Here is a 461,373-nt window from a genome sequence, read left to right as displayed (position 1 = left end):
ATTTCAACACTTAGGTGAAGCCTTATATGGGGACTATGAAACGATTGAGTCTCAAATAGAAGAATGGGCCATTCAGACTGGCGACGTGACATCAAAGTATGACGTGCCTCTAAATGAGATTATTCCTACACTTGGTTATTGCAGAACGGTGATTTGGGATATGTTTGAAAAAGAATTAGCGGAAGACCACTTTGCTGCGCAAACAATTTTACACATAGGTAAGCTAATCGACCCGTTACTAGATAAGGTTATGCACCAGCTTAGCCAAGTCTATAATAGGTATCATAGTGAAAAATGGCAAAAAGCCCAGGAGAAACTGATGGAGTTATCTGTACCTGTGGTCCCCATCACAAATGGGGTAGCTGTATTGCCAATTGTTGGTAGCATAGATACAGAGCGGGCTCAGTTGATTATAGAAACTTCCCTAGAGAAGAGTACGAAACTTCAGCTGCAATACCTTCTTATTGATATCTCAGGAGTTCCAACCATTGATACGGTTGTGGCTCACTATATTTTTCAAGTCACCCATTCCTTGCAGCTCGTTGGGGTCGAGACGGTATTAACAGGGATTCGACCCGAAATCGCCCGTTCCGTTGTTGAAATGGGAATGAAATTTAGCAAAGTTAAAACACGAGCCAATTTGCATCAAGCTTTAAATGAGATTGGAGTGGGGTGAACTACCTTTCAAAATTGAAGACGAAAAGTGGGATATAAAACAAACGCAAGTACACCTATTGAACCTGCGTTTGTTTTATAGTTAGGTCGAATCTATGATTTTTAAAAAGGGTAGAATAGAATCTTTTTAATTTGGACAGAATCCTCACATCACAAATGCGCAATTTATGAACTGAGATCAAAATTCAGCCTTTTTATAACGCTCCCGTTCCAAATTATCGCGGATCGGCTATTTTAACTAATTGTTTTCCTGTATTGCTTCCTTTGAATAGACCAAAGAAGGCATCTGGAATATTTTCGAAGCCTTCATGAATCGTTTCTTCATAAGTAAGTTTCCCGTCTTTAAGCCATTTAGAAAGATGGTCAAACCCTTCCTTATAACGCACCTGATAATCTCCAACAACGAATCCCTTGATTGTAGCGCTTGATTTTATCAAATGCATTTGGATTCGTGGGCCCTGATCATTTGGTACATTGTAAGAAGCAATAGCGCCACATTGTGTAATACGCGCAAATTTATTTAACAAAGGATAAACACGATCAGCAATTTCTCCACCTACGTTATCAAAATAAATATCTACTCCACTAGGACAGGCATCTTGAAGAGCCGCAGCAACATTCTGCGTTTTATAATTAATTGCCGCGTCAGCTCCCAACTCATTTGTAAGATAACTTGTTTTTTCATCACTACCTGCGATGCCCACAACCCGGCAGCCAAAGATTTTCCCGATTTGCACAACCGTTGAACCAACAGCACCGGCAGCTCCAGAAACGACGAGAGTTTCTCCTTCTTTTGGTTTCCCGATATCAATAAGGCCAAAATAGGCGGTAAGTCCAGGCATCCCGAGAATTCCTAATGATGTAGTGACCGAGCCAAGGGTTGGATCCACTTTTCGAACTGAATCAGCGGATATAACCGTTTTTTCCCTCCAAGGAATAGAGCCTGTTACAATATCTCCTGTTGTGAATGGCTCTGCTTTTGACTCCTTTACTTGAGCGACAACTCCTCCTGAAATCGGTTCATTTAATTGAAAAGGTGCAACATATGACTTTGTATTATTCATGCGTCCCCTCATATAAGGATCAACGGAGACATATAACAACTCCACTGACAACTCGCCCTCTTGAGGCTTTGGTAATTCAGCATCTGTGATACTTAAGTGTTCATGAGTCGGGACAGTTTCTGGCCTTTTAACTAGTTGAATTTCTCGATTCACAATCCTCACTCCTTCCATTATTTACATCTCCTATTGTATCGCAACTATGGATCTAGATGAAAAAGAAAAGGCTGGACGTTAGAATATAAGGTGAGTACATGGCAAGGAGGCTACTTATGAAAGAATGTGATTTTGATAAGTTCAAGCTATATGAAAAAGTGAAATTTGTGGAGGGAGAGAAATTTACTACAGTTGAAGAAACGACTCAGCTATCACAAGAGGAATTTCTTCGATTGATAGCGTATTTAGAAAAGGACGAACGTTTAAAAAAAGCTGGCACTCTATCCATTCTAGTTCCATCCTCTCATCATACTGATAAATTAAATACAAAACTGGTTGAAGCCGGATTTGTCTTGGATGATATGACTGTCATTGTGAAAAGGGATTTATCAGATCTGAGTTTAACGGAATCAGAATCTTATAGATTGATTCCCATGAAACCGGGGATGGAGGACACATTTAAACATGTATGGGCTCAGGCTATGACAAATTCATTGAACGGGTCATCCAATTTGACGATCGATGACCAGTTAAAAAGTGTAGAAAAAGAGCTTGGTCCTAATTTTAGACGTACATGTCTAATCGCCTATGAAGGAGAACAGCCTATTGGTGTGGTCATGCCGCATATTGAACCTGGGACGATAGCAGAGGGTAGATTATTTTACTTTGGTCTTATCCCTGAAGCACGCGGAAAAGGGAAGAGTAAGGTGTTGCACCGCCAGGCTTTAGCTATATTGCGTCAAAAGTTTGATGCGGCCTATTATGTTGGTTCAACGAGCTATCACAACACCCCTATGTTAAAGCTTTTTGCCCACAATGGTTGTGTGGAGATCGATCGAAGTAAAGTGTTTAGTAGGTCTTAGATAAACTTTTTGAAATGGTAATAAGCCTGGATTACAAAATTATCAAATAATTTATCGCTTCATTCACTGTTTTTTGGTAAAGTTAAGAAAATCATGTCTTTGCTTATTAAAAGATCGTGAAAGGTGAAACAAGAGGGGCATTGATTCGTACATGTAGGTGAACGTCTATTTAGGGAGAAATTAGTTTACATTCGTAGAAAAGAATTTTTTCATTAATCTATCGTGTTGTTTCTCATCCTTTTATAATCATTTAAAGAACAGGCGGTGGTTGATAGGCTATGGATTTAAAGACATTGGCAACAAAAGTGGCAAGCGTGTATGAACAAAATGCTAAGGTGGAGGCTGTTTATATCGCGGGTTCTGTTGCGAGGGGCTGGGAGGATCACTATTCCGATATAGAACTAAATGTGTTGTGGTCCGAGGGGCCGACAGACCAAGAACGTCTTTCTGTTATTGAACAGGTGGAAGGGCAGCTGCTGAATTTCTACGCTTATGAAGACGGAGAATGGTCAGAAACATATCAAGTGGATGATGTTAAATTTGAAATCAGTAGCTTTTTAACAGAAACCATTCGTAAGGTTGTCCAACGTGTAACGAAAGAGTATGATATCGAATTAGATAGTCAATGTTTGATCGCTTCGATTCATTATGGAGAAGCTGTTTCAGGTACAGAGATAATGGATGGGTTGAAAGCCAAAGTCCAAGTGTACCCTGAACAATTGAGTCATGCGATGATTGATGCCCATTCCGACCTTGGAAGCAGGTGGGGAAATCGTCACGCTCTGGTAGAACGGGAAGATTGGCTGATGCTTTATTCCGTTATGACTTCTGTTCAGCATAAGATGATGGGGATCTTATTTGGACTCAACTGCATGTATGTCAATCATCCGGCATTCAAATGGCAGCGGCAAACGTTAAGCCTGATGAATATCAAGCCGGAAAATATTATTGAGCGGCTGGAACGTGTATTTTTATCCAACCCAAAACAGGGACTTGATGAGCTTGAGAAGATTGTGCAGGAAATGGACGAGCTCGTTAAGGAAAAGGAATAAGCTTTACAAAACAGGAACCTTCCATTACGATGAAATTGTACAAAAACTGCATATATCTAACGAACACTAGGGGAGCTGCAGATGCGGCTGAGAGGAAATGGATTCCGACCCTTATAACCCGAACTAGATAATACTAGCGTGGGGAAGTGGAGTCGATCGTAAAATAGCAATGGTGTACAACATATACTTACGTTCGTAACTGCATTCCCCCGGGATGCAGTTTTTTTGTGTTTAATAAAAGGAGGATAAAATGATGAGTCAAGCTTGTGAATCAACAAATCGTATTGCTGGAAGTTCATTTTCAATTTATCCGATGACCGATCGTTTTGTCGAGATTATTAAGTCATCACTTAAGGAGGTCGACACTTCCAGGGTATGGATGAAGGCCGACGACGTAACAACAACGGTTAGAGGACAAATGATCCATGTATTTGATGTAACCAGAGCCATGTTTTTACAGGCAGCAAAAACGGGAGAACATGTTGTTTTCCAATCAACCTATTCAATTGGCTGTCCCGGTGATTCAGCAGGCGATGTTTATATGGCAGAGGATAACGCTCCATTGAACAGATCGGAAAGTAAGCCGGTCGATCAGGAAGTTGCCGCTAAGTTTTCACTTTACCCAATGGGCGGCGGAGACTACATGGATGTAATTTATAGCCAAATTGAAGAGATGAAGAAGCAAGGAGTCGAGGTCAGTGAAGCCCACTATTCGACACGTTTGGATGGGGATGGAAATAAGGTTTTTGAAGGCCTTGAGCAGGTGTTCCAACAAACGGAGAAGCAAGGATCCTCTCACACTGTTATGACAGTAACAATGTCTGCGAACAGTCCGTCAACAAAGGGAGGGGAGTAGATGAGTCTGAAAAATTGGAAGTTAAAAGAAATCGTTGTCATGTCAGTGCTTTCCGTTGTGTTTGCCGTTGTTTATTTAGCTTTTCTCCCAGTTGGAAAATTGCTGGCCGGCCTATTTGGACCAATTGGCTATGACCTAATCTTCGGAATTTGGTTTATCGTCTCTATCATAGCTGCTTATATTATTCGAAAAAAGGGAGCAGCCTTTTTATCAGAAACGATTGCGGCAACAGTTGAAATGCTGCTCGGAAATGCCATGGGACCGGTCTTAATTTTGACAGGGATCATCCAGGGTTTAGGAGCAGAGGCAGCTTTCACAGTAACGAGGTATAAGACATATAACTTGCCTGTATTAATGTTAGCTGGTGCGGGAGCAGCCCTATTCAGTTTTGTCTGGGGATACTTTCGCTCAGGGTATGCCGCCTTTGGGACTGGTTACGTGGTCAGCATGCTCGTTGTCCGCATAATTAGTGGTGCCCTCATCTCTGGTTTGTTAGGGAAGACCATAAGTGACGCACTAGCAAAAACAGGCGTGCTCACAGGTTTTGCATTAGGAAAAGAACAACGAAGGAAGAAAGCCGCATGAAATTAATAGAGGTGAACCAACTGCATGTTCGATTTGAGGAAGAAGAGAACGATGTCCTGTCAAATGTGAGTTTCTCAATGGATGAAGGGGAAAGTCTTCTTTTGTCAGGCCCAAGCGGATGTGGGAAAAGTACGTTGACGTATGGGCTGAATGGCATTCACCCTCGTGAGCTGGACGGGACGATGACAGGAGATATTCAGTTTAGAGGACATCCTGTAGAAAACTATCCTCCAGGGGAAATGAGTCAGCATGCCGGCGTTGTTTTTCAAGATCCAGAAAGTCAATTTTGTATGATAACGGTCGAGGATGAAGTGGCATTCGGCTTAGAAAATATCGGTACACCTGTTGAGCAAATATCTGGGCTGATTGATCAAGCTTTGCTTCTAGTTGGTTTAGAAGGTATAAAACTTAGGGCGATAAGCACGTTATCTGGCGGACAGAAGCAAAAACTTGCTTTGGCCTGTGTGCTTGCCATGGAGCCCGAGCTGTTAATTCTTGATGAACCAACCGCTAATCTTGATCCGAAAGCTACCCGTGACTTTATTGAAACGATCGAAAAGCTCCAAAAGGATAAGGGCTTTGCTCTCATTGTTATTGAACATCAGCTGGATGGCTGGGTTTCTTTTATCGAACGGGGTGTGATGATGGATCGTAGCGGAAGAATTTTTTATGATGGCCCGATCAGGCAAGGGATCTCTATTCATAAACATACATTACAGGAGCAAGGGATTTGGATGCCAGCTATCACTGAATACGTTATCGAAAAAGGATGGATGAACCAATTTGATCATTTGCCGCTAACTGTAGATGATTTTCTCGACGAATGGATAGGGAAGCGGGAAGAAGTAGGAGGCTCCTCCGCTACCAGGGTCGATCGTTCCTCTATACCCATTCTTGAACTAACATCTATATCCTGGATGAAGAGCGACAGAAAGATCATTGATGATGTGTCCCTTGAGGTAAGAGAGGGAGAATTCATAGCTATAGCAGGGGCAAACGGAAGCGGCAAAACTTCCCTGTCTAGAATAATGTCAGGCATTCAAAAGCCGGGCATGGGCAAAGTGTCCTTTTCCGGAAAATCGTTATACTCTTGGAAAGAAATCGATTTACGGCAGCATCTGGGCTACGTCTTCCAAAATCCTGAGCATCAATTAATTACTGACACCGTTTATGATGAAGTTGCCTTTAGTCTCAGGATTCAACAAATGGGGGAAGCGGAAATGGATAAACAGGTAAGGGATATTCTTAGCACATGCCAGCTTGACGGGTTAGCCCATCGACATCCATACACATTAAGCCAAGGCCAAAAGCGGAGATTGAGTGTGGCAACAATGATTGTTGATCATCAAGAGCTGCTCATTTTAGATGAACCTACGTTTGGTCAGGATGCCAAATCCACCAAACAGCTTATGGATTTGTTAGATATGAGATGCAGTAATGGCTCAACGATTGTGATGATCACCCACGATATGGAACTTGTTGACCGTTTTGCTGACAGAGTTCTTGTGATTAACGAGGGGCAAATTGTTGCAGATCAACATCCACATAGGCTCTGGGAAAATAGTAATTTAGCGGATTGGCAGCTCGACTATCCTGTTCGTGTGAAACTCAAGCATTTGATTGAAAGGGAGGGGTTATATGCTCCTTCATAGACTTAACCCAAGTATAAAGGCTTTAACCGTTATTGCAGCAGTGATCGGACTTGCCCTGATTTTTGATCCGATCACCCCATTGTTATTTAGCATTTTGACAGTAGCTTGTACCTTTATTTTTGGAAAAGTAAAAGTGAAGTATTATCTCATGTTTTTAATCCCGTTCACGATTATTTCGTTTGGGATGCTGTGGACCACAATTGTCTTTGCTGATGCACCGGACCATCCTAATCAAATTGTCCATTTGCTATTGTGGGAAGTACCCAAGGAAGATGTCATTGTTGCTCTTTCTCTCGCTTTGAGAATGTTCGCATTTGCGACCTTGTCGCTAATGTTTATTTTTACAACGGATATGGTTGGCTTTATCTTAAGCCTGATGCAGCAATGTAAATTATCTCCAAAACTAGCTTATGGGGTCCTAGCGGGTTATCGCTTTTTACCTTTAATGAAAGAGGAGTTTCAGCATATTCAAGAGGCCCATCAAGTGAGGGGAGTGAAACGGGGAAAAACGGTGAAGGAATCGTTTAAGCAATATAAACGGTTCGTTATTCCTTTATTAGCTGGTGCGATCCGAAAAGCCGAGAGAACAGCTGTGGCGATGGAATCTAAAGGGTTTACTGGCAGTAGAGAGCGGAGTTTCTATCGGGTTTTTACCGTGAAAGGAGTAGACTGGATCTTTTTCATCATTACGCTTGCTTCCCTAATCGTGATTGCTTACATTTCCTACCTACTAGGGTATTTCAGATGGTATCAAGGTCAATTTTAATTAAAACCCCCCCTGCCATGGTCGGCAGGGGTAAGATTTACACCAATCCCGTGCTTTTAAGTTCTTTATATTCCTCGTCAGAAAAGGCACGGGAGCGTGTTAAGAATCGTCTTCCCTCCACACCTTCTAAGGAAAACATTCCACCGCGTCCGTCCACTACATCAATAATGAGCTGGGTATGCTTCCAGTAATCATATTGCCTCTTGTGAATATAAAAGGGTGTCTCGCCAATTTTTCCAAGCAAAACGTCCTGGGCCCCTGTGATAAGGTCGCCTTCTGGATAGCACATGGGAGAACTCCCATCACAGCAGCCGCCGGATTGATGGAACATAAGCGGACCATGTTTATCTTTAAGTAAATGAATCAATTGAAGGGCTTCATCGGTAGCTGTTACACGATCGACCATCATTGGTCACCTCCTCTCTAGGATTAAAGAAAGGCTGGTGTCTAGCTCCCACTCCAAAGGTTAGACTATCGATTCGCCTCTACTTTTCCTATATTAAAAGAAGCCTAGTTTTTGAGCGCTGTAACTTACGAGCATGTTTTTCGTTTGCTGATAGTGACTGAGCATCATCTTATGGTTCTCACGGCCGACACCAGACATCTTATATCCGCCAAAGGCTGCATGAGCAGGGTAAGCGTGGTAGCAATTCGTCCATACGCGGCCGGCTTCAATGCCGCGGCCGAAGCGGTAGGCTGTATTGATGTCACGTGACCAAACACCTGCACCAAGACCATAAAGAGTATCATTAGCAATCTCCATGGCCTCCTCATGGTCTTTAAATGTGGTCACAGCAAGAACAGGACCAAAGATTTCCTCTTGGAAAATCCTCATCTTATTATTTCCCCTAAACATCGTTGGCTGAACATAGTACCCTTCAGCAAAGTCGCCATCAAGCGTGTTACGTTCCCCGCCGATGAGGCATTCCGCCCCCTCATCTTTACCAATATCCAGATAGGAAAGAATTTTATCAAGCTGTTCGGACGATGCCTGCGCGCCCATCATGACTTCTGGATCTAGGGGGTTACCGGTTTTAATCGCTTTTACTCGTTCGGTTACTTTTTCTATGAATTTATCATAAATAGACTCCTGAACGAGTGCACGTGAAGGGCAGGTGCATACTTCTCCCTGGTTTAAGGCAAACATAACCATCCCTTCAATAGCTTTATCAAGGAAATCATCATCCTTGCTCATTACATCTTCAAAGAAAATGTTCGGGGACTTCCCACCAAGCTCAAGGGTGACAGGTATAATATTTTGTGAAGCATATTGCATAATCATCCGGCCAGTTGTCGTTTCGCCTGTGAAGGCTACCTTATTAATTCTAGGGTTTTGGGCAAGTGGCTTCCCAGCTTCAAGTCCAAAGCCATTGACGACATTGAGTACTCCTGGTGGAAGTAAATCCTCAATCAATTCTAGGAAGTATAAAAAAGAGGCAGGTGTTTGCTCAGCCGGCTTAAGAACGATTGCATTTCCGGCAGCTAGTGCAGGTGCCACCTTCCATGTTGCCATAAGAATGGGGAAGTTCCATGGGATGATTTGTCCGACCACACCTAGAGGCTCATGAAAATGATAGGCAATCGTGTCGTTATCAATTTCGCCAATTGAACCTTCCTGGGCGCGAATCACAGAAGCAAAATAACGGAAATGATCGATGGCTAACGGGATATCTGCATTAAGCGTTTCGCGGACAGCCTTTCCATTTTCCCAAGTTTCCGCAACAGCCAGCTTCTCAAGGTTTTCTTCCATACGGTCAGCGATTCGGTTTAAAATCAACGATCGTTCTGTGACCGACGTTTTACCCCAAGCTTCCTTTGCTTCATGAGCAGCATCAACCGCAAGTTCAATATCTTCTTCTGTAGAGCGGGCCACCTGACAGAACGTTTTTCCTGTTACCGGGGTCACATTATCGAAGTATTGTCCTTTTGTTGGCGGCATCCATTTACCACCGATAAAGTTATCGTAACGTTCTTTGTACTGTACAATTGACCCTTCTGTGTTTGGAAACGCATATACCATGACATCTATACCTCCCATTATTATTCTACTAGCAAACGCTTACAAAATAGCATATGTAACTAGATTACGCTTAATTCGAAATTACCACTATATCAGAATTTTGTCAATTATTAGATAATTGATGCGATTTGATACAGACGAATAGGTTGACGTTGAATTTAGTAGAGACGGAGACTGGGAATAGGAAGATTCCCTCTCCATATATTTCTCCCACAGTCGGCAGCGTATTTTTGTTATAATAGAATTATCTTTATTGAAAAAAGGGGAACGGAAGATGACAACAACCAATCGAATTATGCTTGTTGACGGAATGGCATTACTTTTCCGTGCGTTTTATGCCACGGCAATGAGCAATTATTTTATGATAAATAGCAAAGGTATGCCAACAAATGCTGTTTATGGCATGATGAAGCATTTATTTACAGCGATTGATACGTATCAGCCAACACATGTGGTGTGCTGCTGGGATATGGGAAGCAAAACGTTTCGAAATGATTTGTTCCCAGAATATAAGGCGAATCGTGGGGAAGCACCTGATGAGTTAATCCCGCAATTTGAGCTCGCGAAGGAAGTTGTGGAATCATTGAATATTCCGAACATAGGACAGGCTGGTTTTGAAGCGGACGATTGCATGGGAACATTAAGCCGTCTGTACCGTGAAGATTCACAAGTATTCATTTTTACAGGTGATCAAGACATGCTTCAGTTGCTGCAGCCAAATGTTTCGGTCGTTTTATTGAAAAAGGGATATGGCAACTATGCTGAATATCATGAGGGTTCTTTTTTTGAAGAAAAAGGAATCACTCCTGCACAAATGGTAGATTTAAAGGCATTAATGGGGGATAGCAGTGATAATTATCCGGGTGTACGGGGAATCGGTGAAAAAACAGCCCTAAAACTATTAATCAAGCATCAAACGATCGAAGGAATATTAGATAATATCGATCAATTAACTAAAGGGCAACGTAATAAAATTGAGCAGGACCTTGATATGCTGCACTTATCGAGAAAGCTTGCGCGCATTCATTGTGAAGCGGACGTCAATTGCTCATTGGAGGACGCTCTGTTTTTCATAGATGAAGAGCAAATGGGAAGGAAGTTTGATGAGCTGGAGTTTAAGAATTGGCAAAAGAATATTGTAGGGATATAATAAACAGCCGCTCCAATTGGAGCGGCTGTTTTACTTAATTAAAGGCTTTTTAGCGCGTCTTCGATTTGTGTGTCACCAGAAACCATTTCGAATGTTTTATGATAGGCATTTGGTTCTTCGAGCGCTGAGATCATCGTCTTAGCAACGTCCGCTCTCGGGATAGTATCACGATCTACCTTCTTACCGACTTTAATTTTACTAGTACCTTCTTCATCTGTTAAACCACCAGGGCGAACAATCGTGTAGTCTAACTCTGTTCCTTGCAAATACTCATCTGCTTCAAGCTTCATTTGAAGATAGTGCTCCATTGGGCCTGATCCCTGACTAGGGTCATCTGCTGAAATCGCACTCAGCATAACGAATTTTTTAATACCTAGATTTTCTGTTGCTTTAATCAGGTTGATGGCACCGTCACGATCAACCGCTGTTGTTTGATCTGACCCAGTACTTGAGCCAGAGCCAGCTGCAAAGATGACAGCATCCATTCCTTTAACAGTATGACCTACATCTTTCGTTAAATCGGCTAAGACGGGGATGCCGCCTAATCCTTCAATCTTTGTTTTCTGTTCTTCTTTACGGACCATACCATATGCTTCATGGCCATCTTCTTTCAAATACTGTATGAGTAAACGTCCTGTTGTACCATTTGCTCCTGCTACTAGTACTTTCATAACTTTTTGAACATCTCCTTCTGTAAATTCTACATTAAGTTTATCCGTTTCGTTGGCCGTTCAAACATTATTTGCTTGCAGGAAAGCAAAGTTCCTGATAGTTACAGCGTGCACATATCCGTGGATCTTCCTGCATCGGGAACTGCTCAATTGGAAGAGGTTGATTTTGTTCGCTGTCTAAAAGATGATTTTTCATTTGATCGATACTAATCTGATAGAGACGCTGGACATTTATCAAATCGTGTTCACTGAGCTTATGCTCAACGTTAGTACCTTCTAATAAGTACTCATTGCGAATGATGATATCATCGAGTGATTCAATGCTATGCTTTTGCTGTAAATACAGAGCATAAAGAGCCAGCTGATTACGATCTTCATCCGAGGATTTACCTGTTTTCCAATCGACAATGACCCACTTATTTTGTTGCAAATCCTTGTAAACTAAATCCATTACCACAAAGATTTTCGTGCCATCTACCTTCAAATATCTGAACTTCTCAGATTCTATAAACTGCATATTTTGCTGATTAAGAACATCTGCAAATGATTGGCTGGCATAAAAGTTTTTCACCGTCGTGTACAGGCGGTCCGTGATTTTTGTAATCTTTGACGATGGGAGTGTATTCGTCTGGCTATAGTAAATCTCGTGAAGCATCGTATAATGCTTCGGGCGGCTGTGCCACAGATGTTCCTTACGAGTTGATTCAACGAACCCGCGATTCAAATGATGACGAATCTCATCAACGACAGCTTCCTCGCTAGGAATCTCTTTACCACCTAGCACATTTTGAATAATTTGATAGATTAGGTCATGCACAACACTGCCGAAATGCATCTCAAGATTCGTAATTTTCTTTAAGCGATAAGCCTGCCGGGCCAGCGAATCCCCATTCGTCAACCAACCATTATGGGAAACATAATAATCATAAGCATACTTCCGTAAACACGTCAGCATCGTCTTATGCCGCGACAACGACCAAGACAACTCCGGAAAACGCCTCACCTCAAACATCCCAATCCCCTCCTCAGGTCATCCATTCATTTCCTTTCATCGTTATACTGATATGTATCTAAGTCCACATGTTTATTTATGACGACAACTCCTTCACTCTCAAGTGACAACTGCTGCTCTATCGCCGCCGTCTCATCATTCAAAGCGATTTCCCCCTTAGCATTGATCACCCGATGCCATGGCAGTTGATATTTCCTGCTCATTGAATGAAGAACACGCACAACCTGTCTCGCCGCACGAGGACTCCCCGCCTGGCGCGCTATCTGTCCATATGTCATCACATATCCCTCGGGAATCTCCATGATAATCGCTATCACTTTTTCTGTAAAAGGTTTCACACACAGCCCACCTCCTAAAACCATCTATAACAAATAGCCTCATCTATGTAAGAATGTTACAATTCAACTATAAGAATCGATAATAGCGGAGGCCTAATCATGAGTATACCACGAACACTAACCATCGCAGGATCAGCAGCCCAAGGAAGCGCAGGTATCCAAGCCGACCTGAAAACCTTTCAAGAACTAGACGTCTATGGCATGAGCGCAATCACCGCCATCGTCGCCAACAACTCAACAACAGAGCAAGGCATTTTCACACAACAAATCGAAGCTATCGAAGCACAGATCCACGCATCCCTCGAGCATGTTGGGCCAGATGCGCTAAAAACCGGCATGCTTTTTACCGAGCCGATCATTAAACGAACAAGCGAGCTTATCCAGGACTCTTCGGTAAAAGGGATTGTAGTTGATCCCGTTATGATTGGGAAAATGGGATCACAGCTTCTCCAAGATGAGGCAATCGAAACGCTAATCAGTCATCTGCTGCCAATCGCAACCATCATCACACCCAACCTTCAAGAAGCGGCACGAATATTGGACGAACCTGTGCCACAATCCCCGGAGGAGATGGAAGCTGCCGCCCGCAAGCTCCATCAGCTAGGGTCAAATTATGTACTTATCAAAGGTGGTTCACTTAAAAACCATGCTGCCGTTGATATTCTTTATGACGGGAATACAGTGAAGCGCTTTGAGTCTGAACGTGTTAACACGATCCATACAAGTGGAGCAGGGTGTACCTACTCAGCAGCTATCACCGCTGAACTTGCCAAAGGAAAATCGGTAGAAGAAGCCGTTGGAACGGCAAAAGCGTTCGTAACAAACGCCATCCAACACGCTCTCTCCTTCAACCGAGGCATTGGCTCAACCAACCACGCCGCCCACCGAACATCCTAAGAATATTAATAAAGTAAAAAAATCCCACCTCAGATCATCCAAAATCTGGATGATCTGAGGTGGGCGAAATTGGAAATTATAATGAAGGGGCGAAGAAAGTGGACACGCATTTATTTTTGTTTGGCGGAGGTCCGCCTATGACTGAGCAACTTGCTGGGCTGTTTGTTGACATCCTTAAGAATACGAGAGGGACTATTACTGTTTTATACATAGAAAGGGAGGGTTCTGAAGCTTACCTTCCAAACTATACACGTTTACTGAAAGAGTATGCTCCGCGTCTCAATATCTATCACCTACCAATAGACAATCAGTACACAACGGATCAGCTGAACAAAGTGAAACGATCCACAGGGATTCTGATTGGTGGCGGTAGTACTTCTGCCTACCACAAATATATTGTTACATCAGAGTTAGCTGCAATCATCCAGGAACGATTCAAAGCGGGAGTACCAGTGGCAGGGTTTTCGGCAGGCGCTTTGATTGCTCCTCGTCACTGTGTCATCTCTCCAAAAGACAACATCCAAGAAATAACTTTGTATAAAAAGGGGCTTGGTTTGCTGCAACGTGGTGTCATTTCTGCACATTACTTAAAATGGCAGGAGCAAAAACAGCTTAAAAATGTTCTTCACGAAACGAAAGAGATATATGGCTACGGCATCGCCGACCAATCAGGCATCTACTTTAAAAACCAACAACTAACAACAATAGAAGGTTACGTCCATATAGAAAATCCTTCCACCTCAGGTCATCCAAAATCTGGATGACCTGAGGTGGGGAAATTTGTATTTATAGAGGGGTGGGATAGATGAAGATGGTGAGTTGGTAAGGTTTTTGTGTTATCCTCTCTCATTTCAAATCAGAAAGCACGGAATTTTCTCCAAATCGATTCACACCGCGCTAAGCGCTCAGATTTCATTCTGAATGCTCCATATTTTCTCGTGAACGCTCCAAACGAAAAAGGTTGCCATTGATTTAATTTCTACATGGGCAGCCATCTCCATTGTGGATGAGATAAGCGCAAGTGTTTCGGTGCCGCCTTGGTCAGGGTGGATGTTTGCTGCGCTAATCATAGTGATCGGTTATGGTTTGATGAAAAGAAGACCAAACAAAAGACCCTCGCGTAAAAAACGAAGGCCTTATAATTGCGGTTAGTTGTTAATACGATCATATTTATCGATTTGTTTTTTGCGAACAGCATCCCAGCGATTCTCTGGGTGCTCTTTACATTCGGTTGTACATGCTGCATGCTGCTCTTCTTCACAATCGGCACAGCAAACATACTGGCGATTACATACAGGATTGCTGCAATTAATCATTCGATCTTCTGCCTTGCCGCAATGCTCACATTTCGCAACTACTTTTTCTTCAACCTGGTTCACTGGTACGGAAATGCGCTCATCAAATACGTATAGTTTTCCATCAAAAAGCTGTCCCTTTACTTCAGGGTCTTTTCCATACGTATTCACACCGCCTTCAAGCTGGTACACATCTTCCACACCATTTTTCATCAAAATGCCTGTCAACTTTTCACAACGAACACCACCGGTGCAATAGGTGATCACCTTTTTGTCTTTCCATTGATCCGCATTCTCGGCAATCCACTCTGGGAATTCGCGGGAATGCTCGACCCCAGGCTGAATCGCATTGCGGAAGTGACCGATGCGATATTCATACTCGTTACGCCCATCGATCACAACGGTATCATCATCCTGAAGCATTTCGTAAAATTCCTTCGGCTTCAAGTGTTTGCCGCCAAACTCTTTCGGATCGATGTCATCGTCGCCAATGCTCCAGTTCACAAGTTCCGGCTTCACGCGGCAATGCATCTTCTTAAACGCATGTCCTTCATGTTCATCTATTTTAAAGTGAATATCTGCAAAACGTTCGTCTGAGCGTACGTAGTCCATATACTGCTTCACTTGCTCAACGGTTCCAGACACAGTCCCATTGATTCCCTCAGGAGAAACAATGATACGACCGCGCAGATCAAGGTCCTTACAGAACTTTAAATGATTTTTACAATATTCCTCATAATCAGGCAGGTCAACATACTTGTAGTACAACAGAACTCGATAATCTTGTGAGCTCATTGGTGATTCCTCCTATATATAAATCCATTACAGTAGATAATAACATAATCGTCCATACACTATCATAGTCGATTTTTTCAACAATTTCAATTGTCGTTTCCTCGATTTTAAATTGTAACTGTTTTTAAACATCATTTTTTTCAATAAAAGGAAATAGACTAGAATTACACGGTCTAAAGGAATATTAATTTTTCGTTTTTATTTTCCTTTTCTTGACAAAATGCTACACTATAATTAGCTTATTTTTAGGGGAATACATATGACAATGGTTAAGATTCTATCAATCTTGATACCTATTTTAATTGTCGTGATCATCGCGGCAGTAGTAGGGTTCTTTTGGTTGAAGCTTCGTTATAGAACATCGAAGTCCAACGAAGCATTGATTATTACAGGTCCTAAGTTGGGGGACCCAGAGAGAGAAGCCAATATTTTCAGTGATGACGAAGGCCGTTCCATGAAGATTATTCGTGGGGGTGGGTACCGCTTAAAGATGTTTCAAACGTCAACACCGGTGAACCTGACATCTTTTCAATTAAAGCTTGAGACCCCTCGTGTCTACACAAACGGCGGAGTTCCGATTGTAGCGGATGCCGTCGCGATGGTAAAGGTTGCGGATAGCTTAAAGGGGATTGCCAACTATGCAGAGCAATTTTTAGGAAAGGACCAATCTGAAATTGAGACAGAGATCGTTGAAGTATTAGGCAGTAATTTACGTGCCATCCTTTCTAAAATGACGGTGGAAGGCATCAATGAAGATCGGGAAAGCTTTAATGACCAAGTAACAAAGATTGCCCAGCAGCAATTGGATGCCATGGGATTCAAAATCACATCACTAGGACTAACCGATTTACGTGATGCTGATGAGGATAATGGATACTTAGAAAACTTAGGCCGTCCACGTATTGCAGAAGTTAGAAAACAGGCAGAAATTGCAGAGGCAGACAGTGAACGTGAAACCCGGATGCATGTCGCTCGTACAGATCAAGAAGCGAAAGAGGAAGAGTATAAGCGGGAAACATCTATTGCCCAATCACGTAAGGAAAAAGATATTAAGGACGCTGCTTTTAAAGAAGAAACTGAGCGAGCACGTGCTCAAACAGAACAATCCTATGAATTAGAGCGTACTAAGCTTGCTAAAGAAGTGCAGGAAGAAGACTTACAGCTTAAGCGCCGCGCCAAAGAAGAGCAACTTGAACTTCAACACATTGAACGTGAACGCTCAGTGAAGTTAGAAGAGGAAGAAGCAAAAGTACGGAAAGCCAAAGCCGATGCTCAAGCCTACGAAACGACTAAACGTGCCGAAGCTGATGCACAAAAATCCTCTATAGCAGGGGAAGCACAGGCTCGAATTAAAAAAGAAGAAGGGCTGGCAGAAGCTGAAGTTATTCGTGAAAAAGGTAGAGCCGAAGCGGAGTCCAGACGTTTGATTGCAGAAGCGATGGAAAAACACGGCGACATCATTATCGTTGAGAAAATGATTGAAATGCTGCCACTATTTGCCGAGAAGATTTCCGCTCCATTGAACAATATTGATTCCGTGAAGATCATTGACTCGGGGAATGGTCAAGGCGTTCCATCCTTTGGAAAGAGTGTGACCCAAACGATGATGGATATGCACGAACCGCTTAAAGAATTAACAGGGTTTGATATTACCGACATGCTTTCTTCCATTAGTAAAAACGGTGCAAATCCGAATACAGAAACAGATAAACAATTGGACGCACAAGCTCTAAATGAGGGGACACATAAGGAATAATATCTCCTAATTAATCCATTAAATAGAAGGCTCCCTCATCGCGAAGGAGCCTTCTATTTTTCTAGGGATAAAATATCAGTTACCTAACTTCAGCACCCAGTACATTTTTAAAATGTTCAAGTGCCCATTCGTGCCCCGATATGTTAAAGCTAGCCGTCGCATCTTTATGCACTACAATCTTATATCCCAAGTTATAAGCATCAACAGCGGTGTGAAGCACACAAATATCAGTACAAACGCCAACTAAATGAGCCTCATTAATCCCGCGCTCCCGAAGCTTCCCATCCAAATCCGTACCATGAAAAGCACTGTAGCGGGTTTTATCCATAAAATAAACCTCAGAACGATGAACATCATACAAATGCTTCAGCTTACCATACAAACGTCTGCCTTCTGTGCCCCGGAGATTGTGGGGAGGGAACAATTTTGTCTCAGGATGGTAAGGGTCACCTTCTTCATGTACATCAACAGCCATCACGACATATTCCTCTTTTTTCAAAAAGTCTACCGTAGCCTGAACTAGGGAATCCTCAATCTTCTGACCAGGTTCCCCACAAGTAAGGGCGCCTTCGTTTGCCACAAAATCATTTGTATAATCAATTACAATAAGTGCACGGTTCATCGCTTCAATCTCCTTTTTGTGTATATACATCTATCTTAACACAAAACGGAAAAGCGTCTAAATATGCAGTTATAGCTTTTTTCGTGCAATTAATTGATGTTATGTGCAATTACCCCAATTTTCGTGCAATTAACAAACCACCGGATCTAACAAAAAGACCGGGCAAAACCAGCCCGATCTACCTTTTATACAGAATGAGCATGTCGTACCGCTCCTGGGTTTTTGTGCATCGTCATAAACATGACCGCTCCACACAAAATGAGCAGCCCGCTCGTAACGAAAAATACAGCTGAAAAGCCATATAATCCCGACAGCATTCCACCCATGGCCGGACCAATAATATTTCCTAGAAAACGAATGCTCGTATTGTAACCAAGCACCTCGCCTTGCATCGCAACAGGAGCTTCCTGACGAATATACGCAGTCCGTACAGGGATAATGCCTCCAATCGATACACCAAGCAAAAATCGTAACGCGACAAGCTGCCAAATATTCGTTACAAATGCTGCTGGAATGTACACAATTCCGGCCATAAACAGCAGAAACACAAGAATTTTCACATAACCTTTGCGATCTGCAATTCGCCCCCAGCGCTGGGCCATTAACAAATTACCGAGTCCAGCTGCAGAAAAGGCGATGCCGGAGAAGAGAGCTAAGTTCTCAGGTCCATGCAATTCTCCAACATATAAGGAAAGGATTGGTTGAATACTAAAATGTGCGATTTGTACAAACATGGACACAATCATTACCATCAAGAGCACAGGGTGCCTAACAATATGCTGAAGCACTTCTCGTGAAGTGTAGCTGGACTTTTCATCGTCATCTTCCATCTCGATTTTCTGCTCATGAATTCCTAAGAATACAATAATCGCTGAAAGGAAGACCGTTACCGAGACCAGTTGAAACGTCGTGCCATAACCGATTGAGTCGGCAACTAGGCCGCCAATCAACGGGCCAAGCAAACTTCCTGTAATACTCCCTGTCTGGAGCGTACCAAGGACCTGCCCGGCAATGCGCTTCGGTGTTTGTGTCGCAATTAGCGCTTGAGACATAGGTATGAATCCGGTAAAAATCCCCATGAAGAGCCGGAGCAGAAATAGTTGCCACACTGTGGTTGCGAACCCCATCAATAAGACTGACAAAGCTAGCCCTGTTGCAGAGAAGATCAGGATATTACGTCTCCCATACTTATCCCCAATCCGCCCCCAAATAGGAGAGAAAATAAATGCCGTAACAAATGTAATACCAAATACTAACCCAGACCACGTTTGCACGAAAGAATTAGAAAAGTCACCAAGTTCATCAATATATAAGGATAAAAACGGAAGAACCATCGTAATACTGCCAGCTATAAAGAAGTTGGCAAACCACATAATCCATAAATTGCGTTTTGCTCGTTGTTCCTGTGTAAGGATAACGAATCCCTTCTTCCTCATTTATTTCGGTACCCTAAATATTTATATCATAAAAACTTCCATATATAAAGAAATAAATACAGAATAGCGAACCTATAAAGAATATGAAAAGAGGTGATGCATCATTCCAAATTAAAACGGTTGCAAAACATGTATATACAAATTATAATCATATAAGAACTATGTATATACATGTTAGTGGGATTAATGTAAGCGTTTAAGGAGGAATAAAAATGTTCAAAAAACTTTTTGGAAATAAAGAGCAGTTTGTATCTATTTTGGCCCCGGTGAAAGGAAAGGTTTTGGCTTTAGAGGAAGTACCTGATCCTGTTTTTTCAGAGAGAATGATGGGGGAGGGAATCGCCGTTGAGCCGACCGACGGGACGGTCGTCAGTCCTGTGGAAGGAGAAGTTGTACAACTTTTCCCTACTAAGCATGCGGTGGGACTGAAGACGAAAACAGGTGCAGAGATACTCATTCATATTGGATTAGAAACCGTCAGTATGGATGGAGAAGGGTTTGAAGCTTTTGTAAAACAGGGAGATAAGGTGAAAGCAGGAGACCGCCTGATTACGTTTGATGTCAACTTAGTAGGTGAAAAGGCTAAGAGCACGGTTACCCCAATTATTATCACAAATAGTGATGAATTCGAGGTTAAATTAACAGAGGAGAAGGAAGCTACAGCAGGCGAAACAGAACTGCTGACAGTGAACAATAAATAGGATAGGAGGGAATAAGCATGAACCACAAAAAGCAAGCCGAGCAAATATTAGAAGCAATCGGCGGCAAAGAGAACCTATCGGCGGGTACACACTGTGTCACGCGACTTCGTCTAGCACTCCATGATGAAGAGATTGTCGATCAGGAAAGACTAAATGAAATTGATGCAGTTAAAGGTTCTTTTTCAACAAATGGCCAGTTTCAAATTGTAATCGGGCAAGGAACGGTAGATAAAGTATATAAAGAACTAATTGCCTTAGCAGATATTGGTGAATCATCTAAAGACGAAGTTAAGGAAGCTTCGCAAGATAATATGAACTGGCTCCAGCGTGCTGTTAAAACATTAGCCGACATATTTATTCCGATTTTACCGGCCATCGTAACTGCTGGTTTACTTCTTGGCATTAACAACATTTTAACGGCGCCGGGGATTTTCTTTGATGAACAATCGATTATTGATGTGTACCCTCAATGGTCAGGTATCGCAAACATGATCATCGTCATTGCAAATACTGCCTTTGCTTTCTTGCCCGGACTGATCGGTTGGTCGGCTGTTAAGAAATTTGGTGGTAGTCCAATTCTCGGTATCGTCATGGGTCTTGTTCTTGTAAATCCGGAGTTATTGAATGCTTGGTCTTACGGGGATGCTGTTAAGGAAGGTACCGTACCGACCTGGGATTTATTTGGAATGACTGTTGAGAAGATTGGCTACCAAGGTCAGGTGCTGCCTGTCCTTGCTGCTTCCTATGTGTTAACGAAAATTGAATTGTTTCTACGTAAACGAGTTCCTGACAGCATCCAGCTGTTGGTTGTTGGACCTATCGCTTTACTTGTAACAGGTTTCTTAACCTTCATTATCATCGGTCCAATCACATTTTCCATTGGAAATGCAATCACAGACGGATTAGTATCTGTATTCGATAACTTTGCTGCATTAGGCGGATTAATTTATGGCGCCCTTTATGGTGTAATGGTTATTACTGGTATGCACCACACCTTCTTAGCTGTAGATATCCAGCTGATCGGTAGTACAGGAACGACATTCTTATGGCCAATGCTTGCTCTATCAAACATTGCTCAAGGTTCAGCAGCGCTTGGTATCATGGCGGCATCTAAAGATGAGAAGCTGAAAGGCCTCGGGCTATCTTCTGGTATCTCAGCATACCTCGGCATAACAGAACCAGCCTTGTTTGGTGTGAATTTACGATTTAAATATCCATTCATTATCGCTATTTTATCTTCAGCCATTGTTGGCCTTTATGTTGCAGCTTCCGGTGTTGTGGCGAGCTCAATTGGTGTAGGTGGAGTTCCAGGGATATTCTCTATCGTTGCAGAATATTGGCTGGAGTTTGCTATTGGAATGGTATTCGTTCTTGTAGTTCCATTTGTGGCAACATTTTTATATGCAAAACGTAAACGCGACGTGTAAACTTAATTTTTTCGAGAACGGTGGTGCTCATATGACAGAAATGACAGAACAACCTTGGTGGAAACAAGCCGTCGTCTATCAAATTTACCCAAAAAGTTTTAACGACACGACAGGAAATGGTGTAGGTGACATTCAAGGCATTATCGAAAAACTAGACTATTTAAACACACTTGGGGTCGATGTCCTATGGCTGACCCCGATGTATAAGTCACCGCAAAATGATAATGGTTATGATATTAGTGATTATTACGGCATTCATGAAGAATATGGGACAATGGCTGATTTCGAACGATTGCTTGATGAAACTCATAAACGTGGCATGAAGCTAATCATGGACATTGTCGTGAACCACACGTCAACGGAGCATGCATGGTTTCAGGAATCGAAGAAATCGAAGGACAATCCGTACCGTGACTATTATATTTGGAAAGATCCTGTTGACGGAGGACCTCCAAATAATTGGCAGTCCAAGTTCGGCGGAAGCGCATGGGAATACGACGAAGACACAGGTCAACATTACCTCCATCTATTTGATGTCACCCAAGCTGACTTAAACTGGGAAAATCCAAAAGTTCGTGAAAAAATTTACGAAATGATGTGCTTTTGGGGTGAAAAGGGCGTTGATGGTTTTCGACTCGACGTCATCAACTTGATTTCAAAAAATCAAGACTTTCCAAATGATGACGGAAGTGTCGCCCCAGGAGATGGACGTAAGTTTTATACAGACGGACCGAGAGCTCATGAATTCATGCACGAGATGCACCAGGAGGTTTTCGCACCCTATGACCTTATGACAGTAGGAGAGATGTCATCAACAACGATTGACCATTGCATCCTTTACACAGCTCCTGAGAGAGAAGAACTAAGCATGACATTTAATTTCCATCATTTAAAGGTCGATTATCCTGATGGGGAAAAATGGACAAAGGCTTCGTTTGATTTTTATGAGCTAAAACAAATTCTCTCCACATGGCAGGCTGAAATGAACCAGGGCAATGGCTGGAATGCGTTGTTTTGGTGTAATCATGATCAGCCTCGTGTGCTATCAAGATTCGGGGAAGATGTAAACTATCCAGTCGAATCAGGGAAAATGCTTGCGACGACGATTCATATGATGCAGGGAACCCCCTATATTTATCAGGGCGAAGAATTCGGCATGACGAATCCTGGTTTTGACTCAATCGATCAATACCGTGATGTAGAGTCTTTAAATGCTTACAACTTGCTGCGTGAAAAAGGCTTGAATGAAGCCGAAATAATGGAGATATTACAACAGAAGTCCCGCGATAATTCTCGTACACCGGTTCAGTGGAATAATGAACAGCATGCCGGCTTTACAGAAGGCACTCCGTGGATCCCTGTGGCTGAAAATTACCCGCAAATTAATGCGGAAAAAGTGGTACAGGAAGAGGCATCCATTTTCGCCCATTACCAGAAGTTGATTGAGCTTAGAAAAGACAATCCGATCATCACGCACGGAGATTATCAGCTGCTGCTTCCTAACGATGACCGAATTTTTGCATACCTAAGGAAGTGGAAGGGGGAGAGCTTACTTGTTATCAATAATTTTTACGGGCAAGCGGCGTCATTCACTCTCCCTGATGATGCTGAAGTAGACGGGACTAGTGAGGTGATGATAAGTAACTACCAAGACGCACCTAGGGATTATCATCATGTTGAGTTAAGACCTTATGAGTCCATCGTTTACCATATCCACTCGACTTGATATGATAAATAGCGGTGATAATAAATGAAGAATAAATTTATTGTAATTTATAATGATTTAGTAAAAGCAATCCGACAAGGAGAGTTTAAAGCTGGTGATACCTTACCCTCAGAGAATGAATTAACCATCAGGTTCGAGACTTCTAGAGAAACGATACGAAAAGCACTGAACCTGCTTTCACAAAACGGTTATATTCAAAAAGTAAGGGGAAAAGGTTCGGTTATTTTGGATCACAGCAAATTTGAATTTCCGGTATCCGGATTGACAAGCTTTCATGAGTTATCCAATCAACTCGGCCAAACTGTTAAAACCCACGTCCATGAGTTGTTTTTAGAGACTGCCAATAATCAATTGCGTTCGCGGCTGAACTGCTCAAAGGATATGAAGATTTGGAAGATTTCACGCTCGAGAGAGATTGACGGGGAGCGTATTATTTTAGACAAGGATTACATTCTCGAAGATGTTGTGCCAGGATTGACAAAATCAATTGCCGAGCACTCGATCTATCACTATATCGAGAATCAGCTCGAGCTTGAGATCAGTTTTGCAAAAAAAGAAATTGTAGTCGAAACCGTTACGGAAGAAGATACAGCCCATTTGGATTTAGATGGCCACTCCCAGGTCGTCGTCATTCGAAGCTATGTTTATTTGGCTGATGCTACTTTATTTCAATATACGGAATCAAGACACAGACCCGACAAATTTCAGTTCGTTGATTTTGCCCGGCGAACAAAATGATGAGTAAGAAGCCAGGACCTATTACAGGTTGTGGCTTCTCTTTTCTAAAAAATATAAATCGTTGATAAATGCACTATGCTCTCATTTATTTCAATTAATTAAAATGATGTGCCATTCGATTGGTTAAGCTAAGGGATATGAATAGAGTGGATCATTATAAACTGTTACACTAGGGATAGAAAATGACTTGAGGTGGAATGAGTATGTTTGTCATAGGAGCAACACAAAAGCTAGCTAAAGAACTCCATCAAGAATTAGAAGAGCAAGAACAATATAAAGACATCCCCAAAATTTATCAGTGGCATGCGAATATCATCACAGTGAACAGACGTAAATGTCTGATGTTGATGAATAACGGAACAGGATTGAACCTAACATTGTTCGGACTTAGAAAGCAGCAATTTGAAAACATCGAAAACGTCATTAAAGGATCGTTGAATCAATTATTTCAATTGTTAAAAGTAGACAAAGGAATTTCGGACCATATGTTAGAAGCTGCTAGTGAATTTGTTTTTACAAAAACAACAAACCGCCAGACTTTAGGCATGATGAATCAAGTAAAAGCCCTGGTGGAAGATGCGGCAGATGGGTTGGAGTATGAAGCTATTGATGCAGAAGAAATAAACTATATTACAAATGCTGAATTGATATACGGTCCACTTAAGTATAGTACCCCCGTTGAAACATTGAAGAATTATTTTGAAAAATAATCAGGATCACACCGCAAATCAGGTGTGGTTCTTTTCAATTAAAGGCAGGATACTTCCTGCAAAAGGTATAATAATTATATAGGAAGCATGGATAAGAAATGGGGGATGTACATGTTTTTAAAATCTTTTTTTGATGAAAATTTAGCTCAAAATTCATACATGGTGGGGTGCCAAAAAACAGGGGAAGCCCTTGTTATCGACCCTGCTCGGGATATTCAGCCATATTTGGAGACCGCGAACAAAAATGCTTTGAGGATAACGAAGGTTACGGAAACCCACATCCATGCTGACTTCTTATCAGGGTCTAGAGAGTTAGCCAATGAAACAGGGGGTGCTTTATACCTTTCAAGTGAAGGTGACGAGGAATGGAAATACAATTTTGTGAAAAACTTAAACCATAAATGGCTTAAGGATGGCGATTATTTTCATGTTGGGAATGTTAGGCTGGATGTGCTTCATACACCGGGCCACACTCCTGAAAGCCTCTCATTTCTATTAACAGACAAAGGCGGGAAAGCTCCCGTTCCAATGGGAATCTTCACTGGAGACTTTGTTTTCGTGGGTGATGTAGGCCGTCCTGATCTTCTGGAAAAATCAATTGGAGCTTCAGGAACAGCAGAACAAGGTGCTAGAGCAATGTTCCAGTCTTTATCACGCTTTAAAGAACTGCCGGATTTCATCCAAGTATGGCCAGGTCACGGTGCCGGAAGTGCTTGTGGAAAATCATTAGGGGCAGTGCCGTCCTCAACGGTTGGCTATGAGAAAATAACGAACTGGGCGCTTACGATTGGTGATGAAAATCAATTTGTAACGACCCTAATCGATGGACAGCCTGAACCGCCTTCTTACTTCAGAGTTATGAAGAAGTTTAATAAAGAAGGCCCTGATCTTTTGCCGCTTGATGGTTCTTTAGATAGGATAAAGCCTGAAGAAATATTGTATGGGGAATATACTATAATAGATACCCGTTCAAAAGAGAAGTTCGCTTATGGCCACATAGAAGGTTCATTGAATATTCCAGTTAACAAATCCTTTGCTAACTGGTCTGGCTGGTTACTGGATTATCACCAAGATATTACTTTAGTTGCCGATGATCAAAAAGTGGACGATATAATTAGAACACTACAGTCGATCGGCTTTGATAGGACAGTCGGTTACATTGAAAGCACAGATGTAGATAATATAACTGATTTAGAAATCTATAAAAATATAACTGTGAAAGAACTGGAGGATACTCTAAAACGTGAGGATTATGTCATCATTGATGTGCGAAACCAGTCAGAATGGGAAGAAGGACACATGGATCAAGCGGTCCACATCATGCTCGGAACACTTCCTAACCGTTTGGACGAAATTCCAAAAGGCAAAAAAGTTATCGTGCACTGTAAATCAGGTGGGCGCTCTGCTATAGCTGCAAGTATACTTCAAGCGAACGGATTTAAAGAGGTCATTAATGTTACCGGTGGATATGATGCCTGGAAAAGGTATATGGAGACAATAAAATAGACGGAGAGCTTTGTTCAAACTACACCTTGGACAAAGCTCTTTTCGTTAACAGGAAAAAGGATAAGGATGATAGGGTGAATTGGCATCATAACTCCATGCCGGCTTACGGTTTGGACTTACATAATCCCACGCTGCAATTGCAGCGGCACAGGAATCGATTAGGTGACTCGTTTGCAGAAGGTTTACCTGTATCCCTTTTAAGCCGAAAGATATCATCCAATTCGCGATCCAATCCCTACTCTCGAGGGATCGCTTATATAATAAAGCGTGTTTCCGTCCTTCCTCACCGGGAATTCTTGCAGCTAGGGTTGCACCTGGGTGGACCTCAATGACTTGAATATTCATAAGATCACTTAATAAGGAGGCAAGCTTCATTCCCCTGACCGTAAGATAGATCATTTTAGTTAACGTTGGCGGCATAATCGAACCAGACTTCATCCCTAATTCTTTCGTGAAACTCCGGAGTTCCTTCTCAAGCTCACGATCGCCCCCACCGTCTTCGTAGGAAAGAGGGGCGTCAATGCCAACAACAACCTGTTGTTCAGCAGATAAATTTGTAATCAGTGAAAGAATATCCTGATCAGATGCAGGATTTAGAAGCCGATCAAGATATAACGAATCTCCTTGATCACTAAAAACGGCCACAGCCGTATCCTTATGATTGGAAGGTCCTGATAAATCTATGCCGACTATTTTCATTTAAGAGCCTCCTTTTATAAAAAAATACCCTCTACCATTATGGTAGAGAGTCAATAAAATATATAGGTATAGGATTAGGGGGTGTTCATTAAAATCAAGCTACATTAAACTTGTTCTACTAAAGGTTCTGGCCAAGCTTCTTCAGCGCTATCATAAACAACTGGAGATGCAGCACTAGCTAGAAATGCAACAAAAGCTAGGATTGCAATAAGCTTTTTCACAATAATATCCCTCCTAATTGAGAATGTTTATTTAACAATTGAATTGCTAACCTTAGGTAAAATGAAGCCTTTTTATACATCCGTTGTTTTTCCAATAGATCGGCTAGGAACATCGAATAGCGGATGATATATATGTGTTCCTTCTTCTTTTCAAAGAAAGGTATTACATCGGTTTCCAAAAAATCACTTATATTATTATCATTGTTTATAACTTTTTTATAAAATTCAAAGTGAAGTTGAAAGGGTTTTGAAGGGTATATTTTAAGCTTCTCTTCTCCGTAGTTAACCCATTTAAGACATCCTTCATAGTCATCTTTCTTATAATGCTCAATTACTAAGCTATGAACAGCAGTTAGTAAATAAGAATTTCGAAATGATGTACTTAAATCATTATATTCAATACTTTTTTGGTAACTTTCAATAGCGATCGCATGATTACCCATACGAGCTTCTAATGTACCAATATTGATGTAAACAAGAGTTAGTTGTATATTGTTATTGGTTTGTGAGGCAATTTTCCGTGCAAGATGATAGTTTTCAAGAGATTTGGTGTAATTCTTTAAACGACTATAATTTATCCCTTGAATAATGTGGCAATCAGCACTTTTAGCTAAATCATATTGAGTTTGGAAGATTTCAAGTGCTTGATCGGCATAAAATACAGAGGCTGATAAATGGGTTGCTTGGCTTGTGCTCAAAGCAAGCAAGTAAAATAGGTCGCTTTTTTCCCAACCTTCTATCTCAAATGAAGAACTATAGTTTTTAGCCTCCATTAATTGTTGGAAGGCGTCATTAAACTCATTTTTATAATACTTCACCAAACCCGAAACCAAATGGTAATAGAACTTCATCTCATCATCAAAAGTATCCTTATGCTGACGGATATTTTCCCAAGCTTCATAGGCCTTCTTCACCTCATTTTCCAATAATAGATGTCGAATGCGAAACAACTCGAAAAAAATATACAATTGATGATTGGCCAGCGTTTCCTTTTGCTGGAGCAATTCTTCCTTCAACAACTCGGCATTTTCCCTACGTTTGAACACGATCGATTCATACCATTCCTTTAGCTTTTCCTTAGAAGGATGGCTGTAAGAGGAATCGTTATAGTCGAGACCGAGCCTTTCGTAAAGCAACTCAAGCACCTCTACAGCTGGAACGGTTTGATCGTTCTCAATCTTAGAGAGGTAAGCTGACGAAATAATCCCCTCAGCTAGCTGGTTTTGAGTCAAACCTTGTTTAACTCGATGAAACCGAAGCACTTTACCATATTCCATTTTCCACACACCTAGTTGATCAACTGTAGATTCGTCAGAAGTTTTTCTTTTGAATCTATTTTCAGAATACACGTTCGACTAGTATATTTCAACTATATTGATAGGTTTCCCAAGTCGTTTCCTTTTCGTGCCTTTAAGTGGGGTATATCGTACCAACTTTCACAGTTTTCTAGTCGGAAAATTGTGTTATATTGTCAATGTACCACAAAAAAAGGAGGAATTGGATGAATTGGAAGTCATTTATGGCAAGTGTTGTCATAGGTTCTAGTTTATTTTCAGGCGGATCTTTAGCACATGCTGAGACAGGCAGTACTGACCAGACAGCGCCGCAAGCTAAGATCAATGCACCAGATTTTGTGAAAAAGAACTTTAGTGCATCAAAGGTAGTTTCAAAGGAAAAGGTGTCGGAGTTTTTCAAGGAGAATGCGAAAGATTTTGGAATTAACCCAAACAAAGATTTGAAATTCGTTAAGGCAGAGCAAGATGACTTAGGCATGACTCATTATACCTATCAGCCTCTGGTTGAAAATATTCCTGTAGCTAATTCAAAAGTCATTGTACATACAAATAAAGATGGAACGGTGGCGTCAGTGAATGGGGAGTTTCATAAAAATGCTCCTGAAAAGCTGAAACAACAGCGCCAAGTGAAGAAAAAAGAGGCACTATCCATCGCATGGACTCATATTGATGTTGAAAAAGAAGAGGCAGACCAAACTAAGAAAACAGCTGAGGGCGAGAACTTTGAAACATTGACTGAAGCTAGTAATCTAGTTGTCTATCATGAAAATGGGAATTATCAATTAGCCTATCACGTGGAGCTTCAATTTGCGCAGCCTTATCCTGCAAACTGGCAAGTGTATATTAATGCAGAGTCAGGTGAAGTCATTAAGGCTGCAAATCTTGTAAATGAGGCGACAGGGACAGGTGTTGGTGTGCTTGGCAATACGAAGTCTCTAAATACTTACTATACGAACAATACGTATTATTTATTTGATACTACAAAGCCGATGAATGGAGTGATCGAAACATTTACTGGTAATAATGGAGAGTATCTTCCTGGGAATTATGTAACGGATACAGGTAATACTTTTTATAGTGAACAGCAAAAAGCTGCAGTCGATGCCCATTATTATGCAGGAGAAGTGTTCGATTATTATTATGATACCTTCGGACGTGTGAGTTATGACGATCAGGGTGCTGACATCCGCTCTACTGTGCATTATGGTTCAAATTATAATAATGCAGCCTGGACAGGGAACCAAATGATTTATGGTGATGGAGATGGCTCTACATTTACCTACCTTTCCGGTGCTGATGACGTTGTTGCACATGAGTTGACTCATGCCGTTACAGATACAACAGCACAGCTGGTTTATGAGAATCAGTCCGGTGCCTTGAATGAATCATTTTCGGATGTTTTTGGTTATTTTGTAGACTCTGAGGATTGGTTGATGGGTGAAGATGTCTACACACCTGGACGTCGAGGTGATGCCTTGCGTTCGATGTCCAATCCAAACGCTTATAATCAGCCAGATCACATGAATGAGTATCAGAACTTACCAAATACTCGTGAAGGTGATTGGGGTGGCGTCCATACGAACAGCGGAATCCCAAACAAGGCCGCTTACTACACGATCAATAATTTAGGAATTTCCAAAACTGAACAAATTTATTATCGTGCTTTAACAGTTTATTTAACTCCAAGCAGTGACTTTTCTTATGCAAAAGCAGCTTTAGAGCAATCTGCCAATGATATTTATGGAAATCAAGCTGCCAATGCAGTTACACAGGCTTGGAATAATGTAGGAGTTTATTAACATTTAATTTACTAATCCTCCCCTTAAAATATATCGATGGTGGGTGAGATCTTGGATCTCACCCTTTTTTTGTTTAATATATATATTTGAGATAGAAAGTGGGAAAAATGAGTAAATTAAGAGTGATAAGGGTATAAAAAGTTATAGGTAAATATTTATGGAAAATTGTCTAAATAAGGAGGAATGCTGTGTGGGGTATAATGTCACACAAAAGCTGATTAAAGATCATTTAGTTGAAGGTAAGATGAATCCTGGCTCAGAGATTGGGCTGAAAATTGATCAAACTTTAACGCAAGATGCAACTGGTACAATGGTTATGCTTGAGTTAGAGGCAATGGGAATTGATCGGGCAAAGACAGAAGCATCTGCTCAATATGTGGATCATAATTTAATTCAAGAGGATAGTAAAAACCCGGATGACCACTTGTTTTTAGAGAGTGCAGCGAAAAGATTTGGGTTATATTTCAGCAGGCCTGGTAATGGGGTCAGCCACCCTGTTCACATGCAGCGTCTAGCTAAGCCTGGGCAAACACTGCTTGGCTCAGACAGTCACACATGTGCAAATGGCTGTATGGGGATGCTCGCTATGGGTGCGGGCGGTATTGATGTCGCTATGGCCATCGCAGGGGAACCTTTTTATGTGAAAATGCCGAAAGTATGGGGCGTAAAAGTAACGGGAGAATTCCCGGAATGGGTAAGTGCTAAAGATGCTATTCTGGAAATGCTTAGACGTCATGGTGTTAAAGGTGGAGTCAATCATATTTTTGAATACTATGGCCCAGGGCTTAAGAATTTAACAGCTATGGATCGCCATGTTATAGCTAACATGGGCGCGGAATTAGGGGCAACTGGTACCGTTTTCCCATCTGATGACGAAACGAAACGATACATGAAGCTACAAGGACGTGAAGATGACTGGATTGAGTTAAAAGCTGATGATGGTGCGAAATATGATGTGAATGATGAAATTGACTTATCAGAGCTTGAACCTATGATCGCCAAGCCTTCAAGTCCAGGGAATGTAGTACCTGTTAGCGAGGTTGAGGGTGAACCGATTTATCAGTCCTATATTGGATCCTCAGCCAACCCGGGATTCCGTGATTTTGCCATTGCTTCAAAGATTGTCGAAGGCAGACATATCGCAGATGGGTTGTCGTTTGATTTGAACCCTACCTCAAGACAAATGCTAATCGATTTGTCTCAGCAGGGGCATATCGCAAACTTCTTACAGGCGGGAGCTCGTCTACACCAGGCCGGATGTAACGGTTGCATCGGTATGGGGCAGGCGCCGGCAACAGGCCGCAATAGTTTGCGAACAACACCTCGTAACTTCCCAGGCCGCTCGGGCACTAGAGAAGATAGTGTGTTCCTGTGTAGTCCGGAAGTAGCTGCTGTATCTGCACTGAAGGGTAAAATTACCGATCCTCGGAAGGCTGGATTTGATTATCCGAAAGTTCAGGAACTAGATAAACCAACCATAGATACCCAGCTTCTTGAAAAGCCATTAAGTCCTAAAGAATCTGCTAAGGAAGAATTAGTGAAAGGGCCAAATATCGCATCTATTCCTAAAATGGATAAATTGCCTAATGATATGGAGTTGCCTATCTTACTTAAAGTCGGTGATGATATTTCAACTGATGAAATTTTAGCAGGCGGGGCCAGAGTTTTGCCATTCCGAAGTAATCTTCCTGAGATTAGTAAATTCACCTTCGAAATTGTAGATGATACTTATTACGATCGAGCGATGAAACAGCGTGAAGATGGTGGTCATGTCATTATTGGAGGAACAAACTATGGGCAAGGGTCAAGTCGTGAACATGCAGCTTTAGCACCCAGGTATATGGGGCTCAGAGTAGCTATTGTGAAGGACTTTGCACGAATTCACTGGCAAAACCTAGTCAATTTCGGCATCCTTCCACTCACTTTCGTAAATGAAAAAGATTATGAAGATCTTGAGCAGGGTGATGTGCTGACCTTTAAAGATCTTCGGGAGACCATTCATAAAGGGAATGAAGTAAACGTAAAAGTGAAGGGGAAAGATAAAACAATTAAAGTCCAACATGCCCTGTCTAAACGTCAGCTTGAAATGATGCAATCGGGTGGGCTAGTCAACTGGGTTAAAAACCGTCTTGAATAAATAAGCGTAGAGCAGCAAGACGGCTGGCCTGTTGCGGTAGAGCAAATCCTGTGGTCCAAAATACTGGGCCGCAGGATTTTTTGTCTTTGATTATTGCGCACCCACAATCGACATTCCGCCTGAAGCTAAAATAATACCTTCCTAACCCTACATGAAAAACTTTCTCCAAGGCCATCTTAAAGTGAAAAACAAAACCATCAAAAAATCCGTTCTACATGAACGGATTTTTTGATTTACTTATTCGTTTCAAGCGGAGTCAAATTTGTCTCTATTTGTTCACGCTTATGCTCTAGGAAAGGAGGCAAAGCTAAACTTTCTCCCAGATGCTTCTCGTCTTCATCTGTGGCAAAACCAGGTCCATCCGTTGCCAGTTCAAATAGAATGTGGTTTGGTTCTCTAAAGTAAAGGGATTTGAAATAAAAGCGATCGACCAGCCCCGAGTTAGGATAGCCAGCGCCTTGAATTTTATCTTTCCATTTCGCAAGTTCAGCTTCATCTTCAACGCGGAACGCCACATGATGAACACTTCCCCGCCCAGGTCGTTCGCGGTGTAATTCCGGATTAGCTTCGATGTGGACTTCCGCACCCGTCCCCCCTTCACCTGCTTCAAATACAATACGATCATCAAATGTTCCAACTTTACGGAATCCGAGGATTTCTGTTAGTACTTTTGCTGTAGGAGCGGCATCGGCAACTGTTAAATGGACTGGACCAAGTCCGTTAATTCCTTTCTCCTGTGGAATAATGGATTTGTCCCAGGCTGTGCCAGCAGTTACTCCTTCATTATTCTCATCTGATACAAGCGTCAATCGTTGGCCCTCGGGATCACGAAAAGCAAGCGTCTTTCTACTCATAGTTTCTTTAATCGGATCTTGGTCAACACCAAATGCGTCAAAACGATCTTTCCAATATTCTAACGCTTTATCATCCTGTACTCTTAGAGAAGTGGTTGAAATACTATGTGTACCGGGATAAGTCGTACCAGCCCGAGGTATTTCGAAAAAGGTTAAATCAGTACCTGGATTTCCTTTTTCGTCAGCATAAAATAAATGGTACATTGAATTGTCATCTTGGTTAACTGTTTTTTTTACTAAACGCATGCCTAAAACGTTTGTATAAAAGTCATAGTTCTGTTTAGCATTAGCAGTAATAGCAGAAACATGATGAATTCCTTTTATATTCATTTCAACAACCTCCTTTATAGTTGCTTAAATTAAATATCTCGATTTCAAGATATATAATACAATGAAGTATAAATTTTGTCAATTTGAGAAATCCTTGAGACCTACACGTTGAAAAGGAAAGATGTGAGTCTGCTGACTTTTTGAAAAATGCGTGACAGGTTTTTGTGCGAACCATTTGTTTGGGAGGGGAGTCGTCATGTCTTGAATAGAAATGTCTGCTGAAGCATGTTGAAGCTGCCAGCGTTTATGAACAATTGGGCCTTTATATACATACTGATTCCTTGTAAACCATAGAGTGTAGCGTTCTGTTAACCAGTATAGAAGGGAGCCGGGACTTGCAAGAAAAGGAGCATCAAGTGAATGGACACATGCGTGGAAGTGAGCAGAAGGATAACCATTGTGTGTACGTCTGCTCGTATAGTGTATCGTTTGAGTGGTTTGGTCTAATCGCATATTCGCATGGAGATAAGGCAGGTTAAACTGTCTTGCGAGAATAACACCTACAGGATGATTTGCATCTAACGATAGAAAATAGACACCCGGTTCTTCCTTATAGGTAACATATGTCCGCACGTTTAATTCCAACATATGATTGAAGTAGGGGAGTGGGGGCAATCCACGGAGCCGTATATGGTTTATGCGGAATGGAACAATGGCAAGCCAAGCAGATCCTCCAAATGTATCTATTGCAAACGGCTTTGGTACGAAAGGACGAATAATATGCGGAGGGATTGGCCAGTGGAAGAAGGTCAATTCTTCCCATTCTTGATAGATAGTCCATGGTTGCAAGTTCATAAAAATCACCTTTTTTATGATGGTTTACCCATCTTAGCTCATAACCATACAGAGGAAGGGGGAAGAAACTAATTATTTCACTTACTCGATACGGATTGTTTTCTCCCCTTCCCTTCTGTTTAGTTCTTCCTCGATTAGATCGATGAACTCCTCATCCAAACCTAATTCAACTGCTCTATCATAGGTAAGGTGAAGAATGCGTCCAGGTAATTGTTCTAAATTCAAGGTGAATTCCCCCTCGTCCTAAGGTAAAAGTTGAGTAGAAGTTGTAGATGCTCCAACCACTTTTCCGTCATCGTTATATAAAGGCTGGCCGAAAACGTAGTACTCAGTATGAGCGCTAGGTAAAGGGAATAAAATACGTTTGTGTACAGGAGATCTGGTTTCTATAACTTTGCGTTTCAACTCCATCAGTGCAGTAATTCCGTCGTTTATATTAGTATGGTCATCTCGTCTTCCTATAACCGTACTTGTATCGAAATCCGGATCCGGGTTAAACATCCATGTGTATTTTAACTCTAGATCACAATGAGCGACAATGATCGGAGAGTGGAGGAGGGCAATCTCAAACGGTTCACTTAAGTATTCCGAGAAAAACAAATATGGATTTACATGAAGAAAATTTGCGATTTGTGACGCTACCGCTATACTTGGGTTTCTAGAGCTCGTTTCTATTTGGGCATAATAAGCCCGATCAATAAAAGCTCCCTTGGCCACTTGCTGTTGTGTTAAGTTTCTTTCCTTCCTAAGTTGAATCAACCACTCTCTTATTTTAATCACACCCATACGTCATTAGTTAAATAATATTTCGAGAAATAGTTCGAAACTCCTTGTGGCAGTTTGCAACAAATTAGCCCGTCATTTGGAAACTTTGAAAATGGAGGACTGTTATTTTGAGAGAAGTCCATTCCATAGCCTTTGTATCATACCTTGTCCATCTTATTGGGAGGGGGCTTTATCAGTAGTAGTTTTTACCCTAAACTAAACAAAAGTAATTTAATCAGAAAAATTATTTTGTGCTAAAATATTCATTTGAGACTCATTTATACTGGTATAAAGGGGGAGTGCTGTAGCATGTCCTTTGAAACATTAACAATCATTGCCGTAAGTGCGTTTGCGTTTAGTGGGGCTATTGTGGCTCTAAGCGAGCGGTATGATATTTTCGGTACGTTCATGTTAGGTATTGCGACACCATTTGCAGGAGGGATTATTCGGAATATTGCCATGGATGTACCAGTGCTGCATGTTTGGGAACAGGGCCATTTGTTTTATGTAGCGATAGGAACGATTGCGGTCGTTTATTTCTTTCCAAAGAGGTGGGTGATGTTCTGGGACCGCTGGAACATCTATTTAGATGCGATAGGATTATCAGCTTTCGCTCTCCAAGGGGCGACCTTTGCGATCAATCATGATTTCCCGTTAGGAGGTATCATCTTTGCTGCAATTTTGACGGGGGTTGGAGGTGGAATGACGAGAGATGTACTCGCACAGAGACGTCCGATGGTTCTGCACCAAGAAATATATGCAGTATGGGCTATGGTCGTTGGATTGTTAGTTGGTTTAGAAATAGTCGATCTAGCAAGTTCTTGGCAAAAGTACACCCTGTTTGTCGTTATTATTGGATGTCGAGTACTTTCCTATCACTTGGGGTGGCACTTACGATTTCGTGATTTGTATCGGTTATAGGGAAGGCGGGTATAAATAAAACAAAAGTGAGCTCCTTTATCGAATGAAAGGGCTCACTTTATTGGTGAATTAATAACGGAATAGATCACCTGATAAATAGCGTTCACCAGTGTCGGGCGCAATCACGATGATAACGTCATCTGGATTTTTCCTTTTGGCTACCTCCATAGCCGCCCAGCATGCCGCTCCGCCTGAAGTTCCAAGCAACAGGCCTTCCTCACGGGCTAATCGGCGGGTAATCTCATAGGCATCTTCATCGGTAACCTGTAGAATTTCGTCCATTACGTCCATGTTTAAAATATCAGGAATGAATCCGGGGCTTGTCCCCACAAGCTTGTGCTTGCCGGGCTTTCCTCCTGAAAGAACTGGTGAACCTGAGGGCTCTGCCACATGAACGGTTAAATCTTTGTAGTGTTTCTTTAACTCTTCCCCTGTGCCAGTGATCGTTCCTCCCGTGCCTGCCGTTGAAATAAAAGCTGAAAGCGGTTTTCCAATGATGTTCATTGCTTCAATGATCTCTGGCGCTGTTGTGTGGCGGTGGGCGTCAGGATTGGCCATATTTTCAAATTGCATTGGCATAAAGGCGTTATCAATTTCCTTAACGAGCTCTTTAGCCTTAGCAATAGCTCCAGGCATTTTGGTGTCACCAGGTGTCAACACAATTTCAGCGCCGTAAGCTTTCAGTAGATTGATTCGTTCCTGTGTCATGGTATCCGGCATAACAAGGATAGCCCGGTATCCACGTGCAGCTGCGTTCATGGCAATTCCTATCCCTGTATTTCCACTCGTTGGTTCGATAATAGTGGAGTCTGCATTGAGATGACCATCCTGTTCAGCTTGTATAATCATGTTATAGGCAGCTCTATCTTTTACACTGCCGCTAGGATTTTGCTTTTCCGACTTCATATAAATAGTGGCCCCGCCCTCTGGTGTGATTCGGTTAAGTTTAACGAGCGGAGTATCTCCAATTAAGTCAGCGATGTTGTTTACGACACGCATGCGTTCACTTCCTTTTATATAACTTTGTAAAAATTGTATCATAACCTAATCATTTGCATAAAAAAAAGACACACTAGTGTCTGTGAATTGTTTTTCAGTTGCAAGTATGTTATTATCAAGAGTGGCGCTTGAATTTAAATATAATTACCCAAGTTAAATTTTACATGAGTTTGTGAAGTTTGTCAACTTTTTGCGGAAGGAAGATATCGCTATGACTCACGTGGATAATGAGTGGGACGTTGAGCAACAAAGAATCGCTGAAGTACGCAAGGTTATAGAAGCAAAAAAGAATCAGTTACTTAGAAGTGCCGATTCTCTTAAAGGGGATATTATCGATCTTAGGAAGAAATTCTGGGACGATGTAACCGTCAATTTTGATGAAGTCGATGATGCTGTTGAAACCTATGCAAGTATCAAGCAGCAGTCGGAGTTATTGTCAGAACGTGAAAGAAGTCACGGCCAATATTATAGGAGTAAAAAACTGCTTGATCGAATGGAGGACTCTCCATATTTTGGGCGAATTGATTTTACTGAAGATGGAGTAGCTAAAGAAGCGATATACATTGGCATTTCCTCATTGATGAATAAGGCGGAGGACCATTTTCTTGTGTATGACTGGCGAGCCCCTGTTTCAAGTATGTACTATGATTTTGAGCCTGGATCTGCCTACTACGAAACGCCTGAAGGCACCATTGAAGGGGCGATCGACCTTAAAAGACAATTTGTTACAGAAAACGGTATGTTAAAAGGAATGTTTAATACAGGGATTACCATTGGAGACTCTTTGCTGCAAAAAGTGCTCGGAGATCAGGCGAGTTCCCAAATGAAATCCATCGTAGCAACGATACAAAAAGAACAAAACGCGATTATTAGAAACGAAAGTAGTCAATTACTGCTTGTCCAAGGTGTAGCCGGAAGTGGAAAAACATCTGCCGCTATGCAGAGGGTCGCCTATTTACTTTATAGATACCGCAAGCAAATGAATGCAGATCAAATTTTACTGTTTTCACCAAACCAAATGTTTTCAAGCTATGTCGCGTCAGTCCTTCCTGAGTTAGGGGAAGAGCCAATGCAGCAATCAACCTTTCAAGAATACGTCTCGAAGCGCTTAGATGATGAATTTGATTTGCAGACACCATTTGAACAGCTGGAAAGTTCTTTAGCAGCTAAAGGAAGCGGCGAAGAATCTCACGAAAAAGAGGCAGTAGATTTTAAGTCAAGCGCTTCTTTTAAAATGATGATCGACAACTACCTGAAGCAATTATCTACCCATGGAATGAGGTTTAGAAATGTGAAGTTCCGTGGAGAAGTACGAATCCCTGCTGAGCGCATCGAGGAATTCTTCTATCAGTTAGATTCGGCAATGTCGATGGCAAATAAAGTAGACCTCGTTAAGGACTGGTTATTTAATCAGCTTAAGCATGTGGAAAGAGAGGAGCGAGCTAAGGATTGGCCGGAGGAAGAAGCTGCCTTGCTTAGCAAAGAGGACTATTTGAAGGCTTTTCAAAAGTTGGAACAAAATCATAATTTCAATGAAGAGACATTTAATGATTTTGAAAAAGAGGAAAAATTGTTGAAGAAAATAATCGTTAGACGACGGATGGCCTCTTTGAGAAAAAAGATTGCAAACTACAAGTTTATCCAAATGGAAAAGGTGTATGAAGGTCTTTTTAATGAATCGTTCCCTCAGGTTAAGATGCAGCCAAAAAGCTGGAGTCAAATAAGTCAACATACGATCCAAAACGTACAAAAACGCTATCTTCCTGTAGAGGATCAAACCCCCTATTTATATTTGCAGGACCAGCTGGAAGGGCGGAAGGTGAATACCTCAATTCGCTACGTGTTCATGGATGAAGCACAGGACTATTCCGTTTTTCAATACTTATATATTAAAGAGATGTTTCCATCCGCTCAGTTCACGCTTTTAGGTGACAAACACCAAGCTATCTATACACACAACCTTGGAGGCATGACAATTCTAGATAAGCAGGTCCACAACGGGGAAGCGAAGAAAATGGAACTATCCAGAAGTTATCGTTCCACTAGGCCTATCGTGGAATTTACCAAACATTTATTGGTGGATGGAGCAAGTATTGAAGCCTTTAATCGAGATGGGCATTTACCGCGTCTGTGGAAAGTGACAGAGTTGGAGGAAGTTAAGGAAAGGATTATTGAAGTCATCCAGGATAGACAAAGAGAAGGCCATGAGACAATTGCTATTCTGTGTTATACACTTGAAGAAAGCAAACAAGCGTATCAATTAGTAGGAAAACAGCTTAGCGCTACACTGATATACAAAGAAACACAGCCATTCCAATCGGGCGTACTCATTTTACCTGTGTATTTTGCTAAAGGAATTGAATTTGATAGTGTTCTCGTTTACAATGCTACGCGTCAAGGGTACCAGGATGATGAAGGACGATTGATGCTATATACTGCCTGTACCCGTGCTATGCATGAACTGGATGTTCTTTATAATGAGAAAGAAAATTCCATCCTTTCAGAGATTCCAAAAGGGCTTTATATCTAGAAAAGCGAGACTCCCTGGCAATGGGAGTTTGGCTAGGTTCGGCACGTCCTGTACCAACGCCCCTCACGTCGTGTGGGGCCACCAAAATGAAAATATCGCAAAAAATAAAACCGCTGTTCCTTATAGGAGCGGCGGTTTTATTTTAGCTTTTCTTCAACGAGCGCTTGCGCAAAATTAAAAGTGTCATTCGGTACTGAGATACGGAAAGCCAACTGGTTTGAATTTAAGTTGAAACGGTCTACTGCTATTTTGAAGTTAGAAGCTGTATCCATTTGAGTAACAGCAACGTAAATATTTTCTTCATTAGGATGGACCCTGACCCATTCTGGAAATTTGTAATTTTCAGCTACATATTCCAATACTTTTTTATTAGGTAGGGGGAGCTTCCCAAGCGATATTCGCTCTTGTTCCAAGATCAGATCTCCATTTTCTTGAACGATAGGTTTTAACTCTAGCTTAATAGGAATTGTTTGCTCAAATGCTTTAATATTGCCGATGAGTGTGACGTTCCTATCTAGGGAGATCGAATAATCGAATATTGTTTGTGTAGAAAGCTCACTTAAATATTCATTAGCTAGCTGCTCAAGGTTTTGCTTTGTCGAAACAATTGTGAATTCCGCATCCGAGCTCTCCTCCTCAGGCTCAACGTTAACAATCTGATAGGAGGTTGGGAGAAAAACAAGTGAGAGAACCCAAAGGATGATGCCTAAATTAATAGCCCCCAAAAGGACAAAGGAGGACCTCCATTTATTTTTGAAAAACCAGCGTTTTAACATATGCATTCCACCTGTATTATTTCTCTATTTCTGGCCTGATCACTTCAAGTATCTGTTTGGCCATTTGTTTATATCCTTTTTCATTAGGGTGAAAATGATCCTGCTTCCATAAAAGTTCTTCTTCTCTTCCTGCAAAAATATCTTTAATTGGTATGAAGGTGGCCTGATCATATTCTGAGATTACCTCTTTGCCAATGCGATTCCATTCATTCATAATTTGCGTAAGTTGCGGAACGTTGTTGAAATACTCTGCGAAGGGGTTATATAAACCGATTAAATAGATCGGTGCATCTGAGTTTAATTCTTTAATACGCTCTATTATTTGATGGAGGCGCTTTTCATAACCTGCCTGCTCAGCAGCAAAATCTTCATAGTTCAAGCTAGTAAAGTTACTTTTTATTACTTTCATTACGTCATTTGCACCAATTGTAATTAAAACAATATCAGCTTCTTCAATAGATGAAGCCATTTCTTCTTTTTCCATTCGATCAAGCAGCTGATCTGTTCGGTTGCCACGTTTCCCAAAGTTTTCGATATTAATATTTCCACTATCTTCATTACTATTTATTGTCTCTTCTAGAATACCTACATATCCACCGTTGTCCGTGCGATCACCGACACCCTGAGTCAAGGAATCACCTATTGCTACAATTTTTAAATCTTCATGAACGAAAAGGTTTTTAGCACCTTCAATGACACTTGTAAAAACCTCTTGCAATCCTTCACTTAAGGTTCCTTCCTCCTGTTCATCGACAGGTTCCTCTTCATATTCCTTTTCTTTAGGGGATGGATTTTCCTCTTCTGTTTGCTTTTCTTTGGTGGCGGACTGGCTATTGTCTCCTTGGGATATGCTTTCCGTTTGATTAATGAAAGAAGCGAGTATCAGAATAAGAAAGATTAGGGAAAGAATAACGATAGCCAGCCATTTTAGTTTTTTCATAGTGCTATCACCTGTAGTTTTTGAATAAGTTCGCTTATGATTATTATATGATGTATTCACAGTTTAAGAAATATATAAGTTTTACATGTTATTATAACATGTAAACTTGTTATATAGATATTCGAAATTGGCTGACAAAAAATGTCGGTACATTGCCGATTTTGCAATAGGAGGTCTTCTCTTGGATCAGCAGATGAGCATATCAGTACGTGAATTAGTGGAATATGTATATCGAGAAGGTAGCATAGATAATCGCTTTCGTACGAATACAGCATTACAGGAAGGAACTGCAATTCATAAGGCTGTTCAAAAGGAATATAAAGAAGACGAAGAAAAGGAGGTCCATCTCGAGTTTGTGTATCAATATGATGAGCTTAAACTACGCATTCATGGTCGTTGTGATGGTCTTCTTAGAACAGAAAAGGGTCCTAAAATTGATGAGATTAAATCAACAGCAAGAGATATAGAAGCACTTACGGAAGAGAGCTTTCCCGTATATTGGGCACAGGCGAAAGGGTATGCTTTTATGTATTTGGAACAAGAGCAGTTGGATGAGATTGATGTGCAGCTGACTTATGTTCAGAAGCAGACAAAGGAAAAGAAGCGCTTTGTTCAAACATACTCCAAAGAAAAGTTGGCATCATTTATTAGGGAGACAGTTGAAGAATATGTGTCTTACGCCAGGATATTACTTCATATTCGAGAACAAAAAGAGAAAACAATCCCTGAATTAACTTTCCCATTTTCAAGCTATAGGGAAGGACAGCGTAAGCTCGCAGGGAGTGTATACAGAACAGTAAAAGAAAAACGAACTCTCTTTGCCCAAGCGCCAACTGGTATTGGCAAAACTATATCTACCTTGTTTCCAGCTATTAAGGCAATGGAAGCGGAGCAACACGAACGGTTGTTTTATTTAACAGCCAAAACGGTTACTCGTTCCACAGCGGAGGAAGCTCTTCAGTTGATGGAGACAACGGGTTTAATGTTGCGTTCTGTTACATTGACGGCAAAGGACAAGATTTGTTTTAAGGAAGAAACGATCTGTCAGCCCGACTATTGTGAGTTCGCCGACGGTTATTATGATCGCATTAATGGAGCGATTATTGATGTGCTTATGAATGAAACGCAAATAACACGTGCAGTTATTGAAGAATATGCAAGAAAGCATCGTGTATGTCCTTTTGAATTTTCATTAGATCTTACGGACGTTGTAGACGTAGTTGTTGGTGATTATAATTATATATTTGATCCAAGGGTGGCGTTGAAAAGACTCATGCCTGAACAAAAGAAGCAAACCACACTACTTGTTGATGAAGCACATAACTTAGTGGAACGTGCCCGGGAAATGTATTCAGCTGAGATCACCCGCGATTCTTATAGAAAAGTGGAAGAGTTGTGGGGAACAGAGAATGTCGAACTAGCTGAAGCTGCGAGGGCTATAACGAAGGATATGAATAGGGTTGATAATGGACAGAATGAAGCTGAATACAAACTTCAGGATGTACCAGGGCAGCTTGAAGAGAATTTGGAGCGGCTTATTAATAAAGCGGAACGCCAGCTTCGTGATCAGGATGCAGAAGAAGAGAAAGATGAATTGTTGCTTGAATGTTATTTTGCCACACAAAATTTCCTGAAGATCTTAGGTATTGTAGATGAACACTATGTGTACATTGGTGCAAAATTAGGGCAGGATGTGTCTATTAAACTCTTTTGTATTGATCCATCCTATGTTCTAAGACAAGCGGCAAAGCCGTTCCGCTCAAGTGTCTTCTTTTCAGCTACCCTATCGCCGTTTGGTTATTATAAGGATATGCTCGGCGGTCATGAGAAAGACTATATTCTCAATCTTCCATCTCCATATGCTTCAAGTCAAATGGAAGTGTCAATCGCCCCCTTATCGACGAAGTATAAAAACCGGGAACAGACGGCAGAACGTTTGGCTGCACTATTATATGAACAGGTGAAAAAACAAACTGGTAATCATTTATTCTTTTTTCCCTCCTATCAATATATGCAATTAGCTTATCAATATTTTCAAAAGTATCATGATATAAATACCGTCGCACAGGAGCAAGGCATGACTGAAGAACGGAGGGATGACTTCCTTGCCCAGTTTGTTAAGGGGGGAAGGCTTGTCGGTTTTGCTGTTCTTGGCGGGGTCTTTTCAGAAGGTGTTGATTTGAGAGGAGATCGCTTAAATGGGGTTGCTGTTATAGGGATTGGTCTGGCGCCACGTAATTTTGAACGGGAATTAATCAAATCATACTTTTCAAACCGCGGTCGAAATGGTTATGACTACGCCTATGTATTTCCTGGCATGAACAAGGTGTTACAGGCTGGGGGAAGGTTGATTCGTTCTGAACATGACTATGGTGTAATTCAGTTGATTGATGATCGATTCTTAACTAGAAAATATGTCAATCTTCTACCGGAAGAATGGAAAGACTACAAAATAATTAACTAATCTATTTCCCGGGAAATAAATTACGACAAAGGTCGTAAGGTTTCTAAGTATAATGTGTGAGAGGAATATACTTTGGTTGCATCATGTTTCTTTTCACTCCTTTTTCTATACTAAGTGTAACTTAGATGGAGAAGGGAGAATTTTTATGAAAAAAACGATTATGATTACAGGTGGATCAAAGGGGCTCGGGAAATCTTTAGCTCTCGGCTTTGCTAAGCAACAACATCGTATCGCTATTTGCGCAAGAGGTGAGCACGATTTAAGAACAGTAAAAGAGCAGGCAGAAACCTTGGGGGCAGAGGTGGTTGCATTAAAGGCCGATATATCAGACGCAACAGATGTAGAGAAGTTTGTTTCTATAGTTGAAGATCATTTCGGCAGTGTCGATGTTCTGATTAATAATGCTTCCATATTTGGACCAGGCCCGAAACAGCACCTTGATTATACCGATGAAACATTTTCTAACGTACTAAAAGTGAACATTATGAATCCGTTTTTAGTTACAAAACGGGTGCTGCCTGGAATGATTGCCAACAGATCAGGCTCAGTAATTAACCTAACGTCAGAAGCCGGAAGAACCGGCTTTGCTGAATGGGGTGCTTATGGTATTTCAAAGTTTGCTGTTGAAGGAATGACTGAAACTTGGGCGTCCGAGGTGGCAGAGTATGACATTAGAATGAATATGGTCGACCCTGGTGAAATGGATACAGCAATGCATAGCAGGGCTGTACCGGATTGTGATTACGACCTGGCAGCGCCAGAGGAAAGATTAGATGTCTTCTTCTACTTGGCTTCTGAGCAATCAAATAAGCATAACGGGGAACGGTTTGAAGCGGCAACCTTCATAAATAAGGCAGGGGTTCAAAGTGAATAAGACGAAGGTTCCCTTTCAAATTCCTGCTCATCTTCACGCTGCTTCACCTGCTGAATTACGTCAAGGTGAACGAGATAACGTAAAATTGATGGTGTTAGATCCTTTGACTGGACAAAGGAGGCATACAAACTTTCGTGACATTATTAATACTTTTCAAGCAGGTGATGTTCTTGTTTTGAACCAATCCAGGACAATTCCATCAAGTCTACATGCAACTGGGGCCCGTGGCGATGTCGAAGTACGGTTAGCTAGAAAAATAGATAAGCACAGATTTGAAGTTCTGTTAGTGGGTAATTCTTATGAAGAAGAGGAAAACATTTATTTTCAAAATGGTATCTTAGCGACTGTTGAAGGCAAGGGTAGCGAGCATCCCTTACAAGTACTGAACTTTAAACATGGCGGTATTTCGTTAATGGAATTTATCTATGAACATGGTTCTCCCATTTACTACGAATATATTAATGATCCGTGGCCTTTAAGTAAGTATCAAACTGTGTTTAGTTCTATTCCGGGTTCAATTGAAATGACCTCTGCGGGACGTGCTTTTACCTGGCGAATTCTTTCTTCACTTATAAGCAAAGGGGTTCATATATGCTATGTAACCCTGCATACCTCCTTAAGCTATTATGGAAATAACAAATGGCCAACACCATCGAATCACCCGGAGCTCTATTCCATTCCAAGAGAAACGGTTACCACTGTTAATGTTGCAAAAGCAGAAGGCCGTAAAGTAATCGCTGTAGGAACAACTGTTGTTCGTGCCCTAGAATCTGCGGTAAGTGAAGGGCGTTTAACACCACAGAAATCCGTGCCTACCCATTTGTATATTAATGGTAACTATTCTTTGGAAATAACAGATGCCTTGTTAACAGGGTTTCATGAGCCGGAAGCTAGTCATTTAGATTTACTGAAAGCCTTTATAAATGAAGACATTCTCCTCAAGGCTTACAATGAAGCCTTAAAGCAAGAATACTTGTGGCATGAATTTGGGGATATGAATTTAATTATGACAGGTGTCTCCTAAACAAACAGTACACCTATGAGCAGGTCGACTATAGAATTAGCCGTGTCCTGGGAGTCCAAGGTCGGAAGTAGCCATTTTGCGTTAGAATTATGGGAGCTTTCAAGGGTAAGTTTATCTCTCTTTGAACGACGGTTACAAATTACAAAGTGACAAGTTGCTTTTGTGGGGTCCAAAATAAAAAACATGGGAACGATGGATGCGTGTAGCTGTAAGGGTTGCAAGCATCCATCGTTTATATTTTCAGAAAATTTAGAGTTTAAAACTTTTGAAATAAGGTTAATACTTATATGTCAGAAAAAAAGGAGGAACATTATGGCAGATCGAAAAGTGAAAAATCGTTGGCTGATAGCACTATCTGCTGTTGGAATACATATATCCATCGGCTCTGTTTATGCTTGGAGTAATTTTACATCTCCATTGAGAGATGAATTTGGCTGGAATTCACAGCAAGTGCAGTTAACCTTCAGTATAGCTATTTTATTTTTAGGGTTATCTGCAGCGTTTTTAGGATGGTTTGTAGAAAAGTATGGGCCAAGAGTTGCGGGGATTACCGCTGCTATCTTCTTCGGAGTCGGAGTATTTGGTTCTGGATTTGCAATTAATTTGGGGTCATTATGGGCTCTTTACCTTTTTTATGGAGTATTAGGTGGTATAGGTCTTGGAGTCGGGTATATTGCTCCTGTTTCGACGCTAGTTAAATGGTTCCCAGACCGAAGGGGCCTTGCTACAGGTATGGCAATAATGGGGTTTGGTTTCGCAGCGGCGATCTCTAGTCCGATTATGGATTGGTTAATTGGTTCAGTCGGGATTGCGGCTACGTTCTATATACTAGGGGCCAGTTATTTCATTGTTATGATTTTGTCTTCTTTGTACTTATCAAAGCCCCCTGAGGATTGGAAGCCTAATGGATATGAGGAATTGGAAAACAATACAAAGAAGGGCAAGGATTTAGCCAACCTTCGAGCTAAAGAATCGTTGAAAACGAAGCGTTTTTATTATTTATGGATAATGTTGTTCATTAATGTGACGTGTGGAATAGCTGTAATCTCGGCAGCAAAGCCTCTTGCGGAAAACAGTGTAGGTTTAAGTGCTGGCGCCGCTGCGACTCTAGTAGGTGTGATGGGGCTCTTCAATGGTTTAGGCCGTATTGGTTGGGCAAGTGCTTCTGATTATATTGGCAGAGCGAATACGTATGTTGCGTTTTTTATCATTCAGATCGTCTTATTCCTCGTTCTTCCTTACACAAGTTCGGTTGCACTATTTGTCATTTTATTTGGACTTATTTACACATGCTATGGAGGTGGGTTTTCAACCATTCCTGCATTTATCGGTGATATGTTCGGTACAAAAGAGCTGGGTGCGATCCATGGTTATATTCTTACAGCGTGGTCAGCAGCAGGACTGGCGGGGCCGCAGTTTGCAGCTTATATGAATGATAAAACGGGAAGTTATGAAAGTAGCTTAATTTTCTTTGCAGGTTTGTTCGTCATTGCTCTGATCGTGTCGATTTTAACCAAGGTAGATATTAAGAAGAAAAAGCAAGATCTTGAACAGACAAAAGCAAGTTAGGAAAAGCAAAGGCTTGCAGTAGCCTGTGCTTTCCTAACTATAGCATTTCGATCAGCATGTCACAGAAGTATGTGACATGCTTCCTATTTTCGGGGGAGATGTGATAAACGTCAAAGATACTGTCGTTTATTTTTTGCTGGTGGGCTGAGAAGTCATATGACAAACACTTTTTCTTTTCTGAAACGATATGCTTTACTTGATTTGCAATGCATCTTTTCAACTGTGGAGGTGGTTCAATATAGGGAAGTTTTTTAATATATCCCGATGTAATCATATTGGTACGGTTCAGAACTTTACGGAGCATATACGTAGTCAAACTGCTGTTAAGCAGCCCTAATATATAGTAAAGATCTTCATCGTTTTCAGTGAAAAGATTTGTATTAACCCCAAATAAGCTGCCTGCAGGAAGGTATGAAGCTTGAAAGTCTATTCCCATAGAGGAGCAGGTAATTCCTTCACGATAAAAGTATTGTTGGTTACGAACGGTGAATTTAGGAATCGCTTGGCTATACTTTTTCCAGTTTTTATGGATGTAGTGTTTGGGCTCGTAATACCACCTATCACGAATGCCGCTGTTTTTATAAAAAGGAATCCATTCCTTATCTTTTGTATCAATTTCCCAAGGTTTACGTAAAAACACTTTATCATTGCCGGTCGAGATCCCTGTGCCCCCGTCTACTTTATCGGCTAGTGTATAGGCGGGAGTAATAAACAACGATAGGATTTCAAGAGGAACATTAATAGCAAAGTTGAAGTTAGGCATCTTGTGAAAATAGGATTGCGTCAAATATTGAACGCGCTCGCTTGGTGGTGTCTCATAATCATCGGTCGCGAGGCGATCTACTAATTTCATTTGATGTCTAGAGGCAGGTGCTCCTTTTTTAACTGTAATGATGGCTGTCCGAACATCAGCTTTACCGCTATGAAACAGCTTCCGTGGAGCGAGGATGACTCCTAGAATTTCTGTGTTTTTAAGTAGATACTCACGGAACCTCGTATAATAAACATTTGTTAAAAATGAATCCTGTACGATCATACATAGAATGCCATTCTCTTTCAATAATTGAAGACCTTTATAGATAAAGAGTGTGTACATATTATGTACGCCAATCTCTTTGAATTCTTTTTCAAGCTCGTCTTTATGTTCGCGGAAATATGTGCTTTGCCGTTTCGATTTATATGGTGGATTCCCAATAATAGCATCAAATAATTGACTGGGCCGTGCTTTAAGAAAATCCTGATGAGTAAATTGGACCTCAGATTCCTCAAGAAACACTTCAGGATCGATATCGTAGGCATGAATGTGTGAAGGATTTTGCCCGGCCTCTATCAACGATTTTACAAAAACACCATCCCCTGTTGAGGGATCCAATATAAGAGGGGGACGCTTATCATGTCTTATTTCTTGTAGTACAGTCTTAACCATATACTTAACGGTAGATATGGGTGTGTCATATTGTCCCATGGATCGCTGATAGGATAGCATGGATACTCCTCCGGTACTTTTTCAGTATACTTTACACCAAAATGAGGAAAAAGTCACCATATAATGGGTTTGAAGGAGGGCGCACATACACTTAGTTGACATTATCATGCAAAAATAAATGGTATGATAAGAGGTTTTAAAACATATGTTAACCTATTAATTTTTAAGTTGACATCATATACCTTCCTTCGCTATCTTAGTAATAGATATGTATAGAGGAGGAATAGAATTGCAGAAATCACGTTCAACTGCTTACGATATGACAATAGGAGCCTTATTTGTAGCGTTAATGGCAATTGGCTCAAATATTACCGCATTTGCACCTTTTTTATCGATCATGAACGTACCACTTACTCTGCAGACGTTTGTGGCCATTTTAGCCGGAATTATATTGGGAAGTCGTTTAGGTTTCTTCTCTATGTTTGTTTATACAGTTCTAGGTTTAATAGGTGCACCTGTTTTTGCAGGATTTAAAGGCGGGGTAGGGACTTTCTTTATGCCGACCTTTGGCTTTATCCTTTCTTTTATGTTTTTAGCTTTTGCCGTTGGAAAGATAGTTGAAAATCGGCGCACCTTTTCCATGTACATGAGTGCCTCCGTGGTAGGGTTACTAATAAATTTTATTGTTGGTGTGAACTGGATGTATATGGCACTTCAACTATGGATTGGTGAAGGTTCTGGCATCGGTTATGCGATTGCCTGGTCGAGTATGACACCATTTCTGGTGAAAGATTTAGCGTTAGCTGTTTTAGCAGCAGTATTTGCTTATAGGTTGGAAAAAGGTGTGCTTCACCGTACTCCTCTACGTAAAACGGCATAAGACATGCGCAGTTATCACAGCCCTGTTACAATGAAGATACCAATGCGTAGGGAGGCAGGTATGAGAATTCTAATGTGGCTGATGGTTGTATTGATGATGACCGCTTGTCAACCCAAAGAGGAATCGTCCAAGCAAGCACCTTCAGAAGAGACTGGTGACACTAAGGAAGTAGCAGCAAACCTGCAGTCACCATGGGATATCGAGGCAAACGATGGTACGATTTTTATAACGGAACGTGAAGGGCAAATCGTTTCGTTGACGGAAGAGCAAGGAGTAAGCAGAGCCAAGGTCGTGACGGAAAAAGGTATTAGCCAAATCGGTGAGGGAGGACTGCTCGGATTCAAGCTTGATCCAAACTTTAATGAAAACCATCAAGCTTTTGCCTACCATACCTATGAAGAAAATGAACAGGTTAAAAATCGAGTAATCGTGCTTACCTACGAGAATAGTCGGTGGTTAGAAACAGATGTGGTACTTGAGGATATACCAGGTGCGAACTTCCATAATGGCGGTCGTATTGAAATAGGGCCTGATCGAAAGCTGTATGTAACGACAGGGGATTCATTAAATGAAGATTTGGCACAGGATAAGGAGAGTTTAGCAGGAAAAATTCTTCGCCTAAACTTGGATGGATCTGTTCCAGAAGACAACCCATTCGAAGGCTCCTATGTGTATAGTTATGGACACCGGAATCCACAAGGGTTGGCATGGGACAAGGATGGGCAGCTCTACGCCTCTGAACATGGACCTGATAACTATGATGAAGTGAATAAAATTAATCCTGGTGACAATTACGGATGGCCTGACATAGTTGGGGAAGAAAATGCGGACGGGGTAGAGGGGCCTATTTATCAAACAGGTGAAAATACATGGGCTCCTTCAGGAATAGCTGCCTTCAATGAAAGACTTTACATCGCAACATTAAGAGGAACGGCTTTACGGACGCTATCATTTGGAGGTGAGAATCCATCTATAGTAGTGGATGATTACGGAAGAATTCGTGACGTTGAACAAATCGGTGAATCGATCTATTTTATTACCAATAATACCGATGGGCGAGGGAGTCCAGAGGAAGATGATGATCGCCTTATAAAGCATTCCCCTTGACTGTAGATAATCCAAGAATACTCCTTGTTTGGAGTGTTCTTGGATTATTCTTTATTCCTCTGAAATAAACTTGCCATGAACAAAAACCATGATGGCAAAAACAACAAAGGCAATTAATAAAATAGTTCCACCTACGATAAAAAACACGGTGTTAAATGTTCCCATGTCTCCAAAAGGTTTTGTGAAATATAACCACATTCCTGTCGTTAAGCCTAATACACCCAAAAAGGATGTCCATACATGAACCTTGGCAAGTTTAGAGTCTTTTGGAATAGAAAAGACTTTGTAATAAATAGCGAAGGCAAATAAAGACAGCCATCCCACAACAAGGATGTGTGCATGAACAGCGGTGAGTTGATAGCCGCCCCCTCCAGCCATGTGCGACCCCATAAAGGCACCGATTAAGGCATAAATTGCTGAAACTCTTACAAAAAATCGGGTACGATCCAATGGAAACCCCTCCAAATATTAATAGAAGCTTATGCTATTATATCGAAGCTAAAAACTAAAAGATACGAACAGATAAGGAATGTTGCAAAAGGTTCAAAAATGCTTCATTCTATAAACGAAGTTTTTGAATCTTTTTCTCAATTCATACGTATGATAATTAGTCGTGACACAAGGGGGAAATGAAGTGAAAAAGTTTTTAGTACTATCATTGTTACTAGTGGCTTTAAGTGGTTGTGGACTTATTGAGGAAGCAACGACCGGATTGCAATATACTGAGGATGTGACAGCATTTATTTCTGATGCTGAAGAGTTTTCCAATGACTTGCCTAATTTAATTGAGCAAGCTCAGAATGATGTGATTAGTTTTGCCGATGTGGAAGAACGCCTTCAAGAATTTCAAACTGAAATTGAAGAAGTGCAGGCACTAAATCCGCCAGAGCTTGCTGAAAGTATTCATAACGACCTTATGAATTACACCGACCAACTAGAAACGGGCGTGAATGAAATGATCCAAGCTGCCCAGGATCAAGTAATTAATATGGAGGCTCTAGAAAACTCTTCCCTGTTCCAAGCGATCCAGCAAATTCAGCAAATCCAGGAAAATATAAACCAATTAGGTGGTTAAAATGAGCATAATATATGCTCGTTTTTACTGGGTAAAACTTCCACCTCAGGTCATCCAATTTCTGGATGACCTGAGGTGGAAGTTTTATGGGATTTGGCTGAGGTACCCTTTTTGATATATGATGGGGTTGGAGATGAAACGAAGAAGGGATGATCTTATGGAACATAGATTGAATCGTTTTTCTAACTATTTAAAAGAGAATCATATTGATGTAGCTTTCTTAAATTCTAAAGAGAATGTCTTTTATTTAACAGGTTTTCAGACCGATCCGCACGAACGGTTGCTAGGCTTGCTTGTTTTTCCTGAAGCTGATCCGATCGCTGTCCTTCCTGGTATGGAGGCAGGTCAAATTCGTGATGCCGGCTGGACCTATGACGTGATTGGCTATGCTGATCATGAGAATCCTTGGACGATGATGGATGATAAGATGAAACAACAAGGGGTTCCTCAGCCAAAAACGGTAGGCTTCGAGAAGCAAGTCCTTTCCTATGGACGCAGTGAGTCATTACTAGCTCTTTTTGATGAAGTATCTGTCATAGATGTTGAGGGACAGCTTAATGAGATGCGCCTCGTAAAAGACGAGCAGGAAATCAGTATTATGCGTGAGGCCGCAGAGCTTGCTGATTTTGGTGTGAAGGTAGGAACAGAAGCACTTAAAGAAGGTATTACAGAAATGGAAGTTCTCGCGACGATCGAATATGAATTGAAGAAAAAAGGTGTCGCCGAAATGTCCTTTTCTACAATGGTGTTGTTCGGTGAAAAGTCTGGGCAGCCGCACGGAAATCCTGGCGACCGTAAGCTGGAAGCCGGCGATTTCGTTTTGTTTGATCTTGGTGTTGTCTGGAAGGGATATACATCAGATATCACTCGGACGTTTGCTTTTATGTCAATCTCCGATGAACAAAAGTCTATTTATGAGAAAGTTCATGAAGCCATTGAAGCATCGCTTTCCATTAGTAAACCGGGAACCCGTATTGGCGACCTCGACCAAACAGCCAGGGATATCATCACAGACGCTGGCTATGGCGAGCTATTTCCTCATAGAATCGGTCATGGTTTAGGGATCAACGTTCATGAATTTCCATCTATGAGCCATCTGAATGACGGGGTGCTGAAGGAAGGGATGACCTACACGATTGAACCAGGTATTTATGATCCAGCAGTCGGCGGTGTCCGTTTAGAAGATGACGTCTTAGTAACTGCGGATGGTTATGAAACGTTAACAAAAACTCCAAAGGAACTCCGTATAATCGAATAGCTGTTAAAGGCAGATATCCTAGACGATGTCAGGCTTTTTAGAAGGCTTTTTGATTTGATAGGATCAAGTTGTTCCTTCCGTTTAATGTGGATTTTGGTTGTATTTTCCGGGTGTATAAATATATTTTATCCAAAATATAAGTACTGAACAGTATTATACTGTTCCAATTCCCACTAGGGGTGATCAGTGATGGCAGACAACAATAGGAATGAATTGTTAGTGCCTGGTGCAGAAAATGCAATGGATAGTATGAAGGAAGAAATTGCAAGTGAGTTTGGTGTTAAGCTCGGAGCAGACACCACTGCGCGCGAAAACGGATCGGTGGGTGGCGAAATGGTCAAACGAATGATCAGTATCGCTGAATCAAGTATGCAGAACAGAAACAAATAGGAAGAAGAAAAGGGAACTCTTATTTCAGGAGTTCCCTTTTCTATTAGCCCAGGGATAGATCGGTTATTGGGCTAAAAAAGATTGGAAGACAACAGTATATAGTTCCGCGGCCACCGAGATGAAAGCATTAAGAGGAAACGAAATATGGATAAACGCATAATATGATGACCACATGATTGTAACGGACTTGCCCGATGAATCAAAGATCGCCTATTATGGCTGTTTGTTTTTATAAGCAAATATGGTTTTACCCATGCTATATAAGCCTCAAGTCGTAGTCAGAAATATATCTCTGGCTCATTACTGAGAAAGGTGATTCACCGTATGATAGAGATAAGAAATCAGCGAGGAGGGAAATAATTGATGAAAAAGTTTTTGCTGTTTATTGCAGGACTAGTTGCACTTGGTGTTCTCCTAGCAAACCTTGGTCCAATGGTTTTGTTAGGCGTCAGCGTATGGTTGCTGTATGTCGTCTTCAAGCAATTTATGAAAAGTGATTCAACTGCCGGAAAAATTGGCTGGGTCGTGTTAGGGCTGATTATCCTTAGTGTGGCGGTTTCCAACATCTATGCAGTCATTGGACTTGTTGCTGCTTATGCTTTATATGTGATTTATAAGAAAATGACAACGAGAAAGAATGATTCTGTGATCGAATCAAGCAGTAGTGACGATCCGTTCACGAATTTTGAAAGACAGTGGGCAGAGTTAAACAAATAACTTACTTAAAAAAAGGAGAGATTGATAATGGCTAACGTATTTACTCGCTTGAAGGATTCAATCACGTCAGATCTGCATGAGGCCCTCGATCAAAAGGAGCAAAAGAATCCGATCGCTATGTTGAACCAATATTTGCGTGAGAGTGAAAAGGAAACAGAGAAGGTTCGTAAGCTGGTGGAACGTCAATATCGTTTGAAGGACGAGTTCGGACGCGAATATCAAAAAGCTCAAGAGATGGCGGACAAGCGTAAACATCAGGCTGAAGTGGCTGAAAAGGCTGGAGAAGAGACGATGCATGCCTTTGCCGTGAAAGAACAGGAAGAATACGAAGCACGAGCGGAGCGTCTTAAAGCTTCCCGCTTGGATGCAATGGAGCAGCTAGAGACGCTTGAGCGTAAATATGAGGAAATGAAACATAGATTGAAGGACATGCATTTGAAACGGATGGAGCTGATGGGACGGGAAAATATCGCCCGTGCCCATAACCGGATGAATCAAGTCATTGAAGATACAGCGGACAAGCCTTATTCTAGATTTTCAGAAATGGACCGCTACATTGAGGAGTTGGAATACAAGGTGAACAGTGCCTATTATCGTAATACGTTTGACAGCAAGGTTGCTCAGCTGGAAAAAGATATGAAGAATACAGAGGACGTTACGGTTCAGTAGGAATCATGCTATCATTAAAGGCGCAGAGATCTGCGTCTTTTTGGTCCTCATAGGGAAATGTATGCTTTTTTAGATTAGCGGATAGGAGGATGACCTGTATGTTTAAGCACATGTCGACGAATACCATAAACACGATTTTAATCATAGGGGTGATCCTCCTCGTCCTTGAAGTCACCTTTTTTAATGGGGGGCTGATCTTCTCCTTATTATTTTCAAGTATCTTCCTTTATATAGGTAGGAAAAGGTACCGAAAGCTTTCGGGGAAAATCATGTTTTGGATTGGTATGTTGAGTCTTGTGTTAACGATCTTGAATATGATTGCTGTACGATTTCTAATTATAGTCATCCTTGTACTCTTTGTACGCCACTATTTTCGCTCGAAAAAGGAGCCTGAGCGAACCGAACTTAATGTCCAAGTTGACAATTTTGCTGAGACAGAAGAGCCTTTTATAAAGCAGAAGCTTTTCGGTGACCAGATGACGGCGAAAACTTCTTATAAGTGGCAGGACGTAAATGTGCATGGCGGATTTGGTGATCGAATAATCGATCTCAGTCATACCGTACTTCCTCATGATGAAGCTGTTATTTCCATTAGACATTTAGTTGGTAATGTACAAGTATATGTCCCTTACGAGGTAGAGGTTGCGGTTAATCATAGTGCGGTCTTAGGGCGGGCCGCTATTTTTCAATATCGTAAAACGAAGTTATTCAATCAGACGATGTCTTATCGCACACCGGACTATGTGACAAATAAACCCAGAGTGAAAATTATCACCTCGATTGTGTCGGGAGATCTTGAGGTGAAGCGAATATGAATATTTGGCAAAAACAAGTTGTCATAGGTCTCTTGTCATTTATCATATTTGCAACTGTGCTGCTAAGCTTCACCTTCATTACCTTTCCATTAAGGGACTGGGCAGACTTATGGTCGATGGAAGTGCTCGATTTACCTTATGTACTTCTCACGCTGGCTCTATCCATAACTGGCGGATTAGCGATCGGTATGGCTCAAGGTTTTGTCTTTAGAAGGAAATTCCATTATGTAGAACATCAACTTGATGAAATCGCAAAAGGGAATCCTGTTTTATACGATGATACAGGGGCAGGTGAGATCCAGCAGATCGAAAAGAAAATGAAGCAGATTGAAGCAAGGTTTAAGAAGCAAACTGAGACGGCCCAGCGCTTAGCCTCCGAACGTGCTGAAGAACGAGAGAAGAGCTTGCAGGAGGTTGTCGTTCAAGAAAGAAATCGGCTTGCCCGTGAGCTTCATGACTCCGTGAGTCAACAATTATTTGCTGCTTCGATGATGATGTCAGCTATTAACGAAGGCGAGAAGGCTGAACAGAAACCGTCGAATAAGCAACTTGCGATGGTTGAAAAAATGATCCATCAGTCACAGCTTGAAATGAGAGCATTGCTTCTTCACCTGCGTCCAGTTGCTTTGAAGGACAAGTCTTTGCAAGAGGGTTGTGAAGAACTTTTGCATGAGCTCACACAGAAAGTTCCGATGAAGATCGAATGGACGGTTGAGTCATTAAAACTTGAAAAAGGCATAGAAGATCAATTGTTTCGAATTTTACAAGAAGCCGTATCCAATACACTCAGGCATGCTAAAGCTGAGGCGTTGACAGTCATGCTTATCGAGAGAGATGATCATGTTATTTTGCGAATGGTGGACGACGGAATTGGTTTTGATGTCGAGGAAGCAAAAACAAGCTCCTATGGGTTACAAAATATGCAGGAACGAGCCTTTGAAGTAGGGGGCACATTGAAGATTGTTAGTCTGAAGAACCAAGGAACGCGGCTAGAAGTTAAAGTGCCTCATTTTAAAAAAGGAGGGGGATTAATGTGATTACGGTTTTATTTGCTGATGACCACGAAATGGTCCGTATTGGCGTATCGGCTTATCTATCAGCTCAAGCAGATATTGAAGTGGTGGCTGAGGCGAATGATGGCGGTGAGGCAGTGGAAATAGCTTTAACCCATCGTCCTGATATCATTTTAATGGATCTCGTCATGGAAGAAATGGATGGCATTGAAGCAACAAAGCAAATCATTGAGCAATGGCCGCAAGCGAAAATTATTATCGTGACAAGTTTTCTTGACGATGATAAGGTGTATCCGGCACTTGAGGCGGGCGCAACAAGCTATATGTTGAAAACATCAAAGGCAGGTGAAATTGCTGATGCGATTCGTGCTACATATGCCGGCCAGTCCATTCTTGAGCCAGAGGTAACCGGTAAAATCATGACTAAGATGCGTACACCGCAAGAAGATGGCCTACATGAACAATTGACAGCAAGAGAAATGGAAATTCTCCTCCTTATGACTGAGGGAAAAACAAATCAGGAAATATCAGATCAGTTGTTTATTGCTTTAAAAACGGTGAAAGTTCATGTCAGTAACATTTTAGGTAAGCTAGGTGTACAGGATCGTACGCAAGCCGTGATTTACGCCTTTAAACATGACCTAGTGAAGTAAAAGCCTCGCCAAAAGGTGAGGCTTTTAGTTTATCAATACATACAGCAGGGCGAGTAATAAAACCAGATAGAAGATGGCAAGTTTGATGTAGACATTTCTCATGAGATCCCCTCCCCATGCAGGCCTTTTCCTATTTTATGTAGAAGACATGCAATCATTACCTGTCTACTCTAAAGGAATCTTTTGTTTTTTTAAAAAGGATTAGGGAATAACAAGAAAGACGAGGTGATAACTATGACGTGGACTAACCCTTTGGCAAAAACGTTGAATTGGTCAGGAGAGATTTCGAATCAAGCTCAAAAAGAGAAAGTGGCGCAACAGGTGAGTTATTTCGTGGAGGATGGGGACGTGATTGGTGTCGGATCCGGTTCAACATCATTTCTAGCGCTTCAAGCCATTTCCAAGCGCGTTAAAGATGAAGGCTTAAAAATACAGGCGATTCCAACATCTAAAGAGGCTGCCCTCAATTGTGCGGTTCTTGATGTTCCAGTGACAACTCTAACTGCGGCACGTCCAAGGTGGGGTTTTGATGGAGCAGATGAAGTAGATGAACAAAATCGTTTAATTAAGGGACGTGGTGGTGCGTTGTTTGCTGAGAAACTTGTTATCGCAAGCTCATCTAAAACGTACATTCTCGTCGATAAAAGTAAATTTGTTAAACAACTTGGCACAGATTTTGCCGTCCCTGTTGAAGTCGATCCACGGGCTATTCACTTAGTTGAAACCAAACTGGGTGAGTATTTCAACCCTCAATCACTTGCAATAAGAATGGCTGTATCAAAAGATGGACCCATCATTACTGAAGCAGGAAATTTCTTAGTTGATGTACGATTTAATGAGATTACTTCCAATATGGAGAGGGAAATTAGTGGAATCCCAGGTGTGATTGATTCGGGATTGTTTTTTGATTATCCACTAGAAATTTTGTCCGTATAGGTGAGTGTTCAAAAAGTTGCCAAATTAGAAGAAAGAAGGTCGAGGCGGCGTAGTTCCTGAGCATCAGGGAAACCTTCTCTGAAATGGCCTCGCACGAAGGAAAAGTGTTCTTCTTTTCCAAGGAATGGACTTGCACAGGACGTGCTGACTTCTACATTGAGCACAAGGGCCGTGCACGGTTTTAGTAGAAGTTCCACTGCTGCTTCATGGTGCAGAGAATATCCTTCATCGCTGCCTTGCCCCGAGGAATTTACTTCTTTAGAATAGGCTCGTAGACGCAGGTGCATACGCTCCTCAAAAGCAAGCCAACGAAGAGACTCGCCTCTTATCATTCGGTGACTTTTTGCCCTTAATAAGCCCAAAATTACAATAATCATTGGTAAGTTTACATACTTTTTCTATAATAGAAGTATATCCTTCAATTCTAAAGGGGAATTAATATGGGACTGCCGGAAAGTATGACCTACAAGTATGATCGCTACCCGTACGTTATTCTGACTCCTATAGGTAGAATGAACAAACAAATACGCTCGGTCGGGCATAAATTCGAACGAGGCCTGCTGTCTCGTATCAATGAAGCGATTGCTGTTCAAGTGAATAGTCGTTCGCTGAAACTAGGTCGGCTTCAACGTTATTTAACCGTTGAAGGGCACACCGTTTTACCTATATCCTATTTAAAAGATGATGTAATAAACCCCTATTTAATCAGACCTGAGCTGTTTCTTTGGACTCACTTTCCCAAAGAACATGGGCTCCCTTATAACAAGGAATTTTTATATGATACAAATGTTACGCAGTTATCTTCGGAGGGGCTCGAACACCATTTGTTGCAGGTGATGGACGATTATTTATTTTTAGCTGAAATTGCAGAGCGGCCAAAGCAATATTGGTTCAATAAAATTGCTGAAGGCTTCCATCAGCATCCAATTGTTCAGCTTGCCCACAGCAAGCGGAATGTCATAGAAGCTGTAGAAACTATGAACCAATCTGCCTTACTTTCACAATTAAGGTATCCCGAAGATGTTGCGAGGTGGAGAGACCGCATTGATACTGTTATGCGGCCATTCCGTGCCTTACCAAGGCTATGGTTGACCCAGCAAAAGGAAATGTGCCGTCATGAGAAGCAACTGAATTTCAATTCCCGTAGCCGGTCGATTAGCTGTCGTTGTGAAGTTTGTGGTCTGACTGTGTTTTATCATCTTGACGATGATTGTGTAACCTTACAAGAGGAATATAATTATGAACGTGCCAGTAAGAGAATCACGACCATTGAACAGCAGTTTAATGAAATAGCTCAGAAGAATACATCTATTCTTAACCAAATTCAAGAGCTGAGCACCATTAAACAAAAGCTGCGGCCAGCCAAGTACATGTTAGATGAATCCGTGAGAGTTGCTAGACAAATCGAGAAGTATCAAGAAGAACATGTGCTGGATTCCTATCCACTGCTTGAAATGCATGATCAGTTGACATGCTCAGCCTTTCCGAGTAAACGTTCACCTTCTATGTTAGTATGGCTGTCTAACGTTCACCTATATGATGTCGGCATGTTGAAGCAGCTTTCTATTTGGAAAACCCATATGGATAGTCAAGTTTATACTAAGGCTGAGCACCTGCTCGAAGAATTACAGGTCCGGCTTAATGAAGCTGAATATACCGACGAAGATATTATTATTACGATTAAAAGTCATGAGTTAAGCTATGCCTATGTACAGCAGGTGCTTGATTTGATCCATTATTACGGGACAGATTATCCCGCCCATACACTCGTTCAAGTGCTTGCAGGCAAATCGACGAATAAACTGCGTCGTTTAAAACTTCACGAAATACGCTGGTTCGGACTGTTGTCCGACTGGCCTTCTAAACATATTCAACACTTATTTAATCAATTGGAAAGACAAGGGTGGCTGATGAAACAACGAAAAGGCTACTCGATCAGTGCATTTGCAGAAGAAGTATTGTAAAGAGAAAGCAGGGCTTTTTAAAAAAGGCCCTTTACATAACAACTCAATATTGAGGAGGCAGTTATATATGAAATCTATTTATCATCAAGCACTAGGTGGAAAATTCGATCGTCTTCATCCTGAACTGCAAAAGAAATTTGGTATAACCAGTGAACAAAAAATAATGGTGCTGGGACAAGGACGCATGACGGAAATTCGTGGAACTCCGGCGCTTATTCGACCATTTTTGCATATTGGAGCAAAGGACCATATGATCTTTGCTGAAAGGGGGAAAAATGTGCCGTTTACACTTGAGAATTATTCTTATGTCGATGAGCAGGGCTTTGAAGCAATCAGTTACATTCGCCGGTTCTTTTTTCCCTATGCCATACGTGGATTTGATGCTGTAATGTCCTATGACCCGGAGCAGGAAACGGTAGTCGATAATCTAGGCAAGTCCGGCCGTTTATCCACGGTAATGGAACTCGATGTTACCAAAGAGGGAGGATTGCTGATGCGTTCAAGGGAAATGAAACTTAATAATCAGTTCACCTTTACCGGACCGCATACTTCCTTGTATGAGCATTACGATGAAAAGCACCAAGCCTTACGCGTACATGTGCACGTAGAGCATCCGTTGTTAGGCACATTGCTCATGTACGAAGGCCTAGTTCATACTGAATTTTTGCCAATCACCCCTAATCATATTCCAGAGCGAGGAATTCTAACCTAAAGGAGGGTTTAGCGTGAGCGAACATGATTCAAAAACTAACGAGAATGTACATACAGACTTTAAAGAACGCATGACGTACGGGGAATATTTAAACCTAGATCAACTACTTTCTGCCCAAAATCGACTTTCTACACATCATGATGAAATGCTGTTCATAGTCATACACCAAGTGAGTGAATTGTGGATGAAGCTGACTTTGCATGAACTAAGGGCTGCCATTGACACGATTCGAGAGGGGGATATACAGGAAGCGTTAAAAATGCTGTCGAGAGTCTCAAAAATCCAAACACAAATCATCCATGCCTGGGATGTTCTCTCTACCTTGACCCCGGCTGAATATGTACAGTTCCGTGACGATTTAGGTCAAGCATCAGGCTTTCAATCTTACCAATATCGTATGGTTGAATTTGCTTTGGGGTACAAGACACCACACGTTTTGAAAATTTATGAAAAGGACCCTGAGCTTCATAAGGAACTTCGAAGCGCTTATGAAGCACCTGGCATATATGATGCAGCGATTGAAAGATTAGCTGAAACTGGGTTCAAAATTAATAGCGATCTCATAAACAGGGACTTTTCAACTATTTATCAAGCCGATGCAAGCGTTGAGAATGCCTGGTGGGAAGTGTATAAAGATGTAGATCAATATTGGGATCTTTATCAGCTTGGAGAGAAATTGGTAGATATAGAGGATTGGTTCCAGCAGTGGCGATTCAGGCATATGAAGACAGTTGAACGGATTATCGGTCACAAATCGGGTACAGGCGGCTCTTCGGGGGTCGGCTATCTGAAGAAGGTACTCGATCACCGCTTCTTTCCAGAATTGTGGGATATTCGTACGAGCCTCTAAATTAACTGAATAAATGGAACATAACAAATGTATTAATTAATTGTTACGTTTGTGTTACACTAAGGTGTGAATTTATTACGGATGAAGAGGGAAGGTTATGAAGCGATTAAATGTATATATAGCACTCCTTAGTTTATTGTTGATATTGACGGCTTGTTCCTTTTTTATAGCGGATGCAAATGAGAGATCGGATAAAGTAAGCTCAGAGTCATCCAATCACTATGATGTAATGATGGAAAGTGAGATTGAAGAATATGAGAGTTATCAAATTACAATTCATTACCCGCAAACACCAAATGATCAAATTGACCAGATTATTATAGATTATGTGAATCAAAAGAAGGACTCATTTAAAAAGAAAAGCTATGAAGCTGTCATCAGTAGTGAAAACAAATCAGCTCACGAATTGCATATTGATTATGAAGTTCTTTACCAGGACAGTGAAGTGTTTGTTGTCCGATTTGTAGAGAAGACAGATATTGGGCAGGATCAAAATGTTACCCGCACAATCATGAACTTTAATAAATCAAACGGAAAGCGTTTAGAGCTTAAGAATCTTTTTAAAAGCGATACAAACTATGTAAGGGCCTTAGCCAAGGAAACCAACCAACAACTCGAAGTAGAAAAGGGATTCGGAACGGAAGTGAGCAAGTTTGACGATCTAGCTTTAATGGGTGACTCTCTCGTAGTGTATATAACTCAAGAGGATCAAAAGAAACTGAACATAAAGAAATCAAAGGTTTCTATTGATAAGAATGCTCTTAAAAATGTTTTGCTGCCACAATATGCCAAGAAAGTGACACCTCAAGTGCCAGATGATGATACGATATCTTATCCTGCTATCAAAACGAAGCAAGGGCCTACTAAAGGGATGACCGAGAAACTTGTCGCGATTACTTTCGATAACGGTCCCCATAAAAAGGGAACACCACTTGTTTTAGATGTGTTGGCAGAATATGATGCAAAGGCGACCTTTTTTATGATCGGAAAACGAATCAAACATTATCCTGAAACGGTAAGAGAGGTAGCAAAACAAGGTCATGAGATCGGGAACCATACTTGGGACCACTCAAGCTTTGATCGGCTCCCAGCCAGCGAGGTTAAGCGACAGTTAGTCGATACACAACAGGTCATTCAAGACGTAACAGGGCTAACAACGAACCTTGTCCGCCTTCCATTTGGTGAAGGTCTTCCTGAAGCCTATGAATCCAATTTTGACGTCGTCCCATCAACAATCACCCCGAATAAGGATTGGAACTTAACAAACGCATCAGAAATTGCCCATTATGTGACTTCTAATGTAGAGGATGGATCGATTATTATGTTAAGTGATCTTCGTCCCACTACACCGAAGGCACTGAAGATGATCCTTGAAGGTTTATCCGAACGAGGGTACAGCTTTGTAACAGTAAGTGAACTAGCTAGCAGATAAAGAAAAGGAGCCTTTAACTATCAATTTAGTTAAAGGCTCCTTTTCTAATATTGAAGTAGTTTTACTGGATAGGACTGAAGGATATGAACAAAGTCTTCCACCATCGCACTCGCTGTCGACAACTTGCCGGCGCCAGGCCCTCTTAATGTTAGAGGTCCTGCTAAATCACTAATAATGTGAATAGCGTTATCAACACCGTCAACAGAATGCAGCCCATGTGCTGGCGATAAGGCTTTAGGTTTTATACCGGCATATAGTTCACCATTTTTTTCCTCAATAGCAGCGATGTGCCGTATTTTCTGTCCGTTTGTTTTGGCGAAAGCTAAATCTTCAGCTGTTACGTTAGATATCCCCTCACATGGGACATTTCCCCAGTTGGGCTGTTTTTTATAGATAAGTTGACTAAGAATCATCAGCTTGTAAAAAGCATCATAGCCTTCAATATCATTCGTTGGGTCAGCCTCAGCAAACCCCTGATCCTGTGCTTCTTTTAGTGCGGTCTTGAGACTTTTTCCTTCGTTCTGCATGGAAGTGAGGATAAAGTTACTCGTTCCATTCAAAATGGCCTCAATTTTTGTTACTGAATTGACCTGTAGAAGTTTAGTAATCGTACCAATGATGGGAGTGCCAGAGGCTGTTGTTGCTTCATAGCCCATGCCTACACGGTTTGCGGCTTTATCTAACAAATGAGTGCCGTGTTTGGCAAACATCACTTTGTTTGCTGTAATGACATGGATCCGCCTGTCGATGGCCGTTGTTAAATAAGAAAAGCTAGGCTGTTCACCAACAATGGCTTCAAAGATTACATCTGGTTCTTGTGCAAGAATCTCATCAAATTGATCAGTTACAAGAACAGATTCAGGCAGAATGCGTTCCTTCGCTTTGTCTTGAACGAGGACACCACATAACTGTACTGATTCTCCTGTTAAATGGGTTAGCTGTTTCTGTTTGTTCTGCAGAATTTGATAAACGCCCTGTCCGACTGTTCCAAATCCTAGAATCGCTACTTTGGTTGTCAAGCTTCATTCACTCCCTCGTTCAATTTATCGCCAAGCCACGACCCCCATTCTCCAAATTCCACGAGAAACCCGTCGTGTCCATAGTCCGTTTGCACATGATAATGCTCACCTTGAGGGGCATACTCACTAAAGGGCTGAATCAATTCTTTTGGATAGAGAAGGTCGTGTTCAAAGCTTACGGTGTATAGGTGCGGTTTATAATTCTCAGCTGTTTCCTGTAAGGTACCGCGTCGTCTTCTAATATCATGGTTGTTCATGGCTTCTAATAAATAGAGATAGCTATTCGCATCAAAACGCTGCTTTATTTTTTCACCTTGATAATTTAAATAGGACTGGATCGAATAAAGAGCATCCCCTTGCTCCCGTGCAAACCTTTTATGAAAAAGAGGACCGCTTCTGTACGTAACCATACCGGTCATTCGGGCAATCTCAAAACCGTGCAACTCGTCATTAGACCTGTAGTCCCCCTCATTATAAGCCGGATCATCCTGAATAGCCCTTGCCCCAATATGGTTAAAGGCAATCCCGTAATCACTTAAATAGGGAGTGGCAGCTAAAACATAGAGTTGTTTCATAAAGTCCGGATAAAGCATTCCCCATTCAAGTGTTTGCATGCCCCCAAGCGAACCGCCCGCCACAGCATGAAGTTTGGTAATTCCCAACTTTTCAAGTGCTTTATATTGGGAACGAACCATATCGCGGATTGTTACGTTTGGAAAATCCTGACGGTACAACTCACCAGTCTCAGGGTTTATACTTGCAGGGCCAGTTGAGCCATGGCATCCTCCAAGTACGTTAAACGTGATCACTTGAAACTGGGTAGTATCAATCGGACATTGCTCCCCGACAAGACCTGCCCACCAGCCAGGGCTTTCTTTAGAACCAATGGCGTACTGATTTCCAGTTAAGGCATGGCAAAGAAGAATGACGGGGGCGTTCGTTGACCCATAATGCTCAAAAGCCAGCTCCACCTGAGGAAGCGTTTCACCAGATTCAAATGTAAAGTCTCCAATCGAAACTTTTTCTGTTGTCTGTTGCTGTTCAGTAGGGTTTTGCAATGACATGCTTCATCCCTCCTTCGTAATGATTTCCATATAAAAAACCCTCTTCTTTAGTAAGAAGAGGGCGTATGTATCGATTCCTCCTCTTATCTGTCAGATCTAGCTTCGATCTGTAGGAATTAGCACCTTTTCAAGCCGATTACTTGAAGGTTGCCGGGCGTCACAGGGCCTAGTCCCTCTGCCACTCTCGATAAGAGATATTCAGTTCACTTACTTTTTTAAATGTATGTTTCGAATTATAAAAGGAGAATGTAGTATTGTCAAACTATTTTTGAAAATGAATCAGAACGTTTGAGGAGGTTTTGTGGTGGGAAGACTGATTGTAGACGATAAATAGAGGAGAGATTTAGATGAAGGAATATAGTGTTGTACCAAATAAGGATGTTACAGGTTGGTTAGTAAAAATTGAAGATGTCGCACCAACCGATTTATATGATGAACGGGATACAGCGGTCGAGAAAGCAACTGAATTAGCGGAGAACGATAAGCCGAGCCGAGTGCTTATCATGGATCAAAATCATAATGTAGAACAAGAAAAGAAGTTTGAATAGAGGAAAAGGCTCCCGCGAAGGGAGTCTTTTTTACTGCAGGAAGTTGAAATATGCAATTATGCTGTTTTATGTGCAATAAAAGGGAATTTCGTGCAATTAATTCGCTGCGGTCCACCTTTCAAACTCCTAACTAGCTGTTTTTGTGAAAAAACGTTACGCTAAAGAAAATAGGGAGCGAAGGATGTGCGGGGAGATGGAAAAACATGTGGGTGTTGTGATTATAGGGGCAAGAGTGGCAGGGGCGAGCCTGGCGATCTTACTTGGAAAAAAAGGGAAGCGGGTGCTGCTGATTGATAAGGCTTCTTTTCCGAGTGATACGTTATCTACACACCATATGTCACATGTGAATTATTTAGGGAAACTGGGTGTGCTGGAAGAGGTTGAAGCGAAGGGCTTACGAAAAATTAATAGAATGCGTACCTATATTGGTGATAGTTTTGTAGAGGGCCCGAGAGATTCCTACACACTTATTCCGAGACGCAGTTATTTAGATCACATTCTTCTGTCGAAAGCCTGCAGTTATGATGGTGTTGAGTTGCTAGCACAATGGTCTGTGAGGAGGCTGCTTTATGATAATGATCAAGTAATCGGAGTAAAAGCGGTCGATAGCAGTGGGGAAAGCCAGACGGTTTATGCTTCGCTTGTGGTGGGCGCTGATGGGAAGCATTCAAATATTGCTGAGTGGGTTCAGGCAGGGAAATACGGGGAGCACTCACCGCTTCGCCCCGTGTTCTACGGCTATTATCACGGGATTGAACCGTTACTAGAACCGACGACGGAGATCTTCCTTAAGGAAGGAAGAATCGGCTTCCTATTTCCAATGGAGCCAGGGGTGGACTGTTTAGGTCTTGAAGTACATCCCGATGAGTTTAGGGAATTTGCTAAAAACCCAGCAAAGTTCGAGGAAACCTATCAAACATTTTATGGTATGAAGCGACGGTTAAAGGACGCATCGCTCCATGGGAGAATTATCGGGACACCAGGTGTGCCGAATTTCTTCCGTGAGCCTGCAGGAAAAGGGTGGGTTCTGATTGGCGATGCAGCCCATAGTAAAGATCCAAGCACGGGACTTGGTATCAATGATGCCTTCATGCAGTCCTTTTTGTTAGCTGAAGCGATACAAAAGCATGACGAGGGAGCGACTTGGGAAGAAGTCATGGCTCAATTTAAGGTGAAACGAGATGACCAGCTTATGCCTGGCTATCGCCTAACCCTTGATTACATTCAATCAATGAGATCATGGTCTAAAGACGAACAAGCACTGTTTCAGGCGATGGCGGCCAATCCGATGGTATGGAATAAAGTTATCCCGCATCTCCCTGATTTATTAAAAGAACATTCGGCAAATGTTCCGGAACTTTATGGTTCTGTGGAAGGGGAGGCGAAGAACTTTGGCTTAGGGAAGGAATAAGGGGCTCTCATATAGAATGAAGACAATAGAGGTGATCACATAGTGACTTGGACGAAGGAAAAAGCTTTTGATAAGCTGCAGAGCATTTATACAGATAAAGTAATGCAAGAGGAGAAGCGCAGAATTTTTCAGCAGGTCTACCGTCATTTGCATGAACACTTGGATGACTTAGCTGTTAAATCGGGTTTAAAACAGGAAACAGAGAAGCAGCTGAAATTCTTCAAAGAATACACTTTTATGCCAGGTGATAATTTATTTCAGTCGATGCGCTACGTGTTTTTGTTAGCAAGGGGCGAACGTGAAACCGATGCACAAACAACTGAACAGCATTTGAAACGAATATACCGTTCACTGTTCCAACCAGCTGGCTTGAAGAATCCATCTATCCCTGATTCCTTTTGGTCAACTACATTAGGCGTTGCTTGTCTAGTTGCACAAAAAGGCGTTGAGTCGGTGTATCCGATTCTTGATGAAATCATCGAAGCAGAGCAAATGGAAGAATCTAATAACCACTAGACGTGCTTGGCGTGTCTAGTGGTTATTAGATTTGGAAAAAGGAACGAATTTGTCCAACGATTTGCTGGAATTCATGTTCTTCTTCAAGGTTTGTCACCATACCTTTAATGACAGCTATGCGAGGTTCGGAATTTTTAAGTTCTTCAAGAATCACAGCAATTGTGTCCTTAATATCCTTGGTTGAAGATGGTTGTTTTTCTTTTAAGGCATCTATAATGTGATCTGCTTGTTTAGAATAGTAGTCTTTTGGAATAATCTCACTCATGATTTTTTCAGTAATGACTGGTCGGTCATTACTGCGGTTGAATCCCTCTACTAGAAAGTCAACTCGCTTTAGCATCCCTTCACAAAGGTTCTCAATATCAAATTTCACATTTTCAATAATGATCAAATCGATATAAGCTTTAAATATCCCCTGCAAAAGAAGAGTAATTTCCCATACACACTCTTTTATGTCCTCCCCATAAATATCCATAAGATTTTTTTTATAAAAGTAGTAAGAGTTAAATCTCATATGCTGCAAGAATCTTTCAATGTCATCGTTAAACGGAATAGCTTGCTCACGTATTTGCATAATAATAAATTCACGATGTTCGATGATTTCTTTAAATGTTACAGCGAGCTTCTTTATAAACTTCTCTCGTGGATTTAAATCCTTAGCTTGAATCTCATCGGTTTTTAACTGAATTTGTCTGGAGTAATGGTAGAAAACGTCTAATAAAAGGGCGTCTTTCGACTTAAAGTGTAAATAGAAAGCTCCTTTAGAGATGCCGCATTCATTAGCGATCTCCTGAACTGAAGTTGCGCTAAAGCCTTTTTTTGCAAAGAGCTTAATTGATTGTTCGATGATGAATATGCTTTTATCTTCCATATTGGTGACCCCTTAATTGTGAAATTAAAAAGTATTTCCTCTTGACTAATGACCACATAGTCATTTATATTATAATCTGTTATGACTATACGGTCAATTGGGAGGGGATAGCGCGTGAAACAAATTATAAATTTTTCTATGAACAACAAGTTTGCGGTTTGGTTAATGACTATTATTATAACCATAGCAGGTTTATATTCAGGTTTAAATATGAAACTAGAAACGATTCCAGATATCGAACCACCGATTATTACGGTGTCTACCGTTTATCCAGGAGCCACACCCGAAGAAGTGGCTGAAAATATATCAGAGCCCTTAGAACAACAGGTGGGTAATTTGAGTGGAGTGAAAACGGTCAGTTCCACTTCTTATCAAAATGCTTCTTCCCTTCAGCTCGAGTATGGATTTGATAAAAATTTGGATGAAGCAGAAGATGAGTTGAAAGATGCGGTCAGCCAAGTTGAACTGCCGGATTCAGCTGAAGATCCTTCTGTCAGTCGTTTAAATTTTAATGCTTTTCCCGTTGTCAGTTTAAGTGTGATCAATGGGGAACAATCATTAGATGAGCTGACGACAACGGTAGAGGATAAGATCGTACCAGCACTTGAAGGACTTGAAGGTGTGGCTGACGTGCAAGTGTCGGGACAGCAAATTCAGGAGGTTCGGATTGATTTTGACGAAGGTGCTTTAGAAGAGCGTGGAATGGATAGCGAAACCATAATGAACTTGATTAAAGGCTCGGATGTGTCTTTTCCACTTGGCTTATACACCTTTGATGATACACAAAAATCTGTCGTCATTGACGGGGAATTAACAACAGTTGAGGACCTGAGAAACTTAGAAATCCCGGCGATTCCTTCGTCGCAAGGATCTGAAGCACCACAGGGCCAGCAACCGCCTCAAGGTACTCAGGGAGGACAAATGTCGCCACAAGGCCAGACTTCTGGAGGAGCGATGACAACAGAGCAGGCAGCCGAGGCCGGGATTCCCACTGTCCAGCTTCAGGAACTTGCTGAAATTGAAGTTGTCGGGAAAGCAGAGTCTATTTCGCGTACCAATGGAGAAGATTCGATTTCGCTTCAAATCGTTAAATCCCAGGAAGCGAATACAGTTGATGTCGTTAATTTAGTAAAAGAACAAACGGCAGAATTAAAAGGAGAACTCACTGGAACGGAGTTTATATACTCTTTTGACCAGGGAGAGCCGATAGAAGAATCGGTAAGCACGATGTTGAACAAGGCGCTGTTTGGAGGATTATTTGCTGTCATTGTCATCCTCTTATTCTTGCGTAATTTCAGAACAACAGTTATTTCTGTTATATCGATTCCACTTTCGCTATTAATAGCTGTACTCGTTCTTAAACAAATGGATATTACATTAAATATTATGACATTAGGTGCCATGACGGTAGCTATAGGCAGAGTAGTGGATGACTCGATTGTTGTCGTAGAAAATATATATAGGCGAATGTCACTGCCTGGTGAAAAGCTAAAAGGCAAAGATCTTGTTCGTTCGGCTACACGTGAAATGTTTATGCCAATCCTATCTTCAACAATTGTGACGATTGCCGTATTTTTACCGCTAGGACTAGTGGAAGGGACCGTTGGGCAAATCTTTTTACCATTTGCGTTAACCGTTGTCTTCGCATTGGTTGCCTCCCTGCTTGTAGCCATTACAATTGTACCGATGATGTCCCATTCATTATTGAAGCAAGGTAAATTGAAAAAGGTTGACCATGATCATAAAGGCGGACGTTTAGTAAGGGCTTATCGAGCACTGCTGAATAGTACGTTAAATCACAAAATTATTTCATCAATTATTGCGTTAGTGATTTTAGTTGGGAGTGTCGCACTCGTCCCGTTGGTAGGGGTGAGCTTCCTGCCGGCTCAAGAACAGAAAATGGTCATAGCAACTTATAATCCAGAGCCAGGCCAGACACTTGAAGATGTCGAAAGCATTGCTATGGATGCCCAAGAATATTTTGAAGGCCGAGAAGGTGCAGAAACAATTCAATATTCTGTCGGTGGAGAAAATCCGATGAGTCCTGGTGCATCGAATCAAGCCGTATTCTACGTCGAATATGACAGTGAAACTGAAAATTTTTCCTCGGAAAGTCAAACGGTGATTGACGGATTGCAAGAATCATCTGAAAAGGGAGAGTGGTCCTCCCAAGACTTCTCTTCTACAGGCTCAAGCGGTTCTTTAGAGCTTCTTGTTTATGGAGATACTATTGACGAAATTGAGCCGGTTGTAGAAGATGTTGAAAATATTTTGGCTGAACAAGAGAATTTAACCGGAATCGACTCAAGCCTATCTGAGTCTTACGAGGAATACACGCTCGTCGCCGATCATGAAAAATTAAGTGAGCTTGGATTAACCGCAGGTCAGTTAGGTATGGAGTTGAATCAAAATGGTGAAGAGCCTGTACTGACAACGGTAAAACAGGATGGCGAAGAGTTAAATGTATATATTGAAGTAGAGAAAAAGAGTTACGAAGACATTAGTGAGGTAACAGACCAAGAACTGCAAACTCCTACAGGTCAATCCGTTCCCATCAGTGAAGTGGTTGAAGTAGAGAAAGGAACAACAGCTGATACGATCACTAGAAAAAATGAACGCGTTTATGCTAGTGTCAGCGCTAAGATTACCACTGATGATATCGGCGCTGTGTCTGCTAATGTACAAAGTGACATTGACGACATTGAATTGCCGCCTGGTATGGAAGTAACGATGGGTGGAGTCGCAGAGGATATTCAAGAATCTTTCACCCAGCTTGGATTAGCGATGCTTGCAGCGATTGCTATTGTCTACCTTGTGCTCGTGATCTTCTTTGGTGGAGCCACGGCGCCGCTTGCCATTCTATTTTCGTTACCATTCACGATTATTGGTGCTGTATTAGGTCTCCTAATTAGCGGAGAAACGATTAGTATTTCCGCTATGATCGGTGCCCTAATGTTAATTGGAATTGTTGTAACAAATGCGATTGTTTTAATAGATCGTGTGATTCATAAAGAAAAGGAAGGTTACACGACAAGAGAAGCATTAGTAGATGCCGGCATGACACGTCTGCGTCCGATTCTTATGACCGCACTTGCCACGATCGGCGCCTTGCTGCCGTTAGCTTTAGGACTAGAAGGTGGATCGATTATTAGTAAAGGACTAGGGGTTACCGTAATTGGCGGGTTAACGAGTTCCACGTTGTTAACGCTGCTCATCGTGCCACTGGCCTATGAAGTATTAAGCAAGTTCCGTAAGAAGAAAAAAGTTAAAGCATAAAGAAAAAGAGCCATCCCACATTGGGATGGCTCTTTTTACCGGCGCAAAGAAGCGATTTACTTGACGCCTACTCTGTCATGAAGGAATTATCACGAGGCATATCGAAAAAAGAATTTGGGAGAGGAGTAGCTACATATGAAAGACAAATTTATAGACCCAGTAACAGGGGAAGAGTACACACCCTCTATAAAAGAGTGGCGGCCTAAGCAAGGAATCTTCATGCCATGTCGAATTTCCTATAGAGAAGATTAAAGGTCGCGGTGCATCTATATTGGCTTCAAGAACCTTAAACAAGCTGGAATGATCGAGGGGCTTCCTAAGATTATCGGCGTTCAAGCTGAGCCTTGCGCACCTATCGCCAAGGCTTTTCATCAAAAAAAGAGGTTATTTCTGCTGTTGAAAATCTTGGCACCCAAGCAGAAGGAATTGCAATTGGAAATCCAACCCGGGGCGAACAAATCATTGAAGGTGTAAAAGATTCAGGCGGAACAATCGTTACAAGTACCGGAGGATCAAATTGAGTCGGCAAAACGGGAATTGGACAGGAGAGGCTTTCATGTGGAACCTACAACGGCCGCTACGTATGCTGCATTCAAAAAGTATAATAACGATGGTGTTACTGGCCTATCACTAATGCGGTTCTGGCTTAAAGAAATAAACGGTGGGAGGATTCATAGTAATGAAAGAGGGAGAGAAATCTTCCATTTCAGGAAAGGAATCGACAACGTAAAAAATTTAATCTTGTATAAATAAAGGTGGGATAATTGTGCACAGGTATGATGTAGTTATTATTGGAGCGGGTTTATCGGGGATTATTGCAGCACAAAAACTAAAGCAATCCAATTATAGGGTACTGCTTTTGGAAAAAGGTCCACGAGTAGGTGGCAGGCTTGCGACAAAAAAATATTCCAAAGGTAAAGCAGATTATGGGGCACAGTTTTTCACCGTTCGATCGGATGAGCTTAACCAAGAAGTTCAAGGTTGGCTGGCAAAGGGCTGGGTGAAGCAGTGGTTTGGAGAGAATTATCCGAGATACACGTCAATAGATGGGATGCAAGAATTTTCGAGGCGTTTAGCCGTAAATCTGCCGCTATTCCTTTCAAGAAACGTTTCCTATATCAATGATCAGGGTTCCCATTTTTTATTAGGTGATGAAGAGGGAAAGGTCTACGAAAGTGAGCGGGTCATATGTACAATGCCTGCTCCTCAAACATTAAGTCTTCTTGCCAACAGTTCCCTTTGTATTGAGCAATCAGCACAAGGTGCATTAAGAATGCTTACATACGAACCAACATATGTGGGACTGTTTCAGTTCGATAGGCCTATCGTTTTTCCAAAAAACGGTCACATGAATAAAAAACTGCTTTCAGGAGTGGAGCGGATTGTCGATCATCAAAAGAAGGGAATTTCATCAGAGGTGATCGTTAGTGTTTATATGACAGCCGATTGGTCCGTGAACCATGACGGGGAAAAAGATATCCTTGAATTGATGAGAGAGAAGACGGCATCCTATTTAGATTTTCATGCTCTTGTCTCTCAGCAGCTGGAAACATGGCGTTACGCACAATCAGCTGACACGCATCCTCACCCCTTTTTACAGTTAGATAAGGAAGCGAGGATATTTGCTGCCGGAGATGCTTTTTTGCGAGCAGATGATCAAACGGGGCGAACCCGATTCGAGAGCGCCTTCCTTTCTGGATATGATATAGCCTCCCATTTAAGAAACTAAGTCTCGAAGAAAGGCTGGCAAAATATAAAAGGACTCTCATCATAAATGAGGGTCCTTTTATTTTAAGCTGTTTTACCTTCATATCTTCGCAGCCGTTTCATTCTAGAAACTGTATATACCGCAAGGCCCGCCCAAATTAACGTAAAGGATACAAGGTGCACCTCTGTAAATGGTTCATCATAAAGAAAGACACCGAGAAATAGCATGATCGTTGGAGCGAAGTATTGTAGAAAGCCTACCATTGAAAGCGGTATTCGTTTGGCACCTGCTGAGAACAGCAGAAGTGGAATAGCTGTAGCGATCCCTGATCCAAAAATAATCAGTGTCGTTATTGACCAGAAGTCGATATCGGGAGGCGGCCCTTGAACACGCAAAAGATAAATGAGTGCTAGGGGGGAAACAATCAGTGTCTCAACCGTCAAACCAAACATCGCATTCAGTGTAACGAGTTTTTTCAGTAAACCGTAAGCTCCGAAGCTTAACGCCAGTAATAAAGCGATCCACGGGACGGACCCGAAATGTGCGGTCATGTAAATCACACCGCTTGCCGCTAATATAAATGCGAGCCATTGTGGTTTTGAAAAGGTCTCTTTTAGAACGATCATTCCAAGCAGAATACTAACAAGCGGGTTAATGTAGTAGCCTAGGCTGGCTTCAACTACGTGATTATTGTTGACTGCCCATATGTACGTAAGCCAGTTAATACTAATCGTGATTGAGGCAAGTGTAATCACGATCAAACTTTTTTTATTAGCCCAAATTCGCTTCGACTCAGCGACAAATGGTTTCCATTTTTTTAGAATGAGCACCATGCCCATCATAAAGACGAAAGACCAGACGATACGGTGCGCTAATATTTCAAAGGCGGGGATCTCTTGTATTAACTTCCAATAGATAGGGAGAAAACCCCATAAGATATATGCGGCTGCTGTGTATATTATACCGAGCTTATTATCATCCAACATTAAGCATAACCCTTTCGTGATTCTGTATCTGTACTTAAGCTATTCTAGCCAATTTTATAAATTTTGGAAAGAAAAAGGGGTTATAACGTAAAATTTATAATGAGCCCAAAATGGATCCTTGTTTTTGCATTTAAATTGTTTAGCCGACAGGAGCGATTTTACCAATCAAAAAAGAGCGCTAAAAAGCGCTCTTCTCTCACTATTGATTATCAGTAGATTCTTCAAAAGCCTCCGGATCATCAGGAATTATGGCAACTTCCTCGCTGTCACTAAATTCAATTCTTTCAAGAGGACGTTTTGCTGGTCCTTCCATAACGGCTCCGTCATATGAGAAACGGGAACCGTGGCAAGGGCAATCCCATGTATGTTCCCCGCTGTTCCATTCCACTTCGCAACCCATGTGCGTACAAGTTGTATCCAGGAGGTGGAGTTCGCCTTTATCATCTTTATAGGCACCTGCGCGTTTGCCTTCCCACTGTACGACGGCTCCCTGGCCTTGTTCTAGGCTAGCAGGTCCATTACCAACAAGCTCTACTTTTCCCTCGACTAAATGTGCAGCCACATTCATATTATTTGTGAGGAAATGCCTCATACTTGGGTCTGCTTTAAACCGTGCAGGTGTAAAGACAGAATGATATTTGGACTCTCGCCCCATCACATAATCAGTAATTAATTGGCCAGCCACTGTGCTATTCGTCATCCCCCATTTTCTAAATCCTGTCGCTACATAAATGCGATCGTTCTTCATTGTCATTGGTCCAATATAAGGAACTTTATCTAATGTCGTTAAGTCTTGGGTTGACCACTGGAATAATTTATTTTTGATGCCGAATGTGCGGGCCGCGTATTCTTCAAGCGCTTTGTAGTGAAAGGACATATCGTTTCCTTCCCCCGTACGATGACTTTCACCACCAATCAGCAAAATTTCCTTGTCGTCAAATATGGCAGATCGAATCGATCGTTTAGGCTCATCGATAGATAAATACATCCCGTTTGTCCATTCTTTTTCAGGCTCGATGGCGATTACATAGGAACGTTCAGCATACATGCGGCTGAAGTACATCCCCTTATCGTAAAAAGGGAAGTGAGAACATGATATAAGGTAATCAGAGGTAATCGTATGACCTCCTCCCGTCTCAACTTCGACTTGCTTCCCTTCTTTAACATCCACGGCTTTTGTATGTTCATAAATTTCACCGCCCAGATCGGTGATTTCATCAAGGAGATGGGCTAAATAATGTAATGGATGGAAATGCGCTTGATTACGCATACACAGGGCTCCGGTTGTTTCCGTGTCGAAAGGAAGATCGTCAAAATGCTCCCCCGCAATTTCCAGACGCCCGTATGCTTTCTGTTCCCTTTCAAGCTTTCTTGCTCCTTGTTCAGTTGTCGCAAATAAATAGGCATCTTCACGCTGCCAATTACAGTCTATCGAGTGATCATTAATATGCTTTTCTATGGTAGCCATGGCGTCTTCTTGTGCTTTGAAGTAAAGAGCTGCTCCTTCTTCACCGAAATGCTTAATGAGTTCATGATAAATAAGTCCATGTTGGGCTGTTACTTTCGCTGTCGTATGACCAGTTGTTCCATTCAACAGCTCATCTGCTTCAATGAGGGTAACCTTTTTCCCTTCTTTAGCTAGCATGTAGGCAGTTGTAATTCCTGTAATTCCCCCGCCTACAATCGTGACTGTTGTCTCTATCGATTCCTCAAGCCTCGGGAAACTGTCAAGCTTCGTATTCTTCCTCCACATTGGTTCTGGCTGTGTCCATTCTTTGCCCATATGGATCCTCCTTTTTCTTATTTGTCGCTTTTATCACAGTTTGTCCTATCCTTCTTTATTCATGTAAAATCGATTTTTTAGTATGGAATGAGATGCGCAATCCTTGAGAAATTTTGCAGTGCCAGACTTAATTAGGTTAAGTTTACTGCACGGAATTAAGGGAAAAGTAAGGATAGCTTTCTTCATAAGAGAGGAATGATTCCGATGTTTAAAAAATTATTTGGTGGAAATAAAAGTACAGAAGAACAGTTTGTTGCACCGTTGTCAGGAAAAGTTGTTTCCTTAGATGACGTACCAGATCCCGTCTTCAGTCAACGGATGATGGGAGACGGGGTAGCTATTGAGCCAACAGATGGTAAGGTAGTCAGTCCTGTCGCAGGAGAAATTGTTCAGGTCTTTCCGACGAAGCATGCAGTCGGCATTAAGACAAAGTCAGGCATAGAAGTTCTTGTCCATATCGGACTCGAAACGGTTTCAATGGAAGGCGAAGGATTTGAAGGACACGTGAATACCGGCGATCAAGTACAAGCGGGAGATTCTTTAGTGACCTTTGACCCTGTCCTTGTTAGTGAAAAGGCTGAGAGCACTACGACACCGGTCATTATTACTAATTTTGATGATGTTGTAGAACATTTTGAGCCATCATACAGTGATACGGCAGCTGCCGGCGATACACATATCATGACAGTGAAGACGAAATAAGATAGTGGAAAACAATAAGCCTGGGGTGATTACTCTGGGCTTATTTCTGTTGGAAAACAATGATAGAAAAAAGGTATAATTGCAGGAAAGGCGTTTAGACAATAGCCAAACCAGTAAGGTATAAGAAGGTGGAGGGAAGTAAATGTCTGATAGAGATATTGAATTACGCAACAAGGCACAAGCGGCCGTGAAGGAGAATGAAGAGAAGGTTCGTTCAGACCATTATAGACCTGCCTTTCACCATAACCCCCTGTTGGATTATTGAACGATCCAAACGGCCTTATCCAATGGGACGGGGTTTTCCATCTTTTTTATCAATGGATGCCGTTTAGAACAGATCATGGGGATAAATTTTGGGGGCACTATACATCAACGGATTTCGTGAATTGGGAGCAGCAGCCAATTGCCCTGACACCATCCGATTGGTTTGATAAAAACGGATGTTATTCAGGTAGTGCAGTCGTTCATGATCATACATTGTATCTTTTTTATACAGGGAATGTGATCAATGAAAAGGGCGAGAGAGAAGCTTATCAATGTTTAGCCATTTCAACAGATGGGATTCATTTTGATAAAAGAGGACCAGTTGTCCATTTGCCAGATGGATATACTGCTAATTTTCGTGACCCGAAAGTGTGGAGGAAAGGCGACAGTTGGTACATGGTGATTGGTGCGCAAAGCAAGGAACTGCATGGCAAGGCTGTTCTGTTCCAATCTGATAACTTAACTGAATGGGAACTGGTCGGGAATATAGCAGGCGCTCATGAAAATGGGCTCGGTGATTTCGGTTACATGTGGGAATGTCCAGATGTTTTTGAATGGAGTGAACAGGACATTTTAATGATATCTCCCCAAGGGTTAGAAGAAAAAGGAATGAATTATGCCAATACGTATCAAAGCGGCTACTTCACAGGGCGGATGGATTATCAACAGGCTAAGTTTGATCACGATATGTTTATAGAATTTGACCGCGGATTTGAATTTTATGCTCCTCAAACAACTTTAGATGAAAAAGGGCGACGTATCCTGATTGGCTGGATGGGTGTTCCTGATCAATATGAACAAGCACACCCCACGATCAAAAATAAGTGGGTGCATTGTTTAACACTGCCAAGAGAGCTGATATGGAATGGATCTAAAATCGTGCAAAAACCTCTAGAAGAGCTAAAGGAAATGAGGAATTCTATCCTGCTTCATTCCGATATTACGATCGAAAACGATCAAAAAGGGATTCGCGGTATTGGCGGAAAATCGGTAGAAATGAACATCGAGTTTGAAAACATTGAAGAACAATTTGCTATTGAACTGTTCCACTATGCTGCCTTTAGTTATCAAAAAAAGAATGATGTACTTACTTTATCAAGGCCTCATTTAGAAGACAAAGGGATGACAGAATTCCGCCGAGTTAAACTTAACAATGAGTTAAAGCAACTGCGGCTGTTTATTGATCATTCTACACTCGAGATTTTCGTTAACGACGGGGAAGAAGTGTTTACATCACGTATTTTTCCGCAGCAAGAGGACGAATCTGTCTTATTCACTTCGCTTGGCTCAAGTACGTTTTCTGTTGAACAGTGGAAACTAAAAGGAAGCTACTCATAAAGAATCGAGCAAGAGCAAGGGTGTTTTCGGTGTGCATATTGATTTTTGAAGACATGGGGCATATTAAAGAAAACCCTCTCTCCTGTCCTACAATTATGATAAAATAATGTATATGAACATTGTGCGAGGGAGTCGTTAACATGAGTGAGCCAAAGATGAAAGCATACGAACGGAGACAACAGATATTAACTTTATTAAAAGAGCAGAAAGAGCCAATTACTGGAAGTTCTATAGCGAAAGAAATGAATGTGACAAGGCAAGTTATTGTAGGGGATGTATCACTTATTAAGGCGAGTGGGGAACCGATTGTAGCAACAAGTCAAGGCTACGTTTATTTAACAACAATACACCCCGAATCAACTTGCGAACGGACGATTGTATGCCAGCATTCCGCTGAACAAACGGAGGAAGAACTGACGATTTTAGTAGATCATGGTGTAAAAATAGAAGATGTAGTAGTGGAGCATGCGGTTTACGGCGATCTGACAGCACGGTTAAATATTTCGAGTCGCCGGGATATCCAGCGCTTTATTGAGCAGGTAGATTCAACAAATGCATCGTTTTTGCTCGAACTGACAAGTGGAATCCACACACATACCATTTCAGCTGATCATATTGAAGCTTTAGATGAAGCGGAAAAGGAACTGGCGGAAAGAGGAATTTTATTGGAATCTTAACGAGTAGAGGCAGAGTCTTCATAGAGGCTTTGCCTCTTTCTTGTTTAACCACCTAAGGGTAGGCCTGACACGCCTGTGGCTTTCTTTGTTCTTTAGGTCATAAAACCATAATTATGCTATAGTATAGAAGCAATAGTGTAAAGAAAAGAAGGTGAAGAGGTGAGCTTTCTCCCTTATGTATTAAGTACAACGCTTGTTTTAAACGTCATTTTAGCCCTGGCTATTATCTTCCTTGAACGTCGAGATGCAAGTTCCACATGGGCCTGGTTAATGGTTCTCCTCTTTATTCCAATAGCAGGTTTTTTTCTATATTTAATTTTTGGACGGAAATTAAGTAATAGAGAAATTTTTACATGGGATAAGAAAAGCCGCTTAGGCCTCCTGACAGCTGTCCAAGATCAGCTCCGTTCTATTAAGGGACATACGATGAAGGTACACCATGAAGACATCGTCCCATATGAAGACTTGATCTATATGCATTTGAAAAATAATGACGCATTACTTACACAAAATAATGAGGTTGAAATTTTCACAGATGGTCAAAAGAAATTCCACGCGCTCATAGAAGATCTTGAACAGGCGAAGGACCATATCCACCTCCTGTATTATATTGTCCGTGATGACCAATTAGGCCAGCGAATAGCTGATGTGCTTGTTAGAAAAGCGGAACAAAACGTAGAAGTAAAGCTACTGTATGATGATATGGGTTCAAGGAAATTAGGCCGTAAATTTGTAAAAAGAATTGAAAAGGCAGGGGGAGTAGTTGAATCATTCTTTCCACCATTGATCCCTAAGCTAAATATGAAGATCAACTACCGCAATCACCGGAAGTTAGCGATTATTGATGGTAAAATTGGCTACATCGGCGGCTTTAATATTGGTGATGAGTATTTAGGCTATAGCCAACGCTTTGGTTACTGGCGTGATACACATATTCGTCTTGAAGGAGGGGCTGTAAACAATATGCAGACCCGCTTTATCCTTGATTGGAATTATGCATCAAGGGATGACATTTTCTATGATGAGCGCTATTTTCAAGCGGAAGCTGAGGGAAATGTCGGAGCCCAAATTGTCTCGAGCGGTCCCGATTCGGACTGGGAACAAATTAAGAATGGCTATATAAAAATGATCATGTCAGCAAAAGAATATGTCTATATCCAGACACCTTATTTTATCCCTGATGATAGTTTGTTGGACTCCCTGCGTATCGCTGTCTTATCGGGGGTCGATGTCCGAATCATGATCCCAAATAAACCGGATCATCCGTTCGTTTATTGGGCAACCTATTCTAACATTGGCGATCTATTGAAGGCAGGAGCGACCGTTTATATTTATCAGAAAGGCTTTCTCCATGCGAAAACAATTGTTGTCGATGGCAATATCGCTTCTGTGGGAACAGCCAACATTGATGTAAGAAGCTTTCGATTGAACTTTGAAGTGAATGCGTTTCTTTATCATCCGGATATTGCCCACGTATTGGCTGATCGTTTTCACGAAGATATTATCAATTCGACCGAACTTACATTTAATCTTTATAAAAACCGTTCGTCTTGGATCAAGTTCAAAGAATCTACCGCAAGGCTTTTATCACCTATTTTATGAAGAAAGGCGGAAAAACGACCTGGTCATGGCTGCAAGGAGGTTGGCGTCTTTCAATGTCGAACGAATCTACATCCCGTTAAGTTTTAGTCGCGAAAACTTTGAAATGGCCACGAAATTTTAAGGTTAGCCGTGGTTGCCCAGATTTGCCTGCGAAATTAAAAACGCCGTGGATCAGTAGGGCTGAATTCTACATTCGACCTGTTCCGATATAGATAAAGTTATTTGTTTAAACGTCTGAAAACCGCATTCTTCCATTGAAGAATGCGGCTTTTTAAAACTTAAAGGGCATAACTAGCGCAATAACCTGCTATGCCACTTTTCTTTCCAATTGTTTCAGGTATTGATCTGGATACTTTTTAAATTGAAAACGTCTTATATGCTCAACTTTTCGCGTTTTCCACTTTCAATAAACACTGGCGCATGTTCCAGCTACTGGTTCATAATAACAATGATTTTTATAACGACCAGTTAAAAGTTGACCGTACCATGTTGGAGGACATGGAGCATATGGATTGAAATACCAAAGAGCATACTTCGCTGGGTGTTGTCTCCAAAAGTTCAAATTCTTTCTTGCTAATCTTTTTTCAACAGATCTCGCTCCTTTATAAAATAGACTACCCTTTTGAACAGCTTCAAAAGAAAAATTCCCCCCTTGTACTTGAAAAATGACATCTCGAATTGTTCTTACATCTGTAAAATCTAAACAATCCGCTATAGCCCGGTTAACAACTACATTCCCTACATACATCATTCCTTGTTTTCCTTCACCTACGGCTTCCGCTCTCATCATCCTTGCCATTAAAGCTACGTCTGAACTTGTATATTTTACTCTTGGCATTTTTTTCACCCCAAAAATATTGTATGAAAAAAACCTGCTTTAATGTCATTAAAAAGTGCTTTGTTCTAAAGTTATAGGTTTTAAGTATGTAAGATGAAAAATATGAAAAATTACTTCATATAATTTGCAACTAACTCATAGCACCTTTTCTTGGTAAGACTTGCTTGCGTAGCTACATATTCTAATGATTCTGTTGAACCACCTTCATACTTTAGTGATGCTTCTTTAGCAGTTTCATCTCTATGTTCTACCCAATTCCGTTGTTCTTCTCTTAATTGATCCATCTGTTCCGTACTAAGCTGTTCTTTCAATACTCCATAGATTTCATTCAATGTCTTATCCCAGTTTTTATATCTTTCCTCCTCCTGTTCCTCCATTTCTGATATTGTAGTTTTAACATCTGCATTTTTATCAGATTTATCCATTTTATTCAATTTATTGAGATATTCTTCTTTGTTATTTTTAGTAACTTCACTGTCGCTCTTACTGGACGTCAATGATTTTCCATCATTTGAATTTGTAGATGTATTTTCAGAAGTGTCTTCTTGGTGATTTATCTGGGTTTCGCCCGTATCCTCTGGAGAGTTATCCGTTTTATCTTTATCTTTTGAGCTATTATTTGGTGAGTCGCCATTTGCATTTTGCGTCGAACTGCTATCTGGTGACTCGTTGTTTGATTTAGTATTTGACTCCTCAGATGAGTTTCCGCAAGCAGCCAAAATAACTAATACTAATGTTAATATTAGCATTAAAGATTTATGATTATTTTTCATTAAAATACTACCTTTCTTCTGTAATCTGGCCCGCTTATTTTATTATTTCGGCCGATTCTGGAATAAGCATATAGTGAAAAGTCAATTTGGTAATTTTTCTAGTTGCGAATGGATAACGTCTCCTTCCGTGGTTTGTACTTTTAAAGGTTCAACTATTTGATCCACTCCAACTTGAATGTAGGGTATTTTATTACTTTCATCACCGTCAATCATTTTCACAGTGATTTCTGTATTTCCTATGGTCTTAACATTTTCCACTTCAACCTCTTTCCCTATATACTTTTCACCTAAGCTAATATGAACCTGCTTCTTACCCTCGGATATAGTGGATACTCTATAATAGCTATCAAGGGGCTGATTTTTTTCCTGATTATCATAAGGTGTTAACCCTTCACCAATCACCCAATAATTTTCATCTGTGTATAAGACCAACCCTATAGTTGCAAAAAGGATAAGGGGTGAGATGACTAAAATCCCTTTATCCCTCTTGTTGAGTTGTTTATCATTTATTTTACTAATTATAAATGGAAGCATTATTGTTCCAAGGACTGCTATACTAAAAATACCCGCACCTAGAAAGCCGTAAGCCATTCCTTCAAATCCGCGAATTTTAATAAACCCATAAGCTGTTACTCCTAAAGAAGTTAAGAAAGTAACTATTGGAGCTAAATAGAATTTACCTTTTTTCTTAGACGCTATAAGAGTAAAGACAAAAATAATTAATCCAAAAAACACTCCAAACAAAACAATTGTAAACAATAGACGCACCTCCGAGTTAGTTATAATAAAAAGCGTTACTAAACGATCAATAAACAAAATAATAGTCGCATCTATGATTACAGAAATCCATAACCACTTTTTGTTGAAAAACGTTAAAGTAAAATTTATTAAGAATAAGGAAGCTGAGAAATAAAACGCAAACGTTACTCCTTGAATGTAACCTGTGGCTGCTTGTGCAAAGGATTCCCAATCATAAAAGCTCAATCCTGAATAAATAATATAAAACAAAATCGCCGCCCTGATGAAAATCAAAAGTAATTTCAGTCTCCGATTGAAATGTACTAATTTTATTAATAGCTTAATCTCAACTTCATCGGATACTGTTGATTTTGGATAGTTTTCTTCAAGCATTTTAAACTCCCCACAATGTCTCCGGCATTAAAATGACGATTATAATCCAAAAAGGTTGCAATCTTTTTAGTTTTCTAAAAAACTAAGGGACCGTTTAGTCGGTCCCTTAGGGTAAAGAAATCCCTTTATAGTTCTGATAATATTTCAAAATTACATCATTTGAACCATACGTTATTCCACAAAATGTCTCGTTCGTATTGCGAAACATCTTGATTGTCACTCAACACAATGAGCGAATACATAAAAGAAGGACCTGCGCTTCTAGTCGCAGGTCCTTCTAAAGGAGAGGGGTTATATTTATATTTTTTACTGGGAGGAAAGTTCGAGTGAAACTTTCATTGGTTCACCATTTCGATAAACTGTGAGTTCTACTTGTTCGCCAGCTTCCGCTTCTGTATATAAATACTGGCGTAAACTCATGAGCGATTTTACTTGCTTGTCGTCAATTTTAGTAATCACATCATACTTTTGTAGATTAGCATCGGCAGCAGGTGTTCCTTGTGCCACTCCAGCAACGATAACGCCTTGTTTAACGTCACTAGGCAGGTTTAATTTCCTTTCAAGAATAGATCCTGGTACTTGGCTGACATCCTGCAAAGATATACCCATATAAGGTCGTTCTACGCTTCCCTGGTTTTCTAGATCTTTAATTACTGGCTTAGCTACATCCATAGGAATCGCGAACCCGATACCTTCCACTTTCTCTTTGGCAATTTTCATAGAATTAATCCCTATGACTTCACCCTGAAGATTAACCAGTGCTCCGCCGCTATTTCCTGGGTTAATAGCAGCATCTGTCTGAATCACTTCGGTTTGCCAGTCTGGCTGGCGGTCTCCGTTTATATCAACAGGGATATTACGGTTAAGACCACTGACAATCCCCTTGGTGACTGATCCAGCGAATTCCATGCCCAGCGGATTACCGATGGCTATGGCTGTTTGGCCAACCTCTACGTCTTTAGCTGACCCTAATTCGGCAACCTCTTTGACATGTTCGCTATCTATTTGTAAAACGGCTAGGTCTGTTAATGGGTCACTGCCTTTCAATTGGGCTTCCACTTTCGTACCATCACTTAAAATCACTTCAAGTTGTGAAGCATTTGCGACAACGTGGTGGTTCGTTACGATGTAAGCTTGATTACCGTCTTTCTTATAAATGACCCCAGATCCTGTGCCGGCTTTTTGTAACCCACGTGGACCTTCTTTAATGTTGCTGATACCTACTACGGTCTGTGCTGTTTCATTTACAGCTTGTGTGACAGCTTCTTGAGTCTTACCAAGTTGTACTTCGTCAGCTTGGGCAGTTGGTTTACTCGTATTGATATCAATTGAAATCCCTTTCCATTGAAATACAGTTGTTATTAAAAACACAGCTATAATAGCACCTAATACTCCATAAGCTAAACCGGAACGTTTGTAATGCTTTTTGGACTGTTTGTTCTCATCGTCTAACATATGATCAATGACCCCTTTCTCAAATCAAAATGATCAAGTGGATAACGAACTGCTTTTCTCTGTACAATTTTTATTTTACTTACGAGTTACGGCATGACTTTGGAGAAAATGTGGAAAAAGTGTGTAAAAGGGGTTCTTTTTTAAAAAGTATGCGAAAATGTAAAAAAGCCTTGATCGTAAGGAGGGTATCAAATGGACCAAACGATAGGATTAGTTGAAGATGACGAGAATATTAGTGACATCGTAATAGGCTATTTAAGTAAAGAAGGATATAAAGTAAACGCAATGGAAACAGCAGAAGCAGCCTGGGAGGTATTTGAACAAGACCCTCCAGACTTATGGGTGCTTGACCTCATGCTTCCCGGTATGGATGGGTATGAATTTTGTAAGAAAGTTCGTCAAACGTCTGAAGTACCTATCGTAATCATATCGGCAAAAGATGAGGAACTTGACAAGATTTTAGGTCTTGAACTAGGGGGCGATGATTATTTAACAAAACCTTTCAGCCCAAGAGAACTTGTAGCTCGTGTGAAACGTCATCTAAAGCGATGGGAGGTTATGAAGCCTGATAATACATCTTTATCTGATCACATAAAAGCAGGTGAGCTAACATTAAATATTGCAGAGAGAAGCGCCTATTTTCAGGGGCAAGAAGTTGAGGTAACCACAAAGGAATTCGAACTGTTATGGATATTGACTGAGCAGGAAAACCGTGCCTTCAGCAGGGAGGAATTACTTGTTCAGGTTTGGGGAATGATTATTTTGGCAGTGATCGTGCAGTCGATGATTTAGTGAAACGGCTGCGTAAAAAGATGAAAGATCTTCCTTTAGAAACAGTCTGGGGCCATGGTTATCGGCTCAGGTCGAACAGAGGTGCATCATGAGACTCCTGTATCAGCTGAATGTAGCGTTTACTGCGCTTATTATTGTTATTATGTCTATCACTGCCTTTTTCATTTATTCTTTGTTGACGGACATGCTTGTCCAGGACGAGTTGAGACAGTTGGAGGGGCGGGCTAATATACTTAGAGGTATTGCAAATGAGCAGAATCCGTCCGAGCGGGTTGCTAAACTATCACAGTTCATTCAAGACAGCAATTTTCCAATGGTATTATTTGATCGTTATGAGGAAGAAGTTTTATTTAGTACGCTTCCAAATGAAACGGCACAGACTTGGGTTGAAAACTATGACAATGAGCTCATTGAGGAAGAAGTGTGGGAAAGCCATCAGGGTGAAAGCTATGTTGTATATGATTTAGGTTTTGCCCCAAGCAGGAGTGGTATGATTTTGGTTATTGCAACTCCTTTAGATGATTTACAAGCTGTACAGTCTTCTTTTGCGGGGCGGATGATTGGCGTTTTCTTTATCGGATTGATGCTTGCAATTGTTGTGAGTTACTTTTTAACAAAAAGACTTGTTACTCCGCTTACAAGATTGAAAAAGGAATTGAAGAAAATTGAAAAGAGGCAGTTTGATCAAGTGCAAACTGTAAAATCAAGCGGAGAGATTAAAGAAGTAGAGCGCAGTGTGAGGCAAATGGCTTACGAGCTCGAACGTTATATTACTTCACAGAAGCAGTTTTTCCAAAATGCCTCCCATGAATTAAAAACACCGTTGATGTCGATTCAAGGCTATGCGGAGGGTATCCGTGACGGCGTCTTTGAAAGGGAAGCGGCAGATAAAGGACTTACGGTGATCGTTAGTGAGACTGATCGATTGAAGAAGATTGTGAATGAAATGATTTTATTAGCAAAGCTTGATAGCAATGAGGACGTGTATCATCCAGAGGAAACCGACGTTGTAGAAGTGATTACTCAAGCGAAGGATCGTATGGTTCCACTTGCAAGGGAGAAGAACATAGTACTGCATTTTGAACCGAGTGAAGCCTTCTACACCTATGTCGACAGTGAACGCATTCTTCAAGCTCTAATAAATATGATTGGCAATGCTATACGTCACGCAAACCATCAAGTGACTCTAAACTCATTTGTGAAAAATGATACATTGAAGTTTCTTGTAACAGACGATGGTAAAGGTATACCGGATGATCTGCTCCCACAATTATTCGAACGTTTTATCAAAGGAAAAGGTGGGGAGACAGGTCTTGGATTAGCAATCTCCCGTGCAATTGTTCAACGGAGTGGCGGCACCATACTTGCATATAATAATGAAGGGACGCAAGGGGCAACCTTTGAAATAACTTTAACTAGAAGGATGGCAAACTAGGATACGTGATATAATAGGAACAGGGAACGATTCCATATAAGAAGCGGTCAGAAAGTAGTCGAGTTAGGTTTGCTAAGATTATACTCACATTCGGTGCTTTTTGAGCTTCATTTAGAGAAAGAGAGGGATGACAATGGAGGCAAAACCTTGCATTGATTCATTAGCCGTTAAAAATTCACATGTACTTCCGCCGGATACGAATAGTCATGGAACATTATTTGGAGGCAAGCTGATGGCTTACATTGATGACGTTGCAGCAATCGCGTCTGTACGCCATGCTCGTAAACCTGTAGTAACAGCCTCGACTGACTCCGTCGACTTTCTTCAACCTGTTTTTGAAGGGGATACAATTTGCCTAGAAGCGTTCGTCACATGGACACACAATACCTCTATGGAAGTGTTCGTTAAAGCAATTACTGAGAACTTACTTACAGGTGAAAGAAAAGTGTGTACGACGGCATTTCTATCGATGGTGGCAGTGGATGAAAATAACCAGCCAAGCCCAGTCCCACCTGTTTACCCAGAAACGGAGCAAGAAAAATGGCTGCACGAAGGTGCCGGCAAACGTCGTGAACAACGTAATCTACGAAGAAAAGAATCAAAAGAACTAGCTAAATTGTTCGGAACAGGATTACCCTGGAAGAGGGATTAAAAGCCCCCTCAAACGACCTAGTATATGGGAAGCCTTGGCCATTATGGTCAGGGCTTATTTGAGATTTATCTTATGTAAATGCATATTTCTATTTCAACTTCGTACGATTATTGGTAAAGTGATAATGGTGCTTTATTGGTTTCTATTAAGACCAATAAGGGAAAGAATTACTAATTGTCAAACATTTCTATTCTAATTTGGAGGTGGACTGATATGGAAGGTTTATTAACAGAATTGAATGACTGGATGTGGGGTTACATACTTGTAGCAGCATTATTAGGTCTTGGTCTTTATTTTACTATTCGTCTGAATTTTGCTCAATTTCGTTATATTCCTGAAATGTTTCGAGTCTTATTCGACAAGCGGGCGATTTCAGCTAAGGGAAAGAAAGGGACGTCACCGTTCCAGGCATTTGCAATCAGTACAGCGTCTCGCGTGGGTACGGGGAACTTAGCGGGTGTGGCTGCGGCTATTTCTGTCGGTGGGCCAGGAGCTGTTTTTTGGATGTGGATGGTTGCCATCCTAGGCGGTGCCTCAAGCTTTATTGAGAGTACATTGGCTCAAGTGTATAAAGTACCTAATAAAGATCAATATCGCGGTGGTCCAGCATACTACATGGAAAAAGGTCTGAACAATCGTACATTGGGAATTATCTTTGCGATTACGATTACCTTTACATACGGACTCGTATTCAGTTCCGTACAATCCAATACCATTCGCTTGGCTTTTGAGCGCTCCTTTGATATTGAAAGATGGACGATGGGGATCATTCTTACGATTATTGTTGCCTTGATTATTTTTGGCGGTCTAAAGCGTATTGCACAGGTTACTCAATTTGTTGTCCCCATTATGGCGTTTTTCTATATCATTTTAGCTGCGTATGTACTTATCGTTAACATTGGTGGGATCCCCAAATGTTTGGTATGATTTTCCAAGGGGCCTTTGGTTTCAGAGAAGTAGCAGGCGGTACCTTTGGTGGAATGATTTTAGTTGGTGTTAAACGCGGTTTATTCTCCAACGAAGCCGGCATGGGTAGTGCACCGAATGCTGCAGCAACATCAGAGGTGAGTCACCCCGTTAAACAAGGGTTGATTCAAACACTTGGTGTCTTCACAGATACCCTTTTAATTTGTAGTGCAACGGCAGTCATCATTCTGTTCTCTGGTGAATACGTGACTACAGACCTTGATGGCATACAACTGACCCAATTAGCGTTTGAAACTCAGTTGGGACAGTGGGCAGCGATCTTTATCGCCATTGCTATTTTCCTATTTGCGTTTAGTTCCATAATTGGGAATTACTATTACGGGGAAACGAACATTGAATTCATCAAGCAAAGTGCAACAGGTATTTTCATTTATCGACTTGCCGTCCTTGCAATGGTGCTATTTGGCGCTGTGGCTGAATTTGGTCTTGTTTGGTCTCTCGCCGATTTGACAATGGGAATTATGGCATTGATTAACCTTTACGCCATTTTCAGGCTGTCTAAAGTGGCTTATGCCGCATTGAAAGATTACAGCAGTCAGCGCAAGCAAGGAAAAGATCCCGTCTTCTACCAGGATCATTTACCTGGTGTCAAAGGAATGGAATATTGGCGTAGAGATCAAACAAGCGAAAAAGAGCATTAATCTTTATATGCACGATTTGATGCCATATATGCGTATTTACAAAATTCCAATCTATATACGCCGGCTTTTCTGCTTCGATATCCGATTTTTATCAAGAAATTCCCAAACTAGGAGACTACTAAACGACAATGTTGTCCAGCGGCAAGATCTAAAGGAGAGCTCCCTAGAACGTATTTGCGTTTTAGGGGCTTTTTTATTCTCTCTCAATAAAATGAATGTTTATGGAATTTTGCATCGGGAAATTAGAGAGAAAGACGCATTTTTCTAGGAGGATGCAAAAATGATTCATAATGAAAAGACGATTCAAGGCTATAAGATTAATGCAACAGACGATGAACTGGGGAAGGTAGACTCCTTTCTCTTTGATGATGAAAATTGGACGATTCGCTACCTCGTAGCCGATACCCGAAAATGGCTTCCAGGACGGACGGTATTGCTTTCACCGATTTCCATCAAAGCAGTCAATCATGAAGAGGAACAGGTTTCTGTTCATCTCACGAAAGATCAGGTGAAAGACAGCCCGACATCGATACTGAAAGTCCGGTCTCTCGCGAACAGGAAATGAGATTAAACCAGTTTTACGGTTGGGGAAGTTATTGGGGTGGTCCGGGTGTTTGGGGCCAAGCGATGTATCCAAGTGAATTATATGAAGAGAATTTTGTGGAGGAACCGCAAGGAATCGGCGAAAACTCAGAAGAGTCTCATATAAGAAGCACCTCGGAAGTTCAAAATTATCAGATCCATGCGGAAGACGGTGGGATTGGCCATGTTGATAGTTTTCTTGTAGATGATGAAACGTGGAAAATCCGCTATCTTATCGTTGACACAAAAAATTGGCAATCCGGAAAAAAAGTCCTTATTGCGCCGGCATGGATTAGTGATGTGAGATGGTCCGAAAAAAGGGTTTTCGTATCCCTTGATCAGAAAAAGGTTGAAAATGCCCCGGAATATGATCCTGACGCTCCCATCTCAAGAGCGTATGAAGAAAAACTTTACAGTGCCTATGGAAAAAAACCATACTGGAAGGAATAAGAAATTGAAACGAACGGGGGGCTCTCTCGTTCGTTTCCCTATGTATAAAAAAGTACTTCTATTACTGAGGGGACTGGACAAGGAATCAGTATTTATCCCACGGGCTTCATGGATAGCTACTACACTCTTACAAAGAACACCTCTTGATACTTAACAATTATGTAAATACCAATGGGTGGAAATAGGCACCCTGCTAAACACCCAGATCTCCCCAGAGGAAAACTTTACGATTTTTATGATAAAATGGGGGTTAGTTTGTTAGATAAAGGGTGAGCGGAAAATGAGTCTATTGTCTGTTGAGCAATTGAGTAAGAGTTACGGTGATAAAGAACTGTTTACCAATCTATCGTTCACTATTTCAAACCAGCAGCGCATTGGTTTAATTGGTGTCAACGGGACTGGGAAGTCAACACTGATGAAGATTATTGCTGAGATTGAATCAGCTGATACAGGGACAACACAGCATGCGAAAGACTTTACAATCGAATATTTACCTCAAGATCCTGAACTGCAGGCAGAGAAAACCGTGTTAGAGCAAATCTATTATGGAGATTCTGCTGTGATGGTTGCAATTAGAGAGTATGAACAAATTTTACGGCGGCTTCAAGTTCACCCTGAGGATGAGCAAATTCAAAATCAACTGCTTAAACTACAGCAAAGAATGGATGAAACAGGTGCTTGGGAAGCAAATACACAAGCGAAAACGATTTTGACAAAACTTGGTGTAGTAGACTTTGATAAAAAAGTGAAAGAACTTTCCGGTGGTCAGCGTAAACGGGTAGCTCTCGCTAAGGCCTTAATTCAACCGGCCAACCTTTTATTGCTTGATGAACCGACCAACCATTTGGATAATGAAACGATTGAGTGGCTTGAGGAATATCTAGCGCAATATAAAGGGGCACTGATGGTCGTAACCCATGACCGCTATTTCCTAAATCGGGTGACAAATATTATTTATGAGCTTGATAAAGGCACGTTATATACGTATGAAGGGAATTATCAAACCTTCTTAGAAAAGAAAGCGGAGCGGGAAGAGTGGGAAAGACAAGCAGAACAGAAGCACCAGAACACCTTAAGAAGGGAGCTAGCCTGGTTAAAACGCGGAGCCAAGGCACGAACGACAAAGCAAAAGGCAAGAAAACAACGAGTTGAGACGATGCAGGAGCAAAGTTTTAACACAGATAAGCAAGACGTTGACATGGCTATTGGTTCGTCACGGTTAGGGAAGCAAGTCATTGAATTACAGAATATTTCCCATGGCTTTAATGCCAAACCGGTGATAGAAAACTTTAACTACTTGGTCGTGCCAAATGAACGTTTGGGGATTATCGGCCCTAATGGCTCTGGCAAAACAACTCTGTTAAATATTATGGCGCAGCGCCTTAACCCTGATCAAGGTGATTTAACCATTGGCTCTACTGTGAACATCGGCTATTATACACAGGATCACGAAGAAATGGATGAGTCACTAAAGGTGATCGAATATATTAAGGAAGTAGCTGAGGTGATTTCTACAGCAGATGGAGAAGAAATTACCGCTGAACAAATGCTTGAAAGGTTCCTTTTTCCCAGACCACAGCAATGGACTTTTATTAAGCGATTATCTGGCGGGGAACGCCGCAGACTCTACTTATTGCGTGTACTCATGAGTGAACCGAATGTCCTTTTTCTCGATGAGCCAACGAACGACCTTGATACGGAAACGCTAAGTATTCTTGAAGGATATTTAGAGCAATTCCCAGGCGTTGTCATCACGGTTTCACACGACCGCTATTTCTTGGATCGAGTGGTTGATAAACTGTTGGTGTTTGGAGGAGATGGAAGCATCGAGACGTTCTATGGTAATTATTCGGAACATCTCGAACAAACTCAGACAAGGCAAAAGGAACAGGCGAAGCAAGTACAGAATACTACCTCAGAACAAGAGGAAACGAGAAGATCGAACCGCAGGCGTAAGTTATCTTATCGAGAAAAACAAGAATGGAAGACCATTGAGGATGAAATAACTGCACTTGAGGAACAAATAGAAGCTATTGATGAACAGGTTGCTGAAGTGGGAAGCGACTACAGTAAGGTCGAAGAATTATACAAAAATAAAGAGAAACTTGAAGAGCAGCTTGAAATAAAAATGAGCCGCTGGGAAGAGCTTTCCCTTATCGTAGAAGAAATAGAGGAATGAACCTGAGTATCCTGACGTGACCCCGTTCCTAATGCTCGATATGTTTAGTAAAGTGAATGTAGGTCATAATTACACAGACGATAAGATCCAACTGAGCTGCTTTTCCGGCACTGTTGGATCTTATTTTTTTGTGACAAGGAATGAATTGTGAAATAATGTATACGGATACATAAAAATTATGGGAGGTAAACTTATGTTATTACCTAGTCAGGAGCAATTGGGAAAGTATGCAGAACTTGCCTTGCAAACAGGTGTAAATTTACAAAAAGATCAAAAGCTTATGATTAACTCAACGGTGGAAGGTGCTCCGTTTACTCGTGTAATTGCTAGAAAAGCTTATGAAATGGGTGCCGAGGATGTGTACATTGTTTGGGCTGACGATGAGTTAACACGTCTTCGCTACGAGCATGCGGATGTAGAAGTATTGAAGGAAGTCCCTGATTGGCAGAAGGACATGTATAGTTATTTCGGTGAGAAGGGGGCTGCGATTCTGTCTGTTCGTTCCACAGACCCTGACCTGCTACAAGGGATTGATGCAGGAAAGGTAGCTGCTGCAACTAAAGCTCGTTCTGAAGCAATGACGAAGTTTAGAGAGTTTACAATGAATGATCGCATCCAGTGGTCAATTGTGAGCATTCCCATTCCGGCTTGGGCGCAAAAGATTTTTCCAAATGAAACAGAGGAAACTGCTGTTGCTAAATTGTGGGAGCAAATCTTTAGTATCGTAAGAGTGGATCAGGAAGAGCCTGTGGCAGCATGGGAGGAACACAACCGTAAACTTAGACAGGCACGTGAGTTTTTAAATAAGAAGAAATATAGCAAGCTTATTTACAAAGCTCCTGGAACAGATCTTGAGGTAGAACTTCCGCAAAATCATATTTGGAAGGGCGGCGCCGCTCAAACCGTCGAAGGGAACGTGTCATTTAATCCGAATATGCCGACAGAGGAAGTGTTCACAGCCCCACATAAATATGGCGTAAACGGGCAAGTATCAAGTACGAAGCCGCTTAATTATGGCGGTAATGTCATCGATAACTTCACCCTCACCTTTAAAGAGGGCAAGGTTGTGGATTACAAGGCTGAGGAGGGTGAAGAAACACTTAAGCATCTATTGGATACAGATGATGGTTCTCGCAGGCTGGGAGAGCTTGCGCTTGTTCCGCATGAATCACCGATTTCCCAGTCTGGCTTAATTTTCTACAACACGCTTTATGATGAAAATGCTTCTTGTCATTTAGCGTTAGGAAAAGCTTATCCAAACAATGTAGAAGGTGGCTCAGACATGAATGAAACAGAGCTTGATCAGAGTGGTGTGAATCATAGCTTAAGCCATGTTGATTTCATGATGGGTTCAGGCGAACTTGATATTGATGGGGTGCTTGAAGATGGATCAACGGAACCCGTCATGAGAAAGGGAAGCTGGGCTATCTCTTTTGAATAAAAAAATGGGAATGACCAGGACATTTTGAAGAGAAGAGGCGCTGATACTAGCGCCTCTTTCTCATGAATAAAAAGTAGATACATATCGTAAATATTATGGGAGGGTTGAACAAAAGGTGAAAAGGGTATTAGTAAGTAAACAAGATAAAAAGGAGGCTTATCTATGGTAGATATAGAGAGTGAACTTCCAGGATTTCAGTCTAACCCAAATAGCGTTGGTAAGTGCAGTAGCTGTGGAAAGAAGTTAATGACGAAAAAAGAAGCAGAAATAACAATGTGTAAAGATTGCCAGAAGCGCCATCGAGATAAAGATCATATTTTAGATGAATAAAAAAAAGGTAATTAAGATAGAGTAAAGGCTACAGTTGAGTCAGGACTGTAGCCTTTCTAATTGAATAAAAGTAGATATGCCTTTACATAATACAATAATAGGTGGTAGGATATAGCATTGTGTGAAGAATCAAGATTAACTATTAAAGAGGATGTTCAAAAAAGTCACCAAATGATAAAGGGAAACTCCCATCAGTGGGGTTTTCACTGATGGATCGTTGAGGCCTACACGACATGGGGTTTTGCTGACCGTTCATGCAGGATAAACGGTGAATTTCTTCGTTGCTCGGTTTGTCCGGTCCTCACCTATGAAAGGCATACGCTGTGGTCCTCAAAACGTTCGCGCCTCGAACCTCTTGTGGCGCGCAAGGAACGTGCTCGTGTCGACTTGTCACAGGATGTGACGATCTTTGTCGATGTTCTCATTCATCAACTTTTTGAGCACACACTTAAAGGAGTTCTTTATGAATCAGAAACAAACAGGAAGAATAGATTGGCCCGTTTTTATAATAAGTGGCGGAGCTTTATTACTATTCGTTATTTTTGCACTTATTAATATTAACTGGATCGAATCATTTGTTAATACTACCTTTGCCTGGTCAGTCACTTATTTTGGGGCATTCTGGCAACTATTGATGCTAGCCACTTTCTTTGTTGGTATCTGGCTGGCATTTTCTAAATACGGAAAGATTAAAATGGGTGGAATTGACAAGCCCGAAATAAGTTTATACAAGTGGTTATCGATCATTATGGCTACTTTATTAGCTGGAGGCGGTGTGTTTTGGGCGGCTGCAGAGCCTATGTTCCATTTTCTAACCGTTCCTCCTTACTTGTCTCAATTAGGAATCGAAGCGGGTACAGAGGCAGCTGTGAATCCAGCATTAGCACAAAGCTTTATGCACTGGGGATTTTTAGCTTGGGCAATACTAGGAACCATTAGTGCGGTCGTTATGATGTATGGTCATTATCATAAAGGCATGCCAATGAAGCCAAGAACGCTTCTTTATCCGATTTTTGGTGAAAAGATACGTAACAATTGGTTCGGGACACTAATCGATGCCTTTTCTGTTATTGCAGTGGCAGCAGGAACGATAGGACCTATTGGTTTTCTTGGTTTGCAAGCAAGTTATGGACTGCAAGCGATATTTGGCATCCCTAACGAGTTTAGCACGCAAGTTTTAATTATCATTGCTGTTGTCTTAATTTCGACAATATCAGCTGTAACTGGCCTGTATAAGGGGATTCAGTTGTTAAGCAGCTTTAACGTTCGTCTTGCTTTAGGCCTGATGATTTTTATCGTGATTTTTGGACCTGGGGGATTCATCATTGATCATTTTGTTTCGTCGTTTGGGGTCTATGTAAATCAGTTTATCCCAATGAGTACATTCCGTGGCGATTCCGAATGGTTATCACTATGGACCGTATTTTTCTGGGGATGGTTCATTGGCTATGGTCCAATGATGGCCATTCTAGTAAGCCGTATCTCACGCGGTCGTACAATTCGGCAAATCATCGTAGCGATTTCCATTTTTGCACCAATCATCTCTACTTTCTGGTTTACGATTCTTGGAGGTTCTGGTATATTCTTTGAACTGCAAAATCCGGGATCAGTCTCTGAGGCATTGAATGCGGCAGGAAAACCCGCAGCTATGTTTGCCATCACCGAGCAATTTCCGTGGGCTGCTATCATTTCACCTTTGTTCTTACTACTAACAATTTTGTTTGTCGTGACTACAAGTGATTCGATGTCTTATACGATTGCAATGGCCGTCACAGGCGAAGGGAATCCGAAAATATGGCTTCGTGTATTCTGGTCTGTCATTATGGGGGCTATTGCGGCGATCCTTCTTATTACGGGGGACAGCGGCATTACACAGTTGCAGAACTTTATTGTCGTCACAGCCGTTCCTGTATCTCTGCTATTGCTGCCAATGATTTGGCTCGCGCCACGTGTTGCTAAACAAATGGCTATCGAACAAAATATAAAGAAATAATAAAAGAGCTTTTGCGCGTTATTTGCGCAAAAGCTCTTTTAATTATTTCTGACGAAGAACAGCACGAACGGGGCTGCCATCTGCTTGCTCCATCTTAAGCGGGAAGGCCATAAGCTCATATGTTCCAGGGGCGACATGATCAAGAACAATATTTTCAAGGATCAGGATGTCGTTATTATAAAGAGAGTGGTGAGCCGGTAACGTTTTACTTGTCTCGCTGTCGACGGAAGGTGTGTCGACCCCAATCAGATCGATCCCTTGCTCCTGTAAATAAGGTCCCACGTCCTCATGGATCACGGTATATTTCTTAGGAAAGCGTGTTCGATCATCCCAGCTAGTCGAGCGGAACAACACCTTACTCACACCTTCAAACTCAAACGCCTGTAAATCTTTCTTTGTAACAACATCTTTGCCTTCCATATTGACGACTAGTGCATCACCGTAGAAGCGATGAACATCAAGATCAGCCATTTTTAACCCATCGTTATCATAATGAAAGGGTGCATCGACATGTGTGCCAATGTGGTTGCTTCCTTTATGGCTTCCAATATTGACTGAGCCGGTATCTTCCATTGATGCGGTTAAATGATAGCGAAAAGGTTCATCACCAGGCCAAGGCGGTGTGGATTCATTTAGTGTCATGGAAATATCAATTAGCTTCATCAAATTCCTCCTTAGGCTATCGTATCTCTCTCATTTTTAAACTGTTTCTGTTTTCCTTGTTTTACAATATCCTCAAGTATCATCATAACTTCATATAGGTCTGTATAGGAAGTGTAAAGAGCTATAGGTGCAAGACGAATGACGTTGGGCGAGCGGAAATCAGGTATGACGTGCGATTGCTTCAGAGCTTTACAAATGCTTGCCGCTTCTTCATGAATTAAGCTCACATGCCCACCGCGCCGCTCATCATCGCCAGGATTAGCTATGGTAAATCCGAATGGAGCTAATTCCTCTTTAATAAAATTCATCATGAAGCGAGTCTGCTTTAATGATTTTTTACGCACTTGTTCGATTCCTGCTTCTTGAAAAATGTCCAGTGAGCCAAGTAACGGGGATGAGCTTAAAATATGTGGTGTGCCCATTTGGAAAGCGCCAGCACTATCTGCAGGTGTGAGATCATGATCCATATCGAATTGCTTATCTTTATTAGAACTGAACCAACCGGCGAGGCCTGGTTTTCTGCCGAGATGCTTCTCATGCACAAATAATCCCCCGACACCGCCAGGACCGCTGTTCAAATATTTGTATGTACACCATACGGCAAAATCTACCCCCCAATCATGGAGCTTGTGGGGCATGGCACCAATAGAGTGAGCGAGGTCAAAGCCAACGGTAATCCCACGGTCTTTGGCAGCTTTCGTAATTTTTTCAATATTGAGTAACTGCCCGCTTCGATAAAGAACAGACGGCAGCATGACAAGAGCAATCTCCTCATCAAAAGCCTCGATGATTGAGTCTTCTGATAAGGTATAACCATCCGCACTTTTTACTTGAACGAGGTGTTCAGAAGGGTCATAGCCATGAAGCTCAAGCTGACTCTTTAGTGCATAAATATCAGATGGAAAGTTCAGTTCGTCTGCCACAATTTTAGTCTTCTTTCCTTCAGGTTTATAAAAAGTAGCCAGCAGTTGATGTAGATTTGTTGTGATTGACCCCGTGTTAATAACTTCCTCGCTTTTTGCACCGATTAAGGGAGCGGTTTTCGCCCCGAGTTTTTCTGATAGGTAAAACCATGGTTCCTTACCTTCCGTCCAGCCATTAATCCCGAGTTGTTTCCAATCCTGAAGCGAAGTGAGTAAGGCTTGTTCAGCCCGCTTAGATAAAAGGCCGAGTGAATTTCCGTCCATATAATATGCATTCTCAGGTAAATGGAACTCCTGTTTATATGGTTGTAATGGATCCTCTTGATCAAGTTTCATTGCGACTTCTTTTGTTAGACGTACCATTAGACATCCCATCCTTCCAAAAACTACTTCCCTCTATCATAACAAACGACCTGCCATTAAAAGAACTGACACGATGGGTGTTCTTTGTACTATTTCATATAGCCATGTTTAACAAGTACAGCTTTAATGAGCCGATAGGAGTAATCTTCAGGGAGAACTTCCTTGAGCGGTCTCAATTTTTTCTCATCTAATTTACTATATTCCATTAAAACATTTTCTTCCTGTTCATCATTAAACCATACATCCCAATCTATTATTTCGCCCTCTCTAATTGATCGGAAGATATGATTTTCAATCGTCTGTGCACTCATTTCCCTAGCTTCCGCAACTTCCTCAATGGTTTTGTCTTCCTTCTTCCAGATATCAAAAGAGATCTCATGGCTCTGTCTCGGGTCGGCAGGGTCCTTTTTTTTAACTTTTCTTGGTTGGGAATAGGAAGCAGGTGGCTTGGGTCGTGATTCTGCTTCCTCAGCCCATGGCTTAATTTTCTCGAGAAAGGCGTCTCCGTATTGCTCAAGCTTTTGTTCACCAACCCCCTTCATTTTCAGCATCTCTCTTTCGTTCATAGGAAGGTAGATCGTCAAATCCTTTAACGTAGCATCTGAAAAAATAACGTAAGGAGGCAGGCTGGAAGCATCAGCCAATTCCTTTCGCAACACGCGAAGTGCTTCGAATTTTTCTACATCATAGTCGATTTCTTGCTCTGATGTTGTTGTTTCTACAAGCATTTTTACAGGCTTTTCCCCTTTAAGAACGGTGACAGATTCGGGTGTGAGTTTTAATGTAGGATACCTTCCTTCGCCGGGACTTAACAAGCCTTCTGCCGTTAAGAAGTTAATAAATTGCGTGAGCCCTTTTTCTGTATAATGAGATAAAATTCCATACGTTGTCAGCTTATGAAATTTAAATTGTAATACCTTTTGATCAGAAGAGCCGCGAAGCACTTTGGCCGTTAACCCTGCCCCAAATCGTTCACCCATTCGTTTAACACAGGATAGCACCATTTGCGCTTCCTTTGTCATGTCTTGCTCTTCCCCTTCATACAGGCAGTTAGAGCATTTACCGCATGGTTCGGTGTGAGTAGGGTCGGCAAAATAGTCAAGAATATACTGCTGGAGGCACATATGCGTATGACAGTAATTGATCATCGATTGCAGCTTTTGATATTCGTCCTTCTTCTTCTCTTCATGCATCATCGATTGGTCGATTAAAAAGCGCTGCAGGTGAATATCCTGTCCAGAAAAAAGCAGCACACAGTCGCCCGGTTCACCATCTCGCCCGGCACGGCCCGCTTCCTGATAATAGGATTCAATATTCATCGGCATCGAGTAATGGATGACGTAGCGGACATTCGATTTATCAATCCCCATACCGAAAGCGTTTGTAGCAATAATCGTTGTAATTTCATCCTGGACAAAATCACTTTGCACTTGCTTACGCTGATTTTCGGTCATCCCAGCATGGTACTTCCCCGCAGAGAAGCTCTTTTTAGACAGGAAGTTTTGCAAGTGATCAGCATCTTTTCGTGTAGCAGTGTAAATAATCCCAGACTCATTGGGCCGCTGTTCTAAGTATTCGAGGATAAAATCACGCTTATCCCGTCCTTTTATCATACGAAAAGATAAGTTTTCACGCGCGAAACCTGTATTCACAACAGATTCATCTGTCACTTGAATCAGCTGCTTAATATCTTTGATCACTTCTTGGGTAGCCGTAGCCGTTAATCCCATAATGACAGGGAGGTTCGGGATCTGATAAAGTGTCTGAACAATTGAACGATAGCTTGGCCTAAAGTCATGCCCCCATTGCGAGATACAATGGGCTTCGTCAAAAGCAATTAAGGACAGTTTGATCTGTTTAATCGTTGATAAAAAGGAACTGGAATCAAAACGTTCAGGGGCCACATAGACAAATTGATAGCGACCGCGTTCCATATCATAGATTCGATCACGCTGCTCTTCAAATGATAGGGAACTGTTAATATAAGTAGCAGCAATCCCGTAGGAGGAGAGCGCATCTACTTGATCCTTCATCAGAGAAATGAGTGGTGAAATAATGATGGCTGTGCCTTCTAACGTGAGACCGGGAATTTGATAACAGAGCGATTTCCCGCCGCCCGTTGGCATCACAGCCAGTGTGTTTCTATTTTGCAAGACATGTTGAATCGCTTCCTCCTGACCAGGACGAAACGATGTGAATCCATAATATTCTTGTAAGAAATTTTTAGCTTGTTCGATCATGGTTAGACCATCCTTTAGAGCATTCTTTTCTTATCGTATCATGTTTTGATTTACTTGAAAGGGGAAAATTCAGCGTGTACATTTATTTTAATTAGGCCAAGGGTTCAAAAAGCTTCTGAATGCGACACGACAAGTCAACGGTGATGTCCGTCGCTTATCATTTGGTGATTTTTGACCAATTTTTAGGAAGGTGAAATAGAATGAAAGCAATTGTAATAGAACAGTATGGTGGGAAGGAACAATTGATAGAACAAGAGGCGCCTACCCCAGAAATACAGCAAGATCAAGTGTTAGTTGAACTTCATGCAACATCGATTAACCCGATAGATTGGAAGTTAAGAGAAGGATATTTACAGGGAAAATTGGATTTTGAATTCCCGATTATCCTAGGATGGGATGCAGCAGGAGTCGTGAAGAAAATAGGGAGTGAAGTAAAAAACTTTAAAGAAGGTGACAGGGTATTTGCTCGTCCTGAGACAACGAGAAACGGAACCTATGCGCAGTACGCAGCCATTGATGAAGACTTGCTGGCCTACCTTCCCGATTCGATATCATATGGGGAGGCGGCAGCTGTTCCTCTTGCAGGATTAACAGCCTGGCAATGCCTTGTTGATTTTGCCAATATAAAAGAAGGCGATAAGGTTCTCATTCATGCAGGATCTGGAGGTGTCGGCCACTTTGCCATTCAAATTGCCAAATCTTTTGGAGCCACAGTTGCTGCAACCGCTAGCGTCCGTAATCAACATTGGGTAGAAGACCTTGGTGTCGATCACTTTATCGATTATAAACAAGAGGAATTCTCAGAACTACTGAGCGATTATGACATCGTCCTCGATACAATGGGCGGCGACATTCAGGAAAAAAGCTTTAAGGTGCTGAAAAAAGGTGGACGATTGCCATCAATTGTCCAGCCGCCAGATGAAGAAATGGCAGAGTCATATGGCGTGCAGACTGGCTTTGTTTGGCTTGAGCCGAATGGAGCTAAGTTAAGCAAGCTTGCCGACATGATGGTGAGTGGGGAAGTGAAACCTGTTATTGGCCATCAATTTGACTTTAGTGAACAAGGATTGAAGAACGCACATGAGTTAAGCGAGACCCATCATGCTAAAGGAAAGATTGTTATTTCTATTTAATCAAAAGATTAACCTCAGGTCATCTTTGAAGGCCTGAGGTTTTCTGATGTTAAAATCGGCAAATGTGCAATTATGGTGTGATTTCGTGCAATTAATACATTCATTTGTGCTATTATAATTCCCTCGAACCTAAAAAATTCCGACTATTATGATAACTTATGGGGTATAGAGTACTATCATCTAACGTAGGGGAGAATAAGTGCTGAAAAATTATCAGACAGGTATGTTCTTTGATGAAATGATGGAGACAGACGGAAAACCTAAACAGCATTATAAATATTTCTATGACTTAGTCAGCGATTTCTCAAAGGATGAATTACGCGAAAAGCATGATACGGCTCAACTAAGCTTTCTTAGACAAGGGATCACGTTTACTGTATATAACGATACGGGTGGGATGGAACGTACGATGCCGTTTGACTTTGTACCTGTGATTATCCCTGACAAGCAATGGACAAAGATTGAGCGTGGGATGAAGCAGCGGATGAAGGCATTAAACTGTTTTTTAGAGGATATATATAATAGGCAGGAGATTGTCAACGACGGCATCATTCCAGAGGTTCTCATTCGCCACAATCCCTATTATTATAAACAAGTTACTGGGGTTGAAATTCCTTTAAATAATCATATTTTTCTGGCAGGAATAGACTTGATTCGTGACGAAAATGGGGATTATCTTGTGTTGGAAGATAATCTCCGTAATCCTTCAGGGATGTCTTATGTTTTTCAAAACAGGTATGTGATGCGTCAAGTCTATCCAGAACTGTTTTTTCAACATTCCATTCAAACACTTGAGCATCAATTTAAGGACCTTCACGGTGCATTGGTTAGTCATGTGCCAGCAAACTCAATGAATCCTGAGGCACCAACAGCTGTTCTATTGACCCCAGGCATGTATAATTCGGCTTACTATGACCACGTCTTCCTTGCCCAGCAGATAGGTATTGAACTAGTAGAGGGAAGGGATTTAGTTGTTGAGGATAACAAGGTGTATATGAAAACGATTCGAGGACTGAAGCGTATCGATATTATATATAGAAGAATTGATGATGATTTTCTTGATCCTGAGAGTTTCAGACCTGATTCAACCTTAGGGGTAAAGGGTTTGATGAGGGCATATCATAAGGGAAATGTGGCGATTTTAAATGGGATTGGCAATGGGATTGCGGATGATAAGGCGATGTATGCTTATGTTCCAGACATGATCCGTTACTATTTAGATGAAGATCCTATCTTATCAAACGTTAACACGTATTTCTTAAGAGATCCTGAACAGCTTGAATATGTGCTTGAAAATATTGAGACACTCGTCGTGAAAAATGTGAGCGCATCAGGTGGATATGACATGTTAATCGGACCACATGCAAGGGAAGAGGAGATCAATGAATTTAGGAAAAAAATTGTTGAAACACCCAGTCAATACATTGCTCAGCCTGCGATTAAACTTTCGCGGGCGCCTGCTTATCAACAGGGAAGGTTTTATCCTTGTCATGTTGATTTGCGTGTTTTTGTCATGAATGGTTCTAGCACACATGTGGTACCTGGCGGGTTATCCCGAGTGGCCTTGAAGGAAGGGTCGCTCGTTGTGAATTCATCACAGGGTGGTGGAGGAAAGGATACTTGGATCTTATCAGAGGGAGATGATGTTCATGCTTAGTCGTGTAGCGGAAGCTCTTTACTGGATGGCCCGTAATATCGAGCGTTCAGAGAACAATGCTAGAATATTAAGTGTTCAACTCATCCATATGCTGGAATCCTCTGATCAACAAGTATTAGATAGGGACTGGGAAGAGGTGCTTGATATATGTGCATCGAAAGAAGAGTATTATGGCAGGTATGGACGATTAAACAGGGATACGATCATTCAATATTTAACAGTGAGTCCCTTGAATATGAATTCAATAAGTAATTGTATAACATATGCCCGGAATGGTGCTAAAGCTACTCGAGATATGCTTCCTGACGATTTGTGGCATGTGATCAATGGTTTTTATTTAGAGCAAAAGAATAAAGAGAATACTCCTATTATGCCACAGCATACACAGGAGTATTTAAAACATGTAATCCATACGTCGTTGGCTGGACAAGGGATCGTTGAATCCATGATGACGAGAGGGGTCCCCTATACCTTTATAAAGGTGGGGAAGTGGCTTGAGCGGGCGGAGAAAACTGCCCGGATTTTAAATGTAATTTGTGAAAAGTCAATGAGGGAAAAGGGCAATTCTGAGACAGAAAGTTATTACTATTGGTTGACAGCTCTTCAAATCGTGAATGGCTATGATGCCTATATTAAAGAGTATCCGCCAACAATGGATCCCAAAAACGTGCTCCCTTTTTTAATAGAAAATGGGAATTTCCCAAGGTCGATTCGTTATTGTATGGATCACGTACTAGAAGCAGTTCATAATTTAGAATCAGGCAAGGTCTCTCATTATTCAGAAAGGCTGTTTCAGAAGCTTTCTGCCATTCAAAAGGAATTAAAGAACACGGACATTTCTGGATTGGGTATGGACGAACTCATGGTCTTCTTGGATAGATTTCAAAATCATTGTCATGAGATAAGTGTACTATTTTCTGAAACATATTATTTAGTGGAACCTGTTCACTCAGTGAGATGAAAGGGAAAGACGAGGGGGAAAAATATGAAGTACCAAATTGAACATACAAATACGTTTTATTACGACAACTCGGTTGACCAAAGTATGAATCACATCAGACTTAAGCCGAGGACAGATGAGTGTCAAAGACTGTTGTCGTATCGAACGGAAATAACACCTTCCTCGTTAACCAAAGAACATATTGACCTCTGGGGAAATCATGTAGAAACGTTTTTTATAGCCCATAAGCATGATCAGTTAACGGTGAAAACTATTTCTACTGTAAGTATCCAGAAGAGTCCTTTTATCCGTTTGATCCATTATACAGATGAAATGCAGGGGATTTTTTGTTCCGACTTATTTCACGAGCACTATTTACCCTATCTAACCGAAACAGCCTATACCCTTTTATATAAAGATCAAATTGACGAGATTGTAGCGGCTGTAGGGAAATCAGATCCTATTCAATTCTCACTTGACTTGATGTCCTATATTAATCAATCGATCAGGTATGATGAATTTGCGACACAAGTGGACACGAAGGCGTATGATTCATGGCCGTTGAGGTCTGGTGTTTGTCAAGATTACGCCCACATTATGATCGGTGTTTTACGAGCAAAGGGGATCCCGGCCAGGTACGTCAGTGGTTACTTGTATGTTGGAGAAGATTCAGCACTAGTTGGTGACGCAGCCACTCACGCATGGGTAGAAGTGATGATCCCAGGTATCGGCTGGATAGGTCTTGACCCGACGAATAATGTGGAGGCATTAGAGAATCACATTCGTGTTGGAACGGGAAGAGACTATGCTGACGTTAGCCCATTACAAGGAGTATACCGGGGTGGCGGCCAAAGATTAGACGTGCACGTAAGCGTTACGGTTATCGGCCAATAAGGAAAAAAGGGCAGTTCCCCTCGAGCAGAGGAACTGCCTTCTTTTGTTTATTTTGAAACTGTACGGGGTGAAGCCGGCACAAGCAGGTGGATAATTCCTCCCGCAATACCACCAATAAGCGCTGGTACGAGCCAACTTAGATTAATCTCATAAAGCGGTAGTGATTGAATATAAGGTGTAACTGCCGACATAGGCACACCTGCAGCCACAAGTCCATCATATAGGCTAACGAGACTTGCTAGGATTATTGCTCCTCTGTAAACGTAAGGTGAATGATGAATGATTCCTCCTGTAAAGGTAAGAATAACTAAAACGATGGCAATGGGATACACGAACACGAGTACAGGAACAGAATAGGCAACAATCTGGTTCAACCCTAAATTAGCAATAGCAAAGCTTATAAGAGTAACGGCTAAAGCGACTTGCTTATAAGACAGTGATGGGAATCGGTTGCTGAAGAATTGAGCACAGGCAACAACTAAACCTACACATGTAGTAAAACAAGCCAGTCCTACAATGAGACCTAAGAGGAGTGTGCCGATATCTCCATACATTATATTAGCAGCTCCTGCGAGGATCGCACTTCCATTATCATAATTTCCTTCTGTTGCCATTTTAGCGCCTATCCATCCGATCGAGATATAAACACTCATTAATCCAAGTGCGGCTACACCTCCAGCCTGGAATGTACGGAACGTAAGCATTTTTTGACTGACACCTCGATCACGTAATGAAGTGACAGTAATGATCCCGAATGCTAAAGCTGCGATGGCATCCATAGTAAGGTATCCCTCTATAAAACCTGTGAAAAATGGCTGTGCACTATACTTTTCATTCGCCTGCTGGGGATCACCCGATAGCAAAAAAAAGCTACCGATAACTAGGCCGACGATAGAGATGAAAAGTACTGGTGTCAGCAATTGGCCAATCCGATCAACAAGCTTAGATGGATTCAAACTTATAAAAAACACCAGTCCAAGGAATATAGCAGTGAATAATAGTAAACCTAAGGTAGAGGATTCCGTTAACCATGGAGCAAGCCCAGATTCATAAGCTACGCTGGTAGCACGAGGAATAGCAAAGAGAGGTCCGATGGTCAAATAAACAACAGATATAAACACAACTCCGAACAAAGGGTGGACACGACTGGCTAATTCAATGGCCCCACCCCTAATACGTGAAATAGCGACGACAGTGATAATAGGGATCCCAACTCCTGTCAGGATAAATCCGGCGATGGCAGGTAAGTATGAAGTACCGGATTCCATTCCAAGTGTAACCGGATAAATTAAGTTTCCAGCACCAAAAAATAAAGCAAATAAAGTAAGACCGGTAAAGAGTGTGGCTCTTCCTTTCATGTTTGTTCCTCCTCTAAGGTGTCAAATTGTATCTAGACGTTATATAAACTTTTATTAAATGAAAAGCATCCTACTATAAGAGGATGTTCAAAAAGTTACCAAATGATAACCGGCGAATTCTTCGTTGCTCGGTTTTTCCGGCCCTCATGTATGAAAGGCATACGGCTTGCGGCCCTCAAAACATTCGCGCCTCGAACACCTTGCGACGCACAGGACGTTCTTATTCGTAAACTTTTTGAACACCCACTATAAGTGTTTCATCACCGCCGTAATACTATCAATGTCAAAAAATTATGTCAATGTTTATTTATTGAGTATGTTTAAAAAAGGCAGCGTTTACACAGTCATTTTAAACTTTTCGATACAATATAGTTTACAGATGAAAAGTGGCAATATAGAATATGTCTATGTTATTAGTGAATATACATAATCCTTTAAAAAGTAAGGAGACATTTAATGGTTGATTCACTTCTGTTGGAATTAATGTTGGTCGGCCTCTTGGGGATTGGCTCTCAATGGATATCCTGGCGTTTCCGCCTCCCCGCCATTGTCGTCATGTCAATTGTTGGTTTACTTGCCGGTCCGGTTTTTGGGTTGATGAATCCTGAACAGGACTTTGGCAATTTATATAGTCCGATCATCTCACTTGCTGTTGCCGTCATTTTATTTGAGGGCAGCCTCAATTTAGACTTTAAAGAAGTCAAGGGGCTTGGGAGACCAGTGTTTCGAGTGGTAACATTTGGTGCCTTTATAAGTTGGGTGCTTGGCTTGCTAGCTGCTCATTATGTGGCAGGTTTATCTTGGGCTGTAGCCTTTGTAATCGCAGCTTTGTTTATAGTTACAGGTCCAACAGTAATTTTACCTTTATTAAGGCAGTCAAAATTGAAGCCAAGGCCAGCAAAGATTTTAAAATGGGAAGGGATTATTGTAGACCCCATTGGCGCTTTGCTTGCTGTATTTGCTTTTGAGATCACTGAATTCCTGGTTGGTACCAATCATTCACCTATGGCATTGCTCTCGTTTTTCCTCGCAGCCATTTTTGCGGTGATGCTTGGGTATGCGTGTGGTAAAGGCGTAGGCTGGATGTTCGAAACAGGCTATGTTCCGGAATACTTGAAGTCTCCTGTCGTACTTACTGTTGTTATCGCTTGTTTCACTATTGCGGATGAAGTGACACACGAAACGGGATTGTTGTCTGTAACAGCTATGGGGATGACCCTTGCCAATATGCATATCTCTTCTATAGCAGATATGAAGCATTTTAAAGAGAGTATTTCATTATTGTTGACATCAACAATCTTTGTGCTTTTGACAGCCTCTCTCACACGTGAAACGTTACTGCAAATTTTCAATATTGAAATCATCGGGTTTGTACTCTTAATGTTATTTGTCGTTCGTCCGCTATCCATTTTTCTATCGACGTGGGGGACCGATTTATCCCGGCCTGAGAAATTGTTGGTAGGTTGGATTGCACCTCGCGGGATTGTTGCGCTTACCGTCTCGGGCTATTTCGCAGGTGTTTTATTGGATGCAGGGTTTGAGGATGCATCCATCTTAATCTCACTTACTTTTGCGCTCGTCTTTACAACTGTTGTTGCCCATGGTTTTTCAATTGGCTGGCTATCGAAAAAGCTCGGTCTATCTATGGAGGGACCACCTGGGGTTTTGCTTATTGGTGGAAGCAAGTTTACGACCAAACTTGCAAAAGCACTCGAAGATATGAAGGTTCCTGTACTGGTTAGTGATTCCTCATGGGAAAGATTGTCCAGTGCCCGAGCTGAAGGGATAAAGTCTTATCATGGGGAAATCTTATCAGAGCAGACGGAATATAAGCTGGATATGACACCGTATGAATACATGTTGGCTGCAACCGAATTTGATTCTTATAATGCGTTAGTTTGTACGACATTCGTACCTGAATTTGGTCGGAATAATCTGTTTCAACTAAGTTTAAGCAAGCGTGAAGGCGATAAACTTGAGGATCTCGTTCATACGATTGGTGGTCGTGTGTTATCTAAAGTAGGGGCTTCGTGGGAAGAGCTGAATACGATGGTTGATCATGGCTACGTATTTAGACGTACGAATATTACGGGACAATATACGTACCGTGACTACTTGAATAATATCGATGACCAGGCCATTCAAATATTTGTCAAAAAGCCGAGTAAAAAAGTAGAGTTCTTTAGTGAAGAAGTTGAAGCGAGAGTGGAACAGGGAGATGTGGTTGTATCCCTCACCCCGCCCAAAAAAGAACTTGAAAAGATTCAAGAGAAGCTGGAGAAGCAGCGAAAGGCGAAGGATAAACCATCTGAGCCTGGGAGCGAATAAGAAAGAGAACAAGCATCATGGATGGCTACACACTTACCGTATTAGAGTGGGTCAACAGGGATAAATGATAACTAGATTAAATCAAAAGAAAAAGGGTGTGCGATCTTGATCGCACGCCCCTTTTTTATCGTCCAGGAAATTATAAAAATATTTGCCTGTGGATAAGCTTACATGAAGTTAGCCACATCCAGCTCCAGCGCCCAGACACGAAAGACTAGTCAATCGCCTCCATGGTCCCCACAGGACTCGAGGTCGTTCAACGTTGAAACATGCCCCGCAGGACGCGGGGTAGTTCGACGTTGGCTCAAGGACGTGCCGAACTTAGTCGAACGTCCTCATAACTCGGTTTTAGTCGAACTTCATCTGTCGTGTCTACCGGGCGCCCCGCGCTTTTATTCGTGTGTTTATTTGGTTTCAGCTAATTTATGATTAAGATCCTTCAACTGTTCTTCCATACGTGCCAGTTGATTTTCTGCGTTTTGCACGTTTGCCCCTGCAGCTTCAAGCTTATCTAAATCCCCTTGAATACGTACATAGTCCGATTTAAGTGCAGCGATTTCATTCTCAATTTCTTTTTTAGTCATCCAACAACACCCCTTTCTTTTATTGTAGATGTTGTGTCAAGGGGTTATAATAGTGGAAATTTTCTTTGCCGAAGATTGAGAAGGAGGATGGAAGGATGAGGATGGAAAGACCAGCTGATTCAAAGTTGTTTGCTAAGCATTCTGAACCACTTTTATTACAGAAGGAAGCGGAGAATAACCTTCCGCTCGGTATTATTGAACGTTGGAAGCACTCTAATGGTGGGGATTCTACTGCCTTCATGCTCGAATTATACGAAGGGGACAACCTTGTTTATATTACGTTAAGGACACCTCCGCATCTGTGGATTCTGCCGGCAATTTCGACAGTAACCAGAGCCAAAATCAAATTTTTAGCCCATTTTTTATTTGAAAATGAGTATGAAGTTCCAGGTGTGCTTGGCCAGTCTGAAGTTGTGCAATGGTTTGTGCAATCATGGGAAGAATGTAGCGGACAAAAGGGTGAGCTTCATATGAAACAGGGCATTTATCGATTAGATAAGCTGAAAAAAGTCACGAAAGCAGAAGGAGAGTTAGTGGTTGCCAAACAGAAGGATTTCCTATTTTTAGTTGATTGGCTGCTGGTTTTTAGTGATCAAACAAGTGATTCCTTTAGTAGGGAGCGGGCCGAACAGCTCGCTTGCGATATGATTGCAGATCAAAAAATGCACTTTTGGGAGGTTGGTGGAAACTATGTATCGATGGTCTGTCGAGCTCGGTCAACACCAAATGGCGCCACAGTAAATGCTGTCTTTACTCCAGATGAATTTAAGCGTAATGGGTATGCTACACAGGCTGTAGCTGCATTAACAGGCAAGTTGTTGAATGATGGATATCAATTTTGTGCTCTTTACACTGATTTAGCCAATTCAACATCTAATTCTATCTATCAAAAAATTGGATATAAGGCTGTCGATCAGTCACTGGTTTATCATTTTAAAAAGTCATAAAACTCCCCCACTGTCCTCCAAAGGAAGGCAGTGGGGAAGCTTCTTATTGTTCCGTTTTGTTAGCGATCCACTCATTATAAAAGTGAGTGATAACCGTTTTTACAAGGGCGTACGCTGGAATCGCAAATAACAGTCCAAGGAAACCAGCTAAACTACCGGCAGCCAAAATAATGGTAATGACTGTTAACGGATGAATGTCTAAAGCTTTTCCCATAACGTTAGGTGAAACAAGGTTTCCTTCAATTTGCTGAGCTATGACCATGATAATCGCCACATACAAAACTAATATTGGGTCTTGGAATAGGGCGACTAACACAGCAGGAATCACAGCTAAGAAAGGTCCAACGAATGGAATGACATTCATGAGCATAGCGAAAAGCGCTAAAGTAAGAGAGTAATGCAATCCAATCACTAAATACCCGACAAGTAACAACATCCCAACGAACACACTTACGGTAAGCTGGCCGATAATGAATGAATTTAAGGTATGATCCAGAGATCTGGCAAGTCTTTCAAAGCTTTTTCCAACTCGGTCATTCAAAAATTGCCTTACAAACGGAACAAGCTTATCGCCATCCTTCAGCATGAAGAACAGGAACAATGGAACTAGGATGAGGGCAAAAACAAAGCCGATAAATTGGCTGATTACATCTATGATTATAGTCGAAGCATCTTTAAGGTAAGACTCCAAATTTTGTACGACACCGTTAATGGCACTATTAAACTGATCAGGAATAATGGCTTGATTCTGCTGCCAATAATTAACGGTTTCTCCGACCATATCGATCATTCTAGGGAAATTTTCAATCAACCTTGAGAATTGCTCTTGAGCGATCGGTGCGATAAAACGGGTGATTAAGAACCCAGCGAAAATATAGAGTAAAAAGACAACTAAAATCGCAAGCAGCCTTGGGATTCGGTACTTTTCCAGGAAAAGCATGACAGGTCTTGAAATGTAAAAAAGAATGCCGCCGCCAATAAACGGAATGGCTATGGCAGTTAAATAGGTGAAGAAGGGATCAAAGAAAAAATGAATTTCATGTATGAGTAAAATAAATAATGAGACTAGAATACCAGCAATCAGACTTTGAAACCAGCGTTTATGAATCATGCAGCACACACCTTTATGTATTGTATTTACTATCTGTAAGTTATTCGTCTTATAAAGTGAAATTCCTGCTAAAGTAGGAAAATATAGTATCTATAAAGAACAATATGATATAAGGTTATCACTATTGCTCTTTCGTTGAAAACATTTTATTAAAAGCATATGGTAAGGATAATAAAATACGTATACAGAGGAGAATGATAATGAAAGATGAAATATTAAGGCGGTTTACAAGTTATGTCAAGATTGACACACAGTCAGATGAATCGAACGACTCTTGTCCATCAACGGAAGGACAGCTTACTCTTGCCAAAAAATTGGTTGAAGAGTTAAAGGGGATCGGGATGGAAGAGGTAACATTGGATGGAAATGGCTATGTAATGGCTACGCTTCCTGCTAATACAGATAAAGACCTCCCTGTAATCGGCTTTCTAGCCCATGTAGATACAGCAAGGGATTTTACCGGGCAAAATGTCCATCCTCAAGTTGTTGAGAATTATGATGGCGGAGATATCCACTTGAATGAGGAGGTAGTTCTCTCCCCGCGTGACTTTGAAGAATTACCTACATATAAAGGACATACCCTTGTAACAACGAATAGTACGACATTACTTGGGGCTGATAATAAAGCAGGCGTCTCAGAAATTATGACAGCGATGCACTATTTAATTGATCATCCGGACATTAAACACGGAAAGGTACGTGTTGCTTTTACGCCAGATGAGGAGATCGGGAGAGGACCACATAAGTTTGACGTCAAGGAATTCGGTGCTGACTTTGCCTATACCGTAGATGGCGGTCCACTTGGTGAACTTCAATATGAAAGCTTTAATGCGGCTGATGTTAAAATAACCTTCAACGGTAATAGTGTGCATCCCGGGACCGCAAAAGGCAAGATGGTCAATGCTTCAAAGCTTGCCGTTGAGTTTATTGAACAGCTGCCGGAGCAGGAAGCCCCGGAATACACTTCTGAATATGAGGGGTTTTATCACCTTGTTTCTTTACAAAGCGATGTGGAAGCGGCGCAATTGTACTATTTGATAAGAGATTTTGATAAAACAGCATTTGCCGCTAGGAAGGACAAGCTTCTTTCCATCGTTACACAAATAAAAGAGAACTATGGCGAGGACAGTGTAAGCATAGAATTAAATGATCAATATTATAATATGAGAGATAAGATTGAACCGATGAAAGAGATTGTTGATGTTGCTTATCGTGCAATGACCAACCTGTCCATCACTCCGATCGTACAGCCGATCAGAGGAGGGACGGACGGTTCCCAGCTCTCGTATATGGGCTTACCAACACCAAACCTGTTTACGGGAGGGGAGAACTTCCACGGTAAATATGAATATGTATCCCTTGAAAACATGGTGGAGTCTACACGGGTGATTGTAGAAATATGTAAGCTTTTTGTTGAAGAAGCTTAAAAAATCCGTATAGTTTATACATTGACCACCATAATAATACTAATTAGTGGGACAGGGACATATATCTGTTGACAAATGACGAGACCATGCTATGATGAAATAAGAATTAGCTTTTTCCTAAAAGGGGAGTAGCTGGACAGTAAAGTCGTCATTACGGGAGATGTCCCCGGCTTTACTGGCAACGTACGTTGTTAGCGAGACCTTTACCCAGCAGGGTAAAGGTCTGTTTTTTTATGGTCCTTACCTAATGGTGGGATCATTTTTTATTAAAAGGAGAGTAACAAACATGGATGCTCAATTATTGATTGAATATGGCTGGGTATTGCTTGTGCTCATCGGTTTAGAAGGTATTCTCGCCGCTGATAACGCATTAGTACTCGCTATAATGGTAAAACATTTACCGCCGGATAAACGAAAGAAAGCCCTATTTTATGGTCTTTTAGGTGCATTTATCCTACGGTTTGGTTCATTATTTGTCATTTCCTTCCTCGTCGATGTATGGCAAGTACAAGCGCTAGGCGCGGCTTACTTACTGTTCATCTCTGGTAAAAACTTGTATGACAGGTGGAAATCCAGGGGAGATGAAGATGATATATCAGATGATGATGTTGAAGTGGATACAGAAGGCCGAGGAAAAGGCTTTTGGATGACAGTGCTAAAAGTAGAGCTTGCCGATTTGGCGTTTGCGGTCGATTCCATTCTGGCGGCAGTTGCGCTAGCTGTAGCTTTGCCTGAAACACCGTTACCGCCGGTAGGAAGTTTGGATGGTGGACAGTTCGCCGTCATCTTAACGGGTGGAATGATTGGGATTATCATTATGCGTTTTGCCGCCAATGTCTTCGTTGAACTGCTTCATTCCCGTCCGGGTCTTGAAGTTGCAGCTTTCGTTATTGTCGGCTGGGTAGGTGTGAAGCTGGCTGTCGCAACGCTAGCTCACCCGAGTATCCAGGTTTTAGATGAACACTTCGCGCACTCGACAACTTGGAAGCTTATCTTTTACTCTGTACTAGTACTAATCGCAGTCGCAGGTTGGTTCTTATCAGGTAAAAAAGAGAAACCGGAAAAACAAAACCAATCTAATCAATAAGAAAAAGAGTAGAGAGTCTTGTCATAAGGCTCTCTTTTAACTATTAAAAGTTTAGGGGGAGGGGGAACAAAATGGGAAAGGCAGCAGAGACACCATCCGAGCAATTTCGTTACGTGAAAAAACGTATTCAAATGCTGAATCAAGTCGTTGAGGTGATGGATCCAGAACAAGTCGACCAGGAAGACTTTGAGCGGATTCTTGATATGATTGAACAACTGCAGATGAAAATGGAGCGTTTTAAAAAAGACTGGGAATCAGGGAGTTGACTACTGTGAAATTTCGTCCAATCAACCAAGCTGAGGCTGAAATCATTGCCGAGTGGCATTACCCTGGGGAATACAGCTTCTACGATATGAAAGCTGATAAAGAAGATTATGAGGAGTTTATTAACCCTGACGCAAGAAGTGAACATACATACAGTGTCTATCAGAAAGGGCAGTTACTCGGCTTTCTCACAGCTAATGCAGCAGCTCCGAAAACCGTCAATATCGGTCTTGGTATGCATCCTGACGTAACTGGAAAAGGAGTCGGAAGCCTATTCTTAGAGAGTTGCCTTGATTTCGTGTACGAACACTATGAGCCATCGAAGATCACATTGTCCGTCGCATCTTTTAACAAAAGAGCCATTAAAGTGTATAAGCGGGCAGGATTTGTTTACGTTAAGTCATTTCAGCAGCAAACAAACGGAAGTATCTATGAATTTGTCCAAATGGAAAAGTCGTGAGTTTAACTCACGACTTTTCTGTAGTTTAGCAACAACTTGAGTGCTTCATAAGTGAGCACGCCACGCCATTCTTGTTTAGCCTGTCCCCAGCTGTCCATGTATGTATTCCAGTCCCACGGAGGTTCAATAAACGGACTCTTCTCTAGGGCTTGAATGAAAAAAGCTAGGTTATCATCAATCTTCTTTTTTGGAATTCCAAACTGAGTGCTTTCCAGGTCTGGTATAAATTTTAACGGAAAAGGTACGTAATTTTTCCACCTTTCCTTATCAAGAACAACAAGGGATTGGACCGCTTTTTCTAGCTGCTCCGTTACTGTGTTTGTCAATAAATCAGGGTGCAGTTGAAAGAAACGCTGATAACAATAGATTTCATGTTCAGATTCAAAGGTGGTTAAACTTAAGAAATAATCGATACACTGCTGTACTAACTGATCGACATCGAGTTGGGTGACTTCACTGTGATAGCGACGCAGATAGCCGATGATTTCTGCACTAGGATTCCCCCAGTGATGATCAATCCAGGACATCCCATCCTCATGAACCGTCCACCAGAAGGCATGGGGATACTCATTAACTTCTGGCGGCACAGCGTACCAGCCTTGTCGTTCACTATTGAAATGATTTTCGAAGTAACGAATGGCTTTGTCAATCATTTGTTTCGCCTGTGGGTAATTATCAAATTCTACTAAAACTTGCAAGGCAATGGTTGTAGCTATCGAGGAGGAATGGGGCAGTCTAATATCAGCTTCCAATCCCTTTCCAAAACCACCATCTTGATTTTGATAACCAGACAGTGCTGCTATGATTTCATGTTGATGCCCGTCTTCAGTCAGACATTTAACACGGACCTTTTCGAGGTCACGCCCATGTTCAAGGATCCAATTTTTTGCACGTTCAAAGTTGGCATTGGACAGTTTTATCAAGAATAATCATCTCCTATCTTAATGTTTGTTTCGCCATAGAAGGGGGGGATTCCTTTTTCTATGTAAGCAAATGATTTCATTTGAAAATGACTGCTCGTTTACAATGAGTATAGATTAGATGATTTTTTCGATTAAAAGGAGTAGATACTATGGCGTTTCATCATTTTCATCTTAAAGCAAACTGGCCGGGTGGGCGTAACGAGGTCGGCTCTATCGAAGCAGATAAACTGAAAACAAAGATCTCGATTCCTAAAGAAATGGATGGACCGGATATTGGCACAAATCCAGATGAGATGCTGCTCGGAGCTGCAGCTACCTGTTATATCATCAGCTTGGCAGCAATGATTGAGCGTGCCCAATTGCCGCTAAAGGAGATGGACATGGAGTCTGAAGGGGTCGTTGATGTTACAGATGGGAACTTTACTTATAAAAAGATTATTCATAGACCGAGAGTCGTACTGACAAATGATGCAAACCAGAACGAACTGACTAGGTTGCAAAAGTTAGTCGACAAAGCAGAGGGAAGCTGTATGATCTCAAAAGCCATTCAAGGTAATGTTGAACTTGAGATGGAAGCAGATCTTACGATTGAATAATTTTCATGAAAGGTCTCTGTTACAATAGGGCAGAGGCTATTTGTTAAGGAAAGGAATGCGAATATGAACTTTTTCATAAGTTTTCTTATTACATATTTGTATTATCTGATCATCATCATTGGGGCATCATTCTTTAAAACCGGGGAGGGTATTTGGGGCAAAGTTCTCCTCAACCAGGCGCTATATGGCTTTTTTGTTACTTTGATTGGATGTGCTATTGCTGATCTATTGATTAAAGGTAAAGTAAGACCAGTACTCCCAATGGTTGGGTTAGTTGGAGTTGTCTATGGGGCGGGTATCTTGCTTTTGTTCAATATAGGTCGTGTTCCTGTTCTTGTCTTGCTTGTGTTTGCTGCTTTCACAAGTGTTGGTTTGATGTTGTTTTATTCGATGAGAACGAAAGGAAAAAACTAACCACGTCTTCAAGGACGTGGTTAGTTTTAGCTAAAACAAATAAACACGGGCTTCATATGGTGACAGCTTTACATGTTTTGTCTCGTGGTCTAAAGTATTAGGTTGATTCGTAAGTCGCAGTGCATCTAATGTTAATGTATACTCACTTTCAAAGCTTGCTTCAGCTGCTGTTAAATTCGCTAAAATTAATGCGGTTTGCTCATCATATGTGCGTGTATAGGCAAAGACTTGTAGATCATTGGGAAGCAACAACTCATAGGTGCCATACGTAAACAATTCATGTTGCTTTTTTAATTGAATCAGTTGCTTATAATGCGAAAGGATGGAGTGCTCATCCTGTAATTGCTGGGCAACATTAATGGACAGGTAATTAGGATTGACTTTCATCCATGGTTTCCCAATTGTAAAGCCCGCCTGATCCTCTGCCGTCCACTGCATAGGGGTTCGACTGTTGTCACGGGAGGTTTTCCATAGGATAGCCATAATTTCTTCATGTGACCAGCCGTCTGCCTTTTTATTCTGATAAAGGTTTTTAGCTGCGACATCATCATAGTCTTCAATAGATGGCAAAGCGACATTGGTCATGCCAATTTCCTGCCCCTGATAAATAAAAGGCGTTCCCCGCATTAGGAAGTACATCGTGGCTATTGCTGTTGCACTTTCCCGCCAATATTCATGATCATTTCCCCACGTCGATACCGAACGTGCTTTATCATGGTTTTCTATAAATAATGCATTCCAGCCATCCTTTTCAAGCCCCTTCTGCCAATGAGTCAGTGCTTCTTTAACCCCGATGACATCAAGTTGTTGCTCGGTACCTTGACCCCAGAGGTCGAGATGCTCAAACTGGAACACCATATCCATCTTTCCTTCTTTGCCAACCCATAAATGTGCTTCGTCTGCACTTACACCGTTGGCTTCACCGACGGTCATGACATCATAATTTCCGTAGGTGCGGTCTTTGAACTCTTGCAAAAAGGTATGAATGCCATCCTGGTTCATGTGCTTATCAAAGGAAGAAACATAGCGTTTGTTATCAGGGTTCGGCATATCAGGAAGACCGGCCTGTTTCTTAATATGGCTGATGGCATCAATTCGAAAGCCGTCTATTCCTTTATCGAGCCACCAATTCACAGTACTGTACAGTTCTTCTCTAACTTCAGGGTTTTCCCAATTTAAATCAGGTTGTTTTGTTGAGAAAACATGCAGGTAATACTGGTCAGTCTTCTTATCGTATTGCCAGGCGGAGCCTTCAAAGATACTTTCCCAGTTGTTTGGTTCGCTGCCATCCTTGCCGTCACGCCAAATGTACCAATCGCGCTTCGGGTTTTCCTTCGAAGATCGTGATTCAACAAACCATGGATGCTCGTCACTCGTATGATTAAGGACAAGGTCAATAATCAGCTTCATCCCACGTTTATGAACCTCATTCAATAACTGATCAAAATCAGCCATCGTTCCGAATTCTTCTAAAATATCCTTATAATCAGATATATCGTAGCCATTATCCTCTTTAGGAGATTTGTACATAGGGCAGATCCAGATAAAATCGATGCCTAAATCCTTAATGTAATCCAGACGGTCAATCATACCTTGTAAATCGCCAATACCGTCCCCGTTTGAATCCTGGAAGCTCCTTGGGTAAACCTGGTACCCAACAGCCTCTTTCCACCAAACCTTTTCCATAGTTCTAACCCCCCTAAGATTAACCTGTTTTTTCGCCATAGTGTGCTGGAGTATGGCTTATACGTTCACCAAACAATCGCTTCCTAGAGCGTTTATAATAACAACGTCCGGCGATTGTGCAAACGTTTTCCTAAACTAGTTCATATCTTATCTGATTTTCTTGGATTTTACAATGAATGCAATTGAATCAATTTCATAATTGCTCTTTTTAAAACGCCAAAGAATGGCAGAATATATGGTTCTTTTCCGAAAAGGTTCAAAATGGATTCTTATCCAGCAGATTTTAGTTTCCATTTTATAAAGAAGTTTGATCACTTTCTATCCATGTTGCTTCACACCGCCCCCTTATCCTGGAGACTCAGCTCTGAGACACCTAGGTCCATTACGGTATGAGGGCTCGGGGGACGACTCGCTTTCTTGAGGACCGCAAGCCATATGCCTTTCATACGTGCGGACCGGAAAAACCGAGCAACGAAGAAATTCGCCGTTTATCATTTGGTGACTTTTTAAGCATCCTCTTATAGGGCAACATTCTATGAGATACTGGTGCAACAAGGCTGATTATTGGATTATTGTCAGAAAATATATTAATCTGAACTTAGTAGTTTTGTTCGAAAAAGGAAAATAGTTCAGAGAAAATAGGGCGAGTAAAGTAGCTGGTTCTTACCTGGAATCTGTTATTTTAAAGGTGGGTTATATGGACTTTAGTGTTGAATCAATTATATTATTACTATCAATCATGCTATTAACAGGAGTATTGACCACAAAGTTTTCCATACGCTTAGGGATGCCCTCTCTAATTTTGTTTTTGGCGGCTGGAATGCTTTTAAATAACTATATCTATTTTGAGAATGCAAAACTTGCCCAATTGATCGGGATATTTGCCTTGATTATCATTCTTTTTGATGGCGGTACCCAAACAAAATGGAAGGATATCAAGCCGATTGCAGGCGCAGCCAGTTCACTTGCGACTGCAGGGGTGATGATTACTTCAATTGTTACAGGCGCCGCGGCTGTTTATATATTCGGACTTTCATGGCTTGAAGGGTTGTTGTTAGGTGCTATCGTTGGTTCAACCGATGCAGCAGCTGTATTCTCTGTTCTTGGGAATAAGAATATAAAGAAGAGAATCACCTCCACATTGGAGGCTGAATCTGGGACGAACGACCCGATGGCGGTTTTCTTAACGATCATCTTCATTGACTTAATTCAAATTCCTGAAACGTCTATTTGGGAAGCAATAGGAAGCTTTTTTATAGAAATGGGATTAGGTTTAGTAACCGGACTATTGCTAGGGAAGCTGACCGTTTTTGTTGTTAACAAGATTGACTTGGATTCCTCAGGGCTTTACCCTGTTCTTGCCTTATCGTTTGCTATCTTTACATACGCCTTCACTGCTACTATTGGCGGGAGTGGCCTATTAGCCGTATATGTTATGGCTGTTTTTGTAGGGAATAGCGACTTAATGTATCGCTTCGCAATTCTTCGTTTTAATGAAGGGTTTGGATGGATGATGCAAATCCTCATGTTTATGATGCTGGGTCTTTTGGCTTTTCCAAGTCAGCTAATAGGAGTGGCATGGAAAGGGATTCTCTTATCCATCATATTGATGTTCATCGCAAGACCGATCGGAGTATTTATCAGTATGATCGGAATGAACTATAACCTCAAGGAAAAAACCTTCATATCCTGGGCGGGATTAAAAGGCGCCGTACCGATCGTTCTAGCCACATATCCCCTTATAGATGATGTGGAAAACAGCGATCTCATCTTTAATGCCGTATTCTTCGTTGTCATCATATCTGCATTAGTTCAAGGGAGCACCTTATCATGGGTAGGTTCGCGTTTGAAATTAGCAGGTGATCCAAAGAATCGCTCGATTGGTGAGCTTGAATTAATTAACCTAGGCAAAACCGAAACGGAAATTATTGAAGTTACTCTCGGTGAAGACTCACCTATAACCGGTCGTGAACTCAATGAAATAGATTTTCCAAAAGACACGATTATTGTAACGATAACACGCGGAGATGAAGTGATCACACCAACCGGGGACTCAATCATGCAAGCCTATGATACGGTTTATGTCCTAACACAGAAGAAGAAACGAAAAGAAGTAAGAAAGCTATTGACAGTTAAAGGTCAGGAAAAGGCTAAGAAAAAAGTTAATCCTTGATCTTGATAGAAAAAACAGTAACTCAGGACAAAGAAAAGGCAGCTTGTTTTCCCGGAAAGGAAAGGAAAAGACAAGCCGCCTTTTTCTATTGGAAATGTTTAAGTGAGTCTCTTGGATTTACTTACATGTTTTTGAAAAGATTACGGATTCTGGCTGTTTAATGTAGCTCCTAAAGATTTTATCTGATGGAATCCCTGATGAAACGACCAGTCATGTCTACAATAGAGGCTACATGAGTGGAGGATACCGATTCAGAATCAGAGAGCACAGAACGCCTGATTTCTCATTCGTAATATAAGAATTTTCTATAGATGGCCATTTATTAATCGTTTGTGTTTTATTATACCCATGCAGGGTATGAGTATAGAAATGAAGGTTTAGGTAAATGTAAATAGTACATATAGGAGGTTTTAGAGTGCCAAAAGAACATGAACATCATCACAAGGGAGACGAAAGTAATCAACACGAACATTCCCATAAGGGAGGTGACAATCATGAAAACCATGAACATGATGAACACGAAGGTCATGAACATCACGATCATGGAAACATGGTAGAAAATTTTAAGAAAAGGTTTTATATATCGTTGATTTTCACGATTCCTATTTTATTACTATCTCCGATGATACAAAATTTCATTGGTTTGCAACTTTCTTTCCGATATGACCAGTACGTTTTATTCTGTTTAGCTACGTTTGTATTCTTTTATGGTGGCTGGCCATTTCTAACAGGGGCCATTGATGAGTTGAAGAATAAGAATCCTGGTATGATGACACTGATTGGGCTCGCCATTTTTGTTGCTTACGGTTATAGTTCTCTTGTCGTCTTTGGTTGGGAAGGCCGTAATTTCTTTTGGGAGCTTGCAACATTAGTGGATATTATGCTCCTTGGTCATTGGATTGAAATGAAGTCAGTGATGGGGGCTTCCAATGCACTACAAGAACTTGTGAAGTTAATGCCTAATGAAGCACATCGTGTAAATGAAAATGGGGAAACAGAGGATGTGCCGATAAATGAACTAGGCAGCGAAGATCATGTATTAGTAAAGCCAGGTGAAAAAATACCTGTCGATGGGGTGATTGTTGAAGGTCAATCGGCGATTGATGAATCAATGTTAACAGGTGAATCTGTGCCTGTAGAAAAAAATCAAGAAGATGAGGTCATCGGCGGTTCCATCAATAAGGAAGGTAGTCTCACGATACAGGTGAAAAGTACAGGCGATAACACTTATCTCTCTCAAGTTATTTCATTAGTAAAGGAAGCACAGAGTTCAAAATCCCGTGCTCAGGATTTAGCCAATCGTGCAGCTAAATGGCTGTTTTACTTGGCATTAGCAGCAGGAATTATTACCTTCATCATTTGGATAGCCTTAGGGTTTGCTATCGATGTAGCTATCGAGAGAATGGTCACCGTCATGGTTATTACTTGTCCGCATGCTTTAGGGCTGGCAGCACCGTTAGTCGTTGCCGTTTCAACAGCCATCTCAGCAAAGCAAGGTTTATTAATTAGAAATCGTACCCAATTTGAGAATGCACGCAACTTGGATGCGGTCATTTTTGATAAAACAGGGACACTCACTAAAGGGGAGTTTGGTGTCACGGATGTAGTCCCTTCACAGAGATATCAAACCAATGATGTCATCTACTGGGCAGCGAGTACGGAGCAAAATTCAGAGCATCCCCTTGCGAGAGGGATTATCCAAAAAGCCGAGGATATAGAGATTTCCTTGGATACTGTAGAAAACTTTGAATCGATGACAGGGAAAGGACTCCAAGGTGATGTTGCGGGCAGAAATGTGAAAGTCGTCAGTCCTGGGTATATGAAAGATGAAAAAATATCGTATGATTCTGCTTCTTTTGATGAGCTTTCCGAACAAGGAAAAACAGTTGTGTTTGTTGTACTTGATGATGATCAGTTGGTCGGCATGATTGCTCTGGCAGATATGGTACGGAAGTCAGCCAAGGAAGCGATAGCCGCTCTTAAACAAAAAGGCGTTCATTCCATCATGTTGACAGGGGATAACAAAAAAGTGGCCGATTGGGTTGCTAGACAGTTGGATATGGATGAAGTGTATGCTGAGGTATTGCCTGATCACAAAGCAGACCAAGTGAAGAAAGTGCAATCAGATGGAAGACAAGTAGCGATGACAGGTGATGGTGTAAATGATGCACCCGCTCTCGCAACAGCCGATGTAGGTATAGCTATTGGAAGTGGTACCGATGTGGCTGTAGAGACAGCAGATATCGTTCTAGTTAAAAGTAACCCAAAAGATATTGTATCGATTATAGAATTGTCCAACAATACGTATAAGAAAATGGTTCAAAACTTATGGTGGGCAGCAGGGTATAATATCATTGCTATTCCGTTAGCAGCAGGTATTCTGGCACCTATTGGAATTATTTTAAGTCCAGCCGTTGGGGCCGTTCTGATGAGCTTGAGCACTATAGTTGTGGCCATCAATGCTAAATTACTCAAAGCATAGATGATAAAAGAAGATGCAGTTGTCCGGTAGGAGTGACTAGAAACTAGCGCGAAACAAGTTTTTTCAGGTCCCAAGAAGTGTAGGCTGTGTCATCTCCAATTCTCATAAAAATGCCTCCATTGCTAGCACAATGGAGGTAAACAATTTTAGTGGTCATGTTAATGAGAATGTCCTTCATGTTCGTGTTTACACAAGAGAGAATTCTCATGAGGGTGTTCATTTGTTTCCAATTGGACTGTCACATGTCCGACATGTTTATTCTGTAGTTGAGCTTCAACAGTTCTTAGTAGTTCCTGACACTCTTGAATAGTCAAATTCTCTGTAACAACTGCATGACAGGAGAGAGCATTTTGCCCACTTGTAATACTCCATACGTGTAAATCATGAATGCCTAAAATCCCAGGAATAGCTTCGATCGTATCGGTAATGTCTTTGATCTCGACGTTTTTAGGTGTTCCTTCCATTAAAACATGTACAGCATCTCTCGCTACACGCCAACCACTAATCAAAATAAGGATGGCCACAATGACACTTGCAAGAGGATCTGCCCAGCCCCATTGGAAAAACATGATGAGTAGTGCAGCAACAATAGCACCAACAGAACCTAATAAGTCACCTAAAACATGAAGAAACGCCCCACGTAAATTCAAATTTTCTTTTGTATCACCTTGACGCATCAGTATCCAAGCCACCGAGATATTTACAATCAAGCCAATAATAGCAATAGTTAGCATACCCATAGAACCAACCTCTGGAGGGTTGGTAAAACGTTGATAAGCTTCATAAAAAATATACAATGAGATTAATACAAGAGTAACCCCATTAAACAAAGCGGCAAGGATTTCAAAACGTTTATATCCGTATGTCTTACTGTAATCCGCTACTTTTTCACCCATTACAAAAGCCAGAACACCAACACCCAGTGATACAGAATCACTTAACATATGTCCTGCATCAGATAATAAGGCAAGGCTGTTCGTTAAAAAACCACCAATCGCTTCAATTACCATATAGGTCGTTGTAATAATAAAGCTGATCAGTAAAGCCTTTTTATTTGCTCCATGAGTATGGTTGTGTCCATGCCCCATTAGAATCCCTCCAATAAATCAAAATAAGTCAATATATGAACACATATCAATTTAAAGTGAATAGTGATACCTTTATCTTTAATAAATTTTTTCATTCTATGCCTATTAAAAAGCTTAGTTATGGCACGCATGTTCAATAGTTTGTTTAAGCACATCCATAACATGGACGTCATCATGGGAATAAAATAATGTTGTTCCTTCCCTTCGGTATTTTACAAGTCTTAAGTTTTTTAAAAAACGCAATTGATGGGAAACCGTTGACTGTCTAAGGTCTAAGCCTTCTGCAATGTCATTTACTGAGTATTCCCTATCAAAAAGGAGATATAGAATTCGGATTCTTGTGGGGTCACCTAGTGCTTTGAAGGTTTGAGATACTACAAATAAAGTTTCTTCACTTAATTCTTGTTGTTCTCCTGTACTTAATTGTTTTTCATGGTTTATTTCTTTCATTTAAACCTTTCCCTTCTTATCAATCTTGGTAAAGTTGTGTGTGGGCTAGTGCTAACTATAATCCAAGTGTAAGGTAATAAAATATGTGTATATTAGTATATGCACATATTTTATTATTGATGAAAGACATTGTCAATTCGACACGATGATCCATGCCGATGTCAACGGCATTCTGAATATCTTACGAAAAGTATGTCCCGATGCTTACAAGGCAGAGGGTCTAGCGGGATTGTGCCTTAGGGCAAACGTGTCAACTTCACGAATGTTAAGCATGACTTAGTACTTGACACACTCGAAACTCCCGCCTCTAATCGTAAGCGAAGGTGGGAGAGTATTCATGCACACCTTGGAGCAGTTTACATATTAAAATGGGCTTATTGGATTGGTTTATCATTTTTTTATATAACAGCCATTAATGATCCGTATAATTTACCGGCCATTTTCTATGCTATTGTGAAAAAAAGATGGAAAGGGGCATGTAGAAAATGGCACAACAACCGCTTGCAAAGAAACTTGATGAGGTACAATCTTCGGGCCAGCAAAAAAAGTCAGGAAAGAGACCAAATTTGGCATTATCGTGGATCGGTGGAATTGCTTTCACCTTTTTCATTGCACTATTAGGACTTGGGTTATCTGAGATTCCGGGGTTTGATCGTGTGGGCCCTCTTGCTTGCGCAATTATCATCGCCATCATTTGTCGTCAAATTTGGGAATATCCTGAAAAAATTCGTCCGGGTATCGAATTTTCCGCAAAAAAATTACTTCGGTATGCCATCGTGTTATATGGATTAAAGTTAAATATTGTTGTTATCTTTAATCAGGGCTTGCCTTTGCTAGTACGTGATATCGGAACCATTGTTTTTGTAATGGTAACTATGATGTTCATGGCAAAATGGCTAAAGGCTGATTTTGTATTATCCCTTCTACTTGCAGTTGGAACAGCTGTTTGCGGTGCAGCAGCTATTGCAGCCATATCCCCGATCGTGAAATCTGAGGAGGAGGATACGGCGATCGGGGTAGGTATAATTGCTTTAGCCGGAACCATTTTTGCTCTGCTTTATACTCTGATCCGGCCTATCCTGCCTATATCCGGTTCGGATTATGGGGTTTGGTCTGGGGTAAGCTTACATGAAATTGCTCATGTGGCACTAGCTGCTGCGCCTGGGGGAGAGGATGCGTTAGCGATTGCATTATTAGCTAAATTAGGTCGAGTGTTTTTATTGGTCCCTTTATGCTTTATCTTGATGTATTGGATGAAGAAGCGAAACTCTAATGGGGCTGGAGAAACAAAGATAGAATTCCCTTGGTTTTTAATTGGTTTTATCTGTATGAGTCTTTTCGGAAGTTATGTCATTGGCGAGTATATTCAAATACCGGCTGCCATCATGGATGGAATTGCAACCCTGTCCACTTTTGTTTTAACCATGGCCATGGTTGGACTTGGCTTAAACGTTAGTTTCCAAGCAATAAGAGCAAAGGCATCTCGGCCGTTAATTGCAATGCTGATCACTTCTTTATTATTATCTGTCATTACCTTTCTCACCTTATAATAGAGTGGATTGTGAACAATGTTAAGATTTCGCGGATAAAAACTCTCTTGCCCAATTTATAACATTTCCCTATCTCAGTTATTAAATATCCTGATATCGGAATTTATTGAAAATTGTGAATCGGTAAGATTATAATTAGATATAGATAAAGTGAACTTGTTAACTGTAGCATTCTTCTATCCTAGAAGTAATGGATAGGATGTCTACCTTGGGGTGAAGTTCACTGAAAGGGGATGATGAATGGAAAGGGCGTCTAATTTTAAAGAGTATTGGAACCGTTTGCAAGAAGGTGTTTTATTTACGGAAAATCGGAGGTCTCACCAATGTCTTTAGATCATACAAATCCTGTTCCACTTCATATTCAACTGAAGGAGATTTTAGAGAAGAAAATTTTTGACGGAGAATATAAAACCAAAATTCCGAGTGAAAGGGAATTTATGGAGGAGTTCTCGATTAGCCGTAGCACCGTTAGAGAGGCAATTAATCTGCTAGTCCGGGATGGCGTTCTAGAAAAAAAGAAGGGCAAGGGAACGTTCGTTTCATTTAAGCCCATTCAAGAATGGTTAGGGTACTTAAGCAGTACGACGGAAACGATTCGCGGAATGGGGATGAAACCGGGAGCAAAACTGATTGACCACGGTATTATGAAGCCCGATGAATCAATCATTTCATTAACGGGGCTTGATACGGCATATTTTATTAAAAGGATCCGTTATGCAGACGATGTACCCATCGCCATAGAAAATCAATATTATCCTGTTGAGATCGGAATGAAGCTCGAGAAATATGACCTAGATAAGGCAACACTTTATGATTTACTTGAGAAGAAATTAGAAATCAATTTTGCAGATGCGGAGCAAATGATCACAAGTGGACCATTTCTTGAAAACGATGCTAATCATTTAGGAGTTTCTCCCGCTACATGTTCCCTGATTATCAACCGCATGATTTATGATAACGAAGGCGATCTCGTTGAGTATCAAGAAGGGTTCTATCGTTCAGACATGTATTCGTTTTCGATCAATTTATCAAGAAAAAATAATTAAGGAAGAGAAGCCCCATCTGAATTTTTTAAATCACTGAACGTAAAAGTGTCTTTTAACTGGTCCGAACAACCGGATGTCCGAATGGTCAATTTCTGTTTGTATGTTAATCATCTAGTTGAAGGGGATGAATGTGATGAAGGTAAAAGATGAAATGGATAGTTTGGTGAAAAAGGATACGGATCATCTATGGCATGCGATGCATCGCTATGTTGAAAATCAACCAACGATGGTCGCGGAATCTGGTGAGGGTTCATGGTTTACAGATGTGAATGGGAACAGATATTTAGATGGTGTATCAGGCTTATGGTGTTTAAATTTAGGCCATGGCCGACAAGAAATAATTGATGCAGCGGCTGACCAAATGAAGCAATTGTCGTATTTTCCCCTTACGTTGAGCCATGTACCAGCCATTGATCTTTCGGCGAAAATTAGTCAACTTTTAGGTGGATCCTATAAGACTTTTTTTTCAAATAGCGGATCTGAAGCCAACGAGGCTGCCTTTAAGATTGCTCGTCAATACCATGGTCAAAATGGAAATCCTGGAAAGTACAAATTCATTTCAAGATACCGTGCGTACCATGGAACGACCTTAGGGGCATTAAGTGCAACAGCGCAAGCGAACCGTCGTATGAAATATGACCCAGGTGTACCGGGCTTTCTTCACACCTCGCCTCCATATAGTTACCGTAGCCTTTTTGGTGAAGACACGGAGAAAAGTGATCTGATCGCAGCAGAAATGATTGATCAAATGATCACGTGGGAAGGGGCAGAATCCGTAGCCGGTGTCATTATGGAGCCATTTATTTCTGGCGGGGGAGTCATCATACCATCTAAGGCGTATTTAACAAGAGTTTCCGAGATTTGTAAAAAACATGATGTGCTCCTAATAATGGATGAAGTAGTTTCTGGTTTTGGACGTACCGGAAAAATGTTTGGCTTTATGCACTCAGATGATGTTGAACCAGATATCGTTACGATGGCTAAAGGATTGACAAGTGGCTACTTACCTTTAGGAGCAACTGCAGTAAAATCTGAAATCTATGAAAAGTTTAAAGAAGCCGGTGACCACACACATTTTAGACACGTTTCCACATACGGGGGGCACCCAGCATCATGTGCAGTCGCATTAAAGAATATTGAAATCATTGAAAGAGAACAGATCGTAAATCGTGTAGATAAACTAGGTGAATCCATTTTAGGACAATTAAAGGAGCTAATTGAACACGAGAACGTCGGCGAAGTCAGGAGCGTTGGTTTCCTTTATGGCATTGAAATGGTCGAGGATAAGAAGACAAAAAAACCGGCCTCTGACCAATTGATTGGTTCAATTATTGGAAAATGTAAAGAAAATGGATTGATTATAGGACGCAACGGTGACACCGTACCTGGTTACAATAACGTACTAATTATAGCGCCACCCCTCTCCTCAACAGAAGCTGATTTAGAGTTTTTAGTGAATACAGTAAAGTCAGCATTTTACGATGTCAAAGCCTACATTAGGACCGAAAAAACAAGCAGACAGTGAGTTCGCAGCTTATACTAGGTGTTTTTTGAACATCCTCTCATAGAAAGGTGAGCGAATATGAACTATGAGAAGCTACAAACATTCATCACAGTAGCTGATAAGAAAAGCTTTTCTGAAGCAGCTAAATTACTCTATCTATCCCAGCCAACGATCACATCCCAGATAAAATCACTAGAAAAAGACCTGAATACGACTTTGTTTGAACGGACTACCAAACAGGTTCAACTAACACAGTCTGCGAATGTTCTTTACCGTTATGCCAAGGAAATAATTAAGGTAAGTGAAACGGCTGAAAAGGAAATTATGAGCATGTCTGACCAGGTTTATGGCGACCTGGAAATTGCTTGCAGCCTAACCATTGGCGAGAATATTCTTCCGCAAATTTTAGGGGAGTTTAGAAAAGAATATCCTTTGGTCCGGATGAGTGTAGACATCACAAATACGACTCAGATTATGGGGAAGATTAAAGACCATGTCTTGGACCTTGGGTTAATTGAAGCGCCAATTGAAGATCCGGAACTATTCCTAGAACCTTTCCTAGAAGATGAGCTCACTTTAGTTGCAACCCCTCACTATTTTGAAGAGGAGAAAACGGCTGTTTTGCTGGAAGAATTAAAGGAACTCCCATTGGTATTGCGGGAAAGTGGGTCAGGTACACGAACAGTCATGAACCAGCACCTAATTAACAGCGGCTTAAATCCGTCAAGCCTAAATGTTGAGTTCGAATTAGGAAGCACGGAAGCAGTAAAATCGGCGGTAGAATCCGGACTGGGGCTTTCCATTTTATCCAAAAGTGCAATAAAAAAAGAATTACAATTAGGGCTTTTGAAAACGTACCCTATTCAAGATGTATCCTTTTTAAGGAATTTCTATATCGTCTTTCATCGTGATGTAGTGTTGAAGTCTACAGCTGAAGTATTTCTTCATTCTATTAAACACTTAGATAAAAAGCTATCATTTCAATCCCCAGTATGCTAGATAGGGGAATGAATATAAATAATAATTTAGGAGGAATTTTATATGGCAAAAGTAGAATCCGAAGTAAAACAAATAAGAGGGAAAAAGGTTAAGATGACGCCAAGTGAAGCTATTGTAGAAACACTAGTGGCTGAAGGAGTAAAAGAGGTTTACGGAATTTTAGGATCAGCGTTCATGGATATGCTTGATCTATTACCTACTGCCGATATTCGGTTCCTGCCGGTACGTCATGAACAAACAACCGCACATATGGCTGATGCCTATACTCGTGTAACAGGAGTAGCAGGTGTAGTAGTTGGTCAGAATGGACCGGGGATTACAAATATGGTAACTTCTGTGGCAGCAGCGAATCAGGCACACACCCCTATGGTCGTAATTTCACCATCTGCAGGTACGCCGACAGTTGGATGGGATGGTTTCCAAGAATGCAATCAGGTCTCTGTGTTTGAGGACATTACGAAGGAAACGGTTCAGGTAACCCACGTCAGCCGCGTAGCTGATTGCCTGCGTACAGCATTTAGAATTGCATATGCCGAACGAGGGCCAGTACTATTCGATATCCCCCGTGATTATTTTTACGGTGAATTAGAAGATCAAATTTTGGAACCTTATCAATATCGTGTGGATTCTCGTGGAAGCGGTGATCCTGCTCAACTAGATAATGCCGTTGAGCTGCTTAAAAACGCGGAGTATCCTGTGATTATCTCAGGTCGAGGAACCGTAGATTCTGACGGGATTGATACAGTCAAAGAAATTGCGGAACATCTAACAGCCCCAGTAGCGGTTTCCTACATGCATAATGATGCGTTTCCGGATAACCATCCATTAGCTGTTGGGCCCATTGGATATATGGGTTCAAAAGCTGCCATGAATACGTTGAAAAAAGCAGACGTCGTGCTCGCCATCGGCACAAGGTTATCGGTGTTTGGAACCTTACCTTGTTACGACATTGATTATTTTCCTAAAGACGCCAAGATTATTCAGGTTGATATTAACCCTCGAAATATTGCACGTACACATCCGATTGAGGTTGGTTTAATTGCAGATGCCAAATCAGCATGTGATGAGCTCCTAAATCGATTGCAGGAGGAAGCCCCTGATCCGGTACAAAACCAAAATCGTTTACAAGAAGTCACGCATGAAAGAGAAAAATGGGAAGAAGAACTTGTATCCCTGGCAATGGAAGACGGAAATCCTATCAACCCTCGACGCGCCCTGTTGGAGTTGATGAGAGCAGTACCAGAAGGAACGATGATCTCAACTGATATTGGAAATGTTTCCTCTACAGCAAATGCTTATTTGAAATTTAACCAAGGGAGAAAACATATTGCGGCACTTACATTTGGCAATACAGGATTTGCTTATCCAGCGGCATTAGGAGCGCAATTAGGAGATCCGAGCAGTCCCGCGGTGGCCATTGTCGGTGATGGTGCGTGGGGCATGAGTCTCCACGAAGTTAGTACAGCAGTAGAACAGAATATTCCGGTCGTTGCATGTGTGTTCAATAACAACGCATGGTGTGCCGAGAAGAAGAACCAAGTAGATTACTACGATAATCGCTTTGTCGGTGCAGATATTGATTCCCCTGATTTTGCCGAAGTAGCTAGATCAATGGGAGCGCAAGGGTACAGAGTAGATAGGCCAGAAGATGTCGGGCCTGTGATAGCTGAGGCGATTAAATCCAAAAAGCCAACTGTTATAGACATCCAAGTAGACGGAACGCAACTAGCACCACCATTCAGAAAAGATGCACTGAAAATGCCAACACGTCACTTGCCTAAATATAAACATTTAGATTTTGAAAGCTGGGGTAAAAAATAACGATTAGTTAAGAGGCTGTCTTGTAGAAGGTCCGCAATTCTGCGGCCTTCTGTAACAGCCTCTTTTTACTATGTATTAAAGGGGGAGCGTTAAGAAAATACGTATCTAAAGCTCTCTTTCTTTGTTACAATCATAATGACATTAAACAGGCTGATCCCTGTATTGATACAGAGATCAGCCCACCACATAAATAAAAGCCTATTTCCTTAGTGTACTAGTTTAGGGAATATTATAATATACATGGGTTATACAATGCTTTTTATCTTATTTGTCCAAACAATTCTTCCATCAATAATCGTACTTAAAATAGGGATATCTTTTATTTCTTCTGGAGGGCAGGTTACTGGACTATCTTCTAATACAACAAAATCTGCTTTCTTTCCAACCTCTATCGTTCCTTTATCGTCTTCTTCAAAATTTAATGCTGCTCCATAGCTTGTCATAGATTTTAAAGCCGTTAAAGCGTCTATTTTTTGCCCTTCTCCTAAAACATTTCCTTTACTAGTTAGCCGGTTGACTGCAGCCCAGACAGAGAATAATGGCGAAATAGGTGTGATTGGACAGTCCGAATGAAGTGTAAATAATAGATCTAGATCTACTGCCTCAGCTAAGGGGTTTAATCTCGCTGCCTTTTGCGGACCTAGAAAGATATCTCTGTGTCGTTCACCCCAATAATAAACATGATTAATAAAGAATGAAGCGGCAATACCGAGCTTTTTCATTAAATTTAAGTCATGATAAGAGGCCGTTTGGACATGCTCGATTCGATGGCGGTGATCTTCCCTAGGAGCCTTTTGGAGGGCCTCTTGAAGCGCACTAATATTTGATTCAATAGCCTTATCACCATTACCGTGGATGGCAATACGAAAGCCTCTTCTATGCAAATCTAATATTTCCTCATTGAATGCCTTTTGACCATGAAGCAGGGTACCTTTAACCGACTTGTCACTATAATAAGGGTCCCTAAGTGCAGCTGTATAACCCTGAATGGAACCATCTTGAAATAATTTCGCACTATCAAGTTTAACTTTGTTATTCGTTTTATTATTTAGCTCGTTTTGAATTTCTTTGGCGTTATAACCAGCAAAACGACCATCTTCTCCTAGTAAATGATGCAATATCATTAATCTCATTGACATCGGGTTTTTTCCAGAATTCACTGCTGCCAAATGAGCATCAAGTTCGCTTATCCCTTTGTCTAGTCCCACCCCTGCATCGGTACAAGTAGTGATTCCTTGAGATAGATAGGTTTGTGCAGCTTTTCCTATGTTTTCTATATTTTCCTCTTCATTAGATACGGGCAGGACAGGGAATACTTTTTCCAATGCAGGAATCTCATGAATCACTCCATTTAATCTTCCAGAGTCATCTCGCCCAAAAAAACCACCGTCTGGATTGAGCGTATCATCTGAGATGCCAGCCAATTCTAATGTTTTGGAATTTACTGTAGCAAAATGGCCTGAGATATGCCTAATAAATACTGGATTGTTTTGAGAAACCTGATCTAGATCGAACCTTGTTGGATGCCTTTTTTCGTTGAGTAATGTATCATCGTACCCCCATCCCATGATCCATTCCCCTGGCTTAGATAGTTGTGCTTTTTCATGAATTTTAGTTACAATTTGGCGAATATCATTCGTGTGGGGCGAGCGACAATCTATATCGTTTAACATTTGGCCATACATTAATAGGTGACTGTGGGTATCGATAAACCCTGGTAAAACTGTGGCCCCTTTTAAGTCTAATGTATAAGTGTTCGATGTGGTTGTATACGCACTCATATCAGGGGTTGATTCAGTGCATATTTCTACAATCCTTCCATTTGACACTAACAATGATTTTGCTGCTGTATTCCTTTGATCTAGCGTAATGATATTTGCGTTTGTTATGATCATATCAATTTTCATTCTGTTACCCCTCTCTAGTAAATTTGTGATTTTTTAGAATCATCAGGCTCGTCCATTCCTCTACGAGCAGATGGGAGGTCTTCCCAGAAAACGGCTTTTACGGTTTCACCAGGTGAGTGATTCGTTAATAAACTTACAACGATTAAAGTGACAATAGAGACGATAAAACCTGGTATGACTTGGTCAGTATCCATTGGAAACAATGGCCAAATTAGAGTGGTCATAAAGGCTGCTAACATACTTGAAATAACGCCTTTGTTCGTAGTTTTCTTCCACAACATGATTGCTAAAAAAGGGAATACTAGGGTGGTGGCAGATAATCGTAATGCCCATTGATACATACTAATAATATCAGTCATAAAATAGGCTATAATTACCGAAAGCAGGGCAATGATGACCACACTTAATCTGGAAACAAACATCATTTCTTTCTCTGAGGCTTCGGGTTTAAGAAGGCGGTGGTATAAATCCTGTGTGATATTTGAACTGCCTTGGAGAATGAAGGAGTCGGCCCCAGTCATTAAAGCGGATAGCAACCCAGTGATGACAATACCGCCTATCGCCGGAGAAAGCAGTTCCACCGTTACATAGGAGAAAATTAAATCAGGTTGGATATCTGAAGGTACAAATTGTCTTGCTATGAGTCCGATACTATAAGGCAAGACAGATATAAATAAGGCAATGACAAAACCTGTTAGTCCCGCTCTTATTGCCACTTTTTCTGTTCTCGAGGCAAAAATCCGCTGCCAGGTAGATTGCCAGATTAAATAGAAAGGAGCAACAGATAAAGCGAATAGTAAAACATTACCTAAGCCTTCAGCTCCAGTTGGCGTTAAATACTCTACAGGAGTATTGGCGATGACATTAGATAGGCCTCCACCAAATCTTAAGGCTGCAAATGCCAATAAAATAATCCCGATCAATAAAATAACACTTTGGATGGCATCTGTTACGATTGTGGCTACAAGTCCTCCGAGTATAGTGAACCCTAGTATTAAAGCAAAAGATAAAGCTATACCTATTTTTGGCTCTATACCGAACACCATATTAAATACAGTGCTCATTCCGACAATTTGAAGTGCTGTAGTTGGTACAGAGTAAATAAATGCAGAGAAGATGGAAGGGATGATCCCTGTTTTGGCTCCGAAACGTTCACCGAATAAATCAGCTATTGTGTAAAGTTTCTGTCTCCTTAGGGGTTTGCTGAAGAAAGCAATCAAAAGCATACTCGTTAGGTAAGCTGGTAAAGCAAACTTGAAAAAACCTGACATTCCTACAGTAAATCCCATTCCGATCCAGCCAATAAAAACAGCAGCCCCACAATTCGTACTGATAATTGTACCTACTATGTTCAAGAAGCCCATATTCCAACCCGCAATTAAATAAGAGTCTGAGGTTTTTACCTTAGTGAAGTAATAAAAACCAACGGCAAACATGAAAGCAAAATATCCAATCATATAACCTAAATACCACGACATCCATTTTCCTCCTATTAAAGGCTTAAATTTATAACGATTGAAACAATCACACCTAAGATGTTCATCCAAAGATGGCATGGACATTACTTTATTTAATTTAAACATTAATTAACTGAATAATGAATGTTTTCTGAATAAAAGTGGCATAGAAAATTGTAATAGTCATTATCAAAAACTCATATAAAAGGGTTAGTTCAGCGGGGTGACAGTGTTTTGTGTGGGTTTATACACCTTTAATAAACCATGCTAACTAAAACACATTGTAAATGGGATGTTTATCTTCTACTATTTTAATTATATGGAAATCAGAATTTTCTGAAGGTAACTATTTTAGTTAAAGGGTGATGTCTAATGATAAATATTGATCGATTAAGGGCAAGAATGACCGAGATGGCGAAAATAGGAGCCACACCAAATGGAGGAGTGACAAGGTTAGCTCTTTCAGAGGAAGATAAAAGAGCACGAAAGCTTTTTGTTAAATGGATGGAGGAAGTAGGTCTAGATACTAGAGTAGATGACTTCGGTAATATTTATGGTAAACTCCATGGGTTGGAAAGAGGTTTGCCAGTTGTAATGGCTGGATCTCACCTGGATACTGTTCCTAAAGGTGGTAATTTTGATGGAGTACTAGGTGTATTAGGGGCGCTAGAAGCTGTAGAGTCATTAATAGAACAAGGAGTAAAACCACTTCGATCGATCGAGTTAGTTTCATTTACAAATGAAGAAGGGGCTAGATTTACGCCTCAAATGCTAGGGAGTGGAGCTGTCACAGGTCAATTTACCAAAGACTATGTGTACACCCGTGAAGATAATAAAGGCTTTTTGTTTAAAGATGAGTTAGAAGCAATTGACTTTAAGGGGGAGGAATCTAATCGACCACGGGAGGTTAGCGCATTTATAGAGCTTCATATTGAACAAGGACCAATGTTGGAAATAGAGCAAAAAAGTGTTGGTATTGTAGAGGGAATTGCAGGTTTTTCATGGATGCAGGTGGAGGTAGCGGGACAATCGGATCATTCTGGTTCTACGCCAATGTCGATGAGAAATGATTCTTTGGTAAAAGCAGCCGCCATCATCCAAAAAATAAGTTTATGGGCTGAAAATAGGGATGAACAAACAGTTGCCACTGTGGGGAATATTACAACATCACCAGGAATCATTAATGCAGTACCAGGTGAAACTAAGTTTACGATTGATTTTCGCCATCCAAATAGAGAAGAATTATACAAAGGAATGGAAGAGATAAAACAATTGATTAAAACGGAAGTGGAAGAAAGTTCGCTGTCATCCACGGTTAAGGAAATTCGTACCCATCAGCCTGTACACTTCTCAAATGAAATTTGTACATTAATGGAGGGTACTTGTCGTTCATTAAGTCATCCTTATAAACATTTGATTAGCGGGGCGGGACATGACGCGATGTACATGCAGCATATAACTAATGCAGGAATGTTGTTTGTTCCGAGCATAAACGGTAAAAGCCATTGCGAAGAGGAAAATACGGAATGGGAAGATATAGAGTGCGGAATAGTAACACTCTTTCATGTACTAAATAAATTGGCGAATCAACCTTTAGGTGTAGCTTCGAACAATTTAAACAATAATATAAAACAATAGAGACTATCCACTTGATCACGTCTGTTATCCTCATCTGTGTGTCGAAAATCTAGTGCCTGCTTTGTTTTCGTAGACTTCTACGTAGAATTTACTTATTGGTCTATTTTTAACAGTTTATGTCCCGAAGTTAATACACCCATCAAAGAGTTCAAGCTGCCCACTGACTGGGGGTTAGCTTGAACTCTTTGTTTTAATCTTGTTCTTAGTAACTAAGCATCCTTTTTTGCAATATCAGATTCATTGTCTAGCGATGTAGACTCGTGGTCAAGTGTCTTTCCGAATACATTGTAGTCAAGTGATTCTTTTGGAATACTAGCGAGGTCCTTTCGTTTTACTGCGTAAAAAATTAGACCTAATATAACCCATATAAAGAGTGCGACCCAAGATGGTGTACCTAAAAACCCTGGTGATCCGGGGACAATGAGTAATAATAGGAAACCTATACTGCTAATCACACCCAATAATGTCATAGCTTTTTTAGAAGGTGAGATAGCTAATGTTTTGTTATTCCCTGATTCAGACCATCTAAACAGTCGATATGCCACCGCACAACAATAGAAATAAGCGATAGTAACCCCAATGGCTGACATATCAACAACCCACAATAATGCCTGTCTGCCAAAGAATGGTGCAAATAGAGTGACAATACATGTGAAGGCGATGCCGATATAAGGAGTTTCATACTTAGGGTGCAGTTTAGCAAAAGCGCGCGGGAGAATGTTTGCTCTTCCCATCGCAAATAGTAGTCTGCTTGTCGATACATAAAAGCCGTTTAATCCTGTGAAAATTCCCATACACAACGATAAAGAGAGTAATAGTACGCCAATCGTACCGTACGCGTTATTAACAACGTCACCAGTCCCCCATATCGTTTCTTGGTTAATCAGTGTTTGCCATGGCATTGCAACAGCAGTAGCTATAATGGTTAGTGAGTAGGTAACAGCGGCACAAATCAATGCAATAACGATAAGCTTAAATGCTTTCTGTGGAGAAAAGTTGAATTCTTCTGCTGCCTGTGGAATATTGTCAAAACCGACATAAGCCCAAGGAGAAATGGCAACGATCGCGATAACGGCTGCGACGGTACTCACTCCTGGTTTAAAAAGAGGTTGAATGTTTGTAAATGAACTAGAAGGATGAAGGATCATTGATATAACTAATAAGATTAAGCCCACAATTAGTGTAATGCAGAAGATAAATTGCATAAGTCCTGATAAGCTGGTACCTCGGATGTTTAAGTAGGCAAAAGCAATGAGCGCAAGGCAAGCGATCAGAACCTCACCAGCATATACTTCCCACCCGGCAATATTGTACATTAGTCCTTGCATCGCTACACTAGGAAGCACAAATTTTACTAATAGAGCCAGTGCTGAGGCATTCAATGCTACAATACACATGTAACCTAAGGTTAAAAACCATCCACAAAAGAAAGCATGATAGCGGCCAAATCCATAATAAGCATAAGCAAATTCTCCACCAGAAACAGGGAGTTTTTTAATGAGGTATCCATAACTCACCCCGATTAATATCATCAAAATAGCACCGATACTAAAACCGATAATTACTCCAAGTGGACCAGCTGCTGACATCCAATCTACAGGTAAAACAAAAGCCCCCCATCCTACAGCTGAACCAAATGCAATTGCCCAGACCCAATGCGGCTTCAACGTCTTTTTCAATTCACTTCTCTCTTCCATCTTTTTTCTCCCTTCATAACTTCATTTGTAAGCGCTATCAAACAAGGTCGAACAAAACTCTCATTATCTTAAGATCCTGAGCTGACTTTATTAAACCAAACTCTTAAGTTAGATTCAATGTTTTCAGTAAATTTAAATTATTCAAAATACGGATGGTGTTTATTCTTAAATTTGATAAGAAGGGTAAGGGGTCTTCGAAGGACCGCGTAGTTTGCTTTGTGTTCTTCTCCACCAACTGTATCAAGTATTAAAGAGGATCATCTTTTAATTGTATGTGTTCAGACTAGATTTACTTTAAGTGTGACCCCAGGTCCAAGGGAAGGGGATGGAGTGTAACTTGACAGAGCGTGCTACGTTGCTGGTGTTGAGAATAATTTAAATCATCTCTATAATTCGATTGAGGCCCTCATCAAGTACTGTCAAGGAAATATCTTGTTTCTCATTCGATTTGAACACACACTATAAGGAAAAAAATAAGAGTCAGGCTGTCGGAAAGATATCGACAGTCTGACTCATATTCCTCTATTATGAAACTAGCTTCTCACACTCATCAGCACATTTGCGACATGCTTCTGCACACTTTTGACAATGGTCATGGTCATGTTTGGCACACTCATCACCACATTGACGGCAGGCTTTAGCACATAATTGAGCGTATTCTTTCACAAAAGGTGTACCACGAGTTAATGCTTGCTCGAAGGAGGCGCAAATATCTGCACATTCACGGTCGAGCCGTATGCATTCAGCCATATCTTTCACATGGTCTTCTTGCAGACAAGATGTGAAGCAGTGGTTGCAGGCTTCCATACACTCGTGCAGGACTTCAATTACATTTTGATATTGTCTATGACTCATATAATACCCTCCTAAAATATGTCTTGCTTCTAGAGGATGTTCAAAAGTCACCAAATGGTTAAACGGCGAATTTCTTCTTTGCTCGGTTTTTAAGGTCCTCACGTATGAAAGGCATACGCTGTGGTCCTCAAAACTTTCGCACCTCGTGTCGACTTTGTCACTGGGTGTGACGAACTTTGTCGACGTTCTCATTCGTCAACTTTTTGAACACACACTACTATTATTTCCAGAGCAAGATGATTTAAAACATTAATTGGAGAGCTACATTTCCTCTTTAATTCCCCTTCTCACTAACAACCAATTAGCTGGATAGCTGGTAAGGAAACCCAAAATCATAGCAAGCTGCATCATAAACCAATACGTTGGTTCAGCTGGTTTTGGCGGAGTGGTAAATAATACAAAGTGTACAATAGCCATCCAGCCGAACATTCCTATTTCAAACGCAATCAAGGACAAAGAATCAGCCTTAATCGCCGCTTTAATAGACCCTGTGATACCTTGGTTTTTATTCATAGGATAAATGGCGTAAAATTGAAAAATAATACCAAACAAATAGGCTAAAATAAATTCCACCATGTAATGAGCAAATAGAGTGGAGCCCGCAATCGTCATCGCTGTTAAAGCGACAATAGGAACGCCTAACGCATCGCCTAATGTACAACCTGAAGAACAATGACTGGTAGATACAAAAACATTTGCTGGTCTGCCGCGGGTATCTGCTATATCTAAATCTTTGGCTTTTAACCGTCCCCACTTAAAATAAGTCCATAAAGCAAACGGTCCAAAGAACCAGCCATTGATCGGCCAGACAAAATTCATGATCTTCATCATTTGAGGATGTTTTATCACATCGACTACGATGATGGCAGAGCATATAAATCCTATACCCAGTGCTATCCAAGAAATAAGGGTTAACATTAGCACACCTCCTGTTACAGCATTTACTTAACATATACCCGGTATCGGTATTTAAATAAACGTATGATGCTTTTAAATAATGGGATGTAAATCTATTGACCTTAAATACCTATATAGGGTATATTGTAAAAAAGGAGGCTTAATAAAAAATGGATGAAAATATTTTGCCTGAAAATAGTGGGAAACAGCCTGTAACTCCAAGAACAGATGCAGAGAAGCAGGCGGTGTTAAATCGATTGAAGCGAATTGAAGGTCAAGTTAGAGGGATTCAAAAGATGGTGGAAAATGACCGCTATTGTGTCGACATACTTGTACAAATTTCAGCTATAAATAACGCATTAAATAAAGTAGGTTACTCTTTATTGGAGCGGCATACGCATCATTGTGTGGCCGGTGCGATTAAAAAAGGGGAAGGCGAAGAAGCTATTGATGAATTAATGAAAGTTGTTCAGCAGTTCTCCAAATAAGGGGGCGTGAATCGATGAGTGATCAAAAGAGTGTTAATGTTGGAATTACAGGCATGACGTGTTCCGCCTGTGCGACTCGTATTGAAAAAGTGTTAAATAAAATGGACGGCGTTGATGCTAGTGTGAACCTGGCCATGGAAAACGCCAGAATTAGCTATAACGTGGATCAGGTGCAGCCTAATGATCTAATCGAGAAAATTGAAAAACTTGGATACGGTGTTCAAAAGGAAAAAGTGGAACTCGATATCCATGGGATGACGTGCGCGGCATGTTCCACTCGCATTCAAAAAGGCTTAAGCAGAATGACGGGCATTGAAGCGGCCAGCGTGAATCTAGCCACGGAAGCCGGGGTTGTTGAATATGATCCGGGCTTCGTTTCCCTCGACGATATCATTGAAAAAGTCAAGAAGCTCGGTTACGAAGCTGTTGTAAAAAAAGATCGAGAGGAACAAAAGGATCATAAAAAAGAGGAAATCAATAAGAAAAAGAGACAGCTCTTCATTTCGGTGCTCCTTTCATTGCCATTATTGTACACAATGGTAGCACACCTGCCTTGGGATCTTGGTATACCAGTTCCTGCGCTTCTGATGAACCCATGGTTTCAGTTCCTACTTGCAACACCGGTTCAGTTTTATATTGGCGCACCGTTTTACCTCGGAGCTTATCGTGCTTTGAGTAACAAAAGTGCGAACATGGATGTACTTGTTGCCCTCGGGACGTCTGCGGCCTATTTTTACAGTGTTGTGGAAGCGATCCGTTGGCAGCTAAATCCAGACGTTATGCCTGAGCTATACTTTGAAACAAGTGCGGTGTTGATCACGCTGATTTTGGTAGGGAAATTGTTTGAGGCCCTAGCGAAAGGACGAACAACAGCAGCGCTAACGAAACTTCTTAGTTTACAAGCGAAGGAAGCGACCGTCCTGCGTAACGGGGAAGAGGAAGAGATCCCTGTTGATCAAGTACAGGTTGGTGACGTGTTACTTGTCAAACCGGGAGAGAAGATTCCTGTTGATGGAAGTGTGACGAAAGGGCAATCTTCCATTGATGAATCAATGATTACGGGGGAATCATTGCCGATCGAAAAATATGAAGGCGATGCCGTAATCGGTTCAACGATTAACAAGAACGGTACGCTAAAGGTGAAAGCTGAAAAAGTCGGGAAAGACACAGCTTTAGCAGGGATTGTGAAAATTGTTGAAGAGGCCCAAGGGTCCAAGGCGCCTATCCAACGGACAGCTGATGCGATCTCAGGTATTTTTGTACCTATAGTTGTTGGTATCGCGGTTCTTACTTTCTTAGCATGGTATATATTCGCTGCCCCAGGTGAGCTGCCCTTGGCACTTGAAGCAGCAATTGCAGTTTTAGTCATTGCCTGTCCCTGTGCACTCGGTCTTGCCACACCGACCTCGATTATGGTTGGTACCGGCAAAGGAGCCGAGAAAGGAATCCTCTTTAAAGGGGGAGAATATTTAGAAGGCACACAACAATTAGATGCCGTCCTGTTAGATAAAACGGGTACAGTGACGAAGGGAAAACCAGAAGTGACAGACTTTGTTGCTTTAGAGGACGATGAAAAAGCGATTTTAGCTGATTTAATCACTGCAGAAAAAGCATCGGAACATCCGTTAGCAGAAGCGATTGTTGCATATGGTGAAGAAGACGATGTAGAAATAAAAGAAGCGGATCACTTTGAAGCTATACCTGGTCACGGGATCCAAGCTCAAATAGAGGGAAGGCAGGTTTTCGTTGGGACTAGAAAACTGATGAAGCGTGAAAATATCAGCTTTGAGGAGCATGAAGAGAAGCTGTCCCAACTTGAGAAACAGGGCAAAACAGCCATGCTTATTGCCACTGATGGAGCTATAAAAGGGTATGTTGCTGTTGCCGATACGGTGAAGGAAACGTCGAAGCAGGCGATTCATGATCTGAAGTCGCTCGGAATCGATGTGTTTATGATCACCGGGGATAACGAGCGAACGGCCCGTGCCATTGCCGACCAGGTGGGAATTGGTGGGGTATTTGCTGAAGTGCTGCCCGAACAGAAGGCTGAAAAGGTCAAAGAACTTCAGCAGCAGGGACAAAAGGTAGCTATGGTTGGTGATGGCATTAATGACGCTCCTGCGTTAGCAACAGCTGATATCGGTGTCGCGATCGGAACTGGTAGCGACGTAGCTATTGAAACAGCAGATGTCACGCTAGTCGGAGGTGATCTTGAACATCTTAGTAAGGCGATCGTTCTCAGTAAAAAAACGATGAAAAATATTCGCCAGAACTTGTTCTGGGCACTAGCTTACAACACAGCTGGAATCCCCATTGCTGCAATAGGGTTGTTGGCCCCGTGGGTCGCGGGTGCAGCGATGGCGTTCAGTTCGGTTAGTGTCGTTAGTAATTCGCTGCGTTTGAAGCGAGCGAAAATATAAAATTTTATGAAGGGAAGATGTTGAAATGCAAACAACGTTACAAGTAAAAGGAATGACTTGCGGTCACTGTGAGGCAGCTGTAAAAGGAGCACTTAAGGATTTGAATGGCGTACAAGATGTAAATGTTGACCTTACTTCAGGTAGAGTGGATGTCTCTTACGACGGCGATGTAAGTAATGCTGAAATGGAAGAGGCAATCGAAGAACAAGGATATGATGTTGTTTCCTAAAACAGAGATATCTGTTCTTTTTAGGACAGGATACGAAAGATCCCAAGGTACTAGTATGAATGTGCCTTGGGATCTTTTTTATTTGGTCATGAAACTTAATGGTTCTAAAGCGTGATAATCGTTGACGAAATTCATGGAGAAACATATACTATCAGAAATAATCAAACAAATATTAGAATGTAGGTGATCAAATGGTAAAAGAAACATTGAAAAGAAACATAAAGGATACATGCGATACGTTTTGTTTTGATGAACAAAAAGTAAATCGGATTCAACCTCAAGTTGAGAAGGTTCAAGGAGTTGAGCTGATTTTTAAAGCTTTATCTGACGCTACGCGGCTAAAAATAGCCTATGCCCTAACGTTAGAGGAAGAATTATGTGTATGTGATGTCGCAAATATTATCGGGTCGACCACTGCTACGGCATCTCACCACTTGCGACTCTTACGAAATATGAGATTAGCGAAATACCGCAAAGAAGGAAAATTGGTGTTCTATTCCTTAGCAGATGAACATGTGCACCAACTTGTTTCTATTGCCATGATTCACTCTAACGAGGGAAATAAGACTGAACAAGTCTGAGGATAGGACGGGGGATTCGAATGAGCAATATAGAAAAACAAATGCAGGGAAACTGTTGTACAGATGATCATTGTTCATCAAAGCAGACAACTCAAACAGCTGCAAATTCGGAAGAAAACACTTCATGTTGCGAAGGTGAACGATGTGGAAATAAAAGCGATCAAAATTCTCAAAAAGTAGCTCCAACTCCTGCTTGCTGTGGGGACAATGATTGTAATGAGAACAACGATAGCGATGATCAAAGTACCACGTCACTTGAAACATTCGAGTATCAGATCAAAGGGATGGATTGCCCTTCTTGTGCTGCAACCATCGAAAAAAGCCTTGCGAAAACCAAAGGGATCACAACAGTGAAAGTCAACTACGGTACCGGTAAAATGGCTGTGGGCGCTGATCATTCTTCAGTTTCAGAGCAAATCCCGAAACAGATCCGTAAATTAGGATTTGAAGCTGAGTCCATTCCTGCCAAGAAGAATACGCAAAGCTATAAGATAGAGGGAATGGATTGTGGATCCTGTGCGATGACCATTGAAAAGCATCTTACAAAGAATCCTAACGTAAAAGAGGTAAGTGTAAATTTTTCTACAGGAAAAATGAATATTAACCACGATACCAATCAAGAGGAGATTATAAAGGAAGTAGAAAGGGCCGGTTTTGTTGCCTCTCTGGAATCCAGTAAACAACAACAGGAGGGATCTTCTGGAAATAAACAAAAGGGTGTAACAACAACGATTTCTGGGCTCCTTTTAGCCTTCGGATTCTTTGGCTCCTTTGCTAATGTTTCTCCTTTCTTGATCACAATTTTGTACGCTGCATCGATCGTTATCGGAGGGTATAAGCCAGCTAAAAGTGCTTTTTATGCGATTAAAAGCGGATCACTAGATATGAACGTATTAATGGCATCCGCAGCTATTGGAGCAGCGCTTATTGGTGAATGGTTTGAAGGAGCGATGGTGGTTTGGCTGTTTGCGTTAGGGAATACACTGCAAAACAGGTCGATTGAACGTACAAGGGAATCCATTCGGAGTTTAATCAACCTTACTCCATCTGAAGCTTCCGTCAAAATGGGGGGGAGTTGGTACGTAAACCTGTGGAGGACGTTTCCATCAATGATACGATCATCATCAAGCCAGGGGAGAAGATCCCACTTGATGGAGAAATTATTTCAGGATCGTCAAGTATCAATCAAGCTCCTATCACCGGGGAATCGATGCCCGTTGATAAGCAACGAGGCGATACGGTTTATGCTGGAACAGTAAATGAAAATGGATCATTAGAGGTTACGGTAACCAAGTTAGTAGAAGACACGACGATTGCTAAGATTATTCATCTCGTAGAGGAAGCGCAAGAGAAAAAGGCCCCTACACAAGCGTTTGTTGATCGTTTTGCAAAAATTTACACACCGATTGTTTTCGGCCTTGCCCTCCTTATAATGGTTCTCCCGCCGTTATTAGGGTTAGGAACATGGGGAGAATGGCTTTATAAAGGTCTCGCTTTATTGGTAGTTGCTTGCCCTTGTGCTTTAGTGATTTCCACGCCTGTAGCCATTGTTTCGGCCATTGGAAATGCGGCCAAAAATGGTGTTTTGATAAAGGGTGGTACATTTTTAGAAAAAGCAGGAGCTATTAAAACCATAGCCTTTGATAAGACAGGGACATTGACAGAGGGAAAACCAAAAGTTTCTGAAGTCATAGCTATCCATGGAAATGAAAGAGAACTGATAAGCATTACACGAACCATCGAAGAACACTCCACCCATCCCATTGCTCAAGCGATTACAACCTACGCAACGGAACGGAACATTCATGCAAAAAATGGGGATTCTTTCAAAGCCATTGCTGGCAAAGGCGCACAGGCAACAATTAATGGTGTGGAATATTTCGCTGGTAATCCTAAATTATATCATGAAATGGGGGTTCCTCTTACAGATCTAGAGGATCGCATTCAATCTCTGCAGAAAGATGGTCACACACTCGTAGTGGTAGGTACGCGCTCAGAGGCCCTTGGCGTCATTGCTGTGGCTGATACGATCCGGGATATTACCGTTCAATCCATTCAGAATCTCAAGCAAGTGGGAATGGGAGAAATGGTGATGCTGACAGGTGATAATGAAGGAACAGCCAAGAAAATTGCGGCCCAAACCGGTGTAGATCGGTACTTCGCTGAACTATTGCCCGAGGATAAGGTAACAGCTGTGAAGAAACTGCAGGATGAAGGTAAGAGTGTCGCCATGGTTGGAGACGGCATTAATGATGCTCCAGCCCTTGCCACAGCTGATCTTGGGATTGCGATGGGCGGTGCAGGAACGGATACGGCAATGGAAACGGCAGACATTGTCTTAATGGCGGATAATTTAGAAAAGCTTCCTCATACGATTCGTTTGAGTAGAAGGGCATTAACCATCATCAAACAAAATGTTTGGTTCTCATTGCTTACAAAATTGGCTGCATTATTTTTAATTTTCCCGGGAATTTTAACCTTATGGATGGCTGTGTTAAGTGATACAGGGGCTGCCTTGTTAGTAATACTCAATAGCATGAGGTTATTAAAGCAGAAATAGGAAGGTGTAGACCTTCCTATTTCTTTTGCTGTTTAATTAAGGGGGAAATATTTATCTTCAAGCTGACATTAAATCTTTAAGCGCTAATCAATTTTCAACAGTCCCCTTTTTTCTATTTTCTTGAACTTTCCAGAGCCTTCCCGGCCAAAATGAAAATCTACCCAAAACTGCTGTGATTGACGGGACAAATAATGGTCTTACGATAAATGTATCTAGTAAGACACCTATTGCAGTCACTGTTCCAAATTGAACCAGTACTTGCAATGGCAGCACGGCTAGAACGGAAAAAGTTCCTGCAAGAATCAAGCCGGCTGAACCTATGACACTACTTGTTTCACTTACACCTTCGCGAATGGCTTGTTTAAGAGGCATATATTTTCTCTTTTTCCAAATGCTTGAAACCATAAAAATGTTATAATCCTCACCTAATGCCACGAGAAAGACGAAGGCATAGACAGGAATTAATCCTTGCATCGCATCGGCACCAAAAACAAAATCTAGGATTAACCATCCGAGCCCCAGGGCTGCGAGATAGGATAATACAACTGTCGCTAGCAGATAGACCATAGCAACGATGGAACGCAGGTAAATGAGTAACAAGGCAGCGATGATAATCAGTACAGCCGGGATGATGATGGATTGGTCACGCTTTGTCACTTGTTTTGTATCATAAAGAGTCGCTGTTTCTCCACCAATCCACACATTTTCAGCTGGATTTTCGATGCCATTTTTTCCAAGTACATTCTCTATTTTATTTTTAATAGCTGGAATGGCTTGAATGGATTCTTCGGAATATGGATCAATAGACAAGGTGACTTCATATTTCAAAAAGGATGTACTAGAGCCTTCTACAGGGCCACTGACTTCTTCTACGTTAGAAGTAGAAGCCAGTGTGTTTTTAACATTTACTTCTTCTCCATCAGTATTGACAATCACTTCTAGGGGAGCAATTTCTCCTGGTGGATAATGCTCGGCAATGATCGAGAATCCTTCACGTGATGGCATATCTTCTGGAAAAGAGTCTAGTAAACCGTACGTATAGTCTATTTTGGGCACGAATAGTGCAAGGCCACCTAATAAAATCGTACAGGAAATGATAATGATCCAGGGTTTATCTGTAGCCCATCTTCCAATCACCTGATTGATGAGTCCTGTGGATTTGGGTCTGCGAATAGGTTTTCCTTTTTCTTGTTCGCGTTTTTGAATCATCTCTTCGGTACGAGGGATGAAGGGTACAAATGCAATTCGACCAAGTATGGCCAATATGGCTGGCAGTAAGGTTAACGCGGTGATTCCGATAATTAAAATAGACAGGCTGAACGGCACAGCAAATCTGTCGTAGGAAGCATAATGCGCTAGTCCTAGGGTTAAAAGCCCTGTTACCGTGGTCAGAGCACTAATCATAATTGCGCCACCCGTACCAGTGAGTGCTTTTTGTAAGGCTGCATACTTATCTGGTTCCATCCGCAGTTCATCACGATAGCGGGATATCAAAAATAAGCAGTAATCAGTCCCAGCACCAAATAATAATACGGTCATAATCGAAATCGCCTGGGAATCGACAACGATCCATCCTTGATCAGCCATAAAACCAAGTAATGGGCTGATTAAGCCATAGGCTATTCCTACAGCCACAAGTGGAACAAGTGCAAGGATTGGGGATCGATACAAAATAATTAACAATACTAATACAAGGACGACCGTTGCGATTAATAAGGTTACGTCTGCATTACTAAATAATTCGGTCGCATCCGTCTGGATACCGACTGGACCTGTAAAACGTACATGCAACCCGTCGTCAGAAGTGGAATCATTAAAGATCGACTTGTCGGTCCTTGCTATGATTCTCTCCTTTAACTGATCTAGTGATCGCTGCAATGATTCGGTCGAAGCACTTTCTTGGAAAAAGACCGGGGTGGTCAGGGCTGCTCCATCCTCAGAACTTGCTTCAACTAAGGATTGCTGTGGTGCTTTTGCAAATGGAGGAATTAGCTTTTGGTTACTCACTGGATCTTCCTCAAGACCTCCGTAAAGTTGTTGGATAAGTTGGTAATCCTCTTCCGTCAGTCCGCCATTTCGGTGCCAGACGACCAGCAGCGGCACGCCGGATTCATTAGAGAATTGTTCGGATGAAATCTTAGAGGCTTGCACTGACATCGCATCTTCCGGCAACAATTGGTTCGATTTCGTTTCTTCTTGATTTACCTGGGGCCAAACAAAAGATAGGATTACAACGAACAAAAGCCAAACGAACACAGTTAACCATCTTGTTTTTGAACTAGCAACGATAAGACCCCAATTTGTCAATAAACTTTTCAAAGGCAATCTCCCTTTCCTTTGGATAACGACTATGCTCTTTAAACATACCTGATTATTTGGATTCCAGATGTAATAATTATATATACTGGATAGTTAATTATCAAATATCTCATATTTCTGATCAGCAAAACCTCTATGTTATACTTGTTTTGACTCTTATTGTGAGGAGTAAAGATATGGCGAGAAATACAAACCGCTCTCTAGGAAGACCGCCTAACTACAAGCATAAACAACCTACAAACGAACGTATTTTAAAAAAAGCATCCCAGCTTTTTTTAGAAAACAGTTATCAAGGTGTATCTATGGATGATGTGGCAAAGGCATGTGATGTGACAAAAGCATCTGTTTATTATTATTACAAAACCAAGTCAGAACTTTATACCGAGGCCATGATTGAGCTTATGTATCGAGTCCAAAGTCAGATAGTAAAATTACTACGTGAGGAAGAGCCTTTTTATACAAGACTTTTAAACGTGGCTGAGGCCTATTTATCTGTGTCCATCGATTTGGATACTGAGCGCTTTATCTATAGTGCAAAAAATATGGTTTCCAATCATCAATTGGAAACCATTCAAAATGCGGAAGAATCGATGTATCACGCCATGGAGGATTACTTTAAAGAAGCTATAGATCAAGAGGAGATCTTGCCTATTAATCCAACCTTTGCTGTTCATGCTTATATTTCTTTATTGCAAACTGGTCATTATAAAAATGGATCTGGTAACGCGATTTTTCCCTCCTCAAAAGAGGCTGCCACACAAATAGTGCGTTTTTTTTGGAAGGGATTGACAAACTAAGCTTTTGAATAGCTTATATCCTTTGTATAGAAGTCATGAGATTTATTTTCAAGCGAATACAGTAAGGTTTGCGCGGAGTAGGGTTTCGTCCGCCGTTCTTGCAGGGGTAACAATCATGTCATTTGGGTAGGAGACGCCGTCGCAAAAAAAAGATGGATGTGTACATCTTAACCCCAGCTTTTGTATCTCGAAAATCGGCCCATTCATACTAATTCAGACACATGGAAATGGTTTGATGAATCAATCAAATGAATGTTCCCAAGAGCCTTGTCGGTCTTCTTGGGACCGAATAGCTGGTGTAGCTTTTGAACCAACTGATGCAGGGTGACTGGAAAACCTCTGGTAGTATATCACCTAGTTTTCGGGAAAATTGCGATTTACTGATACTTACGATACCGGCCATTCTTAGTACACGTTTCTTACGTTTTACCTTTTCACTTATACGCCTTAAACTAGGTAGTCCTTGCAGCTGGGCATAGATGAAAAGCTTCGCAAACGTAAGAACATCAAGCTTTTTGACATACTTATCGATTTGGACAGGACTATCATACCCTAATTATAAGGGTTTTTTTTATGTCATTCATAGCTAAGAAATTTATACCAAATTTTATTTTAACGCTAGTGATTTATTATACAGAGTTAAATGATAAGACTGGTGTTTAGCACCAATTAACTGTGCCATGGAGGGATTATCACTTATTTTAATTATTGATGACGAATTGGTGACCAAACTCCCAACAACCATCAAAACATCCAAAAAGAACCTAATCACATCATAAATAGTGCTAACTAATTGCGATTTTATCAGGTTTCATTTATATTAGTTATAAGAAAACTGAATAAACAATCCTTCGGGGCAGGGTGAAAAATCCCGAATCAATCGTTGAAATAAAGCACCGCAAACCTTGATTTAACAAGGTTTGCGGTTTTTGATTTTTAATGAGGATTTCTACTTGTTGACGAATTGTTGACGAAGTTGTTCGGGTCATATGTTTCAAAACTTGTCAGCGATGGATCGTTTGCTTTTTTTGTGATGTTTCCATAAAACTGTTCACGTTGATCTACGTAATTCAATGATGAATTAATAAAAATTTCTTTGTACTATTCAAAACGACCGTGCAGTTTTTAGTGGTTTGTAATGAATAAATATTCCGTATTCCATAGTCATTTTTTACACCTAACGGGGTCTACGATGGATCGCGCTATTGAAGAATTTTCATATATAACCAATCATGATCATAAGAAAAATTATCCAAAGGGCTGTCTTATTCACGACTCAACTATGGTATAATCAGCCTTAGATAGTTGCTTAATCATACTGCCTTTTTGCAGGTTGAATAGGGTGTCGGCTAATCCCCATGTCGGAACGGAAGGGGGTGATGCCTGTGAGCATTTATGAATCGCTGATGGTTATGATCGCTTTTAGTACACTAGTTGTATCGATCATTGCTTTAATTGTGGCGATTTTGCGCATAAAAAAATAGACTCCCTATTCCGCCAAAGAACCGGGTGAGTCTATTTTTTCAATAGTCCATGCCCTAAAGAGCAACTATCTAGGGGGTCACAGGATACAACTGTGATCCCTTTCCTTATATTTATCCTATTTCTGTCTTTATCATACCATATTTTCAGAAAAAGGTTAAATGTTAGTCGGTTAAAACCCTTACTCATAATGACCGCCAATTTTCTTACTCCGTTCAGGTGGAATAACTATTCAAAAAATAACGGTAAGCTGCTCTTACTTTTTAGGCGTGGTGGGTCACCAATGTGTTTTTACTATTCCCTTTTTAAATACTAAATATGGATATTCAATTTTTAGCCCCCATTAGTTCTGTTTCTCAATTTCACTCAATCTCTGAATTAAACGATGAAATAAAGCACCGCAAACTTTGATTTAATAAGGATTGCGGTTTTTGCGCTTTTAATGGGGATTCCTATTTGTTGAGAAATTGTCAACGAAGTTGTTCGGGTCATATTTTTCAAACTTGTCAGCGGTTGATCTTTTTGCTTTTTTTGTGAGATGTCCATAAATATCAGAAGTGATTCTAGAACTTGAGTGGCCGGCCCGTTCTTGAATTGCTTTTAACGATTCTCCTTCTTCCATAAGTAGAGTAACCATGGTATGGCGAAGATCGTGAAGTCGAATATTTTTAATATAATACTTCTTCTTGATTTTAATCCATCGACCAGTGGCGGTTTGGGGCCAATATGGCCTTCCAGTACCACTGTGAAAAATAAATTGATAGTTATCTTCTTCCCATATATCGGATAGTTGCGTCCTTTCCTTCAACCACTTACGTTTAAACTGGTTTAGTTCATTCATATACCATTGAGGCATTGTTACATGCCTAGACCGTTCATCCGTTTTAGTGCTTTTTATATGAGGTTCACCTTTTTCAAATGTAGGAATACTATACTTTACTATGATTTCCCCATTCTCAAAGTCAATATCAGACCATTGAAGAGCAATAACTTCGCCTCGACGCAAACCGCCTACAGTTGCTGTTAAAAAGTACATACGCCAAGCAGGGGGTTCACTTTCTAGAGCATAAAATAACTTGCCGACCTCTTCAGGTTCTAAATAGTTCATTTCTTTTTTCCGAATTTTTGGTCTGCTTAGATCTTTCATAGGACTCACTTTAATTACTTGCCATTCGACAGCTTTATTAAATATTACGCGTAATGTCTTATCTATTTCGTACATACTGGAGTCAGACAAGCCCTTTTTTGCATATTTAGCTGCACCTGGTTTAGAAGTTTCATCCATAAAGTTAACAACATGGATAGGTTTAATATCAGATATTCGTTTATGACCGAAGTAGGGTATAATGTAGTTTTTGAGCTTTTCTTCATAGTTTTGTCGAGTACGAAGTGCTAAAGTCTTATTAGCATATTTTTCTTTCCAATCTCTCGCAAACTCATGGAAACTTCTCTTCTCCGGGGCGATATACTCACTAGATTCAACCTCCATCTGAAAACTAACAAGCTCTTTTTGTAAATAGTTCTCAAGCTTACGTTTGGTTTTCAGTAGTGCTTTATCATCTATACGTATTGTTCTAGTTCTCTTTTTCCGCTTACCCTTCGCATCATATCCTGCTTCTACGACTAATAAAAAAGAATTATCCCCACGTCTTTGGTAGCTGGTCATTATGTACACCTCCTAGATACATCTTAAATTACCTTTACTATGTTGCTTGGTACTTATTGCCCGACGTTTAATTTGTTTAAGCCTTTCCTCACATAGACCCTGGGAAATCTTAAAGTCATTAGACCATCTTTCTATAATTTCAGGATCATTTAAATTGTAGTTTTTTACCATGTGATGAGGAAGTGCAGCATATAGAGTGTAATGCTTTGCATCACGTTCTTGAAGTTCTCGGAAGGCTGCTGTCATCATTGTTTGTTTACCAACATGCCTAACGGCGTGACAAAGCTCGTGAAAAAACTGTTCACGTTGATCTATATAGTTTAATGATGAATTAATAACAATTTCTTTGTACCCTCCAAAACGGGCGTAAACGGTTTTAAGTGGTTTGTAATGAATGAATATTTCGTATTCCATAGCTATTTTCTTGATATTGAGGTCTACCGGGTATAGAAACCTACGTTTTTTATACCAATGAGATACCCAATCTTCTAATTCAGTAGTTGTATAGGCTGGGAAATTCAAATTAATCACCTTCCTTTACAACATTATACAAACGTACGTTCCCATTTTTCAAATGAATAAGTTTATATATGAGTAGCTGTGATAGATAAATATGTAACAAAAAGGTATGGGCCTTGAGCGGAAATATAATAGATGACTTTATACGAACAGGCCAGATTGTTGAAGAAACGAAGGAATTTTGAAAAGGAGGCGAAGTTTTAATTATGCTCCTAAAAAGGTGTAAGTAATGTTGGAGGTGAGAACATCACAATGATACGAACAGAACCTATTATTGCCGTAAAAGATGTAGAAGCTAGTTCGAAATGGTATCAATCACTGCTGAAATGTAAAAATACACACCATGATGAAAGGGTTTTTGATCATAATTTGGATATTTATGGAAAATTATGCTTTGTCTCCACCATAGGGTGATCAGGACCACCCCTCGTTAATGGATCCTAATAATGGGGAGGTTGGCAACGGCCTCTTGCTCTTTTTTCGTGTTAGCGACTTTGATGAGGCGTGGGAAAGAACACAATCTCTCGTAATAACGATTGGCGAAAAGCCTCATCTTAATCTATTAGCGGGGCACAACGAACTCTCAGTACGTGATTTAGATGGTTATTATTATGTGACAGTCTGTTCACCTTATTTGAGTAAACATTAAACAAAAGGGCACAAAAACGGAATAAGGGAAGCAACAAAATTCGCATTATCGATCAGTCTATTATCGCATGGCAATAATCAAACTAATGTCGCCAGCATTAACTTTGGTCGTGTTTAGTTGGGTTTATTGTGTCTTACAATCATTGATTAGAAAAATTCATGGGAAATACTTAAATACTTTACAAAAGTGTTTCATTTCCATTCGTTGTTCGGAAAGACAGCATTGATAATGTTTAATATTGATTTTAGTTCAACTGATGAAGATCGGATGATATTAGAGACAACCAATATTTGAGCGAAAAAATGGAAAAACACTTCCTTTATGTGGTAACTGGAAGTGTTATGAACTGAATGAAGAAAAAGCCGACGATATTCGTTTAACAGCAGGGTTATATGATAGAAAAGGTAAATTCTTAGGAACGCAAGAGTGAGGTAATTTGTAAAAAAACTTTTAAAAATGAAAAAATTCAGATACTATGAATAAATAGTATTATGTAATGATTGAGCAAAGCTTGAATCACAAAATAAAATTATTATTGGGGGTAGAGAGAAATGAATAAGAAAACATTATTTAGACTTGTGACGTTGTTTGTACTATTGATAGGAGTCGCGGGTTGCGGAGCCAATGGATCAGAGGCTTCAAAAGAGTCGGATGAAGCTGAAGGATCTCAGCAAACTTCCATCGAAATTGGAATGTTAAAGCTTACAAGTTCTGCACCTTTATTTATCGCTTTAGAAAAGGGATTTTTTAAAGAGGAGGGCATTAATGCAGACGTAAAATGGTTCGAGGCTGCACAACCGGTAGCAGTAGCAACAGCATCTGAAGATGTAGACGTTGGCGCAACGGGGATTACAGCTAGCCTGTATAACATGGTAGCTGGAGGCCAAAAACTGGTTATCACTGCAGATAAAGGAAGGGAGCAGGAAGGTTATTCTTCCACTGCCTTATTAGTGCCAAATGATTCACCGATTGAAAGCATTGAAGCGCTGAAGGGGAAAAAGATTGGAATTACACAAACAGGATCTACTTATCATTATATGACAGGTAGATTGTTAGAAGAGCACGGTTTATCGGCAGATGATGCGGAACTTGTCCCGTTGAATAGTATACCGGGGCTTATGGAGTCTTTAAAAAGTAAACAAGTGGATGCTGTTCTATTAAATGAACCAAACGTGACAAGAGTAGTTGAAGAGGGGTATGGTAAAGTAATTGCACAAGTCGGAGAGGAAATGGATTATCAGATTTCTGGAATCTTCTTCTCTCAAGCATTTGCTGATGATAAGGAAGCAGCTAAGAAATTCCTAAAAGCATATGCCAAAGCTACTCGTTTCTATTATGATGCTGTACTTACAAAGGAAAACGGCAAGATTGTTCCTGGAGAAAATTACGATGAAGTTGTTAACATCATTGCCGAATATACTGATCAGGATCCTGATGTGATAAAAAAAGGGCTTCCATATATGGACCGTGATGGAAAACTACTCGCATCTGATATTCAGACACAGATAGATTGGTACGCGAAAGAAGGCTTAATTAACAAAGCCATTGATGCAGACAACATTGTAAATACCGAATTATTAGATGAAGCGCTGAATTAGGCAGGTGATGTAAATGAAGATTGTCATTGATGATGTAGAGAAAACCTTTAAGGGATCTAAAAAAAGTGATGTCACTGCATTAAAAAATATCAACTTTGCTATTAGAGAAGAAGAATTTGTCGCACTTGTTGGACCGAGCGGTTGTGGAAAGTCCACACTTTTAAACATTGTCGGCGGTTTAATGTCCCCGACAAACGGTGAAGTTTACTTTGAAGGAATGGAAAAAAAGCGTCCAAATTTAGGAATTGTATTTCAAGAAATTGCTTTGTTCCCATGGCGCACCGTTTATGAAAATGTGATTTATGGCCTGCAAGAGCAAAAGTTCAGTAACCAAAAGCAAAAAGAAATAGGGGATTACTACATTGACATGGTTGGTTTAAACGGATTTGAAAACGCACTTCCCAAACAGTTGTCAGGGGGTATGAAGCAAAGAGCAGGTATTGCCAGAGCACTTGCGATAGAACCTGACTTACTGTTAATGGATGAACCTTTTTCTGCTCTTGATGAACAAACCCGTACGTTGATGCAGGAAGAACTTCTGACAATATGGAACCGTACGAAATTAAGCACGCTTTATGTAACCCATAATATTCAGGAAGCTGTCTATTTGGCTGATAGGGTGATTGTATTATCCCGACACCCGGGTCAAATAAAGCGTATCATCGACATTGATTTGCCAAAAGTGGGAAGGAAAGCGGAGAAATACCGTACCCAGTTTGAAGAGTACGCGGATCAAATCTGGCAGCTTATCCGCCATGATGCGGCAGTAGCTTTAAAGGAGGGGGGATAACATGGAAAAGCAGCGTCAAATAATTACGAACCGGGTTGCATTTCTAGAGAAAAGGATTCCGGTCTATGCGTCTGTTTTAGGCTTGGCAGGTATATTAATATTGTGGGAAATCATAACGAGTTTGAATATTATCCCTCCTCTATTTCTACCTGCACCTTCAGCTATTTTAATAGCTGGATGGGGTATGATAGTAAGTGGCGAATTGCATGAGAATCTTTTTGCAAGCTTATATCGAATTGTTATTGGATATTCAATTGGGGCAACGTTTGGAATCATAATTGGACTTATCGTTGGTTTTTCTAAATGGGCTGATGCCATTGTAACCCCAATTATATATTCTATTTATCCGATTCCCAAGATTGCCTTGTTGCCTTTGTTTATTTTATGGCTAGGTATAGGAGAATTATCAAAGGTTACGATTATCTCCTTAGGTGTCTTTTTCCCGGTAGTAATTAATACATTTTCCGGAGTGAAAAACGTGGATCAGATGCTGATTAAAGCAGCAGTTACGTTTGGATCAAATCACATTAATGTCATTCGAAAAGTAATATTGCCAGGGGCGCTCCCAATGATTTTTGCGGGATTAAAGCTTGCGGCAGGAACATCACTTCTTTTGCTCGTATCTGCAGAAATGATTGCCGCTCAGAAAGGTATTGGCTCAATGGTACTGCATTACGGAAATCTGATGATTACCACAAAACTGATGGTTGGCGTTCTCGTTTTATCCTTGCTTGGATTAATTTTTAACCGAGGACTACAATGGTTGGAACATAAGCTAATACCTTGGAGTTAGCGGTAGTAAAAAATGCTCTAGTTAAGAAAAAAGCTGTCCTAATAGGTGATTACTTTTCACCTTAGAATAGCTTTTTTTTAAGTAAAAGGTACCAGGCCGGCACCAACGATTTAAATGGTTTTAAAATCGCCAACTTGCGTGAAATTGTTTTTTGATGCAACTTTAGGATGTGCATCATACTTCTATAAACAAATTTTAAATCACTTACTTTTAATCTACAATAAAAAAGGTTCTTGAAAAATCATACAAATAAAAAGCAAATAAGTAACCCAACATTTATTGTGTTACTTATTTGCTAGGACGTCCAAACTCCGTTCAAAGATGGTGAGCCTTAAAAATAAAATGGGGAGAACAGAGATCCAAGATCTCATACTAATAAAGATATGCAGTATCAAGCCATTAGCACTAGATATATTAAACAAAATTAGCTGGAAATTTTTAATGATCAATATTACATAATATAGCAGGATTTTACTCTTTTCATAACGAAAGGAGTTATAAAGGAGTGTGTATAAATGGATAGATATGAAGAATTATCTGGTCTAATAAACAAAATGACCGAACAAGAAGCAAAAGAAAAATTGCTTGAGGTATTTTCTTATGTCAAAGACAAAGGCGTACGAGGATCAACAGAGATTGATCAATTTAGGAAAATAGAAAAATTGTATAAAACAAAGGTTGTTCGAGTTCTTTAATAGGGTTGTACATCCTTAAAAGGAGATATTCTATGAACTATAGTAATTTTATCAAAACCATTGCTAATTCCGCCAGAGCCGATTGGCTGTATGATGATGATTTTGGAAGATACGTGTATGAAAAAGATATAAGATTTTCGATAGTAAATGACAGGGAATTTGATCGGAAATTTGAAGAAAAATGGGTTGAGAGATTCTCAGATGTAACTGCACATGCTAATAGATTTAATATGATGTTTAATGCCTCAGTTGTAGAAACTTTTTATGCAGCTGCTGTAGATGGTTATCGAGTGTTGATTCCATATCCTGAAATTTCAAAAATGTCAATCTCCTTAGGACAATATTACATAGGAAGGATTCTTAATATTCCCTATTGCAATAAGAATGAATATGACAGCTATTTTTGAGAAGGCAAATATTACCATAGATTGAGTCGAACGATAATAAATATAGATTGTTAGAGGTGTTAACCCATGCTGCTTTAAAATGGGGTGCGCCACCGCCACACGAATAACAAGCTAAGAAAGCAGGGAAGAAAAGGAAATATAGAAAGCTTAGATGTTATTACGAAAGTACTTCCAGAAGGTCAAAAAGTAATATTAGTTGGAAAATATTCCTTGCAGGTGTTCAAGTTGGCACAAAATTGAAAGATGGGATTGTATTTAGAGGATGAAGAAACACATTAAAAGGAGGGATTAAATGTGGTCTTAAAAAAGACTTTAGGAACTGTTCTCTTGTCTTTGTCACTGGTATTGATCGGTGGATTTGATAATGCGGTCGAGGCAAGTAGCTCATCTACTGAAAAAGTGGTTAAGGCAAAGGTTGATTTGGAAACTATTAAGTATGAATTAGAAGTTGATCAAACAAAAAAAGAGGTTATTGAGGTTTTAGGAGAAGACAAAAGCGTTGTTATCAACATGATGGATGGATCATTAACATGGCGTTATGATATTAATACCGTTAAAGAATATTCATTTGAAAACGAATACGATATTGTTGACATTGAAGGTATTCAAAGTGGGGATATTGGACTTCAGGTTTTTATAGGTTGGAATCAAGAGAGCAATACTATAAATAGAATTACCGCTTATTACTTAAACAATAAAGATAAAAGAGTCTATGAATATCGAGTGTATCCGGACGAAAGTATAAAGGTGATCCCAATCACATGAATTTGGGGCTGAAATCATCCTTTTACGAATATTCAATTAAGCTATATTGTCTAATCGCTACCCAGAACTGATCACGGTATGCATCTGTTGGATAGTCCTATTTTACTGCTTGGGATAATTAAGGACTTTCTGGATATTGAGGTAGATATATGGTCTCGGGTGCTACATTGTGGCGCTGACCATGTTGGCACTTCCCGTTTTTAGTTTGGTCTCCCACTTTTTCGCCCGTGGGCTCTGGCTGCATTCAACCCTGATTTCGTTCCTCTGAAATAATGTCACCTCAAACTGATCCAGACCACTGAAGATCGCAAAGACGAGATTCTCCATTGCTGTAGTAATCGTATCGATATTTCTATTAATGGAAACGAAACTAATCCTTTTCTCCTGGAAATCGTAAATGAGATCCAGTAGGTGTTTTGACTGCCCCAATTCGGTCCAATTCAATTAGCTCTAAATAAATTTGCCGTTTACCACTGAAATTCACAGTTTATATAAACGTCTCAGTAAAAACTGATTGAAACTTAAGTTGGCTTGAAAAAAATTTTAGCCGAAGGTTATAGAACTAATATGAACACTTAGCTTACCGAGTCAAGAATCAGTATTTGATCTTCTTTTTTTATTCCATGAGTAAGAAAGTAATATGCAACCAAGGCCATGGGTGAATAATTGGAAATTAATCTTTCCCTTAATAACTAGGGGATATATGGTAAAAAAGAGTGTGTTACTATCAAAGAAGGAGAGATACGTAATGAATAAAACAGAATTAGTTAATAAAGTTGCTGAGGTATCTGAGCTATCTAAGAACGATGCAGGTAAAGCTGTTGATTCAATTTTGGAATCTATTACAGAAGCACTTTCAAGCGAAGAGAGTGTTCAATTAATAGGTTTTGGTAACTTTGAAGTAAAAGAAAGGTCTGCACGTAAAGGTCGTAATCCGCAAACAGGTGAGGAAATAGAAATAGCAGCAAGTAAGGTACCTGGATTCAGGTCAGGAAAGAGCCTTAAAGAAGCAGTAAAATAAGGTAACTTAAAGTGAGCGTTAGATGTTCACTTTTTATTTTGCCTTGGGAGCTGCCCCCCCTATGAGCATTCATAATGATCACGGGCTTTTCAGTTGGGTATCCAAGCTCTTTTACACGGTGCTAAATATTAATCGTAGAAGTAGGGTCATTAGCAGAAAAACCATTGACGAAATAAGAAGGATTGTCTACGTCCCCGATGGGAATAGTTTGCATCGCCCCAGGATCAGGATCTGGATTCGCATTCAACATGCCTTGAAATGCTACTTTTTCATCAATCCCCAGTACATCTGCCACGGCTAACGCTAATGCAGCGTTTTCCGGAAATACCATGTACTCAAATCCCTTCAAAAAGTCCTCGAATATGCGTGACGTGTCACAAATAATGACTTTCGTATTTCTATGTAGGGCTTCCTCTTTAAAATAGGGCACAAACTCACTATCGTTTATAATCAAGTACCCTCCGTTTGGAATGGTAGCAGCAAATGATTCAGCCACTTCTTTTAATGTTGGTCCCAATCCATGTGATCCTCTAAAACATTGACAATTACAGCTATATTGGCTTGTAACATACGCTCTTGAAAAATAACCTGATAATCCGGATTTACGGCCATGCACTCACTAACGAGTACCTCCATATCCATTTTGAGGCTTTCGTAATGACTTCTTTTTGTTCACGAATATTTGGGCTCTCGGGTTTTCGTTTAATCGGTTCCTCATTTTCAGGACCATAAATCATGCGAGCCGACGTACCTGTTGTTTTTCCTATCGTTTTATAATCGGCTTCCATAATCATGCCGGTAATTAAACGGGTAACTGTTGATTTTCCCCTTACCCCGTTAATATTGATACGTATTGGAATGGAATCAACATTGCTTTGATGTTTTTGTTTTTCATAGATCCCGAGAAACAAAATGAGAACAGCAAAAAGTGATGTAGTCAAAAGGACTATTCACCTTCTTCCTTTCCGATTATCATGTTGTCCAAATGGGATTTGACGGTATGTACAACGGGGTTTATGACAGTTTGACCGCCATTATGTAATGGAGATTAAAAAAATCTCCAACGTTTATATCCGGTTTCTTGAACGGTCTTTTGTGAAATTGTGATTTGTAAATGTTTATATAAACACTCCCCCAAATAATTGGCTTGCTCTCCTTACCTGTTAATCTGAATTTTTTAATAATTTTCTAGTATGCATGACCTATACTATATGACGTTTACAGTTTTATAAATTTTTTGTGAAGAAAAATTAATCATATTTTAACAAATATATATGGGATAGATGTTGTTATAATAAGGTTAGGAAAGTTTAAATATTTAAATATGGACAATTATGTAATATAAATGTAATATTAAAGGAGACTTATGAAGCAGGTAATAAAAATCAATATTTTTGCGTTCTACCTAGAATTTAAAACATTTTGAGGGGGAGTAAAATTATGAAATTACCAAAAAGAATCAAAAAGATACGTTGTAAAATGAGTAAGAAGGGGCATAAAATCGATGTAACTTCCAGGATCTGCTTACGCTGTGGTACATACAAAAGAAGCAAAGAACTTCGGCTGGAGGATGTCATTTAAATTCTACCGGTCATTGGATTAAATTCTGTGTATTCGATGTTATCTAACATGAGGGAATGAAAGTGACGCACCTTTTTTTTATTAGAGAGGAAGGAGTTGCTGGAATCTTTAACTGATGGGAGTATGGGACAGAGAAGCTTACAATCGATGTTGTAAAGCGGAATGTTTAGAAGGAATGAGCTGATTCCAACTATCAAATTAGGAAACGCTCAATGGATTGGGATAAGGTTATCGACTATAAATGTACCGATACAGTCATAACGAGTGTAAGTCAAGATGAGTATGGCTTGTGCCGGGAATTGAGGAAAAGGGTACGATAAGGAGGTAAGAGAGAGTCATGAAGTTTACACTGTCTCTATCAAATCCTCCCCTGTTTTTGGAAAATATAGTTTCTTTGTTGGCGGAACGTTGATAAAATATATGAAGCTTAATCAGTGAATTGGCCCTGTAAAGAGGGGGACGGGTGTAGTCTGAGGTAGTAAGTTAACATTAAAGAGGGCAATGGGGGAAGGTTCCAATCATTGCCTAGTTTTATCTATCAGACCATTTCTACCCAGCCTTTTTTAATGGCTGTAATGACAGCCTGTGTGCGATCATTAACCCCCATTTTTTTCAAAATATGGCTCACATGGTGTTTAACCGTGTTGTCATTGATATTAAGCGATTCAGCAAGATCACGTGTACTAACTCCGTTCGCCAGCAGTTGCAGTATTTCACATTCACGGCGTGTAAAAAGATGAAGTGGTTTGCGATATTCTACCGGTTGGAATGGATTCACCCCGGTGCTTTCTAATAGACGGCGATATGCCGTTACTAAACGGTGGGTCACTTTCGGATGTAAGTAGGATCCTCCATTATCGACCACTTTAATGGCTTCTAATAGGGAATTAGAATCTACGTCTTTTAACAGGTACGCTTGCGCCCCGTTTTTTAAAGCATGGGTTATGTAGTTTTCATCATCATAATTCGAAAGAATGATCATTTTTGCATTTGGATTAAGATCTATAACCTTTTTAGTTGCTTCTAAACCATCCATAACAGGCATACGAATATCCATCAACACAATATCAGGGTTATGTTTTTCTATGAGGTTAAGCGCCATTATTCCATCGTCGCCTTCTGCAACGACTTCAAAACTAGGCTCAAAATCCAATATAACCTTTACACCTTCACGAAATAATTTATGATCGTCAATTAATACAATAGTGGTCGTCATCGATTTCCCTCCTGCTTTCCCACTCTCTTATTCTCTATCTATTTTATGTTAATACCCCTAACCTATCAATTTATTATTTAAACGGCACAGTTTTAATATTATTTTGCATGAACAAAAAACAGAGGACCACCCATATTAGTTTTGACTACTATCTAAATGTTAAATAAAACCTTGTTTATCCCACTTTTTTATTCATAGAAATATTAGTTTATCTGCTTGATTGGCCCCAATAATAGAAAAAATAGAACAAACAAATGCCAATAATAAGAATCAATGCCGAAAACACATGCAACCATTTATCAGGAACTTTCAAATGACCCTTTCATGAATATTCTAAAATACGTCTGAAGTATCTTTTACCTGCTTCTATGAGGGTTTAGCAGATTTTGGACAATCCCTTATAAGCTTCAGGTGCCAAGGTAACCAGAGACCATAAACAATCAGATAAACAGGAATGGACCACCAAGTGTGCCAACCGCTTAATTTCATATACCCCGATTGAACCATACCCCATTCTAAAAAGAATGACAATCCAGTAAATAGAAACACAAGCCACCACATGTTTTCTGATTTTTCGTACACATGTGGTTACCGATTCCCAAAGAATCGATGAGCCATCAGAAGTCAGCCGAAACCATAGTACCTCCATCTACCGGAAGATGAGGGAAGTCACTCCCTCCTACTCGATTGTTCAATTATAGTACACTCTGTCTAGAACCTGTGGTTGTAAGTAATCCTTCGATCTATTTTAAACCAAAAAAACATCATTCCTTAATAAGGAATGATGTCCGATTGTTGCATAAAATTTAGAGACTCCTAAAAATAATCTCCCTTATCCAGAAGACCTTTTCCCTCTTCCATATCAAGCGCTGGAGAAGGAAGTGACCAGAAACTCGCTACAATCATAACCCCACTCACGAATCCTAACATACTATCTATTAATTCTTGGTTGAAAGTTTTCGTTGTAAAGGCCAATGCAGCCCAAAGACCGTCTTCTAAAGCTACTACAGACAAGTTATCCAAACTTAGCAATAATAGGATTGATGTAATTTAGCATGAACATGGTTATATAAAGCCTAGGGCATTTCTCAATAATTGGGCAGGTGGTTAAAGAAACTTTATTTAAAAATGCTGTTATTTCATTAGTGCTCCCTTATCTTGATTCAACATAACTTTAAATAGCAGACAGCAGCTTGCAATTATTTTTTATCTTTTTAGACGCGTCTAGGTGTAACCTCTAAATTAATAATAACAGACTGTTAAAAAACTTATATCGTAATAAAAGAATCATTTTTGTGCTTTTTTGGACAATTCTGGTTATGGCAAAGCCCCTTGCAGTTTTGTTTTTCTATCTCATTTCCTAAGTTATTACATTGCTCATAATCATTTTTCTTTTTTTGATTTTTATTGTTAATTGTCATTACACACACCCCTCTAAAAAAGTAATATTTCAATCAAGTCTTTCAATCAGATCCACTTATATCTCTTATCCTTTAAATGAAATTGCTCTTGTATTAAGAAAACTAACACTTATTAAGGCTTGGTATTTAAAAGGAGTTTTCTTACTGTTGAAATCTTCCTCGTTGTCGAAGGAGTTCACGGTCAAGCTCCTCATTTTTTTCAAATGCTGCTCTGCCGTGCAACCAAAATAAGTTATTTACCATTACAAGGTGACCTACAGGAAGGTCTAATTCTACTACATGTTTATCTTCTTCCATCGATTTAGATAAATCACGCAAATACTTAGCTTCCTCAATCGAAGCTGGATTGGCAAATTGATCGATGAAACAAATACATGGTTCGTTATTGTGATGAAAGAAGGTTTTCCTTTTAACATCCTGATTCACGTTTTTACTTGCCGGTGCTTTATACGTAATCTCTTTGCTGGCAAAAGGGTGATTATAAAACTTGTCTAATTCCTCCCAATCATCTAAATGCAACAATCGGGATTCTCCACCCACGGCGTTTCTTTCTTGCATTTTCATCATTAAGAGCCAGTCAGTTGATTCGTCAACGAATGTTCCGTCCGTGTGAAAAGTAAACAATCGGTATGCCTGACGAAGGTATGAATCACTTTCATCAGTATGTTTTACCTTGAACCGGGCGTAGTATTTCCCTGACATTGCATCAAAGTTGCATTCTCCAATCAAATGCGTTAATGCAGTGGAGAACAGAACATATTGATCCGTGTCTGTTATGTCTTCATCGAGTCCAATGGTAAAACCACCCGTTTGACGATCTTGTAAAATACTTTGCACTGTTTTTGTGAAGGCTTCGCCGAGTGTTTCCTGCAATGCATTTGATACAATAAATCGCGTATATGGAATATATTCGAGCTCTTGTACCTCGATATTTTTTATTTTTTCAAAAAAGGCTTCAAATGCCGTCTTTTCAATCGTAATATGATACATTCGATCACTTTGGGGATGAATAGCGATTTTGTAATGCTTCGTTTTTTGAGTAAAGTCGAGTACTTCTTTTTCCGTAATACTCATGTTCATTCCTCCTAAATTAATGGTTTTTCAAATTTCATACAAAAAGCCAGCCTTAACCTCACCATTTTTAATGGTAAGAAAGACTGGCTCTAACAGACGGTACGGCTTCCTTTGATCAAGAAAGGCCACGTCCTATTAAACAGCATTATAGTTGTAGAATTATATGATCATGATAATTCGTGCGCTTACGAAATGAAAAGGATAAACTCCCTAACGAGGTAAGCGTTATCTTTACTATACAAAATAAATATATAATTGTCAAAATATTTTATTAAATTGCATAGGAGTTTTTTTCTTCCATTTTGCGAAACACTTCTTCTCCAATTTGCAAAGCACTAGTTGCTGCTGGAGAAGGAGCATTGCACACATGAAAACTGCGTTTCCCTGCAATGATATAAAAGTCATCGACCAAGGTACCATCTGAACGCATGGCCTGAGCTCGCACTCCTGCAGGTGCTGGTTCAACATCGTCCTCGGTAAGAGATGGGATCAATTCTTGTAATCCCCTGACAAATGCTTTTTTACTAAAGGAACGTTTCATCTCCCCCATTCCCTCCTTCATATAAGAAGAAGCTAATCGCCAAAACCCTGTGGAGCCAAGCACCTGGGATAAGTCCGTTATGCTCCAATCCTTTTTTGTGTAACCTTCTCGCTTAAATCCGAGAACAGCGTTTGGTCCAGCCTCTACACTGCCATCAATCATACGAGTGAAATGAACACCTGAAAACGGAAAATCCGGATTTGGGACAGGATATATGAGGTCTTTTACTAGATGTCTAGACTCTCCTTTTAGCTGATAGTATTCTCCACGAAAAGGTACAATTTGCATATCCAAATGATAACCAGCCAGCTCAGCAATCCGGTCACTATGCAATCCTGCACAGTTGATCATCTTTTTCCCGCGTATCGTTTGCTGATTGGTCTCGATCGTTACCACATCTTGTTCATCAATACGCTTGACCTCTGCATTTAAATAAAGATCGGCTCCTTTTTCTTTGGTCAGAAGTGCAAGTGTTTCACTCACTTCTTTGTAATCCACAATACCTGTAGACGGTACTTCTATAGCTGCAGCTCCCTTCACGTACGGTTCCCGTTGTAAAAGAGCCTCCTGCTCTAACCAATGAACCGTTAATCCGTTATCCTGTCCACGTTCATATAATTTTTGTAAAGCAGGCAGTTGTTCTTCCCTGGTTGCTACGATTACCTTGCCACACTGATCATAGGCGATGCCGTGCTCTTCACAAAACGCAATCATTGACTCATTACCGGCTTTGGCAAATCGGGCTTTGTAACTCCCGGGCTTATAGTAAATGCCAGAATGAATCACCCCGCTATTATGTCCTGTTTGATGGGTGGCTACCTGTTTTTCTTTATCTACAATTGCGATGGATGCTTTCGGACGATGTTTTTGAATCGAATAAGCGACGGCTAGACCTACGATTCCTGCCCCGACGATCACGTAATCATACATTAGACCTTCACTCCATGTGTGCGTTCTTTTCTTACAACCTCATATTGGGTGTATAAATCTTTTAAAGCAGCAATAATTGCGTTTTTAGCTTTACCAAAATAATTTTGCTCAATCGCGTTGACCGGATCCTGAACACCGTTAAGTAAACTGTAGCCTTGTAAGAGGTGATGAATAAAATCTCGCCCATGCTCTGTGACCAGTGTGCATGAACATTGTAAAATCACTCCGTATTGACGGTCTAATTCTGCTGTAACTGTTAATGTATGAAACATACTGTGCGCAGCCATGCCTTCTGGGAGTCGAGCATGGCCAGCAATAAAGATAACATTTCCATTCTGCATATCTATTCTCCTTACCGATTAAGTATAAAGGCCTCTTTCAAAACCCAATATTTCTTCTGATCAAATAAATCTTTCATGTCCACTTTTTTAAAGGATATTTATGATTCTGCCATTCTTCTCATAAAAAACCTCCTTAATAGCTTTCGTTGTACTTTCTAATTGAAAAATAAAAAGCCAGTTAAGCAGACATGGGCTATGTCCATATCTGCTTAACTGGCTCTTCGTCTAAGCTATCGCTCTATTGTCTCAATAGAGTCTACTAGATTTGACAGTTTTTATTTTGAAAAAAATCCTTCTTCACTGATCTGGAAAGGGGGTGCCTAACCAGAAGTGAGATAGATTATTTTTAGAATATTCGACGAATTTATTATATCAATCGTGTATGATAAAAGTCAATATTATTCTATATATACCTCTATCAAGGAGGATAAAGTAAATAGAACACGTACTTGCATTACAAATATTGAGTCGCCATTAAGTAAAATCAAGTCATTGCTGAACTAATCGAATTGGATCCTCTTAAGCAAACCTCTCGATTTAGGTTTGTTTCATTTTGAATCGATATTGTATTTTTTGAGTACAGCACCATTGTCGCTTGACTAATTTATATATAGAAACAGTTTTATAGTTAGAAAGTTCCGATAATTTCTAAAATAGTGATTTTAAAAATCATAAATACATGATACAATAAATTCACAAAAAGAGAAAAAGGATTCCTATTATAGGAATTTTAGGAAGGAGAGAGATTGTTATAGCTGACAATAATGTAATTTTTGAAAGAAAAGGAAAAATCGAATGGATAACGTTTAATCGTCCAGAAAAACTAAATTGTTTAACAAGGTTTGAGCTATCACTAATTATTCAACAGCTACAAAAAATATCAAATAGTGATACGGTAAGAGCTGTTATTTTTACGGGAAAAGGAGACAAATCTTTTTCGACAGGCATGCATGTAAATGAATTTGATCAATTAAATCCTCAAAGTGCATATGAACTAATATCTGAGTTACGAATGGCTTGTCAACTCATTCGCACCATTCCACAAGTTGTAATTATGGCGATTAATGGACATTGTATTGGTGGTGCGCTAGAAATGAGTATGGCTGCGGATATTAGAATTGCATCAAAAAATGCTGTTTTTTCGATGCCTGAAATTAACTTAGGGATTCCATCTGTATTGGATTCAGTTCTTTTGCAAAAGTATGTCGGATTAAGTTTAGCAAAGGAAATGTTATTACTGGGTGAACCTGTAGATGTAGAACGTATGAATCAATTTGGTTTTTTAAACTTGGTTGTTGAACAAGATCAACTAAGAGAAACTGCTGAAGTATTTGCAAATAAAGTTGTTGAAAAGCCTTTTTACACGGTTAGACAACAAAAAGAATTATTTCAAACCTGGCAAAACACAAACTTAGATTATGCAATCAAGGATAGTGTAAACAAGTTCGCCCTTACTTTTTCAACAGAAATACCACAAAAAAGATTAGATGCTTTTTCAAAGAGAGAATAGTACTTTGAACATGTAGGCTACTTTATTCGAGGTACAATTAGTGAACTATAAATATCAATTTTTTGTTTTTATTCATAGGGGGGATGTGTACTGTTTATCATTAAAATGGAAGCGCTTCATATAAAAAGTTTTTATGGGGATATATTTTAGAAAATATTATCTAGTGTGAGTGACTAGTTAGGGGGAAGTAAATGAGAAAAAACATATTTCTGATAATCTTACTTATATCATCTGCACTAACATTCGTTGGTTGTAGTAATTCATCAAAGAGCAATGCATCTAACGGGGACAACAATGAGGGGAGCATTAATCTCCCAAGCCTAATGACGTGGAGTGTATATGACGTTGGAGCTAGCGGATACGCAGAAATGTCAGCTATTGCGGATATGCTGACAGAACAGTACAACACCAATATTCGGCTGATTCCTTCAGCAACTGGAGTTGGTAGAATGACCGTATTAAGAGATGGACAAGCTTCCATAGGTAAACTGGGAGATGAATCACAATTTGCCTTTGAAGGAAGAGAGGAATACGCAGATCTAGCGTGGGGGCCTCAAAACTTAAGAGCTGTATGGTCACCAATAAGTCAGTATGGATTTGGTGTACGGGAAGAGGACGGTATTGAAAGTATAGAAGATTTAAAAGGAAAGAAGATTCCTTATTTTCCTGGAAACTCCTCTGTCAATGTAAAAACTGAAGCAATGTTAGCATTTGGAGATTTGACGTGGGATGACGTAGAGGTAGTTGAGCTAACTACTTACGCAGGTCAGGGTGCAGCTCTCGCTCAAGGCCAAATAGACGCGGTCAGTGGAATTCCATCCTCATCTACTTTCTATGAGACAGATAGTAAAAGTAAGATAGATTGGATTAATATGAATCCAAATGATGATGAAGGATGGAGTCGTGTAGAAGAAGTTGCTCCGTGGCTATTCCCAGAAAGTCGAGATGATGGTGCAGGTATGGAAGGTGAAACTCCACTTATGGGATACGGCTATTCAATAGTTAGTTATGCTGATGCAGAGAATATAAAAAGCTTGTTAGAGGCGATGGATGAAAACTTTGATCAATTTAAGGACGCGGTTCCAGGAGCATCTCTTTACGCAAAAGAAAAAGTATTAACTGAACCTCGTGGACTTCCATTTCATGAAGAAACTGTGGAGTTCTTTAAGGAAAATGGTATGTGGAGTGAGGAAAAGCAAGCAAAAAATGATGAATTAATTGAACGATCCAATCGCTTAGCTGAAGCGTGGGAAAAAGTGGTGGCGGAAGCTAAGGATAAAGGGATATCAGATGAAAAATTTGCGGAGTATTGGTTAGAAAGGAAAAGTGAGCTTGTGAAATAGACTGAGTGACACGGTGTCAGTCAAATAAGGTGACTGACACCGTGTTGTTTTGTAAAAATATTCGTTTGGAGGTTCAAAAATGGACGGTAGATTAAACAAAACTTTGAAAATCATTGTTGTAATTTTAACTCTGACTGGAATTTTCTTGTCTATAAATAAGCTGTTTTATTTAAATCTTTTCGGGATAAACCCTATGCAAAATTCTTATTTGTATTTATTACTAGCCTGTTTCACTTCAATTGCTTTTCTCCTATTTCCTGCTAGTAAAAAAAAACCTACACCTGTTAAATGGTTTGATTTAGTATTTTTTGTACTTTCTATAGGAACTTTAATGTATTTTAGCTTCAATGGTGAACGTATCATTTTAGAAGGGTGGCAGTGGAATGCGCCTCCACTAGCTGTTTTTTTCAGTGTTATACTTTGGATTCTATTATTGGAGTCTTTGAGGCGAACAGGCGGGTTAATATTATCGATTATGTGTTTAGTTATATCTCTTTACCCTCTTATTGCGTCTAATATGCCCGTTAGATTTTTACAAGGAAAATCATATGATTTTTTCACTCTCGCAAGTAATCATGTTATGAGCAACAATAGCATTATCGGTATTCCCTTTACAACAGTTGGGAATCTAATTATTGGATTCTTAGTTTTTGGTGTCGTACTTACTTACACTGGTGGTGGAGGATTTTTCTTTAAACTTGCTCAATCTCTTTTTGGAAAAACAAGAGGAGGTGAAGCAAAGGTTTCAGTCGTAGCAAGTGCTTTTTTTGGGATGTTGAGCGGTAGTGCTATTTCTAACACGATTACATCTGGAGCAATGACAATCCCTGCTATGAAAAAGTCTGGATATAAAGCCCATTATGCTGGAGCTGTTGAGGCTTGTGCTTCTACAGGAGGAACTATTACTCCGCCAATCATGGGTTCAGCAGCATTTATTATGGCATCTTTTTTAGGTGTTCCCTATTTGGAAATTATTCTTGCAGCAGCAATACCCTCGTTTTTGTATTATCTTGCATTATTAGTACAAGTAGATGGTTATGCAGCGAGAAAGGGATTAAAAGGAATGCCGAAATCAACCATCCCCTCATTTATAGGAACAATAAAAGAGGGATGGTATTACCTTATCGCTCTTTTATTGTTAATTGGATGTATAACCATTCTTAACTCAGAAGGTCAGGCCCCTTATTATGCGAGTGCAGCATTATTAGTAATCGCGATGATTAAAAAACAAACTAGAATGAATTTGAAACAAATGTTCGATATGGTTGTGAATATGTCCAAGGTTTTAACTGAAGTGGTGTGTATTATTGCAGGTGTAGGTTTTATTGTTGGAGCTTTATCTGCAACAGGAGTGTCTTTTTCATTTTCTAGAGAATTAGTGGCTATGGCTGGTGACAATGTACTATTGATTCTGATGGCAGGAGCGATTACGAGTTTCATTTTAGGGATGGGTATGACTGTGTCAGCTGTATATGTATTTTTAGCTATTGTTATGGCTCCAGCACTTGTAGAAGTAGGGATAAATCCCATCGCAGCACATTTATTTGTTGTATATTGGGCGACTGCATCTTATATTACACCTCCTGTTGCTCTAGCTGCTTTTTCCGCCGCAAGTATAGCAAAGTCAAGCGCGATGAAAACTGGTTTTACAGCAATGCGTTTGGGTATAGTGACGTTTTTGATACCTTTCTTCTTTGTATACCAGCCAGAGTTAATTGCGCAAGGAAATGTAACACAGATCGTTATAGTAGTAGCCACTTCAATTATAGGAGTAGGTTTGCTGGCTTCTGCATTGGAAGGTTATCTAACTGGAGTAGGGAGAATAGACAATATTTTATTCCGGATTCTTTTATTTGCTTTAGGGGTTTGTTTATTTATTCCTAATCTGACCACCGATATTATCGGTTTAATAACTGTATTTTTTGTTTATATAGGGAGTTTTATCTTATCGAAAAGAGACTCGGGGCAAGCAGTTAATAAGAGAGAAGAGTATAAAGTTATGGATAATTAACACGGGAATTGGTAAGTAAAACGTTCAATTATTGCTGAATAAAGATCATGTAAAATTATCTGAATTTACTACCTAAGTTGACTATTCAGATAAATTGCACTATATTTATAATATAGGAATAACATTTCCTATATTGTGAATAAAGTTGAAGGGTAGTCGTTAAATGCGTATAAATTTATATCAAATGGGGGGAAAAATATGAGTCTAAAAACATTAACGTCTAATTCTACAGAATCTCATATCGGAGCTATGCCGGATACAAAAGGATTAGACTTTTATAAAGAGGATCCAAATTTATCATTTTTGCTTAAGCATTATCTCTCATCGGAAGAGTATGACATGTCGCTTCCACATTTAAAAAAGTTAGGGGAAGTAGCTGGCACACGACTGGATGAATTATCAAGAACAGCAGATAAGAAGACTCCTGAATTGATCAATTACAATGAAAAGGGAGATCGCGTGGATGAGGTTGACTACCATCCCTCTTATAAAGAAATGATGAAAATAGGTTACGGTGATTTTGGATTGGTTGCCATGTCACATAAACCAGTTTTAGGTTTTTCCACGAAAATACCACATGTTCTCAAGTATGGGTTTTGGTATCTGTTCGTCCAGTCTGAATTTGGTCTAGCATGTCCGATGAGTATGACAGATTCAGCGGCACGTGTTATAAGAAATTTTGGCAGCCAAGAGTTAAAGGAAAGATATCTACCTCGTATGACAAGTACGGATTTAGATGAGTTATGGACTGGTGCTCAATTTATGACAGAGAAACAGGGAGGGTCAGACGTTGGTGCTAATACGGTATCAGCGAAGAAAGTTGACGATCACTGGGAAATTTGGGGGGACAAATGGTTCTGTTCTAATGTTTCAGCAGATTTAGCGTTAGTTTTAGCCCGTCCAGAAGAGGCTCCTTCCGGTACTAAAGGTCTTGGAATGTTTTTAGTGCCAAGAAAGTTAGAGGACGGATCTCTAAATAACTATAAGGTGAATCGTCTAAAAGATAAATTTGGGACAAGAGATATGGCTTCGGGTGAGGTGACATTTGAAGGAGCAGTTGCTTATGTTGTTGGTGATGTCACGAAAGGCTTTAAACAAATGATGTCGATGGTGAATTCTTCTCGGTTGTCAAATGCCGTACGCTCTAGTGCAATGATGCGAAGAAGCTTTCTAGAAGCACTTGTTTCATCTAGGGGGCGTGAAGCATTTGGTAGTTCTTTAGCCGAAAAACCCCTTATGAAAGAAACGCTTTTTGAATTGCAATTGGATTCTGAGGTAGCGGCGTCTACGGTATTTTATACAGCTTCCGTTTATGACAAATCTGATCAAGGAAGCGAGGTAGATAAAAAACTTTTACGTATATTAACGCCGTTGTTAAAAGGATACATTTGTAAACGTGCAAGGTATTCTACTGCAGAGGCAATGGAGGCTAGAGGAGGAAATGGATATATTGAAGATTGGGTTGATGCAAAACTTGTTCGTGATGCCCACGTGGGTTCTATTTGGGAAGGAACCACAAATATTATTGCCTTGGATATAATTAGAGCATTGGCAAAAGACAGTGCAGGAGAAGTGTTTTTTAATAATATTTATTATCGTATAGAAATGATCTCCAACCCTTTAGCTCAGAAGGTTAGCGAAATTCTCAAAGCTATTACTAAAAAGGTTGAAGAGCAATCAGAAAAAATAATAGAGATATATGGTCCTGAAAGAGAGTTGCCAGCGAAACAACTAATGAATCGAATGTATCATGTCCTGGCTGCCAGTCTATTATTAAATGAGTCTGAAATACAAATCACAGAAGAAGAGAACTATCGAAAATTATACATGACCTTGCAGTATATCCATCGTTATCTAACTTCTAATGGTTTGGACGAATTAGTTTACACTGATTCCTCATTACTGGAGTCGTTTGAAGACATTGTTAATTTTGGTAAGGTCTCCGCTGAAAGAGTAGAAAATTTATTGAATAATTTTCGGCAAGCTGTGAATCTCTAAGTAATCACTATCCGCTATAATTTAGAACGATAATTGATTAAAGAGTAGGGGGGAAGATATGAATAAAGCATTAAGCGGGATAAAAGTTCTTGATTTAAGTAGAGTGGTTGCCGGACCGGTCTGTGCGAGTATGCTAGGTGATTTAGGTGCTGACGTTATTAAAGTAGAAAACCCTGATAAGGGTGATGACACTAGGCTATGGCATCCTCCTGATATAGAAAACTTAAGCTTGTACTTTGCTGCAGTTAATCGAAATAAACGAGCAATAACAGTGGATTTGAAGACAGAAGAAGGCCTGAATATTATAAAAGAAATCATTAAAGAAGCAGATGTAGTAGTAGAAAATTTTAAGACCGGAACAATGGAAAGGTTGGGGTTAGGCTATGATACTTTAAAAGCAATTAACCCAAAAATAATTCACTGTTCCATCACGGGTTTTGGTCACTCAGGCCCATATAAGCAACTTCCAGGTTACGACTTTCTCGCTCAGGCGATGAGTGGATTTATGAGTATAAATGGATCACCGAATGGTGAACCGGTGAAGGCTGGAATTGCTATGGCTGACTTGTACGCGGGACTGTACGCTGTTATTAGTATCTTGGCGGCTGTGCAAGCAAGGAATCATACGGGGCGCGGTCAGCATTGTGATGTTTCTCTGTTAGATTCTATGGTGGCTTCTTTATTAAATATAGGAACGGGATTTCTAAATACGGGTGAATTACCTAAGAGATATGGAAATCAACACCCTACGTTAGTTCCTTATCAGAATTTTAATACAAAAGATCGTGAAATTGTAGTTGCTGTAGGAAATGACAGGCAGTTTCATAAATTATGCTCTCTCTTAGGTAGAGAAGATCTTGCCAAAGATGAGCGGTTTGCTACTTCTAATGGAAGAGTCGTAAATAGAGAGGAGTTAATACCTTTATTGCAAAAAGCATTTATAACAAGAGAAGCGGATGAATGGATGGCAGTTCTTCAAGAAAACAATATTCCTTGTGGACCTATTAATAATTTAGATAAGGTATTTGAAAATGAGCAAGTTCTTGAAAGAGAAATGGTACAGGAAATTGAACATCCTGAAGTTGGTGTCGTTAAACTTTTAGGATCACCTTTAAAAATGTCAGATACTCCTGTGTCTATTGAAAGACACCCACCTCTCCACGGTGAGCATAATGCAGAGGTATTATCCGAATTAGGGTATAGTAATCAGCAAATTGACTTATTGATAAAGAAAAAAGTTATTTGTGATAGTCCTGTAACTAGTAATTAGAAATGCAATTTCTTTGGTGATTAGCTCATGCTTGCTGGGAGCTACCATTTTGACAGTTAACAATACACAATACTTAATGGTAGTTTCCCTTCTATGTCAAATAAATTTGTGGTTAATAAATTATCGGAATCATCAGTAAAAGGAAGCCCTGATTAGGACATAGACAGAAGTATTCTGATAGAACGGAAATGTATGTGGTTTTGAAATTCACTGAGTAAAACATTAGCAGGAGGAGTAATAATGAATAATATTGTTGTAGTGGGCTCTGGTGTAATGGGTAGAGGGATTGCGTATATTGGAGCAATTGGGGGCTATTCGGTAACAGTAGTTGACATCAATAAGGATTCTTTAGAAGATGCAGAGAAAAACATAGGTTTGATTTTTGAAAAAGGAGTCTCACGGGGAAAGTAACAGCAGAAAAGGCAGAAAAAAGCCGCGAAAATTTAAGTTATGAAAGCAACCTGGCGAAAGCAGCTGCTACTGCTGATTTCATTATTGAAGCTGTAACTGAGAATGCAGACGTAAAACAGCAAGTATTTGAAACAATGGAAGAACATGCGCCGGAGCATTGTTACTTCGCAACAAATACTTCTACTATGAGTCCGACAGAGATAGCTTCTTATGCCAAACGTCCTGAAAAGACAATTGCGATGCACTTTTTTAACCCAGTACATAAGATGCCTCTTGTTGAAATTATACGAGGACTTGAAACTAGTGATGAAACAGCAAAGATTATCAGAGAAGTTGCTGAGAAAATGGGAAAAGAAACAGTTGTTGTTAATGAATTTCCTGGTTTTGTGACAAGTCGTATCAATGCATTAGTCGGCAATGAGGCATTCTGTATGCTTCAAGAAGGACTAGGTACACCGGAAGAGATAGACAAAGCGATCAAGCTTGGTTTGAATTATCCGATGGGTCCTCTTGAACTCACTGATCTTGTTGGGCTCGACACACGTTTATACAACTTGAGATATTTGCATGAGAAGCTTGGCGAGAAATACCGTCCAGCGCCCCTACTAGAGCAGTATGTTAAAGCAGGACGAATGGGTAAAAAAAGTGGAAAAGGTGTTTATGATTATACTAATAAAGAAGAGTTGGTTAAAAAATGAGAGAAGTAGTGATTGTTGATGCTGTCCGGACCCCGGTTGGTAGATATAAAGGGTCTTTAAAGGACGTTAGACCAGATGATCTTGGGGCGATTGTGATTAAGACTTTAATAGAAAGGAATCCGAATTTGACACCTGACCAAATAGAGGAGGTAGTACTTGGGAATGCAAACCAAGCTGGTGAGGATAATCGAAACGTTGCAAGGATGTCTTCGTTGATTGCAGGATTACCGGTAGAAGTTGGGGGAACGACGGTTAACCGCTTGTGTGGTTCAGGTCTTGATGCTGCAATGTATGGGGCAAGGGCTATTGCAGTTGGCGAGGGAGATGTTTTCATAGCTGGAGGAACGGAGAGCATGACCCGAGCACCTCTAGTTATGGCGAAGCCTGAAAAAGATTTTCCGCGCGGTACTATGGAGTTACAGGACACAACGATTGGATGGCGGTTCGTTAATCCAACAATAGATAGATTGTATGGGACCGAATCTATGCCGCGTACGGCCGAAAATATAGCAAAGCGTTACAAAATCTCTCGTGAAGAACAAGATGAATTTTCATTCCAAAGCCAGCAGAATGCAAAAAAAGCTATAGAGGAGAAACGTTTTACGGAAGAAATCGTTCCCGTTACATATAAAGATAAGAAAGGAAATAATATTGTCGTCGATGCAGATGAACATCCGCGTCCAGACACCACTCGTGAAAAGCTAAGCAAGTTAAGGCCGATATTTGAAAATGGGACGGTAACAGCTGGCAATGCATCAGGGATCAATGATGGAGCATCTGCTTTACTTATGATGAGCGCTGAAAAAGCTAAGGAATTAAACTTGAAACCAATTGCTAAGTACCTTACAGGAGCCACGGCAGGACTAGATCCAAGTGTAATGGGACTTGGGCCCATTTATGCATCAAAAAAAGCTTTAGGACGAGTTGGATTGTCAGTCAGTGATCTAGGGATTACTGAGATCAATGAGGCTTTTGCTTCCCAATCGATAGAGTGTATACGTCAGCTAGACCTTGACTACGGAAAAGTCAATGTTAATGGCGGTGCCATAGCTCTTGGGCATCCTCTAGGAGCTAGCGGTGCTCGCATTTTGACTACTCTTATTCATGAAATGAAAAGACGAAATGAGAAATATGGTCTTGCTACTATGTGTATTGGAGTAGGACAGGGCATAGCCGTAATCGTAGAAAATATGGAGGACTGTTAATCAATCTATTTTATAAAATAGATTGATTAATTTTTAAGAGTTTTAACATTAACATTAATGTTAAAACTAGCTCTGTCAGAGTATGGTCCTAATAAAAAGAGGGAGAGTTATTTCATGTCTAGTAATATTAAATACATAATTGAATACAATATTGGTTATGTGTCAGTAAATCGACCTGAAGTATTAAATTGTTTTGATTATAAAACCCTTACTGAATTGCAAGAAATAATAGATATGATTCACATAAACCAAGATATCAAAACTGTCATTTTTACAGGAGAGGGGACGAAAGCTTTTAGTGCCGGCATTGATCTAAAGGAACGAAAGTCATTAAGTGAAGAGAAAGTTAGAAGAAATGTCAAAGCGATTCGAGAATTATTTAACAGTATTGCAGATTTACCGATTCCCACCATTGCAGCTGTTAATGGTTATGCATTAGGAGGGGGGTTCGAATGGCTATTGTCATGTGATTTTGCTATAGCAGTTGAAGAGGCGATGGTAGGATTGACAGAGACAAGTTGGGCTATTACTCCAGGGGCCGGTGGCACGCAACGTTTACCAAGAATAATAGGAGCCGCCAAAGCAAAAGAACTTATTTTCACTGCTAAGAAATTAACAGCATCAGAGGCACTTGATTTAGGTATATTTTTGACGGTGGTGCCTCGTCCTCAGCTAAAATCTACATGTGAGGCATTAGCAACAGATATTGTGCAAAATGGTCCGGTGGCGTTAGCCCAGGCGAAGTATGCTATCGATCAGGGAATGAATACAGATTTGCAAACCGGGCTTGCCATTGAGTCAAAATCTTATGAATTGACAATACCTACTCAAGACCGTATAGAAGCTCTTAACGCATTTAGTGAACGAAGACCATCACAATTTAAGGGATGCTAAATTTTAGTACTGAATATCATTGTAAAAGCAATTCTTCTAGCTCTACCACCTATTAGTTGATAGTATTTTTGAACATACTGGTGTAAAGAAGAGGCATACCCCGTTCCATAAAGAAGATCCTTTAATCGAATCTTCTTTCTCCCTAGCGAATTGTCTTAACATTATTGTCATTATCCCAGGAAGAAAGACTCCATCAAAAGAAAGACCGTCCTTGATGGGGTCTTTCCTAAAGATCGAACGGTAAGGGTGAGCAAAATCTTTCCATAACTCTTTTCCTATTGGTAATTTTTCTATCTCCTATCGAAATCATAAATAGTGTTTATAGTAGGAAACATAAGTGGATTATCCCTCGGTTGATTTTGATCAAGAACTTGAATTGATAAATGTATAATCCTATAAATAACAGCAAATATACCATTTCGTTGGTTAAAATCGCTATAATATAATTACAAGTATTTAAATAAGATGGAGGATTATATTTATGAGCTCTAAAACATCAGCGACAGTGTTACGCGCAATTAAAATCATTAACTATTTAAATGAAAAGTCTGAGCCGCAAGGAATAAAGCAAATAAGCGAAAATCTTAATATTTCTTCTACTATTACACATAGATTGTTAACGACGTTGAAGATGGAAGGGTTGGTATTTCAAGATACAAACTCTAAAAAATATTCACTAGGTACAGTTTTTATCGATTACGCCAACAAGATAATTACTGATTTACCTATTCTTTCTTTTATAGATCCGTATCTAAAAAAGTTGAGAGATATAACACAGGAGACAGTCGGCTTTTATATGTTGACAGGTATGGTTAGAATGTGTGTTGCGGAACACGTGAGCAAGCAAGAAATTAGCAGAAAGGCAGGGGTAGGTAATAGAATTCCCCTCCATTTAGGGTCAAGTGGTCGAGTAATTCTAGCTTTTCTTAATAAGGATTTACAAACGCAAATTTTGAACTTTCTACCAGAGGAAGAAAGAAAAATCATTACACCGAAACTAGATGTCATAGAAAAATCGAGATATTCCATAAATGAAGAAGAACTCACACAAAATGTAGCAGCATTATCAGCACCTGTATTTGGTGCAAAAGGCAAAGTAATTGGATCTATTTCTATTTCTGGTCCTCTCTTCCGTTGGAATAAAAATACCATGGAACAACATATTCCTGTGCTGTTAGAAACGGCAGATAGTATTTCGAAATCTTTGTATTGAGAGAAACCACGATAATAATAATACGTTAATTGACTTAAGTTCCAAGAGTCAGAAGATGAGGAGTTTTTGGTATGAATAATGTGATTTTCATTGCTGGAAACGATCGTTTTCCTGGAGGAATGGCAGCCAAAAATGTGTTTCAGACATTAATGATGACAGCTGAGTTAGACAGAAAGTATGTAGCATATTAGAATGCTCCTGTACACTAGCTACTAAACATGGCCGCGAATTTATTCATCAGACTCTTCGTGGTTATTGTTTAGTGGATGGAATTGAGAAACCAGTGAGAGCGATCGAAGAAAATTATTTTGAGAAAGCAAAGAATACAATCATTGAATTTGAGATATTGCAAGGAAAGAGAACTATCCCGATATAGGAGGTGTATGCTGAAAATAGAAAAGTCACGATGGTCAAACGACATAAAGTTATTTAAAAAGGGTGATTAATGATATCACAGCTTTCCAGGTAACTAACTAGAATTAATCATTACATTTTGTTATAAAGATTATTAATCATTACTATAAACTAAATATTCGCAATATATTGAATTATCCCAAATTGTTTGGTTTAATAAAAATCATAATGATAATAATGGGGAATTGTAAAAACTAAGATCGTTTGTAAGCGCTATCACAAAAGGGAGGGTGGAGTTGATCTAATATCATAACGTTGAGATTGCCGGCCAATGCTTAGTCGATCAATTCTAAATGGTTAGCATGGCATCAATGTAAAAATTATGAGTATAATGCTTGCTGGCGTCTAATTCTACTATAATTAACCAGTTGTGTATTGGTTCTGTGTTAATCGTTGAGTGAGTAGTGGTTGGTGTGTGATCTCTTGCTATATCAAAAAATTTAAAGATCAGGGAGTGAAGTAATGATTTGGTATATTGTTTGGTTGGTCACTTTTCTAGTTGGCATTACTATACTCGGAATGGTGTACTCTCGTAAGATAAAAACTGCCGATGATTTTATGATGGCTAATTTCAGCTTAGGTTTTTTCCCGATTTGTGGAAGTATTATTGCAACCGCGCTAGGGGCTGCTGCAGTAATTGGTAAATCAGGTAAAGGATTTGAGGTTGGTTTATCTTGGATTGTTGCAACCATTCCTTTTGTGACATTTTCCATACTTCTTGCCATAGTCCTTGGACCAACGATACGCAAATTGAAACTGTACACACTTCCTGATTTTTTCGTTCGCCGCTTTGGTAAATCTACCGGGATTATCCCAGCTTTAGTCATTGCTATTCTATATATGACGCCAACCTTTGGTATGCAGATCGTTGCAATGGGTTCAATCCTGACCGGGATTATTGACATATCGGTTATCTTGGCTATGTTATTGGGTTTTGTTGTTTGCGTAGCGTTTACTTTAATGGGTGGGATGCCAAGTGTTGCATGGACTGATGCAATCCAATCAGTGTTAATTCTCCTAGGTATCATTGTCTTATTCGTAGTGGGGCTTAATTACGTTGGTGGTGTGGATGTAGTCATTAATAATACACCAGACCATTTATTGAGTTTTTACGGAGCAATGAGTATTACGGAAATGGTTAATTACTTTATCATCTTTGGACCGTTCTATTTAGTATGGCAAACGACATGGCAACGGTTGGCAGCCGCCAAGACTGAAAGGACAGCTGTTAGAGCCGTTTCCACGGGCTATGTAATGTGTGGTTTGGTTGCCGTATTTTCACTTGGTGTAGGAATAATAGCCCGCCAAGTTTTGCCATTAGACACAGATCCTGATTTAATCTACACCGAATTTTTGACGATAATTTTACATCCTGCTATAGGTGGTTTCATTATGGTCTCGGTTTTTGCGGCCGTGCTGACAGGGGCAACATCTTTTCTATTAAGCGGTGCAGCTAATATTTCAAAAGATATTTATCATGGGTGGATTGCCCCCAACGCTAGCGACAAGAAAGTACTTAATGTTTCACGTTTCTCAGTTGCTGCAATGGCATTTTTAGGTTTAGGGGTTGCATTATTTATTAAAGATATCATTGTCATCTACACATACGCAGTGTCTTTATCTGCAATAACAATGGTTATGCCCGTCATGGCAGCGATGTTTTGGAAAAGGGCTACGAAAAAGGGGGTAATAGTCAGTATCATAGGGTCCCTGGTTTTTACTTTAATATGGATCCTTGCAGGAAGACCTTTTGATCTGCATGAGGTTATCCCTGGATTGGTTGTATCTTTATTGTTGCTAGTAGGAGTCAGCTTATTTACGAAGCATTCTCCGGAAGAAGAGGTTATCGCCTACTTTTATGGGTTAAAAGGGATTAAGGATCCTGCTCTGAATTCTCCTGAAAGTGAAACCAATACCAATGTAAAAGATGCATAACAATCCTGACAATGGACATTTTTAGTAGATTTACTTACAAATGTTTAAAATTATAAAGAAAGAAGGCATTTTCATGTTTAAAGCAGATCTATTGTTGACAAATGCAAATGTATTGACGCTTGATGAGGATAACACTCGTGCCTGCTCTTTGGCAGTAACAAATGGGCGTATCAGTGGTGTTTGGCCAGATGCAGAGCCGCCTAAAAATGAAGTGGAAACTGGAGCGGACACTGAAGTGGTTAATTTAAATGGAGCAACTCTGATACCTGGGTTTATTGACACTCACAATCATATTCTTATGTATGCTCAATCACGGAAAAAAGTCAATTGCAGTACACCTCCTAATCAATCCATAAGCGATATATTAAAGTCATTAGGTAACAAAATAATAGAAAAACCAAATGGAGAGTGGGTGGAGGGGTATGGGTATGACGACACCCTTCTTGATGAAAAACGTCATCCGACACGCGATGAGTTAGATAAGATATCTCCAAACAATCCTGTCGTAATCAGACATATTTCAGGGCACTTGGCAGCTGTGAATTCATTGGCGCTTAAGTACGCCGGTCTAAAAGAAGGGGTGGCTGATCCGAAAGGCGGTTCTTTTGGAAGGGATTCTCAAGGACGTTTAAATGGTATGCTATATGAGGCATCTGCCATGAAGCCAGTATTTTCACAAATGCCAATGCCAACCGTGAAAGAAATGGTTACTGCATTGGGGGAAGCATCGAAGGACTATTTGGCTCAGGGGATCACAACAAACTCGGATGCGGCCGTAGGAATGCATTTAGGCATTAAAGAATTGGACGCCCATCTTAAAGCGGCCAAACAAGGTGTTAACCCAATGCGAACGCAATTGATGGTGATGCATAACCTTTTGCGTGAAGGTGAAGTTTTCGGTGATTATTCCGCTGAGCTTCTAGATCAAGAGATACGGGATCGCTCAAAAGGATTTGTTAGATTGGACAGCGCAAAAATGTTTCAAGATGGTTCGATTCAGGGGTTAACTGGAGCTTTGAGGAAGCCGTACTATAAAAACCCGGAAATCCTTGGCGATCTTATTTTTGAACAGGAACCTTTTCAAGAGGAGATTCTTGATTTGCATAAAAGAGGTTACCGCGTAACTATTCATGGAAACGGTGATCGAGCGATTGGATCAATATTGGATGCATATGAGTACGCTTTAACTGAAAGTCCGCGCAAAGACCACCGCCATCGGATTGAACATGTCCAAACGGGTACGCCATGGGATTTGGATAAAATGAAAGAACTCGATGTGGCCGGTTCATTTTTCATTAACCATGTTTATTACTGGGGAGACAGGCATGAACGCCTGTTTTTGGGACCAGAACGAGCAAGGAGGATCAGCCCACTGGCTGATGCGGTTGACCGTGATTTATTGTTTACGTTGCATTCAGACTGTCCTGTTACTCCGATATCCCCTTTATTTTCGGTGTGGGCTGCCGTTAATCGTTTGACGAGTGACGGAAACGTTCTTGGACCTGAACAGTGCTGTGATGTGACCACCGCATTAAAATCAATGACGATTTTCGGAGCAAAATTGAATTTTGACGAGGAAAACACTGGCAGTATTGAACTTGGGAAATGTGCTGATTTTGCTGTACTGGAAGAAGACCCCACAAAGGTTGATTCAGTGTATATTAAGGATATCTCGGTTTTAATGACTTTTATAGACGGGAAGATTGTTTATGAGGAAAAGGGGAGTTCCTTAATAAAATAAAAATTGATATATGGTAAGTCTAGGGACTCTTCCGAGTCTCTATCCAAATTGGGTCAGGGGAGTTCAAAGAGCTGATCCATTCAATGTTTGACAACGGTTCTAATGGTTTAATAACCTTGATTTCGGCTCCTTATTGATCAGATTTCTTCCCATACAACATACTTAAAACTTTCCCAAATTAAGCTCTTGCATTTAGCAGGAGCTTAATTTACATTGAGCTTATCAAAAATAAACCAGCAACGGCCACTTCTATGTCATCAGAAAGGTTAAATGATGTATATAATCATATTTTGTTTCTGATATGCCTTTTGAAACTGTGTAGATGCTGATATGTGAGTAAATAATTTTATAAACTTTAAAAATACTATACGTTATCAAAAACGAACGTTATTGATACTGACGTAAGTTTGAAGCTTGGCCTCTAAAATTATTTATTTATTAAGTTAGGGCTTATTAACTAAAACAAATCGGATAGGTCAACACCTTACATTTATTTAAAATATCGGGGGATCTTATGCACCTTGGTGAAAACCTTAAGAAATATCTAACAGAGGCAAACTTGTATTTTCTGTTAAAAAAATTGACCCGCAGAAGTATTTTTATCAAAAACATTTCTATTTTGAGACTTGGTCGATAATTGCTATATGCAAATGGAAGGATGATCCTAATATTGCAATACTAAAATAATGATAGCCCTATGTATTAATTATTATTTTAGGTATTATTCATTGAAACCACCTTAATTAGCACTAAAAATAATGTTAGGAGAATATAAATCATTATATCCTTAAAACCTCGCATGCAAATAATGAAACGGCAACGCTAATATCCACTATAAAAATTAGTAATCTGGTAACACTGAAAAAGGAGTGACTACTGCTCACTTTCTAGAGGAGAACGTCCCTTGAACCAAGGGGCGTTTTTTTTCGTTGACCTACTGGGTTAAAAACTGTTCTTTTTGTCCAGTGTAGAGATCGGACCTTACTGGTTATTGTGACAAAGAAACGTTTAACTTTGTATTTATTCATATATATAGGAAGAAACTCGTCACAAATAGTATTAACATTTAACTACATTTTAATTTTTTCTATAATATTAATAAAAAATTTATTGCAATGTTATTACCTGTGTGGTATATTATATCTTGTCGCTTTTCAGAGAGACCTGATAGGTCATCCCTCAAGGTATCAAAAATGTATTGACTTTTTATGTTGTATGTTATATAATAATAAAGTTGCTCTTTTTAAGCGGTAAACACATTTTGATCTTTGAAAACTGAACGAACCAACCAGTACGTCAATATATTCTTTCTATTAAATAGAGAGAATTCAAACAAGCACATTCGGTGTGCAAATGAGCAAGTCAAACTTTAACTTTTATGGAGAGTTTGATCCTGGCTCAGGACGAACGCTGGCGGCGTGCCTAATACATGCAAGTCGAGCGCAGGAAGCAGGCGGATCCCCTTCGGGGGTGAAGCCTGTGGAATGAGCGGCGGACGGGTGAGTAACACGTGGGCAACCTGCCTGTAAGATCGGAATAACTCCGGGAAACCGGGGCTAATGCCGGGTAATCCTTTATCTCGCATGAGAGGAAGGTAAAAGATGGCTTCTAGCTATCACTTACAGATGGGCCCGCGGCGCATTAGCTAGTTGGTGAGGTAACGGCTCACCAAGGCGACGATGCGTAGCCGACCTGAGAGGGTGATCGGCCACACTGGGACTGAGACACGGCCCAGACTCCTACGGGAGGCAGCAGTAGGGAATCTTCCGCAATGGACGAAAGTCTGACGGAGCAACGCCGCGTGAACGATGAAGGTCTTCGGATCGTAAAGTTCTGTTGTTAGGGAAGAACATGTACCGTTCAAACAGGGCGGTACCTTGACGGTACCTAACGAGGAAGCCCCGGCTAACTACGTGCCAGCAGCCGCGGTAATACGTAGGGGGCAAGCGTTGTCCGGAATTATTGGGCGTAAAGCGCGCGCAGGCGGTTCCTTAAGTCTGATGTGAAAGCCCACGGCTCAACCGTGGAGGGTCATTGGAAACTGGGGAACTTGAGGACAGAAGAGGAGAGTGGAATTCCACGTGTAGCGGTGAAATGCGTAGATATGTGGAGGAACACCAGTGGCGAAGGCGACTCTCTGGTCTGTTTCTGACGCTGAGGTGCGAAAGCGTGGGTAGCAAACAGGATTAGATACCCTGGTAGTCCACGCCGTAAACGATGAGTGCTAGGTGTTAGGGGGCTTCCACCCCTTAGTGCTGAAGTTAACGCATTAAGCACTCCGCCTGGGGAGTACGGCCGCAAGGCTGAAACTCAAAGGAATTGACGGGGGCCCGCACAAGCGGTGGAGCATGTGGTTTAATTCGAAGCAACGCGAAGAACCTTACCAGGTCTTGACATCCTTGGATCACCCTAGAGATAGGGTTTTCCCTTCGGGGACCAAGTGACAGGTGGTGCATGGTTGTCGTCAGCTCGTGTCGTGAGATGTTGGGTTAAGTCCCGCAACGAGCGCAACCCCTAATCTTAGTTGCCAGCATTCAGTTGGGCACTCTAAGGTGACTGCCGGTGACAAACCGGAGGAAGGCGGGGATGACGTCAAATCATCATGCCCCTTATGACCTGGGCTACACACGTGCTACAATGGATGGTACAAAGGGCAGCGAAGCCGCGAGGTGTAGCAAATCCCATAAAACCATTCTCAGTTCGGATTGCAGGCTGCAACTCGCCTGCATGAAGCCGGAATCGCTAGTAATCGCGGATCAGCATGCCGCGGTGAATACGTTCCCGGGCCTTGTACACACCGCCCGTCACACCACGAGAGTTGGCAACACCCGAAGTCGGTGAGGTAACACATTATGTGAGCCAGCCGCCGAAGGTGGGGCCAATGATTGGGGTGAAGTCGTAACAAGGTAGCCGTATCGGAAGGTGCGGCTGGATCACCTCCTTTCTAAGGACATATGCAAGGCGACCTCTTTCTCTTTCGAGAATGTCGGGAAGCTGCCGCATACGGAAGACGTACCTGGTTGGTTGTTCAGTTTTGAGAGATCAAACGATCTTTCAATGTGAACCTTGAAAACTGGATAAGATGATCAGAACGTGACGATCCTCTTTAGATAGAGATCGACACGGGATGACAAGACATCAAACATCAATTTTTTAACGTCTTTTCACGACGATAGTTAAGTGAATAAGGGCGCACGGTGGATGCCTTGGTACTAGGAGCCGATGAAGGACGGGACTAACACCGATATGCTTTGGGAAGCCGTAAGTAGGCTATGCACCGAAGATTTCCGAATGGGGGAACCCCCTGCTCGTAATGGAGCAGGATCCTTTACTGAATACATAGGTAAGGGAAGGCAGACCCGGGGAACTGAAACATCTCATTACCCGGAGGAAGAGAAAGCAAACGCGATTTCCCAAGTAGCGGCGAGCGAAACGGAAACAGCCCAAACCAGAAAGCTTGCTTTCTGGGGTTGTAGGACACTCCTTTGGAGTTACAAAAAAAGAGGATAGATGAATCGATCTGGAACGATCAGCCAGAGCAGGTAAGAGCCCTGTAGTCGACATCTTCTTTTCTCCGGAGTGGATCCTGAGTACGGCGGAACACGAGGAATTCCGTCGGAATCCGGGAGGACCATCTCCCAAGGCTAAATACTCCCTAGTAACCGATAGTGAACCAGTACCGTGAGGGAAAGGTGAAAAGCACCCCGGAAGGGGAGTGAAAGAGATCCTGAAACCGTGCGCCTACAAGTAGTCGGAGCCCATTGATGGGTGACGGCGTGCCTTTTGTAGAATGAACCGGCGAGTTACGACCGTCTGCAAGGTTAAGCTAAAGCAGCGGAGCCGCAGCGAAAGCGAGTCTGAATAGGGCGAAGCAGTAGGCGGTCGTAGACCCGAAACCGTGTGATCTACCCATGTCCAGGGTGAAGGTCAGGTAACACTGACTGGAGGCCCGAACCCACGCAAGTTGAAAATTGCGGGGATGAGGTGTGGGTAGGGGTGAAATGCCAATCGAACACGGAGATAGCTGGTTCTCTCCGAAATAGCTTTAGGGCTAGCCTCAGAATAGAAAGTCTTGGAGGTAGAGCACTGATTGGACGAGGGGCCCCTACCGGGTTACCGAATTCAGTCAAACTCCGAATGCCAACGACTTTGTTCTGGGAGTCAGACCATGGGTGATAAGGTTCATGGTCGAAAGGGAAACAGCCCAGACCGCCAGCTAAGGTCCCCAAGTGTGTGTTAAGTGGAAAAGGATGTGGCGTTGCTTAGACAACCAGGATGTTGGCTTAGAAGCAGCCATCATTGAAAGAGTGCGTAATAGCTCACTGGTCGAGTGACGCTGCGCCGAAAATATACCGGGGCTAAACACACCACCGAAGCTGCGGATTGATCCTTAGGGATCAGTGGTAGGAGAGCGTTCTAAGGGCTGCGAAGTCAGACCGTAAGGACTGGTGGAGCGCTTAGAAGTGAGAATGCCGGTATGAGTAGCGAAAAAAGAGTGAGAATCTCTTTCACCGAAAGCCCAAGGTTTCCTGAGGAAGGCTCGTCCTCTCAGGGTTAGTCGGGACCTAAGCCGAGGCCGAAAGGCGTAGGCGATGGCCAACAGGTTGATATTCCTGTACCGCCTCCTTTCCGTTTGAACGACGGGGGGACGCAGGAGGATAAGGAGAGCGCACCACTGGATGTGTGCGTCCAAGCAGTGAGACGGTCGAGACAGGCAAATCCGCTCGGCAACGTCAAGCTGTGATGGGGAGGGAACTAGAGTACCGAAGCTCCTGATTTCACACTGCCAAGAAAATCCTCTAGTGAGGAAAGAGGCGCCCGTACCGCAAACCAACACAGGTAGGCGAGGAGAGAATCCTAAGGTGAGCGGGAGAACTCTCGTTAAGGAACTCGGCAAAATGACCCCGTAACTTCGGGAGAAGGGGTGCTCCTCTGCCGAGGAGCCGCAGTGAAAAGGCCCAAGCGACTGTTTACCAAAAACACAGGTCTCTGCGAAGCCGTAAGGCGAAGTATAGGGGCTGACACCTGCCCGGTGCTGGAAGGTTAAGGGGATGCGTTAGCGCTTGGCGCGAAGCGTTGAACCGAAGCCCCAGTAAACGGCGGCCGTAACTATAACGGTCCTAAGGTAGCGAAATTCCTTGTCGGGTAAGTTCCGACCCGCACGAAAGGTGCAACGACTTGGGCACTGTCTCAACGAGAGACCCGGTGAAATTATACTATGCGTGAAGATGCGCATTACCCGCGACAGGACGGAAAGACCCCGTGGAGCTTTACTGTAGCCTGATATTGAATGTTGGTACAGCTTGTACAGGATAGGTGGGAGCCTGAGAAGCCGGAGCGCTAGCTTCGGTGGAGGCGCTGGTGGGATACCACCCTGGCTGTACGGACATTCTAACCCAGGACCGTGATCCGGTTCGGAGACAGTGTCAGGTGGGCAGTTTGACTGGGGCGGTCGCCTCCTAAAGAGTAACGGAGGCGCCCAAAGGTTCCCTCAGAATGGTTGGAAATCATTCGCAGAGTGTAAAGGCACAAGGGAGCTTGACTGCGAGACCTACAAGTCGAGCAGGGACGAAAGTCGGGCTTAGTGATCCGGCGGTACCGTATGGAAGGGCCGTCGCTCAACGGATAAAAGCTACCCCGGGGATAACAGGCTTATCTCCCCCAAGAGTCCACATCGACGGGGAGGTTTGGCACCTCGATGTCGGCTCATCGCATCCTGGGGCTGTAGTCGGTCCCAAGGGTTGGGCTGTTCGCCCATTAAAGCGGTACGCGAGCTGGGTTCAGAACGTCGTGAGACAGTTCGGTCCCTATCCGTCGTGGGCGTTGGAAATCTGAAAGGAGCTGTCCTTAGTACGAGAGGACCGGGATGGACACACCGCTGGTGTACCAGTTGTTCCGCCAGGAGCATCGCTGGGTAGCTACGTGTGGACGGGATAAGTGCTGAAAGCATCTAAGCATGAAGCCCCCTTGAGATGAGATTTCCCCTTACGCCAAGTAAGTAAGATTCCTCAGAGACGATGAGGTCGATAGGTCCGAGGTCGAAGCGTGGTGACACGTGAAGCTGACGGATACTAATCAATCGATGACTTATCTATATCAAAATTGAATCGTTTGGTCTTGCCTGTCTTATCCAGTTTTGAGGGTTTCCCTCATAAAACGTATGATGTGGTGGCGAGAGCGAAGAGGTCACACCTGTTCCCATGCCGAACACAGTAGTTAAGCTCTTCAGCGCCGATGGTAGTCGGGTCGAGCCCCGTGAGAGTAGGACGCGGCCACGTCAATTGCAAAAAGCCTTGGATTTTCCAAGGCTTTTTTTATTTTAAACATAACAATCCATGAGTTACGAAGGCTCATGAATGTTTTAGTTTGACAGTGTGTTGGAAGAAGAAATAATTGAATATTTCGAGTAATAAGTAATATCCTCGTGGTACAACATTTAAGTTTTTACAGTATCCCGGAGTCTTTTGTTTTTTAATTTCTAATTTAGTTGCCTTATCTGTTGTCCTACTAGCATCTCCATTTCCTTTATTATCAAATAGGTTTCAATGTTTCCTTTCAGACTAAATAAATCCCACGATATTTTATGCACTCCAGCACCTTTCCCATGTAAAGAAGTGTTTATATATTTAGGCTATTCAAATGAGAAAAAAATGATACGAAATGTAAGGGTAGCAAAAACAGAAGATCACTATGTATGTCTTTCAGATTATCTTGAAGACCTGAATTCGAGATAACGGAATAAAGTTAGGCGGAGGGATCTATTAAGGAGCAACTTCTTGAGAATTCTTCATGTGGATTTCACTAAATATGGAAAACGATATATAGTTAATTAAAATTTAAGAATTACACGATAATGAGGACAAGAGTTATTATGAACGGTTATCAGAGAGGGAAGAGATGGTGGAATATTCCTAACGCTGCGTAGTAACTTACCACCTTTGAGCTGTGTGGATGGAAAAAAGTAGTTCATACCGTAAAGCTACGATACAGCAGACCAAAGCCATTACTTTATAGGGGTAATGGGAAATTCGGTGGAACCCACGGGTTAAGACATACTCGTCCCTTATAGAGGGATGGGCATGTCTTTTAATAGTGTATATTTAATGAGTAACGAAGAAATTGTCATTTCATTTCCTGAATGAGGTATTTACGCTGTTCGGTTAAATTGCTTCATTTTAATAAAATCCATGATAAGCTTTACAACTACCCCTATACCAAACAAAACAAGGAATGAGTAAGTGTAAGTCCAATTATTTAATTTATAGAAGTCAAGATAAACAAAGATTGGCTGAACAATAAAAGAAATAACGAGCGAAGCAATAAAATCGGCGATCAGAAAAGATTTCCACCTGCTAAATGTTTGATACAGTAACGCCATAATAGAGGGAACAATAATAAATTCTACTGAAGTAAATGGTGCAAGAAACTGAAGGAAATGATAAGGATAAATCCATAATTGGAAGTATTCTCCGATATCATCCAAAATACTAGTGATTACATAACTGATCATAAATGCAAGTGTGATTAGTAAAATCCTCTGACGATCTATAAACGATAGAAATAAGAAGAGGAAGACAGCATTTAAGACTAAGATAACCCACCAGTGAAAACTGAATAAAGCATGATGAATCCAATAGTCCATTTCCATTTGATGTAATGTACTGGTCATTCTTTCTATTTCCTTAACCATTTTATCCCTCCTTGGCAGTAAGTATCTCCTGAAACAATGGAAAATATGTAGATTTTACGGGTAACTTGGACTTACCCTGGCGAGAACCCAATAACTGCTCAACTGTTTCAGTGTTATGCACAATTTCCTTTCGTTGCACAAGCGTTTTTCCATAATTGTTTATGGTACGAGGTTCTATTCGTTCAATCATAACATCGAGGGGAGCGATAAATGAAAATAACACGTTTTGATAAATCAAAACGTGTTATTAACAGATTCAAAAGTTAATTTTAATAACGCCAAAGGATTATCCGCCCCGTAACTTGCCTGTTAACACCATAAAGTTTTGCTACATCTCCATAATATAGGCCAAAAGCCATATTAGTAAATTGGGTGCTGTGTCCATATGGTTCGTTAAAGACTGGTTTATATGCTGTACAATTTCCTGTTGACGCACTACATAGCCGAACCTTTAACGCATCATTAGATCCCCAATCAGTAATGTTTACACCAATAGTACCACCACTAGGAACTTTCATATATCCATCCCATTGTCCATCCCCAGTGGTGAACCAGAAGGTTCTTTTAGCATCGGCTGATGCTGGAGAAGCAAAGCCAATAAAAGTAATAGAAACAACTGCAATTATGACCAACATAGACATAAATCTTTTCACTATTTGATTCACCTCTCTTTCGCACCTTATAAAAGTATGCTGGGAGAACTTGTCATATGTAGGTGAAGAAACTAAGAAAAGTAGTAAACGGGACATTTAATTGAATAAAGCACAAGGTAAAACTAACCTTTCTTTAATAGCACACGACTTTATTGATAAGGATTGTTAGAAATCACAGCGAACTGAGATGGTAGAAAAGTATATCCCAATGTCTGAAACCTATGTTATAAGTAATTAAGAAGACTTTGTCGGCTTCGTGTCAATGATAGATAATTATTTGGCTGCATTATTTATTGATGTTAAGTATCAAGGTGAAGGATACGGAAAGGGATTGTTCAATTTTATAAAAAGCTAAAGGGAAAATATACAATTAAAAGTGTACAAGAAAAATAACAAAGCTGTTGATTTCTATTTAAAAAATGGCTTTGTAATAAAAGAAGATTCATTTGATGAACAGACTTCCGAGGTAGAATTTTTAATGGAATGGGAAAAGGGGTAAGTGTCGTTAGGCAAGTTAGATTATCATGTAAAAATACAAACGAATAATCTTCCTCAATCGGGGCGCAAGAGTTGAATAACGGACTGTCTAAGTGCAGTCCGTTTTGCTGTTTTATTCAGCTTTAGGGCAGGATAGTTACACAAGACTTCCTACCCAAAATTAATTATAAGAAAATAAAATCCTTAAAATCCTTTACTGTTTCAAAGTAATAATTAGACTCTGCTTTCATCCATTGCTTTATTTCAGGGATACTGTGAGACCATCCGGCAGCTGCAAAATTTAAGTTGCAGCTTTTGGCCATCACCATTCCTGGCTTAAGATCATCTAGCACAAGGGCATCTGTTTCTTGAAGATCAAAACGGGTTAAAATTTGTTTGATCGGGTAAGGATGTGGCTTTCTCTGATGCTCCTCAAGTTCCCAGCCGAAGATGGCGTCTGGTAAAAACCCAAAATGTACTGAGTAGTCTCTTTCAATTCGACTTCTTTCTGAATGGGAAACAACAGTCACGATACCACCTTGTTTCTTAAATTCTTGAATGGTTTCAGGAAACATCTCATAAAAATCTGGTACCGTTGATTCGGTGTACTTTTTCCATACTTCTTGCTGATGTTGTTGTTCCTTTTCTGTAAATTGAATAATGTCCTTACATAAAGAAGAAAACCCTGGATTAAAACAGTATCCAACGAATTCTTCAAATGTAATGGATTTATCATTAGGCCTTAATTCTTTTAAAGCTTGAACAAAGGATGGATAATGTATATCAGGTGTGCTTTTTACTGCTGTGTCATCGTGGTCAAGTATTAAACATTTATATCTTAAAGTCATGTTATCCCCCTGTGAATTTTAAAATCCCTTTCATTCTATCACCTTTTCCTAAAAGGCACATTACATTTTCTTCAGCTAAAGGACGCTTCGTATCATAAGGTTAACCGGATGAACTGGTTAGCCTATTTTTTATGGGTTATTCTTTAGGTAGTCGGGGTAGGACGTTAGGGCGCGTGGGACATGATCCCGATCGGAATATTGTCCACCCCCTACTTGTAGAAACATGTTTGAGGCTGGTTGGGACATAGATCCCGTATAACAAGCGAAGCTATGATACTGCAAGATAGGTTAGGGGCTGCCGACTAATTCTAAAAAAGGAGATGTGGTAATCAATGGATCCAGTCATTGGCCTGGATGTCGCAAAAGGAGAAAGCCAAGTTCAAGCCTTTTTACAGAAGAAAAATCCTTACAAGAAAAGCTTTAAATTCGAACATAATGCATTAGGTTTATGTGACTTTTATCGGTTTTATCAAGAAGTTGAGGATGTTTCTGGTCTACCTCCAGTCGTGATATTTAAATCAACGGGGCACTATCACGAGCCTGTACTTCAGTTTTTAGAAGAACATCAAATCACCTATTTTTTAATTAATCCAGTGCTTTCCTATGAATCTAGAAAAAGTAGCTTGAGGAAAGTGAAAACCGATGCCATCGATGCTTTCCGTTTAGGGGAGTTGTACTACCAAAACGAAGATCTTGAAGCCTTTCAAAAGAAGAGCATACGAACGATGAATTTACGTCATTTAACGAGGCAATATGAATCTTTAACAGGTATGTATGTCCAAGCTAAACTCCAATTTCAAACCATACTGGACCAAGTCTTCCCTGAATATAAGAAGGTATTCGCAGCCTTATATTCACCGACTTCCTTATCAACCCTCCGTTACTATCAAACACCAGAAGGGGTAAAGAAGGAAACGGTTGATCAAATGGCCGAAGTCATTTTGAGGCAGGGGGCTAAACGTTCTTTGAAGTGGGCTTTAGAAAAGGCTCAGAAACTAAAAGATGCAGCTGAGCGAGATCCATTTAATCATAATGTATATAGTAGTAACTTAGTTTGTTTAAATCTCACCATTCAATTGCTTCTACAATACCAAGAGCACCTATCTCAAGTTAAAAAAGAGATAGATGCCCTGGCAGAAGAATTTGAAGAATATAGGATTATTCGATCGATCCCAGGTATTGGTGGCAAGATTGCGGCCACAATCATCGCCGAGATTGGGGAAATCGATCCGTTTAGCCATCCAAAAAAACTTGTAGCTTATGCCGGAATTGATCCAAGTATTTTCGAATCTGGCAAGTTTAAGGCCACGATCAACAAAATTACCAAAAGGGGCTCCTCCCGCCTCCGACATGTACTTTATACAGCAGCGCAATGTGGGATAACCAACAACCGTAATCCAAAACTAAAAGCATTTTATGACAAAAAGCGTGAAGAAGGGAAACCCCATAAGGTGGCCATCATTGCTTGTGCAAATAAGCTCATTCATTGGATTTATGCTTTATTAAAACGTAAAGAGGCTTTCAAAATTTAGATGATCCAAAAAAATATTCTAATAGAAATAACTTCAAGTTACCCTGTTTGAAGTTTATTTGGTATGTCCGTCTTTATTGTAACATGACTTTTTTATCTTTTTTAGCCCTACCTGTTGACCTTCTATTAGCTGGTATTAATGGAATAAGATAATTATTTATAGACTGATTGGTTTTTGCCATTCAGTCTATTTTATTTCATTAGAGTCTACTCTATTGGAACAAACAAGAATCCGGCAAGACAATACAAACAACTCGAAGAAATAGGAATGGATATCATTTTTGAAGAGCAATTATCCGGGGCTATACAACAACGACCAGAGAATGGATGAATCTTTTGAGAGTTTGGGTGAACAGATCCTTTTTCCATTGATTGAATACATACGGAAAAAGAGTGTAGCTAAATAAAAGGTAAAACAATGCATGTTGTATAGAACGAACAAAACTCAAGACATAGAAAAGCCTATAAGATAAGGATTTTTATCCTTAGCGTAAGCTATCCGCGTTTTGCTGGCGGTTCCCCAATACGGTGATGAAAATCTGTGCTTCTTAAACGAGATTCCGCATGACTGCAATGATTACTTGCAGGAACTTACTTCAATATAGTCAAGAATTTTCCAGAAAAATATACCGAATATACAAATTATGAAAGGTGATGACCTTTTAATTCATTAAGTACTCTTCTGTTGAAAATAAATAGCATTTAGAAAGATTTTTAGTTCTGAAAATCATCTATAGAGTGGTTTGAAAAATCTAACTAAATTAATTTACAGAAAATTATTAATATTTATTGTAATCGGAAATATGTATGCTATAATATTTGTATACAATTATTCACTTATACAAAGGGGTGGTGATTATTTTTAAAACTATGGAAAATAATTTGAGTAGGATTTCAGCCAAAGATATTGTTTATAAGCAGATTAAAGAAAAAATTATAAAATCTTTTCTTGAACCAGGACAACCTATTGTGAATAAGGAATTAGGAAATGAATTGGCAATAAGCAGGACACCTCTTAGAGAGGCATTACAAAGACTTGAAGTAGAGGGGCTAGTTGTTCGTAATTCGAATGGAACATTTTGTGTTTCTCCTATATCAATAAAAGAATGTAAAGAATTATTTGTAATGCGTAGTAAATTAGAAGGAATTCTAATCAGAGATGCAATCGATAATCTTACAGAAGAACACATCGGGCATTTATCATATCTTACAAAAATGGTGAAATTAAACGCTAGATTAGAGGATTATACAGATACAGAGAATTTGGGTGGTAAGTTTCACAGTGCTATTTACTCTATCAGTGATAATACAACAGTTGTAAACATTATTTTTCAACTAAATGATCGTATTAATAGATATAGACATTTAGCTCATAAACACTTTGTAGATATAAAAACTTCATCTGATGAACATGAGGTCATACTTAATTACATGATTAAAGGAGATAAGGTTAACGCAGAATTAGAAATTGAAAAGCATATTATAAATGCAATGAAAGTGGCGATTAAAGCTGTTGAAAATTATGAAAGCGTTAACAAATCAGACAGAAAGAGCAAATAATCAAACAATAAAAATAAACTTAGGGGTGTTTCTATGACATATGCAGTGATAGGCGGAGGTAATACAGGTCAAGCGATAGCTAGCTATCTAGCTTTAAATGAAGAAAAGGTCAAATTATATACAAGAAATGCAGAAAGAGCAGAACGAATATCTAGGAATGGGTTAGAAATAAAAGGTGTTTATTCTGGATACATAAATTTAGAAGTACACACATCAATGGAAGAAGTCATTCAGGATGCTGAAATTATTATCATTTCAACTACTGCAGATGGCCATAAACCAATTATTAGAGAATTAAAGCCGTTACTAAAGAACGATCAGACAATAGTGTTTATCCCAGGATATTGGGGGGCTGTTGAATGTAAACAAATACTTGGAGAAGATATTGAGACTAAAAATATTACTATTGCAGAAACAAGCGCACAGCCTTTCATTAGTGATGCAGATGATGAAGGGGCAGTAAGTGTAAGAAGAATTAAAAATAACGTCTTAGTAAGTACACTAGCTACTTCAAAAGGACAGCCATCATTATCATCAGAATTTTTAGAGAGATTCCCACATCTAGTTCCTTCCAAAAATGTATTTGAAACTTCATTAAATAATTCAAACGTTGTGGTTCATGTACCAATTTCATTATTTAATGCCAGCAGGATTGATGATTCGCAAGAATTTCTATTTTATCCAGATGGTATATCCCCTTTAATAGTTAGATACATTGAAAAAGTTGATGATGAAAGAAGGGAAATAGCTGATTTGTTCCATGTAGAAACAAAAGATATTCTTACTATTCTAAATGATTTTTATGGAACTAGTTATTCCACTTTATATGAGGCGTTACCTGGTTTATTCCCAGAGGGAGCAGGTCCAACTACTTTTAAACATAGATACTTTACCGAAGATATACCTTTTGGTTTAGTGGCAATTTCAGAAATTGCTAAGAAAGCTGGTATTGAGATACCTTACACAGATTCACTTATCGATATAACATCTTTACTTTCAACAGTGGACTATAGAAAAGAGGGGGTTAACCTCGAGAACATAACTTTCGAAGAACTATCCAGTTATGGGGGGCTGACTCAAAAAGTTTAAATGATTCTAAAAGTTATCATAAAGAAAAGATTTATAGATTGATATCCAGTGGTTTTAAAGTATTGATTAATAATTTCTCTCAAGGATAGTCAATAGTTATTTGAAAGAGATTTCAAAAAGGGTGGGATTTCTAAATGTTAAATATTCAAAATTTGAAAGTATCATTTGGTGATAAAGAAGTTTTAAAAGGTGTTGATTTAACTGTTAACAAAGGTGACGTTGTCACTTTTATAGGACCAAGTGGTACTGGTAAGACAACTATATTAAAGTGTATTAATTATCTAGTTGAACCCGACGAAGGTCAAATGCAACTGTTAGATGTAAGTGCAGACTTTAAAAATATTAATAAAAAAGAAATACTTCAGCTAAGACGTAACACTGCAATGGTTTTTCAACAATTTAATCTGTTTAAAAATAAAACAGTAGTAGAAAATGTGATGGATGCCCAAATTACAGTTCAGAAGAAGTCAAAAAAAGAAGCTTATGAAAAAAGTATTGATTTATTAGAAAAAGTAGGTTTGTTAGAAAAAGAAAATGAATATCCTTCTAGATTATCAGGAGGACAACAGCAAAGGGTAAGTATTGCAAGAGCTTTAGCTGTTGAACCAGAAGTAATTTTATTTGATGAACCAACATCTTCACTCGATCCGGAGTTGGTAGCTGAAGTGTTAAAAGTTATCGAAAGTGTTGCAAAAACTGGTGTAACAATTCTCCTAGTAACTCATGAAATGAGTTTTGCACGAAAGGTATCAAATAAAATTGTATTTATGGAAAAAGGAAAAATTGTTGAAGAAGGATCACCTGAACAAATTTTTGAGAACTCACAAAATGAAAGAACAAAACAATTTTTGAAAAATTATTATGCAGAAGCTGCTGAAATGATGGAAGCTACACAATAAAAATATAAACAAGGGGTGTTATTTATGAAAAAATTATCAATGTCTTTATTAGCTTTAGGAATGACTTTTGTATTAGCAGCATGTAACGAGGAGTCAGTTACAGATGAAACAGCAAGTGAGGAGGTACGAACTATACAAGTTACTACACCTCCAACTTCCAAGAATTTAAGCTGGCAAACACCAGATGGTGAAATCCTAGGTTATGAGCCGGATGTATTAAGAGCGATAGATGAAAAATTAGAAGGATATGAATTTAATATTCAGGCAGTAGCTGATAGTGCTCAAGAAACTGGTCTAAAAACAGGGAAATATGAACTTAATGTGGGTGGATTCTATCCGACTCCTGAACGTAAAGAGCAATATTATGTACCGGAAGAACCAAATGGAAGAAGTCTGATAAAAATGTATGTTAGAGAAGACAGTGATATTGAAACTCTTGAGGATCTAGTTGGAAAGAATATCACACCTTTTACAGCTGGAGGAGGAACATTACAAGTAGTATTGGATTGGCAAGAGGAAAATCCTGAACATAAACTTGATCTTGAGGAATCTAGTGGTGATATTCCATACGCTCAGCGTCTAAAAGAAATAGACTCTGGTAAATATGATGCTTTTGTTGGTCCTGCTAACTTGGGACAAAATGAGGTTATTGAAGAACTTGGTTTAAAAGTGAGAGGAACCGACCCTATTTATGTAGGCGAAACAATTTTGCTGATTCATAAATCAGAAGAAAATGAACAACTAGTTGAAGAGGTTAACCAAGCATTGAAAGAATTAAGAGAAGACGGAACACTATCTGAGATTTCTGAAGAATACTATGGAGAAGATATATTCCAATATGAAGTGACTAAGTAAAAGATTTTAATTAATCTGATGGTTGTGCCCCATTATAAGAAAAGAGAATGAATTTACTTATAATGGGGCATTAAATTTATTTATGAAGGGGAGAATCATCGGTATGGATGCACCAAATACACTAGAAATAATATCTTTATTGTTAGAAGTAGCTCATGTTTCTTTAATTATTTTAGTGGTATCCGCTGTATTAGGGTTATTACTTGGATCATTACTTACCATGATTAACGTTAAAGATATACCTGTACTTAAGCAATTTACTGTAGTAATTTCATCATTTACAAGAAGTGTACCAATCATTATTCAATTGTTTTTAGTTTATTATGCATTACCACCAATTTTAGCAAACTTTGGTATTGATGCTAGTAATCTAAGTGCTACTGTTGCTGCTATTTTGGCTTTGACATTATATCATGGTGGTTATCTTACTGAAGTTTTAAGAGCAGCATATAAAGCAGTCGATAAGGGGCAACACGAAGCTGCAGATAGCTTTGGTTATACTCCAACTAAAAAATTCTTTAGAATTATACTTCCTCAAGTTGTACCTGTTGCTTTGCCTGGATGGGGGAACGCCTTGATCCACTTAATACATGATACTTCGCTTGTTTTTGCTCTAGGTGTCGCTGATATTATGGGACGCGCAGAGTTAATTGCAGCAGCATCGTTTGGAATGAACCAGGTAACAGTATTTATTACCGTTGCGATAATTTATATTATTTTTACATTTCTTTCAGATGGTATGGTTCGTCTATTTGAAAAGAAAACAAGAAAATATAAGTTGGATTCGGGACTTAATGCAAGGGGGATGTAAATGCTTAATTTTGAGATATTAGTTGAGAACTTTTTTGGAATATTAAATGTAGTTCCACAAACTGTTGCACTAGCTGTCACTATATTTATCTTATCTATTTTAGTGGGTACTGTAATGGCATTAATTCAGGAATATAATGTGCCTGTAATTAAGCAAATTGTTATGTTGTTTAAGTTATTTATGAGAGGTACACCATTAATTGTGTTTATCTTTATAATGTATTATTCCCTACCTGGGATTGTTAGCTTTTTTACAAATTTACTAAACTTAGATTATAATCCTCATAATATGTCACCTGTTGTTATACTCATAGTTGCTGTATCACTAACAGTATCATCATTTCAAGCAGAAACAATAAGAGCTTCATTTCTCTCGGTAAGTTATGGACAAATAGAAGCTGCACGATCATTAGGATATACGCCTTTCCAGGCATTTCTTAGAATTATAACTCCTCAGGCACTTGTGGAGGCATTACCGGAGTTTGGGAATGCATTTTTAGTTGTAATGAAGGCAATTTCATTAGGGTTTATGATTACTGTAGTTGACATATTTGCTGAAGCTAGACTTATTGCAGCTTCAAACTCATATTATGTTGAAGCGTTTATTGTAGCTGCTTTAATGTATTGGGGAATTGCATATATTGTAGTTACACTGACTAACAAATATGAATCATCTTTAGCAAGAAGAACTTAGCTGCTATATAAGTTGAACAAATATTTTATAGTCGAACACATAAGCGAATAATCGCTTCTTTTCTTCGCTACTTGACGTCTTTAAGAAACGCACGAACAGCGAGGATAATTTTCTGGACACTGCTAAAAAAGACATTGTTAATGACCATTTCTTTCAGCCATTTCCAGACGCCTTCCATCAAGTTCAATTGTGGACTGTAAGGAGGTAAGAATACCAGCTCAATTCGGTCTCGATTTTCTTCCAGGAATGGCTGAATCAATTTGGCATGATGAATCTGCGCATTGTCTAAGATCATGACGATTTTAAACGTTGGGTAAGAGTCAAATTTTCGAGAGGAAACGTAGAAAAGCATACTTTACTTGGTGTTTACCCGAAAGTGATAAATATAAAAATTAAGTTCAACTTATATAGATAGAAATTAGAGATACTTAATTATGAACACTTCATAACAGTCTCAAAGTTTAGATGTAAATAATTGACTAAAATACATACATTAAGGAGGAAAATATGAAAAGAATTATAATTACAGGAGCACTAGGACAGATAGGTACTGAGCTAACGTTCAAGCTGATGGAGAAGTATGGCGAAAGATATTATGGAGTCGAACAATGATGATTTAATAAGTAAACATTTAAGAATACTAGAGGTTAGAGACTTTGAAAGTATGAAAGAAATCGTAGAAGAATTTAAGCCAGATACAATACTACATATGGCATCAATACTAAGTGCTACATGTGAGGAAAATCCTCAGGTTGAGTGGGATATTAACATGGGTGGACTTGTAAATGCACTCGAAGTTGCGAGGCTTTATAATCTAAAGTTTTTCACCCCAAGTTCAATAGGCGCTTTTGGACCAACTACACCAAAGGAAAATACGCCACAGGTCACTATTCAAAGACCAAACACTATGTATGGTGTAAATAAAGTATCAGGAGAACTACTTTGTGATTACTATTATACAAAGTTCGGAGTTGATACAAGAGGTATACGTTTCCCTGGCTTAATATCTCATGTAAAAGAACCCGGTGGAGGTACGACAGATTATGCAGTTGAAATATACTTTGAAGCTATGAAATCTGGAAAGTACACATCTTTTCTCGACAAAGATGCATGCTTAGATATGATGTATATGGAAGATGCCATTGATGCGATAATCCAGTTGATGGAAGCAGATGGTAAAAAACTTGAAGATCGTAATGCATTCAATATTAGTACAATGAGTGTGAATCCAGAGATGGTTGCAATTGAGATTAGAAAACATCTTCCAGATTTTTCACTATATTATAATGTTGATCCTGTGCGTCAAGGTATTGCCGATAGCTGGCCAAATGCAATCGACTGCTCTGAAGCAAAACGTCAATGGGGATTTGCTCCGCGTTATACTCTTGAGAAGATGACTGATAGTTATGTTAGAAGCGATAAACAATAAGAAAAGTCTACTAAAGACTTAACGATGCAGAATTTTCTATATTACTGTTTTAAAAATAAACCTCTAGGTAACATTGCCTAAAGGCTATACTGGTCATTCTTCATACAGTATTGCAAAAGGCGTTAGAAGTTAAAAAGAAAGAAGACGAGTGGACAGCTAAAATTTCAAGTGGAATATCATATGAAGAATTATAAAAAAATAGACGGTCAGCTCCCTCAGCCAAAATTTACTAAAAGAATAACAAAATTTCAAAAATTGTGTAGAGGAGAAAAAAATGTATCCAAATATTCTTAGACATCCTAGGCCATTGCCAATTCCTAAAAAAGTGGAACTGGCAATGGCATTAGTCAGCGTACAGAAGAATTTGTCAAGCTATATCAAGAAACCACCGAACATGTGAAACCTATCTTCGGACGAAGCAAGAAAGTCGATTTCTCAATTTACAAGGAGATCGACTTTTTATATGAATCTGGCCCGTTTCAGGAAGATACCCCTTTTGAGCATAAGTCCACACCCTTATCAATAACGTTCGTTTTTGATAACGAGCGTCCAAAGTATAGAATTCATGTGAATTTTAGCAATAAATGGCGTATTATTTCAGGATTATTTGTCGTAAGGGGTTAAACTCTGGATAGTGCCAACGAAGCTGTCACCAGGAGCAAAATGATGGATTGGCTTAACAAATTCTCTCATCGTAAATTGTTTACTCTAAGTGGTAGCATGTGGTAGCATCAGGTGGATTTAAAATTTAAAAGAGTAACTAAATACAATAAAGCCTAATTTCTCCTTTAAAATGATGAGGAATTAGACTTTTATTACTTCGTAATTGCGCCCTATCGTATTATGGAGTAAGTAATATTAAGTGATACAAACAATAAAAAGGAAATGGTGCATAGCCATTTCCTTTTTATTGCTTGATATTTAGAAGGCATTACTCAAATTTAGGAGAACGTGTAAAGACTTTTCTTACCATCGGCTCAAAAAACTCCACTGGTAAATACTCGAAGTCGGGGTCAAAGCAATTCTGATCGTAATTCTCACAGAAATTCACACATGCTTGATAAAAAGGGTTGTCTTTGAAGATATCTCGAGCATTTTTTTCTGTTTCTGTCATATGAGCCATATAATGCTGCTGAAATACTCCATGGTGTTTCACAATCCATGTTGCCTTTTCAGAAACAAATGGCTTGAGGATAGCTGCAACCATTTCACCATGAGTATGTGGTGCCAACTCATCTCCAATATCATGTAATAAAGCTGCCACAATCATATCTTCATCTTCGTTATTTTGATACGCTCTGGTTGCAGATTGTAAAGAATGCTCATATCGAGATATTCGATAGCCACTAAAGCTATTTTTCAATTCATCCAACTTTTTTAGTAAACGGTCAGGAAGTCCTGTATTGAAACCTTCCTCTAGTTTTTCCAGATATTCAAATTCCTCTTTTGTGCCCTCTACCATTTTCCTGAAATCAACTACTTTTTGCATTGATATATCCTCCTTTAATGCTTTACTAAGAAATTTATTAAGAATTTAATTTTCAAAAATATGAACTAATCATCGTGTTAGCTTGCTTTTTTTCGTTTGTTCTTTTCTTTGATAACATGGGCAGACGTATCACCGAAGTCTTCTCTCATCCATTTAACCAAACCGTAAATCATGATAAGCAATACGAATATTAAAGGAATGGATGTAACAATGGCAGCCGTCTTTATAGTATTCATAGGAGCATTGATAAAAATTATAGTTAACGGTACTAAAACAATGACCAAACACCAAAATAATCTATGAAAAGGAGAAGGATCTTCATGGTCTTTAAGCCCTTTTGTTGCCGTAGCTGCAAGGGTATAGGAAGCTGAATCCAAAGTAGATGCTAAAAATAGCATGGACACAACCACGAAAAATAGGATGAAAAATGTTGATAAAGGCAATGTGTTTAAAACATCAATAATAGCTTGATTTCCTCCATCCACATCTAGACTTCCCGATACATCAACAATGCCTCGAATATCTCTGTCCATACTAATGTTTTGTAAGATACCAAAGAAAATCCAACATCCTAAACTTCCACTTATCAGCATGTTAAAAATAAGTTCTTTAATCTTCCTACCTCTTGATATCCTAGTGACAAACACACCCATAAATGGTGCATAAGTAATCCAATAAAGCCAATAAAAGATGGTCCAATCATTTGGAAAAGAACCATTTTCTATAGGGTCCGTCCATAAACTCATGTGAACAAAGTTTTGAACCATCAACCCCACCGCATTTGTGGAGTTATTTATCATAAACGTGGTAGGTCCAATAAGAAAAATGAGACCAATAAATCCAAGCACAAACACACTATTAAGATCTGTAATTCTTTTAACACCTTTCTCAATACCTAAATAGGCACTTAGAGTGAAGACAACAGAAATGATTAGGATGATAATCAAGTCGATAGTAAAGCTTGTTTCTATACCAAGAATACTAGCCATTCCTTGCGACAATAACGGGACACTTAACCCTAATGTAATACTTAGTCCACCAAGACAAGTGAAAATAAAAATAATATCAACAATTTTTCCAACAACGCCGTTTGATTTAAAACCAGTAACTTCTCCAACAACCGAACTAAGGCTTAACCCCTTATTCTTTCGAACATAAAAATGGTAAGCAATAGGTAAAGCAGCTATACAGTACAGAGCCCAAGCACTTATTCCCCAATGAAAGAAATTATAAGCAAGCGCCCACTCATAAGCTGCACTGGTCTGAGGTTCCGCTCCCAAACCGGGAGTGTTATAATAAAAAGCCCATTCGGTAAAAGCCCAATAAACCGTTGCAGATCCTAAGCCAGCAGTTAACATCATCGCTATCCAACTTTTTGTTGAAAATTGAGGTTTTTCTTTTCCAAGTCGAATATCTCCATACTTACTAAAGGAAATATAAACCAAAAATGCTACAACACCAAATGTAAATAAGAGTATAGGCGCGCCAAATAAGTTAGTTAAAAATACAAATACCTTATTAGCAAACGCTGTTCCCTTTTCAGGAAGTAGCCCTAAAAACACCACGATAACTGATACTATGAATAGACTTATAACAATAAGAGGTACATCATACGACTTATTGTTCATTTGTTTTTCCATTTCTTTTTTATTAATAATATCCCCCTTCTCCTATTTTTTATAGATGTAATAAAACATTATCTTTAATAGCATTTCATTTCACACTTCTAATGAATTAATCCAGTAAATCAGGCTGTTCGCTGACAATTCGCTCCCACAATGGTTGAAAATTATCCCATCCATCTTGTTCCCTTCCAACTTGTTCAGCTGTTAATGCTGCATTTTCTTCATCTATAGGATTAACAATGCCAGCTGCCTCGGCTAACAATTGAGCTTGGCAGGAACGCTCCAGTGTGATGAACCAAAAGGCTGCGGAGTCTACAGACTGTCCAACTGTTAACGGTCCATGACTCCTCAAAAAGGCAGCTTTATTATTTCCTAATGCTCTTGCGATTCTTTGTCCCTCATCTTCCTCATATACAACACCTGAAAATTCATCCGATACAGAATGATCGTTATAAAATGCACATGCATCTTGTGTTAGCGGGTCTAGCAACCTTCCTGTAGAGGACCAAGTCTTTCCGTATAAAGGATGCGCATGGGCAGAAGCAATAACATCCGGTCTTGCTTTGTGTACACCTGCATGAATCATTAGTGCGGATTTATGTATAGAATACTTTCCCTCGACTACTTCTCCCTCCTCATTGACCAAGACAAGGTCTGAGGTCTTAATCTTGTTAAAAGGAATGCCGTATGGATTTACCCACATATGATTCTTGTATTCTGGATCTCGGTATGTAATATGACCTGCTATTCCTTCTGTAAATCCAAACCGAGCAAATAAACGAAAGGCAGCTGTTAAGCGCTGCTTGTTGTGCAGACGTTCCTCTTCAACACTATTAAATATCGGCCTTTGCAAATAATCCTGAACACCTTTCCCACTAACACGCTCTTCCTTGTAACCCTTCATATTCAATTCCTCCTTTTAATCTGTTTGCATAAAATGAATGAATAATGCCATTCATTTTTGTAGCATGGTTAGTATAATAACAAATCTAGTAACATTGTCAACAATCTTATGATCGACAATAATTTCGGATACACAAAGAAGGTGCTTTTTCAATATTCTTGAAAAAGCACCTTCAAATTCAGAAAGTATTTTTGAATTGATTATTCTTTGTTATGTTCATTTTCTTGGTCCGGCAATAATTCCACTCGGGGCATGTTTGTATTTATAATATGATCCCTTAGCCCTTGGACAGCAGTCTCTAAGTCTCCTGTTTTAAAAGTATTTAACAGTATCTCATGCTCATCTGTAAACTTTTGTAAGTCCAATGACAACCTGTTTTGATGAACAAAATGTAATCGAATGCGATTTAAGATTCCTGCCCAAAGATGTGCAAGATTATTCATATTAGAGGACACAATAATAAGTTCATGAAATTGAAGATCTATCTCATTAAACAGCGGCATATCATTAAAAATGGTAGCACGCTTCATCTTATCTACTAATTCATCGAATTTTTCAAAGTGTCGTTCGTTCCATGAGGAATATGCCTTTTTTAATGCGAATGTTTCCATATTAATCCTCATGGGTATTAACAGTTCTGTAACTTCTTCTGTTGTAATGCTGCTCACCCTTGTTTCTTTATAAGTGACAGAAACAAGCAGCCCTTCCATAACCAGTAATTGAATAGCTTCGCGTACAGGACCTCTGCTAACCTCTAATTTTTTTGCTATATAATTTTCTGTCACCTTATCACCAGGATCTAAATTACCCTGAAAAATCTCTTTCTTAATTCCTTCAGCAATTTGATACTTTAGTGAGCTCTTCTTTATATTTATATCCAAATTGGAAGCATCCTTTTTAATTTATTGATTCCACCAGTAGTCCTAAATTACAATATATCTTCATTATAAGAAATTATAAGATTGTTGACAATCTATAATAAAAGAATTTTTATCAACATCAACAATGGATCCTTACAATTCAAATCACTAACTTACAATATACTCCAATTATTCTACTTAATATTTTTTCTTAATAAAATCCCTATTATTCAATAATATGGCCCATCAATAAGGTTTTGGGTTTGTTTGTAAAAGTACACCTTTTCGAACAGTTTAGTTTTACATCTACTAGTAATCTATTAACGTTCGAAAATGACCAGAAAACGGTTTGTGAACGTTCGCGGTTTCGAATGTAGATTTACGAACGATTTGATGTATAATTAAGAAGAAAAAAATAATTCTTGTAGAAAGGTGCATTTTAGAATATGGAAAGCAGACGGATGGGTTACATAAGGGTTAGTAGCAAAGACCAAAATGAAGAAAGACAAATGGCTGCTATGAAACAATATGGAATTAATGAACGGGATATTTTCATCGATAAGGTTAGTGGTAAAGATTTTCAGCGCGAAAACTATCAACTACTCAAACGCGTTCTTCGTCCTGGTGACATCTTATACATTCATGCGCTTGATCGTTTCGGAAGAAACAAAAACGAAATTGTCGAAGAGTGGAATGATATTACAAAAAATATTCAGGCTGATATTGTTGTCTTGGACATGCCCTTGTTGGATACCACCCAATATAAAGACAGCATGGGGACCTTTATTGCTGACCTCGTGTTGCAAATCCTATCATGGATGGCGCAAGAAGAAAGAAATCGCATTCGAAAACGACAACGAGAAGGCATTGATGCTGCATTAAAACAAGGGAAAGCCCTTGGAAGACCGAAAACACAGATTACTGATGCCTTTCGAGAAGCTTATATAGAATGGAAAGAAGGGAAAATTACAGCAACCCGGGCCATGCAGCAATCTCAGGTTAAGAAAACGACCTTTTATAAACTCGCAAAACAGATGGAAGAGAATACGACATAATCAATACCCTAGAACTAGATAAAGGATGTAGCCATGTTATAATAAATATTTAACCATTCTGCCCCATCAATCACTAATAAACCAAGATAAATTGGATAAATCACTGGAGGATTACAGGCTATGCTCTTACTAAAATTCAATCAAGCATATGAAGCAATTATTTATTCAGACTTACTAGCCTATGAGAAGGATAGGAGGCTGGATGATCTTATGAATGACATGGAAGAGGCTTATAATATCCCAGCCATGAGAAAAAACGAAGGGGAAGAGAAAAACAGGGCCGTTATAGCTCTTTATAGAAAGATATCTAAGAGCAAGGAACTATAAAACCTTGCTCTCTTTTACTGTTTACTTTCCTCTCTCAATATCATAAACAAAAAAGCCCTTATCCCTGGTTTGAAATTACCCTATAAAATGAGACTAGAAAAAAGCTTAGGCTGCCATGACCTGTATTCTACAGGGGTATGGCAGTTTAATTTAGAAAACGGACGTTATTGATGAGTGGATTTTACCTCAAGAAGATGATTTCTGGACTGGATACTGAAGCAAATGTTGATTCTTCAGTAAAATCTAATCAAAAGAAGGAAGAAAATGTAATTATGTTAGTCGGTGACGGTATGGGACCAAGCCAAGTTTCTGCCGCTGCCTACCTGAAAGGAAAGGGATACGTTGCAGGTGAATTAACAATGGATCAATTCTCAAACTTGGGTTATGCAAGAACCTTCTCTCACGATAATACCGTAACGGATTCAGCTGCTGCTGTAACAGCATTTTCCTCTGCGAATAAAACGGATAACGGGGTTGTTGGCAAAGCGCCAAAAACGGTTGAACACAGTGAGAACGAGGATCACTTTAATGTTGAATCTGTCCTTGAATCCGCTGAAAAAGCTGATAAGTCGACAGGGCTTGTTTCAACAGCTAGAATTACTCACGCTACACCGGCTGCTTTTGCTTCTCATGTAGAGAACCGGGATAACGAAAATGAAATTGCTAAACAAATGTTATTAGACCATGACATCGAGGTCCTTCTGGGTGGCGGAAAGCGTCACTTCCTTCCTAAAGAGGATGGGGGTAAACGCGAGGACGGCAAAACATAATTGATGCAGCTAAAAAGAAAGGTGCTACCAATGCCCCTGTCTATTCGTACGGACCTCAATCGGATAAACTTACCGGGACGATCAACAACACAAAAATTGCCGAAGTTATATCAAACGCTATGAAAGTAAAATAAATGACCTAAACTAGGGAGAGTGAACTTAAAAAGTTCACTCTCTTTTTTTAGTGATTTCTCCGTGCTTCGTCCAGCAAGGGATAGAGTCAGGGAAATAAGATCCCATATCTTCGCTCAATTTTACATAAAAGGAAAGATCCCTAAATAACAGGTTCATAATCTTTGATTAAACTAGAATGGAAACTATTAAAAGAAGGAGTGGTATAGTGCAAAAGATATTATTTGCTTTGCTTGCTGTTGTGTTATTTGCATCTTTGACAAACTCAGGATCTAGTGTTTTTGCTGAAAAAGAAGAGTTTTCACGTGAAGAATCAGTCAACGTTAAGGTGATGTCCTACAACATACATCACGCTGAAGGTGAAGACGGTATTTTAAACCTAGAGAGAATTGCGCAGGTTATAGAAGGAACAGATGCTGATATTATTGGCTTGCAGGAAGTAGATAAGCATTGGTCTTCCCGCAGCGATTTTCAGGATCAGGCAAAACTGCTTGCGGAACGACTTGGCATGTTCTATACATACGCTGCAAACCTAGACTATGAATCTTCAAAAGAGGATGAGGCCAACAGACAATATGGAACAGCCATTTTAAGTAGGTATCCAATTATAGATTCTGTAAATCATTTTCTTCCTAAAATCGGAAATACAGAACAACGGGGGCTCCTTGAAGCTACTATTAATGTAAAAGGGACGCATCTTCAATTTTATAACACTCACCTTGCTTTGACTTCCGAAGAACGGAACATACAAATTAAAGAGATTATCGATATTGCCGGCCGATCAGGCGGACCAAAAGTAATAATGGGAGATCTGAATGCAGCACCGACAAGTGAAGAAATGAGGGCGATGTACACTCATTACAGCGATGCTTTTGCAGGACAAAATGAAGCTTATACTTATTCTGCGACAAACCCTACGAAAAGAATTGACTACATATTCACTTCGAAAGATATGGAAACAAAAAATGCCCAAGTGATTGAATCACTGGCATCTGACCACCTTCCAATAACCTTGGAAATTACTTTGGATCGGTCTGAGCCTTATTACAAATAAAAAGTAGGAATCTAACTGCCCTCTCTTTTGGAGAGGCTTTTTTTTCTCGTTAAGAGTAATTAATCTTTATAAGAGGGCCCTATGTTTGTGTAATATTCCAGATTTGTTTGTTCAGTTCCGGTTTAAAAAATCAGCATTTTTTATTTCTTTGGTAATTTTTCACGGCTACCAAAACTATCGCCCCACTTTTTGTATTTATTATTTTCCACTTCTCTTAGGTATTGAACGAATATTCTACGAAAATATAAAAAAGTAATTGTCCATTCCCTTAAACGTATATTTGACATGTTTTGTTTTCTTATCCCAGTAAATAATCATATAATCACCGCGTTGGTCTAACACCTTTTTACCATATGGCAAGTGGGGGTAATCTTCTATTGTTATGTCATCCATTGTCACTAACTGAGCAAGTACATATTGAATGTGCCTCTTTTGATCCATGCGATCACCCTTTTAACGGCCGTTACAAATATTACCGCAACGTTACCTTAGTATTACCAAAGTATTACCTATTTTAATCCCTTTGAAACTTATGTATGGAAGAAAGATACCAAATGTGGCTACGTTTACTGACTCTGCCTTCGATCAACAAAGGCTCTACGAAAATAAAGAAACGAATCCATATAAAAACTCATATCTGAAGGTGATCAGTGGAAAAATAGGTCAGAAAAAGCTTTGCCGTCTGCAGTAGGTGGTAGGGCCTTATGATTGACCACCATTCACTATCGCCCAAAATACGATATGTATAATAAATAAGATTTATACAAAAGTTAGGCTTAGAGCATTTTTAAGCTCAACAATCTTGAAGGAGGTTATGATCATGACACAACAAAATCAACAGCAGCAGGCTCAGCAGAAACAGCAACAGGCTCAACAGGAGCAACAACAAGCCCCTCAGCAGTCCCAACAAAATCAACAGACCTCTCAACAAGCTCAGCAATCCAAGCAGCAAGCCCAACAACAAAATCGTTATCAATAGACTGGCTGCATAGGGTGTCTTAGTCAGTACCCAAATCATGAAAATAGATGGTCATGATTAGATTGCTTCCTATATTAAAAATGTTAGATGAAAACTTCGATTTATAAAGCACCGGTTTTACCGGTGCTTATTTTAAATTGGCCACTGAATAGTGGCAAGATTGTAAATCATCATATTAAAATACATACAATCGGAATTTGATATGCATGGTAAAACGTTTCTTAAATATGGAAGTTTTTGGAATAAATTTCATGTATACACTTCACCACTTTCTGATATAAAAGGAAGTAATGTTCGTTATAGGAGTTGAAAAAATGAATGGACTGCTAAATCGATCAGCCGGGAAGAAACAACAGCTTGAAATGATATACCTGGATAGCAAAGGTGTCATGTCACAAAGGATTATTAGGGTTCTTAACGTTAGCGAAAATGATCTGCTTGCTTATTGCTATACGCGTAGGAAGGGAAGGACTTTCAAAAAGGAAAACATTTTATCCGTTGGACCAGTATGGAAGAAAATGGGGGCTTAAGAATTAATGATCGCGGCACAATTAAATGGACATCACTTATGCTGCCAGAACATAATAAACGCATTCAGGAAATTTGGAAAGATGATGAAGGGGGAGAAAAGAGAATTTTGGATGAGCAACAGGTGGAGGAGATAGGCTTTGCGTTGTAGCGTGCTATGAATGATTGTCTCCCTGTAGAAATCAAACATCACAATGGCTTTAAATACATCAGTAACAAAGTGAAGATTAATGTTATGGATCCATATCCAAAGAAAATAAGGTGCGCTTTTTCAAATAAAGAAGAGGTCACTATAACTTTCGATAATATCCTTGATGTAGTATTCTTGTAAGTGGCATAAAGAATAACGTAATTCAATTATTAACACAGCTTCTTTTTCCTTTAGCTTACGGAGGAGATGTGGCTGGCATACCTACAGCTGTTGGCACCATCGATAGTAACTGTAGAGGTCAGTGGTTTGATCACGCTACACGCTATTACTATTGAAGTACCCTAAACTAAACCCTTGCGCCGCAAGGGTTTTATTTATATAATCCAATACCGTAGTAAGCTGAAAACTGTTTGGTTCATTGTTATAATCGTATGTTACAGAGACGTATTTTATTGGGCAGGGGAAAGGTACCTATTGCAAATGCTTTTGGAGTCTCGATAGATTAGACTTTTTATTTGGCTCTATATAACATTGAGGGCTTCATCTAATTAGTGGTAAAAAGCAAGGGGGTTTTTAGTATGAAAGACCAAATTGACGAACTTACATTACTGCTATTGTATTTAACTTCATTTACAGATGATTATGGTTTAGGGAAAGACCAAAGGAGCTGGAAAGGTTACCCTTTTAAATCATTGAACGAATTGAATGAAAATAAGTACATTATTGGAAGCAAACGGGCAAAATCTGTTCATTTAACTGAAGACGGTATTAAACAAGCTCAAGGGCTCATGAAGAAATATAATATTGTAGATGATAAGTGAAAAACCAGCCTTTGTCCCTGTGATAAAGGCAGGATTACAGAATTTTAAAGGACGGTTCTTGATGAAAAATCATATTAAGGTAAATGGAAAGCTTCTTCAAACAAATAAGCGTTTTTCACAATTGAAACAAAGTCAAAAGAATTGGATCGCAACGGAACTTTATAAACTTTATCACGAAAAGATGAAAGAAAGGCGTACAACAAGGAAACTCCCTCCTGAGCATCGCGATGCAGTTATTTCGTCTTTATATGAACAGATTCAGAATAGGGAAATATGGATCCCTTATGGTGAAGTGGAAAAGTATGCGTTTAGTAAAACCACAAAAATTGTAAAATCTTTTAAGAAACAGTTTCCTATGCTGAGTGTAGAAATTGAAGCTGAGCACGTTAATAAATAAAATGAATTCTCATTTTTACTGAAATAAGTAATCTAGCTTATCTCTATATGGTTCCAATAAATTTTCACCTAGGGGATGTAGCCTTTATTTAATGAAGTAACGCTGTTTGCAAAACGCATTAATTACCCACTTAATGGAAATAAAGTATTTAATCTAATCTATTTAAATATGTTCATTTTTATTCAGCTGTTACATATCTCCTTAACTGCAGTACCTGCAACAAAAAGGATTTCGAAATGTGTCTTATCGTTAGACTACCTATTTATAGTCAGCGATAGATAATTGTTCGATCCTGCTTAGCAGGCTGAATGGGCGGCTACCCACATGTCGTAGCCTTAATTGTGGTGATTTTACGCATAAAAAATAGACTCCCTATTCTGGCAAGAATCCGGGTGAGGTCTATTTTTTGATAGTAAGTGTCCTAAAAAGCAACTATCTACGGGATCACAGTTCCAACCTGTGGTCTCTTTCTTATGATGTCAGCAAGTAATAAGTCGAAAGTTATTCTATTTCTTCTTTTCTTCCTCTAATTCCTTCGATTTCTGAACCAAGTATTGAAAGTAACTTTCCAACTCACGAATCTGTTCCGGAGTCATGGACTTCCATTTTTCGATATCGAAAAAGGCCATGTCATCGATATCGTATTTAACAAGTAGTTTGTTAATTTCTTTTAAGGAATCAAAATCTTCATTGGTGGAGGAAGCATCCTTATCAGGAGAATTTGAAAGGCCTAATAAGTAATCGGTGGTAACATCATATCTATCTGCGAGTTTTTTAATCATCTCTATAGATGGTTCATTTCTACCTTGTTCGTAGTATCCATATCCACTTTCTGAGATACCAAGTATTTCACTTACTTGTTTTTGGCTTAATTTATGTTCTTTTCTAAGTGATTTTAATCTTTCACTTATGTCTACCATAAGATCCACCTCTATTCTTGATAATTATATGATACAACAAAGAGTTGGGTATATGTACGTATACAACAAAAAATTGTTTAAGCGCATTGACAACAACATAATGTTGGGTTAATCTATATACAACAAAAAGTTGGGAGGTGGATTCTTTGAAGCGAGAGAAATTAGTTAAGTATAGAAAAAAAGAAAACTGGTCACAAAGGCAAGTTGTTGAGGAATTGAATAGTAATTTCAATATAAAAATAACTGATAGTTATTATGGGATGATTGAAAAAGGAGTCAGAAATCCCAGTATTAAATTAGCAGTTGCTATAGCTAACTTATTTAACGTGATGTTAGAAGATATTTTTTTAAATAAGTGAACAACAAAATGTTGTGCAAATAAATCTAAGGGGGTAATCTAAATTAATAGACGTACAATGACAGTCGATGAAACCGCGGAGTATTTAGGTGTCTGTAAGGATACTATCTATACAATGGTACGAACAGATGAAATTCCGCATTTTCGCCTTCGCCGTAGAATTTTCTTCTCCCAAGAAACGATTGATGTTTGGATAAAAGAACAAGAATCCCACTATGGGGATCAAGCAATCTAATTTTAGTTTAGTTCAATATTGAAACATTATTAGGTACAGAAATTGGTACAAAAAGGACTGATTCTATTGAAAAAAAGTAGAGTTGCAAGAACGTTGAAATACTCTAGAGCACGCATGGGAAAATCCCAGGAACAATTATCAATGGATGTTTTGCAATCTAGAGAATCCTTAAGTAAACAAGAGAATGGTGAGCGTAGAGTGCAGCCAGGTATAACAAAGCAATTTATTAATAAGTATAACGATCCATGGGTTGCGTTGGAGGCGGCTAATGAATACATTGGCTGGGGAGTAACCAGATTGGATGGGCCAGCTGCTGATAACCGGAGAAGTAGTGTGCAATTAAAATTAGAAGAAGAGTTAAATGAAGCGCTTAAAGCAATTGTTAAAGTTGAAATTAGTGGAAACTCAAATTGTGTGCAATCTATGGATTACCAATATATTCAAGGTATGGCTAGTAAAATTGTTGATGTAGTTCACTGGGCACTTATATATTTAGGCATATTGTGTGAAACGTACAATATAAGCTGGCTCCAGTTATGGGAAGAACATTATTCTAAATTAAGGTCCAAAGGTTATGTAGTCTAAAAAAATTATTAAAAGGAGGCAGAAAAATGCAAGGATGGGTAAAACTTCACCGAAAGATTCTCCATAGCGAAATTTTTGAGAATGAAAAGATGTTGAAGATTTTTATCTACTGCTTAACAAAATCAAGTCATAAAGAAACAGAAAAACGAGTAGGAAGACAAAAGGTTCAATTGGAACCAGGACAATTTATATTTGGAAGAAAGAAAGCTGCTACTGAATTAAATATGAATGAATCGACTGTTCGAGATTACCTTAAAATATTGGAGGAAGATGGTGTGATTACCATTCACTCCACCAACAAATATAGTGTTATAACCGTTGATAATTGGGCAATCTATCAATCTAATGAAGAAGACTCCGACAACAAAGGAACAGCAAAAGAACAACAAAAAGACAGCACATTACCATCAGAAGGACCACAAAAAGACACATACAAGAATGACCAAGAACTTAAAGAAGTTAAGAATGCAAAATAATTTAGTACTACTTCTACAACTGGGCACGGACAGGGGACGCCATTCAATTTTACCAAAACAATTTTGGCATGATCCGTCCTCAAATATCTGAGGAGCTCTTATCTTGGAGTGAGGATCTAGGGGAGCAAATGGTTATTGAAGCTATGAAACGTTCTTTGGACCGCAATAAACCAAGTTGGGGTTACGTGAAAAGTATTCTTCACTCTTGGGTAAACAAAGGGGTGAACACTTTACCACAAGCCCGGAATGAAGAAGTTGAGCATAAGAATCAGCAGAGTAATAAAGGGGTATTCTCTAAACAGTCACATACTCAGGAGGTCTTGCCAGAATGGTTTAAGACACGCAAGCAGCAACAAATGGATGAGGAAAAACCAAAGAAACAACCAAGTCTGGAAAGCACAGCCCGAACAATAGAGCTAGGGATAAAGCTGAAAAGATCTCTGGGGAGTATTCTTGAAGCCATTAATTATATGTATGATCTTTCAGAAGAGGATTTGAAAGCTATTCGTGAAGAGGAAAGATCAGCAATAGAAATCCTACAATCCAAATCAAAATTGAAGGCCGTAGGTGATCCCTAAAACCTAATTCAGCATTTTCTATAAGAATATGAGGAGGGGAGTTTTTATGGGAAAATGGAAAAGACATCACGCCTTTTATGATATTTCATCTCAAGCCGATAACATCAAAACCTTTGAAGGAAAACGGTATGATGTACATGGCTTATGGGCCGTTGATAAAGATGGTCATTCTGAGAAATTGGCGAATATTTATTATCGTATTCGGACGGTAAAGGATGAAAAGTTTAGGACGATTGCCAAACGTAGAAATCCCAATAGTGAACTACAACCTTTCATGTAGATAACGATTCTAAGACGTGCTTAAACAAGCACCCCATGAACTTTGAAAAATACATATCTATGCTAGGGACGGAACGGTCACAGGACATTCCTAGCAGTCGATGATTGTTCGATGCGTGGTACGTGAAATGCATCTAGTGACCTGGTATGCGTTGTATTGATGATGGTGGTCTTTGCGAAGATGAGGTGAGAATCCGACGAAATCTTCAAAGAAGAAACCTAGATACATAAAGTTCTTCGTTTAAGCTAGAAACGTTGTGCATTGCAGAGCTTCATGAATTTCGTGATGCAGTCTGGATAGGGTTGATTGTATCTAGCCATAAACAATCCACTTTTCATACAAAATTAGAGTGGCAAAAATGTGTTCTGAAAATCTATTAGTTGTTTGCGCATTTGTGCTTTAGAATGAGTGAAGGATTCTACGTTTCTTACCAAAACGTGGATTTCTGTTTGAGTAGGTGTTAGAATCGTTATACGAACCACTCAAGAAGGGATTGATCTGATGAAGAAACGATGGATCGGTGGTTTGGCTGGATTAGTATTGGCCTTTATCCTTGCAGGTTGTGGAGCCACAGGTCAAGTCGAGTCTTTATCACCAGAAGAAATGAAAGAGTACATGGAGCAAAACGATTCAGCCTATATCTTAATTAACAGTACCGAAGATCAAAAAGAGCGTAAAGAAAATATTAACCTAGTTAAAGAAAGTATAGAATCTATCAATGTAAAAGAAATAAATTTTTTATCCGAAGAAATGTTAAATCAGGATTTAAATAAAGAAGACGTTGGATTAAGTAACATTGTGTTAGAAGCTTTAATTTACTATAAGAATGGTGAGATTAATGATTATGTATCATTAAGTAACAGTGACTATTCGTCAAACGAGGACAAAAGGGAAAACGTTCAAAAATTCATAGATGAAACATCATCTTAACGGAAGTGATCTTTTAGAGATCGCTTCTTTTTTATGTTTAATTTCTTTGAAGGAGGTGATAATCAATGGGCGCAACAAACCGTGAAGTCAAACAATCGAAAGAACTTGTCCAAACACTTTTACAAGTCCAGGACCTTTCCTACAACGACTGGCTGCATGAAAAGCATCAGGAGTACATTCAAGAGAATCAAGATGTGGTGATGGAATCCCTGATACAGTACAAAGAATTAAGAGAAGATAGAGACCACAAAAACTCATACTAAAATCAAAAGGAGAGAATTTAAGATGAATGTGTTTATGAATTACATTGCGTTATCTGCTATTAGTAACCTCCAGGCCACTGGCGCTTCCATTCTGACGGCGATGCAGCTACTCGGAATCATTTCTGCGGCCATTGCCTTTGGAATCGGGGCTTATCACTTGATATGGGGTGGTGTTCGAGGAAGACAAAGTTCCCTGGTATGGTTTATAGGCGGCTCAGTTGGTTTGGTGGTCTTGATGGGAGCCACCGCGATCGCTGAATATATTGATAGTCAGGTCGTCTTTTAAAGGAGGAAATACGAATGCGAGTGTTATTTACATCTAAGTTAGAGGGGGAAATTAAAAGCTTCCAACCCTATCCTTTTCACGAAGCCGTTGAAAAAACAGAGGAGTTGGACACAAAGTGGAAGAAGAAAAACACTGAGCCGATCCCCCTTGATTTTATGATCTGTAATGACGAGGGGGATAAATTGTATAAGGGAACGTATGTTGTGGGATCCGAAGACACGACGAATATCTACGATCATGTATGTCGGAAGCTCATTCAGATGCCGATGAACCATAAACAACAAGAAACGGAACGTGATATCCTTTTGCAACATTTAACGTCTCATACGCCCACAACTTATAAGCTTGATGTGACGGAATTATTAGAAAAGGATTCGTCGAATCAAAAGGGTTGGAAAAACCTAAGCAAACGTCAGAAAATCATGACCGGCTCCTTTGCGTGCCTTGTCATTGTAACGATCGTCATGGCTGTGGCTCTCGTGTTTATGTTGCGAAGTCAGTCGCAAGCCATGCAACAGATGGACCAGGAGTTAGCAGAAGTAAAAGCTACGAAAAATGTTTATGAAACGGCCGTAACGGGTGATATGACGGAGGCTATTGACGAGCTGCAAGCTCAAAGAAAGCTTACTGAAAGCGCACAAGAAGCGCTTATTCACTTTCTTTTGTCAAAAAAGAATTATGAAGAAGCTGTCAAGGAAGCAGGAAAGGAACAAACTTCGTTCTTAGCTGGCCAAATTATGCAACTGCATGGAATTGAAGAACTCCAAACCTTTCAAGAATCGTATCCAAGCCCGGCTGGTGCATTTGAAATCGCGTATCATACGGAGGATTACGAAAAAGCAATAGCTGTTGGGGACGTTCCGATGACGGCAGAACGCTATAAGGAAAAGGGAATGGCATATTTAAGGCTTGGTCAACTGGAAGAAGCAAAAAAGATGGCTAGCGAAGCAAAAAGTGATGGGTTGAATGAAAAAATCAGCACATATGAACAGTTAGAACAACAACTGGCCCAAATTAATAGCCAAATCGAAATGGAGAAGCAATCAGACGATAAGAACCAAGATAAAATCAAGGAATTAGAAGAACAAAAAAAAGAGCTGCAAAACAAACAAAATCATTTGTAGGGGGCGATCATCTTGAAATTGCTCGTTGCTAAAAGGCAGGTGCTTATTCCATTAAGCATCTGCTTTTTTATGATCACGATCATCGCAGCCACCTTTATGTTGAACTTGGGATTTGCGGTGTGGGCCACGGCTCAAACGTTCCCCGAGTTTAGTCAACCATTTGTCGTGAAGGCTGCTTATCTCACAGATTTTCATTTTAAAGAGTATCCGTGGTTTTATGCTGTGGCAGCCGTTACTGGTCTGCTGGGTATTGCATATATGATCTATAAACTGCGCAGCAACTTTCATCCCATTGGAACGGATGAAAAAGGATCCCAGCGTTTTGCCATGCGTAAGGAAATCAAACAACAATACAAAGCGATTCCCGACCGAGGGCAAACCTATAAGGGCCAAGGTGGCCCTGTGTTAGCTCGGAAAGGGAATAAAGCTTACATTGATCCGTCGCCCGTGAATAACTTGATTATCGGAACAACACGAAGTGGGAAAGGGCAAACCTATGTGATACCAACCATCGATGCTTATTCCCGTGCTGAAAAACAGGCTTCCTTAATCATCAATGACCCCAAAGGGGAACTATTCGCCTCAAGCAGGGAAACGTTGGAGAATCGGGGCTATGAAGTGGAAGTGCTCAATTTGATGAATCCGATGCAAAGCATGAGTTTTAACTTATTGGAACTCGTTAAACAATCCTATTTAGATGGGGATTATTCAACGGCTCAAACGCTCTGCGAAACGATCACCCATATGTTGTATCACAATCCCCAAGCTAAAGAACCTATGTGGGATGATTCTGCCAAGTCTCTTGTGAATGCGATGATTCTTGCGATTACCGAAAAAAGTATCACTGAAGGAACTGAGGAGAAAATTACCATGTACACGGTGGCCAATATGCTATCTGAACTGGGGACGAAAAACGAAATCGATGAAAATGGTCAAGAATATAATGCGCTCGATCAATACTTTCAAGAGCTTCCGCAAGCGCACGTGGCTAAGGAACAGTATGCAACAAGTAACTTTTCAAAAGGGAATACACGATCCAGTATCTTTACGACCGCCATGAATGGTCTGACGAAATTTACCATGAGTGAAACAGCCAAGATGACAGCGAAGAACTCACTAGATTTGAAAAAGGTTGGTTTTGGGCAATTCATGAAAGGTCGGGGTACACCGTTTTCCAAAGTATATGTTACTTTTCCAGATGGGGTCACTGAGGTCAATCAGTCCGGGGAGAGTGGCACTTGGACGGTTAACTTCTCCTCCAAGTTGAGACCGGGAGATACCCTCAAGATTTGGCAGGAGCAAGACCCGTTATCCGCGAAACAAAAGCGGAAAAGAACTAATGGACAAGGTGAAGAAAAAGAAAGAAGTAAGTTCACGGTTCAAGTAAAGGACATGGATGGGGAATCTGGGGAGGTTCACTTTTCCTTCCCATCCGGTTCTGTTCACGATCTAACGGTCGATCAAATCAGTTATTTTACCAAACCGATTGCGCTTTTCATGGTTACCCCGGACTATGATACCTCTACACACGCGATCCCATCGATCTTTGTGAGTCAGTTGTATTACGTTTTATCGAAAAATGCGGCAGTTGCCAAAGGGCAAAAGTGCTTACGTGAAGTGGTGTTTGTGTTGGATGAATTTGGAAATATGCCATCGATCGCAGATATGGACAACAAGATTACAGTGTGCCTGGGGCGGAATATACGCTTTCACTTGGTCATTCAGTCCTACGCGCAATTAAAAGAATTATATGGGGAAGATGGACAGGCAACCATCCGGGGAAACTGTGGGAATGAGATTTATATTTTAAGTGCGGACTATGATTCCGCCTCTTATTTTTCTTCCAAACTCGGCAAACAAACGCTTAATACCCAAACGCGGTCGGGCTCCACCTTTTCGCTCGATAAATCAAAAACCGAAAGTACCGAAGGTCGGGATCTCTTAACGGCCAATGAACTCCAGGAGTTAGAAGAGGGGGACACCGTAGTCCGTCGTGTATTGAAACGTCGCGATAAGAGAGGGAGGAAAATACGAGCGTTTCCCATTTACAACACGGGTAAACACAGCATGAAATATGCGCATACGTACTTGAGTCAGGATTTTGATACGAGTAAGGCGATTACAGAAGAAGAAATTGATACACCGCATCGGAGTGTTCAACCGCGTGACTTAGTGATCGATTTTTCGTCCATACCTATAGCTGAAAAGGAAAAGGCAAACAACAGAGGAATGGAGATTTCAGAAGAAAATACAGACGAATATCAATCAATTGATAAGAAAGCTTGGAATCAACAAAAGGTTGGTCAGTTTTTCGATGCGGTTACGCTTCACATGATCCAAAAGCATATTGCTCCTTTATTGAACCATGGTGAGGAAGAAATGAACGAAGAGCCGATGGAGGCTTTTCTATACAATCTAAAAATGTTAGGCGATGGCCAGGAAATCAGTCGGCAAGTTTATGGCCATATTCGTAAACAAATCGATAAATTAAGTCAGGAACAAGAGACGCTAGATACGGAGGAAAGAGAAGAAGCCGAACTATAACTCGAAAAAAGGGGATTTGAATATGACACAAACGCTGGATAAGGCGATGGATACGTATAAAGAAAATATCGAAGAGGGGAAGAGGTGATTATTACCTTGCGAGATGCGGTCGTTAAGCTATTTGAAGGCCATGAGACGCCGGTGGTCGTTGTGATCGAATCGACAACAGATCACATGAACACCACCCTTGTTGCCTTCTTAGATCAATAAGAAAGGGTGAGCCGATGTCAGATGAAGAACTATTAGAGAAACTGCTTCAATTCTCGGACGTCCTCCATTCCAACAACATTTTCAGTTCGGGTCTCCGGATCATGGGATGGGGGATTATACTTTTCCTGAAAATGATTGTAGACAGCCTAGAAGGTATGGTGGATCGTGTGTTGACGTTGACAGATTTTTTCATGAGTGAACCGGTTCAATCTTTTCTAGATATGATTCAACCGGTGCTTTATATTTTATTAGCTTTTTCATTAGCTATGATTGGCTTTCGTTTGATTTTCAATAAAGAAAAAAATCGGGCGGAGATCCCCATGAACATCTTTATCTCGATTATGACGATAACCCTCTTGACATTTGGGATGGGGAAAGTCGATGAATTTACTGGGGATGCTGTAGATTTGGCTCAAATCGAGACAGAGTCCTATACAACTTCAGATCGTGTAATGATTGATTATATCACGGACATTGCCGTATATGATGAAACAGGGTGGCAAACGCCAAATGTGGAAAAACAACACCATATCAGTCCAAAAAATATAGATAAAATTTCAATAAATGAAAGCATTACTAAGGATTTCACGAAAGCCAATGGTAATAAGTTAACAAGTGATGGCCAAAGAATTGTGATGCACAAAGTTGGCTTGGAATCAAACGGGGAAGAGGGGCTAGTCGAGTTAGGCAAAAGTAGTATATTTGACTTTTTACCCGAACACTATTATCGCTGGGATGTGGAGTGGTTTTCGGCGATTATAACCCTAGGGGTTATGGCTTTTACAATGGTTTTAATTTCGATTAAGGTTGCGAAACTCTGTTTCGAACTTGGATTTAATCATATTGTGGCGCTCATTATGGCCTATGCTGATATTTCTACAGGTCAACGCCTTAAAGCGATTATTAAAAACATTGGCAGCATTTTCGTTTCACTGATTATGATTTTCTTAAGTTTACGCGTTTACATGTATTACACCACCTTTATCAGTGACCACTTAGAGGGCATGGGCTATTTAGTTGCTCTCGTGGCAGGAAGTTTGGCTGTGATCGATGGGCCAAACATTGTCCAGAAACTCTTTGGTATTGATGCTGGACTAAAAAATGCCTGGCATGTAGCCATGGGGGGTTACTTGGCATCAAAAACCGTTGGGCCACCAGCGAAGAAAGCTGTTGGGGCTGTGGCTAGTGGAGGAACTAGTGCGGTGATGAATACAGGAGCCGGTGCAGTTGGAGCTCTTGCAGGTATGGCTAGTGGCAAGGGTTCCTCTCAGAATGCTCATGGACCTAGTCCTACTCAAGGTGCACAAGAGAAACTTGATCAAAAATATGGAACCATGCAGTCCACTAAAAGCTCTGGACAGCATTCTCAGCCCACACTACAGGAGAATAACCAGGAACAACAACCAGGCCGTGTATCCGGTGGCTCCACATCATCCATTCATGAAGAAATGCAGGAAGTAGAGCGAAAGCAACAGTCACCGAACATTAGCCCGAAACCTCGCTTACATGAGGAAATGAAACAAGGCAATCGACAAGAGGCTGCTTCCATGGAGGCTAAGGGTCCAGTAGGTCAACGATCGAACGAGATGCCATTCGTTGAACAGAGGCGGAAAAATCAACAAGCAACCCATGGAGAGCAATCAAAAGCTCCAACCAATATAGACGATATTCCCATGCCGAACCAGCATCGTACCGAACAGCGCACCGTGGGTCAATATATGAAAGACCGGACGAAGGATCGATTTAATAATAATCACAAGGTTCAAGGCGCTAAACGGACCTATAACCTATCACGAAAAACAACGGAAAACTGGAGAAAAAATATTCAAAAACGTCAACGAGACTCTTAACCTTGTTGGCGTTTTTGTTTTGGAAAGGAGAAGATACCTTGCATTATAAAATTCCTTCTGAAATCGGAAGTGAACTGAAGATCAATCGTCTGTTCTACCTGACGGACTTACTTGTTGTGTTAATTCTGGGTGGACTCGGATTTACCTTACGTTATGTTGTGCATCCTTCGTTGATCTGGTTATACGCGATTTTTTGGGTCATATTGATGATGACCTGGCTTGTACGGCCTAAATCAAATCCAAAAATGCGCATGGTGAAAGCGTTGAGTTTAGCTGTGTTTCGGGACCGTATCACCTATTGTTCCATGGATACGGAAGAAAATGAGAAGGGAGAAACCTAAATGACTTTTTCTGAAGAGCACAAAGAACAACAAGCTCTTTTCGATGAACAGGGAGCCACGAGGCGAAAAAAGAGGCGTAAGGGATCTAAGTCCTGGAAGAAAAAGCGACCCATGGCCAAAGCATCTATTGCGGATATTCTACCGATTCGAGACATGACTGATGATGGGGCTTTCCAACTTCAAGGGGATGGAGGTTATATGGATATGATGCAGCTGCAAAGTAAAGATATTTACTCCCCATCTACCGATGAAACTGAATACGACATCATGATAATGGCCAAGTTTTTTCAGTCCTACGCCTCTGATATCAAGATCGTCTCAATGAACTTTCCAGTTGATATGCAGCAACAGCTTGACGCTGTAGATCGGAGAATCAAACAGAACACATCACCCTTATATGAACGATTTTTAATGAAGAAACGCGATGAACTAACTTTTTTAGAACAACACCGAACGAACCGAGAATTTTACTTGTTTATGTACGCCTCAAGTATGAAGCAACTCGCAGAATATCGAAACAACTGCCGACGTTATCTTGGGCGTGTTGCTCCATTACTTCCTTTAATGGAAGAGAAGAAGCTTGATTTGCTTTATAAGCTTTATAACCAAAATTCCAAATTGGAAAAGAGGGGGTAAGGAACTGTGTTCAAACCAAAAACGGACCAAGAACAAACAAAATTCAAGGGCTATAACCCATATTTGCTGGCTCACATCCAACCGCAAGGGGGTATCAACTTCCAAGAGTCTTTTATCCAAAAAGGGGATGGGTATGAAGCCTGTGTGCATGTGTATGCTTTTCCCAAAAATGTATCGGACTTCTGGTTAGAGCCGATCTTCAATATGGAGAATGTGATTACAACGATGGATGTCGTATCGGATGATCGATACAAAGTGCGCGATGGGTTAAACAAAGGCATGGCTGAACAAAGTTCCAGAATGATCAATGAAAAAGACAATGCTGGCATCATCGAAGCCCAAAACCATTACGAAGATTTACGAGAACTCTACAATCAGGTGTCCGAACAAGGAGAAATCGTTAAGCGTGTGCATCTCCGCCATTACGTAAGCGCACCCACGAAGATTGAATTAGAGGATAAAGTGAAGGCAGTCTTATCGATACTGCAAGATGAGAACTTTCGAGGATCGATATTTTTAAATGAACAAGAGTACGAATGGAAGGCACTTCTATCAAGTTACAGCGACCAATCTACGTATCGCAATAAACGGGAGGGACACCCCATCCCAGCCTTAGGATTAGCTGGCGGTTTTCCGTTTCACTTTACAAGTTTGCATGATCCTTACGGAACATTCTATGGAACAACATTGACCGGGGGGAACGTTGTATTTGACCTGTTTCATCGCGATAACCAGCGCAAGAGTTATAACGGTGTCATGGTTGGAGCCATGGGGGCTGGAAAATCTACCACACTCAAGAAGATCATGCTAGATAATGCCATTAAAGGTTACAAAGTACGAACCTTTGATGTAACGGGCGAATTTGCGGAATTAACGGAAGCTTTGGGTGGAAAACAAATCACCTTAGATGGCTCGGACGGGGTAATTAATCCGTTGCAAGTGTACCGGACAGCTGAAGATGAAACGACATCGTTTACGCAGCATTTATCCAAGCTTACAACATTTTATAAATTCTTGGCCCCGGAAGCTAGTGATAGCGAACTAAAAGAGTATGAGAATCTTTTACGAAAACTCTATGAAACGAACGGTCTTTGGAATGAAGATGAGAATTCAACCATCACCCAGCAACCGGTGCATCATTATCCGATCTTTTCTGATTTCCTTACCTTTATTGAAGGTCAGTTATATGAAGACATCAAGAAAGGGAAGCAATGGGAACATGTGAGTCCGGAACGAAAGAGGCGTTTCGAAAGTATTGAATTGAATATCCGTAACCTTGTGGAAACCTACGCTCACTTGTTCAATGGTACGTCTACGATTGAACATTTTAACGAACAGCAAGTCGTCACCTTCACGCTACGCGGTTTATCGCAAATGCGTGCTGAAGTCTTTCAGGCCCAATTATTTAATGTGTTGAATCTCCTTTGGGACTCGATGCTTACCAACGGTGCCCCTCAGTTTGATGCTTACGACCGGGGCGAATTGGCGTTTGAAGATGCGGTTCGTTATTTAATTTTAATCGACGAAGCTCATCACGTAATAAATACGAAAAAGAAAAGTGAGAGTGCCCTTGAATTTCTCACGAAATTTAGCCGGGAGGCTAGGAAGTACTTTGGTAGTTTGTTGTACGCAAGCCATACCATTCGGGACTTTGTACCGGAAGGCTCCGATCAAAGTATGGTAGAAGAAATTAAGAAGCTCTTTGAACTCACCCAATACAAAATTATTATGCAGCAGGACAGTAACAACCTAGATATGATGCAGCAAATCTTCGCCGGTCAATTAAGTCAGAGTGAGTTACATGAAATCCCTTATTTGCAGACCGGGGATACGATGTTGAGCATTCGGGCGGTTGAAAATATTCGCTTTAATGTGGAGGTATCGGACGAAGAATTAGCGTTATTTGGGGGAGGTGCTTAACTGATGCCTTGGTCATTAGTGCTAGGGCTGGTACCCCGAAAAGTCTGGCTATGGGGAATCGGGTTAGTCATGGTTCTTTTTCTCCTTCAAATGGTCTTATATGCATCGGTCATCGCCACGTTAATCGGCTTTCAAAAGAGTAATGGAAGTGAAGATGTTCAATCGGTCGATATGGTGAATGGGACCGCCCAAGTTTCAGCTGCCGTGGAACAATACCGGCCATTGTTTGAAAAGTATGCAGCTAAGTACGGGGTCTCCGATTACGTGGAACTGTTGATGGCCAAGACGATGCAAGAATCTGGTGGGAAGCTTAACGATGTGATGCAGGCAAGTGAATCTTTAGGATTACCTCCGAATACGATTGATGACCCCGAACGAAGCATTAAGGTCGGGGTTCAATATTTTGCAGATATGTTAGAGAAAGCTGGCGGTGATGTGAAGTTAGCCCTTCAAGCATTCAACTTTGGAGGAGGGTTTATTGAGTATGCCAAGGAACATAACCATGGCGAATATAGCAAGGGATTAGCGATCGAATTTTCTGAGATGAAATACCAGGAATTAAAGCATACAGGGATGTATTCATGTATTAGTCCAGAGGCAGCTGCCCTTCAAGCTTGTTACGGCGATATTGGATATGTGGAAGCAGTTCTTCGTTATCTAAAAGGCGGGGTTGCCGATGGAGATATCCAGCCAACGGGATATTGGGTGCGTCCGATTGCAGGAACTTTAAACCAAACATCTGACTATGGGATGAGGAGTGATCCTTTCAATGGAACATCGACGATGCATCGAGGGATCGACTATGCCTGTACCAACGCTGTGACCTCTATTCGGAGTGTTGATCATGGTCAAGTGGTCAGAGTTAGCAACGGAGGAACGGGTTATGGAAATAGCGTGATCATTAAACATGACGATCAATTATATAGTCACTATGCGCATCTCTATTCTGTACAAGTAGATCAGGGGGAGGCCGTTCAAAAAAGTGAAGAAATAGGAAAGTGTGGGACCACCGGAAACTCGACTGGCCCCCACTTACACTTTGAAGTATTGACGAAAAATCAATATCGAACAGACGTAGATCCGGCTCCCTATCTTGATCTGTAAGCAAGTTGTATACACGGAGGGAAGTGAATGAATAAACACGTCGTATTTGGTTTGTTTCTAGGCTTTTTAATCGCTATGACAGGGTTTAATGTGTACACACAAATCACCGCATCAGATGAAGGTTTACAGGCCAAAATTAAGCATCTACAAAATGACAAACAACAAGTCTTGAACGAAAATCAGGAACTGAAACAGACCATGGATCAACAGCGTCCAGCTAGGATTCAAGCCCATCATCGAGCATTAGTGGATAAGGTGAATTTGTTTATAAAGTAAGCGCAAAATAACCCCCACCTATGAATAGATGAGGGCTTGTTCTATTATGGAATTACTTCTTTGGAACTTGACAGATTTCGGGTAACGATGAGGACCAGGGAAGAACCTTTTCCCAAGCCTCTGAATCGTCAAGATCCATCTGAGGAAGTTGTTCGAATAAATACGTAAGATAGTAGAGAGGGTTCAAGCCGTTGGCTTTCGCCGTTTCTACAACACTATAAATGATGGCGCTTGATTCAGCCCCTTTCAGGCTATTTGAAAACAGCCAGTTCTTGCGGCCGATCACGAATGGTTTGATGAATCGTTCAGCTCGATTGTTATCGATATCTACCTGTCCACCTTGCAGGTAGACGACCAGTTGATCCCATTGATTCAAACAGTATGTGATGGCTTCCCCTAACTTGCTCTTCGGCAGAACTTTGGCTTTATGATTCTTCAGCCACTCCAAAAAGTCCTCCAATATCGGTTTACTGTTCTCTTTCCGATACTCCAGGCGTTCTTCGTCTGTCCACGTTTTGCTTTTCTTCTCGATATCATACAATCGCTGAATCTTCTGAAGCGCCTCCCTGGCGACACTATTTACCAATGTCGAAGAAGATGGGGCTGCTTTCAGAGCTTCGTCGAATTTTCGGCGGGTGTGAGCCCAACAGCCCATCAGCTTTACGCCGTCCACTTTATGATAGCCTCCATACCCGTCGGTTTGGAGGAAGCCGGAAAACGATGTAAGGAATCGCTTCGCGTGCTTACCAGCTCGCGTACGCTGATAATCATACAGAACGATGGGCGGTCCGTTGCGACCGGTACAGTACAGCCACATATAGGACTTAGACTCAGCTGCCTTTCCATCTTCCCGCAACACCTGAAGAGGTGTCTCATCCGCATGCACCGATGAATGCTTCACCATGGCTTGATGAAGCTGGTCAAACAAAGGCTTCAACCAGTGGTGCGCTGCGTGGATCATCCAGTTGGCGATGGTGGCTCTGGATAAAGGGATTCCCATACGTTCCAACTGCTTTTCCTGACGATAGAGAGGCAACGCCTCGACATATTTCTGACTCATGAAAAATGCCAAACTTGAAGGGGATGCGAGACTTTTCGGAAGAACAGGGTTTGGCATAGGAGCTGTGTGAATAGGGGTTTCTACCCCGTGTTGTTCACATTGCCGGCAACTGTATACATGGCGCACGTGTTTTTTCACTTTCACCTGCGCGGGAATCACAATTAATTCACGACGCTCTTCCGTACTCATTTGATGAATGTCATGACCACATGACGAACAAGCCTGATCCTCGAGGTGGTATTCCACCGTTTCTGTAGGAAGGCTTTTCATCATCTCATCACGCTGCCCTTTTCGTTTTTTCCGTTTATATTCAATCGTTTCGATGGTCGGCTCCTCTTCCTTCGAATTGGAAGTGACTTCTGCCTCATCGAAAAGGGAAATCTGATCAGGGTTCATCTTTTCACTCGAAGCACCGAAACGCTTCTGCTGGCTCAATTTGAATTGTTCTTCATACCATTCTACCTTGGCTGCCAGTTTGGCGTTTTCATCTTCGAGTGATAGACAACGTTTTTCCAGTGATTCCATTGTCTTTGGGATCTTCGTCTTTGTGTCCATAAAAAAAGGATTCGACATAAATAGACGAATTCCTTCTTTTAAATCAATGTTCTTGCGTGAACAGCCCGATGGGCTCCTCGCTGGTGAAGAGGCAGCCCGTCCATCAGCCACCGGAATTGACGGCGACTGACAGGCATGACGGAAGCGTCATCGTCTGAAGGCCAATGAAACGTTCCTTTTTCCAGGCGACGATAATGAAGCCAGAATCCGTTGTGATCCCACTGGAGAATTTTCACTTTATCCCGTTTTCGGTTACAGAAGACAAACAGACAGGGAGAAAAGGGATCCAACTCGAACGCTTCCTGGACTAGGATCGACAAACCGTCAATCGACTTTCGCAAGTCTGTACTGCCCTGGGCGAGGTAAACCTTCTCCACGTGCGCCACGTTCAACATACAGCCTGGACTACTTTCAACACTTTGGCCAAGTGTTCCGGACAGACATCTTCGGATGTTTCAATCGTCGCTTTTCCGATGGAAATATGTACAGATGGTTGCGAAGACTCTTCTTCAACTTCTACAGCCACCCAGGAAGGCGCCGGCTCAGCTGATACTTGAATCTTCCTTTTCCAATAGCGAAAGGTATGAATATTTATATGATGGTTGTTACACCATTCTTTGGCCGTCTGACCGGATTCATGGAAATGAATCAGCCGATCTTCCCAAAGAGCTTGTTTATCCGTTTGGCTCATCAGCAATCCTCCTAAGAAATTCTGACTGTAGTATCTCACAGCCATGAGGAGGATTAGAAGGTGGGCATTATTTTCCGCTTACTTTATAAAAACGGCTTTTGTGCATAGAAAAGAGACCTATCAGGAACGAAAAAAGCAAGCCCAATCGATCATGAGTGGTGAGTTGATCAACACATTTTTTCCTACCGAAACCTATAAGGGAAAAACGAAATCGAGCGTAGATCATGTTCAAATCTTTATTGAAACGGGCAATCTTACAAGCAACCATGCAACGGCCCTCGTTCGGTTCCATCACACCCTCCATTCTTTACAGAATGAGCAAGAACAAGTTTCTAACGTGTTCTTGGAGATAGAAATCCAACTACAAGATGGACGATGGATGGTGATGGACTTCAGGGAAGCAACGAAGGGAGGAAAGTAAATGAAAAGGCAGATGATAGTGGTGACGGAAAACATGACAAAAATGTACTTGATTGGACTAAGTATCATGACGGCATCCCTCCTCTTTTTCTTATGTTCCGGCTTTGTTTTTGGGAATCAACATCAAGGAAAAGTTCAACAAACTCCATTGAATGAACAGCTAAACTTGAGTGGATCGGGGGACATGGTTATTGAAAAATGGATCTATAATCCGAACCGACAGCTTATGACTGTCACCTTAAATATAGACAAATCCACGGCCCTATTAGGTGATCCATTAACCTTCGTTGCTCAAGAAAAGGATCATCCTAAACGCGAACTTCCGACCACAGTGGAATATCACGATGAGGGCCGATATGTGATTAGCATTCAACAGTTTAGCTCTTCTTTTGACGTCATGGCATTGGACATTAGCAAGGAAGAAAACAGTGATGCTTTTTTAGTTCAAGGTGAAACAACAATACCGGAAGGAGGTGAGGAAAGGACGGAGTTAGCACGCATCTATACCGATCAACGGAAAGTCAAAACGAACCAAACATTGAGTATTCAAACGGAACAAGAATATGAAATAGCTGGCTTATCACAAGACATTAGAGAGGTTAAACAAACGATCAATCAAAAGGAAAAACAGATTCAAAATATCAACCAAAGATTGAATGACATTGATCAAAAAATGGTGGAACTTCAGTCCGAGCGTCTGTATGAAACAGCCGAGGAAAAAGAACAAACTGATGCCCAGATTCATCAACTGAAAAATCAAAAAGACATGTTGAACCAAAAGGGTTCAGAGAGTGAAACTACCATTCAAACTATGAAAGATAAGCTCGCTATGTTGAAGGAAAAACGTGAAATGATTTTGGACTAAAGTGTTCAAAAAGAGTAGCACCAAGACAACACACCTCACAACACCAAGATAGCACCATAACAGAAAAACAGGGTAAAAAGGGAACGTTTATTCGTGAAATTACAGCACCAAGACAGCACATTTTTCTTTTTAAGTGTTCCCTCGTTTTGCCCGGCTCTGCCGGGATTCACACGGTAAGTGGGAACAAAAACCCCTTATGCTCTTCTCTCTAGTAACTAGTTTTAGCCTCTGAATCATTAGGAGGGAGTTCATTGGAAATAAGAATTCGATATATGGATCCAAAAACTGTTCAAAGAATTGACGAACTTGCCAAGGAAAAAGGAGTGAGTCGGCAGGAATTTTTACACGCACAACTTCATCAGTTAGCTGTCTTTCATGAAGAGAATGAACGAGAGCAAAGGTTGAAACAATTAGTTGATCGAAACATTCAAACGATGGCTCATTGTTATAGAGCGATCCGGGAGATGAATGACCTTTTACATTTTGAAGATCCTGGTGAAGAAGCATGAGTGAAACGGTTACGCCTGGTGTTGTTTTAAAAACCAAGTTTGTGACAGCCAATAAGAAAGGCTTTCAAGATTACGTCCAGTATGTGGACCGCGAAGAAGTTAAAGGAAAAGGAGAAGCCCACCGGTCCATGTTTAGTTTATATAACCATTACATGGATGATCCAGATAAAACTTCGGCCTTGTTCACGCAACAGTCTGACTATCTAACATTAGGAGGAAAAAAGGGAATCAAATCATTATTTGAACAAGCTCAAAAGAATAACAGCATCATGTGGCAAGACGTGATTACGTTTGATAATCAGTGGCTTCAAAAACAGGGTGTATATGATCCAAAATCTCATACACTTGATGAGGATATAATGAAGCAAGTCACACGAAAATCTATGAAGGCCATGATGAAAAAAGAAGGATTACAAGAAAGTGCTACTTGGTCCGCAGCGATCCACTACAACACAGATAATATTCATGTTCATGTAGCCACAGTGGAACCGAACCCGACACGCGACCGGGGCAAACGAAAACTGAAAACGCTAGATGCAATGAAGGGTGAAGTCGTGAATGGATTGTTAGATCGAACGCAGGAACGCAATCACATTAACTCGTTGATCCGCGATCATATGGTGAACACGAAAAAAGAAAATAGCAGCATGAAATGGAGAAACCGTGAACTAAAACCATTGTTCCTTGAAGTGTATAATCATCTGCCTCAAGATAAACGACAATGGCACTATGGCTATCAAATGCTTAATCCAATTCGACCAAAAATCGATCAGATTACTACCGAGTACTTGAACAAATATCACCCCAAAGATATGCAACAGTTGCATGTGAAACTGGAGCAAGAGGTGGATGAATTAAAGAAAGCCTATGGGGATGGACCGAAGGATAAAAAACGGTATCAGCATTATAAACAAAATAAGATAGATGATCTCTATAAGAGAATGGGAAATGCGTTCTTACAAGAAATGAAATCTTATGATAAACAAATTACAAAGCATCAACCCAAGAGTCCATTTTCTTCAAATAAGTTCATACCCCCAGGCATTTATTTACAACGATCTTTGCGACGTATTGAACGAACGATGTATCAAACGTATGAGGAGTATATCAATGATCGGGATCATCAAAAATTAGAACGTGACATTGAACAAGAACATGGAAGGTAGGTTTACTCTAATGACAAACAAGACACGGAATAACTTGTACCTTGATGATGAAACAATGGCTTACATTGAGGACTATAAAGAAGAAACAGGCGTCAGCTTTAATGGTCAAATGGTCGATCAGATTTGCCGAGAACACCAGGCGTTATTAGGGCAAGATCGTTCACGAGAATATATCATGCGATTGATGGCTGAACACTTTCAAGAAATGTTTGCAGAAGAGATGAAACGATTTCGGCTTGCGGCTAATCGAAGCGATAAAAATACTCAAGTCCTGCTTGAATTAATGAATGGATTTGCGATGGATCAAAACTTAGAAAGTTGTATTACGACACCTATATTTGAAAGTCAAGCGGTGAAGGATGCGAAGGAAGCGGTCGAAGAACGAATCAGCAATCAACGGCAAAAGAAAATCAGTGTTGAGGAGTCACAGGCAACGTCCTCTAGATAATCATCGATACAACGCAATGATTATCTAGAGATAACTAACTACTAAAGGAGTGAGCGTATGTTGTTGTTTAATAGCCATTATGAAGTCGGTGTATTTAAGAGTTTAGGAGATAACAACGAGCTAGTCATCGAGGTTGGCCAAAAGGAATATACCGTGACCTTGAATGATGAAGAGATGATCGATGTGGAGCTGCACCTTATGAATCAAGAAAACTTATTGATTCCGTTCGATAAAGAAACAAAGGAATTCATTTTAAATACCGAACCAAACTACTATGAAGAAGAAATAGAAGAACTCGTGAACATCAGTGAAGGAGCCGAGGATCATGGCCAAGAATAAACGTCGTACCTATCAGAAGAAAACCCCCGAACAGGTTAAAGAGGAGATTAAAAAACTCACAGATGGAATGGAAAAAAGGATTTCGAATCACTTTCATTCTTCCGACCAACTGAAAGAGTATTTGGACTTTATGGGAAAGTTTTACCGATACTCTCCTCGAAATACGGCGCTTATTGATTCTCAGTTCCCAGGGCCGAAGCTGTTGGCTCGTTTGCCTTTTGGAAAGAAAAAGGCTTCCCTGTCAACAAAGGAGAAAAAGGGATAAAAATACTCGTGCCTAATCGATTAGGACAGCAGTTTAAAAACGACGAAGGGGATTGGAAACCCTTAAAGGATGCGACCAAACAAGAAAAGCAACATGTCAAAGACGGCCAACTCGAAAAACGAGAAGGTCGTCTTGTTTATTCTACGGGAAGCGTGTTTGAAGTTTCGCAAACCAATGCAACTCAAAAGGATTTGCCTCAAATTTTCCCTAACAAATGGATAGATGGAGTCGTTCAAAATTATTATCAGTTATGCCAAGGGATGGAGGCTATTGCACATAAAAGCAATAGCCAAATTGTTGAGCCTTATGAGGAGCTAGGAACGGCTAAAGGAGTCTATTATACAGGACAAGGAGAGGTGGCCCTTAACCCACGTAATTCTGAACTCCAAGATACAAAGAGTTTGTTGCACGAACTTACTCATGCAAAGCTTCATACAGAAGAAAAAAGAAACGATTACACCATGCCTGAGAAAGAATTTCAAGCGGAGATGACTGCCTATACGGTTGCTTCTTATTTCAATATTGATACCAGCGACTATTCCCTGGATTATCTACATCATTGGACGAAAGATCATGAATTTAAAGATCATGAAGGATTGTTGCAGGAAGTCCAAACCACGGCCAAAGAATTTATTATGACCATCGAAGATTCTCTGGAGCAAGAAAAGGAAGGGGAGAAAGAAGAAGTTAATATAAAAGAATCCCGTAGTGAAATCAAAAAAGAGACTAATGTTCAATTACCCTCTGAAAAGCTAAAAGACATGTACCGTAGTCAAGTGAGTGCAGTTAAACGAAATAGCAGCCCTTTTTGGGAAAAAGAGAACAGAGAGGACGAATTGGACCACCAGGGTTTTAAAGATGCGTACAAAAAAGAGGTGATGAACTTTATTGAGCCTATGGCTGGGAAGGGGTTAGATATAGAAGAAGGTAATGATCGTCAAGAGCGTTTGAGCCAAATGCTTTCTTTCCAAAGGAATCATAATCATAAAGAAGTGAATGAACTGAAGGAAGAATCGCTGCAGGAATTGAAAGAGCTACCTTTAACAGAACGCGGTGAACAACGCTTAGCTCAAATTGAAACCAAGTTGGAAAGAGAAGTTAGTCCCCATAAGGAAAAAGGTGAAGGGAAGGGTAAACAAACTTCAGAACAAATGAGAGTTAAGAGTAATCAAGATACTTATCAGCAAACGGATAAAAGGAAAAAGGAAAAAATTGAGATTGAACGTTAGACAGGGAGATTTATTCCCTGTCTTTTTTATTTGGCTATTAAATATTAGAAAGGAGGAAGTGCTACATGGTCAAGCATGTAAGCGCGGAACAAGTGGAGATCGCAAGGAATGTGGATTTGTTAGACTATCTACAGCGTAAAGGTGAGCCATTGAAAAAGGAAGGAAGCTACTATCGCCACCAAAAGCATGACAGCTTAGTGATTAAGGATCAAATGTATGCCTGGAACTCAAGAGATGAAAAAGGAGCAGGAGTGATTAACTTTGCAAAAATGTTTTATGGCATGAGTTTTCCTGAAGCTGTCCAAGATTTAAATCGACAAGGATACAGAATGAAGACGGTGGAACAGGAAAAGCCTAAGCAACCTTATCAGTATTCTTATCAGTATGAAGTGAACGACAAAACAGAGGTTAAAGACTACCTCACTAAAGAACGCAAAATTCACCCGAAAATCGTTGAGTGGCTGTATCAAAAAGACTTAATCGCCCAAGACAAGCTTGGCAATGTCATTTTTAAGTGGAAACAACAGGGAGATATTGTGGGGGCAGACAGACAAGGGACCACTCCTATGAAAGATGGACGAATGTTTAAAAAAATCGATAAGAATAGCCATGGATCCGCAGGCTTTTCAATTGATATTGGAAAACCGAATTCTATATATTTCTTTGAAAGCCCAATTGATGCTCTTTCATATTGGAGTATTAAGAAAGAAAAGCTACAAAATACTCGCTTAGTGTCCATGTCTGGCCTCAAACGTCAGACCATGATCGATGAAATGAAACGTATGGGGAAAGAAAATCATACGATCCGTCATATAACCTTTTGTACGGATAATGATAGGGCGGGAAGGGAATTTGCAAACAAGTATCACCGGTTGATGAATAAAAATATATCCGCCATTGATCTATCTAAGCAAAAAGATTGGAATGAAGAGTTAAAGAAAAATTATGAGGAGAAAAAAATTCGAAATAAAGTTATTCAGACTTATAGGAGTTAATCATAAAGATAAGAGCTTTCTTATCAATGCTTAGTAATTTATTTCGGTCTTTTATGGTTATGAAGATAAAAAAGGTGGGGTATCTTCAGGGTTGACGATCAATTCAACAAGAAAGGAGATACCCTACCCGTGTCTACTTGTAGAAAGGCGGTATCGTGGTAGGTTCGAGGACCGTTAAAGTATTATTTAATGTATTCAAGTTAACCATGGCTCCAATAGGAATTGCTGCTTTATAGGTGCCATGTGCCGTGGCTAGATTAGTCATAAGCGGCTTTCTTAACGGTACGATGAATTCATTGATCAGATCTTCATAAGTCTTACCGTAAGATTCTTGGCACTCTGTACATTGTCCCATAACGATCCCAATACAGTCCTGGAACTTCCCAGCCATTCGCAGTTGTTCAATATATCTGAAGAGCGTATTGATGGGTTCATGTGTATCTTCAAGAAGCAGTATTTTCCCCTCAGTATCTATTTCAAAAGGAGTGCCGATTGTGCCAATTAATGAGGTAAGGTTACCTCCTACAATTGGTCCGGTGACGTTCCCTGGTACTTTGCTCTTTAGTGGAATTTCAGGAGGATTGTGAATTTGTCTAGTTGGTGTAGGCGAGGAAACGGCAGCGAAAAACTGATTAAAATTGTACTCAGGGGTACTTGGATTAAAATCAACAAGCATGAGACTGTGGAAAGTGGTCAAGTGTGCACTTTGGTACAGGGCATTCAACAGTACCGTTATATCACTGTAACCACTTATGATTTTTGCGTTTCGCTGTATAAATGGATAGTTAAGATAGGGCAGAACCCCTGCAACTCCTACCCCTCCCCGAGTAGGCAATATCAGCTTTACTTGAGGATTGGCAAACATGCTCATTAAATCCATCGCACGCTCTTGCTCTGTACCTGCCAAGAAACCATCTCGGGCGTACACGTAACGACCGAGCAGTGTATTAAACCCCATGTCTTCCAACATTTCTATTCCTGTTTCAACCTCATTTCTTTCGGGCGGACTTCCCAACGTGACAATACCAATTGTATCCCCTCGTTGTAATGCAATTGGCCTTATGGGCATATAATAACTCCTCCCAGGAATCGAACGTAATTCAATATATTGTATTATGAAGATCATCCAGCCATTACTAAATAAGTGAATCGGGAATTAAATCTAAATGGAGAAATATCGAGTCTCCTTATCAATTGTCCTTGGATTTAAATGGCTAAACCAAATAATTCCCCGTTCTTCTAAAAGGTATATGTTGGCTCATCCATTCCTAAACTAGATAGCAAATCTATTTAATTTTAAAGGAAAGCAGGAATGATTATGCGCCGAATATTATTAACTGCAATACCTATTATTTATATGGTTTTTATATGGATCCAGTCCAGCTACTCTATCGCGGAAATTAAAAGGTTTGTAGGTATTTTATAATGACTATCAATACATTTCTTGAAAGCTTACACTTCATTGAATTCGCTGTCCTATACCTTTTTTTAGTCGTTGCATTAGTAGTAAACGGAAAGTTCTCAAAAACAACCAGTTATTTAGCGGCTGGAGTTGCAATACTTTATGGCTTTATAGACGAAATTCATCAATTTTATGTAGTCGGAAGGTCATTTACTATTATAGACCTAGTTAAGAATAGCGTTGGAGTTTTTGTTGCTTGGTCGTTCGTGCATACAATTAAATTTGCTCAGTTTGTTAAGAACAATAAAAAGTACGTCCGAAGCGAGACGGAGTAGCTGCTATCTCTCCATTAGCTCTATAGAGCGGTATTCATGAGATGTACGTTTTATCATAGAGGGATACCAACAAGATAATTAACTCTGATGAAATAAAAATGTCATGGATTATTAACAAATAAAATGTTGCACCCATTTAATAGAAGAAGGTAACATATAGTATATTGTACATAAATGTAAGCGGATACGAAAAAAGAACTAGAAAAATATTTCGACAAAATTTGCTAGTGAAATCCCTTGATTTCTAAGCATATTAACCCAATTTTACTATGAAACTAGGAAATATAACCAATAATTCCTCTTCATTAGACAAGAAAAACCTGTTATACTAAAATTAAAGTTTAATGTGTATTTTTAATACATATGAGTCGAAAGGAGCCGAAACCTTGATTGACATTCATAGCCATATCCTCCCGGGTGTTGATGACGGTGCCCAATCCATAGAAGAAAGCATCAAGATGGCCGAAGCAGCAGTAGCAGACGGCATTGATACCATTATTGCTACCCCCCACCATCAAAACGGGAAGTACAACAACTACAAGAATAACATCACGATCCAGGTGGCTGAGCTCAATCGGTATCTATCTAACTACGATATTCCATTAACGGTACTACCAGGACAAGAAACACGTATACATGGCGAGATGATCGAAGGAATTAGGAACGATGAAATCCTCACCTTAAATGGACAAGATAGCTATGTCTTCGTTGAGTTCCCATCAGATACTGTTCCAAGATATGCTAGTAAATTGTTATTCGATATACAGGTAGAAGGATATCAGCCCATTATTGTACACCCGGAACGTAATCGACATATTATCCAGAATCCCGACACCCTCTACAACCTAGTCAAAAAAGGCGCCTACACACAAATCACAGCAGCAAGCTTATGCGGTAGATTCGGTAAGAACATTAAAAAATTCACTCATCAGTTAATAGAAGCCAACCTAACCCACCTCATTGCATCTGATGCCCACAACACCACGTCAAGAGGGTTTTGTATGAAAGAGGCATATGGGGAGTTACAGAAAAACTATGGCCATTCCATGGTTTATTTATTTGTGGAAAATGCTGAGTATGTGGCCGAAGGGCAAGCATTGGCTTCGGATGTACCGCAGCACGTGAAAAGGAAAAAATTCTTAGGTTTATTTTAACTAATAGAATGAAGAAGGTGCACAGGAGAGTAATTCCTTTTGCAGCATCAGCACCACATAATAACTTTTTGAAAGGAGCGTGTAATAATAAATGACTACAGCTTTGAAAAAAAGATTGATTTTATTAATAATCATCGATTCTATTATTGTCTCTTTCTCAATATATATGTCCCACTTTTTCCTAAATCCATACGTAGCTACATTTGATTGGATGATGTTTGTTTCTGCTTTAACTTTGCTGCTTACACATCATCTCTTCTCTAGTATGTTAGGCATGTATAAGAAAAAGTGGCGATATGCCAGTATGGAAGAACTTATCGGTATAATGTTAGTCGTTTCCTTATCCATTGTATCGACTGCGGCTATTCAAGCTTTAGCTTATAATATGATATATGAACGTGCTCTTATTATTACTTGGATGCTACATATATTACTGATCGGTGGGGTTCGATTTGCTTGGAGGTACTATAAAACTTACGGGCTTACATTGAATCCTAAACGGAAGAAGACCAAATTGGTTAGAAATAATCCAAATTTGAAAACAACACTTATCGTAGGAGCAGGGTCTGCGGGGCGTATGTTAGCACGCCAAATGAAGGGCTCGATGGAAGTGGATACAAATATTGTTGGTTTTGTCGACGACGACTTCACGATGCACCACTTGACGATTAGTGGCTTACCTGTGCTTGGGAGCACGAAAAAAATTGAAGAGCTTTCAAAGAAATATGGAATCAATCACATAGTTATTGCAATGCCTTCGGTTGAGCGCAATCGTATTAAACATATTATTCAGGAATCACAAAAGGTAGTGAAAAACGTTCAAACTCTGCCCATGATTGAGGACATCGCACTAGGGAATGTATCCGTCAATCAAATTCGTGATGTTTCCATCGAAGACTTATTAGGAAGAGATCCAGTCGAGTTAGACATTGATTCTATATCTAGTGAAATCAAGGGAAAGACAATTTTAGTAACGGGGGCAGGTGGATCGATCGGTTCGGAAATTTGCCGTCAGCTCGTGAAGTTCGGTCCGAATAAACTGATACTATTAGGTCATGGAGAAAATAGCATTTATACCATTCATATGGAACTAAAACAATTAGATATAGATACAGAACTTCTTACAGTGATCGCTGATGTTCAAGATCGTGATCGAATCTTTGAAATAGTGAGTGGATATCAACCGTCTTACATTTATCATGCAGCAGCACATAAGCATGTACCTTTAATGGAATTCAATCCGAAAGAAGCTGTTAAAAATAATGTTATTGGTACGAAGAACGTAGCAGAGGCAGCTGATACGGCTGGAGTAGAAAACTTTGTGCTTATCTCTTCTGATAAAGCCGTTAACCCAACCAATGTAATGGGAGCAACCAAACGTGTAGCTGAAATGGTGGTTCAATCATTAAGTAAGACGAGCCGGACAAAGTTTGTAGCCGTACGATTTGGTAATGTGCTAGGGAGTCGTGGTAGTGTAATCCCACTGTTTAAGAAACAGATTGCATCCGGGGGTCCTGTGACAGTGACCCATCCTGATATGACACGCTATTTCATGACGATCCCTGAAGCTTCGAGGTTAGTGATACAAGCGGGGACCTTAGCTCGAGGGGGAGAGATCTTTGTGTTGGATATGGGAGAACCAGTGAAGATTGTTGACTTGGCAAGGAATCTTATATCTCTTTCTGGCTTTAGAGAGGAAGAGATTGGGATTGAGTTCGCTGGGATACGACCTGGTGAGAAGATGTATGAGGAGCTTCTCGGTGAGCATGAGGTTCATCCTAAGCAGATTTTCCCTAAAATATATATAGGGGTAAACAATGAATTACCCGTTACGGATCTTTATAATTTCATTAATTATGAAGTGAATACACTTGCCAATGAAGAGATCAAGTTCAGCGTTTTTAGATTACTAGAATTAAAGGGTGATGGTTTAACATCTAAGAATAAAATGGTTGAAAACATTTGAAGCTATAGTGGTACTTAATAATATAAAAGTGCTTGAGAGTGGGAAATGGATTTCTAATGCCTTAAATGAAAATAAACTGATTAATAAAAGGAGAGAATGATATAAAATTATGAGTAACTGGCCTAGCTGGATAAACACAGAAGACCACATTGGAAGTCAATACCCCTTTTATTCAACTAATAATCGGAATCCAAATTTTAGTTTAAACTTTAATGAGATTTTATTAGATAACACAATGGATGATTATGAACTTGATCTACAATCAATTATAGATATATTGATGAGGGGGTATATTATAGGTGATAAAACCCTCGTGAAATCTATTAAACGCGCACCATGGTTATCAAGATATAATGAAAAATTAAATAAATGGGATTACTTTGACTTGCCACCGCATGATAAAAAATTAATTGATCCTAAAATAGCAGCAGTCACCCTAAAAGAACTTTTATATGAAGAAATACTGAATTATATAGCTGATGCTAAACGGGTTGGTATTCTTTTATCGGGTGGAATGGATAGTAGAATCTTGGCTGGTTTATTAAAAGAGACACAAATTAACAAGGAATTTAGTGGGGATGTAGTTGTTTATAATTGGGGAGTTTCAGATAGTAGAGATGTGTGGTATGCAAAGAGAATAGCTGAAGAGTACAATTGGGATTATAAGCATTTTCCGCTGAACTCAGATGTTCTAAAACAAAATTTTTATTTAGTACAAAAAGTAGGAGCGGAAGTTTTTCCATATAATTTACATGCAATGAATGCTGTTGGAAATGATACAGATAGTGATATTGTCTTGGCAGGGAGTTATGGTGATACTTTAGGGAGAGCAGAATATAACGGTACTCCACTCAAAGAGGTACCGCCTATTGTTCATAGGAACGCGAATAAGTTAGGTTTATTAAAACAGAAACTAGTACAGGATTTTTATGGAGAAATAAAAAGGGAATCTATGAGTTATAGGGATTCTGTAGACAAACACAAGCGTGAAGAATACCAATATAGAGAAACTGAATACCAAAGGAACCACTCTAGAAGATATTTAACTACAGCAATGAGCATTATTGCAATGAGGAAGCCTTTGTATCAGATCTTTACTTCTCCTAAAGTTGTTCAGTATTTATGGGGGTTGGACCTTTCAATAAGGTCAGATATATTATATAGCCATATATTGCCATTGTTACCGGGCGAAATCTCTCTAATTCCTTGGGCTAGAACCGGTATGATATTTGGAAGTAATGAAGAAATAAATGTCGATAACGGAAGGCCCTCCTCACATCAATACGGGGATTGGTTAAGAAATGAACTAAGAAGTTTTATAGAATCTGAATTAGATTTAAACTTAATAGCAAATATCGGTATTTTTAATGAAAAATCCTTAGACAGGATTTATAAACTGTGGCCTAAATCTTACGCAGGAAACCTGAACAAGTTAGATGCAACAATCAGTTGGCTTACTGCATTTTCCATTTTTCTTAAGAACAATAACGTGAGTAACCAAAAGGTTTATAAGTATAGCACTAAAGACAAAATAAATTCAATAACTGTATCAACTAAGATTCAAGGTTATACCATGATAAAAGAAAAACTAAAAAATGGGAGAAAACGATAAAAGCCCATTTTAAGGAAGATAAGATATATGAAAAAGGGTATTTCACTAAAAACTAATTTTAAATGGATGTTTGCATCAAATATAGTTTTTGCACTGTTTCAGTGGTTATTACTAATAGTCTTAACGAAATTGGGTAACCAAGAATTAGTCGGCATGTACACATTAGGTTTAGCAATAACTGCACCAATTATGATATTTTCTAACCTACAACTAAGAGCAATACAGGCCACAGATGCTAATAATGAAAATGAATTTAAGGATTTTCTTTCCCTAAGACTATTTGCTATGTTATTTGGGTTACTAGTGTGTACAGTTATTATTTTTTATAGTGGCTATTCAATTCAACTATGTTTAATTATTTTTCTTATTGCTATCAGTAAGGCAATTGAAGGTTTGAACGATATAGTTTATGGGTTTTTACAAAAAATAGAAGATATGAATAAGATAGCTATATCCTTGATATTACGGGCTGTTTTAGGCTTCGTTTTATTTTCTCTTTCTTTTTATTTTACAAAAAGTCTACAGATAGCCATAATTGGTCTTTCCTTAGCGTGGTTGCTGGTTCTAATTCTTTGGGATATAAAAAAGTTATTTAAACATAATATAAATTTTACTCTTCATTTTAATTTTAAGGTCTTGTCTAGGCTGTTTTATGTTTCTGTTCCACTTGGGTTTGTATCCATGTTGGGATCATTAAATACTAACCTACCAAGATATATAATAGAGAATCAATTAAGTTTAGAAGCCCTAGGGATTTTTGGTGCAATTTCATATGTTTTAGTAGGGGCGAGTAAATTTACTACTTCAATAAACCAAACTGTTAGCCCTAGATTAGCTAGATATTACTCAAATGGGAACAAACATCAATTTCTATCATTATTTAAGAAAACATTATCGATCAATTTAGTATTTGGTTTGTTAGGGTTTGTGGTTGTTTATTTTTGGGGAGAGGAAATTTTGACCATTGTATATTCTTCAGAATACGCCGACCATTACGTGTTATTTAGGTGGATAATGATTGTCTCAGTTTTGTCATTTATTACAAGTGCATTTGGAGTAGCTGTCACCTCTATGCGTATTTTTGCAATGCAACTCCCAATCCATTTAATTAAATTATTGTCAATTACTATAACTTCTATATTTTTTATAGGAAAGTATGGACTGAAAGGTGCTCCCTTAGCTTTAGCAGTCTCAACATTAGTATCAATGATTTTTTATTTTCAACTCTTCAGAAAAGGAATAAAAAATATAAATAATGGAATGACTGATACTGCGAAAACAAAAGTGTAAATAAATTGGTATTTGTAAAAGTCAAAAATGGGATATGAACATTTTGCCTAATAGGCAACTAATGTGATAATACTTCATAATTCACCATTTAATGGCAATATATAGAATATGAATAATGTGGTTATGTTATTAGTTATCATACTTTTCTAAACGAGTAAAAAGGAGTTATTATAGTTAACGAATAGGGGCATCTATACAACGTATATTAACGGGTGAAATTCCATTTCTGAGTGGTATGAAAGGTTCAACTCGCATAACACTTTGTAGAGATAAAGGTCACCAGGGGTTTCACTACACCAGTGTCGTACACTTAACCCCTGAATCTCGTAGAGCATGCAATGAATACATTACAGATCGAACGTTCCTTATCTAATATAGCATCATAGAAAAATTATGCCCAAAAGTTAAAGCGCAATTTAAATTAACTATGGAATGTATAGTCTCCCACTAGTTTTAAGGAACCTTGAATATAATCTAACTTTTGTTAGGATGTTCATGGGTTAGGTTGGAGCACTTACATTATATTGGTATAAAAACCAAATTTAAACTAACAACATTATTTAACTGAAATTAAATTACTTAGTTTTAATAGCGAAAGACTGGTGAGCATTTGTGAGTAATTGTAAAAGAGTACTACATGTTTTCGGTGCAATGGATCAAGGTGGCGCTGAAACAAGAACTATGGAAATATACAGAACAATTAATAAAAATGAAGTACAATTCGACTTCTTAACTACAAAAGGTGGGGAGCATTACTACAATGAGGAAATAAGAAAATTAGGAGGTAGAATTTTTGTGATTAAACCTCCAAAAGAAGTTGGATTATTTAGATTTATAAAAAGTGTTATGAATTTAATAAAAGAAAAAGGGCCCTTTTATGCAACACACGCACATACATCACATAATTCCGGTATTATTTCTCTTGCTTCAAGATTAGCTGGAGTCAAATTAAGAATTTCTCATGCAAGGACTTCCTCTGATAGAAATAATAGTGGTTTACTAAGAAGAACATACTTTTTTATATCAAGATTATTAATTCTGGCAAATTCAAATAAATTAGTTGCCTGTGGCTATAAGGCTGGTTCCTTTTTGTTTGGTGAGAGAATAATGAAGTCCGGACGTGTTAAATTGTTACCTAACGCTATTAATTTATCACCCTATTTATCTCTTAGTGCGGAAAATAAAGAACAAAAAAAGGCAGAAATAGATATTAACACGAATAACTTCGTTGTAGGTCATGTTGGGAGCTTTAGAAAGGTTAAGAACCATAACTTTCTAATAGAACTTTTTTCAAATATTAAAAAATGTATCCCCAATGCAAAATTGGTGTTGGTAGGTGATGGAGAATTAAGGGATGAAATAAAGGCTAAAGTAATTCAATTGAAAATAGAGAAGGATGTTTTTTTTCTTGGGAAACGCTCCGATATTCCAGAAATATTAAATATGTTTGACGTATTTTTACTTCCCTCATACTATGAAGGAATTCCGGGTGTTATAGTAGAAGCTCAAGCTGCAAAAGTTCCTAGTGTGATTTCGGAAACAGTAACTAAAGAGGTAGATCTAGGATTGGGACTAACTAGTTACGTAGATTTAAATGAACCTTATGAAAAGTGGGTTGACGCTATTAAATTGGCAGCAACAAGTAAAAATATTACTGAAAAACAGGTTGTAGATAAGATATCCTCCCGTGGTTATGAAGTTAACACTGCGTCCAAAGTATTGATGACTATATACGATTTACATTAACAAAAAGTACGGATGTATAATTGAGGTGATGCAATGCATGCTCTTGAACAGAAGCAAAGACAAATACATTTATTAGCAAATATCTTCTTAAACTTATTTATTATTTTTGGAATATATATTTTCTATTTATATGTTCTAGAGTATAGATCACTTCTAAGCAGTGAAAATATTATTTTAATTTCTAAAGTATTAGCCTACTTTTCTATATTTTTAACCATTTATTATGTAATTTGTTGGGGGAAAATAACAGGAGTTACCTTTAACCTTTTCTCAATGTTCTTAATTTCTTTTATCCTATTTACAATGGGACAACCAATTTTATTCTCATTTAATCAAGATCCAAGTGTAAACCTATATTTAAGGCTCCCATTAGAAAGTATTGTAAAAGCAGAAATATATACTTTAATTTGCTTTTCTTCACTTTTTGTAGGTGGATTAATATCTCTGTATTTTAGTAAAAATAAGGGTAAAAAAATGAATGATTTTCAAGAAACTAATACTATATTCGCATTCCGAAATGTAGGGCTGCTTTTATTTTCCCTTACACTATTACCAACGATCTATTTCATGTTTAATAATTTTCAGTTAGCAAGTTCAGTGGGGTATGGTGCCTTATCGGGATCATCGAGTTCAAACATTATATCAAAGATTATCTCTATGATGTCTGATTACTTTATCATTTCGTTAGTATTAATGTTAATCGGCTATAAAGATAAAAAAGTAATTGTAAATATAATTAATTTTATAGCGATATTGTATTCATTTAGTTATTTTCTTTTAGGTGATAGAGCTATCCCAACTACTATTATTTTGATGGTCTTATGGTTTAACACTAATATAAGAAAAAAGGTAAACTTCAAGTCATACATTAAAATATTAGTATTAGTTACTGCATTATTAACATTATTTCCGATAATAGGTGATTTGAGAACTGAAGGTCTTATTTCAATTTCTGAGTTGACTTCTAATATAAGTTTAAATTCAAAGGAAGAAGAGTCAAATTTTGTAGTTGAATCAATAGGGACCTTTGGGTATAGTATGTTTCCTCTTGTGAAAACAATGGATATAGTACCAGAGGTTTCTCCATTTAAGTTTGGTTCTTCCTACTTTTTTGCACTAACGACTGTAGTTCCGAATATATTTGGGGGACAGCATATAGGTGCTCAAAATAGCGCTTTGGCTCAGTGGTTGATGAATATTTTGGATATGAACTATGGGCCTGGATATTCAATTCCTGCTGAGGCATATTATAATTTTGGATGGTTTCCTGTCCCCATAATGATTTTAATGGGAATACTTTTTGCAAAACTTCTTACGTTTACTACCTTTGATAAAGGTAATTATATTAAATTGTTTATCATTTTATCATTTTTTTATATGAACTTAACTGCTCCTAGGGCCGAATTTTTAGGGATAGTAAGAGACGTCACCTATTATATTATCCCTGTGTATTTGTTACTACTGCTAGCAATAAATCACATTACGTTACGAAGAAAAACTACCTGCGAGAAAACTAGTATTCATAAAGATATATAGTATTAACTTAATTTACTACTGTTATGGATGTTTTATATACCTAACCTATTACTCTTTATATAGCAATACTTCAGTAGTATTAACTCCTATAAATAAATTATTGAGGGTGATATGCATATGAAACTTTTGTTCGCTCACGATTTCCCTATGATTAGAGATACAATAGGAAATGTCTATTCAAAAGGAGCTTTCCCCTATGCAGTTTGGGAAAGGTATTTAAAACATTTTGATAAAATGACTATATTAGGTAGAGAGCGAGAGAGAATCAATTATAACGATACTAGTAAAGAAATAATTAATTCTTTATCAGTAAGCAGTGGGCCTGATACAAATTTCATAGGTCTTCCTAACTTAAGTAGTATTAAAGGGAAAGTAATAAATAAGAGAAATGCAAAACTCATAATTGATAGAGAATTAAAAAAATCAGATGCATTGATAGCAAGACTCCCAAGTGAAATTGGTAAATTAGCAATAACAGTAGCTATTGATCACGGTATACCTTATTTGATTGAATTAGTGGGGTGCCCTTATGATGCATACCGGTTTTATGGAGATTTTAAAGGCAACGTATATGCCCCAATAAGCATGTATCAAACTAAAAAGATTGTAAAAAATTCGCAGTATACGATTTACGTTACTAAAGAATACTTACAGGAGCGGTACCCTACTAAGGGTGATCAAGTTAATATTTCTAATGTTAATATCAATGATATTAATAATGAAGATATTTTAAATACTAGAATTAATTCTATAAAAACTATAGGGGATAGGAAATTAAAAATAGGCATGATTGGTTCTTTGAATTCAAAATATAAAGGATTTGATAAGGCGATAGAGTATATAAGTAAACTAGCCAATTTCAATGATTATGAAATTCATATCCTCGGTGCAGGTGATGAAAATAATTTTAAAGAAATAATTAGAGAGACCGGTATGACATCTAAAGTTTTCTTTGATGGAACAAGGTCTAGTGGTGAAGAGGTCTTTAAGTGGTTAGATGGTATAGATCTATTTATACACCCTAGTCTTACTGAAGGCTTACCAAGAGCTTTAATCGAAGCACTAAGTAGAGGGTGTCTAGCAATCGGTTCAACTAGGGGTGGAATACCTGAGTTATTAGAAGAAAAATATCTGTTTAACCCGTTAGACGAAAAATCTTTTAATAGAAGTATAAAGAATGCATTACACTCAGTAAAATCTATGGAAGAACAGATATATATAAATTTAAATAAGGTAAAAGAATATACCATTCCCCAATTATCTCAAAAACGTGATAATTTTATTCGGAAATTTATCTCAGAGAACAAATTGAAGTTATGAAAGAGGGATCATTATGAAGGAAAAGTTATATAATTTATCCCCAATATTTATACAAAACATATTAATATCCTTATACGGATATAAATTAAAGCGGGAAAGGTATAGTAAGTATTATAAAAATAAGATGGGTGAACTAAGAAAAAGGGTTGAGCCGAAGTTTGACTATTATGGTTATCAATTGGATCAATTAAACAAATTTTTAGATTACGCTAAAAAAAATAGTGTATATTATTCAAAATTGATCAGCAGCAGAAGCTTGCCTCTTAAAAGTGTTGAAGAAATTAAAGATATACCTGTTTTAGAAAAAGAAGATATCCGTAAGAACATAGAAGAAATTGTATCTATACCAAAGTCAGGAGGGATAAAATCTCAGACTGGTGGTACAACAGGAAAAAGTTTAACAGTTTATTATACAAATAGAGACATGCAGGAAAGAATGGCGTATTTAGATTACTTTAAAGAGAAACACGGAATAAGGAAAGGAATGAAGCGTGCAAGTTTTGGAGGAAGAACCATGGTTCCACTTAAACAGAAGAAGAAGGTTTTCTGGAGATACAATCTTCCTCTAAAACAAATGCTTTTTTCAAGCTTTCATCTTTCTGAAGAAAATATCCCATATTATATAAAAGCCTTGAATAAATTCAAACCCCATTCGTTAGATGGGTTTCCGTCTGTTATCCTGCAAATTGCAAAATATGCTTTAAGAAATAATATTAAATTCACTTTTAAACCAATAGCAATCTTTCCAAATGCAGAAACGCTTTTAAGTGAAGATAAAAAGATAATTGAAAAAGCGTTTAATAGTATAGTTAGAGATCAATATGCATCTTCAGAAGGGGCACCGTTTATTACTGAATGTCCGTATGGATCATTACATTTAAATATTGATACAGGAGTTTTTGAGAGTGTAAATGTAAGAGGTAATGTTGGCGAAATTTACGTAACAAGCTTTACCACACGTGGTACTCCTTTAATTAGATATAAAATAGGAGATAGTGTTGAGTTTAAAGAGGGAATATGTAGTTGTGGAGCAAAAACCCCCATTATAAAGAGAATTATTGGAAGGAGTATGGATTACTTATACTCTGAGGAACGTGGAGCAGTAAACAGTCCTAACATAGCAAATACTGTAAAAAAATTACCGCATTCCGTTAAAAATATACAGTTTGTTCAGAACGAATATGATCGTATTATTGTAAATGTTGTCAGGGATGACACCTTATATAAAGAAGAACACACTAATATAATAATAAAGGAATTACAAAAAAGACTAGGTGAAAAGTTATATTTTGAAGTAAGGTTTTTAGATAAAATACCAGTTCAAAATAGTGGTAAGACAAGGTTTATAATAAATAACTTAAATAAATAACATATTGTTAGGAGATATTTATGAAAATTTTAGTTACAGGTTCTGCTGGATTCATTGGCTTTCATGTATCAAAACGGTTACTTAACGAAGGACATCATATAATAGGGGTTGATAATCTAAATGATTATTATGATCCCCAATTAAAGGAAGATAGGTTAAAACAATTAACTTGTGAAAATTTCACTTTGGTAAGAACTAATTTAGAAGATCTAAAAACAATCAATAAAACTTTTGAAAGATTTAACCCTGAAGTCGTAATTAATCTTGCGGCCCAAGCAGGGGTCAGGTACAGTCTTGAAAATCCACACGCATATATAAACTCAAATGTTGTTGGATTTACAAATATATTAGAAGCTTGTCGTCATTATAAAGTAGAGCATTTAATCTTTGCCTCATCAAGCTCTGTATATGGAGCCAATACTTCCAAACCATTTTCAACCAGTGATAATATAGATCATCCATTAAGCTTATATGCAGCAACTAAAAAGTCTAATGAATTAATGGCGCATACATATAGTCATTTATATGGAATACCGACTACTGGGTTAAGATTCTTTACTGTTTATGGTCCTTGGGGGCGGCCTGATATGGCTTTATTCTTATTTACAAAAGCAATTATAAATGATGAATCAATTGATGTGTTTAATCATGGTAATATGATGCGTGACTTCACATATGTAGGTGACATTGTTGAAAGTATTACAAGGTTGACTAAGAAGCCAGCTCAGCCAAATCCGAATTGGTCTGGAAACGATCCAGATCCGGGGTCAAGTTATGCACCATATAAAGTTTACAATATTGGTAATAACAGTCCTGTTCGTTTAATGGATTTCATTGAAGCTATTGAAAAAAAATTAGATAAAAAGGCCAAGAAAAATTTCTTGCCTCTTCAAGCTGGAGATGTGCCAGAGACCTACGCAAATGTAGAGGATCTATTTAGAGATATTGATTTTGTGCCAAAAACGTCAATCCAAGATGGAGTAAATAAATTTATAGATTGGTATATAAAGTATTACGAGGTGAAATTATAATGAAACAAACAATCGCAGTAGTTGGTCTGGGCTATGTTGGGTTACCTGTAGCAGTTGCTTTTGGAAAGGAACAAAATATAATCGGTTTTGATATTGATGAAAAACGAATAGAAGGTTTAAAGCAAGGCTTTGATATAACAAATGAAGTAGAACAGGATGAGTTAACAAGTTCGTCAGTTAATTTTACATCGAATCCCAATGATTTAAGTAAAGCAAACTTTATCATTGTCGCTGTTCCTACACCAATTACGGAGAATAAACAACCTGACTTAACTCCTTTACTAAAAGCTTCCGAAACAATTGGTAAACATTTAACAAGTAATACAATTGTTGTCTATGAATCTACAGTTTATCCGGGTGCAACAGAGGAAGAATGTGTCCCAGTATTAGAAAAGACCTCTGGTTTGAAATGTGGTGAGGATTTCTTTGTAGGCTATTCTCCTGAAAGAATTAATCCAGGTGATAAGGAACATACATTTACGACGATAACAAAGGTTGTTTCCGGACAAAACGATGAGGTTCTTGAAACTGTAGCCAATGTTTACGGTTCAGTTGTTAAAGCTGGTGTGCACAAAGCAAGCTCGATAAAAGTAGCTGAAGCTGCAAAAGTTATCGAAAATACGCAACGTGACTTAAATATTTCGCTCATGAACGAACTAGCAGTTATTTTTGAGAAACTTGATATAGATACATCAGAAGTTCTAGCTGCTGCAGGTACAAAGTGGAATTTCTTAAGCTTCTCACCTGGATTAGTGGGTGGGCATTGTATTGGTGTAGACCCATATTATCTAACACACAAAGCTCAAAAAATAGGGCATCATCCTGAAGTAATTCTTGCAGGTAGAAAAACAAACGATAATGTAGGCAAACACATTTCAACATCTTTAGTAAAACAAATGATTAAGAAAAACATGCCGATTCAAGGTTCCACTGTCAGTGTTCTAGGATTTACATTTAAAGAAAATGTTCCAGATTTGCGAAATACTAGAGTAATAGATATTGTGAGGGAGTTGGAAGACTTTGATATAAATGTACAGATAACAGACGCTTATGCGGATAGTGGAGAAGCATATGAGGAATACGGAATAAATCTAACATCTTACAAAGAGTTAAAGCCAGCGGATGCTGTGGTTTTTGCAGTTCCCCACGAAAAATACCTAGAAGAGGGATGGGGAATGTTTGATGATTTATTAAAACACGGTAAAGGTATAGTTTTTGATGTAAAAAGTAAACTAATAAAGGAAGCGCGCCCCAAAAACATCGAGCTATGCCGCTTGTAAATAGGAAGGTCTTAATGAATAAAAATAAAATAATCCATATGGTCACAGTATCAAAAAGTTTAGAATTAATGAGAGGACAATTAAAATTTCTACAAGAAAACGGGTTTAATGTAGGAATTATCTCTTCTCCGGGCATAGAATTAGATGATTTAGAAGTAAGAGACCGTATTTCAGTAAAAATGGAGAGAGAAATTAGTATTATAAGGGATCTCAAATCACTGTTGAAATTAATATATATCTTGGCAAAAGAAAAACCCTTTATATTAAATACTGGCACTCCTAAGGCCGGGCTATTAGGGGTAATAGCTGCTTATATTACGCGTGTACCTAATAGAATATATACGTTAAGAGGACTGAAACTTGAAACAGCTAAAGGACTAAAAAAGAGAATGTTATGGATAACTGAAAAAATAGCTTGTTTTTTGGCTACAGATGTAATATGCATTTCTCCAAGTCTTAGAGATGAAGCAATAAAATTAGGTTTAGTAAAGAAATCAAAAACAATCATTTTAGGAAATGGAAGTAGTAACGGGATAGCTGTAGAAAATTATCCGGAACCCCCACGTGTAAAAGATAAGGTTAATGAAATTAAAGAGAACTTAGAAATCAAAAGTTCTGATTTCGTTATAGGATTCGTAGGAAGGATTGTAAAAGATAAAGGAGTAAATGAATTGGTTGAAGCTTTTAAGCAATTAGAAGAAAACAATAAAAATATTAAACTTCTAATGCTAGGAAGTTTTGAAAATGGGGATCCAATTAAATCAACAACTCGGAGCGAGATTGAAAACAATAAAAATATTATACATGTAGGGTATATAAAAAATCCTTCTATCTATTATTATGTAATGAATATATTTATTCTTCCAACGTACAGGGAAGGGTTCGGGAATGTCAACATACAAGCCCAAGCGGCACAAGTTCCGGTGATAACTACAGATGCTACTGGGACAATTGACACCGTAATAGATGGGAAGACCGGACTAATTGTACCGATAGAAAATGTATCCCAAATAATCGACAAAATAAACTATCTTATGTTAAATGAGAATTCAAGAATGGAAATGGGTATTAAGGGGAGAGAAATGGTTTTATATAATTACGATTCGAAATTAATTTGGAGAGAGATGATAAACCTTTACAATAGAATGGCGAATAAAAATTTGTGAAATGTACATTTGCACGGGAAGTTCTAATCAGTTAAAAGAATAATTAACCTCTGCTCTTTTTTACAATTTGTGGGAAAGGCTATGTTCAAAGGGGGTAAAGCATATTGGATATTAAAAGCATACTTGGCCAAGAATTATTTTATTTAAAGAAATATGAGCAAACCTCTATCATGATCAACACAACTGCAAAAAATTCATTGGACTTTAGGATCCTACCAAGACGAACCATTTCAAAAATGGCTATGTCCTGTTTTATGGTTAATAACCAAAATTTATTGGAAGAAACACTTTCCTTTTTTGATGGAAAAGTAGATTACATTTATATTGATATCGAGCAAAAACAGAATATTAACCTTTTTAAAATAGCTAAAAAAATAATAAAAAAATCACGGCTTGTTACAGTGAAACCTAATGATTCAACTGTAGAATCGTGTGATATTTTAATCCGAAATTTCTTAAATGATGATTTATACAATAAAAAAGTTGTGGTAATTGGAACAGGTAATTTAGCAAGCAAAATTGCCATGAGGCTAGCAGAGAGACAGGCATATGTATATATAGTAGGTAGATCGAGGGAAAAGGAAAATACCGCTGTTGAAGCTTTAAATCTATTTCTACCTAAATATACTCCTCGAATTCAATCCCTTGAAAAAACTCAACTTAGTGAAAAAGTGGAGGCAGTTATATCATTTATATCAGGCCAATTTACGAGGGATGAGTTGTTATTTCCTGTAATTGGGAAGGAAACATTTATCATTGATGGCGGAATAAATAATTTTAGTAGTGACTTTATCCAACGTTTGTTATTAATGAACATTAATATTACAAGGCTTGACACTAGAATAGCTTTTCCTTATCAAATATTATGGGCCCATGAGTATACTCAAACTTTTTTCAAAGAAGTTTTTGGGCAGACTTTTATTAAAGATATTGCAGTCGTATCTGGAGGTTATATTGCGACTGAAGGAACTGTAATTGTAGATAATTTAAAACATCCAAATCAGGTGATTGGCATAGCAGACGGTAGCGGAGGGGTTAAATCAGATGAGGAACTCACTGAAACAAACAGAGGATCCATTCACAAAATTAAACAAGCCGTTTCAGGAGAGTATTAAAAGAATAGTTGATATTATTGGAAGTACTATAGCTTTAATTATATTTTCTCCAATATTTGTAGTTATTGCACTACTAATTATTTGTGAAGATGGACGTCCGGTCTTTTTTAAACAGAAACGAAGTGGTTTGTACGATAATGCATTTAGTATGTATAAATTTCGCTCAATGAGGGTTAGGTCTACGCCTAGGTCTAAGGATAAATCGAGTTCTAGTAAATACAATTGGACTACAGGCGTTCCAGATAACTTTGTGTTTAAAACGGCTTCAGAAGCAAATCCCAATATAACAAAGATGGGGCACTTCATTAGAAAGTACAGCTTAGATGAATTGCCACAGTTCATCAATGTGTTAAAAGGTGAGATGAGCTTAATTGGCCCCAGGCCAGAAATAATTGAGATTACTAGGTGCTATAGTACAGAACAAAAAATGAGATTAACTGTTAAACCTGGTATTACTGGGTGGGCGCAGACCAATGGTAGAAGTAATATGAATCATGGTGAAAAAATTAGGTGTGATTTGTATTACGTTAATAATTTTAACCTGTGGTTGGATTTAAAGGTAATTTTAAAAACGGCGGTTCAAGTTGTAGCGGGGAAAGGATCAGTTTGAATTTCATATTAATAATTGTCTGAGGCATGATGAGCCAAAGTCTTGGGGTACCGAGTTCACTAAACATTACGTCGAAACAAAAGGAATTAACGAAGCTACTTAAAGGTTGAACATGGAAAATGATAGCTTAAAGCAGTCCTACAACTTCCAGAATGTACGTGATTACTATGAAGCTAAATAAAATACTCGAAGATGAGATTACTTCTATGAATGTAGAGGTTTTCATGAAAGTTGAAAGAACTATAGAACTCGAAAAATAAAATATGAACTACATAAAGAGGGGGGCAAGTTTCACGTCGTCGGCTTGTACCCAAGGAATGCATCGCTAGTTAGCCAGCCAAAAAGTATGTGTAAGGAGTCCAAACAGGCGAATACGTTGAAGCGTCGATTCGCCAAGGAGAAGGATCCCATAGTAGCTGTCAGTGGCTTGACCTATATACGGGTAAGCTCTCAAAGTGGCATTTTATCTGTACAATTGTGGACTTGTATAATAGAAGAATTATCGGCTATGGGTTCCGGTCCAAACAAGGTTGTAGAGCTGGTTCAACAAGCCTTCGCTTCAATAAATGCAAACTACTCATTGAAACTTTCATACAGTCCGTAGAAGGGAAATAAAAAACAAGTGATTGACTACAAAACTTCGAAATAGATCTTTCTCTAGCTTAAAAGGTTATCCTTATGATAAAGCCGTAGCCGATACATATTAAAGGCAAATAAATAGAGGACAACCATTCGGGACTTAAGCTAAAAACGAATCGGCCTTATTTGATTATGTCCTCTGGTAAAATCACATCGAATACGAGACATAAGGTTATCTCAGTCCGGTTGAATACTAGAATAAAAATCATAATGAAATTGTCTTGTATTGACATTCTAATAGCTTAAATTATTGATGCATGAAAGTTTCGTTACTTATTTGCCCTGTGGTTAAAGCCGCCCGCAGATAAAAGCTTATTTTTCCAAAGGTACCAAAGCATCTTCAAATTTACATGGAACAAGTAATTTTTCAATTAGCATAATTAAAGTAATTTACCCCATATATAAAGCACTTTTTAAAAATCCTAAAATAACATCTAAGGAACCTGCGTTTGATTCCCCTTCCCCCAATTGTTGAGCCCTCTTTTTGATATTATCTTTGTTTGTTTATGTGACAGATTTATAATAAACGAGATGTAATCAACATAATTAGACAACAATCTCAAATTAATTATACAATTAATCATTTTCTGACAATTTGTGATATAATCTGTTGAGGATAATATAAAAAATTGAATGTTCTTTAATTTTTAGGAGGATTTACTATGAGTTGGTACATAGGGTATTTTATTGCTTATTTTGGCTTTTTTATTTGTAAGCGTCAAATAGAATACACGTAGGTGTTTATGGCATTATAAAGGCGCTTGCCAAATACACAGAGAACAAGATCTAGAAAGAATGAGTGAATATAATATCACCACATCACTATTTATAAACCATGTGTATTACTGGGGTGATCCTCACAGGGATATCTTCCTTGGACCAGAAAGTGCAAAAAATTTAAACCCCCTTGCTAGTGTAATTAATCATGATATTTTGTTTACACTACATTCTGATTGTCCAATAACACCTATTTCACCCTTTTTCTCTATCTGGACAGCGGTGAACAGAATTACGAAGGATGAAGAAATTTTAGGTGAAGAACAAAGGATTTCTGTAGAAGAAGCATTAAAATCGATGACAATCTACGGAGCACAATTAAACTCAACTGAAGATTTCAATGGTTCAATTGAAGAGAATAAAATAGCGGATTTTATAATTGTAGATAAAAACCCTTGGAAGGCACAACCAGTGGATATTAAAGATATTAAAATAATAAAGACCATAATTGGTGGAGAAATAGTTTATGATAGGAACAATTGATGTAAAATACCACATTCTGGAGGAGGTTGATCTGTAACGACTTGATTTCTTTTTGTAATTGGGTTTTAAGATCCTTTATTAAGGTTTCAGCAGACTATAGTTTATGGATGATGAGACAAAAGATGGATTCAAGACAAGAATTGCCATGGAATAAACAACATACATTACCTGAAAGGCCATGATATGAGTTTCAATGATGCATGGTGGTTTTCAAGATCGTAAAAGCTGAAGAAAGATTTCTTGAAATCACTTAAATAAAGACGTATATAAGGTATGGAAAATTATCAAAACGATTTTCTAAATCGAGTGTAAATTGTCTCTCTAGTTGTTGACGAATTGTTGACCAAACTCGTCAACAACGATCAAAATTAATCCGGAAAGAACCGAATCATATCATAAATAGTGCTAACTAATTGCGATTTGATCAGGTTTCGTTTATATTTATTATAAGACAACTGAATAAACAATCCTTCGGGGCAGGGTGAAAATCCCGGCCGGCGGTGATGGACAATTCGTTCAAAGCCCGCGACGGGGAAGAAGTGTAACAACTCTTCCTCCTGATTTGGTGCATATTCCAAAGCCGACAGTGAAAGTCTGGATGGGAGAAGGAGCGAAAGCGTAATTGAGGTGCGAAGATTCTGTTCTTGTACCTTCTATTCGCTATACCTAATTTTCAATTGACAGGCCCTGAAGAAGTATAACTTCTTCAGGGCTATTTTTATTCAAAGATTATAAATCCAAGTGTACGTGAGGTGAATGATGTGGAACGTGATCAAAGGTATATGGCGATGGCGGTTCAAATGGCAAAGGAAACAGTAGGCCAGACGAATCCCAATCCTTCTGTCGCAGCAATTGTTGTGAAAGATAATCAAGTGGTTGGTGTCGGTGTTCACGTAAAGGCTGGCGAACCACATGCTGAAGTTCATGCTTTGAGGATGGCAGGAAGAAAAGCTCAGGAAGCTGAAATATATGTGACGCTTGAGCCGTGCAGCCATTTCGGACAAACGCCTCCATGTGCACAAGCGATCATTGATGCGAGGGTTAAGCGTGTGATTATTGCTTCCCATGACCCTAATCCTAAGGTGAGCGGGCGGGGGATACAAATGATGGAACAGGCTGGAATTGAGGTTAAGTCGGAAGTTCTGAAAAGGGAAGCCGATCAACTGAACCGTGCCTTTTTCCATTTTATTAAAACAAAGCAGCCATATGTACGGCTGAAATCAGCGATGAGTTTGGATGGTAAAATTGCTACTTCCACAGGGGAGAGCCAGTGGATTACTGGAGAGGTGGCAAGGATGGATGGTCATACTTATAGACATCGTTCAACTGCTATTTTAGTGGGCATTAATACAGTTCTTATGGATAATCCTAAGCTAACGACTCGCATAGAAGGGGAGGGCAAGAACCCTATTCGGATTGTGTTAGATACCCACTTGCGAACTCCGCTCTCTTCTCGGTTAATTCAAAATTCTGAGGCCCCAACTTGGATTTTCACCGGAAAAGGTGTTTATGATGATGAGCTCGAAGACTTTCTACGTTTTCCGCATGTGGAGATCATTCGATTGGAAAGTAAAAGAGTAGAAGTGGAAGCTGTTCTAAATTTCCTAGGTGAACGGAAACTGACATCGCTGTTGATCGAAGGCGGCGGAACGATGGCAGACGCGTTTGTCCGAGCAGGTAAAGTGGACGAAACGATTACGTACATCGCACCGAAATTAATTGGCGGCAAACAAGCGCTCACGCCTGTAGCTGGAGATGGAATAAGTAGTTTAAAAGACGTTGGCGCTTTTCAATTTATTTCGACAGAGCAGCTTGGTGAAGATATTAAAATCGTTTCGGTTAAAAAGGAGGAGTGAAGATGTTCACGGGAATCGTTGAGGAAATGGGCACAATTAAAAGTATCAAGAGCAAAACAGAAGCGCTTGAGTTAAGTATTGGAGCGAAGGAAATTTTGTCCGATGTACAATTGGGTGACAGTATTTCGATTAACGGCGTTTGTCTTACTGTCACAAGTTATAGTGACCAAAGTGTGGAATTTGACGTTATGCCTGAAACATTTCGTGCAACAAACTTGCATGAGCTAAAGCAGGGCAGTCTGGTGAACCTTGAGCGTGCCATGGCGGCTGGCGGACGGTTTGGCGGTCATTTAGTCTCAGGACACATTGATGGAACCGGTAAGATTGTCGCCAAACGGCGGGAATCAAATGCGGTTTACTATGAGATCGAATTGCCGAAAGAACTTATTCATTATTTTGTATATAAAGGGTCGATTACCGTTGATGGAACGAGTTTAACCGTGTTTGGGATAGAGGAGAACCGGGTAACAATTTCACTTATTCCGCACACGATGGAACATACTGTGCTGGGCAATAAGGAACCTGGTGATGTAGTGAATATCGAGTGCGATATGATTGGAAAGTACGTCGCGCACTTTTTAGGGAAGGATCAAGCAAGCACTCAGTCAAGGCTCACAAAAGATTTTTTGAGTGAAAATGGATTTGCATAAGGAAGAGGGTGGGACGATGTTTGATTCAATAGAACAGGCAATTACAGAATTAAAGCAGGGGAAAATGGTCATCGTCTGTGATGATGAGAACCGGGAGAATGAAGGGGATCTGGTTGGTCTTGCCGAACATGCGACACCTGAGATGATTAACTTTATGATTACTCATGGAAAAGGGCTTGTTTGTGCCCCAGTGACCGAAAAATTAGCGGATCAGCTTGAATTAAATCCAATGGTGGACAATAGCACAGACCCTAATAAGACGGCGTTTACAGTAAGTATTGATCATAAGGATACGACCACAGGCATTTCCGCAGATGAGCGTGCTTTGACGATCCGAGAAATGCTTAACCCGTTGACTGGAGCGAATGATTTCCAAAAACCGGGGCATATTTTTCCGTTGGTCGCAAAAGAAGGCGGGGTGCTTCGCCGGGCAGGTCATACAGAAGCAGCTGTTGACTTAGCGGTTCTTTCTGGCTCTAGACCTGCTGGAGTAATTTGCGAAATCATCAAAGAAGATGGGACGATGGCAAGAGTGCCTGATCTTCGAAAAATGGCGGATGAATTTAATATTCCAATGATTACGATTGCTGACTTAATTCAATATCGTTACCGAGTGGAAGACCATGTTAAACGTGAAGTTGAGGTTCAGCTGCCCACAGAGTACGGCGATTTTCGAGCTGTTGCTTACACGAATGACATCGATCATAAAGACCATATCGCTCTAATAAAAGGAGACATTGATCCAGAAGAACCCACGCTCGTTCGAGTGCATTCCGAATGTTTAACAGGTGATGTGTTTGGGTCCTATCGATGCGATTGTGGTCCACAGCTTCATAATGCTCTTAGACAAATTTCAGAAAACGGCAGTGGGGTCCTGCTTTATATGCGTCAAGAAGGTAGAGGAATCGGGCTATTAAATAAACTATATGCTTACAAACTGCAAGAGGAAGGCCTTGATACCGTTGAAGCCAATGAAAAGCTTGGGTTTGGTCCTGATCTGCGTGATTACGGTGTAGGCGCACAAATTTTAAGAGAGCTCGGCATTTCTCAACTAAAACTGTTAACAAATAACCCGAAAAAAATCTCCGGCCTTGGCGGCTACGGCTTAGAAGTCGTCGAGCGTGTTCCGATTCAAACGGAATCAAGGAGAGAAAATGAGGTTTATTTAAAAACAAAACAATCAAAAATGGGACACTTGTTTCATTATTAAAAGCAAGGGTTCGAGGGTGTTTTAGGTCTGCCCCTCGGAACTGGACAACAAATAAAAGCGAAGGTGCGGCCGTCAGACTTTGTATCTAATCAGTTTACTCTCGTTAAGTACGATTAGCGATTGAGCTTTACACAAAGGGTCCAGAATAAATAGTAGTTAGTAAATCAATGGATTAAAGAGGGAGTGGTTTGATGGTAAAAACATTGGAAGGAAATTTAGTAGGAAGCGGATTAAAGATTGGAATCGTAGTAGGAAGGTTTAATGATTTTATTACAGGTCGATTGTATGATGGAGCGCTTGATGGACTAAAACGTCATGGTGTAAACCTTGACGATGTAGAAGCAGCATGGGTCCCTGGAGCTTTTGAAGTTCCGTTAGTGGCGGGAAAAATGGCGAATTCCGGAAAATATGATGCTGTCATCACATTAGGTGCCGTCATTCGCGGTTCTACCCCGCATTTTGATTACGTTTGTGGAGAGGCAGCCAAGGGTGTATCGCAGGCTAGCGTGCAAAGTGGTGTACCTGTAATATTTGGTGTCATCACAACGGATACGATCGAGCAAGCCATAGAGCGAGCAGGTACGAAAGCCGGGAACAAAGGCTGGGAAGCGGCAACGGGTGCTATTGAAATGGCCAACCTTAATCGCCTCTTTGAAGCATAATAATGCAGCCATCGTCAGGAAGTAGATTCCTGGCGATTTTTTCTGGACATGATATGGTGACTTTTCAGTTAGGGAAGCATAATAAATGAGTAGGGTAGAATCCTTTTGATTTTGGATAGAATCGCAAGAGATTCGGTCAGAATCATCGACCATATGGGTAGGGTCCCCCAATCAGGGAGACACAAGAAGTACTGAATGATAAGGTAAAAGTTCTAGCTTTGGGGCGATGGAATATACCCCCACGCAATTAGTGGGATTTATTAGAAAAATATGAAATAATAATTAGTAGTGTGTGTTCAAAAAGTTGACGAATGTGAGACAAGGAGTTCGAGGCGCTAACGTTTTGAGGACCACAGCGTATATCTTTCCTACGTGAGGACCGGAAAAAACCGAGCAACGAAGAAATTCGCCGTTTATCATTTGGTGACTTTTTGAACATCCTGTAGTAGATCATTTTAATAGTTGGAGGTATTCAATTGACTACACATAAAAAAAAGTTAGAAAATTATGCTGAGCTAGCTTTAAAGAAAGGCGTTAACTTGCAACACGGACAGGGCCTGATTATTAATGCTCCGATTGAAGCCGCTGATCTCGTTAGAATTATTTCAGCTAAAGCTTACGGGAAAGGCGCTAAGAACGTTCACGTTGAGTGGAACGATGAGATGCTGAGTTATATGAAAATGAAAAATGCCCCAATGAAAGTACTGGAAACTTTTCCGAAATGGAAAGCGGAAGGACTAGAGGAGATGGTGAAAGGTGGCTACTCCTTGTTAACGGTCTATGGTCCAAATCCCGATCTTTTAAAGGGGATAGACTCTGGGCGTATTGCGAAGGCAAATAAAGCGAGTGCTGAAGCATTAACAGAATACCGTAATTACATTATGAATGATAAAACGACATGGTCAATTATTGCCTATCCTCAAACTGCCTGGGCTGAGAAGGTGTTCCCGGATCTTAACTCAGAAGCCGCTCAAAGCAAGCTATGGGAGCAAATTTTTAAAATTACCCGAATTGATCAGGAAGATCCAATCCAGGCGTGGGAGAAGCATAATGAAAGTCTGCGTCAGGCGAGAGAGTATTTGAATAAAAAGCAATACAAGAAACTTCATTATAAAGCGACAGGAACTGATTTAAGTATTGAATTGCCAGAGAATCACATTTGGCACGGTGGTTCGGCTACCTCTGAAAAAGGGGTTGAGTTTAATCCGAATATGCCTACTGAAGAAGTATTTACAATGCCGCACAAGTTTGGCGTACAAGGTAAAGTCAGTAGTACGAAACCGCTTAGCTATGGCGGGAACTTAATTGAAAACTTCACATTGACATTTAAAGATGGAAAGGTCGTTGATTACAAAGCTGAAGCTGGCCAGGAAACGCTTAAACACTTGCTTGAGTCTGATGAAGGTTCTGCTCGTTTAGGTGAAGTGGCACTTGTCCCCAATGAGTCACCTATTTCCCAGTCAGGTCACATTTTTTTCAATACGTTGTACGATGAAAATGCGTCCTGTCACCTCGCTTTAGGAAAGGCCTATCCGACTAATATTGAAAAAGGTCCATCAATGTCTAAAGATGAAATGGACAAGTACGGCGTCAATGATAGTCTTGTTCATGAAGACTTCATGATGGGCTCAGCAGAGATGGATATTGACGGGGAAACACAGGATGGCAGCTATGAACCTATATTCCGTAAAGGCTCTTGGGCTATTGAATTTGAATCATAAGCAAAAAAACCTGCGATTTTTTTCGCAGGTTTTTCCGTCATATTAGAAGACTCTGTTACATTTTTGATGAAGCTGTTACATTTTTGACATTACGATTACAGTTCATTTAAAAAGCGATAAAAATGCCTTTCCCCTTATATAAATGTGGTAAAAAGGAGTAGGACATAGTTTGATGCTTATGCACTGACCACAGAAATTTAAAGGGTGAACGATTATGAAACGTGAAGCACTTTTTGACAATGCGAAGCTCTTACTGATTTTTCTCGTTGTGTTCGGCCATCTAATTCAACCATTTACGGATGGTTCACACATAATGTACACCGTCTATACATGGATTTATACTTTCCATATGCCTGCATTCATCTTATTGTCAGGCTTTTTTGCTAAAGGATTAGGACATAAGGATTATATTGTTAATTTAGCAAAAAAATTGATCTTACCGTATATGATTTTTCAGCTCGCCTACACAGGCTACTTCTTCTTTATAGGAAAAGATGGCTGGCTAAGCGGACCATTTTATCCTCATTGGTCGTTATGGTTTTTATTTAGTTTGTTTTGCTGGCACATCATGCTTTATTGGTTCAAAAAGGTTCCTGCGCCATTAGGAATGTTTGTCGCGGTTGGACTTGGGATAGTTGTAGGCTATTTTAATGACATCGGTCATATGTTCAGCCTTTCAAGGACGTTTGTGTTCTTCCCGTTTTTCTTAGCTGGATACTGGTTAACGAAGGAAAACGTCAAGAAATGGAGAACACCTCAAGTACGTGAAGCGACACTTCTTTTCGTGACTGCTCTAGTGGGCTTAATCGCCATTTTCCCAGAGTTTGATTCAGGATGGCTGCTCGGTTCCGAATCGTACAGTATACTAGGGAATCCCGAATTTGGCGGTTTACTTCGCCTTGGTGTTTATGTAATAGGTGGATTAATGACGGTTGGTGTTCTTGCTTGGATCCCGAATAAAACCTATCGTTTTTCGATATTGGGTGGAAGAACGTTGTATGTGTACCTACTTCATGGATTCTTTATTCAATTTTTCCGGGAAGCCGGTTGGTTTAAGGTTGACAACGTAATTGACTTTGTCGGCTTGGCTATTGTAGCGGCAAGTATTGTATTCTTGCTATCAAGTACTTCGATTCGAACATTGACACAGCCAGTGATCGAAGGAAGAGCACAATTAATGAGAAAATGGTGGGATAAACTAGCTAAAAAAGACTATACAACGAATTAATTGAAAGAATCAACCTCTCTTAGGATTGAAATGGGACGTCTGGTGAAAGACTATTCATATAGATCCTGAGGGAGGTTTTTGTATGGAAAAAAAGATCTTATTCATCGCCACAAACGTTGATGAACTGGAGGATGGACAGAAAACGGGATTATGGCTGCAGGAGTTTGTAGAGCCTGCTACGGAATGTAAACAAGCTGGATTTGATGTCACTGGTGCCAGCATAAAAGGAGGCAGGATTCCAATTGACCCTAACAGTTACAGCAATGAACTGCCGAGAGTTTGGGATGGAGTCATGGAACCGATTCATGATACGGAAAAGCTTGAGAACATAGAATTAAATGATTATGCAGGGGTATTCTTTACTGGCGGGCACGGAACGATGCTTGATTTTCCGAACCAGAAAGTTATCCATTCCGTACTGCAGCATTTTATAGATGAAGACAAGGTGATTGGTGCCGTTTGCCATGGAGTAGCTGCCTTTATAGGAGCAAAAGACTCTAGTGGGAACCCGTATACAAAAGGGAAAACCATTACAGGTTTCAGTACGAAAGAAGAACAGGAAATGGACTTTACAGACAAGGTACCATTTTTGCTTGAAGATCAATTAAAAGAAGAAGGCGCAAACTTTCACACCGCTGATCCTTTTGAGGAACATGTTGAGGAAGATGGAAAGCTTGTAACAGGACAAAATCCTCAATCGAGTTTAGCTGCCGCCGAAGCTTTTCTAAAAAAATTGACATAAAGAGGATGTTCCAAAAGTCACTAAATGATAAACGACGAATGTCTTCGTTGCTCGGTTTTTCCGGTCTTCACGTAGGAAAGGCATACGGTGGCCCTCAAAACGTTCGCGTCTCGAACTTCTTGTGCGACGCGCAGAACGTGCTCGTGTCGACTTTGTCACAGGATATGACGTTCTTTGTCGATGGTCTCATTCGAACACACACATAAAGAAAGCCGCTATTCCAGCATAGGATAGCGGCTTATTTTTCTAAAAGATTAAGTGTGCGATAAGTGCAATGATTGGAAGGGTAATAATCGTTCTTAACAAGAAGATGACAAATAAATCTTTCATGTTCACGGGTACTTTAGAGCCTAATAGTAATCCGCCTACCTCTGACATATAAATCAGCTGAGTTACGGATAAACTAGCAATGACAAAACGCGTCATTTCGCTTTCAATCGATGCGCCAATAATGGCTGGCAGGAACATATCAGCAAAGCCAACTAAAATCGTCTCGGATGCGGCTTGAGCATAGGGGATTTGTAACAGTTCAAGAATCGGGATAAAAGGTAATCCAAGCCAACTAAATACTGGCGTGAACTCAGCAATGACAAGCGCAATGGTACCTAGTGCCATAACAATCGGAGCAACGCCCATCCACATATCTAAGATATTCTGCCCGCCTTGTTTGAAGAATTCCTTAGGGCCACTTGACTTGCTGCCTCGATGGACAGCTTGGGTATAAGCATGAGTGAAAACATTATGATGATCAGGAATTTCTTCATTATCATTCGCTTCTTCTGTTACATACGTATTCAATTTTTTTGAAAGCGGAGGAATCCTAGGCATAATTAAGGCGGCAATTAAACCGGAAAAACCCACAGTTAAGTAAAAGGGAATAAACATATGCTGGAGACCGACCTCAGCAATGACGACTAAACTAAAGGTAATCGATACGACCGAGAAAGTAGTCCCGATTACGGCTGCTTCCCTTTTTGTGTAATAACCTTCCTCATATTGCTTACTCGTTAATAGGACGCCAATCGTCCCGTCGCCTAACCATGATGCTAAACAGTCAATGGAGGAACGTCCAGGAAGTTTAAAAATGGGACGCATGATTTTTGTTAATAAGACACCAAAGAGCTCAAGCAGTCCGAAGTTAAGCAGTAATGGCAGAAATAAACCAGCAAATAAGAAAACCGCAAATAACACATGCAACAGATCATCTAATAACAGTCCGCCCGTGGAACCAGAGATGACGGCATCAGGTCCGATTTGAAAATAAACCATAATAGCGAAAATCATCCCTAAAACGCGAGTGACCACCCATATCCATGGCACATTGAACAACTGTTGGTAGAACGGAGTTTTATCCAGCTTGTCAGGTCCAATCAGTTTAACGAGAACAGTTCCGATCGCTGTAATCGATATAATCAACATCATGATGAGAGAGAGGTAGTTGGCTAGTGCTTCCTGAATCCAGCCTGCCATGATAGCAATTAGAATCGTAACACTCTCATCGCCTGGATTATAAAAAGGTACAATAAATAAGAAGATGCCAAGTAAAGATGGCAGTATAAATTTTAAATGTGATGAAACCTTGAAGTCGCTTGCTTTCATCGAAGTATCGCTCCTGACCAGATCAATTTTTGTAGGGTTAGAATAAATATGCAACGAAATAAATTTTAATACAAAAGCCGTCAGTTGCCAATAGAAACTTTTTACCAGTATTCATATTTTCTTAGCTTAAAAGCAGCTGAACATGCCTCATTCCCCTACATACCTTGCTAAAATTCTGTCAACCGGTGGACCGAAGTTTTCACCAAACATGTTTAAATGAACGAGAAGATAGTATAGTTGGTAAAGCGGCTTAATATCTTCATATTCGAGAGGGAGCGGCATCACCTCTTGGTAGGCTACATAAAAGGTGGGCGGGAACCCTCCAAATAATTCTGTAAAAGCTAGTTCAAAGGCATGATCTCCATATAAAATCGACGGATCAATGAGATAGGGGACACCTTTTGGCCCAACCATATAGTTTCCGCCCCACAGATCACCATGGAGGAGGGAGGGTTTGGGGTGGTGGGTGATCCATTGCCCTAATTGATCAGTCAATCGTTCGAGCTTATCTATTCTTCTATGTGGTAATGGGCTGTTTTCAATGGCCAATTGAATCTGCGGCTGCAGCCGATCCTCTTTGTAGTACTTAACCCAGCTTCCGCTCCAACTATTCGCTTGTGTCAGCCTTCCGATAAAAGTTGGCTGATCAAGTCCAAACTGTTTAGCAGGATGCTTGTGCATATTTGCAAGGTTTTGACCAAGCATTTCTGCTGAGTGGGCTTGTCGGTTCTCCTCAATCCACTCCATAACGAGGATTCCTGTTTCTTCCTCATAAGGTTCATTGTAGTGATAAACCTTCGGGACGTTTATGGTGTACGTTTGCTCAATACGCTCTAAGCCAAGTGCTTCTACTTTGAAGAAGTTGGAGGGTACATGGGTATTTATTTTAATAAAATATTCATTAAGGTTTGTGCGTATATAATAAGCTTCATTTATATCGCCGCCGCTTACACTTCGCATCACCTTGATGGGGCCAGGGTCATTTAGTTGTTCAAGTTCTCTTTGAATAAGTCGCTTCATAAAGACCTCCTTTTACTTACAATAACCCAAAATTGCAAAAGTTGAAATAGTGGAATAATTTTGGCCCGTAATGATATTAGCTTGTTTGTTGATTACGATCCTGCTTTTGTGATGGGCTGTAAAAGCAATTTCTGAGTTATCTGCAAACTTCTGTGGGAGCATCGGACATGGCGAGACCTCGGAAGGAGGAACGACCGAGGAGACTCGGCGTTCGCCCATGGAAAGCGAGTCGTTTCCCAACCACCATTTTCAACAATCGGAAGTCTTTGTAAGAAAAATCATACGGTCATTTCATACATAACAAGAATGCCAAATACATTCCTTATAGAAATGAACAAACGTCACTTTTTCAGTGGCTTCGCCATCAATGAATGGTTCTTAATGGAGGAACGGCTGGGCTTTTAAATCATTGAGTTTTTTCTCATAGGCATAAATGGTGTTAATATCACGAAAACCTAACTGTTGATAGAGCTGTTCAGCCTGTGTGTTTTGATTACGGACAGATAAGGTCACTGCATCGACCCCATAGATGTAGAAGGCGTATTGTAGAGCTTGCTCGATTAACTTTGTTCCAATTCCTTCGCCACGGTCATTAGGTTGAACATTAACAAAGCAAATCTCGCCCTCGGCAGCAGTAATCGTTTCATAATAAAGATAACCCACAAGATGCCCGTTCTCCATATAGCCAAAAAGCTTATTCTCGTCTTGATGAGAAAGTTGAACCATTTCTTCTGTCGTGTAATAAGCCCCTGCTGGGTGAAGTACATGTAATGATTCCATATCGTTGCCTGATAGTTCAGAGATGTGTGTACTCTTCTCGTAAGAAGGGGAGAACTGTGAGTCATGTATGGCTAGCGTCTTTTCAATGTTATACAATGAAAATTTATGACGTTCGGCAAAAGAAACTAAAGGTTGATTCGCTTTGAAACAAGCTACTTTTACAATGTCAAAATGGAGCATGAGGGTAAGTGAAGCTTTATTCCATAGCTGTTCAATCACATCAGTGTTATCTTCTTTAGTAAAAGGTCCAAGCAGACGAGCAAGGTTTTGATCGAAGAAAGGAAGAACCCCAATAAAACCAATGATCTCATCCTGTTCCCACGCTACATAAGCAAGGGGTTCCTGAAACTGTGTCAATGTCCAGATTTGCTCAAAAATCTCATTTGGATCTGAGGCAAGCCAGGCAACATAGTGCTTATCTTGTTCGTTCATGGAGTGAAGCCATTGAGCGACAGTGTGTAGCTCTTTAACTTCTAATTCACGGATCTGCATACGATCACCTTTTCCTTTTTAATCAAATCATGCCACAAAAATAAAGAAAAACCAACCAGCGAAAAGGCTGGTTGGTTAACGGATGGAAAAAGTTAGTTTTTCCTAGGTCCTTTCCCGTTATTCTTTTTAAATTCAACTTCATATTCAAAAGGAACAGGTATCGTACTGTCTTTTGGCGCAGCATAATACGTAGTCATGTATGTTTTTCCTTTTCTAAAGGCTTGTTGAAGTTCCAATGCTTTCTCATCTGACACATTGAACGGATCTACTTCAATAACTTGGTATTTACCATTGTTCTTCTCTTTTATGAATGTCACACCATAGTTTACGTATTCCTCTTTCAGCTGAGCTTCAGATATAAAGTCCTCTGTGTTTGTTCCATCATAGTTTAGACCAATTTCAGGGATGGAAATATCATCAATGAACCAGCCCGAATCATTGTAACCCCAATCCGTAAGATAACGGAAGGAGATCAGCACTTCTTGCCCTGCATATTCAGATAGATCAAACGATTCTTTTTGGAAATCTTCATAGTGTCCTGTGAATCCAGGAACATTTTCTTTAATTGTAGGATGACCATTTTCAACGACATCTGACCGGGTATTTTCGTTCTCTAACGATGTCCACGTTTCCCCATTATCTGTGGAAACTTGAACCATTCCGAAGTCCCATGCTTCTTCAATATCGATGAAGTTATCAAATGTAAGTGTAGCTTCATCAACACTGGTAAGGTCTGCATTGAAGATTAACTTGTTATCGAGTTCATTACCTTCTCCTGCCCAGAGTACTTGATCGTCACTGCCTAGTGGACTTTGAACGGAATCCCATTGTAATGGAAGGAAGTCAATCCCGTTAAATGTAAAGTTCTCTACATTTTGGTTTGGTGCAAAGCTAAACTCTTTGAAGTCCGTACCCCATGCAGGGACGCCGTCTTTTTCATGCGTTTTTGCTTTTTCAAAATTCACAGTAAAACCGCGTTCACTGCCGTCTTCAACTGGCAGGTTGCGAAGGTCGATGTTTTCAAAACCATATTTCCCGCCTTTAAACTTGTCATCATCGACGACAAGAGCAGTTGAGAAGTCCTGGTAAACTTCATTAAATGTTACATCAAGACCAAAGTCTTTATAGGCTTGAGCAAAACTAGCGATACTGTTATCGCCATCTCCAGCGACGTGACGAATGAATTCTTGTCCAAATCGTTCGTAGTTATAAAGCGTAAATAGCTGAACTAGCCCATAATCAGCAATCGTTTCAGGACCTGTTGCCGCATTAACATGCTCGTCCCAGTTCGTTAATGAGTTTTCAGGGTGGTCAAGCAAGAAGTTGATGGATCCTGAGTCTAACCCATATCCACCGAGGTACTCAGAGAATGTAGACATTCCTTCGTTTAACCATGTTGTTTCATCACTATCGTTGTCCGCATGAATTAAATGCTGAAGCTCATGGATTGTTGTTCCAAAAAATGTACTTTCTAGACGCTCTTCCCAATCGGAAGAGTCGATAGAAATAATATTTCGGTCTGTATAGTTTTCAAGTGTTTGCCAGAAGAAACCGGCTACAAAGAATGGATACTCAGGGTCAGCATAGTTTTCATCCGGGATATTACTAACGTGAATCATCACTTTGTCGCCATCACCTTCATAGTACCCTTCAGGCACAAGACCCAAATCCTCAAGTTGAGCATTTGTTCCGTCAAGTGAATCAGGCATACCAAAGAAGTCAGTTGCTTTTGGATATATGTTAGAGTCGAATTCAGCAGCCATCTTATTCACTTGTTCTTGGGTCACAACATGAGGATCACGTGGGTCACCTTCATCAAAAGATAGGTCATTGGCTACCCAAACCTCTACATGCTCACCAACACTGCGTAACGTGAATTCCTGGAATGCTAAGTTACGGTCAAGAAATAATTTAGTTTGCCCTTCCTCGTATGTAGAGGTAGAATCATCCCCATTAGATTCTGAGGCTTTAGCTTCACTAAAATTAACCTCTTCAGCAGCTTCTTTTATTTCTTCAACTGCTTTCTTTTGGAACTCTTCACTTTGTGATTTCTTCTCAAGCATTCCATCAATATCAATCCGATCCCCATACCGTTCAACGTTCCAGTTGCTGTAATCAGCACTTGAATCGGCATTTGCACTTACACCCGATGCTGCAGGAGCAAGTAAAGAAAGCGATAATGCACCGACTGACAGTAAAGCTGTCACCTTATTCTTCATGTAGAAGTACCTCCCCAAATTATTTAATCCCCTTAGAACCACTTTCTATTATAAAGGTAGAGTGAGTAATTTTCAAAAAATTTAGAATAGTAAATTGGGATGATGTTTACGACAAAAGAATCAGAAGTAATCGATCGAAAGCCCCGTTCAAACTCGAAGCGTTGCATATATTGCCGAATGAGAAACCAACTAATTTTAAGGTTGATGAATTTATAATAAGGGTAAAGAAGATACCACACAGCCTATAAGAAATGGGGGAGGGGAATGAACAGCCGGTTGAAATACATATCGCTTTACCGTATCACAGTGATTGTTTGGATGGCAGTGAAGTTTTTACTGCAAATTTTTTGGTTTCATAAAACACATCGTATATGGGATCAAAACACAAAAGATAAATGGAAGGGGCTGCTTGAGAGGCAGGCATGGGAATATAGAAGGAAAGCCATTGAACTTGGCGGTCTTTTGATTAAATTTGGGCAATTTCTTAGTTCGAGGGCAGATTTGCTTCCACGATCTTTTATTAAAGAGCTCGAAGGATTAGTTGATCGGGTCGAGTCCACTCCATTCCAATACTCAAAGCAGATCATAGAACAAGCGTGGGGTGGTCCTATTGACGAACAACTAAAATCAATAGATAACACACCGGTAGCCTCCGCCTCTATCGGTGATGTTTACCGTGCCGTATTACATGATGGGACCCCTGTAGCCATTAAAGTCCAGCGCTATCGTGTGGATGAAATTTTTAAAGTCGACTTCAAAGCATTGCGGATGGTGTTCTTTATTATCGGGACATTTACTAGATATGGAAAAAAGGCTGACTTACCTGCTTTGTATAAAGAAGTCGTTACAGTTATTACGAATGAACTGGATTTCACTCTGGAGCTTTCGAACGGCAATCATTTTAAGAGGAGATTTAAAGATTTCCGATCTGTTTACATTCCTGACTATTACAAGGAAATATCTACGAAACGTGTTCTCGTAATGGAATGGATTGAAGGAGCGAAAATAACTGATTTAGCCTTTATGAAGAGGCATCATATCCATCCCGAAAAAGTGGCTAAAACTTTGTTTGACCTATGTGTTGAGCAATTTTTATTTTCAGGCATGTTTCATTCAGATCCCCACCCGGGAAATTTAATGATCCGACCTGATGGCACAATTGTTGTGATTGACTTTGGCATGGTGGGTGTGATGAAACAAACTGAGGCGGATTCCATTCGGTCAATGGTGCAAGGGTTTATTTTAGAGGATTACGATCGCGTTATTCATGCATTGATTGAAATGGACTTTTTATTAGCAGATGTAGATATTGAACGTGTGAAAAAGTTAATTAAACAGACAACTGATTTATATTTAGACGGTGGATTCGGTAAACTAGATGCGAATAAAATGAGCGATATCATGGATGAACTGCAATCTTTCATTAAAGAGCAGCCCATCCAACTTCCTGCAGACTATGCTTTTCTAGGAAGGGCGACATCGATCGTTGTAGGGGTGTTAATGACCATTTATCCCCAGGTTGATTTAGTAGACTGGGGCAGACCCGTGCTTAAACGGTGGATGTCTGGAGAAAATTCACGTGCTTCCTTTTATAAAGAAATGATCAGCGAATCAGCTAAGCCGCTTCTTTCACTTCCAAGAGCACTGGTTAGTTATTTAGAGGACGGCGACAAGCAAAGGGAATGGCAGCGTACTGAACAACAGAAAAAGCTTTTTCATCAATTTTATTTGTTTTACGGAATGCTTGCTTTTTTATTTATGGTAGCAGGGGCAGGATCAATCATGTTTGCGATGGTTAATGAAACTCGCTTCCTTTTAACCATCGGAATCGTGCTTTGTGGGTTTGGTGTGGTAGGGATGCTTGTAGTGGGAGTCAGTCACATTCGTATGATAAAAAGATAAGGAACACGATAAGGAGGAGTGAAAATGAGAAGTTTATTAAAACAAGGTTTTTACCTCGGATTAGGCGCTGCTGTAAGTGGCAAGGAGAAGTTTGAAAAAAAGGTCAATGAAATGGTGGCAAAAGGTGATGTGACTCCCTCCGAGGCAAAGGATATTTTAAATGCCTGGGTAACAAAAGGTGAACAGACAAACGAGGAGTGGAATGAACAATCTAGAGCAAGAATAAAAGGACAAATGAAGAGGCTTGGATTTGTAACGAGAGAAGAATATGAACAGTTGGAAGCACGGATTCATCGTTTGGAAAATCGTGATAGCTAATCAGCGAAAGGCCCCGTCCCGATCGGAATGGGGTGCTTTTTCTATGGGTCCGAAGTTACGGCTGAAATCATATATGTTTTAACTGTTGATATATGGGAAATGGGTTATAACTAAGAAGATAGATTTGAAGGTGAGAGGGAAAAAATACAACAGTAAAGGTTGAGTGGAATGAAGAAAGTATTTCTTTTGCTTACACTTGTTTTGCTGAGCGGCTGTAATTTACGGGTATTAGACCCAGCTAGTGATTCGGCGGAAAAGATAACCGATTTGATTTATTTAAGTTTCGCGATCATGATGCTCGTATTGGCTGTCGTTTTCGTCTTGTTTGTTTTTTTCATAAGGAAGTATAAAGAGAGATCAGAAACGTCTGTCTACATACCAAAGGAAAAAAAAGAAAATAAGTGGCTTGAGGTGACCTGGACGGTTATTCCTTTTCTTTTACTGGCTATCTTAGCTGTGCCGACTGTCAAAGCGACCTATGATATTACGAGCAAAATGTCTGGGCCTGGTCAAAGTGTATCGAAGGAGGCGAGGATCATTGATGTGGAAGCCAAGCAATTTCGCTGGGAATTCACCTATGAGAATGGAAAAACAACGCTCAATGAACTTGTCTTACCCAAAGATCAAAAAGTTACGTTTCACTTGACATCGACGGACGTGATTCACTCTTTTTGGATTCCAAGTTTAGCTGGGAAGGTGGATGTGCGGCCAAATAAGGAAAACAGGCTTTCCTTTGTTCCACGCGTAACTGGAGATTTTCAAGGGAAATGTGCTGAATTCTGTGGAACTGGGCACGCGAATATGCGCTTTGAAACAAAAGTAGTGACACAGGAGGAATTTGAGAATTGGTTGGCAACAGAGTGATAGTATCGTGAATAGAGGTGAATGAACTATGAATCTACCATTAATTGGACAAGTGCCTTCTGACGTAGTGGCAGCGTGGGTTTTCTCAATATTAGGCGGCATTTTACTCTTTTTATGGGTGACAAAGAAACAAAAGTGGCCCATAGTATTCGGGTATATGAGAACGACCCATCATCGTAAAATAGGAACGATGTATATCCTGTTTGCGATCGTGTTTTTCTTTAGAGCCGGGATGGATGCCCTGTTTATTCGAACACAGCTATCCATGCCGAATAATGATTTCTGGGTATTTCAAGGTGATAAATACAATGAGGTCTTTACAACTCATGGAACGATTATGATCTTTTTTGTTGCTATGCCGCTGCTGATCGGTTTAATGAATGTGGCTGTACCTCTTCAAATAGGGGCTAATGATTTAGCTTTTCCCTACTTAAATGCCGTAAGCTTCTGGCTATTTCTTTCAGGCGGAATTATTTTCAATATGTCCTTTTTCTTTAATGCAGCACCTAACGCAGGGTGGACAGCTTACGCCCCGCTAGCTACTGATACGTATTCGCCGGGGCCGAACATCAACTATTACATATTTGGGCTGCAAGTCTCGGGACTTGGAACGATATTTACAGCGATTAATATGATCGTGACCATCGTTCGTTTAAAAGCTCCCGGGCTGAAACTAACGCGGATGCCGCTATTTTCATGGTCAACACTTGTCACATCCTTTCTCATTCTTATCGCGTTTCCTGTTTTAGCTATCGCTTTATTGCTGTTAACCTTTGACCGATTTTACGGGACATCCTTCTTTGGAGGGGAGATGGGGTCCCCTGTCTATTGGCAGCATTTGTTCTGGATATTCGGTCATCCTGAGGTTTATATTCTCGTACTGCCGGCCTTTGGTATCTTTTCCGATGTGATTTCGACATTTTCCAGACAAAGAGTCTATGGATATACATCAATGGTAATTGCACTCGCCCTGATTGGTTTGCTCGGTTTCATGGTTTGGGCCCATCACATGTTCACAGTTGGACTCGGGCCACTCGCGAACTCGGTGTTCGCCCTTACAACCATGCTGATCGCAATTCCTACAGGGATCAAAGTGTTTAATTGGTTATTTACAATGCGAGGCGGTGTCGTAAGGATAAAAACCCCCATGTTGTTTGCGCTCGGCTTTATCCCGACCTTCGTCATGGGTGGGGTAACAGGAGTAATGCTCGCGGTAGCCGCAGCCGATTACCAGTATCACGACTCTTATTTTGTCGTTGCCCATTTTCATTATACGATGGTTGGCGGTACAATCTTAGGGGCCTTTGCCGGAATTTATTATTGGTATCCGAAAATGACCGGGAAGGTTCTTGATGAAACACTTGGACGCTGGCATTTTTGGTTATTTATTATCGGCTTTCACCTTACTTTCCTTCCGCAGCACTTCGCTGGACTGAACGGAATGCCGCGTCGTGTTTATACGTACACGTGGGAAGATGGTCTGTTTGTGTTTAACTTCATTAGTACCATAGGAGCGTTTTTAATGGGGGTAAGTATGCTGTTCGTCATCTGGAACCTCTATAAGACCCATCGATTTAGTAAAAAGGCTGAAGGCGACCCATGGGATGGGCGGACTCTTGAATGGTCAGTCGATTCTCCGGCACCCGAGCATCCTTTTACCCCGATGCCTCAAGTTACGACAATGGATTCCTTTTGGTACAGTAAAGTAGGGAAGGCGAAGCTTGGAAATGCAGAAGATCCGAGACCATCCCCGATTGCTGTTGAAAGCTATCAGCCTGTCACGCTGGCAGGAATCATGATCGCGCTTAGTGTGGCTTTTGTCTACAATTGGATTTGGCTGCAAGTGATTTTTGGCATCACCGTTTTCATCTTTTTCATTCTCCGTTCATTAACGGATGAACGGAAAGCAGTCTATAGAGGGGAGGCGAAGAAATGAGCCATCCAGCGTCTCAGAATTTATTTGGTGATAAACGGTTAGGTTTCTTCATTTATTTAGGAGTAGAAGCTGTCATGTTTGCGACATTGTTTGCCACCTATATTATTTTTACGCCTGCTTCACAAGGAGCAGATCCATCAGAAGTATTTGAGCTGCGTTCCGTTGTATTGGCATCCATATTTTTACTTTCAAGCAGCGGGACATTACTCATGGCGGAAAAAGGGATGGAAAACGGGAGCCGCATGAAGATATGGGTGGGGCTGATCGCAACGTTTCTGCTCGGTGCCGTGTTTTTGGGGTTAGAAATCCACGAATTCTACAAATACGTGCATGAGGGCTATGTCATGTCGATGAATAATTTCCTGGCTTCCTTCTATGTTCTCGTCGGGCTGCATGCCTCCCATGTGGCTTTTGGACTTGGATGGATGATTCTGCTCATGTTTCAATTGAGACAGGATCTACCTAAAGCATTACTTGAGGAAAAACAAAAGATATTCAGTTATTATTGGCATTTCGTTGATTTTATTTGGATTATGATCATTATCTTTGTATATGCACCTTATATGTTTTAACATCAAAAAAAGCGGCTAGTCTGAAGCAGGCTAGCCGCTTTTTGTCGAAAAATTGCGGTTTGGTCAGAATCCTATTTAGCTCGTTTTGGGGAGATTAAAACGATTTTGGTCAGAATCAGATGAATCTTAGTTAGAATCTTTTTTAAAAAGGGTAGAATAATCTCGCAAACTACTGTTTTTAAAAGAAGGACCAGTTCTCTGGCTTTTGTGGAGAGTCAAAAAGCCGCTTGACTTGTCCTGCATGACCTTCTGACCCCTTTACCTCAACTCTTTTGTAAAGTAAAAGGGTCGATAGGGACACACACCCCATTAAAAGCGAAGAAAGATCAGCAATTCCAATAGCGACACGGACCCCATCATCAATGTCATCACACATGTGAGGTTTTCCTCGTTCAAAACGGTAGGAATAGGTTGTTCGTTCCGTCTCCATAAGGGTGTCTTTCACATCGAAATGTACTGTAACAGTCTCGGAACCAAAAGAGTGTTCACTGATGTATTTCATGAAGAGGGGAAGGTCGACGATGCGATACATCACACCTGTTCCTCGTTTATGTGTTTCATGATACAAACGGAAGATAAGATCCTCGTTAACGTTTCTCGGATCATCTAATAAAAAAGCCAAGGAGTCATCATATGTTGGAAACACGACGGAGCGTACTTGATCCTTTTGGTTATGGAGAAAGTTGATTAGAGATTGAAAGGCTTCATCTGTCCGTGTGAACCAGTCGGTAACATGCAGGTCGTGACGTAAGAAAGTATCACCTGTCTCTCGTTTAAATTGATAGATCATGTAGCCTTCGAGTCTTCCGTTGATCCGGCAGCCGATTACATCCGTATGGGCCATCCCTACATGGCGAAACTCATAGTCTGCTTTATTACAGGCTCCGTGGGTTTCTTCGGCCCATTCATTGTAAAAACGTTGGATTTCCTGCTGATCATCTAGCCGGGTGGCCGCGGTTATCTTATCGAAGTAGGGAAGTTTGGCAGGTGAAAATTGATATAGGCTGAGCTGTGGTCCAAATCCGAAGCCCATTTTTCTGTAAAAGTCGGGTCGGAATGGATATAAATGCACGAGCGGATAACCTTCTCTCTTCGCCTGTTCAATAAAGTGTGTAACCATTTGCTTAGCTATGCCCTTTTTCTTATATGGAAGATCAACGGCGAGTGTACCCACACCAGCGCTCGGAATCGTTTGATCATATACATTCATGGGAAGAGAGTAGTGGATATAGCCTGCAACGAGATTGTTTTCCTCATAAACACCTATATGGTTGATTCGATCATATTGATCCATTTTCTCGCGATGTTCAGTAGCTTTTTGTTTGTCTTCCTCTGTAGTCAGTCCCATCCCAGGGTAGCAACGGCTTTGAATATCTGTAAATGAAGCAAAATCCAATAGTGGTTTGATTTCCATAAAATCTCTCCCTTCTGTATCTATTTATTATAGTAATCTACCTATCAGTGAAAGAAAAGCATGTCCGATCAGAGAACAGAGACTTATGATGAAAAAGTAAATTTTTGGGGTGGGTTTACTAGAAAAGAATCTTTTCTAATTAAGGAAAAAAGAATCAAAAAAGGAAAGTTCACCTAAGAAACCGGCCTGCACGATAAAGACATAACATAAATGAAAAAACGAGCAAAGCAAGTAAAGATAAATGGAGATAATACCAGACACCTTCACCCAAATAATCTAATGGGGTCGAAGCGGCAGGTGGACCGCTAAGATAAAGGTAGTTTGATCCGATCAACTTATTAACAAATCCAACCGTAATCGAGTAGAGAACAAGATAGCCATATGTTTCAAGCATAATCTGTCGGTTAATAGAAACATTAGTTGTTACAACCAGAAATAGACTTGCCCATGGGATCGCCATGTGATGGATGAAGAACTTCCAGAATCGGAAATGCTCATAGCCGTGAGGGATATCTGGGGTAATCAGTGCAAGCAGCGCGGGTGCAATACCGATGAAAAAGTTGATTTGGATAAGTTTCTTGTTATAGGTGAGCAGTCCAATCATTGCGAACAGGGAAGCGATTCCACATAAATGAAGCGGGAGATGTTCCGCTGGGGAGAACACTTGATGAACTACCGTCCATATTTGATAGCTGGCCTCACAGGTAAATAAGAGAGCGAATAATGCCCATCTTATTACATGGTGAGTGCGTGTTTCTTTTTTAATCTGTGAAGAAAACAGCCATAATGCGCACATCCCCAAGCTAAATACAACAAGCATGAATAGGTGAGCCGTTCCGAAGGCATGAAAAGGCTGATCAATCCATGGTCCGAACCATTGTTTCATCATTACACATCCTAGTGATTCTAGTTTTGCTGTGCTATGATTCTATCATACAAACGTATAGAAAGAGGGGGAGCATGCGTAAGGTGAACTGTTTCAAATGTAAGCATTTCTTTACTACATGGAATCCACAGTTTCCTAGAGGATGCAGGGCTTATGGATTTAAAGGAAAAGAAATGCCGTCTGATTTAATATTGAAGACAACTGGGACGAGCTGTATGCAATTTGAAGCGAAGTCTGATCTATCCCAAATTTCATATTCTACTTCACGTTCACATATAGATATCAGGATATAAATAAACTGGAATTGACTATTGTCTATCGTTCTTCCTCTGAAATTATGATATGCTGAAAAATATTTAAATAGAATGAAAGGAGATGAAGATATGGCAAGAGAGAAATGGGGGACGAAACTCGGGTTCATGCTTGCAGCCTTAGGTTCAGCTGTAGGGCTAGGGAATATTTGGCGTTTCTCTTTCGTGGCGGGAAATAATGGAGGAGGCGCTTTTTTAATCCTTTACTTAGCCTTCGTTATTTTAATTGGCGTGCCGCTCCTATTAACGGAAGTTAGTATTGGGCGAAAGGCACAAAGTGATGTAGTCGGCTCCTTTAAGAAGCTGGCCCCAGATACACCATGGTTTCTATCTGGTTTTTTTGGAGTCATGAGTGCGTTTTTAATATTAGGATTTTATGGTGTCGTCGCGGGGTGGTCGATTTATTATTTCTGGAAGTATCTAACCGGCCAATTTTTCACACAGCCGGATGCAGGTTATGCAGCGGTCTTTGGTGAGTTTACCTCACATGCCTGGCACCCTGTGTTCTGGAGTGCCCTATTTATGATCTTTACGATCGCTGTTGTATTAAGTGGTGTCAACAAAGGTATCGAAGCAGTCAATAAGATCTTTATGCCATTACTTGCAATCATATTAGTTGTTCTTGCCTTTTATAGCATCTCTTTAGATGGTGCCAAAGAAGGTTTAAAGTTTCTATTTTACCCTGACTGGTCTTCTCTTCGTGATCCATCTATTTATATCGCAGCCTTAGGGCAAGCCTTTTTCTCACTTAGTATCGGAATGGGAGCCATGCTGACCTATGGCAGTTATCTATCACAAGAAAACAAACTGCCTGGTGCAACTCTTGGAATTGGTTTAATGGATACAAGTTTCGCTATTATTTCAGGCCTAGTGATTTTCCCTGCTGTATTTGCCTTTGGAATAGATCCTCAGTCTGGTCCAGTACTTGTATTTATTACACTTCCGGGTATTTTCGAGCAAGTGCCTTTTGGGGGAATCGTAGGGATCGTTTTCTTCTTTGCACTTATTATTGCTTCGCTAACTTCATCTGTTTCTATACTAGAGGTTCCTACGGCTTACTTTATGAGAATCTTTAAATGGTCAAGACGTTTTGCAACCATTCTTGTCGGGACAATAATGTTCATTCTCGGTATTAGTGTTTCTTTAGGCTTCGGAATTTGGTCTGGTATCACACCGATTGGAAATAACAATATTTTAGATTCAATGGATTATGTAGCATCGAACATTCTTCTGCCCATCGGCGGTCTGTCCATGGCCTTGTTTGTAGGATGGTATTTTACTAAAGAGCAGGCGTTAGAATCGGCTGACTTGACAGGCTCACCAATAGGTGGATATTGGCATACAGTGATTAAATTCGTCGCACCGATTATGATCATTCTCATTTTTCTTCAAGCTCTCGGGATTATTGAATAGATTGTGTACTATTTTTGTGAAAAGGGGATTCCTTTATTAGGGATTCTCTTTTTTTGTGTGTGGATGTTTCCCCTCACAAGACATAGAGAACAGGAGCATGTTAAGATGTTAGGCAGAGATGCTTTAGTGTAGTGTCTGAGATACGGAAACGTGAAAAAGGAGCAGTCAGAAAATGGCTATAACGAATCAAACGATACTAAAAAAGATGTCGAGTGAAATTCAAGAAGCAATGCTGAATCATGGAGATGATCAACAAGTTCGTGAGCATATCCGTGCAGTTAAACTGCTGTCTGACCTCGTATTGGAGGAAGGACCGAATTCCAAGCAGACCCAGGGGTCAGTTCAGGAACCTACTGCTGAAGAAATTCGAAAAATGATGGGGGCCGATAAGCCTGCACAAAAAGAATCCAAGCCGGAATCCAGCTTGGACCATGATGAGGCAAATGGGAAGTCGATTTTTGATTTTTAAGGAGTGGGACAAATGAAGCTGTTTTTAATACTTGGAGTGATAAATGGATTTTTATCCGTTGCATTAGGAGCATTCGGCGCACACGGATTGGAAGGGAAAGTTTCCGAAAAAGGTTTAAGCCAATGGACTAAAGCCGTAGACTATCAAATGTTCCATACGATGGCACTGCTTGTGACAGGGTTATTAATGAGCAAAATCCAGACCGGTCTGATGACAAGTGCGGGGTGGTTCTTTTTTATAGGAATTCTACTATTTTCAGGCAGCTTATACATCTATGCGCCGACTGGGATTAAAACCTTTGCGATGATAACACCAATTGGTGGATTGTCATTTTTAATCGGCTGGATCCTGCTTGGTTACGCTATTATAAAACATATTTAAAAATATAGAATCGTTACGAAAATGAACAGAACGATGGCACGCAGCAGCTGACTTATGCATGAGACCAGTTGCTGTTTTTTTAATTCAATAAATGCCTCAATAGCTAAGCCAGCCGCTAAAATATAAAACATAAACAAAATAATCCATTGATGTCCTAGATTGAATAAGGCGACTATAGCTAGAACAACAGCTACAAGCAGTGTAGCCAAATGTAGCTTATAGTATTGTTCATAGGGGTGTTTCATAAAATCACCCTCTTTAAAATAGAATGATGCAGGAAACCCACTATGTGATAGTGGGTTTCCTGCATTTACTAACGTGGCGGGTACTGGCTCATTCCCTGTGGTGATCCATTGTAGGGATAGTCGTAGTTAATTTCACCTTGGAATGTAATGTAGTCCAAGTAAATCATGAGCAGTAAGTAGCGCTTGCCTGATTCAGGGTCACTTAAAATGATATGGTCACGACCGGCTGCTTCAATGATTCCTCTGAATATTTGAGCATTCCACTCTTCATTGTTCTCAAAGGTCATGTAAACTGTTGCTCTTTTACCTTCGTTTAAACGTAAAATGTTTTCTATATAGGATTCCTGCATGGGCAGCATTCCCTGAGGGTTGACTCCGCCATTTTGTTGGGTTTGAGGCATTTGTGGGACTTGAAGGCCCCCCTGTTGTCCTTGGGGCATTCCTTGCATTTGTCCTCCTTGCTGCCCTTGAGGCATCCCTTGCATTTGTCCTCCTTGCTGTCCATGAGGCATTCCCTGCATTTGTCCTCCTTGCATGTATGGGTTAGGGGTGCCTCCCTGGTTTGATGCTCGTGCGGCTTGATAGTAATGTAAGTAAGGGTTTCCCGGGTAGTAAGGGTTCGGCTGCTGCTGTTGTTTAGCCCCTTCTTGCTTCCCAGATTGTTCATTAGCCAATGTAATCACTCCTTATATTATTAATAAGCTTTAGGACACTCGGAGCTAAGAGGTGCATAGAAGCAATGCGATTTGTACCGTCCTACATTCCATTGTCCATACCACTGGGTTGGGCAACTCCCTGGAGGCTTGAAAAACCAGAGGGAATTAGAAGCGGGATGGTACCTGTTTCCTTTGATTACCTTACGGGCGAGCGCCTTATCCTGCTCACGTGCCCGCTGGTAAAAGTATCCTTTCTGTGTAGCCTCAAATCCCCCAGGGCTCTGAAAAACCATGTCCCGAATCGATTTGATACCAGTAAAATCAAGACAACTTACTCTTACACGATTGACACCAGTATTACCGACCATTAACATGCCAAGTTTGCCATCACCCTCTGCTTCAGCTCTCATTAACCTGGCAAGCAGCTGTACACCTTTTTCGGTCTTTGGAATGACAGCCATCCTGTCACCTCGCTTTATATAGCATCAAAAGATGACTCTTAATCACTATATTCAACTGCCTGTATGTTATGAATGTAAATATTAAAAAGATGGCAAAGATGGTGTATCATTTGCTGTAAGAAAAAGTAAAAGGGAGAAGGAACTATGGTGCATATTTTATACCTTGAAGATGATATCGAAATAGGAGAATGGGTCACACAAAAGCTTAGGGAAAGTAACTACAAGACTACATGGCTTACATCAGGGGTTGATCTACCTGAAAACTTGAGCTTGTATGATCTGGTTATATTAGATGTGATGCTGCCGGGGCTTGACGGTTTCTCGATAGGCCGTCGTGTGAAAAGAAATGACTCGACCATTCCGATCATTATGCTGTCAGCCCGAACGTCAATTGATGATAAATTAGAAGGTCTTGAATTCGCTGATGATTACGTGACAAAGCCTTTTCATCCTGAGGAGTTGATTAAAAGGGTCGAAGTTCAGTTAAGAAAGTATGAACGATCTACAGAGCAAACTACCCAATTAGGTCATTTAGAGATTAATCAACATGTCATTATGAATAGGGAAACGAATGAGGAAATTATTTTGACAGGCAAGCAATTTTACATATTCCGTTTTTTCCTTAAACATTTAAACCAAATCTTAACGAAGGAACAACTGTATGAGGGGGTATGGCAAGAACCGTATCGTGAAGGGGACAAGGCGTTAATGGTCCATATCAGACACTTAAGGGGAAAAATAGAGAAAGATCCGTCGAACCCCATTATTATTGAAACAATACGCGGCATCGGCTATCGGGTGAGGGCATGAAGAAATGGCTTAAATCGCTGCAAGCAAAATATTTACTGCTTATCTTACTTGCTGTCCTTGCCCTGCCTATATCTTTCCCGATTGTATCTATGGTTGTCTATCTGCCAGCCACCCTTTTGGAAGATCCGAATGAGCCATATGGAAACTTTTCGACTTTTGAATCAAGGTGGAATAAAGAAGCAGATGCCTTAAACGGGGCGGAAGATGAACAGGTGAGTGCACGGCTTTATGAACTGCACGAGGAGTTTCCGGATGCAGCTATGTTTTGGGTGAACGGACAGGGAGAAACAATGGAAACCGTAAATTATGAGGCTTCATTGCCTGAACAGTGGTCATCGTTATACACCGTTCAATTTATGAAAAAGAACTATGACAATGATCCGTTTACAGTGGTTTCTTTTATTGGAGGGTCTAAGGAGCAGGGTTTTATGGTCGTGCAGCTTGATCGTGAATTCATCGGTCCCCGATTACACAATTAAGCAATTATTACAGCTATGTATTTGGTGCCGTGATCCTTCTGTTCATGAGTGGATTTCTTTTCTTGTCATGGCTGTTTTTTAAGAGGTTCCATAAGAGGTTAATGCGATTGCAGGAAGCAATGGAGCGAAAAGGGGAAGCGGGTATTCCTTTACCAGTAAAAAGGTCGAACGGCGATGAAATCGGTCAACTGGAAGAAAGTTTTAATCATATGATCCATGAGCTCGAAGAAAGTCGGCAGCGTGAGCAACAAGAAGAGAAAATCCGTCGGGAATTGATTGCTAATTTGTCTCATGATTTGCGTACGCCATTGACGACGATCAGAGCAGCATTGAATGGGGTCAGTCCAGAAGTAACAAGTGAGCAGGGGCAGGACAAGTTACTGTCCGTCAATAACAAAATTGACTACGTAAGTGACCTGATCGATAATTTACTTTCATTCACCCTTTTGACAGGGAAAAAGTACCCTTATCATCCTGAAGACATTGAGATGAACCGTTTTATTAGGGAGACAGCAGCACACTGGTATCCAGCGTTAGAAGAGCATGGGATAGAGGTCGATGTGCAAACATTAGATAAGCCAATTTACTGGAATGTTGATCCAAAATGGATGGAGCGTGTGTTTGATAACCTTCTGCAGAATCTTGTGAGGTATGCTTCTGATGGAGGGTATGCTGGATTGGCCGTCACACATGATAAGATCACCGTCGAAGACCACGGTCCAGGGATGAAAAAAACGGCTGATCGACAGGGGACAGGCATCGGCTTGTCTATTGTTGAACTAATGACACGGGAAATGAATGTGAGGTTAGCGATAGAAACCGATGAACAAGGAACAAAGGTGAGTATGACTAAAAAGGACGCCCATGCTTAACAGCAGGCGTCCTATTTTAATAACAGGGAGCGGATAAGGAAAAAGAAAGCCACACCCAGTGTTCCTCCAAGCGTAATAACCATGGGCCATAATCCAAGACTTTGCTGATAACCGAGACCAATCTGAATGCTGGCCCAAGTTAAATAAGCGAATGTTAGAGCTATGACGAGTTTTAACGAACTCAGCATCAGCACAGCATTTTTGTACTGGACTTCGGCATTGTTCTCATTTACGTGGATGGTGTAATTGTACACATGAGGATATTTCTCGAGTATGGTAAAGGTGACCCAGATGGATAGAGAAATAACGGGGAGAGCCACAACAGACCACTTCCCGCCATATCGGTCAGGTTCCCCACTTACATTAAAGTGAACGGGTATGGTGTCGGGGATGCGATTCCAAACGATAAACAAATAAATAAATGCAGCAAGAATGGCGAGAAAGGAAAGTAGAGTAGAAAATTTTTCAAATGACGAGGTGGGCAGGTTAATTCTGGGCTGGTTTTTCATTGGGTGTCATCCTCCTTCATTAAAATATACGGATGAACCTTCTAAAAAGTTTCCTGAAGTTTAAACCAAATTTAAACAAAACCTTGAGCTTCATTTAAATAAGGATGTGTACCATGGGTGTAGAGGTGATGAGTGGTGAATGAAACGATTATACAAACCCATGGATTGTTAAAAACGTTTAAAAAGACAAACGCGGTGGACCGAGTGGATATTACGATTAAAAAAGGGGAGATTTACGGATTTCTTGGTCCCAATGGTGCAGGGAAAACGACAACGATCAGAATGTTGCTGGGGCTGATGAAGCCAAGCGGTGGAAGCATTCAAGTGTTTAATAAAGATTTAAAAAACCACAAGATTGATATTCTTCGCAAGGTTGGTTCCCTCGTGGAATCACCTTCCTACTACGAACATTTAAGTGGTAAAGAAAACCTGGAAACATTGCGAAAGCTTTTGCAAGTACCAAAGGAGCGAATTGACCATGTATTATCGGTTGTTCGTTTGACAAAAGATGCCCACAGGCTTGTGAAAGAATATTCGCTCGGTATGAAGCAGCGTTTAGGCATTGCTTCGGCCTTACTCGGAGATCCAGAACTGCTTATTTTGGATGAGCCAACTAATGGCCTTGATCCTTCCGGGATACACGAGATGAGGGAATTAATCAAATCGATGCCGGAGACGTATGGGATTACTGTAATGATCTCAAGCCATTTACTGAGTGAGATTGATCAGATGGCGACACAAGTCGGAATCATTTCCAAAGGGAGAATGATTTATCAGGATTCGATTGAGACGTTGAGGAGTAAGGCACGTCCGCATATTCGTCTGAGGGTAGGGAACGGGGCTGCGGCCAAATCGAAACTGCTTAAATCAGGATATGTGGTTGAGAGTGATGACGACTATATTTATATGGAAGATGGAAGAGATGAATACATTTCGGAACTTGTAGCCACGTTGGTCAACCAGCGGATTCCTGTTTACCGCGTTGAAGAACAACGTCAGTCTCTCGAGGATATTTTTCTGGATCTGACAAGGGAAGGGAGTGGGTCACATGCTGCCCATTCTGCAAGCTGATTTATTAAAAGTGAAGCGGAAATGGTTTTGGCTGCTGGTATTTTTAGGACCATTTGGGGTCATAGCTCTTCAAGGTGTAAACTATGGGGTTCGCTATGACTGGATCATGCAGAACTATCCTGATCAGTGGGGGACGTTAATTCAGTTCGTTAACATGTTTGTCTGTCCAGCCCTATTACTAGGTATGGCGATTTTAGCGTCGCAAATCGCCTCGATTGAACATAAGCAAACCTCCTGGAAGCAACTATTAGCATTGCCTGTAAGAAGAAGAGATGTGTTTATCTCTAAATTTTTAATTACCGCCATGATGATCGGATTATCATCTATCTTATTGTTTATCGGAACAATCGTTCTTGGAGTAGTATTAGGATTTGGCTGGGACTTTTCAATGGTGGCTATCATGGAAAATAGCTTTTACCCCTTTCTGGCAGGAATTCCGGTTTTAGCCTTACAGCTTTGGATGTCGATTGTATCAAAAAATCAGGCTGGACCGCTGGCGATTGGCATTTTCGCGGCTGTTTTCTCAACCTATGCTTATGAAGCACCAGACTGGTTAATTTGGAAATGGCCGCTGATGTTCCCAGGAAAAGATCCACTTCCATTTGTAGGACTCGGCTTGCTAGTTGGGTTCTTGATTGTTTTCGCCGGTGTACTTGACTTTAAGAGAAGGGATATTGCCTAATGCTGTTATCATTGCTTTCCTCAGAGTTGTTGAAAATAAGAAAAACGAAAGTCTGGCTGCTGTTATTTGTCAGCCCGATATTAGCGGGGGTCATCGGTTTTACAGGCTCTCTTCCTATGGAAGAAGGGATGAATGGCTGGGTCCTTTTATTCATGGTTATGGTGCCAGTCCATTCGTTGCTGTTGCTTCCATTGATGGTGAGTGTATTTTCAGGGTTTATCTGTCGGTACGAGCACCAGAATGGAGGATGGAGACGGTTGTTTAGTATGCCCATTACTAGACAGAAAGTATATGCAGCCAAGTTTTTGATGGTACTTGGATTAGTGGCTTTAAATCAAATGATGTTTTCTGGGGTTTTTGTTTTAGTGGGGTCGATCAAAGAAATCGGGGAAACTATACCACTCGAACTGGTACTTAAATGCATGGCAGGCGGCTTGATCTCAACACTGCCTTTGATTGCAGTCACCTTATGGTTAGCGATGATTTGGTCAAGCTTCGCAGCACCGTTCACTGTCAATGTTATCCTCACGCTGCCGAATATGTTGGTAGCGAACTCAGAAACATTCGGACCGATTTACCCATGGGTACAGCCCTTTATGATGATGATGCCTAAAGGAGGCGTGTTTTCTGTCCCAATCGAATCACTAACGATCGCCATCGGAGCAGGATTCATCATCTTCTATACTGCAGGAAGCATCAACATCCAAAAACGAACCGTATAAAGGGATAAACTTCCACCTCAGGTCATCCATTTTTATGGATGACCTGAGGTGGAAGTAACTGTAAAATAAAAACAGCCCTGTTGAGGGGCTGTTTTAGAATTCAGGTTATACGTGTAGGAATTGTTCGACGGCTTCTGGTTTCAGCAAATTCCCAACGTAGAAGGAACCAAAGTCACCATAACGAGAGGTTACTTCATCAAAGCGCATTTCATAAACGAGCTTTTTAAACTGCAGCACATCATGTGCAAAAAGTGTAACGCCCCATTCCCAGTCATCGAGACCGATGGAACCAGTAATGATTTGGCGGATTTTGCCCGCATATTGACGTCCAGTCATGCCGTGAGCGTACATCAGCTTGGCACGTTCTTCCTTCTCAAGCACGTACCAGTTATCGTTTCCTTGACGACGCTTGTCCATCGGATAGAAGCAAATGTGATTCCACTTCGGTAAAATTGGCTTCAAGCGACCCTTAATATTGGGATCTTCCTCATCCACTTGCCCCATGTAATCCGATAGTTCAACTACTGAAACATAGGAATAGTCTTTCGCAGTGAATTCAGCTAGTTTGGACTTGTTAAAAGCAGTCTCAAGTTCATTCAGTTCTTCTATAGTAGGACGCACAAACATCATCATTAAGTCAGCTTTTTGACCAACAATGGTATATAAAGCATGACTTCCTTGTTTGCTTTTCTCTGTATCTTCCCACTTTCCAATCAGCTGATGAAATTCGCTGATGGCTTGTTCGCGTTCTTCACTGCTTACATATTTCCATGAGGTCCAATCGATTGAGCGGAAATCGTGCAGGCAATACCAACCATCCGCCGTCGTAACTGTTTCTGGCATGGATCGATCGCTCCTTTTGTCTAAAGTTTAAGTAATCCTTCCTATCTCAATATAACATAAGTGTCCTATCCGCATCAGTTCAGGAAATTTGAAGGTATTGTGAACAAAAAAGAAGGGCAGATTGAAGGTGTAATCGCTTTACAAAAAAAATCCTACCATATTACTTTTAATTAAACACAAAACATCTTATCATATAGTACAGAACAAGAAATAGGAGGGTTCAAAAATGAGTAACCTATTCGATACGTTGAAAGCCAAAATTGATGGAAAAGGCAAGAAAGTCGTGTTCCCTGAAGGGTTAGACGACCGTATTCTGACCGCTGTCAGTAAACTAGGTGCAGAAGGGTTAGTCACACCTGTACTAGTTGGGAACAAAGAAAAAGTAGAACAGAAGGCATCAGAGTTAGGTGTGGATATTTCTACATCTGAAATTCTTGACCCGGAAAACTATGATGCCTTTAACGACATGGTTGCAAGTTTTGTAGAACGCCGTAAGGGCAAGGCAACAGAGGAGAAAGCACGTGAAATTCTCAAGGATGAGAACTATTTCGGAACCATGCTCGTGTATATGGACGAAGCAGCAGGACTTGTCAGTGGTGCGGCTCATTCTACAGCTGATACCGTACGTCCAGCTCTTCAAATCATTAAGACAAAGCCCGGCATAAAGAAAACATCCGGCGTATTTATCATGGTTCGTGATGAAGAGAAATATGTATTTGCAGATTGTGCTATCAACATTTCACCAGACAGCCAGGATTTGGCGGAAATTGCGCTAGCTAGTGCTGATACGGCGAAGCTTTTTGACATCGACCCTAAAGTTGCAATGCTTAGTTTTTCAACGAGAGGATCAGCAAAGTCCCCTGAAACGGAAAAAGTGACAGATGCACTGGAGCTTGCTAAAGAACAGAATTCAGACTTGCTGATCGATGGTGAGTTCCAATTTGATGCTGCCTTTGTTCCATCTGTTGCCGAGAAAAAGGCGCCTGATTCTCCATTAAAAGGGGAGGCCAACACGTTTATTTTTCCAAGCCTTGAAGCAGGGAACATTGGCTATAAAATCGCTCAACGACTTGGTAACTTTGACGCGGTGGGACCGATTTTGCAAGGGTTGAACCAGCCGGTCAACGACTTGTCCCGCGGTTGTAATTCTGATGATGTCTACAAACTTGCAATCATTACTGCAGCACAGTCTCTTTAAAAAGTATCCCGTAAGCTAAATCAGCTTTCGGATACTTGTTTGTGAAATATGCAATTAGTCCGTTAAATGTGTAAGTATGCGATATTATGTGCAATTAGCTGGATTTACGTGCAATTATTTAAAATTATGTGCAATTAACCACAGATTTCGTGCAATTCCAAAGTAAGTAAACAGAAAGCACTCGTGCGTTATTCCATCCGCTCGAGTGCTTTTGCATTTCGCTCAATCATTTGTTCAAATCGTTTATTGAATGAGTCTATTTCTTCATCTTCAAGCTGCTGAACGACCACTTTGTCAGCTAGCCTACTCAACTGATATAGGATTCTGTCTCGAACATCAGCGACACTCAATTGTGTGCCCAACAACTCGTTCATCGATGCCATCACTGTCGGATCGATATTTGGATAGACGAAGCGAGTCACTTCTTCACGTTTTCCAATTTGGTAAAAATCCTTTAGCAAACGAGCGCGCTCCATCCCATTACCTGTCACGTCTAAATAAATTTGTACAGCAGATCCTTGTTTCACACGACGCTGCGATATCCCGGCAAATTTTCGCCCGTTGATACTGAGGTCATAAGTTCCTGGACAGTAGGATTGCGTAATTTCGTAGGCCTCGATATCCTTGGTGAGGTCTGCGAACAGATGCTTGATAAAAACAACCATTGCCTCATAGCCTTCATGGATATTGACCTCTTTTGAATCGGGAAAAATGAAAGAAAGATTTAATACTCCTTCATCAAGTACCACGGCAAGTCCGCCAGAATTTCGCACAATCACCTGATATCCCTGTGTTTTTAAATAATCGACAGCTTCAGATATAAAAGGCAAACGTGCGTCGGGTATGCCGAGCACGACGGTATGATGGTGAACCCATAACCTTGCAGTGGTTGGGGAAGTCCCTTGTCCAACGGAGATCGCCAGGGCATCATCCGTCGCAAATGATTGGAGGGCAGAAAATCCAGGCCCTAAGCTGCTTTGGTCAATGAAACGATATGTTTTAGGGTGTAATAATGTATGAATATTGTTCATGAAAACGTTTCTCCTTTTTAACAAACCGTTCTTATTATAACAGATGCAAAGGATAAGTGCCCTTATGAAAAAGAACCTTCCTTAAATAGATTTACTTACATTTACAAAAACACAATATTACCTATATATTCCTTTAATGTAAGTTTGGTAGACTTAGAAATAATAAAAGAAGGGAGAGAAGCGTATGTCGCGTTTTCTGTTTATCTTGATCACGGGGGTTTTATTTATGGGAGTATTTAGTACGTCAGGAGACTCCGTATTTGCGAATGAGTTGAAGAACAAAGACCGCAAGCAGACATTAACCATCGCCCACAGGGGAGCTTCAGGATATGCACCTGAAAACACCATGGCAGCTTTTGAAAAATCAGTCGACATGAAAGCGGAAATGTTCGAGATCGATGTCCAAATGAGTAAAGATGGGGAGCTTGTCGTTATTCACGATACGACTGTCGACCGCACCACAAATGGTTCTGGACAAGTCAAGGACTTTACATACGAGGAACTAAGGAAGCTTGATGCAGGAAGTTGGTTTAGTGAAGAATTTGCTGGTGAAAAAATTCCAACACTCGGGGAAGTGCTTGATGCATATAAAGGAAGGTCCGGGATTTTAATTGAGTTGAAATCACCATCCCTTTATCCAGGGATTGAACAAAAGGTAGCAGATGAACTCATTTCCCGTAATATGCATAAGCCAGAAAACAATAAAATCATCGTCCAATCTTTTGACCATGAATCTGTGAAAACATTTCAGTCCATTCTTCCATCCGTGCCAGTAGGGGTCCTGCTTGGATATAGTGAAGATGGCGTTTCGAATGAACAGTTGGCAAACTTCTCTTCCTATGCGGAGTATTTCAATCCAAATAAAGCGATGATTACGAAGGATCTTGTAAACCGTATTCATGAATTTGGTATGAAGACACACCCTTATACTGTTAGAGATCAAGAGTCAGCAAACTTTCTATTAAATGCTGGGGTGGATGGGATTATTACAGATTTTCCTGACTACGTCGACCCACACAAAGGATAATTTTCTTTTAACTTCATAAGAGGCTGGTAAGGTTGATATCTTGCCAGCCTTTTTTGTGCTTTAACAGATTCATAGTTCGTCTGCTAATTTCATATCTGTCAAGATGTTTTTTTATACGCAGATAAGGTATATAATAGTAGAAAATGTCGTGAAGAAAGGATAAGCTGATGGCCTATCGTGACGAACAATTAAGTGAAGAAAAAGTATTTAAAGATCCCGTTCATCGCTACATACACGTGCGTGATCGTGTGATTTGGGATTTGATTGGCACACCGGAATTCCAGCGGTTACGAAGAATCAGACAGCTTGGGACAAGCTACTTAACCTTTCATGGTGCGGAACATAGTCGCTTCAACCATTCCCTTGGTGTCTATGAAATTGTAAGAAGAATCATTAACAACTTTAAGGATCGTCCGAATTGGAATGAGGAAGAACGGCTGCTGTGCTTAGCTGCCGCTTTATTGCATGATCTTGGACACGGCCCCTTCTCCCATTCGTTTGAAAAAGTATTTAAGCTCGATCATGAAGACTTTACGCAAGCGATTATTCTCGGAGATACGAAGATTAATCAAGTGCTCTCAAAGGTGGAGAAAGGCTTTCCGAAAAAAGTTGCCGATGTCATTAATAAAACGTATAAAAACAAGCTCGTTGTCAGCCTGATTTCAAGCCAAATTGATGCGGATCGGATGGATTACCTGCAGCGTGATGCCTACTTCACAGGGGTAAGCTATGGTCATTTTGACATGGAGCGGATTCTTCGTGTGATGCGTCCGATGGAAGATCAAGTCGTCGTGAAAGAGAGTGGGATGCATGCCGTAGAAGATTACATTATGAGCCGTTATCAAATGTATTGGCAGGTTTATTTTCACCCAGTAACGAGAAGTGCCGAAGTGATTTTGTCAAAAATTCTCCATCGCGCAAAGGAGCTGCATGAGGAAGGGTATACCTTCAAACTTGAGCCGACCCACTTTCTTTCCTTTTTCAAGGGAAGACCGAATTTAAGAGAGTATTTAGAGCTGGATGAATCGATTACGCTTTACTATTTCCAGATGTGGATGAATGAGGACGATCCGGTTCTATCTGACCTCTGTGAACGCTTCGTTAACCGGCGTCTCTTTAAATACATTGAGTTTAACCCTAACTTGCAAATGAATGAATGGATGGAGTTGTATAAACTGTTCGACAAAGCAGGTTTGAACCCAGACTACTATTTAGTTGTTGATTCAAGTTCCGACTTGCCCTACGACTTTTACCGTCCCGGGGAAGAAGGCGAGCGCCTGCCGATTCATTTGCTGAAGCCAAATCAAGAGCTTAAGGAATTGTCGCGTTTATCCGATATCGTTGAATCGATATCCGGAAAGAAGCGGACGGATCATAAATTGTATATTCCTCTGGATTTTCTTGAGGAAATGTCGAGTCGAAGCAAGACGAAACAGCGTATTATGGAAATTTTGTTTGGATAAGGAGTGGAGCCGTCATGTTGGAGAATCATGCAAAGCTAATGCAGTTCTTCTCAAGCTCTGAAGATATCGTAGGACGAAAAAAGCTGCAAAAAATGATTTACATCTTGAAAAAGTGTGAAATCCCTTTTGAGGAGCGGTATGAATTTCACTTTTATGGTCCCTATTCTGAAGAATTAACACTTAGAATTGAAGAAATGTGCAACTTGGGATTTATTAGTGAAGCCAAAGAGGAAAAAAAGAATTATTACCAGTATCGTTACCGGATTACGGAGTCCGGCCGTGAGTTTCTTGAACAGTCGGCCGTGAAGCTTCCTCCGTTTGATCAACATATGAAGGAAATGAACGCCAAGAGCTCCCGCTTTCTTGAACTCGTTTCGACGATGCTTTTCTTTGAACATCTGCCTAAAGATGAGATTACCGAGAAAGTACACACTGTAAAGAGTAAACAAAACTATTCCAGTGAAGAAATAACAGATTCTTGGAATTTTATTGAAAAAATCCGCCGTATTCATTAATATAGATGGTAGGAAAGATATACTGTTAAACAGTGTATCTTTTTTTTACATACAGGTGACTGATAATTTTAAAAATTAAAAACAGAAAGGCTTGTTACAAGCCTTCGGGGGTTAAGAAATGAAGATAATCAAATTTGTATCCTACTATGTGTTTGGACTATTTGGCATTTTACTGATCAGTGCATCACCTGCATTATTTAGAGCGGGCACCTTTCTAAACGTTCCCGCTTATCTAGATGGACTTACTCATTTATTCGGCAGCATTGTTCAACCCTCCGAATGGGTGTATTTTTTTAAAGGCAGCCCTGAGCCGTTGCTTCTGTATTTGTGGGAACCTTATCGTTACTCGATGACAATTTTTTTCGGCGCCATTGCCGTAGGATTCATTTTAGCGTTTGTATTTGCAGTCGGGACGTTTTTTCTGCCAGCGATTTTAAAACGGATCGTTATGCGCTTCTTAAATCTAGTAGAAGCCGTTCCAGACTTGCTCCTCGCTTTCAGCTTTCAGTTACTGATTGTTTGGCTGTATAAACAGACAAATGTATTGTTCATGGATTTCGTAACAGTTGGCCAAGAGAAAATTTATTGGCTGCCTATCATTGCGTTGGCCATCCTTCCCATGGTTTCATTATACAAAATCATCTTAGTTCAGTTAGACGAAGAAATGACGAAATCTTATGTGCAGATGGCAAAAAGTAAAGGCATGGTTAAATCATTCATCCTCAACGTTCATATTCTTAGAAACATTATTAAAAGTGTCTTTTACCACTCCAAAATTATTCTGTGGGGGGCATTATCGAGCTTGCTTATTATTGAATATATTTTTAATATCAACGGCATTACAACGGCCTTCATGAATGATTTTAGACCGATAGTAACAACCGTTATTTTGACCATGTTATTTACACCGTTCTTTGTCTTCTACCAGGGAACAGAATTGTTTATTTTTAAGGAAAATAAAATAGCCGAAGAAACCAATTTGAAGATGAATCGCTTTGTTGATTCTTTTTCATTAAGGCTAAATGGAAAGTGGCTAAAGCAGTCCTTTCGTGAAGTAGGCGTCCATTTTAAAAATATAAAATTCCTCATCGGCTTTAGTGTCATTTTTGTTATAGTGGCAATCAGTGTGATTTATACAGCAACCGCTGATCCACTGGTCGATAAGTTTTACCACATTTATGGAGAAAATGGTCAACTGGTCAGTGCCGCCCCACACAATCCTGAATATGTGTTTCTAGGTACAGATGAACTTGGGTTTAGTATTCTTGATCAGCTGTTAACAGGGGCGAAATACACCGTTCTATTTGGAATAGCGATTGCCTTTCTTCGGGTGGCGATTGGATTTATCCTAGCCATTCCTTACGCTTTTTTCTGTCCACCAAGGCTGCAGCGGGTATTTGAAAAACTTGTGGATGGGATGCATTTTCTACCTTTAACTATCATTGCCTATTTGTTACTGAGCCCTGTCCTATTAATGCCGCCGGGTGGTTTTACGACCACGGAAATGGAGCGCATTATTTACCAGGCGGTTATTCTTACCTTATTAGCAGTCCCGCTCGTCATTATGTTGTTTGGAAATGAAATGAAGTTACTTATGAGAGAAGAATTTGTATTAAGTACGAAAGTATTAGGAGGCAGCTCGGTTCATTTGCTGTGGAAGCATTTGCTGCCCCATTTAAGCGCTCGTATGGGGATTGTTTTTGGCCAGCAGTTTATCCAAACCCTGCTCATCTTCGTTCATTTGGGAGTTCTCGACATATTTTTCGGTGGAACCATTGGCTCAAGTGGCGGGTTTATGCAAGATCCGCCGCAATCAACAACATATGAATGGTCTGGGCTAATTGGAGCATCCAAAAATGCTTTGATGACAGGGAGATGGTGGTACATTATTCCTCCGCTTCTAGGTTTCATGGTCGTAATCATTGCTATGCAGTTTGTCATTCAGGGAATTAAAGAAGTCCAACAAAAGCGTGTCGGTGTACCGATTCAGCGCAGCCAATGGTTTCGGAGGCTTTTCCCAAAGCGGATATTAGAAAAAGCTCCTGTAAAGCAACCTGCGAAAGAGGACTTTATGTTTACACATAGTGAACACAGCCGTTCTTCATAAAAATGAACTAGCCATAATCTCAAAAAGCGGAGCAGGGATGAATATAGGACGACAACGGCAAGGGTTTAAAGTAATTTAAGCTCTGATGTAAGGAAAAGTATCATATTTAATCAGAAAGAGGGATCTTATGATAAATACAGTGGTTAAAGAATTACAATCTCCTAAAGAAATACTTGAGGCCTTTCCAGTTATGAATCAACTACGAACTCATCTAGATGTAGAAACATACTTAGCCCTTGTAACAGAAGCAAAAGAAAAGGACAGCTACAGGCTTTTTGCCCTATATGATCGAGATGAAATCGTTGCTGTAACGGGGTTTAAACCTATGATCACCCTTTACTATGGTCGATTTGTGTGGGTGTGTGACCTTGTAACAAGCAGCGAAAGTCGTTCAAAAGGATATGGAGATAGGCTGCTTGCTTTTGTACATGAATGGACGAAGGAAAATGGGTATGAGAGTGTTGCTTTATCATCGGGATTGCAACGATTGGAGGCGCATCGTTTTTATGAAGATCGGATGGACTATGACAAGGTAAGTTATGTGTTTAAAAGAAAGATCGATTAGCAAAGGTTGCAATAATGGATTTTGAGGGGGAGTTACTTATAGGGAATACAGAATCCTTAGAAAATAAATTCTTTCCAATTAATCAATTGCCAGAGAATATCTTCTTAGAGCATAGGGTAATAATTAGGGATTGTTTGGAAGAAAAAGAGCAGCCAATTATAGGATAGATTAAACTAGCCCCATAAAAGATTTTTTGGTTGGTAAGTGCCTTCATAAAAACTCCTGCAGCTAGCTAATTATTAGGAAGGAGGTACGATCATCATAATTAAATGGCTCTATTAACTATGAAGGGGCACTATATGACAATTAGAAATGAAACAGATCTAATTAATCTTATAAAAGAAGATGAAGCAATGATGAATGTATTGAGAATAGTTAAGTCACTGGATTTACCAGATTGGTGGGTATGTGCTGGTTTTGTACGTTCGAAAATCTGGGATGTGCTACACGGTTTTAACAAGAAAACAGTCGTCCCAGATATTGATGTCATCTATTTCTATCAGAAAGAGAAAGATGAATCAAAAGATGAGAAGTTGGAAGAAAAGCTTAGATCCATTGCTCCTCATATTCCCTGGTCAGTTAAAAATCAGGCAAGGATGCATAAAGTTAATGATTTTTTGCCTTATTCATCTTCATTCGACGCTATATCAAAATTCCCTGAAACAGCTACAGCCTTGGGGATAAAGCTTAGCGATTGGGAAAATGTGATTCTTGCTGCTCCATATGGAATAGAGGATGCGATAAATCTACAGATTAAACCAACACCTAGCTTCATTAATAACAAAAAAGGATTAGCCATTCACGAAGAGCGTATAGTGAAAAAAGATTGGAAATCAACATGGAATAAGATTGAAATTCATCACCTATGATGAGACTTGTTAGACGAAAGGAGTCCTTTTATATGAATCCTATACTACTCGAATTTCCTCATGAATTTGAAACAGAAAGACTATTAATCAGGATGCCGAAACCTCGGGATGGGGAGGCCGTACATAATGCGTTAAAAGCTTCAATCAAAGAATTAAAGCCCTGGATGCCATTTGCTCAAAATAACCAAAGCGAGGAAGAAACTGAAATAAATGTGCGTGAATCCCATATCAATTTCTTAAAACGAGAGGATCTAAGGTTACTTGTTTTTCATAAGGAGACAGGTCAATTGGTTTGTTCCTCAGGTCTCCACCGTATCGATTGGGATGTCCCAAAATTTGAAATAGGATATTGGGCAGATACCCGTTTTAGTGGGAGGGGGTATACAACTGAGGCTGTAGCAGGCATAACGCAGTTTGCATTTAAAGAGCTAAGTGCGAAACGAGTGGAAATAAGGTGTGATTCAAATAATTCAAAAAGCAAGGCCATTCCTGAAAGGCTCGGTTTTAGATTAGAGGGAGTACTTAGAAATGATGACCTTTCAGTAGATGGGACAGAGCTTACGGATACTTGCATCTACTCAAAGATAGAACTTTGATAGATTTTAAAAGATTGCCATAATATTTATATTCATATTATGTTAATTTGGTAGGAAGATAAGGAGGCCCTGCCCCTACCTTCCACCAATTTTGGTTTACATACGAACAATTACGGCACCGCCGCCGTTCCCTTGAACACACTTGGTATCTTCCTGATCATGCATCGATTGCAGCAATTGATTATTCTGTGCGATTAATTGACTGAGTTTATCCATCTGAATTTCAAGTCTGTGTACCACCTGCATCATATATTGCATATCTGCCGGGTTACCATGATATGAATTGGATGGGAAAGACGAGTAAGGGTAGCCATGAACGTCTCGTTGCTGTTGGAGAGGGCGTTGGGAGGGAGGGGGATACTCCGGAAATATCCCATTCTTGTGCATGACACCTTGAGAATGTGCTCTTTCTTCTGATCCCTTCAAATCATCTTTGACGTGGCCCCGATATCCACTTCGTTCACTTTTTTCCGATTGGTTTTGAAGATAGGGGTGCCAATCTGGTTGGTAAGAATTGTGAGAAGACATCCTTTAACCTCCTTTTATCATATAGACCAGTTTATTCGGTTTTTGTCTTCATTGGGTATAGACATTTAATAAATGATTGATTAGCCCATAGATATCACACCTAATGAAGTATTCTTCCCAGACTTCAAAACTAAAATATTGACAGCTAATTTTATCAATAGTATATTTATCTTGAATTAGAGATAAATGAATTAAGGCTAAAATAAATGCGTTAATAACAACAACCATAGATAGTCAGAGTCAATCAGTTCAAAACAGGGAGAGAAGTTCTGTCTTTAGGATGAAAAGGAGGAATTTAAGATGAACGAATTAAAAGGTATCCACCACGTTACTGCCATTACGAGTAGTGCAGAGAAGAACTATGAATTTTTCACATACGTATTAGGGATGCGTTTAGTGAAAAAAACGGTGAACCAAGACGATATCCAAACGTATCATTTGTTTTTTGCGGACGATACGGGTAGTCCAGGAACAGATATGACGTTCTTTGATTTCCCTGGGATCCCAAAAGGTGTACATGGGACAAACGAGATATCAAAAACATCTTTCCGTGTGCCAAGTGATGCAGCACTGGCTTATTGGGTAAAACGTTTTGACCGTTTAGAAGTGAAACACAATGGAATTAAAGGACAATTTGGTAAAAAGACACTTTCGTTTGTTGATTTTGACGATCAGCAATATCAATTGATATCAGATGAGGATAATGAAGGGGTGGCTGCTGGTACACCATGGCAAAAGGGACCGATTCCTTTAGAATATGCCATTACGGGATTAGGACCCATTTTTGTACGTGTCGATAACATTGATTATTTTAAAGAGATGATGGAAAAAGTTCTATTATTTAAGGAAATCGATAAAGATGGTTCATTCTATTTGTTTGAAGCGGGTGAAGGGGGAACGGTGCCCAAGTCGTTGTGGAATATAACGCGGTTCTTCCTCAAGCTAGACAAGGTTATGGTACAGTTCACCATACGGCATTTCGTGTAGAAGATCGTTCTGTGTTAGAGGAATGGATTGAACGTATGCATAGTTTTCGATTCCAAACCTCTGGTTACGTCGACCGCCACTTTTTCCAATCATTATACGCAAATGTGGCACCACAAATATTGTTTGAGTTTGCCACAGATGGTCCTGGATTTATGGGGGATGAGCCGTATGAAACCCTAGGAGAGAAATTGTCTTTGCCGCCATTATTGGAACCAAAACGTGAAAAAATTGAAGAGTTGGTTCGTCCGATTGATACCGTAAGAAGTACAAAAGAATTTACTAAGGAATAAGACCATTTCATTATAAATTGATCTTCAAAGTCAAGCGCCTCTCTTTAGTGGGAGGCGTTTGTTCTGCAGGAGTGGTCACTGTGATTACCTTTCAGAGTTAAAATAAATAATCTACTCCTAGAGGCCGGAGCGGACACTGATCGAATGCACGCCGCCTTATGATCAGCCCAATTTTTTCAGTATGAGAAGGAAGGGCTTTTTTGAGTGAATTAGATATCCGGGGAGGTCACTAATTAAAAACTACTCCCTCCTTCTCTAGGATTATTATAACAGAACATTTGTTCCTGTAAAAGGTTAAGAAGCGCAAAAGTAAGAACAGTTTCTCACAGTTAATAAATTTAGGCTTATTCTCGTTTTGATTACCAATGCTGGTGTCAGGTACCTGTCCCTAAGTACGTAAGGGAGGTGGGAAAACGACCACTTTTCTTTCATGCTTTAGAAGATAGAAGTCATAGTCCAAGTATATAAAGAAGTAACCGTCATTGAGCGGTTACTTCTTTGTTATACTCTAGTTCTTTAATAATGGATAGGTAACCCTGGGTGTGGCGTCCCCATCACCAGAGAACTCGTTCATCCCTGCCAACATGAAAAAGAAATCATCGCATGGCAAATTGATAACGAGTTCGGCCAATTTCCGAGAAATAACATATGGTTATCTTTATCCTTCAAACCTGTCCAAAAGAAAAGGTCACTGTTCCTTCCCATTTCCGTAACCGGATGCCACTCATTACTATGCCGCGATCGAGAGTTTCTGTTTGCGTTTATACACCACTTTAGACAGTAGCACGCTGCATTCATATAAAAATAGCATAGGAACCACAACTAATATATCTGCCAGTAGATCTGGTGGTGTAATCAAGACAGCAATTAAAACTAACACAAAGTAGGCATATTTCCGGATCTTCTGAAGTCTATACGGATTTAACACACCAAGGCTAGTCAAAAACATGATGATGACAGGAAGTTCAAATAACAATCCGAATGGCAGGGTCATATGTAACATAAAACGGAAGTACTTTTCTGTTGTGAAAAAGGTGTAAAACATGTCCTCCGATAAAGAAAGCAAAAAATCAAAAACGATGGGGAAGATTACAAAGTAGCCAAATGAAATACCGACTAGGAACAGTATAAATAGCGATGGAATATAAGCTAATGTTACTTTTTGCTCTTTAGGGGTAAGGGCAGGACGAACAAATATCCAGATTTGATGGGCGACGATCGGAATGGTGCCGGAGATCGATACGACACAAGCGATCATTAAATATACCCAAAGAATTTCGCTTGGTCCAAGAACAGCCAGCGTGACATCAATATCCTTACTCAACCAATTGTAGATTTCATTTACATACATAAATGCCAAAATAAAAAATAGGATAAATGAGCCTAGGACAATGATTAGTCGTTTTCGCAATTCACTTAAATGTCCAATCAGATTCATCTCGTTCGTTGTCATCATGATGCCTCCTTAAAAGATAAAAGAAAGATGTAAGCAGGAGGGGGCTACTTACATCTTCCTGTATTTGATTTAATTCGTGGAATGTTTTTCTTTTTGCTCGCTTGAAGCGTTTTGCTGATCCTTGTGCTCTTTATCCTCTTTTTCATCAGACATTAAATCTTGCGTGGACTTTTTAAATTCCTTTAGGGTTGTCCCAAATGCGCGTCCCATTTCTGGAAGTTTAGAAGGGCCGAAAATGATCAATGCAATTACGAGAATGATAATTAATCCAGGTATTCCAATGTTTTGAAGCATAGAGACATTCACCTTTCATTTATAGTTTGGTGGTAATTTGGTGCCTACGTTCCACTCCTCTAGTAACTTACAAGTTAAAGTATAGGGACAATACACGAAAAAGTTAATAAACGTAGTGTAAAGTATTATTAATTTCTGTTAAAAGATGGTTAGGAATTGAGGTATATTGCCAGAAATTTACATCTTTAAATGGTGGAAAAATGTGGGCGGTTATAGAAGGGGATAGCTAGATTGTTATAGAAGTTAATAAGAGTGGGGTTTTCAATCTATATGAGGGATGGCTGTTGATACACGTAAGGGAGGCGTTAGCAGCAGAAGCTGAATTACTTAGTGAACTTGCTATTCAATCAAAAGCATATTGGGGGTACAGTGAGGAATTCATTGAGTCGTGTAAGGATGTTTTAACGATAGATACTCCATATATCGTTGAGAACCATGTCTATGTTCTAGAAGAAAAGTTGAAAATCGTTGGCTTCTTTTCTTTTGAAAGAAGGAAAGGGGACACGTTGGACTTTCTATACATCCATCCTGACTTCATAGGAAGACAGTTTGGATCGGAACTGTGGGAAAGTGTGCTGCATAAAGCCCGTGAGCTTGGTATCAAAAGTTTTACGATTGATAGCGATCCGAACGCCAAAGGTTTTTATGAGAAAATGGGTGCGAAACAGGTGGGGAAAACACCTTCAACTGTCTTTAGAGATCGTTTGCTTCCATTAATGAAATACGTGGTGGAAGATTGATATTGAGCTCCTTACAGCTGATCTTTGTTTTAAATGGGGGAGTTAAGGTTATATAGTCTCTAGAAACAAATATAAATCTGGTGATTTGCTTAAAAGGACCATAATCTTTTTATAAAAGGAGACGGTAAAAAATGCGTAACCAAGTAAAACATTACATTAATGGGGAATGGGTCGAATCAACGGGTTCTGAAACGGAAGAAGTCATGAATCCAGCGACGGAAGAAGTTATGGGTAAAATTAGCTTAGGAACGAAGGAAGATTTGGACAAAGCTGTAAAGGCAGCACGCGATGCTCTTCCTTCGTTTTCACAAACAACAAAAGAAGAGCGGGTAGAAATGCTTGAGAAAATTGCAGAGGAATATGAAAAGCGTAAAGACGAGCTCATTGAAGTCATGACGGATGAACTTGGGGCACCTTTGTCCATTTCAGAAAAAGTTCATTACAAAATGGGCTATGCACACTTTTCACAAGCTGCCGAATCTCTTAAAGAATTCTCCTTTACTGAGCAACGCGGTGATCATACCCTTGTGAAAGAAACGGTAGGGATCAGCGGGCTCATTACACCATGGAACTTTCCAACAAACCAAACGTCAACTAAGATTGCCAGTGCTTTTGCAGCAGGCAGCCCGGTTATTTTAAAACCATCTGAACTGACGCCGTTTGCCGCAATTATTTTGACGGAGATCTTTGAAGCAGCTGGTGTTCCAAAAGGAGTCTTTAATCTAGTTAACGGTTCGGGAGAGGTAATCGGGGATGGTATCAGTTCCCACCCTGACATTGACTTCGTTTCCTTTACAGGTTCAGTCGGTGTCGGTCAGAAAGTTATGGAAAATGCTGCGAAGACAATTAAAAACTTTGCGCTTGAGCTGGGAGGCAAATCACCACTCGTTGTGCTTAAGGATGCAGATATAGATCAAGCAGCAAGATCAGCTGTGACTCACATTGCGATGAATACAGGTCAGGTATGCTCGGCAGCTACCCGTATCCTTGTCCCTTCAGCTATGAAAGAATCTTTTGAAGAAGCGGTTAAAAACGTCCTTCCAGAGTTTCCTGTTGGAGATCCACGCAAAGAAAATTTCGTCGGTCCACTCGTTGCCCAAAAGCAGTGGGATAGAGTCCAATCCTATATTGAAAAAGGTATTGAAGAAGGGGCTACTCTGATTGCTGGGGGAACTGGAAAGCCAGAAGGCATTGAAAAAGGTTACTTTGCAAAACCAACTGTCTTCACAGATGTGAAAAATGACATGGTCATTGCACAGGAAGAAATATTTGGACCTGTGATGTCGATCATCACTTATGAAACGGTTGAAGAAGCGATTGAGATTGCCAACGACACGGTTTATGGATTAGCAGGTTATGTAGTTGGGAAAGACCCAGAGCTTCTTCGTAAAGTGGCAACAAGCATTCGTGCCGGTCGAATCACGGTCAATGATAAAGGGAAAGATTTCTCCGCACCGTTTGGCGGCTATAAGCAATCCGGTATCGGTAGAGAATGGGGAGACTTCGGCATCGAAGAGTATCTCGAAACGAAGGCGATTCTTGGCTTACCTTCATAAGTAAAGATCAACCAGGACATGAGTGGATCCACTCATGTCCTGGTTTTCTATAGATAAAAAAATCCTCCCTATCCGGATAGGGAGGATTTCATTATTTATTCATCATCTACTGGATATACTCCGTTTTCATCATGAATTTCACGGCCTGTGAGCGGCGGGTTGAATACGCAAACCATACGCATATCTGAGCCTTCATAAGCACGCAGTAGATGCTCATCATTTTCATCAAGTGCGTAGATTTCATTCTTTTTAATCGGCCAAACTTTACCGTCTTTTAGAGTTTCAACTTCTCCTTCACCTTCAATGCAATAAACCGCTTCAAGGTGATTTTGGTACCAAATGTGTGTTTCCGTGCCTGCCTTGATCACTGTATCGTTAACAGAATAACCCATGCCATCCTTTTTAAATAACAAGCGGCGAGATGTCCAGTTGTCGCCTTTTATTTCATTTTCTGTTCCAAGCACGTCTTCTAGTTTTACTACTTTCATAATGTAAGCCTCCAATAAGTGGTATGGTTAATTGTATAGTTAATTTAGGATGTAACTAACTCTTTCTCTTTAGCAACAGCTTCAACGGCCGCTTCGATTATTTCAAAACCTTGTTCAAGTGCTTCGATATCAATGTTAATTGGCGGGAACAGCTTGAATACCTCATCGTCTGCACCGGCTGTTTCCATAATTAAACCTTGTTCAAAGGCAAGCTCCGCAACTTTTTCAGAGAAACCCTCGACATCAGAAGAGATTCCTTGCATGATTCCGCGGCCTTTGCGATAGCCGTTCATTTCAGGATATTTATCAATCAAGCCATCTAGGAATGTAGTAATCTTGTCAGCTCTTTCTTTTATCCCTTCTTCAAAACTTGGATCTTCCCAATATCTAAGGGCTTCTGTTGCCGTAACAAATGCCATGTTGTTACCGCGGAACGTACCGTTGTGTTCACCTGGAGCCCAAATGTCATGCTCTGGCTTAATCAATGTGATCGCAAACGGTAAGCCGTATCCACCAATGGATTTAGACAGGCAAACAACATCAGGTTTAATGCCAGCGGGCTCAAAGCTGAAGAACGTACCTGTCCGACCGACACCTGCTTGAACATCGTCAATGATTAGGAAAATGTCGAATCGGTTACAAATGGACTCAAGCTTCTTCAGCCACTCAAAGCGTGCTGTGTTTAAGCCGCCTTCGCCTTGTACCGTTTCAAGGATAACTGCAGCTGGAATTTCTACACCACTTCCGCCGTCTTCAAGATAGCGCTCAAAATAGTCAAGTGTATCGAGGTTTTCATCGATGTAGTTGTCATAAGGCATGGTAATAGCGTTATGAAGCGGAATGCCTGCCCCTTTTCGTTTGAAGGAGTTTCCTGTGACAGAAAGCGCACCGATCGTCATGCCATGGAAACCATTTGTAAAGCTGACAACTTCCGTACGTTTTGTTACTTTACGAGCTAGTTTTAACGCGCTTTCTACAGTGTTCGTGCCTGTTGGTCCAGGGAACATCACCTTGTATTCGAGGTCACGAGGTTTCAAGATCACATCGTTTAGCTTGTTTAGAAATTCTGCTTTCGCTGTAGAAGCCATATCTAAGCTGTGAGTAATTCCATCATGTGTAATATATTCAATAAGCTTTTCTTTCATGTTTGGATCGTTATGGCCATAGTTCAAGGCACCGGCCCCACTAAAGAAATCTAGATATTCTTTATTATCAACATCCCACATCTTGTACCCTTTAGCTTTTGTAAAAATGGTAGGGAAGCTGCGGCAATAGGATCTTACCTCTGATTCCAGTTCTTCAAATACCTTTAGATCGTTATTCATATAGTGCAATCCTCCTTGAAATAGTCAGTTTTATTTATTTAATTCGGGAGATTTTTCCTTGGAAAATGGTCCGATTCGAAATGTTAATTCTTCTTCATGTTCGTCTCCAGGGAATAATTTCTCTGGAAAGCACTCTGTAATTGTACAAGTCGTTTTGTTATCACGAGCTAATCGTTTAAACAAGGACTGTGAGGCATCATTAGATGGTGTCACTGTCGCTTCAAGGTAGCGCACCTCGCTGCCGTCCTGACGTTCAACGAGTTCATTTAAAATTTTAGAGGCTATCCCTTTTCCACGCTGAGAAGCATCGATTCCAATTTGCCAGACAAATATGACATCACTTCTCTCAGGCGGAATAAAGGCCGTGACGAACCCAACCAATTTGCCGTCCTCTTTTGCGACGACACATGTTTCGGAAAAGAATTCACACATCATAATGTACTTGTAGGGTGAATTTTGATCGAGGGATGAGTTATTTACGAGGTCCCACATAGCTGAGCCGTCTTCAACAGATGGTTTGTCAAAAGTTAGCTGTTCATTAGTACGAGTGATGGTTGCGGTTTGTTGATTCATGCAAAATCACCTTTTTCATACTGGAATGTTATTATGACAATGTCCTCCTTTAGAAGTTTTATAACTAATTTTTTAGGATCATTGAACAAACAAGACAGAAGCATTCTGCAATCGCTTACGCTTAGCCATTAAGAATTCTGCCGTTGTCAATGTTTTTATGATAGTGTTCTGTCCAGATATAATCAAACCAGTTTTATAGGTAAAAAACGGCATTAATTCTTATGAATGGGGATGGCACACACTAAGTACCGCGATATTACAAATTGCTAGTGTATAGTTAAAAATACAGACGATTTTAAGAAATCCGATTTTTAGAGGTGTGGTAAAAACCTCCAAAACCCTATACAGATCAAGGGTTTAGATATGATGAGATATAAAGAGTAAAAAAGAGATAAAAGAAGTAAATTTTTTGTGAAAGAAGGCAGAAAAGTTTAGGGAACTGCGTTTTCTGTGGAATATTCCTATAAAAAGATTTTCATGAAGGGGCGGAGATTGAACCAAACGAGAGGCCACCTCGAAGATCTTATGCTGCTGAAAAATTACTTTTTGTCTGTCTTAACAGTTCTCCATTAATCCTTCTAACGTGCAGGTCCATTTTCATGAGATATTCATTAAAGTGAGGAGAGCAATGACCATGAAAGAGTTTCAGAAAACAATAGAACAACATACATTTCACGTATATAAAGAGGGCAGTGAACAGTTGCCCACTCTTGTCTGTCTTCATGTTGAGGAGAATAATGAAGACTAATGTTTTTAGCAAAGGCGTTCTTAATAGGGAGAGCGTCTTTTTTTTTACAAAAAGTAGGAGGGATTTTAGAAAGTGAATAGAAATGGTAAAGATGAACTATATCGAACTGGAGGAAGTTTTTATGAGATATGCTGTTTCTGTTACAGATACCACTTATATAAAAGAGATAGAGGAGAGTGGAATCAGCCTTAATGAGCGGTTGGCTGACTTTGCTAAGTCATTAGAAGAAATTACGAGCTTTGAAAAACCAAGGGGAATTGTTTTTCATGATCTTAAATCAGCGACAGAACTTTATTCGGAGATCTCATTACCTGCCTATACTTCAAGAGATTTGATTCATATCAATCCGTTAACTGAAGTTTGGAAAGACATTTTTTTGAAATCAGCCAGGGGAAAGAGCGTTACAAAAGCGGAATTGTATTACTCATCACTTGAGGACATGGATGTTGCTATCATTGCTGCGCATGAGCTTACCCATCATGCTGACTTTTTTCGTGATGATTTTGAAGATGATGAGGAGAATATGTGGTTTGAGGAAGGCATGTGTGATTACATTGCCAGAAAGTTGATGTTATCGGAAGGAAGATTTAATGAAATTTCAGAGGTGGAAAACCTTCTGATTGAGGCCTACAAAGAGGATTACGGTGAATATACACTTGATCAATTTGGAAAGTCGGGATATAGGCACAGGGAGAGTCCCGGTTACTCTGCTGACTTTTACGATTATTGGCGCAGTACGCAAACGGTTCAGACGCTTGTGGAGGAATACTTTAACGGGAGCATTGCTGGGCTTATTAATTGTTATGAACAATGGGATGAGAAGGAACCTCTCCATTTGTATTTTATCAACTACTTGGGGTTGTCGAAGGAAACATCCAAGGAGCTATGGTTTAGGTAGCGAATAGTTTTTCCTGAAGGGGAAAACGGCCACCGTACTTCTAATTATAAAGGATTGCGATGTATAGAATGGAACAAAGAGTCAGAAAAAAGGGGGAGGTCTTTTGTGAAGATTTTTAAATTTAATAAAGAAGTTGGTAAACACATTACAAAATTTGATTCCAATTTTATAATGTCGCAAATCGTTAATACAGAGAGCCCAGCACATATTGGGTGTATGTATCTGGAGGCTAAAGGGAAGATAGCGTATCACCAAGCAGTTATTCCGCAATTACTGCTCGTTTTAAGTGGAAAAGGGGGAGTGTGTGGGGAAGATAAAGAAGTGGTGACCGTGGAAGAAGGGAATGCTGTATTCCGGGAACAAGGGGAATGGCATGAAACGATTACTGAACAAGGATTAACTGCAGTGGTTATAGAAAGTAAAGGGTTAGATCCATCTGTAATGAGGCCTCGTTAATACTACCTGCAGGCTAAATCTAATGTGAAGAACGAAATTTATTTCTAGGAGATTATAAATGGAATTTAAAATAGCGGAATTGCAGAAGTACACTCCACAAATAGGGCACCTAGTATCCATGATGAATTATGCAAGATATACTACTTTACAGGCTGTCAAAGGATTAAATACCGAGCAGCTGGACTTTTTACCGAGTGAAAATGGAAATTCTATAGGTGCATTACTCTTGCATATGGCTGCAATTGAAGTAGGTTTTCAGATTGAGGTATTTGATAAGAGAAGACCAAATGAGCAAGAATCCGCTGAGTGGGGAGCGGCATATTCTCTTGGTAATCAAGGGAGGCAGCAAATTAAAAGGAAGCCTCTAGAGTTCTATATTGATAAGTTAAATCAAGTTAGAAATACAACATTAGAAGAGTTCAAAAAACGAAATGATGGATGGTTGTATCAGGAAAGGTTATGGGACGACCATCAATCGAATAATTACTTTATTTGGTTTCATGTGTGTGAGGATGAAATCAACCATAGAGGACAGATAAGAATAATTAGGAAAATGTTGCACTCATCGTAGAACTTTTTTTGTGTGAGTATGATTTATTGAAAGATGAATGAGGGGGATGTTCGTTTGGCTCGTGTCAGGAATAAAAATGGACGAGAGTTTCTTGAATTTATCAGTCTAAAAGAGAAAGGATTAGATCGTTATTCACCGGTTGCGGGTTCCATTGCTGTTCTTAAACACGGAGGGAACTACCTCCTCTGCTATAACATTTGGAGGAAACAATGGGAGATCCCGGCAGGTCGAAGAGAAGGGGACGAAACACCGAGAGAATGTGCGATCAGAGAATTATACGAGGAAACGGTGCAGCAAGTCACAGAACTAGAATTTAAAGGATTAATGAAAGTAAAAGATCTAAGCGGCGGCATCATTAAGTATAACCCTGTGTATTTTACAAAAATAAGTGAACGACAACCTTTTAAAGAAAATGAGGAGACGTCAGGGATATTGCTTTGGGATAAGAAGAAAGAAATAGGTGATATAGATGCCGTTGACCTTCAGATATTGAATTACATATAAAATTTGTCTTACGGAGTTAATAATCGAAAAGAGGTGAGCATGGTCATGAGGAAATCCTATAAACAATTTCATAAAGAATCAAACTGGCCTCCTGTTTATCAGCCTTCTGCTGTACAAAAACAGGAAGAATGTCTATCTAGTGAGTACTTTTATTTAAGTTATAGATCGTTGAATGAGGATTTGTCCAGCTGTATTCAAGGTAGAAGATCTTCAAAGGCAATTGGGATAGAGAAAATGATAGGTAAGGAAGATCTAGGAACTTTTTTAAAATGGTCAGTAGGTATCTTGGAGAATGAAAATGGACGCCGGGCGTATCCTTCTGCCGGCCAGCTTTATGCTAATCAAGTTTTTGTTGCCATAAAGGAAGTGGATAACGTGGAAGCAGGCCTTTATAAATATCATCATGAGGACCATGCTTTGACTTTTGTGAGTGGGAATTGGAACGTTAGAAATGCAGTGGTCCAATAGGAGATAGACTATAACTTTTGTTTGGTGGTGGCAACGAACCTAGATGTTGCGACGGATCATTATGGGGAAAGAGGCTATCGCTTCAGCCTAATGGAAGCGGGGCATATGGTGCAAAATATGATGTTGGTTGCAGGATGTCTTGGGAAAGTCATAGCACCCATTGGGGGATTTGATGATCATAAGGTAAACGGTAATATATTACCAGACGAAGATCATCTTTCAGCTTTGTATATCGTTCCTGTTGGATTAGAAATATAGCTGATTTAGTGAGGAGGAATGACCAGTTTAATTACTTCATTCCTTTTTGGGGGCTATTCTGCAATATAGAAAAATTAAGAAAGATGCTTAAGAGGACGGGGATAATTATATATAAGCACCAAAGCTTTAGGCATAATCACTAACAGTGCCAGCCTGGAAGAGGTGTTATTAATGAAATCTGCAGATGTAAATAAAGCCCACTTGGTATGGTCAGTAATCACTAACGCACACCTGAGCAGGCCTAGAGGTTTTATTTTAAAGCGATTCGAATGCTTTAACTGCCGCTTCTGCAACTTGGACATCATGTTCTACTTTACTGCCGCTGACACCGACTGCTCCGACAACTTTTCCTTCTTTCACGAGTGGGATTCCGCCGCCAAATACAACAATACGGCCGTTATTAGTCGTATTTAGACCATACAGTTCAGCTTTTGGTACGGTTGCATCTGCTAGATTAGATGTCGGCATCTTAAGGGCGACGGACGTCCATGCTTTATTTTGGGCAATGTCAACGCTTGCAAGCCAAGCATCGTCCATGCGGTGAACAGCAATCAGATTTCCTCCTTCATCAAGGATTGATATAACCATTGCAACACCAAGGTTTCTAGCCTCTGTTTCTGAACTTTCAATCAGCTTTTTTGCATTATCTAACGTTAATTGACTCATGTTTGCATTCCTACCTTTCTGAAATTTGATTTACATAGACTACCTTCCACTTGTTGTAATTTTAAAACATATTTGTAGACTTGATTTTTTATAATACTTTTACACAATACCTTTATCACCTAGGGGCGAATGATGTATTATTCTTTATCAAGTGACCGAGCCACATGTTTTGTGGAGCATTTCAGGCATGCCTGGCAACGTAAATGACTAGGATAAACATATGACAGTATAACGAAATCCTCAGTGGATTAAACCCCGTGAGGACTTTTTGCAACCGATAAATTCTTAATTAATCCTTAAGACTCTTATAAATCAGTCAGCCAATCGTTTTCCTGCCACGCCATAGTTCTGCTTGGACATTTCCTCTATCACAACAGTGACCGCTTCTTTGCGGGCACCTGTGGTATCTGTCACAGCGTTGGTTACTTGTTCAACCAAAGCTTGTTTCTGGTCATCGCTTCGTCCTTCGAGCATTTGTACAGTAATAATCGGCATCCTGTTCTCTCCTTTAATGCGTTAATTGACTTACTACATCTTCTTCTGCAAAAAACGTCAAATTCCTTCTTTCTTAATGGAATTATTAAAGTTTTCTGCTGTGAAAAGTAGCATGCGATTATGTTAAAGTAGAAGCAACAGTTAGTCTAGAAGGAGGATGTCGTTTAGCATGAAGGAATTTGATCAATTTAAAGATAAAGATGAAGGCGAAAATAGTGATAAGAAGAAAAATCAATTTACGATCATAAAAGACGATTCAACTGATGGGCATGGTGGATATGGGGTTGGATCCATCAGTCTTGAGAACATGACACCTGTTATCGTCGATCCTAATGAAGAAGAAGCGTTCGTTGACATGGGAGCTCTTCATGCGCGAAGCAAGGTCGAGAAGCGGGTTCGTTTTAAGCCTGATCGTTCTGAGGTTCCAAATGGCAAGCTGTATTGGATTGTTTGGGTGACTGTGGATCAACGGGGCGGAAATCCTTGTTATCACGGAGTGTCCGGAAGTGAACTCGTCGTTGACCGTGAAATTCGCCGCGGTTATAAATCGATGCCAGAGCATGTCAATCAGATGGATAAATCATTGAAAGGGCGCTTTGCTGTCGAGCATATGGACGAGAAATCGAAGCAGATTCTCGGTGACTATTTACGTGATTTCAAACCAGAGCTTTGGGAAAATACTGATAAAGAACTGAAAGACTCACTCGGAGTACAGTAACTGAGCTGTCGCGCCTCCTCTTTTTTAAAAAGGGGAGGTGCTTTTTTGTGTAAATATGCAATTAACCTCCACTTTCACGCAATTATTGAGGATTTCGTGCAATTAATACTGTGTTTCGCGCAATTATTCAAAACTTCGTGCAATTCCCCCACAGGGCATGCCCGAACTTTTTTCTGGGAGAAAATACAAGTATACGTGAAGTGTCGTTGTGATAAAATAAGAACAAACGTTCCTGTTTAGGAGGAGTTACTATGGATCAGCGCAACCATGACCGTGGAACAATCAAATGGACATCATTGATGCTGCCGGAACATGTGGAATTAATCAAAAGGCAATGGAAGGAGGACCAACGAGTCGAAAAAGGGATCATTGATGAGCAAAAGGCGGTTGAGATTGACTTTATTTTGCAGAGAGCACTTCACGACGGTTTAACGGTTAACGTCAAAGTGCATAATGGTTTTGATTATGAACATATCCGTATGAAAATCACTTATATGAACAAGTTAGAGCGCAAGGTTTTTGGCAAGGAGGAGGAGTCGAAGGAAGTAACAAGTTGCAAGCTCGATGACATTAGTGATATTACCATCGTGTAGCATTTATAGGAAGTTCACAAAATGTTCACTGAAATAAGCAGTTTTTTAGAAGGCGAATCTTGACGAGCAAGCTATTTGGATAATATATTAAGTAACACATGGGTTATACATGTATTTACTAGGACAAAGAAAGCGACCGGCTAGTCACCGGTCGTTTTCTTTGTCTTTTTATACATTTACTGCCACCTCAGGTCATCCAAAAATTGGATGACCTGAGGTGGCATATATTAGGAGAACCAGTCGACGATGCCGTCGAGCCAGGAGTCATTTTTGAGTTCTTCGTTGATTTCTTCTTCGTTGCTTTTTTCTTTTTGTTCACATGTTTCAGTTGGGATGTTTTCCTTGTCCATGTAAACGAGTCGTTCTTTCGGACAGCCTGGGCCAGGTAGTTTGCCTGTTTTAGGATTAATGTACACGCCTTTGACTCCAGGTGTCGGAGTGAAAGCTGCAGCGGGCAGAGGTTGATGGATCGTTTCCATCGTGTCGGCCCACAGATGCTTGGCATATTGGTGATCTTTTGTTTTTGTGATTGCACGGTTGTCGTCATAGCCTGTCCAAACCCCCATGATATACTGTGGACTGAAGCCAATCATCCAGCTATCGGAATCTGTTGTTCCTGATTTACCGCCATACATACGGGTCAATTGATCAGCAATACTTGCCCCTGTCACACTCATGTAACCGTTAAGTGCCGTATCGAACATGCCTGTCATCATGTGTGTAACGGTAAAGGCAGCGTTCGGGTCGATGTTTCTTTCGGTGTCTGTATCAGGTTCATACTTGTACAAGACGTTGTCATGGCGATCGGTAATTTTTGTGATCGTGTGACCGCGTACAGCTTCAGATCCGCTTACCATCCTCGTGTAGCCATCAACCATTTCATAAAGCGAGATCGAAGCAGTGCCAAGGGCTAAGGAAGGCACGGCAGGCAACTCACCGGAAATTCCAAATGTACGTAGTGTATCCACAAAATTCTCTGGGCCAATATCGACGTTCGTTGTGACCGCGTAAATGTTGTCAGATAACGCTAAAGCTTGAGCCATCGTAATTTTTCGGTTGGCGTAGTAATTGTTATAGTTACTCGGTGAATAGACTTTGCCGTTTTTCAACTCAAACGATGTCGGTTTACTCGCAACCATTGTCAGTGGTGTGTAGTCACGCAAGAGGGCAGCATAGTAGAGGAATGGTTTAATGATAGAACCGACCATCCTTTCTGCCTCTGTGGCCCGGTTGTAGGCGCTCTTGGCGTAATCTTTTCCCCCAGCTAGGGCGGTGACTGCACCTGTCTGACTGTCCATGATGACGCTGGCTGTTTGAATTTCAGAGCCATTGTCAATGGTTTGATCAATTGATTGTTCGAGCTCCTTTTGTTGATTTTTCTTTAAAGTTGTATAAATGTGGTACCCGCCAGTTTTAATAGCATCCACATCTGTTTCAAGTAATCTAGCTGCTTCCTCGGTTACTTTATCCTGAAAGTAAGGAGCCACTGCTTTTGTAGCTTCGCCGGAGTGATCAGAGTAATCGAGGGAGACCGTCAATGCCTCCTGCTCCTTATTAGGTGAAATATAGTTAAGCTCCTCCATACGGGAAAGAATTTGTTCCTGACGAGACTTGGCATTTTCGGCATTGTTAAGGGGAGAATAGTAGCTCGGCCCCTTCGGAATGCCGGCAAGCATTGATGCCTCTGCAAGCGTTAGTTCTTTTGCATGCTTGTCAAAATAATACCGGCTGGCCGCTTCAATTCCGTAGGCGCCATGTCCGTAATAAATCGTGTTCAAATATCCCTCAATGATCTCGTCTTTTTCATAAAAAATTTCTAGCCGCATTGCATAGAAGGCTTCTTTAATTTTTCGCGTCCACGTTTTTTCATGAGATAGGTAGAGGTTGCGTGCATATTGCTGTGTAATCGTACTGGCCCCTTCAACCATTTTCATAGCCTTTAAGTCTGTCAATGCAGCAGATGCAATGCGCTTAAGGTCAAAGCCAAAGTGCTCGTAGAAGCGGTGATCCTCAATGGCGAGTGTTGCATTGATCATCTCCTCAGGCATTTCCTGTTTACTAATCCAGTAACGTTCCTGCGCCCCGTGAGTTTCATCAATCACTTCCCCATTCGAGCCATAGTAGATTGAATTCTGCTCGGTATGAAGGGAAGGGGGTCCCAAGCCAACGGCATAAATGAACACAGCAACAAACGCAATGAGGCCAAGGATTCCGCAAGTGACTGCGGCTTTCATTGTCCTGCGTATCCATTTCCATTTAAAACGAATAAATAATAGCATTTTTCCTGCTCCTGCCTGTAAAGAAATAATAAATATTGCTATTATTATGGGAGAATAGTGGACAAATTAAACATTTCCTTGCTTTTTCTAACGTTTAATCTATAATTTGATTGGTTACAAATGTGTGTTTAAGAGGCGGCCGCTTATTATTTTCGGTGTCTTTTTGCACAACGTCCTACATGAGTATTGAAAGGAGAACATCAATATGGCTACATGGTTTACCGAAAAACAGACGGAGAACTTTGGCATTACCGCAAAAGTGAACCGAACTTTGCATAAAGAACAGACGGAGTTTCAAGAGCTTGAGGTGGTTGAAACCGAAGAGTGGGGGCGGATGCTGCTGCTTGATGATATGGTGATGACGACAGAGAAGGATGAATTCGTTTATCACGAAATGATCGCACACGTGCCGTTGTTCACACATCCAAGTCCGAAGAAAGTGCTCGTCGTTGGCGGTGGTGACGGCGGCGTGATTCGTGAAGTTTTGAAGCATGAAAGTGTCGAGCAGGCCACTCTGGCTGAAATCGATGGCAAGGTTATCGAGTACTCGAAGACATACTTGCCGAGCATTGCAGGCGCACTGGATAATCCACGTGTCGACGTGCAAGTTAGCGATGGCTTCATGCATATTGCGAAAAGTGAGCGCGAATATGATGTGATTATGGTCGATTCCACCGAGCCCGTAGGTCCAGCTGTCAGTCTTTTTACAAAAGGGTTCTATGAAGGAATTGCAAATGCCTTGAAAGAGGATGGCATTCTTGTCGCGCAAACGGATAATCCGTGGTTTAAAGCGGATTTGATTCGCCAGGTGTACGGTGATGTCAAGGAAACGTTCCCGATTACACGCGTCTACACGGCGAATATCCCGACATACCCGAGCGGGCTATGGACGTTTACGATGGGCAGCAAAATTTACGATCCACTAAAGGTGCCGGACGAGCGTTTTCAGGAATTCGACACGAAATACTACACGAAAGAGCTTCACAATGCCTGCTTCGCTCTGCCTAAATTCGTCAAAAATATCACGGAAGAAGGCGAGTAATCCATGCGATTTGACCCGGCTTATTCAGGAAAAGTATTTATCATGAGCCGCCCGAATGAACAGGAAGCCGAGGCTGTCATTTACGGCCTGCCGATGGACTGGACCGCGAGCTTCCGCCCAGGTTCACGATTTGGCCCGAATCGGATTCGCGAAGCCTCCATCGGACTTGAAGAGTACAGCCCTTATTTAGACCGTCACCTTGAAGACGTCAACTATTACGACGCCGGCGACATGCTGCTTCCCTTTGGCAATGCCGAACGCAGTCTTGACATTATCGAAGGCTATATCGACGAACTTTTGGAAAAAGGGAAGTTTCCGCTCGGACTGGGTGGAGAGCATCTCGTCAGTTGGCCGGTCTTTAAAGCGTTTCATAAAACGCAGCCGAACCTGGCTATTATCCATATTGATGCTCATGCCGACCTTAGGGAGGAGTACGAGGGAGAAGTCCTTTCCCATTCGACACCAATCCGGAAGGCATGCGAGTTGATTGGTCCTCAGAATGTGTACTCGTTTGGGGTCCGCTCCGGCATGCGCGAGGAATTCCAGTACGCTGAAAAGAGCGGCATGCATATGTCGAAGTTTGACGTCCTCGAACCATTGAAATGTATGTTGCCTGAATTGGCTGGCCGGCCTGTCTATGTCACCATCGACATCGACGTCCTTGACCCAGCTTACGCCCCAGGCACAGGGACAGCCGAAGCAGGCGGGATTTCATCAAAAGAACTGCTCGCCGCCATCCATGCGATTGTTGGTTCTGACGTACAAGTTGTCGGAGCAGACCTGGTTGAGGTTGCTCCAGCCTACGACCAAACAGAACAAACAGCCATAGCTGCCAGCAAGTTTGTACGCGAAATGCTTTTAGGGTTTGTCGAATAAATGGTAGAATAGGTCCGTTGCTAGACGCAGCGGATCTTTGTTTTTATGCAAATATGCAATTAATAAGGATTTCGTGCAATTATCGTGCTGTTTCGCGCAATTAAGTCTGGAAATGTGCAATTATCTAAAATTATGTGCAATTATGCCGCAAATTCATGCAATTGTTTCTGATCGCCATCACATAAAAAGGCAGACGAATGGATGACTTTTTTGAACCACCTCAGGATAAGGAGTTTTACGACTATGAACAAACAATTAATCAGTGTTACAGCAGTGTACGCCCTCATTATGGCTGTTCTGCTCATCTTGACCTTCCAATTCGGCTGGAATCCATCTGGATATAGTTATGAAGTGAACGGTTCGACACTGACCGTACAAAAAGGCCTCGCCCATTCGGATGTAACCACTGTTGAGATTAGTGAGCACATGTCGGACGTACTGCTTTTTCAAGTAGCCATGAGTGATGTCAAGACCCACTGGCACACGGATATCATTATGCTGGCCTTGTTTTTCCCATTGATTTTATTTGCAGTTTTCAAAGACAAGCGGCCATTTAAAAAGGTGCTCTCCTATAAATGGTTCCTCGGCATCGTCTGTGCCATTATTCTCGTTTATACCGCAGCCACCGTGCCTAATTACTTTTCACAAATTCAAAAGGTTGAAGAGAACGTACAAAAATTGTCGGATTAACTTGAGTTTTTGCTGATGAATTCTTATAATAGATAAGTTAAGGAAGGACGCGGGATCTGATGGATGGAGGAGTAATGAAATGACAGACGTGAAGCTTAAGCTCATAACGGAAATCAGAGATGTGGATCGTAAAGAAGAGATGACGCTGTCTGAGCCTGGGAAATTTTATACGCGCGATGAAACGGAGGTTCTCACGTTTACAGAGCATCCTGAAGAGGGGGAGCCTGTAAATACAATGGTGACAATTAAGCCGGATCATATTAGTATTAAACGAACAGGTGCTGTAGATATGCGGCAAGTTTTTCAAAGAAAAAGAGAGACGGAAAATATTTATCGCCATACCTATGGTGATTTTCATATGAGGACATGGACAGACCAAATTGAGTATCGGTCGCTGACAGAAGCTTCTCAAGGCCGTCTGTTTATTAGTTATCAAATGACGTTAAACGATGATGTCACGCAACGTCATCGATTGACGCTGATTTTTGAGGAGGAAAGGGAATCATGAACATTGTTGAACAGACGGAACAGAAGCTGAAGAATGAAATTGTTCGAGCTGTGAAGCAGGCAGGTCTGGCCACAGACGAAGAAATGCCTGCCATCGTTCTTGAGCAGCCAAAGGATAAATCAAACGGGGATTATGCGACCAATATGGCGATGCAGCTGGCTCGTGTTGCGAAGAAGAACCCGCGTCAGATCGCAGCAGAGCTTGTCGAACAGTTTGATCGTTCGAAAGCATCGATTGAAAAAATTGAAATCGCCGGACCAGGGTTTATTAATTTTTATATGGACAATCAATACTTAACCAACCTTGTCCCAGCCATCCTTGAGGCTGGCGGAAATTACGGCCAAACGGACAACGGACAAGGCCATAAAATCCAAATTGAGTTCGTTTCGGCGAACCCAACTGGTACGTTGCATCTAGGCCATGCACGTGGAGCCGCTGTTGGTGATTCGTTGAGCAATGTCCTTGATGCAGCTGGTTACCAAGTCTCCCGTGAATACTACATTAATGACGCTGGAAACCAAATGGCCAATCTTGCTTTGTCTGTTGAGGCACGCTACATGCAGGCCCTTGGTAAAGATTGGGACATGCCTGAAGATGGCTATCATGGCAAGGACATCATTGAGCTCGGTAAAAAGTTAGCCGAAGAAGACGGTGCGAAATGGGGCGAGGTTTCTGAAGAGGAACGTCTGGCTTTTTTCCGTAAATACGGTCTGACTTACGAATTGAACAAAATTAAAACAGACTTAGAAGAGTTCCGTGTTCCTTTTGACGAATGGTTCTCAGAGACATCCCTCTATGAGGGTGACAAAATTGACAACGCATTAAATGTGCTGAAAGAGAAGAATTATGTGTATGAAAAAGATGATGCTACATGGTTTCAGACGACAGCTTTCGATGATGATAAGGACCGTGTTCTCATTAAAAATGATGGCACATACACGTATTTAACCCCAGACATCGCTTACCATAAAAATAAGCTTGACCGCGGCTTCGATACACTGATTAACATTTGGGGAGCGGACCACCACGGCTACATTCCACGGATGAAAGCAGCGATTCAAGCCCTTGGCTATCAAAAAGATACGCTGGAAGTGGAAATCATTCAAATGGTCAACCTGTTCCAGGACGGCGAAAAAGTGAAAATGAGTAAGCGGACAGGCAAAGCCGTTACACTAAGAGAGCTGATGGAAGAGGTCGGAATTGACGCAATGCGCTATTTCTTCTCCATGCGCTCCAGTGATTCCCATCTTGACTTCGACATGGATCTCGCCCGTTCGGAATCCAATGAGAACCCGGTTTATTACGTTCAATATGCCCATGCGCGCATTTGCACGATGTTACGCCAGGCTGAAGAAAGGGGACTTGCTGGTGGTGAATTCAATGGCAGCTTCTTAACATCGGAAAAGGAAGAAGATCTTCTGAAGCGTCTCGGTGAATTTCCACAAATCGTTGCCGATGCCGCCGAAAAACGCACACCACACCGCGTAACGCAGTATGCTTTTGATTTAGCATCGAACTTGCATAGCTTCTACAATGCAGAAAAAGTGCTTGACGAAGCACACCCTGAACGTACGGCTGCTAGAATTGCGCTCATGAAGGCCGTCCGTACCACCTTACAGAATGCACTACGCTTGATCGGCGTTTCTGCACCAGAACAAATGTAGCTGCATATCATAATCAAAGAGTGTCCTTGCTGTTTTGGCGGGGCATTCTTTTTTATTTTCCTAAAGAAAAGGTTCTTTGAATTCGCGATCGAACGGGTTTGGGCAGAATCCTGTTGATTTTGGTTAGAATCCTATTACATATTTGGACAGAATCGCATGGTATTTGGGCAGAATCTCACGAGTGGAAAGGATAGCTCTTCACGAACGGAGAAAGATAGTAATAAGACCAAGAGGAGGAGTGAAAAATGAAGGAAGTCTTTCTAGCGTTACTTACAGGATTTATCGTAGGAATTATTTTTGCTGGGTTTAAATTGCCGATCCCGGCTCCTCCAGCGTTGGCTGGAGTCGCGGGAATCGTTGGCATTTATTTAGGGTTTAGGTTCGTTGCTTGGGTGGGGCCGATGGTGTTGACGATTTTTAAGTGATTAGAGAATCGGCCGTAGCAGTTTGGCTATTTGAACGTTAATTTTTGTTGCGAGGGAGCGCTGAGCCAGCCATTCTTCATCAAAGGGGATGGCATTTCGAGCGTCGTCCATATAAGACTGTCGTAAATCACTTATAAAAGCCTCATCATAGACAAACGTATTTACTTCTTTGTTTAAAAAAAAGCTGCGCTGGTCGAAGTTGGCTGTTCCGATATCGGCTATACTCTGGTCAATGATCATTACCTTTGAATGATAGAAGCCAGCATCGTATAAGCAGATTTGTGTCCCTAAACGATACAATTGTTCTAAATAGGGAATGGCGGCTTCTTTTACAAAAGGATGATCTGCCTTAAGTGGGACCATGATTTGAAGTGTGACTCCGCGCTCAAGCGCATGCTTAAAGGCATCCATTAATTTCTTTGTCGGAATGAAGTATGGAGTGCCGATTAGGATTTCACGTTTAGCAGATTCAATCACTTTCAAAAATTCACCTTCAAGTTTCATACCATCTGTCGGTACGATCTTAAGCGAATGTTTCCCTTCATCATGATTGATGATGGGATTATGTTTTTCGCCTGATGCCCCATACCAATCATCAAGGAAAACGTCATGAAGTTCTGTCACCACAGGGCCAGTTAAGCGCAGGTGATAATCACGCCAATCGCCAAATTTTGGGTTCTCTCCTAAATAGTTGCGGCCGATGTTAAAGCCGCCAGCATAAGCGATTTTTCCATCAATGACCGTGGTCTTTCGGTGGTTTCGACGATTTAATTTATAGAAGAAGTACGGGAAACCAGGCACGGCGGAGAAGTAAAATTGCACCCCAGCACTTTTCAAGTCGTTGCGAATCGACTTGGACATCTGGTAGCCACCCAACCGATCCGTAAGTAAACGGACGGGTACTCCTTCCCGTGCTTTATTTTTCAATACCTGTAGAAAATCACGGCCTGCTTGATCGCTGCTAATTAAATAGAAGAATATATCTACTTGCACTTGTGCTTCTGATATCTCCTGAAAAAGATCCTCAAAAAAAGGTGCACCATTTTTATATAACCGGTAATCTCCGGTCGTTTCGGTAAAAGGAAGAGTGCGGGCGTTGTTCTTGTGACTTTTCCTTCCTAATTTAAAATCTAAAATGATCAGCAATAGTAGGATGACGATACAAATTAAGATAGTAGCAATCATTTATTGGTGTCTCCTTTCCATTTAGGTAGCTTTCCCTAATATTGATGATTTGAACAGGAAATATGTAAAATGTATTGACTGAATGCTCATTCATAATTATAGTTAATATATAAGATTCAGAAAATTTACAGGTTTTCGAATGGCAATGGGGGTGTGATTCGGAAATTTGTGTAATCAACGTAGAGGGGGAGAACAGATGAATCCTTTGTTACTGGCAAATTGGATTTTATTCCTGGGGGTGACGGTATATGGCTTATATTTGTTTGTACGAGTTGTTCGTACACGCGTTGCCTATATTCAAATGGGGAAAAAAGTCGAGTTTGATGGTCAGATAAAGAGACGTCTTCAGAAAATATGGATTTACGTGTTTGGACAAAAGAAGCTATTGAAGGATAAGAAATCGGGAGCCATTCATGTCATGATGTTTTATGGCTTTATCCTTGTTCAGTTTGGAGCGATCGATTTCATTTGGAAGGGACTAGCACCAGATTCACATTTACCGCTAGGTCCACTCTATCCTGGGTTTACCTTTTTCCAAGAGCTTGTGACGTTAACCATTCTCGTCGCTGTCATATGGGCGTTTTACCGTCGTTATATTGAGAAGCTCGTTCGCTTAAAACGCGGTTTTAAAGCAGGAATGGTCCTGCTCTTTATCGGATTATTAATGGTCTCCGTACTTATTGGGAACGGAATGGGGTTAATTTGGCACGGTCATGAAGGCGCGTGGACAGAACCAATTGCGACAATTATTGCAAACGCTTTCGGATGGATGCCGCCTGCAGCTGCAGCCACTGTGTTTTTCGTTATGTGGTGGATTCATTTATTAGTCTTGCTCACGTTTCTTGTGTACGTCCCGCAATCGAAGCATGCACATTTACTCGCAGCACCAGTCAATGTGTTCTTAAGCCGTGAGGATCCTCCCGGCAAACTTAAGAAAATTGACTTTGAAATGGACGAGGATGCGGATGAAGAAGACGTTTCCTTTGGTGTCGGAAAAGTAGAGGATTTCAATCAGCTGCAAATGATTGACTTCTACGCTTGTGTTGAGTGTGGTCGTTGTACAAATGTGTGTCCAGCTTCAGGTTCAGGGAAGATGCTGTCACCGATGGATTTGCTTGTTAAGATCCGCGACCACTTAACGGAGACAGGGGCAGCAGTTACTGGAAAGGCTCCATGGGTTCCTTCCTATGCATTTTCCGGAACAGAAGGCAATACGTTAGCAAAAATGGCTGAGTCCCAAGGTGGAAACGAAGCGGCCGCTACAGCAGAAGACGTGAACGGCAAAAGTTTGATTGGTGACGTGATTACAGAAGAAGAACTGTGGGCTTGTACAACTTGTCGTAACTGTGAAGATGCCTGCCCAGTTATGAACGAACACGTCGATAAAATCATTGACCTGCGCCGGTATCTTGTTTTAACAGAAGGGAAAATGGATCAGGACGGCCAGCGTGCGATGATGAACATCGAACGTCAGGGTAACCCTTGGGGATTGTCCAAGAAAGAACGGGCTAACTGGAGAGATACAGAAGAAGATGTATCGATTCCGACTGTCAAAGAACTTAAGAAATCTGGCGAAGAATTTGAATATCTGTTCTGGGTAAGCTCTATGGGGTCTTACGACAATCGTAGTCAAAAGATTGCTATGGCTTTTGCCAAGCTTATGAATGAGGCTGGCATCAAGTTCGCGATTCTCGGTAACAAGGAGCAGAATTCTGGCGATACGGCTCGCCGTATGGGGAATGAATTTTTATTCCAGGAGCTTGCAGAGAAAAACATTAAAGAATTTGAGAAGCATGACGTTAAAAAGATCATCACGATTGACCCGCACGCGTATAACATTTTCAAGAATGAATACCCTGATTTTGGCTATGAAGCAGAAGTCTTCCACCATACGGAAATGCTGGCTGAATGGCTGCAGGACGGCCGATTGAATCCTGACGTTGAAGTGAACGAAACGATTACGTATCACGACAGCTGCTACTTGGGACGCTACAACGAAGTGTATCAGCCGCCACGCGATGTTCTTGAAATGATTCCAGGCGTGAAAGTCGTTGAAATGAATCGTAATCGCTCTAACGGCATGTGCTGTGGGGCCGGCGGCGGAATGATGTGGATGGAAGAGAAGTCCGGAAACCGCATGAATGTTGCCCGTACAGAACAGGCTCTAGAAGTAGAACCAACAATGATTTCAAGTGGCTGTCCATTCTGCTTAACGATGCTTTCAGATGGAACGAAGGCGAAGGAAGTGGAAGAGAAGGTCAGCACAATGGATATTGCAGAGATTCTAGCGAAGTCCATTTTCCCGGAGAAGATCGAGAAGTCGGCCTAGGAAAATGACGGTTCTTAACCTAGAAGGTTTCTAACTTAGCCGCTAAAATCGAATGCTGGCCGTGAAACCAAATTTTAATGAGAAAATTGTGGAAAGTGTACAGTAAATTATGTACACTTTCCTTATGAGGGCAAATTGAGCGAGCGTTCAATCGCCATTATTGTAAGCGTTAACAAATAAGGGAGGAAATTTATTATGACAAAAACAGTAATCGTTGCAGGGGCACGTACACCTTTTGGGAAATTCGGAGGAGGCCTTGCGCCTTTAACAGCAGCGCAATTAGGCGGAATCGCCATCAAAGCGGCTTTAGAAAGATCGAACGTGAAAGCGGAAGATGTTAAAGAAGTCATCATGGGTACGGTTTTACAAGGGGGGCAAGGACAACTGCCTTCCCGCCAGGCTTCACGTGAAGCGGGTATCCCTTGGGATGTGAAGACGGAAACCGTCAACAAAGTCTGTGCATCTGGCATGCGTAGTGTAACGATGGCTGATCAGTTCATCCGTTTAGGTGAGGAAGATATCATCGTTGCCGGTGGAATGGAAAGCATGAGCAATGCACCTTACTTTATGCCAAAAGCCCGCTTTGGCATGCGCATGGGCGATGCTGATGTTAAGGATATGATGGTGCATGACGGGCTTACGTGCTCGTTTGAAAATGTTCATATGGGTAGCTACGGGAATCGGACGGCAAATAAATTTGAATTGACGCGTGAGGCGCAGGATGAGTGGGCGGCTCGCAGTCATGATCGTGCTTTGCAAGCGATGGACGATGGAAAATTGGCTGAGGAGATTGTCTCAGTGGAGATTCCGCAGCGCAAAGGGGATCCGGTCGTGGTTGACACAGATGAAGCGCCAAGAAAAGGAACGACTACCGAAAAATTGGCGAGGCTGCGTCCTGCTTTTGATAAAGATGGAACGATTACGGCCGGAAATGCTCCGGGTGTGAATGATGGAGCTTGTGCGATGCTGCTTATGTCCGATGAAAAAGCAAAAGAAGTAGGCGCTGAAACGTTGGCTACCATTCTTGCCCATGATGAAGTAGCTGTAGAAGCACATGATTTCCCGGAAACGCCTGGATTGGTTATTAATAAATTACTTAAAAAAGCAGGTAAGTCTATAGACGATATTGATCTTTTCGAAGTTAATGAAGCTTTTGCAACGGTGTCGCTAGCAAGCGGGAAAATTGCTGGTATTGATCCAGAAAAAGTCAACGTCAACGGTGGGGCTGTAGCTCTTGGTCACCCGATCGGTGCCAGTGGTGCCCGTATTTTACTTACATTAGCCCATGAACTGAAGCGTCGTGGAGGCGGTCTTGGAATTGCAGCGATTTGCTCTGGCGGCGGTCAAGGGGATGCCGTATTGATCGAAGTACCGAAACAGTAAGGGGGAGTTCAACATGTCAATTAATCAAGTCATGGTCATTGGTGCGGGACAGATGGGGGCAGGAATTGCTCAAGTATTCGCTCAGTCAGGCCTGAAAGTGAAATTAAATGATATGAACGCGGAAGCACTAAACAAAGGGATCGCAGGTATCGAAAAACGCCTGCAGAGCGCAGTAGATAAAGATAAATTAACTACGGATGAGCAAGCAAAGGCAAATGAGTTACTCTCAGGAACGACCGATTTGAACGATGCATCCGACTGTGATCTCGTGATTGAAGCCGTTGTAGAAAATATGGATGTGAAAACGAAGGTGTTCCAAAGCCTTGATGAGATTACGCCACCCCATGCAATCTTGGCGTCCAATACGTCATCCTTGCCGATTACCGAAATTGCCGCGGTTACGAAGCGCCCATCCCAGGTCATCGGTATGCATTTCATGAATCCTGTACCAGTCATGAAGCTTGTGGAAATCATTCGTGCCATTCAAACAAGTGACGAAACATATCAAGTGATTGAGGAAATGACGAAGAAGCTGAACAAGGCACCTGTTGAAGTCAATGACCTTCCTGGCTTTGCTGCCAACCGGATTTTGATGCCGATGATCAATGAAGCGATTTTCGCGGTTCATGAAGGCGTCGCTTCCGTGGAAGACGTCGACACGGTCATGAAGCTCGGCATGAATCACCCGATGGGACCGCTGACCCTTGCTGATTTCATTGGTCTTGATACATGTCTGTACATTATGGAGGTTCTTCACGACGGCTTTGGCGACAGTAAGTACCGTCCATGTCCACTGCTTAGACAGTATGTGAAAGCGGGCTGGCTCGGTAAAAAGTCAGGTCGAGGATTTTACAGCTACGAATAACAGATGAGGGAGAGAGTGAGCATGAACCTGCAGTTTACAGATGAACAGCAAATGATGAGGAAAATGGTGCAGGATTTTGCTGAGAAGGAAGTCGCCCCGGCGGTTGAACGTATGGAAGAAGAGGATCGTTTTCCTGTTGAATTGATAAAGAGAATGGGGGAGCTCGGCTTAATGGGTATCCCTATCTCTGAGAAGTATGGCGGTTCTGAGATGGATTACACGTCTTATATTATTGCCATTCATGAGATCTCTAAAGTCAGTGCGACCCTAGGAGTTATATTATCCGTGCATACGTCGGTAGGCACCAACCCTATTCTTTATTTTGGCACAGAAGAACAGAAGCAAAAGTATCTTCCTAAACTTGCTTCGGGTGAATACTTAGGAGCGTTTGCGTTAACAGAGCCAAGCGCTGGATCGGATGCCGGCAGTTTAAAGACACGTGCTGAGAAAACAGGCGATCATTACATTTTAAATGGTTCCAAAGTGTTCATTACAAATGGCGGCGAGGCGGATACATTTATCGTTTTCGCACGAACAAACCGTGATGAACAGCGTGGGAATGGAGTCAGTGCCTTTATAGTAGAACGTGACACGCCAGGTTTTTCTATAGGCAAAGCGGAAAAGAAAATGGGGCTGCACGGGTCAAGTACGGTATCACTTAATTTTGATCAGTGCCAGATTCCGACTTCCCAGTTGCTTGGTGAAGAAGGGGAGGGCTTTAAAATTGCCCTAGCGAACTTAAATGTCGGGCGAATTGGGATTGCCGCTCAATCCCTCGGTATTGCTGAAGCGGCTCTTGAGCACGCGGTTGCCTATGCAAAAGAGCGAGAGCAATTCGGCAAGTCGATCGCAAAGCATCAGGGGATTTCTTTCAAACTCGCTGATATGGCAACAGATGTTGAAGCTGCAAAACTATTAGTCTATCAAGCAGCATCCCTGCAAACGGCTGGCGAAAAGTGCAGCAAGCCTGCATCGATGGCCAAACTATTTGCATCAAAAGCAGCAGTCAACACGTCAATTGAGGCTGTCCAAGTGCATGGGGGCTATGGGTATACGGAAGATTACGCTGTAGAACGCTTTTTCCGTGACGCGAAGGTTTGTGAAATTTATGAGGGAACGAGTGAAATCCAGCGAATGGTCATCAGTAATCATTTAATAAAAGATTGAATAGGGGGAGCAGCGATGAATTTCAAGCTTACAGAAGAACAAGAAATGCTTAGAAAAATGGTACGCGATTTCGCAAAAAATGAAGTCGAGCCAACAGCAGCTGAGCGCGATGAGGAAGAACGCTTTGATCGTGAAATTTTTGACAAAATGGCGGAGCTTGGCTTGACAGGCATTCCGTGGCCGGAAGAGTATGGCGGAATTGGATCAGATTTCGTCAGTTACGTCATTGCAGTGGAGGAGCTATCCCGCGTTTGTGCGTCAACAGGGGTAACATTATCCGCGCATATCTCTCTATGCAGCTGGCCGATTTATAAATTCGGAAATGAAGATCAAAAGAAAACGTACCTGGCTCAGCTTGCTTCAGGGGAAAAGTTAGGAGCCTATGCGTTATCAGAGCCAGGAGCAGGCAGTGATGTCTCCTCGATGCGTACACAAGCGAAACTTGATGGCGATCATTACGTGTTAAATGGAAACAAAGTATGGATCACGAATGGCGGTGTCGGCGATATTTATATCGTTTTTGCCAAAACAGATCAGGATGCTGGCAGCAAAGGAGTTAGTGCCTTCATCGTTGAAAAAGGAACAGAAGGCTTTACCTTTGGGAAAAAGGAGAGGAAACTCGGCATTCGTTCCTCTCCAACAACAGAACTGATTTTTGAAAATTGCAGAATTCCTAAAGAGAATTTGCTTGGTGAAGAGGGAGAGGGCTTTAAGATCGCAATGATGACGCTTGACGGCGGCCGTAACGGAATTGCCGCCCAAGCACTTGGTATCGCTCAAGGAGCACTGGATGAATCGGTTAATTATGCAAAAGAACGTGAACAGTTTGGCAAGCCGATCGCTAAGCATCAAGGGATCTCCTTTAAGATTGCTGATATGGCCACCGAAATTGAAGCAGCCCGGCTATTAACTTATCAAGCGGCTTATTTGGAATCAGAAGGCCAGCCGTATGCAAAAGCGTCCGCGATGGCGAAATTGTATGCTGGTGACGCAGCGATGCGAATAACGGTTGAGGCTGTCCAGGTCCACGGCGGCTATGGCTACACGAAGGATTATCCAGTTGAACGCTATATGCGTGACGCGAAAATCACACAAATCTATGAAGGTACAAATGAAATACAGCGCCTCGTCATCGGGCGTATGGTAACACAGTAAGAGAAAGGAAGGCCAATGGCAATGCACTCTCTAGCTGAACGGATCAAAGAACAGGATATGCGGGCGCTGGCACGGGCGATTACGCTCGTTGAAAGTGACCATCCGGATAAACTCGCCTTGATGAGTGACATTTTTTCGATTAAAAAAAGCGCCCATTATATAGGAATTACGGGCTCTCCAGGGGCTGGAAAGAGCTCACTGATTAATCGTCTGCTCACTTATTTGAGAAAGCAAGAGCTTACCGTTGCGGTCATCGCTGTCGACCCGACGAGTCCGTTTAGCGGTGGGTCGTTGCTCGGGATCGCACGCGCATGAATCAGCATTTTATCGATCCTGGCATTTTCATACGTAGCATGGCAACGCGCGGAAGTTTAGGGGGTCTGGCGCGGGCGACGAAGGATGCGATACGTGTATGTGATGCCTATGGATTTGATGTCATTTTAGTAGAGACGGTCGGAGTGGGCCAATCAGAACTCGACATTATGAAAGTCGTAGATACAACAGGTCTGGTGCTGACACCGAATAGTGGCGATGTCTTGCAGATCTTCAAGGCTGGCATTATGGAAATTGCCGATCTTTTTATTATTAATAAAGCGGATCTGCCTGGTGTCGTCAAACTAAAAGCGACCTTAGAGGAATACATGATGATCGCCGATCCTAAAGGCTGGCGGCCGCTCATCGTTCGAACGATTTCCACCGAGAATAAAGGAATGGAAGAACTTTGGGAGGGCGTATCTCGCCACCGCTCCTATTTATATGAAACCGATCAAGGAGAAAAAAAGCGTCAGCAGCAGCTTCAGCTTGAAGTCTATGAGTTGATCCGTGAAGAAATTTGGCGTGATGTGAAGGAGCATGTGGAGGATGATCAGGGGAAACTGCGTGAAGTCAGTGATCCTGAAGCGGATCCATACAGGCTCGCATGCTCCTGGTATCAACAATGGAAGGGTGACTGAACATGACGAAAAACCAAGTACCCTCTTCAATAAAAGACGAAGCCCTCGTCGAGAAACGGCGTGAACAAATGGTTAAGGGCGCGGTAACCCTTTTTACGGAAAAAGGGTTCCATAAAACAACCACCCGTGAAATCGCCAAGGCTGCAGGGTTCAGCATCGGAACATTATACGAATATATTAGAAAAAAAGAAGATGTTCTGTTTCTCGTTTGTGATTCGATGTATGAACGGGTAAAGGAGCGAATGGAGGATTCGATCGATCAGAATGAAACGAGTATCGATAACCTCGTTTGTGCTGTTCGCTCGTATTTTACTCTAATGGACGATATGCAGAATGAAGTTGTCGTCATGTACCAAGAAGTGAAATCGCTATCAAAAGATGCTCAAGACTATGTCCTGCAGAAGGAACGGGATATGGTCGCAATGTTAGAAAAAGTAATCATTAATAGTCTTCCTAATCAACTGCTGGAAGGGGATACGGCGTTGATCGCGAATAACATTTTTGTTCAAGGGCAGATGTGGGGATTCAGACGGTGGATGCTCCAGCGCACGTTTACACTGCAAACCTATACAGACAGACAAATACATTTGCTGCTACAAGGGCTGAATGTTCAGGAAGCGAATTTATCTTAACGCGAAGGAGGAGAGAGAATGGAACAACCGCACGTTTATCAAGCGAAAAATCCTGTCAGATTTGTGACATCATCCAGTCTTTTTGACGGCCACGATGCGTCGATTAATATTATGCGCAGAATTTTACAAGCAACAGGGGCTGAGGTCATCCACCTCGGACATAACCGCTCTGTAGAGGAAGTCGTCAATGCGGCCATTCAAGAGGATGCGCAAGGGATTGCCATCTCATCTTATCAAGGGGGCCATGTCGAATATTTCAAATATATGGTCGATCTCTTGAGGGAAAAAGGGGCTGGCCATATTCGAGTGTATGGCGGTGGCGGTGGTGTCATCCTTCCACGCGAGATTAAAGAGCTTCACGATTACGGTGTTGCTCGCGTATTTTCACCGGAAGACGGCCGCGGCCTTGGCTTGCAAGGCATGATCAATACAATGATGGAGGAGTGCGATTTCCTACCACCACTCAATGTAAAAGAAGCAGTCGCTGATTTGAAAACTGGCAGCCACCAGGCAATGGCTCGTTTTATAACGTATGTGGAGAACACGCCAAAGGAAGAACGTGAAGTTGTTGCAGCATTCGAAACTGCCGTAGAAGATACGACAGAGAAGACGATCCCGGTACTTGGTATTACCGGCACAGGCGGGGCAGGAAAAAGTTCGTTGACTGACGAATTGATCCGCCGCTTCATCAATGAGGTGCCTGATAAAAAGATTGCTATCCTGTCTGTCGATCCGACGAAAAAGAAAACAGGGGCGCTTTGCTTGGTGACCGTATTCGCATGAACGCGATTTTTAACCCGCGTGTCTATATGCGTTCATTGGCGACTCGTGATGCCAGCTCTGAGGTATCGAAGTCAATTCAAGAAGCCATCCAGGTCGCCAAGGCAGCGGGGGTTGATTTTGTCATCGTCGAAACGAGCGGGATTGGTCAAGGGGATGCAGCAATCACCGACATTACCGATCTGTCGATGTATGTGATGACAGCTGAATTCGGTGCCCCTTCCCAGCTTGAGAAGATTGACATGATTGATTTCGCTGATTTTATCGTGATTAATAAATTCGAACAAAAAGGCTCAGAGGATGCGCTTAGTCAAGTACGTAAACAATACGAGCGCAGTCATATGCTTTTTCATCAGGATGCGACGAAGTTCCCTGTTTACGGAACGATCGCCAGCCAATTTAATGATCCGGGTACCAACACATTGTTTGCGGGCATCATCGATAAATTGAATGAAGATTATGCCTGGCAGGATGACACATCATTTGAACGTGTTGAGAAGGTTGAAAAGCAGAACGTGATCATTCCAAATGAACAAAAGCAGTATTTGCGGGATATTTCACTAGCTGTTCGCGACTATCATAAGCACACGAATAACCAAGCAGATAAAGCACGCAAGCTATACCAGCTTAAAGGGACGATCGCTTTACTTGACGATAGTGAAAATAAAGCAAGTATCGAGCGTCTGATTGAAGACTACGAGCGTGATCTTGATCGTGACTCAACAGAAAAACTTGAGGATTGGGATGATCTTCACGAGCGCTACAGTGGAGAAACCTATACATTTAAAGTTCGTGATAAAGAAATTACCATGGACTTGACGACAGAAAGTCTCTCTGGAATCAAGGTGCCTAAAGTGGCTCTGCCGCATTATAGCGACTGGGGTGACCGATTAACTTGGCTGCTGCGTGAGAACGTACCCGGAGCTTTCCCGTTTACGGCCGGAGTCTTTCCTTTTAAACGAAAAGGAGAGGATCCGAAGCGTCAGTTCGCAGGTGAAGGCACACCAGAACGAACGAACCGCCGCTTCCACTACTTATCAGAAGGTGACGATGCTAAGCGCTTAAGTACAGCTTTTGATTCGGTAACGCTGTATGGAGAAGACCCAGATGAGCGCCCAGATATTTACGGAAAAGTCGGCGAGAGCGGAGTCAATATTTGTACACTTGAAGACATGAAAAAGCTTTATGATGGTTTTGACCTCGTTGACCCGACAACGTCTGTATCGATGACGATCAACGGGCCAGCACCGATTATTCTGGCGATGTTTTTTAATACAGCGGTTGACCAGCAGCTGAGTAAGTTTACAGAGAAAAACGGCCGCGAACCGAATGCGGAAGAAGCTTTGAAGATTAAAGAAGATACGATTCATGTCGTGCGTGGTACGGTTCAGGCTGATATTTTAAAAGAAGATCAAGGACAGAATACATGTATCTTCTCAACAGAATTTGCATTGAGGATGATGGGCGATATTCAGCAGTACTTTATCGACCATGAAGTCCGCAACTACTATTCTGTATCGATTTCCGGTTACCATATTGCTGAAGCGGGGGCGAACCCGATTACCCAGCTTGCTTTTACATTGGCAAACGGGTTCACGTACGTGGAGTACTATTTAAGCCGTGGTATGGACATTAACAAATTCGCACCAAACCTGTCGTTCTTTTTCTCAAATGGTCTTGATCCGGAATACACCGTACTCGGCCGTGTTGCCCGCAGGATCTGGGCGATCGTGATGAAAGATAAATATGGTGCCAATGAACGCAGTCAGAAGTTGAAGTACCATATTCAAACATCCGGTCGTTCCCTGCACGCACAGGAAATCGACTTTAACGACATTCGCACAACACTGCAAGCCTTAATCGCCATTCAGGATAACTGCAACTCCTTGCATACCAACTCCTATGATGAAGCGATCACCACACCAACAGAGGAGTCTGTACGGCGGGCGATGGCGATTCAAATGATCATCAGCAAAGAATTTGGCTTAACGAAAAATGAGAACTCTCAGCAGGGCGCTTACATTATTCGTGAGCTGACTGATTTAGTTGAGGAAGCTGTTTTGCAGGAGTTTGAACGCATGAACGATCGCGGCGGAGTCCTCGGCGCGATGGAACGTCAATACCAGCGTGGGAAAATTCAAGAGGAATCACTTTATTATGAAGGAAAAAAGCATTCCGGTGAACTACCGATTATCGGTGTGAACACCTACTTGAACCCGAATCCATTGACAGAAGATGATATCAACTCAATGGATATTGCTCGTGCCGATAAAGAAGAAAAAGAGCACCAAATTACCGAGTTGCGCAATTTCCAGCAGGCGAATGAAGCAAAAACAACTGAAGCTCTCAAACGTTTGCAAGAGACAGCAAGCGGCGGGGCAACATTTTTGCTGAATTGATGGAAACAGTAAAAGTAGCGAGCCTCGGCCAGATTACTAATGCTTTGTATGAAGTAGGCGGACAGTATCGACGTAATATGTAAGAAGAAAAGCGGAGGCGCCCCGGTAAGGGAAGTTCGGCTAAAACCGAAACGTCCTGTTTCAACGCCGAACGACCCCACGTCGTGTGGGGCCAAGCATAAGCAGAGCGGCGCAGTCGGGGGGTCTTGCCCGACGGAGGCGAACTGCTTATGTCTCGAGTGTCTGAGTGCCGCAGCTAGACAGTCGAAAAGCGGAGAGGGGCGTTTAGACCTGAGGTGAGGAAGTTCGACTTAAAACTCTGAAGTTAAGGAAGTTCGGTTAAAAATGGCACGTCCTGTGCTAACACCGAACGACCCTACATCGTGTAGGGCCTGTTCCAACGTCGAACTGACCCGCGTCATGCGGGCCCAAGCAAATTGTCGTAGTGAGGGGCTCTTTCTACACGAAGGCAAGATTGCTTATGTCCCGCGAAGGTCTGCCCCGTGCAGCTGACCAGGAAATAAAGCTGAAAAAAGAATCCAGCCTCTTGAGGGGTTGGATTCTTAACTTTATCGGAGTGTGCATATGGAGTGGTGTGGTGTGAAAACACCTTAATATGCAAATATTCTGTATTTCGCGCAATTATTCAAAATTTCGTGCAATTATTCGTGATTATGTGCGATTATCGATAATTCCGTGCAATTATTTAAGATTTCGTGCAATTACGGCTAGTGGCCAGCTTTTAAAGTGATCAATTTATGATAACATTCGACAGCGTGAATCTAGCATAATAGAAGAAAGAAGAAGTCAGCCCCGCCTAAGCAGGCCTGAAGCTCCTATTAGTGACCGCCGCCGACACCGTCATCGTCATGAGCTTGATTAATTTCTACAACATATGGATGGGTGTTCCCGTACCACTCATAAGAGATCTCATAGCTTTCACCAGATGTCAGCACCATCCAAGTATTCGTGTCTTTCACGTGCAGTTTTTGATCATCGACGGTTATAAAATAGCCTTTTTCTCCATGAGTCTTTTCAGTAACCGTTGCTTCGGTCAAGTGTTTCTCGTGAATGATGCCGTAGTTTGTAAATGCCCATGTACCAAGTGCAACAACGATAATAATTAGTATGATCCAGTCAAAAAGGTGTGTCTTCATATCGTCTCTCCTTTTCATACTCTCTTCTGTTATTTTACGACAAAACATAGAGAACGCCAAATGAGAATGCTTACTTATATGGTGATTTCTTCCACCTCAGGTCATCCAGATTCTGGATGACCTGAGGTGGAAGAAAAAGGGGTTCGTTGTAGAATGTTTGTTTATCTGCTTTTTTCTGGTGGAGTATTTGATTTTTGTTTAAGGTGACCATATAATGGGTGGTATGATTAAATGTGATCCGTATGCCTATGATGTAAGTAATAGATCATTTGATGAGTAAAGGAGTGCTTTGAAGGTGAGTGTAAAGGAACTGAGTAAACAGCAGGTAGAGGAAATATCAATGATTGAACTAGCAACTATGATTCTTAAGGATAAGGGAGAAGCGATCGATTTTAACGATATTTTCGAACGTATTGCTTCATTAAAAGGGTTCAATGAGAAACAGAAGGAAGAATACATTGCCCAGTTCTATACAGATTTAAATGTAGACGGTCAATTCATGACAATTGGAACAAATAGATGGGGGCTAAGAAGCTGGTATTCTGTAGAGCAAATGGAAGATGAAATTGCCAACCTTCCCCAAAAACGTAAAAAGAAAAAGAAGAAGAAAAAGAAACCATCTAAATTACTTGAGGATGAATTAGGTGAGTCTGGTTACGATGATAGCAGTGATGATGACTTGGAAGAGGATATCGATTTGACTGATGAGGACCTTGACCTTGGTGATGACGATGAAGATGATTACGAAGGTGACTATGAAGAGGACGACCTAGACGAAGAGGAAGAAGAAATCGTTGAAGATGACGTCAGCTTCGTTGGTGATGAAGACGAGAAAGATGAATCCAAAGGTTGACTTTCAAAGTCCGAATGAGTAATATTTTACTTGGGCTCTTTAAATTTTGATTAACATTCAAAAACGCTCCCCTTATTGGGGAGCGTTTTTTTTATTTTTTCAACACCCTGAGAATACTACCAAGATGATCAGTTTATAAAAGAAAGAGGGATGATTGTGTCAACGAAATATATTTTTGTAACAGGCGGTGTAGTCTCGTCTCTTGGAAAAGGGATCACAGCGGCTTCACTTGGCCGATTATTAAAAAACAGAGGACTTAAGGTGACGATTCAGAAGTTCGATCCATACATTAACGTCGATCCGGGTACGATGAGTCCTTACCAGCACGGGGAAGTGTTTGTAACAGAAGATGGAGCAGAAACGGACCTTGACCTCGGGCATTATGAGCGCTTTATTGATATTAACTTAAATAAATTCAGCAATACAACAACAGGGAAAGTCTATTCAAACGTTATTAAGAAAGAACGCCGCGGGGATTACCTTGGGGGAACGGTGCAGGTTATCCCGCACATTACCAATGAAATTAAGGGACGTGTTTTCCGTGCCGGCCATGAGACGAACGCTGATGTTGTCATTACAGAAATTGGTGGAACCGTCGGGGACATTGAATCTCTTCCGTTCTTAGAAGCGATCCGTCAAATTAAAAGTGATATCGGCCGTGAGCACGTCATGTACCTTCACTGCACACTCGTCCCATATTTGAAGGCTGCTGGGGAAATGAAAACAAAGCCTACCCAGCATAGTGTAAAAGAACTTCGCTCGCTAGGGATTCAGCCAGATGTTATTGTGTTACGTACAGAGATGGCTATTTCTGAAGACATGAAAGAAAAAATCGCTTTGTTCTGTGACATTGATAAGCAAGCGGTTATTGAAGCGGGAGACGCTGATACTTTATACAATGTACCGCTTGATCTTCAAGCTCAAAAGCTCGATGAACTCACGTGTCAGCATTTTGGCTTAAAAACGGATCCTGCTGATATGACTGAGTGGAACAAGCTTGTAGATAACGTGAAAAATCTAAAAGAGAAAGCGACGATCGGATTAGTCGGGAAATATGTGGAGCTGCCAGATGCATACATTTCCGTTGTAGAGGCACTCAAACACGCTGGCTATAGCTATGATACAGATGTAGAAGTGAAATGGATTGATTCCGAAGAGGTTACAGAGCAAAATGTTCGCGAAATGCTAAGCGATGTGGATGGCGTACTTGTGCCAGGAGGCTTTGGCGACCGCGGTATCGAAGGGAAAATTACTGCGATCCATCACGCCCGCGTAGAGCGTGTTCCGTTCCTCGGCATTTGTTTAGGAATGCAGCTGGCTACGGTAGAATTCGCGCGCCATGAACTGGGATTAACAGGTGCACATTCAGCTGAAATTGATCCATCTACACCGCATCCAATCATCGACCTTTTACCAGAACAAAAGGAACTTACTGATCTTGGCGGAACCCTTCGCCTTGGGGTTTATCCTTCTCGCCTTTTGGCAAATACGAAGGCGATAAAAGCCTACGGGGAAGAAGTGGTTTACGAGCGTCACCGCCACCGCTTCGAATTTAACAATCATTACCGTGAACAAATGGAAGCGAAAGGCTTTCTTTTCTCAGGGACAAGCCCTGATGGCCGATTAGTCGAAATTATTGAGGTGGAAGATCATCCATGGTTTGTCGCTAGCCAGTTCCACCCGGAATTCAAATCACGACCGACACGCCCACAACAGCTGTTCCATAGCTTTATCGGAGCTGTTATTAACGAAAAATCATAAAGGGTAAAGGGGCAGGCTTTACGGCTTGCCTTTTTCTATATAAATTTGTTATTTGAATAAATTTCATAATTTAAGTCCCTTCTGCCCAAGGGATTCAAAACGCAAAAAAGGAAGTACCTCCCCAAATCTAGTCAAGTAGGAAATTTGAAATCATTTTTATTAGGTAAGGGCAGAGATCTGGAAGACTCCATCTCGAGATAGGTTTCCGTTTCCTTGGATAGAGAAGGAGGTCCGGGAAATCACTCGCTTTCCGTGGGCATGCGCTGAGCCTCCTCGGACTCTGTCCTCCGGGGTCTCACCTGTCATGTTTATCCCACAGGAGTCTCGCCATTTCCCGGACCTCCTTGTGTTTGTGAGAAGAACGGAAACACTCCAGGTTCCCCCGCAGGAAAGCGAGTCGTTTCCCAGCCACCCCGAGCCCTCATACCGTAACGGACCTAAGTGTCCCGGAGCTGAGTCTCCAGGATAAGGGGGCGATGTGAAGCAATATGGATAGAAAGTGATCAAACTTCTTTATAAAACGGAAACTAAAATTTGGCTGGATAAGAATCCATTTTGAACCTGTTCGGAAAAGAGCCTTATATTCTGCCAGTCTTTGGCGTTTTAAAAAGAGCAATTATGAAATTGATTCATTTACCAAAAATTGCAGGAGTTTGCGAGTTGATATAGAAGATATAAGACTAGAGAAAGAAAAAGGTATGGATAGTGAAAAAAGTTGGCGGCTTCCTATAGACATATCATAACAAATGGCTTTTTGGACCGGGACTCTTTAGAAGGAGTTGTTTGATTATAAGCGAGTGTCGAGGCAGCTAAGGCTAGAAAAAGAAGGGCTGTGACAACCTATGACAAGCAAAATTCTCATTGTTGACGATCAACCAGGAATTAGAATGTTACTAGAGGAATTTCTTAAAAGCGAAGGATATGAAACTATTAGTGCAAATACAGGAAAACAAGCTTGTGAAGTGGCAATGGAACATAACCCGGATCTCATTTTAATGGATTACAATTTGCCGATAATGAGTGGTGGAGAGGTGCTCAAATATTTAGACAGTGAACAATTTGATAAGCCTGTTTTCATTATGACAGGTCTCTCTGCAAGCTCGATTGAGGAAGACACTCACTATCCCTTTGTTCAACACGTCATCTCAAAACCATTTGACATCCACACGATTCGTCAAATGATAGCAGATTGTCTTGTACGTGAAGGTTAAACGAAAAGAGTTTAGTACCTAGAACTTTCCACATGAGGCAGTTTTTCCATACCTTCTGCCTTATTTATTTAATTTTTTTGAGAGGTTGATTTACGGACCAGATTTTGTTTAGGAAACATGTGATTTCGAAGTGGATTCTTATTATGTGTTCAAAAAGTTGACGAATGAGAACGTCGACAAAGATCGTCACCTCCTATTCTAAAGTCGACACGAGCACGTTCCTTGCGCGTCGCAAGAAGTTCGAGGCGCGAACGTTTTGAGGACCTCAAGCCGTATGCCTTTCATACGTGAGGACCGGAAAAACCGAGCAACGAAGAAATGCGCCGTTTATCATTTGGTGACTTTTTGAACATCCTCTTATAAAGAAGAGAAAATTTTTTATAAAAAAAGATAAAAACACGTTATTTCATGCTATGAAACGGCGGCATTTAATTATGATAGAAAAACTTTTCGAATTGAAAGCGCTATCTGATCCTCGCGATGTTGCACCTTAGAGAGGGTATTGGTATTCTAATACTGTAGCTTTATTTATACGACATATTTTTCAGTACGGAAATTGAAAATATGGAAGTAGATACGAGACGTTTTCTATTTAAAGGAGGATCCTTTCATGCCGTTAGTTTCAATGAAAGAAATGCTAGAAACAGCTAAAGAGAATCGCTACGGAGTAGGACAATTCAATTTGAACAACCTTGAATATGCTCAAGCGATTCTTCAGGCTGCTGAAGAAGAGCAATCTCCAGTTATCCTTGGAGTATCTGAGGGAGCCGGACGTTATATGGGCGGATTTAACGTAGTTGTGGCTATGGTTAAATCACTTATGGAATCTTATGGGACAACTGTGCCTGTTGCGATTCACTTAGATCACGGGTCAAGTTTTGAAAAATGTGCGGAAGCCATCCATGCCGGTTTTACTTCTGTGATGATCGATGCTTCCCATGACCCGCTTGAGGAAAATATCGCTCTTACGAAAAAAGTCGTTGAGCTAGCTCATATTCACGGAGTATCTGTTGAAGCAGAACTTGGCCGTGTAGGTGGACAAGAGGATGACCTTATCGTGGATGATGCTGAAGCAGCTTATGCGATTCCTTCCGAGTGTAAACAACTCGTTGACGAAACAGATGTTGACGTATTCGCACCTGCTTTAGGCTCTGTTCACGGTCCGTACAAAGGTGAACCGAACCTTGGCTTCGACCGCATGGAAGAAATCATGGGACTTGTTGACAAACCACTTGTACTTCACGGTGGAACAGGTATTCCAACAGCAGATGTTAAAAAGGCGATTTCTTTCGGTACAGCAAAAATTAACGTAAACACAGAAAACCAGATTTCTCAAGGTAAAGCGGTACGTAAAGTTCTTGCTGAGCAGCCGGAACAATACGACCCTCGTAAATACTTGGGACCTGGCCGTGACGCGATTAAAGAAACTGTCATCGGCAAAATGCGTGAATTTGGTTCTTCTCAAAAAGCATAACTATGCACGTCCAAGGAAGCCGTTACCAAGTAGCGGTTTCCTTTTCAACATGTATGAAAACGCAACCAAGTGACATATTTCGACATTGGAGAGGTGTTTAAAATGAAATTTTTCGTAGATACGGCTAATATTAATGAGATAAAAGAAGCAAACGCTTTAGGAGTGCTGGATGGGGTAACGACAAACCCAAGCTTAGTTGCGAAAGAAGGCGTTTCTTTTCACGATCGTTTAAAAGAAATCACCGAGGAAGTCGATGGTTCAGTAAGTGCTGAAGTGATCTCACTGGATGTTGCGGGTATGCTTAAGGAAGCGAAAGAACTTGCAGCCATCGCCCCAAATATCACGGTAAAAGTCCCGATGACACTGGATGGGTTGAAGGCCGTAAAAGCCTTGAGCGATTTGAACATTAAAACAAATGTAACCCTTATATTTTCTGCCAATCAGGCACTACTTGCGGCACGGGCAGGAGCGTCCTACGTATCACCTTTCCTTGGACGTCTTGATGACATTGGCCACAATGGAATGGAACTTGTTGCTCAAATTGCTGAAATTTTCGACCGTCATGCACTTGATACAGAGATCATTGCCGCATCTGTTCGCCACCCGGTCCACGTAACAGATGCAGCATTGAATGGAGCCCACATTGCAACGGTTCCATTTAAGCTTTTTGGCCAACTCGTTAAACATCCTTTGACTGACCAAGGTATAGAAAAATTCCTTAATGACTGGAATAATCAAAAATAAAGAGTCATTTGGCAAAAATTGCACATAATAAAGATATAATCTTTACCTTTAAAGCGAGGGGTTTCTCATGAAAAAACTACTAGTAGAAGGCGGAACCCGCTTGCGTGGACAAGTACGCGTAAGTGGAGCGAAAAACAGTGCCGTTGCTCTATTGCCTGCCGCGATTTTGGCGAACTCAAAAGTAACGATTGAAGGACTTCCAAGCATTTCAGATGTAGGGACCCTTTCTGAATTGCTTGAGGAAATCGGAGGCACCGTCCGCCGTGATGGGCAAACGATTGAAATTGAGCCATCCGAAATGATTTCAATGCCGCTTCCGAATGGTCGTGTTAAAAAACTGCGTGCCTCTTATTATTTTATGGGGGCTATGCTTGGACGCTTTAATAAAGCCGTCATTGGATTGCCTGGCGGATGCCACCTTGGGCCACGTCCAATTGATCAACACATTAAAGGATTCGAAGCACTTGGCGCTGAAGTGACCAACGAACAAGGTGCAATTTATTTACGTGCAAAAGAACTGCGCGGTGCAAGGATTTATTTAGACGTAGTCAGTGTCGGCGCAACCATTAATATTATGCTTGCCGCTGTCAAAGCCAAAGGAAAAACTACCATTGAAAATGCTGCTAAAGAACCTGAAATTATTGATGTAGCCACACTCTTGACAAGCATGGGTGCGAAAATAAAAGGTGCGGGAACAGACGTGATCCGTATTGAAGGGGTAGAGGAGCTTAACGGCTGTCTGCATACGATTATTCCGGATCGGATTGAAGCAGGAACCTATACGATCATGGCTGCCGCTCAAGGCGAAGAGATGATCATCGATAACGTGATTCCGCAGCACCTTGAATCCCTTTTGGCAAAACTGCGTGAGATGGGTGTAACGATTGAGGAGAATGATGAACAGCTCTATATTAGACCGGGCGAGAAGATCAAGAGTGTTGACATTAAAACCCTTGTGTATCCCGGCTTTCCGACTGATTTACAACAACCATTCACGACATTACTGACAAAAGCTGAAGGTACAGGTGTCGTCACGGATACGATTTATCAAGCTAGATTTAAGCATGTCGATGAATTACGAAGAATGAATGCTTCAATTAAAGTCGAAGGCGGTGCAGCAATCGTCGCCGGTCCTTCCCGGCTTGAAGGGGCAAAGGTGAAAGCCTCGGACTTAAGGGCAGGAGCCGCATTAGTTATTGCTGGTCTGATGGCAAAGGGAGTAACTGAAATCACTGGCGTAGACCACATCGAACGAGGATATGAAAACATTACAAATAAATTAGTAGAACTAGGCGCAAATATCTGGTATGAGGAAATGTCAGAAGAAGAAGTCGAACAATTCCAGAATTCTTAAGAAAAGCGAAAGCGCCCTGGTAGACACGACAAGCATAAGCAGGGCGGCGCAGTGGGGCGCCCTTACCACACGGAGGCGAACTGCTTATGTCGCGAAGGTCTGCCCTTGCAGCTAGACAGGAAGAAAAGCGGAAAGGGGCGGCTTAGACCTGAAACGCATAAGCAGAGCGCTGCAGTGAAGTGGTTTTCCTTCACGGAGGTGAACTGCTTATGTCGCGAAGGTCTGCCCCTTGTAGCTAGACAGGAAGAAAAGCGGAAAGGGGCGTTTAGACCTGAAACGCATAAGCAGAGCGCTGCAGTGAAGTGGTTTTCCTTCACGGAGGCGAACTGCTTATGTCGCGAAGGTCTGCCCCTTGTAGCTAGACAGGGAGAAAAGCAGATTTTCAAGGCATTGCACAAATCGAGAAATGAATTTTTTGCTAAGACATCATTTCCATGGGGAGATGAGGAAAAAATTCTATATAAAGAATGGGGAGAATGAACCATGGAAAGAAGTTTATCAATGGAACTAGTAAGAGTAACAGAGGCAGCTGCCTTATCATCGGCACGCTGGATGGGAAGAGGAAAGAAAGACGAGGCAGATGATGCAGCTACCTCAGCTATGCGCGATGTATTTGACACCATCCCGATGAAGGGGAAGGTTGTCATTGGTGAAGGAGAAATGGATGAAGCTCCGATGCTTTACATTGGCGAGAAGCTCGGGAATGGCTTTGGTCCGAGAGTTGACGTAGCTGTTGATCCACTTGAAGGAACCAATATTGTTGCTCAAGGGACATGGAATGCGCTGGCAGTCATTGCTATTGCCGATCATAATCAGCTTTTGCATGCACCAGATATGTATATGGAAAAAATTGCAGTTGGCCCTGAAGCCGTTGGAGAAGTTGACATCAATGCGTCTGTGGCTGATAACCTTGCAGCCGTAGCTAAAGCGAAGAACAAAGAGATTGAAGATGTTGTGGCGATTGTTTTAAATAGAGAACGCCATGAAGGAATCATTGAAGAGATTCGGGCAGCGGGAGCTCGTATCAAGCTAATCTCAGATGGGGACGTGGCTGCAGCGATTAATACAGCCTTTGACGATACTGGTGTTGATATTTTATTCGGATCAGGTGGAGCGCCAGAAGGGGTGCTTGCCGCTGTTGCTTTAAAATGCCTCGGTGGTGAAATTCAAGGGAAACTTATTCCTTCAAATGATGAAGAATTGAAACGATGTAAGGACATGGGAATTGAAGATATCAACAGAGTTCTCTACATGGATGATTTCTGTGGCGGGGATGATGCCATTTTCGCGGCCACAGGTGTGACAGATGGGGAACTTCTTCAAGGCGTCCAATTTAAAGGACAAAAAGCAACGACTCAAACGGTCGTCATGCGTGCGAAATCAGGAACCGTCCGTTTTATTGATGGTGATCACAGCCTTAAGAAGAAACCTAATTTAGTGATTAAGTAATGGTCTAACGGGAGATGCTAGGAATAGGTCTCCCTCATCCTACTTTTTACCCTCTGACAACTTGCCAAAAAAACCTCTTGAACCGACATGATTACTAGATGTACAATAAGGTAGGTTTACAAGCAAAAGATAGAACATCAAAAAATAAGCTCAACCTCTGTAAGCTTCACATCCCTCTTGTTTCTTCATTCTATTTCCAAAAGGGCAACTAGTGCTCCTACTTGAATCACATAGATTGGTAGAAGGCTTACTCTGGTATACAAACAATCTCAAGATTTACAAAAACGCAAGCACCTTGCTAGAAAGTATTCGCTTTCCTTCGATAAAAGCGATGTTCTAAGCAGCAGCTGCTTCCGATAAAAACAATTAAAGTGGTGATTTTGTGGCAGAACTAACGATATCCAATTTAGAAGACATGACCTTAAAGAAACTCTACTCTTTGGCGAAACAGTACAAAGTTTCCTATTATGCTAAGCTAACAAAGCGAGAGTTGATTTTTGCGATTTTAAAAGCACAGGCAGAGAAAGATGGCTTTCTATTTATGGATGGTATTTTAGAAATCATTCCTTCCGAGGGCTTTGGGTTCCTTCGTCCAATTAATTATTCACCAAGTGCTGAAGATATTTATATTTCCGCTTCGCAAATTCGCAGATTTGATTTGCGAAATGGTGATAAAGTCAGTGGGAAAGTACGTCCACCCAAAGAAAATGAACGCTATTACGGCTTGCTTCACGTAGATGCTGTTAATGGTGAAGACCCTGATTCAGCGAAGGAACGTGTTCATTTTCCTGCATTAACCCCACTCTATCCAGATCGTCACATGAAGCTTGAAACAGAAAGCAAGAAGCTTTCCACTCGAATTATGGACTTGATGGCACCGGTTGGGTATGGGCAGCGTGGATTAATTGTTGCTCCACCTAAAGCGGGAAAAACGATGCTGCTTAAGCAAATGGCCAACAGTATTTCAACCAATCACCCTGATTCGAAGTTGATTATATTACTCGTTGATGAGCGTCCAGAGGAAGTGACCGATATTGAACGCTCCGTAGCGCCAGATGTTGATGTTGTCAGCTCAACCTTTGACGAAGTACCGGAAAACCATATTAAAGTGGCCGAACTAGTCCTTGAGCGGGCCATGCGTCTCGTTGAACATAAGCGTGACGTCATTATCTTAATGGATAGCATCACACGGCTTGCCCGTGCGTACAACTTGGTTATTCCGCCGAGCGGCCGTACACTTTCCGGGGGGATCGATCCGGCAGCTTTTCACCGTCCAAAGCGGTTCTTCGGCGCGGCTCGAAATATTGAAGAGGGCGGCAGCTTTACCATTTTGGCAACAGCACTTGTGGACACAGGTTCACGTATGGACGATGTGATTTATGAAGAATTTAAAGGAACAGGGAATATGGAGCTGCATCTTGATCGCAGCCTAGCCGAGCGCCGCATTTTCCCAGCCATCGATATTAAGCGTTCGGGAACGAGAAAAGAAGAGCTCCTCTTACCGAAAGCCGAGCTTGATAAAGTGTGGGCAATCCGTAAAGCACTTACTGATTCCCATGACTTTACCGACCGCTTCCTGCGCAGACTGCGTTCATCGAAAACGAACGAAGAGTTTTTCGATCTAATGGACAAGGATATGAATATGAAGGGGAAAGCAGCACAAGGCCGTCGCAGCTAATCTTTTTTCCATAGGCTCTTTTCGTAAATTTTGTTGTTCTTTAACCATCGCAGTTGATATAAAATTCATCCAACAGCAAGGTTGATTTCCGCTTCGAGCAGTCGCTTTCCGCGGCCCCACAGGGCTTTGCTCGAGGAGGCTTGCCGCTCGCCCGCGGAAAACGAAGTGTATTTCCAGAGCGGGTGGAAGCACCGTTCATTTTAAATAATGGCGCAGTTTATAGTTTTTTCGTCAAAAACAACAATCTTTTAGAAAACAGCCTTTCCATAAAAAGGGATTGATCCATGCTGTTGCATTGGACAGGATAGACTGATATAATCTTTCTATGTGAGTTTCAGTAAAAGGTGTATGTACTAACCTTCGACGGCTCTTACAATAACTCTGTTTCTGAAGGACTCAGGGCAAAAAGGAGTGGAAGAATCATGAAAGCAGGAATTCATCCAGAATACCGTAAAGTCGTATTCCTTGACACAAGTTCTGATTTCAAATTTCTAGGCGGATCTACACAAGGATCTGAAGAAACAATTGAATGGGAAGATGGGAGCACATACCCACTAATCCGTGTTGAAATTAGTTCAGCGTCTCATCCATTCTACACAGGCAAACAAAAAGCTGACAAAGCTGGCGGCCGTGTGGATCGCTTCAAGAAAAAATATAACCTTTCATAATAATGAGTGGGCATCGTTTAGGATGTACACTGCATAATTTTGAGCAAGAACAGGCAAATTGTCTTCCCGTTTGCCTGTTTTTTTGTTAAAGGAAAAGCGGAGGCGTCCGGGTAGACACGACAACCCCACGTCTTGTGGGGCCATGGAGGCGAACGGCTAGTCTTGCGTGTCTGGGCGCCGCAGCTGAAAAAGAGAGTATCCCTATTGTGATGATCAGTACGATTACATGGTGGGAGCTTTTTTTGTCAAAAATAGGTGTGCTTTAGAGTGGAGAAGGGAGCGACAGTGGACGTGTATGTAATGAAACAGAGCGGATGGGTAGAAGTGATTTGCGGTAGTATGTTCAGTGGAAAATCGGAGGAACTGATCCGCCGAGTACGCCGAGCTACATACGGAAACTTGTCTGTTCGTGTATTTAAACCCGCCATTGATAACCGATATAAAGATGATTCCATCGTGTCACACAACGGAACATCTGTCCTTGCAAGACCTGTATCTGAGTCACTTGAAATTCTTGATGAGGTCGACGATGAGGTGGACCTCGTTGGTATAGATGAAGTGCAATTTTTTGACGACCATATTATTGAAGTGGTCGAATGTCTTGCTGATCGCGGCATTCGTGTCATTGCGGCAGGACTGGATACAGACTTTCGCGGGGAGCCGTTCGGGAAAGTTCCTGAACTTATGGCCTTAAGTGAAAGTGTTACAAAGCTGAATGCCATTTGCCCTGTGTGCGGGTCTCCAGCCAGCCGCACGCAGCGCCTGATCGACGGGAAGCCAGCTTCCTATGATGATCCGATTATTTTCGTTGGGGCTTCGGAATCGTACGAGCCGAGGTGCCGTCATCATCATGAGGTCCCAAATAAACCCAGGCAAGCGCAAGTGAAAGCCCACACTGAAAAATACGTTTGACTGTACAAACCTGCTAACTTAGGCGTTAGCGGGTTTTTTGTTTAATAATAAAGATTGCAAGCTACGCATAATCCTTTTCATCTCTGTAGAAACTACAGAAAAAGAGAAGAGGTGTGTGAGATGGTTCGAATAATTGGAGCACTTGTAATGATGACATTGATAACGGCGGCATGCGGCCAGCAATATGATAACTTTCAGGGAAGCACGAACCGTGAGGACATAGAGAATATGAGTCTGCAGGATGAAAACACATCAGATGCAGAATATGAAAATCCGCGTTCGATGGATCGAGTCGGTGATACGTGGGGACTAAAGCAGGACCGTGAAATGATGAAAGAGGCGGCCAACCAAGTTCCAGGGGTTACGGTGAAACGTGTCATTATTGAAGCGGGTCAAGCGTGGGTGACAGTTAGTGTTGATCGCGAATTAAGCAGTGATGAGGAAATGGATTGGAGCGAGCAAATTAAGGATTCTGTGTATAGTGCTGTGCCCCGCTATAATATAAATGTGAAAATTAGGTAGCAGCGGGCCGGGGTTTTCGCGTCCTGAGGCTGCTTTCATGTAAATATGCAATGAATCGTCTAATTCGTGCAATTAACATCGGAAATTAGGCAATTAATAAAAATCGCGCAATTATCCCCGATTATGTGCAATTCTCGATGAGGGCGAGCCCGTTTTTAAGAGGGATGTGGTTGTAACCCTATCCTCTCTATAATATAATTAGACTGTTATGGAGAAAGAGGTGCATACCATTGATCGAACGTTTGCAAACACTTGAAGATCGATATGAAAAATTAAATGAATTACTTAGTGATCCGGAAGTGATTTCGGATACGAATAAACTACGTGAATATTCAAAAGAACAATCAGGTTTACAGGATACGGTGACAGCGTACCGTGAGTATAAGGAAGTGGCAGAGCAGCTTGATGATGCAAAGGTCATGCTTGATGACAGCCTTGATGGCGAAATGGAAGCAATGGTGAAAGAGGAAATCAACGAGCTTTCCGAGCGGAAGACACAGCTTGAGGAGCGTTTGAAAGTTCTTATGCTTCCAAGTGATCCTAATGATGATAAAAACGTAATTATGGAAGTTCGCGGAGCAGCCGGGGGAGATGAAGCGGCTTTATTTGCGGGTGACCTTTACCGTATGTATGCAAGATACGCGGAATCTCAAGGCTGGAAAGCGGAAGTCATTGAAGCGAATGCCAATGATGTCGGCGGCTACAAAGAAATCATTTTTATGATTAACGGCGATCGTGCCTATTCGAAAATGAAATTCGAAAATGGCGCCCATCGTGTTCAGCGTGTTCCTGAAACGGAATCTGGCGGACGGATTCATACATCAACGGCAACTGTCGTCGTTATGCCGGAAGCCGAAGAAGTTGAAGTCGAGGTCCACGACAAGGATATTCGCGTCGACACGTTTGCCTCAAGCGGCCCAGGCGGCCAGAGTGTAAATACGACCATGTCTGCCGTACGTTTGACGCATGAGCCGACCGGAATCGTCGTGTCCTGTCAGGATGAGAAATCACAAATAAAGAACAAAGAAAAAGCGATGAAAGTGCTACGAGCGCGCGTTTACGATAAGTTTCAGCAGGAGCAGCAAGCAGAATTTGATGAAAGTCGTAAGTCAGCGGTTGGAACAGGGGATCGTTCTGAGCGTATTCGTACGTATAATTTCCCACAAACACGTGTGACAGACCACCGTATCGGCCTGACGCTGCAGAAGCTTGACCAAGTTCTGCAAGGCAATATGGACGAAATCCTCGAAGCTCTGCTTATTGAAGAGCAGACGAAGAAGCTGGAGTCTATCGGTGAGTAACGAGCAAGCGCCGTTTGCTACGATTCAGGAAGCCCGACGCTGGGCTTCTCTTTTTTTACAAAAGTCAAGCCGCGAAGTTCGAGTGGTCGACTTGCTGCTTGAGCATACACTTGAGCTGTCTTTCTCACAGCTGCTCGCATATGAACATGATCCTTTTCCAGAACAGAAGCAGGCATGGTTTATAAAGGCCGTGGAGAAACATGTTTATACGGGTGTTCCTGTCCAACATTTAATGGGAGAAGCACCGTTTTATGGGCGAGATTTTACTGTTAATCGCCATGTGCTGATCCCGAGGCCAGAAACGGAAGAACTCATTCTCGGTACACTTCAAAAGATGAAGCTGGAGTCGCCCGTGATTGTTGACCTTGGTACAGGGAGCGGGATCATCGCCATTACCTTGAAGCTTGAGTGTCCTTCCAGCCAGCTTTTAGCGACAGATCTTTCCGCGGAAGCCATCGAAGTCGCGAAGCAAAATGCTGACACACTCAACGCTGATATCGAGTTTTTTCAAGGGGATTTCCTCGAGCCGATCAAACAACAGCCGGTGGATGTGATTATCTCAAATCCACCTTATATTGCTTTTTCTGAAAAACTTTCTGATACAGTGGAAAACTTCGACCCTTCACTTGCGCTGTTTGCTGAGGAAGAGGGATTGGCTGCCTATCGAACAATCCTAGACCAAATCGTTCGATACAAGTTATCGCCATCCTTGATTGCTTTTGAAATCGGCCATGAGCAAGGTGAAGTGGTCAAAAGTCTGATTGAAAGAAAATTACTCGGCTATGATGTCCAAATCGAGAAGGATATCAACAAAAAAGATCGGATGATTTTTGCTAAATTGGCTGACTAGACAGCTTCGATCAAGGGGGCTGTCATGAATCTACCTCCCTAACTCATTTTCTGATCAGATTAATAGATTTCATGTTTAAAAGATTTCCTCCCCGCCCATACTAGCCAGTAACAGGGAGGGATTTTTTTATGAAAAAAATAATTCTTACTACAGCAGCGGTTTTAATAGCTTTATCGATTTTACCTTGGGGACATATGAGTGGTGCATCCTCAAGTTCACAATATCAAGTCATTCCAGACGAGGCGATTCGTTTGAGAATATTAGCTGATAGCAATGATAAAAAAGCGCAAGAGCTTAAACGCGATGTGCGCGATGCGGTTAATGCTGAAATTACGAAGTGGGTGGAGGATCTTACCTCTATCGAAGCGGCTCGGTCGTTAATCCAGTCAAGACTGCAAAACATAGATACCATTGTAAAAGAAACAATTGAACAAGCAGGAAGCGAGCAAAGTTATCAAGTGAAGTATGGCAAACAGGTCGAATTTCCGACGAAGCTCTATGGCTCGTACATTTACCCAGCTGGGGAATATGAAGCGATTCTAATCACGCTCGGTGAAGGGGAAGGCGACAATTGGTGGTGTGTTCTATTTCCACCACTTTGCTTCTTGGACTTCTCTAATGGGTCAACGGTTGCTCACGCGGAAGAAAAGGATGCTGAACAAGATTCTGAGCAGGCAAAAGAACCCGAGAAGAAAGAAGTGGAATTCATTCTCGTAAAACTCTGGAAAAAAATCGTATCCTAGCATATTTACTCTCCCATTATTCATAGAGTAGTAGAAAGGTCGTTCAAAAAGTTGCCAAATTATAAGTCGGCTTCTAGCTCCATTCGGCAGCTTTTTGAACCTATACTAGAAAGGGGAGATTTTTTTATGCATATTGAAAAATTAAAACTTAAACAAGGTGGAGAATGTGGATATCTGATTAAAAAAGATGATCAGGAGGTAGGATCGTTTATTTTGGCAGAACAAGAGAAGGGGGTCAGCCGGCTGCGACAGCTCCATGTGGCAGGTGACGTTTCAAAGGCTGGTATCTTATATGTCTTTGAATTGATTCAAGATTATGTGAAAGAAGAAGACGTTCACGAGCTGCAGGTCGAGAGTCACTCGAAAGATCTCAACCATTTACTCGCCCATCAACAGTTTGAGTGTAATGATGAGAAGGGACAGTTGTGGATATATAAAGTTAACAACGATCAACGTGGATAAGTTAGGTGGTTATTCACAATTATATAAAAATTTGTGGATAACATGTGGATACACTTTAAACTTGTAGAAGATATTCACCTTAAAAACACTGGATATGTGGATAAAACTGTGTGTAAGTTGAGGATAACCTGTTAGTAGTGACTGAATTTGCGATTATTCGCCGAATTATTCATAATTAATGGTAGTAAACGTGTTGAAAAGGAGAGCCAGGCATGAATATAACTACACAGTATTGGAAGCTATCCACAAATGTAACGGAACACGATCCGGCAGTTAGAGAAGCGGCTGAGTTGCTTTGTCAACAGCAGGTCGTTGCTTTTCCGACAGAAACAGTCTATGGACTCGGGGGAGATGCAACGAATGAGGCAGCGGTTCAACGGATTTTTGATGCAAAGGGTCGGCCGGCAGATAATCCACTGATTGTTCATGTTGCCGACAAATCGCAAGTCGAGGAGCTCGTGTCATCGATCCCGCCGATTGCGCATAAGTTAATGGACAATTTCTGGCCGGGCCCGTTAACGCTGATCTTGCCAAGCAAGGGCACAGCCGCTTCGAACGTAACCGCAGGCTTGCCGACGATTGCCATACGCATGCCGAATCACGCTGTGGCACTGAGCATTTTAACAGCAACGGGAAAGCCTTTAGCTGCTCCGAGTGCCAATCGGTCAGGGCGTCCTAGCCCAACGGAAGCTGTTCATGTTAGTCAGGATCTCGATGGACGGATTGCCGGGATCGTTGACGGCGGTCCTACAGGGGTCGGCCTCGAATCAACCGTACTTGATTGTACCGCAGAAATTCCGATCATTCTGAGGCCTGGAGGAGTTACAAAGGAAGACTTACAGCCATTTATACCTAATATTATTATTGATCCGGCGCTGGCTAATCAGGAAACCCAACCAAAGTCTCCGGGCATGAAATATACCCATTATGCACCGGAAGCCCCACTATGGCTTGTCGATGGGAATGGGGAGTTTTTTCAGAATCAAGTGAATCAATTGAAAGCAACAGACAAGCGTGTTGGTGTCATTGCAAGTAGTGAGCTTGCAGCAGAATTAGACCACAATAAAGTTCTTTCGTGCGGGTCCAAGCAGAATTTGACTGAAGTAGCCGGCAATTTATACGGAGCTTTAAGGCAGTTTAAAAAATCGGATATCGATGTGATTTTGTGTGAAACCTTCCCCGAGCACGGAGTAGGCGCTGCGATTATGAACCGTTTAACAAAAGCAGCCGTTCAAAAAGTGAGTCAGTAGCAAACATACTTGCCCCATATTCCGCATAGCATGTCCGGAGGGGGGCTTTCTCATGATGGTTGAACACGTGGCGTCGTTAATGTTGCTTTCGTTTGCACTTGGCATGGATGCTTTTTCTGTATCTCTTGGAATGGGCATGCAGGCAGTAAGGCTAAAACACGCTTTCTTTGCGGGCATCGTCGTTGGAATTTTTCATATGCTTATGCCCGGCCTTGGAATGGTTCTAGGCATCTGGCTTTCGGCTAGTGCTAGCACGTGGGCCTCGGTGGCAGGGGGTTTCTTATTGCTCGGACTTGGTTTATACACCATTTTTGCATCCTTTGCGGAAAAACGATCCGCCGCCCATACAATCGTCGGCGCCGGTCTGTGGATATTTGCTGTAAGTGTAAGCATTGACAGTTTTCCTGTGGGGTTCAGCCTCGGTCTTAACGATACAGCCATTATCATTTCGATCCTGTCTTTTGGACTTGCTAGCACTGTGCTTACATGGGCAGGTTTTATCATAGGCAGACGAGCAAGCGGGCTGCTGGGAACATATAGTGAATTGCTAGGTGGGAGCATACTGTGTGCGCTTGGCCTTTACGCCATTTTCTAAACTATTTTTTTCCGAAATAAATGTGATATGATAAATAAAAACGCCTCAGGTGAGGAGCAGTGAATCGACATGAACCTTTTATTTGTATGCACAGGGAATACTTGCCGCAGCCCTATGGCTGAGGCTCTTTTAAAGTTTAAAAATAATGACATTGACGTTCGTTCAGCAGGAATTTTTGCAGGAGACGGACAACCATTATCAGAAGGAACAGACCATGTGTTAAGTGAAATGGGACTTTCCTTCAATCATTCTTCAACCTCAGTTAACGAGGACCTTCTCAAATGGGCGGACGTCGTATTAACGATGACCGATAAACATAAACAAACACTGGCATTGCAGTACCCTGAGGAGCAAACTAAATTTTATACCTTAAAAGAATACGTTCTCATCGATGAGGAGCACTGGCAGCAGCTCAAGAACCTTTATACCTCTTTTGAGGAAAAACGGATCTTTCATTTAAGTAATATGGAAGAAGACCTGACCGAAGCTGAAGTTGAAAAACGCCTTCGTAAAGAACTTTCAAATGAAATAAAAGTGATTCAACAACTGGAAGCCGAAATTCCAAGCTTAAACATCACAGACCCTTACGGCAAAAGTGTCCAAGTATATAGGGAGACACGTGATGAACTCAATGAGCATATCGACCTTCTGTTGAAAAAACTATCCAACAAAAACAATTAATCAAACGATTGATTAAGATCTCCTGCAGAGGGTTTTCTTGCCCCGTCAACTGCGGTAGAATAAACAAATAACAAGATTGAGGAGAGTGTCGATCCAATGAAAGTGATTATAGCATCCGATCATGGTGGCGTGAATCTACGCCGCGAAGTAGCTGAGGTATTAGATGAATTACATATAGAATTTGAAGATATCGGCTGTGACTGCGAAACATCTGTGGACTTCCCGGATTACGCCATTCCAGCCGCAGAACGTGTTGCCAGCGGGGAATTTGATAGAGGGATTCTGATTTGTGGGACAGGTATCGGCATGTCCATTTCAGCCAATAAAGTCAACGGCATTCGCGCTGCCCTCGTCCATGACCTGTTCACAGCAAAAGCCACTCGTGAGCACAACAACTCCAATGTCCTCTGCATGGGGGAACGTGTCATAGGACCAGGGCTCGCTAAGGAAATTGCCCGTACGTGGCTTGAAACCGATTACGAAGCTGGCCGTCATGAAAAGCGAGTAGGGAAGATTACAGAGTATGAAGGAAGAAAAGCGTAGAAGGGGCGTTTAGACCTGAAACGCAAAATCAAGATGGCATAGTGAAGTGATCTTCTTCACGGAGCCAGATTGCTTATGTCGCGAAGGTCTTTTCTTTGGAGCTGGACAGACGAAAAGCGTAGAGGGACATTTAGATCGAAAGAGATTCAGATAATTTTCATCCTTACATCTTTCGCGGCTAATTTTTAGTTTCCGCGGCCGTTTTTCGATTACCGCGGTCCAGTTAAAATTCCCGCGGTGAAAAGAAGTAGCTGTGCTTCTAAGAATGCACTAAAATTTTCGAGCGTATCAAGTGAGCGATTAGATAGAGAAGAGACCAATCTTTGCTGCTAAGCTCGTCTCCTATTTTTGGGCATACATACCCAACGAAGAATTTTGAAAAATATGATAGAATGACCGTGTAGATAAAATATTTTGGAGAAGTTAGAGTGCTTCTCTTTTTTAAAAAATAGCTTTAGCCACAAAAAAAGGAGATGGGCATATGACTGATGTACAAGCCATTCAACAGGAGGTAGCTTCCGTTGTCAGACAGTTGTTGGAAAGCGGCCATATTAAAAACGGTCTGCTTGTCATTGGATGCTCGACTAGCGAAATAGCTGGGGAAAGAATAGGCACTTCAGGCAGTGAAGCAATTGCCGAAGTTGTGTATAATGAATGGCAGAAGCTCACTGAACAAAAAGGAATTGACATCGCATTTCAATGCTGTGAACACCTAAATCGTTCACTCCTCATTGAACGATCTGTGCAAAAGGAGCATAACTACAAAGAAGTAGCGGCTATTCCCGTTCCAGAAGCAGGTGGTTCAATGGCCGCTTATGCTTATAAACAGATGGAGGAGCCTGTTTTGGTTGAAGCAGTTGAAGCGGATGCGGGAGTAGACATTGGAGATACACTAATTGGAATGCATCTGAAGCGCATCGCTGTACCGCTTCGCCTTGAGCAAAAAGTAGTTGGGGAAGCACATGTCACGGTAGCTTGCACCCGCCCGCCATTTGTTGGTGGGGCCCGAGCTGTTTACGAAGAGTAAAGTAATTTGAGAGGGGAATTCAATCATGGAACACGTTAAATCAACAGATGCAGAAGTGTTTGCAGCCATTAAGGATGAGAAAGATCGTCAAAACCATAATATTGAGCTGATCGCTTCTGAGAATTTCGTTTCCGAAGCTGTTATGGAGGCAATGGGATCAGTCTTAACGAACAAATATGCAGAAGGTTATCCAGGGCGCCGCTACTATGGCGGCTGTGAACACGTCGATGTTGTTGAGAACCTGGCAAGAGATCGTGCTAAGGAACTATTTGGTGCTGAGCATGTTAACGTCCAGCCGCACTCCGGTGCCCAAGCGAACATGGCTGTTTACTTTACTGTTCTTAAGCCTGGAGACAAGGTACTTGGCATGAACTTGAACCACGGCGGCCACCTCACTCACGGCAGCCCGGTAAACTTCAGTGGTACTCTTTACGATTTTGAAGAGTATGGGGTCGAAAAAGATCATGAACAAATTGATTATGATGCCGTTTTAGCAAAAGCGAAAGAAGTGAAACCCAAGTTGATCGTCGCTGGGGCAAGTGCCTATCCACGCGAAATTGATTTTGCTAAATTCAGAGAAATTGCCGATGAGGTTGGTGCTTATTTATTAGTCGATATGGCCCACATAGCCGGACTCGTTGCTTCCGGTTTGCATCCAAATCCAGTTCCGCACGCCCATTTCGTAACGACGACAACACATAAAACGTTACGCGGCCCACGCGGCGGCATGATCTTTTGTGAAGAAGAATTCGCTAAGAAAATTGACAAATCCGTATTCCCGGGCATGCAGGGCGGTCCACTTATGCATGTAATTGCAGCAAAAGCCGTTTCTTTCAAAGAGGCACTCGAACCGGAATTCAAGCAATATTCCCGTCAAGTGATCGCCAACGCCAAACAGCTGGCGGAATCTCTTAAGAAAAACGGCGTTCGCCTTGTATCCGGCGGCACCGACAACCACTTATTGCTGCTCGACCTGCAAACCCTCGGCCTCACAGGGAAAGTAGCAGAAAAAGCACTAGACGAAGTTGGCCTTACGACAAATAAAAACGCGATTCCATTTGATCCAGAAAGCCCATTTGTAACGAGCGGAATCCGTATCGGTACAGCTGCTGTTACAAGCCGCGGCTTCAAAGAAAAAGAAATGGAAGAAATCGCGGAACAAATTGCATACACACTGAAAAATCATGAAGATGCTGATAAACTGAAGGAAGTAGCTGAACGTGTACAGAAGCTGACAGCCCGCTTCCCGCTTTATCCAACATTGCTGACAACTTCTTAATGTGAAAACCACTAGCCCCAGGGTTAGTGGTTTCTTTTTCGTCCAGGAAATTATAAAACTATTTGCCTGTGGATAAGCTTACATGAAGTTAGCTACATCCAGCTTAAACGCGTAAGACACGAAAGACTAGTCAATCGCCTCCGTGGCCCACAGGACGTGGGGTCGTTCGGCGTTGAAACAGGACGTTTCGGTTTTAGCCGAACTTCCACTGTCGTGTCTACCGGGGCGCCCCGCGATTTTGTTCTTTGTTGAGTTGTACGGAGGAAATTCTAGCGACTAATTGCACGAAATTCTCATTAATTGCATATATCCACATTTCGGGACTGTCTAACTTCGGCATGCAGGACCTATCGACATAGTCAATCTAGTTTGTAACGGAAACCCATGTCACGACGCGTCTTGGCTTATGCGTACGGTCCTAAACGCTCTCCTCGCTTTTCTTGACTTGCTTGTTCGTTTTTTTTTCAGTACAATTTATAGGATACATATTATTGAGAAGGAGTTGACTGGCAATGGGAAAAGTTTATGTGTTAGACCATCCATTAATTCAACATAAATTGACGTACATACGCAAAAACGAAACAGGGACAAAGGACTTTCGCCAATTAGTCGATGAAGTCGCTGCCCTTATGGCGTTTGAAATCACTCGTGACCTGCCGCTTGAAGAAGTGGAAATCGACACACCGGTCGTATCAAGTGCGAAAGCCCAGGTGCTGACAGGGAAGAAAATTGGTCTAGTGCCAATCCTTCGTGCTGGTCTAGGCATGGTAGACGGAATTATTAAACTGATTCCTGCAGCGAAAGTAGGACATGTCGGGCTTTACCGCGACCCTGAAACACTGCAGCCGGTAGAATACTATGTCAAACTTCCAAGTGATATCGAAGAACGTGAACTGATCGTTATTGACCCGATGCTCGCAACAGGCGGTTCCGCTAACGAAGCGATCGAATCATTGAAAAAACGCGGCGCTCGCCAAATCCGATTGATGTGCCTCGTGGCTGCACCTGAAGGCGTTGAGTCTGTTCAAGAGGCCCACCCGGACGTCGACATTTATTTAGCCTCAATGGACGAGCGTTTGAACGAAAAAGGCTACATCGAACCAGGTTTAGGTGACGCCGGTGACCGCCTGTTTGGCACGAAGTAAGGAGGCTCATCCATGTCCAACCGCTTGAAAGTCATGACCATCTTTGGAACGCGCCCCGAAGCAATTAAAATGGCGCCGCTCGTTTTAGAATTAAAAAAAAGGTCAGAGCAATTTGAGCCCATCGTCACAGTTACAGCTCAGCACAGACAGATGCTTGACCAAGTTTTAAACATTTTCAGTATAGAACCCGATTACGATTTAAACATAATGAAGGATCGTCAAACGCTGACGGCTGTCACAGCACGAGCGCTTGAAGGGCTTGACGACGTCATGAAGAAAACAAAGCCGGATGTTGTACTTGTTCATGGTGATACAACAACAACATTCTCGGCTTCACTCGCAGCCTATTACAACCAAATTCCCGTCGGCCACGTCGAAGCGGGATTAAGAACGTGGAACAAATATTCACCATTCCCGGAAGAGATGAACCGCCAGCTAACAGGTGTCATGGCCGATCTTCATTTTGCACCGACGAATAAATCAAGGGACAATCTGTTAGCCGAAAATAAACGGGAAGACAACATTTTTGTCACAGGGAATACCGCAATTGATGCCTTGAAGACAACGGTCGACAGCGAGTACACTCACGAAGTCCTTAATCAATTAGGTGACAAGCGCCTCGTGTTGATGACCGCCCATCGCCGTGAAAATCTCGGCAACAACATGAAGCAAATGTTCCGCGCGATAAAGCGTTTAGTGGAGACGCATGACGATGTTCAAGTGGTCTACCCCGTTCACTTAAACCCTGTCGTGCAAGAAACCGCCGACGAAATCTTAGGAAACGATGATCGCATCAAGCTGATTAAACCACTTGATGTCATAGACTTCCATAATTTCGCGTCACGCGCCCACTTGATTTTAACCGATTCAGGCGGAGTCCAGGAAGAAGCGCCATCCCTTGGTGTCCCAGTGCTCGTCTTGCGTGATACAACCGAACGTCCGGAAGGCATCGAAGCGGGCACATTGAAGCTTGCCGGCACAGAAGAAGATCATATTTTCAACCTGGCCAACGAGCTCCTGTCCGATGACAGCAAACACGAAGCGATGTCGCAAGCTTCCAACCCTTACGGCGATGGACAAGCATCTGCTCGTATTGCCGAAGCGATTCGCTATTTTTTCAAGCATCGCGACGATAAACCGGGTACTTTTGAAACGAAATAATCAAAAAGGATCAAATCCACTCGCCGGGTTTGATCCTTTTTTTATGAAATAAGTCGTTTGGTCAGAATCTTTCCTTGTTTAGTCAGAATCCTCGCGGTTTGGGGAAGAATGCCTGAGTTTTTCGTCAGAATAACTCCAATTTCAGATAGAATCCTTTACAGTACGGATAGAATCACTTGGATTTTGGTCAGAATCCTCGAACAGCAAATCTTAAAAGCTTGGTAAAAACTCTTATTCGTGCGGATTGGCCATTTTCGCCATGCATAGCAACTCCTATTCATCACAAACTATGGAAAAAAGGAGCTTCTTGCATGCGCAAAATTTCTGCACTCGTACTCCTCCTGGCATTGGGGACAACAGGGTTTAGCAATCCGGCTGATCCTGTTCAGCCTACCCGCCCTGAACTGCTGAAAGAGCAGTCGGAGCCGTCAGAGGAAGTCACAATCATTGTCGAACTAGACGAATCACCAAAAGCATTTGCGAGTCAGATTGAAACGAGGCTCCCGCGGCTCGAGGTAGTCGCAACATACACGACCATTTTTCAAGGGGTAGCGATCAAGGGAGAGGCGGAGGAGCTTGAGAAGCTTGCCCGTTTAGATACGGTCGTCAATCAATATCCTGTTCGAACATACACCACCAACCTTACATCATCAGTTGAAAAGGAGCAATCGCTTACGACAGATGTGGTCCGAAGCCAAACTTCTTTTACAGGGGAAGGTGTCAAGGTTGGGGTGATTGATACAGGGGTGGATTACACACACCCGGATTTAACAGCCAACTTTCGTGGCGGCTTCGATGTCGTTGATTTTGATCAGGACCCGATGGAAACGATGGGGCAGCAAGGAGCGACGATGCATGGAACACACGTTTCTGGGATCATCGCGGCTGATGGTGAACTGAAAGGTGTTGCGCCTGATGCTGAGCTTTATGTCTATCGTGCCCTTGGCCCAGGCGGTTCAGGTTCATCGGTCCAGGTGATTGCCGCAATTGAACAAGCCGTTGAAGAGGGGATGGATGTGATCAACTTATCGCTCGGAAACACGGTCAATGGTCCGGACTGGCCAACGACGAAAGCGGTCAACAAGGCAGTTGAACTTGGCACGACCGTTGTTGTTGCAGCAGGAAACTCGGGTCCGAATTCGTGGACAGTCGGTTCGCCAGGCACATCAAAGAAGGCGATTACGGTCGGGGCTGCTTCTCTTCCGGACGCGCTGCCTGTCCTTACATTGCCGGGGCTGGATCGAAAGGTCGGCGTACAGCTATTGCAGGGATCCGTACCCTGGGATTTTTCAAAAAAATATCCCTTGATCGATGGGGGGACAGGGGAGAATGGTGTTCCTCCAGCGTCAGGGAAAATTGTTATGATGGAGCGGGGTGTTGTGCCCTTCGGTGTCAAGGCGCGGCTCGCGTATGAGCAGGGTGCTGTAGGGGTGATCATTTACAACAATGAAGAAGGACAGTTTCAGGGAATGATAGATGGCAAGCAAATTCCAATTCCAGTGGCAGCTGTCACTAAGGAGGAGGGGGAGTGGCTGCTTGAGCATGGGGTAGAGGAAAATCAGTGGCTCGAAACGATCACGCAGCAAATGGACCATGGCATCGCTCCGTTCAGTTCAAGAGGACCGGTGACGACGAATTGGACGGTCAAGCCAGACATTCTCGCGCCCGGTGTCCATATTATCAGTACGGTGCCGGGTGGATATCAACCTCTCCAGGGGACGAGCATGGCTGCCCCGCATGTCGCTGGTGTTGCTGCACTCATCAAAGAAGCCCATCCCGACTGGACGCCGGCCGAAATCAAGCATTCGCTCATGACGACGGCTGATCTGTTAACACGGCAAGAAGGACAGCCATACCCACCAACTGCACAAGGCGCCGGATACATCGATACCGAGGCTGCTATTCAGCCGGAGCTCTGGATTGAACCGGGTGCGCTCAACTTTGGCCGTATTACAGATAACTTCTTTCGGGAAAAAGTTATGGTGACATTGCACAACAAAGGGGATCGCAGCCAGACGATAAGTGTGCCTAAGCCCGAAAGTCCTAATGGGGTAACGTGGACAATGCCGCAAACGGTGAAGCTTGCGCCGAATGAGAAGGTGGAGGTGCCAATCGAACTCAGTGTGTCAAAGGCTTTCGTTGAAGCGGGTGTCCATCAAGGATACGTCACCTTGAAGAGCGATGACCAGGTTTATGAAATCCCCTATCTATTTATGATGGAAAGTGCCGATTACGAGAAAGTGTCAGGCTTTGAACTCTATCAAGATTGGCAAACATCAGAAGATCTGTCTTATCGCTTCCACTTAACAGAAGCCGCTGATCAAGTTACAGTTGACTTGTACCGTGCAGGAACGATGCTGCACCAAGGTACATTGTTCGAATTAGAAGATCCTAAGGAAGGCATGATCGAAGGTGAGGTTGACCGTGGTTTCAAAGAAGAACTAGGAGGAACCTACATTGCCGTCGTCACCGTCACAAAAGACAAACAAACAAGCACAAACACCTTCCCAGTCCAATTTAAAAACCAAGAATAACTAACAATAACTTCCACCTCAGGTCATCCAGATTCTGGATGACCTGAGGTGGAAGTATTAGGGGTATATGGAAAAACCGCTCAAAGGCCAGGGTGGTTTTTTATAATTGTGTAGATTATGTGAATTGTGACAAAAATGTGATCGACTGGTGTCGTGTAATTGGACTTTTGCTCGCAAACTCATTGACATCATATGACCCCTATTGTATTCTTACATAGTGTGGAATGATAAGGTTTTCATCCCTTGGGATCACAGGATATTTATTCTTTATAGCTCATGGATACAGGGGCTAAGTGATGCCTTTCACATAAGCAAATACACGTGGAATTTGTCTTTTTGAACCCCAGCTAGCGGGATGACCACTTGCTGGTGTTTTTATGGGAAATAGATCAAATCTTTTTTCCAAGTACACCCCTTTTTTCTAACATAAGATCTTCTTATGCTTAGAAAGCAAGTATATGCGGAACGATTCATTTGGTACGAGCGTACACAGGAGACGATGCACATGAAAGATTATCAACACATGATAGTCCGTCAACGAAAGTGGATGTTCTACCTACTAGCCTTACTCGTTTTAGGGTGGGGAGTCACACCGTGGCAACCGGTTTTCCTCGGACTTCTACTAGGAAGTTCCCTTAGTTTCTACAACCTCTGGCTCATGCAACGAAAAATCAAAAAACTTGGTGAGGCATCAGCAGACAACCAGTCTATCAGAGGAATAGGTACTTTCACACGATTGGCTTCAGGTGCTTTAGCCGTAGTCATCGCCCTTCAGTTTGAAGAACATTTCCAATTGTTAGCAGTAGTATTGGGCTTAATGGCAGCCTACATTGTCATTTTAATAGATTACCTGTTCAACAAATCAACAGATTAGCATGACGGAAGAGAGGTGAACAGATTGAATCACGAAGCACCGATGTGGGAGGATGCGTTTGGAATCACCTGGCTTGATTTCAACTTATCTAACGTGTTAATGATGTTTATTGCTTCATTAATTGTATTTATCCTCGGAGTTGCGGCAACAAGGAATATGAAACGCTACCCTAAAGGTTTCCAGAACTTCATGGAATGGTTGATTGATTTCATTAAAGGAATCATCGGTTCAAATATGGACTGGCGTACAGGTCGGCTTTTCTTACCTCTGGGTCTAACATTATTTGCCTACATATTTGTTTCGAATATGCTGGGGGTCGTTACCAACGGGGTTGTCGGACATAATCTATGGTGGAAATCACCAACAGCCGATCCGGGAATTACGATGACGCTTGCGATTATGGTCGTAGTGTTATCCCATTATTACGGAGTTAAATTAAAAGGTGGTAAAGAGTATGGAAAAGGGTTTGTACGCCCGGTGCCATTTTTGTTACCTTTTAAAATTATCGAGGAGTTCTCAAATACGTTAACGCTTGGTTTGCGTCTATACGGGAACATCTATGCAGGTGAAATTTTACTTTCCTTATTAGTAGGACTTGCAGCAAGTGGTATTGGCGGCTTTATTGGAGCATCAATTCCGATGATAGCATGGATGGGATTTAGTACATTTATCGGTTTCATTCAGGCATTTATTTTCGTTATGTTAACGATGGTTTATATGTCTCACAAGGTGAGCGATGACCATTAAAATAAAAGCATAAAAAAACTTTTTTAAAAATATGAGGAGGATTTTCATTATGGGTCTATTAGCAGCTGCAATTGCAGTAGGTTTAGCGGCACTAGGTGCTGGTATTGGTAACGGTTTGATTGTTAGTCGTACGGTTGAAGGGATTGCGCGTCAACCAGAATTGCGCAGTGCACTTCAAACAACAATGTTCATTGGTGTGGCACTAGTTGAGGCAGTTCCAATCATCGGCGTTGTTATCGCATTTATCGTAATGGGTCAGTAAGCTTTAGACAAGCGTGGGTGGCGAAGTTCATATTCGTGAATCTTCGCCATTGCTTTATATCTTATAAGAACTTCATACCCGAGTTTATGTAAAAGGAAACTTCGCTTGAAAGCTTGCTGCTTAAAAGCCGGGCTTTTCTTGATTATCCAGCTCCAGCGCTCGAAACCTCTAGAGATCTTATCTCAGAGCTGATCAAGTGCTTGTGCTTTTCTTATGTTAGATGTGGTGTGGAAAGGAGTGACAACTGTGCAAGGATTTACTGCGAACTTAGTCCTGGGTGCAACAGGATTTGCCATTGGCGATATGATTATTCAACTGATCTTCTTCCTCATTCTGCTCGCACTTCTAAAGAAGTTTGCGTGGGGACCATTGTTGAACATGATGAAAGAACGTGAAGATTATATTGCGAATGAAATAGATACAGCTGAAAAAAGTCGTGAGGAAGCAGCACGTCAACAACGTGAAGCTTCTGAAGAGTTGAAGAAGACGCGTCAAGACGCACAGAGTATTATTGAGGATGCGCGTAAAACAGCAGGGCAGCAGGAACGAGATATCGTTGAATCCGCTCGTAAAGAAGCAGAGCGTATCAAAATTTCTGCTCGTCAGGAGATTGAGCAAGAGCGTGATAAAGCCGTTCAAACACTAAAAGATCAGGTGGCATCTATGTCCGTTATGATCGCCTCGAAAGTGATCGAAAAAGAATTGTCTGAGCAAGATCAGCAAGCATTAATTGATAAATATATCAATGAGTCAGGAGAAGAGCGATGAGTGATAATACGATCATTGCGAAACGTTACGCTACCGCTCTTTTTCAACTCGGACAAGAACAATCCAAACTGGACGTAATAGAAACTGAATTACGTGCACTGCATGTCATTTTCAAAGGTAATAAAGGGCTCGTCCAATTCCTTAAGCATCCTCGTTTGACAGTGGATGAAAAAAAGCAGCTGCTGAGCGATTCTTTGAAAGATTTTTCAAAGGAAACGGTTCACACCCTTATGCTGTTAATTGATCGTCATCGTGAAGAAATCATGATTGATATGATTGATCATTTCATCTTGAAAATGAATGATCTAAAAGGAATTGCAGACGCAACCGTTTATTCTGTGAGTGAACTTTCAGACGTTGAAAAACAACGTATTTCAGCAACGTTTGCACCAAAAGTCGGCAAACGTTCATTAAACCTTACAAATGTGATCGATACATCCATTATCGGAGGCATCCGTCTTCGTGTAGGCAATCGCATTTTTGATGGTTCTGTCAGCGGGAAACTTAGCCGAATCGAACGTCAGCTAGTTTCTCAGAAATAAAAGACGATAGGGGTGAAATGGCATGAGCATCAAAGCTGAAGAAATCAGTGCTCTGATTAAGCAGCAAATTGCAAACTACGAATCAGATATTGAAGTCAACGATGTAGGTACAGTTATCGAGGTTGGTGACGGTATCGCTCGTGCTCATGGTCTTGACAACTGTATGGCCGGAGAGCTTGTTGAATTTTCTAACGGTGTCATGGGATTGGCACAAAACTTAGAAGAAAGTAATGTTGGTCTTGTTATCCTTGGACCATTCACAGATATTAAAGAAGGCGATGAAGTTCGCCGTACGGGACGCATCATGCAGATTCCTACAGGTGAGAATATGCTTGGGCGTGTCGTTAACCCTCTAGGGCAGCCAGTTGACGGTCATGGTCCGATTGAAACGAGCAACACTCGTCCAATCGAAGCACCAGCTCCAGGAGTTATGGATCGTAAATCCGTTGATGAGCCGCTTCAAACAGGTATTAAGGCGATTGACGCACTTGTACCAATTGGCCGTGGACAGCGTGAGTTAATTATCGGGGACCGTCAAACAGGTAAAACATCTGTTGCAGTCGATACAATCTTGAACCAGCACGATCAGGATATGGTCTGTATTTATGTGGCTATCGGTCAAAAAGAATCAACTGTTCGAGGCACAGTGGAAACACTGCGCCGTCATGGAGCGCTTGATTATACGATCGTTGTGACAGCAAGTGCATCCCAACCTGCACCGCTTCTTTACCTTGCACCATACGCTGGGGTAACGCTTGGTGAAGAATTTATGTACAACGGCAAAAACGTGCTCGTCGTATACGATGACCTTTCTAAGCAAGCAGCCGCTTATCGTGAGCTTTCCTTGCTGCTTCGTCGCCCGCCAGGCCGTGAAGCATTCCCAGGGGATGTATTCTACTTGCACTCCCGTTTACTTGAGCGTGCAGCTAAACTTAGTGATGCGAAAGGCGGCGGTTCTTTAACTGCACTCCCATTCGTAGAAACACAAGCCGGCGACATCTCAGCCTATATTCCAACAAACGTTATTTCCATTACAGATGGACAAATTTTCTTACAGTCAGATCTATTCTTCTCAGGTGTGCGTCCAGCGATCAACGCCGGACTATCCGTATCTCGTGTAGGTGGTTCTGCACAGATCAAAGCTATGAAGAAGGTAGCCGGTACGCTTCGTCTTGACTTAGCATCTTTCCGTGAACTAGAGGCGTTTGCCCAATTCGGTTCTGACCTTGATAAATCAACACAAGCTAAGCTTAACCGTGGTGCCCGTACAGTAGAAGTACTGAAGCAAGGACTTCACGAGCCGCTAGCTGTTGAAAAACAAGTTATGATCATTTTTGCCCTAACTAAAGGACATTTAGATGAAATTCCAGTCGAGGATATCACTCGTTTTGAGTCTGAATTCCACATTTGGTTAGATAACAACCGTAAAGAACTTCTTCAGCAAATCCGCCAGACAGGTAAATTGGCAGATGAAGATGAAATGCACGGGGCTGTTAAAGAGTTCAAGAAGACCTTTGTCGTTTCTAATTAATCAATCATAACTAGAAAAGCGTCAAGCACCTGCTCACTTAGTAATCTTAAGTTAATTGATCAATGAACATAGCTGATTACTTAAGATACTTGAGGGAGGAGGCGCTTTTTCGCCAAGACACTAGAAAGGGTGGTGAAACAACGTGGCATCCCTTAGAGATATTAAAGGTCGGATTACTTCAACGAAAAAAACAAAGCAGATTACGAAAGCGATGGAAATGGTTTCTGCCTCCAAGCTGAACCGTGCCGAGCAGAATGCGAAACAATTTGTTCCTTATAGTGAAAAGATTCAAGAAGTCGTAGCGGGTATCGCTGCAGGCGGTGGTGTAACTTCACATCCTATGCTTGAATCACGGGAAGTGAAGCGTACAGGATACGTGGTCATCACATCAGATCGAGGACTGGCAGGAGCCTACAACAGTAGTGTTTTGCGAAAAGTGTACCAGGAAATTAAGCAGCGTCACAGTTCTACTGACGAATACACTTTGATCACACTTGGACGCGTCGGGCGTGACTTTTTCAAAAAACGTAATATGCCAGTGGATAAAGAAATTACTGGGATCTCTGACCAGCCTGATTTTGCCGATATAAGCGATATTGCATCGGAAACGGTTCAACTTTATACAGACGGCGAAGTTGATCAGCTATACCTTTATTACAATCACTATGTCAGTGCGATTACTCAAGAAGTAACCGAGAAAAAAGCGCTGCCATTGACTGATTTAGGCAGTCAAACCAAAGGAGCCTCAAGCTCATATGAGTACGAACCAAGCCAGGAAGAAATCTTGGAAGTTCTGCTGCCGCAATATGCAGAAAGCTTGATCTACGGTGCATTGCTCGATGGTAAAGCAAGTGAGCATGCCGCTCGCATGACGGCGATGAAGAGTGCAACGGATAATGCCGATGATCTTATTGGCGACCTTTCACTTTCCTACAACCGTGCCCGTCAAGCAGCCATTACCCAGGAGATTACCGAAATCGTCGGCGGTGCAGCTGCCCTCGAATAGGTATCGATGGATTTTTTGAACAGTAAGAGGAGGGAAAATCGATGAGTAAAGGACGCGTAACCCAAATTATGGGACCCGTAGTTGACGTAACTTTCGACGAAGGTCAACTCCCTGAGATTAATAACGCCGTGGTTGTACAATCTGAAAACGGCGAGCTGACACTAGAAGTTGCCCTTCACCTTGGGGACAACTCCGTACGTACCGTTGCGATGTCTTCCACAGAAGGCGTGCAGCGTGGAACGAGTGTTATCGATACAGGCGGACCGATTTCTGTACCTGTAGGCGATGTAACACTTGGACGCGTATTCAGCGTACTTGGTGAAAAAATCGACCTCGACGAGCCGCTTCCAAGCGACGTTCGCCGCGACCCGATTCACCGTCAGGCACCAACATTTGAAAACCTTGCAACAGAAACGGAAATTCTTGAAACAGGAATTAAAGTAGTAGACTTGCTAGCCCCTTATGTAAAAGGTGGTAAAATCGGTTTGTTCGGTGGTGCCGGAGTAGGGAAAACCGTTTTAATCCAGGAGCTTATTAACAACATCGCCCAAGAACACGGCGGTATTTCCGTATTCGCGGGTGTTGGTGAGCGTACTCGTGAAGGAAACGACTTGTATTATGAAATGAAAGATTCAGGCGTAATCGCGAAAACAGCCATGGTATTCGGTCAGATGAACGAACCACCTGGAGCTCGTATGCGTGTAGCCCTGACAGGTCTGACAATGGCCGAATACTTCCGTGATGAACAAGGACAGGACGTTCTGTTCTTTATTGATAACATTTTCCGCTTTACCCAAGGCGGACTAGAAGTATCAGCCTTGCTTGGCCGTATGCCATCTGCCGTTGGTTACCAGCCGACACTAGCAACAGAGATGGGTCAGCTGCAAGAACGTATCACTTCAACAGATAAAGGATCAGTTACATCCATCCAGGCGATTTACGTACCAGCCGATGACTATACAGATCCGGCGCCTGCGACAACATTCGCCCACTTAGATGCAACAACGAACCTTGAGCGTAAACTATCAGAGCAAGGAATTTACCCAGCTGTGGATCCACTTGCTTCTACATCTCGCGCTCTTGACCCAGAAGTTGTTGGAAGCGAACATTACGAGGTTGCTCGTGAAGTTCAACAAACCTTGCAGCGTTACAAAGAATTGCAAGATATCATCGCCATCCTTGGTATGGATGAACTAGGAGACGATGACAAGTTGACAGTTGCTCGTGCACGCCGCATCCAATTCTTCCTATCTCAGAACTTCCACGTTGCTGAACAGTTCACAGGACAAAAAGGTTCCTACGTGCCTGTCGCTGAAACAGTAAAAGGATTCAAAGAGATTCTTGATGGTAAGCACGACGACATTCCTGAAGATGCCTTCCGCCTTGTCGGCCGCATCGAAGACGTTGTCGAAAAAGCTAAACAAATGCAATAAGCATATCATTTTAACGTGTCACCCAGGCGCACGTCGAATGCAGCGCCTGGTGAACTGACATGTATGATCTGCCTAAGGAGGAATAGCTATGAAGACACTAACGGTGAGTGTTGTCACTCCTGATGGCCCGATACTAGAAGACGCATACGACATGGTTAGCTGTAAAGCGGAAAGCGGGGAGCTAGGCATTATGCCCGGACACATCCCAATGGTCGCCCCCTTATCCATCAGCGCCGTTCGTCTCAAAGGGAAAGGACAATCAGATCGAATTGCCGTAAGTGGCGGGTTCCTTGAAGTCCGCCCAGACAAAGTAACTATCCTGGCACAATCCGCTGAGAGACCTTCCGACATTGATATCGACCGTGCCCGCAAAGCCAAAGAACGTGCCGAGCAGCGCATGGCCAATAAACAATCCGATATCGACATGAGAAGGGCTGAACTGTCACTCAAAAGAGCCATTAACCGTTTAGACGTTCACGACAATAACTTCTAAAAGCTGCTTTCATTATGAGAGCAGCTTTTTTATTACAAATCAGTATTTTACCACTCTATTAACCGTCCACGCACAATCAGTAATATTACTTCATACCAAGCTATGGTTCACGAGTCCAATCATCCATTTAGAAGGCGGAAATTATTTCGTGCTTTTTGTCATTATTCCCCGGGAAATATTATCTTCTGTCTGGGGAAATTATGATATTGACGTATTATGTTCGTTCACACAATGTTCACAAGATAGATGAGGAATCCCCGCGATTATATTGACAAAAGAACGTTATCATGTAATTGTTATTTATGTGTGCAAAAACGGTAGATCCGTCAGTGAGGTGTTTGACGAATGGATCAGTTTCTACTGCAAGACGCACTCCTCAGCATGACCTCTCATATTATCTTTATTATCATCACATGGAAGGTTCTGCAGGCAGTAAACTTGGATGCGTTTTTCCGAAAAGGGCGTATCTTTGAGATCAGAGTGTTAATGATACTTATTACTATCGCCATCGCTACATCTGTCAGTAACTTCTTTCTTGACCTCATTAGCTGGTCAAATAGTCTAGTTTACTTGTTTTAGTGTCGTGTTTTGTCGGTAAATGTATCGTATGAAAGGAACTCTCCCTGTTCACACTTAGAGTATGACACGGGGGAGGAATTACATATGAAGATACTAATGACATGTTTACTATCACTAACAATATTGGCAGGTGTTCATCCGCAAGAAACAGCTAAGGGACATATTGATCTTTCGCCGTTACTAGAGTTGGAAGCTTTTGCTGAAGATGAGCAGCTAGACATTAGAGAATACAAGATTGTATTGAAAGAATCTATTAAAACAGCTAACGTAGAAGAAATGAAGCAGCAAATCAATGAATATCTTCCGCATGCGAATGTGATAGAAGAGGATTCTAATCTCGCTCGTAAATTTATCTTTACAAACGGTCAAAAAAACTCTAATTTTACCGAAACATTTACAGTGATCGTGCCCAAAGACAAGACTGTTTCATCTGATGTAGTTTACTCGCTTACTGCTGGGGGTACACAAGGATTAGCGCAACAGCAAATCAAACAGCAAATTAATGAGTTAAAGTCACGGATTTTTTCAAAAGATGTCACTTTATACACTTGTCTCAAAGCAGAGGCTGGTGGTATTATTGATGATGTTTTAATCTATCAAAAATTCAAAAAAGCACTCAATATAACAACGATCGAAGCAGCCACCGAAGAAAGCTGGACTAGCAGATCCGGCTACACACCAAGGTGGAGCCAAGCCATTCCATTACCCAATGGAGCAATGAATGTCCAATTCGCTACCCGTACATTGGGCGGTCGAACAACCATTACAATTGGCACACCTATCATAACTGCTGAATATTAATAATAATGAATATGGACGCGGAGGAGAATGAACCTTGGATAAAATCATCGTCCGTGGTGGAAGGCAGCTTAATGGCACTGTAAGAGCTGAAGGTGCAAAGAATGCCGTACTGCCTGTCATCGCAGCAAGTATAATTGCAAGTGAAGGGAAAAGTGTTTTACACGACGTCCCGCCATTAGCGGATGTTTACACGATTAATGAAGTCATTAGACATATGAATGCAGATGTAAATATGAAAAACCGATCAGTAACCATTGACGCTTCTAATCAATTAACAACAGAAGCTCCTATAGAATATGTTCGTAAAATGAGAGCGTCTGTACTCGTGTTGGGACCGCTATTGGCCCGCTATGGTCACGCAAAGGTCGCTTTACCAGGAGGGTGTGCAATCGGCTCACGTCCGCTTGATCAACACCTAAAGGGTTTTGAAGCAATGGGCGCCGAAGTAACTGTTGGTAACGGATCAATTGAAGCTCACGTAAACGGTCGTTTGCAGGGAGCCAAGATTTACTTGGACGTACCTAGTGTAGGAGCTACAGAGAACATCATTATGGCTGCTGCACTGGCAGAAGGAAGAACAGTCCTTGAGAATTGTGCTAAAGAGCCTGAGATTGTTGATCTTGCTAACTTCTTGAACAAAATGGGGGCACGTATTGTTGGTGCAGGTACTGAAACAATCCGTATTGATGGAGTCGATAAACTTTATGGTGCGACCCACACCATCATCCCAGACCGAGTAGAAGCAGGAACCTTTATGGTAGCTGCAGCGATATCGGGTGGTAATGTGCTCGTACAAGGAGCCATGCATGAGCATTTACGCTCAGTAATTTCCAAAATGGAAGAAATGGGTGTAACGATCGAGGAAGAGGAGGATGGGCTTCGTGTTATTGGTCCGAAACAGCTGAAAGCAACGGACATTAAAACGATGCCACACCCTGGTTTCCCGACAGATATGCAATCGCAAATGATGGCACTCATGTTAAGCGCAACGGGCACAAGTGTCATCACAGAAACTGTTTTTGAAAATCGCTTCATGCATGTGGAAGAATTCAGGCGCATGAATGCGAAGATGAAGATAGAAGGCCGCAGCGTTATTGTTGAAGGACCTTCAGCCCTTCAAGGTGCTGAAGTGCAAGCCACCGATTTAAGAGCAGGTGCTGCCCTTATCTTAGCTGGTCTTGTAGCTGAGGGCTATACACGTGTAACAGAATTGAAGCATCTGGATCGAGGGTATGTTGATTTTACTGAAAAACTTGCCCAACTCGGTGCTGACATTGAACGTGTAAACGAAGAGGAATCTTACGTGGAAGAATCCGAGCCAAGCGAATCAGTATCGACATTATAATATATGCCTATTTATAAGCAATTCCCGGTCAATTTTTTGATGCGGGGATTGCTTTTTTTAGTTCTATCATCTGTCTTAAATGGATACATTTTAGTAGAGGGATCTACTACTGGTTCAGGAGGACGATATATGAAAAAAAGGCATCGAATCGGAATCGCGGTAATGAGCAGTATTTTTGCAGGAATTATTTTGATCCCGACAGTAATCGTTGTACCATTTATGGGGTCAAATGACACAGCACAAGTCCAAGAAACGCAAGCCCAAGCAGCAGGAGAGGAAGAAGTCACGACGGAGCTTGCAGCTAGTCTATCTCCCTTTTCTATTCATGTATTAAGGAGTGAGACGGATAAAGTCGAAGAGGTTCCTCTAGAGACATACGTTTCAAGAGTAGTGGCGTCAGAAATGCCTGTCAGCTTCGAACTCGAAGCCTTGAAAGCTCAAGCTCTCGCGGCTCGAACGTATATCACGCGACACCTAAGCCAAGGAGGTCCTGCCTCAAAAAAAGCGGATGTTACGGATACTACGCAGCACCAAGTGTACAAAAATGACAAGGAGCTTCGTGATTTATGGGGAGATAAGTATGTGGAAAACATAAGTAAAATTAATAAAGCTGTTGAAGAAACAGCAGGTGAAATTATCACCTATAAACAACAGCCGATTGAAGCCGCCTTTTTCTCAACTAGCAATGGGTACACAGAAAATTCCGAGGACTATTGGAAGCATGAGATCCCTTATTTGAAAAGTGTCGAAAGCCCATGGGATAAAGCATCACCGAAGTTCAATGATCAGAAAATCATCGCCCTAAGCGGACTGGAATCTGCCCTTGGGGTCGACGTGACACCATCCCTTTCCAATTTAAAGCTGACTAAGACAGCAGGCGGACGCGTAGATCAAATAACTATTGGAAGCGAAACGTTCTCCGGCAGAAAAATACGAGAAGCTTTCAACTTGCAATCTAGTGATTTTACAATGGAACAAAAAAATGACCACATCATCTTTACAACACAAGGGTTTGGCCACGGTGTGGGCATGAGCCAATATGGAGCCAACGGTATGGCTAAAGCGGGCAAATCTTACAAAGAGATTATTCAGCACTACTATCAAAATACTGAAATCTCGCCAATGAGCAAACAAACCGCCGCCCTTACAACCGCTAAGCAGACAGTGAATTAAGGGTGAGCGTTCAGGAACGAGAATGGAGCGCTACGTTTGCGAATCGGAGCGCTTAGAGGTAAAAAGGGAGCGCGCCGATTATAATTAGGAGCGTTTTGTTAGAAAAAGTGAGCGGTGAAGAGAGATAAGATTGGTAATAAGGAGTGCTTGCGGTTTCTGCAAGTACTCTTCTCTTTTAGTGGACTAGCTTCTTTTCACTTTTTTTAGCTAGAGGATAGAGTGCCCGAATCGATCGACCGCCATCACTAATTGCATGAAATACGTGATAATTGCACGAAATATTCAATAATTGCACGAAATTCGTGATAATTGCATATAATCCGGAATAATTGCACGTAAATCTCATTAATTGCATATTTGTCGCTATGCTTGGACCCACAGGACGTGGATCAGCCGACGTTGGCACATGCCCCACATGACGTGGCGTAGTTCGGCGTTGAAACAGGAGGACGTATCGAAGTTGACCGAAACTCTTTGAATCCCTTTTTCACTACGGCGCCTTGCTTATGCTTTTCGAGTCTGACCAAGACGCCTCCGCTTTTCTATTGTCTAGCTGCAAGGGGCAGACCTTCGCGACTTAAGCGGTTCATCTCCGTGGGGAAGGACCGCCCCACTGCGACGCTCCGCTTATGCGTGTCAGGTCTAATCGCCCCTTTCCGCTTTTCTCACAAAAATTTTCCTCTCTATGTATAGATTCCCTCAAAAGTGATCAGAATGATTTTTGAGGTGATGAACATGAGAGAGGAAGGAAAGAAAAGCGTGACTAAATTAAAGTTTAAACGCTTAATGCGCAAGAAGTGGATCTATCCAGCTTTGTATCTGTCCGTAGCAGCTTTGGTGTTAGTAGGAGTGTTTTGGTTCCAGCAAAGTTCAAATGATGTAGCGGAACAGGTGAAGGATCAAAATCAAACCAACGTACAAGACGGTTCAAACGCACAAGATCAAGAATCCGTTCCCGTAACTGGTCAGGATGAGAATTTACAAATGCCAGTTGCTGATGAGCAGTCAGCATCCATCGTAACAAAGTTCTTTGATTATGACGCAACAGACGAAGCGCAAGAAAGTGCACTGGTTCTTTACAACAATAAGTACTATCAGAGTGAAGGGATCGATATAGCAAAAGGTGACGGAGCTAATTTTGAAGTAACAGCTTCTCTATCAGGAACCGTTACTGAAGTGAAGGAGGATCCTCTTTACGGTAACGTCGTTCAAATCAGCCATGACAATGAGGTTTCAACTGTCTATGCTAGTCTATCTGATGTTCAAGTAGAAGCTGGATCTGAAGTGTCACAAGGGGACGCTATCGGTCAAGCGGGCCAGAATTCTTTTGGCCAGGCAAGCGGTGTTCACGTTCATTTCGAGGTTAGAAAAGACGATGAGCCACTGAATCCGGAAAACTTCTTTGGAAAAGCAGTTAGTAGTATTGAAGCAAAAGAAGAGAAAGCAAATGCTGAAGAAGGAACTGACGCTTCTAGTGAAGAGGACCAGCCGACAAATAATCAAGTAGAGGACCCATCTACTGAGATCGAACCAGATGGATCTACTGGTGATGAAGGTGAAATGCAGCCGGCTCCTGAACAAGGACAGGCTCCTGAACAAGGGGCGGACCCAACTGAAGGAGACGCTCCAACTGAAGGAGACGCTCCAACTGAAGGGGATGCTCCAACCGAAGGAGACGCTCCGACTGAAGGAGAAGGTACTCCATCCGAAGAAGCTCCATCTGATGACACGGAAGAACCGACACCAGATGAGGAAAGCTCTTCATCCATTTCATCCACACAGGCATAAAGAGAAAATGGGGGTTTTCGAACCTCCATTTTTTTCTGTTTAGCACTGAAAAAGACGTTAATTGTGGGGCACCTTAATTTAAGCCCTTTAAGATCATGCGATTCGCCTGTGTCCCACGCCGAGGATCATAGTTTCGCGCGACGTTTGGCAAATGCACGAACAAGGAATGCAAGGCAGTTCGAGGAAGATTCGCGCTGAGCCCAACCTTCCTGGAACAGTCCGATGCTTTTGCTTCCTTCCCCCGCCTTTTGACATATCTGAGAAGCTCGAGTAATACAATGAGGATAACCGAGCAGTCGGTAGCATCCAGGGTGACACAACTAGAGAAAGTACCAAACACCTCTGAACGCCCAACAACTCTAAACTTGTCTCGAGAAGCGACCCCTTGGATAGTCAATCACAGGAGGCGAGTGATGTGCATGACTACATCAAAGAACGGACAATCAGGACCGGGGAGTACATTGTCGAAACGAAGAAAACGGTAAGAGTTATTGCCAAAGAATTCGGTGTATCGAAAAGTACCGTACACAAAGATTTAACAGAACGTCTGCCAGAAATTAATGCTGATTTAGCCAAGCAAGTAAAAACGATTCTTGATCATCACAAGGAAATTCGACACCTAAGAGGTGGAGAAGCCACGCGTATGAAGTATCGAACTGTTATTGAAGAAGCGCCTGCAGAGCCTACCCACTAATCACGTACTCATCCTCCTACCTACCATATACCTCTTAGGATTGGAACTTTTTTCTTGAGAAATGCGACGAATGATGTAACTTTGTGATAGAATATAGTATTAGATGTACTATGTTGTTATGAAAAAATGACCGAGTAGTTTTTTATGATTAGGGAGGACCTACCAAAGATGTTTGCAAGAGATATCGGAATAGACTTAGGAACAGCGAACGTACTTATTCATGTAAGAGGAAAAGGAATTGTTTTAAACGAACCGTCTGTGGTAGCGATGGACAAAAATACAAGTAAAGTCTTAGAAGTGGGTGAAGAAGCTCGTCGTATGGTGGGACGTACACCAGGTAATATCGAGGCTACCCGTCCGCTAAAAGACGGAGTAATTGCAGACTTCGATGTAACGGAAGCGATGCTGAAGCATTTTATTCAAAAAATAAACGTGCGCGGCTTTTTGTCTAAGCCTCGTATGCTGATTTGCTGCCCGACGAACATTACCAAGGTGGAACAAAAGGCAATTAAAGAAGCGGCTGAGAAATCCGGTGGTAAAAAGATTTACCTCGAAGAAGAGCCGAAAGTTGCAGCGATTGGAGCAGGAATGGAAATCTTCCAGCCGAGCGGGAATATGGTTGTTGACATCGGCGGCGGTACGACCGATGTCGCCGTCATTTCCATGGGCGATATCGTTACCGCTTCCTCTATCAAAATGGCGGGTGACAAATTCGACAACGAAATTCTTCAGTACATTAAGAAACATTATAAGCTCCTGATCGGTGAACGGACAGCCGAGAGCATTAAATTGAGCGTAGCGACTGTTTTCAAAGGAGCACGCAATGAAGAAATCGATATTCGCGGCCGTGATATGATGACGGGATTGCCACGCACGATCACGGTTAATTCAGAAGAAATTGAAGCCTCACTCCGTGAAGCTGTGCAAACCATCGTACAGGCAGCGAAGCAAGTCCTTGAACGTACACCACCGGAGCTGTCAGCTGACATCATCGATCGCGGTGTGATCATGACAGGCGGCGGTGCCCTTCTGCACGGCATTGATCAGCTGCTTGCAGAAGAACTGAAAGTCCCTGTATTAGTGGCGGAAGATCCAATGGATTGTGTGGCCAAAGGTACAGGCATGATGCTTGAAAATATTGATAAGATCACCCGCAATAAAATTAGCTAACAACATCCAAAAAGGAGCGATCGTCTTGCTGAGAGGATTTTATACGGCGGCCTCAGGAATGATGGCCAACCAACGCATGCAGGAAACACTATCGAACAACTTGTCGAACGCCTATACACCAGGGTTTAAATCGGATCAGGGGACAATGCGCGCCTTTCCTGAATTACTGATTCAGCAAATGAACCAAACTTCTGTCCCAACCCGTAATGGAGGCCTCAACCTCCCGACACAGCAACAAATCGGTTCCCTCCATACAGGTGTGTACATGCAGGAAACCGTACCGAAATTCTCTCAGGGCGATTTAAGGGAGACAGGGATCGAGACAGACCTGGCTCTCTTAAATGGCAACCTTCCAGACGAAAATGGCTTTCTATTTTTTAACGTTCAAAACGAAGCAGGTGAACTTCAATATACAAGAAACGGCAACTTCACCGTCGACGGCCAAGGCTTCCTCACTACCAATCAAGGCCACTACGTCCTTGACGACGCAGGAAACCCAATTCAAACCGGCGGCATGGAATTCGACGTCAGTGACAACGGCACTATCAACGTAAACGGCGCAAACATCCCGCTCGGCCTCTCGTACAGTCCCAATTCTTTTGATTTAGAAAAAGGAGGAAATGGGCTGTACGCACCAGGTGAAAACGCCGTCCCATTAGTTGATGCCCGCCAAGGTCAGGGAATCAATTTTAATATCCGGCAAGGGTTTGTTGAACGTTCCAATGTCGACTCGGCCCAAGCCATGACAGAGATGATGAATACATATCGTTCATTTGAAATGAACCAACGCGTATTGAAAGCATACGATCAAAGTATGCAAAAAGCCGTTACAGAGATAGCCAGGTTAGGATAGGAAATAAGCTAGTTTAGCAAAAATAAACTGGGCTAGAAAATAAACCAGGCTGGAATAAGAACTCCGTGAAATAAACAGCTAGTTCAGGATGACGTGATAGGCCGAGATAGCAGCTAAATTAGGATAAGGTACTAGTTAGATGAGGACATAGATCAGGTTATAGGATAAAGGAGAGGGGATTCTCCATGAATCGATCGATGATACAAGCCTCTGTAACGATGGGGCAGATTCAGCATAAACTCGACATCATCGGCCACAACCTGGCCAACACAAATACCCCCGGTTACAAGAGCAGGCAGGCCGATTTTTCCTCCTTGCTTTTACAGCAAATCGACAACCTATCTGATGAGGGGATAAACGAAGCCGCTAACCTGGACACTGCCAATCAGGGGGCTGCTAATCAAGAAGCAGCCAATCAGAACGCTGGCCCATACAGGCTGACACCAGACGGCATACGCAGCGGAGCAGGAGCCAGACTGGCCCACACGAACATTGACCTGAGCCAGGGCAATCTGCAGAAGACAGACCGGTCCTTAGACGTTGCTTTACTTGAAGACCATCATCTGTTTCAATTACAAGTAACGACAGAAAACGGACTCGAAACAAATTATACCCGTTCAGGTAACTTTTACCTTAACCCGTTGAACAACGGCCAAATGCTGCTGACAAATGCTGATGGCCTGCCTGTTTTAGGGGAAGATGGTGAACCCATTCAGTTCGCTGACAACATAGACGGCATGCACATTCGCAAAGACGGCGCGATCCTCATTAACAGAAACGGGATTGAGGCCGTCGAAGCCCAACTTGGAATTGTTGAAGCCATCCGTCCACGCATGCTTGAAGCGGCCGGAAACAATCGCTTTCGTCTTCCGGACAATGCTGATATAGTAGGAGACGGAATCATCGCAAACGCGGACGGACAAGTTCAAAGCGGAACGATCGAAGTATCTAACGTTGATACATCAAAACAAATGACAGACATGCTGATGGCCCAGCGCGCCTATCAATTTAACGCACGCTCGATCTCAACAAGCGATCAAATGATGGGACTCATCAGCCAGCTTAGATCATAAATGTAAGGGGTAAGACAAATATGCCGACAGATGCAAACAAACAAGAGAAAAAACAGTTGCGCAAACAGCACAAACATGGAACCAAAGAAAAAGGAAGAAGAAAACAACGCCGCCGCATCCTGCCCATTTGGCTGCGAATCATCATCGTCCTCTTCCTAAGTGCTCTAGCCCTACTCGTCGGACTCATTGTCGGCTATGGTGTCATCGGTGACGGAAACCCTCTTGATGCCCTCGATTGGTCAACATGGGAGCGCATCTGGAACCTGATCACCAAAACTCAATAATTACTGGTGCTCATTATTCTATGAGCGGACAGCCACGTTAAGAACGCACAAGCCCCCAGGCTCGTGCGTCTTTTTTTGACTTTTTATAAGGAAGGATTATTCCCTATCTTGATCGGGTTGTCCTCTAACGGTCGGTGATTGTTTCCGAACTCCGCAAAGTTGTTCCTTATTAACGATCGATGATTGGTCCCTAACTCCGAAAGATTGTTCTCTAACGATTATTTAACTTCTACTATTTTCTCGCTTGTAGGAATCATGGCATTCTCCAGGTGACTGCCAAAGACAATCTTCCATTGATCGTCTTCCTTGCAAAGAATCACGTTGCTTGTGGAACGAAAATGATCGTATTTCTTTTCTATGTGAGCCATGGCTACGGAATCTGAAATCATTCTGACGCCAAGGGCTTTCACTTCCGGGGCTGGGCCTTTAGCCGATGCCTTGAGGTGGTTGTCAAGTTGTTTCGTGTTGGTTTTAGATAATGTTTTGATATACTTTTTCATTTTCTTTACATTGTCTGAATTTATCGCTTCCGTGTACTCCTGGATGGCTTGTTGGACTTGCTTTTCTGTTGAATTTGTGTTCGTCTTGTCCGAGAACTCAACATACCCAGGGTCGGCAACACCTCTAATGATTTTCCATTTTCCGTCTTTGTTGACGACAGGCATTGTGCCGATCGCGATAAAATCTTTGTAGGTGGAATGCGTCGAGACGATGGCTGTCGTGTCATTCACCATACTGAGATCTGTAATTTTCGCTTCTTGCAGAGGGTGTGATTTACAAAATCCAGTATAAAACTCTTTGACGTTACGAATCTTCTGTGAATGTTCGGATGTTTTCATCATTTCATCGGCGTCACAGTTTTTCTGAGCAGTTAGGAATTGAACAACAGCATTTAATGCGTCCTCTTTTGCCGCAGCCTGAACGTTTGAATTCATGCCAAGGCTTGTAATCACCACTAGCAAGGTAAGAATGATTTTACCAAAAAACTTCACTTGTATGGCCTCCTGTATGTGTAACTTGCTTCTTGATTATTATTAGTCAAGGTAGGATAGTTATCCTCAAAATTTGCTAATGTCCGGGTGGTGATTGTTCCCGATCCTCGCATGATTGTTCTCTAACTCCAAAGGATTGTTCCTTAACCAAAATAAAGCTTCAATAAGGAAAAAGCCGCCTGGTTGGTCAAGAAGGTTTTCTGATTCGTGATTTGTGGAACTACTCAGTTATAGAAGCAACAAGGGAGGGTGCGACTTTTGAAGACAGATGTATTCATTGCCGGCGGCGGAGTGGGTGGCTTAGCCCTGGCTGTTAAGCTGGCGAGCCGCGGTGTGCATGTGACGGTGGCGGAGCAGCTGGCGAAAAAGTCGTCTGCCTATAAAGGAGAGCTGCTACAGCCGAAGACGCTGGCGATTTTGGATCGGCTCGGGGTGCTCCCGGAAACGGAAGCGAGCGGGCATGTGATTGATCAGCTTCGTTTTCTGGAGATCAACCGCCAGACGGATGCCCGGCCAGAGGAGCTCAAATTAACGGAGCTCAATTATAGTCGGGTGGCGAGCAGCTATGATCACGCCCTAATGGTTCCACATGAAACAACGAAGGAAATTTTGCAAGAAAAAGGCACCGCTTATCAGAAATATTTCCATTACTTATCAGGTGCTCGGTTTCTCGGATTTGAAAATGGTCGGGCAAAAGTAAGGCAGCAGAAGTCCATCAAGTATGTGGAGGCACATGTTTACGTGGGGCAGAAGGGCGCAGTTCGCCGACACGTGATGCCATGGATGTTTGGGTCAAGCGGAAGGATTACAATCATCATTTTCTCACGGTGACGATCCCAAGGCCGAGCGACTTCACGAAAGGAAAAATCATTACGACAGCGAGTGATTTTCTCGGATTGTTCCCACTGCCGGACGACGAAGTACGCACGGTGTTTCTGATCAAAGCGGGAACGTTTAAACAAGTGAAAGAGCATGGTCTTGAGCAACTTTATCAGGCATATAGTGAATTAGAACCAGAACTCGCACAAGGCGTGCGGGCCATACAAAACTGGAAAGCCGTGCAGCTGATGATCCCGTTTACGTATCATATCGATCGCTATTATAAAGGGAATCTTGCGTTGATTGGCGATGCCGCCCATACCGTCCATCCGATGGCCGGGGAGGGAATGAACCTCGCTATTCAAGATGCGGACGTGCTCGGTGAACTGCTGGCCTGGTGTAAGGAAAACGATGTTCCCTACCATGATCACTTGCACTACTACGAGGACGTGCGCAAACCTCGGGTTGAATTTTTGCTAAACCTGAGCCATTTGTCAGCATTGGTCTACTCGGTTCCATACCAATGGTGGCGCAATATCCGCATGCGCGCCGTTCAGCGGATGTATGACGACGACCAGCTCCATGTCAAGCAAATGTTAAATATATCAGGTCTCGGAAAATGGAAGTTCACACTGTTCGATCGAGCGATCCAGGGGAGTATCCTTCCCGCCCGCAGCAAGAGAGTGAGCGATCGCAAACAACGGCAGTTTCTGTTCAGTGAAGCGGAGGATTACCCGTGGAGAACATAAGAAGTGAGTGTTCAAAAAGTTTCCAAATGAGAACGAAGAGGTTCGCCGCTTACATTTGGTGAATTTTTGAACAACCTCTAGAAAGGGAAGGTGTAATATGATGAACGAATGGGTTACCGCCATGCAAGCAAGAAAATGGATGAAAAAGAACGAATCATTTTTACCAGGGTGGCACGCCTATGTAGGCACAGAACTCGGCTTATTTGATCACTTCGCCAAAGCGAAAACCGTCACTGACGTCGCGAGCGAAACCGGCTTTGCTCACGACCTGCTCTCCTCCTGGGTTCGCGTCGGAGTCGCGGTCAAACACTTGAAAAAGCGCCCCAACAACCGCTTCCGCACATCCAAGAAACGCTGTGCCGCGCTCATGGGCGACAACGCATCCCCCGGTGTCAAAGCCCTTTTGAAGGAAGTGATGGAACTCCACATGCCAACACTCCTCGACTACCCAGCTTATATGAAGAACAACCATCGCGCCCGCTTCGATCACGAACGCCACGGCGAGGTCGTTGCTGAAACCTCGGCACTAATTGAACATTTTGCGATTAAAAAAATAAAAAAGATGATACACGATCAACAGGTGAACGCGATCGTCGACTTAGGCTGTGGCCACGGTGGGTATTTGCGAAAGCTAGCCGAGGATTATCCAAACGTCCAAATGACAGGCGTCGATATCAACCCAGACGTCGTCAACCAAGCCCGCTCCAAATCAGAAGGCTACCCTAATATCAGCTTTGAAGTCGGCGACGTTTCCAATTGGCAGCCAGCGGAGGATTCCGGTTCACCCGAAGTCATCCTGCTGCACAATATTTTTCACTACATCCAGCCAGACTTTCGTGAACAGCTGCTCAACCATTTATATAGTTACTTGAAAAAAGATGGACTGATTTCTGCCATCACACCGATTAACGAAACAGAGCACGGTGAAGCCTTTTCCTCCGCCTTTAACAGCTTTTTCGTCGCCCATTCCAACTTGTTCGCCTTACCAAATGTGGCCGAACTGGAAGGCTTGGCCGAATCCTGCCGCTTTGATTTATTCGACCTTGATCCGATTATAAAGGAAGGGTCCTGGTATACATTCTGGCTCACCCCAAGCATAAAAGTGGAGAAAATCGGCCGCTATCAAGAGGCAGAAGAAAACGAACAAACCCTAAGCACCCCACGGCAATTAACCAAATCCTCCTAACCCAAAAAAGCGGTGAAACCCCACATGGCCTCACCGCTTTTTTGTAAAACAATCCCACCTCAGGTCATCCAGTAAATTCCATGTGGGCAGGTTATCGTGTTTTTTATTTGCAAATATGCAATTATTCCATAAAATGTGCAATTATCCGGTTTTTCGTGCAATTAATAAAAATTACGTGCAATTATTCAATATTTTGTGCAATTAATCCTAACAAGGCAGTCGTTCCAGCCGCACGGCTCCATTCTTACAAGGATCGTCTGCCTGCTAATGCCGCCCGCGTTTGCGAAAAATTCGAATTAGAAAAACCACGAGTGCAACGACAAGCAATAAGTGTATCAGCCCGCCGGCAATGTCGATAATGACACCAAACAGCCATAAAGCTAGTAAAATGATTAAAATGGTCCAAAGCATGTGAGAACCTCCTTATCTTATTCTCTGAGTAAGCCCGCATCACCACATTTAGTGCGAGCAGCCAGGCGTTTGAAATCATAATTCCATTGCTCTCGTCTCCTGCAAGGTACGCTCAGACTTACTCGAACATCTTGTGTCGTGACTGACAAGGCTCTTAGAATTTTTCATGAAAATTTTTGTCGAATGGATAAGATGCCAGTATAATAAGGATAGTTTGTACTGAAAGGAGCTTTCCTATGCTGGATATTCAAGCAATCAAAGAAATTATTCCGCACCGTTACCCATTCCTATTAATCGACCAGGTGGAAGAAATCGAAGAAGGCAAACGCGCTGTTGGTTATAAAAATGTTACCGCAAACGAACCCTTCTTCCAGGGCCATTTCCCTGACTACCCTGTGATGCCGGGTGTGCTCATCACTGAGGCCCTTGCTCAAATGGGTGCTGTCGCTATGTTGAAAAAAGAGGAAAATCAGGGCAAACTCGCCTTTTTTACTGGAATTGACAAATGCCGCTTCAAGCGTCAAGTCAAACCAGGCGACCGTCTTAAACTCGAAGTCGAAATCGTCCGCCTTAAAGGACCGATCGGCAAAGGTAAAGCGATTGCCACGGTTGATGGCGAAACTGCCTGCGAAACGGAAATCATGTTCGCCCTTAAATAATGATCGCGTAAGCCGTCCTACTTGGGCGGCTTTTTATGATTGAGGAAGCATAAATCTCACGTGATACCGCCTTAAGACTTTTTTATAATAAAAAACAATCGGCTTCGAACTTCTCCTCGCCAATCGTATAAATAACCTCTAGTCCAGCGCCCTATCATTTTCCCACTTAGTATACTCTTTTCTATTAGACAAGCGCCTTTTTTGCTATTATCTCCGTTAAATACCGCCATCTCTTTTTCAAAAAAACATAGAATACAGCATTAAGATAAAAAGGAGGTGGTAGAATGTTAGGATTCTCTATGATTCAACTTACCCGAAACCATGGTGAAAAATTTGACAAAGAACTGCGACAGAGGTTAGTTCATTTATATCGTCCTTTACGCAGTACGCCTTGTTTTTTACACCGTCCGATTGAAAATAGATTGAAGAAAGCGAAGAAGTTTCCCGTGATTATTGAATTTGAACAAATGTATTCAGGGTTAACGAAGGCTCATGATCATATTAATGCGGATAGTAAATGCAAGATCGTCCATGAGTTTCCGAGCACATCTAGTTGTTCGGCGGTCTTAAACGCAGCCACAATTGAAAAACTCATTAACGATGACTGTCAGATTAAGAAGATTTACTATGATCGTGAAGTGACGGCCTTGATGGATGTGGCTTCGCCCTCTGTTCATGCAAAACAATTGAATGACAACGGGATTACGGGTAAAGGTGTTAATATTGCTGTCGTTGATACAGGTGTGCATCCACACCCGGATTTAACGGAGCCAACGAATCGTATCATTGCCTTTAAAGATTTTATTAACAACAAAGTTGAACCTTATGATGATAATGGACATGGTACTCATTGCGCTGGAGATGCAGCTGGTAATGGGTTTTCTTCGAATTTGAAGTACCGTGGGTCTGCTCCTGAGTCTGGGATTATTGGGGTGAAGGTACTGAACAATATGGGTTCAGGCTCTCTCTCAACGATCGTTTCCGGTATTCAATGGTGTATTGACCATAAGGAAGAGCACAAAATCGATGTGATCTCCTTATCTTTGGGTGCAGCAGCAGATGAGTCAGATTGTAACGATCCGCTTGTTCAAATTGTAGATCAAGCATGGGAAAGCGGGATTGTTGTTTGTGTAGCTGCTGGAAACTCAGGGCCTGACCAACGAACGATTGGCACCCCAGGTATCAGCTCGAAGGTTGTAACGGTCGGGGCAATGGATGACCAGAATACGATTAATCGTACTGATGAAGAAATTGCACCGTTCTCAAGTCGCGGCCCTGCTTGCGGGGAGGAATCGAAGCCGGATTTACTAGCTCCTGGCGTAAACATTGTCTCCTTAAGAGCACCTGGATCTTTCCTTGACAAAACGTCGAAATCGAGTCGAGTCGAGGATGATTATTTTTCTTTATCAGGAACATCGATGGCGACTCCGATCTGTGCTGGGGTAGCGGCGCTTATCCTCCAGGTTTATCCAGAGTTTACACCTGACCAGGTGAAGCAGCGACTTCTTGAAAGCGCAGTGGATAAAGGATTGCCGGAATATGTACAGGGTGCTGGATATTTAGATGCCCAACAGGCTGTAGAGTCTACGGATAGTGAGTAGTAAAGCTAGTTTAGGGGAAGGAGGTGTTGGACAAATACTTTACTGATAAATTCGACCATTTAGGATAATTTTGCTAACTATAAAAAAGGAAAGGGAGGTATTACGATGTTTAAATTATATTTAGATCCGGGGCACGGAGGGAATGACCCTGGTGCTACCGGAAATGGGTTACAGGAAAAAAATGTTAACCTGGATATCGCGTTACGTATCCGTGATATTCTGAATAATGAATATCGAGATGTTGACGTCAATATGAGCCGAACAACGGACACGACTAAGAGTCTAACTCAACGAACAAATGAAGCCAATGCATGGAACGCAGACTATTATTTGTCGATTCACATCAATGCTTTTAATGGTTCTGCACGTGGATACGAGGATTATATTTATGTTGGTTTGTCGGAGTCATCGCAGACAGCCCAATACCAGGATATTATGCACAATGAGATCACGGCTGTGAACGAGTTAACAGACCGCGGCCAGAAACAGGCCAATTTTCATGTGTTGAGGGAATCCGCGATGCCGGCCCTTTTAACGGAAAATGGCTTTATTGATAATGCAAACAATGCGGCAAAATTGGCGGACGCTTCTTACCGTCAAAAAGTAGCCCGTGGGCATGTAAATGGCCTCGAGCGTGCCTTTAATCTTGAAAAGGCCGCTTCCGAAACGCTGTACAGGGTGATTGCTGGTTCCTTCCAGGTCAAAGAGAACGCTGAAGAGCGAGTCACTTACCTTGATTCCAGGGGCATTCCGGCTTTTATTAGTGAAACATCGGTCTCAGGAAGCACATGGTACCGCGTACAAGCGGGTGCTTTTAGAAATCGAACGAATGCAGACCAGCGACTTTCAGAGGTAAAAGCAGCCGGGATAGGCGATGCTTATATTCAGGTGGAGGAAGGTGACAATCCTGAAGTGTCGGGATATGGCATCTTAGGTTCTGTCTCGCTTGCTCCGGAACACATGGATCAATTTGTCCGCAGCATTAATCCAGATGCTCCTTCGCTGGGAAATTACTATTTAACCTTTGGAGAGGCTTATGGGATTAGAGGCGATATTGCTTTTGCCCAAGCCCTTCATGAAACGAATTATTTCCGTTTTACGGGAATTGTTAATGAGGAACAAAATAATTATGCAGGGATTGGTGCCACAGGTCCTGATAACTCAGGAGCAAGTTTTGCAACACCTGAAGAGGGAGTCCTTGCGCATATACAGCATTTGTATGCCTATGCATCCACTGAAGCTTTACCAGACGACTATGTATTAGTTGACCCGCGCTTTGACCTTGTTACACGAGGCAGTGCGAGGGATTGGGTAGGTTTAAATGGAAAGTGGGCTGTTCCCGGTGATCAATATGGACAACTGATACTAGGTTTATATGAAGACGTAGTCAATGCAAGTATCACTCAACTACAGAATGTGCTTGATCAAATAGAGTTATAAGACTCTGCCAAAATGACAATCTCTATGACTTATAATTGCCAGGGAGTGTGCCGCCAAATTTTAGGCGGCACACTCTTCATTTATTTACATTTGGATGCACTTCCTAGACATTTGCTAGAAAAACAAAAATAGCCTTCAACTGTATAAACCTTTTCTCACACGGTTACACTAGAGATCGTAATCGAAACTAAAGGGAGGAAATCTAACATGAAAAATATCGCACTAAAACTACTCATTGCTTTCCTAGCTATCTCTGTCATAGGAGCTTGTGCTGCTGAAGAAGAGGAGCAGCCAGCTGAAAACGGAGAGAACATGCCAGAGGAAGAAAATAACGGAACAGAAGATGGTGCTCCGACTGAAGAAAATAACGGAACGGAAGACGGTGCTCCGACAGAACAAGATACTGATCCGACAAAAGAAGATGGCACTGAAATGGATGAAGATCAGCAGCAAGGTGGAGAAGGTACTGATAACGGTGGCACAGATACAGACGATGGAAACCAAGACACCTCGAATGAAGATACAATGGAAAACGACCAAAATAACAATCAATAATCGAGGTACAGCCGCTCCCGTGTAGCGGCTCTTTTTTTGCCCTTTTTCGACGATGATCCTTGAAAAAAGACAGCCAGCCGCTTCGGAGGCCACTGAAAGAGTGACGTTTGTTCCTTTCATTCTTCGTGGTGGGTTCCGTTATAAAAAAGAGAAAGGTGGCTGGGAAGCGAGTCGTTCCCGATCCCTGTTTCTGTACAATAATGGAGTGGGGCATCTTCTTATTTTACTATACACAGACTTTTCAGTGGCCTCCCGCCTCCCAAGAGTCATCCCAAACCACGCCTTCACAAAAAAACAACAGGCAGCCCGCCCGCGTTCAAAAAAGCACACTCGCCGCCTGTCCACACACTATCCTTTTAAATCAATTTGACTCCCGTGCGTCGGGTGCGGCACTGGCTGCACTGACTGCTGTAGCATTTGCACCATCTGATTGCCCTTGGCTTCAGACGTCTGCATCGTTTTGTCCATCACAGCAAGACTCGCCTGCTGCCTTACGTGGGCCTGGCTCATGATCATAGACGCCGCTGCTATGTCCATACCCTCACACTCCTCTCCTTATCATTATCGGGAAACTATTAGAAAAGTGAACCCTCTATCATTACAATACGTTTACGATTTGTGCGCAACCTTGGCAAACAGTCCATCATTTAGGTAAAATAGAGAATAATAAGGATGTTCAAAAGGTCACCCATTCTAAGGGCGGCAGCTTTTTGACCATATATTAAAGTCCCCTCATTCTACTTTACAACTTTTTTGCAAAATAGAAGTTTTCCAAAGAGAAATCTGTGGAATAGGGAAACGAGAGGTGAAAAATCGATGAAATACAGAACAGCCGCAGACATAAAGCCATTACTATTGGACGAGCAAGAGAAAGTAGTAAACAAAATTCCTAGAGAAAAAGTCGATGTCTACGTCTATTTGAATCAAGACTTCGATAACACGTACGTGCCAGATGACACGATCTATCAATTCGTCTTTCGCCATTTCTTCAAGTTGGACAACCCGAGCCTCACAAAAGAATTCGAAAGCGAATATTTCAAATTAATGGAAGAGCAGCGTGACCAAGAGCGCCCAAATATCGTGCAAATTACTAAACGCCTGTACGAGGTCAAGAACCATAAAGGGAATCCAACTATGCAGTTCCCGCTCGCCGCAGCCATGCTGCATGCCATTAACCCGGCATTCCCAACATACGACAGCGACATCGCCAAAGCGTTCGACTTCTCATCCACCTATCATCTATCCGGCTTCGAGAAAAAAATGAAGCGCTACATCAGGCAATACCAACACACCTATCAAACCTACACGGAATTACTTGATGACGAGGCGATCATGCCGCTTCTAAACCATTTTGATGAGAAATTCCCTGATCACAACCAGCTGCCACAGGTGAAAAAGCTCGATCTCATCATTGCGCAGCTCGGCAATACGATGCAATAAGGAACAAAAGCGCGGGGCGCCCTGGTAGACACGACAGTGGAAGTTCGACTAAGATCGGGGAAAGAGGAAGTTCGACTAAAACCGAAACGTCCTGTTTCAACGCCGAACGACCCCACGTCCTGTGGGGCCACGGAAGCGATTGACTAGTCTTTCGTGTCTTGGGCGCTGGAGCTGGATGTGGCTAACTTCATGTAAAGCTTATCCATAGGCAAATATTTTATAATTTCCTAGACGACTACATAACCGTCAAGCTCAAAGCATGAGCCTGGCGGTTTTTATGTCATAAAAAAAAGCACCCCTCCGAATGGTCTGGAGGAGTGCATCAGCATCAGCATCAAAATCAACGACTGACTATTGGAGCAGAAGGCCCATAACAACTGCCATCCCGACCGCAAAGGTGAAGGATCCTAATACGAGCCACCTGGGCGTTCCTTTCACCATATATTGTACGAAGGAAATCATTACAAAAAGCCCAATTGCCGGAAGACCAAGCCCATTAATGGTGATCGTTCCCCCAGTCACAAGCATAAAGGCTACAAATAACATCCCATAAGATAATGCTGCCGTTGTTGCGTTGGAAGGCTCTCCAAATACACCATTACGATTCGACCGATGACCAAAAGTCCCTTCTTTTTGCATAAAGATCAAACCTCCTCTAGAAACAGTTCTTCTGTATCCCGCTAATACCGATAATTTCAGCAGCAGTGCCACCCGCAATTTGCAGGAAATCCGTTGAGTTACCCGCTCCCACGAGTAATCTCGCCGTTTCTCTGACACCGCCTAAAGCTCTCACTGCCTTGTAAGCTTTAAAGATCGGCACAACAGCCGCCGTAATGAAAGCCGCACATTTCGTTACTTTCCAAGCATTCCCCCAAAAGCCCGTCGGTAATACCTCAGTCTTGCCACTGCTCGTTGTTATCATTGAAGTTCCGTCCGTTTTAAATTCAATGGAAGTGGTGTCTTCAGGCAGCCTTTGTACTCCCTCTTCAGCAAGCAAATAATTGACGGCATGAATGTTGCTGCTTTTCAAGTTGTGTACCAATACACTCGCATGACCTACCCTTATTTCCGCTTGAGGAGCTGCAAATAGATATCCGTTATGAAATAGAGAATATGACATCGAAGGAGAAGGAGCTTCATTTTTGAACGTTTTCTCACCAGACGCGAATGACCTCTGTGGCAGAATGACCATACTAAGCATGAACACCAGAGACAAGGCTAGCACCATCCACCTTTTCGCCTGAGCCATCTTAACCCTCCTAGTTTGCTCCCACTCGTAGATGCTTGTTTTTCCTTATTTTACCTTATATATAATTTAGCATAAAATGTTGGAAATGCACACATGAAAAAGGATGCAATCTACACAATAAGATAGGGGATTCGCCCTACACTCTTTTCAACAGAGTCTAGCTCCCATAACATTCACCAATTTGTCACCAGTCGACAAGTTGCAATCTTTTTCACACTTTAGTAACATTATCCATAATTATGATCACACGAGAGAGGGAAATGAACCGATGAAGCATCTTACATATCTTGTCCTCCTGCTGACCATCACCACACTCACCGCCTGCAATAATAATACCGACGAACAACAAGCCGAAACCCGCACGACACCCGTCGAAACCACCGCCATCATTCAAGATAACTTCATTATTGAAAGAAAAATAGTTGGGAGGGCAACGACAGCCGACACCTCTCCCGTCCTTTCAAGCGTCCCCGGGGAACTTGTGACGTTAAACGTAGCCAAGGGCGACCGCATTGAAGAAGGTGAGGCCGTCGGCGTCGTCGATCCCGGAAACAGCAGCAGCCAGGTCGAGCTCCAGCAGCTCGCTGTCAAGCAAGCGAAAACACAGCTCGAAAACGCGCAGGTTGCCTTTGAGCAAGCACAAGCTGGTGTCGAAAACGCCAAGAAGCAAGTCGACATCGCCCGGCAAGCGGCTGATGCCAAAGCCAGTCAAGGTAACAAAGCCGCTACAGCCGCTAAACAGCAGTACGAACAAGCACAGGAATTAGCGGATCAAACGAAGCAGCTCGTTGACGAAGGAACCGTGCCAGAAGTCCTTTACAAACAAGCGCAAACCCGAGCTGACCAAGCGAACGCCCAATTTCAGCAGCTAACCGGCGAGAAGGGAGCCCCGACCGATTCAGCTGTTGCCCAGGCTGAGGCCCAGGTCGACCAGGCAGAGCAGCAGCTGGAGCAAGCACGGATCGGCATCGATCAAGCGGAGCTCCAAGTTGAACAAGCCCAGGTGCAGCTCAATCAAGCCGAAGAACAAGGGGCAAACGAAGCGATTACGGCCCCAGCCAGCGGGGAAATTTCTACCCTGGAGGCCAGCGAAGGTGACGTCGTTACCAATCAACAACCATTTGCCACGATCGTCAGCCTTAACCCGATGACGATCACGGCGGCTGTCACAGCCGAACAGCTCGGTTTATTTTCTGAAGGAAGTGAACTGCAGGTTAAAATTGATACGCTGGAGGAGCCTGTCACCTCAACAGTCAGCTACATTCCATCGGTTCCAGATGAGACGGGCCTTTACCCTGTCGAAGCCACCGTCGATAACGCGGAGGAAACCATTAAACCGGGCATGATGGCGACCTTCCTTTTACCAGAAACAGTGGTAGAGGATACGATGATCGTACCGACAGACGCAGTTGCGGAAGAAGCTGGTGAATCTTATATCTACCAGGTTGTCGATCAGAAGGCTGTCCGTGTCGATGTGGAAGTGGTCGAGTCGCAAACCGACCAAACCGCGATCTCAGGTGAGGTGAAGACTGACGCCCCCGTGATCACAAGCGGCCAGCTCACTTTAAGTGATGGCGCCAAAGTGACGATCATGAAGGAGGACGCGTAAGTGAAGCTCGTTAACCTATCCGTGAAGCGGCCCGTCGGTGTCATCATGATCGTCGCCGCCATTCTCGGGCTCGGCTTCGTGTCATTACGGTCGCTGACGATCGATTTGTACCCAGATATTGAACTTCCGATCGCCGTCGTGTCAACGAGTTATGAAGGAGCGGCGCCGCAAGAAGTCGAGAAGCTCGTCAGCCGACCGATCGAATCGGCTGTCAGCTCGCTTGAAGGTCTGGAAGTATTGCAATCCCAGTCGCAAGCAGGGGCCTCACTTGTAATGATGCAGTTCAATACAGGTGTTGATCTCGATAGCACGTTGCTTGAGGTTAGAGAGAAGGTCGATTCAGTGATCGGCGCGCTTCCTGAGGGGGCGGGGGAACCGAACGTGCTTCGTTTCGACCCGCAGCAGCTGCCGATCATGACCATTGGCCTATCTGGTGACACGCCTGAGAATCTGCAGCAAATTGCCGAGAGCCAGCTCGTCCCGCATTTTGAACGCCAGGAAGGGGTCGCTTCGGTCAGTATTGAAGGGGGACGAACGCGGGAAGTTCAGGTGCTCGTCGACCGTGCCCAAATGGCCCAGTATGGCCTCGATTCACAAACGATTATCCAGGCCCTGAATGCCTCCAACCAGTCCGCCTCAGCAGGCAGCATTCAAAAAGGGCAGAAAGATCTGCAAATCCGTATCAACGGGGATTATCAGAGCATTGAGGATGTTCGAGAAACGATCATCCAGTCACCAGAGGGAGCCAGCATTACTCTTGATCAAATTGCTGATGTCGAAGAGAATTTTGCCCGATCAAATACGGTATCAAAAGTAAATGGCAGTTCGTCCGTCGTCCTGTCCTTTTTGAAAAAAACCGACAGCAACACAGTGGAAACAGCGAATAACGTCACGGAGGCTATCGATGAGGCGAAGGCTGATTTGCCGGAGGATGTCGAGTTGGAAGTCGTCCTCGATACGAGTGAATTTGTGAAAACGTCGATCAACAGTGTCGTGAAAAATATTATTATCGGCGGGATCATTTCGATTTTCGTGCTGCTGCTATTTTTGAAAAGTGTGCGCGCAACGCTCGTCATCGGGATTTCGATTCCGATTGCGATCATCTCGACGTTTACGTTGATGTTTTTCACCGGTGAAACGTTAAACGTGCTGACGATGGGCGGACTTGCGCTCGGGATCGGGATGATGGTCGACAGCTCGATCGTCATTTTGGAAAGCATCTACAGTTATCGACAGCGGGGTTACTCGATCATCGAGGCCTCAAAGCAAGGGGCCTCTGAACTCGCACCTGCCGTCATCGCATCTGCAACAACGACCCTCGTCGTGTTTTTGCCGATCATATTTGTGGAAGGAATCGCCTCCGAGCTGTTCACACCGCTCGCCCTGACGATCTCCTTTGCGTTAATCGCGTCACTGGCGGTCTCCGTTACACTCGTACCGATGCTGTCATCGAAACTGTTAACAAAACCCATCAGAACAAGCGGTCGGCGCGATTGGTTTGATCGTTTGTTAGAAAAAGTGAACCATGGCTATCGGAAGCTATTAAGAACCGTATTAAGGTTTAGGAAAACAACGGTTGCGATTACAACCGTCTGCGTTGCCGGCAGTATCGCCCTGATTCCATTGATTGGAACGGAATTCATTCCGCCATCAGACCAGGGACAAGTATCGATTCGAGTCACACTGCCAGAAGGAACCGCCATTGAAGAAACGCAAGAACTTACAAATGAAGTTGATCAACGGCTGGAAAAATTCAGCGACGTGATTGATGTCAGCTACCTGACGATCGGCGGTGGCGGCATTGGCGGGGGAGTCGGCAGCAGCTCCTCAGACTATGGGTCGTACACGATTCAGCTTGTTGACCCGGGGGAGCGGGAACGAACAACGGCGGCCGTCGTGGAAGACATTGACGAAGCCTTAGAGGGGCTGGCTGGAGCGGACATCTCTGTTGGTGCGCTTGAAGCGGGGCTCGGAACAGGCGCGCCGTTACAAGTGCAGATCAATGGACCGGAATACGAAGTGCTCGACCAGCTGTCCCAGCAAGTCGTCTACTTAATGGAAGATGTCGATGGGGTCAGCGAACCGACATCTTCAACAGAAGAAGGCAGGCCGGAAATGCAAATCGATGTCAACCGCCAGAAGGCTGCCCAATACGGCTTAAGTGATCAGCAAGTGATCAATCAAGTCCAGCTCGCCTTCAGCGGTAAAATCGCCACAAGGTATCGGGAAGCCGGCAACGAAATCGATGTCCGATTGATTTTGCCTGAAGAAGAACGCCAAACGATTGCCGATCTTGAGGGTATGTCGGTGCAAACCCCAAGCGGATCGATTATCCCGCTTGCGACCATTGCTGATTTGACCCAAGTTCAGGGACCTGTTTCGTTGTTGCGCGAAGGCCAGCAGCCGCAAGTCAACGTGGAAGCAGAAGTCGTCGACCGTGACCTCGGCAGCACAACCGAAGCCGTCCAAGCGGAACTTGACAGCCTCAACTTCCCTGATGGCTATTCTTATACCATCGGCGGACAGGCGGAGGACATGCGCGACGCGTTTGGCGATTTGGCCCTGGCCCTGGTATTTTCGATTTTCCTCGTCTATGCCGTCATGGCGATTCAGTTTGAGAACTTCCTGTTTCCTTTCATCATCATGTTCTCACTGCCTGCTACCATCGTCGGCATTACCGGAGGCTTATTTATTACCGGACTGCCATTCAGTCTGCCAGCCTTCGTCGGGATTATCATGCTCGCGGGGATCGTCGTCAACAACGCCATCGTGCTCGTCGACTACATTAATATCTTACGAAGCAAATCATACGACAGAACGGAAGCGATTCTAGAAGCCGGCCCCGACCGCCTGCGTCCCATCCTAATGACAACACTCACCACCATCTTAGGAATGCTGCCGCTCGCACTCGGAATTGGTCAAGGCGCCGAAGCCCAACAACCGCTCGCGGTGACCATCATCTTCGGCCTGACCGTCTCAAGCTTCTTCACGCTCGTTCTTATCCCTGTCGTCTACACCTTCTTCGACGACCTATCCAACAAAATAACCGGAGCCTTCCGCAAAACAAAAGAAGAAGAAAAGGAATAAACTTCCACCTCAGGTCATCCAAAATCTGGATGACCTGAGGTGGTTTTTATTTCCAGGTTGTTGGTAAGCGGTTGGGAGGGTGGAATGAGCGCTCGCCTATTTTAGGAAGTAACGGTCTCGCAAAAAATTGCACGATTTCTGCTATAATTGCGTGAAATTTTATTTAATTGCACGAAATTCGCGATAATTGCACAAAACTTTGATTAATTGCACGAAATTTTCAAAATATGCACATTTGGGTGCTTATTACACCTATGTAAACTCCAAGCGATTCCTCCATTAATTGAAAAAGTGTATATAAATGGTGGTTCAAGTGAAAATTATAGATACAAGATAAAGGAGGCCTTTATGATGAACAAGGAACGCGCAAAAGAAATCTTCCACTCCTCCGAGATGATCGATGTAACCCACGATCAACGCCCCATCTATATCGAAGAGGTTATTGAAAGAAGTGAAACGGCTCGGGTTCACCCAGTTGATCAACCTAACATAATCCAAGAAGTTCCGTTGTATGATTTGAAGGAGCAGCAGGACTAAAAGCAGAACATTCACTTCAACATGATCGTTACAACAAGTATATTAAGTAAATTAGAACAAATAGTATGATTGTTCCAAGTTCAAAGGAGGTGGTTTAACAATGAATGCACAACGAGCGCAGGAAATAGCGTCTTCTTCAACTATGGCTAATGTAACCTATAATGGGGAAGGTATTTACATTGAGCACGTGGACGAATCAAATGAAACAGCTACTATCCACTCCTTAAATGCACCAAACAATAAACAAAGTGTTTCTGTAACCAGCTTAAGTGAACAGTAATTTGTAAAGTGTTTCATCAGGTTTCTAAGTAATTTGCAGACTGAAAAAGTGTCTAAATGAAAACATCCCGTACCACTTTAAAGGTGATACGGGATGTTTATTGAAATCACTTTTCAGAACTTACCCTTTTGGGACAGTATAATTCCGACCTAGAAAAAGTGTTCGGTTAATAATCTTCTTGACCGCCTTCTTTTACTGAAGCTCTTGGGGCAATATCTTTATCCTCGGTTTTCTCATACCCTTTATCTAACTTCCCAGCATTTTCAATGTCTCCAGAAGCCTTGTAACCAGCGATCTCTTCATTAGATGTTGTCCCATAAAGGCTCATTCCACCCAATTTTCCATTTACATTTTTCTCATTGTGATCTTTTTTCTTATCCATATTTTTCACCTCCTGTTGGTAATATAACCAAAGGAGGCCTAATCTATAAATATGAAAAAATCCGTTGTCAGCAGAGACATATGAAAGAAAGGCAGAAAATAATCACCAAAAACTTCCACCTCAGGTCATCCAGAAATCTGGATGACCTGAGGTGGAAGTTTGTTTCCAAAAATAATGATGTTAGGTTTTGTTACGCGGTTAATGACGCGGATTTAAAGATATCTTAAGATTGAATTAACAAATCTTAACAGGATATCTGATAAAGTGAATGTAAGTTGGAATACAACAGGGAATCAAATCGTAAGGATAATAACTTGGAGTTAAAGTTTGAGATAAATTATTTACTAGGACGAACAGCTATGTATCTAAAGCCATAAAAAGTTGATGGAGGTGCGTGGTGAGAAATCATCTTCGTGAAGCTGTAGAAGAAATGAGGCAGCATTACATTCAAAAACTTCTAGATGCTAACGTTCGTAACGATTTAGACAAAGATCCTTCCTCATTTACTTTGAGTGAACTTGAAAATATCGTTAAGTTCTACCGCCTTTAAGTTTGAGAAGAGGCACCTTTTTGTAAAGTCAGGAGGATTCAGAAAGCCCGTCTTCATTATACGAAGACGGGCTTTTCCCTATAGCGAACGATCACTAGCATTGCAAAGTCAATCTGAATACCTCTCTGAATGAGGGAAGTTAAGACGGTTTCAACCTAATTCATCCTCGCACTTATCGTTTCGGTTTAAAGTATATTTTATCCGTGATCTGACAACAATGAAACTATGTAACTATCCAAAACGAGGAGAGGATTTAATGAAGACGGTAGATTATACATTATCTGATACTGGATTACATTTGAGTCAAGAAGAGATTCAAAACTTAATACCTGAAGAAGAGTATTGGTTTCTAAATGAGAAGTTTGCCCAAGCCCTTAGAAATGTAGATGCTTTTTATGAATCACAAAACATAGATCCTCAGGAACTTTACCGACCTTTTCTAAGATCCTAAGAGATAAGATGACTTTTACGCCCTTTGGTTAAAAAGGATTCAGCCGCTATGACTGAATCCTTTTTTCTATCCTATTCAACTTTACATCATGCCTTCCTGTTTTCCCACCGAGGTAGTCTACATCCATTTGGAGGTTTCTTATTTGCCTTGACACCACTTTGAAAATCTCCTTATGGTCTTCTAGCTTGTCATTAACATAAACTTCCACCTCAGGTCATCCAGATTTTGGATGACCTGAGGTGGAAGTTTATTTCCAAAGTTTATTATCGCCCAAAAACCTTGTCACGACAACATTTTCAAAAAAATCTGCAAAAAAACTAAAAAAATTCTCGAAAAAAGTGATCCAATTGTAATCCACTCACGATAGCTAGGCAAGAAAACAAATCAGCACAAAACTTTAAGGGGAGTGACTCACTTGAAAACAGTAAAAAAAGCAGTCGTCTTGTTTATGGCCATCATGCTATTGATTCCATCCATGGCTTTGGCACATAACGGCGAAACACACACAACGTCAAAAACGCCAGCCGCTGATCTACGCTCAAGCTTAGATCAACTATTATCGGAACACTTTGTTCTAGCAACAACAGCGATGATTAAGGATTACAATGATGCAGAAGATGCCGATGAAGTGTATAAGAAGCTTGATCAGAACGCGAAAGACATGACACCGGCGATTGCTTCCGTTTATGGTGAAGAAGCAGCCGCTAAGTTTGAGGACATCTTCCTTGGTCACAATGACTACACTCCAGATTTCGTAGAAGCGAAAGTGAACAATGACAAGGAAGCTCGTAAAGCAGCTGAAGCAGAAGTAGACGAGTTCGTTAATGAATTCAGTTCTTTCCTTGCAAAAGCAACAGAAGGTAACCTTTCAAAAGAAGCAGCAACAAAAGTGTTAGCAGCACACGAACAAGATGTTATTAATGTGTTTGATCATTATGTAGCTGGAGAATACGAAAAAGCATACAAAACGTTCCGCGAAGGATTCAAGCGTATGTTCGACATTAGTAAAGCTCTATCAGGCGCGATTGTAACGCAAATGCCAGACAAATTTGAAGGAACAAAAGCCGTTACACCAGCCGCTGATCTACGTTCTACATTGAACCGTCTGGCTTCTGAGCACTTCGCTCTAGCCGTTCTTGAAATGCAGAAAGGCTTTAACCAGGCTGAAGATTATGATTTCGTAACATGGGCTGAGAACATGAACACGAAAGAATTTAAAGAAGCGATTGGTTCCATTTATGGCGAAGAAGCTGCCACACAGTTCCAAAAGATCTGGCAGCAAAACCATATCAAAGCACAATCTGAACTTGTAACAGCAACACTTGAAGAAGATGAAGAAGCGCGTAAAGCAGCAGAGCAAAGCCTGCAGAAATTCGCTGAAACGTTCGGTCAATTCCTAGGTGAAGCAACAGGAGGCAACCTTCCAGCAGATGCAGCAACTAGTGCTCTTTGGTCACACGAAGAAGATGTCATCCAAACTTTTGACCATTATGTAGCTGGTGATTACCAAACAACCTATGAGTCTTTCCGTACAGGATATGGCTTTATGTTTGGAGTAGGTGAAACATTAAGTGATGCGATTGTAAAACAAATGCCGGATAAATTTGCTGCCGAGCAAATGCCAGAAGATATGCCTAAGACAGGAATGGGCGGTACTGCAACAAACAGCCTTTGGACTTGGGTATCATTCGGTGCACTAGTCCTCATCTCTGGTGGCTTCATGATTAGAAAAAAAGCGCAACAATAAACAACTAGAATACACCGCTCCTCAGGAGGTCCAGCTTCTGGGGAGAACAAGGGCACCCGCATTTACCTCACCCTCAGGGTCAAGGTGAATGCGACTGTCCTTAACATTTTCAAAAAATAAACCGGCGAGCCTGGCACAACCCTCTCAGGTAAAATGCAAAGACTCGTCGATAACTGGTAAGGTAGAGGGGAGGGGAAACCCTCTCCTCTTTTTGTAAGATAGAAATTTTTAAAATAGAGAATGCGTGACGCTGGTACGCTTTAGTTTTAATATATTAGAAAAGGTGATGGGTATGAAGTGGAGAACTTATTTTACAATTGTAGGCTTAGCGGCCCTCTTGCTGGCAGGGTACAACTCAAATGTGTGGGCGAATTTCACCTCACCCTATGATCCCACCCCAGAGCAGGAAACGAAGGAGAAGAACTCAGGAAATATGGCCTCTGATCTCTCACTAAAATCAGAAGAATTTACCGTCGTTGATGAATCAGGGGATATAAAAGATATTAACTTTGAAACGGAAACACCGGATCAAAACAGTGGCATTGTTCCTACCAACTTGAAGGTGCCAAGTCTCGACATCGACGCCCCCGTTAACGAAGTAGGGGTACTGGACAACGGACAAATGGGCGTACCGAAAGATGATAAAAGTGTAGGCTGGTTTGAGCCAGGAACGAAACCAGGCAACACAGGAAACGCGGTTCTAGCCGGACACGTTGATAGTCAGGAAGGTCCAGCCGTATTCTTCTACTTGAAAGATTTGCAAAAAGGCGATGAAATCATCGTCACAAATGAAGAAGGGAAAGAACTGACCTATGTTGTCCAGAAGCTAGAAAGCTATCCGGCCGATGAAGCGCCAATCAAAGAGATCTTCGGTAAAACAGACAAAAAAAGGCTTAACCTAATTACCTGTACAGGAACCTTTGATTATGAGCAACGCACCCATCTGGATCGCCTCGTCGTGTATTCTGAGCTGAAATCATCAGTAGACAAGGAAGAAAAGCAGCCAAAAGAAGATTCAGACTACGACATCAAAGCACCAACTAGTGTCGAAGTAAACGGAACCTTCGTCACATGGCATGCTGTACGTGTAGAAGGTGTAGCAGGTTATCGCGTGTATCGCAGTAAAAACGGGGAAGACTACGAAAAAGTCGCAAGCATCTCCGAACACGAACGCAAAACATACACCGACCCTGAAGCATCCAACTACACCTACTACGTCACAACCGTCTACATGGACGGAACCGAATCCGAACCATCCAAACCCACCAAAGCCAAATAAAATAACCACCGCCCACCACCCATAAACTTCCACCTCAGGTCATCCAAATTCTGGATGACCTGAGGTGGTTTTCATTTCCATTTCTTATTTTGAGGGCTTTATGTGAACAGATACTGTCCTAACTCCAAAAACAAGCTTCATCGAATGAATAGTAATGTGCTACAGACGACCGTTCGTTGAGTAACTCTATTATTTTTTCGATATAATCTACTTCCCAGTAATGTTAACCACCACCAATGAATAAGGTTGTAAGAGGAGGTGAAGAGTTTGGACGATAATAAAAAGCTAGCGCTAGAAATGGCCAAAAGTTTCATTCAGAACAGTAACGTAAAACCTCTCTCTGGAGAGGAAGGGATAGAGTATTTATTTGACAATACGATCTTTCCCTTTTCTACCATAGTGGATCATTTTCTTACGAATATTGAGATCATTAATGATTGGGAATAGCTGAATAAGGGCAAACGCTCTTATTCAGCCAATATTTTAGGACTAATTTTATCAATATAGGCAACATGGTTCATTCTATCCTTTTAATAGATTTCTATATAAATCTCTCTAAGATCATCTTAGATCACAAAAAGGATCACCCAGCGCATCCTTTTTAGTGAGCGCCGATAAAAGGGGAGTGAGCGAACTATCATTGAAGCCTCAGGACAACAATAAAGGATTTCATCAGAAAATAGTAGAATATGTAAGGAAAAGGAGGCGAATAAAAAATGAACAAAGCATTGTTACATATCGAAGGACTAGCCGCACTCATCCTATCCATCTATTTTTACGCCCAAACAGACGCAAGCTGGTTAATGTTTGCTCTCTTACTCTTAGCACCAGATCTATCCGCACTCGGCTACATCATCAACAACAAAATAGGCGCCTACACATACAACGCGTTTCACACCTATACACCACCGCTCCTCATCATCCTAATCAGCACCTCACTAAAAACCGACACACTACTTCTCAGCCTAGGATTGATTTGGGCAACCCACATTGCCATGGATCGCATGATCGGATACGGCTTGAAAGATCCCTCAGACCCGAAGATCACCCATTTACAAAAATTATAAAAAAACCCATTGACCCTCACGCAACGTCACACCTTATAGTCCATACATAAGGGGACGGAAAAAGCTTCCCAACACAAAAGAAAGGAGGCACACTCACCATGCCGATGAAAGTAAAAGAAGTGGCCGAACTCGTAGGCATCAGCATCCGTACCCTGCATCACTACGATAATATCGGTCTGCTCACACCGCAGGAAACGACCGAAGCCGGCTATCGCCTTTATTCAAATAAAGACCTGGAAACCTTGCAGCAGATTCTATTTTTCAAAGAACTCGACTTTCCGTTAAAAAAGATCAAAGAAATCATTACGAATCCCGATTTCGAACAAAAAGAAGCTCTTCAACTTCACCGGAAAATGCTGCTTGAGAAACGCCGCCGGTTGGATAATATGATTCTAACGGTAGAAAAGACGATTCAACAACAAAAAGGAGAGATTCATATGACGAACAAGGATAAATTCGAAGGCTTTGACTTTAGCCGCAATCCGTACGAACAAGAGGCCCGCGAGCGATGGGGCGATGAAGCCGTCGATCGTTCAAACGCTAAACTGAACAATATGTCCCAACAAGAAAAAGACAACATGTCCAGACAAATGGATACCATCTACAAAAGGCTTGCGACCCTAAGACACGACGCCCCCGGTTCTGACTCAGCCCAAGCGGCCATTAAAGAATGGTACTTTTTCATGAGCGAAAGCATCAACAACGACGATCTTATGAAATTCAAAGGCATCGGCCAGCTCTATATCGATGATGAACGTTTCACTAACAACATCGACAATTATGGCGAAGGCCTGGCTGCATTCATGCGTGATGCGATGGCGCTTTTTGCTGATAGTCACAAAAAATAATAATGAGGTGGACCTATGGAACAGTGGATCGAGGAACAATTTTCAGATTATCTATTAAACTAAGCAGCCAATTCAATATATACCGATGCCACCCACGCCAAAAAGCTCGGCGACTTTGAAAACTATGTCTTCGAGGTACACAAAAACAACGAAAGGGGAATAGGTAATCAATTTCCATGTAGATGTAAAGACAATACCAAAACATGGAATCTGTTGATGGATAATGATACAATGAATACAGATAGGTTCTTTCATTTCATGTGCTTATTGATACTTGAAGGAAGTTTTGGAACGGAGGGTGAAACTGATGAATATGCCATTGATTGAAGTGGAAGAAAAGGTTGCTCATAATGGAAAAGTTCAGTTTCGTTCTCAAAGAGACATCAATCAGGAGCGACGTGAGAAAAGACAACGTAAGCGTGAAGAACTGGAACGTGAACTAAAAAAAATACTTGCCACTGAATAATAAGGAAAACGTCCAAGTCTAACTTTAGATTTGGACGTTTTTGTCAGGCATATACTGTTTCTTGAGGTGATAAAATGATCAACCCCAAAGATGAAAAAGGCACAATACCGTTTACACCCATGGCCGAAATAATAGAAAAAAATAAGAAAAGAAGAGAATTGATTTATAAAATATTAGAGAAACTGTAGAAAGAGAGTTGAAAGGTAAACCACAATAATAACATACCCTATGCTCCAAAAATTCGGAGCATATTCCTTCAAAAATCACAGCTAACTTAACTCCCATCCATAAGTCTAAAGCATCTGCTGATCCACCAATTCCCTGTACCGCACATGCCCCTCATACAACTCCCCATGCCGACCCTGACCCGTAATCCTCCCATCCTCAAACACAAGCAGCTTATCCGCATCCACCACCGTCGACAAACGATGCGCAATCACAAGCGTCGTCCGCCCACGCATCAACACATCAAGCGCTTCCTGCACAGCCGCCTCCGCCTCTGAATCCAAATTCGACGTCGCCTCATCAAGCAACAGCACATCTGGATCCCTCAGCAACGCCCGAGCAATCGCAATCCGCTGCCGTTGCCCACCTGACAACTTCACACCACGCTCCCCAACCGACGTATCCAATCCGTCCTCAAGACCCATCACAAACTCAAAGGCATTCGCCTGCCTAAGCGCCGCCTCCACCTGCACATCCTTAACCACACGATCAAGACCATAACACACATTATCCCGAATCGACCCCGACATCACCGGACTCTCCTGCGACACATACCCAATCGACCGCCGCCACACCCCAAGATTAAGCCGCCCAAGCTCCTCATCACCAACCACAATCATCCCGCTAGAAGGCTGATAAAACCGCTCAATCAACGAAAACACCGTCGTCTTCCCAGCACCACTCGGCCCTACAAGCGCCACCGTCTCCCCAGGCCGCACATCAAACGTAAGCCCCTTGAGCACAAGACGATCCGACTCCCTGTAGCCAAACGACACCTCACGAAAACCAATCCCTTTTTTAGAAAAGTCCGAAGCCAGCCCCTCGCGCTCAGGGGGTACGCCGTGCAGCACCTGAATCCGTTCCGTGGCTCCCATCGCCTTTTGAAACGCCGTCACAAAAGTCGCCATCTGACTAAATGGCACGACGATCTGGAACATATAAATGATCACCGCAACAAGCGATCCAGCCGAAAGCTCACCTGCGGCTACCCGTACACCGCCGTACCCAATCAACACGACCAGCACGACCATGATGATCGTCGTCATAAACGGAGAAATCACCGCCTGAATCCGTGCTTCCTTTAAACCATATGTAAACAACCGCTGAATCCCATCCGCGCCCTTTTCACTCTCCAGCCTCTCCGCATTCGACGCCTTCACCAGCCGGATTTCGCTCAACACCCGGCCAAGATTCGCACTGAAATTCGCCATTTCATCCTGCAGCCTCCGCGACACCCGGTACATCACACGCCCAAGCGGCATCACTACAAGCAGTGCAACCGGAACCGACAACAGCATAATCACCGTCATTCGCCAATCAATCGTCAGCAAAATCACTACCGCACCAACAATCGAAATCACACCCGTCACAAACGAGACTAGATGATTTGTCACTAAACTTTTAACGGTAGTCGTATCCTGTGTAATCCGGCTCATCGTCTCCCCGGACTCATGCTCATCAAAGTACGAGACAGGCACACGCAAAATATGCTCCCACAGTCCCCGACGAATATAAGCGACAATATGCTCGCCAATATACGCTAAGATATAGTAAGAAAATCCCGCCGACACCGTCTGAACGAGCAACGTCACGCCAAGAAACACCATTAACCCTGTGCTCAACGCTCCTCCCGACAGCTGATCCACCAAATCCCTTGTAAACAGCGGCACCATAAGCGAAGCTGCCGTTTCAAACAAACTCAGTACAAGCGCCACCACCACGAGCCAGCGTGCCGGCAGCCCCGCCTTGACATAAGCAAAAAATCCCCTCACCGTTTGCTTTCCCTCACTCATCCCGCATCACCATCCAAAATCAAATCAAGCAGTGTCACAATCCCAAGCAGCTTCCCATCACGATCGCCGCCTTCGGTAATCATCACAGCCTTCAGCTTTTCACCCTCCCCATGACTCCGCTCAAACAACTCCTCAACCTCAAACACCGACACATCCGCAGGCATAAACTCGACATTATGCACCTTCTCATGCCGCAGCACATCCCCAACCGTTACACCCCCAATAGAAACTGACCCCTCACAAACCGATTCTCGCAGCCAACGCACAACCCCAGCATCCGTCAGCAGCCCAACAAATGCTCCCTCACGATAAATCGGAAACTGTGACACCCCATGCTCCCGAAACGCCTCAATCACATGAAGTAACTCCGTCTCCTCATAGAAAAACATCACCGGACGCGTTGCCACATCAAGCCCTAAAGGAGGTTGATCAAGCGTTCGTTTAATCTCCTCAAGCTCCTCCACAACCTCAACGTGGGGCGACGCAATATAATAGCCACCCCTCACACGCTCATGCACAATCGCATTCCGCAGCTTCGCATACTGGCGAAGCGCATCATAAAACTCCCGAACCACACCCCGATCCTTCGAATGATTCAGCAGCTCCGCAAAGTTGTCATTCTTCGGAAACCCATTCATCTCTTTCAAATGCTGATGAATCTGATTAAACGCCAGCTCAAAACGCTCCACTAACTCCTCCGACATCCTTTATCACTCCTTCCTATCCTACCAATTCGCTAACTATTTCATAAAAAGTATCATGTCAGCACCGTTGTAGTAGGAAAAATCCTATATACCTCTTATTATAACCAAAACCATCAAGACTCATAGGACGGATTCACAACCAACCGCTGGCTGCATAACAATCGAAACAATTATCCGAAAAGACTGGTAACTTTGCTAAATCCATGCTATTTAAGCCAACTAGGTCAAGTAGTCGATGTTTGTACTTTAAATAGAACGCTCTAGCGGACTGTGATCTCATTTAAACATAGGAAAGAAGGTGAAAGAACGATGGTGACCGCATCAAACATATCCGTAAAGATTGACAACTGTCGCTATCCGAGCTGGCTAAGCGAGCCAGCGTCGCAAAATCCTACTTTAGCTCGATCGAACGTAACCTGCCAATCAGCTGATCCGTCCAGCTCTTTAGAGAAGATCTCCAAAGAGCTGGACATCCCGATCAACGGAGAAACAAGTGGAAAAGACGACGCCTTAGACAACGATTGGTTCGATCTCGTCCATGAAGCCATGAACTCAGGCATTTCTAAAGAACAGTCACGAGAGTATTTGGAGTTTAATAAATGGAAGATTCATCAGGGGAAATAAAAAGGTTTACGAGCAAAAAATCGCTTTAACTACAATCGAAGCGGTTTTTTTGTATGCTTCTCCGTAGGCATTGGGCAATATATAAATGGTGTGAATACGAGCCTTTAAAAGAGAGGTAGAGTTCTTAAAGAACAGATTGAATATTTAAAATTCAAATAAATTGAAAAAGTCTGGCAAAAATCGCTCTATACATAGGTAACTGTCTCGCGTTATGTCAAAATAGCTCATCCTTTAGCGAAAAAAAGTGTATTAAAAATATTGGTTTACCCCATGCGTATGGTAATATAAACAATTATAAAGTCATAGGTAATTTCCAGTATTGACCCATAGATTACCTCCAAATGTGAAATTTCTATGTTTTATACATAAAATTTGGATATGACTAACCTACTAAAAAAAGAAAGGAGGGTACAAGGCTTGATTGGTGAACACATCAAACGAATAAGGAAAGAAAAGCATATGACTCTATCTGAACTGGCCGAACGTTCAGGTTTTGCTAAATCATATGTGAGTTCGATAGAAAGAAACAGACAGACAAATCCTTCTATCCAATTTTTAGAAAACATTTCTAAAGAACTTGATGTGTCCCTTACTTACCTGTTATACGGTAAAGAAAACGACCGTGTGTTAGATAAAGGTTGGGAAAACTTGATTCAAGAGGCACAGAATCTAGGGGTATCTAAAGAACAGTTTCGTGAATATCTAGAATTTAATAAATGGCAAGATGAGCAGAAAAGTAATATGTAGCGATTGTATTATCCTGCTACTTTTTTATGCTGGACATCTTGGATTCTAGACTTTGTATGTTGAAATACTTTTGGTTAGGTTTTCGTCAGACTTACAAAACAATTGATTGTAATTGGATTAACTCTAAGCCTAGAGAAAGAAATACCGGTAGAAAAAATAGGTTGATATGTGAAAGAAATAATAGCTAAGATAATAAAAATAGAGTTCTAGCTTTAATAGGTATAGAAAAAATTAGGGGGAAGGTTTTTCAAATGATTGATATTCACACACATATTCTTCCAGGTGTTGATGATGGGGTATCAACGATGGAAGATAGTATGAAAATGGCAATGAAAGCAGTTAAAGATGGCACACGAACGGTAGTAGCTACGCCTCATCATAATAATGGCAGTCACTACAACTATAAAAACAATATTCTTCTACAAGTAAATGAGTTGAACCGGCAACTCAATGATCGCGATATTCCGTTAACCGTTCTACCTGGTCAAGAAACCCGTGTTTATGGGGATATCCTAGAGGGGCTTCAGAAGGATGAGATTTTAACTATTAATGAAAGTGATTACGTGTTTATTGAGTTACCTCGTGATCATTTTCCGCAGTATTTAAGTAATTTTTTATTTAATTTGCAAGTGGAAGGTTATCGACCGATTCTTACACATCCAGAAAGAAATACCCAAATTATCGAGCAGCCTAATTTGCTTTACTCTTTAGTGAAAAACGGAGCTTTTGTGCAGATAACTGCCTCTAGTTTACTCGGAAAATATGGCAGGAACGTTAAGAAATTATCCTACCAATTAATAGATTCGAATTTAGTTCATCTGATAGCATCCGGAGCACAGAAGTCTAAGGTCCTTAATCTTAAGGAAGCGTATAGAGATCTTAAAAAGAACTATGATCAATCAATGGTTTATTATTTCTCTGAAAATGCTCAATATGTTGTGGAAGGGCAGTCATTAGCGACTGAACCACCAGAAAGAATTAAAAAGAAAAAGATATTAGGGGTATTCTAATTGAATATATTGAACAAGAGACCTGCTTCATTAAGTAGGTCTTCATTTTTGTCTATGTATTATATCGGACAAAAATTTCTATACTTAATAGTAAAAAGTAAAAAACAGAAAGAAGTGTGATTTTCATGCGTCGCTTTCTATTAACGGTTATACCCATTATCTATATGCTGCTTATATGGATGCAATCCAGCTATTCGATTAATGAAATTAAAAGGTTTATCGGTGTTTTATAATGACGATAAACACTATGCTTGAGAGTTTACATTTCCATTCTGTACCTTATGCTAGTCGTTGCTCTTTCAGCAAACGACAAGTTTTCCAAAGCAACTAGCTACTTAGCTGCAGGCATATCCATGCTCTATGGATTTATAGACGAAGTACATCAACTTTTCATAGATGGAAGATCGTTCACAGTGAATGATCTAGTTAAGGACGCTATCGGTGTTCTTGTAGCCTGTTGGTTGGTTAATGCTATTTACTTTAATAAATATATTAAGAGCCGCTAAATGATAACTTTTAAAATAAACGAGATTACTTACGCCTACGCCCTTCGAAAAAATTATACATTCCAACCCGAAGTAGTTAAAGATGGTGATGAATTTAGGAAATGCATCAAAGGATTATAGTGAAAATTAACAAATAACCTGCACTCCTGGGGGGATGCTTGGGAACCTACCATAGAAATATGGCAAGGCACTGGGAATCTACCCTACCATACAAAGCTTCATACAGAAGAAAAAAGAAACGATTACACAAAGCCTAAGAAAGGAGATGACTTCCTATACGGTTGCTTCTTATTTCAATATTGATACCAGTGACTATTCCCTGGATTATCTACATCATTGGACTAAAGATCATGAAGGTTTGTTGCAGGAAGTCCAAACCACGGCCAAATAATTTATTGTGACCATTGAAGATTCTCTGGAGAAAGAAGAAATGAACATTAAAGAATCCAGCAGTGAAAACAAAAAAGAGACTAATGTTCAATTACCTTCTGAAAAACTAGGAGACATGTACCGTAGTCAAGTGAGTGCAGCTAAACGAAATAGCAGCCCTTTTGGGGGAAAAGAGAACAGAGAGGACGAATTGGACTACCAGGGTTTTAAGGATGCGTACAAAAAAGAGGTGATGAACTTTATTGAGCCTATGGTTGGGAAGGGGTTAGATAAAGAAGAAGGTACTGATAGCCAAGAGCGTTTGAGCCAAATGCTTTCTTTCCAAAGGAATCATAATCATAAAGAAGTGAATGAACTGAAGGAAGAATCGCTGCAGGAATTAAAAGAGCTACCTTTAACAGAACGCGGTGAACAACGCTTAGCTCAAATAGAAGCCAAGTTGGAGAGAGAAGTTAGTCCCTGTAAGGAAAAAGGTGAAGGAAAGGGTAAACAAATGTCAGAACGGACTAAGAGTAATCAAGATATTTATCAGCAAACGGATAAAAAGAAAAAAGTTGAGATTGAACGTTAGACAGGGAGATTTATTCCCTGTCTTTTTTATTTGGCTATTAAATATTAGAAAGGAGGAAGTGCTACATGGTCAAGCATGTAAGCGCGGAACAAGTGGAGATTGCAAGGAATGTGGATCTGTTAGACTATCTACAGCGTAAAGGTGAGCCATTGAAAAAGGAAGGAAGCTACTATCGCCACCAAAAGCATGACAGCTTAGTGATTAAGGATCAAATGTATGCCTGGAACTCAAGAGATGAAAAAGGAGCAGGCGTGATTAACTTTGCAAAAATGTTTTATGGCATGAGTTTTCCAGAAGCTGTGGAAGATTTAAATCGACAAGGGTACAGAATGAAGGTGGTGGAACAGGAGAATCCTAAACAACCTTATTATTATCATCATCAGTATGAAGTGAAAGACAAAATAGGGCCAAAGACTATCTCACTAAAGAACGCAAAATTCACCGAAAATCGTTGAGTGGCTGGATCAAAAAGACTTAATTGCCCAAGACAAGCTTGGCAATGTCATTTTTAAGTGGAAACAACAAGGGGATATTGTTGGGGCAGAGAGACAAGGGACCATTCCTATGAAAGATGGACGAATGTTTAAAGGAATCGATAAGAATAGCCATGGATCCTCAGGCTTTTCAATCGATATTGGAAAACCGAATTCTATATATTTCTTTGAAAGCCCAATTGATGCTCTTTCATATTGGAGTATAAAGAAAGAAAAGCTACAAAATACTCGCTTAGCGTCCATGTCTGGCCTCAAACGTCAGACCATGATCGATGAAATGAAACGTATGGGTAAAGAAAATCATACGATCCGTCATATAACCATTTGTACGGATAATGATAGGGCGGGAAGGGAATTTGCTTTCAAGTATCATCGGTTGATGAATAAAAATCTATCTGCCGTTGATCTATCTAAGCAAAAAGATTGGAATGAAGAGTTAAAGAAAGGTTATGAGGAGAAAAAAATGCGAAATAAGGTAATTCAGACTTATAGGGATTAATCCGTTAAAAGTGAATGAAAATGGAGAAGCACTTACGCAACTAACGGGGAGGTTTAAAAGCTTTCTTATTCTGTCGTCTCAAGGGTATAAATGAAGGTTATTACGATGTATATGCTGCTTCGACTTCATGATGGTGTTCACGAATCCAGCTAAGCTTTAAAAGCTTGGCGACTTCGATTTGCTCCCTCATTTTGTCACCTCCGGTGAAAAGAACGTATCACAATGAGAGAGACCTCTCGTTGCTTCTGGTATAGATGGTACTTTAATCTTGGTTTCCATCTCCTGATGAAAGCGATCATCCTTACGTAATGTATAAAAACAGTGCTTGATGTGATCAGCGCTTGGGTGCCCGTGAGCTGATGCAAGATTCAAGGCTTGGTTTAATAACTCAAAGTCACTTTAATCCATTTATCAATAATTGGCTTCACAGGGTCCATTACCGGAGAAGGTCGTTCCACTGTCTCTCGCTGCTTCAAGTCCTCTTGATCTGCGTATTTCTTGACGGTTCTTGCATCTATTCTCATTCGGTTAGCTACATCTGAGTATGTACACCCTTTTTGGTTGGTTTCAAGTCTGATATAATCAATTTGTTCCACTTGTAACATCTCCTAATTACCTCCTGCTGAACGTTGTTGATCCAACGAGGAGTTTAAAGTTATTGGGAGAGGTTGGCAAGTGGATTTTTTATGCCTTCATGTTCGAAGAACACCTACATAAACTGACTGTCATTACCTACACTTTTTTATAATGCCATAAACAAGAAGGGTGTTCATGTATCCACGGATCCCTAAAACTGTTTTTCAACTGAATCTTTACCTATTGATTATTTTTTAAAGTAGACTTACTCTTAAAGCTGTTTTGCTATATAATAATGGAAAAAAGAGGTGTCTACTATGCAATATGAGTTGATTCGTACAGAGATGGAACAAGATGGTTGTAGGGCTCTCAAAATAAAGGATAAAGTAAGCAAGGAAATTTACGTGTATTATACAGAGGAAATCTTCCTGATAGAAGAACCAGTTTTAAAAGCTTTCTTGTTTTCCCGTTTAAAGCGTATAAACGATGGTTATTATGATGTGAAGTCGTTAGGGTCATGAATGAACTTATTCGTACTTATAAAATGATCAGATACGTCTTATGCTCTTCACGATTTGTTCATTTTTATGCTAATCAAGGGTCTGTTTAAGACGAGGTACGATCATGGATCGTTCATCTAAATTATCATAAAGGAACAATATGCCTAAAGATTCAGAGAACAGCCATTCCGAGGTCACACCACATCATATGGTAAAAGAGATTGTATCATCAATGATGATACAGGAAAACAAATAGGCGTTTGCTGCCGGTCAGAAGAAAAAGCTCATTGAATTAGTGGCCGACGAGAAGATGAAGGAGTTAAAGCGAAATATGAAGAAGTAACCAGGTGTTCAATTTAGGAGGTCAGACCCGCTACGTTAAAGCGTTAAATGATTGGATATGGGGAAGGGTAGGTAGACCTATATGACTAAAAATGAAAAATTAGCTGCATATGATGGAATTGATACAGACAATTTAGTTGGAGTAAGAGGAATAAAGCAATTGTTAAATTGTTTTTACAAGGAATGAGTTATAAGGAAATAGCTCTTCAATATGGATTGACACCAAGTAGAATTGAACAGATAACAGATCGTCAAGCCCGCAGAGCAAGCTCATATAAGAAATCATTGAATCCCTAAATTCGTCCCCCGTTAAAGTGGCCCAATAAGACATGATGAAAGAACGGTGGCTGAAACCTGAGACCCTTGTGTCATTAATTTCCCATGTTAGGACCCAGGAACAATGGTTTTCCTTCCTGAGCCAGTGGCTAACTGTAAAAGGTAGGCCATTGGAACTGTACACTGATTTTCTAGTAAGAAGGATAACGAACTATTAAACTCTTTGTATAATATGTGGCTTAGCTTGACGACTACGGGGATTGGTCCCCGGTGTGTTAAAGCACAGACTTCTGATTTTGAGTTTTGTCGGCCTTAATAAGTAAGAAAAGGAATAACCTGAATAGATTATTCCTTTTCTCTGAATTTATTAAAATTCTGGTTGATTCAATAGCAATATAGACTTAATTATACTATATCTCTATCTTTATCTTCTTGAGATATCTCACTTACTTTTTCAATCCCAATACCTGTGTATCCCAGAATAATCGCGAAAATGAATCCTAGGTAACACAAGATAGCCCAAGGAGCATAACTTATCGTTGACACACCAAGTACTCCAGCCATATAGACTCCCGCAGACGACCAAGGGATAATTGGAACGACAACGGTACCTGAGTCTTCTAATGTTCTAGATAAATTTTTCGCATGTAATTTTTTCTTTTGATAGGTATTTTTAAAAAGTTCACCCGGAACAATGATCGACAAATAAGAATTTCCGGTAACAAGAGCCATTGTAATACAAGATACAACCGTTGATAAAATAAGATCACCGGTTCTTTTGACGATTCTTAACAAGGCAGCCATAATTACATCCAAAGCGCCGGACTTTGTGATAATACCAGCAAAGGCGAATGCACTAAATGCAATTAGAATGACACTTGTCATTGACTGCATTCCACCTTGATTCACCAGTCTTGTTACTTCAGATATCACTCCTTCAGCATCAAATCCTGGTTTGTTAACCATTGCAACGTCAAATCCTGTAACTGCAGAAGCAAAAATGTCTGTTAAAGAAAACCCTTGGTAAAACTTAGCGAGAATTCCCGCTATAATAGATGAAAAAATGATTGTAGGCAGCGTAGGCTTTTTTGTTATTGAGCCATAAAGAACAATGACAGGGGGTAATAATAATAAAAGATTCCAATCAAACATGCCTGCTAAAGTTTGTAACATAGCATTTGTTTCTTCTGGTGTTGAAACTGCTTCAGCCGGTAGATTAAACCCTACAATTGTATAAATGATCATTGAAATGATGGCGGCAGGGATTGTCGTATAAAGCATATGCTTGATATGTTCATACAGTTCACTTCCTGCGGCTATAGGTGCTAGATTTGTTGTATCTGATAAAGGAGATAGTTTATCTCCAAAATATGCACCTGCAACAATTGCACCTGCTGTAGCAGGTAAGGAAGCGCCTAACCCAACGGCAATACCCATTAGAGCTACCCCAACAGTACCGGCAGATCCCCAGGATGTCCCAGTTACAATTGAGATAATTGCGGAGACCACAAATGCAATGAGGACAATGAATCTTGGATTAATTAATTCCAATCCATAATAAATCATCAACGGTATCGTGCCCGAAATCATCCAAGTACCAATTAAAATACCAATAGATATTAATACTAAAATTGCCGGCATTGCCATATCAAGTTTTTCGCGAATACCGAGCATCATCTCATCCCATTTAACTCCTACGCGCAGCGCAATAAATCCAGCGAAAATGGATGCGATTATTAACAATGGTTCAGGGCTAAATCCATAAACACCATAGCCTATAGCTAAAAGCAACAGCATAGCTACAATTGGTATGAAGGCTTCTAATAAAGTCGGTTTCCTTTGCATTATGTTGTCCCTCCCTGTCTAGATTTCTATTCAAATGTTCCTTTTATAAGAATTTCTTTATTTCTGAGCATGTGCTGTCCTTTTGCAAAGACGTGTTCAATTTCAAAAGTATCTTGATTCATTATTAGAATATCCGCATCGAAACCTTTTTTTAGTGATCCTTTTTTATCTAGGCAAAGTGCAGTGGCTGGATTACGTGTTACGAGTGGCAATATGTCTGTAAGAGGTAACTCATAATCCTTAACAGTGGACACAACTTGCTCAAATAGTGTTCGTTGGGAAGCCACCCCAAAACCAATCAATTCACCTTTATTACTAAATTTAGGCAAACTGCCATTTCCATCTGAAGATATACTAAGTTGTTCTAAATTCCCCTTATTTTGTTTATAGTATTTGACCCACTTCCCTGTTTCCTCATCAGCAGTAATATCAACAAAAGCTCCCTTATTAGCTAACTCTATAGCATCATCGACAAGTTCCTTACTTCTTGTAATATGTGTTGCATAGATGTTAGCAGGAGGAATCTCGTAATCTTCTAACAGAGTATGTAAAAATGCTAGACGATCTTTGCCTATACCTACATGAAAATGAGTAACACCTGCTTTTCTACTTAATAAACCTCCAATTCTTGCTTCAGAAACTAACTTTGCAACCTCTTGAACAGAAGGTTGTGCCGATCGTGAGTCAGAGATTGCAATCTCTCCAGCCCCGATAACTTTATCAATTAGGATAATATCATCTTTTACAGATGATGTTATTGTCGGAGTAGGGATATGATAGTTCCCCGTATAAATATATGCGGTAATTCCCTCTTCCTCTAACCCCCTTGCTTTAGCTAATAACGAAGTCATGTGTCTAGTCGTTCCGTCTGTTCCCAGACAACCAACAACAGTAGTGATACCCGCCTTGATAACTTTACTGAGTTGAAGTTCGGGAGTCCTAGTAGCAAATCCTCCTTCTCCGCCACCGCCTATTAAGTGGACATGGGGGTCTATGATTCCGGGAGTAACAATTAAACCGGTAGCATCTATTACTTCGACGTCAAATAGAGCTGAAAGCTTTGTTTCGCTAATCTCTCCTATTTTGACTATTTTTTTATCAATAATTAAAACTGATTGATTTCCTAAATATTCTGGTGCGTATATTTCACCGTTCTTTATAAGTGTAATCATAATATGTTCCTTCCATTAATTTTTTCAACTGTTTGGTCATTATCTTGTCAGTAGACAACAAAGAAAATAAGATTCTTTCACTTCATCCTTTTCTAAATATAACACATTCTAAATCAATACAACCCATTAAAACCTATTAATCGTTCTCTTTTTGTATTGAGAAGGTTTTGAAAGACTATGATATTCTATGATTTTTATTCAATACAATGTAAAATAGATCAGTATAGGTTTAAAAGTTATATACGGGGCGTGACTGTAATGAAAAGAAGGTTGATTGTAATAGGGATACAAGAGGAGAACCTATTATATCTAAATAAACAATTAGAATATATCTTTGACGGCATGATAACTATTAAAAGTATAACCTTGAAGGAATTAAACTTTGGCTCTATCTCATCAAATGATATTGTTTTATTATCTGCAGTGGCAATACAAGAGTTAGTGAGGCCCTTTTTACCAGATTCTTGTGTGTTTATAGTAGCAAAAAGAACTGAGAATGTTGTAAACATGAAGGAGCTCCTTTATTTGGAATCAGGAAAAAGAATATTGGTTGTTAATGATAATTACAACGACACGATGCAAACAGTAGATTCCTTAAGAGAGATTTTACCAAGTCATATCTATTATCCTTATGTAGCACAAAAACCAACGCCAAAGAAAATAGACTTTGTTGTTACGCCTGGGGAAACTAACCTTATACCAAAAGGCTTTCCACATATTATTGATATTGGACCACGTGTTATTTCCATAGAAACCTTAATTAAAATTAAACAACACTTTCTTTTGGAAATTAAAGATTCAACATTAATGCAACTTTATATAAAAACATTGGTATACTTGACTGAAAAGAAATCTAGTGTTTCCCCAGTTTCTGTTATTGACCAAAACCAACATAGAACTTTGAACCAAATAATTACTAAATCGTCTTTGTTGAAATCTACAATAGAGATCGCCTATAAGATTTCCCTAACGTCGAATGCTATTCATATTGAAGGTGGTATAGGAACTGGAAAACAAATGCTTGCAGAAATGATACATAATGAATCCTCATTTTCTACACAGCCTTTTTATGCTTATAATTGCTTAGATAAAGAGCCAGGGTCCATTGAAGAAGAATTATTCGGCTCAAAAGATCAAAAGAAAAAAGGTATTATAAACTCTATCACTGGCGGGACTTTATATGTGAAAAATATTGATCAACTTCCATATTCTCTTCAAGGAAATTTATTTAGCCTTATAGAAATGAACACATTGAATAGGAAGACAAATAAAATACGAATAATTACATCCTCATTAGAAAGCCTAACTGATTTATTAAAGAATGAGATTATTCGTATTGACATCTATTCATATATTTCTTCCTATGTGTTGAAAATGCCGTCATTATCAGAAAGAAAGGATGACATTGCCCATTTAGTAGAAGCGTTTAAAAATCATTTCAATAGAAAGGACTTAGCATTTTCAAATACAGCTATGGAAGCTTTTTATAACTATCAATGGCCTGGAAATGTAAGAGAGTTATACAACGTTATTTCATATTGTGTTTGTTTAAATAATACGTATATTAAACCTGAATCGTTACCACTCTTTTTCAGGGGAAACCAGGAAAAAACTGATACTGCCACAGATAAGGATTTAGATATCAAAAAAATAATCAGCGAAATTGAAACACATGGATTCCTTTCTGAAAGTATAAGCCTGCTGCGAATATACAAAAATGGGAAAGATAAAAATGAATCCTATGGTCGAAGAAGAATTAAAGAATTTCTTTTGAATGAACGGTATATTCTTACTGATCAACAATTGAGATTGAGAATTGAAGTGCTTAATAAGCTGGGGTTACTAATTGTTCGTAAAGGAAGGGCAGGAACAACTATTTCAGCTAAAGGAGAGCATTTTTTAAATTTGTATAGTGAATTATAAGAACTGTACATTGTTTTCACATTTTGAAAGAAGTATCTAATTCCTACAAAAAATAACTATGAGAAAGATCTTGAAAAAGCCCCTATTATTGGCCGTAAATACCTCCATAAATGGAAAGGAGGGCAAAAAGTGTAGGGTAGTTAAACAGACTGGATATTTACTGAAATAGGGTCTGCTATGGGGTTTCCAGTGCGTAAAAGTGGTGGGTTGATACATTTTAATGAGCAGTTTTTGATTTGGGGGCTCCCCCCGGTGCGTTAATAAGATAAAGGGTTTTGGTCGTTGGGTATGTTGAAGGATTATTTTAAATCTACTTCTTAAAGAGGAGTAGGAGATCACTGAAGAGTTCTTGACCTCGCGCACGAAAACCACAAAACTAGATGCTTGAGGTGATTGATTCGAGGCCCCAAAAACTAATTCATTTGAAAGCGTCTGATCTTTATGGTCAGGCACTTTTTGACATATTCCCTCTATAAGTTATGATAATTTCCCAGGAAATATCTATTTCAACATCCTTCGACGACAGTTTAGAGAAATAATCCCAACCTGTTCACAGGATGGAATTATTTTTCTACATTAACTGCCTGATTGATTCAAGTGTTCCAACGTCTTCAAAACTGTATTCGTCAAAATCCTCACCCCTGGCATAATCATCCCATGGTCAAACGACATATTTGGATGATGCAACCCCGGCTTCAAATCGCACCCGAGCCCAAGAATAGAAGCTTTAATATGCTCCTTTTTCAACGTATAAAAGTGAAAGTCTTCGCTGCCGGTTGTCGTTACAGGGTCCACTAGATTTTCTTCTCCCAAGACTTCCTGGATAGAGTCCGCCATAAATGCCTGTGCTTCCGGATCTACTATCGCCGATGCCATCATGGATTCTAGGGATAAATCGATCAGAACTCCATAGTAATCTGAGACTGACTTCACGGCTTCTTCTACAGAAGTCGTTAATTTTTCGATCTTATCATTGGTTTGGGCACGTAAATCAATGCTAAAGGTGGCGTTGCCTGGAATGATATTGGCACTTTCACCGCCGGCTTGGAATTTTGTGAACTTAACGGAGTGTGGAATCATTGGATCGATATGAATATGATTTAGCTTCTGGACTAATTCCGCTCCGATTTCGATCGCATTGACGCCGAGGTGAGGGCGGGCTCCGTGTGTATCTTCTCCTTTAATTTCGCCGGTGATATGTCGGGCCGCTCCATGAAACAGGGCAGGGGTAGCCATCCCGTTCTCCACTTCTTGAATGGGGCGCAGGTGAACGCCGTATAAGTAATCAACATCATCTACAACGTTCTTTTCGACCATTTTTAACGCGCCGGTGCCTTTTTCTTCCGCGGGTTGAAAGATAAAGCGGATGGTTCCATCCGGGATCTGATTCATTTCTTGAATCGACAAGAGCACGCCGAGGACCATGGACATATGAGAGTCGTGGCCGCAGGAGTGGTTGGCTTGGAACGTTCCATTGACCTCTTGCCAGAGGGCGTCCATGTCGGCGCGGATCCCCACGACTGGTTTTCCTTCTCCTATTTCTCCGATCACGCCGGTACAATCCTCAAATGTACGGACGCGGCAGCCGTTTTCTACTAATATAGTTTTGATAAATTCGGTGGTTTCGGTTTCTTTCCAGCTTATTTCAGGGTGTGTGTGCAGGTGTTCAGAGATTTCCATAACCTTTTTTTCGATATCCAAGGTGATCACTTCTCCCTTTTACAACTTAAATGTTTGCTTGAGTCGTTTTTCTTCCATCGTTCGTTTATTTTGCCGGGTACGTTGTGGCTCTTGAATGGATATCCCGGACACGAGCGCATTCATAAAAGAAAACACAATCGGGGCCGTTTCGGAATGGCTCCCTTTTGAAAAGTAGACGGGAAAGAGGATGTCGGCATGCTTCGATATCGGTGCGATGCCGGAATCGGTAATGCCGATAATCGTCCAGTTCCGTCGTTTCGCTTCTTCGGCAAGCATTAACGTTTCCGTTGAATAAGCGTGAAACGAGAATACGATAAAGATGTGTTTTTTTGATCCAAAGTCGAGATGGGCATCGAGATCAGGACGATATAGCCTGGCATTGACCCCGATCGATTGAAGTGCATAAGTCAGCCAGTGGGCCATCGAGAAGGTATAACGCAATCCGGCAATCAGCACTTGTTCGGCATCAGCCAGGGAAGCCGTGGCTTGCTTGAATTGCTCTTCTTTTATATTTTCCGCTGTGGATTGGATGTTAAATTGATCATGCAGCATTACTCGTTCATGGAAAGGACGCTCTTTCTCCTCTTTATGGGACAACGGGTACTCCTCAAAGATCCGCTTCTGATTAAATACATAGTGGCGCACCTCCTGCTGCAGTTCGCTGTACCCCTTATACCCTAACGTCAGACAGAAGCGGGTGATCATCGATTCACTGACCCCGAGCGCTTCGCCAACCTTTTTAGCGGGGTTGGCCGCAAAGGCTGTGGGTTCCTCAAGTAAGTAGTTCGCCACTTTTTTTAACCCTCTTGACAAGTCATCATAGGCGTTTTCAATTTTTTTATAAAAGTCTTCCACAAAGCTTCCTCCTGAAAATAAAAGATAAATTTTAAAATGATATTGATTTAAAAGAAATACTTTATTATAATCTATCATAACTTAATAATTGTCACAATATTTATTCGATTTAAAAAGGAGGCAGTATCACATGGCGATTGAACAACGGAAGCACCAACCATCTTTGAAACAAAAGAAGAAGTGGGCAATGCCTGATGCCTATATCATTATGCTGCTGATTATGTTGCTTGCGGCTATTGCAACGTACATCCTGCCATCAGGCGCATTTGAACGAGTGGAACAGGGAGATATTACAGTGGTCGTTCCAGACAGTTTTCATTCCGTTGATGGAGATCCAACGGGAATAATGGATTTCTTTTTATCGATTCAAAATGGCATGGTCGAGACAGCTGGAATCATTTTCTTAGTCTTAATTATAGGAGGAACCTTCGCCGTCATTGAATCAACAGGAGCCATCAATGCTTCGATTATGAAAGCTGTAAACAAGACAAAAAATCGCGAACATGTACTTGTCCTATTCGTTGGGATTCTACTCATGATTGGCGGTCTCACCGGCGCGATATCTAATGCGGTTATTGCCTTTATTCCGATTGGGATCGTCCTCGCCAAGGCGCTCGATTTAGACGCGATCGCTGGTGTGGCGATCATCAAGTTGACGGCATACGTCGGATTTAATACGTCATTTATGAGTCCGTTTACCGTGTTGATTGCCCAGGACATTGCCGGACTTCCTTTGTATTCCGGTATTCTATTCAGATCGATCATGACTATTGTGATTTTTGCCGTAACCATCTCTTATATTCTTTGGTATATCAAGAGAGTGAAAAATGACCCAGCGAAGAGTCTGATGGGGGCCAATCGCTTTCCAAAAGGCGATGAAAAAGTGGACGAGAATGTTCACCAGAAATTTACTGGCACGCATAAATGGATTCTGTCTTTTGTCGTCTTAGCAATTGTATTCTACATTGTAGGGGCACTGCAATTCGGCTGGTCACTCAACCACATGGCCGCTATTTTTCTTATTATCACAGTTGGAACCGGGATTATTGCAAAAATGTCGCCCAATTTTGTTGTCAAAGAATTCATGGGTGGTGCCAAAAACCTTGTCTATGGGCCTTAATTATCGGACTAGCCAGAGCTATCGTCCTTGTGATGCAGAACGGTGAAATTCTTGATACCATCGTCCACTGGCTGGCTTTGGCGATGGAGCCCTTCTCCTCCGTCTTCGGTGCGATTGCCATGTTTATTGGAAACTCCCTTTTCGCCTTGCTCGTATCGTCGGGTAGTGGAAATGCGGTCGTGATGATGCCGATCCTGACACCACTGGCAGATCTTATGGAAGTTCCTCGCCAGGTGGCGGTGACAGCTTATCAGTTGTCTGATGGATTTATGAATAGTATTACTCCTGCTTCCGGTGTGCTGTTGGCTTGTCTGGCGATTGGCGGGGTGCCGTGGACGACGTGGGTTCGGTTTATGTTGCCGCTAATTGCTATGTGGTATGTGTTGTCGATGGTGTTCTTGGCGATCGGGGTGTTGATTGGCTGGGGACCGAATTACTAAGTGAGAAAAATACTGCCTGCTTCTTTTGATAAAGAGGGGGAGTATTTTTTGTTAGGTTCCAGGATCCCTTAGTTGACATAGAGGGAATGATGACAGGAGAATGTAAGTCATCATCATGTGTTAAAAGGAGTTCACTATGACTAAAGAACAACCATGGAAAGTGATCGAATCACAGAATGTTGAAGTGAGTAAATTTACCGTGAAAAAAGAGCAAGTTCAACTCTCAAATGAGGATGAGATGGAATTTTCCTATGTGAGTTTTCCACACGGTGTTTGTGTGTTGGCCCTGACAGAGGATAGTCAGGTGATTGTGCTCAAGCAATATCGTCATGCGGTCAGGCAATGGGAATTGGAACTGCCCGCAGGTGCGATTGATGGTCAAGATCCACCGCTTGCGACAGCCAAACGCGAATTGCTTGAGGAAACTGGATATCAGGCGGAGCAATGGGCTAATCTTGGGTTTGTTCACCCTTCTGCGGGATCCACTTCTGAAGCGATTCACCTTTTTGCAGCGAAGGGTATTTATAAGGCTGGGGAGCAGGAGCTTGAACCGAGTGAAGAGATTGAGATGGAGCTTGTTAAGATGGATGAGTTGTACGAGCTGATTGGAAGTGGTGACTTCAGACATGGAGCGGGGCTTGCGGCGGTTCTGCGGTATCGGTGTTTGGATGGTTGAAATTGGTCAATGGGGATATAGGTGAAAAAATTACTCGACGTTAGCTTGACTATTTCATTTAATTTTTGTGAAAAACATAGTATAATGAAATCAGAAACAGGATACACATAAGAAAAGGAGATCACAGCGTCAACTGTGATCCCCTAGATAGTTGCTCTTGATTAGGGCAATGCTATTCGTAAAAATAGACACTCCCCGTTTTTTGTGAGACAGGGTGTCTATTTTTTTATGCGTATTATCGCCACTATTAAGGCAATCAATGTTACATTTATTAAATTCTCTATTTAGGTTTGAAATATAAAGTGCAAGATTAATCCTTCCAAATTTATTAAAGAGCCTTCAGTCGGTTGCATATCTCATTTGAAACCTCCAGTGTAGTGGAATTCCCACCTATGTCAGAGGTTTTTATGTTGTCAGCTGTTACTTCTTCAATGATATCCAAGAGTTTTTGACCCAATTCTTCCTCGTTAAAATGATCGAGCATCATTTTGGCAGTCCATATTTGCCCTATTGGATTGGCAATTCCCTTCCCGTAAATATCTGGTGCAGACCCGTGTACTGGTTCAAACATTGATGGGTATTTGCCACTTAAATTAATGTTGGCTGCTGGAGCGATACCAATGCTTCCCATTACAGCACCTCCAATATCGGTTAAAATATCACCAAATAAATTACTGGCAACAATAACGTCAAATTTTTCCGGTTGCGTTACAAAAAAGGCAGATAAAGCATCAATATGAGATGATTCTGTTTCAATATCTGGATAATCTTTTTTGATATCATTGAATATTGAATCCCAAAAGGGCATGGTGTGAAAAATGCCATTTGATTTGGTTGCACTAGTTAGATATTTATTTCTCTTTTTAGCCAAATTAAATGCATAACGCATAGCTGACTCGCAGCCTCTTCTAGTAAAGACTGCATTCTGTATTGCCATTTCATTTTCGTTTTTGTGAATTCTCCCACCAATCTCACTATATTCACCTTCACTATTTTCCCTGACAACAATGAGATCGAAATCATTTGGATTAGTTAGGGGAGAACGGAGACCTTTAAAATATTTAGCGGGCCTAATATTGATAGATTGTTCGCAGGAGCGTCTAATTTTTAATAACAAATCCCATAGTGAGATATGATCTGCAACTATGGATGGGTTGCCGATTGCCCCGAGAAAAATAGCTTCAAAACTTTGTAATGTTTCCATTCCGTTTTCAGGCATCATTTTGCCATGCTCTGCATAATAATCACAACTCCAGGGAAACTCTGTGCTTACAAATGACAATCCACCATGAACATCAGCAATTGTATGTAGAACATTTAATGCAGCTGGTACAACTTCTTTTCCAATTCCATCTCCAGGAATAGTAGCTATTTGATAATTTTTCATAGACCAATCTCCTTTCAAAAATGTATTGAACTGAAAAACGCTTAATTTAAACGCTTTTCAGTTCAATAGTAGAGAAATTATTCAGCAGACGATTCCTTTGCGGCTTTAATAACGTCAGCCCCAATTTCCTCTCTAAATTCATCATAAACTGGTTGTAATGCTTCTTGAAAGACACTTCTTTCTTCAGCAGAAAGTTCGTAAATATCCATTTTTCCACGTTCCTTGATTTTTTTGAATGCTTCTTGATTTAGTTGTTCAGCTTTGGAGCGAGCTACTTCTGTTCCGTGGTCAATACCTGCTTGTACTATTTTTTTAGTTTCTTCGTTTAAACCTTCCCAAAATTCCTTGTTCGTGAGCATGGCATAATCCACTCTGGCTGCTCCCCAATTTGTTGTGATGTATTTTTGCACATCCCCGAGTTTTTTGGTAGAAATATTACTAAATGTGTTAACCTGGCCGTCTACTGTCCCTTGTTCAAGTGCGGTGTACAGTTGTCCGAATGGTAATTGTAAAGGACCTGCATCAAGTGTTTTAAAAAGCGATGCAAGAACTTGACCACCTTGAACGCGTATTTTTAAACCTTGGAGATCTTCAGGAGCTTTTATAGGACGAACAGTATTTGTAATTTGTTTTGGTCCATTTGGCCACATTCTTAAACCGATAATTCCTTCACTTTCAAGGCTTTGAAATATCTCTTGACCTTTTTCACCGTCCCAAAAGCTGTAGGCTGCTTCATTACTGCTGAACATAAACGGTAATGAGGGGACATTGAATGCAGGATTCATCCCAACCATTTTTGACATATCTGGAATAATAAACTGAACGTTGTTAGCTTGAAGGTTTTTAACTTCAGTTTTATCATCAAATAACTGGCCGTTTGGATAAACCTGTACTTTGACTTTTCCATCAGAGTTTTCTTCAATATTCTTGGCCATTGCTAAAGCTGCCTGGTGTTTAGGTGTGTTCTCCGCGACTACATGGGAGATCTTTATGGTCATTTCTTGTACACCGCTACTACCACCATCGCCTTCACTGGTAGAGGATGATTCGCTGGATCCTCCACAGGCCGCGAGAGTAAGAACAAGGATAATTCCTAATAAAGTAAACGTTGCTTTTTTGACATGGTACATGCTGGATAATCCCCCTTTAGATTTGTAAAAACTGCTCTTGACTAAGTAAATAGAAGAATCTAAAGCGCTTTCAAAAATAACGATTGACATTAAGGTGCCTAACTAAATTACCACCTCCTAGTTCATGTTAATATGTTATAATATTCTGAAAAGACTTAATAGTTTCTGTAGGTAAAGAAATGATTTTGTAATTAAAATAAGTGAATATGCATTTAATTTAGCAAACGCTTTCATCAGATTGGATACAATATCCACTTAACATTTAGGGGGGGTTCTTTGAAGTTTGGCAGAAAATATTTAAGTTTGCATGCTGCTATTGTTTGGTTTGTTTGTATAGTATTAATTTTAGCTTTCGGGGTGACGGGCTTCTTAATTAGTGAAGAAGTCGCGGATCAAACGAGGAAAGACCTATCCGAGAAGACATTAAATGTGGCCCGTATGGTCGGACATTCTCCAATTGTGATTAAGGGACTTCAATTTAAAGAAGAGGAAGATGCACTGCAACAGTTTGCAGAAAAGATAAGAGAATTAACTAATGTTCGCTTTATCGTGGTCATCGATATGCAGGGGATTCGAAAGTCACACCCAGATTCATGGAAAATAGGAGAGCATTTCGTTGGCGGAGATGAGAAGCGGGCTTTAGAGGGGGAAGAATATATATCGATTGCAGAGGGGACTTTAGGTAATTCATTGAGAGCCTTTGAACCAATTTACAGTTTTGAAGGTGAACAGATTGGTGCAGTGTCTGTTGGGATCCTATTAAATAAAGTTAATAGTGTAGTGAAGAAAAGTCAGCGGATTATCTATGTAGGGATTGGTCTTGGAATAGTAGTTGGAATTATCGGAGCTCTTTTTTTAGCGAACCGGGTAAAGCGAATTTTGTTCGGTCTCGAGCCATACGAAATCGCGGGTATTTTGCAAGAAAGGAGCGCCATGATTGAGTCCGTTAGAGAAGGAATAGTAGCTGTAAATCAGGATAGGGAAATCGTAATAGCAAATGCTGAAGCTGTTCGTATGTTTGAGAAAGCTGGCATCCATGGTAATCCAGTGGGGTTGACAATAGAAGAATATATGCCATTTTCGCGTTTAGCGAATGTTCTAGTGAATGGTAAAAAAGAGTTTGACCAGGAACGAAATATTGAAGGTGTGACGTTTGTAGTTAATCGAGTTCCCGTGAAGGTAGACGGACAAATTGTAGGAGCTATTGCTACTTTTAGAGACAAAACAGAGTTAAAGCATCTTGCTGAGCAACTAACCGGAGTAAAGTTGTATGCAGAAGCATTGCGAGTGAAAAGCCATGAATTTATGAACAAACTTCATGTCATTTTAGGAATGGTACATATTGGCGAATATAAGAAACTTACTTCATACATTCATCAATTAACTGAGAATCATCAACTAGAAATCGATACTATTTCAAGATTTATAAAAGATCCTATATTGGCTGGTTTTTTGTTAAGTAAAATGAGCTATGCCCGCGAGCAGGGGGTGACACTGAATGTTCAAGGCGACTCAGTTTTACCGGAACCTAATAGTCCTGCAACCATGGATGAGATTATTACTGTGATTGGCAATTTAATTGATAACTCTATTGAAGCTGTTCAAGAATTTAGTAACAAAAATATTGACGTTTTAATTGATTATGATGGTGAGTTCCTGTTTTTTGATGTCGTAGATCATAAGGGTGGGATACCAGTTGAGATCCGCGATGAAATATTTAATAAAGGGTTCTCTACGAAAGGTGAAAATAGGGGATATGGACTGTTTCTTGTAAGAAAAACTGCAAAAAACTTGGGGGGAGATATTGAATTGTTTACTAATGACGAGTACACAATGTTTTCTGTAGAAATTCCATATAAAAGTAAGGAGGAATCAGCATGATCAAAGTGTTAATAGTGGAGGACGATCCTATGGTGGCGGAAATTAACAAAAGTTATTTGCGTGCTGTCAAAGGATTTGAATGCGCAGGTGTTGCTAAAAATACAACCGAGGCGATGGAATGGATTAAAAAAGGGGAAATTGAACTTGTACTGCTTGATATTTTTATGCCAGGTAATAACGGAATTGACCTTTTGGTGGATATAAGGAAAGAAGATCAGTGTGTGGATGCAATTGTTATTTCGGCAGCAAGCGATATTCAAAACATTAAATCTGTTCTCCGTTTAGGCGTGGTAGATTATTTGATCAAGCCTTTTGAATTTGAACGATTTAGTAGTGCGCTAAAAAATTATAAGAATGAGTATGAATTGATAAGTCAACAAAAAGTTATGGTACAGGATGAGCTTGATAACCAATTATTACGACAAAATAAACTGATGGAACAATGTGAATCTCTACCAAAAGGCCTGACAAGAGAAACACTCCAAATTGTAGTTGAAAATATAATTGAAGGTAATAAAAAGCCGTTTACTACAGCTATGTTGGCGGAAGAAATAGGTGTTTCTCGCGTATCAACTCGTAAATATTTGAAATTCCTCACGGAGATTGAAATGGTTTCAGTAAATCTTCACTATAAAAAAACTGGCCGTCCCATTCATATGTATGAAGTCAATTATGAAAAAACAGGTTTAATTACGCCTTACCTAAAAGCCGATCTTTCTTAATCTCTTCATCAATTTTTTTACTTACAAAAGCTTTTTTTTACCTACTAAAACTTTTAAGAATGTTCAAATAATTATAACATTCTAAAAAAGGAGGGAGGTAATAGATTAAATTTACTATTTTGAAAGCGGTTACTTAGTGGTTTTGATAGTGATTTATAAATTTTTTTCTTTCCAAACATGCTAGTCAGATAATTAAGCCTATAAGGGGGATTTTATGAAAAATCTATTAAAGTGGTTGGATAGAATAGAAGAACTTATAACAGCTAGTTTATTTTTGAGTGCGGTTATTATTATGCTATATGGCGTTTTTATGCGCTATGTACTTAACTCTCCACAATTTGGATTGCTAGAGGTTGTGAGTATTTTATTACCTTGGGCCATATTTATTGGTTTTGGAAGGGCGTTAAAAGAAAACCATCATATTGCTGTTGATGTTGTTTATGACCGGCTTCCATTTCAAATAAAACGTGTTACGGCAGTTTTGGGTAATTTAATTGGTATTGGTTTTTCAATCTTTATGCTAATCTCAGGCTGGAAAATAGTAATGAGCGAGTTAGAAAACGGATACGTAACAGTCGCCCTAGGAATTCCAATTTGGATTACCTACCTAATCCTGCCGATTTCAATGGTATTGTTAGCTATATACTTTGTGACTAAAACCTTTAGAGCAGTTATTGGAGATGAAAAAGAAATAGTTGGAGAGTTAAATCATTTGGAGCACGAGGAATATGTATCAGATGAGAAGAAGGAGGTATCAGTATGAGTCCTGTCTTAGCCTTATTCTTGTCATTCATTGTGCTTTGTATTATTCGTGTCCCAGTAGCAATTAGTCTTGGTTTATCAAGCATTCTGGCACTTAACATGATTGACTTTACAATGTATACGGTAATTCAAAAAATGTTCAGCCAATTAACTCACGTTTCCTTAATGGCTATCCCAGGATTTGTATTTACAGGGATAATCATGTCCAAAGGAGGGATATCACGTCATTTGATTGAGGCACTAAAAGCATGGGTCGGTCATTTGCGCGGCGGACTTGCAGTTGTAACAATTCTTGCTTGTATGATTTTTGCGGCTATATCAGGTTCGAGCCCAGCGACGGCTGCTGCAATTGGGAGTATTATGATCCCAGGTCTCGTAAATGCAGGGTATGAAAAGCGTTATGCTATGGGACTTATCGCTTGCGCCGGTACATTAGGGATTTTAATCCCACCTTCTATTCCGCTAATCCTATATGGAGTAGTTGCAGAGGAGTCTATTAGTGAATTGTTTATGGCTGGTATTGTTCCTGGAATTCTACTAGGTGGAATGCTTGTAGTATCTGCAGTTATTTATGCAAAAGTCCATAATTATGGTTCTCTTCCGAAACAATCATGGTCGGACCGGGGGAGAAAAAGTTTAAAAGCCATCTGGGGTTTTTTACTTCCAATACTTATTTTAGGTGGAATCTATGGTGGGGTTGTTACACCCACGGAGGCTTCTTTCCTTGCCAGTTTATATGCATTTGTTGTTTCTGTATTTATATATAAGGAATTGGACTTTAAAAAATTCAGATACATGGTCAACGAGTCGGTTAATATCACTGCGATGATTTATTTAATTATAGCTTCAGCAGTAGTATTTGGTATGTTTTTGACAATTGCTCAAGTTCCTCAAGATCTGTCTGCATGGATGAACGCTAATGTGGCAAATAAATGGATTTTCTTAATTGCTGTGAACTTGTTGATATTCATTATGGGGATGTTCTTAGAATCAGCAGCAATTATTTTAATAACAGTACCCATTTTCCTGCCTATATTGGCACTTTTCAATATTAGTCCAATCCATTTTGCCATTATTCTCACGATCAATTTGGAACTGGCCATGATCACGCCTCCGGTGGGACTAAACTTATTTGTTGTTAGTGGGATTTCTAAGGAGAAAGTGGGGGAAGTTGTTCGAGGTGTCATGCCGTTCTTCTTTTTAATGGTTCTGGTGCTTGCCTTTATCGTTATTTTCCCAGAGCTATCCTTATTCTTAACAAAATAAAACTCTTAATTACAGGTGGGAGGAGAAGGTTGTTATGAGTGTATTACGTTCCTATTTATTTGTACCTGCTAGGGAACTTTCGATGATCCGAAAAGCAATTCAGTCTGAAGCGGATTCTATCATCATTGATTTAGAGGACGCTGTGGTGGCTTCAGAGAAGGAAAGCGCAAGAAATCTAATGGAAAAGGCATTACTAGAATTACAAGGTTCAAAGCCGATATACATCCGCATTAATGACACTTCCACTCCATTCTGGGAGAACGATCTTGAATCCGCCGTTTTAAATGGAGCAACTGGGATTGTCGTCCCTAAAGCCGAAAACAAAGAACAAATGATTAATATTTGTGAAAGAGTAATTAAATGGGGGGCTAGTGATTGCGCAGCACTGGCTGTGGAAAACGTGTCATTTGAAGTTATTCCTCTGATTGAAACGGCTAAAGGTGTTCAGGATGTTTATGAAATCGCCCGAGCTCACTCCTTTATATCTAAATTAGCCTTCGGTTCCATTGACTATTCCCTGGATTTAGGTTGTGAATTAACACCCGAGGGGAGGGAGCTGATTTACCCCTTGTCAAGAATCGCTGTGGCCTCTCGAGCAGCAAAAATAGGGGGACCTATAGATGCGGTGTTTCCTGATTTAATGAACCATACTGGATTAGTGGAAGAAGCCACAAGAACGAAAAATTTAGGATTTAAGGGGAAATTAACTATTCACCCTAAGCAAGTGAAAACAGTCAACGAACTGTTTGCTCCTAACAAGTGGGAGGTGCAACAGGCTAATGAAATTGTAGAGGAGTTCGAAAAGGCAGAACAAACCGGAAAGGCTTCTATAAACGTCAATGGAAAATTAGTTGATTATCCTGTCTATAAGAAGGCAAAAGAAGTAGTCAGTTTCTCTAACCTATAAAATTCGAATTTCGCTTAAGAAGGAGGGATCATCATTGGAGTACAGAATAGAGAAGGACACCTTAGGGATAATGAAAGTACCTCAAGATAAACTTTGGGCTGCACAAACCCAGCGCAGCAGTGAAAATTTCAGGATTGGTATAGAGAAAATGCCTGAAGAAGTACTGAAGGGGTTCGCCATTTTAAAGAAAAGTGCCGCACTCGCTAATCACCAACTAGGTCATTTAAGTGAAGATAAAACTTCAGCAATTGTTCAAGCCTCAAACGAGATCCTAGAGGGGAAACTCTTTGAACATTTTCCCCTTATGGTCTGGCAAACTGGCAGTGGGACTCAATCTCATATGAATATTAATGAAGTCATCGCTAATAGAGGGAACCAATGGCTAGAGAAACAGGAGAGTGAAGAAAGACTTCATCCTAATGATGATGTGAATTTATCGCAGAGTTCAAACTGCAATTTTCCAACTGCCATGTATATTGCTGGTGTGACAGTAATAGAAGATCAAGTTTTCCCTGCTTTATACGACATGAAAGAAACCCTTTTAACAAAATCAAAAGAATATGAAGAGATAGTAAAAGTGGGACGTACACACTTACAAGATGCTGTACCTCTTACGTTGGGACAAGAAATTAGTGCGTGGCATAGAATGTTGGAAAAAACAGAAGAAATGATTAAAGAGAGTTATATAAAAATGGAAGAATTGGCCTTTGCGGGTACTGCAGTAGGAACAGGTCTCAATACGTACAAATCGTTTCCTGAGATTGCTGTTGAAAAAATCAGTTCGTTTACTGGGAAAAAGTTCGTTCCTGCCTTAAATAAGTTCCATGCACTGACAAGCTATGATGAAGTAGTGTATTGTCACGGTGCTTTAAAGGCCTTAGCAGCTGATTTAATGAAAATTGCCAATGATGTCCGATGGCTGGCGAGTGGACCAAGAAGCGGGATTGGAGAAATTACCATTCCTGAGAATGAACCTGGGAGCTCAATGATGCCAGGTAAGGTAAATCCTACGCAATGTGAAGCGCTGACGATGGTCACAACTCAAGTCATAGGTAATGATGTAACAATCGGTCTTGCTGCCAGTCAAGGAAATTTTCAGGTGAATGTTTTTAAACCAGTGATTGCCTATAACTTTCTGCAATCAGCCAGGTTGTTAGCAGATGGAATGATCTCCTTTAATAAAAATTGCATTAAAGGATTGAAACCGAATAAAGAAGTGATTGAAAAAAACTTGAATCAGTCTTTAATGCTTGTGACTGCATTAAATCCTTACATTGGCTATGAGAATGCAGCGAAAATAGCAAAGACCGCTCATGAACAGAATTTGACTTTAAAAGAGGCGTCCACCCTATTGGGCTTGCTGACAGAAGATGAATTTGATGAGATTGTAAACCCTGTAAAAATGACTTACCCAGCATCATTTGAACGTACCCTTTAAAAAAGTACCATCTATAACGCAAGAAATGCTTTTAAAATGGAGACGACCGATATGCCGAATCATGCAAGGATCAAAAGTCATTCTAAGGTGGATCGAAATGAAAGAGGAAGTGGATTCTACAAACTTAACTACAGGCAGCTTTCAGGCGTTCTTACAGCTATTGGATCATTTTTAGTTATCTTGTTTTTCTTACCCGCTTCCTTTGATGATCCCGCAAGAAAAATGATTGCCATTGTTACTTCAGGCGTGGTGCTTTGGATTTTTGAAGCCCTTCCTCTGGGACTGACAGCTGCTGTAATCATGTTATTCATGCTCTTGCTTCAGCCAGTATCAATTGAAGTGATCTATAGCGGATTCTCATCCTCTGCCATATTTTTAATTATTGGTGGGATGATGCTTGCAAGAGCAGTAAATGAAACTAGCTTAGCCAGACGAATTACTTTTAACATTCTTGCAAAGTGGGGAGGAACTTCAAAGGGATTGCTCGGATGTATTTTAATCATCCCTCAGGTACAATCCTTTTTCATACCAGCAGCAGCCGTTAGAACTACCCTATTATTACCGATAGCCATAGACGTTTTAGACACTATAGGAGCACCTGCTCACAGTAATTTAAGGAAAAAAGTTTTGCTGGGTGTAGCTTTTGGGGGAACGATCAGTGGGACAGCAGTTATGACAGCAGCGATAGGGAATATACTTACAGTCAATCTGTTAAAGCAATTCCTAGGGGTGGAAATTACTTACTTTGAATGGTTTATTTATTCCTTACCTTTATGGATCACTTTAATACCTGGAGCCTGGATTGTGTTGCTGAAGTGCTATCCGCTTAAGAAAGAAGATCAATCTTTTCCTAAAGTTAAAAACGAAATGCAAGAAAAAGTGAGGGAATTCGGTCCACTAAATAGTAAAGAAAAAAAGTGCTTGCTCATATTAACGGTTACAGTCCTGTTGTGGATGACAGAACCTCTTCATGGTCTTGACTTAAGCATTCCTGCAATTATGGGAGTCGTACTGATGACACTTCCCGGGGTAGGCTGTGCCAGTTGGTCGAATGTAGTAAAAATTAATTATGACACAATTTTCTTGTTAGGGGCTACTCTCTCTATGGGATATGCTTTAACCGAATCAGGAGCTGCTGAGCAAATTGGCAAGGTTATGGCTACACCATGGATTTTATCATTGATTCAAGTCCCAATATACGCGGTTATATTTATTTTAATTGCATCACAGGTTTTCCATTTAATTATGTCAAATGTCTCCACTGCCGTTGTTACATTAATTCCTATTTATATTGGGATGTCACTTGAAGCAGGAATTGATCCAACATTCGTTTGCTTTACTGCTGCACTTACATGTTTACATGGTTATATTTTAGTTGTTGAAACCATGCCTAATGTGATTGTCCATAGCTCAGGGCAAATCTCTCAGCGAGAATTTTTAGTGCCTGGTCTCTATATGACCCTATTAATGATGGGATTGACTATTTTAATCGCCTTTACTTGGTGGGATTGGGTTGGACTCGTTCCGTAACAGTTAACCTATTTAAAGATAAGTACAATCTTCATATTCAAGGGCTCTGCCTTGAACGCTATAGAGATTTTGAATTTTTGAAAATTATAGGAGGAGTAAGATTTTATGAAAATAATAGATATTAAAGTTGCAACCGTTCCGATCAAATCCAAAATTAGTAATGCCTATATAGATTTCAGTAAAATGACAGCTGCTGTAGTAGCGATTGTTACTGATGTAATAAGAGATGGAAAAAGAGTGGTAGGCTATGGGTTTAATTCAAATGGCCGTTATGCTCCAACTGGATTGCTTCAAGAGAGATTTATACCTAGATTACTAGAAGCCGAATCAACGGATGTACTGAATGACGCAGAGACAAATTTTGACCCACATAAAATATGGAATGTACTCATGACTGGAGAAAAACCAGGCGGCCATGGTGAACGGTCCGTTGCCGTGGGGACATTAGATATGGCGGTATGGGATGCTGTGAGTAAGGTTGAAGAGCAGCCTTTATATCAGTTGCTCGCAGATCGTTACCGCGGAGGAGAGGTAGATGAAAAAGTCTTTGTTTATGCAGCAGGAGGCTACTATCAGCCTGGCAAAGGATTAGAAGAACTAAAAAATGAAATGAAGAATTATTTAAATCTTGGCTACTCTGTTGTGAAAATGAAGATTGGAGGGACCTCACTTGAGGATGACCTACACCGAATTGAATCCGTCTTGGAGGTGGTTAAAGATGGCAGCTGCTTAGCCGTTGATGTCAATGGTCGGTTTGATCTAGACACAGCTATCAAGTATGCAGAAAGATTAGAACCTTATCAATTGTTTTGGTATGAGGAGGTGGGAGATCCGCTGGATTATGCCCTACAGGCCGAGCTTTCTAAACACTACAAACATTCGATGGCTACGGGAGAAAACCTTTTTTCCATGCAGGATGCCCGTAACTTGATTAGATACGGAGGAATGAGGCCAGATCGTGATTATTTGCAGTTTGATTGTGCGTTAAGTTATGGGCTTGTTGAGTACTTACGAATTATTGACATGTTAAAAGAACATGGATGGTCCCCACGTCGATGTATTCCTCATGGTGGGCACCAAATGTCTTTAAACATCGCAGCTGGTTTAGGGTTAGGAGGAAATGAGTCCTATCCTGGAGTATTCGAACCTTTCGGTGGATTTGCGGATCATCTTCCAGTTGAAAATGGCTATGTCCGTTTGCCAGAGGTTCCTGGCATTGGTTTTGAGACGAAATCTGAATTGAGAAATCTGTTGCATTCAATTGCTGTGTGATAAAGAATTTCACTTTAAAAATGGAGGAGATATTATGAATAAAACCAGATTTGAACAAGGTCTTGAGGTGCGACGAAGTGTACTTGGTGCTTCCTATGTTGATCAAGCCATTGAAAATGCTGATGAGTTTAACCGTCCTTTACAGGAGTTAGTGACGGAATATTGCTGGGGCGAAGTTTGGACTCGAGATGGGTTAACAAAGAAAACAAGGAGCATGATTAACCTGGCAATGCTGACTGCACTAAATCGTCCCCATGAAATTAAGCTTCATTTACGTGGTGCCTTAAATAATGGGGTGTCTAAAGAGGAGATTCAGGAGGTGTTATTGCAAACAGCTATCTATTGTGGAGTTCCGGCGGCGATCGATAGTTTTAAAATTGCCAGAGAAGTTTTCGAGGAAAGTGATAAAAATTAAGTGTGTGTATGGGATGGAGGGATGTTAATGAATTTAGGCCTAGTGGGTTTAGGTAACATGGGCGGGCGTATCGGCAAACGGTTAATCGAACAGGGGCATCAGCTTCATGTCTATGATGTAAATAGAGATACGCTCAATGAATTTCAATCTCTAGGAGCTAAGATAGCAGACTCACTTACAGAATTGGCAAAGGAAAACAAATATGTACTCACTATATTACCTAACGCGGATATTGTTAAAGATGTAATATTAGCAGAAAACGGTCTTCTATCAGGGCTGGAACCTTCAAGTGTAGTAATAGATATGACTAGCTCAATTCCTGAAGTAACCAAAGAGATTTATGGTGAATTAAAAAAGAAAAAGATAGAAATGCTTGACGCACCAGTAAGTGGAGGAGTGAAAAAGGCAGAAGATGGTTCACTCGCCATAATGGTAGGTGGAGAGGCTGCCACGTATAAACGAGTGATTCCAATCTTCAAATCTATTGGTTCAAAGATTACTCATGTTGGGGAAATTGGGACAGGTCATGCAGTAAAAGCATTGAATAATTTAATTTCTGCCACAACCTTAGCAGCTACTCTTGAAGCTATTGCCATAGGAATGAAGGCGGGACTGGACCCTTATAAAATGTTAGATATAGTTAATAACAGTACAGGTAAAAACAACTCAAGTGAAAACAAAGTAGCCCAACAAATTTTATCAGGCAAATACGAAGGGCGATTTACACTGGATCTTATGTATAAAGACCTTACTACAGCTATAAATATAGCGAAGGCAGCTGAGGTGCCCAGCCCAATCTCTCATTCTGTAGTTGATTTATGGGGTGATGCTGAAACGCAGATGGAAGGTAAGAACGTTGACCATACAGAGATCGCTCGATATATTGGCGGAATGTCCGGAGTGGACTTTGATAAAAGGGGTTCTAAAATATATAGTGAATGTTCTAAATCGATAGACAATTAAAATTGGATACAGTATCCTAACTAACTGTGAAAGCGTTTAATTATTAGAAAAACAGGAGGAATAAAATATGGAGCTTACTACCGAGAAACAAGAAGAACATTTACTAATTCGCAAAAGCATACAATCTTTATGTAATAAATTTCCAGAGTCTTATTGGAGTGAACTTGACGAGCGAAAAGCATACCCCGAGGAATTTATTCAAGCCCTTACCAATGATGGGTGGCTATCTGTTTTAATTCCTGAAGAATATGGGGGTGCCGGTCTAGGAATTACGGAAGCAGGAATAATTTTAGAGGAGATCAATCGGTCAGGAGGAAACGCTGGGGCGGGACACGCTCAAATGTATACGATGGGCGCACTTCTAAGACACGGTAATGAAGAACAAAAGCAACGATTGCTACCGAAAATAGCCTCTGGTGAACAACGTTTACAGGCTTTTGGTATTACAGAACCGACGGCTGGCAGTGATACAACGAGTATTACGACCACTGCAGAAAGAAAAGGGGATTACTATGAAATACATGGGCAAAAGATTTGGACTTCAAGGGCAGAGCATTCCGATTTAATGATGCTGTTGGCTCGGACAACCCCGAAAGAAGATGTAGTTAAAAAAACAGATGGCCTCAGCCTGTTTATTTTAGATATGAAAGATCAGGCAGATAACATAGAGATTGTTCCAATTGATACTATGATCAATCACGCTACGACAGAGGTGTTTTTTGAAGGAGCAAAAGTCCCTGTTGAAAACTTGATTGGTGAAGAAGGGAAAGGGTTTCGCTATGTGTTGGGAGGAATGAATGCCGAGCGGATTTTAATCGCTTCTGAGAGTGTTGGAGATGGAATGTATTTTGTTGATAAAGCAGTAGATTATGCTAACGAACGTGTAGTGTTTGATCGTCCGATCGGCCAAAATCAGGGAGTGCAATTTCCTATTTCTGAGTCCTATATGGGAATACAAGCCGCAAAATTAATGAGAGACCGGGCAGCAGAACTATTTGATGCTGGTGAAAAATGCGGAGAAGAGGCTAATATGGCTAAATATTTAACATCGGAAGCGACATGGAAGGCAGCGAATGCCACGATGACTACCTACGGCGGCTATGGCTTTGCTACTGAATATAATATAGAACGTAAATTTAAAGAGGCACGACTCTATATTGTGGCACCGATTACCAACAATCTAGTATTAAGTTATGTAGGTCAGCACGTTCTCGGACTCCCTCGGTCGTTCTAATAAAGTAATAGAATTTTATGGGAGGGTGAGTAAAGTGTTAAGCCAAACTTTAGCAAAATTCATTCGTAATACTTCCTATGATGATTTACCGGAAGAAGTAGTTGATTTTACAAAAATGTGTATTTTGGATTGGGCAGGGTCTGCCATAGCAGGAAAAGATAAAGCCCCAATAGAAAAAATAGCTAATCTCATTGAAGAAATGGGGGCCATCCACAATCCTCCACTGTTGATGGAAAGACAACGTCAGCACTGCAAGCTGCCCTGGTAAATGGAGCATCAAGTCATATTGCAGAGCTCGATGATATCCATAAAGCATCGATCATCCATGCTGCAACTGTTGTTATCCCTGCAGCACTAGCTGTTAGTGAGTGGAAAGGTAAAAGCGGGAAGGAATTTATTACTGCAATCGTACTCGGCTATGAGGTTTGTTATCGAATAGGAGAAGCCGTTTCTCCTTCTCATTACTACTACTGGCATAACACGGCTACATGTGGAACGTTTGGGGCTGCAGCAGCTGCTGCGAAATTACTTGATCTGACTGAAAATCAAATCATATTTGCATTGGGTAGTGCCGGAACACAAGCATCAGGTTTATGGGAATTCATTGAAGATGGAGCCATGTCAAAACAGCTTCACCCTGGAAAAGCTGCCTATAACGGTACCCTATCAGCTTTGTTGGCTGAGAAGGATTTTTCGGCGGCTAACAGAATATTAGAGGGTGATCGTGGATTCTTTCATGCCATGTCTGATCGGTTTGATGCCTCCAGAGTAACCGACCAATTAGGGGGAAGATTCAAGATTATCGAGAACTCCTTTAAGGTACATGCTTCATGTCGACACACTCACTCTGCAATTGATGTCATCCTAATGCTGAGAGAGAAGCATAAGATTGCTTTTGATAAGGTTGCTGAAATTCATATTAGAACCTATAAAACCGCACTTGATATAACAAATAACCCTGACCCTGATTCTGTTTATGCTTCTAAGTTCAGTATTCAGTTTTGCGCAGCATTAGCTTGTTTACGAGGACAGGCAGGTTTATCAGATTTCGATGAGGTTAGTTTGCAGGATCCATCCATCCGCTCACTTATGAAACAAATTAATGTATCGGTAGAGCCCTCTATTGAGATGGATTATCCAAACAAATGGGGAGCGGAAGTTGAGTTTGTCCTTAAGAATAGCAGGTCAATCAAACACCGCGCGGATTATCCAAAAGGGGACCCGGAAAATCCAGTATCATTAACCGAATTAACAACTAAATTTCATGATTTAGCTTCGACTTCTCATAAAAGTACACAAACATTAGTCGATTATATACTAAATATCGATAAGGTAAATGCACTAAAAGATCACAATCTTTTTAAGACTGTTTAGATTAAGAATAGACAAAGCATTCTAACATTCGCTATCCTAGATATATAGCAACTACAATCTAAACAGTCTGAAAGGCGATCGATATGAGCAAACATTTGAATTTAAAATTGGAAGATCGGAATACACTTCATTTAAAGGTATGCAATGTTCTACGAAAGGCGATTCTCCAGGGTGATTTTGAACCTGGAGAACGATTAATTCAGTCTGAGCTGGCGGAATCTTTGGACGTAAGTCGAATGCCCATTCGTGAAGCCCTTCGAAAACTGGAGTCAGAAGGCTTAGTGAAACTGGAGCCACATCGGGGAGCAATTGTAAAGCCGATGAATATTGAAGATATTAAAGAAATATATCAGCTGAGGGCTAACCTTGAGAAACTAGCTGTGGAATTAAGCGTTCCGGATTTAACGGAGGGGGATAAACATGAGCTTAAGACGTTAATGGAGGAGATGGAGAACACAGAAGACCCTGAGGTTTTTGTTGAAGCGAACATTTCCTTTCACCAGTTATTAATTAAACGTTGCACGTGGGGACGATTGTTATCCTTTATTGAAACATTGTGGAATGGTTTTCCACAGCAAACACCAACGTTATTACCTGGGCAAATGAAATTATCAAACCAAGAACACCAGCAAATATTCGAGGCGGTTAATGCAAAGAATGAGTCAAAATCTGCAACACTTGTTTCAGAGCATATTAAACGTACGGGGGAAGCGTTAGTAAATAGTCTGGGTTAAAGAATCTTTGTAACTTTCTATCAATATAGAAATTGAGGCACTTTTAGAATAATTTTGGATCCAATATCCAAAAAAACATTGTAAGCTCTTTAGAAAACTGGTAAAGGAGAAAGTGGATGAACAGCGAGGAAGAAAAGAAGTCCATGATCAACCGTGTCCGCAAGAAGCTTCCCCATTACTCATTAGAAGAATTAAGCCATGTGGAGGATGTTTTGGATTCCTTGCAAGCATCTAAAAGCAGCGAGCTTTATTATTTTGCTAAGTTTCTTGGCATTGATTGGACTGATGGGAGAGCTGCAATGCGATTAGATCTTCAGCATGCTAATACGTATGGCGTTGCTCAAGGGGGAACAGTTTACACATTGGCGGATTTTGCGATGGGTTACAAAGTTCTTTCAGGAGTATCAGAAGATAAACAAGTCTACACGCTTGAAATGAAAATGAATTATATCAGCCCAGGAAAGGGTGAACAGCTCATCGCTGTTCCTGAGCTTCTTCACGTCGGTAATCGTACGGCCGTACTTACTTGTGAAGTAAAAGATGAGAATTCAAACTTAATTGCACATGCACAAGGTACATTTTATATGAGATGAACTAATTAAATGGGTTAGGGTTTGTGTCTTAATGCTGATAGGTGGTGGAAGGTTTGATGGTTACGAACAATCTGGTTGAACATCTTTTGAGGACCAGCTACAAAGATATTCCTGTCGAAGTACTTGAACATGGGAAAAAAAGTATATTGAATTGGCTGGGGGTTACCATTGGGGCAACTCATCATCCTAGTATCGACATACTATTAGAGGTTGCAAATAGTTTAGGGATGACCCAACAAGTATCTATCCTTGGGCGTCCAAATAAAACAGACTTGCTATCAGCCGTTTTAATTAACGGAACAGCTTCACACGTCTTTGACTTTGATGATACTCATCTTGAGACGATCCATCACCCTAGTGGACCCGTTGCGCCGGTTGTATTTGCGTTAGGAGAAAAGCTTGGTCTTCCTACAAAGGAACTCTTAAGAGCTTTTGTTTTAGGGTGTGAAACTGAGCTGAGAATTGCGAATGCTGTTTATCCTTCTCATTATCAAAATGGATTCCATATTACATCAAGTACAGGTGTATTTGGGGCCGCTGTTGCGGCTGGGGTTTTACTTAAACTTGATAAAGAAAAAATGGCAATGGCACTTGGTGTGGCCGGAACCCAGTCATTCGGTCTGAGAGAAATGTTTGGAACGATGACCAAACCCCTTCATCCTGGAAAAGCAGCTCAAAATGGGTTACATGCTGCCTTGTTAGTAGATAAAGGTTTCACAAGTTCGCTGCAAGTTCTGGAAGCAGAACGCGGATTTGCAAACGTATATAGTTCTTCACATAACTTGGAGAGAGTTACGGAAGATTGGGGAAATGTATGGGAACTTGAGAAAAACTCATTCAAACCTTATGCATGTGGAATTGTCCTCCATCCTTCTATTGATGCATGTATCCAGCTAAGTGAATATGCAGATCCCGATGAGGTGGAGGAAATTAGATTAACGGTACACCCCTACGTGCATGAACTAACTTCAAAAGAAAATCCGAAAAAAGGACTCGAAGGTAAGTTTAGTATCTATCATGCTGGAGCTATTGCATTTTTAGAAAAAGATGCCTCAGAAAATCAGTTTCAGGATAAAAAAGTAATTGCTAAAGAGGTCATTCAGTTTAGAAAGAAAATTCATCCAATTGCAGATGATCAGGTGGACAAAGACAAGGTTGTTGCAACACTAGTATTGAAGGGTGGGAGAACTAAAAAGTTAGTGGTTAATCATACAATTGGCAGTCTGCAAAATCCTATGACACAAGGAATATTAAATTCTAAGTTTATAAATCTATGCAGCTCTGTCATTGGACGAAGTGCCTCTAAACAAGCCATTGAGAGGGTCATGAATCTTGAGGAGTATTATAGCATTCAGTCAGTGGTAGAAGTGATTGGTTAGTTTTCATGATTGAAGAACCAATATAAGCTTGAAGCGATTTAAACGAAAACAAATGGGAGGGTACACATGCTACCATTAGAAGGAATTACAGTAGTCTCAATTGAACAAGCAGTTGCAGTACCTTTTGCTACAAGGCAGTTGGCTGATTTGGGAGCACGCGTTATTAAAATAGAACGAACTGGCACTGGTGATTTTGCCCGACATTATGATACTTCCGTCAATGGGATGTCGAGTCACTTCGTTTGGTGTAATCGGTCAAAAGAATCGATTACTCTCAATCTTAAAGATCAGGAAACAAAGAAAGTAGTGGATAAACTTTTGGAAAGTGCTGATGTGTTTGTACAAAACCTTGCACCTGGTGCGGTAGAACGGATGGGGTATGGAGCGGACGTCTTAAAGGAGAAATATCCTGAATTAATCATTTGTAATTTATCAGGATATGGTGAAACAGGTCCTTACAAGGATAAGAAAGCATACGATTTGCTTGTCCAGTGTGAAGCGGGGCTTGTTTCAGTTACTGGGACAGAGGAGGTACCTTCTAAAGCCGGTATTTCAGCAGCTGATATTGCTGCAGGGATGTATGTGTATTCAGGTATACTCACTGCTTTATTTACGCGTGAGAAAACCGGAAAAGGTACGGTTATGGAGATATCCATGCTAGAGGCATTGGGAGAATGGATGGGGTATCCAGCCTATTACGCGGGAAACAGTGGGAAGGAACCAGCAAGAACAGGGGCGAGTCATTCAACTATATATCCATACGGCCCGTTTAGTTGTGGGGATGGAAAAACGGTATTTCTAGGTTTGCAAAATGAGCGAGAGTGGTTGAGATTTTGTGAAGTTGTTTTAGAACAACCGGAACTAATTGATGAATCAGCCTTTAAAACGAATTCGTTAAGAGATAAAAACCGTGACTTACTAAAATCAATTATTGAAACGGTTTTTGCTGGTATGACTTCTTCTGAGGTAATCAATAGACTTGAACAAGCGAAAATTGCCAGCGCACGTCTCAATACTATGCAGGACTTTTATCGACACCCGCAGCTTGAGGCAAGGGCACGGTGGCAGGAAGTAGGTTCGCCTGTAGGTGAAATTCGTGCATTAAAACCGCCTGTTATCATGGAAGGAATGAACCCTGTCATGAAAGCGATTCCATCTATTGGAGAGCACACAGAAGACATTTTACGGGAGTATGGCTTTGAAGAAGAAACGATAAGCAAATGGGTAGATGCAGGAGTTGTTTAATGTACCTAATGCTTCATAAATTTATATTTTATTAAGGAGGATGAAAAAATGACTGTACAAAAAGGCTGGGAAGGGCGATTTTATGAGGACTTTGAGATTGGTGACATTTATCCCCACCCACTAGGAAGAACCGTAACGAAAACAGATAATATATGGTTCACCCTATTGACACAAAACACCAATCCAATTCATTTTGATGATGTTTATTCAGAGCAAACCGAATTTGGACAACCATTAGTCGATTCTACCTTTACGCTGGCGTTAGTTACAGGGCAATCCGTTACAGATCTATCTCAAAATGTCATGGCTAACTTGGGGTGGGATGAGGTTAGACTGCCTAATCCGGTATTTGAAGGAGACACGATCTATTCCTATTCAGAAATTTTAGAAAAAAGGGAATCAAACTCACGTCCAAACGTCGGAATTGTTCGTGCCGAAACAAGAGGATATAATCAGGATGCAAAAATAGTTATTAAATATAAACGAACTTTTATGGTTTATAAACGAGAACATGCACCGGAGGAAGGAAATGAGTTGTTAAATAAAGTCCTTGAAAATAAAGAAGTCAGCCCTAAATAATCCAGTTAGATAAGGTGGGAGGTGATGTATTTGAAAGAAATTAAATATCAGGACATCGTCACACACGTTTCCAGCATGTGTGAGGAGGCTAATTTTGAGCTTGGAGAAGATGTTTTGAATGCTTTTCAAAGCGCCGTTGACAAAGAGAAATCACCTATGGGCAAGGAAGTGTTAAACCAATTAATTGAGAATGCCAACGTTGCCTCTTCCGAACGCGTACCTATGTGCCAGGATACGGGCGTATCCGTTTTTCTGGTGGAACTAGGGCAAGATTGTCATATCGTTGGGGGCAGTTTGCAAGAGGCGATTAATGAAGGTGTTCGTATGGGGTATGAGGAAGGATATCTTCGTTATTCAATTGTAGATGACCCGATTAACCGTAAAAATACGGGAGACAATACCCCATCAATTATTCATATTGAGCTAGTTCAAGGGGATAGTCTAACGATCCATATGACAGCAAAAGGGGGCGGTGCAGAAAATATGAGTCGCCTGCAAATGCTTAAGCCAAGTGACGGGCTGGATGGGATTAAGAAATTCATCTTTGAAACGATTCAAATTGCCGGTCCTAATGCTTGTCCTCCACTAGTCGTTGGAGTAGGAATCGGCGGGAATTTTGAGATGTGCGCGTATTTAGCCAAGAAATCATTGTTTAGACCTGTTGGGGAGAGAAATCCATGGGATGAAGCAGCCAAGCTAGAAAAAGAATTAATGGAGGAAGTGAATCAATTGGGTATTGGTCCTCAAGGTATGGGGGGAACTACAACAGCAATAGATGTGAAGGTTGAATTAGGTGCTTCTCATATCGCTGCTCTTCCTGTAGCTGTTAATTTAAATTGTCATGCAAGTCGTCATAAAAAAGTGATCCTTTAGTGGAGGTTTTCTATGTCTAGGCAACGAATTTCAGTTCCTTTTACAGATGAACATACAGTTACTACTTTAAAAGCTGGTGATCAAGTAGCCATTAGTGGAACGATCTATACAGCACGAGACGCAGCACATAAACGTATGGTCGAGCAGCTTGAAAAAGGAGAAGAACTTCCATTTGAAATAAAAGATCAAGTGATCTATTATGTGGGCCCAACACCTGCTAAACCCGGTAAGGTTATTGGTTCGGCGGGGCCTACAACGAGTAGTCGTATGGATAGATATGCTCCCGCACTATTAGACTTAGGGTTGAAGGGAATGATTGGGAAAGGGTACCGAAATCAATCGGTTATTGATTCCCTCAAGAAAAATAAAGCTGTCTATTTTGGAGCTGTAGGGGGATCCGCTGCATTGATTTCACGGTCTATTAAGAGTGTAGAGATGATTGCATATGAAGACCTTGGAACGGAAGCTGTACGGAAATTGGAAGTGGAGGATTTTCCGGCCATAGTGATTGATGATTGTGAGGGGAATGACTGGTATAGGCAAGCGATAAAAAATTATAAACAATAAACTATTGTATTAGTGAACACTTAAGTACACTACTTCTCATAACAGGTAGTGTACTTTTTTTATTAAGCATCCTACTCAGGTCTTACTCTAGTTGTCATAATTCAAAACTGAGAAAGATATTATTGTATGAGATTGTAAATATGCTAGCAAAACCTCCAAAAATTAAGAAATTCCATTGATGTACGGTTCCATTCTATACTACCATCATGATCTGAGTGAAGAAGTCGAGGTGCAGTTTGTTAAAAGTGATTTGAATTGTATGCGCTGTTGGAGGAGGCAATTTCAGATATGGGACGGGTTTACTGCAATTCTGCGGTAGTAGTGTTTGAGGGTGAGCCTGAGCCTGAGCGGGCGGTGGGTATTATAGGGTAATAAGTTTCACTTTTATGACCACCTTTCAGCCATTTATACGAAGTTTCGAATACATGTATTTCCTTCTGGTAAAAAATTCTATATACTTGATGTAACGAATTTGGAAAGAGGTTGTTTTACATGAAGGTGCTGGATGTTTCGGATCTCCAAAAGGGTGGAGAAGAAACGATACATACGCTGGATCAGTTGAGAAACTCGATTCATCAAGTGAAGGTCAGTATAAAGACAATCATTCATTTGGAAGACTCGCTTCGCGGGCAAGGCGGGGAAGCGATTCGAACGTTTTACCAGGAAGCGCACCTGCCGTTTTTGAGCTATTTGGAACAATTCCTTTCGCAATATGAAGATGCGATCCGTAAGATGCTGACTTCTCTGCATGAGTTCGAGCCGGATTCTGATGGCGTGATTCGGGAAGATTTTCTGGAACAAGAAGTGGAAGCGGGATTACATAAGGCAAGCACCGTCACGACGGAGATCATTCAGGAAGTCAACCAGGTCGTTGGCAGTGTTCAGGACATCGTGGCATTGCCGTCTATTGACGATAGTAAGTTTTTGCAGGAAATTCAACAGGCATGGAACAAGAAGGACGAGACGGTGGAACGGCTGCATGAGTTTGATCAGACGGAGTCGAGCCAGTTGGCAGAGCTGAGGCAAAGCTTATCGACCATGAATCAATACATAGAATCGATTTCTTCGCAGTTTGAGGCCGGGGATATTAGCATAGGAAGCTATCAAGCGGGTCAGCTTCAATCGAATATGAATGGGGCATCTATCAATCTAGCGACGAATGCGAAGGTCGTTCCTCCGGATGAAGTAGATGGGTTTATTTCGGAACAGAAGAGGATGGCTCCTGTATCACTGGGGTATGAATTCACGTCAGAAGGGGTATGTACAAGGGAAGACATGATGGCGCCTTCGTCGGATGCTTCGAAAGAGGATGTGACCTGGTGGAAGAAGACGGCATCCTTTGTGCTTGATTTTATTCCGATTGTTGGGAATGTCAAAGCGGCTATTGAGACGAATACTGGTGAGAATTTGATCACGGGTGTGGAGTATGAAGGCTGGGAGCGGGCGTTGTTGGCTGCCTCTGTTGTAGGCGGTGGATTTGTAAAGGTAGTAGGGAAAGGTGCTAAGGGTGTTAGTAGTGTTGTAAAAAATGGTGATGAGGTTGTAGAAGGAGTGCGCAAGGCGACTCCTAATGGATTTCAATATTGGAATAAAACAACTGAATTTAAAAATGTGAAGGTTTATCAGAGAGACGATATTATAAACTTAAATACAAAAGACGCACGTGGTAGGACAAACTTTGAGAGAATGAAGAAAGGTTTAGCGCCACTTGGACCAGACGGAAAATCTATTAATCTACACCATATGACACAGAGAAATGAAAGTGCTATAGCTGAGGTCACACATACTTTTCACAAAGATAATAGCCTGATCATTCATATTAACCCTAACACCATACCTTCTGGAATAAATAGAGCTGAATTTAACAAATGGAGAAATAGTTACTGGAAAAACAGAGCGCGGGAAAAGGCAGGAGGAGAAAAATGAGTATTGAAACTTACCAAAAAGCGAAAGAAATTATTTTAAGTAATGAAGACATGGCTGATTTTGTTGGAGGGCGCACAAATGGTTTAATTAAAATGGCTGAAGGAAAGTTAGGTTTAAAGTTTACTGGTCTTTATTTGGATTTCTTGAAAACTTTGGGAGCTGGGAACTTTGGAGCACAAGAGATTTATGGAATTCTCAAAGATGACTTTGAAAATTCTTCTGTCCCCGATGCAATTTGGTTTACATTAACCGAACGCAAAGAAACAGGACTACCTAATGATCTCCTCGTTATTTATGACACTGGAGGGGATGAGTTATTCTGCTTGGATTTTAACAAGCTAGATGAAAATGGGGAGCCTAAGGTAGTATCTTATGTGCCTGGAATGAAGTTGGATGATCAGGTGTATCAAGTAATAGCACATGATTTTGGAGAATTTTTACTAGGTTTAGTAAGACAAGAACTATAAATTGGATTGACATCAATCAAATGAACCTTCATCTGAAGGAATATGTTACTTTATTGAAATGATGAAAGGGACAAGGCCAATCAAGCCGATGCTCAATTTCATCAGGCCATCTATCGAGCATCTAAAAATCCAATGTTAGAGAGCATCATAGACTCCGTATGGGATACCTTCCACGAGTTCTGGAATGTACCATTTGGGAAAAATGATATCTTTGATCAGAGTTATCCCTTCCATAAGTCTTTGCTTAAGGCTATTCGTGAAAGGGATTCTGATGCAGCCCTTCAGTCATTCCGTGAAATCATGCGTTCTATAAGAGATTCTATCGGGAGATTTTAAATGCGTTAGTCAATTCCTAGTATCTTAATTCATGTCTATGGAGAAACATTCGAAAGCCAGAAACAATTGAACCTGTCCTTATTTGATTATGTCCACTGGTATAATCACATCCGAATTCACGGCCCCCTAGGATGTTTAAGTCCCATCGAATTTAAGAAGAGGCACCTTAACAAAATTGTCTAGCTTTGTGTTGACAATCCAGAGAACGTATATGTACAACTTGATAAACCATCAGGAACTTTATTGCAGTCTTTTATGATTTCGGTTCCAACACAAAGGATCCTATAAGCGGGCATGCTCAGTTATAGGATCCTTAATTGTTGTATGTGTGACTCACTTTTTTTATATGACTTTTTTTGAAGAAGCTTCTGAGTCTTCTAATGGTTTATCCTCATTCAGTTTTCTAATTCCGAATCCTCCAGTGTACGGGGCCAGGAATCCATACAAAGCGGAAAAGACAACTCCGCCTAAGTTAAATATAGCCCATGGCAAAAATTCAAAGTTGCCTACACCTAATGTTGTAGCCATAAAGACACCCGATACGGTCCAGGGCATTAAGGCTTCAGTAATGGTTATGGAGTCTTCCATGCTTCTAGATAGGTTTACAGGATGTAAGTTTTTCTTTTTATAAACGTCTCCATATATATCTTTTATTAGGAAATAGGTAACGAGAGCATTAGAGGTACAGTTAATAACTGCAAATCCAGTAATGAGTGATGCGAAAATAACGCTTCCCACGGATTTTAGGTACATAATAACTTTTTCAAGAACGATATTTAATGCTTGTGAAACTTCGAGTGCGGATGCAAAGAAAAAGGCACAAAATACGAAGAATGTAGCATTATACATAGAATATAATCCGCCGCGGTTTAATAATCCTTGCATATCCTCAGATAGTACACTCGAATCCAATCCGGATAGGGAAAAGGTAATCATTTCTACGTTAAAGCCTTCTACAGCAGCTGTAAATACATTGCTAATAGATGCATTTTGAAAAATTAAAGCTATGACCATGGCTGTCACAGAGGAACTAAACAAAACGATAAGGGGAGGTTTCTTCATTAGAGAGCCTGCTATTACAATTATTGCTGGAAGTAGAACCAAGATATTGAGGTTAAACAATTGTTCAATAGCAGAAAGTGTTTCTTGAATATCTGTTAGCTGTCCAGAGTTGGTTTCAATCTGTAGTCCAACGAAATAAAAGACGACTAGAGCAATTATGGAAGAGGGGAGGGCAGTGTATATCATGTGTTTGATATGTTCATATAAATTCGATCCTGCTGCTAACGAACTCATATTAGTTGTATCAGACAGTGGGGATAGTTTATCACCGAAATAAGCTCCAGAGACAACGGCACCTGCTGTAATCGCCATGGGAAGATCCATAGTTTGCGCTACACTCATCAAGGCAACCCCAATGGTACCTGCAGCTCCCCAAGAGGTACCTACGCATGTGGAGACAATCGCTGTTACGATAAAAGCCATTACGTATAAATAGGCAGGGTTAATCATTTCTAACCCATAATAAACAAAGAAGGGGATTGTACCAGAGATCATCCACGTACCTATTATTAAACCAATGCTAAATAGAATCAGTATGGCTGGTAATGCGGTTTTAATTTTCTCTCCCATTACGGAAATAATTTTATCCCATTTATGTCCATAGAAAATCGCGAATATCGCAAACACTACACCTGCCATTATTAACATTAATTCAGCTTGAAATTTTAGAACTCCAATTCCACCAATGAATATGAGTAACGCAATGGAGATGGGAAGCAATGCCATTCCTATAGTTGGACGTTTCAATTCTTTTTCGTTCAATATAATCCCCTCCTTAAGATTTAATAGAATGGAGAGCTTTAAACCCTCTTTCTAAGTCAGCAATTAAAAGATCTGAACCTTCTAGTCCAATGGAAAATCGTATGAGGCCAGTTCCGATTCCTTGATCAATAAGTTCTACTTCATTGTTTTCTTTGATCGGTGAATTTACAAGGCTTTCATAACCTCCCCAGCTCACCCCAATTTTGAATCGTGAGAGTTGGTTAATAAAAGTTGCAATGTTCTTAAACCCTCCTTCTTTCAATTCGATACTTAGTAAGCCTGAATAACCTGTCATTTGATCATTTATAAATGAAAAGTCCTCTTCTTTCCATTGACTTGGGTGATTAATTTTTATGACTTCTTCTTTTGTTTTCAGGTATTGTATAACCCGTAAACAGTTATCTTGATGCTGTCTCATCCGAAGAGGTAATGTTCGCAAACCTCTAATAATCAGAAATGAATCTTGAGGGGAGAGAACAGCACCGTTTAACTGGAAGCCGTATTCAAAGATTTGATCTATTAGTCTATGTGCACCAATGACAGCGCCTCCTACCACATCACTATGCCCTCCTATGTACTTAGTCAGGGAATGGATACTTAGGTCAAAGCCTAATGTAAGGGGCTTTTGGAAAATAGGAGTAGCCCATGTATTATCAATGGCTGTGTATATACCGTGTTGTCTAGCTACAGTTGAAATCTTTTTTAAATCTACTACATTCATTAACATGGTTCCGGGGCTTTCCACGTAAATCAACTTTGTGTGAGGCTTTATGTCGGACTCGAGATCTCCTGTAGAGAAGCTATGTTCTATATTAAAATTTTGTAAGTGTTCCAATAATTGCTGAGTGGGCCCGTAAATGTTGTTGACAAACAAGACATGGTCTCCGCTTTTTAATAAGGAGAAAAAAACGGAACTGATCGCCCCCATTCCTGAGCCAAAACATTTACACTGTTCTCCTCTTTCTAATAGAGCTAATTTTTTCTCTAATAGTTCGGTAGTGGGGTTCACACCTCGTGTATAAACATAATTTTCCCTTTCATTTAATTGAGCATGTGTAAACGCTTCAAAAGTATCGAATGTAAATAAACTTGTTTGGTAAATGGGCGGAGAAACAGATCCTCTATTATATTCAGGCTGGTCACCGTACTGTGTGCATATTTCTTCATCTGTGTAATTCACAAACTTTCCTCCTCATTACCTTCGTATGTGATTCTTTAGTTGAAACACTATCATACTATCAACCTGTATGAAAGGTATAAATATTATGAATTGTAAAATAAATAAATGGGATATATTTTATAATCATGTTTCCACATAGTATACTGTGGATAAGGTCAATGCAGAGGTGATGTTGTGAAAGCATTAAAGAAGAAAAGATTATCTGAACTTGTGGCAGATGAAATTAAAGCATACATTAAGAGAGAAAAACTAAAAAGCGGCGATCGCCTTCCTTCCGTAGCAGAACTAGTTCAAACATTAGGAATAGGACGATCCTCATTAAGAGAAGCTTTACAATTGCTTGAATCACAAGGTGCATTGGAAGTTTTGAATGGGAAGGGTACCTTTATTAATGATATGAAACCTTTCCATATTCAGGTAGCTTTCGAGGTAGAAAATGAAAAGAAATTTTTGTTAGAAACTCTAGAGGTTAGAGAGGCATTAGAGCGGAAGGCGGTAGAACTAGCGGTAATCTCAGCGAGCGAGGCAGATATCAATCAAATGAGTCTTCATCTGAAGGAATATGTTACTTTTATTGAAAATGATGAAAGGGACAAGGCCAATCAAGCAGATGCTCAATTTCATCAGGCCATCTATCGAGCAGCTAAAAATCCAATGTTAGAGAGCATTATAGACTCCGTATGGGATACCTTTCACGAGTTCTGGAATGTGCCATTTGGGAAAGATGATATCTTTGATCAGAGCTATCCTTTCCATGAGTCTTTGCTTAAGGCTATTCGTGAAAGGGATTCTGATGCAGCCCTTCAGTCATTTCGTGAAATCATGCGTTCTATAAGAGATTCTATCGAGAGATTTTAACCTTTTAATTCGGCAAAGAACTATAAGGGTGGTAAAGATGATAGTTTACCTGAACTAGAGGGATTTAAGTGGAAAAGCAAGGATATGTTTCGCTATGGATTGGTAATATTCAAGACTTTCTACCTTCGCCTTTTCTTAATGACTTTGCTATAGATATAGATGATTTTGACGAGGATTTCTTTGAGAAGGTCATTCCAAAGCTCGAAAAATAAATGGAGCATCAATTCCTGAAAATATAAATACAGCTATACTACTGTATGACTTCTCTTATGAAGGGGAAATAAGAGAAGTAGTTGATGATAACTATTTCTTTAACTACGTTGCCAGTGTTTCGTACGATCAGTAGATACTAGCTGTGGAGTATTGGATTTGAGAGTTCGCGGTACAGACCTTAATCTAAGGAGGCTCTGATAAAGTTGAGAAATGGTGACGCTTTTCGGGTACAACTACAAACTGTATTAAACCAGCTAGAAGAGATTTACCAAAAGCAACCTACGCCTATGCTAGAATTAATTATCTCACGTTATCAACAGGCTAATGACAGGATTGAGAATAATTATTTTGAAACACTAACAAAAGAAATGTTTAGTATTCAAGGTTCAGTGAGAGCGTATTTGGATTCACACAGCGACTATATGAATCCTGTCCTGGGGGAATGTATAAAGCTGAGAAAATGCTTGGAGAACTTTTTGATGAAAAGTGGAGGTAACCAAATTAAAGGTCAAGTTGAAAGGGTAATCGAATTAGTTACCGAGAAAAAGAAACAGGCAGATCATAAGTTTCTAGATACACTTCTGAATATATTACAGGATTTATTAGCAGCTATAAACGCTAATAAAGTTGATGACATACGGAAGAATCCCAGGATAAATGGAGCCTTGAGAGCATATTTTGATACGATCCTAGTAGAAAGCTATGGAGAACCGTTAGTCATAGAGCTCGATAACCTAGAAACGATGTTAAATAAAGTTTTAAGAGAATATGGTAACAAGTCATTCATAAAATAATAGTAATAAAGTATAAGAATATATAAGAAAAAGAGATCACAGCGCCAACTCGGTCCCTTTAAATAGTTGCTCTTGATTTAGGGCAAGGCTGCTCTTGAAAATAGACTCTCCCCGTTTAGCTGACAGGGAAGGTCTATTTTTTTTATGATTATCAGCCCAGTAATCATTACCTCCACGTCATCTTCATCAATAGCTTCCTTTTCATCTCTCCCCATACATTTTCGACCAAAGAGATACCTTCATGAAAACAACAAAAAACAAATCAATATAACACAAAATAACATTTTAACACGTTCTTCATACTAACTTAACATTTGTATTTTAATCTATGAGTATAAGATTTAGGAGGGATGTTTACTATCTTTTAAAATCACAACAAGTCACATGATTAAATTGATATAAGTAGTTAACTAAAAAGTTAGGAAGGTGACAATATGAAGAAGCGAATGGGGCAGATAGGAATCGTTTGTATGGGGGTACTTGCGCTTGTTGGTTGTGGACAAGGTGGTGAAAAAAGTGCCGGGGGAAAGGGTGAGTCAGGGTTGTCAGGAGAGTTGACAGTGTATACGGCCATTGAGGAAGAATTGATCCCGACCTACCTGGAATCCTTCGAGGAGCAATACCCGAATATAGATTTGAATATTGTTCGTGATTCTACTGGAATTATCACGTCGAAGCTGCTTGCGGAGGGTAAAAATACAAAGGCAGATGTGGTCTGGGGTGTACAGGCTTCAAATCTATTAACGCTTGAAGAAAAGAATATGCTTGCGGAGTATTCTCCTGAAGGTGTTGAAGAGATTCCGGAGATGTATAGGGATAGTAAAGATTCGACAAAATGGACGGGAAATCTTGTGACAGCATCTGGGATCACGGTGAATACAGCAGAACTTAAGGAAATGGGAATAGAGCCACCTAAGACCTACAAAGACTTGCTTGATCCTAAGTATAAAGGGTTAATTGCGATGCCTCATCCGGCTTCCTCAGGTACAGGCTACTTGCAGGTATCGACTTGGCTTCAAATGATGGGCAAAGAAAAAGGATGGCAGTACATGAAGCATCTTCATAAGAACGTAGGTATCTACACCCACTCTGGTTCAAAGCCGATTAAAATGGCTGCTAATGGAGAATTTCCCATTTCCTTAGGACTCGTCTATAGCGGTATTCAGGAAAAGCAAAATGGTGCGCCTGTGGAAGTCTACTTACCTAAGGCAGGACTAGGCTGGGATGTTGAGGCGAATGCGCTGATTAACAAAAAGAACAGTGAAAGCGATAAGTTGGCAAAAGCGTTTCTTGACTGGGCGGTTTCGGATGACGTGATGAAGGAATATCACCAGGCGTACGGTTTAGCGACAAAGAATGAGAAACTTGAAACAGCGAAAGGGTTCCCAGAAAACTTTGAAGATCTTCTTTATAAGGACCATAATTTGCGTCAGTCAGCAAAACAACGTTCGGAAATCTTGAAGCAGTGGGAAGCAAACTTTGCTGAGAAAGCCGAGCCTAAAAAGTAAGGAAAGGTAGTGGGAAGAACGATGGAAAATCAGTATTTGTCGATCCAAGGTGTGCAGAAGAAATTTGGTCGATTCACAGCACTAGACAACATTTCTGTTGATATTAAAAAAAGTGAGTTTGTTTGCTTGCTGGGTCCTAGTGGTTGTGGCAAGACGACGTTGCTCCGTATTATCGCAGGTCTTGAAAATCCGACAGCAGGAACGATTGTCATGAATGGTCGTGACATGGCAAATGTGCCGCCTGCCAAGCGAAATTTTGGAATTGTGTTTCAATCCTACGCTCTCTTTCCAAATCTAACCGCAATGCAAAATATTGAGTACGGCTTAAAGGCGCAAAAGCGCTCGCGAAAAGAGGTTAGGGAGAGGGCCCTAGAGGCACTTGCTCTTGTCGACTTAGAGCAAGTGAAAAATCATTATCCTGCGCAAATGTCTGGCGGACAGCAGCAGCGGGTCGCGCTGGCCCGTGCGGTAGCGATGTCTCCTGACTTTCTCCTCCTTGATGAGCCGCTTTCAGCTCTCGATGCTAAAGTGAGAGAAAGGCTTCGTTATGAAATTCGAGAGATCCAAGAAAAGCTTCAGATTACGACGGTTATGGTTACGCACGATCAGGATGAAGCGATGACGATGGCTGACAAAATTGTCGTCATGAATGATGCACAGATTATGCAATATGGTTCGCCTCAAGAAGTGTATCAGCATCCAAAAAATTCATTTGTGGCGGATTTCATTGGCTCGATTAATTTCTGGAGAAATCAACAGCAAAAAACTCTTGCGATTCGTCCTGAGCATATTCGTCTATCGAGAACTTATGGAATAAACGCAGAAGTCGAAGCAATTGAATTTCATGGACCGGTTTTCCTCGTCCATTTTAAGGTGAATAATCCAGAGACAGATCTTCACAAGTCAAGTGTGAAGGTGCATGTCACAATGCATGAGCTCCAGGAGTTCAAACTGGAAAAAGGCTCGAGAGTGTATTTAGACTTCTCGCCTGAGCGCATTCTAGCCTATGAGGCTTAGTGCAAAGGAGGAAGAAAAACGATGAAACAAGAAGGGACACTTATTAAACAGCTAAGACATACAACCCTTTCTTTCAACGGAGACAATTGGCTGAAACGCAGTCTGCTGCTTCTCATGCTTGCGACGTTTCTTATTGTCCTTGTCTTTCCGCTTGTAACCCTGTTTATCAAAGCCTTTCAAAATGAAGAGGGCGTATTTGTAGGAGTTCAGAATTTCGTTGAATACTTCAGTTCTCCGGCACTCGTTCAGTCTTTGCAAAATACGATGTTTATTTCGTCGATGACGACCGTAATATCCGTATCTCTAGCCTTTTCGTACGCCTATTGTCTCGTACGAACAGATATAAAAGGGAAAACCTTTTTTCGCTACATGGCGCTTTTGCCGTTGTTTGCACCGACTATGATGCATGGGATAGCCCTTGTTTACTTATTTGGAAATCAAGGGATTGTGACAAACGGTTTCTTCGGCCTTTTACCAGCCATGGATATTAACCTGTATGGATCCGTAGGTATTATTATCGCTGAAGTGATTTTCACATTTCCACAAGCGTTTATGATTATGCTTGTAGCACTTGGAAGTTCAGATTATCGACTTTATGAGGCAGCGAATACACTTGGTGTCAATAAGGCTAAACAATTTTTCACGATTACGCTCCCATCGGTAAAATATGGATTGATCAGTGCCATCTTTATCGTTTTTTCCTTAAGCTTTACGGACTATGGTGCCCCTAAGGTTGTTGGTGGGCAGTATAATGTGCTTGCGACCGATATCTATCAGCAAGTAGTGGGTCAGCAAAATATGAGTATGGGCGCTACAGTCGGAATCATTCTCATGATCCCTGCTATCATGGCCTTTGTCTCAGACCAGATGGTTAACCGCAAACAAAACGGTTCTTTGTCAGCTAGATCCATTCCTTATCAAGTGAAAAAGAATAAAAAGAGGAATGCGCTGGCTTTTACGTATGTGTCTTTGATAACGGCGTGTGTGCTTCTTGTATTCGGGGCAGTACTGCTAGCTGCATTGGTCAACAACTGGCCATACGATTTAAGTCTTAGTCTAGAACATTTCCAATTGGAAAGCTATACAGGTGGTGGATTTACAGCCTATTGGAACAGCGTTCTCGTTGCCGCTCTTTCAGCCGTGATTGGAACAGCTTTTACTTTCGTCTATGCGTACGGCATTGAAAAGATTCGCAAGATGACCGGGTTACGCAAAGCAGGCCGACTGTTTTCGATTTTGCCCATTGCTGTGCCTGGCTTAATTATTGGGATAAGTTATATCCTTTTTTTCAGCCAGCCAACGATAAATATATTTGGCTTCAGTATAACAAACCCGTTTCACTTCTTGTATGGAACAATCGCAATTATCGTCATCGCGAACATTTTACACTTTTACTCTGTAGCTTATGTAACGGCGACGAGTGCCTTGAAAAAATTGGATCAAGAGTTTGAAACGGTCTCAGAATCAATGGGTGTTCCCATGTACAAGTCGTTTATTAAAGTCACGCTGCCTATGTGTTTACCCGCGATTTTAGAAATGGTGATGTATTTCTTTGTCAATTCAATGGTGACGATTTCAGCCGTGGTTTTCCTCTATACTGCTGAATTTAAGTTGGCATCGATTTCCATTGTGAATATGGATGAAGCCGGAAACCTTGCGCAGGCAGCTGCACTTAGTGTACTTATTATTGCAACAAATATCTTCGTGCGTATGGTTTATGAACTGGCAGTCAAGCTGATTCGTAAGAGACAATTACGCCTACAACATTCAAACATGGAAAGGATTGAGGAACAATGAATAAGATCGAAGCGGTCGTATTTGATTGGGCAGGGACAACTATTGATTATGGGTGCTTTGCTCCGTTGGAAGTATTTTTGGAGATTTTTCGCAAACAGGGAGTGGAAATTACCGTAAAGGAAGCACGCGGTCCAATGGGTATGCTGAAAATTGAGCATATTCGTGCTCTGCTGGCCGAGTCCCGTATCCATGCAGAATGGGTTCGTGTCAAAGGGGTTGAACCGACGGAGGAAGACGTTCACTTGATGAATAATGAGTTTGAGAAGATTTTGTTTGAAGCACTTCCTCGTTTCGCGACGCCGATTTCGGGAGTGCCTGAGCTTGTAAGTTCACTTCGAAGCAAAGGAATTAAAATTGGAGCAACGACTGGCTACACTAAAAAGATGATGGAAATTGTTGCACCACGAGCAGCGGAACTAGGCTATGCTCCCGATTGTTATTTTACCGCTGATGATGTAAAAGCCGGCCGTCCGTATCCGTGGATGTGCTATCGCAATGCCGAAGAGCTTGATGTTTATCCAATGAATAAGATGATGAAGGTTGGCGATACAGCCACAGATATGAAGGAAGGCAAGAATGCCGGGATGATCAGTATTGGAGTTGTGTTAGGGGGGAGTGAACTAGGGCTCTCAGAACAAGAGGTTAAAGATATGGACACCAAGGAACTAGAAGTGGAAATCTTAAGGGTTAAAGAGCGTTTAACCGAGGCTGGCGCTGATTATGTGATAACAAAAGTCGATGAGTTGGAGAATGTGATCGATCAAATAGAAGGAAAGTCACTTCAGAAATAGAGGGAGTTTGTTATGAAAAACGATTATTTGCTGTTAACGCCTGGACCTTTGTCAACCTCAGAAACAGTACGTAAAGCAATGCTGCAGGATTGGTGTACATGGGATGCGGACTATAATCAACTTGTCCAAAAAGTCAGAGAGCGTCTCGTGACCCTTTCGACAAGAGAGACCGACTCATATACATCCGTTTTAATGCAAGGCAGTGGTTCTTTTACCGTCGAATCTGTTCTAGGAACTGTGATGCCGAAAACAGGTGGAAAGCTGCTCGTCTGCACGAATGGTGCGTATGGTGACCGGATTGTGAAGATGTGTGAAGTACTCGGAATTGAGACAGTGGTCGTAGAAGAAGAAGAACATATGGCGATCGATCCAAGTACGGTAGAAGCACATTTAGGGAATGATCCAACTATTAGTCATGTGGTGGTCGTGCATTGTGAAACGACAACGGGTATTTTGAATCCTGCTCAAGAAATTTGTGCAGCAGCTAAACGCTACGGGAAAACAACCATCGTAGATGCGATGTCAAGCTTTGGCGGCATTCCAATGGATGTCCATGATTGGGGCATAGACTTTCTGATTAGTAGTGCCAATAAATGCATTCAAGGAGTGCCAGGATTTGGATTCTGCATTGCCAAGAAAAAGGAGCTTGAGAAGTGTAAAGATAACGCCCGTTCCCTTTCCCTTGATATGTATAGTCAATATGAAACCATGGAGAATAACAGTGGTAAATGGCGTTATACCTCGCCAACCCATGTCGTGAGGGCTTTTTATCAAGCGCTGTTAGAACTTGAGGAAGAAGGCGGTGTCCAAGCACGTCACAGACGTTATATACAGAATCAGCAATTGCTCGTACAGGGCATGGAAAAGCTTGGTTTTTCCGCCCATATCAAAGAGGAACAGCAGTCACCTATTATTACATCGTTTCTTTTTCCAGATGATCCGACCTTTACCTTTCAAGAATTCTATCAGACTCTCAAAAAGAAAGGTTTTGTCATCTACCCAGGGAAAATTTCCGAGATCAACACGTTCCGAATTGGGAACATTGGCGAAGTGTACCCGAAAGATATGGAGCGCTTGCTTGACGTAATTCAAGAAACTTGTTCAAACTGGGAACATACCTTTGTCTGAATAAAATGAACGAAGAGAAGACTGCCCTCCTCCATAAAGGCAGTCTTCTGTTAGAAGAGCTGTAAGCAAGGAGGCAGAATATGACGTTATTATCAGATGAAAGAAAGAGTAATATTCTATTGCAGATTGAGGAAAATGGGAAAGTAAAAGTTCGCGATCTTGCTATAGATTTTAACGTGTCTATGGAAACTATTCGACGGGACCTAGATGAATTAGAAGCAGAAAAGCGTATAAGGAAGGTGTATGGCGGGGCTTTGAAGCCTGAATCATCGACCAGCGAAGAGCCGCCTATGTTTGAGCGTAAAATTTTACGTGCGAAAGAAAAGAAACGTATTGGTAGCAAAGCTGCTTCTCTAGTTAATGATGGAGACGTCATTTTCATCGATGAAGGCAGCACAACCTTGCAAATGGCCGCGCCCCTCCTTGAGAAAACCAACGTCACGATTATTACGAATTTCTTTCCATTGATGAAGCTGATGATGGAGTACGAGCAGAAGAAGCTATTTGTGGGGGAGCTGATTTTTCTAGGAGGCCGTATGAACAGTACGCACTCACGATCAAGCGGATCGTATACGGAAAAAATGGCTAAGACTTTTTTCGTTGACAAAGCTTTTATTTCCGTTGATGGTGTCGATCCGAATATTGGATTAACAAGCTACCAATCGGAAAAGTGTTCGCTATCTCAGATTTTTATCAGCCATACGAGGCAGGCGTATGCCCTCGTTGACCATTCCAAGCTAGGTGTGAAGGCCAATTTTAAGATGGAATCAATGGAGGCTTTCAGTCATGTGATCTGTGATGTAGAGGCTCCGAGTAGTTGGAAATTAACGGGTACAGAATGGGTGCAGGGTTAAGTGGGGCAGACACCTTGGATCAGAAGTCATAACTATCGATAATTGATATAGCGTCCTGACCTTGGTGATTAAGGTACAAAAAATTTATTCCGCAAAAGTATATGTATCAAGATCCGGCAATAGAGCGGGATGCTCAGTTGCCGAATCCTTCCTTAACCTAAAGCATTGAAGACATAACTAAAATGTATGAAAACATATCCTGACGTAGAATCCTTTTATCCCTAAGGTCTCGTCTCTAATTCCAAAGCTTTACGCAGTTTATTCCTGGCGTGTCTTCCCCAATTCTTCACAGCATCTCTTGTAACGTTTTCCAGTTTGGCAATTTGATCGACAGACAGATCATGGATGACAAAGTAGTAGACCCATTTCCATTGATTTTCCGTCAATATTTCTTTCACTTGCTCCCATAAGTAGTGATCTTGAATGATATCTTCGGTTTGAATGGCTTCCATATTCGCATGCTCCTGAAAATAGGTCTCCTCATGCTTCGTATTTCTCGCTTCTTTCCGTATGCAATCGATCAGGGCATTTCGTATCCTCCAGCTTATGTAGGTCGAAAATTGTCCAAGTTCAGGGTTGTAGCTTTCATAAGCATTCCATAGAGCTTCTAACCCTTCAGCAAAAAAGTACCCATCACGATCTTGAATATGCAGGCGATGAATGTGGTAGTGAATCAGTTGTTCATTTTCTCTGACGATTTGTTCGAAATCCATTGTCATTGATTATACCCCTTTACAGATTTTTTATTGTTCATATATATTATCGTTTTGAAAACCAATTTTGGTGTCATAAGTCGTGCAACTTTTTAAAGAATTGTAAAAACATGAAATAATTGTTTTCTTTTTGTAGTACATAGGTAATAATAAGGATATGCGCATAATTTATTATTGAGTATTCAATAGAAACGGGAAGATAATGAACGATCAGTATGAAGTTTATCAAAGGCTCGTATATACAGTGTTGAAGAAATTGAACGTGAGGAAGCCTTACGAAGATTATCTACAAGAGGCCTATTTTATTTATGATAAATGTATGAACAATTACGATTCAACAAAGTCCAACTTTTCCACCTATTTCACGAATCAGCTGACCTTTTATTATATGTCATTGTTCCGCAAGCAAAGGGATCAATCGTCACGGCTAGCACTCTTGGGTCACTATAAGGACTCTCTTTTTCCTGATCCTATATCAGATTTGATCTTTCTGCACGATATTTACCACTTGGCTTGACGGAGTTTGAAAAGAGTGTGGTTCGGCTAACGTTAGGCGGCTGTACAGTTGGAGAAATTTCCGATGCTGAATCTGTAAGCGAGGCTACCGTGAAGCGGACGAGGAAAGCGATTAAAGAGAAGACGAGGAAGCACTTAACTCTTTAATCGATCATGGGGATGTCTCGGACGTGGGCTTTCAAGATCTGTTCCATGCAAATGTGTTGGAGGGTTATTTCTTGGGTCAAAAGTCTGTTTTGCTTTATTAGCAATTCTGAGAAACATAGATGAAAGGGCAAGGCACATGTTTACTCTTTTTTGTCGTATTCTTGTTGTCTATGTCATTTCTAGTTATAATAGAACATAACTGAATGACAGAAGATGGAGTGAACAGATGAATGAGGAAACGTTCAGACATACACAAGAAAAAGAAAAGGAAATGGTGGAGGGTCCCTCTTATCCTATTCGTTTTACTATTATTAGGTGGAGGCGTCTATCTGTATACCATATACGCTGGGGCCAAAAGCACGGTGGATGAAAAGATGCATGAGAAGGTAACTTCTATTGATCATGAAGCGACAGAGAAGAAAATAACCCAAGAAGAACCTTTAAATATATTATTGATGGGTGTAGATGAAAGAAAAGGCGACCGTGGGAGATCAGATGCTTTAATGGTCCTTTCTTTAGACCCTGCTAACAACCGCAGTCAGCTGATAAGTATTCCACGTGATACAAGAGCAACACTTGTCGGAGATGATCCTAATGCGGGAACTAAAGACAAGATCAATCATGCGTATGCCTTTGGCGGCACGGACATGGCTATAAGGACAGTAGAGAGTTTTCTGGATGTTGATATGGATTATTACGTCAAGATGAATATGCAGGGACTTACCGAAATGGTTGATGCTGTCGGTGGAATTACCGTAAATAATTCAATCGATTGGTATGATACTGGCCATTACAAAGAAGGCTATCACTACGAAAAAGGTGAAATCACTCTTAATGGTCCACAAACGATGGGGTATGTACGCATGAGATACCAGGATCCAGCGGGTGACGCTGGTCGAAATGAGCGTCAGCGGCAAGTCATTAAAGCAATTGTTGATAAAGGGGCAAGCATTAATTCCGTGAATCGGATCGGAGAAATGATGGATGTCCTCGGCAATAACGTAACAACCAATATGAATTTCAGCACCATGAAGAATATCGTGCTAAACTATCGTAGTGCCCAACAGAACATGGAAACGTACCAAATGACTGGGACGGGTACGAAAATAGGTGGTGTGTACTATCTGCAGGTTTCTGATCAAGAAATTCAAGAGGTTCACAATATGATTACAGAATATAATTCTTAATGACAAGGCTGTCTCTTATATAGGAGGCAGCCTTGTTCTTTATACTTAGATACTTTGAACTGCCTCTGAGTAAAAATGATGAGCAGGAAGACAATGATCCAAAACGGAAGACACATAAACAGTGCATTTCTAAATCCTTTACAAACATGATCTAACACCTCACTCATTGGTGTTTTAAACATTGTTGCTACATGTATAGGTCTATATACATTAATTGTGAGAAGAGGGGAACGGTTCAGGTATAGGGTATCTAGGAGTCAGGAGGGGCGATTTCCCTTTCTGGCTTTTTTGTGCTTAATGAATTGACCTAGGAATCTCTTCATCCCCTGGAACAGGTTCAATACTCCCCAAAAAACTTTCGGCTTAGATATTTATTTGAAAATTTGAAAAGTTATTGATATTTATTTTTAATTCCGTTAGAATACAAATTATCAAATAATGATAACTGTTACCGAATATCGGTAAAAAGGAAGGTGTTTTTAAACATGAACAAATTAAAGATACCGATTATGGGATTTACGGAAGAACAGGAAACATTCAGGAATGAAGTACGTCAGTTTATTAAAAGCGAAAAAGAGACCTTTGAATCT

At 41.0% G+C, this 461,373-nt stretch carries 436 protein-coding genes, 3 rRNA genes, 15 pseudogenes and 3 riboswitches (2 of these 457 only partly in view); of the genes and pseudogenes, 341 read left to right on the top strand and 113 right to left on the bottom strand.

Annotated elements, in window-relative coordinates:
• Positions 1 to 676, top strand: the 3' portion of a protein-coding gene (locus MUO14_RS10250; RefSeq protein ID WP_244755122.1) for an STAS domain-containing protein. Its footprint begins 155 nt before the window's first position; only the last 676 of its 831 coding nucleotides appear in the window; the start codon falls outside the window, past its left edge; it ends in the stop codon at positions 674 to 676.
• 214 nt (positions 677 to 890) lie between these two features.
• On the opposite strand, the gene MUO14_RS10245 is transcribed toward MUO14_RS10250, so the two are convergent.
• On the bottom strand, positions 891 to 1,892 hold the full coding sequence (locus MUO14_RS10245) for an NADP-dependent oxidoreductase (protein ID WP_396265819.1): 1,002 nt from the start codon (positions 1,890 to 1,892) through the stop codon (positions 891 to 893).
• A gap of 116 nt (positions 1,893 to 2,008) precedes the next feature.
• On the opposite strand from MUO14_RS10245, the gene MUO14_RS10240 reads away from it, so the two are divergent.
• From MUO14_RS10240 to MUO14_RS10215, 6 genes are all read left to right on the top strand, one after another.
• Entirely contained in the window at positions 2,009 to 2,755 is a 747-nt protein-coding gene (locus tag MUO14_RS10240; protein WP_244755120.1) for a GNAT family N-acetyltransferase, read from the top strand.
• Between the two features lie 278 nt (positions 2,756 to 3,033).
• The gene (locus tag MUO14_RS10235; RefSeq protein ID WP_244755119.1) at positions 3,034 to 3,807 is read left to right on the top strand and encodes a DUF4037 domain-containing protein; all 774 of its coding nucleotides are present in this window, start codon (positions 3,034 to 3,036) and stop codon (positions 3,805 to 3,807) included.
• Between the two features lie 58 nt (positions 3,808 to 3,865).
• Positions 3,866 to 3,969: riboswitch (TPP riboswitch) on the top strand.
• 91 nt (positions 3,970 to 4,060) lie between these two features.
• Complete coding sequence (locus MUO14_RS10230; protein ID WP_244755118.1) at positions 4,061 to 4,663, top strand: Ykof family thiamine-binding protein; 603 nt, start codon at positions 4,061 to 4,063, stop codon at positions 4,661 to 4,663.
• A 6-nt stretch (positions 4,664 to 4,669) separates the two neighbouring features.
• Positions 4,670 to 5,248 carry an ECF transporter S component gene (locus MUO14_RS10225; RefSeq protein WP_244755545.1) on the top strand — a complete coding sequence of 193 codons (579 nt, stop codon included), beginning with the start codon at positions 4,670 to 4,672 and terminating at the stop codon, positions 5,246 to 5,248.
• On the top strand, positions 5,245 to 6,900 hold the full coding sequence (locus MUO14_RS10220; protein ID WP_244755117.1) for an ABC transporter ATP-binding protein: 1,656 nt from the start codon (positions 5,245 to 5,247) through the stop codon (positions 6,898 to 6,900). The genes MUO14_RS10225 and MUO14_RS10220 overlap by 4 nt, the downstream gene beginning before the upstream one ends.
• Complete coding sequence (locus MUO14_RS10215) at positions 6,887 to 7,666, top strand: energy-coupling factor transporter transmembrane component T family protein (protein WP_244755116.1); 780 nt, start codon at positions 6,887 to 6,889, stop codon at positions 7,664 to 7,666. Before MUO14_RS10220 ends, MUO14_RS10215 begins: the two co-directional genes overlap by 14 nt.
• Before the next feature lie 37 nt (positions 7,667 to 7,703).
• Here MUO14_RS10215 and MUO14_RS10210 read toward each other — a convergent pair whose 3' ends face one another.
• Entirely contained in the window at positions 7,704 to 8,072 is a 369-nt protein-coding gene (locus MUO14_RS10210; protein ID WP_244755543.1) for a DUF779 domain-containing protein, read from the bottom strand.
• A gap of 93 nt (positions 8,073 to 8,165) precedes the next feature.
• Positions 8,166 to 9,686: an acetaldehyde dehydrogenase ExaC gene (exaC, locus tag MUO14_RS10205; RefSeq protein ID WP_244755115.1), complete on the bottom strand. Its 1,521-nt coding sequence runs from the start codon at positions 9,684 to 9,686 to the stop codon at positions 8,166 to 8,168.
• A gap of 274 nt (positions 9,687 to 9,960) precedes the next feature.
• On the opposite strand from exaC, the gene MUO14_RS10200 reads away from it, so the two are divergent.
• The gene (locus MUO14_RS10200) at positions 9,961 to 10,836 is read left to right on the top strand and encodes a 5'-3' exonuclease (protein ID WP_244755114.1); all 876 of its coding nucleotides are present in this window, start codon (positions 9,961 to 9,963) and stop codon (positions 10,834 to 10,836) included.
• 38 nt (positions 10,837 to 10,874) lie between these two features.
• Here MUO14_RS10200 and MUO14_RS10195 read toward each other — a convergent pair whose 3' ends face one another.
• The 3 genes from MUO14_RS10195 to MUO14_RS10185 form a co-directional block, all read right to left on the bottom strand.
• On the bottom strand, positions 10,875 to 11,507 hold the full coding sequence (locus tag MUO14_RS10195) for an SDR family oxidoreductase (protein ID WP_244755113.1): 633 nt from the start codon (positions 11,505 to 11,507) through the stop codon (positions 10,875 to 10,877).
• Between the two features lie 67 nt (positions 11,508 to 11,574).
• Entirely contained in the window at positions 11,575 to 12,519 is a 945-nt protein-coding gene (locus MUO14_RS10190) for a PD-(D/E)XK nuclease family protein (RefSeq protein WP_244755112.1), read from the bottom strand.
• 26 nt (positions 12,520 to 12,545) lie between these two features.
• Positions 12,546 to 12,857: an MGMT family protein gene (locus tag MUO14_RS10185; RefSeq protein WP_244755111.1), complete on the bottom strand. Its 312-nt coding sequence runs from the start codon at positions 12,855 to 12,857 to the stop codon at positions 12,546 to 12,548.
• Positions 12,858 to 12,956: 99 nt separating this feature from the next.
• Between MUO14_RS10185 and thiD the strand changes: the two genes are divergently transcribed.
• Together thiD and MUO14_RS10175 are read left to right on the top strand one after the other, a co-directional pair.
• Positions 12,957 to 13,754, top strand: coding sequence for a bifunctional hydroxymethylpyrimidine kinase/phosphomethylpyrimidine kinase (thiD, locus tag MUO14_RS10180; protein ID WP_244755110.1), 798 nt, complete (start codon positions 12,957 to 12,959; stop codon positions 13,752 to 13,754).
• Between the two features lie 59 nt (positions 13,755 to 13,813).
• Positions 13,814 to 14,518 (top strand): Type 1 glutamine amidotransferase-like domain-containing protein, encoded by a 705-nt coding sequence (locus MUO14_RS10175; RefSeq protein ID WP_244755109.1) that lies wholly within the window; start codon positions 13,814 to 13,816, stop codon positions 14,516 to 14,518.
• A gap of 384 nt (positions 14,519 to 14,902) precedes the next feature.
• Here MUO14_RS10175 and trhO read toward each other — a convergent pair whose 3' ends face one another.
• A complete protein-coding gene (gene trhO, locus MUO14_RS10170) occupies positions 14,903 to 15,844 on the bottom strand; it encodes an oxygen-dependent tRNA uridine(34) hydroxylase TrhO (protein WP_244755108.1) in 942 nt (313 codons plus the stop codon).
• A gap of 259 nt (positions 15,845 to 16,103) precedes the next feature.
• On the opposite strand from trhO, the gene MUO14_RS10165 reads away from it, so the two are divergent.
• Positions 16,104 to 17,600: a flotillin family protein gene (locus MUO14_RS10165; RefSeq protein WP_244755107.1), complete on the top strand. Its 1,497-nt coding sequence runs from the start codon at positions 16,104 to 16,106 to the stop codon at positions 17,598 to 17,600.
• 79 nt (positions 17,601 to 17,679) lie between these two features.
• Here the strand turns inward: MUO14_RS10165 and MUO14_RS10160 are convergent, their stop codons facing one another.
• Both MUO14_RS10160 and MUO14_RS10155 read right to left on the bottom strand, forming a co-directional pair.
• Positions 17,680 to 18,222: a cysteine hydrolase family protein gene (locus tag MUO14_RS10160; RefSeq protein ID WP_244755106.1), complete on the bottom strand. Its 543-nt coding sequence runs from the start codon at positions 18,220 to 18,222 to the stop codon at positions 17,680 to 17,682.
• A gap of 185 nt (positions 18,223 to 18,407) precedes the next feature.
• Positions 18,408 to 19,658: an MFS transporter gene (locus tag MUO14_RS10155; protein WP_244755105.1), complete on the bottom strand. Its 1,251-nt coding sequence runs from the start codon at positions 19,656 to 19,658 to the stop codon at positions 18,408 to 18,410.
• A gap of 212 nt (positions 19,659 to 19,870) precedes the next feature.
• Here MUO14_RS10155 and MUO14_RS10150 point away from each other — a divergent pair, with 212 nt between their 5' ends.
• The 6 genes from MUO14_RS10150 (at position 19,871) to MUO14_RS10125 (ending at position 26,466) form a co-directional block, all read left to right on the top strand.
• Complete coding sequence (locus tag MUO14_RS10150; RefSeq protein ID WP_244755104.1) at positions 19,871 to 20,359, top strand: PTS sugar transporter subunit IIA; 489 nt, start codon at positions 19,871 to 19,873, stop codon at positions 20,357 to 20,359.
• A 17-nt stretch (positions 20,360 to 20,376) separates the two neighbouring features.
• Positions 20,377 to 21,786, top strand: coding sequence for a PTS system trehalose-specific EIIBC component (treP, locus tag MUO14_RS10145; protein WP_244755103.1), 1,410 nt, complete (start codon positions 20,377 to 20,379; stop codon positions 21,784 to 21,786).
• A 40-nt stretch (positions 21,787 to 21,826) separates the two neighbouring features.
• Complete coding sequence (gene treC / locus MUO14_RS10140) at positions 21,827 to 23,512, top strand: alpha,alpha-phosphotrehalase (RefSeq protein ID WP_244755541.1); 1,686 nt, start codon at positions 21,827 to 21,829, stop codon at positions 23,510 to 23,512.
• 24 nt (positions 23,513 to 23,536) lie between these two features.
• The gene (gene treR, locus MUO14_RS10135) at positions 23,537 to 24,250 is read left to right on the top strand and encodes a trehalose operon repressor (RefSeq protein ID WP_244755102.1); all 714 of its coding nucleotides are present in this window, start codon (positions 23,537 to 23,539) and stop codon (positions 24,248 to 24,250) included.
• 203 nt (positions 24,251 to 24,453) lie between these two features.
• Positions 24,454 to 24,960 (top strand): DUF6933 domain-containing protein, encoded by a 507-nt coding sequence (locus MUO14_RS10130; RefSeq protein WP_244755101.1) that lies wholly within the window; start codon positions 24,454 to 24,456, stop codon positions 24,958 to 24,960.
• A 111-nt stretch (positions 24,961 to 25,071) separates the two neighbouring features.
• Positions 25,072 to 26,466 carry an MBL fold metallo-hydrolase gene (locus MUO14_RS10125; protein WP_244755100.1) on the top strand — a complete coding sequence of 465 codons (1,395 nt, stop codon included), beginning with the start codon at positions 25,072 to 25,074 and terminating at the stop codon, positions 26,464 to 26,466.
• Between the two features lie 45 nt (positions 26,467 to 26,511).
• Here the strand turns inward: MUO14_RS10125 and MUO14_RS10120 are convergent, their stop codons facing one another.
• Entirely contained in the window at positions 26,512 to 27,165 is a 654-nt protein-coding gene (locus MUO14_RS10120; RefSeq protein ID WP_244755099.1) for a DUF429 domain-containing protein, read from the bottom strand.
• 217 nt (positions 27,166 to 27,382) lie between these two features.
• Positions 27,383 to 28,663 (bottom strand): helix-turn-helix transcriptional regulator, encoded by a 1,281-nt coding sequence (locus MUO14_RS10115; RefSeq protein ID WP_244755098.1) that lies wholly within the window; start codon positions 28,661 to 28,663, stop codon positions 27,383 to 27,385.
• 224 nt (positions 28,664 to 28,887) lie between these two features.
• Here MUO14_RS10115 and MUO14_RS10110 point away from each other — a divergent pair, with 224 nt between their 5' ends.
• Both MUO14_RS10110 and MUO14_RS10105 read left to right on the top strand, forming a co-directional pair.
• Positions 28,888 to 30,480, top strand: a complete 1,593-nt coding sequence (locus MUO14_RS10110; protein ID WP_244755097.1) for a M4 family metallopeptidase — start codon at positions 28,888 to 28,890, stop codon at positions 30,478 to 30,480.
• A gap of 190 nt (positions 30,481 to 30,670) precedes the next feature.
• Positions 30,671 to 32,617 (top strand): aconitate hydratase, encoded by a 1,947-nt coding sequence (locus MUO14_RS10105; RefSeq protein WP_244755096.1) that lies wholly within the window; start codon positions 30,671 to 30,673, stop codon positions 32,615 to 32,617.
• Positions 32,618 to 32,850: 233 nt separating this feature from the next.
• Here MUO14_RS10105 and MUO14_RS10100 read toward each other — a convergent pair whose 3' ends face one another.
• The 4 genes from MUO14_RS10100 to MUO14_RS10085 form a co-directional block, all read right to left on the bottom strand.
• Complete coding sequence (locus MUO14_RS10100; protein ID WP_244755095.1) at positions 32,851 to 33,801, bottom strand: ring-cleaving dioxygenase; 951 nt, start codon at positions 33,799 to 33,801, stop codon at positions 32,851 to 32,853.
• A gap of 78 nt (positions 33,802 to 33,879) precedes the next feature.
• Positions 33,880 to 34,596, bottom strand: coding sequence for a YqjF family protein (locus MUO14_RS10095; RefSeq protein ID WP_244755094.1), 717 nt, complete (start codon positions 34,594 to 34,596; stop codon positions 33,880 to 33,882).
• 81 nt (positions 34,597 to 34,677) lie between these two features.
• Positions 34,678 to 34,821 (bottom strand): sporulation histidine kinase inhibitor Sda, encoded by a 144-nt coding sequence (gene sda / locus MUO14_RS10090; RefSeq protein ID WP_244755093.1) that lies wholly within the window; start codon positions 34,819 to 34,821, stop codon positions 34,678 to 34,680.
• 18 nt (positions 34,822 to 34,839) lie between these two features.
• Entirely contained in the window at positions 34,840 to 35,376 is a 537-nt protein-coding gene (locus tag MUO14_RS10085; protein ID WP_244755092.1) for a helix-turn-helix domain-containing protein, read from the bottom strand.
• 294 nt (positions 35,377 to 35,670) lie between these two features.
• Here MUO14_RS10085 and MUO14_RS10080 point away from each other — a divergent pair, with 294 nt between their 5' ends.
• Positions 35,671 to 36,282, top strand: coding sequence for a trimeric intracellular cation channel family protein (locus tag MUO14_RS10080; protein ID WP_244755091.1), 612 nt, complete (start codon positions 35,671 to 35,673; stop codon positions 36,280 to 36,282).
• A 69-nt stretch (positions 36,283 to 36,351) separates the two neighbouring features.
• On the opposite strand, the gene cysK is transcribed toward MUO14_RS10080, so the two are convergent.
• Complete coding sequence (cysK, locus tag MUO14_RS10075; protein ID WP_244755090.1) at positions 36,352 to 37,281, bottom strand: cysteine synthase A; 930 nt, start codon at positions 37,279 to 37,281, stop codon at positions 36,352 to 36,354.
• Positions 37,282 to 37,492: 211 nt separating this feature from the next.
• On the opposite strand from cysK, the gene helD reads away from it, so the two are divergent.
• The gene (gene helD, locus MUO14_RS10070) at positions 37,493 to 39,811 is read left to right on the top strand and encodes an RNA polymerase recycling motor HelD (RefSeq protein WP_244755089.1); all 2,319 of its coding nucleotides are present in this window, start codon (positions 37,493 to 37,495) and stop codon (positions 39,809 to 39,811) included.
• A 137-nt stretch (positions 39,812 to 39,948) separates the two neighbouring features.
• Here helD and MUO14_RS10065 read toward each other — a convergent pair whose 3' ends face one another.
• Positions 39,949 to 40,587 carry a YpmS family protein gene (locus tag MUO14_RS10065; protein ID WP_244755088.1) on the bottom strand — a complete coding sequence of 213 codons (639 nt, stop codon included), beginning with the start codon at positions 40,585 to 40,587 and terminating at the stop codon, positions 39,949 to 39,951.
• A 16-nt stretch (positions 40,588 to 40,603) separates the two neighbouring features.
• Positions 40,604 to 41,527 (bottom strand): SGNH/GDSL hydrolase family protein, encoded by a 924-nt coding sequence (locus MUO14_RS10060; protein WP_244755087.1) that lies wholly within the window; start codon positions 41,525 to 41,527, stop codon positions 40,604 to 40,606.
• A 181-nt stretch (positions 41,528 to 41,708) separates the two neighbouring features.
• Here MUO14_RS10060 and MUO14_RS10055 point away from each other — a divergent pair, with 181 nt between their 5' ends.
• The 4 genes from MUO14_RS10055 (at position 41,709) to MUO14_RS10040 (ending at position 47,458) form a co-directional block, all read left to right on the top strand.
• The gene (locus tag MUO14_RS10055) at positions 41,709 to 43,991 is read left to right on the top strand and encodes an ATP-dependent DNA helicase (RefSeq protein ID WP_244755086.1); all 2,283 of its coding nucleotides are present in this window, start codon (positions 41,709 to 41,711) and stop codon (positions 43,989 to 43,991) included.
• Positions 43,992 to 44,136: 145 nt separating this feature from the next.
• Positions 44,137 to 44,865, top strand: coding sequence for an SDR family NAD(P)-dependent oxidoreductase (locus MUO14_RS10050; RefSeq protein ID WP_244755085.1), 729 nt, complete (start codon positions 44,137 to 44,139; stop codon positions 44,863 to 44,865).
• Positions 44,858 to 45,889, top strand: coding sequence for an S-adenosylmethionine:tRNA ribosyltransferase-isomerase (locus MUO14_RS10045; RefSeq protein ID WP_244755084.1), 1,032 nt, complete (start codon positions 44,858 to 44,860; stop codon positions 45,887 to 45,889). The genes MUO14_RS10050 and MUO14_RS10045 overlap by 8 nt, the downstream gene beginning before the upstream one ends.
• Positions 45,890 to 46,216: 327 nt before the next feature.
• On the top strand, positions 46,217 to 47,458 hold the full coding sequence (locus MUO14_RS10040) for an L-lactate MFS transporter (RefSeq protein WP_244755539.1): 1,242 nt from the start codon (positions 46,217 to 46,219) through the stop codon (positions 47,456 to 47,458).
• A 37-nt stretch (positions 47,459 to 47,495) separates the two neighbouring features.
• Here MUO14_RS10040 and MUO14_RS10035 read toward each other — a convergent pair whose 3' ends face one another.
• Positions 47,496 to 48,944: an HsdM family class I SAM-dependent methyltransferase gene (locus MUO14_RS10035; RefSeq protein ID WP_244755083.1), complete on the bottom strand. Its 1,449-nt coding sequence runs from the start codon at positions 48,942 to 48,944 to the stop codon at positions 47,496 to 47,498.
• Positions 48,945 to 49,173: 229 nt separating this feature from the next.
• Between MUO14_RS10035 and MUO14_RS10030 the strand changes: the two genes are divergently transcribed.
• Complete coding sequence (locus MUO14_RS10030; RefSeq protein ID WP_244755082.1) at positions 49,174 to 49,764, top strand: biotin transporter BioY; 591 nt, start codon at positions 49,174 to 49,176, stop codon at positions 49,762 to 49,764.
• Between the two features lie 60 nt (positions 49,765 to 49,824).
• On the top strand, positions 49,825 to 50,871 hold the full coding sequence (locus tag MUO14_RS10025) for a PQQ-dependent sugar dehydrogenase (RefSeq protein WP_244755081.1): 1,047 nt from the start codon (positions 49,825 to 49,827) through the stop codon (positions 50,869 to 50,871).
• Between the two features lie 51 nt (positions 50,872 to 50,922).
• On the opposite strand, the gene MUO14_RS10020 is transcribed toward MUO14_RS10025, so the two are convergent.
• Positions 50,923 to 51,321, bottom strand: coding sequence for a hypothetical protein (locus MUO14_RS10020; RefSeq protein ID WP_244755080.1), 399 nt, complete (start codon positions 51,319 to 51,321; stop codon positions 50,923 to 50,925).
• A gap of 184 nt (positions 51,322 to 51,505) precedes the next feature.
• On the opposite strand from MUO14_RS10020, the gene MUO14_RS10015 reads away from it, so the two are divergent.
• From MUO14_RS10015 to rpiA, 9 genes are all read left to right on the top strand, one after another.
• Entirely contained in the window at positions 51,506 to 51,946 is a 441-nt protein-coding gene (locus MUO14_RS10015) for a DUF6376 family protein (RefSeq protein ID WP_244755079.1), read from the top strand.
• Positions 51,947 to 52,103: 157 nt separating this feature from the next.
• Positions 52,104 to 53,204 carry a M24 family metallopeptidase gene (locus MUO14_RS10010; RefSeq protein ID WP_244755078.1) on the top strand — a complete coding sequence of 367 codons (1,101 nt, stop codon included), beginning with the start codon at positions 52,104 to 52,106 and terminating at the stop codon, positions 53,202 to 53,204.
• Positions 53,205 to 53,393: 189 nt separating this feature from the next.
• Positions 53,394 to 53,594, top strand: coding sequence for an alpha/beta-type small acid-soluble spore protein (locus MUO14_RS10005; RefSeq protein WP_244755077.1), 201 nt, complete (start codon positions 53,394 to 53,396; stop codon positions 53,592 to 53,594).
• Positions 53,595 to 53,957: 363 nt separating this feature from the next.
• Complete coding sequence (locus MUO14_RS10000; RefSeq protein WP_244755537.1) at positions 53,958 to 54,311, top strand: lmo0954 family membrane protein; 354 nt, start codon at positions 53,958 to 53,960, stop codon at positions 54,309 to 54,311.
• A 27-nt stretch (positions 54,312 to 54,338) separates the two neighbouring features.
• Complete coding sequence (locus MUO14_RS09995; protein WP_244755076.1) at positions 54,339 to 54,980, top strand: PspA/IM30 family protein; 642 nt, start codon at positions 54,339 to 54,341, stop codon at positions 54,978 to 54,980.
• Between the two features lie 98 nt (positions 54,981 to 55,078).
• Positions 55,079 to 55,795, top strand: a complete 717-nt coding sequence (gene liaF, locus MUO14_RS09990) for a cell wall-active antibiotics response protein LiaF (protein ID WP_244755075.1) — start codon at positions 55,079 to 55,081, stop codon at positions 55,793 to 55,795.
• Positions 55,792 to 56,832, top strand: a complete 1,041-nt coding sequence (locus MUO14_RS09985; RefSeq protein ID WP_244755074.1) for a sensor histidine kinase — start codon at positions 55,792 to 55,794, stop codon at positions 56,830 to 56,832. Before liaF ends, MUO14_RS09985 begins: the two co-directional genes overlap by 4 nt.
• Positions 56,829 to 57,461 carry a response regulator transcription factor gene (locus MUO14_RS09980; RefSeq protein ID WP_244755073.1) on the top strand — a complete coding sequence of 211 codons (633 nt, stop codon included), beginning with the start codon at positions 56,829 to 56,831 and terminating at the stop codon, positions 57,459 to 57,461. Before MUO14_RS09985 ends, MUO14_RS09980 begins: the two co-directional genes overlap by 4 nt.
• Positions 57,462 to 57,695: 234 nt before the next feature.
• Entirely contained in the window at positions 57,696 to 58,397 is a 702-nt protein-coding gene (rpiA, locus tag MUO14_RS09975) for a ribose 5-phosphate isomerase A (RefSeq protein WP_244755072.1), read from the top strand.
• An 8-nt stretch (positions 58,398 to 58,405) separates the two neighbouring features.
• On the opposite strand, the gene MUO14_RS09970 is transcribed toward rpiA, so the two are convergent.
• On the bottom strand, positions 58,406 to 58,774 hold the full coding sequence (locus tag MUO14_RS09970; RefSeq protein ID WP_244755071.1) for a hypothetical protein: 369 nt from the start codon (positions 58,772 to 58,774) through the stop codon (positions 58,406 to 58,408).
• Positions 58,775 to 58,837: 63 nt separating this feature from the next.
• Between MUO14_RS09970 and MUO14_RS09965 the strand changes: the two genes are divergently transcribed.
• The 4 genes from MUO14_RS09965 (at position 58,838) to MUO14_RS09950 (ending at position 63,355) form a co-directional block, all read left to right on the top strand.
• Positions 58,838 to 60,361, top strand: a complete 1,524-nt coding sequence (locus MUO14_RS09965) for an RQC-minor-2 family DNA-binding protein (protein ID WP_244755070.1) — start codon at positions 58,838 to 58,840, stop codon at positions 60,359 to 60,361.
• A 67-nt stretch (positions 60,362 to 60,428) separates the two neighbouring features.
• The gene (locus tag MUO14_RS09960) at positions 60,429 to 61,073 is read left to right on the top strand and encodes a DUF4166 domain-containing protein (RefSeq protein ID WP_244755069.1); all 645 of its coding nucleotides are present in this window, start codon (positions 60,429 to 60,431) and stop codon (positions 61,071 to 61,073) included.
• Positions 61,074 to 61,086: 13 nt separating this feature from the next.
• Entirely contained in the window at positions 61,087 to 61,923 is an 837-nt protein-coding gene (kynA, locus tag MUO14_RS09955) for a tryptophan 2,3-dioxygenase (protein WP_255822187.1), read from the top strand.
• A gap of 97 nt (positions 61,924 to 62,020) precedes the next feature.
• The gene (locus tag MUO14_RS09950; protein ID WP_244755068.1) at positions 62,021 to 63,355 is read left to right on the top strand and encodes a polysaccharide deacetylase family protein; all 1,335 of its coding nucleotides are present in this window, start codon (positions 62,021 to 62,023) and stop codon (positions 63,353 to 63,355) included.
• Between the two features lie 44 nt (positions 63,356 to 63,399).
• Here MUO14_RS09950 and MUO14_RS09945 read toward each other — a convergent pair whose 3' ends face one another.
• The gene (locus MUO14_RS09945) at positions 63,400 to 64,374 is read right to left on the bottom strand and encodes a homoserine dehydrogenase (protein WP_244755067.1); all 975 of its coding nucleotides are present in this window, start codon (positions 64,372 to 64,374) and stop codon (positions 63,400 to 63,402) included.
• On the bottom strand, positions 64,371 to 65,438 hold the full coding sequence (gene metX, locus MUO14_RS09940) for a homoserine O-acetyltransferase MetX (protein WP_244755066.1): 1,068 nt from the start codon (positions 65,436 to 65,438) through the stop codon (positions 64,371 to 64,373). The genes MUO14_RS09945 and metX overlap by 4 nt, the downstream gene beginning before the upstream one ends.
• Positions 65,439 to 65,518: 80 nt before the next feature.
• Positions 65,519 to 65,632, bottom strand: a riboswitch (SAM riboswitch).
• 153 nt (positions 65,633 to 65,785) lie between these two features.
• On the opposite strand from metX, the gene MUO14_RS09935 reads away from it, so the two are divergent.
• The 3 genes from MUO14_RS09935 (at position 65,786) to MUO14_RS09925 (ending at position 67,913) form a co-directional block, all read left to right on the top strand.
• Positions 65,786 to 65,986 (top strand): DUF2188 domain-containing protein, encoded by a 201-nt coding sequence (locus tag MUO14_RS09935; protein ID WP_244755065.1) that lies wholly within the window; start codon positions 65,786 to 65,788, stop codon positions 65,984 to 65,986.
• A gap of 193 nt (positions 65,987 to 66,179) precedes the next feature.
• Complete coding sequence (locus MUO14_RS09930; protein WP_244755064.1) at positions 66,180 to 67,397, top strand: NAD(P)/FAD-dependent oxidoreductase; 1,218 nt, start codon at positions 66,180 to 66,182, stop codon at positions 67,395 to 67,397.
• A gap of 42 nt (positions 67,398 to 67,439) precedes the next feature.
• Complete coding sequence (locus MUO14_RS09925; RefSeq protein WP_244755063.1) at positions 67,440 to 67,913, top strand: hypothetical protein; 474 nt, start codon at positions 67,440 to 67,442, stop codon at positions 67,911 to 67,913.
• Positions 67,914 to 67,938: 25 nt separating this feature from the next.
• Here the strand turns inward: MUO14_RS09925 and MUO14_RS09920 are convergent, their stop codons facing one another.
• Positions 67,939 to 68,784, bottom strand: a complete 846-nt coding sequence (locus MUO14_RS09920; protein ID WP_244755062.1) for a TetR/AcrR family transcriptional regulator — start codon at positions 68,782 to 68,784, stop codon at positions 67,939 to 67,941.
• Positions 68,785 to 68,898: 114 nt separating this feature from the next.
• Here MUO14_RS09920 and MUO14_RS09915 point away from each other — a divergent pair, with 114 nt between their 5' ends.
• From MUO14_RS09915 to MUO14_RS09900, 4 genes are all read left to right on the top strand, one after another.
• The gene (locus MUO14_RS09915) at positions 68,899 to 72,060 is read left to right on the top strand and encodes an efflux RND transporter permease subunit (RefSeq protein WP_244755061.1); all 3,162 of its coding nucleotides are present in this window, start codon (positions 68,899 to 68,901) and stop codon (positions 72,058 to 72,060) included.
• 344 nt (positions 72,061 to 72,404) lie between these two features.
• On the top strand, positions 72,405 to 72,581 hold the full coding sequence (locus tag MUO14_RS09910; protein WP_244755060.1) for a hypothetical protein: 177 nt from the start codon (positions 72,405 to 72,407) through the stop codon (positions 72,579 to 72,581).
• A gap of 37 nt (positions 72,582 to 72,618) precedes the next feature.
• Positions 72,619 to 72,813: a hypothetical protein gene (locus tag MUO14_RS09905; RefSeq protein WP_244755059.1), complete on the top strand. Its 195-nt coding sequence runs from the start codon at positions 72,619 to 72,621 to the stop codon at positions 72,811 to 72,813.
• Between the two features lie 13 nt (positions 72,814 to 72,826).
• Entirely contained in the window at positions 72,827 to 73,789 is a 963-nt protein-coding gene (locus MUO14_RS09900; RefSeq protein WP_244755058.1) for an NAD(P)/FAD-dependent oxidoreductase, read from the top strand.
• A gap of 62 nt (positions 73,790 to 73,851) precedes the next feature.
• Here MUO14_RS09900 and rarD read toward each other — a convergent pair whose 3' ends face one another.
• Entirely contained in the window at positions 73,852 to 74,754 is a 903-nt protein-coding gene (gene rarD / locus MUO14_RS09895; protein WP_244755057.1) for an EamA family transporter RarD, read from the bottom strand.
• Positions 74,755 to 74,953: 199 nt separating this feature from the next.
• On the bottom strand, positions 74,954 to 76,537 hold the full coding sequence (locus MUO14_RS09890; protein ID WP_244755056.1) for an FAD-dependent oxidoreductase: 1,584 nt from the start codon (positions 76,535 to 76,537) through the stop codon (positions 74,954 to 74,956).
• 204 nt (positions 76,538 to 76,741) lie between these two features.
• On the opposite strand from MUO14_RS09890, the gene MUO14_RS09885 reads away from it, so the two are divergent.
• The 4 genes and pseudogenes from MUO14_RS09885 (at position 76,742) to cls (MUO14_RS09870) (ending at position 81,120) form a co-directional block, all read left to right on the top strand.
• On the top strand, positions 76,742 to 77,239 hold the full coding sequence (locus tag MUO14_RS09885; protein ID WP_244755055.1) for a PTS sugar transporter subunit IIA: 498 nt from the start codon (positions 76,742 to 76,744) through the stop codon (positions 77,237 to 77,239).
• Positions 77,240 to 77,381: 142 nt separating this feature from the next.
• Positions 77,382 to 78,841 (top strand): annotated as a pseudogene (locus MUO14_RS09880) (glycoside hydrolase family 32 protein).
• A gap of 140 nt (positions 78,842 to 78,981) precedes the next feature.
• On the top strand, positions 78,982 to 79,518 hold the full coding sequence (locus MUO14_RS09875; protein WP_244755054.1) for a transcription repressor NadR: 537 nt from the start codon (positions 78,982 to 78,984) through the stop codon (positions 79,516 to 79,518).
• Between the two features lie 159 nt (positions 79,519 to 79,677).
• Complete coding sequence (gene cls / locus MUO14_RS09870; protein ID WP_244755053.1) at positions 79,678 to 81,120, top strand: cardiolipin synthase; 1,443 nt, start codon at positions 79,678 to 79,680, stop codon at positions 81,118 to 81,120.
• Positions 81,121 to 81,523: 403 nt separating this feature from the next.
• On the opposite strand, the gene MUO14_RS09865 is transcribed toward cls (MUO14_RS09870), so the two are convergent.
• The 4 genes from MUO14_RS09865 to MUO14_RS09850 form a co-directional block, all read right to left on the bottom strand.
• Complete coding sequence (locus MUO14_RS09865) at positions 81,524 to 81,958, bottom strand: cell wall hydrolase (protein ID WP_244755052.1); 435 nt, start codon at positions 81,956 to 81,958, stop codon at positions 81,524 to 81,526.
• A gap of 110 nt (positions 81,959 to 82,068) precedes the next feature.
• Complete coding sequence (locus MUO14_RS09860; RefSeq protein WP_244755051.1) at positions 82,069 to 82,731, bottom strand: lysozyme inhibitor LprI family protein; 663 nt, start codon at positions 82,729 to 82,731, stop codon at positions 82,069 to 82,071.
• An 81-nt stretch (positions 82,732 to 82,812) separates the two neighbouring features.
• Positions 82,813 to 83,862, bottom strand: a complete 1,050-nt coding sequence (locus tag MUO14_RS09855) for a YesK family protein (RefSeq protein WP_244755050.1) — start codon at positions 83,860 to 83,862, stop codon at positions 82,813 to 82,815.
• Positions 83,863 to 84,168: 306 nt separating this feature from the next.
• Positions 84,169 to 85,317, bottom strand: coding sequence for a S1C family serine protease (locus MUO14_RS09850; protein WP_244755049.1), 1,149 nt, complete (start codon positions 85,315 to 85,317; stop codon positions 84,169 to 84,171).
• A 192-nt stretch (positions 85,318 to 85,509) separates the two neighbouring features.
• Between MUO14_RS09850 and MUO14_RS09845 the strand changes: the two are divergent.
• The 10 genes and pseudogenes from MUO14_RS09845 (at position 85,510) to MUO14_RS09800 (ending at position 96,799) form a co-directional block, all read left to right on the top strand.
• Positions 85,510 to 86,201: pseudogene (locus MUO14_RS09845) on the top strand (response regulator transcription factor).
• Positions 86,198 to 87,544, top strand: coding sequence for a sensor histidine kinase (locus MUO14_RS09840; RefSeq protein ID WP_244755048.1), 1,347 nt, complete (start codon positions 86,198 to 86,200; stop codon positions 87,542 to 87,544). The pseudogene MUO14_RS09845 and the gene MUO14_RS09840 overlap by 4 nt, the downstream one beginning before the upstream one ends.
• A 133-nt stretch (positions 87,545 to 87,677) precedes the next feature.
• Positions 87,678 to 88,196, top strand: a complete 519-nt coding sequence (locus tag MUO14_RS09835) for an acyl-CoA thioesterase (protein ID WP_244755047.1) — start codon at positions 87,678 to 87,680, stop codon at positions 88,194 to 88,196.
• A gap of 213 nt (positions 88,197 to 88,409) precedes the next feature.
• Positions 88,410 to 89,824 (top strand): annotated as a pseudogene (locus tag MUO14_RS09830) (alanine/glycine:cation symporter family protein).
• 280 nt (positions 89,825 to 90,104) lie between these two features.
• On the top strand, positions 90,105 to 90,389 hold the full coding sequence (locus MUO14_RS09825) for a PRC-barrel domain-containing protein (protein WP_244755046.1): 285 nt from the start codon (positions 90,105 to 90,107) through the stop codon (positions 90,387 to 90,389).
• 62 nt (positions 90,390 to 90,451) lie between these two features.
• Positions 90,452 to 90,856 carry a PRC-barrel domain-containing protein gene (locus MUO14_RS09820; RefSeq protein ID WP_244755045.1) on the top strand — a complete coding sequence of 135 codons (405 nt, stop codon included), beginning with the start codon at positions 90,452 to 90,454 and terminating at the stop codon, positions 90,854 to 90,856.
• 280 nt (positions 90,857 to 91,136) lie between these two features.
• Positions 91,137 to 93,035, top strand: coding sequence for an ABC-F family ATP-binding cassette domain-containing protein (locus MUO14_RS09815; protein WP_244755044.1), 1,899 nt, complete (start codon positions 91,137 to 91,139; stop codon positions 93,033 to 93,035).
• Positions 93,036 to 93,228: 193 nt separating this feature from the next.
• Positions 93,229 to 94,476 (top strand): aminopeptidase, encoded by a 1,248-nt coding sequence (locus MUO14_RS09810; RefSeq protein ID WP_244755043.1) that lies wholly within the window; start codon positions 93,229 to 93,231, stop codon positions 94,474 to 94,476.
• A 162-nt stretch (positions 94,477 to 94,638) separates the two neighbouring features.
• Complete coding sequence (locus MUO14_RS09805) at positions 94,639 to 94,806, top strand: hypothetical protein (RefSeq protein ID WP_244755042.1); 168 nt, start codon at positions 94,639 to 94,641, stop codon at positions 94,804 to 94,806.
• A 463-nt stretch (positions 94,807 to 95,269) separates the two neighbouring features.
• A complete protein-coding gene (locus MUO14_RS09800) occupies positions 95,270 to 96,799 on the top strand; it encodes a BCCT family transporter (protein ID WP_244755041.1) in 1,530 nt (509 codons plus the stop codon).
• A 42-nt stretch (positions 96,800 to 96,841) separates the two neighbouring features.
• On the opposite strand, the gene kynB is transcribed toward MUO14_RS09800, so the two are convergent.
• From kynB to recQ, 3 genes are all read right to left on the bottom strand, one after another.
• On the bottom strand, positions 96,842 to 97,462 hold the full coding sequence (gene kynB / locus MUO14_RS09795; RefSeq protein ID WP_244755040.1) for an arylformamidase: 621 nt from the start codon (positions 97,460 to 97,462) through the stop codon (positions 96,842 to 96,844).
• Positions 97,463 to 97,473: 11 nt separating this feature from the next.
• The gene (kynU, locus tag MUO14_RS09790) at positions 97,474 to 98,748 is read right to left on the bottom strand and encodes a kynureninase (RefSeq protein WP_244755039.1); all 1,275 of its coding nucleotides are present in this window, start codon (positions 98,746 to 98,748) and stop codon (positions 97,474 to 97,476) included.
• Between the two features lie 89 nt (positions 98,749 to 98,837).
• On the bottom strand, positions 98,838 to 100,988 hold the full coding sequence (gene recQ / locus MUO14_RS09785) for a DNA helicase RecQ (RefSeq protein WP_244755038.1): 2,151 nt from the start codon (positions 100,986 to 100,988) through the stop codon (positions 98,838 to 98,840).
• A 200-nt stretch (positions 100,989 to 101,188) separates the two neighbouring features.
• Between recQ and MUO14_RS09780 the strand changes: the two genes are divergently transcribed.
• The 4 genes from MUO14_RS09780 (at position 101,189) to MUO14_RS09765 (ending at position 105,612) form a co-directional block, all read left to right on the top strand.
• Positions 101,189 to 102,121: an NADP-dependent oxidoreductase gene (locus tag MUO14_RS09780; protein WP_244755037.1), complete on the top strand. Its 933-nt coding sequence runs from the start codon at positions 101,189 to 101,191 to the stop codon at positions 102,119 to 102,121.
• Between the two features lie 199 nt (positions 102,122 to 102,320).
• Positions 102,321 to 103,778: a circularly permuted type 2 ATP-grasp protein gene (locus MUO14_RS09775; RefSeq protein ID WP_244755036.1), complete on the top strand. Its 1,458-nt coding sequence runs from the start codon at positions 102,321 to 102,323 to the stop codon at positions 103,776 to 103,778.
• Positions 103,771 to 104,739 (top strand): alpha-E domain-containing protein, encoded by a 969-nt coding sequence (locus MUO14_RS09770; RefSeq protein ID WP_244755035.1) that lies wholly within the window; start codon positions 103,771 to 103,773, stop codon positions 104,737 to 104,739. Before MUO14_RS09775 ends, MUO14_RS09770 begins: the two co-directional genes overlap by 8 nt.
• A gap of 24 nt (positions 104,740 to 104,763) precedes the next feature.
• Positions 104,764 to 105,612 carry a transglutaminase family protein gene (locus tag MUO14_RS09765; protein ID WP_244755034.1) on the top strand — a complete coding sequence of 283 codons (849 nt, stop codon included), beginning with the start codon at positions 104,764 to 104,766 and terminating at the stop codon, positions 105,610 to 105,612.
• Positions 105,613 to 105,659: 47 nt separating this feature from the next.
• Here MUO14_RS09765 and brnQ read toward each other — a convergent pair whose 3' ends face one another.
• Positions 105,660 to 106,970 (bottom strand): branched-chain amino acid transport system II carrier protein, encoded by a 1,311-nt coding sequence (gene brnQ / locus MUO14_RS09760; protein WP_244755033.1) that lies wholly within the window; start codon positions 106,968 to 106,970, stop codon positions 105,660 to 105,662.
• Positions 106,971 to 107,426: 456 nt separating this feature from the next.
• On the opposite strand from brnQ, the gene MUO14_RS09755 reads away from it, so the two are divergent.
• The gene (locus MUO14_RS09755) at positions 107,427 to 109,298 is read left to right on the top strand and encodes a cation:proton antiporter (protein ID WP_244755032.1); all 1,872 of its coding nucleotides are present in this window, start codon (positions 107,427 to 107,429) and stop codon (positions 109,296 to 109,298) included.
• Between the two features lie 404 nt (positions 109,299 to 109,702).
• On the opposite strand, the gene MUO14_RS09750 is transcribed toward MUO14_RS09755, so the two are convergent.
• Positions 109,703 to 109,882 (bottom strand): SE1832 family protein, encoded by a 180-nt coding sequence (locus MUO14_RS09750; protein ID WP_244755031.1) that lies wholly within the window; start codon positions 109,880 to 109,882, stop codon positions 109,703 to 109,705.
• Positions 109,883 to 109,977: 95 nt separating this feature from the next.
• On the opposite strand from MUO14_RS09750, the gene MUO14_RS09745 reads away from it, so the two are divergent.
• The gene (locus tag MUO14_RS09745) at positions 109,978 to 110,829 is read left to right on the top strand and encodes a GNAT family N-acetyltransferase (protein ID WP_244755030.1); all 852 of its coding nucleotides are present in this window, start codon (positions 109,978 to 109,980) and stop codon (positions 110,827 to 110,829) included.
• Between the two features lie 43 nt (positions 110,830 to 110,872).
• Here the strand turns inward: MUO14_RS09745 and MUO14_RS09740 are convergent, their stop codons facing one another.
• On the bottom strand, positions 110,873 to 111,940 hold the full coding sequence (locus MUO14_RS09740; RefSeq protein ID WP_244755029.1) for an AI-2E family transporter: 1,068 nt from the start codon (positions 111,938 to 111,940) through the stop codon (positions 110,873 to 110,875).
• Between the two features lie 200 nt (positions 111,941 to 112,140).
• Here MUO14_RS09740 and pepT point away from each other — a divergent pair, with 200 nt between their 5' ends.
• The 4 genes from pepT to MUO14_RS09720 all read left to right on the top strand — a co-directional run bounded on the left by pepT (position 112,141) and on the right by MUO14_RS09720 (position 115,178).
• Positions 112,141 to 113,367, top strand: a complete 1,227-nt coding sequence (gene pepT / locus MUO14_RS09735) for a peptidase T (RefSeq protein WP_244755028.1) — start codon at positions 112,141 to 112,143, stop codon at positions 113,365 to 113,367.
• A gap of 247 nt (positions 113,368 to 113,614) precedes the next feature.
• Positions 113,615 to 114,454, top strand: a complete 840-nt coding sequence (locus MUO14_RS09730; protein ID WP_244755027.1) for a TerC family protein — start codon at positions 113,615 to 113,617, stop codon at positions 114,452 to 114,454.
• Positions 114,455 to 114,525: 71 nt separating this feature from the next.
• On the top strand, positions 114,526 to 114,720 hold the full coding sequence (locus tag MUO14_RS09725; protein WP_244755026.1) for an SE1561 family protein: 195 nt from the start codon (positions 114,526 to 114,528) through the stop codon (positions 114,718 to 114,720).
• A 5-nt stretch (positions 114,721 to 114,725) separates the two neighbouring features.
• The gene (locus tag MUO14_RS09720) at positions 114,726 to 115,178 is read left to right on the top strand and encodes a GNAT family N-acetyltransferase (RefSeq protein ID WP_244755025.1); all 453 of its coding nucleotides are present in this window, start codon (positions 114,726 to 114,728) and stop codon (positions 115,176 to 115,178) included.
• Between the two features lie 2 nt (positions 115,179 to 115,180).
• On the opposite strand, the gene MUO14_RS09715 is transcribed toward MUO14_RS09720, so the two are convergent.
• Positions 115,181 to 116,101, bottom strand: a complete 921-nt coding sequence (locus MUO14_RS09715; RefSeq protein WP_244755024.1) for a hypothetical protein — start codon at positions 116,099 to 116,101, stop codon at positions 115,181 to 115,183.
• A 149-nt stretch (positions 116,102 to 116,250) separates the two neighbouring features.
• Here MUO14_RS09715 and MUO14_RS09710 point away from each other — a divergent pair, with 149 nt between their 5' ends.
• Both MUO14_RS09710 and MUO14_RS09705 read left to right on the top strand, forming a co-directional pair.
• Positions 116,251 to 116,697 (top strand): OsmC family protein, encoded by a 447-nt coding sequence (locus MUO14_RS09710; protein WP_244755023.1) that lies wholly within the window; start codon positions 116,251 to 116,253, stop codon positions 116,695 to 116,697.
• A 63-nt stretch (positions 116,698 to 116,760) separates the two neighbouring features.
• Complete coding sequence (locus MUO14_RS09705) at positions 116,761 to 117,111, top strand: hypothetical protein (protein WP_244755022.1); 351 nt, start codon at positions 116,761 to 116,763, stop codon at positions 117,109 to 117,111.
• Between the two features lie 30 nt (positions 117,112 to 117,141).
• Here the strand turns inward: MUO14_RS09705 and MUO14_RS09700 are convergent, their stop codons facing one another.
• The gene (locus MUO14_RS09700) at positions 117,142 to 118,797 is read right to left on the bottom strand and encodes a glycoside hydrolase family 13 protein (protein ID WP_244755021.1); all 1,656 of its coding nucleotides are present in this window, start codon (positions 118,795 to 118,797) and stop codon (positions 117,142 to 117,144) included.
• 697 nt (positions 118,798 to 119,494) lie between these two features.
• Between MUO14_RS09700 and MUO14_RS09695 the strand changes: the two genes are divergently transcribed.
• Both MUO14_RS09695 and MUO14_RS09690 read left to right on the top strand, forming a co-directional pair.
• Positions 119,495 to 120,970 (top strand): potassium/proton antiporter, encoded by a 1,476-nt coding sequence (locus tag MUO14_RS09695; RefSeq protein ID WP_244755020.1) that lies wholly within the window; start codon positions 119,495 to 119,497, stop codon positions 120,968 to 120,970.
• Positions 120,971 to 121,385: 415 nt separating this feature from the next.
• Positions 121,386 to 123,452 (top strand): heavy metal translocating P-type ATPase, encoded by a 2,067-nt coding sequence (locus MUO14_RS09690; protein ID WP_396265818.1) that lies wholly within the window; start codon positions 121,386 to 121,388, stop codon positions 123,450 to 123,452.
• 158 nt (positions 123,453 to 123,610) lie between these two features.
• Here the strand turns inward: MUO14_RS09690 and MUO14_RS09685 are convergent, their stop codons facing one another.
• Together MUO14_RS09685 and MUO14_RS09680 are read right to left on the bottom strand one after the other, a co-directional pair.
• Entirely contained in the window at positions 123,611 to 124,540 is a 930-nt protein-coding gene (locus MUO14_RS09685; RefSeq protein ID WP_244755019.1) for a cation diffusion facilitator family transporter, read from the bottom strand.
• Between the two features lie 114 nt (positions 124,541 to 124,654).
• Positions 124,655 to 124,990, bottom strand: coding sequence for an ArsR/SmtB family transcription factor (locus MUO14_RS09680; RefSeq protein ID WP_244755018.1), 336 nt, complete (start codon positions 124,988 to 124,990; stop codon positions 124,655 to 124,657).
• Positions 124,991 to 125,475: 485 nt separating this feature from the next.
• Here MUO14_RS09680 and MUO14_RS09675 point away from each other — a divergent pair, with 485 nt between their 5' ends.
• From MUO14_RS09675 to xsc, 5 genes are all read left to right on the top strand, one after another.
• A complete protein-coding gene (locus MUO14_RS09675; RefSeq protein WP_244755017.1) occupies positions 125,476 to 126,540 on the top strand; it encodes a YeiH family protein in 1,065 nt (354 codons plus the stop codon).
• 323 nt (positions 126,541 to 126,863) lie between these two features.
• Complete coding sequence (locus tag MUO14_RS09670; protein ID WP_244755016.1) at positions 126,864 to 127,586, top strand: GntR family transcriptional regulator; 723 nt, start codon at positions 126,864 to 126,866, stop codon at positions 127,584 to 127,586.
• 133 nt (positions 127,587 to 127,719) lie between these two features.
• Positions 127,720 to 129,111 (top strand): aminotransferase, encoded by a 1,392-nt coding sequence (locus tag MUO14_RS09665; protein WP_244755015.1) that lies wholly within the window; start codon positions 127,720 to 127,722, stop codon positions 129,109 to 129,111.
• 57 nt (positions 129,112 to 129,168) lie between these two features.
• On the top strand, positions 129,169 to 130,089 hold the full coding sequence (locus tag MUO14_RS09660) for a selenium metabolism-associated LysR family transcriptional regulator (RefSeq protein ID WP_244755014.1): 921 nt from the start codon (positions 129,169 to 129,171) through the stop codon (positions 130,087 to 130,089).
• Positions 130,090 to 130,131: 42 nt separating this feature from the next.
• Positions 130,132 to 131,910, top strand: coding sequence for a sulfoacetaldehyde acetyltransferase (gene xsc / locus MUO14_RS09655; protein ID WP_244755013.1), 1,779 nt, complete (start codon positions 130,132 to 130,134; stop codon positions 131,908 to 131,910).
• Between the two features lie 245 nt (positions 131,911 to 132,155).
• Here the strand turns inward: xsc and MUO14_RS09650 are convergent, their stop codons facing one another.
• Both MUO14_RS09650 and MUO14_RS09645 read right to left on the bottom strand, forming a co-directional pair.
• On the bottom strand, positions 132,156 to 133,817 hold the full coding sequence (locus tag MUO14_RS09650) for an amidohydrolase (RefSeq protein WP_244755012.1): 1,662 nt from the start codon (positions 133,815 to 133,817) through the stop codon (positions 132,156 to 132,158).
• Between the two features lie 14 nt (positions 133,818 to 133,831).
• A complete protein-coding gene (locus MUO14_RS09645; RefSeq protein WP_244755011.1) occupies positions 133,832 to 135,295 on the bottom strand; it encodes a sodium:solute symporter family protein in 1,464 nt (487 codons plus the stop codon).
• Positions 135,296 to 135,646: 351 nt separating this feature from the next.
• On the opposite strand from MUO14_RS09645, the gene MUO14_RS09640 reads away from it, so the two are divergent.
• Positions 135,647 to 136,912 carry a Zn-dependent hydrolase gene (locus tag MUO14_RS09640; protein WP_244755010.1) on the top strand — a complete coding sequence of 422 codons (1,266 nt, stop codon included), beginning with the start codon at positions 135,647 to 135,649 and terminating at the stop codon, positions 136,910 to 136,912.
• 209 nt (positions 136,913 to 137,121) lie between these two features.
• On the opposite strand, the gene MUO14_RS09635 is transcribed toward MUO14_RS09640, so the two are convergent.
• The 3 genes from MUO14_RS09635 to MUO14_RS09625 all read right to left on the bottom strand — a co-directional run bounded on the left by MUO14_RS09635 (position 137,122) and on the right by MUO14_RS09625 (position 140,382).
• A complete protein-coding gene (locus MUO14_RS09635) occupies positions 137,122 to 138,609 on the bottom strand; it encodes an APC family permease (RefSeq protein ID WP_244755009.1) in 1,488 nt (495 codons plus the stop codon).
• 525 nt (positions 138,610 to 139,134) lie between these two features.
• On the bottom strand, positions 139,135 to 139,464 hold the full coding sequence (locus MUO14_RS09630; RefSeq protein WP_244755008.1) for a four-helix bundle copper-binding protein: 330 nt from the start codon (positions 139,462 to 139,464) through the stop codon (positions 139,135 to 139,137).
• Between the two features lie 261 nt (positions 139,465 to 139,725).
• Complete coding sequence (locus MUO14_RS09625; RefSeq protein ID WP_244755007.1) at positions 139,726 to 140,382, bottom strand: DUF4396 domain-containing protein; 657 nt, start codon at positions 140,380 to 140,382, stop codon at positions 139,726 to 139,728.
• 149 nt (positions 140,383 to 140,531) lie between these two features.
• Here MUO14_RS09625 and MUO14_RS09620 point away from each other — a divergent pair, with 149 nt between their 5' ends.
• From MUO14_RS09620 to MUO14_RS09600, 5 genes and pseudogenes are all read left to right on the top strand, one after another.
• Positions 140,532 to 140,849, top strand: a complete 318-nt coding sequence (locus MUO14_RS09620; protein WP_244755006.1) for a metal-sensing transcriptional repressor — start codon at positions 140,532 to 140,534, stop codon at positions 140,847 to 140,849.
• 14 nt (positions 140,850 to 140,863) lie between these two features.
• The gene (locus MUO14_RS09615; RefSeq protein ID WP_244755005.1) at positions 140,864 to 143,269 is read left to right on the top strand and encodes a heavy metal translocating P-type ATPase; all 2,406 of its coding nucleotides are present in this window, start codon (positions 140,864 to 140,866) and stop codon (positions 143,267 to 143,269) included.
• 25 nt (positions 143,270 to 143,294) lie between these two features.
• Positions 143,295 to 143,498 (top strand): copper chaperone CopZ, encoded by a 204-nt coding sequence (gene copZ / locus MUO14_RS09610; RefSeq protein WP_244755004.1) that lies wholly within the window; start codon positions 143,295 to 143,297, stop codon positions 143,496 to 143,498.
• A gap of 191 nt (positions 143,499 to 143,689) precedes the next feature.
• A complete protein-coding gene (locus MUO14_RS09605) occupies positions 143,690 to 144,079 on the top strand; it encodes an ArsR/SmtB family transcription factor (protein WP_244755003.1) in 390 nt (129 codons plus the stop codon).
• Positions 144,080 to 144,099: 20 nt separating this feature from the next.
• A pseudogene (locus MUO14_RS09600) lies at positions 144,100 to 146,639 on the top strand (heavy metal translocating P-type ATPase).
• A gap of 87 nt (positions 146,640 to 146,726) precedes the next feature.
• On the opposite strand, the gene MUO14_RS09595 reads toward MUO14_RS09600, so the two are convergent.
• Entirely contained in the window at positions 146,727 to 148,958 is a 2,232-nt protein-coding gene (locus MUO14_RS09595) for an MMPL family transporter (protein WP_244755002.1), read from the bottom strand.
• A 176-nt stretch (positions 148,959 to 149,134) separates the two neighbouring features.
• Between MUO14_RS09595 and MUO14_RS09590 the strand changes: the two genes are divergently transcribed.
• Positions 149,135 to 149,755 carry a TetR/AcrR family transcriptional regulator gene (locus MUO14_RS09590; RefSeq protein WP_244755001.1) on the top strand — a complete coding sequence of 207 codons (621 nt, stop codon included), beginning with the start codon at positions 149,135 to 149,137 and terminating at the stop codon, positions 149,753 to 149,755.
• A 244-nt stretch (positions 149,756 to 149,999) separates the two neighbouring features.
• On the opposite strand, the gene MUO14_RS09585 is transcribed toward MUO14_RS09590, so the two are convergent.
• Positions 150,000 to 150,236, bottom strand: a complete 237-nt coding sequence (locus MUO14_RS09585; protein WP_244755531.1) for a hypothetical protein — start codon at positions 150,234 to 150,236, stop codon at positions 150,000 to 150,002.
• Between the two features lie 904 nt (positions 150,237 to 151,140).
• Between MUO14_RS09585 and MUO14_RS09580 the strand changes: the two genes are divergently transcribed.
• Positions 151,141 to 151,239 carry a putative holin-like toxin gene (locus MUO14_RS09580; protein ID WP_244755000.1) on the top strand — a complete coding sequence of 33 codons (99 nt, stop codon included), beginning with the start codon at positions 151,141 to 151,143 and terminating at the stop codon, positions 151,237 to 151,239.
• Between the two features lie 437 nt (positions 151,240 to 151,676).
• Here MUO14_RS09580 and MUO14_RS09575 read toward each other — a convergent pair whose 3' ends face one another.
• On the bottom strand, positions 151,677 to 152,903 hold the full coding sequence (locus MUO14_RS09575; RefSeq protein WP_244754999.1) for a tyrosine-type recombinase/integrase: 1,227 nt from the start codon (positions 152,901 to 152,903) through the stop codon (positions 151,677 to 151,679).
• 12 nt (positions 152,904 to 152,915) lie between these two features.
• A complete protein-coding gene (locus MUO14_RS09570) occupies positions 152,916 to 153,425 on the bottom strand; it encodes an ImmA/IrrE family metallo-endopeptidase (protein ID WP_244754998.1) in 510 nt (169 codons plus the stop codon).
• 1,197 nt (positions 153,426 to 154,622) lie between these two features.
• Here MUO14_RS09570 and MUO14_RS09565 point away from each other — a divergent pair.
• From MUO14_RS09565 to MUO14_RS09540, 6 genes are all read left to right on the top strand, one after another.
• Positions 154,623 to 155,669, top strand: a complete 1,047-nt coding sequence (locus MUO14_RS09565; RefSeq protein WP_244754997.1) for an ABC transporter substrate-binding protein — start codon at positions 154,623 to 154,625, stop codon at positions 155,667 to 155,669.
• A gap of 13 nt (positions 155,670 to 155,682) precedes the next feature.
• The gene (locus MUO14_RS09560; RefSeq protein WP_244754996.1) at positions 155,683 to 156,459 is read left to right on the top strand and encodes an ABC transporter ATP-binding protein; all 777 of its coding nucleotides are present in this window, start codon (positions 155,683 to 155,685) and stop codon (positions 156,457 to 156,459) included.
• 1 nt (position 156,460) lies between these two features.
• Positions 156,461 to 157,252 (top strand): ABC transporter permease, encoded by a 792-nt coding sequence (locus MUO14_RS09555; RefSeq protein ID WP_244754995.1) that lies wholly within the window; start codon positions 156,461 to 156,463, stop codon positions 157,250 to 157,252.
• Between the two features lie 515 nt (positions 157,253 to 157,767).
• Complete coding sequence (locus MUO14_RS09550; RefSeq protein ID WP_244754994.1) at positions 157,768 to 157,947, top strand: hypothetical protein; 180 nt, start codon at positions 157,768 to 157,770, stop codon at positions 157,945 to 157,947.
• Between the two features lie 32 nt (positions 157,948 to 157,979).
• Complete coding sequence (locus MUO14_RS09545) at positions 157,980 to 158,354, top strand: hypothetical protein (protein WP_244754993.1); 375 nt, start codon at positions 157,980 to 157,982, stop codon at positions 158,352 to 158,354.
• A gap of 294 nt (positions 158,355 to 158,648) precedes the next feature.
• Positions 158,649 to 159,119, top strand: a complete 471-nt coding sequence (locus tag MUO14_RS09540; protein WP_244754992.1) for a hypothetical protein — start codon at positions 158,649 to 158,651, stop codon at positions 159,117 to 159,119.
• Between the two features lie 162 nt (positions 159,120 to 159,281).
• On the opposite strand, the gene MUO14_RS24740 is transcribed toward MUO14_RS09540, so the two are convergent.
• Complete coding sequence (locus MUO14_RS24740; protein WP_396265817.1) at positions 159,282 to 159,548, bottom strand: recombinase family protein; 267 nt, start codon at positions 159,546 to 159,548, stop codon at positions 159,282 to 159,284.
• A gap of 319 nt (positions 159,549 to 159,867) precedes the next feature.
• Here MUO14_RS24740 and MUO14_RS09535 point away from each other — a divergent pair, with 319 nt between their 5' ends.
• Entirely contained in the window at positions 159,868 to 160,140 is a 273-nt protein-coding gene (locus tag MUO14_RS09535) for an HU family DNA-binding protein (RefSeq protein ID WP_244754991.1), read from the top strand.
• A gap of 124 nt (positions 160,141 to 160,264) precedes the next feature.
• Here the strand turns inward: MUO14_RS09535 and pgsB are convergent.
• The 7 genes and pseudogenes from pgsB to MUO14_RS09500 all read right to left on the bottom strand — a co-directional run.
• Positions 160,265 to 161,090, bottom strand: a pseudogene (gene pgsB / locus MUO14_RS09530) (poly-gamma-glutamate synthase PgsB); the annotation flags it as partial.
• A gap of 1,169 nt (positions 161,091 to 162,259) precedes the next feature.
• Positions 162,260 to 162,937 (bottom strand): response regulator, encoded by a 678-nt coding sequence (locus MUO14_RS09525; RefSeq protein ID WP_244754990.1) that lies wholly within the window; start codon positions 162,935 to 162,937, stop codon positions 162,260 to 162,262.
• An 816-nt stretch (positions 162,938 to 163,753) separates the two neighbouring features.
• On the bottom strand, positions 163,754 to 163,951 hold the full coding sequence (locus MUO14_RS09520; protein WP_244754989.1) for a hypothetical protein: 198 nt from the start codon (positions 163,949 to 163,951) through the stop codon (positions 163,754 to 163,756).
• A 254-nt stretch (positions 163,952 to 164,205) separates the two neighbouring features.
• Positions 164,206 to 164,358 (bottom strand): hypothetical protein, encoded by a 153-nt coding sequence (locus MUO14_RS09515; RefSeq protein ID WP_244754988.1) that lies wholly within the window; start codon positions 164,356 to 164,358, stop codon positions 164,206 to 164,208.
• A gap of 141 nt (positions 164,359 to 164,499) precedes the next feature.
• Positions 164,500 to 165,432, bottom strand: a complete 933-nt coding sequence (gene glaH / locus MUO14_RS09510; RefSeq protein ID WP_396265816.1) for a glutarate dioxygenase GlaH — start codon at positions 165,430 to 165,432, stop codon at positions 164,500 to 164,502.
• Positions 165,433 to 165,703: 271 nt separating this feature from the next.
• Complete coding sequence (lhgO, locus tag MUO14_RS09505) at positions 165,704 to 166,903, bottom strand: L-2-hydroxyglutarate oxidase (protein WP_244754986.1); 1,200 nt, start codon at positions 166,901 to 166,903, stop codon at positions 165,704 to 165,706.
• Positions 166,903 to 167,244: a DUF3870 domain-containing protein gene (locus MUO14_RS09500; protein ID WP_244754985.1), complete on the bottom strand. Its 342-nt coding sequence runs from the start codon at positions 167,242 to 167,244 to the stop codon at positions 166,903 to 166,905. The genes lhgO and MUO14_RS09500 overlap by 1 nt, the downstream gene beginning before the upstream one ends.
• Before the next feature lie 691 nt (positions 167,245 to 167,935).
• Here MUO14_RS09500 and MUO14_RS09495 point away from each other — a divergent pair.
• The 16 genes and pseudogenes from MUO14_RS09495 (at position 167,936) to rrf (ending at position 190,165) form a co-directional block, all read left to right on the top strand.
• On the top strand, positions 167,936 to 168,754 hold the full coding sequence (locus MUO14_RS09495) for an enoyl-CoA hydratase/isomerase family protein (protein ID WP_318036037.1): 819 nt from the start codon (positions 167,936 to 167,938) through the stop codon (positions 168,752 to 168,754).
• A 191-nt stretch (positions 168,755 to 168,945) separates the two neighbouring features.
• Positions 168,946 to 170,097, top strand: a complete 1,152-nt coding sequence (locus MUO14_RS09490) for a TAXI family TRAP transporter solute-binding subunit (RefSeq protein WP_244754984.1) — start codon at positions 168,946 to 168,948, stop codon at positions 170,095 to 170,097.
• Between the two features lie 79 nt (positions 170,098 to 170,176).
• On the top strand, positions 170,177 to 172,108 hold the full coding sequence (locus tag MUO14_RS09485; protein ID WP_244754983.1) for a TRAP transporter permease: 1,932 nt from the start codon (positions 170,177 to 170,179) through the stop codon (positions 172,106 to 172,108).
• Positions 172,109 to 172,306: 198 nt separating this feature from the next.
• Complete coding sequence (locus tag MUO14_RS09480; RefSeq protein ID WP_244754982.1) at positions 172,307 to 174,106, top strand: acyl-CoA dehydrogenase family protein; 1,800 nt, start codon at positions 172,307 to 172,309, stop codon at positions 174,104 to 174,106.
• A gap of 58 nt (positions 174,107 to 174,164) precedes the next feature.
• Positions 174,165 to 175,376, top strand: coding sequence for a CaiB/BaiF CoA transferase family protein (locus MUO14_RS09475; RefSeq protein ID WP_244754981.1), 1,212 nt, complete (start codon positions 174,165 to 174,167; stop codon positions 175,374 to 175,376).
• A gap of 237 nt (positions 175,377 to 175,613) precedes the next feature.
• A pseudogene (locus MUO14_RS09470) lies at positions 175,614 to 176,485 on the top strand (3-hydroxyacyl-CoA dehydrogenase).
• Positions 176,482 to 177,690: a thiolase family protein gene (locus MUO14_RS09465; RefSeq protein WP_244754980.1), complete on the top strand. Its 1,209-nt coding sequence runs from the start codon at positions 176,482 to 176,484 to the stop codon at positions 177,688 to 177,690. The pseudogene MUO14_RS09470 and the gene MUO14_RS09465 overlap by 4 nt, the downstream one beginning before the upstream one ends.
• Positions 177,691 to 177,804: 114 nt before the next feature.
• The gene (locus MUO14_RS09460; RefSeq protein WP_244754979.1) at positions 177,805 to 178,584 is read left to right on the top strand and encodes an enoyl-CoA hydratase-related protein; all 780 of its coding nucleotides are present in this window, start codon (positions 177,805 to 177,807) and stop codon (positions 178,582 to 178,584) included.
• A 481-nt stretch (positions 178,585 to 179,065) separates the two neighbouring features.
• Positions 179,066 to 179,797, top strand: a complete 732-nt coding sequence (locus MUO14_RS09455) for an IclR family transcriptional regulator (RefSeq protein WP_244754978.1) — start codon at positions 179,066 to 179,068, stop codon at positions 179,795 to 179,797.
• Between the two features lie 71 nt (positions 179,798 to 179,868).
• The gene (locus MUO14_RS09450) at positions 179,869 to 179,988 is read left to right on the top strand and encodes a DUF3870 domain-containing protein (protein WP_244754977.1); all 120 of its coding nucleotides are present in this window, start codon (positions 179,869 to 179,871) and stop codon (positions 179,986 to 179,988) included.
• The gene (locus MUO14_RS09445) at positions 179,982 to 180,173 is read left to right on the top strand and encodes a DUF3870 domain-containing protein (protein WP_304654222.1); all 192 of its coding nucleotides are present in this window, start codon (positions 179,982 to 179,984) and stop codon (positions 180,171 to 180,173) included. Before MUO14_RS09450 ends, MUO14_RS09445 begins: the two co-directional genes overlap by 7 nt.
• Positions 180,174 to 180,673: 500 nt before the next feature.
• Positions 180,674 to 182,146 carry a sodium:solute symporter family protein gene (locus MUO14_RS09440; RefSeq protein ID WP_244754976.1) on the top strand — a complete coding sequence of 491 codons (1,473 nt, stop codon included), beginning with the start codon at positions 180,674 to 180,676 and terminating at the stop codon, positions 182,144 to 182,146.
• Positions 182,147 to 182,219: 73 nt separating this feature from the next.
• The gene (locus MUO14_RS09435) at positions 182,220 to 183,887 is read left to right on the top strand and encodes an amidohydrolase (protein WP_244754975.1); all 1,668 of its coding nucleotides are present in this window, start codon (positions 182,220 to 182,222) and stop codon (positions 183,885 to 183,887) included.
• Positions 183,888 to 185,262: 1,375 nt separating this feature from the next.
• Positions 185,263 to 186,831, top strand: a 16S ribosomal RNA gene (locus MUO14_RS09430).
• A gap of 230 nt (positions 186,832 to 187,061) precedes the next feature.
• Positions 187,062 to 189,982 (top strand): 23S ribosomal RNA (locus MUO14_RS09425).
• A 69-nt stretch (positions 189,983 to 190,051) separates the two neighbouring features.
• Positions 190,052 to 190,165, top strand: a 5S ribosomal RNA gene (gene rrf / locus MUO14_RS09420).
• The 16S, 23S and 5S rRNA genes sit together here, the layout of an rRNA operon.
• Before the next feature lie 200 nt (positions 190,166 to 190,365).
• Here the strand turns inward: rrf and MUO14_RS09415 are convergent.
• The 4 genes from MUO14_RS09415 to MUO14_RS09400 all read right to left on the bottom strand — a co-directional run bounded on the left by MUO14_RS09415 (position 190,366) and on the right by MUO14_RS09400 (position 193,555).
• Complete coding sequence (locus MUO14_RS09415; protein ID WP_244754974.1) at positions 190,366 to 190,476, bottom strand: YqzL family protein; 111 nt, start codon at positions 190,474 to 190,476, stop codon at positions 190,366 to 190,368.
• A gap of 558 nt (positions 190,477 to 191,034) precedes the next feature.
• Positions 191,035 to 191,577, bottom strand: a complete 543-nt coding sequence (locus tag MUO14_RS09410) for a CBO0543 family protein (protein ID WP_244754973.1) — start codon at positions 191,575 to 191,577, stop codon at positions 191,035 to 191,037.
• Positions 191,578 to 191,846: 269 nt separating this feature from the next.
• On the bottom strand, positions 191,847 to 192,212 hold the full coding sequence (locus MUO14_RS09405) for a hypothetical protein (protein WP_244754972.1): 366 nt from the start codon (positions 192,210 to 192,212) through the stop codon (positions 191,847 to 191,849).
• A gap of 680 nt (positions 192,213 to 192,892) precedes the next feature.
• Positions 192,893 to 193,555 carry an HAD family hydrolase gene (locus MUO14_RS09400; protein WP_244754971.1) on the bottom strand — a complete coding sequence of 221 codons (663 nt, stop codon included), beginning with the start codon at positions 193,553 to 193,555 and terminating at the stop codon, positions 192,893 to 192,895.
• Between the two features lie 332 nt (positions 193,556 to 193,887).
• Here MUO14_RS09400 and MUO14_RS09395 point away from each other — a divergent pair, with 332 nt between their 5' ends.
• The 7 genes from MUO14_RS09395 to MUO14_RS09365 all read left to right on the top strand — a co-directional run bounded on the left by MUO14_RS09395 (position 193,888) and on the right by MUO14_RS09365 (position 200,993).
• Positions 193,888 to 195,087 carry an IS110 family RNA-guided transposase gene (locus tag MUO14_RS09395; protein WP_244754970.1) on the top strand — a complete coding sequence of 400 codons (1,200 nt, stop codon included), beginning with the start codon at positions 193,888 to 193,890 and terminating at the stop codon, positions 195,085 to 195,087.
• An 851-nt stretch (positions 195,088 to 195,938) separates the two neighbouring features.
• Entirely contained in the window at positions 195,939 to 196,646 is a 708-nt protein-coding gene (locus MUO14_RS09390) for a GntR family transcriptional regulator (protein ID WP_244754969.1), read from the top strand.
• Positions 196,647 to 196,679: 33 nt separating this feature from the next.
• The gene (locus tag MUO14_RS09385; protein WP_244754968.1) at positions 196,680 to 197,735 is read left to right on the top strand and encodes an NAD/NADP-dependent octopine/nopaline dehydrogenase family protein; all 1,056 of its coding nucleotides are present in this window, start codon (positions 196,680 to 196,682) and stop codon (positions 197,733 to 197,735) included.
• Positions 197,736 to 197,869: 134 nt separating this feature from the next.
• The gene (locus MUO14_RS09380; RefSeq protein WP_244754967.1) at positions 197,870 to 198,634 is read left to right on the top strand and encodes an amino acid ABC transporter ATP-binding protein; all 765 of its coding nucleotides are present in this window, start codon (positions 197,870 to 197,872) and stop codon (positions 198,632 to 198,634) included.
• Positions 198,635 to 198,658: 24 nt separating this feature from the next.
• Positions 198,659 to 199,489, top strand: a complete 831-nt coding sequence (locus tag MUO14_RS09375) for a transporter substrate-binding domain-containing protein (RefSeq protein WP_244754966.1) — start codon at positions 198,659 to 198,661, stop codon at positions 199,487 to 199,489.
• Positions 199,490 to 199,592: 103 nt separating this feature from the next.
• On the top strand, positions 199,593 to 200,300 hold the full coding sequence (locus MUO14_RS09370) for an amino acid ABC transporter permease (protein ID WP_244754965.1): 708 nt from the start codon (positions 199,593 to 199,595) through the stop codon (positions 200,298 to 200,300).
• Positions 200,301 to 200,993 carry an amino acid ABC transporter permease gene (locus MUO14_RS09365; RefSeq protein WP_244754964.1) on the top strand — a complete coding sequence of 231 codons (693 nt, stop codon included), beginning with the start codon at positions 200,301 to 200,303 and terminating at the stop codon, positions 200,991 to 200,993.
• Between the two features lie 67 nt (positions 200,994 to 201,060).
• On the opposite strand, the pseudogene MUO14_RS09360 reads toward MUO14_RS09365, so the two are convergent.
• A pseudogene (locus MUO14_RS09360) lies at positions 201,061 to 201,340 on the bottom strand (transposase); the annotation flags it as partial.
• A gap of 160 nt (positions 201,341 to 201,500) precedes the next feature.
• On the opposite strand from MUO14_RS09360, the pseudogene MUO14_RS09355 reads away from it, so the two are divergent.
• A pseudogene (locus tag MUO14_RS09355) lies at positions 201,501 to 202,444 on the top strand (NAD-dependent epimerase/dehydratase family protein).
• Positions 202,445 to 202,696: 252 nt separating this feature from the next.
• Positions 202,697 to 202,822, top strand: a complete 126-nt coding sequence (locus tag MUO14_RS24290; RefSeq protein ID WP_255822186.1) for a hypothetical protein — start codon at positions 202,697 to 202,699, stop codon at positions 202,820 to 202,822.
• A gap of 531 nt (positions 202,823 to 203,353) precedes the next feature.
• On the opposite strand, the gene MUO14_RS09350 is transcribed toward MUO14_RS24290, so the two are convergent.
• The 4 genes from MUO14_RS09350 to MUO14_RS09335 form a co-directional block, all read right to left on the bottom strand.
• Positions 203,354 to 203,911 (bottom strand): HD domain-containing protein, encoded by a 558-nt coding sequence (locus tag MUO14_RS09350; protein WP_244754963.1) that lies wholly within the window; start codon positions 203,909 to 203,911, stop codon positions 203,354 to 203,356.
• Positions 203,912 to 203,988: 77 nt separating this feature from the next.
• Positions 203,989 to 205,551 carry a BCCT family transporter gene (locus MUO14_RS09345; RefSeq protein ID WP_244754962.1) on the bottom strand — a complete coding sequence of 521 codons (1,563 nt, stop codon included), beginning with the start codon at positions 205,549 to 205,551 and terminating at the stop codon, positions 203,989 to 203,991.
• 94 nt (positions 205,552 to 205,645) lie between these two features.
• A complete protein-coding gene (locus MUO14_RS09340) occupies positions 205,646 to 206,440 on the bottom strand; it encodes a class II aldolase/adducin family protein (protein WP_244754961.1) in 795 nt (264 codons plus the stop codon).
• Positions 206,441 to 206,640: 200 nt separating this feature from the next.
• The gene (locus MUO14_RS09335; RefSeq protein ID WP_244754960.1) at positions 206,641 to 207,321 is read right to left on the bottom strand and encodes a GntR family transcriptional regulator; all 681 of its coding nucleotides are present in this window, start codon (positions 207,319 to 207,321) and stop codon (positions 206,641 to 206,643) included.
• 425 nt (positions 207,322 to 207,746) lie between these two features.
• Between MUO14_RS09335 and MUO14_RS09330 the strand changes: the two genes are divergently transcribed.
• The 4 genes from MUO14_RS09330 (at position 207,747) to MUO14_RS09315 (ending at position 210,638) form a co-directional block, all read left to right on the top strand.
• Entirely contained in the window at positions 207,747 to 208,355 is a 609-nt protein-coding gene (locus MUO14_RS09330; RefSeq protein ID WP_244754959.1) for a recombinase family protein, read from the top strand.
• 120 nt (positions 208,356 to 208,475) lie between these two features.
• A complete protein-coding gene (locus MUO14_RS09325; protein ID WP_244754958.1) occupies positions 208,476 to 208,682 on the top strand; it encodes a hypothetical protein in 207 nt (68 codons plus the stop codon).
• Positions 208,683 to 208,852: 170 nt separating this feature from the next.
• Positions 208,853 to 209,452, top strand: a complete 600-nt coding sequence (locus MUO14_RS09320; protein ID WP_244754957.1) for an alkaline phosphatase — start codon at positions 208,853 to 208,855, stop codon at positions 209,450 to 209,452.
• Between the two features lie 340 nt (positions 209,453 to 209,792).
• Positions 209,793 to 210,638 (top strand): endonuclease/exonuclease/phosphatase family protein, encoded by an 846-nt coding sequence (locus MUO14_RS09315; protein ID WP_244754956.1) that lies wholly within the window; start codon positions 209,793 to 209,795, stop codon positions 210,636 to 210,638.
• A 234-nt stretch (positions 210,639 to 210,872) separates the two neighbouring features.
• On the opposite strand, the gene MUO14_RS09310 is transcribed toward MUO14_RS09315, so the two are convergent.
• On the bottom strand, positions 210,873 to 211,079 hold the full coding sequence (locus MUO14_RS09310) for a hypothetical protein (protein ID WP_244754955.1): 207 nt from the start codon (positions 211,077 to 211,079) through the stop codon (positions 210,873 to 210,875).
• Between the two features lie 379 nt (positions 211,080 to 211,458).
• Between MUO14_RS09310 and MUO14_RS09305 the strand changes: the two genes are divergently transcribed.
• The 5 genes and pseudogenes from MUO14_RS09305 to MUO14_RS09285 all read left to right on the top strand — a co-directional run bounded on the left by MUO14_RS09305 (position 211,459) and on the right by MUO14_RS09285 (position 213,514).
• Entirely contained in the window at positions 211,459 to 211,617 is a 159-nt protein-coding gene (locus MUO14_RS09305) for a hypothetical protein (RefSeq protein ID WP_244754954.1), read from the top strand.
• Between the two features lie 314 nt (positions 211,618 to 211,931).
• A complete protein-coding gene (locus MUO14_RS09300) occupies positions 211,932 to 212,147 on the top strand; it encodes a hypothetical protein (RefSeq protein ID WP_244754953.1) in 216 nt (71 codons plus the stop codon).
• Positions 212,126 to 212,476: pseudogene (locus MUO14_RS09295) on the top strand (YolD-like family protein). Before MUO14_RS09300 ends, MUO14_RS09295 begins: the two are co-directional and overlap by 22 nt.
• A 398-nt stretch (positions 212,477 to 212,874) precedes the next feature.
• Positions 212,875 to 213,117, top strand: coding sequence for a DUF6429 family protein (locus tag MUO14_RS09290; protein ID WP_244754952.1), 243 nt, complete (start codon positions 212,875 to 212,877; stop codon positions 213,115 to 213,117).
• 61 nt (positions 213,118 to 213,178) lie between these two features.
• The gene (locus MUO14_RS09285) at positions 213,179 to 213,514 is read left to right on the top strand and encodes a hypothetical protein (protein ID WP_244754951.1); all 336 of its coding nucleotides are present in this window, start codon (positions 213,179 to 213,181) and stop codon (positions 213,512 to 213,514) included.
• Positions 213,515 to 214,020: 506 nt separating this feature from the next.
• On the opposite strand, the gene MUO14_RS09280 is transcribed toward MUO14_RS09285, so the two are convergent.
• The gene (locus tag MUO14_RS09280; protein WP_244754950.1) at positions 214,021 to 214,434 is read right to left on the bottom strand and encodes a helix-turn-helix domain-containing protein; all 414 of its coding nucleotides are present in this window, start codon (positions 214,432 to 214,434) and stop codon (positions 214,021 to 214,023) included.
• Between the two features lie 146 nt (positions 214,435 to 214,580).
• Between MUO14_RS09280 and MUO14_RS09275 the strand changes: the two genes are divergently transcribed.
• The 18 genes and pseudogenes from MUO14_RS09275 (at position 214,581) to MUO14_RS09195 (ending at position 228,430) form a co-directional block, all read left to right on the top strand.
• Positions 214,581 to 214,793 carry a helix-turn-helix transcriptional regulator gene (locus MUO14_RS09275; protein WP_244754949.1) on the top strand — a complete coding sequence of 71 codons (213 nt, stop codon included), beginning with the start codon at positions 214,581 to 214,583 and terminating at the stop codon, positions 214,791 to 214,793.
• Between the two features lie 42 nt (positions 214,794 to 214,835).
• Positions 214,836 to 215,027 carry a helix-turn-helix domain-containing protein gene (locus MUO14_RS09270; protein ID WP_244755527.1) on the top strand — a complete coding sequence of 64 codons (192 nt, stop codon included), beginning with the start codon at positions 214,836 to 214,838 and terminating at the stop codon, positions 215,025 to 215,027.
• Between the two features lie 141 nt (positions 215,028 to 215,168).
• Complete coding sequence (locus tag MUO14_RS09265) at positions 215,169 to 215,612, top strand: XRE family transcriptional regulator (RefSeq protein WP_244754948.1); 444 nt, start codon at positions 215,169 to 215,171, stop codon at positions 215,610 to 215,612.
• Positions 215,613 to 215,638: 26 nt separating this feature from the next.
• A complete protein-coding gene (locus MUO14_RS09260) occupies positions 215,639 to 216,088 on the top strand; it encodes a hypothetical protein (protein ID WP_244754947.1) in 450 nt (149 codons plus the stop codon).
• A gap of 68 nt (positions 216,089 to 216,156) precedes the next feature.
• Positions 216,157 to 216,666 carry a DnaD domain-containing protein gene (locus MUO14_RS09255; protein WP_244754946.1) on the top strand — a complete coding sequence of 170 codons (510 nt, stop codon included), beginning with the start codon at positions 216,157 to 216,159 and terminating at the stop codon, positions 216,664 to 216,666.
• Between the two features lie 46 nt (positions 216,667 to 216,712).
• The gene (locus MUO14_RS09250; protein WP_244754945.1) at positions 216,713 to 216,946 is read left to right on the top strand and encodes a hypothetical protein; all 234 of its coding nucleotides are present in this window, start codon (positions 216,713 to 216,715) and stop codon (positions 216,944 to 216,946) included.
• Positions 216,947 to 217,447: 501 nt separating this feature from the next.
• Positions 217,448 to 217,876, top strand: a complete 429-nt coding sequence (locus MUO14_RS09245) for an LptM family lipoprotein (protein ID WP_244754944.1) — start codon at positions 217,448 to 217,450, stop codon at positions 217,874 to 217,876.
• Positions 217,877 to 217,941: 65 nt separating this feature from the next.
• Positions 217,942 to 218,139, top strand: a complete 198-nt coding sequence (locus MUO14_RS09240) for a hypothetical protein (protein WP_244754943.1) — start codon at positions 217,942 to 217,944, stop codon at positions 218,137 to 218,139.
• Between the two features lie 22 nt (positions 218,140 to 218,161).
• Positions 218,162 to 218,425, top strand: coding sequence for a hypothetical protein (locus MUO14_RS09235; protein ID WP_244754942.1), 264 nt, complete (start codon positions 218,162 to 218,164; stop codon positions 218,423 to 218,425).
• Between the two features lie 14 nt (positions 218,426 to 218,439).
• Complete coding sequence (locus MUO14_RS09230) at positions 218,440 to 219,549, top strand: tetratricopeptide repeat protein (protein ID WP_244754941.1); 1,110 nt, start codon at positions 218,440 to 218,442, stop codon at positions 219,547 to 219,549.
• Positions 219,550 to 219,561: 12 nt separating this feature from the next.
• Positions 219,562 to 221,737: pseudogene (locus MUO14_RS09225) on the top strand (VirD4-like conjugal transfer protein, CD1115 family); the annotation flags it as partial.
• A gap of 440 nt (positions 221,738 to 222,177) precedes the next feature.
• Complete coding sequence (locus MUO14_RS24285) at positions 222,178 to 222,303, top strand: hypothetical protein (protein ID WP_255822185.1); 126 nt, start codon at positions 222,178 to 222,180, stop codon at positions 222,301 to 222,303.
• A gap of 14 nt (positions 222,304 to 222,317) precedes the next feature.
• Positions 222,318 to 224,153: a pLS20_p028 family conjugation system transmembrane protein gene (locus MUO14_RS09220; protein WP_244754939.1), complete on the top strand. Its 1,836-nt coding sequence runs from the start codon at positions 222,318 to 222,320 to the stop codon at positions 224,151 to 224,153.
• A gap of 38 nt (positions 224,154 to 224,191) precedes the next feature.
• On the top strand, positions 224,192 to 224,494 hold the full coding sequence (locus MUO14_RS09215) for a DUF5592 family protein (RefSeq protein WP_244754938.1): 303 nt from the start codon (positions 224,192 to 224,194) through the stop codon (positions 224,492 to 224,494).
• Complete coding sequence (locus MUO14_RS09210) at positions 224,495 to 225,130, top strand: TraC-like domain-containing protein (protein WP_244754937.1); 636 nt, start codon at positions 224,495 to 224,497, stop codon at positions 225,128 to 225,130. It abuts the gene before it with no gap.
• Between the two features lie 6 nt (positions 225,131 to 225,136).
• Positions 225,137 to 227,050: a VirB4 family type IV secretion system protein gene (locus tag MUO14_RS09205; protein ID WP_244754936.1), complete on the top strand. Its 1,914-nt coding sequence runs from the start codon at positions 225,137 to 225,139 to the stop codon at positions 227,048 to 227,050.
• A 3-nt stretch (positions 227,051 to 227,053) separates the two neighbouring features.
• The gene (locus tag MUO14_RS09200) at positions 227,054 to 228,154 is read left to right on the top strand and encodes a lysozyme family protein (protein ID WP_244754935.1); all 1,101 of its coding nucleotides are present in this window, start codon (positions 227,054 to 227,056) and stop codon (positions 228,152 to 228,154) included.
• A gap of 27 nt (positions 228,155 to 228,181) precedes the next feature.
• Positions 228,182 to 228,430 (top strand): hypothetical protein, encoded by a 249-nt coding sequence (locus tag MUO14_RS09195; protein WP_244754934.1) that lies wholly within the window; start codon positions 228,182 to 228,184, stop codon positions 228,428 to 228,430.
• Positions 228,431 to 228,482: 52 nt separating this feature from the next.
• Here MUO14_RS09195 and tnpC read toward each other — a convergent pair whose 3' ends face one another.
• From tnpC to tnpA, 3 genes are read right to left on the bottom strand one after another with little or no spacing between them, the layout of a single operon-like run.
• Entirely contained in the window at positions 228,483 to 230,045 is a 1,563-nt protein-coding gene (gene tnpC, locus MUO14_RS09190) for an IS66 family transposase (RefSeq protein WP_244755462.1), read from the bottom strand.
• A 38-nt stretch (positions 230,046 to 230,083) separates the two neighbouring features.
• On the bottom strand, positions 230,084 to 230,422 hold the full coding sequence (tnpB, locus tag MUO14_RS09185) for an IS66 family insertion sequence element accessory protein TnpB (RefSeq protein WP_244751847.1): 339 nt from the start codon (positions 230,420 to 230,422) through the stop codon (positions 230,084 to 230,086).
• An 11-nt stretch (positions 230,423 to 230,433) separates the two neighbouring features.
• Entirely contained in the window at positions 230,434 to 230,736 is a 303-nt protein-coding gene (tnpA, locus tag MUO14_RS09180) for an IS66 family insertion sequence element accessory protein TnpA (RefSeq protein WP_244751848.1), read from the bottom strand.
• A 100-nt stretch (positions 230,737 to 230,836) separates the two neighbouring features.
• On the opposite strand from tnpA, the gene MUO14_RS09175 reads away from it, so the two are divergent.
• The 9 genes from MUO14_RS09175 (at position 230,837) to MUO14_RS09135 (ending at position 236,972) form a co-directional block, all read left to right on the top strand.
• Positions 230,837 to 231,157 carry a hypothetical protein gene (locus tag MUO14_RS09175; protein ID WP_244754933.1) on the top strand — a complete coding sequence of 107 codons (321 nt, stop codon included), beginning with the start codon at positions 230,837 to 230,839 and terminating at the stop codon, positions 231,155 to 231,157.
• A complete protein-coding gene (locus MUO14_RS09170) occupies positions 231,158 to 232,021 on the top strand; it encodes a hypothetical protein (protein ID WP_244754932.1) in 864 nt (287 codons plus the stop codon).
• A gap of 251 nt (positions 232,022 to 232,272) precedes the next feature.
• Positions 232,273 to 232,530 (top strand): hypothetical protein, encoded by a 258-nt coding sequence (locus tag MUO14_RS09165; protein WP_244754931.1) that lies wholly within the window; start codon positions 232,273 to 232,275, stop codon positions 232,528 to 232,530.
• Complete coding sequence (gene mobP2, locus MUO14_RS09160; RefSeq protein WP_244754930.1) at positions 232,527 to 233,696, top strand: MobP2 family relaxase; 1,170 nt, start codon at positions 232,527 to 232,529, stop codon at positions 233,694 to 233,696. Before MUO14_RS09165 ends, mobP2 begins: the two co-directional genes overlap by 4 nt.
• Before the next feature lie 10 nt (positions 233,697 to 233,706).
• Positions 233,707 to 234,144, top strand: coding sequence for a hypothetical protein (locus MUO14_RS09155; RefSeq protein WP_244754929.1), 438 nt, complete (start codon positions 233,707 to 233,709; stop codon positions 234,142 to 234,144).
• A 57-nt stretch (positions 234,145 to 234,201) separates the two neighbouring features.
• Entirely contained in the window at positions 234,202 to 234,483 is a 282-nt protein-coding gene (locus MUO14_RS09150) for a hypothetical protein (RefSeq protein ID WP_244754928.1), read from the top strand.
• Positions 234,470 to 234,748 (top strand): hypothetical protein, encoded by a 279-nt coding sequence (locus tag MUO14_RS09145; protein ID WP_244754927.1) that lies wholly within the window; start codon positions 234,470 to 234,472, stop codon positions 234,746 to 234,748. Before MUO14_RS09150 ends, MUO14_RS09145 begins: the two co-directional genes overlap by 14 nt.
• 8 nt (positions 234,749 to 234,756) lie before the next feature.
• A complete protein-coding gene (locus MUO14_RS09140; RefSeq protein ID WP_244754926.1) occupies positions 234,757 to 235,977 on the top strand; it encodes an ImmA/IrrE family metallo-endopeptidase in 1,221 nt (406 codons plus the stop codon).
• A 65-nt stretch (positions 235,978 to 236,042) separates the two neighbouring features.
• The gene (locus MUO14_RS09135) at positions 236,043 to 236,972 is read left to right on the top strand and encodes a toprim domain-containing protein (RefSeq protein ID WP_244754925.1); all 930 of its coding nucleotides are present in this window, start codon (positions 236,043 to 236,045) and stop codon (positions 236,970 to 236,972) included.
• A gap of 133 nt (positions 236,973 to 237,105) precedes the next feature.
• Here MUO14_RS09135 and MUO14_RS09130 read toward each other — a convergent pair whose 3' ends face one another.
• Positions 237,106 to 238,041 (bottom strand): S66 peptidase family protein, encoded by a 936-nt coding sequence (locus MUO14_RS09130; protein WP_244754924.1) that lies wholly within the window; start codon positions 238,039 to 238,041, stop codon positions 237,106 to 237,108.
• Between the two features lie 356 nt (positions 238,042 to 238,397).
• Here MUO14_RS09130 and MUO14_RS09125 point away from each other — a divergent pair, with 356 nt between their 5' ends.
• The 23 genes from MUO14_RS09125 (at position 238,398) to MUO14_RS09015 (ending at position 265,872) form a co-directional block, all read left to right on the top strand.
• On the top strand, positions 238,398 to 238,709 hold the full coding sequence (locus tag MUO14_RS09125; RefSeq protein ID WP_244754923.1) for a VanZ family protein: 312 nt from the start codon (positions 238,398 to 238,400) through the stop codon (positions 238,707 to 238,709).
• Between the two features lie 386 nt (positions 238,710 to 239,095).
• Entirely contained in the window at positions 239,096 to 239,863 is a 768-nt protein-coding gene (locus tag MUO14_RS09120) for a tyrosine-protein phosphatase (protein ID WP_244754922.1), read from the top strand.
• 91 nt (positions 239,864 to 239,954) lie between these two features.
• A complete protein-coding gene (locus tag MUO14_RS09115; RefSeq protein ID WP_244754921.1) occupies positions 239,955 to 241,829 on the top strand; it encodes a polysaccharide biosynthesis protein in 1,875 nt (624 codons plus the stop codon).
• 109 nt (positions 241,830 to 241,938) lie between these two features.
• Positions 241,939 to 243,441: an asparagine synthase-related protein gene (locus tag MUO14_RS09110; protein ID WP_244754920.1), complete on the top strand. Its 1,503-nt coding sequence runs from the start codon at positions 241,939 to 241,941 to the stop codon at positions 243,439 to 243,441.
• Between the two features lie 27 nt (positions 243,442 to 243,468).
• Positions 243,469 to 244,731 (top strand): lipopolysaccharide biosynthesis protein, encoded by a 1,263-nt coding sequence (locus tag MUO14_RS09105; protein ID WP_244754919.1) that lies wholly within the window; start codon positions 243,469 to 243,471, stop codon positions 244,729 to 244,731.
• A gap of 612 nt (positions 244,732 to 245,343) precedes the next feature.
• Positions 245,344 to 246,477 (top strand): glycosyltransferase family 1 protein, encoded by a 1,134-nt coding sequence (locus tag MUO14_RS09100; RefSeq protein WP_244754918.1) that lies wholly within the window; start codon positions 245,344 to 245,346, stop codon positions 246,475 to 246,477.
• Between the two features lie 33 nt (positions 246,478 to 246,510).
• On the top strand, positions 246,511 to 248,013 hold the full coding sequence (gene wzy / locus MUO14_RS09095; protein ID WP_244754917.1) for an O-antigen polysaccharide polymerase Wzy: 1,503 nt from the start codon (positions 246,511 to 246,513) through the stop codon (positions 248,011 to 248,013).
• A 117-nt stretch (positions 248,014 to 248,130) separates the two neighbouring features.
• Positions 248,131 to 249,333: a glycosyltransferase gene (locus MUO14_RS09090; protein WP_244754916.1), complete on the top strand. Its 1,203-nt coding sequence runs from the start codon at positions 248,131 to 248,133 to the stop codon at positions 249,331 to 249,333.
• A 13-nt stretch (positions 249,334 to 249,346) separates the two neighbouring features.
• Positions 249,347 to 250,702: an acyl-CoA synthetase family protein gene (locus tag MUO14_RS09085; protein WP_244754915.1), complete on the top strand. Its 1,356-nt coding sequence runs from the start codon at positions 249,347 to 249,349 to the stop codon at positions 250,700 to 250,702.
• A gap of 20 nt (positions 250,703 to 250,722) precedes the next feature.
• Positions 250,723 to 251,733 (top strand): NAD-dependent epimerase, encoded by a 1,011-nt coding sequence (locus MUO14_RS09080; protein WP_244754914.1) that lies wholly within the window; start codon positions 250,723 to 250,725, stop codon positions 251,731 to 251,733.
• Positions 251,733 to 253,013: a nucleotide sugar dehydrogenase gene (locus MUO14_RS09075; RefSeq protein ID WP_244754913.1), complete on the top strand. Its 1,281-nt coding sequence runs from the start codon at positions 251,733 to 251,735 to the stop codon at positions 253,011 to 253,013. Before MUO14_RS09080 ends, MUO14_RS09075 begins: the two co-directional genes overlap by 1 nt.
• 14 nt (positions 253,014 to 253,027) lie before the next feature.
• On the top strand, positions 253,028 to 254,179 hold the full coding sequence (locus MUO14_RS09070) for a glycosyltransferase family 4 protein (protein ID WP_244754912.1): 1,152 nt from the start codon (positions 253,028 to 253,030) through the stop codon (positions 254,177 to 254,179).
• Positions 254,180 to 254,283: 104 nt separating this feature from the next.
• Positions 254,284 to 255,294, top strand: coding sequence for a Rossmann-fold NAD(P)-binding domain-containing protein (locus MUO14_RS09065; protein ID WP_244754911.1), 1,011 nt, complete (start codon positions 254,284 to 254,286; stop codon positions 255,292 to 255,294).
• Complete coding sequence (locus tag MUO14_RS09060; RefSeq protein WP_244754910.1) at positions 255,224 to 255,904, top strand: sugar transferase; 681 nt, start codon at positions 255,224 to 255,226, stop codon at positions 255,902 to 255,904. Before MUO14_RS09065 ends, MUO14_RS09060 begins: the two co-directional genes overlap by 71 nt.
• Before the next feature lie 376 nt (positions 255,905 to 256,280).
• Positions 256,281 to 256,508, top strand: coding sequence for a hypothetical protein (locus MUO14_RS09055; RefSeq protein WP_244754909.1), 228 nt, complete (start codon positions 256,281 to 256,283; stop codon positions 256,506 to 256,508).
• Positions 256,509 to 257,311: 803 nt separating this feature from the next.
• On the top strand, positions 257,312 to 257,803 hold the full coding sequence (locus MUO14_RS09050) for an amidohydrolase family protein (RefSeq protein ID WP_255822199.1): 492 nt from the start codon (positions 257,312 to 257,314) through the stop codon (positions 257,801 to 257,803).
• 463 nt (positions 257,804 to 258,266) lie between these two features.
• Positions 258,267 to 258,417: riboswitch (FMN riboswitch) on the top strand.
• A gap of 168 nt (positions 258,418 to 258,585) precedes the next feature.
• Entirely contained in the window at positions 258,586 to 259,659 is a 1,074-nt protein-coding gene (gene ribD, locus MUO14_RS09045; protein ID WP_244755525.1) for a bifunctional diaminohydroxyphosphoribosylaminopyrimidine deaminase/5-amino-6-(5-phosphoribosylamino)uracil reductase RibD, read from the top strand.
• Positions 259,660 to 259,661: 2 nt separating this feature from the next.
• Complete coding sequence (gene ribE / locus MUO14_RS09040; RefSeq protein ID WP_244754907.1) at positions 259,662 to 260,309, top strand: riboflavin synthase; 648 nt, start codon at positions 259,662 to 259,664, stop codon at positions 260,307 to 260,309.
• A 16-nt stretch (positions 260,310 to 260,325) separates the two neighbouring features.
• Positions 260,326 to 261,519 (top strand): bifunctional 3,4-dihydroxy-2-butanone-4-phosphate synthase/GTP cyclohydrolase II, encoded by a 1,194-nt coding sequence (locus tag MUO14_RS09035; RefSeq protein WP_244754906.1) that lies wholly within the window; start codon positions 260,326 to 260,328, stop codon positions 261,517 to 261,519.
• 191 nt (positions 261,520 to 261,710) lie between these two features.
• On the top strand, positions 261,711 to 262,181 hold the full coding sequence (gene ribH, locus MUO14_RS09030) for a 6,7-dimethyl-8-ribityllumazine synthase (protein ID WP_244754905.1): 471 nt from the start codon (positions 261,711 to 261,713) through the stop codon (positions 262,179 to 262,181).
• 476 nt (positions 262,182 to 262,657) lie between these two features.
• Positions 262,658 to 263,902, top strand: a complete 1,245-nt coding sequence (locus MUO14_RS09025; protein WP_244754904.1) for an aminopeptidase — start codon at positions 262,658 to 262,660, stop codon at positions 263,900 to 263,902.
• Between the two features lie 214 nt (positions 263,903 to 264,116).
• Positions 264,117 to 265,130: an acyltransferase family protein gene (locus MUO14_RS09020; RefSeq protein WP_244754903.1), complete on the top strand. Its 1,014-nt coding sequence runs from the start codon at positions 264,117 to 264,119 to the stop codon at positions 265,128 to 265,130.
• An 82-nt stretch (positions 265,131 to 265,212) separates the two neighbouring features.
• Positions 265,213 to 265,872, top strand: coding sequence for a type 1 glutamine amidotransferase domain-containing protein (locus MUO14_RS09015; protein WP_244754902.1), 660 nt, complete (start codon positions 265,213 to 265,215; stop codon positions 265,870 to 265,872).
• Positions 265,873 to 266,118: 246 nt separating this feature from the next.
• Here MUO14_RS09015 and MUO14_RS09010 read toward each other — a convergent pair whose 3' ends face one another.
• From MUO14_RS09010 to MUO14_RS08995, 4 genes are all read right to left on the bottom strand, one after another.
• Positions 266,119 to 267,471: a YjiH family protein gene (locus MUO14_RS09010; protein ID WP_244754901.1), complete on the bottom strand. Its 1,353-nt coding sequence runs from the start codon at positions 267,469 to 267,471 to the stop codon at positions 266,119 to 266,121.
• Positions 267,472 to 267,618: 147 nt separating this feature from the next.
• Positions 267,619 to 268,491 (bottom strand): fructosamine kinase family protein, encoded by an 873-nt coding sequence (locus MUO14_RS09005; protein ID WP_244754900.1) that lies wholly within the window; start codon positions 268,489 to 268,491, stop codon positions 267,619 to 267,621.
• Between the two features lie 378 nt (positions 268,492 to 268,869).
• A complete protein-coding gene (locus tag MUO14_RS09000; protein ID WP_244754899.1) occupies positions 268,870 to 269,763 on the bottom strand; it encodes a GNAT family N-acetyltransferase in 894 nt (297 codons plus the stop codon).
• A 92-nt stretch (positions 269,764 to 269,855) separates the two neighbouring features.
• A complete protein-coding gene (locus tag MUO14_RS08995) occupies positions 269,856 to 271,982 on the bottom strand; it encodes a M6 family metallopeptidase (RefSeq protein ID WP_244754898.1) in 2,127 nt (708 codons plus the stop codon).
• A gap of 264 nt (positions 271,983 to 272,246) precedes the next feature.
• On the opposite strand from MUO14_RS08995, the gene MUO14_RS08990 reads away from it, so the two are divergent.
• From MUO14_RS08990 to MUO14_RS08970, 5 genes are all read left to right on the top strand, one after another.
• The gene (locus tag MUO14_RS08990) at positions 272,247 to 273,884 is read left to right on the top strand and encodes an ABC1 kinase family protein (protein WP_244754897.1); all 1,638 of its coding nucleotides are present in this window, start codon (positions 272,247 to 272,249) and stop codon (positions 273,882 to 273,884) included.
• Between the two features lie 24 nt (positions 273,885 to 273,908).
• Complete coding sequence (locus MUO14_RS08985; protein ID WP_244754896.1) at positions 273,909 to 274,202, top strand: phasin family protein; 294 nt, start codon at positions 273,909 to 273,911, stop codon at positions 274,200 to 274,202.
• Positions 274,203 to 274,370: 168 nt separating this feature from the next.
• On the top strand, positions 274,371 to 275,066 hold the full coding sequence (gene coxB / locus MUO14_RS08980) for a cytochrome c oxidase subunit II (protein ID WP_244754895.1): 696 nt from the start codon (positions 274,371 to 274,373) through the stop codon (positions 275,064 to 275,066).
• Positions 275,067 to 275,094: 28 nt separating this feature from the next.
• The gene (locus MUO14_RS08975) at positions 275,095 to 277,002 is read left to right on the top strand and encodes a cytochrome c oxidase subunit I (RefSeq protein ID WP_244754894.1); all 1,908 of its coding nucleotides are present in this window, start codon (positions 275,095 to 275,097) and stop codon (positions 277,000 to 277,002) included.
• The gene (locus MUO14_RS08970) at positions 276,999 to 277,574 is read left to right on the top strand and encodes a cytochrome c oxidase subunit 3 (protein ID WP_244754893.1); all 576 of its coding nucleotides are present in this window, start codon (positions 276,999 to 277,001) and stop codon (positions 277,572 to 277,574) included. The genes MUO14_RS08975 and MUO14_RS08970 overlap by 4 nt, the downstream gene beginning before the upstream one ends.
• A 178-nt stretch (positions 277,575 to 277,752) precedes the next feature.
• Here MUO14_RS08970 and MUO14_RS08965 read toward each other — a convergent pair whose 3' ends face one another.
• Both MUO14_RS08965 and MUO14_RS08960 read right to left on the bottom strand, forming a co-directional pair.
• A complete protein-coding gene (locus MUO14_RS08965) occupies positions 277,753 to 278,988 on the bottom strand; it encodes a GNAT family N-acetyltransferase (RefSeq protein ID WP_244754892.1) in 1,236 nt (411 codons plus the stop codon).
• A 169-nt stretch (positions 278,989 to 279,157) separates the two neighbouring features.
• A complete protein-coding gene (locus tag MUO14_RS08960; RefSeq protein ID WP_244754891.1) occupies positions 279,158 to 279,874 on the bottom strand; it encodes a YwaF family protein in 717 nt (238 codons plus the stop codon).
• A 383-nt stretch (positions 279,875 to 280,257) separates the two neighbouring features.
• Between MUO14_RS08960 and MUO14_RS08955 the strand changes: the two genes are divergently transcribed.
• From MUO14_RS08955 to MUO14_RS08945, 3 genes are all read left to right on the top strand, one after another.
• Positions 280,258 to 281,598, top strand: coding sequence for a sodium-dependent transporter (locus tag MUO14_RS08955; protein ID WP_244754890.1), 1,341 nt, complete (start codon positions 280,258 to 280,260; stop codon positions 281,596 to 281,598).
• A 172-nt stretch (positions 281,599 to 281,770) separates the two neighbouring features.
• The gene (locus tag MUO14_RS08950) at positions 281,771 to 282,067 is read left to right on the top strand and encodes a YwdI family protein (RefSeq protein WP_244754889.1); all 297 of its coding nucleotides are present in this window, start codon (positions 281,771 to 281,773) and stop codon (positions 282,065 to 282,067) included.
• Positions 282,068 to 282,079: 12 nt separating this feature from the next.
• A complete protein-coding gene (locus tag MUO14_RS08945; protein ID WP_244754888.1) occupies positions 282,080 to 282,448 on the top strand; it encodes a DUF423 domain-containing protein in 369 nt (122 codons plus the stop codon).
• Here MUO14_RS08945 and MUO14_RS08940 read toward each other — a convergent pair.
• The 3 genes from MUO14_RS08940 to MUO14_RS08930 all read right to left on the bottom strand — a co-directional run bounded on the left by MUO14_RS08940 (position 282,445) and on the right by MUO14_RS08930 (position 283,810).
• Positions 282,445 to 282,693 (bottom strand): hypothetical protein, encoded by a 249-nt coding sequence (locus MUO14_RS08940; protein WP_244754887.1) that lies wholly within the window; start codon positions 282,691 to 282,693, stop codon positions 282,445 to 282,447. The two genes, MUO14_RS08945 and MUO14_RS08940, sit on opposite strands and share 4 nt — an antisense overlap.
• Before the next feature lie 68 nt (positions 282,694 to 282,761).
• Complete coding sequence (gerQ, locus tag MUO14_RS08935; protein WP_396265839.1) at positions 282,762 to 283,373, bottom strand: spore coat protein GerQ; 612 nt, start codon at positions 283,371 to 283,373, stop codon at positions 282,762 to 282,764.
• Between the two features lie 14 nt (positions 283,374 to 283,387).
• Positions 283,388 to 283,810 (bottom strand): cell wall hydrolase, encoded by a 423-nt coding sequence (locus MUO14_RS08930; protein WP_244754886.1) that lies wholly within the window; start codon positions 283,808 to 283,810, stop codon positions 283,388 to 283,390.
• Between the two features lie 144 nt (positions 283,811 to 283,954).
• Between MUO14_RS08930 and MUO14_RS08925 the strand changes: the two genes are divergently transcribed.
• From MUO14_RS08925 to MUO14_RS08915, 3 genes are read left to right on the top strand one after another with little or no spacing between them, the layout of a single operon-like run.
• Entirely contained in the window at positions 283,955 to 284,620 is a 666-nt protein-coding gene (locus MUO14_RS08925; protein WP_244754885.1) for a response regulator transcription factor, read from the top strand.
• Positions 284,617 to 285,099: a hypothetical protein gene (locus tag MUO14_RS08920; RefSeq protein ID WP_244754884.1), complete on the top strand. Its 483-nt coding sequence runs from the start codon at positions 284,617 to 284,619 to the stop codon at positions 285,097 to 285,099. The genes MUO14_RS08925 and MUO14_RS08920 overlap by 4 nt, the downstream gene beginning before the upstream one ends.
• A gap of 44 nt (positions 285,100 to 285,143) precedes the next feature.
• Entirely contained in the window at positions 285,144 to 285,971 is an 828-nt protein-coding gene (locus MUO14_RS08915) for a HAMP domain-containing sensor histidine kinase (RefSeq protein WP_255822182.1), read from the top strand.
• A gap of 11 nt (positions 285,972 to 285,982) precedes the next feature.
• Here MUO14_RS08915 and MUO14_RS08910 read toward each other — a convergent pair whose 3' ends face one another.
• Positions 285,983 to 286,480 (bottom strand): DUF1648 domain-containing protein, encoded by a 498-nt coding sequence (locus MUO14_RS08910; RefSeq protein ID WP_244754882.1) that lies wholly within the window; start codon positions 286,478 to 286,480, stop codon positions 285,983 to 285,985.
• A 135-nt stretch (positions 286,481 to 286,615) separates the two neighbouring features.
• On the opposite strand from MUO14_RS08910, the gene MUO14_RS08905 reads away from it, so the two are divergent.
• Genes MUO14_RS08905 through MUO14_RS08895 form a run of 3 tightly spaced genes read left to right on the top strand, consistent with a single transcriptional unit; the run spans position 286,616 to position 288,955 of the window.
• Entirely contained in the window at positions 286,616 to 287,551 is a 936-nt protein-coding gene (locus tag MUO14_RS08905) for an ABC transporter ATP-binding protein (RefSeq protein WP_244754881.1), read from the top strand.
• Positions 287,529 to 288,233, top strand: coding sequence for an ABC transporter permease (locus MUO14_RS08900; RefSeq protein WP_244754880.1), 705 nt, complete (start codon positions 287,529 to 287,531; stop codon positions 288,231 to 288,233). The genes MUO14_RS08905 and MUO14_RS08900 overlap by 23 nt, the downstream gene beginning before the upstream one ends.
• Positions 288,233 to 288,955 (top strand): ABC transporter permease, encoded by a 723-nt coding sequence (locus MUO14_RS08895; RefSeq protein WP_244754879.1) that lies wholly within the window; start codon positions 288,233 to 288,235, stop codon positions 288,953 to 288,955. Before MUO14_RS08900 ends, MUO14_RS08895 begins: the two co-directional genes overlap by 1 nt.
• 105 nt (positions 288,956 to 289,060) lie before the next feature.
• On the opposite strand, the gene hemQ is transcribed toward MUO14_RS08895, so the two are convergent.
• Positions 289,061 to 289,798 (bottom strand): hydrogen peroxide-dependent heme synthase, encoded by a 738-nt coding sequence (gene hemQ, locus MUO14_RS08890; protein ID WP_244754878.1) that lies wholly within the window; start codon positions 289,796 to 289,798, stop codon positions 289,061 to 289,063.
• Positions 289,799 to 290,024: 226 nt separating this feature from the next.
• Here hemQ and pta point away from each other — a divergent pair, with 226 nt between their 5' ends.
• On the top strand, positions 290,025 to 290,996 hold the full coding sequence (pta, locus tag MUO14_RS08885) for a phosphate acetyltransferase (RefSeq protein WP_244754877.1): 972 nt from the start codon (positions 290,025 to 290,027) through the stop codon (positions 290,994 to 290,996).
• 188 nt (positions 290,997 to 291,184) lie between these two features.
• Here pta and MUO14_RS08880 read toward each other — a convergent pair whose 3' ends face one another.
• The gene (locus MUO14_RS08880) at positions 291,185 to 292,027 is read right to left on the bottom strand and encodes a lipoate--protein ligase family protein (RefSeq protein ID WP_244754876.1); all 843 of its coding nucleotides are present in this window, start codon (positions 292,025 to 292,027) and stop codon (positions 291,185 to 291,187) included.
• Between the two features lie 184 nt (positions 292,028 to 292,211).
• On the opposite strand from MUO14_RS08880, the gene MUO14_RS08875 reads away from it, so the two are divergent.
• The 7 genes from MUO14_RS08875 (at position 292,212) to MUO14_RS08845 (ending at position 299,169) form a co-directional block, all read left to right on the top strand.
• Entirely contained in the window at positions 292,212 to 293,054 is an 843-nt protein-coding gene (locus MUO14_RS08875; protein WP_244754875.1) for a glycerophosphodiester phosphodiesterase, read from the top strand.
• Between the two features lie 167 nt (positions 293,055 to 293,221).
• Complete coding sequence (locus MUO14_RS08870; RefSeq protein WP_244754874.1) at positions 293,222 to 294,517, top strand: HD domain-containing protein; 1,296 nt, start codon at positions 293,222 to 293,224, stop codon at positions 294,515 to 294,517.
• Positions 294,518 to 294,531: 14 nt separating this feature from the next.
• A complete protein-coding gene (locus MUO14_RS08865; protein ID WP_244754873.1) occupies positions 294,532 to 295,032 on the top strand; it encodes a YwgA family protein in 501 nt (166 codons plus the stop codon).
• Positions 295,033 to 295,150: 118 nt separating this feature from the next.
• Positions 295,151 to 297,139: an ABC transporter permease subunit gene (locus MUO14_RS08860; protein WP_244754872.1), complete on the top strand. Its 1,989-nt coding sequence runs from the start codon at positions 295,151 to 295,153 to the stop codon at positions 297,137 to 297,139.
• 127 nt (positions 297,140 to 297,266) lie between these two features.
• Positions 297,267 to 297,704, top strand: coding sequence for a GNAT family N-acetyltransferase (locus MUO14_RS08855; RefSeq protein ID WP_244754871.1), 438 nt, complete (start codon positions 297,267 to 297,269; stop codon positions 297,702 to 297,704).
• A gap of 299 nt (positions 297,705 to 298,003) precedes the next feature.
• A complete protein-coding gene (locus MUO14_RS08850; RefSeq protein ID WP_244754870.1) occupies positions 298,004 to 298,573 on the top strand; it encodes a nucleotidyltransferase family protein in 570 nt (189 codons plus the stop codon).
• Positions 298,574 to 298,605: 32 nt separating this feature from the next.
• Positions 298,606 to 299,169 (top strand): GNAT family N-acetyltransferase, encoded by a 564-nt coding sequence (locus MUO14_RS08845; protein ID WP_244754869.1) that lies wholly within the window; start codon positions 298,606 to 298,608, stop codon positions 299,167 to 299,169.
• A 96-nt stretch (positions 299,170 to 299,265) separates the two neighbouring features.
• Here the strand turns inward: MUO14_RS08845 and MUO14_RS08840 are convergent, their stop codons facing one another.
• Entirely contained in the window at positions 299,266 to 299,697 is a 432-nt protein-coding gene (locus tag MUO14_RS08840; protein WP_244754868.1) for a hypothetical protein, read from the bottom strand.
• 300 nt (positions 299,698 to 299,997) lie between these two features.
• Here MUO14_RS08840 and MUO14_RS08835 point away from each other — a divergent pair.
• Positions 299,998 to 300,974, top strand: a pseudogene (locus MUO14_RS08835) (ring-cleaving dioxygenase).
• A 730-nt stretch (positions 300,975 to 301,704) separates the two neighbouring features.
• Here MUO14_RS08835 and tatC read toward each other — a convergent pair.
• Together tatC and tatA are read right to left on the bottom strand one after the other, a co-directional pair.
• Positions 301,705 to 302,427, bottom strand: a complete 723-nt coding sequence (tatC, locus tag MUO14_RS08830) for a twin-arginine translocase subunit TatC (RefSeq protein ID WP_244754867.1) — start codon at positions 302,425 to 302,427, stop codon at positions 301,705 to 301,707.
• Between the two features lie 72 nt (positions 302,428 to 302,499).
• Positions 302,500 to 302,724: a twin-arginine translocase TatA/TatE family subunit gene (gene tatA, locus MUO14_RS08825; RefSeq protein WP_244754866.1), complete on the bottom strand. Its 225-nt coding sequence runs from the start codon at positions 302,722 to 302,724 to the stop codon at positions 302,500 to 302,502.
• 287 nt (positions 302,725 to 303,011) lie between these two features.
• Between tatA and MUO14_RS08820 the strand changes: the two genes are divergently transcribed.
• Together MUO14_RS08820 and MUO14_RS08815 are read left to right on the top strand one after the other, a co-directional pair.
• Positions 303,012 to 303,464 carry a GNAT family N-acetyltransferase gene (locus MUO14_RS08820; protein WP_244755522.1) on the top strand — a complete coding sequence of 151 codons (453 nt, stop codon included), beginning with the start codon at positions 303,012 to 303,014 and terminating at the stop codon, positions 303,462 to 303,464.
• 131 nt (positions 303,465 to 303,595) lie between these two features.
• On the top strand, positions 303,596 to 305,020 hold the full coding sequence (locus tag MUO14_RS08815; RefSeq protein WP_244754865.1) for an aldehyde dehydrogenase family protein: 1,425 nt from the start codon (positions 303,596 to 303,598) through the stop codon (positions 305,018 to 305,020).
• Positions 305,021 to 305,115: 95 nt separating this feature from the next.
• Here MUO14_RS08815 and MUO14_RS08810 read toward each other — a convergent pair whose 3' ends face one another.
• From MUO14_RS08810 to ectA, 3 genes are read right to left on the bottom strand one after another with little or no spacing between them, the layout of a single operon-like run.
• The gene (locus MUO14_RS08810; protein ID WP_244754864.1) at positions 305,116 to 305,508 is read right to left on the bottom strand and encodes an ectoine synthase; all 393 of its coding nucleotides are present in this window, start codon (positions 305,506 to 305,508) and stop codon (positions 305,116 to 305,118) included.
• Positions 305,509 to 305,552: 44 nt separating this feature from the next.
• The gene (gene ectB / locus MUO14_RS08805) at positions 305,553 to 306,833 is read right to left on the bottom strand and encodes a diaminobutyrate--2-oxoglutarate transaminase (protein WP_244754863.1); all 1,281 of its coding nucleotides are present in this window, start codon (positions 306,831 to 306,833) and stop codon (positions 305,553 to 305,555) included.
• A 30-nt stretch (positions 306,834 to 306,863) separates the two neighbouring features.
• Positions 306,864 to 307,406 (bottom strand): diaminobutyrate acetyltransferase, encoded by a 543-nt coding sequence (gene ectA, locus MUO14_RS08800; protein WP_244754862.1) that lies wholly within the window; start codon positions 307,404 to 307,406, stop codon positions 306,864 to 306,866.
• Positions 307,407 to 308,275: 869 nt separating this feature from the next.
• Between ectA and MUO14_RS08795 the strand changes: the two genes are divergently transcribed.
• The 6 genes from MUO14_RS08795 (at position 308,276) to MUO14_RS08770 (ending at position 311,309) form a co-directional block, all read left to right on the top strand.
• A complete protein-coding gene (locus tag MUO14_RS08795; protein ID WP_244754861.1) occupies positions 308,276 to 309,052 on the top strand; it encodes a hypothetical protein in 777 nt (258 codons plus the stop codon).
• A gap of 105 nt (positions 309,053 to 309,157) precedes the next feature.
• On the top strand, positions 309,158 to 309,508 hold the full coding sequence (locus MUO14_RS08790) for a cupin domain-containing protein (protein WP_244754860.1): 351 nt from the start codon (positions 309,158 to 309,160) through the stop codon (positions 309,506 to 309,508).
• 58 nt (positions 309,509 to 309,566) lie between these two features.
• Entirely contained in the window at positions 309,567 to 310,079 is a 513-nt protein-coding gene (locus MUO14_RS08785) for a DinB family protein (RefSeq protein ID WP_244754859.1), read from the top strand.
• A 54-nt stretch (positions 310,080 to 310,133) separates the two neighbouring features.
• Positions 310,134 to 310,583: an NUDIX domain-containing protein gene (locus MUO14_RS08780; RefSeq protein ID WP_244754858.1), complete on the top strand. Its 450-nt coding sequence runs from the start codon at positions 310,134 to 310,136 to the stop codon at positions 310,581 to 310,583.
• A gap of 45 nt (positions 310,584 to 310,628) precedes the next feature.
• Positions 310,629 to 311,051 carry a nitroreductase family protein gene (locus tag MUO14_RS08775; protein WP_244754857.1) on the top strand — a complete coding sequence of 141 codons (423 nt, stop codon included), beginning with the start codon at positions 310,629 to 310,631 and terminating at the stop codon, positions 311,049 to 311,051.
• A gap of 21 nt (positions 311,052 to 311,072) precedes the next feature.
• Positions 311,073 to 311,309, top strand: coding sequence for a nitroreductase family protein (locus MUO14_RS08770; protein ID WP_255822181.1), 237 nt, complete (start codon positions 311,073 to 311,075; stop codon positions 311,307 to 311,309).
• Positions 311,310 to 311,564: 255 nt separating this feature from the next.
• On the opposite strand, the gene MUO14_RS08765 is transcribed toward MUO14_RS08770, so the two are convergent.
• Positions 311,565 to 311,975 carry a GlcG/HbpS family heme-binding protein gene (locus MUO14_RS08765; protein ID WP_244754855.1) on the bottom strand — a complete coding sequence of 137 codons (411 nt, stop codon included), beginning with the start codon at positions 311,973 to 311,975 and terminating at the stop codon, positions 311,565 to 311,567.
• A gap of 312 nt (positions 311,976 to 312,287) precedes the next feature.
• Positions 312,288 to 312,470, bottom strand: a complete 183-nt coding sequence (locus MUO14_RS08760; RefSeq protein WP_244754854.1) for a 2-hydroxymuconate tautomerase — start codon at positions 312,468 to 312,470, stop codon at positions 312,288 to 312,290.
• Between the two features lie 169 nt (positions 312,471 to 312,639).
• On the opposite strand from MUO14_RS08760, the gene MUO14_RS08755 reads away from it, so the two are divergent.
• Positions 312,640 to 313,188 (top strand): YwhD family protein, encoded by a 549-nt coding sequence (locus tag MUO14_RS08755; protein ID WP_244754853.1) that lies wholly within the window; start codon positions 312,640 to 312,642, stop codon positions 313,186 to 313,188.
• Between the two features lie 251 nt (positions 313,189 to 313,439).
• A complete protein-coding gene (locus MUO14_RS08750; RefSeq protein ID WP_244754852.1) occupies positions 313,440 to 313,781 on the top strand; it encodes a YolD-like family protein in 342 nt (113 codons plus the stop codon).
• A 227-nt stretch (positions 313,782 to 314,008) separates the two neighbouring features.
• Here the strand turns inward: MUO14_RS08750 and MUO14_RS08745 are convergent, their stop codons facing one another.
• Positions 314,009 to 316,060 (bottom strand): transglycosylase domain-containing protein, encoded by a 2,052-nt coding sequence (locus MUO14_RS08745; protein WP_244754851.1) that lies wholly within the window; start codon positions 316,058 to 316,060, stop codon positions 314,009 to 314,011.
• Between the two features lie 205 nt (positions 316,061 to 316,265).
• On the opposite strand from MUO14_RS08745, the gene speE reads away from it, so the two are divergent.
• The 6 genes from speE to MUO14_RS08715 all read left to right on the top strand — a co-directional run bounded on the left by speE (position 316,266) and on the right by MUO14_RS08715 (position 321,265).
• Positions 316,266 to 317,102: a polyamine aminopropyltransferase gene (speE, locus tag MUO14_RS08740; protein WP_244754850.1), complete on the top strand. Its 837-nt coding sequence runs from the start codon at positions 316,266 to 316,268 to the stop codon at positions 317,100 to 317,102.
• A gap of 3 nt (positions 317,103 to 317,105) precedes the next feature.
• Positions 317,106 to 317,978, top strand: a complete 873-nt coding sequence (gene speB / locus MUO14_RS08735; RefSeq protein ID WP_244754849.1) for an agmatinase — start codon at positions 317,106 to 317,108, stop codon at positions 317,976 to 317,978.
• 243 nt (positions 317,979 to 318,221) lie between these two features.
• Entirely contained in the window at positions 318,222 to 318,668 is a 447-nt protein-coding gene (locus MUO14_RS08730) for a hypothetical protein (protein WP_244754848.1), read from the top strand.
• 79 nt (positions 318,669 to 318,747) lie between these two features.
• A complete protein-coding gene (locus tag MUO14_RS08725; protein ID WP_244754847.1) occupies positions 318,748 to 319,176 on the top strand; it encodes a YwiB family protein in 429 nt (142 codons plus the stop codon).
• Positions 319,173 to 320,840, top strand: a complete 1,668-nt coding sequence (gene argS / locus MUO14_RS08720) for an arginine--tRNA ligase (RefSeq protein ID WP_244754846.1) — start codon at positions 319,173 to 319,175, stop codon at positions 320,838 to 320,840. Before MUO14_RS08725 ends, argS begins: the two co-directional genes overlap by 4 nt.
• A gap of 245 nt (positions 320,841 to 321,085) precedes the next feature.
• Positions 321,086 to 321,265 carry a XapX domain-containing protein gene (locus MUO14_RS08715; RefSeq protein ID WP_244754845.1) on the top strand — a complete coding sequence of 60 codons (180 nt, stop codon included), beginning with the start codon at positions 321,086 to 321,088 and terminating at the stop codon, positions 321,263 to 321,265.
• On the opposite strand, the gene cls (MUO14_RS08710) is transcribed toward MUO14_RS08715, so the two are convergent.
• Positions 321,266 to 322,450, bottom strand: coding sequence for a cardiolipin synthase (cls, locus tag MUO14_RS08710; protein WP_244754844.1), 1,185 nt, complete (start codon positions 322,448 to 322,450; stop codon positions 321,266 to 321,268). It abuts the gene before it with no gap.
• A gap of 196 nt (positions 322,451 to 322,646) precedes the next feature.
• Here cls (MUO14_RS08710) and MUO14_RS08705 point away from each other — a divergent pair, with 196 nt between their 5' ends.
• The 8 genes and pseudogenes from MUO14_RS08705 (at position 322,647) to icmF (ending at position 334,196) form a co-directional block, all read left to right on the top strand.
• Positions 322,647 to 324,779, top strand: a complete 2,133-nt coding sequence (locus MUO14_RS08705; protein ID WP_244754843.1) for a heterodisulfide reductase-related iron-sulfur binding cluster — start codon at positions 322,647 to 322,649, stop codon at positions 324,777 to 324,779.
• A gap of 195 nt (positions 324,780 to 324,974) precedes the next feature.
• Positions 324,975 to 326,162: an acetyl-CoA C-acetyltransferase gene (locus tag MUO14_RS08700; protein ID WP_244754842.1), complete on the top strand. Its 1,188-nt coding sequence runs from the start codon at positions 324,975 to 324,977 to the stop codon at positions 326,160 to 326,162.
• 13 nt (positions 326,163 to 326,175) lie between these two features.
• Positions 326,176 to 327,027, top strand: coding sequence for a 3-hydroxybutyryl-CoA dehydrogenase (locus MUO14_RS08695; RefSeq protein WP_244754841.1), 852 nt, complete (start codon positions 326,176 to 326,178; stop codon positions 327,025 to 327,027).
• A gap of 21 nt (positions 327,028 to 327,048) precedes the next feature.
• Positions 327,049 to 328,194, top strand: a complete 1,146-nt coding sequence (locus tag MUO14_RS08690; protein ID WP_244754840.1) for an acyl-CoA dehydrogenase — start codon at positions 327,049 to 327,051, stop codon at positions 328,192 to 328,194.
• Between the two features lie 15 nt (positions 328,195 to 328,209).
• Positions 328,210 to 329,349, top strand: coding sequence for an acyl-CoA dehydrogenase (locus MUO14_RS08685; protein WP_244754839.1), 1,140 nt, complete (start codon positions 328,210 to 328,212; stop codon positions 329,347 to 329,349).
• A gap of 21 nt (positions 329,350 to 329,370) precedes the next feature.
• Positions 329,371 to 330,302, top strand: a pseudogene (meaB, locus tag MUO14_RS08680) (methylmalonyl Co-A mutase-associated GTPase MeaB).
• Positions 330,303 to 330,304: 2 nt separating this feature from the next.
• On the top strand, positions 330,305 to 330,934 hold the full coding sequence (locus tag MUO14_RS08675; RefSeq protein WP_244754838.1) for a TetR/AcrR family transcriptional regulator: 630 nt from the start codon (positions 330,305 to 330,307) through the stop codon (positions 330,932 to 330,934).
• Between the two features lie 18 nt (positions 330,935 to 330,952).
• Positions 330,953 to 334,196, top strand: a pseudogene (gene icmF, locus MUO14_RS08670) (fused isobutyryl-CoA mutase/GTPase IcmF).
• Positions 334,197 to 334,952: 756 nt separating this feature from the next.
• Here icmF and MUO14_RS08665 read toward each other — a convergent pair.
• Entirely contained in the window at positions 334,953 to 335,270 is a 318-nt protein-coding gene (locus MUO14_RS08665) for a hypothetical protein (RefSeq protein WP_244754837.1), read from the bottom strand.
• Positions 335,271 to 335,565: 295 nt separating this feature from the next.
• Between MUO14_RS08665 and rpoE the strand changes: the two genes are divergently transcribed.
• The 44 genes from rpoE (at position 335,566) to MUO14_RS08445 (ending at position 378,883) form a co-directional block, all read left to right on the top strand.
• Complete coding sequence (gene rpoE / locus MUO14_RS08660; RefSeq protein ID WP_244754836.1) at positions 335,566 to 336,123, top strand: DNA-directed RNA polymerase subunit delta; 558 nt, start codon at positions 335,566 to 335,568, stop codon at positions 336,121 to 336,123.
• 150 nt (positions 336,124 to 336,273) lie between these two features.
• Positions 336,274 to 337,884 (top strand): CTP synthase, encoded by a 1,611-nt coding sequence (locus tag MUO14_RS08655; RefSeq protein ID WP_244754835.1) that lies wholly within the window; start codon positions 336,274 to 336,276, stop codon positions 337,882 to 337,884.
• Between the two features lie 842 nt (positions 337,885 to 338,726).
• Positions 338,727 to 339,095 (top strand): response regulator, encoded by a 369-nt coding sequence (locus MUO14_RS08650; RefSeq protein ID WP_244754834.1) that lies wholly within the window; start codon positions 338,727 to 338,729, stop codon positions 339,093 to 339,095.
• A gap of 610 nt (positions 339,096 to 339,705) precedes the next feature.
• Positions 339,706 to 340,569, top strand: a complete 864-nt coding sequence (gene fba, locus MUO14_RS08645; RefSeq protein ID WP_244754833.1) for a class II fructose-1,6-bisphosphate aldolase — start codon at positions 339,706 to 339,708, stop codon at positions 340,567 to 340,569.
• 102 nt (positions 340,570 to 340,671) lie between these two features.
• On the top strand, positions 340,672 to 341,313 hold the full coding sequence (fsa, locus tag MUO14_RS08640; protein ID WP_244754832.1) for a fructose-6-phosphate aldolase: 642 nt from the start codon (positions 340,672 to 340,674) through the stop codon (positions 341,311 to 341,313).
• Between the two features lie 67 nt (positions 341,314 to 341,380).
• Entirely contained in the window at positions 341,381 to 342,667 is a 1,287-nt protein-coding gene (locus MUO14_RS08635; RefSeq protein ID WP_244754831.1) for a UDP-N-acetylglucosamine 1-carboxyvinyltransferase, read from the top strand.
• A 51-nt stretch (positions 342,668 to 342,718) separates the two neighbouring features.
• Positions 342,719 to 343,147: a hypothetical protein gene (locus MUO14_RS08630; RefSeq protein ID WP_244754830.1), complete on the top strand. Its 429-nt coding sequence runs from the start codon at positions 342,719 to 342,721 to the stop codon at positions 343,145 to 343,147.
• A gap of 3 nt (positions 343,148 to 343,150) precedes the next feature.
• Positions 343,151 to 344,116 (top strand): class II fructose-bisphosphatase, encoded by a 966-nt coding sequence (gene glpX / locus MUO14_RS08625; protein WP_244754829.1) that lies wholly within the window; start codon positions 343,151 to 343,153, stop codon positions 344,114 to 344,116.
• Positions 344,117 to 344,498: 382 nt separating this feature from the next.
• Entirely contained in the window at positions 344,499 to 345,794 is a 1,296-nt protein-coding gene (gene rho / locus MUO14_RS08620) for a transcription termination factor Rho (RefSeq protein ID WP_244754828.1), read from the top strand.
• A gap of 422 nt (positions 345,795 to 346,216) precedes the next feature.
• Positions 346,217 to 346,462: a type B 50S ribosomal protein L31 gene (locus MUO14_RS08615; RefSeq protein ID WP_244754827.1), complete on the top strand. Its 246-nt coding sequence runs from the start codon at positions 346,217 to 346,219 to the stop codon at positions 346,460 to 346,462.
• A 291-nt stretch (positions 346,463 to 346,753) separates the two neighbouring features.
• On the top strand, positions 346,754 to 347,374 hold the full coding sequence (locus MUO14_RS08610; RefSeq protein WP_244755520.1) for a thymidine kinase: 621 nt from the start codon (positions 346,754 to 346,756) through the stop codon (positions 347,372 to 347,374).
• Between the two features lie 120 nt (positions 347,375 to 347,494).
• A complete protein-coding gene (locus MUO14_RS08605) occupies positions 347,495 to 347,896 on the top strand; it encodes a hypothetical protein (RefSeq protein ID WP_244754826.1) in 402 nt (133 codons plus the stop codon).
• 230 nt (positions 347,897 to 348,126) lie between these two features.
• Positions 348,127 to 349,197 (top strand): peptide chain release factor 1, encoded by a 1,071-nt coding sequence (gene prfA / locus MUO14_RS08600; protein ID WP_244754825.1) that lies wholly within the window; start codon positions 348,127 to 348,129, stop codon positions 349,195 to 349,197.
• Positions 349,190 to 350,047 (top strand): peptide chain release factor N(5)-glutamine methyltransferase, encoded by an 858-nt coding sequence (gene prmC / locus MUO14_RS08595; protein WP_244754824.1) that lies wholly within the window; start codon positions 349,190 to 349,192, stop codon positions 350,045 to 350,047. Before prfA ends, prmC begins: the two co-directional genes overlap by 8 nt.
• 128 nt (positions 350,048 to 350,175) lie before the next feature.
• Positions 350,176 to 350,790, top strand: coding sequence for a stage II sporulation protein R (spoIIR, locus tag MUO14_RS08590; RefSeq protein ID WP_244754823.1), 615 nt, complete (start codon positions 350,176 to 350,178; stop codon positions 350,788 to 350,790).
• A gap of 126 nt (positions 350,791 to 350,916) precedes the next feature.
• On the top strand, positions 350,917 to 351,252 hold the full coding sequence (locus tag MUO14_RS08585; RefSeq protein WP_244754822.1) for a hypothetical protein: 336 nt from the start codon (positions 350,917 to 350,919) through the stop codon (positions 351,250 to 351,252).
• Between the two features lie 218 nt (positions 351,253 to 351,470).
• A complete protein-coding gene (locus MUO14_RS08580; RefSeq protein ID WP_396265838.1) occupies positions 351,471 to 352,502 on the top strand; it encodes an L-threonylcarbamoyladenylate synthase in 1,032 nt (343 codons plus the stop codon).
• 52 nt (positions 352,503 to 352,554) lie between these two features.
• Positions 352,555 to 353,097, top strand: coding sequence for a manganese efflux pump MntP (locus tag MUO14_RS08575; RefSeq protein WP_244754820.1), 543 nt, complete (start codon positions 352,555 to 352,557; stop codon positions 353,095 to 353,097).
• A 69-nt stretch (positions 353,098 to 353,166) separates the two neighbouring features.
• Positions 353,167 to 353,778 carry a low molecular weight protein arginine phosphatase gene (locus MUO14_RS08570; RefSeq protein WP_255822178.1) on the top strand — a complete coding sequence of 204 codons (612 nt, stop codon included), beginning with the start codon at positions 353,167 to 353,169 and terminating at the stop codon, positions 353,776 to 353,778.
• A 96-nt stretch (positions 353,779 to 353,874) separates the two neighbouring features.
• Complete coding sequence (gene rpiB / locus MUO14_RS08565) at positions 353,875 to 354,321, top strand: ribose 5-phosphate isomerase B (protein WP_244754819.1); 447 nt, start codon at positions 353,875 to 353,877, stop codon at positions 354,319 to 354,321.
• A gap of 481 nt (positions 354,322 to 354,802) precedes the next feature.
• Complete coding sequence (locus tag MUO14_RS08560; RefSeq protein ID WP_244754818.1) at positions 354,803 to 355,348, top strand: TIGR01440 family protein; 546 nt, start codon at positions 354,803 to 354,805, stop codon at positions 355,346 to 355,348.
• A gap of 25 nt (positions 355,349 to 355,373) precedes the next feature.
• Positions 355,374 to 356,627, top strand: a complete 1,254-nt coding sequence (locus tag MUO14_RS08555) for a serine hydroxymethyltransferase (RefSeq protein WP_244754817.1) — start codon at positions 355,374 to 355,376, stop codon at positions 356,625 to 356,627.
• 512 nt (positions 356,628 to 357,139) lie between these two features.
• Positions 357,140 to 357,772 carry a uracil phosphoribosyltransferase gene (upp, locus tag MUO14_RS08550; RefSeq protein ID WP_244754816.1) on the top strand — a complete coding sequence of 211 codons (633 nt, stop codon included), beginning with the start codon at positions 357,140 to 357,142 and terminating at the stop codon, positions 357,770 to 357,772.
• Between the two features lie 12 nt (positions 357,773 to 357,784).
• Complete coding sequence (gene wecB / locus MUO14_RS08545; protein WP_244754815.1) at positions 357,785 to 358,933, top strand: non-hydrolyzing UDP-N-acetylglucosamine 2-epimerase; 1,149 nt, start codon at positions 357,785 to 357,787, stop codon at positions 358,931 to 358,933.
• 311 nt (positions 358,934 to 359,244) lie between these two features.
• A complete protein-coding gene (locus MUO14_RS08540; RefSeq protein WP_244754814.1) occupies positions 359,245 to 361,467 on the top strand; it encodes a S8 family serine peptidase in 2,223 nt (740 codons plus the stop codon).
• Positions 361,468 to 361,972: 505 nt separating this feature from the next.
• Complete coding sequence (locus MUO14_RS08535) at positions 361,973 to 362,341, top strand: ATP synthase subunit I (RefSeq protein WP_244754813.1); 369 nt, start codon at positions 361,973 to 361,975, stop codon at positions 362,339 to 362,341.
• Between the two features lie 24 nt (positions 362,342 to 362,365).
• Entirely contained in the window at positions 362,366 to 363,088 is a 723-nt protein-coding gene (gene atpB / locus MUO14_RS08530) for a F0F1 ATP synthase subunit A (protein ID WP_244754812.1), read from the top strand.
• Between the two features lie 49 nt (positions 363,089 to 363,137).
• Positions 363,138 to 363,350 (top strand): F0F1 ATP synthase subunit C, encoded by a 213-nt coding sequence (atpE, locus tag MUO14_RS08525; protein ID WP_026799008.1) that lies wholly within the window; start codon positions 363,138 to 363,140, stop codon positions 363,348 to 363,350.
• A gap of 246 nt (positions 363,351 to 363,596) precedes the next feature.
• Entirely contained in the window at positions 363,597 to 364,118 is a 522-nt protein-coding gene (gene atpF, locus MUO14_RS08520) for a F0F1 ATP synthase subunit B (protein WP_244754811.1), read from the top strand.
• The gene (locus MUO14_RS08515) at positions 364,115 to 364,660 is read left to right on the top strand and encodes a F0F1 ATP synthase subunit delta (protein WP_244754810.1); all 546 of its coding nucleotides are present in this window, start codon (positions 364,115 to 364,117) and stop codon (positions 364,658 to 364,660) included. The genes atpF and MUO14_RS08515 overlap by 4 nt, the downstream gene beginning before the upstream one ends.
• A gap of 22 nt (positions 364,661 to 364,682) precedes the next feature.
• Positions 364,683 to 366,191: a F0F1 ATP synthase subunit alpha gene (atpA, locus tag MUO14_RS08510; protein WP_244754809.1), complete on the top strand. Its 1,509-nt coding sequence runs from the start codon at positions 364,683 to 364,685 to the stop codon at positions 366,189 to 366,191.
• 142 nt (positions 366,192 to 366,333) lie between these two features.
• A complete protein-coding gene (locus MUO14_RS08505; RefSeq protein WP_244754808.1) occupies positions 366,334 to 367,197 on the top strand; it encodes a F0F1 ATP synthase subunit gamma in 864 nt (287 codons plus the stop codon).
• Positions 367,198 to 367,238: 41 nt separating this feature from the next.
• The gene (gene atpD, locus MUO14_RS08500; RefSeq protein ID WP_244754807.1) at positions 367,239 to 368,630 is read left to right on the top strand and encodes a F0F1 ATP synthase subunit beta; all 1,392 of its coding nucleotides are present in this window, start codon (positions 367,239 to 367,241) and stop codon (positions 368,628 to 368,630) included.
• Between the two features lie 88 nt (positions 368,631 to 368,718).
• Positions 368,719 to 369,123: a F0F1 ATP synthase subunit epsilon gene (locus tag MUO14_RS08495; RefSeq protein ID WP_244754806.1), complete on the top strand. Its 405-nt coding sequence runs from the start codon at positions 368,719 to 368,721 to the stop codon at positions 369,121 to 369,123.
• Between the two features lie 345 nt (positions 369,124 to 369,468).
• Positions 369,469 to 369,702, top strand: a complete 234-nt coding sequence (locus MUO14_RS08490; RefSeq protein ID WP_244754805.1) for a DUF1146 family protein — start codon at positions 369,469 to 369,471, stop codon at positions 369,700 to 369,702.
• 84 nt (positions 369,703 to 369,786) lie between these two features.
• The gene (locus MUO14_RS08485; protein ID WP_244754804.1) at positions 369,787 to 370,503 is read left to right on the top strand and encodes a YwmB family TATA-box binding protein; all 717 of its coding nucleotides are present in this window, start codon (positions 369,787 to 369,789) and stop codon (positions 370,501 to 370,503) included.
• A 34-nt stretch (positions 370,504 to 370,537) separates the two neighbouring features.
• On the top strand, positions 370,538 to 371,848 hold the full coding sequence (murA, locus tag MUO14_RS08480; RefSeq protein WP_244754803.1) for a UDP-N-acetylglucosamine 1-carboxyvinyltransferase: 1,311 nt from the start codon (positions 370,538 to 370,540) through the stop codon (positions 371,846 to 371,848).
• Between the two features lie 129 nt (positions 371,849 to 371,977).
• Positions 371,978 to 373,021, top strand: coding sequence for a stage II sporulation protein D (gene spoIID, locus MUO14_RS08475; protein ID WP_244754802.1), 1,044 nt, complete (start codon positions 371,978 to 371,980; stop codon positions 373,019 to 373,021).
• A 759-nt stretch (positions 373,022 to 373,780) separates the two neighbouring features.
• Positions 373,781 to 374,809 (top strand): stage II sporulation protein SpoIIQ, encoded by a 1,029-nt coding sequence (locus MUO14_RS08470; protein WP_244754801.1) that lies wholly within the window; start codon positions 373,781 to 373,783, stop codon positions 374,807 to 374,809.
• 415 nt (positions 374,810 to 375,224) lie between these two features.
• Complete coding sequence (spoIIID, locus tag MUO14_RS08465) at positions 375,225 to 375,503, top strand: sporulation transcriptional regulator SpoIIID (protein WP_244754800.1); 279 nt, start codon at positions 375,225 to 375,227, stop codon at positions 375,501 to 375,503.
• Between the two features lie 168 nt (positions 375,504 to 375,671).
• On the top strand, positions 375,672 to 376,673 hold the full coding sequence (gene mreB, locus MUO14_RS08460; protein WP_244754799.1) for a rod shape-determining protein: 1,002 nt from the start codon (positions 375,672 to 375,674) through the stop codon (positions 376,671 to 376,673).
• A gap of 25 nt (positions 376,674 to 376,698) precedes the next feature.
• Positions 376,699 to 377,526, top strand: a complete 828-nt coding sequence (locus MUO14_RS08455; protein WP_244754798.1) for a flagellar hook-basal body protein — start codon at positions 376,699 to 376,701, stop codon at positions 377,524 to 377,526.
• 185 nt (positions 377,527 to 377,711) lie between these two features.
• The gene (locus MUO14_RS08450; protein WP_244754797.1) at positions 377,712 to 378,599 is read left to right on the top strand and encodes a flagellar hook-basal body protein; all 888 of its coding nucleotides are present in this window, start codon (positions 377,712 to 377,714) and stop codon (positions 378,597 to 378,599) included.
• Positions 378,600 to 378,619: 20 nt separating this feature from the next.
• The gene (locus tag MUO14_RS08445) at positions 378,620 to 378,883 is read left to right on the top strand and encodes a DNA-directed RNA polymerase subunit beta (protein ID WP_244754796.1); all 264 of its coding nucleotides are present in this window, start codon (positions 378,620 to 378,622) and stop codon (positions 378,881 to 378,883) included.
• Positions 378,884 to 379,101: 218 nt separating this feature from the next.
• Here MUO14_RS08445 and MUO14_RS08440 read toward each other — a convergent pair whose 3' ends face one another.
• On the bottom strand, positions 379,102 to 379,875 hold the full coding sequence (locus MUO14_RS08440) for a hypothetical protein (RefSeq protein WP_244754795.1): 774 nt from the start codon (positions 379,873 to 379,875) through the stop codon (positions 379,102 to 379,104).
• A 258-nt stretch (positions 379,876 to 380,133) separates the two neighbouring features.
• On the opposite strand from MUO14_RS08440, the gene MUO14_RS24280 reads away from it, so the two are divergent.
• From MUO14_RS24280 to MUO14_RS08430, 3 genes are all read left to right on the top strand, one after another.
• The gene (locus MUO14_RS24280; protein ID WP_255822177.1) at positions 380,134 to 380,706 is read left to right on the top strand and encodes an FAD-dependent monooxygenase; all 573 of its coding nucleotides are present in this window, start codon (positions 380,134 to 380,136) and stop codon (positions 380,704 to 380,706) included.
• Entirely contained in the window at positions 380,655 to 381,443 is a 789-nt protein-coding gene (locus tag MUO14_RS24275; protein WP_255822176.1) for an FAD-dependent oxidoreductase, read from the top strand. The genes MUO14_RS24280 and MUO14_RS24275 overlap by 52 nt, the downstream gene beginning before the upstream one ends.
• A gap of 97 nt (positions 381,444 to 381,540) precedes the next feature.
• Positions 381,541 to 382,629 (top strand): class I SAM-dependent methyltransferase, encoded by a 1,089-nt coding sequence (locus MUO14_RS08430; RefSeq protein ID WP_244754794.1) that lies wholly within the window; start codon positions 381,541 to 381,543, stop codon positions 382,627 to 382,629.
• Between the two features lie 264 nt (positions 382,630 to 382,893).
• Here MUO14_RS08430 and MUO14_RS08425 read toward each other — a convergent pair whose 3' ends face one another.
• Complete coding sequence (locus MUO14_RS08425; RefSeq protein ID WP_244754793.1) at positions 382,894 to 383,040, bottom strand: lmo0937 family membrane protein; 147 nt, start codon at positions 383,038 to 383,040, stop codon at positions 382,894 to 382,896.
• Positions 383,041 to 383,276: 236 nt separating this feature from the next.
• Here MUO14_RS08425 and fabZ point away from each other — a divergent pair, with 236 nt between their 5' ends.
• The 4 genes from fabZ to MUO14_RS08405 all read left to right on the top strand — a co-directional run bounded on the left by fabZ (position 383,277) and on the right by MUO14_RS08405 (position 387,295).
• Positions 383,277 to 383,699, top strand: a complete 423-nt coding sequence (fabZ, locus tag MUO14_RS08420) for a 3-hydroxyacyl-ACP dehydratase FabZ (RefSeq protein ID WP_244754792.1) — start codon at positions 383,277 to 383,279, stop codon at positions 383,697 to 383,699.
• 284 nt (positions 383,700 to 383,983) lie between these two features.
• Positions 383,984 to 385,300, top strand: coding sequence for a S8 family peptidase (locus tag MUO14_RS08415; protein ID WP_244754791.1), 1,317 nt, complete (start codon positions 383,984 to 383,986; stop codon positions 385,298 to 385,300).
• Positions 385,301 to 385,405: 105 nt separating this feature from the next.
• On the top strand, positions 385,406 to 386,740 hold the full coding sequence (locus MUO14_RS08410) for an N-acetylmuramoyl-L-alanine amidase (RefSeq protein WP_244754790.1): 1,335 nt from the start codon (positions 385,406 to 385,408) through the stop codon (positions 386,738 to 386,740).
• A gap of 207 nt (positions 386,741 to 386,947) precedes the next feature.
• A complete protein-coding gene (locus MUO14_RS08405) occupies positions 386,948 to 387,295 on the top strand; it encodes a hypothetical protein (protein WP_244754789.1) in 348 nt (115 codons plus the stop codon).
• A gap of 348 nt (positions 387,296 to 387,643) precedes the next feature.
• Here the strand turns inward: MUO14_RS08405 and MUO14_RS08400 are convergent, their stop codons facing one another.
• A complete protein-coding gene (locus tag MUO14_RS08400) occupies positions 387,644 to 387,832 on the bottom strand; it encodes a YjfB family protein (protein WP_255822175.1) in 189 nt (62 codons plus the stop codon).
• Between the two features lie 279 nt (positions 387,833 to 388,111).
• On the opposite strand from MUO14_RS08400, the gene MUO14_RS08395 reads away from it, so the two are divergent.
• Positions 388,112 to 388,735: a hypothetical protein gene (locus MUO14_RS08395; protein ID WP_244754787.1), complete on the top strand. Its 624-nt coding sequence runs from the start codon at positions 388,112 to 388,114 to the stop codon at positions 388,733 to 388,735.
• A 351-nt stretch (positions 388,736 to 389,086) separates the two neighbouring features.
• Here MUO14_RS08395 and MUO14_RS08390 read toward each other — a convergent pair whose 3' ends face one another.
• Entirely contained in the window at positions 389,087 to 389,374 is a 288-nt protein-coding gene (locus MUO14_RS08390; protein ID WP_244754786.1) for a hypothetical protein, read from the bottom strand.
• A 16-nt stretch (positions 389,375 to 389,390) separates the two neighbouring features.
• Positions 389,391 to 389,984, bottom strand: coding sequence for a Rho GTPase-activating protein (locus MUO14_RS08385; RefSeq protein WP_244754785.1), 594 nt, complete (start codon positions 389,982 to 389,984; stop codon positions 389,391 to 389,393).
• Between the two features lie 268 nt (positions 389,985 to 390,252).
• Here MUO14_RS08385 and MUO14_RS08380 point away from each other — a divergent pair, with 268 nt between their 5' ends.
• The 4 genes from MUO14_RS08380 (at position 390,253) to MUO14_RS08365 (ending at position 395,497) form a co-directional block, all read left to right on the top strand.
• Positions 390,253 to 391,593 (top strand): efflux RND transporter periplasmic adaptor subunit, encoded by a 1,341-nt coding sequence (locus tag MUO14_RS08380; protein WP_244754784.1) that lies wholly within the window; start codon positions 390,253 to 390,255, stop codon positions 391,591 to 391,593.
• Positions 391,594 to 394,680 (top strand): efflux RND transporter permease subunit, encoded by a 3,087-nt coding sequence (locus MUO14_RS08375; RefSeq protein WP_244754783.1) that lies wholly within the window; start codon positions 391,594 to 391,596, stop codon positions 394,678 to 394,680.
• Positions 394,681 to 395,031: 351 nt separating this feature from the next.
• On the top strand, positions 395,032 to 395,217 hold the full coding sequence (locus MUO14_RS08370; protein ID WP_244754782.1) for an H-type small acid-soluble spore protein: 186 nt from the start codon (positions 395,032 to 395,034) through the stop codon (positions 395,215 to 395,217).
• A gap of 100 nt (positions 395,218 to 395,317) precedes the next feature.
• Entirely contained in the window at positions 395,318 to 395,497 is a 180-nt protein-coding gene (locus tag MUO14_RS08365; RefSeq protein ID WP_244754781.1) for a small acid-soluble spore protein H, read from the top strand.
• A 166-nt stretch (positions 395,498 to 395,663) separates the two neighbouring features.
• On the opposite strand, the gene MUO14_RS08360 is transcribed toward MUO14_RS08365, so the two are convergent.
• The gene (locus MUO14_RS08360; RefSeq protein ID WP_244754780.1) at positions 395,664 to 395,879 is read right to left on the bottom strand and encodes a hypothetical protein; all 216 of its coding nucleotides are present in this window, start codon (positions 395,877 to 395,879) and stop codon (positions 395,664 to 395,666) included.
• A gap of 397 nt (positions 395,880 to 396,276) precedes the next feature.
• Here MUO14_RS08360 and MUO14_RS08355 point away from each other — a divergent pair, with 397 nt between their 5' ends.
• The 8 genes from MUO14_RS08355 to MUO14_RS08320 all read left to right on the top strand — a co-directional run bounded on the left by MUO14_RS08355 (position 396,277) and on the right by MUO14_RS08320 (position 402,287).
• Positions 396,277 to 396,429: a Fur-regulated basic protein FbpA gene (locus MUO14_RS08355; protein WP_244754779.1), complete on the top strand. Its 153-nt coding sequence runs from the start codon at positions 396,277 to 396,279 to the stop codon at positions 396,427 to 396,429.
• Positions 396,430 to 396,685: 256 nt separating this feature from the next.
• Positions 396,686 to 396,880: a hypothetical protein gene (locus tag MUO14_RS08350; RefSeq protein ID WP_244754778.1), complete on the top strand. Its 195-nt coding sequence runs from the start codon at positions 396,686 to 396,688 to the stop codon at positions 396,878 to 396,880.
• Positions 396,881 to 397,295: 415 nt separating this feature from the next.
• A complete protein-coding gene (locus MUO14_RS08345) occupies positions 397,296 to 398,627 on the top strand; it encodes a copper amine oxidase (RefSeq protein WP_244754777.1) in 1,332 nt (443 codons plus the stop codon).
• A 292-nt stretch (positions 398,628 to 398,919) separates the two neighbouring features.
• Entirely contained in the window at positions 398,920 to 399,906 is a 987-nt protein-coding gene (locus MUO14_RS08340) for a class F sortase (protein ID WP_244754776.1), read from the top strand.
• A 267-nt stretch (positions 399,907 to 400,173) separates the two neighbouring features.
• Positions 400,174 to 400,353: a hypothetical protein gene (locus MUO14_RS08335; RefSeq protein ID WP_244754775.1), complete on the top strand. Its 180-nt coding sequence runs from the start codon at positions 400,174 to 400,176 to the stop codon at positions 400,351 to 400,353.
• A gap of 269 nt (positions 400,354 to 400,622) precedes the next feature.
• The gene (locus tag MUO14_RS08330; RefSeq protein ID WP_244754774.1) at positions 400,623 to 400,973 is read left to right on the top strand and encodes a DUF4260 domain-containing protein; all 351 of its coding nucleotides are present in this window, start codon (positions 400,623 to 400,625) and stop codon (positions 400,971 to 400,973) included.
• 98 nt (positions 400,974 to 401,071) lie between these two features.
• The gene (locus MUO14_RS08325; RefSeq protein ID WP_244754773.1) at positions 401,072 to 401,821 is read left to right on the top strand and encodes a MerR family transcriptional regulator; all 750 of its coding nucleotides are present in this window, start codon (positions 401,072 to 401,074) and stop codon (positions 401,819 to 401,821) included.
• Positions 401,822 to 402,128: 307 nt separating this feature from the next.
• Entirely contained in the window at positions 402,129 to 402,287 is a 159-nt protein-coding gene (locus MUO14_RS08320) for a hypothetical protein (RefSeq protein WP_244754772.1), read from the top strand.
• 293 nt (positions 402,288 to 402,580) lie between these two features.
• Here the strand turns inward: MUO14_RS08320 and MUO14_RS08315 are convergent, their stop codons facing one another.
• Together MUO14_RS08315 and MUO14_RS08310 are read right to left on the bottom strand one after the other, a co-directional pair.
• The gene (locus MUO14_RS08315) at positions 402,581 to 404,305 is read right to left on the bottom strand and encodes an ABC transporter ATP-binding protein (protein ID WP_244754771.1); all 1,725 of its coding nucleotides are present in this window, start codon (positions 404,303 to 404,305) and stop codon (positions 402,581 to 402,583) included.
• Complete coding sequence (locus tag MUO14_RS08310) at positions 404,302 to 405,009, bottom strand: CBS domain-containing protein (protein ID WP_244754770.1); 708 nt, start codon at positions 405,007 to 405,009, stop codon at positions 404,302 to 404,304. The genes MUO14_RS08315 and MUO14_RS08310 overlap by 4 nt, the downstream gene beginning before the upstream one ends.
• 270 nt (positions 405,010 to 405,279) lie before the next feature.
• Here MUO14_RS08310 and MUO14_RS08305 point away from each other — a divergent pair, with 270 nt between their 5' ends.
• From MUO14_RS08305 to MUO14_RS08275, 8 genes and pseudogenes are all read left to right on the top strand, one after another.
• Positions 405,280 to 405,633, top strand: coding sequence for an anti-repressor SinI family protein (locus tag MUO14_RS08305; RefSeq protein WP_318036026.1), 354 nt, complete (start codon positions 405,280 to 405,282; stop codon positions 405,631 to 405,633).
• A 417-nt stretch (positions 405,634 to 406,050) separates the two neighbouring features.
• Entirely contained in the window at positions 406,051 to 406,380 is a 330-nt protein-coding gene (locus tag MUO14_RS08300; RefSeq protein WP_244754769.1) for a helix-turn-helix domain-containing protein, read from the top strand.
• Between the two features lie 251 nt (positions 406,381 to 406,631).
• Positions 406,632 to 407,390 (top strand): tyrosine-protein phosphatase, encoded by a 759-nt coding sequence (locus MUO14_RS08295; protein WP_244754768.1) that lies wholly within the window; start codon positions 406,632 to 406,634, stop codon positions 407,388 to 407,390.
• Positions 407,391 to 407,641: 251 nt separating this feature from the next.
• Positions 407,642 to 407,896 (top strand): VanZ family protein, encoded by a 255-nt coding sequence (locus MUO14_RS08290; RefSeq protein ID WP_244754767.1) that lies wholly within the window; start codon positions 407,642 to 407,644, stop codon positions 407,894 to 407,896.
• 430 nt (positions 407,897 to 408,326) lie between these two features.
• Positions 408,327 to 408,857 (top strand): hypothetical protein, encoded by a 531-nt coding sequence (locus MUO14_RS08285; protein ID WP_244754766.1) that lies wholly within the window; start codon positions 408,327 to 408,329, stop codon positions 408,855 to 408,857.
• Between the two features lie 65 nt (positions 408,858 to 408,922).
• Positions 408,923 to 409,312, top strand: a complete 390-nt coding sequence (locus tag MUO14_RS08280; protein ID WP_244754765.1) for a hypothetical protein — start codon at positions 408,923 to 408,925, stop codon at positions 409,310 to 409,312.
• Positions 409,305 to 409,421, top strand: a pseudogene (locus MUO14_RS24735) (hypothetical protein); the annotation flags it as partial. The gene MUO14_RS08280 and the pseudogene MUO14_RS24735, both read left to right, overlap by 8 nt.
• The gene (locus tag MUO14_RS08275) at positions 409,422 to 409,850 is read left to right on the top strand and encodes a toprim domain-containing protein (protein ID WP_244754764.1); all 429 of its coding nucleotides are present in this window, start codon (positions 409,422 to 409,424) and stop codon (positions 409,848 to 409,850) included. It abuts the pseudogene before it with no gap.
• Between the two features lie 380 nt (positions 409,851 to 410,230).
• Here MUO14_RS08275 and MUO14_RS08270 read toward each other — a convergent pair whose 3' ends face one another.
• Positions 410,231 to 410,455 carry a hypothetical protein gene (locus MUO14_RS08270; protein ID WP_244754763.1) on the bottom strand — a complete coding sequence of 75 codons (225 nt, stop codon included), beginning with the start codon at positions 410,453 to 410,455 and terminating at the stop codon, positions 410,231 to 410,233.
• A 288-nt stretch (positions 410,456 to 410,743) separates the two neighbouring features.
• Between MUO14_RS08270 and MUO14_RS08265 the strand changes: the two genes are divergently transcribed.
• Entirely contained in the window at positions 410,744 to 410,947 is a 204-nt protein-coding gene (locus MUO14_RS08265) for a hypothetical protein (protein WP_244754762.1), read from the top strand.
• Positions 410,948 to 411,436: 489 nt separating this feature from the next.
• Positions 411,437 to 411,565: a hypothetical protein gene (locus MUO14_RS24730; protein WP_396265815.1), complete on the top strand. Its 129-nt coding sequence runs from the start codon at positions 411,437 to 411,439 to the stop codon at positions 411,563 to 411,565.
• A gap of 384 nt (positions 411,566 to 411,949) precedes the next feature.
• On the opposite strand, the gene nhaC (MUO14_RS08260) is transcribed toward MUO14_RS24730, so the two are convergent.
• Positions 411,950 to 413,389 carry a Na+/H+ antiporter NhaC gene (nhaC, locus tag MUO14_RS08260; protein ID WP_244754761.1) on the bottom strand — a complete coding sequence of 480 codons (1,440 nt, stop codon included), beginning with the start codon at positions 413,387 to 413,389 and terminating at the stop codon, positions 411,950 to 411,952.
• Between the two features lie 26 nt (positions 413,390 to 413,415).
• On the bottom strand, positions 413,416 to 414,561 hold the full coding sequence (iadA, locus tag MUO14_RS08255; protein ID WP_244754760.1) for a beta-aspartyl-peptidase: 1,146 nt from the start codon (positions 414,559 to 414,561) through the stop codon (positions 413,416 to 413,418).
• Positions 414,562 to 414,819: 258 nt separating this feature from the next.
• Here iadA and MUO14_RS08250 point away from each other — a divergent pair, with 258 nt between their 5' ends.
• Complete coding sequence (locus MUO14_RS08250; RefSeq protein WP_244754759.1) at positions 414,820 to 416,484, top strand: sigma-54-dependent transcriptional regulator; 1,665 nt, start codon at positions 414,820 to 414,822, stop codon at positions 416,482 to 416,484.
• A 576-nt stretch (positions 416,485 to 417,060) separates the two neighbouring features.
• On the opposite strand, the gene MUO14_RS08245 is transcribed toward MUO14_RS08250, so the two are convergent.
• Together MUO14_RS08245 and MUO14_RS08240 are read right to left on the bottom strand one after the other, a co-directional pair.
• Positions 417,061 to 418,164 (bottom strand): M20 peptidase aminoacylase family protein, encoded by a 1,104-nt coding sequence (locus MUO14_RS08245; RefSeq protein ID WP_244755516.1) that lies wholly within the window; start codon positions 418,162 to 418,164, stop codon positions 417,061 to 417,063.
• A gap of 39 nt (positions 418,165 to 418,203) precedes the next feature.
• Entirely contained in the window at positions 418,204 to 419,040 is an 837-nt protein-coding gene (locus MUO14_RS08240) for a MurR/RpiR family transcriptional regulator (protein WP_244754758.1), read from the bottom strand.
• A gap of 130 nt (positions 419,041 to 419,170) precedes the next feature.
• Between MUO14_RS08240 and MUO14_RS24270 the strand changes: the two genes are divergently transcribed.
• The 3 genes from MUO14_RS24270 (at position 419,171) to MUO14_RS08230 (ending at position 421,276) form a co-directional block, all read left to right on the top strand.
• Entirely contained in the window at positions 419,171 to 420,160 is a 990-nt protein-coding gene (locus MUO14_RS24270) for a YfcC family protein (protein ID WP_255822174.1), read from the top strand.
• Between the two features lie 32 nt (positions 420,161 to 420,192).
• Positions 420,193 to 420,600, top strand: coding sequence for a hypothetical protein (locus MUO14_RS24265; protein WP_255822173.1), 408 nt, complete (start codon positions 420,193 to 420,195; stop codon positions 420,598 to 420,600).
• 136 nt (positions 420,601 to 420,736) lie between these two features.
• Complete coding sequence (locus tag MUO14_RS08230) at positions 420,737 to 421,276, top strand: NUDIX hydrolase (RefSeq protein ID WP_244754757.1); 540 nt, start codon at positions 420,737 to 420,739, stop codon at positions 421,274 to 421,276.
• A 328-nt stretch (positions 421,277 to 421,604) separates the two neighbouring features.
• Here the strand turns inward: MUO14_RS08230 and MUO14_RS08225 are convergent, their stop codons facing one another.
• Complete coding sequence (locus tag MUO14_RS08225; protein ID WP_244754756.1) at positions 421,605 to 422,663, bottom strand: tartrate dehydrogenase; 1,059 nt, start codon at positions 422,661 to 422,663, stop codon at positions 421,605 to 421,607.
• Positions 422,664 to 422,740: 77 nt separating this feature from the next.
• The gene (locus MUO14_RS08220) at positions 422,741 to 423,793 is read right to left on the bottom strand and encodes a DctP family TRAP transporter solute-binding subunit (RefSeq protein ID WP_244754755.1); all 1,053 of its coding nucleotides are present in this window, start codon (positions 423,791 to 423,793) and stop codon (positions 422,741 to 422,743) included.
• Between the two features lie 276 nt (positions 423,794 to 424,069).
• Here MUO14_RS08220 and dcuS point away from each other — a divergent pair, with 276 nt between their 5' ends.
• The 24 genes and pseudogenes from dcuS to MUO14_RS24720 all read left to right on the top strand — a co-directional run bounded on the left by dcuS (position 424,070) and on the right by MUO14_RS24720 (position 446,439).
• The gene (gene dcuS, locus MUO14_RS08215) at positions 424,070 to 425,674 is read left to right on the top strand and encodes a DcuS/MalK family sensor histidine kinase (RefSeq protein WP_244754754.1); all 1,605 of its coding nucleotides are present in this window, start codon (positions 424,070 to 424,072) and stop codon (positions 425,672 to 425,674) included.
• A complete protein-coding gene (locus MUO14_RS08210; RefSeq protein ID WP_244754753.1) occupies positions 425,671 to 426,396 on the top strand; it encodes a response regulator in 726 nt (241 codons plus the stop codon). Before dcuS ends, MUO14_RS08210 begins: the two co-directional genes overlap by 4 nt.
• Before the next feature lie 214 nt (positions 426,397 to 426,610).
• Positions 426,611 to 427,159: a TRAP transporter small permease gene (locus MUO14_RS08205; RefSeq protein WP_244754752.1), complete on the top strand. Its 549-nt coding sequence runs from the start codon at positions 426,611 to 426,613 to the stop codon at positions 427,157 to 427,159.
• Entirely contained in the window at positions 427,156 to 428,424 is a 1,269-nt protein-coding gene (locus MUO14_RS08200) for a TRAP transporter large permease (protein WP_244754751.1), read from the top strand. The genes MUO14_RS08205 and MUO14_RS08200 overlap by 4 nt, the downstream gene beginning before the upstream one ends.
• Before the next feature lie 34 nt (positions 428,425 to 428,458).
• On the top strand, positions 428,459 to 429,331 hold the full coding sequence (locus tag MUO14_RS08195) for an HpcH/HpaI aldolase/citrate lyase family protein (RefSeq protein ID WP_244754750.1): 873 nt from the start codon (positions 428,459 to 428,461) through the stop codon (positions 429,329 to 429,331).
• Between the two features lie 34 nt (positions 429,332 to 429,365).
• Positions 429,366 to 430,769: a class II fumarate hydratase gene (gene fumC / locus MUO14_RS08190; protein ID WP_244754749.1), complete on the top strand. Its 1,404-nt coding sequence runs from the start codon at positions 429,366 to 429,368 to the stop codon at positions 430,767 to 430,769.
• A gap of 51 nt (positions 430,770 to 430,820) precedes the next feature.
• Positions 430,821 to 432,299: an SLC13 family permease gene (locus tag MUO14_RS08185; protein ID WP_244754748.1), complete on the top strand. Its 1,479-nt coding sequence runs from the start codon at positions 430,821 to 430,823 to the stop codon at positions 432,297 to 432,299.
• A gap of 105 nt (positions 432,300 to 432,404) precedes the next feature.
• Positions 432,405 to 433,571 (top strand): mandelate racemase/muconate lactonizing enzyme family protein, encoded by a 1,167-nt coding sequence (locus MUO14_RS08180; RefSeq protein WP_244754747.1) that lies wholly within the window; start codon positions 432,405 to 432,407, stop codon positions 433,569 to 433,571.
• A 34-nt stretch (positions 433,572 to 433,605) separates the two neighbouring features.
• A complete protein-coding gene (gene pcaC, locus MUO14_RS08175) occupies positions 433,606 to 433,986 on the top strand; it encodes a 4-carboxymuconolactone decarboxylase (protein ID WP_244754746.1) in 381 nt (126 codons plus the stop codon).
• A 27-nt stretch (positions 433,987 to 434,013) separates the two neighbouring features.
• Positions 434,014 to 434,949, top strand: coding sequence for an NAD(P)-dependent oxidoreductase (locus MUO14_RS08170; RefSeq protein WP_244754745.1), 936 nt, complete (start codon positions 434,014 to 434,016; stop codon positions 434,947 to 434,949).
• A gap of 67 nt (positions 434,950 to 435,016) precedes the next feature.
• On the top strand, positions 435,017 to 436,183 hold the full coding sequence (locus MUO14_RS08165; RefSeq protein WP_244754744.1) for an acyl-CoA dehydrogenase family protein: 1,167 nt from the start codon (positions 435,017 to 435,019) through the stop codon (positions 436,181 to 436,183).
• A 34-nt stretch (positions 436,184 to 436,217) separates the two neighbouring features.
• Entirely contained in the window at positions 436,218 to 436,451 is a 234-nt protein-coding gene (locus MUO14_RS08160; protein WP_244754743.1) for an MmgE/PrpD family protein, read from the top strand.
• Positions 436,433 to 437,557, top strand: a complete 1,125-nt coding sequence (locus MUO14_RS08155) for an MmgE/PrpD family protein (RefSeq protein WP_318036036.1) — start codon at positions 436,433 to 436,435, stop codon at positions 437,555 to 437,557. Before MUO14_RS08160 ends, MUO14_RS08155 begins: the two co-directional genes overlap by 19 nt.
• 83 nt (positions 437,558 to 437,640) lie before the next feature.
• The gene (locus MUO14_RS08150) at positions 437,641 to 438,291 is read left to right on the top strand and encodes a GntR family transcriptional regulator (RefSeq protein WP_244754742.1); all 651 of its coding nucleotides are present in this window, start codon (positions 437,641 to 437,643) and stop codon (positions 438,289 to 438,291) included.
• 116 nt (positions 438,292 to 438,407) lie between these two features.
• The gene (locus MUO14_RS08145; RefSeq protein WP_244754741.1) at positions 438,408 to 438,884 is read left to right on the top strand and encodes a PaaI family thioesterase; all 477 of its coding nucleotides are present in this window, start codon (positions 438,408 to 438,410) and stop codon (positions 438,882 to 438,884) included.
• Positions 438,885 to 438,940: 56 nt separating this feature from the next.
• Positions 438,941 to 440,263 (top strand): MmgE/PrpD family protein, encoded by a 1,323-nt coding sequence (locus MUO14_RS08140; protein WP_244755512.1) that lies wholly within the window; start codon positions 438,941 to 438,943, stop codon positions 440,261 to 440,263.
• Positions 440,264 to 440,329: 66 nt separating this feature from the next.
• The gene (locus MUO14_RS08135) at positions 440,330 to 441,508 is read left to right on the top strand and encodes a CaiB/BaiF CoA transferase family protein (RefSeq protein ID WP_244754740.1); all 1,179 of its coding nucleotides are present in this window, start codon (positions 440,330 to 440,332) and stop codon (positions 441,506 to 441,508) included.
• Positions 441,509 to 441,556: 48 nt separating this feature from the next.
• On the top strand, positions 441,557 to 442,087 hold the full coding sequence (locus MUO14_RS08130; RefSeq protein WP_244754739.1) for a MaoC family dehydratase: 531 nt from the start codon (positions 441,557 to 441,559) through the stop codon (positions 442,085 to 442,087).
• A gap of 24 nt (positions 442,088 to 442,111) precedes the next feature.
• Entirely contained in the window at positions 442,112 to 442,960 is an 849-nt protein-coding gene (locus MUO14_RS08125) for a fumarate hydratase (protein ID WP_318036025.1), read from the top strand.
• Positions 442,961 to 442,972: 12 nt separating this feature from the next.
• Positions 442,973 to 443,527, top strand: a complete 555-nt coding sequence (locus tag MUO14_RS08120; RefSeq protein ID WP_244754737.1) for a Fe-S-containing hydro-lyase — start codon at positions 442,973 to 442,975, stop codon at positions 443,525 to 443,527.
• Between the two features lie 492 nt (positions 443,528 to 444,019).
• Positions 444,020 to 445,453: a T7SS effector LXG polymorphic toxin gene (locus tag MUO14_RS08115; protein WP_244754736.1), complete on the top strand. Its 1,434-nt coding sequence runs from the start codon at positions 444,020 to 444,022 to the stop codon at positions 445,451 to 445,453.
• Complete coding sequence (locus MUO14_RS08110; protein WP_244754735.1) at positions 445,450 to 445,920, top strand: SMI1/KNR4 family protein; 471 nt, start codon at positions 445,450 to 445,452, stop codon at positions 445,918 to 445,920. Before MUO14_RS08115 ends, MUO14_RS08110 begins: the two co-directional genes overlap by 4 nt.
• A 75-nt stretch (positions 445,921 to 445,995) precedes the next feature.
• Positions 445,996 to 446,256, top strand: a pseudogene (locus tag MUO14_RS24725) (FadR/GntR family transcriptional regulator); the annotation flags it as partial.
• Between the two features lie 12 nt (positions 446,257 to 446,268).
• Positions 446,269 to 446,439: an IS3 family transposase gene (locus MUO14_RS24720; RefSeq protein WP_396265836.1), complete on the top strand. Its 171-nt coding sequence runs from the start codon at positions 446,269 to 446,271 to the stop codon at positions 446,437 to 446,439.
• Positions 446,440 to 446,598: 159 nt separating this feature from the next.
• Here MUO14_RS24720 and nhaC (MUO14_RS08105) read toward each other — a convergent pair whose 3' ends face one another.
• Both nhaC (MUO14_RS08105) and MUO14_RS08100 read right to left on the bottom strand, forming a co-directional pair.
• Entirely contained in the window at positions 446,599 to 448,080 is a 1,482-nt protein-coding gene (nhaC, locus tag MUO14_RS08105; RefSeq protein ID WP_244754734.1) for a Na+/H+ antiporter NhaC, read from the bottom strand.
• A 13-nt stretch (positions 448,081 to 448,093) separates the two neighbouring features.
• Positions 448,094 to 449,260, bottom strand: coding sequence for a trans-sulfuration enzyme family protein (locus MUO14_RS08100; protein WP_244754733.1), 1,167 nt, complete (start codon positions 449,258 to 449,260; stop codon positions 448,094 to 448,096).
• Positions 449,261 to 449,434: 174 nt separating this feature from the next.
• Between MUO14_RS08100 and MUO14_RS08095 the strand changes: the two genes are divergently transcribed.
• The 9 genes from MUO14_RS08095 (at position 449,435) to MUO14_RS08055 (ending at position 458,220) form a co-directional block, all read left to right on the top strand.
• On the top strand, positions 449,435 to 450,118 hold the full coding sequence (locus tag MUO14_RS08095) for a FadR/GntR family transcriptional regulator (RefSeq protein ID WP_244754732.1): 684 nt from the start codon (positions 449,435 to 449,437) through the stop codon (positions 450,116 to 450,118).
• 68 nt (positions 450,119 to 450,186) lie between these two features.
• Entirely contained in the window at positions 450,187 to 450,330 is a 144-nt protein-coding gene (locus tag MUO14_RS08090; protein ID WP_244754731.1) for a hypothetical protein, read from the top strand.
• Between the two features lie 204 nt (positions 450,331 to 450,534).
• On the top strand, positions 450,535 to 451,125 hold the full coding sequence (locus MUO14_RS08085; protein WP_244754730.1) for a hypothetical protein: 591 nt from the start codon (positions 450,535 to 450,537) through the stop codon (positions 451,123 to 451,125).
• Between the two features lie 434 nt (positions 451,126 to 451,559).
• The gene (locus tag MUO14_RS08080; protein WP_244754729.1) at positions 451,560 to 452,633 is read left to right on the top strand and encodes a putative 2-aminoethylphosphonate ABC transporter substrate-binding protein; all 1,074 of its coding nucleotides are present in this window, start codon (positions 451,560 to 451,562) and stop codon (positions 452,631 to 452,633) included.
• Between the two features lie 21 nt (positions 452,634 to 452,654).
• Positions 452,655 to 453,650, top strand: coding sequence for an ABC transporter ATP-binding protein (locus MUO14_RS08075; protein ID WP_244754728.1), 996 nt, complete (start codon positions 452,655 to 452,657; stop codon positions 453,648 to 453,650).
• Between the two features lie 21 nt (positions 453,651 to 453,671).
• Positions 453,672 to 455,447, top strand: a complete 1,776-nt coding sequence (locus MUO14_RS08070) for a putative 2-aminoethylphosphonate ABC transporter permease subunit (RefSeq protein ID WP_244754727.1) — start codon at positions 453,672 to 453,674, stop codon at positions 455,445 to 455,447.
• The gene (gene phnX, locus MUO14_RS08065; protein WP_244754726.1) at positions 455,444 to 456,238 is read left to right on the top strand and encodes a phosphonoacetaldehyde hydrolase; all 795 of its coding nucleotides are present in this window, start codon (positions 455,444 to 455,446) and stop codon (positions 456,236 to 456,238) included. The genes MUO14_RS08070 and phnX overlap by 4 nt, the downstream gene beginning before the upstream one ends.
• A 12-nt stretch (positions 456,239 to 456,250) precedes the next feature.
• Positions 456,251 to 457,366 (top strand): 2-aminoethylphosphonate--pyruvate transaminase, encoded by a 1,116-nt coding sequence (gene phnW / locus MUO14_RS08060; RefSeq protein ID WP_244754725.1) that lies wholly within the window; start codon positions 456,251 to 456,253, stop codon positions 457,364 to 457,366.
• Positions 457,367 to 457,446: 80 nt separating this feature from the next.
• On the top strand, positions 457,447 to 458,220 hold the full coding sequence (locus MUO14_RS08055) for a DeoR/GlpR family DNA-binding transcription regulator (protein WP_244754724.1): 774 nt from the start codon (positions 457,447 to 457,449) through the stop codon (positions 458,218 to 458,220).
• A gap of 221 nt (positions 458,221 to 458,441) precedes the next feature.
• Here MUO14_RS08055 and MUO14_RS08050 read toward each other — a convergent pair whose 3' ends face one another.
• Entirely contained in the window at positions 458,442 to 458,939 is a 498-nt protein-coding gene (locus tag MUO14_RS08050; RefSeq protein WP_244754723.1) for a sigma-70 family RNA polymerase sigma factor, read from the bottom strand.
• 196 nt (positions 458,940 to 459,135) lie between these two features.
• On the opposite strand from MUO14_RS08050, the gene MUO14_RS24715 reads away from it, so the two are divergent.
• The 4 genes from MUO14_RS24715 to MUO14_RS08035 form a co-directional block, all read left to right on the top strand.
• The gene (locus tag MUO14_RS24715) at positions 459,136 to 459,450 is read left to right on the top strand and encodes a sigma factor (protein ID WP_396265814.1); all 315 of its coding nucleotides are present in this window, start codon (positions 459,136 to 459,138) and stop codon (positions 459,448 to 459,450) included.
• Between the two features lie 17 nt (positions 459,451 to 459,467).
• A complete protein-coding gene (locus tag MUO14_RS08045; protein WP_244754722.1) occupies positions 459,468 to 459,596 on the top strand; it encodes a hypothetical protein in 129 nt (42 codons plus the stop codon).
• A gap of 230 nt (positions 459,597 to 459,826) precedes the next feature.
• Complete coding sequence (locus MUO14_RS08040; protein ID WP_244754721.1) at positions 459,827 to 460,783, top strand: LCP family glycopolymer transferase; 957 nt, start codon at positions 459,827 to 459,829, stop codon at positions 460,781 to 460,783.
• 485 nt (positions 460,784 to 461,268) lie between these two features.
• Positions 461,269 to 461,373, top strand: partial view of an acyl-CoA dehydrogenase family protein gene (locus tag MUO14_RS08035; RefSeq protein ID WP_244754720.1) — the start only. It continues 1,044 nt past the right edge of the window; the window shows 105 of its 1,149 coding nt (coding positions 1-105); its start codon is at positions 461,269 to 461,271; the stop codon falls past the right edge of the window.

Origin of the sequence: Halobacillus shinanisalinarum (assembly GCF_022919835.1) — a bacterium.
GTDB lineage: Bacteria > Bacillota > Bacilli > Bacillales > Halobacillaceae > Halobacillus_A > Halobacillus_A shinanisalinarum.
Note: the sequence above shows the minus strand (reverse complement) of the source record. Positions and strands in the feature narration are given on the sequence as shown.

Excerpts from the sequence above, each read along its gene's own strand:
- MUO14_RS10240 (WP_244755120.1), top strand. The coding sequence starts at position 2,009 with ATGAAAGAATGTGATTTTGATAAGTTCAAGCTATATGAAAAAGTGAAA.
- MUO14_RS10235 (WP_244755119.1), top strand. The coding sequence starts at position 3,034 with ATGGATTTAAAGACATTGGCAACAAAAGTGGCAAGCGTGTATGAACAA.
- MUO14_RS10230 (WP_244755118.1), top strand. The coding sequence starts at position 4,061 with ATGAGTCAAGCTTGTGAATCAACAAATCGTATTGCTGGAAGTTCATTT.
- MUO14_RS10220 (WP_244755117.1), top strand. The coding sequence starts at position 5,245 with ATGAAATTAATAGAGGTGAACCAACTGCATGTTCGATTTGAGGAAGAA.
- MUO14_RS10215 (WP_244755116.1), top strand. The coding sequence starts at position 6,887 with ATGCTCCTTCATAGACTTAACCCAAGTATAAAGGCTTTAACCGTTATT.
- MUO14_RS10210 (WP_244755543.1), bottom strand. The coding sequence starts at position 8,072 with ATGGTCGATCGTGTAACAGCTACCGATGAAGCCCTTCAATTGATTCAT.
- exaC (WP_244755115.1), bottom strand. The coding sequence starts at position 9,686 with ATGGTATATGCGTTTCCAAACACAGAAGGGTCAATTGTACAGTACAAA.
- MUO14_RS10200 (WP_244755114.1), top strand. The coding sequence starts at position 9,961 with ATGACAACAACCAATCGAATTATGCTTGTTGACGGAATGGCATTACTT.
- MUO14_RS10195 (WP_244755113.1), bottom strand. The coding sequence starts at position 11,507 with ATGAAAGTACTAGTAGCAGGAGCAAATGGTACAACAGGACGTTTACTC.
- MUO14_RS10190 (WP_244755112.1), bottom strand. The coding sequence starts at position 12,519 with ATGTTTGAGGTGAGGCGTTTTCCGGAGTTGTCTTGGTCGTTGTCGCGG.
- thiD (WP_244755110.1), top strand. The coding sequence starts at position 12,957 with ATGAGTATACCACGAACACTAACCATCGCAGGATCAGCAGCCCAAGGA.
- trhO (WP_244755108.1), bottom strand. The coding sequence starts at position 15,844 with ATGAGCTCACAAGATTATCGAGTTCTGTTGTACTACAAGTATGTTGAC.
- MUO14_RS10165 (WP_244755107.1), top strand. The coding sequence starts at position 16,104 with ATGACAATGGTTAAGATTCTATCAATCTTGATACCTATTTTAATTGTC.
- MUO14_RS10160 (WP_244755106.1), bottom strand. The coding sequence starts at position 18,222 with ATGAACCGTGCACTTATTGTAATTGATTATACAAATGATTTTGTGGCA.
- MUO14_RS10155 (WP_244755105.1), bottom strand. The coding sequence starts at position 19,658 with ATGAGGAAGAAGGGATTCGTTATCCTTACACAGGAACAACGAGCAAAA.
- MUO14_RS10150 (WP_244755104.1), top strand. The coding sequence starts at position 19,871 with ATGTTCAAAAAACTTTTTGGAAATAAAGAGCAGTTTGTATCTATTTTG.
- treP (WP_244755103.1), top strand. The coding sequence starts at position 20,377 with ATGAACCACAAAAAGCAAGCCGAGCAAATATTAGAAGCAATCGGCGGC.
- treC (WP_244755541.1), top strand. The coding sequence starts at position 21,827 with ATGACAGAACAACCTTGGTGGAAACAAGCCGTCGTCTATCAAATTTAC.
- treR (WP_244755102.1), top strand. The coding sequence starts at position 23,537 with ATGAAGAATAAATTTATTGTAATTTATAATGATTTAGTAAAAGCAATC.
- MUO14_RS10130 (WP_244755101.1), top strand. The coding sequence starts at position 24,454 with ATGTTTGTCATAGGAGCAACACAAAAGCTAGCTAAAGAACTCCATCAA.
- MUO14_RS10125 (WP_244755100.1), top strand. The coding sequence starts at position 25,072 with ATGTTTTTAAAATCTTTTTTTGATGAAAATTTAGCTCAAAATTCATAC.
- MUO14_RS10120 (WP_244755099.1), bottom strand. The coding sequence starts at position 27,165 with ATGAAAATAGTCGGCATAGATTTATCAGGACCTTCCAATCATAAGGAT.
- MUO14_RS10115 (WP_244755098.1), bottom strand. The coding sequence starts at position 28,663 with ATGGAATATGGTAAAGTGCTTCGGTTTCATCGAGTTAAACAAGGTTTG.
- MUO14_RS10110 (WP_244755097.1), top strand. The coding sequence starts at position 28,888 with ATGAATTGGAAGTCATTTATGGCAAGTGTTGTCATAGGTTCTAGTTTA.
- MUO14_RS10100 (WP_244755095.1), bottom strand. The coding sequence starts at position 33,801 with ATGAATATAAAAGGAATTCATCATGTTTCTGCTATTACTGCTAATGCT.
- MUO14_RS10095 (WP_244755094.1), bottom strand. The coding sequence starts at position 34,596 with ATGAACTTGCAACCATGGACTATCTATCAAGAATGGGAAGAATTGACC.
- MUO14_RS10080 (WP_244755091.1), top strand. The coding sequence starts at position 35,671 with ATGTCCTTTGAAACATTAACAATCATTGCCGTAAGTGCGTTTGCGTTT.
- cysK (WP_244755090.1), bottom strand. The coding sequence starts at position 37,281 with ATGCGTGTCGTAAACAACATCGCTGACTTAATTGGAGATACTCCGCTC.
- helD (WP_244755089.1), top strand. The coding sequence starts at position 37,493 with ATGACTCACGTGGATAATGAGTGGGACGTTGAGCAACAAAGAATCGCT.
- MUO14_RS10065 (WP_244755088.1), bottom strand. The coding sequence starts at position 40,587 with ATGTTAAAACGCTGGTTTTTCAAAAATAAATGGAGGTCCTCCTTTGTC.
- MUO14_RS10060 (WP_244755087.1), bottom strand. The coding sequence starts at position 41,527 with ATGAAAAAACTAAAATGGCTGGCTATCGTTATTCTTTCCCTAATCTTT.
- MUO14_RS10050 (WP_244755085.1), top strand. The coding sequence starts at position 44,137 with ATGAAAAAAACGATTATGATTACAGGTGGATCAAAGGGGCTCGGGAAA.
- MUO14_RS10035 (WP_244755083.1), bottom strand. The coding sequence starts at position 48,944 with ATGCTATCCTATCAGCGATCCATGGGACAATATGACACACCCATATCT.
- MUO14_RS10025 (WP_244755081.1), top strand. The coding sequence starts at position 49,825 with ATGAGAATTCTAATGTGGCTGATGGTTGTATTGATGATGACCGCTTGT.
- MUO14_RS10010 (WP_244755078.1), top strand. The coding sequence starts at position 52,104 with ATGGAACATAGATTGAATCGTTTTTCTAACTATTTAAAAGAGAATCAT.
- MUO14_RS10005 (WP_244755077.1), top strand. The coding sequence starts at position 53,394 with ATGGCAGACAACAATAGGAATGAATTGTTAGTGCCTGGTGCAGAAAAT.
- MUO14_RS10000 (WP_244755537.1), top strand. The coding sequence starts at position 53,958 with ATGAAAAAGTTTTTGCTGTTTATTGCAGGACTAGTTGCACTTGGTGTT.
- MUO14_RS09995 (WP_244755076.1), top strand. The coding sequence starts at position 54,339 with ATGGCTAACGTATTTACTCGCTTGAAGGATTCAATCACGTCAGATCTG.
- liaF (WP_244755075.1), top strand. The coding sequence starts at position 55,079 with ATGTTTAAGCACATGTCGACGAATACCATAAACACGATTTTAATCATA.
- MUO14_RS09985 (WP_244755074.1), top strand. The coding sequence starts at position 55,792 with ATGAATATTTGGCAAAAACAAGTTGTCATAGGTCTCTTGTCATTTATC.
- rpiA (WP_244755072.1), top strand. The coding sequence starts at position 57,696 with ATGACGTGGACTAACCCTTTGGCAAAAACGTTGAATTGGTCAGGAGAG.
- MUO14_RS09970 (WP_244755071.1), bottom strand. The coding sequence starts at position 58,774 with ATGATTATTGTAATTTTGGGCTTATTAAGGGCAAAAAGTCACCGAATG.
- MUO14_RS09965 (WP_244755070.1), top strand. The coding sequence starts at position 58,838 with ATGGGACTGCCGGAAAGTATGACCTACAAGTATGATCGCTACCCGTAC.
- MUO14_RS09960 (WP_244755069.1), top strand. The coding sequence starts at position 60,429 with ATGAAATCTATTTATCATCAAGCACTAGGTGGAAAATTCGATCGTCTT.
- MUO14_RS09950 (WP_244755068.1), top strand. The coding sequence starts at position 62,021 with ATGAAGCGATTAAATGTATATATAGCACTCCTTAGTTTATTGTTGATA.
- metX (WP_244755066.1), bottom strand. The coding sequence starts at position 65,438 with ATGTCATTGCAAAACCCTACTGAACAGCAACAGACAACAGAAAAAGTT.
- MUO14_RS09935 (WP_244755065.1), top strand. The coding sequence starts at position 65,786 with ATGAAGGAATATAGTGTTGTACCAAATAAGGATGTTACAGGTTGGTTA.
- MUO14_RS09930 (WP_244755064.1), top strand. The coding sequence starts at position 66,180 with ATGGAAAAACATGTGGGTGTTGTGATTATAGGGGCAAGAGTGGCAGGG.
- MUO14_RS09920 (WP_244755062.1), bottom strand. The coding sequence starts at position 68,784 with ATGGAAGATAAAAGCATATTCATCATCGAACAATCAATTAAGCTCTTT.
- rarD (WP_244755057.1), bottom strand. The coding sequence starts at position 74,754 with ATGTTGGATGATAATAAGCTCGGTATAATATACACAGCAGCCGCATAT.
- MUO14_RS09890 (WP_244755056.1), bottom strand. The coding sequence starts at position 76,537 with ATGGGCAAAGAATGGACACAGCCAGAACCAATGTGGAGGAAGAATACG.
- MUO14_RS09885 (WP_244755055.1), top strand. The coding sequence starts at position 76,742 with ATGTTTAAAAAATTATTTGGTGGAAATAAAAGTACAGAAGAACAGTTT.
- MUO14_RS09875 (WP_244755054.1), top strand. The coding sequence starts at position 78,982 with ATGAGTGAGCCAAAGATGAAAGCATACGAACGGAGACAACAGATATTA.
- MUO14_RS09865 (WP_244755052.1), bottom strand. The coding sequence starts at position 81,958 with ATGCCAAGAGTAAAATATACAAGTTCAGACGTAGCTTTAATGGCAAGG.
- MUO14_RS09860 (WP_244755051.1), bottom strand. The coding sequence starts at position 82,731 with ATGAAAAATAATCATAAATCTTTAATGCTAATATTAACATTAGTATTA.
- MUO14_RS09855 (WP_244755050.1), bottom strand. The coding sequence starts at position 83,862 with ATGCTTGAAGAAAACTATCCAAAATCAACAGTATCCGATGAAGTTGAG.
- MUO14_RS09850 (WP_244755049.1), bottom strand. The coding sequence starts at position 85,317 with ATGTTAGACGATGAGAACAAACAGTCCAAAAAGCATTACAAACGTTCC.
- MUO14_RS09840 (WP_244755048.1), top strand. The coding sequence starts at position 86,198 with ATGAGACTCCTGTATCAGCTGAATGTAGCGTTTACTGCGCTTATTATT.
- MUO14_RS09835 (WP_244755047.1), top strand. The coding sequence starts at position 87,678 with ATGGAGGCAAAACCTTGCATTGATTCATTAGCCGTTAAAAATTCACAT.
- MUO14_RS09825 (WP_244755046.1), top strand. The coding sequence starts at position 90,105 with ATGATTCATAATGAAAAGACGATTCAAGGCTATAAGATTAATGCAACA.
- MUO14_RS09820 (WP_244755045.1), top strand. The coding sequence starts at position 90,452 with ATGTATCCAAGTGAATTATATGAAGAGAATTTTGTGGAGGAACCGCAA.
- MUO14_RS09815 (WP_244755044.1), top strand. The coding sequence starts at position 91,137 with ATGAGTCTATTGTCTGTTGAGCAATTGAGTAAGAGTTACGGTGATAAA.
- MUO14_RS09810 (WP_244755043.1), top strand. The coding sequence starts at position 93,229 with ATGTTATTACCTAGTCAGGAGCAATTGGGAAAGTATGCAGAACTTGCC.
- MUO14_RS09805 (WP_244755042.1), top strand. The coding sequence starts at position 94,639 with ATGGTAGATATAGAGAGTGAACTTCCAGGATTTCAGTCTAACCCAAAT.
- MUO14_RS09800 (WP_244755041.1), top strand. The coding sequence starts at position 95,270 with ATGAATCAGAAACAAACAGGAAGAATAGATTGGCCCGTTTTTATAATA.
- kynB (WP_244755040.1), bottom strand. The coding sequence starts at position 97,462 with ATGAAGCTAATTGATATTTCCATGACACTAAATGAATCCACACCGCCT.
- kynU (WP_244755039.1), bottom strand. The coding sequence starts at position 98,748 with ATGGTACGTCTAACAAAAGAAGTCGCAATGAAACTTGATCAAGAGGAT.
- recQ (WP_244755038.1), bottom strand. The coding sequence starts at position 100,988 with ATGATCGAACAAGCTAAAAATTTCTTACAAGAATATTATGGATTCACA.
- MUO14_RS09780 (WP_244755037.1), top strand. The coding sequence starts at position 101,189 with ATGAAAGCAATTGTAATAGAACAGTATGGTGGGAAGGAACAATTGATA.
- MUO14_RS09770 (WP_244755035.1), top strand. The coding sequence starts at position 103,771 with ATGCTTAGTCGTGTAGCGGAAGCTCTTTACTGGATGGCCCGTAATATC.
- MUO14_RS09765 (WP_244755034.1), top strand. The coding sequence starts at position 104,764 with ATGAAGTACCAAATTGAACATACAAATACGTTTTATTACGACAACTCG.
- brnQ (WP_244755033.1), bottom strand. The coding sequence starts at position 106,970 with ATGAAAGGAAGAGCCACACTCTTTACCGGTCTTACTTTATTTGCTTTA.
- MUO14_RS09755 (WP_244755032.1), top strand. The coding sequence starts at position 107,427 with ATGGTTGATTCACTTCTGTTGGAATTAATGTTGGTCGGCCTCTTGGGG.
- MUO14_RS09750 (WP_244755031.1), bottom strand. The coding sequence starts at position 109,882 with ATGACTAAAAAAGAAATTGAGAATGAAATCGCTGCACTTAAATCGGAC.
- MUO14_RS09745 (WP_244755030.1), top strand. The coding sequence starts at position 109,978 with ATGAGGATGGAAAGACCAGCTGATTCAAAGTTGTTTGCTAAGCATTCT.
- MUO14_RS09740 (WP_244755029.1), bottom strand. The coding sequence starts at position 111,940 with ATGATTCATAAACGCTGGTTTCAAAGTCTGATTGCTGGTATTCTAGTC.
- pepT (WP_244755028.1), top strand. The coding sequence starts at position 112,141 with ATGAAAGATGAAATATTAAGGCGGTTTACAAGTTATGTCAAGATTGAC.
- MUO14_RS09730 (WP_244755027.1), top strand. The coding sequence starts at position 113,615 with ATGGTGGGATCATTTTTTATTAAAAGGAGAGTAACAAACATGGATGCT.
- MUO14_RS09725 (WP_244755026.1), top strand. The coding sequence starts at position 114,526 with ATGGGAAAGGCAGCAGAGACACCATCCGAGCAATTTCGTTACGTGAAA.
- MUO14_RS09710 (WP_244755023.1), top strand. The coding sequence starts at position 116,251 with ATGGCGTTTCATCATTTTCATCTTAAAGCAAACTGGCCGGGTGGGCGT.
- MUO14_RS09705 (WP_244755022.1), top strand. The coding sequence starts at position 116,761 with ATGAACTTTTTCATAAGTTTTCTTATTACATATTTGTATTATCTGATC.
- MUO14_RS09700 (WP_244755021.1), bottom strand. The coding sequence starts at position 118,797 with ATGGAAAAGGTTTGGTGGAAAGAGGCTGTTGGGTACCAGGTTTACCCA.
- MUO14_RS09695 (WP_244755020.1), top strand. The coding sequence starts at position 119,495 with ATGGACTTTAGTGTTGAATCAATTATATTATTACTATCAATCATGCTA.
- MUO14_RS09685 (WP_244755019.1), bottom strand. The coding sequence starts at position 124,540 with ATGGGGCATGGACACAACCATACTCATGGAGCAAATAAAAAGGCTTTA.
- MUO14_RS09680 (WP_244755018.1), bottom strand. The coding sequence starts at position 124,990 with ATGAAAGAAATAAACCATGAAAAACAATTAAGTACAGGAGAACAACAA.
- MUO14_RS09675 (WP_244755017.1), top strand. The coding sequence starts at position 125,476 with ATGGCACAACAACCGCTTGCAAAGAAACTTGATGAGGTACAATCTTCG.
- MUO14_RS09670 (WP_244755016.1), top strand. The coding sequence starts at position 126,864 with ATGTCTTTAGATCATACAAATCCTGTTCCACTTCATATTCAACTGAAG.
- MUO14_RS09665 (WP_244755015.1), top strand. The coding sequence starts at position 127,720 with ATGAAGGTAAAAGATGAAATGGATAGTTTGGTGAAAAAGGATACGGAT.
- MUO14_RS09660 (WP_244755014.1), top strand. The coding sequence starts at position 129,169 with ATGAACTATGAGAAGCTACAAACATTCATCACAGTAGCTGATAAGAAA.
- xsc (WP_244755013.1), top strand. The coding sequence starts at position 130,132 with ATGGCAAAAGTAGAATCCGAAGTAAAACAAATAAGAGGGAAAAAGGTT.
- MUO14_RS09650 (WP_244755012.1), bottom strand. The coding sequence starts at position 133,817 with ATGAAAATTGATATGATCATAACAAACGCAAATATCATTACGCTAGAT.
- MUO14_RS09645 (WP_244755011.1), bottom strand. The coding sequence starts at position 135,295 with ATGTCGTGGTATTTAGGTTATATGATTGGATATTTTGCTTTCATGTTT.
- MUO14_RS09640 (WP_244755010.1), top strand. The coding sequence starts at position 135,647 with ATGATAAATATTGATCGATTAAGGGCAAGAATGACCGAGATGGCGAAA.
- MUO14_RS09635 (WP_244755009.1), bottom strand. The coding sequence starts at position 138,609 with ATGGAAGAGAGAAGTGAATTGAAAAAGACGTTGAAGCCGCATTGGGTC.
- MUO14_RS09630 (WP_244755008.1), bottom strand. The coding sequence starts at position 139,464 with ATGAGTCATAGACAATATCAAAATGTAATTGAAGTCCTGCACGAGTGT.
- MUO14_RS09625 (WP_244755007.1), bottom strand. The coding sequence starts at position 140,382 with ATGTTAACCCTTATTTCTTGGATAGCACTGGGTATAGGATTTATATGC.
- MUO14_RS09620 (WP_244755006.1), top strand. The coding sequence starts at position 140,532 with ATGGATGAAAATATTTTGCCTGAAAATAGTGGGAAACAGCCTGTAACT.
- MUO14_RS09615 (WP_244755005.1), top strand. The coding sequence starts at position 140,864 with ATGAGTGATCAAAAGAGTGTTAATGTTGGAATTACAGGCATGACGTGT.
- copZ (WP_244755004.1), top strand. The coding sequence starts at position 143,295 with ATGCAAACAACGTTACAAGTAAAAGGAATGACTTGCGGTCACTGTGAG.
- MUO14_RS09605 (WP_244755003.1), top strand. The coding sequence starts at position 143,690 with ATGGTAAAAGAAACATTGAAAAGAAACATAAAGGATACATGCGATACG.
- MUO14_RS09590 (WP_244755001.1), top strand. The coding sequence starts at position 149,135 with ATGGCGAGAAATACAAACCGCTCTCTAGGAAGACCGCCTAACTACAAG.
- MUO14_RS09575 (WP_244754999.1), bottom strand. The coding sequence starts at position 152,903 with ATGACCAGCTACCAAAGACGTGGGGATAATTCTTTTTTATTAGTCGTA.
- MUO14_RS09565 (WP_244754997.1), top strand. The coding sequence starts at position 154,623 with ATGAATAAGAAAACATTATTTAGACTTGTGACGTTGTTTGTACTATTG.
- MUO14_RS09560 (WP_244754996.1), top strand. The coding sequence starts at position 155,683 with ATGAAGATTGTCATTGATGATGTAGAGAAAACCTTTAAGGGATCTAAA.
- MUO14_RS09555 (WP_244754995.1), top strand. The coding sequence starts at position 156,461 with ATGGAAAAGCAGCGTCAAATAATTACGAACCGGGTTGCATTTCTAGAG.
- MUO14_RS09550 (WP_244754994.1), top strand. The coding sequence starts at position 157,768 with ATGGATAGATATGAAGAATTATCTGGTCTAATAAACAAAATGACCGAA.
- MUO14_RS09545 (WP_244754993.1), top strand. The coding sequence starts at position 157,980 with ATGAACTATAGTAATTTTATCAAAACCATTGCTAATTCCGCCAGAGCC.
- MUO14_RS09535 (WP_244754991.1), top strand. The coding sequence starts at position 159,868 with ATGAATAAAACAGAATTAGTTAATAAAGTTGCTGAGGTATCTGAGCTA.
- MUO14_RS09525 (WP_244754990.1), bottom strand. The coding sequence starts at position 162,937 with ATGACGACCACTATTGTATTAATTGACGATCATAAATTATTTCGTGAA.
- MUO14_RS09515 (WP_244754988.1), bottom strand. The coding sequence starts at position 164,358 with ATGACAATTAACAATAAAAATCAAAAAAAGAAAAATGATTATGAGCAA.
- glaH (WP_396265816.1), bottom strand. The coding sequence starts at position 165,432 with ATGAGTATTACGGAAAAAGAAGTACTCGACTTTACTCAAAAAACGAAG.
- lhgO (WP_244754986.1), bottom strand. The coding sequence starts at position 166,903 with ATGTATGATTACGTGATCGTCGGGGCAGGAATCGTAGGTCTAGCCGTC.
- MUO14_RS09500 (WP_244754985.1), bottom strand. The coding sequence starts at position 167,244 with ATGCAGAATGGAAATGTTATCTTTATTGCTGGCCATGCTCGACTCCCA.
- MUO14_RS09490 (WP_244754984.1), top strand. The coding sequence starts at position 168,946 with ATGAGAAAAAACATATTTCTGATAATCTTACTTATATCATCTGCACTA.
- MUO14_RS09485 (WP_244754983.1), top strand. The coding sequence starts at position 170,177 with ATGGACGGTAGATTAAACAAAACTTTGAAAATCATTGTTGTAATTTTA.
- MUO14_RS09480 (WP_244754982.1), top strand. The coding sequence starts at position 172,307 with ATGAGTCTAAAAACATTAACGTCTAATTCTACAGAATCTCATATCGGA.
- MUO14_RS09475 (WP_244754981.1), top strand. The coding sequence starts at position 174,165 with ATGAATAAAGCATTAAGCGGGATAAAAGTTCTTGATTTAAGTAGAGTG.
- MUO14_RS09465 (WP_244754980.1), top strand. The coding sequence starts at position 176,482 with ATGAGAGAAGTAGTGATTGTTGATGCTGTCCGGACCCCGGTTGGTAGA.
- MUO14_RS09460 (WP_244754979.1), top strand. The coding sequence starts at position 177,805 with ATGTCTAGTAATATTAAATACATAATTGAATACAATATTGGTTATGTG.
- MUO14_RS09455 (WP_244754978.1), top strand. The coding sequence starts at position 179,066 with ATGAGCTCTAAAACATCAGCGACAGTGTTACGCGCAATTAAAATCATT.
- MUO14_RS09450 (WP_244754977.1), top strand. The coding sequence starts at position 179,869 with ATGAATAATGTGATTTTCATTGCTGGAAACGATCGTTTTCCTGGAGGA.
- MUO14_RS09440 (WP_244754976.1), top strand. The coding sequence starts at position 180,674 with ATGATTTGGTATATTGTTTGGTTGGTCACTTTTCTAGTTGGCATTACT.
- MUO14_RS09435 (WP_244754975.1), top strand. The coding sequence starts at position 182,220 with ATGTTTAAAGCAGATCTATTGTTGACAAATGCAAATGTATTGACGCTT.
- MUO14_RS09410 (WP_244754973.1), bottom strand. The coding sequence starts at position 191,577 with ATGGTTAAGGAAATAGAAAGAATGACCAGTACATTACATCAAATGGAA.
- MUO14_RS09405 (WP_244754972.1), bottom strand. The coding sequence starts at position 192,212 with ATGTTGGTCATAATTGCAGTTGTTTCTATTACTTTTATTGGCTTTGCT.
- MUO14_RS09400 (WP_244754971.1), bottom strand. The coding sequence starts at position 193,555 with ATGACTTTAAGATATAAATGTTTAATACTTGACCACGATGACACAGCA.
- MUO14_RS09395 (WP_244754970.1), top strand. The coding sequence starts at position 193,888 with ATGGATCCAGTCATTGGCCTGGATGTCGCAAAAGGAGAAAGCCAAGTT.
- MUO14_RS09385 (WP_244754968.1), top strand. The coding sequence starts at position 196,680 with ATGACATATGCAGTGATAGGCGGAGGTAATACAGGTCAAGCGATAGCT.
- MUO14_RS09380 (WP_244754967.1), top strand. The coding sequence starts at position 197,870 with ATGTTAAATATTCAAAATTTGAAAGTATCATTTGGTGATAAAGAAGTT.
- MUO14_RS09375 (WP_244754966.1), top strand. The coding sequence starts at position 198,659 with ATGAAAAAATTATCAATGTCTTTATTAGCTTTAGGAATGACTTTTGTA.
- MUO14_RS09370 (WP_244754965.1), top strand. The coding sequence starts at position 199,593 with ATGGATGCACCAAATACACTAGAAATAATATCTTTATTGTTAGAAGTA.
- MUO14_RS09365 (WP_244754964.1), top strand. The coding sequence starts at position 200,301 with ATGCTTAATTTTGAGATATTAGTTGAGAACTTTTTTGGAATATTAAAT.
- MUO14_RS24290 (WP_255822186.1), top strand. The coding sequence starts at position 202,697 with ATGTATCCAAATATTCTTAGACATCCTAGGCCATTGCCAATTCCTAAA.
- MUO14_RS09350 (WP_244754963.1), bottom strand. The coding sequence starts at position 203,911 with ATGCAAAAAGTAGTTGATTTCAGGAAAATGGTAGAGGGCACAAAAGAG.
- MUO14_RS09345 (WP_244754962.1), bottom strand. The coding sequence starts at position 205,551 with ATGGAAAAACAAATGAACAATAAGTCGTATGATGTACCTCTTATTGTT.
- MUO14_RS09340 (WP_244754961.1), bottom strand. The coding sequence starts at position 206,440 with ATGAAGGGTTACAAGGAAGAGCGTGTTAGTGGGAAAGGTGTTCAGGAT.
- MUO14_RS09330 (WP_244754959.1), top strand. The coding sequence starts at position 207,747 with ATGGAAAGCAGACGGATGGGTTACATAAGGGTTAGTAGCAAAGACCAA.
- MUO14_RS09325 (WP_244754958.1), top strand. The coding sequence starts at position 208,476 with ATGCTCTTACTAAAATTCAATCAAGCATATGAAGCAATTATTTATTCA.
- MUO14_RS09320 (WP_244754957.1), top strand. The coding sequence starts at position 208,853 with ATGAGTGGATTTTACCTCAAGAAGATGATTTCTGGACTGGATACTGAA.
- MUO14_RS09310 (WP_244754955.1), bottom strand. The coding sequence starts at position 211,079 with ATGGATCAAAAGAGGCACATTCAATATGTACTTGCTCAGTTAGTGACA.
- MUO14_RS09305 (WP_244754954.1), top strand. The coding sequence starts at position 211,459 with ATGACACAACAAAATCAACAGCAGCAGGCTCAGCAGAAACAGCAACAG.
- MUO14_RS09300 (WP_244754953.1), top strand. The coding sequence starts at position 211,932 with ATGAATGGACTGCTAAATCGATCAGCCGGGAAGAAACAACAGCTTGAA.
- MUO14_RS09290 (WP_244754952.1), top strand. The coding sequence starts at position 212,875 with ATGAAAGACCAAATTGACGAACTTACATTACTGCTATTGTATTTAACT.
- MUO14_RS09285 (WP_244754951.1), top strand. The coding sequence starts at position 213,179 with ATGAAAAATCATATTAAGGTAAATGGAAAGCTTCTTCAAACAAATAAG.
- MUO14_RS09280 (WP_244754950.1), bottom strand. The coding sequence starts at position 214,434 with ATGGTAGACATAAGTGAAAGATTAAAATCACTTAGAAAAGAACATAAA.
- MUO14_RS09265 (WP_244754948.1), top strand. The coding sequence starts at position 215,169 with ATGGATGTTTTGCAATCTAGAGAATCCTTAAGTAAACAAGAGAATGGT.
- MUO14_RS09260 (WP_244754947.1), top strand. The coding sequence starts at position 215,639 with ATGCAAGGATGGGTAAAACTTCACCGAAAGATTCTCCATAGCGAAATT.
- MUO14_RS09255 (WP_244754946.1), top strand. The coding sequence starts at position 216,157 with ATGATCCGTCCTCAAATATCTGAGGAGCTCTTATCTTGGAGTGAGGAT.
- MUO14_RS09250 (WP_244754945.1), top strand. The coding sequence starts at position 216,713 with ATGGGAAAATGGAAAAGACATCACGCCTTTTATGATATTTCATCTCAA.
- MUO14_RS09245 (WP_244754944.1), top strand. The coding sequence starts at position 217,448 with ATGAAGAAACGATGGATCGGTGGTTTGGCTGGATTAGTATTGGCCTTT.
- MUO14_RS09240 (WP_244754943.1), top strand. The coding sequence starts at position 217,942 with ATGGGCGCAACAAACCGTGAAGTCAAACAATCGAAAGAACTTGTCCAA.
- MUO14_RS09235 (WP_244754942.1), top strand. The coding sequence starts at position 218,162 with ATGAATGTGTTTATGAATTACATTGCGTTATCTGCTATTAGTAACCTC.
- MUO14_RS09230 (WP_244754941.1), top strand. The coding sequence starts at position 218,440 with ATGCGAGTGTTATTTACATCTAAGTTAGAGGGGGAAATTAAAAGCTTC.
- MUO14_RS09220 (WP_244754939.1), top strand. The coding sequence starts at position 222,318 with ATGTCAGATGAAGAACTATTAGAGAAACTGCTTCAATTCTCGGACGTC.
- MUO14_RS09210 (WP_244754937.1), top strand. The coding sequence starts at position 224,495 with ATGACTTTTTCTGAAGAGCACAAAGAACAACAAGCTCTTTTCGATGAA.
- MUO14_RS09200 (WP_244754935.1), top strand. The coding sequence starts at position 227,054 with ATGCCTTGGTCATTAGTGCTAGGGCTGGTACCCCGAAAAGTCTGGCTA.
- MUO14_RS09195 (WP_244754934.1), top strand. The coding sequence starts at position 228,182 with ATGAATAAACACGTCGTATTTGGTTTGTTTCTAGGCTTTTTAATCGCT.
- tnpC (WP_244755462.1), bottom strand. The coding sequence starts at position 230,045 with ATGGACACAAAGACGAAGATCCCAAAGACAATGGAATCACTGGAAAAA.
- tnpA (WP_244751848.1), bottom strand. The coding sequence starts at position 230,736 with ATGAGCCAAACGGATAAACAAGCTCTTTGGGAAGATCGGCTGATTCAT.
- MUO14_RS09170 (WP_244754932.1), top strand. The coding sequence starts at position 231,158 with ATGAAAAGGCAGATGATAGTGGTGACGGAAAACATGACAAAAATGTAC.
- mobP2 (WP_244754930.1), top strand. The coding sequence starts at position 232,527 with ATGAGTGAAACGGTTACGCCTGGTGTTGTTTTAAAAACCAAGTTTGTG.
- MUO14_RS09155 (WP_244754929.1), top strand. The coding sequence starts at position 233,707 with ATGACAAACAAGACACGGAATAACTTGTACCTTGATGATGAAACAATG.
- MUO14_RS09150 (WP_244754928.1), top strand. The coding sequence starts at position 234,202 with ATGTTGTTGTTTAATAGCCATTATGAAGTCGGTGTATTTAAGAGTTTA.
- MUO14_RS09145 (WP_244754927.1), top strand. The coding sequence starts at position 234,470 with ATGGCCAAGAATAAACGTCGTACCTATCAGAAGAAAACCCCCGAACAG.
- MUO14_RS09135 (WP_244754925.1), top strand. The coding sequence starts at position 236,043 with ATGGTCAAGCATGTAAGCGCGGAACAAGTGGAGATCGCAAGGAATGTG.
- MUO14_RS09130 (WP_244754924.1), bottom strand. The coding sequence starts at position 238,041 with ATGCCCATAAGGCCAATTGCATTACAACGAGGGGATACAATTGGTATT.
- MUO14_RS09125 (WP_244754923.1), top strand. The coding sequence starts at position 238,398 with ATGACTATCAATACATTTCTTGAAAGCTTACACTTCATTGAATTCGCT.
- MUO14_RS09115 (WP_244754921.1), top strand. The coding sequence starts at position 239,955 with ATGACTACAGCTTTGAAAAAAAGATTGATTTTATTAATAATCATCGAT.
- MUO14_RS09110 (WP_244754920.1), top strand. The coding sequence starts at position 241,939 with ATGAGTAACTGGCCTAGCTGGATAAACACAGAAGACCACATTGGAAGT.
- MUO14_RS09105 (WP_244754919.1), top strand. The coding sequence starts at position 243,469 with ATGAAAAAGGGTATTTCACTAAAAACTAATTTTAAATGGATGTTTGCA.
- wzy (WP_244754917.1), top strand. The coding sequence starts at position 246,511 with ATGCATGCTCTTGAACAGAAGCAAAGACAAATACATTTATTAGCAAAT.
- MUO14_RS09090 (WP_244754916.1), top strand. The coding sequence starts at position 248,131 with ATGAAACTTTTGTTCGCTCACGATTTCCCTATGATTAGAGATACAATA.
- MUO14_RS09085 (WP_244754915.1), top strand. The coding sequence starts at position 249,347 with ATGAAGGAAAAGTTATATAATTTATCCCCAATATTTATACAAAACATA.
- MUO14_RS09080 (WP_244754914.1), top strand. The coding sequence starts at position 250,723 with ATGAAAATTTTAGTTACAGGTTCTGCTGGATTCATTGGCTTTCATGTA.
- MUO14_RS09075 (WP_244754913.1), top strand. The coding sequence starts at position 251,733 with ATGAAACAAACAATCGCAGTAGTTGGTCTGGGCTATGTTGGGTTACCT.
- MUO14_RS09070 (WP_244754912.1), top strand. The coding sequence starts at position 253,028 with ATGAATAAAAATAAAATAATCCATATGGTCACAGTATCAAAAAGTTTA.
- MUO14_RS09060 (WP_244754910.1), top strand. The coding sequence starts at position 255,224 with ATGAGGAACTCACTGAAACAAACAGAGGATCCATTCACAAAATTAAAC.
- ribD (WP_244755525.1), top strand. The coding sequence starts at position 258,586 with ATGGCGATGGCGGTTCAAATGGCAAAGGAAACAGTAGGCCAGACGAAT.
- ribE (WP_244754907.1), top strand. The coding sequence starts at position 259,662 with ATGTTCACGGGAATCGTTGAGGAAATGGGCACAATTAAAAGTATCAAG.
- MUO14_RS09035 (WP_244754906.1), top strand. The coding sequence starts at position 260,326 with ATGTTTGATTCAATAGAACAGGCAATTACAGAATTAAAGCAGGGGAAA.
- ribH (WP_244754905.1), top strand. The coding sequence starts at position 261,711 with ATGGTAAAAACATTGGAAGGAAATTTAGTAGGAAGCGGATTAAAGATT.
- MUO14_RS09020 (WP_244754903.1), top strand. The coding sequence starts at position 264,117 with ATGAAACGTGAAGCACTTTTTGACAATGCGAAGCTCTTACTGATTTTT.
- MUO14_RS09015 (WP_244754902.1), top strand. The coding sequence starts at position 265,213 with ATGGAAAAAAAGATCTTATTCATCGCCACAAACGTTGATGAACTGGAG.
- MUO14_RS09010 (WP_244754901.1), bottom strand. The coding sequence starts at position 267,471 with ATGAAAGCAAGCGACTTCAAGGTTTCATCACATTTAAAATTTATACTG.
- MUO14_RS09005 (WP_244754900.1), bottom strand. The coding sequence starts at position 268,491 with ATGAAGCGACTTATTCAAAGAGAACTTGAACAACTAAATGACCCTGGC.
- MUO14_RS09000 (WP_244754899.1), bottom strand. The coding sequence starts at position 269,763 with ATGCAGATCCGTGAATTAGAAGTTAAAGAGCTACACACTGTCGCTCAA.
- MUO14_RS08995 (WP_244754898.1), bottom strand. The coding sequence starts at position 271,982 with ATGAAGAATAAGGTGACAGCTTTACTGTCAGTCGGTGCATTATCGCTT.
- MUO14_RS08990 (WP_244754897.1), top strand. The coding sequence starts at position 272,247 with ATGAACAGCCGGTTGAAATACATATCGCTTTACCGTATCACAGTGATT.
- MUO14_RS08985 (WP_244754896.1), top strand. The coding sequence starts at position 273,909 with ATGAGAAGTTTATTAAAACAAGGTTTTTACCTCGGATTAGGCGCTGCT.
- coxB (WP_244754895.1), top strand. The coding sequence starts at position 274,371 with ATGAAGAAAGTATTTCTTTTGCTTACACTTGTTTTGCTGAGCGGCTGT.
- MUO14_RS08975 (WP_244754894.1), top strand. The coding sequence starts at position 275,095 with ATGAATCTACCATTAATTGGACAAGTGCCTTCTGACGTAGTGGCAGCG.
- MUO14_RS08970 (WP_244754893.1), top strand. The coding sequence starts at position 276,999 with ATGAGCCATCCAGCGTCTCAGAATTTATTTGGTGATAAACGGTTAGGT.
- MUO14_RS08965 (WP_244754892.1), bottom strand. The coding sequence starts at position 278,988 with ATGGAAATCAAACCACTATTGGATTTTGCTTCATTTACAGATATTCAA.
- MUO14_RS08960 (WP_244754891.1), bottom strand. The coding sequence starts at position 279,874 with ATGAAACAATGGTTCGGACCATGGATTGATCAGCCTTTTCATGCCTTC.
- MUO14_RS08955 (WP_244754890.1), top strand. The coding sequence starts at position 280,258 with ATGGCAAGAGAGAAATGGGGGACGAAACTCGGGTTCATGCTTGCAGCC.
- MUO14_RS08950 (WP_244754889.1), top strand. The coding sequence starts at position 281,771 with ATGGCTATAACGAATCAAACGATACTAAAAAAGATGTCGAGTGAAATT.
- MUO14_RS08945 (WP_244754888.1), top strand. The coding sequence starts at position 282,080 with ATGAAGCTGTTTTTAATACTTGGAGTGATAAATGGATTTTTATCCGTT.
- MUO14_RS08940 (WP_244754887.1), bottom strand. The coding sequence starts at position 282,693 with ATGAAACACCCCTATGAACAATACTATAAGCTACATTTGGCTACACTG.
- MUO14_RS08930 (WP_244754886.1), bottom strand. The coding sequence starts at position 283,810 with ATGGCTGTCATTCCAAAGACCGAAAAAGGTGTACAGCTGCTTGCCAGG.
- MUO14_RS08925 (WP_244754885.1), top strand. The coding sequence starts at position 283,955 with ATGGTGCATATTTTATACCTTGAAGATGATATCGAAATAGGAGAATGG.
- MUO14_RS08920 (WP_244754884.1), top strand. The coding sequence starts at position 284,617 with ATGAAGAAATGGCTTAAATCGCTGCAAGCAAAATATTTACTGCTTATC.
- MUO14_RS08915 (WP_255822182.1), top strand. The coding sequence starts at position 285,144 with ATGAGTGGATTTCTTTTCTTGTCATGGCTGTTTTTTAAGAGGTTCCAT.
- MUO14_RS08910 (WP_244754882.1), bottom strand. The coding sequence starts at position 286,480 with ATGAAAAACCAGCCCAGAATTAACCTGCCCACCTCGTCATTTGAAAAA.
- MUO14_RS08900 (WP_244754880.1), top strand. The coding sequence starts at position 287,529 with ATGCTGCCCATTCTGCAAGCTGATTTATTAAAAGTGAAGCGGAAATGG.
- MUO14_RS08895 (WP_244754879.1), top strand. The coding sequence starts at position 288,233 with ATGCTGTTATCATTGCTTTCCTCAGAGTTGTTGAAAATAAGAAAAACG.
- hemQ (WP_244754878.1), bottom strand. The coding sequence starts at position 289,798 with ATGCCAGAAACAGTTACGACGGCGGATGGTTGGTATTGCCTGCACGAT.
- pta (WP_244754877.1), top strand. The coding sequence starts at position 290,025 with ATGAGTAACCTATTCGATACGTTGAAAGCCAAAATTGATGGAAAAGGC.
- MUO14_RS08880 (WP_244754876.1), bottom strand. The coding sequence starts at position 292,027 with ATGAACAATATTCATACATTATTACACCCTAAAACATATCGTTTCATT.
- MUO14_RS08875 (WP_244754875.1), top strand. The coding sequence starts at position 292,212 with ATGTCGCGTTTTCTGTTTATCTTGATCACGGGGGTTTTATTTATGGGA.
- MUO14_RS08870 (WP_244754874.1), top strand. The coding sequence starts at position 293,222 with ATGGCCTATCGTGACGAACAATTAAGTGAAGAAAAAGTATTTAAAGAT.
- MUO14_RS08865 (WP_244754873.1), top strand. The coding sequence starts at position 294,532 with ATGTTGGAGAATCATGCAAAGCTAATGCAGTTCTTCTCAAGCTCTGAA.
- MUO14_RS08860 (WP_244754872.1), top strand. The coding sequence starts at position 295,151 with ATGAAGATAATCAAATTTGTATCCTACTATGTGTTTGGACTATTTGGC.
- MUO14_RS08855 (WP_244754871.1), top strand. The coding sequence starts at position 297,267 with ATGATAAATACAGTGGTTAAAGAATTACAATCTCCTAAAGAAATACTT.
- MUO14_RS08850 (WP_244754870.1), top strand. The coding sequence starts at position 298,004 with ATGACAATTAGAAATGAAACAGATCTAATTAATCTTATAAAAGAAGAT.
- MUO14_RS08845 (WP_244754869.1), top strand. The coding sequence starts at position 298,606 with ATGAATCCTATACTACTCGAATTTCCTCATGAATTTGAAACAGAAAGA.
- MUO14_RS08840 (WP_244754868.1), bottom strand. The coding sequence starts at position 299,697 with ATGTCTTCTCACAATTCTTACCAACCAGATTGGCACCCCTATCTTCAA.
- tatC (WP_244754867.1), bottom strand. The coding sequence starts at position 302,427 with ATGACAACGAACGAGATGAATCTGATTGGACATTTAAGTGAATTGCGA.
- tatA (WP_244754866.1), bottom strand. The coding sequence starts at position 302,724 with ATGCTTCAAAACATTGGAATACCTGGATTAATTATCATTCTCGTAATT.
- MUO14_RS08815 (WP_244754865.1), top strand. The coding sequence starts at position 303,596 with ATGCGTAACCAAGTAAAACATTACATTAATGGGGAATGGGTCGAATCA.
- MUO14_RS08810 (WP_244754864.1), bottom strand. The coding sequence starts at position 305,508 with ATGAAAGTAGTAAAACTAGAAGACGTGCTTGGAACAGAAAATGAAATA.
- ectB (WP_244754863.1), bottom strand. The coding sequence starts at position 306,833 with ATGAATAACGATCTAAAGGTATTTGAAGAACTGGAATCAGAGGTAAGA.
- ectA (WP_244754862.1), bottom strand. The coding sequence starts at position 307,406 with ATGAATCAACAAACCGCAACCATCACTCGTACTAATGAACAGCTAACT.
- MUO14_RS08795 (WP_244754861.1), top strand. The coding sequence starts at position 308,276 with ATGAGATATGCTGTTTCTGTTACAGATACCACTTATATAAAAGAGATA.
- MUO14_RS08785 (WP_244754859.1), top strand. The coding sequence starts at position 309,567 with ATGGAATTTAAAATAGCGGAATTGCAGAAGTACACTCCACAAATAGGG.
- MUO14_RS08775 (WP_244754857.1), top strand. The coding sequence starts at position 310,629 with ATGAGGAAATCCTATAAACAATTTCATAAAGAATCAAACTGGCCTCCT.
- MUO14_RS08765 (WP_244754855.1), bottom strand. The coding sequence starts at position 311,975 with ATGAGTCAATTAACGTTAGATAATGCAAAAAAGCTGATTGAAAGTTCA.
- MUO14_RS08760 (WP_244754854.1), bottom strand. The coding sequence starts at position 312,470 with ATGCCGATTATTACTGTACAAATGCTCGAAGGACGAAGCGATGACCAG.
- MUO14_RS08755 (WP_244754853.1), top strand. The coding sequence starts at position 312,640 with ATGAAGGAATTTGATCAATTTAAAGATAAAGATGAAGGCGAAAATAGT.
- MUO14_RS08750 (WP_244754852.1), top strand. The coding sequence starts at position 313,440 with ATGGATCAGCGCAACCATGACCGTGGAACAATCAAATGGACATCATTG.
- MUO14_RS08745 (WP_244754851.1), bottom strand. The coding sequence starts at position 316,060 with ATGCTATTATTTATTCGTTTTAAATGGAAATGGATACGCAGGACAATG.
- speE (WP_244754850.1), top strand. The coding sequence starts at position 316,266 with ATGGCTACATGGTTTACCGAAAAACAGACGGAGAACTTTGGCATTACC.
- speB (WP_244754849.1), top strand. The coding sequence starts at position 317,106 with ATGCGATTTGACCCGGCTTATTCAGGAAAAGTATTTATCATGAGCCGC.
- MUO14_RS08730 (WP_244754848.1), top strand. The coding sequence starts at position 318,222 with ATGAACAAACAATTAATCAGTGTTACAGCAGTGTACGCCCTCATTATG.
- MUO14_RS08725 (WP_244754847.1), top strand. The coding sequence starts at position 318,748 with ATGACAGACGTGAAGCTTAAGCTCATAACGGAAATCAGAGATGTGGAT.
- argS (WP_244754846.1), top strand. The coding sequence starts at position 319,173 with ATGAACATTGTTGAACAGACGGAACAGAAGCTGAAGAATGAAATTGTT.
- MUO14_RS08715 (WP_244754845.1), top strand. The coding sequence starts at position 321,086 with ATGAAGGAAGTCTTTCTAGCGTTACTTACAGGATTTATCGTAGGAATT.
- cls (WP_244754844.1), bottom strand. The coding sequence starts at position 322,450 with ATGATTGCTACTATCTTAATTTGTATCGTCATCCTACTATTGCTGATC.
- MUO14_RS08705 (WP_244754843.1), top strand. The coding sequence starts at position 322,647 with ATGAATCCTTTGTTACTGGCAAATTGGATTTTATTCCTGGGGGTGACG.
- MUO14_RS08700 (WP_244754842.1), top strand. The coding sequence starts at position 324,975 with ATGACAAAAACAGTAATCGTTGCAGGGGCACGTACACCTTTTGGGAAA.
- MUO14_RS08695 (WP_244754841.1), top strand. The coding sequence starts at position 326,176 with ATGTCAATTAATCAAGTCATGGTCATTGGTGCGGGACAGATGGGGGCA.
- MUO14_RS08690 (WP_244754840.1), top strand. The coding sequence starts at position 327,049 with ATGAACCTGCAGTTTACAGATGAACAGCAAATGATGAGGAAAATGGTG.
- MUO14_RS08685 (WP_244754839.1), top strand. The coding sequence starts at position 328,210 with ATGAATTTCAAGCTTACAGAAGAACAAGAAATGCTTAGAAAAATGGTA.
- MUO14_RS08675 (WP_244754838.1), top strand. The coding sequence starts at position 330,305 with ATGACGAAAAACCAAGTACCCTCTTCAATAAAAGACGAAGCCCTCGTC.
- MUO14_RS08665 (WP_244754837.1), bottom strand. The coding sequence starts at position 335,270 with ATGAAGACACACCTTTTTGACTGGATCATACTAATTATTATCGTTGTT.
- MUO14_RS08655 (WP_244754835.1), top strand. The coding sequence starts at position 336,274 with ATGATTGTGTCAACGAAATATATTTTTGTAACAGGCGGTGTAGTCTCG.
- MUO14_RS08650 (WP_244754834.1), top strand. The coding sequence starts at position 338,727 with ATGACAAGCAAAATTCTCATTGTTGACGATCAACCAGGAATTAGAATG.
- fba (WP_244754833.1), top strand. The coding sequence starts at position 339,706 with ATGCCGTTAGTTTCAATGAAAGAAATGCTAGAAACAGCTAAAGAGAAT.
- fsa (WP_244754832.1), top strand. The coding sequence starts at position 340,672 with ATGAAATTTTTCGTAGATACGGCTAATATTAATGAGATAAAAGAAGCA.
- MUO14_RS08635 (WP_244754831.1), top strand. The coding sequence starts at position 341,381 with ATGAAAAAACTACTAGTAGAAGGCGGAACCCGCTTGCGTGGACAAGTA.
- glpX (WP_244754829.1), top strand. The coding sequence starts at position 343,151 with ATGGAAAGAAGTTTATCAATGGAACTAGTAAGAGTAACAGAGGCAGCT.
- MUO14_RS08615 (WP_244754827.1), top strand. The coding sequence starts at position 346,217 with ATGAAAGCAGGAATTCATCCAGAATACCGTAAAGTCGTATTCCTTGAC.
- MUO14_RS08605 (WP_244754826.1), top strand. The coding sequence starts at position 347,495 with ATGGTTCGAATAATTGGAGCACTTGTAATGATGACATTGATAACGGCG.
- spoIIR (WP_244754823.1), top strand. The coding sequence starts at position 350,176 with ATGAAAAAAATAATTCTTACTACAGCAGCGGTTTTAATAGCTTTATCG.
- MUO14_RS08585 (WP_244754822.1), top strand. The coding sequence starts at position 350,917 with ATGCATATTGAAAAATTAAAACTTAAACAAGGTGGAGAATGTGGATAT.
- MUO14_RS08575 (WP_244754820.1), top strand. The coding sequence starts at position 352,555 with ATGATGGTTGAACACGTGGCGTCGTTAATGTTGCTTTCGTTTGCACTT.
- MUO14_RS08570 (WP_255822178.1), top strand. The coding sequence starts at position 353,167 with ATGAACCTTTTATTTGTATGCACAGGGAATACTTGCCGCAGCCCTATG.
- rpiB (WP_244754819.1), top strand. The coding sequence starts at position 353,875 with ATGAAAGTGATTATAGCATCCGATCATGGTGGCGTGAATCTACGCCGC.
- MUO14_RS08560 (WP_244754818.1), top strand. The coding sequence starts at position 354,803 with ATGACTGATGTACAAGCCATTCAACAGGAGGTAGCTTCCGTTGTCAGA.
- MUO14_RS08555 (WP_244754817.1), top strand. The coding sequence starts at position 355,374 with ATGGAACACGTTAAATCAACAGATGCAGAAGTGTTTGCAGCCATTAAG.
- upp (WP_244754816.1), top strand. The coding sequence starts at position 357,140 with ATGGGAAAAGTTTATGTGTTAGACCATCCATTAATTCAACATAAATTG.
- wecB (WP_244754815.1), top strand. The coding sequence starts at position 357,785 with ATGTCCAACCGCTTGAAAGTCATGACCATCTTTGGAACGCGCCCCGAA.
- MUO14_RS08540 (WP_244754814.1), top strand. The coding sequence starts at position 359,245 with ATGCGCAAAATTTCTGCACTCGTACTCCTCCTGGCATTGGGGACAACA.
- MUO14_RS08535 (WP_244754813.1), top strand. The coding sequence starts at position 361,973 with ATGAAAGATTATCAACACATGATAGTCCGTCAACGAAAGTGGATGTTC.
- atpE (WP_026799008.1), top strand. The coding sequence starts at position 363,138 with ATGGGTCTATTAGCAGCTGCAATTGCAGTAGGTTTAGCGGCACTAGGT.
- MUO14_RS08515 (WP_244754810.1), top strand. The coding sequence starts at position 364,115 with ATGAGTGATAATACGATCATTGCGAAACGTTACGCTACCGCTCTTTTT.
- atpA (WP_244754809.1), top strand. The coding sequence starts at position 364,683 with ATGAGCATCAAAGCTGAAGAAATCAGTGCTCTGATTAAGCAGCAAATT.
- atpD (WP_244754807.1), top strand. The coding sequence starts at position 367,239 with ATGAGTAAAGGACGCGTAACCCAAATTATGGGACCCGTAGTTGACGTA.
- MUO14_RS08495 (WP_244754806.1), top strand. The coding sequence starts at position 368,719 with ATGAAGACACTAACGGTGAGTGTTGTCACTCCTGATGGCCCGATACTA.
- MUO14_RS08490 (WP_244754805.1), top strand. The coding sequence starts at position 369,469 with ATGGATCAGTTTCTACTGCAAGACGCACTCCTCAGCATGACCTCTCAT.
- MUO14_RS08485 (WP_244754804.1), top strand. The coding sequence starts at position 369,787 with ATGAAGATACTAATGACATGTTTACTATCACTAACAATATTGGCAGGT.
- spoIID (WP_244754802.1), top strand. The coding sequence starts at position 371,978 with ATGAAAAAAAGGCATCGAATCGGAATCGCGGTAATGAGCAGTATTTTT.
- mreB (WP_244754799.1), top strand. The coding sequence starts at position 375,672 with ATGTTTGCAAGAGATATCGGAATAGACTTAGGAACAGCGAACGTACTT.
- MUO14_RS08450 (WP_244754797.1), top strand. The coding sequence starts at position 377,712 with ATGAATCGATCGATGATACAAGCCTCTGTAACGATGGGGCAGATTCAG.
- MUO14_RS08445 (WP_244754796.1), top strand. The coding sequence starts at position 378,620 with ATGCCGACAGATGCAAACAAACAAGAGAAAAAACAGTTGCGCAAACAG.
- MUO14_RS24275 (WP_255822176.1), top strand. The coding sequence starts at position 380,655 with ATGGATGTTTGGGTCAAGCGGAAGGATTACAATCATCATTTTCTCACG.
- MUO14_RS08430 (WP_244754794.1), top strand. The coding sequence starts at position 381,541 with ATGATGAACGAATGGGTTACCGCCATGCAAGCAAGAAAATGGATGAAA.
- MUO14_RS08425 (WP_244754793.1), bottom strand. The coding sequence starts at position 383,040 with ATGCTTTGGACCATTTTAATCATTTTACTAGCTTTATGGCTGTTTGGT.
- fabZ (WP_244754792.1), top strand. The coding sequence starts at position 383,277 with ATGCTGGATATTCAAGCAATCAAAGAAATTATTCCGCACCGTTACCCA.
- MUO14_RS08415 (WP_244754791.1), top strand. The coding sequence starts at position 383,984 with ATGTTAGGATTCTCTATGATTCAACTTACCCGAAACCATGGTGAAAAA.
- MUO14_RS08410 (WP_244754790.1), top strand. The coding sequence starts at position 385,406 with ATGTTTAAATTATATTTAGATCCGGGGCACGGAGGGAATGACCCTGGT.
- MUO14_RS08405 (WP_244754789.1), top strand. The coding sequence starts at position 386,948 with ATGAAAAATATCGCACTAAAACTACTCATTGCTTTCCTAGCTATCTCT.
- MUO14_RS08400 (WP_255822175.1), bottom strand. The coding sequence starts at position 387,832 with ATGGACATAGCAGCGGCGTCTATGATCATGAGCCAGGCCCACGTAAGG.
- MUO14_RS08395 (WP_244754787.1), top strand. The coding sequence starts at position 388,112 with ATGAAATACAGAACAGCCGCAGACATAAAGCCATTACTATTGGACGAG.
- MUO14_RS08390 (WP_244754786.1), bottom strand. The coding sequence starts at position 389,374 with ATGCAAAAAGAAGGGACTTTTGGTCATCGGTCGAATCGTAATGGTGTA.
- MUO14_RS08385 (WP_244754785.1), bottom strand. The coding sequence starts at position 389,984 with ATGGCTCAGGCGAAAAGGTGGATGGTGCTAGCCTTGTCTCTGGTGTTC.
- MUO14_RS08380 (WP_244754784.1), top strand. The coding sequence starts at position 390,253 with ATGAAGCATCTTACATATCTTGTCCTCCTGCTGACCATCACCACACTC.
- MUO14_RS08370 (WP_244754782.1), top strand. The coding sequence starts at position 395,032 with ATGAACAAGGAACGCGCAAAAGAAATCTTCCACTCCTCCGAGATGATC.
- MUO14_RS08365 (WP_244754781.1), top strand. The coding sequence starts at position 395,318 with ATGAATGCACAACGAGCGCAGGAAATAGCGTCTTCTTCAACTATGGCT.
- MUO14_RS08360 (WP_244754780.1), bottom strand. The coding sequence starts at position 395,879 with ATGGATAAGAAAAAAGATCACAATGAGAAAAATGTAAATGGAAAATTG.
- MUO14_RS08350 (WP_244754778.1), top strand. The coding sequence starts at position 396,686 with ATGAAGACGGTAGATTATACATTATCTGATACTGGATTACATTTGAGT.
- MUO14_RS08340 (WP_244754776.1), top strand. The coding sequence starts at position 398,920 with ATGAAGTGGAGAACTTATTTTACAATTGTAGGCTTAGCGGCCCTCTTG.
- MUO14_RS08330 (WP_244754774.1), top strand. The coding sequence starts at position 400,623 with ATGAACAAAGCATTGTTACATATCGAAGGACTAGCCGCACTCATCCTA.
- MUO14_RS08325 (WP_244754773.1), top strand. The coding sequence starts at position 401,072 with ATGCCGATGAAAGTAAAAGAAGTGGCCGAACTCGTAGGCATCAGCATC.
- MUO14_RS08320 (WP_244754772.1), top strand. The coding sequence starts at position 402,129 with ATGAATATGCCATTGATTGAAGTGGAAGAAAAGGTTGCTCATAATGGA.
- MUO14_RS08315 (WP_244754771.1), bottom strand. The coding sequence starts at position 404,305 with ATGAGTGAGGGAAAGCAAACGGTGAGGGGATTTTTTGCTTATGTCAAG.
- MUO14_RS08310 (WP_244754770.1), bottom strand. The coding sequence starts at position 405,009 with ATGTCGGAGGAGTTAGTGGAGCGTTTTGAGCTGGCGTTTAATCAGATT.
- MUO14_RS08295 (WP_244754768.1), top strand. The coding sequence starts at position 406,632 with ATGATTGATATTCACACACATATTCTTCCAGGTGTTGATGATGGGGTA.
- MUO14_RS08285 (WP_244754766.1), top strand. The coding sequence starts at position 408,327 with ATGAACATTAAAGAATCCAGCAGTGAAAACAAAAAAGAGACTAATGTT.
- MUO14_RS08280 (WP_244754765.1), top strand. The coding sequence starts at position 408,923 with ATGGTCAAGCATGTAAGCGCGGAACAAGTGGAGATTGCAAGGAATGTG.
- MUO14_RS08275 (WP_244754764.1), top strand. The coding sequence starts at position 409,422 with ATGAAAGATGGACGAATGTTTAAAGGAATCGATAAGAATAGCCATGGA.
- MUO14_RS08270 (WP_244754763.1), bottom strand. The coding sequence starts at position 410,455 with ATGTTACAAGTGGAACAAATTGATTATATCAGACTTGAAACCAACCAA.
- MUO14_RS08265 (WP_244754762.1), top strand. The coding sequence starts at position 410,744 with ATGCAATATGAGTTGATTCGTACAGAGATGGAACAAGATGGTTGTAGG.
- nhaC (WP_244754761.1), bottom strand. The coding sequence starts at position 413,389 with ATGCAAAGGAAACCGACTTTATTAGAAGCCTTCATACCAATTGTAGCT.
- iadA (WP_244754760.1), bottom strand. The coding sequence starts at position 414,561 with ATGATTACACTTATAAAGAACGGTGAAATATACGCACCAGAATATTTA.
- MUO14_RS08250 (WP_244754759.1), top strand. The coding sequence starts at position 414,820 with ATGAAAAGAAGGTTGATTGTAATAGGGATACAAGAGGAGAACCTATTA.
- MUO14_RS08245 (WP_244755516.1), bottom strand. The coding sequence starts at position 418,164 with ATGGAAATCTCTGAACACCTGCACACACACCCTGAAATAAGCTGGAAA.
- MUO14_RS24270 (WP_255822174.1), top strand. The coding sequence starts at position 419,171 with ATGGCGATTGAACAACGGAAGCACCAACCATCTTTGAAACAAAAGAAG.
- MUO14_RS24265 (WP_255822173.1), top strand. The coding sequence starts at position 420,193 with ATGCAGAACGGTGAAATTCTTGATACCATCGTCCACTGGCTGGCTTTG.
- MUO14_RS08230 (WP_244754757.1), top strand. The coding sequence starts at position 420,737 with ATGACTAAAGAACAACCATGGAAAGTGATCGAATCACAGAATGTTGAA.
- MUO14_RS08225 (WP_244754756.1), bottom strand. The coding sequence starts at position 422,663 with ATGAAAAATTATCAAATAGCTACTATTCCTGGAGATGGAATTGGAAAA.
- MUO14_RS08220 (WP_244754755.1), bottom strand. The coding sequence starts at position 423,793 with ATGTACCATGTCAAAAAAGCAACGTTTACTTTATTAGGAATTATCCTT.
- MUO14_RS08210 (WP_244754753.1), top strand. The coding sequence starts at position 425,671 with ATGATCAAAGTGTTAATAGTGGAGGACGATCCTATGGTGGCGGAAATT.
- MUO14_RS08205 (WP_244754752.1), top strand. The coding sequence starts at position 426,611 with ATGAAAAATCTATTAAAGTGGTTGGATAGAATAGAAGAACTTATAACA.
- MUO14_RS08200 (WP_244754751.1), top strand. The coding sequence starts at position 427,156 with ATGAGTCCTGTCTTAGCCTTATTCTTGTCATTCATTGTGCTTTGTATT.
- MUO14_RS08195 (WP_244754750.1), top strand. The coding sequence starts at position 428,459 with ATGAGTGTATTACGTTCCTATTTATTTGTACCTGCTAGGGAACTTTCG.
- MUO14_RS08185 (WP_244754748.1), top strand. The coding sequence starts at position 430,821 with ATGCCGAATCATGCAAGGATCAAAAGTCATTCTAAGGTGGATCGAAAT.
- MUO14_RS08180 (WP_244754747.1), top strand. The coding sequence starts at position 432,405 with ATGAAAATAATAGATATTAAAGTTGCAACCGTTCCGATCAAATCCAAA.
- pcaC (WP_244754746.1), top strand. The coding sequence starts at position 433,606 with ATGAATAAAACCAGATTTGAACAAGGTCTTGAGGTGCGACGAAGTGTA.
- MUO14_RS08170 (WP_244754745.1), top strand. The coding sequence starts at position 434,014 with ATGAATTTAGGCCTAGTGGGTTTAGGTAACATGGGCGGGCGTATCGGC.
- MUO14_RS08165 (WP_244754744.1), top strand. The coding sequence starts at position 435,017 with ATGGAGCTTACTACCGAGAAACAAGAAGAACATTTACTAATTCGCAAA.
- MUO14_RS08150 (WP_244754742.1), top strand. The coding sequence starts at position 437,641 with ATGAGCAAACATTTGAATTTAAAATTGGAAGATCGGAATACACTTCAT.
- MUO14_RS08145 (WP_244754741.1), top strand. The coding sequence starts at position 438,408 with ATGAACAGCGAGGAAGAAAAGAAGTCCATGATCAACCGTGTCCGCAAG.
- MUO14_RS08140 (WP_244755512.1), top strand. The coding sequence starts at position 438,941 with ATGGTTACGAACAATCTGGTTGAACATCTTTTGAGGACCAGCTACAAA.
- MUO14_RS08135 (WP_244754740.1), top strand. The coding sequence starts at position 440,330 with ATGCTACCATTAGAAGGAATTACAGTAGTCTCAATTGAACAAGCAGTT.
- MUO14_RS08130 (WP_244754739.1), top strand. The coding sequence starts at position 441,557 with ATGACTGTACAAAAAGGCTGGGAAGGGCGATTTTATGAGGACTTTGAG.
- MUO14_RS08125 (WP_318036025.1), top strand. The coding sequence starts at position 442,112 with ATGTATTTGAAAGAAATTAAATATCAGGACATCGTCACACACGTTTCC.
- MUO14_RS08120 (WP_244754737.1), top strand. The coding sequence starts at position 442,973 with ATGTCTAGGCAACGAATTTCAGTTCCTTTTACAGATGAACATACAGTT.
- MUO14_RS08115 (WP_244754736.1), top strand. The coding sequence starts at position 444,020 with ATGAAGGTGCTGGATGTTTCGGATCTCCAAAAGGGTGGAGAAGAAACG.
- MUO14_RS08110 (WP_244754735.1), top strand. The coding sequence starts at position 445,450 with ATGAGTATTGAAACTTACCAAAAAGCGAAAGAAATTATTTTAAGTAAT.
- MUO14_RS08080 (WP_244754729.1), top strand. The coding sequence starts at position 451,560 with ATGAAGAAGCGAATGGGGCAGATAGGAATCGTTTGTATGGGGGTACTT.
- MUO14_RS08075 (WP_244754728.1), top strand. The coding sequence starts at position 452,655 with ATGGAAAATCAGTATTTGTCGATCCAAGGTGTGCAGAAGAAATTTGGT.
- MUO14_RS08070 (WP_244754727.1), top strand. The coding sequence starts at position 453,672 with ATGAAACAAGAAGGGACACTTATTAAACAGCTAAGACATACAACCCTT.
- phnX (WP_244754726.1), top strand. The coding sequence starts at position 455,444 with ATGAATAAGATCGAAGCGGTCGTATTTGATTGGGCAGGGACAACTATT.
- phnW (WP_244754725.1), top strand. The coding sequence starts at position 456,251 with ATGAAAAACGATTATTTGCTGTTAACGCCTGGACCTTTGTCAACCTCA.
- MUO14_RS08055 (WP_244754724.1), top strand. The coding sequence starts at position 457,447 with ATGACGTTATTATCAGATGAAAGAAAGAGTAATATTCTATTGCAGATT.
- MUO14_RS08050 (WP_244754723.1), bottom strand. The coding sequence starts at position 458,939 with ATGACAATGGATTTCGAACAAATCGTCAGAGAAAATGAACAACTGATT.
- MUO14_RS24715 (WP_396265814.1), top strand. The coding sequence starts at position 459,136 with ATGAACGATCAGTATGAAGTTTATCAAAGGCTCGTATATACAGTGTTG.
- MUO14_RS08040 (WP_244754721.1), top strand. The coding sequence starts at position 459,827 with ATGAGGAAACGTTCAGACATACACAAGAAAAAGAAAAGGAAATGGTGG.